Below are 461373 nucleotides of genomic sequence, written 5' to 3'. Positions count from 1 at the left end.
AATTAAGCACAACCTCATAAAAATATAGCTAAAAACAACCCAAAAATATTCGCCCAAAAATTTGCTTAACTAACAAATTAGTTTTAACTTTAATATTACAGACGTATAACGTCCTTTCCTATAATTTAAAATAAAATGGATATTAAAGATTTAACCAAAGCCGAAGAACAGATAATGCAAGTTTTGTGGCAGTTGGAAAAAGCATTTGTAAAAGAGGTGATTGACGAGTTACCGATTCCAAAGCCTGCTTATAACACCGTATCTACCATCATTAGAATCCTCGAAACCAAAGGATTCATCGGCCATGAAGCTTTTGGAAAAGCACACCAGTACCATCCCTTAATTAGTAAAGAAGAATATAAGCGCCATGCTACTGAAAAGTTGCTCGGCAATTATTTTGAAAACTCCGTAGAAAGTATGTTCTCATTTTTCGTTAAGGAAGAAAAGCTGGATTTAAGTGATGTGGATGAAATTTTAAAGATGATTAATAAAATTAAACACAAACCAAGATGAGTTTTGCCCATTACCTTCTGCAGGTAAACTTATATCTGATTGTTTTTTATGGCTTCTATAAATTGCTATTAGATAAAGAAACCTACTTTACATTAAATCGTGTTTATCTGGTTGCTGCCGGCATATTGTCGCTTAGCATACCATTTATCCGTTTAGAATGGCTTACTGAGCAAAAAGCAGCACAGCAGGTTTACACAACAGTTAAATGGGACGCCGTTTTGCAACAGGCAACCATTGTAACTGATGTGCATGAAGGTTTTAATTGGGCTAACTTAATTGTTTACATTTATTGTGGTGGCATTTTATTTTTTCTTTGCAGGTTAATTTTTAATCTTTTTGCGGTTAATAAATTGATTAAAAATGCTGAAAGAGGTTCTGCATTTTCATTCTTTGGCAAAAAGGTTATTGATAAAGAATTGCCACAGCGAAATGTTATTGACAGCCATGAGGAGGCGCACATTAAACAGTGGCATACACTTGATGTGCTTTTTTTCGAGCTAATTGGAATCATAACCTGGCTTAACCCGGTCATTTATCTCTATAAAAAAGCAATTAAAAACATCCATGAATTTTTAGCAGATGATCACGCCGCTAAATTTCAGGGCGATAAGGCGGAATATGCAATGTTGATTTTGAGCAAATCGTTTGGAATCAGTCCAACGGCCTTAACAAGCAATTTTTTCGATAAATCTTTGATTAAAAAGCGCATTTATATGCTGCACAAAGAGCGATCAAAGAAAACTGCGGTACTAAAATATGGGATATCGATACCTTTGTTTGCGATCTTCATCGTATTCTCATCGGCCACTATTCGCAAAAACGAAAAGTTACTTGCACTTTCCGACCAGATTCCGTTAGAAAAACCTGTTGAGCTCGTTCAGGAAATGGTAACTAAACCAATCCAGTTTACGTACGCAGCAAAGCAACCCGTAAAAGTTGTTGTAGAAAACGTACCTGTTGAACGGGATTGGAAAGACTTTTATCAGTTCATGAGCAAAACAATTGTATATCCTAAAGATGCCCAGGAAAGCGATTTACAAGGAAATGCACTTGTTAAATTTACTTTGAGAAATGGGAAAGTAAGCGATTTAAGCACCAACACCGACCTGGGTAAAGGTTGTGATGAAGAAGTGATGAAGGCCATTTTATCTTATAAAGGATTTAAAGAGGTCGAGAATGGAAAATATGCTTTAAAGGTAGCTTTCCGTTTGGATGGCTCTGATGCTGAAATTCAAAACGAAGCCACGGGTGATATTAAAGACCATAAAGAACTGGCGCAACTAAGTGTTGTGGGTTTTGCCCCTGCCACAGAAACTACAGAGACAGAAAGCATTAATAGTGGAAAAGTTTACGATTTTGTAAGCATAGAGAAGGTTCCGCAATTTGAGGGGGGAATGAAAAAGTTCTACGAATTTCTGGGTAAGAACATGAAATATCCGAAGGAGGCGCAGGAGGACAACGTTCAAGGCAAAGTGTATCTTTCTTTCACGGTTGAAAAAGATGGTGCGCTGAGCGACATCCAGATAACAAGAGGATTGGGCAGCGGAACAGATGAAGAAGCCATACGGGTGTTGGAAAAATCGCCAAAATGGCTCCCCGGCATCCAGAACGGCAAACCAGTGCGGGTAAAATATAATATTAACATTAATTTTAGCTTAGAAAATTCTGAAAGTAAAGCTTTTGTAACGAAGCCAATTCAGGAAAGTGGTAGAATTACCCTGAGAGGGATAGGTGATGCAGACGGCATTAACGGCCCCATGGTTATATTAGACGGCATAGCGCAAGAAAAAAATGCATTGAAATTCATTGCGCCGGAAACGATAGAATCAATTTCAGTTTTAAAAGACGCAAGCGCAATATCCATCTACGGCCCTAAAGGGAAAAATGGTGTGTTGATAATTACATCCAGAAAGCATAAAAACGACATCTTTAGAAGACCGGCAATTTCCGAACTCACAATTGATAAGTCTGCCAATCATTATTTTTCTAAACCAGAACTTTAGTCACTATGAAAGCAATATTCTTAGTATTGGCGTTGATAACTGGTGGCATCGGCAGCGTAAATGCACAAGTTTACGATAGCCTGTTTAGTAAGTCGCCTTTGTTGAAAGTTAAAGGAATACGGAAGCCAATTTACATCATCGATGGCGTAAAACAGCTTGATTCAGACCTTGCGCATGGCAATTTAATTCCAGATTCTATTGCAGAAATTAAAATTGTAAAAAATGAAGCCGCGATAAAATCATTTGGACTTGAAGCCGCTGATGGTGTAATTTTTATCACAACAAAATCCGGAAGAAAAAATGCCCGCTATCCTGATTTTGACAAATCAGTAAGCTCCGAAGGTATAACTAAAATAAGCGATTTAAAATTTTATCCAAAACCAGCTGAGACAAATTCGATAACAACTGTTGATGAAGCGTCTAAATCTTTGGTGCCGGCTTCTAAGCGTTTGCCAAACCGGATAACCGATGCAGTTTATATTCTTGATGGGCAGAAAATTGAAAAAGACGAAATGCACTGGATTAGTCCCGACAGCATACAAAGCATCTCAATACTAAAAAAAGACAGCGCAATTGCTAAGTACGGCCCGCAAGCAAGCAATGGTGTTGTTATAATTACAACCAAACCCGGCAAAATTTTAAAAGGGCAGCCGAAACCCGCAGACAAGAACTAACAAAATTTTAGCGCCAAGGGTCGATTTTTCATTTTAAATGAAGAGATGGAAGCGTTTTGCAAAAAATTAAAGTCAATTATCATAAAATATAAATCTTATCCCTATGAAAAAACTAATGATCTTATTAATGTTGTCAGCAATAATGCTTGCAGGCAGCGCAGAAAGCTACGCTCAAAAAGTGTACGATTTTGTTTCGGTAGATAAAACACCACAATATCCGGGTGGAATGGCAAAATTTTACCAGTATCTTGGAGCTAATATCAAATATCCGGCAGAAGCCAAGGCAAATAAAACATCAGGCAAAGTATTCCTTTCTTTTATTGTTGAAGAATCAGGTAAGCTAAGCAATATTCAGGTTATAAGGGGCTTGAGTAAAGAAACGAACGCGGAGGCCATAAGAGTTCTTCAAGCCTCACCGAAATGGAACCCGGGCATGGTAAACGGAAAACCTGTTCAGGTGAAGTATAATTTGAGCATCAACTTCGACGCCAATGGTTCCGCAAATTCTAAAAAATCTGCTTTGGGTAATAATAAAATTAAAAGCCCGGTATTTCCTGGAGGGCAGCCGAAACTTTTCAGTTATTTAGCCAAGACCTTGAAGTACCCAACGATTGCGAAGAAAAACAATGTCCAGGGGAAAGTATTGATTTCTTTTGTTGTTGAAATAGACGGCTCATTATCCAATATTCAGGTGGCGAAAGGCTTATCTAAAGAAACTGATGCTGAAGCTTTAAGAGCGGTAAAAAATTCACCTAAATGGGTTCCGGCATTTGACGAATCAGGAAAACCATTTAGGGCAAAGTGCGACCTGCCTGTAAATTTTAAACTCTCGTAAACCTGCATCAAATTAATATCCCTCAAAAACACAAAGCCCCGACAAACTGCCGGGGTTTTATGTTTTCTCTCCTGTCTCGGAACAATAAATTTATAAAATCTTTAATGTATATACAAATTTTACAGAATAAAATTTTTAATCATGCAAATAATTGATATGCTAACATAGAGTTTTTATGATTTTTGCAAATTATAGTTTGTTTCACTTTCTACCCAATTTGGTTTCGAATGTTTTTGTTTACCTTTTATGATTTACAGTACACTAGTTATTAAACGAAAAAGCCCCGAACAAGTTCGAGGCTAAAGCTTCCGGAATTAACCGGAATGCACAGTATATTTTTTAAATCGTTTCTTCTGAAATAAACTTCGCTGAAGCGAAATCGCGGTTCATACGGGCGATGTTTTCTAATGAAATACCTTTAGGGCATTCTGCCTCGCATGCACCTGTATTGGTACAGTTACCAAAGCCTTCAGCATCCATTTGCGCTACCATACTTTGCACGCGGCGATAACGCTCTGGCTGCCCTTGAGGTAACAAGGCCAACTGAGATATCTTGGCAGATACGAATAACATTGCTGAGGCATTTTTACAGGTAGCAACACATGCGCCGCAACCAATACATGCAGCCGCTTCAAAAGCAGCATCAGCATGCATTTTCGGAATCGGAAGGTTATTGGCATCTTGCGCATTACCAGTATTTACCGAAATAAAACCACCAGCGGCAATAACTCTATCGAATGCTGACCGATCTACGGTTAAATCTTTAACCACTGGAAATGCAGCAGCTCTCCAAGGCTCCACAACAATTGTATCTCCGTCTTTAAACGAGCGCATATGCAGTTGGCATGTTGTAACCAAATCTTTAGGCCCGTGTGGCCGGCCGTTGATAAACATTGAGCACATCCCGCAAATACCTTCACGGCAATCGTGATCGAATACCACAGGCTCTTCGCCTTTGTTAATAAGATCTTCGTTTAAAACATCGAACATCTCCAAAAATGACATATCCGGAGAAATGCCAGACAGTTTATAATCGACCAAAGCACCTTTGGTGTTGTTATTTTTCTGACGCCAAACTTTTAGCGTTAAGTTCATATTTCCTGTACTCATGATATTGAGATTTTAGGTAGTTAGTACTTAGTAGTTAGCAGGTAGATGTCATCTAGATACTTACTACTAATCGCTAAATACTATTTATAACTTCTTTGTGCTACTTTAATATTTTCAAACTTCAACTCTTCTTTGTGCAGTTCGAATTGTACGCCTTCTTTAAACTCCCATGCAGCAACGTAGGCATAATTAACATCATCGCGTAATGCCTCACCTTCTTCAGTCTGGTACTCCTCACGGAAGTGACCGCCACAACTTTCATTCCGGTCGAGTGCATCAATACACATTAGTTCACCGAGTTCGATAAAGTCTGCAACACGTCCGGCTTTTTCCAATTCAGGATTTAATTCGTTCACGGTACCCGGAACACGAACATTACTCCAGAATTCGGCACGCAAAGCTCTGATATCGCGAATGGCTTCGTTTAAACCTTCTGCATTACGGGCCATACCACATTTTTCCCACATAATGTGGCCCAAACGTTTGTGGAAATGATCTACCGATTTCGTTCCTTTGATATTAACCAGTTTATTTAATATGCCAACTGCCCTTTCCTCAGCCTCTACAAAGGCAGGGTGATCGGTTGGGATTGCTTTTACTGAAATCTCTTTCGATAAATAAGCGCCAATTGTGTATGGAAGTACAAAGTAACCATCTGCCAAACCCTGCATTAAGGCTGATGCACCAAGCCGGTTAGCACCATGGTCTGAAAAGTTAGCTTCACCTGTGCAATATAAACCAGGAACAGATGTCATCAAGTTATAATCAACCCATAAACCGCCCATTGTATAGTGAACCGCAGGATAGATACGCATCGGTGTTTCGTAAGGATTTTCACCGGTTATTTGTGCATACATGTCGAACAGGTTACCATATTTTTCTTTGATTACAGCTGTTCCTAAACGCATGCAGGTTTCTTTGTCAGGATTGTGAATACCAGCTTTCGAGGCTTCGATTCTACCGTAACGCTCTGTGTTTGCTTTGAAATCAAGGTAAACGGCAAGTTTAGATGCACCTACGCCATAACCGGCATCGCAACGCTCTTTTGCAGCACGCGATGCAACATCACGAGGAACTAGGTTACCGAAAGCAGGATAACGACGCTCTAAATAATAATCTCTTTCATCTTCAGGAATTTCAGAAGCCTTGCGGGTATCATCTTTTTTCTTAGGAACCCAAATCCGGCCATCATTACGTAATGATTCGGACATCAGGGTTAGTTTCGACTGGTGATCGCCTGAAACCGGGATGCAGGTTGGGTGGATTTGCGTGTAGCAAGGATTTGCAAAATAAGCACCTTGCTTGTGTGCTTTCCAGGCCGCTGTAACATTACTTCCCATTGCATTTGTAGAAAGATAGAATACGTTACCGTAACCACCCGTTCCTAAAACCACCGCATGACCGAAGTGACGTTCGATTTCGCCTGTTATTAAATTTCTTGCAATTATACCACGTGCTTTACCATCTATTTTAACAACTTCAAGCATTTCATGGCGGGTATACATTTCTACTTTTCCCATACCAATCTGGCGTTCTAAAGCAGAATATGCACCTAGTAATAATTGCTGACCAGTTTGGCCTGCAGCATAAAAAGTACGTTGAACCTGTGTACCACCAAAAGATCGGTTATCCAACAAGCCGCCGTATTCGCGGGCCAGAGGAACACCCTGCGCCACGCATTGGTCGATAATGTTAGCGCTAACTTCAGCCAAACGATGAACATTTGCTTCGCGGGCTCGGTAATCACCTCCTTTAATTGTATCGTAGAAAAGACGGTAAGTGCTGTCACCATCATTCTGATAGTTTTTCGCTGCATTTATACCACCCTGAGCTGCAATTGAGTGCGCCCGGCGGGGAGAATCCTGAAAGCAGAAACATTTAACTTTGTAACCCATTTCGGCTAAAGTTGCTGCCGCAGAAGCACCAGCCAATCCTGAACCAACAATAATTACTTCAATCGTTCTCTTGTTCGATGGGTTAACCAAAGGCACAGAAGACTTGTATTTTGTCCATTTATTGGTTAATTCTCCTTCTGGAATATTTGAATTAATATCTGACATATCTCTTTTGTGCTAAAATTAATTGATTAAATGTGTGTAAACCGCAATCGGCATCAATGCGAAAACAACCGAAATGATGATTGCATACCAAACGCTTACCCTTTTAATTATCCCATTATATTTAGAATGATTCCAACCCATAGTTTGAAATGCAGATGCAAAACCGTGTAATAAATGGTAACATAAAGAAATCATTAAAAGTACGTAGGCAATAACCCGAACCGGATCCTGAAATTTCTCCCTCATTACCGCATACAAATCTTCATTGCCATTTGCATCTACCGTCGGGATGCCTGTAAAACGAGAAACTACCCAGAAATCTTTCAGGTGAATAACCAGAAAAATAAGTAAAAGCGTACCTAACAAGCCCATTGAGCGGCTATACCATTTACTGTTCGCATTACCATTGTATGCAGCATAACCTTCCGGACGGGCTTTTCTGTTTTGAATAGTCAGGTTAACCGCCTGGTAAATGTGTACCAGCAAACCCAAAAACAAAATGTACTCTCCAGCCCTGATGATCCAGTTGGTGGCCATAAAATGTGCACCAATGTTAAACTTCAACCCGCTATCGTCAAGAAAAATTAGCGAATTGATACCAGCATGTACAATTAAAAAAAGTATCAGGAATATACCTGTAATACCCATCACGTATTTTCTTCCTATTGATGAAGAAAGTGCATTTCCGAAACCACTCATTTGATTAGGATTTATATCTAAATTTCTTGCAAAAGTATCTAATTATGAGTTTAATTTATAAACGATTATGACAAATCAGCGATAAAACATTTATTTAGAAACATTCTAAGGCGATTTATTCTCCCGACAGGAAATTCCAAATCGATTAGGCATAAAAGATTTATGCCACCAGACAGCTTGAGCTTAAATTTGAGGTTTTTTGTAGCGAATTTTTAATTAAAAATGCATTTCCACAATGAATTAACAGTCGCAACTGCAAACGAATATTTGGAACTTTTGTATAACTAAGTTTTTCGTTATATTGCAGTATTAAATTAATTTTATGATGAAATTACTCATAAGTTCGGCTCTGTTTATGTGTTTGCTATCCGGATGCATTAACAGGCAGGCCACATTTAATGTGACAACTAAAAATTTTCCGAGAAATTCGGTTATCAGTATTTATAGTCCTGAGAACGGCGTTACATACCTTGTCGAAAACATTACCAATAAAAAACAGACTTTTAAAGTAAACTTTAAGAAAAAGGGCTACGTCGCCTTGAAGGTCTCCATTGGCCCAACCGATAGAGAGTTTTGGTTTTACATCAACAGTGGAACGTTCGAAGCAGTTTTAAATGCCAATGACGATAAAGTCTACCCCTTCGTCACGGCGCCAAACGAAGAAACCGAGCAGTTTAGAGCATTTTATAAATTGAAACGGTTGATGGGCAAAAAAGTAATGGATAGTGTGAGCAGCGCAACCCTTGCATTGGATAAGTCTACCTCCGCAAATGTTGAACAAAGGGCAAGAAATTTAGACTTTTGGATGGAAAAAAGAAGCTCTAACGAATTAAATATGATCGAAACCTTCGCAAAAAAATATCCCTCTTCTCTCCACACTTTATTTTTGCTTGATCAACTTGGCCAAATAGATACAAATACCGGACGTTACGTTGCAATATTTAATAGTTTGGATAAAACGGTAAAAGAAAGTGAGGCTGGGAAAAATTTTGTTGAGCAGGTAACACGTAAGACGAGAATGATGGCCGGAAATATTATGCCTGAAATTGAAGGCCAAAATCCACAGGGCGCTAATTTTGAAAAGAAAATTCTCAAAAAAGTTAACCTTGTTATTGTTTGGACTTCCTATAACACAAAAATACGAGAGAATACAAAATTGTTAACCGATATGTACAAAAGCTTTGAAGGGAAAGACGTGGAATTTATCGGCATTTCTCTTGATAAACGTAAAGATTGGTGGCTAAATGTAATCGCTGATGATAAATTAAGCTGGCCACAGTATTCAGATTTAAAGGGCGCTAAATCGCCGAATGCGAAAAACCTGAGCGATTATAACATCCCTTACTTCTTTATAATCGATAAGAACGCAAAGATATTGATGAATAACGACCTCAGACCTGAGTTTATCAGACAGGAAATCGAAAAACGACTGTAGGGTAATATTGAGATAAAGTTTGATAATGATACTATACAGCTGCTTGCAACCGGCATTCTGAAAAATCTTGCCCATAAAAAAAGTCCCGATTTTTATCGGGACTTTTTACGATTTATGTGTTCGAGTTTTCTTAAGCTACTTTAACATTTACCGCGTTTAGGCCTTTTCTACCTTCTTCTACATCGTAGTTTACGGTATCATTCTCACGAATGTTGTCAATTAAGCCTGAAGCATGAACAAAAATTTCGGCATCGCCATTAGATGGAGTGATAAATCCGAAACCTTTAGTTTCATTAAAAAATTTTACTGTTCCTTGTTGCATTATATTGTATTTTAATTTGCATCAAAGATATGGTTAAATACCTATTAATCAATTTTTTATTTTTTTTATTTTAATTATTTACCAATATACCGCTTAATTTGCCCTTAAAGCTAATTTTGCGATGCATTATCAACCTCTCCAATTCGCTTAAGCAGTGAGTTTTCGCATATTCCGGGACCTAAAAGCCCACTTCCTCTAAATTGGTTGATAAGCTAAAACAGCGAAACAGCTTATTTAACTATACACCATTTCTTGCCGCTGTTCGTAATTTATTTTCAAATCGCTCGTCACTTTCACCATAAAAGGCCTGTTAAAGTTGCTTTCGATATCGTAACTCAAAATCAATAAATCGCCAACAATTTCGTGTAGAACCAGCCGCTTACTGGTATAAGTTAATGAAACCACGTGGTTTGCCTTGTTCAATAAATCCGAAGAATAAATGTGAAGTTCCGCCAAATCGAAAAGTATCGGCCTACTATCTGTGTCATTTAAAACGGGGATTTTGCTTTCCAGGGCATCAATGCTAGTCATAACCGAATACTGGAGTTTTTGGTGTAAAACCTTTGCCTTCTCATTCGCCGATAGCATTTCTGAAAATGTATGCAAATTTTCATTACAACTGAACGGCCTTGATTTTTTTTGGAATTCGCGGTAAGTATCGTGGAAAACCCTGCGTTCAAAATTTGTGCTGCACATGAAATTGAAATATTGTTTAGCGCAAAGGTTAATGTAAGCTAAAGGCATAATATTCAGGTTGTTGCTAATTCAAATATGATTAAAACTGCTTTGCATATCGGTAAATATTCAAACGATATCCAATTCTTATATGCGAAACTAAAATCCTTTTATGAATTTAAAATGAACAAGTTTCATATACAAAACGACCTAATTCTTAAAATCGCTTCACTGCAGGCAAATAAAATTGATTTGGAAAGCAGATTTCTGCACTTTTTCGGCTACGATAGTCCTGCCAACCGCTTTATTCAGCCGAAAGAAAAACTCGGCTTTCATGCCCGCTCATGTCAGGTTTATAAATTAAAGCCATTACAAGAAACTAAAAACAAGGTGCCAAAGAGTTTCTCAAAGTTGGATATGCTCCTTTGCTTTTGCCGAGTAAAACCAGGTAAGTTTTCTAAAGCTATAGTCAATCCCGAAGCACAAAGCATTCTAAACCGTCAGTTTTTAACCATTCACCCTGAAACAAAAAAAGGGCTTGATTAAAAACCAAGCCCTTTTTGTAAAATATTAAACTTTCAATTACTGTGCAGGGAAACTAAAATTAAAGGTACCCTGGGCACTTACCCCAGACATATAAATCATGTTATTTCGGGTTTGTGGTAATGCTTTTTGAACGTCGGCAACCGAATTTACCGGCTGACCATTTACTTTTGTAATGATCAAGCCTTTTTCAACACCAATATTGTCGAAAGCTTTTCCTGTAACTACAGAGTTTACAACAACGCCACTATTAACGCCGTATTTCGATTTCTGTGCTTGTGTTGCAGGCACGAAAGTTGCACCCAGCTTTGAAACCTCTACACTCTTGGTCGTTGCAAGGTTGGTGTTCACGCCAACGCTAGATTCTCCCTTTAAAGTTACGGTGAAATCTTTTAATGAACCATCTCTTAAAACAGTCAATTTTACTTTATCACCTGGGTTTAAACGACCAATTCTTTCTTGCAAATCAGGCGAATCATTAATTACAACGCCATCTACCTTTTTAATCACGTCTCCAGATTTTAATCCGGCTACAGCACCGCCACCACCTGGAACAACCTCATTAACGTATAGTCCGCTAACCTCATTTGATTTAATTTCAGCCGGGTTATCTGCACTTAATGGAACAAAACTTACTCCAATATAACCACGTTTTACTGAACCATATTTCATAAAATCATCAACGATTTTACGAGCCAAATTTACAGGAATGGCAAAGCCATAACCTTGATTATAACCACTTTGAGAAGCAATTGCAGAATTAATACCAACCAGTTCGCCATTCGCATTTACTAAAGCACCACCGCTATTACCCGGGTTAATTGCCGCATCTGTTTGAATAAAAGATTCGATGCTTGTATTTGCAGGGCGATCTGGTCTTTTACCCGTACGCTGATACTCTCTGTATTCTTCCTCAGTGATTTCACCACCTTCCTGCTCACGACCGATAATACCGATACTTCTGTTTTTTGCACTTACGATACCTGCGGTTACCGTTGTATTTAAATCTAACGGGAAACCAACAGCCAATACCCATTCGCCAACCTGAACATTATCAGAGTTACCAAATTTAACAACTGGCAAATTGGTTGCATTTACTTTGATAAGTGCCAAATCCGTATTCGGGTCTCTACCGATAACTTTTGCTTCAACTTTACGTCTGTCGGTTAAAATTACTTCAACTTTTTCCGCATTTTCAACTACGTGGTTATTGGTAACAATGTAGCCATCCTGACTAATGATCACACCCGAACCCGATGCAGCTCTTGGCTGGCGTTGCATCTGCCTTCCGCCACCGCCAAAGAAATCCTCGAACATATCCATAGGAGATGAACCGCTTCTACCGCCGCTTTTAGAAGCATAAGTTGTTTTAATGTGAACTACGCCTGGCGCAACTGCTGCCGCTGCCTGCGTAAAATCTGCAGTACCAGCTGATGATACCTTAAGTGGATTATTGGCAAAGTATAAATTCTGTTTTTCAGAAATTGTACTGCCAGTTTGGTTACTTTCAAATAGCTTGTAACCTCCAATTGCTGCTGCCCCACCTATAAAAGCAGCCAACACTGTAATTCCTAGTATTTTTTTCATGTGTTTGTATAATTTTTTTTTAATCCCCTGATATTACAAGCATTATCGCTAGCTAATTGTTTGCCTATAATATTTAAGTTTGTTAATTTATAAAGGTTCGCGAGAGCATCAATTCACTTTGATTTAAGCAGAATGCTCAGGCAGTTTTTATCTGCTCAAATTTTCTTTCGTAACTATCTTCAAATTTAATACCATATAAACGATATTTGTAACTGCAAAGCACCTAAAGCTGTGTTAAAAAATGTTAAATTAAATATTAAATGCACACAATTGGCTTTTGCAACTCAAATATTGCAGTAAATAATGAAGAAAAAATGAAAATGAATTTCTTTAAATATCAGGGCGCTGGAAACGACTTTATTCTGATCGACCACAGGATGAGTTCGCTAAATAGTGTCGATAATGCCTTAATAGAGCAGCTTTGTCACCGCAGATTTGGCATTGGAGCCGATGGATTGATGTTTTTAACGAGCCATGATGACTACGATTTTGAGATGCATTATTTCAACGCTGATGGCAAGTTGGGGAGTATGTGTGGTAATGGTGGGCGTTGCATTGTTGCTTTTGCGAAATACCTTGGCGTTATAGAGAAAGAGACTAACTTTTTGGCAGTTGATGGCGCTCATTATGCCAGAATTTCAGACGATGGTAACTGGGTTGATTTACAAATGATTGATGTTGAATCGATAACCAATGATGGTGAAGCATTTGTGTTAAATACAGGCTCTCCACATTATGTAGCGCTAAAAAATAATCTGGATAGTTTTGATGTTTTTACTAACGGAAAAAACATCAGGTATAATTCTACTTATAATGAAAAAGGCATAAACGTTAATTTTGTTGAAGATAAAGGCGACCACTTATTTGTTCGTACCTATGAGCGTGGCGTTGAGGATGAAACCTACGCTTGCGGAACAGGTGTAACTGCGGTTGCAATGGCGATGGCAAAATACAAAGATCAAACCGGACATATTAAAACCAATATTAAGGTGCTGGGCGGAGATATTAAAATAGAATTTGATTATGATGGAATCAAATTCACAAACGTTTTCTTGTGTGGCCCTGCAAAACTTGTTTTTGAAGGCGACATCAGTTAGAAGGCAAACGCTGATTGTGTTTAATATTTGCTAAATTTTTTGTACTACTGCGCTGCAACTTAGAAAATTCTATTTCGAGTGATCACATAAGCGTGTACTTTAAACACTAACCAAAGGGAAAATTGCCTGATTTTGAACACATTTATCGTTTTTAAAACACTACAATTCAGCTTTAATTAACAGTATTTAACCTCTGTCGCAATTTATTTACACATCAAATTTAAGGCAAAAAACCGTTATAAAATACTTTAGAACAGCTATTTAAACCGTGTAGCCATCTTTTTCATTATCAAAATAAATCAATCGATTGATTAAATGACAGAATTTGGACAGACTTATTTTTTTTTAGGCTCTATTTTTGGGCACAAATTGCGAAACTCAAAGCATCGACTTTGACAACGCTTTTGATCCGGAGATAATTTTAAACAACACACAATAATAGTCCATGAGAAAAGTAACAACTCTCTTTTTCAGTATCAGCATTGCTATGGTTTTAGCATCATGCGGCGGTAATGACGATGCTAAAAAAGCTGCAGCCGCAGCGGCTGCAGGTCCGCAAGCCTACCCGGTTTTTACCGTTAACGCACAAACAACAGAATTAAATTCAGATTATCCTGCAACTATCGAAGGGATTCAGAACATCGATATCCGCCCAAAAGTAGATGGTTTTATTCAAAAGATATTTGTAGATGAAGGTACCGTTGTAAAGAAAGGACAATTGCTTTTTACCATTATGGCGCCACAATACGAACAAGAAGTTAGAACGGCGAGAGCTGCCATCAGCAGTGCCGAAGCAGACGTAAATGCAGCCCAGCTTCAGGTTAATAAAACAAAGCCACTTGTAGAGAAAGACATCATCAGCAAATACGATTTAGATGCCGCACAACTTACACTTCAAAGCAGAAAAGCTGCGCTTGCGCAGGCAAGAGCAACCTTGGCAAATGCACGGGTAAATTTAGGCTATACTTCCATTACAAGTCCGGTTGATGGAATTGTAGGCAGTATCCCTTTCCGTACCGGAAGTTTGGTAAGCAGTTCGAGCACAGAGCCGTTAACAACCGTTTCAAATACATCCAAAGTTTATGCTTACTTCTCCTTAAACGAGAAGCAACTTTTAGACTTTTCGAAAACTTATAAAGGCAACACGCTTTCGCAACAAATGAAGAATATTCCGCCTGTTAGTCTGGTACTGGCCGACGGAACCGTGTATGCTCAAAACGGTAAAATAGAGTCGATAAATAGTCAGATAAATACAAATACTGGTTCCGCTAGTTTAAGAGCTACGTTTCCAAATCCAATTGCCTTGCTAAAATCCGGCGGAAGTGCTTCCGTTAGAATTCCACAGAAAGTTGAAAATGCAATTTTAGTTCCTCAAACATCAACAGTTGATTTACAGGGCAAAAAATTTGTTTATGTTTTGGGCGATTCAGCGAAAGTTACCAGTACTGAAATTCAGATTATGGATCTGGCAAAGGATAAATTTTATGTGGTAACAAAAGGTTTAAAAGTTGGCGACAAAATCGTGCTGGAAGGCTTCCAGTCGTTAAAAGATGGCACTAAAATAAAACCCGAAGAAAGAAGTGCCGACTCAGTTTACGCTGACATTAAAAAATAAACGGTTTCGTAAACCGTATAGCAACAATCGTAATTCAAAATTATGTTTAAGAAATTTATAGAAAGGCCGGTTCTATCAACGGTTATATCCATCATCATCGTAATTCTCGGTGTTTTAGGTTTGGCCACTTTGCCGGTTTCACAGTACCCGGAAATTGCGCCGCCAACGGTACAGGTTTCTACCGCTTACCAGGGTGCCAATGCCGATGTGGTTATGAATAGTGTGGTAGTTCCGTTGGAAGAACAAATTAACGGAGTGGAAGACATGACTTACATGACTTCTTCTGCGAGTAACGATGGTACAGCAACCATTACAGTAAACTTTAAGTTAGGAACAAACCCAGATTTGGCGGCCGTTAACGTTCAAAACCGCGTGGCCCGTGCAACCAGTTTATTACCTGCAGAGGTAACTAAATCTGGTGTTATCACCGCAAAAAGACAAGCTAGTAACGTATTGATTTTCGGCTTGTACAGCGACGACCCATCTTATGACCAGAAGTTTCTTCAGAATTATGCGAACATTAACATCATTCCTCAAATTAAGCGTATTAATGGTGTTGGTGATGCAAGTGCATTCGGAACTTTAGATTATACCATGCGCCTTTGGTTAAAGCCAGACATTATGGCAACCTATGGTTTGGTGCCAAGTGATGTTAATGCGGCGCTGGCCGATCAAAACGTTGAGGCTGCGCCGGGCCAGTTTGGCGAACAGGGCGACCAGGCATTTCAATATACCTTAAAATATACGGGCAGGCTGAAAGACGAAGCCCAATTTGGAAACATCATTATCAAATCTGATGCGAACGGGCAAATTCTTCGCTTAAAAGACATTGCAAGAATAGAATTAGGTGCTCAAAGCTACGCAAGTTCTGTAAAATTTAATGGCAAGCAGGCTTTAGGTATCGCAATTAATCAAACGGCAGGTTCTAATGCCAAAGAAGTTATCGAGAATTCGATTAAAACATTAGATGAAGCGCAAAAAACGTTTCCGAAAGGCGTTCATTATTCAACGCTTGTTAACGTAAACGATTTCCTCGATGCATCAATTGAGAAGGTAATACACACATTAATTGAGGCCTTTATTTTGGTGTTCCTTGTTGTATTTATCTTTCTGCAGGATTTCCGTTCAACATTAATACCGGCGATAAGTGTTCCGGTAGCAATTATTGGTACGTTTTTCTTTTTAAGTTTATTCGGGTTTACCATAAACCTGCTCACACTATTTGCACTTGTGCTTGCCATCGGTATTGTGGTAGATGATGCGATTGTGGTTGTAGAGGCGGTACACGCCAAACTAGATGAAGGTTACACAGATGCCAAAAAAGCAACGATTGATGCGATGGACGACATCAGTGGTGCAATTATTTCCATCACTTTGGTAATGGCGGCGGTGTTTATCCCGGTGAGTTTTATTCAGGGCTCGTCTGGTGTATTTTACAAACAATTCGGTTTAACGCTTGCAATTTCAATCATTTTATCAGCAATTAACGCGTTAACTTTAAGTCCGGCGTTGTGTGCATTATTTTTAAAACCACATACTGAAGACCACGAGAAAAAGAAAAATTTCTTACAGCGTTTTTATGGTGCATTTAATACATCATTTGATGCAGTTACCGGAAAATACAAGAAATCTGTCGGTTTTCTTTCCCATAACAAATGGATGGTTGGTTTAGGCATCGCTTTCTTTACCATTATTTTGGTTTGGACAATGAATACGACACCGAAAGGATTCGTACCGAATGAAGATTTGGGCACAATTATGTCCGACATTTCACTTCCGGCAGGAACATCTCAGGAAGAAACCAATGTTGTTATCGCAAAAATTGATAGTATTGCCCATGGTATTCCGGAAATTAAAAATACGTTGCGGGTTGTTGGCCGGAGTTTGATTAGTGGTTCGGGAAGTTCATACGGTATGGTAATTTCGCGATTATCGCCATGGGATGAGCGTAAAGGCCGTGATGTGAAAACGATTATTGGTGAATTATTTGCCAAAACCGCTAACATTAAGGGCGCTAAAATCATTTTCTTTGCGCCACCAACCATTCAGGGTTTTGGTACAAGTGGAGGTTTCGAATTCCAGCTACAGGATAAAACCGGTGGCGACATTAAAAAATTCAACGAAATTGGGAACGGGTTTTTGGCGGCACTAAGTAAACGTCCGGAAATTCAATATGCATCAACTTCTTTTAATCCTAACTTTCCTCAATACCAAATTGATGTTAACGTGGCAAAGGTAAAGCAAGCCGGTTTAACAGTAGCCGATGTTTTGGGCGTTATGCAAGGGTATTACGGTGGTGTTTACGCATCAAACTTTAATAAATTTGGCAAGCAGTTTAGGGTAATGTATCAGGCTGATGCTCAATACCGTGCCAATGAACAAACTTTAACCAGAATCTTTGTGAGAAACAGTTCCGGTCAAATGGCTCCGGTTTCCGAATTTATCACCTTATCGAAAGTTTACGGCCCACAAGCAATTTCGCGTTTCAATTTATTTACCTCAATCTCAGTAACGGGTAACCCAAATGCAGGTTATAGTTCTGGTGATGCATTGAAAGCCGTTCAGGAAGTAGCTGCACAAAGCTTACCAGCTGGATATGGTTATGAATTCTCAGGCTTATCTCGTGAGGAAATAAGTGGCGGTAGCCAAACGGTATTCATCTTTTTACTTTGTATAATTTTCGTTTATTTCTTGTTGGCTGCGCAGTACGAAAGCTATATTTTACCCTTAGCAGTATTAATCTCTTTACCAATTGGTTTATCAGGCGTATTCGTTTTCGATAAAATATTTGGCGTAGATAATAACATCTACACCCAGATTACACTGATTATGCTTGTTGGTTTACTAGCCAAAAACGCAATTTTAATTGTAGAATATGCGGTAGACAGACGCAGAAAAGGAATGAGCATTATTAATGCTGCCATCGATGGTGCAACTGCCCGTTTACGCCCGATTTTAATGACGTCTTTTGCCTTTATTCTCGGGTTGTTGCCGCTAATGTTGTCATCAGGTGTAGGTGCTTCGGGTAACAAATCGATCGGAACGGGTGCTGTAGGCGGTATGCTTATTGGTACATTGTTTGGCGTATTCGTTATACCTGCATTGTTTATTATTTTCCAAAGTTTACAGGAGAGAATCAGCAACAAATCACCCTTCGAAGAAGGAATTGAAAAGGAACAAACGCCCGAAGAGTACGAGTTAGCAACCGCTAAAAGTAAACACTAATTTTAACAAGAAAATGAAATTTAGATATAAGTATTCCATCTTAATCGGTAGCATAATACTCACTTTAAGTGCCTGCGTAACCAAAAAATATGAGCGCCCGCAACTTACAAGTGTTGGCCTATACCGTGATAATAATACAACTGATACAACAACCATGGCCGATTTGCCTTGGAAGAGTCTGTTTTCCGATACCACATTACAATCTTTAATTCAGCAGGGCATAAATCAGAATTTAGATTTAAAACAAGCCATTGAGCGGATTAAAATTTCGGAAGCAACTTTACGCCAAAGCCGTGCGGCTTTTTTACCAAGTTTGCAGGCCGATGTTTCAGTTACGGATAACAAAGCTTCTGCGTCAGCACAAAATTTCCCTGCTGGCATTAACATTAATTTAGAAACGCAAACCTATCGTGCGCAATTAAGCACTGCCTGGGAAGCTGATATTTGGGGGAAACTCAGCAGCGCTAAACGTGCTGCTTTTGCCACACTACTTCAGAGCGACGCCGCAAAAAGGGCTGTGCAAACACAACTTATTGCATCAATTGCCAACAGCTATTATACCCTACTTGCTTTGGATAAACAACTGGCAATTACCGAGCAAACCATAGCCATCAGAACTAAAGATGTTGAAACGATGAAAGCGTTGAAAGAAGGCGCAATTGTTAATGGTGCTGCTGTTGTGCAAAGCGAGGCGAATTTGTATGCGGCACAGGTTACGCTGCCTGATTTAAGGCGTAGTGTTAAGGAAGCGGAAAACGCCCTTAGTATTGTTTTGGCAAGAGCACCTGGTGCAATTGACCGCACAACTTTAGACCAACAGGTTCCATACAGCAACCTGCAAACCGGTATTTCGGCCCAGCTTTTACAAAACAGGCCAGATGTGATTGCTGCAGAATTTGGTTTCAGATCAGCATTTGAAAATACCAACGTTGCCAAAACTTACTTCTACCCTGCGTTAACCTTAACTGCATCAGGCGGCTTAACGAGCTTGCAATTGAGCAACTTTTTCGATAACTCGATATTTTACAGTTTAGTGGGTGGTTTAACACAGCCCATTTTTGCGAAAGGTGCAAACAAAGCACGCTTAACCACCGCACAGGCCAATCAGCAGATTGCATTTTACAACTTTCAGCAAACGCTTTTAACCGGCGGGCAGGAAGTATCAAATGCTTTGTATGCATATCAAACCGCTAGTGAAAAGGAAGAAACGAGAGCAAAGCAAATTGCTTCACTTACAAAAGCGGTAGATTTTACCAAAGAATTATTGCGCTATAGCTCCGCAACAAATTATACCGACGTTTTAACATCGGAGCAAAGTTTGCTAACGGCCCAGCTTAATGGCATTAACGATAGACTACAAAAACTACAATCGGTGGTTAATTTGTATCGTGCCCTCGGTGGTGGCTGGAAATAGAACATAAGTAATAAACAAGCAAAAAGCATTCTGGAAACCAGGATGCTTTTTTGTTTAGTGCAATCGACATAGCCACATAATTTTTAATCCTATTTCATTTCGTTTTTTTGATGTGCCACGAAATTATTGTAAGTTTAAAGTTTTTCAAGCGGGTAGCTTTTAAAAAAAAATCAATCCAATAAATGTTACGCGTAGATAGCTCTAAAAACTGTAAAGTTGTGTACTCCTTGTGCAAACATGAGTATTTGGGCTATTTAATTGAACCTCATGTTGTTCAACTAAATCCACAGGGTGATTTTTCTTTTACTTACCAGAGGATTTTTACACACACTGCCCAGGAATTTAATGCTTGTTTAAGTGAAATTGATTACAAACTGATAAAAGTTCTGGATGATATTGAACAGGATTCGCTCATTAAAAAACATTACAAAAAATTAATCCGGCCGACTGAATTTTTCACGAAAGTATTTGATGATAAGTTTTATGAGAGTGTGCGGCCTAAGATTGAAAAAAAGCTTGCAGAAGCGCTGGAACTTTTAAAGGTTAAGGATGAACTTTACTTAATGGATAAAGATGGCTGGCCGGTAGAACGCAAGATTGAGTTTGCATCAGAACCTGCATCTATTTTGTTCCATTTTCGAAGAAATGAAACGGAGACACGCTATTTCCCGACCATAAAATATCAGAATCTGCGCATCGAGTTTATGTTCAAAGAGGCGCAAATTATCAGCAATAAACCAGCATGGTTGCTATTAAATGATGTTTTATACTTTTTTGACCAAGATATCGAAGGTAAAAAATTACAACCCTTTTTAGCGAAGAGATATATCGCCATTCCTAAATCAACTGAAGCCACTTACTTCGAAAAGTTTGTTGCGCCTTTAATTGAAAAGCACCACGTTTATGCAGAAGGTTTCGAAATTAGAACAGAGCAATTCGAAGCTAAGCCTATTTTAAAAGTTTTTTATGTTGATGGCGGCTTATCGCAAATACAGCTTTATTTTAGATATGGAGAATATGTTTTTCCTGTAGAAAATGCACACAAAGTAACCGTTCGGCTAGAGAAAACTGATGATAACTATATCTTTCACCGCATTAAACGTTCCGCTGATTGGGAGAAAAAACAACTTAATCTGCTATTATCGCTCGGATTAAAAAAAACCAGCGCTTTATTCAGTAATCTGGAAGTGGTTGCTGCGGAAGACAATCCGAGTTACGCCGCCATAAATTGGGTGAACGAACACATTGAGTTGCTGGAATCTTCAGGCTTTGAAATCGAACAGGCAACTGGTCAAAAACGTTTTGTTCTTGGTGCCAGTAAAATTGATCTGGAAGTGAAAGAAGGCAACGACTGGTTCGATATTAACGCCGTGGTTTGGTTTGGCAAATATCAGATCCCATTCTTATCTTTAAAACAACATATCTTACATAAAAGGAGAGAATTTATTTTGCCGGATGGTGAAGTTGCAATTATTCCTGATAGATGGTTTACGCAATATGGCAGCTTGTTTAGTCTGGCCGATACTGGTAAAACGCTAAAATTAAAGAAACACCACATTGGCCTGCTTAATGATTTAGCCGAAGATAGCTTAGCAAATATAACGCTGGAGCGCAAACTGCAACGCTTAAGCGATTTCGAAGACATTGCAGACATACAGATGCCGGTTCATTTTAAGGGAAACCTGAGGGACTACCAGAAAGCTGGTTACAATTGGTTCAGTTTCTTGCGTGAGTACAATTTTGGTGGCTGTTTAGCTGATGACATGGGTTTGGGGAAAACCATCCAGACACTGGCGATGCTTCAAAAAAGTAAGGAAGATGATCAGCTTGCATCAACGCAAACTACTTCCTTAATTATTATGCCAACCTCGCTTATCTACAACTGGCTAACGGAAGCAAAGAAATTTACACCGAAGCTAAAAATCCTTGCGCACACAGGCACCAACAGGAATAAGGATGTTGCAAATTTTGCCAATTACGATATTGTAATTACAACTTATGGCGTTACAAGGGTCGACATTGATGAGTTGAAGAACTTTTATTTCAATTATGTTATCCTGGATGAGAGCCAGAACATAAAAAATCCTTCATCCAAATCGTTTAAAGCAGTTCGGGCATTAAAATCCCGACACAGATTAATATTGAGTGGTACGCCGGTAGAAAACTCTGTGGGCGATTTATGGTCGCAGTTAACGTTTTTAAACCCCGGCCTCCTCGGCACACAGGCTTTTTTTTATGAAGAATATGTACAGGCAATCGAGAAGAAAAAAGACGAGGAAAAAGCCCGCAAACTTCAATCAATAATAAAACCGTTCGTGCTTCGCCGAACAAAAGAGCAGGTTGCTTCGGAATTGCCTCCAAAAACAGAGCAGGTTATTTACTGCGATATGAGTGAGGACCAGGCTACCTATTATGAAAAGACTAAATCGGCTTATCGCAACGATCTGTTGCAAAGCATGGATGATGGAACCTTTGCGCAAAAGCAAGTGCAGCTTTTACAGGGATTAACAGCCCTGCGCCAGCTTGCCAACCACCCGGTTATGATTGATACCGAATACATGTCTGACTCGGGTAAGTTTGAAAACGTTATTCACACCCTGGATAATGTTTTAAAAGGTGGCCATAAAGTGCTGGTTTTTTCTCAGTTTGTTAAACACCTTGATATTTTCAGAAAACATTTCGAAAAAGAAAATATTCCCTTTGCCTATCTGGATGGGGCGACAAGAAACCGCGGAGAAATTGTTTCTGAATTTCAACAGAATGAAGATTTGAAGGTTTTCTTAATCTCTATCAAAGCCGGCGGTGTTGGCTTAAATTTAACGCAGGCCGACTATGTGTTTATTTTAGACCCATGGTGGAATCCGGCAGTAGAACAACAAGCCATAGATAGGACCCATCGTATTGGGCAGGATAAGAAGGTTTTTATCTATAAGTTTATCGCCAAAGATACGGTGGAAGAGAAAATTCTTGCTCTGCAAAGGCGCAAAAAATCGCTAGCCAATTCACTGATAACAACTGAAGAGAGTTTCTTCAAATCGTTGAGTAAAGAGGATATTAGGGATATTTTAAATTAAAACCACCAAACTGCCGCCGAATATTTGATTTGAATGTAGCATGATATCAGGCTTAAACTTCGAAATTTTGCCACAGAAAGGCGGATGATAGGGTATTTTTGATCAGTTTGCCAAAGGAACACAGAACGCACAGAAGGTTGGAGTTTCTTTAGACCCGTATATTTTTAGCCGTGAATTCAATTTGTTTGCCACAGAAGCGCAGAAGGCACAGAAAAATGGAGTTTCTTTAGAACCTAGTTTTGCTGAGGATGAATATTGTGCCATAAAAACACAGAAGGCACAGAAAATTGGAGTTGCTTTAGATTCTCAAAGTTTAGCTGTGAATCCAATAAGTTTGCCACAGAAACACAAAAGGCACAGAAAAATTGGAATCTTAAGAATCTTATAGTTTTTATCTTCGAATTTGATTATCTTGACACAGAAGCACTGAAAGCAGAAGTTGTAATCCCTATTAAATATAACATCCCAGATTATTTTTAAATAGGTTGTTTATGGCTATTGAAGACGCAAGTTTTCCTTTGAAAACGGAAACGAATATGATTATCAATGCTGCAATAGATGTTCACAGACATTTAGGTTGTGGTTTTTTTGAGATTGTTTATAAAGATGCACTCTGCATTGAGTTAGAAAGACGAGGGTATCATTACGAAAGGGAAAAATATTATCCCATCTATTATAAATCGATTTTACTTCCCCATAGTTTTTATGCCGATTTTATCATATTTGATTCGGTAATCCTCGAGGTGAAATCAAAAAGTGCAGTCGCAAATGAAGACCTCGCCCAAGCCATGAACTATTTGAAATGTTCCTCTTGTAAAGTTGGTTTAATTCTAAATTTTGGAAAGCCAACATTAGAAATTAAACGTGTAATTCTATAAAATTAGTTCTGTGTTAATCTGTGTTTCTGTGGCTAATCATTAACTAAAACAAAATTCAACAAAGCAATTCTGTATTAGTCTGTGTTTCTGTGGCTATTCACTAACCAAAACAACTTCCACAAAATAATTCTGTGTAAATCTGTGTTTCTGTGGCTATTTATTAACCAAAACAACTTCCACAAAATAATTCTGTGTAAATCTTGTTTCTGTGGCTAATCATTAACCAAAATAAAATTCAACAAGGCAATTCTATGTTAATCTGTGTTTCTGTGGCTAAGATGCAACCAAAAGGAATAAAATTAATTCAAAAATTATTCCTGTGATGAACCGTCTTTCATTGTATATCGCGTAATTTCTGTGGCGTTTCTGTATTCAATCAAAACTGATTTACCTTCTGCTTGTTATATGATAGAAAATTTAAAACTACCATCATGACAAACGAAGATTTAAACACCACGATAAACAACATTAAAGAAGCCTGGAAATATCCAGAATTATACAATAACGTATCCAGTTCTGAACGTTGGCTTTCTGGTGCCGCCGGGACCTACCTAATTTATAAGGGAATTAGCGGCCTGTTTTCTCATCCTATCCTGGGTTTAACTGGGGCCGCAATTGGCGCAAGTTTACTTTATAGAGGCGTTACAGGTTACTGCCCGATGCGTGATATTGCTGAGCAGAAAAAAGAAAGCATCGCACCTGATGAAATCGTAGTGACCGAAACTTACATCACAGACGATTTGGCGTAATAAATTGAATACTTTATTTCCACTTATTAATAAATCGGTTAACTTTAAAGCGTTAATCTGTAATTATGAGCAAATACGCATTATTATTTATTCCGGCATTCTTTTCAATGCAGGCTATGGCGCAAGATAAAAAAATAGATCCGGCCAGAGACCCAAAAACAACAGAAGTTTGGGAACCGGTTCCTAAAACGGTTACGCCAGGCAATTTACCTCAGGATGCGCCTTCTGACGCAATCATTCTATTTAATGGCAGAAATCTGGATGCATGGCACTCTGTTAAAGATGCTACTAAACCTGCCGCGTGGACAATAGACGATGGATTTTTCACCGTAAAAAAAGGTACGGGAAACATTGAAACCAACAAAAAGTTTACAGATTACCAGTTGCACATGGAGTGGAAAATCCCTGCTAATATTACTGGAGAAGGCCAGGCTCGTGGCAACAGCGGTGTATTTTTAGCATCAACAGGTGGCGGAGACGACGGCTACGAAATCCAGATTATGGATTTGTACAACAACAAAACCTATGTTAACGGACAAACAGGAAGCGTTTATAAGCAGGCAATTCCTCTTGCAAATGCAAATAAAAAACCTGGCGAGTGGCAGTATTATGATATCATTTGGAATGCTCCACGCTTTAATGAAGATGGAAGTCTGTTGAAGCCGGCATCAGTAACATTGTTTTTAAATGGTGTACTGCTGCAAAATGGCTACGTTCTAAAAGGCGAAACAAGATACATTGGAGCGCCACAATACAAAAAGCACGGTCCTTCCTCAATCAAGCTGCAAGATCACGGCGACCCTTCTCCGGCAATCAGCTTTAGAAACATTTGGGTTAGAGAACTCTAAAATTAAAACTAATAACAAAAATCCTGCAATGTAAAAATTGCAGGATTTTTTGTTTTAAGAATAAATTGCTGCATAATTGCATCTTAAAAGGAAAACTGCATTATGAACAAAGGAAGGTTGGAAGCATTTAGCGATGGTGTTTTCGCAATTATAATAACCATTATGGTTCTGGAAATCAAGGCTCCCGAAGGTGAAAGCCTAATGACCTTGAAGCCTCTAATTCCTAAATTTATCAGCTATGTGCTCAGTTTTACCTATGTAGGGATTTATTGGAACAACCACCACCATTTAATGCATGCTGTTAAGAAAATTAGCGGCCAAATGATGTGGGCAAATCTAAATCTGCTTTTCTGGTTATCACTATTTCCCGTTACCGCCGGTTGGATGGGCGAGAATCACTTTGCGCTGTGGCCGGTTGTTGTTTATGGGATCGTTTTATTTTTGGCCGCCCTGGCTTACCTCTTGTTAGTTATCGTTATTAAAAAAACAGAAGGTGCGCATTCTTTAATTGTACATGCAATTGGTGGAGACAGCAAAGGCAAACTCTCTTTAGTTTTTTACCTTTTAGGAGCAGGGTTGGCCTTCGTAAACCCATGGCTGGGGGCAAGTATGTACGTCATTGTTGCCTTCATCTGGTTCATTCCTGATAGACGAATTGAACGTGCAATTCATCAGACATTGGAAAACGAAAGCTAAGTACGCTCCGAGTTTATGAACTTCATAAAGGTATCTCGCTGAATCATTACAGCACCCAAACTCATCAAATGGTCATTCGGTAACTGGCAATCAATTAAATCAATATCAGTTTTGCTTAAAAAAATCAGCGCTGCTTTGGAGGCATTGCTTACGAGACTGAACATGCTTTCGCCGCAAAAAACACGATTGATTTTTACACCATAAAGGCCGCCAACCAGGCGCTCGTTTTTCCATACCTCCACACTGTGGGCGAAACCCTCTTTGTGCAGATTAATATATGCTTCCTGCATTTCATTTGTTATCCAGGTGCCGTTCTGTCCATCGCGAGGCGTTGCTGCGCAATTTTTGATTACATCAACAAAAGCTTTATCCATCGTTATTTGAAAGGTTTCATCTTTAAGTACCTTCCTCATGCTCTTGCTGATTTTTATCTCACCGGGATAAATTACACATCGCTGATGCGGCGAATACCAAAGAATTGGGTCACCCTCGCTAAACCACGGAAAAATGCCATTTGAATAGGCAAAAAGCAATCGCTTTAAACTTAAATCGCCACCTATCGCCAGTAATCCATCGTCGTCTGCCAGGGCAGGATTTGGAAAACTAAGGTCATCATCAAGCAATTGAAAAAACATATGTAAAAGTAAGAAATGAAACAAAGATTAAACCACCACGTTCTAATTAAGTCATAGTATTAAAGTTATTATTATGAGTGCGAAAGATAATTTTTTCAAAGTAAAACATCTTTACAACAGAGCGGGCTTTGGTATCGCTTATACCGACCTGCACAAACTGAGTAAAAAAAACATCGGCAAAGTTATCGATAACCTCTTAAAGCAACCACAAGAGGCAGATGACCTGACACTCATCGATTCGGTTGTATCCAAACAGCAGCTTTTAATGCAGGCAGGCTTATATGCAAAAAAAGACTTGACCGACGAGGAGAAAAAGCAGCGCCAAGAAATTGTCAGGATGCAGAACGAAAAAAGTCGTGATTTAAACATTGCCTGGGTTGAGAAGATGATTAACACGCCAACGCCCCTGCGTGAGAAGATGACTTTGTTTTGGCATGGCCACTTCGCCTGCAGAAGCAACAACCCAATGTTTGCCCAGCAGCTTAACAACATTCAACGTGCAAATAGTTTGGGCAGCTTTAAAACTCTACTTGTTGAGGTTTCTAAATCGCCTGCAATGTTGCAATATCTAAACAATCAACAGAACAGAAAAGGCAAGCCTAACGAAAACTTTGCCCGGGAGCTGATGGAATTGTTCACCCTGGGACGAGGAAATTACACCGAACAAGACATAAAAGAATCTGCCCGCTCCTTTACCGGATGGATGTATGATAAAGACGGTTCATTCATATTTCGCCCCAATCTCCACGATACCGCAACAAAAACCTTCTTCGGAAAAGTTGGCAACTTTGATGGCGAAAACATCATCGACATCATTTTGGATAAGCCTGAAACTGCCGAGTTTATTTCGCGAAAGGTTTATAAATTTTTCGTTAACGATAAGCCAAATGAGCTCCATGTTAAAGAATTGGCTACTGCATTTTTCGAATCTAAATATGACATTGCCCAGCTGATGAAAAAAATGTTTACTGCAGATTGGTTTTACGCTCCCGAAAATGTAGGCTCCAAAATAAAATCACCGGCCGAATTTTTAGTGGGATTAAGTCGTGAGTTCTACGTTACCTACAATAAGCCGCAGGTTTTAATTCAGCTGCAAAGCAGTTTAGGGCAGTACCTTTTTAACCCACCGAATGTTGCCGGCTGGCCTGGCGGACAAAGCTGGATAGACAGCTCTTCGTTAATGTTGAGGATGCGGATTCCATCACTTGTACTTAATGATGGGCAGATTGATTTTAGTGGAAAGGCAGATCCGGAGGATGAGGCTGTGATTGCCCAAAGTAGAACGGCCACAGCGAACGCTAACATAAAGATTAAACCAAAATCTTTTGTAGATGCAAAAGCAGACTGGCCTAAGTTTTTGGGCACCCTGCCAAAAGGAATTAAGCCGGTAGAGCTCGCAGAGTTTTTGCTTCAGCCAAAATTAACAGATAAAATAGCGGCAATGGTTGGCAACAATGCCGGATTGAGAAATACATCTGTAGAAATTGCAAGCATGCCTGAATATCAACTCTGTTAAGGAAAAATACTGTTGGCGATGGGTTAATAGCTTAAATGTTCAAATCAAAACATTAGGCTTAGTGGATTCAAACCGACTTGTAACTATAAACTATTAACCATTAATGATAACAAAATGGATAGAAGAGGTTTTTTAAGAAATACAGGTTTTGTAGCGGCAGGTGCTCTTTTCGTTCCTACTTTCATGAAACCTTTGGAAGCAATGGCGCTCGACGAGTTAAGCCTATACAAAAACTTGGTTGTTGTGCAGCTTTCTGGCGGTAATGATGGCCTGAATACTGTTATTCCTTATGGCAACGATATTTACTACCAAAAGAGAAAAGGTATTGCAATTAAACCCGAAGAGGTAATTAAGCTGACGGATATGCAGGGCTTAAATCCGAATATGGCAGCATTGCAGGAAATTCATGACCAGGGATGGATGACGATTATAAATGACGTTGGTTATCCAAATCCGGATCGTTCGCACTTCCGTTCGATGGACATATGGCAAACAGGCAGTGAGAGCAACCAGTTTCTTTCTACCGGATGGATTGGCCGTTACCTGGATAGCAATTGCCAAACCTGTAAATTCCCATATACGGCGATCGAAGTTGATGACTCACTTTCGTTGGCCATGAAAGGCCAGACTAAAAAAGGCATTGCTTTAAAAGACCCCGCAGCATTATTCCGCAATACCAATGATCCGTTTTTTAAAGCAATATTGCAAAATGATAAGGAACACTTGGATGAAGATAATTTAGGCTATCTATATAAAACAATGATCGAAACCTCTTCTTCGGCAAGCTACATACAAAACACCTCGAAAGTTTATCAAAGTAAAGCTACCTATCCTCAATCCGGATTTGCAAATCAATTGAAAACGGTGTCTAAATTTATTTCATCAGGCTTAAAAACCAGGGTTTATTACGTATCCCTAAGCGGCTTTGATACCCACGTAAACCAGGTCCAACAGCAGGGAAATCTGCTTAAACAATATAGTGAAGGCATGGCTGCGTTTTTAAAAGATTTAAAAACGAACAACAAACTTGAAGATACCCTGGTGGTAACATTTTCTGAATTTGGACGGAGAGTTGAACAGAACGCCAGCAATGGCACAGACCACGGAACGGCAAATAACATGTTTGTTTTTGGCGGGCGTTTAAAAAAGCAGGGTATTTTTAACGATGCACCAAACCTGAGCGATTTAGACACCGGCGACTTGAAATATCAGCTTGATTTTAGGCAGGTATACGGCACAATTCTAGATAAATGGCTCGACGTTAACAATGCAGATATTTTGAACAAGAAATTTAATACCCTGGATTTTATTTAATGTCTGATTAGTCCTCAAATTTGAACTTGCATGGCTAATGCCCGTTTCTGCACAATAGGAATAGCTTAACCGAATTTTACCGTAGTTTGCCTGGCTTAGAACCATTAATTGCATAAAATTAAAACAATCTTATTGCAAAACAGATTAATAATAAAAAGGAAAACTATGAAAAAGACATTTTTAATTTTATTTGCAATAGCTTCCATCGCAGCTACAGCTTGTAACGGTAAAAAAGCAGATAAAGAGAATGCAGATAGCATGTACAAATATACCGACACCAATGTTCGCGATTCGCTGAAAACCGATACAACGTCCGATTCCACAACTAATGCCCCTGCAGACGCAAATAATTAGTTTACAAAAGCTTTCAAAGTGCCCATCCTAAAAGGAATGGGTACTTTTCTCCTCATCGATGAAAGGGATTTTCGAGCTTCAAACGCTGACCCTGTAACAATCGTTTCTTTAATTCATCTTACCTAAAAAAGCAATAATGAATTTTTTAGGCAACATCATTTGGATTATTTTTGGCGGAATTTTTATATTCTTTGAATACATTATCGGTGGATTAATTCTTTGCCTAACTATTGTTGGCATTCCTTTCGGCATACAATGCTTTAAATTTGCTATTGTGGGGTTAGCGCCATTTGGTGTCAAAATTACAGATAGCTCATCAAATACGGGCTGTCTCTCTACAATTATGAATATCATTTGGATTTGTTGCGGGGGACTATGGATAGCCCTGACGCATTTCCTTTTCGGCATTTTGCTTTGCCTAACGGTTGTAGGTATCCCTTTTGGCCGTCAGCATTTTAAGTTGATGAACCTAGCCTTTACGCCATTTGGCAAGTCGATAAGTTAACTTATTAGCCCGATGGCTTTTGAATGTTCAATGGCTTCGTTACTGTGGTTAAAAAGACAGGTGTGAATCTGATTCACTTCCATTTTTTTGAGTAGCTCCCTTGTTTCACCTTCTTTTTCTTTGCGGATATTTCTGATGTAGATTGCCTCGATATTTTTAGGATATTTTTCTGCTATTGAGGTGTATATTTCCGGATCCTGTTGCGAGTTGTCTCCAAAAAAAATAAACTTTTGATTCGGAAAAGCGTCTAAAATGCGCATTACGCGAAGTAGTTTTCCTTCATGCCCCGTTTTGCCGGTTTTCACTAAATCCTTCCACCTTTTTAAGGTATTCAGTAAAAAAGCACCATCTGGCAATTTGTTAAATTTAAAAGTTTCGAGGAGATAATCATACAAATTCCATTCACTGCTGCTCACATAAAAAAACGGGTTGGGTTGTGTTGCTTCGGTGTGTGCCAGCGCCAGTTGCTGATAGTGTTTTGCAGCATCGGGAAAAGTTTTCCGTGTGTGTGGATTTTTGATAAAAAGTTCTCTCAATCGCCGGCTTATTGTTGCCGAGTGGGAAATCATAACCGTATCATCCACATCAGAAATGAAGGCGTACTGCGTAATGTGCGGAACATAAATTTCACCTTCACCAACGCCTAAAACAGCGCCATCCTCGCCCGTTGCCTCAACCCTTACTGCGTGCCAACCCGCGGCAACATCCAGCAAGGCTTCAAATTCGAACTTGAAAAAACCATCGGCTTCAGCTTTGTTGTAAATAATTTGGTTAGCGAAGCAAAGCCTTAACTGAACGAATGGATAAGGCTTTAGAATAAAAAGCTTTAATAAATGAACAATATTTACGAATAGGTTATTGCTGTAAACCTGCGTGGTTTTTGCTTTATGTTTAAAAACATGACCATAAACGACCAAATTGTGGGTGTGACCATAACCACGATATACTTTTACGCTAACCGATTTATTCATTATAATTAAAACAGAGTTTACAATAAGTTGTTTTGATGTTACCAAAAGAGGTTCATCCACCATGAAATTACTGTTCATCATCAACCCGGGTTCGGGTAGTCACAACATCAATCTCAAAGAAGTAATTTCTAATCATTTCGAGACAAAACAAATCGAAACTGAACTTTTCGAGTTACCGGAAGATTGTTCAATCGAAAAAATAAAGCAAAAAATAATTAGTGCACATCCCGATAAGGTGGTAGCTGTTGGCGGTGATGGGACGCTAAAACTTGTTGCAGAATGCCTGTTAAATTCGGAGACGCCGATAGGCATAATTCCGGCAGGTTCTGCAAATGGAATGGCCAAAGAATTAGGCATACCGACAGACATTACAGAAGCACTGGATTTTCTTGAAACAGGTACCCCTAAAAAAATTCATGTGGTTAAAATTAATGAGGAGATTTGCATCCATCTGGCAGATTTAGGCTTTAACGCCTACCTTGTAAATAAATTTGACACCTTACCCGAACGCGGCATGTGGGGTTATGCAAAGGCCACCTGGCATGCATTGTGGAACCACAAAAGGATGGATGTTGAGTTAAAACTTAAAGATGAAACAGTAAAATCGAAGGCAGCAATGGTTGCCATTGCCAACGCAACGATGTATGGAACAGGTTTAAAAATAAATCCCGACGGGAAACTGGATGATGAATTATTCGAAATAATTTTAGTAAAGGATTATTCCTACATGGAAATTCTTAAGATCTGGATAACAAAATTGCCATTTAACCCCAAAAAAATTGAGGTCTTTCAAACTTCATCCGTAAAAATATTTTCAAAGCATAAAGCACATTTTCAGGTAGATGGAGAATACATTGGCAAATTAAACAATGTTGAAGCGAAAATTTTACCCGCCGCAATTTCGGTTATCATTTAGAATGTTTTTCGATGTATCTGAATGCTGAAATATAGCCTGAAGAATTCGGCAATAAAGCACAATTTAAATAAAACGTCGAACCAGGTCTGGCTTAGATTTAACAGCTCTGGAAGTAGGGTTATAAACCCGATGGAAAACACCCACACCACTAAGCGAAATGGGAATTGAATGTAATATGCTATAAATCCGAATTTTTTAAAAAGCATTAGCCCAATTGCAGAGACGAAAAGCGACACAAACATGGGTAACGTTAGGATAACCCTGGCTTGCGATAACACCTGATCTGGAATTTCTTTTAAATGCGTAACGATTTCGAAAAATGGCTTGGCAAGCAGAAAAATACTTATAATATCAAGAAGGGCAAAAATTCGAATTACTAAACGCATTATTTACAATATTTGGCAAGATAATCATCTGCTTTGTCGCTTCCCAAATTTTTAACAAGATTAAAATCTTCGCAGGCTCCTTGCCTATCACCTTGTTTTACTTTTTTTAAGCCGGTTTTTATTACCCCGTCCAAATATTCATCATCAATACCAAGCTGCGTTTTTATGGCCAATATCTGCGCCTCCTGACCAGGTTTTGCCTGATCCTTATTTTTATAAAAATTTATTACCGCATTTGTTAAGCCTTCTTCAGCTTCATAAGCAATAATTGATGCTTTTATTTCTGCTTTACTTTTCCCTTCGCAATCATACCCGGACAACTTAAAATTAACTGGCACAACAACAGAAATGGTGGTATCGTAACCGGCCGGAACCTGCCATTTACCGCTACTCATCCTCACTAGTCGAAGGGCTTCATCATCTAAATCAGAAATTATTCCACGTGTTATTTTGGACGAATATACTTTGCCGCCCTTATCTAATTTGAAACTTACATTTACTGTTCCCTGAATACAGTTTTGTTTAGAAAATTGTGGGTAGATGGTATTGTTTTTTAGAAAAGTAGCAAAACCTGATGGCCCGCTCTTAAACTGCACCTGCGCCATTGCCAGGCTGCCAAACAAAACAAAACCGACAATTATTAAGTTTTTCATCACTCTAATTTACTAAAATAAGCTGAAAGCGAGCCTAGATTAATAAAACGAATATTCGAGGATTAAGTTTGGATCGGGGCAGTTCGACAGATACTTTTCCCGCTCGCTAAATTTGCAAACGCCGGGATAATCTCCTTTAAAATGTTCCAGGTCTAAAATAATCTGAAAGTGAAGGTGCGGCGGCCAGTATCCATTTTCTTCTTTGTTACCAAATTCAGCAAATTTTTCTCCGGCAGCGATAACAGTGCCTTCCTGTAAACCATTTAGTGAGGCAAGGCTTAAATGGCCATAGAGTGCATAGAATTCAAAACCATCGATGTTGTAAGCGAGAATTATTGTTGCGCCGTAGTCTCCAAAATTGTTGTTGTTGGCAAAGCTATGAACCTTTGCATGGTAGAAATTATAAACAGGTGTAAAAACCGGCCCCCAAATATCTACGCCAAGGTGCAATCGGCGAGGCTCTGCTTCGCTATCGAAATGAGCACTCCTCGAATAAATTGTTCTATGTTCGTTATACCCCCCAATACCATAACGGGCGCCCACGGATGCAAGCTTTTCATCTACCCAGGCGGAAAATAAATTCGTGTTATCAAGAATCTGATCAGTTAATTCACAATTTTTGGAGGTAAAATCAAGTGGTAAAAGTTTATCGGCGTTTTTATCAAAATCGACAACCTTTTGTATAAAAAAAGCGTTGCCCCTGATTACTTCTTCGAAAGTTTTCATTAATTATCTTAAAGTAATATGAAGCTATTCTTCGGTGTCGTCTTCTTTTTGTCTAGGTTCTTTAGCAATCTTTTCAAAAAGGCTATCCATGCGTTCAACATATTCATTTGTATCATCTACAAAGAATGTAAGTTCGGGTACAACCCTTACCTGGTGGCGTATTCTGGAACCTAACTTATACCTGATTTCGCCACTGTGGGCATTTACAGTATTAATAGAAAGCGTCGTGTTGTTCGTATTGAAAAAGCTTAAATACACCTTTGCAACTGCCAAATCTGGCGACACCCGCACACGGGTTATCGTAACCAGTGTATTTGGTAAAAACGATGCACCTTCGCGTTGAAAAACCTGTGCCAATTCTTCCTGTAGTACTCCTGCAAATTTCTGCTGACGTTTACTTTCCATAATATTTTATTTCGCCAATTGCCTGCTAGCCTGCAACGACGTTAATTAGCTAATATAACAAATTACTATCATACGGATATCTCGCCACGTGTGCAGCCTTTACCTTATCGTACAATAATGTTTTAAACTCCTCTATATTTTCACGCTCCGTGGCCGAAATGAACAAAACCGGTACTTTGCCGTGACTCATCCAGCTTTTTTTAAAATCTTCGATGGTGAGTTTTCCATCGCCGTCTTCATCTTCAACCTCCGGCGAAACATAAGCATCAATTTTATTAAACACTAAAATCATGTCTTTATCAATTGCGCCAATGTCTTTTAAGGTTTCGTTTACGATATGAATCTGATCTTCAAAGTTTGGATGCGAAACATCAACAACGTGGATCAGGATATCGGCTTCACGAACCTCATCCAGCGTAGATTTGAAACATTCTACAAGATGATGAGGTAATTTTCGAATGAAACCAACCGTATCAGACAAAAGGAACGGCAGATTTTCAATCACCACTTTACGAACAGTAGTATCGAGCGTAGCAAAAAGCTTATTTTCAGCAAACACTTCCGATTTCGAGAGCATGTTCATAATAGTCGATTTGCCAACGTTCGTATAGCCTACAAGTGCTACACGAATTAATTCGCCTCGATTTTTACGTTGCGTTTCGTTCTGCTTGTCGATATTTCTGAGGCGCTCTTTTAACAAAGAGATTTTATTTAAAATTATCCGTCTATCACTTTCAATCTGCGTTTCACCTGGTCCACGCATACCAATACCACCCTTCTGACGTTCCAAGTGCGTCCACATACCCGTTAATCGCGGCAAAACATATTGCAGTTGAGCCAATTCAACTTGCGTTTTAGCCTGTGCAGTTTGGGCTCTGCTGGCAAAAATATCCAGAATTAAATTGCTTCTGTCTAAAACCTTAACACCGAGCTCTCTATCTATATTTCTAAGCTGCGAGGGCGACAATTCATCATCAAACACAACGGTATCAATCTCTTCCGATTTCACATAAGCCTTTATTTCTTCAAGCTTTCCTGTACCCACAAAAGTTGCACGTTCCGGCTTCAGCATTTTTTGAGTAAAGTTTTTTTCAACCATCCCACCAGCTGTTTCAACCAAAAAGGCTAACTCATCTAAATATTCCTTAGTTTGCTCTTCCTTTTCACCAGGTGTAATTACACCCACCAAAATGGCCCGCTCCTGCTTTATCGCAGTATCATAAAATTTTTGTTTTCCCATGTAATTAAAGCAAATATACGAAATTTGCGAATGTGTAATTCCATTTACAAACCATGCTCGTGTAATAAAAGTTTCGCTTGACTAAGCCGAAATGTAAGAGATGCAATTATTAAAGCACGGTTTTTACACAAAGCCCGCCACTAAACAAAGTTCTCAATAAGTAAATAATAATGCTTTACAAATAATGGTAAGTTCGATTACTCTTTTGTTTCTGAAACAAAGCAATTTTGATCGAACGGTTCTGAGAAGAAGCCTTCCCAAGCCCACTTGATTCCCGGTCCTTCCGTATTTCTATGTCAAACAAACTTCAACCAGAAATAAAAAACTCATAAACAAGCCTTCTCAAGCCCATCTGATTTCTGTGTTTCTGTGGCAAACAAACCTCAACAATCGAAATAAAAACTTATAAACAAGCCTTCCCAAACCCACCTGATTTCTGTGTTTCTTTGGCAAACAAACCTCAACAATCGAAATAAAAGTTCACCTACCGGATTTTTCTAGTTCTGCGGCAAAAAACCTGTCGCAAAAAGGAACTCTAAAGCGCTCTTACAAAATCTTCCATTGCAGCCCCTGGATTCGCTGTTTTCATGAAGTTTTCGCCAATAAGAAAGCCATTAAAACTTGCAGCTTTCAATTCCTTAATGGTTTTAGGATTACTAATCGCACTCTCCGAGATTTTCAAAAACTCATCTGGAATTCTGTCAACCAAATCAAATGATGTTTGAATGTTAACGGTAAAATCACCGAGATTTCTGTTATTCACACCAATGGCATCTAAATTCGGACAAATACTCCTTTCAAGCTCCTCAAGATTATGCACTTCGAGCAATACATTTAAGCCAAGGCTTTGCGCAAACTTTCCGAAATCTTTTATTTGTTGTGGCGTTAAAATCGAGGCAATTAATAAAATAATATCAGCACCCCAAGCTTTAGCTTCCAGAATCTGGTATTCATCAATCATAAAATCTTTACGAAGAATGGGGATGTTATTTGACGCTCTCGCACCAAGAATATCATCCGTTTTGCCACCGAAAAAATCTATGTCAGTTAAAACAGAAAGTGCAGATGCACCAGCGTTATTGTAGGCCTGTGTAACCTCGGCAACATCGGCCACGCCGTTAATTAATCCTTTAGAAGGCGAACGACGCTTAAATTCGGCAATAATTCCGGTTCTATCATCAGCTAGCAAAAATTCTTTAAAAGAATATGGTTTCCTCTGAAAGTAGATAGATTCCTCCAAATCCTTAACTGAAACTAATGCCTTTGCATCTGCAACTTCTTGCTGCTTGCGCAGTACGATTTTATCTAAGATATTCATAGTTAATAATTACTAACCACAGTGAAAGTTCGAAGCAATCCGTTCGTTAGAAAGACGCTTTTTTTTTCCACAGTGATGTTTTTTTTAAGAGCTTAACCAATTCTCCATCATTTGTTTTCCAAACTCGGTTAGCACACTCTCCGGGTGAAATTGCACCCCGCGAACATCAAGCGTTTCGTGTCGCAGTGCCATAATTTCGTTTTTGTGGTCTCTGGCTGTAATTTTTAAGCAACTTGGAAAATTATCTTTACTAACTACCCAGCTATGGTACCTGCCAACGTTTATTGTTTGCGGGCATTCCCAAAATAAAAACTCATCGCCATCTACTACGGTTACGGGCGTTGCAATGCCATGCATCGGCCGACCAAGATTTAAAAGCGTCCCGCCAAAAACCTCTGCAATTGCCTGCTGACCCAAACATACCCCGAAAATACTCTTTGTAGGCGCATAAGTTTTAATAACATCAAGTAGCAATCCGGCCTCTTCGGGTATTCCTGGTCCGGGAGAAAGTAAAATCTTATCATATTGCGCAACATCGGCAAGTTCGAATTTATCGTTTCTCCATACTTCAGCTTCATAACCAACTTCATTAATTAAATGAACCAGGTTGTAAGTGAAGCTATCGTAATTATCGATTACGAGAACCGTTTTCTTATTATCAATCATTATAAATCGTAATTCGTAAATTAAATCTTAAATACCCTTCGCCATTTCAATTGCCTTGCGTAAGGCGGCGATCTTATTATTAACTTCCTGCATTTCCATTTCAGGAACAGAATCTGCAACAATTCCAGCACCCGCCCGGTAATGCAGCTCATTATTCTTGCTCATAAAAGTTCTAATCATAATTGCGTGATTAAAATCTTCATTAAAACCCATAAAACCAATAGCACCAGCATAAAAATTCCGCCCGAGCTTTTCATTTTCATCAATCAACTGCATGGCTTTATACTTTGGTGCGCCACTTAAAGTTCCTGCAGGATAAGTGTCTGCCACCACCTTAAATGCACTAACATCCTCTTGTAAATGCCCGCTCACCTTACTTACCAAATGAATTAAATGCGAATAATATTGCACTTCTTTAAAAGATTTAACTTCAACGCGGTTGCAATGCCTGCTTAAATCGTTTCTGGCCAAATCCACAAGCATTACATGCTCCGCACTTTCTTTCGGATCTTGTTCCAGTTTCCTGGCTTGCTCGGCGTCTTCAACATCATTACCGCTACGTTTAAAGGTTCCCGCAATAGGAAAAATATTTGCTGTATTGTTCTTAATCGTAATCTGTGCTTCTGGCGATGAGCCAAAAAGCTTAAAGTTCCCGTAATCAAAATAGAACAAATACGGCGAAGGATTTATCGATCGCAGGCAACGGTAAACATTAAACTCATCGCCCGTAAAGGCCTGTTTAAAAGCCCTGGATGGTACAATCTGGAATACATCACCTCTGTAAATGTGTTTCTGAAGGCGCTCTACCAGTTGAATAAAACCTTCATCAGTTAAATTTGATGATTCTTCCCCTTTTATCTGAAACTTGTATTCTGGATAGTTTTTATTTTGAATCAGGTATTCCATTTTTTCAAGTCCACCTTTTTCTTCACCGTCGAAAGCGTTTTCGAACAAGGTTATCTCATTCTTAAAATGATCGATAGCAATGATGTAACGGTACAAATGGTACTGCATTTCAGGTATTTCCTCACCTTCGGGCGTTTCGGAAGTAAATTTAATATCTTCAAAATGCTGTACGGCATTCCAGGTAAAGTACCCGAATAAACCACTTGTTATAAATTTAATTTCAGGAATTTCTGTTTCCTTAAATTTATCTTTAAAGGCAGAAATCTGCTCCGTTAAATCCTCACTTTCAGTAATTTCCACTGAGCCATCAGGAAAATAACTTTCAAGCCGCGAGCCCCGTAAAATAATGCCCGCAACCGGATCTGCGCAAACAAAACTCATCGAATTTTCGCGACTGTGGTAGTCAGAACTTTCGAGTAAAATGCTGTTTGGGTAAACATCGCGTAAGCGTAAATAAATGCTTACCGGTGTTGTAGTATCGGCGAGTAATTTTTTATAGGTGGTATTAATTTTAAACATTACTATTCGTATTTTGGGGGATAACCGACCACCTGTCCCGGCGGTTCAGGTAAACAATTTCTCCTTTTGTTAAATCATGATAAATAAAAAGCCCGGCGTGTGGTTCTACGCCGGGCTTTAATGGTTCTTTAAGGTTTAGGTTGATAAAAATATTTCCTCATACGCAGCCGGCGCAATTCTTTTTTGAATTACCTTGCCAAAGCCATGTATGTATATTGTTGATCATTGAGTGACAAAAATATAAAGAATTTCGAAAAACGAAAATATTTTAAAAAATAGTTTTCCGATAGTTTAAATATTTACGAAACGCCGAAAAAACTTCTTCCCGGCACATCTTTAATCATAAGTAAAATTGTTACGATTATTAAAATTAAAGCCAGGCCGAAAAATACCGAGATGGTTCTGTGTTTTGCTACGGCTTCTACTGCCTTTTTTGATTTTGAATTTCCAATCGTAATCAGGATAATGGCTAAAATCATCATGCTGATGTGTTCCATTTTCCAGTAACGGCCTACGGCATTACTGCTATCTGCTTTATACCAATCGCCAATAAAATACAATGCCAAACCAATTAGTAATTGAATATGGGCACTAATTAAAGTGAATACATTCAATTTTCTATCGCCCTCTGTGTAAGTTTTATTTCCTAACCAACCAGATAAAGCCTTAATTACTGCAATAACCAGCAGGATTAAAACCAGGTAACGCCATCCTGAGTGTGCACTTTTTAAAATTTGATACATAATGATAATTTTTTGTCTACCAAAAGTAACGATTAATTGTAAAAAATAGGTTAATAAGCAATATAGACCGTAATTTATATTAGTTTTAAACAAAATAAACCCCCTAAACATATTATGAAGAAAATTTTACTCGCCTTTGCGCTGGTATTTTCCTCTACAATTTTGTTTGCTCAGCAAAACACCTATCCTGTTAATGGTTCTTATGATACCAGGCCGGGAATGTTTGCATTCACCAACGCAACAATTGTAGTAAATGCCAATCAAACGCTAACAAATGCAACGCTATTGGTAAAAGGTTCTACAATACAGGCCGTAGGTGCTGGCTTAGCCGTTCCTAAAGGTTATGTTGTTGTAGATTTAAAAGGAAAATTTGTTTATCCATCCCTCGTTGATGCCTTTACAAGTTATGGAGTACCTGAAGCGACTGTTCAGGGCCGTGGTTTTGGAGGTGGCGGTGGCCAGCGCCAGTCCATTTTCGTTTCAACTAAAAAAGGCGCTTATGGCTGGAATGAGTCTATCAGACCAGAAACCTACGTTAAAAGTATTTTCACGGTAGATAGCAAGAAGGCTGATGAATTACGCAAGGCCGGTTTTGGTAGCGTGAATACGATAAGTCGCGATGGTATTGCTCGTGGTGTTTCTGCAGCAGTAACGTTGAATGAGGGTTCTGACAATAACGTTTTTTTGAAAGATCAAACCGCAGCTAACTACTCATTTAATAAAGGAACTTCCTCAAACGATTACCCAACTTCCTTAATGGGGTCTATCGCTTTGCTTCGCCAAACCTATTATGATTCGCAATGGTACGGCAAACAAAAAGAGGAATACAACATCTCATTAGAAGAATTTGGAAAGCAACAGGCTATGCCTCAAATTTTTGAAGTTGATGGCTGGGCAAATGTGCTTCGTGCCGGCAAACTTGGAAAAGAATTTGGTAAGCAATACATCATCAAATCTACAGGCGATGAGTATCAGCGCATTAATGAGGTAAAAGCGACAGGCGCCAGCTTAATCGTACCTATATCTTTCCCGAAGGCTTTCGATGTTGAAGACCCTGCAGAAGCAAGAAACATTACCTTATCGCAGATGAAAGGCTGGGAATTGGCGCCAACAAACCCTGCGGCACTTCAAAAAGCCGGAATTAAGTTCGCCTTAACAGCATTTGGTTTAGAGAATACCCGCGATTTCTGGGCTAATATCCGTACCGCTATTGATAATGGTTTAACCGAAAAACAAGCCTTACAGTCTGTTACCGAAATTCCAGCTTCGCTTTTAGGTGTTGCCGATAAAGTTGGCTCCCTGGAAAAAGGTAAAGTGGCCAACTTTTTAATTTCGTCTGATAACCTTTTCAAGAAGGAAAATATCATTTTCGAAAACTGGGTTCAGGGCAAACGCTATATCATCAATAAAATGGATGTTTCTGATGTTCGTGGAAATTACAACCTGAATGTTGATGGCATTGGTGGCAGCTTGTTATTGAAAATTACCGGAACTTCTGGCGGTTCTACCGCAGCTATTGAAAGAAGTGGAGTTGACAGTGTAAAAACTACAGCAACGTTTTCCAGAAATGGCGATTGGGTTAGTATTAATTTTAACCTGAAGAAAAATCCTAAAGGAGATGTCCGTTTAAGTGGCTATTTAACATCGGCAAATCCGCTAACGTTTAAAGGCGAAGTGGCGCTGCCAGATGGAACATTCGGCAAATTTACAGCAACTTATAAAGAAGCAGGCAAGGAAATGCCAAAACGCGACGAGCCAAAACCGGCTTTGGCTGTTGGACCAATGCTATATCCATTTGGCGCCTTTGGTAATGCCGAATTGCCTAAGCAAGAAACTGTTTTAATTAAAAATGCAACCGTTTGGACAAATGAAAAAGAAGGTGTTCTTCAGAATGCTGATGTGTTGTTAGAAAATGGCAAAATTAAAGCAGTTGGTAAAAATTTATCTGCAGGAAGTGCAAAAGTAATTGATGGAACAGGCAAACATGTAACCGCTGGTATTATTGATGAGCACTCGCACATAGCCGGTAGCGGCGGTATAAACGAAGGTGCGCAATCTGTTTCGGCAGAGGTTCGCATTGCCGATATTATCAACTCAGAGGATGTAAATATTTATCGCCAGCTTGCTGGTGGGGTTACAACTTCACATATTTTACACGGTTCTGCAAATCCAATTGGCGGCCAGTCTCAACTTATTAAACTGCGTTGGGGTAAAGCACCAGAGGAGTTAAAATTTGCTGGCGCAGATGGCTTTATCAAATTCGCTCTGGGCGAAAACGTTAAACAAAGTAATTTTGGTACAGGCGCCCGTTTCCCGGTTACGCGTATGGGCGTTGAGCAAACCTTTGTTGATGAGTTTACGCGTGCAAAAGAGTACGAAAAAGCGATGAAGGTAAAAGGCAACAGTGTTCGCAGGGATTTGGAATTGGATGCGATTGTTGAAATTTTAAACAACAAGCGCTTTATAACCTGCCACTCATATGTTCAAAGTGAAATTAATATGCTCATCCACGTAGCGGATAGCTTAGGCTTCAAAATAAACACATTTACACACATTTTGGAAGGTTATAAAGTAGCCGATAAGATGAAAGCACATGGTATTGCAGGTTCTACCTTCTCAGATTGGTGGGCATACAAAAACGAAGTTGCTGAGGCAATTCCTTACAACGGAAAAATTATGCACAACGTAGGCGTTACTACTGCTTTCAACTCGGATGATGCAGAAATGGCCAGACACCTGAATCAGGAAGCTGGTAAATCCGTTCTTTATGGCGGCGTACCGGAAGAAGATGCCTTGAAATTTGTAACGCTGAACCCGGCAAGAATGCTTCATATTGATGATAAAGTTGGCAGTTTAAAGCCAGGTAAAGATGCAGATGTTGTGGTATGGTCAGCAAACCCTTTATCCATTTATGCAAAAGCAGAAAAAACGTTTGTTGATGGCGTTGCGTATTGGGATATTGATAAAGATGCCCAAACGATTAAAACACAACAGGCCGAGAAAGCTCGTTTAATTCAAAAGATGTTGGATAGTAAAAGCAGCGGCGTACGTACTCAACGTCCGTTTGGGAATGCACCACGCCTTTACAATTGCGAAACATTGGAAGATTATTCAGCAGAATTAAATGAAAAAGAACATGCACAGTAACCTAAAATATTTATTAAGTCTGGCGTTATCGGCATCCAGCCTGATGTGCTTTGCGCAAGCCAATATATCACCTGCCAAAAAGCAAACAAAAACCATCGCCATTACAGGCGCAACGGTACATGTGGGCAACGGAACAGTTATCGAAAACGGAACTATTTTGTTCTCTAACGGCAAAATTGTGTCGGTTACGGCCGGTGGACAAGTTCCACAGGATGACGTATTACGTATTAATGCCGTCGGAAAGCATATCTATCCAGGTATGATTGCAGCAACAACAAACCTTGGTCTGGCAGAAACTGAATCAATAAAAGCAACTTTGGATTACCAGGAAATTGGCGATTACAATTCGCACATTCGCTCTATTGTGGCTTACAATACAGACTCTAAAGTGCCTGCAACTTTGCGTAGCAATGGCGTTTTAATGGCCCAGCCAACCCCTCAGGGCGGCACGGTTTCCGGAAGCTCTTCAGTTGTGCAGCTAGACGCCTGGAACTGGGAAGATGCAGCCATTAGAATTGATGATGCCATGCACATGACCTGGCCGGTAACGCCACGCTTTAGGGGCGGCTTTGGTGGTTTTGGAAGAGGACCTGCAGCTTCACCGGAATCATTAAATGAACGCACACAAGCTGCAATCAGTCAGTTAACCTCTTTCTTTGCAGAAGCAAAAGCTTACGCCGAGATGGGAAAACCTGAGGTAATAAATACTCGTTTTGAAGCGATGAAAAAAGTGTTTTCCGGTGCGGAAAAACTATTTATTGCAGCAGAAACTCAAAAAGACCTTGTTGCGGCAGTAAACTTTGCCAAAAAGTTCGGCATCACGCCGGTTATCACCGGTGCCGACGAGGCTTACTTAGTTATTGATTTCCTTAAAGAGAACAATATTTCTGTGGTGGTAAAACAACCTCATGCGTTGCCTAATAATAATGATGATGATGTGAACATGCCTTATAAAAATGCGGCTATTTTAGCAAACGCGGGCTTAAATGTGGTTTTGAGTATTGATGGTTACTGGCAACAGCGCAACCTTCCATTTATGGCCGGCACGGTTACCGCCTGGGGTTTGGATAAAGAAAAAGCATTATCAACCATTACGCTTAATGCTGCTAAAGCTATGGGTGTAGATAAAACCACCGGAAGTATCGAAGCAGGTAAAGACGCTACGTTATTTATTTCTGCGGGCGATGCTTTAGATATGAGGACCAATAAAGTTGAACAAGCTTTTATTCAGGGCAGAGACATTAACCTGGATAATTTGCACAAACAGCTTGATAAAAAATTCAGCGATAAATATACTGCTGAGAAAAAGTAGAATCAAGCAAGGCTTTTTTATAAACCCTCCGTCGATTAATTTTGGCGGAGGGTTTTTTTGGCTTTGGTAGCATGTAACGCAGCAGGCCAACGCTTTATTTTATGAAAAAAGGTAATTTTATTTTAACATTCAGCAAGCAAATAAACAATTTGCAAACCATTTCTTAATCTAAACTGAAATTTGAGTTAACACTGCTACTGCAACTTTGCACCATAAAATCAAAAACTAATTATGGTCAAAAATTTACTATTCGCAGTATTATTGCTGTGTTTTTGTGTTTCAAATTCTTTGAGAGCACAAACCACACAGGCATCCATTTCCGGTATTGTTACCGATGAACAAAAGAAGCCTATTCCAGGCGCTTCGGTTCAGGTTAAAAACAATTCTACAGGCTTCACCACAAGAACTTCTACAAATGCACAAGGTGAGTATACATTTAAAGAACTCCCTTTAGGTGGTCCTTATTCTGTAAAAGCTTTATATGTTGGCTTTGGCGAACAAACCAGAAGTGGCTACATGCTAAATCTTGGCGATGTGGTTAAAGTTTCCATATCAATGCAGGAAGCTGCTCAAAATCTGGAAGCAGTGCAAGTGGTGGCTTCAGGTTTAAAAAATAAAGTTCAAAACTTTGGTGCATCGACGGAAATCTCCGCCAAAACCATGAACCAGTTACCGGTAAATGGTCGTAACTTCTCTAACTTAATGGATTTATCACCTTTAAGTCGTGGTGGAGGGATTTCAGGTCAATTGGGTTCATCAACAAACTATACAATTGACGGTATGAATGCTAAAAATCCAACATCAGCAGGGAGTACAACAAGCCGTAGTGGTGCGCCATACTCAATTTCAATCGAAGCGGTTCGCGAGTTTAAAGTGGTAACCAACCAATATGATGTTACTTATGGAAGAGCTGGTGGAGGCTCTGTTACAGCCGTAACCAAATCTGGTACAAACACCACAAGCGGAAGCGCATTTATGTATGGCAGAGCAGATTGGCTGGCTAGTCCTTACGATATCAGAGGTATAAAACGCGATAATGATTTCTCAACTTATCAATATGGATTTACTTTAGGTGGTGCGATCATCAAAGATAAATTGCATTATTTTGTTGGTTTAGATCACCAGAAAGATTCCCGTCCGTTAATTATTGCAGATGTGAACGGCCCTGCTGATGAAGCAAGGTTTAGAATAACCAATTCTACCCTGGCAGATTTCTTAAGTATTGCCAGAGCAAAATATGGTGTTTCAAACGATCCTCAATATGGAACATTCGACAAAAAGCGTGGTTCGGATGCTGCATTTGCCCGTTTAGACTGGCAAATAAACGACCGAAACTTGCTAACGATTCGTGATAATTATACGAACGATAGAAATCCACTTGGTTTAGCGGATAATACTGCAATTAACTTTTTCGAGAGTTATGGTAATGATAAAAACGTAGATAACAGCTTATTGGCAACATTACGCTCAACAATTAATAGCAAAGTAACCAACGAGTTAAAAGTTCAGCATCTTTATACCTATCAGGCAAGTACGCAAAACGACCAGTTGCAGTTCGCAATACCTAGAGCAGTTGTCGGAAACGTTCAATCTACCCTATCTGATGGTTCTGCGGCAAACACAGCAATTCAAATCGGCGGTCACCGTTTTGGCCAGGAAGGCTTTACAAACAACGTTTTCCAGTTGGTTGATAACTTCTACTACAACACCGATAAAATCAAATATACATTCGGTGTTGATGTAATGTATACCGATGCAAAATCACTTTATGGCAGTGAGGTTAACGGACGTTTCGAATATACAAACTCAACAGCAGGCTCATCATTACAAAATTTTAACAACTTAATTCCGAATAGATTTTACCGTGAAGTACCTTTAGTTGCCGACCCGACAGTTAAAGCCGGTATTTGGAATGCCGCAGCTTATGGCCAAATGCAGACTAAACTTGCAAAAGGTTTAGAGTTTATTGGTGGTATTCGTCTTGATTACAGCGCTTATCCAAAATCTCCGCTTAACCAGACTTTGCTGAGCGCTGTTGGCGTTAGAACAGATAACGAACTGAAACAATTTTTGGTTCAGCCACGTATTCAGTTTAACTGGGATATTAACGAGAACAGAACTGACTTTGTTCGCTTCGGTGCCGGTATCTTCGGATCGGACGTTAATAACTATGTGACCATTAATAACTTAACGTTTGATGGAACACATTTGGCAACCCTTGATGTAACTGGTGCCAACGTACCAACTCCAAATTTTGTTGGTTACCGTAATGGCACTGTCGCAACTCCATCTTTACCGGCCCTGCAAGTGCCTACAATTAACACTTACGCCGAAGACGCAAAAATTCCAGTAGTTTATAAAGCAAACTTATCATACAGTAAACTAATTACCGATAAATTAAAAGTTGGTATTACGGGTTATGCTACTTTAGGTCGCCATAATTATATGTACGTGGATAGAAATATGGCTGCAAACCCTTACTTTACATTACCAAATGAGGCAAACAGAGGCGTTTTTGTGCCTACAATTCCAAGTAATGGTGCGCCCGACTGGAAGACTGGCCGTATCAGCAATACATTTGGCCGTGTGCTTGAGTTAAACAGTAAAGGTAGAGTTAATCAGTTTGCGGTTGTCTTAGATGCAACCTGGAACTACTTTAAAGATGGAGAAATTTCTGCAAGTTTCACCTGGAATGATACGAAAGACAACACATCATACAACGGAAACGTTGCGAACTCGGCAACTTTATCGCTGCCTGTAAAAGATGACCCGAGAGACCTAAGTAACATGAGCTACTCAGATAATCAATTCAGAAATAAGGTTGTAATTTACGGTACTCTACCAACTTTTTGGGGTGTTACAGTAGGTGTTCGTTATTCAGGTATCGGCGGAACACGTTATAGTTTACTATCAGGTGCAAATAATAATGGTGATTTCGTAGCTACAAATGATTTAGCTTACATTTTTGACCCAAATAATACTAGTGTTCCACAAAATGTTCGCACAGGATTGCAAACACTTTTAAATAACCCAGATGCAAGCCAGAGTTTGAAAGATTATATCACTAAATATGCTGGCCAGATTGCACAAAGAAATGGTGGTATTAACGATTTCTTCGGTGTTGTAGATTTAAGGGTTAGCAAAAAAATCAGACTGTACAAAACGCATACACTTGAAGTTTCCGGAGATATTTTCAACTTCGCCAACTTATTAAATAAAAAGTGGGGTGTAAATGAATCATTAGGTAGCCAGGCTTTGTACGCACTTAACGGAACAGCTGCAACAGCTACTGCACCAGCGGTTCCGAATTACGATTCGGCAGCGAGAGCATTTAATTATCGTGTAAACAATTCGGGGATTGTTACGCCTTCGGGAAATCCATACCAGTTCCAAATTGGTTTGAGATATGGATTTTAACCGCTAACATTTGCGGTATCTTATCACAGCGTCATAAAAAAAGGGAATGGATTTTTATCCGTTCCCTTTTTTTATGTTTGCACTTACAAACAACAAAACTTAATGGGATTATTAATCGACTACCTGAAAAACCACAAATGGATTGTGGCTTTAGCATTATTGCTTGCAGGTGTAAATATTGGCTTTTCTTTAATGGATCCTTACTTTACCGGTAGGATTTTAGATTTATACATCAACAAACGCTCATCATTTACCAGCAAAAGCACGTACATATGGGGTGCACTCGGCTTTATTGGCCTGGCTATTGGTGCGGCAATGGTTTCACGTATTGCGAAAAACTTTCAGGATTATTTCACCAGCGTTATTGTACAAAAAGTTGGCGCAAAAATGTATGCTGATGGCTTGCAGCACTCACTTAAATTGCCATATCAGGTTTTTGAAGATCAGCGTAGCGGAGAAACTTTAGGTGTTTTGCAAAAAGTTAGACTCGATTCTGAAAAGTTTATCACTTCTTTTATCAGCGTATTGTTCGTAAGCTTAATCGGGATGGTTTTCGTAATTGTGTATTCCGTATCGATAAGTTACAAAGTAACGCTGGTCTATTTTGCCGCGATTCCAATTATCAGCTTTGTAAGTTGGTTTTTAAGTCGTAAAATAAAAACCATCCAACGATCGATAGTTGGCGAAACAACAGCGCTTGCGGGTTCTACTACAGAATCTTTAAGAAACATTGAATTGGTAAAAAGTTTAGGTCTGGCCGATCAGGAAATCGAAAGGTTAAACAAAACGACTTACAAAATCTTAGGCCTGGAACTTAAAAAAGTGAAATATGTGAGAAGCATGAGCTTTGTTCAGGGCACAACTGTTAACCTGGTAAGGAGTTCAATGATTGTTGTATTGTTGCTGTTAATTTTCGATAACACCATTTCTCCAGGACAATATTTCTCGTTCTTATTCTACTCATTTTTCCTTTTCGGACCGTTGCAGGAACTTGGTAATGTAATTTTAGCCTGGCGTGAGGCTGAGGTTTCACTGGGCAACTTTAAAAAGATTTTGAGTACACCTGTTGATAAAAAACCTGTTAATCCGATATCTATTAAGAAGATTACGGAACTGGCTTTCAAGGCTGTGAGTTTTAAGCACCTTACCGCAAACAGGAACGCTTTAGAAAACATTTCTTTCGATACTCATAATGGGCAAACCATCGCTTTCGTTGGCCCATCGGGCTCAGGAAAATCTACCCTGGTTAAACTTTTGGTTGGCTTGTATCCGGCTAAAGACGGCGAAATTTTATATAATGGTAATCCGAGTAACGACATTGATTTAGATGCTTTAAGAGAAAAAATTGGCTTTGTAACTCAGGATACACAGCTTTTTTCGGGCACAATACGAGAGAATTTATTATTCGTAAACCCTACCGCAACCGATGAGGAGTGCTACAAAGTTTTGAAGCAGGCAGCCTGCCAAACGTTATTGGCCAGGGCAGATAAAGGTTTGGATTCATTAATTGGTGAAGGTGGCGTAAAGGTGTCAGGTGGCGAAAAACAGCGCCTATCTATTGCCAGAGCATTATTGCGCCAGCCAGACATTTTGGTTTTTGACGAGGCAACATCTTCGCTGGATTCGATTACTGAGGAGGAAATAACAAAAACCATCAGATCGGTATCTGATTTAACGGACCACATTACCATCTTAATCGCACACCGGTTATCCACAATAAAACATGCTGATGTTATTTACGTTTTGGAGAAAGGCCACATTATTGAACAAGGAACGCATGAGAGCCTGATTGCACAAAATGGCTTATATCAGGCAATGTGGCGCCAACAAATCGGCGAAAGAATTGTTGAAGCTTAATAGAAAATTCTTTTTATGTTACTTCAGGCAAACGTTAACAGCAACCATATTGCGCTATTCATTATTATTCCGGCTGTTTTATGGCTTGTTTTAATCCTGGTTGCACTTTATCACATTTCGAGAAATAGCCAGATGAGTTTCGGCGTTAAAGCTCTGTGGTTTATTATCATTATCCTGGCACCTTTTTTAGGTTCAATCATCTATCTTATCTGGGGTAAGAATAAACAGTTTTAGCGATTTGTCTCGGAGATCGCTTGTATTCTGTTGAGATTCGGTGTTTTTTCTTTAACGAGTTAATATCCAACATTCTGCGGAAATCTGCAATTATCTGCGGGAAGAAATTTTTTTAATTAATATCATTATCGCTCCCGCGGATTTCGGTGATTTGCGCAGAAAAACTTCCATCACGCATAAATAGAGTAGCTTTAATATTCTGCGGAAATCTGTGTGCATCTGCGGGAAGAAACTTTTCTAGTTAACATCATTGTCTCTCCCGCGGATTTCGGTGATTTGCGCAGAGAAATTTTCATCACGCATAACTAGTATAATTTTAATATTCTGCGGAAATCTGTGTGCATCTGCGGGAAAAAACTTTTCTAGTTAACGTCATTGTCTCTCCCGCGGATTACGTTGATTTGCATATTGAAAAATTACCATTCGTATGAAAGTAAATCGATAGAAAACAAACATCGAACTAAAGCTTGCTTGTCTGTTCGTTAATATCCTGCAGGCTTAGTTTCGTTAATGATTTCGTTTTTAACCACGTAACAAAGGCGATTCCAATCGTCATACTGCCACCGAAAACCACTGCCGGAACTAAAGTTAATAGCTTTGCCGAGAGACCAGATTCGAACTCTCCGATTTCATTAGAAGACCCGATAAACATGCTGTTAACAGCCGAAACCCTCCCTCGCATTTCATCAGGCGTGAGCAACTGCATAATTGTTTGCCTGATAATGACACTTACGCTATCGAAAGAGCCTTCCAGGAATAAGAAAAAAAGCGTGAGATAGAAGTTTTTAGACAATCCATAGCAGATAATACTCAGTCCAAAGCCGGTAACTGCTATCAGCAAATTTCGCCACGGTTTTCCCATAGGCGAAAAGCGGGTCATGGCTAACATCGTGATTACAGCGCCTGAAGAAGCAGCACCACGCATCATCCCTAAACCAAAAGAACCTAGATGGAAAACATCCTTCGCAAACATGGGTAGCAAAGCAACCGCGCCACCAAAAAACACAGAAAACAAATCAAGACTCATTGCCCAAACCATCATTTTGGTTTTAAAAACGAAATTAATGCCTTCCTTTAGGCTGTGGAAAATATTTTCTTTCGGAATATAGGTTGATGGATGTTTCTTAAAAGTGAAAATGCAAATCAGAGAGATGGACACCAGTAAAACGATAACGCTGTAGGCTGCAGTAATTCCCCAAAGCCAATTCACCAGGCCGCCGGTTAAAGGGCCGATAATTGTGGCCAGTTGCCAGCTGCTACTGTTCCAAGTACTCGAATTAGGATACAACTCTTTAGGAACAATCTTCGCCATTAACGAAAAAGTTGCTGGTCCGAAAAAGCCCCGGGCTAAACCAATACAAAAAACCAGCCCGTACATAATCAGTACGATAAGGTCTTCCTTAAGGTGGAGGTATTTGCTGGTAATAACCAACATCAAAACAGAGGCCAGCCATACGCCTGAAAAAATCTTAATTAACAAACCTCGCTTCTCACTTTTATCGGCAATGTAACCACCATATAAAGCGATGCCAATTGCGGGTATAGCCTCACAAAGTCCAACAAGGCCAAGTTTCAAAGGATCGTGGGTTAAATCATAAATATGATATCCAATTACGACCGCCTGCATTTGGTAAGCGAGCGTAAAAAAGAAACGCATCCCTAAAAAAGAACGAAATTCTTTATAACGCAATGCAGCGAAAGGATCTGGTTTTAAAACAGCTGGGTCCGGATTTAAATCTGCCAATGGAATGATATATTTTTTTACAAAATTAAGGTTTGGAAAATAAAAATTGGCATAGAATATTTCCTTTGGAAACAAACCTTACTACGAAATGATATTAGGAAATTTTATCAAAAGATATCCCTCTTTCTAACCTTTGCAAGTGAGCTTTGAGCAATGCATGTTCAGGCTTCTCCAGCTGTGAATCGGTTTCGAACATTTCGATTACGGTATTTCTCGCTTCTGAAAGAATAACCTGATCTTTCGCTAAATCGGCAAGTTTTAAATCGAGCACACCACTTTGCTGCGTACCTGTAATGTCTCCCGGGCCGCGAAGTTGTAAATCAATTTCCGATATCTCAAAGCCATTATTGGTTCTAACCATCGTTTCTAAACGAACTTTCCCTTCCTTACTTAGTTTATTACCGCTCATTAAAATGCAAAAAGAATGGTCGGAACCCCGGCCTACCCTGCCCCTTAACTGGTGTAATTGTGATAAGCCAAAACGCTCTGCATTTTCGATTACCATAACTGATGCATTTGGCACATTCACGCCAACCTCTATCACCGTTGTCGCAACCATAATCTGGCTCTTGCCCTCAATAAATTGTTGCATTTCGAACTGTTTATCGGCGTTTGGCATTTGCCCATGAACAATGCTAATCTGATAGTCTGGACGGGGAAACTGATAACTCAACTGCTCTACGCCGGCTTCCAGGTGAAGCAAATCAAGCTTTTCACTTTCCTTAATTAATGGATACACAATATAAACCTGCCTACCCTTTGCAATTTCCTGCTTCATAAAACCGAACATCCGTAGGCGTTGGCCTTCAAACAGGTGTCTGGTATCAATAGGTTTTCTTCCAGCCGGGAGCTCGTCAATTATCGAAACATCCAAATCTCCATACAAAGTCATTGCAAGTGTACGGGGAATTGGCGTTGCCGTCATCACCAGAATATGTGGCGGAATGATATTTTTTCGCCATAATTTTGCTCTTTGCTCAACCCCGAAACGGTGTTGCTCGTCAATTACCACCAGACCCAGGTTTTTAAACTGTACTTTATCTTCTATCAAAGCATGAGTTCCGATTAAAATATCGATCTCGCCATTTTCGAGCTGCTCATGCAAAATTATTCTGTCTTTCTTTTTCGTATTTCCGGTTAAGATGGCAACTTTAACTAAATCATCCGTAACCAATTCGGTAACCGAAGCAAAGTGCTGCCTAGCCAAAATTTCCGTTGGCGCCATCATACAAGCCTGATAACCATTATCGTTAGCTAAAAGCATGCTCATTAACGCAACCGCTGTTTTCCCACTACCTACGTCGCCCTGCACAAGCCGGTTCATTTGCACACCACGTTGCGTATCAATCCTGATTTCTTTAACAACACGCTTTTGCGCATTGGTTAACTCAAAAGGCAAAAATTCTTTATAAAAGCGATTCACTTTCTGGCCAACCTTCTCAAACTTTACCCCTTTAAACTTCAATTGCCTTAACTGCTTGTTGTGCAATAGCTGAAGCTGAATAAAAAACAACTCTTCAAATTTCAATCGTCGTTGAGCGGCATTTAAATCGCTTTGATTTTTTGGGAAGTGGATATTTAGTAAGGCCGTTCTTTTATCCGGCAGCTGGTACTTATCTAGGATATACGGCGGTAAGTTTTCAGGAACCTGAGCAATCACCCGATCCAGTAGTCCCGCTATCAATCTTTCTATACCCTTAGAATCGAGCGTAAACTTTTTTAACTTTTCTGTAGAATTGTAAACGGGCTGTAAGGTGAGATTACCCCGCCCAACTAACTTATTCTGGTAAAGTTCCATTTCTGGGTGAGAAATGCTAAACGTTCCGTTAAATAACGTTGGCTTGCCAAAAGCGACATAAGCAACGCCAACGGTGATGTTATCTTCCACCCATTTTAAACTTTGAAACCAAACCATTTCCATTGTCCCTGTGTCATCTTTAAACACCGCAACAATTCTCTTGGTACGCTTCTCTCCAATTACTTTTTTACTTATAACCCGGCCGATTATCTGAATGTATTGAGCATCGGGGTTGATTTGATTTATTTTAAAATACTTTGTTCTGTCGATATACCGAAAGGGATAATGCGAAAGCATATCACGGAAGGTGAAAAGTCCGAGGTCTTTCTTAAAAACATCGGCACGACTAGGGCCTACGCCTTTAATAAATTCTATAGGCGTGTCTAAAACCGAATTAAACACAATATCTACCGTTTCTTGTAAACAACATTTTTTAACAATTGCACGTTAAAAATAAGTATCGATAAAAGCAAAAGCAAGTATGCAAATAGCTGATGAATATCTATTTCTTCTTTAAAATAGAAAAATGCAACTGCAAAAGCAACAATTGGGTTAAGGTAAATCAAAATTCCGAGTGCCGAAGATGGCATGCCCAGCAAAGCATATGCATTCAAAAATAAAGGAATGATGGTAAACACGATTGCGATTAGCAGGATATGGCTCCAAAAAAAGCCGTCTGCAGGAAAAGGATGAGCTTTTATAAGATACATTGGCAGCATAATTAAACCCGCAAGAATTAACTGTATACCCAGAAAGTTAAACTTATCAACGTTTTGAATTACCTTAACCACTATTACGTATAAGGCATAAAATGATGCAATTACAACTGCCCATATCACTTCATACATTGACCCTGTAGCAAGCAGCAAAATGCTTACAAACGCAAGCATAAGTGCGAATACTTTAATTTTACTAAGTCGCTCTTTAAGAATAATGAACCCACCGAGCGCTGTTACGAGCGGGCAAACCATGTATGCAAAAGCTGCAGCCTTTAAGCTAACACTATTTACTGCATAGATATAAGTAAACCAATTACCGGTTATTAAAAAAGCAGAAAGAAGTGTGAGGAATAAGAGTTTGCGTTGCTCTGGCGGATTTAGGGCTTTCACATAATCCAGATCTTTTTTTAATGCTTGCCGCCTAAATAACGCAATGGTTACCCAAACCATTACAATAGAAACGAAAATCCTGTAATATAAAATCTCCTGCGGTGGATAGTGTTTTATATTTCTCAGCGGGATAGACATCGTTCCCCATATAATATAAGGAATAATGCCGGCAAGGAAATATTTACTTTTACCTGCCGCTGCCAAAATTACGCTACTATGGCAATAACCGAAATTTCTACATTAACATTTTTTGGCAAAACAGATACCTGAACAGTTTCCCTTGCCGGGAAGTCTGCTGAAAAATATTGTCCATAAATTTCGTTCACCTGAGTAAAAGTACCCATATCGCTTAAAAAGATTGTTGATTTAACTACGTTATCGAACGTTAAACCCGCCTCGAGCAAAACGGCCTTTAGGTTGCGCATCACCTGATGAGTTTCTTCTTCAATACTGCCAATGTTTAATTCGCCGTTTTCAGGGTTAATAGCCACCTGACCCGATACAAACAAAAAGTTGCCAGCTTGCACTGCCTGGCTATACGGCCCGATTGGTGCAGGCGCATTTGTTGTAGTAATTATCTTTTTCATTAATGTAGATTATTTTGCAAGCCACTGAATGAGCTTGTAGATGATACCTGCAAGGAAAACGGAAATGGCCAGCGCATTAATAAAATGCATAATTCTCAAGTTGATGTTATTTGGCCGGTTTGGATCTTTTTTCCTGAAGAAATACATAGTACAAACTTAGCTAAAAAGGCTTAGATCAAAAATTAAAAGGCATAAAAAAAGTCCCGATTTGCATCGGGACTTTCCTTTAAACTTTATATTGAAATACTAGTTTCTAGCAGTTTCAACACGACGGTTTTGGATACGACCTTCTTCAGTATCGTTAGAAGCAATTGGGTTAGCTTCACCATTACCTTTAGTAGCAACTTGACTAGCGTTAACACCAGAGTTTACTAAGTAAGTTTTAACAGAATTTGCTCTGTCTTTAGATAATTTCAAGTTATATGCAGCAGTACCTTCGCTTGAAGCGTAACCGTTTACAGTTACTTTACCACCGTTTTCACGTAACACTGAAGATAATTTATCTAAAGTAGGATAAGATTCAGTTTTTAATACTGATGAGTTAAAATCAAAACCGATTTTTTCGAAACCTGTTACATTTGATACTGAATCAACTGCAGCTGGTTTTGGAAGTGGACATCCTGAACCATCAACAGCAGTACCTGCAGGAGTTCCTGGGCATTTGTCGAATTGGTCAGCAACACCGTCACCATCAGTATCTTTTTTCAAATCTTCAACAGATTTTTCAACAGCAGATACGCGGTTTTTCAAAGCTTCAACTTCTTGACGTAAAGTTGGATCTTTTAAATCATCATACATTGTAGCTAATGGGTTAGTCCATTCTAAGCTAGGTTTAGCAGAAGAACCTAAAGAGAATTCTAAACCAGCATAACCGTAAGAGAATTTATCTTTAGTAGTACCTTGAGCGTAGATTCCGTCAAAGTTATCAGCATCGATAAAGTTCATAGTGTAACCTAAGTTGAAGTTAACACGCTCAGAAACTTTAAATTTAACACCAACACCTACTGGAATGTACATTCCTTTTACGTAGTCTTTAGCCTCGTGTGGATCTCCAACAGGACCAGTAGCTTTACCTTTCCAGTCGATAACTGTACCATTGTTGTAAGTTACTTTTGGAGCATAAGCCATATAACCAGCACCAGCAGTAACGAAGAAACCTACAGAGTTTTCACGACGTAAGAAATCGATAGAACCAACGTTAACAACACCACGTAAATCTACAGCATATTGTAATTGAGTTTCGAATTCTTTAGCAGTTGAACTACCTGGAGCGATTGGACCGTTTGTAGAAACGTTAGAACCAGATACTTTACCACGTAAACCGTTTAATTCTAAAGCGAAAGAGTGACCTAGTTGTTTACGGATATTTAAACCGTAACCTAAGTTAACATCCCATGAGTTAAAATCGTTAGAACCGCCAATAGCAACAACTGGAGCTAAAACACCTCCGTTAACGCCGATTGACCAAGTTCTGTACTGTCCTCTTCCACCAAACACTTTGGTAGAAGAAGTTGTTGCAGGAGCATCCTGAGCAACAGCAAGAGTAGCAACTCCTGTTAATGCTACTAAGGAAAGCGCAACACTTTTCTTTAAAGTAGAATAATTCATAATCTTTTTTTCTTTTTTAAGGGTTAAACAATTTAATTGATTAATTTTTTAGTAACTGCAAAATTAATCAAAATATTAAATTTTCAAACTTTTATACAAACTCCGTTCCAAACTTCACTATAATTAATCATTTTCTTACTTTTGGCCACCACCTACTTTTAAATTAATTAGTTATGAAATACCCTAAAATCAATCAGGAATTATTTATTTTAAACAGAAAAAATTTCTCTAAACAGTTAAAATCCAACTCCTTAGCAATATTTCAAGCTAATGATGAGTTTCCTCGTAGTGGCGACCAAAGCTTTATCTTTAAGCAAAACCCTGATTTATTTTATTTATCAGGTATAGACCAGGAACAAACAATTTTACTCCTATATCCCGATTGTCCTAATCCTCTGTACAGACAAGTCCTGTTTTTAAGACAGACAAATGATTACATTAAAGTTTGGGAAGGCTATAAATATACTAAGGAAGAGGCCAAGGAAACTTCTGGTATCGATTCAATATTCTGGCTTGAAGATTTTGATAATATTTTGCACAGCATTGTTAACTATGCAGATAATATATACTTAAACACAAACGAAAACGACCGTTACGCACATACGGTGCCATATCGCGACATCCGGTTTATTGCCCAGATGCAATCTAAATATCCACTTCATCATTATGAACGTGCAGCCCCCATAATGCGTGAGCTCAGGGCAATAAAATCAGAAATTGAAATCGAATTGACGAAAAAAGCCTGCGGAATGACACGTGATGCCTTTATAAGGGTGTTGAAGTTTGTAAAACCTGGCGTGAAAGAGTATGAAATTGAAGCAGAAATTATTCATGAATTTATTCGTCAGGGCGGAACCGGACATGCCTACACGCCAATTATTGCTTCGGGCCATAACGCTAACATTTTGCATTACAACGACAACAACCAGGAGTGCAAGGATGGCGATGTAATTCTCTTTGATTTTGGCGGCGAGTATGCAAATTACAATGCAGACATGAGTCGTTCGATACCTGTAAACGGAAAGTTTACGAAACGACAAAAAGAGGTTTACAATGCAGTGCTGCATGTAATGAAGGCAGCCACCAGGTTGCTTGTTACCGGTACCGTGTGGAATGAATACCACGAAGAAGTGGGAGAAATTATGACAGAGCAGTTAATTGGCTTAGGATTATTGACTACCACTGAAGTGAAGAATCAAAATCCGGCCTGGCCAGCATATAAGAAATACTTTATGCATGGCACTTCACATCATTTAGGAATTGACGTTCACGATTTTGCCAGCAGGTATACGCCATTTGCAGCTGGAAATATTTTAACGGTAGAACCCGGCATCTACATTCCTGAAGAAGGTTTAGGTATCCGTTTGGAAAACAATATCTTGATTACAAACAGTGGAAATATCGACCTGATGGCTGATATACCTCTTGAGGCAGATGAAATCGAAGACATTATGAATTAAATTTATCGGCAAAACGATAAATGTTAAAGTTATCTGTTTTCAAAGCTTCGTGAATTTCTTCGCGAAGCTTTTTTTTATCAACCGTTTTCATTTTTTTATGCTGAATAATTCTCCATGCTTTTTCAGCAAAAAGAAATGCTCTCTTTTCGCTTTGATTCCCCGCAGCGGGTTCGGCAATCCATTCAGCTAATTCCTCAATGCCCTGGTTTTTATCGGCTACTGTTTTTAAAATCGGGATAACCTTATTTCCCTGATGGACTATTTTTTTGAGATTATTGGCAAAAGTGGCGGCACCATCCCTGTCGGCCTTATTTATTACAAAACAATCCGCAATCTCCATCAAACCCGATTTGATATTCTGTATTTCATCGCCGGATTCTGGCACCAAAACAACCACGGTTTTATCGGCCAAACCTGCAATTTCTACTTCCGATTGGCCTACTCCAACGGTTTCAACCATTATTAAATCAAAATTTGCTGCTTTTAAAACATCAACCATTTCAATGGTTTTAGCAGAAATACCGCCCAAAGCACCCCGTGTTGCAAGAGACCGGATAAATACGTTTGGATTGTTAAACTGAGCTGCCATCCTAATCCTATCGCCAAGCAGCGAGCCATAATTAAAAGGCGAAGTGGGATCAATAGCCAATATCGCAATGCGCATACCCCTGGCTAAAAAGTGATTTGTTATTGCATTTACCATTGTGCTTTTCCCTGCGCCCGGCGGCCCGGTTATGCCTAATACAATTGCTTTCGAATCACTCTGCAAATCTCTCAAAAGCAAATCTGCGGGCTGTATATCGTTCTCAACCAAAGTTAATACTCTGGCCAAAACCTTATAATTGCCTAGCTTAATTTCGCTTAAAAGAGTTCGATGGGTATTCATCAATAAAACTATATTTGTACAAATAAACAAAATTATCAAGCGGATATAAGCTTAATTCATAAGGAAATTTAATGAAAGTAACCGGATTTACCTTTATCAGAAATGCAATTACCAACGACTACCCGATAAAGGAAGCAATACTTTCAGTTTTACCCCTCTGTGATGATTTCATTGTTGCCCTAGGAAACTCTTCCGATGAAACTTCGGCCCTGGTGAAAAGTATTTCGCCAGAAAAAATAAAAACAATTGATACCATTTGGAATGAAAGCCTGAGAGAAGGCGGTTTTGTATTTGCTGATGAAACGAATAAGGCCATTGCAGCGGTGGCAAATGACACCGATTGGCTGGTGTATATTCAGGGAGATGAAGCCATACATGAAGACTTTTTGCCTTTAATTGAGCAGGAAATGAAAGCTGAGCTTAACAACAAAAATGTTGAAGCTTTGCTTTTAAAGTACAAACATTTTTACGCTTCTTATGATTATGTAGCCGAATCGAGACGATGGTATAGAAGGGAAGTTAGAATATTGAAAAATTTACCCGGGATACATTCTTATAAAGATGCACAAGGCTTTAGAATAAACGGGCGGAAGCTGAAAGTTAAATTAATTGACGCCTATATTTACCATTATGGTTGGGTTAAACCACCAGAAGGCTTACAGGGAAAGGTTCGTAATTTTAATAAATATTACCAAACAGAAGAATGGATAGCGGAAAACTATCCCGTTCAAAACAGTTTTGATATGCATAATGCAGACAGGCTGGTTCATTTTACGGGCAGCCATCCAAAAGTTTTGCAAGCAAGAATTGAAGCCGCAAACTGGAAATTTGAAAAAGATTTAACTAAGGAAACGCCCAAAATGAATTTCAGAAGGAGATTTTTGCAGAAAGTAGAAGATTTAACGGGCTTGCGTTTATTTGAATACAGAAACTATAAAATTGTTAAATAAATGCAAAAAAGCGTTTCTATCGTAATACCCAATTATAACGGCAGGCACTTGCTCGAGCGATATTTACCATCTGTATTCGAAGCAGCAGAAAATGCGGACACCGATTTTGAAGTGATTGTAATAGACGATGGCTCGAAAGATGAAAGCATAAGTTTTATTCGACAGCAATATAAGAGCATAAAACTCCTTATAAATAATAAAAACAGAGGCTTCTCGTATACTTGCAACCACGGCATTCGCGAGGCTAAGTACGAGCTGATTTTGCTTTTAAATTCGGATGTTAAACTCACTCCTGACTATTTTAAGCAACAATGGAAGTATTTCAACAAACCAGATACTTTTGGTGTAATGGGCAGGATAATGAGTTTCGATGAACAAAAAATAGAAGATGCCGCCAGATTGCTCTATTACAGTGGATGCAGAATTAAAGCCAACAAGTTTTACTATAGTGAAAACCCGCAAGATGAGCACGTTTTTACAGCCTATCTTTCTGGAGCCAACGCTCTGGTTGATGCAAAAAAGTTAAAGGAACTTGGTGGTTTTGATGAGATTTTTTCTCCTTTTTCCTCAGAAGATTTTGATTTGAGCCTTCGGGCGTGGCAATTGGGCTGGAAATGTTATTATGAACATCAATCGGTTTGTTTTCACCACATTAGCGGGAGCACTAAAACTCAAATTAAATCGAATTTTATTAAAAAGATATATTACCGAAACCGGTTCCTGCTCCAAAGAATTCAGTTGCAAGGCAATCGGTTATTTTTGTTGCCATTTCACCTAATTTTCGCCGAGGTGATTCCGAAATTGCTCACGGGTAAATTTTGGATTTGGAACGCCTATGAGGATTATTTATCAGCAATGGCCAGCGTAAACCAAAGCCGGGAGCGCCTGCAAACACTAAAGTTAAAATACAATTCAACATTAAACGTTTCTGAGGTGATTGGGATAATTAATAAATCAATTGAAGGAAAAAGCATTACCCGTTTGTAATTTTACTTGCCACAAATAAGCTAAACTTAAAGCTTTGTTTGAAAACCGTACATTTGCCAAGTTTTAATTAGATTTTTTTGGAAGCGTTTTGGCGCATCATCCATCATACATATTCCATTTTTTATAAAATGAAAACTTATTTCCGTTTATTATCTTTTGCTAAGCCTATAGAAAAATTTGCAATTCCTTATGTTATTGCAACGTTGTTATCAATCTTGTTCGGCACCTTAAACTTAGCTTTACTTTCGCCTTTATTTGAAACACTGCTAAATAAGAACGGCGCTAAAACTGAATCACTAACCGACAAGGCTGCTTCTGCATTTAACATACTTGGTACCTTTAGGAAATTTGTTAATGACTCTATTTTATTAAACGGACCCGACAAAACACTGCAGTATGTCTGTATCGTAATTGTAATTTCTGTTTTACTGTCAAACCTTTTCAGATATATTTCCCAGCGTTATATGGAAGATCTAAGGGTTCACACGCTATTAAATTTTAGAAAGAGAGTATTTGATAATGTAATGAATTTACATGTCGGTTTCTTTAACAATGAACGCAAAGGCGATATTATTTCAAAAGTGGCATCTGATGTGCAGGTGGTACAATTTACCGTTACAAATACGCTCCAGGTCGTTTTTAAAGAGCCGGTAACGCTAATTGTTTACATAGTTTTACTTTTTAACATCTCTGCAAAGCTTACTTTTTTTTCCCTGCTTGTTATCCCAATTTCGGCATTTATAATAAGCAAGATTGTTAAAAGATTGAAACAGCAGGCCAAAGAATCGCATGAATCTTTCGCGAAAATGATTGGATTTCTTGATGAATCACTTAGCGGCATTAAAATTATAAAAGCCTTCAATGCATCTGAACGCGTTAAAAACAAGTTTAATCAGGAGAATATTTTTTATTCTAACCTTATGAGAAAAATGGTTAGAAGACAGCAATTAGGCTCACCAGTTTCTGAATTTTTGGGCGTATTGATGATATCAATTATTGTTTGGTACGGTGGAACGCTTATTTTACATCAGGACAAGACTGCTCTAACCGCCTCGGATTTTATCGCTTACATTGCAATCTTTTCGCAGGTTATGCGTCCGGCAAAGGCGCTAACAGATTCTTTTAGCGGAATTCACTCGGGCATTGCCGCCGGCGAACGCGTGCTTGAATTAATCGATACAAAACCAGAATTAATAAACAAAGCTGATGCAGAAAACTTGGGCAGCTTTGGTAAAGCACTGGTTTTTGAAAACGTGGCGTTCAGTTATGGCGATAAACAAGTTTTAAAAAGTATTAATCTGAATATTGAAAAAGGGCAGACCGTGGCATTAGTTGGTCCTTCCGGAGGTGGAAAAAGTACCTTAATGGATTTAATTCCCCGTTTCCACGATCCCAAATCGGGAACAATTAAAATTGACGGCCATGATTACCGTGATTTAACTGTTGAAAGCATACGCAGCCAGATGGGAACTGTAAATCAGGAGTCGTTTTTGTTTAATGATAGTATTTTCAATAACATCGCGTTCGGAAAACCCGAGGCGAGCGAAGAAGAAGTAATTGCCGCGGCTAAAATTGCAAATGCACACGAATTTATCCTTAATACGGAGGAAGGTTACCAAACTTTTGTAGGCGATAGAGGAAACAGGCTCTCGGGCGGACAAAGGCAAAGGGTTTGCATTGCCAGAGCCGTTTTAGCCAACCCACCGATTATGTTGCTTGATGAAGCGACATCAGCCCTGGATACCGAATCGGAAAAGTTAGTTCAGGATGCGTTGAATAATTTGATGAAAAACAGAACTTCGATCGTGATTGCGCACCGATTGAGTACCATTCAACATGCCGATAAAATTGTTGTGATTGATAAAGGCCAGGTCATCGAAACGGGAAATCATCAGGAGTTGATGTCGCAAAATGGTTTATATAAACGTTTAATAGATATGCAGGCGTTTAACGATTAGATAAAAATGAGTAACCATCCCTTAGTTTCGATAGCTATTTGTACATACAATGGAGCTCTTCACTTAGAAGAACAATTAGAATCGATAATTAATCAATCTTATAAAAATTTAGAAATTATCATTGTTGATGATGTTTCTTCAGACGAAACCTTATCGATTTCAAATAAATTTTCCGCTGCTGATAAGCGGATTACGGTTTACCCCAACAAGGTAAACCTTGGTTATGTTAAAAACTTTGAAAGCGCTATTTCACTCTGTAGTGGCGATTTTATCGCACTTTGTGATCAGGATGATATCTGGCAACTGGATAAAATTCAACTACAGGTAGACGCTATCGGAAATGCGGCACTCGTTTACCACGATTCTGAATTTGTATCAGAAGAAGGCATCTCTTTAAATTCTAAAATATCCGATATTTTAAACATGTATCAGGGAAATTCTTCATTGCCGTTTCTTTTTTACAACTGTATTTCCGGGCACAGTTTAATGATGCGAACCAGTCTTCGAGATAAATTTATCCCGTTGGATAAAAAATATTACCACGATTGGGCAATAGCTTTCGCTGCTGCTGAGAATGGTGGAATCAAATACATAGATAAGGCTTTGGTAAAATACCGCCAACACGCCGATTCTAACACAGATATACTGAGGATTAAAAAAGAAAAACTTAAGAAAAGTAAAATAAAGTTTAACGAGATTCAGCCGGAGTGGCTAAGAAGCTGTTATAATAAAACCATCTTGCACAAGCGCTACATCGCAGATATTCTGTCGTGTTTTACGGATGATAGAAAAATAAAAAACGATTCACGGTTCAGGCTTTTTTCATTGCTTGTTAAAAACTTTAACTTGTTATTTTACCTGAAAAAGAAAAACTTCTTTAGTAAACTCAATTATATCCGAAAAATGTGTTTTAGACTGGACTAGGCATAAACCGCCATGTTTTTAACTTTTATTTACAATACTGCAATAAAACTGTTATAAACCATTAACCTTTCAGTTTAATGATGTAGATTAATTTTTAATAGCTTTGCCCATTAATCTACCATTATATTTGATATGTCTGTTGACTTAAAAAAAGAAAAGGCAAATTACGATTTTATTGATTCTCTGCGTTTCATTGCCATAATAACCATTGTAATAGAACACAGCTACATGTGGCCAAAATCGCTTTATTTTAACACCTTAAGCGAACAATGGATACAAACATTAACCATGCAGATTTTTAAGTTCGGAACCGTAACTTTTTACATTCTTGCAGGTTTTCTTATTGGCGATAAAATAAAAACAACAACCTCGCTGGCCTATTTAAAACGAAGGTTCGACGGCACTTTTAAACCCTGGTTATTTTGGCTTAGCCTTTTTTTAATACTAATCTATGCCGATTTAATGGTTATCTATTTTAAAGGTGGAGATTTTCCTGGCGGAGACAAGCCATGGACATTTCTGGGCGACAAGCTATACTACATTGTTTTCGACACCAGTTTCTGGTTTATTTTAAATTTCCTTGGCAGCATTTCAATTTTGCTAATATTCAGAAAGTATCTTTACAGCTACAAGCTGGGTGTTTTTCTGGCCATTTGTTCATTCTTTTATTCGATAAACCTTTATTATGAATGGATTCCAAGCAGGCACACCACGGCAGTTTTAGGTTTCGTATTTTACTTGTGGCTGGGTGTTATTATGCATAAATATTACGATTTATTTAACGCCTGGATAAAGAAAAGAAGTTTGGTTTTACTATGGACCTTAACAATAATTACCTTCGTAATTTCATGCCTGGAAAGTATTTATTTGATGAATTCTGGAATAGAACATGCCGGCATTCGCGTAGACCCTTATAATACTTTGAGGTTTACAAACATTGTTTATTCGCTGGTTACATTTTTACTGTTGTATAAAATTGGCAACCTTAAATTTATTAAAAACCTAAATCCGCGGAGCACTACCTACGGCATCCACCTAATTCACTTTATCATTATTGCACAGATACTTCCACTTATCTTTCGCCCATTAAATATTTCTGGCGAAGGCATGTCATCCCTCGATCTGATATTCATTCAATATGGACGTTTTCTGTTCACCTATCTCGTAAGTTATTTACTCGTTTACATCATTAACAAAATCGATAAAATAAAGTGGATTGTTGGCCAGTAAAATGCTTCTAAGTTATTACGTTGTCAATTCATAACAGCCTAAAAAAGGTCCTAAAGAATAAATCTTCAGGACCTTTATATTTTGAAAGCTTAGCAATTACAATTTCCTTGCAACTTCTACCTGTTCGTAGGCTTCTACAATATCGCCAACTTCGATGTTGTTGAAATTTTGAATGTTTAAACCACATTCGTAACCTTTTACAACCTCTTTAACGTCGTCTTTGAAGCGTTTTAACGATGCAAGTTCACCAGTGTAAACGACTACACCATCTCTAACGATACGGATTTTACTGTTACGGGTAATTTTACCATCTAATACCATACAACCTGCAATGGTACCCACTTTTGTAATTTTGAAAGTCTCACGGATTTCAACATTCGCCACAATTTTCTCTTCAAATTCTGGATCCAACATACCTTCCATTGCCGATTTAATCTCATTGATTGCATCGTAGATGATAGAATATAAACGGATATCGATTTGCTCTGCTTCAGCAAGTTTACGTGCACCTGTAGATGGACGAACCTGGAAACCAATTATAATCGCATCAGAAGCAGAGGCTAACAATACATCAGATTCTGAAATCTGACCAACACCTTTGCTGATAATATTGATTTGAATCTGCTCAGTCGATAGTTTTAATAACGAATCAGCTAGAGCTTCGATAGAACCATCCACGTCACCTTTAACGATGATGTTGAGTTCTTTAAAGTTACCGATTGCCAAACGACGACCAATCTCATCCAAAGTGATGTGTTTCTGCGTACGCAAACCTTGCTCACGTTGCAACTGCATACGTTTGTTTGCAATATCACGTGCTTCAGTTTCGCTTTCTAATGCATTAAATCTATCGCCCGCTGTTGGCGCTCCCTGCATACCCAAAACCTGTACGGGTTGCGATGGGCCTGCAGATTCTACCTTAGCACCCCGTTCATTGGTTAGCGCTTTCACACGTCCGCTGTAACTACCTGCTAAAATCGGGTCTCCAACTCTTAATGTACCAGCCTGAACCAAAACTGTGGTTACAATTCCACGGCCTTTATCCAATGCCGACTCAATTACTGTACCTGTAGCACGCTTATTCGGATTGGCTTTAAGCTCAAGTAATTCTGCTTCTAATAAAACTTTATCTAAAAGTAAATCTACGTTTAAGCCACTTTTGCTTGAGATTTCCTGAGATTGATATTTACCACCCCAATCTTCAACCAAAATGTTCATTACCGATAACTGCTCACGAACTTTGTCTGCGTTAGCGCCTGGCTTATCTACTTTTGTAAAAGCAAATACCAATGGTACACCAGCAGCCTGTGCATGATTAATAGCCTCTTTTGTTTGAGGCATTACCGCATCATCCGCAGCAATAACGATAATTGCAATATCTGCTGCCTTAGCACCACGAGCACGCATCGCTGTAAAGGCTTCGTGACCCGGTGTATCTAAGAAAGTTACTTTTTTACCGGTTGGCGTGGTTACCATGTAAGCACCAATGTGCTGGGTAATACCACCTGCTTCACCTGCAACTACGTTCGCTTTACGAATATAATCCAGCAATGAAGTTTTACCGTGATCGACGTGACCCATAATCGTAACAACCGGAGCTCTTTCGATTAAATCTGCCTCGTTATCTTCTTCTTCAATTACATTTTCCTCATCTTCATCAGGTTTAACAAATTGAATTTCATAACCAAACTCATCAGCAACGATTGTTAAAGTTTCAGCATCTAAACGCTGATTAATGGAAACGAACATGCCCAGACTCATACAAGTACCAATAATTTTGGTAACCGGTACATCCATCATGCTCGCCAACTCGTTTGCCGTAACAAATTCCGTTACTTTTAATATTTTCGATTGCGATTCAAGCTCATTTGCTGCCTCTTCTGCATTGTACGCCACGTCATCACGTTTTTGACGACGCAATTTAGCACGCTGTGCAAATTTACCAGACTTACCAGCACCGCTTAAACGGGCCAGTGTTGCTTTAATCTGATCTTGAATTTCTTTTTCAGTAGGCTCTTCTTTAGGTCCGCTTGGTGTAGCATTTCTATTTTGAAAACCTGGTCTGTTATTGTTGTTATTTCTATTTCCCTGATAAGGTGTTCCGCCCTGCCCTGCAGGTCTGTTACCTTGATAAGGCGTACCACCACCTGGCCTGTTGCCCTGGTACGGTTGACGTGGCTGACCTGGCGCACTACCCTGGCCTGCAGGATTTTGCCCTGGCTGGCCCTGGCCATGTTGTCCCGGCTGACCTGGCGCTCCTGGAGTTTTCTTACGTTTGCGTTTGCGTTTTGCCGCTTCGCTATCGCTAGAAGATGCAACCGGACCATTTCTCCTGTCGGGAGTAGTTGGCAACACGATTTTACCAATAATGTTGGGCCCTGTTAATTTTACCGTACGGGCTTTAATAACCTCAGGCTCGTTGTTTGCTGGTTCCGGTTTAACTTCGGCAGGTTTTGGTGCCTCTGCTTTTGGCTGTTCAACAACCGGCTTTGGCGTTTCCTCAACTTTCGGCGCCGGAGTAACAGCAGCCTCTTCTTTTTTAACCTCAACCGGTTTTGGGGCTTCAGCTTTCGGTTGTTCGGCCACCGGTTTCGGTGCTTCTTCAACTTTAGCCGCTGGTGTTTCTTCCTTTTTAACCGGTCTTGTTTGAGAATTAAGATTATTTAAATCAATTTTCCCAACAACTTTAATACCAGGCAGGTTTCCTTCATCTGCTTTCTCTTCTGCCTTAGTTTCCTTTACAGGTTCGGCAGGAGCCACAGGTGGAGTTTCAGCTTTTGGTGCTTCTACTTTAGGTTTTTCTACCGGAGGTGTAAACGTTTGAGCATTTTTTATCAAAATCTCTTCGTTTTTCTCGAAGTCGGTATTTTTTTTCGGTGCTTCAGCTGGCTTTTCAGTCTCAGGCTCGTCACGACGTATTTTACCAATCACTATTTGTTTGGCTTCTTCTCTTACGATCTTATCTCCCTGATACTCTTTTAATAAGGCATCATACATATCGCCCGAAAGTTTAAACATAGGGCTTTTCTCGGCTGAGAATCCCTTTTTGTTTAAAAACTCTACGGCCGTACCCATGCCAATATTAAGTTCTTTAATAGCTTTAATTAAAATGATTGGTTTGTCGTCTGACATTTAGCTCCTGTTATTTTTTTATTTTAATACAAAAGTAGTGTTTATTTGGCAATTACACCACTTATTCAAATTCTGACTTCAAAATTTGAACCACTTCTTTAATGGTTTCTTCTTCAAGGTCGGTGCGTTTTACCAAATCTTCTACTGTAAGTGCTAAAACACTCTTAGCAGTATCGCAACCGATAGCCTTTAATTCGTCGATAATCCAGCTATCAATCTCATCTGAGAATTCTTCCAAATCAACGTCTTCATCACTTTCTTCACCGGCTTCACGGTAAACATCAATTTCGTAACCGGTCAATTTGCCGGCCAGTTTAATGTTGTGTCCGCCACGGCCAATTGCTAACGATACCTGATCAGGTTTTAAATAAACAGATGCATGTTTAGTATCATCATCTAATTTGATAGATGTAATTTTGGCCGGACTTAAAGCACGGGTAATATATAGTGAAATGTTATTTGTGAAATTAATCACATCAATGTTTTCATTTTTCAGTTCGCGAACGATACCATGAATACGGGATCCTTTCATACCCACACATGCACCAACCGGGTCAATGCGATCATCGTAAGATTCTACAGCAACTTTAGCACGTTCTCCAGGTTCACGAACGATTTTTTTAATCGTAATCAAACCATCAAAAATTTCGGGAACTTCCTGTTCAAATAAACGTTGTAAAAACTCTGGTGCCGTTCTGGAAATTATAATTTTTGGATTTGCATTAATCATTTCAACTTTAGAAATCACTGCCCTTACAGAATCACCTTTTTTGAAATAATCTGCAGGAATTTGTTCAGTTTTGGGCATTAAAAGCTCATTGCCTTCATCGTCTAAAACTAAAGTTTCTTTTTTCCAAACCTGATAAACCTCGCCTGTGATAATCTCACCAACGCGGTCTTTGTATTTTTTAAAGATTTCGTCTTTTTCTAATTCCAACACTTTAGAAACCAAAGTCTGGCGAGCCGCTAAAATCGCCCTGCGACCAAAACTTTCTAAGGTAATCTGCTCAATGTAATCATCACCAACCTCTAAACTTGGGTCAATTTGAGTCACTTCAGCAAGTTCAATTTCTAAATCATCATCTTCAGAAAACCCATCTTCCATCACCTTTCTCGTTCTCCAAATCTCTAAATCTCCGTTATCCGGGTTTACAATCACATCACAATTTTCGTCTGTTCCGTATTTTTTACGCAACATACTACGAAAAACTTCTTCCAACACACTAATCACCGTTGGGCGATCTATATTTTTGAAATCTTTAAACTCCTGAAAAGAGTCGATTAAATTAATTGTTGTAGTACTCATTTTTACTTAAATGAAATTAACACACTTGTTTCTAATATATCATTAAACGGAACAGTTGTTTCAACCGCTACCGCTTTTTTTCCTTTTTCTTTAACTGATTCTTCAATCAGAATACTGCTTTCTGCAACTTCCAGAAGCTTACCTTCCTTCTTTTGCCCACCCATTAGTTTTACACTAACAGAACGCCCAATATTTTTGTTATACTGGCGGATGAGCTTTAAAGGCTCACCAACTCCAGGCGAAGAAACCTCTAAATTATAAGCCTGTTCTATCGTATTTTCTTCTTCTAAATGAAAACCGACATGCCTGCTTATTGCCACACAATCCTGTATGCTTATGCCTTCATCACCATCAACATGAATAATTAATTTGTTGTTTGGCAACATTTTTACTTCTACCAGAAAAAGCTCTGGTCTATCGGCAATTTTCTCTTCTACGAGCGCTATAACTCTCTTTTCTACCTGCATATTTTAATCCGATTTCATAGAAAAAGGGGACATTGTCCCCTTCACTTTTCTTCGATTACGATGCAAATGTACAAAATTTTTAGAAATAATCAAACTCTGATACAGGAATTTACATCGTAGACTATCTTAAAAGCATCTGTGTTTGAGGTTCGAGGTTATGTTTTATAGTGCCTTTAAATAACTTGCTTTTATCAGCAAACTTCACGCCGATGTAGCTTTCAACCAGGTAAGTTTTTCCTTTAACAAAACTGTTCGCTGGCGTAAAAATTACCGAATCTCCTGCCAAAACGGCTTTTCCAGAAATATCTTTTTCATCCTGCAAACTATCCTGCGCTCCCGGTGTTACTAAAACCGAAATTAATTTAATTGAATCGGGATTAACCTGGTACGTTTTTTTAATTTCAAACAAACTCGCCTGGTCGATATTTTTGATTACAATTGATGAACTATCTGCAGAAAAAGTAATGATTGGCTTATCATTCCTTTGCGAGCACGCAGTAAATTGAAACAAAATTACAAACAGCAACAAATATTTAACTGACTTAAACATTTTACTAAATTAAACATTATGAGACTAATTATCGAAATCCTTTTAATGGGATTGGCCTTTTTTATCGGCGCCAAGCTGGTTCCGGGCGTAAGTATTGACGGTTACGGAAGTGCGATTATTGCGGCAATTCTGGTTGCGCTAGCTAATGCTACCATTGGATTTATCTTACGGTTATTAACCTTCCCGGTAAACTTTCTTACGTTGGGGTTAATGTCATTCATCATCACCGTATTAATGATTTTATTGGTTGATAACATGATGACCAGCTTTAACACCACAGGTTTTTTAGCAGCAGCATTTTTAGCAATTGTTGTGGCTTTGATTAAAGCAGTTTTTGGAGCAATAGCCGGAGAAAAGGAATAACTAAACCGAGGGCAAAATGGCGGAAGTTTGCGGTTATTACGCCAACTTCTGCCATAAATATAACTATCTGATAACTTCTCTCGAGATTACCATTTTCTGTATTTCTGAAGTTCCTTCGTAGATTTGAGTAATTTTTGCATCACGCATTAGTCGCTCCACATGGTACTCTTTAACGAAACCATATCCGCCGTGCACCTGCACCGCCTCAATGGTAACATCCATAGCAACTTTCGATGCAAATAGTTTGGCCATAGAGCCTGCCTGAGTATATGGTAAACCCTGGTCTTTTAACCAAGCTGCCTTGTAAACTAAAAGCCTCGCTGCCTCTATTTGCGTGGCCATATCTGCCAGTTTAAATGCAATTGCCTGATGTTCTGATATGGGTTTGCCGAATGATTTACGCTCTTTAGCATATTGAGTAGCCAATTCGAAGGCGCCTTGAGCAATACCCAGGGCTTGCGCTGCAATGCCAATTCTTCCACCTTCGAGGGTTTTCATTGCAAATTTAAATCCGAAACCGTCTTCGCCAATCCTGTTTTCTTTGGGCACCTTAACATCATTAAACATCAGAGAATGCGTATCCGAACCGCGAATGCCTAATTTATTTTCCTTCGGACCAATGGTAAAACCTTCCATTCCTTTTTCAACAATGAAAACGTTAATGCCTTTATGCCTTAATTCTGGATGTGTTTGCGCAATAACCAAATATGTTGAAGCTGTACTGCCATTTGTAATCCAGTTTTTGGTTCCGTTCAGCAAGTAATAATCGCCCTTATCTTCGGCTGTTGTTCTTTGCGAAGTCGCATCAGAACCCGCTTCTGGCTCCGACAAACAAAAGGCACCGATTTTTTCTCCGGAAGCCAGAGGTTTTAAGTATTTTTCTTTTTGAGCTTCATTTGCATAGGCTTCAAGGCCGTAACAAACCAAAGAATTATTTACAGAAACAACTACTGATGCAGAGGCGTCAATTTTAGAAAGCTCTTCCATAACAAGAACATAAGAAATTGCATCTAAGCCGCTTCCGTTATATTTTTCGGAAACCATCATACCTAAAAATCCGAGTTCGCCGAGTTTTTTTACTTGTTCTGCCGGAAATTTTTGATGCTCATCTCGCTCAATAACGCCAGGTTTTAGTTCTTGATTAGCAAAATCACGGGCTGCCTGCTGAATCATTACTTGTTCTTCACTTAATTCAAAATGCATAACAATTATGTATAAAAGGTTAGTGCTTCAAATGTAGTATTTATAGATTGAAAATACTATGGCGGCATAGTATTTATTTTTCGAGGGGTATTTGCAGTTACTTTACAGCAGATTTGTTTGCTAACACAAACAATAAGCTTAAAGCGCCAAGCATCAGCGTTAATAAAATTTGTGAAGAATGAATAATCGTTGCGTAAGCCAGTGCATCTTTGAAAGGAATTAAATATAGAACCAGTGCCTGGGCAACCATCCAATGGAAAACACCTATACCGCCCTGTACGGGTGCAACCATTGCAAAACTCGAAAAAATGAGCGCTGTAAAAGCGGCATTTAAACCCAAACCCGACGTTATCTGTATTGCAGAAAAGGCAAGATACATGGAAAGCCAGTAGAAAAACCAGATGCCTGAAGTATAAAGCATAAACAGCGGTTTCCTTTTTAGACTTTTGTAAGATTGGAAGCCTTGCTTTAGGCCAACTAAGATTCTTAAAAATTTCTTGCTTAGCCGCTTCCTCAAGAAAATAATCAATCTTGCTCCAAGTACTAAAACAAAAACAATTAAACCGACAAGCCAATAAAGATTTAGCGCCTGAATTTTGTTCGCGAGATTTAAATAAATGGTATTGTAGAGAAAATCGGAAACTAAATGATATTGGAAGACTAATAAAAGCAACGCCAAAATTAGCAGCACAAAAACATCGAATAATCTTTCGGTTATTACAGTGCCTATCGAAGAGAACACTGGTACTTTATCGGTTTTAAAAATAACGGAACACCGGCCAATTTCACCAAAGCGTGGCAAGGCTAAGTTGGCTAGATAACCTATAATTACTGCATGGTAGGTGTGCCAAAAACCAACATTATAATTAATAGATTGATAAAGCATCCGCCAACGCATTGCCCTTAAAACATGTGCCAGCCATATGGATGCTGCTGAGAGTAATATCCACAGCACATCAGCGTTTTTTATTTCCCGCCAAATTCTGTCTAAATCCTGCCCCTTAAATGCCAAGTATAGAATCCCTATTCCTATCAGAAACAAGAAAATGTACTTGAGGACGGATCTAAAATCGAATGTCACAAAATTATTTTAGCAAATGGTTATTGTCATCAGGAAATACCAGTATCGGATTATATTTCTTTGCTTCGTCTATAGGCAAAGACCCATAAGACATGATAATGAGTACATCACCTAATTGCGCCAAACGGGCTGTTGCGCCATTTAAGCAAATTGTTCCCGTGCCCCGCTCGCCCTTAATTACGTAAGTTTCGAAACGTGCACCGTTATTGTTATTTACAATCTGCACCTTCTCATTAGCTATAATGTTGGCCGCATCCATTAAATCCTCATCAATCGTAATACTGCCAACGTAGTTTAATTCGGCCTGTGTTACCTTAACACGGTGTATCTTCGATTTTAAAATTGTGATAATCATTTTGCAAAGTTAGCAATAAAAAGATTGATGATAAAAAGGTTGATGGTAAAAGGACTTAACACAGGAAGATTAGTTGCTAAATGAATAAAACATAAACACCGAAGGACCGAATATCATCAAATGAATTGATTATCAAGGCATAGCATCTTATTAGCTTTTAAAATTTATAGTTAACTACCAACGCTTGATATCGAATACCCGATACTTAAAGCAACAATTTTATGCTATTTAATAATCATATTATCAATTAGTCGGGTTGAGCCAACTTTCGCCGCAACCAGCGCAACCAGGTTAGGCGCCTCTTTATACTTTGCGTTTTCTAGAGTATTGCCATTGGCGATTGTAAAATAATCCAGCTCTACACCATCTAAATTTTTATAAAATGATTTAGCTTTTGTTTCAAGTTCTTCAACCGTGTAATTATCAAAATTGTCAAGTACAAACTGTAGCGACTTGCTTAAAACCAATGCGTTTTTTCTGTCAGTTTTCGACAAATGAATGTTTCGGCTACTCATAGCCAGGCCATCATCTTCCCGAATAATGGGGCAGGTAACAATTGTTATCGGAAGATTAAAATGGGAGAGCATATTCTTAATCATCAAAACCTGCTGAAAATCTTTTTGTCCAAACATTGCGACATCCGGCTCCACAGCATCGAAAAGTTTCTTTACTATTTGGGTTACGCCCTGATAATGACCTTTCCGAAATTGGCCCTCAAGCAAAAACTCAGCCTTTCCCAAATCAATATGCCAGTCTTCATCAGCGCCTGATGGATACATTTCGTTTACATCGGGCATGAACACACCATTGCAGCCAGCAGCATCTAACATAGCTAAATCATGTTCAATCGGCCTCGGGTATTTTTCGAGGTCTTTTGGATCAGTAAACTGCGTAGGATTTACGAAAATGCTACAGATAATTACATCTGCACGGCCTTGCGCCAATTTAATTAGCGAAATATGACCGTTGTGCAATGCGCCCATGGTAGGTACTAAAGCAACTTTTTTACCCAACGCCCTTAATGGCTTTAAATAAGCCCTAAGCGCTTCTTTTGTTTTAAATACTTCCAAGATAGAAAATATGAGTTAAAGCCGTAAAGGTGTAAATTAATCTAAATGAAACCAAACAAATGCTTGCTATATTGATAAATAGTATTATTATTCTTATCTTTGCAGCTCATTATCTTTTATTTAACTTAATATTTTCTTAGAATATGGAGATGGCAAAAACGAAGCTGCTGATTGTTACACACGAGATGTCGCCTTTCCTCGAGCTTACTAAAATTTCTGAAATTACTCGCCAGTTACCACAGGCTATGCAAGAGAAAGGATTCGAAATCCGTATCCTCATGCCTAAATTTGGTAACATTAACGAGAGAAGAAATCGTTTACACGAAGTAATACGCTTATCCGGAATGAACATCATTATTGATGACAACGATAATCCACTAATTATTAAAGTAGCTTCCATCCCGGCTGCACGTATGCAGGTTTATTTCTTGGATAATGAAGAATACTTCCAACGCAAGCAAGTATTTGCTGATGCAAGCGGAAAATTCTTTGACGACAATGATGAGCGCACAATCTTCTTCTGCAAAGGCGCATTGGAAACTGTAAAAAAATTGGGTTGGGCACCGGATATTGTACACTGCCATGGCTGGATGAGTTCATTAGTGCCTGCTTACATTAAAACAACCTACAAAAACGACCCAACATTTAAAAATTCAAGGGTAGTTTATTCAATCTATGAAGGTGGTTTTACAGAGAAGTTAAATGCAAACTTTTCGAAAAAAGCTGTAATGGCGAACATGACCGAAAATGACACAAAAGCATATGAAGGGGCAGATGTAAATAGCTTGCATATTGGGGCTGTAAGCCATTCAGACGCAGTTGTTTTAGCCGATGAAAACCTTGATGCCGCTGTGTTAAAATATGTTAAAGATTCAAATAAGCCAACATTAGCTTATAACTTAACCGAAAATTTTGAAAACTTCTACACCTTTTACGAAGAAATTTCAAATGAAGAACTGGTTTCTGTTGCTTAATTAGGTATTATTATTTTTAAATATGAAATTTATAAAACAAGACTTATTAACCCTGTTGATAGGTCTTTTTCTTTTTGCTTCCTGTAAAAACCCTACCAGTGTAGGCTTAGATGTTGATCCGAATTCTGCAATTCAGGGAACTTTAGTGAGCGACCAACCGGTTAGCTCGCAAACTGTTCAGGAACCAGACGTTAATACAGCTAACCTTCTACGTTACCCGTTGGGCTATATGACGGATCCTGTATTTGGTAAAACCGAAGCAAGTGTAGCCATGACTGTTTATCCATCGGAGCTTAGTATCGACTTCGGAACTTCTTCCATTTTAGATTCTGCAGTGCTTGTTCTGGATTTGGGCACCCAGTTTTATGGTGACACCACAAGTTCCAGGTACAGTATAGATGTTTATCAGTTGGCAAACACAATTACCAAATACAAATCTTCTGATGTGCAGGCGCATAACACTGCCCTGTTAGGTAATTTTAACAGCAAAATTTATCCTAACACGCCGATAAAAGTTACAGAGATTGTAACAGGCGCAAAAGATACCTTGCGAACTCTTCCGGCACAGCTGCGTATCCCGCTGAATAAAGCATTTATTCAGAGTTCTATACTTAGCCTGGCAACGACCTCTACCAGCAGCAATTTAAAGTTTGCAGATATTTTTAAAGGCTTATATGCTGAAGTTAATAAAACTTCGTCTACCGGTACCGGTGGCATTGCTTTTCTAGACTTTTCAACTACAAACTCTTATTTACAACTGGTTTACAGAAAAACCAATGCTTCAAACGGAATAGATACTTTATCTAAAAAGTTCCCGATTACGAATTCTACCATTGGCCAGATAGTTACTGCAAACATAAAGCATGACTATACCGGCACACCTGTAAAAACGCAATTAGATAATCCGGCAACTCAATATACTGTTACTTATTTACAGGCAGTGGCGGGTTTAAAAACGAAAATTTCTTTCCCTAATTTAAAGAACTTTACAAGCGTTTACGGTAAAGCACTGATTAATAAAGCAGAGCTGGTGGTAGATTTAAGTGCGGGGAGCTACGCATACCCGTTTAATGCGCCGCAAAGGTTATCACTTTATCGTTGGGATATTGCCCAGCAGCCGGTTAACGTTCCGGATCACGATCAGCCCGCAACAAATTATGCCGGCGACCGCAGAGCACTTAGCGACGCAGTTTTTGGAGGCTATTACGATGCTTTAAAAAACCGTTACGTTTTTAATGTTACCTCTTACGTTCAGGATTTAATTGATAGCAAAAAGCTAGATTATGGCACCTTTATCGCACCAACATCCTTAAACGAATTTGAAGTGACACCTTCGGCATCATCTGCAGCAAGAGCAGTTATAGGTTCATTTGGTAACACAACAAATCGTTTAAAACTGAATATTTATTACACTAAAATAAATTAACAAAATTTCTTGTCATAAAAAACCCCGTTTGTTAATTCAGGCGGGGTTTTTATTTTATAAAGCGTATTGTAAAAACGTTAAAATCAACCGTGCATATTAAAGCAAACGTTTGTTTGTTATATTTGCCAAAAAACATTTATAAAAACATGTGTGGAATTGTAGGTTATATAGGATATAGAGACGCCTGGCCAATTGTATTAAAAGGTCTTAAAAGATTAGAGTATCGCGGTTATGATAGTGCGGGCATTGCACTAATGAACGATGGCGGCCGACACATCTACAAAAAAGTTGGAAAAGTTGCGGCCTTAGAGGCGTTTTCTGCAGATAAAGATAAAACCGGCAATATAGCCATGGGCCACACAAGATGGGCAACACATGGTGTTCCATCTGATAGAAACTCTCACCCACACACCTCAAATAATGATAAGCTTTCTATTATCCATAACGGCATCATAGAAAATTACGCCACCATAAAAGAAGAATTATTATCTCGCGGACATGAGTTTAAAAGTGATACAGACACCGAAGTACTCATACATCTGATCGAAGAAATTCAAAAGATAGAACAGATTGATTTATTTGAAGCTGTTCGTTTAGCGCTGCAAGAGGTTAACGGTGCTTATGCTATCGTTATCATGGATAAGGAAAATCCAGACCGTTTAATTGCAGCAAGAAAGGGAAGTCCGATGGTTATCGGCGTAGGCAAAGGCGAGTATTTTATCGCTTCTGATGCGACGCCAATCATCGAATACACCAAAAATGTAATCTACTTAAATGATAACGAAATCGCCCTTATTACCAAAGATGATCTTCTAGTTAAGAGATTAGATAATATCGTTCAAACGCCTTTAATTCAGGAATTGGAATTAAAGCTGGAAATGCTTGAAAAAGGAGGCTTCGATCACTTCATGCTTAAAGAAATCTACGAGCAGCCCCGATCAATAAGGGATTGTATGCGTGGCCGAATTTACCCTGAAGAGGGAAAAGTACAGCTTGGCGGAATTAAGGAATTTGTAGAGAAACTTAAAAACATTGATAGAATTATCATTGTTGCTTGTGGTACATCATGGCATGCCGGCTTAGTTGGTGAATATTTAATAGAGGAATACGCAAGAATTCCCGTGGAAGTTGAATATGCTTCGGAATTTCGTTACAGAAACCCGATTATAACAGAAAAAGATGTTGTAATAGCCATATCTCAATCTGGCGAAACCGCCGATACCATGGCTGCGATAGAGATGGCAAAAGAACGTGGAGCAACTATTTTTGGAATTTGTAACGTAGCTGGCGCATCTATTCCACGATTGAGCCACGCAGGCGTATACACCCATGCAGGTCCTGAAATAGGCGTTGCATCTACCAAAGCCTTTACCGCACAGGTTACGGTTTTAACGTTGATGGCTTTTTACATGGCCCAACAAAAGGGAACAATTACACAATCGAAACTAATTGGCCTGTTAACCGAGTTAGATAATATCCCCGAAAAAATCCAACTGGCTTTAGAGTCTAATGAACTTATAAAGGAAGTTGCGTCAAAAATAAAAGATTCGAGGAACTGTTTATTTTTAGGCCGTGGAAGCGGATTCCCTGTAGCGTTGGAAGGTGCTTTAAAGCTTAAAGAGATATCGTACATTCATGCAGAGGGCTACCCTGCGGCAGAAATGAAACATGGCCCAATCGCATTAATCGATGAAGAAATGCCGGTTGTGTTTATCGCAACTCAAAATTCATCATATGAAAAAGTGATTAGCAACATTCAGGAGGTAAAAGCCAGAAAAGGTAAAGTTATAGCTATCGTGACTCAAGGCGATACAGAGGTGCAGAAAATGGCAGATTATTGTATTGAAATTCCGGATTCGGATGAAGCTTTTTTACCACTTCTGGCAACAATTCCATTGCAACTTTTATCGTACCATATTGCTGTAATGCGAGGCTGTAATGTAGATCAGCCCCGAAATTTAGCTAAATCGGTTACTGTAGAATAGATTAAACAACAAAGCCACGATTTAAAAACCGTGGCTTTGTTGTTTACAATCAACTAATTTTAAAAGGGTAAATCCCCATTTTCATCATTTGGTTGTATCGTAAATTCATCTTCAATTTTGGATTCATTATTTTGAACATGATTAACGGGCTGTCCGGGTTCAAAATCACTTTTTCTACCCAGCATCGTAAAGTTTTCAGCCACAATTTCAGTAACATATTTTTTTACTTTTTCTTTATCTTCAAAAGAACGGGTTCTCAATTTGCCTTCTATGTAAACCAGTTTGCCCTTTTGCAGGTATTTTGATGCCACTTCAGCTAATCCACGCCACAACACTATATTATGCCACTCCGTTTGCTCCACTCTTTTGCCATCTTTGTTATAAGTTTCTGATGTTGCTAAAGGAAAGCTGGCGACAGTAACGCCTCCATCTAAATGCCGCACTTCGGGGTCTTTACCCAAGTGGCCGACTAAAATAACTTTGTTAATCCCGGACATAAAATATTTATTTTGGTTAGTTTTTACCCTTAAAATGATTACCAGTTTAATAAAGGTTAGTTACGCCTTTATCAATACCAAATTTTTCGGTAATGAAATTTCTTATTACGTTAGGTTGTGGTAACTCATCTAATTTATTAAAAGAAACCCAATTAAGTTCCTTTTGTTTATTAAAGTTAAATATATAATTTTTTACAGCAAAAAAACGCACATGTATAATTTGGTGCGTTAATACATGCTTTGTCGCCGTTAATAATGTGAGTTGAGCCTCATTGCCGAAATTTTCCTTAACTGTTGATAAAAGTATTTGATCTGATTGCTGAGAAAATTCTCCAGTTTCCACGCAGGGAAAATCATTTAGATGCTGCCAGATATCGCCTGCCTGCCGTTCTTTAACAAGGATTTTATCGGCATTAATCAAAACCAGGTAGCTGAAATACCGATGTTTTTTCTCCGCTTTGGCTAACTTAACCGGTAAGTGTTTTACTAAATTATTGTTGTATGCGAAACAATCGATATTCAGCGGGCATAGCTCGCAGGCAGGAGATTTGGGTTTACATTGAATAGCGCCAAACTCCATAATGGCCTGGTTGTATAAAGCAGGTTCCGCCACATACAATAATTCATTAGCCAGTTTAAAAAACTGCTTTTTCCCTTCCGGACCATTAATTGGCTTATCAATTCCGTAATATCTTGCTAAAACGCGAAATACATTTCCATCTACCACTGCCCTGGCCTCGCCAGAAGAAAAAGAAGAAATAGCGGCGGCCGTGTAATCGCCAATGCCCTTAAGTTTAATTAAATCATCGTGAAGTGTTGGAAAAATACCGTTAAAATCGTTCATTATGGTTTTTGCCGTTGCATGCATGTTGCGCCCGCGGGAATAGTAGCCCAAACCCTGCCACAATTTGAGTACCTTTGCTTCAGTTGCAGCGGCAAAATCTGCCACCGTTGGAAAATGCTCCAGAAACTTCACAAAATATGGCAATCCTTGTTCAACTCTGGTTTGCTGTAAAATAATTTCAGAAAGCCAAATGGTATACGCATCATTTGTGTGGCGCCAGGGAAGATCTCTTTTGTGAATCAGGTACCAGTTTATAAGCTCGTTTTGGAATGTCATCGCTGCAAATAACGGGCTAATTATTTGTTTTTAAAAAAACTTGCATTGAGGTGATAGGACAGCGTATAAAAAAATCATCTTTTATTTCCCTATCTCATTAAAAAGCAATACTTTTGCAACCCCAAAACACTGATAATTTTAAAATACACAATATATAATAAATAATAAAATATGACTAAGGCAGATATTATTTCAGAAATATCAACAAAAACCGGAATTGAGAAGGTTGATGTGCAGGAAACAGTTGAGGCATTCTTCAAGGTTATCAAAACCAGCATGATTGGCGGTGAAAATGTTTACGTTAGAGGCTTCGGAAGCTTTGTTGTTAAAAAGAGAGCTCAAAAAACAGCTAGAAATATCTCTAAAAACACTGCAATAATCATCCCTGAACATTTCGTTCCAAGCTTTAAACCAGCAAAAGTATTTGTTGATAAAGTGAAAAACAATTCTAAAAAAATTCAAGTAGAAGCTTAACCTTAGTCACGTGAACAGTAGCATCAGATTAAAACAGACCATTATTGTTGGAGCGATTTTATTGCTTGTTGCTTTCTTGTTTACGAGAGACATTAAAGGTTTGGTAAAACCAACTGAAGAGAACGGCAAGATGCCATCCTCAGGCCAGATGTCTGAATCGGCTGCGGTTTCTTCCGGTTTAAACATCCAAACAACATCTGAAGCTGCTAAAAATGTAATAAACAAAAATTTAGCAACGGATATTACAAACTTAGAAAACAGTTATAAAGGTGCAACAGGCGCCGAAAAAGTAGAACTTGCTGCGCAACTTGCTCAGAAATGGGATGATGTTGAACAGCTTACACCTTCGGCACTGTACCTGGAAATTGTTGCAGAAGCGAAACCATCAGCAACGAATTGGTTAGCATCAGGCAATAAATTTCTAAAGGCTTTTGAAAGTACTCAGGATAGTTTGGCACAACCTGCTTTATTGCAGAAAGCCAATACATCTTTTACAAAAGCTTTAGCTTTAGATAAAGAGAATATAGATGCCAAGACTGGCTTAGGCGTAACAATTGTAAACGGTTTAGGTGCTCCAATGCAAGGTATTGCGATGTTGCTCGAAGTTGTTGCAAAAGACCCTAAAAACATCAAGGCAAACATGAATCTTGGTCTATTCTCAATCAAATCAGGTCAGTTTGACAAAGCAATTCCTCGTTTCAACACAGTTATTGCAGCGGCACCAACACCTGAGGCCTATTTTTACTTAGCTACGGCTTTAGAGAACTTAGACCGAAACAAAGAGGCCGTTGAGGCTTATTTGAACAGCAAAAAATTAGCAGCAAATCCAACTCTATCGTCATTTATTGATAAGAAAGTTGTTGAGCTAAAGAATAAAAATTAATTAACGGATTAATAAAAACATTTAAAACTTAAAATTATGCCAAGCGGTAAAAAAAGAAAAAGACATAAAATGGCTACGCACAAACGTAAAAAACGTTTAAGAAAAAACAGACATAAGAAAAAATAGTTTCTTATTTTGATTTAGCCCATTAAACCTCATAGTTCAACGCTATGAGGTTTAAGATGTTTATGTGATTTTTCTATCGTATAATCCGTGCTACATCATTGTTTCTACTTACTATCCATTTGTTAATAGGCGAAAGCCTTAAATCTGTAGCTGTTGGTAAAAGAATTAATTATCAATTCGACTCCTGCCGGAGTTACCATAGCTTTGATTGAAGACAAACAACTTGTTGAGCTTCATAAAGAACAAATCAATAATAACTACGCCGTAGGCGATATTTATTTAGGCCGCATTAAAAAAATTATGCCCGGCCTGAATGCTGCTTTCGTAGATGTTGGTTATGAAAAAGATGCCTTTTTGCATTATTTTGATTTAGGCCCTCAGGTACAATCTTTAATTAAGCTAACGAAGATCAAGCGTAATGGCTCGGTTACAGGCACATTATTAGATAATTTAAAGCTCGAAGCCGATATAAACAAGGCAGGCAAAATTTCTGATGTGCTAAGTAAAAACATGCTCCTACCCGTACAAATTGCTAAAGAGCCAATTTCTACCAAAGGACCACGTTTAAGTTCCGACCTATCTATTGCCGGCAGGTATGTGGTACTGGTGCCATTCTCCAATACCATATCCATATCAAAAAAAATAAAAAGTAATACCGAACGTAATCGTTTAAAAAAGATTATTGAAAGTATTAAACCCCAAAATTTTGGGGTAATTATCAGAACCGTTTCCGAAGGAAGAGGTGTTGCCGAAATGCAAAAAGATCTATTGGATTTAGTTGCAAAATGGGAAAACTTTATAAAAAAACTTCCTACAGCCGAACCTTCGAAAAGGGTTTGGGGCGAAATGGACAGGTCGTCTACGTTAATTCGTGATATCCTGAACCCTGATTTTACAAACGTTTATGTGAGCACACCAGAGTTGTTCGACGATATTCGTTCTTATGTACATGATATTTCGCCTGAGATGGAGAAAATTGTTAAACTGTACAAACAAAAGGAGCCAATATTTGACCATTTTGGAATCGAAAAGCAAATTAAAAATGCTTTCGGCAAAACAGTAAACCTACCAGGCGGTGCCTATTTAGTGGTAGAACACACTGAAGCGTTGCATGTTGTTGATGTTAATAGCGGTAACCGTACGGCCAGTAAAGAAAATCAGGAAGAGAATGCTTTACAGGTAAATAAAGAAGCGGCAAAAGAAATTGCCCGTCAGTTGCGTTTACGCGATATGGGCGGTATTGTGGTAATCGATTTTATCGATATGCACAAACCAACAAACCGCAAAATTTTGTTCGACTATTTGCGTGAACTGATGTTGCTGGACCGTGCTAAGCATACAATTTTGCCACCAAGTAAATTCGGGTTGGTACAAATAACCAGACAACGTGTTCGCCCCGAAATGAACATTGTTACGGTAGAAAAATGCCCTGCCTGTGATGGAACAGGAGAAATTAAGGCCAGTATTGTGCTCATGGACGATATTGAAAACAACCTGAATTATATTTTACGGGAGCAAAATGAAAAAGGCATTACACTTTGTGTTCACCCTTACATTGAAGCTTATATAATTAAAGGGATTTTTAACCTGCAACGCCGTTGGTTTTTTAAATATGGCCAGTGGATTAAAGTTAAAGCGCAATCTGCTTACCACTTAACAGAGTTTCATTTTATCTCATCAAAGGATGAAGAAATAAAACTTTAATAAGGTCAAAAAACAAAAAACGCCTGAAGCTTCAATAGCATCAGGCGTTTTTTTGTGCAAAAATGGTTTAGCTTTTACGGCAAGTAAGCTCTAAATTCGTATCTATAAATTTAAAATCAATTGGCGAAAACAAAAACTGCATATTTCTGCCAGAGTTGCGGATACGAATCTGCTAAATGGCTCGGAAAATGTCCTTCCTGCAATCAGTGGAATACCTTTGTAGAAGAAATTGTTGAAAAAAGTTCTACGGCAGTACCCACCTGGAAAAACGATTCAGCACCGGCAAGAAAACTTAGTAAACCGAGTAAAGTTAGCGAAATACTAAGTTCGCCAGAACGACGGATGCTAACAGGAGACAAAGAGCTCGACCGCGTGCTGGGCGGCGGACTTGTTGAAGGTTCTTTGATTTTAATCGGTGGTGAACCTGGCATCGGTAAATCGACATTAATGTTGCAGCTCGCTCTGAATTTAAAGGGCAAAAAGCTCTTATACGTATCGGGAGAAGAAAGCGAACAACAGATTAAAATGAGGGCAGAAAGAATTACGGAGGCGCCTTCTGCAGATTGCTACATTTTAACCGAAACCTCCACCCAGAACATCTTCAAACAGATAGAAACACTTGAACCAGAAATTGTTGTTATAGATTCGATTCAAACACTGCATTCGGCACATATCGAATCTACACCAGGCAGCGTTTCTCAGGTACGTGAATGCACAGCAGAGCTTTTGCGTTTTGCCAAAGAAACAGGAACACCTGTATTTTTGATTGGGCACATTACGAAGGATGGTGCCATAGCTGGTCCCAAAATTTTAGAACACATGGTAGATACCGTTCTGCAGTTTGAAGGCGACAGGCACCATGTTTACCGCATTTTGCGCTCAATAAAGAACCGTTTTGGTGCAGCAGCCGAATTGGGAATTTATGAAATGCAGGGAAGCGGCTTGAGAGAGGTCTCAAATCCATCTGAAATATTATTAACTCAACGCGAAGAAGAACTGAGCGGCATCGCTATTGCAGCTATGCTGGAAGGGGCCAGACCAATGTTAATAGAAACGCAGGCGCTGGTTAGTGCTGCAGCATACGGTACGCCACAAAGATCGGCCACCGGGTTTGATACCAAAAGAATGAATATGCTGCTTGCAGTTTTAGAAAAAAGATGCGGCTTTAGATTAAGTACCCAGGATGTGTTTTTAAATATTGCGGGCGGCCTGCGGGTGGAGGACCCGGCAATTGACTTAGCAGTGCTGATTGCGATTATTTCTTCACATCAGGATATCGCTGTCTCATCTAAAAACTGTTTTGCAGCGGAGGTTGGCTTATCTGGCGAAATCAGGGCGGTAAACAGGATTGAACAAAGAATAGCCGAAGCAGATAAACTAGGTTTCGAAACGATATACATTTCGAAATATAACCTCAAAGGAATAAATATTGAAAAATATAACATTGAAATTAAGGCGGTAAGTAAAATTGAAGAAGTATTCGGTCTTATTTTCGGATAAAAGCGGTAAACAAACGGGGAATACTATCAACAAATTTCCGCGGTTAGAAGATATATTTCCCCAATTCCCCAAACGAGAATTATTTGGCACGACAAGATTTATTTTATAACTTATAGATAATGAGTAATTTACAAACCAATAGTGCAGTCAGCAAGCTTTGGATTAACATTTGCCTAATAGATTATGTTGTACATCATGGGATGTGATCTATAACAATAGGGATGATTTTCCTCGTTAGTGAGAGCTAACGAGGATTTTTTTTGTCTTAACTATTTTGAGAAATTTTAAATAACTTTGAATCAGATAAATAACAGGAACTAAATAACTTGAAACGACAATAAAAACGACATTATGAAAAGAATTCTTTTGAGTTTGGGATTTTGCTTAATTACTGCAATCACATTTGCACAAACCGAACTTAGCGGCCAAAAATTTGGCGAAGCGGTAAGCCCTGGAAACATTAAGCCTGTAGCTAAAATGGAAGCCGCAATGGGCACCAAAACAACCGCGGATATGAAAATTGAAGGCAAAGTTGTGGATGTTTGTAAAAAGAAAGGCTGCTGGATGACTTTGGAAACAGCGAACGGTGAACCGATGCGTGTTACCTTTAAAGACTATGCCTTTTTTATGCCAATGGATATCGTAGGCAAAAAAGTTGTTTTAGATGGTATTGCAAAAAAGCAGACAATTTCTGTTGAAACGCTTCGCCATTATGCTGAAGACGCAAAAAAATCGCCAGCAGAGGTTGCTAAAATTACGGATCCCAAGAAAGAGCTGGCTTTCGAAGCAAAAGGTGTTGTCATCCTTGACAAGTAAACCTATTACTCAGATAACTAAAAATAAAAATGCCCCAGATTTGTTTAAAATCTGGGGCATTCTTGTATCATTAGAACTAATTACAAAATCCAGTTCCAACCAAATTCATCAGTAGCTAAACCATAGCGGATATTGTTCAATTTTTTGGCAATACCGTTAGATATTTTTCGGGTTGAAGGATCGGTTAGTTTGTAATTTTTGCCTAAGTAGCCTATTTCACCAATGTGGGTAACGGTTGCCGCTGTACCTGCAGCAAAAGCTTCGGTTAAACTTCCGTTTTCTATTCCCTCAATTACTTCTTTTACCGAAACTCTGCGCTCCTCCACTTCAATACCATCGGCGGTAGCCAGTTTAATAATTGTATCGCGGGTAACGCCATCCAAAACAGTACTTCTAACTGATGGGGTAACTAATTTGCCATTTATAACAAAAATCAGGTTGGCGGTTCCTGCTTCTTCAATAAACTCATGATTAACAGAATCTGTCCAGATTAATTGGTCGAAGCCTTCTTTTTTAGCCTGTTCGAAAGGATAAAGCGAGCGGGCATAATTACCAGCAGTTTTGGCAAAACCTACGCCGCCTTCATCGGCCCTTGTAAACTCTGTTTCAATCTTAACTTTTAAAGCATTGCTGTAATAAGGACCCGTTGGTGTGGTAAGTAAGGCAAACTTGTATGTGTCAGACGCTTTTACACCCAGGTAAGGATCAGTAGCAAACATAACCGGGCGCACATAAAGTGCATAATCATCTTGAGATGGCACCCATTTTTCGTCGATGCTGATTAGCGCAGCCAGCCCTTGCATAAAAATCTCCTCAGGTATTGTGGGCATAGACATTCTCGCGGCAGACTTGTTAAAACGTTCAAAATTTTTGTCAGCACGGAAAACGCTTATTTTTCCATCAGGCTGGCGGTAAGCTTTCAAACCTTCAAAAATGGCCTGGCCATAGTGAAGTGCTGAAATTGCCGGACTCATAGGGATAGGCCCGTAAGGTAAAATTTGTAAGTTTTTCCACTCACCGTTCTCAAAGTCGGCAGTGAACATATGGTCGGTAAAAACTTTACCAAAAGGCAATTGTGAAAAATCGGTAACTGATAAACGGGTGTTATCAACTTTCTCAATTTTTATATCTAATGTATCAGTCATATTGTTAAATTTTGAAATGATTGGAGCTTTCATGACCGGATTAGTTGCAGCCTGCAAATTTTCACATTCAATCAATGAGTAGTTCAATCGTAATTTTAATTGCGCAAATTAAGAAAAAACGAGGTATATTAATAGTTTTTCAACATATTAATCTTTGTTCTTTAGTGTTTTAAGCACACTAAGCACCCAGCCTTTGCCCCATTCTTCCATCTGTTCATCTGTCCATAAAAACGGATAAAATATTCTTTTTTGAAAACGTGGAGGCAAATATTTTTGCCAGTTTGTTCCGCCGGTTGCGGCTACATCAACAGGGTCTTTTTCAAGGTAGCGTACGGCAGATTTGTAATGCGCCAGCGGCCATTCTACATTTACATATATATCGAGCTTGCGCAGTTCTTCTGCCAAAGCCGAAACATCGCTACCATTTACCTGGAGCTGCTGGTATAAGGCAGAAAAATTTGTGAGTGTTCTTTCTTTTGCGAGCTGTAGAAATTGTGCCGAATACTTTCGAATAAACTGTTTTAACGTTAAGGTTTCTTTGCCTGAAGAAAGTTCTGTTGCACCAAATTTCCAGTAAATATTTTCAAACTGCTCTTCCAGTGTTGCGGTACTTAACTCTACTCTTTTGCTTTTATCAACTAAACGAATAAAATCAGTGGCACAAATTTCAATCATTCTGTATTGCCCGGACTGAAACCCACTTGCTGGCAGCAGCGACATTCGGAATTTCAGGAACTGTTCCCGTTCCATACCCTCAACCATAACTTCGAAGGAAGTTGTTAGAGCATTGAAATAAGCATTAATTCTTTTCACCCGGGCGGTAAAAAAATCGACTGTTAAATTCTCATGAGTGGCGATCTGCCTGCATTCGTGCAAGGTTAGTTTAAAGTACAACTCCGTTATCTGGTGATACATGATGAAAATCTCTTCATCAGGAAACGGCGTTTTCGGACTTTGTAAACTCAACAAAGTATCCAAATGGATGTAATCCCAATAGGTCAGGAAATCTGCATACAACAAACCATCAAGGTATGAGGCCATATCCTGCCCCATCGCCGTATATTTTTCCTGAAGCTGGTTGAGTTTATCTTTTATGTCTGGTGTAAATTCCATGGCACAAAGTTAATATTCCAAAATTGATAAACATATTTTGCGCTAAATAGGAAATTTTATACATTTGAACCATGGCGATGGGGTACCGCCAAAACCGCCAACAGGCTGATGACTCCTACGATTTTACTTAAAATTGATTTATAATGCCTGTTAAAAACTTAACGGAAGGTAATCTTTCGTACTTACATCGTTTCCAAAAATTAGAATTTGGGCTATTGTTAGCAAATAGCTTAAAATGGTTATCTTTCTCTGCGTTACTTGGAGGAATTGTAGGGTCCGCATCTGCACTGTTTTTAGTCGCTTTAAATTTAGTAACCGATTATCGTGAACAAAATCAATGGATAACTATTTTTTTACCCTCGGCTGGTTTACTCATTGGCTTGGCCTATCACTATTGGGGAAAAAAAGTTGTAAAAGGAAATAATCTTTTGATTGAAGAACTTCAAAGCCCGAAGAATATTATTCCAATAATTATGGCTCCTCTTATTTTTGCAGGAACAATAATTACCCATTTATTCGGTGGCTCTGCCGGGCGTGAAGGAACAGCTGTTCAAATTGGGGGCGCATTTGCCGATCAGTTTACAAAAGTATTTAAGCTTAAGCCCCGCGACCGAAAAATCATTTTAATTTGTGGTATTAGTGCAGGCTTTGCTTCAGTTTTTGGAACACCGTTGGCGGGCGCAGTTTTCGGAATAGAAGTTTTTGTTATTGGAAGCCTACTGTACACAGCCATTTTACCATCATTTGTTACAGCGATAATTGCCGATTATGTTTGTAAAGCTTGGGGTGTTGGACATACTCATTATGCTATTCCAATCGTGCCACAAATGGACATGATTAATCTGCTATTATCGCTAGGCACTGGTATAATTTTCGGGTTGGCCGCAAGAAGTTTTTCTACGTTAAATCATGGTTTATCTCAACTTTTTGCGAAAATTAAATATCCACCTTTGCGGCCTTTTGTTGGTGGTTTTATTTTGATTGGATTGATTTATTTACTTGGCACAACACGGTATATTGGCTTAGGAATTCCCGTTATTTCTGAATCATTTACACAACAAGAACCTTATTATACATTTGCTATAAAGCTATTTTTAACTGCTCTAACTTTAAGTGCTGGTTTTAAAGGTGGCGAGGTAACACCACTATTTTTTATTGGAGCTACTTTAGGTAGCTTTCTTAGCATTTTTGTTCCATTACCTGTTGGATTGTTGGCAGGTATGGGTTTTGTAGCAGTTTTCTCAGGCGCAGCCAATACACCACTTGCCTGTATTTTTATGGGTATAGAATTATTTGGAGCAGAGTGTGGCGTGTATATAGCGCTTGCTTGTGTTACGGCCTATGTATTTTCAGGCCATACAGGTATTTATCGTTCACAAAATATTGGTAGTCCTAAACATTTGCTACTAAAAAGACATCAGTTTTTAAGTTAGGAATGTTCTGGAATGAGTTATTGTGTAGTGTAGCTTTGACTATAATGTACATTTAGCTTTGACAAATTTTAATAAGTTGTCAAAGCTGTAAAGTATAAAAATCACTTATCTAATAAAGAACTCTAAACTTTATGGTATGTTCGATTTTCTTGAGTGCCTTGAATAACTGCTTATCGTACTCTGTGTTGATGTCCGTTATTGCATAGCCAATCTCGGGGTTTGTCATTAAAAACTGCCCTACAATATTAATGTTATGCTTTGCAAAAACAGTATTAATTTGCGCCATTATGCCCGGTACATTTTTGTGAATATGAATTAAGCGGTGCGATTTATCAATTTTTGGCAACTGCAGGTTAGGGTAATTTGCACTTAGGTAAGTTGCACCTGTGTTCATAAAATCAATCATTCTCTTCGGAATAAAATCGGAGTTACGCGGGTTTGATTTTACATCGTCGAAAATAACAATACCCATTTTAGTACAAAGCGCCGTATCGATTTTGCCTTTAGCATTACCTAAATAACCTATTGTTTTAAGTTTAACTGCATTTTTAAGTTGTTCACTTTCTATTTTTTCTCCGTCGGCCAAAAGGATTACACCAACATCTTTAACGTATTTTTCCTCGAACGAAGTTTTGTGTCTAATAGATAAACCATCGTTTTTGAGTAGCGCAATGCTATGGGCATCTACATCACCAATAATTAAACAAAGTATTCTGTTTTTTGGATAAGATATCGCCCTTGGCAGGTTGTTAACATATAAAAATTCATCGAAGCTTGGCGTAATGTGGTCAGCTTTTTCAATGATAGTTTGGCGGGCAATGTTTTCTGTAAAGGCAAAAAACTTATTAATCATCCCGCTTTCGCGAAGCTGAAAATCAGAGTAACCGTCGCCAATGCCGAAAAGTTCCCCTTCCAGTTTCAAATGCTGAAGAAGTTTAACTTTGCCACCTTCTTCACTTAGTGGATTGGCATGGTCGTAATCTATAATTTTACCATCACCTGTGGTTACAAAAGTATTGGCATAAATATTCTCCTTTTTTATATGGTACTGACTTACAACAGGCGTTATAAACTCTTTAAAACCGCCAGAAACAATTAACACCTCATCGGCATGTTTTTTAAAAAACTCGGCGTTACGGGAGAAAGAAGTAGAAACCTTTTTTTTGAGGTGTTTAATCAGTTGCTTTAAATGATCTTCATTTGCCTCTAATAACTTAACGCGTTGGGCCAAACTTTCTGAAAATGAAAGTTTACCTTCCATTGCCTGGTTTGTATAATCTTCAATTTTTTGGAAGATTGATTCCTTTTCAGGGTGTTTTTTTAGCGATATTCTGGCAAGTTCGTCCAGGGCTTCAACCTGCGTAAAGGTACTGTCGAAATCTATAATGTAATAGGCTTTTTTCTGCATTGCAAACTGTTAATCGGAGCTATAAACTGTCGAGCTGAAATTATATATTTGTTTCTAATATGCACAAAGATAATAATCATGAGGTGAATACCTGCCCTTCCTGTAAAACTAAGTTCGAAGGTAAATTTTGCCACAACTGCGGTGAAAAAGCATTTCATGAAAAAGACTATACTATCAAGAAATTTATAGAACAAACTGTAGATATTTTTACGCATTTTGATGGCAAGTTTGTCCGTTCGATAAAGTACATTTTTACGAAACCAGGTTTCCTGGCTCAGCAAAATATGCAAGGCATCAGGGTTAAATATGCCAAGCCCATGCAAATATTTTTGCTAGCCAACGTTTTGTTTTTCTTTATTACGCATATAGTTGGCGTAACGGATTACACACCGAATATTGGCGACGAGAAATTTGGGGGAATTAGCGGTTATTTCATTTTTAAGTGGCTAAGCCCTTTGGATGACTGGATTGTGAAACAGATAGGTATCTTAACAGATGCTAAATTAGAACATTTTGGTATAAGTGTTAATGAATTTACAAACAGATTTTGGCTCAATAGCTACATCTATAGTAAATCATTTATCGTATTGCTAATTCCTTTTTCTGGAACAGCAATCTATCTTTTTTTCAAGAAAAGGTTCAGGTATTTCTCAAATGCGCTGGCCTTTACCGCTCATTTCGTATCGTTTCAACTAATTGTCTTTTCAATAATATCGATTTTTAGGTACAGATATGGAATCGATGTTTTTCAGCCATTTACCTGGTTATTGTATCGTGAAGAAGTAAGGCCAATTACCCAATTTTTCACTGGCTCGAGATTTGAATTAATACATATGCTCTATTGGATACCATATCTATTTATTGCTTTTAAACGAGTTTTCCCAGATGAAAGTAGACTGGTTATCTTTATTAAAACCTACTTTATAGCAAGAATACTTTTTTTTATAACCTTCGTTTTTTATAAAAAATTGCTAATTGTTTTAACGCTTTTACTCATGCATTAGATCAGCGAAGCTGTAATCTCCTGTATACTTTGTTCAATCGGCTTAAACTGCATTCCTGTTGCTTCAATCACTTTTTCGTTACTGTAATAACTTAATGCTAAACTGCTTGTTGCAGTATCTTTTGTAACTGAGGGCTGTGCGCCTGTAAAAAGCGAAAAGAATTTTAGTGCCCGCCATGCAATTCCAAGCATCCAGGCCTTCGCTTCTTTTTTTGGTGGTTCAACCTTAAAACCTTTGGCAATTGCAGAGAATAAATCTTTATAATGAATATTGTCTGAAGAAATGATATATCGTTCTGCGCTGGTAGAAGCTTCCATCAAAAGTATCATCACTTTTGCAACGTCTTCCACGTCGACAAAGCCAGAAGCACCAGCGGTATAAAAAGGAAAACCACCTTTTATTAATTTAAAAATGGCACCACTCCCCTCAAAACCTGCGTTTTTTCCAATGATTATTGACGGATTTACAATTACGGCATCTAAACCCTCGGTAATGCCACGCCAAACCTCCATTTCCGACTCATATTTAGACAAACCGTAGGCGTGTGCTTTCGAATCGTATTCCCAGAAATCTTTCTCGGTAATTTGCCTACCCTTTTTTGCCTCACCCAATGCAGCAACCGAGCTTACATGTAACAAGCGGCAATTGTACTCTATACATAGGTTTACGATGTTGGATGTACCATCGATATTTACATGAAATAGTTGCTTTTTGTCTTTAGAATTAAGTGAAACAAATGCTGCGCAGTGAAAAACTTTTGTAATGCCAATAAATGCCTCTTCCAGTGTGGCGGGTTCATTAATATCGGCTTCAAACCAATCAAGGAGTTTATTGTTCTGAATAATCGGGGGGATTTTGGAATTTTTTCTCCTTAAAGCCCGAACTGCTAAACCGTTATCAGTTAATTGTTTTATTAATTCAGATCCTAAAAATCCCGTTCCACCTGTTACGAGTATCATTATTTTTTTTGGGCTATAGATGAAAATACGCATTCAAAAATAGATATTTGGGGCGATAGTTTTAAATATATGTCATTAACCGATTTCTTTTCTCCATTAAATGTTGAACAGTTTACACCAAAAGATGGATTTTACACCAGTCAGCTAGGTTTGAAAACCCAATTCTACACGGAATCTTTTCCTGATTTGGAAGAAACAAAATTCGACATTGCAATTTTCGGTGTATTGGATGGCAGAAGCGCAATCAATAATGAAGGTTGCGGAATTGGTCCGGACTATTTCAGGGAAAAATTTTATAAGTTAAACGAAGGCGCATTTACCAGCCGGTTAGTTGATTTGGGAAATATATTGCCTGGCGCAACCATTGCCGATACCTATGTTGCGGTGAAAATGGTTGTATCAGAGTTAATTAAAAACGACATAATTCCGGTGATTATTGGCGGCGGACAGGACTTGACTTACGCCCAATATCTGGGTTACGAAGATTTGGAACAAAAGGTAGATTTGGTAATTGTAGACAATCAATTCGATATAGACGATGACAACAATGATGGTATCGCAACGCGTTCTGATTGCTATCTGAATAAAATATTCCTTCATCAACCCAATTATCTTTTCAACTTTAGTAATATTGGCTACCAAACTTATTTTGTAAACCAGGAAAGCCTGAGCGTTATGGACAAGCTTTATTTTGATGTTCATCGCCTCGGCGAATTTGCGCAGGATATTACTTTAACTGAGCCAATTATTCGTAATGCAAACATGCTTAGCTTTGATATTGGAGCCATTCGTTCTGCCGATGCTGTGGCAAATGCAAACACTACGCCCAATGGTTTCGATGGAGAAAAAGCGTGCAGAATTGCACGTTATGCGGGCATGAACGACAAACTTACTTCGATAGGATTTTATGAGTTTAACCCAGCCTACGATAGCAACGGACAAACGGCCTTTTTACTTGCACAAATGGTTTGGTATTTTATTGATGGCTTTTATGCCCGCAAAAAAGACTTCCCACTTACGCCAAAATCTCAATTTATAATATACAGAACCAGCTTAAAAGATGGTTCGGGCGAAATGACTTTTGTGAAAAGTAAAAAATCAGATCGTTGGTGGATGCAGGTTCCTTACCCAACCGGCATCTCAAAAAATGAAAGATACCACCTCGTACCTTGTCGATATGATGACTACCAAACGGCTATAAATGGAGATATGCCAGACCTATGGTGGCGAACCTATCAAAAGCTATCATAATTTTACACAAGTAGTTACGTTAGAAATTTACAAATATTTATCTTTACAAAAAGACGATTAAATTAGAACCATGAAAAGAATACTCTTATCTGCAATGGCACTTTTGCCGCTGGCAGCATTAGCTCAAAAGCCATTTACCATTAAGGGTGATGCAAAAGCTTTGAAAACAGGCGACAAAGTATATTTTGTTTATGCGGCAAATAGTGAACGCAAAACCGATTCGGCCGTTGTTGCAAATGGTAAATTTGAATTCAAGGGCACCGCAGCCGATCCGGTTATGGGAAACTTGTTTAAAAATATTAATCCTTACGTTAAAGGAACTAACACCCGCAACATGGATTACGCAAGTTTATATGTTGAACCGGGAAATATTATGGTGAGTTCAGTAGATTCCTTAAAATCTATAAAAGTTACCGGAACGCCTGCAAATGATGATAACACAAAGCTAAAGGCAAGCTTAAAGCCATCTACCGATAAAATTGATGCAATTAATGCAGAATACGCAAAACTAAGCGCAGAGCAAAAGAAAGATAAAGCTGTAATGGCAAGCATTAGTGAAAGATACGATAAGGCAGCTGGCGAAGCTACCCCGATTTACATTTCGTTCGCCAAAAGCAACCCAAAATCTTATGTAAGTTTAATTTCGTTAGCACAGTTAGCAAGCGATCCTGACCAGCTTGCGCAAGTTGAAGCGATTTATCCGACTTTAAGTGCCGAGTTGAAAGCTACAAAGACTGGAACCACCCTGGCAAAAACTTTAGAAGCCTCTAAAAAAACTGCTGTTGGTGTAATGGCGATGGACTTTACGCAAAATGACCCTGACGGGAAACCTGTTAAATTATCTGATTTTAAAGGTAAATATGTCCTTGTAGATTTTTGGGCATCATGGTGCGGACCTTGCCGCCAGGAAAACCCTAACGTTGTTGTGGCGTATAACAAGTTTAAGGACAAAGGTTTTACAGTATTAGGGGTGTCTTTAGATCAGCCGGGCAAAAAAGATGCCTGGTTAAAGGCTATTGCAGATGATAAGCTAACCTGGACCCATGTTTCTGACCTGAAATTTTGGGACAATGAAGTAGCGGTAATGTATGGCATTCGCTCTATTCCTGCTAATTTTTTAATTGACCCAACGGGTAAAATTATTGCAAAAGGGTTACGGGAAGAAGCTTTGCAGAATAAACTTCAGGAACTTTTAGGCAGCAAAACTAAATAATCATTTATTAAGTTAAAACGTTAAAAAATCACATAAAATTAAAGCCCCGGTTTAGTCGGGGCTTTGTTTTTTTATACGATTTCTTTTAAGCTGATTTTAAGAAATCGAGTGCGTTGATAAAGTAATTTTCCATGCCCTCGTATGGGTCTGCACCTGGTATCCACGAAGCAAATTTCCAGTATTCCCAATCACCATTTTCTGATAGCGGCGGAACAAGGAGGAAATATTGCTCTTCATTTCTGCCACCAACCACAATACTCCTTGCCAGCTTAATGGCAACATCCAAAAGCTCATCGTTACTAATCCAAATCTCTATTAAATGCGGATCGATGTCTTTTAGAAAACCAACACTATCAGTTGGCTCAAACGATGGCTCAATATTTTCATTTGGCGTGCTAAAGCCATTGGTAATCGATAAAAACAGCTTATAATCTTTGGGCAAAACGATGTCCAACCGTTCTTCCAACCGCTTTATTTCATCTGAAGAAGCAGGTAAATTGCCCAACCACGCAGATTCGATCTGTCCGTTAGTAAATGTAAATTCAGCTTGTTTAATTGCCGTTTCCGAAATCTTTTTAAGTATCTTTTTCAATTTGAAGCCTTTAAAATTATATTAAATCGAAACCTATATCTTCTCTAAAATACTTGCCGTCGAAATAAATTCTACCGGCGTCGGCTGTTGCAGATTGTAATGCGGTGAACATATCCTTCTGTAAACTGGTAATCGCAATAACGCGGCCACCATTGGTTTTAACAACATCATTATCAAGCAAAGTACCCGCATGGAAAGCAGTAGAGTGACGAAGGTTTTCGATACCTGAAATTGCTTTTCCTTTTAAATACTCGCCCGGATAACCACCGGCAACAATCATTACAGTTGCCGCAGTTTGCTCAGAAATGACCAAGTTAACCTGATTCAATTGCTTATTTGCTGTTGCCATAAACAGTTCTACCAGGTCATTTTCAATCCTCGGAATCACGCTTTCTGTCTCCGGATCGCCCATTCGTGCATTGTACTCAATTACATATGGCTCTTCGCCAACCTTTATCAAACCAAAAAATATAAAGCCTGTATAATCGATATTATCCGCTTTCAAACCCTTTACTGTAGGTTTAATAATTCGTTCTTCAACTTTAGCCAGAAATTCGGTGGTGGCAAATGGCACCGGAGAAACCGAACCCATACCACCAGTGTTCAGGCCGGTATCGTTCTGGCCGATTCTTTTATAATCTTTAGCAGATGGAAGGGTTAGGTAGTTTTCACCATCGGTTAAAATAAACACCGAAAGTTCTATACCACTTAAAAACTCTTCAATAACCACGGTAGCACCCGCAGCACCAAATTTACCTCCAAGCATTAACTTTAATTCTTCCTGGGCTTCAATCGTTTCCGTGCAAATTAAAACACCTTTGCCAGCCGCTAAGCCATCGGCCTTTAAAACAACGGGAAGTGCATGCGTTTGCAGGTAGGCCAGGCCATCATCCAGGGTTTCGGGGGTAAAAGATTTTGAAGCTGCCGTTGGAATACCATGGCGTTGCATAAATTGTTTGGAAAAATCTTTGCTTCCCTCTAAAATTGCTCCTTCTTTTTTCGGCCCGATTACAGGGACGTGTGAAATGGCATCGTCGGCAAGAAAAAAATCATGGATACCATTTACTAAAGGCTCTTCCGGACCAACAATGACCAACTCAATCTTTTCGGTAAGCACTATTTTTTTTATAGAATCAAAATCATTTACACTGATATTGATATTTGTACCAAAAGCACCTGTGCCGCCGTTTCCTGGCGCAATGATTAGCTTATCACAATGTGAAGACTGGCTTATTTTCCAGGCGAACGCACTTTCTCTGCCACCTGAACCTAATAGTAAGATATTCATACTGGCAAAGATAATATTTTAGCATCAAGTAGCGAGTACGAAGTAAGAAGACATGGACTAGCTACCTTTGGCGCTTCTTGTCATCTGCTCAAGCATATCCCACATTTCATTCGGAATTGCTTCTAGACCGTTCATTTGTCCGGCACCCTGTAGCCATTCGCCGCCATCTATGGTAACAGTTTCTCCGTTAATGTATCCGGAAAAGTCGCTAACCAAAAACGCAGCAAGGTTTGCCAGTTCCTGATGTTCGCCAACCCTTTTTAAGGGAACACGATTTTTAAAATCGAATTTTTTAGCCAAATCGCCGGGCAACAATCGTTCCCAGGCACCCTTTGTAGGGAATGGGCCGGGTGCTATTGCATTTGTACGTATGCCATACTTACCCCATTCTACCGCAAGTGAACGGGTTAAAGCCAGTACGCCTCCTTTTGCACAGGCAGATGGAACAACATATGCAGAGCCGGTAAACGCATAGGTAGTAACTATATTTAAAACTGTAGCCGTTTGTTTTTCCTTTATCCAATGTTTCCCAAAGGTAAGCGTACAATTTACTGTGCCCTTTAAAACGATATCAATAATTGATGAAAATGCATTTGCAGATAACCGCTCCGTTGGCGATATAAAATTCCCGGCAGCATTATTTAATAGCACATCTACCTGTCCAAACTTTTCGATTGTTTTTGCCAGCATATTTTCAACTTGTTCAACCTCCCGTACGTCGCAGGCAACAGCCAGAACTTTTCCGCCTGTTTTTTCTTCCATTTCATCAGCCGTTTTTTGCAGTACATCCTGCTTCCGGCTCGTGATTACCAGATTGGCGCCTAACTTTAAAAAGTAAATACCCATGGCTTTCCCTAAGCCTGTGCCGCCGCCGGTAATAACGATGGTTTTGCCTTCCAGGGCACCGTCTCTAAGCATTGGTTGGTTATATGCAAACATAATTCTGGTTATTAAGAAATGGTTAGTTGGTTAATTGTTAATTGAATGGCTTTTATACTTAATTACTTGCGCTGGAGGTTTTCCAGAATGGTTTTTAAGATATGGCGTGTTGCAGGCGACCACCACTGCTCGAGCATTTTTGCCAGGGTTGCGGATTGGTCTGCATTCATCGAAGCAATCAATTCCTCGCGGATGTTTTGTTTGCTTTGCGACCAGGTATTGCTTTCCAATTCCATAAACTTTTTAATTTTTCTTTCTGCTGTGGTAAGCAATGTTTCACCTTTAACAACATCATCAACTAAACCAACTTTTAATGCCTCCTCCGGATTATATAATTTGCCGGTGAGTAAACTTCTGGATGCCTCGGCCTTGCCAATCCAAAAAGAATAAAGCTGAAAAATACTGTTCGGAACAATTATCCCGACAGGAACTTCATTTAAACCAATAATGTATTGCCCTTCAGCCATAACACGGTAATCGCATGCTAATGCCATTACACAGCCACCTGCGGGGCTATGGCCACTTATTGCGGCAACCATAGGCTTTTTAAAAGATACCATGTTCGCTGCAAAATCGAAAAACAAGGTAAAGAATGATTTTGCCTCGTCTTCATTGTAGTTGAAAAGTTCCACTAAATCTAAGCCTGCAGAAAAGAACGGAGCAGAACCAGTTAAAATTACACCACCAATATTATCATCTGACGAGATGTTTTTAAGCATGTCATCAAGCTCCGTAACCAACTCGCGGTTTAGCGCATTCGATTTACCTCTGGCCAGCGTTATTGTAGCAAGGCGGTCTTTTACACTTACTTTAATCGTATTCATAGTAAACGGCTTTCAATGTGATTTTCAGCACACAAATAATTATGCATGCATACTAATTCAAATTTATTTAATTTTTCCTATTTAACACTATATGTGTAAACCTTTCTTGCTAAATGGCCAGATACATCAATCCCTTCCATTATCATTCTATAATCACCAGGCTCATTTGCATTATAAAATTCAAATCGTCCTTTTCCGTTTTCGTCCGTTATCACCTCCGGATTCCAATAAACCGTACTCCTCGTGTCGTTGATGTCTAATTCCTTTGGTTTATCGTACTGAGGGGAATAAAAAGTTTTTGAAATGGTTATTCCCTTTGGATTAACGCTGATAACGCCTTCTGCCTGATATTTGGTGCTCATGCCTTTTCGGGTAGTAATTACAATAACTCCGCCGCTTCCCTGCATCCCGTAAATTGTGGTTAATGCAACAGTTTTCAGCAATTCTACACTTTCAATATCAGCAGGAATTAACCCATCCAGCGTTCCGGGATAAATTCCGTCTACAACGTAAAGCATCGCCGCACCTTTAAGCGTAGATGAACCGAACTGACCCCTGATTAACACCGGACTGTCGAGCTTGCCTACGAGCACTCCCGGAAGTTGCCTCCAAACACATCCCCATGTAGCGCAACCTTTAATTTTATCGCCGGGTAAAACATAGTCTGCCACGCCCGCCCCGTTGTAGTTTGAAGAATTTGGCGCAAGGCTTTTCTTTCCTTCGATTGTCACCTCATTCAGTTTGATACCCTTATCCATTAAACCGAGGCGTCTCATTTCGTCAAAAAAGGTGTCGTTGGCTTTAATGTATTGCATTAAAACCTCGTTAACATTCACTTCCACATCGGCAGCATTTTTATTTTTGGTAACGATTTGATTGGGAATCCTATCCAGAATTATGGTTACCTTTTTGTCGTTATCTTTTGTGCGGGCCTGAACAATAAACTTCGTACTATCTTTAAATAAAAGATTTTGGAACCGGAAACGCCCGGTTGCATCTGTTACCGTATCGAGCACGAACCCTTTCGATTCTTTTGCCATTAGCAAAACCTTACCGCCCACCACAGGCTTGTTACCTTTTTTTATTTGTCCGCTAATAATACTCGAATACTCGGGCACATAAGTGATGTTTGGGAAAACGTCATTTATAACATCTTTCCAAACAAAACGGCTCCAGCCTTGTGTAAGCATGAGGTTATCCAGGTCACGATTAGTTTTAGCATCATTATTTAAGAAATAATAGTTGGGTTCTTCTATGTATCCCGCCAAATCTGATGAGAGCAATAAATTGCTGAAAATATTGCTTTCATTATTTTCATCAGCCTTTAATTTGGTTGTGTTGGCAATTGAAATCGAAAAACTGCCCACCGCAGGTTTATCATCAGCCAATGCCCTGAAGTTAAAAACCGACTTATTTTTTTTGCCTGAAGCAACGGAATCTATATTCAAGTCAATTTTAAACTGATCAGTTTGTTGCTTCGAAAATATCAATCGCTCGGCTATGGGCTGGTTATCGCCAGAAAACAACGTTATTTGATTAATGCCCGGCGAAAGTTTATCCCTGCCAAGCGAGGTAACTACTAACTGCTTTGTAATTTTCGCTTTTATTACGTGGGCTATGGAGCCGTTTTGCTGCACGACCAATTTAACTTCCTCGCCATTTACAGCATTTGCAGACGACAATATTTTTAACTTCAACGTTTCAGCATCTGTTTCATCCACTGCTAAAGCATGCCCAATCTTTTGTGTTTCGGGAAATTTAAACTCCTTTTCAGAACCATCTTTAAACTTAATTAAAGCTGTGTAAGCCTGGTTTGGCTGCACATTAGTAATAAAGCTGCCCATGCCTAAATGTGAGGTTTGAAATGTGTTTACAACCTTGCCGTTGCCATCTAAAATAACGCCGACAACGTCTTCACCTCTACCCGAAGAGTTTACAGCTTTTACGGCTATTCTTTGAGGCAAATCTTCTAAAAGCACGCCACTTTCTGGCAAAAACTGAACATCGACCTGATTTGAAGTAGCGCGGATTGGGATGGATTTTACAACTTTATTTCTGTTGGGTAGGTTTAACGTTGTTAAAATGTAGCCCTGCGTATTTGCGTGATTTTTAGTGAAATGAACTTCTGCATTGCCGTCTAAATCTGTTTTTGATTTCCCTGCCGTTTTCGTTTTATCGTCAAACTGAATCTCATAACTAATTTCATTTTCGCGGTAGGGCAAACCGTTTTTATCTTCAAAGTGAATGGTTGCATCTACATTATTTAAATTATTTTCTTTACTAAACTTATAACTCGTTTTTGTGAAGACTTTATTGGAAATGCTGTTGCCAATTTTTATCGTTTTATCGTAAAAGAAGTCGGTTCCAAAATTCCGCATGTAATTAGTATATGCCCGGATTCTGTAATTTCCTTCAGCTAAGGTGTCGGCAATTTTTATATTGCCCCAACTTACACCATTCATCAAGGGGAGTTTCAACTGAATTTTTAGGGAGTCTTTTTCATCAATCAATTCAACATAAACTATCTTGCTTATTAATGATAATCCTTTGGCGTTCGAATTTGTTGCGTACGCTTTAAACCATACATCATCTCCCACAGCGTAGTATGGCTTATCAAGATGCAGGTATAGCTTTTCGTGGGGATACTTTGTACTGTAAGCAACAAGCTTTTTGAGTATCGCATTAAAAGGGTCATCATCGCCTTTAAATGCGATAAGCGCTAAAAACAGGAAAGAGAAGGCGAGTAAACGGTAAAGTAGATTTTTCATTAGGGTTGCATAAAAAAATATGCCTCAAGTTAATAAACCTGAAGCACATCCTCTAAAAATCCGACTAACGTTTTAGTTACGTTTTGTTACTTTATGTCGTACGTGTAAACCTTTCTGGCTAAATGGCCTTCTGCATCTATGCCCTCAATTACAATACGATAAGTCCCCGCTTCATCAGCATTGTAAAAATCGAATTTTGCATTACCCTGATCGGCAGCAACTACCTGAGGGTTCCAATAAATTGTACTTCGGTAATCTTGTTTGCTACCGGTTGTTTGCGAATCGTATTTAGGCGCATAAAATTCTCTGGATGCAGAATATCCTTTCTGATTGACAATTACCACACCAGGTGCATAGTTATTGTAATTAGCAACACCACCCCCGCGTTTTGTTGTAATTATTAAAACGCCACCACCGCCGTTGATTCCATAGATTGCCGTATTACCCGCCGACCTCAAAACCTCAATTGTTTCAATATCGGGCGCATTAAGATTATCAAGAAATTCTGGTTCAACCTGCATGCCATCAACGATAATAGACATTGGGGTGTTCGGACTTCGCGTAGAATACGGTATACCTCCTCTAAAGGTTACAAACGGAATGCGCCCGTTTAAACATTGCGAAAGCTGAACGCAAGTTGAAAGGTCTTTCTCTGTAAGTACATAATCGGCGTTACCTGCTCCGTTTAGGTTCGAAGAATTTTTTGCGACGTTTCGTTTCTCGGTAACCACAACTTCATCAAGTTTAATGGTTCTTTCCAGCAGTCCCAAACGGGTCATTTCGTTAAAATAGTTATCGCTTTCTTTGATGTATTTCATCAGCGAATTATTAACATTAACATCAATATCAGCGCTATTTTTATTTTTGGTTACAATTTGATAAGGTACGGCATCTACTTTAATGTCTACAAACTTTCTATCGGCTTTTGTTCTGGCCTGAACTACAAATTTTGTGCTGTCGCTAAACATCAGGTTATCGAAATTAAATTTTCCTTCGGCATTTGTTACCGTATCTAGCACAAAAAAACCACCTTTGGTAGACATTAACATCACCTTACCATTCGGCACTGGTTTACCGCCTTTTGTAACTGTTCCACTAATTGAAGTAGATTGCTCGGGCTTGAACGTAATGTTGGGCGCCGCACCGGCAATCACGTTTTTCCATAAAAATCTTCGCCAGCCTTGCGTCAGCAATAAGTTATCGAGCTCTCGTGCAGTTTTCAAATCATCTTTAAGAAAATAATGATTTGGCTTTTCTACATGACCGGCCAAATCTGATGTCAACCATAAATTAGCGAAAATATTGCTCTCATTATCCTCATCTGGCGTTACTTTGCTTGCGTTTGTTACGGAAACAGAAAAACTCCCCACAACCGGTTTCCCAACATTCGATGCTTTAAATGTAAAATTCGACAAGCCTTTTTTCGAATCTGATTGTGCGGCAGAATTTAAGTCTATATCGATAACATCAGATTTGCTTTTATTGAAAATCAATCGTTCCGCGATTGGCTCATTATTAGCAGAAAATAAGGTAAACTGAATAATGCCTGATGGCAATTTGCTTTTAGGTATGTTGGCGAGCAGCACTTGTTTATCAACCTTAGCTTTCGAAACGTAGTAAACATTTCCAGCTTGCTGGGCAACAATCTTTAACTCATCGCCGTTGGTTAGGTTGGCACTTGCCATAAGTTTAACCATAACCTTCGCTGTGTCTATATTATTTATAGATAAAGCATAACCACTTTTTTGGGCCAGCGGAAGTTTAAAGTCCTTTTCCGAGCCATCTTTAAATTTAATTTTTGCGGTATAGTTTTTACCTGGAAGTGCGTTCAGCGTAAAATTGCCCATACCAAGGTAATTGGTCTCAATTTTTGCAAGTTCAACGCCGGTATCGTCTACAACCCTACCCGAAATATCTTCGCCATTGCCTGAACCGTTCAATGCTTTAACAGCAATCTTTTGAGGAAGCTCTTCTACAAATGTTCCTCCTTCCGGCAAAAACTGCACATCAACATCATTACTCGTGGCGGTAATTGGAATCGATTTAACAATTTTTTGTTTGTTATCGAGCGTAATGGTGGCAACAATTTTACCTTTTTTATTCAAAAAAGACTGGCTGTTCGTAAAACTGATTACAGCATCGCCCTTCAGGTTGGTTTTGGTTTTACCTTTTGCAACACTTCGAAAATCAAGTTGTGCCTCGTAGCTCACTTCGTTTTCCTTGTAAGCAACGCCATTTTTATCTTCAAAATGAATGGTGGCAGTAACGGTTTCGGCACTATTTTCTTTCGAAAATTTATATTCGGTAAATGTAAAAACCTTATTTGCCCAGCTGTTGCCAATTTTTATGGTTTTATCGAAAAAGAAATCGGTGCCAAAATTGCGCATATAATTGGTGTAAGCCCTAATCCGGTAGTTGCCTTCACCCAAAGAATCGGTTAGTTTGAAATCGCCCCAGGAAATGCCACCCATGATGGGAAGCTTGATTAACTTTTTTAACGAATCCTTTTCATTAATTAATTCTACATAAAGTATTTTACTAATGTTGGAAGGCGTTTGTGTTTTGCCGTTAACGACATAGGCTTTAAACCAAATATCGTCTCCAATGGCATAATACGGCTTATCTAAATGAAGGTAAACCTTTTCCTGTTGATATTTTGTGGTGTAGTCATCAAGCTTTTTAAGAAGCTGGGTAAACGGGTCATCGTCGATTTTAAAGGCAACAAAACCTATAAGCACAGCGAAGAAGCCCAAAGCGAGCGAAATTTTGATTTTCATTTGGTGTGTGGTAAATTAAATATGCCTCAAGTTACAAAACCCGAGGCATATTTTAATGAAGATCAGATGAATATTTAATTCTAAAAGCTGTTCTTCCACATCATACTTTCTACCGGCTTAGTCGTTTTATTATTGTATTTAGCGTTACCCTTGGTGTTGTACATGGTTTCGATATTTCCTTCTACAACGAAATATATTAGCTGGCCGATGGGCATGCCTGCATAAATTTTCACAGGCTGGGCCACAGAAATCTCAAGCGTCCATGTATTGCAGAAACCAACATCGCCTTTTCCGGCAGTGGCATGAATATCGATACCTAATCTTCCGGTACTGCTTTTTCCTTCTAAAAAAGGAACATGACTATGTGTTTCGGTGTATTCTAAGGTTACTCCAAGGTATAATGTACCTGGCTGAAGTACGAATCCATCTTTAGGAATTTCGAAATGGTCAATTTCATTATGCTTTTTTGCATCTAATACGCGGCTTTTATAGGTTGCAAGGTATTTTCCAAGATGTACATCGTAAGAGTTGGTGCCCAAACAAGTTCTGTCAAAAGGCTCTATAATTATTGTTCCCTTTTCAATTTCCTCTAAAATCCTTTTATCTGATAATATCATTTTTATGCGTATTTTTGGCCTAAATTATCATTTATTTAAGATAGTTTTGCATGCAAATTTCAATTTTATAAATGCCTATAGTTTATAATAAAAACATTGATGAACATTCGGTTTTGGCAATCTGGAAAATTGAAGAAACTGAAGCTGAACTGCTTGCCGGCTTACAACTTAAGCAGCATGAGTGGGATATCATTGCATCATTTAACAATGGAAAAAGGCTGCTTCATTGGTTAAGTACAAGGCTTTTACTTAGAACCCTGCTCAACACTAAAGAATATATCGACTGTCAGTTCGATGAAGATGGAAAACCATACCTTACCAATTCTGATTATAAAATATCATTGAGTCATTCTTACGATTATGCCGCCGTAATGATTAGCAAAGATTTTGCTGTTGGCGTTGATATTGAATTGATTAAACATAAAATTAAAAGCATTAAACACAAGTTTTTGAACGATGTAGAATTGGCTCAAAAGCAAATTGGAGACAATACCGAAGGCCTTTATGTTTGCTGGTGCGCCAAGGAAGCCATTTATAAGTGGCATGGCAAAAAAGGTTTGGAGTTTAAAAAGCACATCCATATTAAACCGTTTAAGCTTAAAAGCGAGGGAAGCCTAAATGCTATCGTGGAATTACCGGACAGTACGAGAGCGCTAACTGTTCATTATTTTAAAACGAAAGACGGCTACATGTTAGGCTATGTACAGGCGCCGGCGTAAACAGAGAAAGGCCAGAAATGAATAACGATAAGCAAAACCAGGTTACTGAAAAACAGGATATCGCTGTAAGTGATTTACAAAACCGTGCTACAAAGTTTATTGATTGGGGCCTGACCGACTACCAGGAAGCCTGGGATAAACAAGAAAGTTTACTGAACGAAACTGTTGCCATTAAGACTGAAAACAGGGTTAACGGAACCCGGTTACCAACCCCAAACTACTTAATTTTTAACGAGCACCCACATGTTTATACGTTGGGAAAAAGCGGGCATGCCGAAAATTTATTGTTAGATGAGCAGGGGCTTAAAGATAAGCAGGCAACTTACTATAAAATAAATAGAGGTGGCGACATTACTTATCACGGCCCTGGGCAAATTGTTGGCTACCCTATTTTAGATTTAGATAACTTTTTTACAGATATACATTTATACCTGAGAACGCTGGAAGAGGCCGTTATCCTAACCTTAAAGGATTATGGAATTGAAGCTGGCCGCTACCCGGGTTATACTGGCGTTTGGCTTGATGCAGATAATGAAAAGGCCCGCAAAATCTGCGCAATGGGCGTTCGCTGCAGCAGATGGGTAACCATGCATGGCTTCGCATTCAACGTAAATGTAGATTTGGACTATTTCAAAAATATTGTTCCATGCGGCATTGATGACAAGGCCGTAACCTCATTACAAAAAGAGCTTGGCCATAAACTTGATATTGAAGAAGTAAAGTACAAGCTTAAAAATCATATTGCGGGCTTATTTAAAATGGATTTGGTTTAAAATCTAACCACAACCCTTTTGCGTAAATTAGGCTATGAAACTTTTATCCGGCTTTGCCTTATTTTGTTTGCTATCTTCGGGCTGCACTAAAGAAAATGACATGTCTGTTGCTGCCCCAGCCGATACAAACTTTATTAATCCTAATGCCGTTGGCAATTACACATATCTTGCCTTGGGAGATTCTTACACAATCGGCGAATCCGTAACGCAGGCAGAATCTTTCCCTTATCAGCTTCAGGCTAACTTAAAAAAGAATGGCCGAAATGTAGAAGACCCGAAAATTATCGCTGTAACAGGGTGGACAACAGATGAGCTTCAGGGTGCAATAGCACAGGCAAAACTTACACAGAAATTCGATTTTGTTACCTTATTAATCGGGGTTAACAATCAATACAGGGGTTACCCTATAGAAACATATAAAAAAGAGTTTTCGGCATTGCTGCAAACTGCAATCGATTTTTCTGGTGGAAGAAAAGCAAGGGTTTTTGTAATATCTATTCCCGATTGGGGCGTAACGCCATATGCTAAAACGTTTTCAAAAAGCGCTCAAACCATTGCATCAGAAATTGATACTTTTAATGCTGCTGCGGAAAAAATTACACTGGCTGCGGGGGTAAGTTTCACAAACATAACGCCCGATTCCAGAATGGCTGCGAATGATGTGTCTTTAATTGCAGGCGATGGACTGCATCCGAGTGGGAAAATGTACACCAATTGGGTTAATGCGCTGGCGCCTAAAATTATGGATGTTATTAAATAATGTAATCTAACTGTTACTCCATTATTAATCAAAAAGTTATAATTTAGTTTAACTATCTAATCATTAAACTAAAAACTTTTATTAATTATGGATGACTATCAATCTGCTGCAGGTTCTGGCGCTCTTGCCGCATTTATTGGAGCCTATTTCTTTTTTATTCTTATCGTTTGGGTTATTTCCGTTGCAGGAATGTGGAAAACCTTCGAAAAAGCGGGCAAGCCGGGTTGGGCTGCTATTATTCCAATTTACAACATTATCATAATGTTAGAAATTGTTGGCAAACCGATGATTTGGATACTTTGGCTGCTTTTACCTTGCACAAATATTGTATTTGGTGTTTGGTTGCTAAACCTAATGAGCAAAAGTTATGGTAAATCAGAAGGATTTACGCTTGGCTTACTTTTTCTGTCGTTTATTTTCTGGCCGATTTTAGGCTTTGGAGATGCCAGATATTTAGGTCCGTCAGCCGCGGAAGCACAGAATCGTGGTTTTGGAAATAACCCGTTCAATAACCCGAACAACCCATTCGGTAATCAAAACACGCCATTCAACAACCCTAACGACACGCCACCGCCTGTAGTTTAAATGGTTTTAACATTATCATACCAAATATTTTGCAGCCCGGTTAATTTATTTAACTGGCTGCAAAATCATTTATTACCATGCCCTTTCAAAAGTTTAACAAGCTTTGATTGCCCGGGCTGTGGCTTTCAGCGGGCATTTATATGTCTTACCAAAGGAAACTTAAGCGAAAGCTGGCAACTGTATCCGCCAACAATCCCAATAATCAGCTTGCTTCTATTTGCCGCAATATCTTATTTCGCTGGTTTCAAAACCCGCTCTAAAGCAATTAATATTTTCTCGATATTGGTTGGAAATTTTATTCTGCTATCCTATTTTTACAAAATGGCAATGCATTAGTATGCTGTATTAGCCGTTAAATAGCTATAATCTTTTAAAATGGTTTCTAAAAACTGAAGTTCATTCATGCCGGCAGGCATTGCAGGATTGATGTGTTCTTTTACTTTGCCAGCCATTGCGTAAATTAATTGAGGGTTTCCGGTTTGGTAAAAACCGGTTAACACTTCATAAATGAGCTCCACATCACGATCATTCAAAAAAAAAGCTTCTTTAAAAGTTGGCTGGTAATCTTCCGGTAATGAAGAAATGAAGGCGACGTTATCGATCTGAGTACGCGGCACTGTTTTAATAAGTGTTGTTTTTGCAAGCATATCGCCCACACGCTGATGATTTTTGGAAATCGCGACAGCAATTAAGGCAACAACGCCCCAGCCAAAGAAAAAGCCAAAATCAACAATCCTGAATACCCACCGCATAAGGTATTGCCCAAAACTTGGCTGGCCGCCATCCAAACTAATTACCTTAATTTTCATGACTTTCTTCCCGAAGGTTTGGCCATCCATAAATGTTTCGCAAACTAAATCGTAGAATAGAAAAATGAGGCCAAAAAGCACCAATAAGACAACGATTAACATTTCAGACCGGCTGATTGATGCCACAAGCATTAAGATTACAGCAACAATATAAAGTATGGCAAAGCCTGCCAAATCAATTAGCCTTGCCGCAATTCTTTCACCCAAGCCTGCAACTTCATAATCAATATCAACATTTTGAGCAGTGCTAATTCTGATGGTTTCCATATTTCAAACATAATTTTTTTTTTAACAAAAGCGCTTAACCACAATCAAAAATTTATGGCCAAAGTTTTAGTTCCTATTTTTTGTAGCTAAGAAAAATTAGCCTATTTTAACCAAAGATTTATCAAATCGATGAGAGAAGCCTTATTTGTAAAACAAAACACGGAAAAGTGGAAACGCTTCGATGAAATGCCATTGGCAAATTCTGATGAGCTTGCCGATCGTTTTACAGAGATAACAAATGATTTGGCTTATTCAAAAACATTTTATCCCAACTCAAAAACAACGGCTTACCTTAATGGCCTGGCTTCAAAACTGCATCAATCGGTATACAAAAACAAGAAAGAAAAATCTAACCGGTTTGTTTATTTCTGGAAAACCGAATTGCCTTTGCTTTTTTTCGAGCATAAGAAGCAAATCATATATGCATTCGCTTTTTTTTTGGTTTCATGTATTTTAGGTGCCATTTCAGCAAAATACGACGATACTTTTATACGCTTAATTTTGGGCGACGGGTATGTAAATATGACCAATGATAATATTGCCAAAGGCGATCCTTTTGGCGTTTATAAACAAGCAAACCCGCTTTTGATGTTTATCCAGATTGGGGCAAACAATATTTTTGTTTCTCTTTTAACTTTTGTGCTGGGCATCATCTTTTCTTTTGGAGCAATCGTTTCAATCTTCAGGAACGGAATTATGCTTGGTTCATTTCAATACTTCTTTTTTAGTAAAGGCTTAGGTTTACAATCCGTTTTGGTAATATGGATACACGGAACGCTGGAAATTTCGGCCCTGGTTTTAGCAGGTGCGGCAGGCCTGATTCTGGGAAACAGCATGTTATTCCCGAAAACTTATACAAGAAAGGCCTCGATTTTAAAAGGGGCGAAAGATGGCTTAAAAATAGTTTTCGGTTTAGTTCCAATTTTTGTAGTGGCTGCTTTTTTTGAAAGTTTTGTTACCCGTCACACCGAAATGCCGGCGTTTTTAAGTGCCCTTATTTTATCGGTTTCGGCCATATTTATTGTTTGGTATGTAATTATTTACCCAAAACGCATTAGCAAAAGAACACTCATCTAACATTATGCTTTCAATTATTGAATTTAAAAAACGAAGAGATTTTGGTCAGCTTATCAACGACACGTTCACCTTCATCAGGCAGAATTTTAAATCGTTGTTTACAACTTACTTCATTTTTTGTGGCCTTTTTGTTTTAGCAGGAATGCTCTCTATGCTTTTACAGCAATACAAAGCGGTGCATACTTTTAACAATATGGATGTAAATACGCCAAGACGTAATTTAAGTTTTGGTGGGCAATTGGGATGGGAATACTGGCTCGCCATTTTATTTACGATGGCAGGCTATGCAAGTAGCACGATTACGATACTTTCGTACATTGCAATTTACGTTCAAAAAGGGAATAAAACGCCCACCACCGACGAAGTTTGGGGTTATTTCAAATATTACTTTTTTAAAGTTTTCGGCAGCACTTTATTACTGACCCTATTAATGGGTTTTGGGCTGCTCTTTTGCGTTTTACCTGGCTTGTGGCTGTTTCCATTCATCTCCATTGTGTTTCCAATCATGATTATAGAAAATGGCACATTTAGTTATTCATTTAGCCGAAGCTTTAAACTTGTGAAAGATAATTTTTGGTTAACTTTTGGGTCGCTCGTAATCATTTGGATAATCGTTTATGCCTGTATGACGCTTGTGGTTTTGCCGACTACAATCGTTAGTATGATTGGTCTTTTCTCTTCCACAAAACCCGAAATGTCTCTTGTTTTTACCATGTTAACTACTGTGCTCCAATACCTTTGCCAGGTATTTATGACCTTTCCACTCATTACTGTGGCTTTAATTTATTTTAATCTGGTAGAAGAAAAAGAAAGCCTTGGTTTAATGGAGCGGATTTCAAATTTCGGCGCAGCCGATAAACCAATTGACAGCCGACCGGAAGAATATTAACATGTCAAATTTCGCACTCAAATTTCTCGTTGTACTGTGTTTGCTTTTTGCATCAGCAAATGCCTATGCTCAAAATTCCAAGCCATCGGTAAATCACAGCATAAAAACGGATAGCACAAATTTAAAACCCGCAAAGTTTGATAAAGAGGCTTTAGAAACCTTTGCCGATCAGACAGCATTTCAGTACGATGGCGACTTGGTAAGGGATATTTCTCTTTGGGATAGGTTCTGGATGTGGTTTTGGCGACTCTTTAACGAGCTAGCAGGTAGCGCCGCCTCGAATCCGCTTTCCAGATATTTTTTCATTGGTTTGGGTGTTGCAATTTTGTTATATATCGTGATAAAAATTGTTGGTACCGAAAACATCTTCAGTAAGAAATCAAAAGAGACCATTTTGCCTTATGATATTATAAATGAAAATATTCATCAAATTGATTACGAAAAGGAGATTCAAAAGCTAATCGACCAAAAAAAATACCGCCTTGCAATTCGATTGCTGTATTTAAGAACACTGAAAAAACTGAGCGACGCCGAAATTATAAACTGGCAACCTGAAAAAACCAATTACAATTACTTTACCGAAATTTCTAAACCCGAAATTCAAAACGAATTTGGCGTGCTAACCCACCAGTTTGATTATGTCTGGTATGGTGATTTTCCTGTTGATGCACAAAAGTTTGAGCCAATTAACCAATCATTTAATCATTTCAACGCCCGGATTTAATGAAAGGATACAAAATTTATTTCGGCATTGGCATCATCCTGATATTAATTTACCTCGTAGCGCAGTTTAACAAACCAACCCCTACAGATTGGTCGCCCACCTACGTTAAGAAAGATAAAATTCCTTATGGCACCTATATCTTTTACAATCGAATTAAAGATATTTTTCCAAAAGCTAGTGTGAAAACATCAGGCTTACCCATTTACAATACCATTAAAAGTAGCAACTACCGCAACAGCACCTATATAATTATTGCCCCTGAGATAAAGATTGAGCTGGCGGATTTAGCACAATTAAAAAAGTATATGTCTGCCGGAAACGATGTTTTCATTGCCAGTTACAACCTCGGAGAAAAGGCAGAGAAAGCATTAAAACTAAAGATCTCTTCATCTTTTTCTCAAAGTGGTAGTTCTTTAAACTTTACCAATCCAAACCTGAAAACAGTTGTAAACTATGGTTTCGAAAAAGGAATAGGCGATCAATATTTCAGCAGAATAGATACCTCAAGTGCGGTTGTTTTGGGTGTTGATGCAAAAAATCGCCCTAATTATGTAAAATATAACTTTGGTAAAGGTTCGCTTTATTTAATTGCCGGCCCGGGATTTTACAGCAATTTTAACCTTCTGGACAAATATGGTGCAGAGTACGCGGAGAAAACTTTGAGCTACATACAGAGCGCAACAACAGTTATCTACGACGAGTATTTTACCGTTCCGAAAACTGGAGAACAAGGTTTAATGAGGGTTTTCTTTAAGCATCCGGAATTGAAAAACGCCTATTACCTGTGCATTTTTAGTTTACTGCTTTTCGTTTTTTACGAAATTAAACGCCGGCAGCGGGTTATTCCTATCGCAGATGCTTACACAAATACGTCAGTAGAATTTGCTAACGTGGTTGGCAGTGTATATTACCACCAGCGAAATAACCTGGATATTGCGCAAAAGAAAATCAGCTTTTTGATGGAACATTTGCGAAGCAGATATTACCTGAAAACAAACGAAATACAAGCAGATTTTGCAGAAACTCTGCGATTAAGAACTGGTATTAACGAAACGTTGGCTAAAACTTTAACAAGGTATTTTATGCAGGTACCTACGCTCGATCATTTTAGCGATACAGAATTGATTGGCCTTAATAGTATAATTGAAGAATTTTATAAAAAAACAAAACCTAATGGAGCAGGAACAAGAGCAATTTAGCCAGCGAACCGATTTAAGTGTGCTGAATGACGCGGTAGCACAAATTCGTAGCGTGTTGAGCAACATCATAATTGGCCAGAAACAGGTAATCGATTTTTTAATAGTAGGCTTGCTTGCCGACGGACATATTTTGATAGAGGGCGTACCCGGTGTAGCAAAAACCTTAAGTGCCAAACTCTTGGCAAAATCAATTGCTGCGCAATTTTCAAGGGTGCAGTTTACACCAGATCTTATGCCGTCTGACGTATTAGGGACTCCAATATTTAATACCAAAACCGGCGATTTCGAATTTCGGAAAGGGCCAATATTCGGCAACATTATCCTTGTAGATGAGATTAACCGGGCACCGGCAAAAACACAGTCGGCCTTGTTTGAAGTGATGGAAGAGCGCCAGGTTACAATTGATGGAACAACTTATCAAATGGAGGAGCCATTTCTTGTTTTGGCTACCCAAAACCCAATTGAGCAGGAAGGCACCTATAGGTTACCCGAGGCACAATTAGACAGGTTTTTATTTAAGATTGAAGTGAAGTATCCCACACTTGAAGAAGAAACTCAAATCCTTACAGCACAACATTCTTTGGTTAATAAAACGATGCTTGATAACGTAAAACCTGTGTTATCAATAGAGCAAATTAAGGCCGCCCGTGGCATTATCCGTAACCTATTTGTAGAGCCAAAATTGCTGGAATTTATTGCGAAAATTGTTTTCGAAACCCGCAACAATCCGTCGCTGTACTTAGGCGCCTCACCAAGAGCTTCACTCGCAATTGTACACAGCGCAAAGGCGCTGGCAGCCATACGTAACCGGGATTTTGTAACGCCAGATGATATTATTGCAGTGGCCACACCGGTGTTGGCCCACCGGATATTATTAACACCCGAAAAGGAAATGGAAGGCATAACCACAACTGATATCGTAAACCAAATTATCAAAAAACTGGAAATACCCAGGTAGGCACCAATTATCATTTTAAAAAAAATTCCTTGAAAAAAATCTTTCAGCAGTACTACATAAATCTTTTTTTAACCGACCGCCTTTTTGGGGCATTGGCTCTTTGTGTATTGCTCTTTGTTTTAAAATTCTTTTTTAGATGGCTGGGAGAAATTCCGGAAATTGCCACAGGCCTGGTTTTTACCTTATTTGCTTTAGATATTATAATCTTATACCGGAATAAAGGTGGAATTGATGCACACAGGCGGACAGCAAAGCGATTAAGCAACGGCGACGAAAACCCGATACAAATAGAGGTAAAAAACAGCTACGGCTTTAGGGTCAATATTCGAGTTATTGATGAAGTGCCTTTTCAGTTTCAGCTTCGCGATAAAGACTTTGAATTAAGCCTTAAGCCTGGTGATGTAAAATCCATTCATTACAATTTGAGGCCAACCAAACGTGGCGAATACGACTTTGGATTTATCAGGATTTACACCGGAACCTTAATCGGTTTGGTAAACAGGCGATATAATTTTGATGGAGCACGGATACTTCCTGTATATCCGTCGTTTATCAATTTAGGTCAGCACGAATTAATGGCCGTTTCCAATCATTTAACCGAATTTGGCATAAAAAAAATAAGAAAAGTTGGCCAAAGTTCGGAGTTTGATCAGATAAAGAATTATGTGGGCGGCGACGATATCCGAACGATAAACTGGAAGGCTACTGCAAGAAAGGGTGGCTTAATGGTAAATACCTACAGCGATGAGCGTTCGCAGAATGTTTATTCTATTATTGATAAATCAAGGGTTATGAGAATGCCTTTTGAGGGTTTGAGTTTGCTTGATTATGCCATAAATGCAAGTGTTGCGCTATCGAAAGTGGCAATGCTAAAGCAAGATAAAGCGGGAATTATAACGCTATCAGAAACCATTGGGGCTGTTGTGCCTGCAGAACGAAAAGCTGCACAGCTTGGGCACATTATGCAGGTTTTATACAAAGAAAAAACGAGGTATCTGGAAAGCAACATGGACGCACTGTATGCGACCATCCGCTCTGTAATTAAACAACGAAGCCTGATCGTTTTTTTTACAAACTTTGAAAGTTTATCGGCCCTGCAAAGGCAATTGCCATACCTTAAACGGATTTCAAAATACCACCTACTTGTCGTTGTCTTTTTCGAAAACACAGAATTGAAAACCTTGAGCACTGAACCTGCAAAAGACGTTGAAGGAATTTACCATAAAACCATTGCAGAAAAATTTATTTACGAGAAAAAACTGATGGCGTTAGAACTAAACAAGCATGGCATACTTTCAATTTTAACACCGCCTCAAAAATTAACTGTAAACGTAATTAATCGTTACATGGCGTTAAAAGCACAGCAAAAAATTTAGCAATTATTCTTCGTCTCTAAAATAAACCTTATAGTAATTCAGCGATTTATCGTCATCATAGCCCTTTTCAATCATATCCTTATTTCCATGGATGTAAATATGAAAATTCTTATCAAGCTTTAGTACGCTTTTGTATGCCCTTGCCTGTTTTTTTACGGCAGATTCTGCAATTTCAAATGAATCTGCAATGGGCGATTCATACTCCTGCTCGTAATTTTTCTTATAATTTTTAAACGATTCAATGCCTTCTGCGTTCCCGATTACTTCATTGCTAAATTCATCGATATCGAAGGTTTCTTTTTCCTTAAAATATTTCATCGAGCGGTTAAGCAAATCAATTTTATCTGCCTTGCTTATCTCGTATTCATCATCCATTTTTTGTGTTACAAAATTTTTGTACACACCTAAAACATTATTTGTCTGGTTGTAACTATCATTGCGGATTTTGAGTTTCAAAAATTCGTCTTTCCAGTAAACGGCGCTGTCGTTACTACTTTTTGCCTGGTCCAAAACCACTACTTTATAGCCTTCCTCCCTATCAACATTAAAAATTAAACAACCTTTATCAAGCTTATTGATGCTGATTGCTTCCTGTTCGTAACTCATTCCAAAACCGTCCTGCTCAGGATAAACTTTTAAATAAGTGTCTTTTGTTTCTGATTTAAAAATGCCAATAACATCAAGTTGTTCCCCTTCAATTTGCACCTTCTCAAAATAGCCAACATAAAGTTCTCCTGATTTTATTTTTGGATGATTAGCCACATCATACAAATGTTTTGCGAGTTGCTGCGAATCTTCATGAAAGTGCTCGATGTTCTCAAAAATCTCTGTAGCGAAATGAAAAACCTCGTTAAGTTGCAGGTTATCATTAGGATGATAAAAGCGATAAACCTCGTTAACTTTTTCGAAGGGCTTAAGAAAGAATTGCATTAACAAATTGCCCAGCATTTCATCCTCAATTTTTAAGGGCGCATCAGATAGTTTGTAATATTCCTCAACTAATTTGTTGCCGGTGTGGTGAATGGAGAGTTGCTTAAGCGAAGCCTCGAAAAATGAAATCATAGCGGCAAAAGTAATGAATAATCAAATCATTGCGCAGCAGTTTACAAGCTTTAATCGTTGCTTTCTATTAGCTTGTTTATAAAGGAAATAAACTTTTTATCGGCATAATTTGCCACTCCTTCATGTTTAAAAGATATTCTACCCTGTTTATCAAAAATTATGGTTGTTGGCAGCGGCCCCGAAAAAATCTGCTCCGGAACATTTCCATCAACTTTAAAAACCGGCATAGCAAACCCTCTGTCAGACATGTATTTCGTCGATTTTGCAAAATCTCCATCAGCATCTGCAAAAATAAATGTTATGTTAGGATTATTCCGAAATTCTGAATGTTGTTTGTTTAGTGAAGGCATTTCTGCACGGCAGGGCGGGCACCAGGTTGCCCAGAAATTTAGAAAAACAACTTTACCTCTTAAGTCTCCTAAATCTATTGTATTTCCTTTACTATCGCTAAACCTAATTCCTTTAAGGCCTGGCGATTCTGTTGCCGTCTCTTCAATTTTCGGACTATAAAAACCAATTTCCATCAAGCCCTTTAACAAAAAAGCCTTTGCATCTGGCACAAAAATCACGATCAATAATAGCGCAATAAAGAGGGTGTTGAAAATGTTTTTCTTAATGAGTTTCATTCATTTAAGTCAGCTGGTTTTCTATATATAACTGCACGCATTATAAACCATAAATTTACAATTGGAATAGCTAGAATTTTACCTGGAAGCAGAAGCAACTGACTCCACAACAACATTCTGTTGATATCGTCAGTATAACTGGAAGGGTTATCTATAAAGCCAAAGAAACCAACATTATTTAAGGCTGGTTTTGGGTAAATATAATACGCCAATGCCAGGTAAGCTACAATTGAAAGGGATATTAACGTGCCATTAACTGCGTTGTAGTAGTGGAACCGATTAAAAGCCAACACGTAAATAACAACACCCAAAACAAACAAGGCACAAAAGCCAACGATGATTATCCAAATTCTTGGCCAGGCTAAATGATAATGACCCCGGTCAAAGTTTCCTGTTGGCCCGGGATTGTTTTTTTCAAAAAACCATTCGAATAACGACATATCTTCTTTGTAAGCGATGTTGTAAACTAACTAAACTTTTTGGAACGCATACCGCGATAACACTATCAAAGCAATGTTACCTTTCAAAGATATATAATTGAATACTATTTGTTACTTTTGGCGCATTGAAAAAGCACAGGCAAAACATCAATCGTTTTCTATCAGCATTAATGTTGATGGTTTTTGCCATTGCCTTAACGCCGTGGAACCTACTTCACCATCACCAGCCTGTTCCGGTGGTAACAAAAGAAATTAACTGTAAACATTTAAGTCACGTTCAGGCACATGCCGATAATTGCCTGATATGTAATGCTGGTTTCGAAAAAAATTACGTTCACACACACCACATCTATAAAATATACCTTTCGGCCAAAATTTTTAGTCAGGCAGCACCTGTACTTAAAAGTTTCTACGCAGAGCTGAAGCGAACCAGTTTACGAGGACCGCCCTCAGCCTAATTTTTTCAGCTTGGAACACGTTTAAGTGTTAAACAAATTTTTATTTATAGGATATTAAGACATCATGCTTATTGCTGTTGTCTTGGCTATCCGTAACGATTAAAAAACATGCACATCATGAAAAAATTACAGCTTTTAGGCCTTGTAATTCTATATACATTATTAAGTACCTCCGTTTTTGCAAACGTTTTAAAAGATATTAAAGGTAAAGTTACCGATGCTACTACAAAAGAAACACTTCCCGGGGCTACCATCTTCATCCCTGATTTAAAGGTTACGGCACAAACGAATAACGATGGTGAATTTACTTTAAATAACCTCCCTGCAAAAGGAGTTTATTTGGTAGAAGTTCATTATGTAGGCTATAAAACTTCTACCCGAGTTATAAATTTAGCTAGCGTAGCTTCGCTGGATTTCGCTTTGCAATCTACCGCAATAGAAACCAAAGAGGTTGTTATCACCGGAAGCTTAATTAGCAGTACCAGCAAACGAAATAGTGCTTCGGCGGCCGTTTTAGGTAAAGATCAGCTGCTGCAACCATCAACGAATTTAATTGATGCGCTAACTAAAATTCCGGGGGTTTCGCAAATCACTACTGGCCCGTCGATATCTAAACCTGTTATAAGAGGTTTAGGCTACAACAGAATCGTGACTTTGGATGATGGAATTAAACAGCAAGGGCAACAATGGGGCGACGAACATGGCATTGAAATAGACCAATTTAAATCTGACAGGGTTGAAGTGCTACGCGGTGCCGCATCCTTAATGTACGGCTCAGATGCTTTAGGTGGTGTTATCAATTTATTAGAGCCAAGTTCGGCGCCTGATGGCCAGGTTAAAGGCGAATTTATTACGAATTATTCTACAAACAATGGTTTAACAGCAAATTCCCTGATGTTAAACGGCAATGAAAACGGCTTTGTTTGGAGAGCCCGCGGAACCTATAAAAATGCATACTCCTTTAAAACGCCCACAGGTTATTTCCCAAATTCGGGTTTTAATGAAACCGATTTAAGCGGTATGGTTGGCTTAAATAAAAGTTGGGGATATACACATTTAAATGTATCCAGCTTCCGCAACAACATTGGTTTTTATGAACCAACTTTGGATGCCGCTGGTAATTTTGTGAAAGAAAACGGCGATCCGTTTGCTAATGCAGATTTCAAAAGCAGAGATTTAGACTATCCCCGTCAGGACATCAGGCATTTTAAAATTGCTTTAAATAACAACTTTATAATCGGCGACGGAAACCTGAAAGCTGACTTCGGATACCAGCAAAATCAACGCCGCGAGCTAGAAGACGGACCAGATCCATCCTTATTTTTCGACCTGAAAACGTATAACGCCGATTTAAAATACTACATACATCAAACCAGTAACGGCTGGCAGCCAGTATTCGGTTTTAGTGCCGATGCAGGTAAAAGCCAGAATAAAGGCGTTGAATTTTTAGTGCCCGCTTACAATACTTACGGAATTGGTGTTTTTGCTTATGCAAAAAAGAATTGGGAAAACAGTACGTTTAGCCTGGGTGCCCGTTACGATTTCCGAAAAAACACCGGCGAGCAGTTATTTGTTGATGGAGATGAACAATTTGCTCCTTTCGTAAATAAATCGTCGAACGTTAGTGGCGCCTTAGGCTTTACCCACCAGTTTAACGAAGAATGGAACTTTAAAGCTAATGCAGGTTCTGCCTTCAGAGCGCCAAATCCAGCAGAGTTAGGTTCGAACGGTGTGCATGAAGGTACTTTCAGGTATGAGATTGGAAACCCGAATTTAAGTCCCGAGCGCAGCTACCAGGTTGATGCAGCATTAGAGTATGAAGGCAAAATTGTAAGCGCCAGTGCAAGCATTTACAATAATTACGTACACAACTTTATTTATGCTTCCAATAATGGCGAAACCATTACTGCTGAAGGCGATGAATATCCTGTGTACCGTTATGGGCAGGTGAATGCCAATCTTTATGGTGCAGAGGCGAGTGTAACCATCCATCCGGTTTCTTTTATCCATTTCGAAAACACATTTGGTTATGTACATGCGCAAAACAGTACTCTAAGCAGGCCATTGGCTTTTATTCCAGCAGGAACACTGAGAAATGAGTTACGTTTCGAGCCAAAACTGAAAGGCACAAACGGTGCATACCTGTCAGTCGGCATACAATCCGCATTTAAACAAACACGTGTTGATGATGTGTTCGAAACGCCTACAAGTGGTTATACCCTGTTAAATGCCGGAGTTGGCGCTACGTTTAACTTAGGCAAACAGCCCGTAAAACTTTCCGTATCGGCGAATAATTTATTAAACCAAAAATATTACGATGCTCTGAGCAGATTTAAGCCTGGCCGTTTCGATTATGAAAATCCAAATCTTGGTGTTTATAATACAGGAAGAAACATCACTTTTGGTTTATATATTCCTTTTACTTTAGCTAAGTAAGCCAAGGCGCAAATTGAGCGAATTAACCGACAGTTAGAATTATAAATCAGTTTAAACAGAAAATCCGGCTAATGACCGGATTTTCTGTTTATCGTATATTACAATTTTATTTTTTAAACGTTTCTCGTTTTGCTCTAACGTATTGATTTGGCCATTCCGTTTCATCGTCCAAAATCTGAGCTGCATGGGTTGGAAAATAAGCATCTCGTAACGATTCTCTGGCGATGAAAATTAGATCTGCTTTACCTTGTTCTAAAATTTCCTCGGCTTGGTGCGCTTCTACAATTACGCCAACGGCGCCCGTGTATATTCCAATTTCATTCCTGATTTTTTCAGCAAACGGAACTTGGTAATTCGGACCTGAAGGGATAAAAGCATCCGGAACATTTCCGCCCGATGAAGCATCAATCAAATCTACACCCCTATCTTTCAGTACAGCCGCAAGTTGAATAGAATCATTCTCGTTTCATCCACCTTCGGTCCAGTCTGTTGCAGAAATGCGCACAAATAAGGGCAGGTTGTCTGGCCATACAGATTGAACAGCTTCAACAACATCAATGGTTAGCCGAATGCGGTTTTCGAAACTGCCACCGTAAACATCTGTGCGTTTATTGCTCAGCGGACTAAAAAATTCATGTAATAAATAGCCATGAGCAGCATGTATTTCAACTACTTTGTAACCTGCATCCAAAGCTCTCTTTGCCGCAGCCCGAAATGCGAAAACAATATCCTGAATTTCGTTAATAGATAACTCATGAGGGCTTTGCTGCCCAGCCTTAAACGGAATAGCCGATGGACCAACTGGAAGCCAGCTATTTTCCCCTTCAGTAAGCTGTTCGCCACCGTTCCAGGGCAAATCACAACTTGCTTTTCTGCCTGCGTGTGCAAGTTGAATGCCTGCAATAGCGCCATTACCATGAATGAAGGAAACAATTTGTTTTAGCTTTTCTACATGTTCATCCTTCCAGATGCCTAAATCGGCATGGGTGATTCTTCCTTCGGGCACAACGGCAGAGGCTTCCTGAATAATTAAACCGGCACCGCCAACTGCTCTGCTCCCAAGGTGAACCAAATGCCAGTCGTTGGCAAAACCATCAACAGCAGAATACTGACACATTGGAGAAATTACAATTCTATTTTTTAAGGTAACGTCCTTAAGTTTTAAAGGTGAGAATAATTGAGACATAATATTTTGTAAGAGATAAACCTAATGGATAAAAACTGGATAACCTTTCTGTAGTTTAATTGATTGTTTGCTAAACCTTCAACAGAAACCAAAAAAGCCTGTTATCATACAAACATACAACTCCAACATTAAGGATGTTTTATCATATCCGTATTAAAATCTACATTTTACACAAGCCTTATAAAATTGCCCGCAAATAAAATAAATGCAAAATTATTTGGCAGTTATAAAAATAGAACATACTTTAGTGTATTATTTAACTAATACAGTAGAGATGATAAAAATAAGTAATCTGGATTTTGGCTACAGCAAGCATAAGCCACTATTTAAAAATATGAGCATGCAGTTAAGCAATGGCCATATTTATGGTTTGCTTGGAAAAAATGGCGCCGGAAAATCGAGTTTGTTAAAGAATTTAGCTGGTTTGGTTTATGCGCAAGGTGGCTCTTTAGAGGTGATGGGCTTCAATCCTGCAAAGCGACAACCGGCCTTGCTGGAGCAAATTTGCTTCATACCGGAAGAATTTTATTTGCCGCCGGTTAAAATTGATTCTTATATTAAAGCGAATGCCCCATTTTACAAAAACTTTAACCATTCTTATTTTGCTGAGTTACTGAAGGAATTTGATATTCCGGCCAGCAACAAACTCATCAACATGAGTTACGGCCAGAAGAAGAAGTTTATAATAGCCTTCGGCCTTGCAACAGAAGCAAAGTTGGTTATCATGGATGAGCCAACAAACGGCCTGGATATTCCTTCGAAAGCACAGTTTAGGAAAATCATGGCATCAGCATTAACAGATGAACGTTGCATCATCATTTCAACTCACCAGGTTAGAGATTTAGACAACCTGATAGATACCGTAATTATGCTTGATGAAAATGATGTGGCATTAAAAGCATCAGTTGAACAAATCACAGAAAAATTGACATTTAAAAAGGTGAAGGAACTTGATGAAAGCATCATTTATGCGGAACCATCTTTATCTGGCTACAATGCAGTTATGCCAAATTATCATAATGAGGAAAGCAAACTCGATATGGAGCTTTTGTTTAATGCAATACTCGCAGAAAAAACCAAATTTAAACCCCTATTCAACTAAGCCATGAACAACACATTTAACATAAACAGATTTGGCTTATTGCTTAAAAGACAATGGCTGGATTTTGGAAAGATATATTTGATTAGCCTTCTGGTAATTCTTGGCGTCGTAATCGGATTTTACGCATGGAATAGTCCTTCTCCATTAAAACTTAACAACTATGATGGTGATGGTAACCTTGATATGCGCTTCAGATATGGCTTGTTCTTAATACTGGGCTTTATCTTCATCAGCGTGGTTGCAAGCAGTTATTACGCTTTACTCGGACAAAAACCGCGGGCAATTTTAGAGCTAATGACGCCGGCATCGACCTTTGAGAAATTTTTGGCCGGCGTGTTTTACACCGCAGTTTTAAGTTTAGCAACTTACTTAATCTTGTATTACCTGGTAGATCTATCTTTTGTAAAATACATAAACGCCCACCTTTCCGAATTTAAAGTAGATGGCGCAAAACAAAGCTCAATGAAGCCCGTCGAAAGTATAAGCGCTCAGATTTTTAGTGACGAAAATTACAGGCATTATTTCCTGCATTTCATTTCAGTTCCGTTTTTAATCACCAGCGTCTTCCTTCTCGGGTCAGTCTATTTCAATCGGTTTCACTATATAAAAACAGCAATTTCAGTTATGATTTTTACAGGTGCAGCAAGCTATCTCATTTTTAAATCAGTAAATCTTTTAACAAGAAACATGGTAAATGTAAGCCATGGTGGCCATCGTAACAATGAGCAACTTGCATTTTTACTGATATTCTTGATAACAGCTGCCTTAACATTAATTTTCTGGGCGATAACCTATATCCGTCTAAAAGAAAAAGAGGTTTAATTTTAATTGCTATAAACATGGAATTTAGAGATAATAAGGCGATATACCTTCAAATAGCAGATTACGTTTGCGAACACATTTTGCTGGGAAAGTGGAAAGCCGATGAAAAAGTGCCCTCAGTTAGGGAGCTTGCCATAGAAATGGAAGTAAACCCAAACACCGTGATGCGCACATATGAACTTTTACAGAACAAAAACATCATAAACAATAAAAGAGGCATTGGTTTCTTTGTTGATGAAAGCGCAACTGAAAATGTAAAAAGCTACCGAAAAGTGCAGTTTATAGATGATGAATTGCCTGTAGTATTTAGAAACATTTACTTGCTAAATATCGGTTTTGACGAACTCAAAACCAAATACGAATCATTTGTTAAAGAAAATTTTAACGCTTAAAAACATGAAAACAAGTAACAAAATATTAATTGCATTGGCGGTTGCGCTCATCATTATCCCGATTATTGTGGTCGCGATAACGGTAAAATTAAATTATGCTGACCAGAAATCTGCCGTAGCAGAAAACAAAACAATTGAGCACTTTGCTACACCAACAGCCGGCTTTGTTAGTTCAGAAATAAATAAACCGTTTACCAGAATACAGGTGACGGACGCGAAAGGATTATTTTTAAACATACAACTAATTAAAGACTCAAAATCAGGGATAAAAATTTCCGAAAACGATAAGAGCCTGATAAACTTTGAGACAGATGGGAACGGCGTGCTGCAAATTACTATCAAAGACACCGGAAATAACAAAGGCAATTACTCGTCGATAGTCATTTATTCTCCAAACTTTACAGCGCTAAGTATGGCAAAAGGGCGTGGATTATCGCTGACCGCAAATGTAGATTCGCTGCAGTTAGATGCAGGCGAACTAGATGATGTTTCCATTGGTTCGGAAACAAAAATGAAAACGCTAACTGCGACGCTAAATAAGGTTGGTAGATTAAATTTCGATAACAATCTTAAAGTTGATGTTATAAGTCTCAACCTCAAAAATTCCAATTTCGAATCTGAAAGCACTTCTTGTAAATCGCTGACAGTAAATGCATATGGCAATTCTGACATAGCCATCTCCGGGGAAAACAACAGTTCTAAGAAATTTCAAATTGAGAACCTCTATATCAAGACTACAGGTAAATCAAACTTGAAAGTTGAAGATATTATCGTAAATAAATCATCAGGAAGTCTATCTGATTCAACAACCGTTAACATGTCTGCGGCAATTTTGAAAACAATGTTTAACAAATAGAAACGCTTAAAACAGTAAGCTTTATGCCTTCAAAATTGCGCATAAAGCTTACTTATATTCAATGTCACCAGAAGTTTCTGGGGTGCGCAATTCGCCACAGCTCCGTTCTATTTGTAGAAATCTGCATTATATCAAATGATTGAAATGATGGGTTATGCGGTTGCTAGCTGAAAACCAGTAGCATAACGAGTGTTGGGCAGACCAGGCAACAACACTATCAACCAAAATATGCTCAAAAACTAAAATTATTTCGTGTTTTCGTTGGCCGGTTTAAAAACGGGCATGGTTTTTAAGCTATCCATTAAGCTTGAAATTATTCCTATTTTAGGCTGAAAGTGAATTGTATTGCCACCAAACATTTAAACATGAAAAATTTTTTTCTCCTGATTGCGATTTCCTTATTTACAATGAATACTTATGCGCAAAAGGTTGACACCCTTTCCATAACATTAGAAAACATTAAATATCCGTATCCTGTTAAATTTTTGCCACTTTCAGTTGAGGGACAGGATATTAGAATGGCTTACATGGATGTAGCACCAACCACCACCGCAAATGGCAGAAGTGTTATGCTTTTCCATGGTAAAAATTTTGGCGGTTATTATTGGAGCCATGTAATCAGGGCTTTGGCAAGTAACGGATTTCGGGTTATCGTTCCAGATCAAATTGGCTTTGGCCGCTCATCTAAACCTATAATAAATTACAGTTTTACACAACTTGCAACCTGGAGTAAAAAATTACTGGATACACTTGGCGTGCAAAAAACCTCAATATTAGGCCACAGCATGGGCGGAATGCTTGCTACCCGGTTTGCGCTAATGTTTCCTGAAAGAATGGATAAACTTTTGCTCGAAAACCCAATCGGGCTTGAAGATTATAAAACTTTTGTTCCTGTTTCTACTGTTGAAGAGCAGTATCAACGGGAATTGAAAAATACACCCGAAAGTATTCGCCAATACTACAAAAGCTATTTTACGGTTTGGAAACCTGATTATGAAATGCTGGTAAACGCTGGTGCGGGCATTATTTTTAGCGCCGAATACCCAAGGTATGCTAAGGTGGCGGCATTAACATACAACATGATTTATAATGAACCCGTTGTTGATGATTTTCCAAAGCTGAAGGTACCAACCATTTTATTTATTGGTAAAGAAGACAGAACCATCATTGGCAAAGCGTTACTAAGCGACGACCAAAAAGTTATACATGGTCAGTACAAATTTTTAGGAAAAAATACCGCAGTAAAAATACCTGGCGCTAAAATAGTAGAATTCGAAGCTTGTGGCCACATTCCTCACATCGAGATTATGACCGAGTTTTTGGTTGCATTAACAGGAAGCCTATAGGAAGTTAATTGATTTCTTTGCCGGTTATTTTGTTAATGCCTTCCATATCGAAATCAATATCCTGATTTACAGCTTTCATTTTACCGTACAATTCTATGCGGGTATGACTGCTTAAAATTACGCCTGTTCTTATGTCTATCTGAGCATCGCCAACATTCATGCCTTTTAAGTCTGTTTGCATTTTACTACCCATACTGTCAAAATCGCCTTTCGAAACCAAATTTCCTTTAATGCTTAGAGTAGCAACATTGTCTTTCACCTCCTTTAAGGTATAGGTAGTTGCCGTTTCAATGGGCATGGTAATTTGCACCTTTGTGTTTACAATCCAGCTTTCGCCTATTTTAACAGGCTTGTCAGCAAACATTCTGAATGATGATTCCATGGTCTGTCTAATCACCTCTGCATTAAACTGCTTTTCTAACGAAAGTTTTATTTGCTTCAATTGTGTGGTATCTTTTGTCATTTTTGAGGCAATGCTATCAACCATTTTATCGGTTCCGGAAACAGATTTGATGGCACCGTTAGGTGCCAGAACCATGCTAAAACTCGCATTTCTAAGACCGGAAAACGGATTCATTTTTCCAACTTCATCTTTGTCCGAATCGAGAATAAGTTCGTTACCCATGCCAACTGATTTTATTGTTAGGCGCCTATAGGTTACTTTAATATTTTTGTCGACCCCTTTTAAAGCAGCTATATCAAAAATGTAATCCGTACCCACGTTTTGGATGTAGCTAAGTTCCTTACCATCAACTTTTTGATTAATTATCTGATCAGAACTTATTGTATAGCTGTACTTTTTTCCTGGCGGATAATCTTGTTTTAGCAGATACGCTTTTTGTGCAAAAGCGTTAAAAGACGAAATTAGGATTACGAAAAAAATAAGCTTTTTAAACTGTTTCATTATTAATAATTTATTTTACTATCCAGCCGGCTGTTGGGCAAAAATCCGGCTGAGCTGATGGTACAAATCAGGGTGTTTTTCTTTTAAAAGTTCAGGCTTTTCGAAGAAATACTCAGACACGACTGCAAAAAACTCTGCCTGATTTGTAATGGCATATGGATTTATATCTGATTTATTGTCCCCGATACGTTCCATTTCTTCATGCATCATTTTCACCCATGGTAAGGTATATTCGTGTCCTATCAGGTTTTCAGGAATGCCATCCGTTGCACCGTCAGATTTATCTAAAAGATGTACAAATTCGTGAATTGCAGTGTTTTCTTTGCCCGCACTTTTCGAAAAACCATGCCTTAAAGCAGAGCGTGACAAAATCATTTGTCCGTTCATATAACCACTTCCAACCATGCCCATAATGTTTCTTTCGCCGCCCTCAAACTCAAAATCTTTGTTGAAAGTATCAGGATAAAGCAAAACGCTTGTAAGATTTTTATATTGCCAATCGGTAAAACCAAAGATGGGAATTACGGCACTGGAAGCAATTAATAACTCATCGAGCGTTGTCATTTCTACACCAACACCTTCAATTTTAACCGTGCTAAAAAATTCGGCAATTTTTTGTTCAAACCTCAACTTATCGGTAGAATCCAAATGGTGATAATAACCAACATAATCGTTTAAGATTTGTCTATCTGTTTCAGTCAAGGGTTCTACAGCAGGCTTTTTTTTCCGGAGAATAAAATATAAAGCGAGGAGGAATATGGGTATTAAGTACGCAAAAGGTAAAGAGTTCATAATTTTAAAACGATTAACTTTCGATGATTTCCAATTGAACCAACACGTCTTGCCTGGTAACCGGGTAAGGTTTGTTTTGAGTTAAGCTATCATAAACCGCATCAAATAGTGGCAGGTAACTTCCAATCTCTGAAGGTATTAGCGTTTCAGTTTTATTCCCGTCTTCATCAATGGTGGTTAGTAAACCTTCTTTACCTTTCGGTTCAATGCCATAACCTTCATCAGTAAGTTTCATACCAGCAAGTAGCTGTTCTTCCTGTATATCCGCTCTTTGCTTGATAAAACTTCCATAAACACCGTGCAGCACAAAAGCTGCCTGAGGGTTAACCACAAGCATGCTCGAAGTTACAAATACATTAACGCTATCAGGATAGCTGAGTTGAATAGAGAAGTAATCATCAACCAAAGTATCTTTCCTGTTTTTCCCTAAAATTTTGTGGTAACTAAGGGGTTTGCCAAATAAACTAATTATCTGGTCGAGCAGATGCGGACCTAAATCATACAACAAGCCGCTCGCTTCGATGGCTTTTTCTTTGAAAGCTTTCGGCCCGATCACATTTCTGTATCTATCGTAGCGGAAATGCATCTCATTCAATTTACCCAGTTTTCCGCTTGCTAAAACCTTTTTTATCGATGCAAAATCACTATCCCAACGGCGGTTTTGATAGAAAAAAATCTGCTTGCCTACATTATCGGCTAAATTGAACAATTCTACAGCCTGCGCTGTTGTTGCAGTAAAAGGCTTCTCTACAAGAATATGTTTACCCTGTTCTAATGCGGCTTTAGCATGTTCGTAATGGAGGTTATTTGGAGTATTAACGATTACTAACTCAATTTCTTCGTCTGCTAAAAGTTCGTCAACGCTATTGTAACTTACCACATTTGAGTAATCTCTTTCAGCGTTTTTATTGCTGCGCTCAACTACAGCTTTTAAACTGAATCCATTGTGTGCATTTAGAAACGGTGCGTGGAAAACTTTACCCGACATGCCGTAAGCCAATAATCCTGCCGTAATTGTTTTATTTGAATCAGTGCTCATAGGTTATAAATGTAACCAAAAAAATATTTCAGTGCGCAAGGAAATCCTTAAACGTTTTATTTTTACTTTTTAAAGTCAAAAATTTTGGCTTTTGCGTACAGTTTTTGACCTTACTTCATTTTAAACTTATCTTTGTAAATATGAAACCAGCGGAGATTAACAGCAAGTGGAAAATTTTACAGGAGAGAATATCAAAAGAATTCGACTCAGACTTCCCTGATTTAAAAGTGATGCTGTTTTTAATCGGAGTACAGGAGTTGGGCAAAGGCCCGAAAAAATACAGCAAGCGCCAGAAAGAAGAATTAATGCACATTGCAACGTGCCGTTTGTTAAGCGAAATGGGTTTTTACGAGCTGGAAGGACTTGATCAGGACGGATGGCCACATTGGAAATTAGTCAAAGCGATTCCGCCCTATACCATGCTGGAGCAGGAATTGCTGATGAAATCTTTGGTGGTAAGCTATTTTGAAGATATCTATTCGTAGCACAGTTCTCCAATTCTGAACAGTTAACAATCTTTGCCGACGGATTTACTAATTCGGAACTCGCAATAGAGTTGGATTAAAAACAAAAAACCCCGATGTTTTTGCACCGGGGTTGGATATATAATGACCTCATAGGTAGAGGGAATTGTAGTATTATCCTTGAGTTTTTGCTGTGTTTTTCAATGCATCGTTTGCAACGATTACAATTTCTACACGACGGTTAGCAGCACGACCAGCTTCAGTTTCATTATCTGCAATTGGTTCTGCAAAGCCTTTACCAATGGTAACTAACCTTGACGAAGGAACGCCTTGAGAAACAGCATAAGCTTTAACCGCAGCAGCTCTTCTTTCTGATAAGCCCATGTTGTATTGCTCAGTACCTTTGCTATCTGTATGGCCGATAATTTTAATATCGGTATCAGGATATTGATTTAATGAAGCTGCAAGGCTCTGTACATTTGTTTTAGCTGCATCTTTTAATGCTGTTTTATCGAAATCGAATAAAATTCCGCTATCAAATTTTACGATGATACCTTCACCCTCACGGATAACTTCTGCATTAGGAATTGCTTTTTGTATTTCTGCTGCCTGTCTATCCATTCTACGACCGATGAAAGCACCCGCAGTACCACCAATAGCACCACCAATTAATGCACCAACCGCTGTATTACCAGCTTTTTTGCCAATTAATGCACCAACTACACCACCCGCAGCCGCACCAATACCAGCACCTTTCTGTGTTTTAGTTAAACTATCACAGCTTTGAAATGCCATCGAACCAACTGCTAATCCTATACTTAATGTTGCTATTTTTACTTTTGAAATATTCATAATAATTTAGGTTTAATTTCCTTCGAATCCTTATTCAAACACAATGCCAAAAATCATTTGCTCGAAATATTAAATAGATTAAGCAACAATAGAGCTGAAAAGAATAATTTTCTACAACAAAAAAAAGCTTCAATATCTTGAAGCTTTTTGAATGTATTATTATTAGTACAAAACTTTAAGCAGAAAAGTAGCTTTCCAATTCTTTCAAAGTATTTTCGTCTGTTTTAAAGTCTTTGATTACCCTTCCTTTTTCTACTAAAATGATTCTGTTACAAACATCGGTAACGTGGTTTAAATCATGACTTGAAATAAAAGTTGTCATGCTTCCGCTTTGTGCTTTAAGCAAATTCTTCAAACGAATTTGAGTTGTTGGATCCAGGTTAGCGAACGGCTCATCGAGAATTAAAATTTCAGGCTTTTGCATTAGGGCAGCAGCAATACCAACTTTAACTTGGTTTCCTTTACTAAAATCGCGGATGTATTTTCCGCTGTTTAATATCTCGCCGTTAAAAAATTCTCCATATTGATTAAGGTAGGCCGAAACGTCTGCCACACTTAAATCGTGCAAACTTCCGATAAAAATAAAATACTCTTCGGGCGTGAGATAATCTATCAGGAAACCCTCATCAAGAAAGGACGCGGTGTAATTTTTCCAGTTATCATTCTGCATTACATTTTCACCTTTCGATAAAACTTCTCCTGCTGTTGGCCGGATTAAATCTAACAACATCCTAAAAAACGTTGTTTTTCCGGCGCCGTTATTACCTACCAAACCTACGGTTTCGCCAGCTTCGATATGCAAATCTTCGATGTTTACAACGGTTTTATCGCCATAAACTTTCTGTAAATTCTTAACTTCTAAAATCATAATTATTCTCTAAAGCCTTCGGCTATTTTATAACGTTGTAATTCTAATCTTTTTGCAATGTAATTAACCCAGAATCCACGCATCAAAAGCATGGCCAGGCCAAAAATGGAAACGGCAATTAAGCCCCAGTAAGGCATATCAAGCGCACCGAAAGGAACATAAATTAATATCGGCGTAAGTGCGTAAGGAAACATTAATAACCATTGGGTTGCACCCGTACCCTGATAATTAAAACTTGCCGCTTTGGTAATGTCTAACCGTTTATAATTTAAAGTTGCCAGATAAAGCACCACAACAGTTCCAAAGCCTATGTTGTAAAGGTAAGCGGCGACATGAAGCAATAAGAGTTTAGGACTTAAAAAGCCGTAAAAACTGGCAAGCAAAGTAATCACGGTACAGCCAATTGTAAAAAGCAAAAACTTGGCTTTTATATAATCTTTAAAATTGATTTTGTTGGCAAGGATTCCATCGAAGTGGGCACTTTGCCAGGCAAACATAAACTGGCCATAAATAATTATGGAAATGCCTGTCATAAAAATTGCCCCGAACATCATTTGCCCGAACGCATCTCTGTCTATCGCTTTTTCTTTGTAGAAGATAAATCCGTAGAAGAGGAAGAAAAACCCCATAATAACCGAAGAACGGGGCCTTTTGTGGCGAAGAATTAACTTTAGCTCAAGGGCGGCAAGTTCACCTACTTTGCCAAAACGGTTTAAGAATGCATAATCTGTACTCGCCTTTTTCTCCTGTTTGCTGCTTAACTCCTCAGTATACAAGTTTTTACGAAGGAAGGTAGCGTTTATGTAGAAAATGGCAATGGCTGCCAACGTAAAAATGAAACCGATGTAAGGTTTTGCCGCAATAGTTTTAAAAACGTAATCAGAAGCGGCCATTACCGAAATCACTTTGTAATATTCAAGTGCCGCAAGGGCAGCGAAAATTACCAGGCCAACAAGTGTATAAAGTACATTGCTAATAGATTTACGCTTAATGTAAAGGGCCAGGTAATTGTTAAAAACAGATAACGAAAGGATGGTAACAATATACATTAACGTTGGGAAAGCGCCATAAGTTGGCGCAATTTTCATGAAGCAAAATGGCCAGAACAGAAAAAATGGCCAAAGGTTAAAAGCCGAAAAAAGTGCCTTAACATTAAGAAAATTGATGATTTTGCTTCTCGAAATTTTTAAATGGAGGTAGGGAATAATGCTTAAAGTTGGTAGCTCCTGAAGTTGCAGCCGCATAATAAAATCGAGCGCAAAATAGTACAAAATTAAGCCATTAAAGCTCTTTATCACATCTTGATTGGGGAATATTTTAGGCAAAATGAATTGCATTCCAAAACCTGCACCGAGGGCAAGCACAAGAAAATAAAGCATAAAAAAGCCGAGAACAATTTGCCCGGCAATACTACTGCCCCGATTCCTCGAACGCCAGAATGATTTCCATTGATGGCTTAAAAAAGTATTCAACATATATAGTTTAGGTATTAGTTCTGTTAATTAGTATTTGTTTTGGCTTAAATGTTACAGCTAATAGTTGTATTTATCTTTCCAGTTTTGCTTTAATTTTTCACGAAGCTTTTCTTCTGCCGGATTTTTGCCTGGATCGTACAGTTTAGTGCCGCTTATTTCATCAGGCAAATATTCCTGTGGTTCGAAATTTCCTTCATAGCTATGCGAATATTTATAATCTTTCCCATATCCAATGTTTTTCATAAGCTTGGTAGGTGCGTTACGGATATAAAGGGGAACGGGTAGGTTGCCGGTTTGCTTTACCAGGGCCTGTGCCTGATTTATGGCCTCGTAAGATGCGTTGCTTTTTGCCGAGCTGGCCAGGTAAGTTACACACTGCGACAGAATAATTCTTGCTTCAGGATAGCCAATAACGTTAACCGCCGTAAAGCAGTTATTTGCCAGTAACAAAGCATTGGGATTTGCGTTTCCGATATCTTCCGAAGAAAGAATCAATAATCTTCTCGCGATAAATAATGGGTCTTCACCGCCTTCAATCATTCTTGCTAACCAATAAACTGCAGCATTTGGATCGCTTCCGCGGATAGATTTTATAAAAGCGGAAATGATATCGTAATGTTGCTCGCCCGCTTTATCATAGAGGGCCAGATTTTGTTGCGCATGTGCAAGTACACTTTCATTGGTTAAAGTTATTTTATCTCCACCAATACCGTTCACTGCAATTTCTAGTACGTTTAAAAGCTTTCGGGCATCTCCCCCGCTTAAGCGGATTAGGGCCTCATGTTCCTTAATGGTGATGCTTTTTTTTGCAAGAACCGCGTCTTTCTTTATGGCAGTTTCGAGTAAACCAGCAAGTTCATCCTCTGTTAACGATTTTAAAATATAAACCTGACAACGGGATAGCAAAGCTGATATCACCTCGAAAGAAGGGTTTTCTGTTGTTGCACCAATTAAGGTAACCAAGCCACGTTCTACAGCACCAAGTAAACTGTCTTGCTGCGATTTACTAAACCGATGAATCTCATCAATAAACAGGATCGGCAAACCCAGGAAACTATCTTTTAAGGCAGCTGCTTTGTCAATTACCTCGCGAATATCTTTTACACCACTATTAATTGCGCTGAGGTTGAAAAATGGCCTGTCTAACGCTTGTGAAATAATATAGGCCAGTGTTGTTTTGCCAACACCGGGTGGCCCCCAAAAAATCATCGATGGTAACTGGCTGCTTTCAATAGCCTTACGCAAAACAGCGCCAGCGCCCACCAGATGCTTCTGCCCAACGTATTCATCTAAGTTTTGCGGGCGCATTCTTTCTGCTAACGGAGCTTGGTTTTGCATAATGGTAAATATATAAAAAATGCTCCTTGTAGCATACTCTTGCAAGTCCGAATCGCTAAAACTGCCTTAGTTGGTGGAGCTGTTTGTGTAAAAACTACAGAACTTATTGCTCGCAAAATGGAATTCTAATTCTGCGGGTAATATCCCTAAATCGTAGTAGCAGATTCTACTCCTGTTAATATTTGATGTTTGGAAAATCAGTTCTGGCTTTGTTAAATTGATTTTCCATTTCTGTTGTCCAGCCAAAAGCTATTGTTGCTTGCGATTTAAGATTTACGCCTGCAGCACCACTCCAGAAGTGAACAAACTCTCCAAAGTTCATATCCCTGGTATATTCAGTACCCCTTGCGGGGAAGTTTTGAGACAACAAAACGAAAAATTTGTTTAAGGCCGCTGTCCCTCCATTGTTTGAATAAATTGGGTAAAACCAGTTCTTAAACCATTGCGTATTTGCTTTCGGAAAGTTATCGCTTGTGGCCATGCATTTGTTGTACCAGCGTTCGGCATCGGCTGCCATACCAAGGTTTTTATAAACATCATACTGATAAATTTCCATCCATTTACTATCGCCCCAAATTTTAAACGCGGGTGAATTATGTTTCCCTTTAGAAGCGAATTCGACGATGTGGCCTACTTCGTGTGTAACGATGTCAATCTCGCCAGCGGTAAATCCTTCCCAGGCTTTCGGATCGAGGAGGCCAATGTCGATAACATTTCTATTGTCATGACTGGCTTCCAAATAATTAGATGGATGCCCGCCTGAATACTTTGCGGTATGAAAGATGGCATACAATTGTTTATCTGCACCGAAGTTGCCGTAAACCGTTTTTGTATACTTCCAAACTTTGGTTAAATAATCATTCGGCCATTTTACGGATTTATTAACATCATTATCATAAAAAACCTTCAAATCATCGTTAGAAAAAACATTAGTAAGCAATTGATTGTGTTCAAACCAATGCTCTTGCCAGGTTTCCTGCTTATCTGTTCCCTGGGTAACGGTGTTGTTTTTTTTACAAGCTGAAAGTGTCAAAAAAAAGCATACCATGCAGGCAATAGTTTGATAGTGTTTCATAACATATTATTTTGGTTCTTTTTATTAACGATTTATTTCGCCTAAATGTTTTATGCACAGATTGTAACATAGACTGTAAAGCGACAAACATTTTTTTACATCTTTGCGTTGATGAAATTACCTGCCATAAAAGGTTTTGATGAAGAAGCATTTAACAAGTATCTAAAAAATACAGGCTGGTTAATGTTTGGAAAGGTACTAAGCTTAATCGTCGGGCTATTCATCGCGAGGTATTTAGGCCCTGATCTGTTTGGCGATCTAAATTTCGGCCTTTCACTGGTGGCCATTTTAGCTGCAGTTGGGGCGTTAGGTCTCGATACCTTTATCATACGAGAAATTATCAAAGAACCTGCTAAAAGAGATGAAATTTTAGGCACCTCGCTTTGGCTGAGAATAGTTACAAACGCCGCCGCCATTCCGTTGGCAATGGCTATTTACTATTTTAGCCATAAGTTATCTTCAAGCCCCGGTGCACCATTAACGGTAATGGTAGGCTTGCTTGCACTGGCTTCCTTTTTTAAATCATTTAACGTTATTGATGCTTATTTTCAATCGCAGGTTCAATCTAAATACGTTGTTCAGGTTCAAAATATTTGTTTAATTATTTCGGCAGCCGTAAAATTAATTTTAATCTACTTCGGTTTGCCATTAATATACATTGTATGCGCTCTGGTATTTGACGGATTTATTCTGGCACTCGGCTTAATTATCGTTTATCATAAAAGAGGTTTTGATATCTTTAAGTGGAATTTTGATTCCGGCAGGGCAAAATCACTCCTGAGACAATCTTCACCTTTAATTTTATCTGCAGTAATGGTTTCCATTTATATGAAAATCGACGTAGTAATGCTTAAGGGAGTTGGCAGCAAGGCGGTTGGCATTTACAGTGCCGCAGCAAACCTAAGCGAAGCATGGTATTTTATTCCCGTTGCTATAGTAACTTCAGTATTTCCGGCCTTGGTTAATGCCAGGAAAACCGATTTGGAACGCTACCATAAAAGGTTAGGCAATTTATACGATTTACTGGTTTACATCTGCCTTCCGGTTGGCATCTTTATTAGTTTTACAGCTAATTTCATCATTCATTTGCTATATTCTAACAAATACGAAGGCGCCGGCGCAATGCTTTCCATTCATATCTGGTCTGGAATATTTGTGTTTTTAGGCAGTGCAAGTTCGCAGTATTTAATTGCCGAAGGCTACACAAAAATTGCGTTTTACCGTACAGCCGCCGGGGCCTTGGTAAACGTTTTGCTTAACCTCTGGTTAATTCCGAAATATGCAGGCATTGGCGCATCAATTGCTACACTAATAGCTTGCTTTGTTTCTACCTTTTTTATCTTGTTAATTCCAAAAACTCGTCAACAAGGCATAATGATGTTAAAATCATTATTTTTGGTCACCGCATTTCAAAAAATATCAACACGTTGAGTACTCTAAAAGCATTAACAACACTAATCGCTAAGCCAAACAGGCTTAAAGCATTACTATCTTACGGCCATAAAGGCTATTTAAACAGCATTGGCTGGTTCACCGCTTTTGATAAAAGGCAAGCTGTAGATGGAGCGGGAAACGCTCTGCCATGGGTAACTTATTCTTTTATTGATTTTATAAAAGAAAGAATCAACAAGTCGCAACATATTTTTGAATATGGCTCAGGCAGCTCGACTATTTTCTATGCGGAAAGAGCCGGCTCGGTTACCTCTGTTGAACACGATAAAGGCTGGTTCGACAATGTGAAAAACAACAGTCCGGCTAATGCGGAAATGATTTTTTGCCATCTAGAACGCGACGGCGAATATGCGAAGAAAGCCACCTCGCTTGGAAAGAAGTTCGACATAATCATTGTTGATGGCCGGGACCGGGTAAATTGCTGCAAATATAGCATCGAGGCTTTGTCATCAAACGGTGTGTTGGTTTTAGACGACAGCGAACGTAAAGTTTACGATGCGGCGAGAGTTTTATTGAAAGGTCAGGGTTTTAAAGAAATCAGTTTCAGCGGGATTTCTCCGGGTTTATTTTACGAAAAAGCAACCTCTGTTTTTTATAAAGCGGACAACTGTTTGGGCATTTAATCTTCAAACTTTAACATATGATTAGTGAAGAAGTAAAAACAGCGTACGATAATTTTTATACAAACAGCGATGTTGCCTGGCGTATGCTTGGCGCAAAATATAAAGCCCAAAACATTATTGATGTTTGTAAAGGCATTAAACCGAAAAAGGTTTTAGAAGTTGGGGCAGGCGACGGAAGTATTCTTCATTTTTTAAACGAATGGAGATTTGCACCCGAATTATATGCACTCGAGATTGCGCAAAGCGGTGTTGATATAATTATGGAAAGAAAGCTTTCTTTCTTAAAAGATGCCCAAACCTTCGACGGCTATAAAATTCCTTATGAAGATGATGCTTTCGATTTGGTGATTCTAGCCCATGTTTTGGAACATGTAGAACATGAAAGAATCTTGCTTAGAGAGTTAAAAAGAGTTGCCAAACATATCGTTGTTGAGGTGCCAAAAGATTACCGTTTTGGTGTGGATAACAGAATGAAACACTTTTTAGATTATGGCCATATAAACATGTATACGCCAACATCGTTACGTTTTTTGTTGCAGAGTGAGGGACTGGAAATTTTAGAAGATAAAGTTTCTATGACCGCCCCTGAAACCGTTAAGTTTAATGAATTTGTTAACAAAAAGGCACCTAAAACATTTACCAAAAACTTAAAAATCGAATTGGAATATCGCATTAAAAAGACTTTGGGGAATTTCCTTGGCAGAAAGAAACAGGAACAATTTGCTAATGCTTATACGGTTTTAACGCAAAAGTCAGATTCGAACCTGCATATTTTTTAGTTGGGGAGAACATTATCGCACAACTTTTAACCTGGATGAAACTATTAAATCAGCCGATGGGTTTAATGATAAATTTAAATTCAAATCATATCTTCGAGGAAGGTTAAAAACCGCTGCAAATGAATTACGCGAGCGAATTTTTTAAAATATTGCCTTAACCGGAACCTACATTCCTTAAATGGTGAAAGACTAACAACAATGCAAAACCCCGCCCCGATAGCACTTTTCGTCTACAACCGCCCACAACACACGGAGCGGACTTTAAAATTTTTGCAACAAAACGAACTGGCTGCCGAAAGCCGGCTTTACATCTTTTCTGACGGCGCTAAAACCAAACAAGAGGAAGATAAAGTGGCAGAGGTTAGGTCAATAATTAACAATGTTGATGGTTTTAAATCTGTTAAAGTTATCGAACGAAAATCGAACGCGGGTTTAGCCAATTCCATTATAGCCGGAGTTACACAACTGATAAATGATTATGGCAAGGTCATCGTTTTTGAAGACGATTTGATAACTTCCCCACATACACTTACTTATTTTAATGATGGTTTAACCCGCTATAAAGAAGAGGAAAAAGTGATGCACATTGGTGCTTACATGTACCCCATTAAAGCTGAAAGTTTACCTCAGTCGTTTTTTTACAGGGCGGCAACAAGCTGGGGATGGGCAACATGGGCAAGAGCGTGGAAACACTTCGAACCAAATATCGACACGTTATTAAGCCAGTTCGACAGCAAAAAGAAATCAGCATTTTCCATTGATAATACTATGAATTTCTGGAAGCAAATGCAGGAATTCAAAAATGGTAAAAATAATAGCTGGGCAATCCGATGGTATGCCTCTATATTCTTAAAGGGCGGCCTAACGTTAAATCCATCGCAATCGTTGGTAAATAATATTGGTCACGATGGTAGCGGGGTTCACTCTGGTATAAATGACATTTACAATGTTATCATTAACCCGAAACCAATTGTTGAGTTTCCGGAGGTTATTGAAGAAAATGAACAGGCTTATCAGGTAATAAAATTGTTTTTAGCCAACAGAAAGGGAAGTTTATGGGACAGGATTAAACGGTTCTTGGTAGAAAAAATCAATAAATAACAACCATTGCAATTAATCTGACCATCTTTAAGTTTTTAAATTTTGCTTTATGAAATGGATAACAATACTACTTCTTTCAGTTTCGATACTGGTAAAGGCACAGAATGCGCCAAAGCCTTATGGAGCTTTACCGTCTAAAAGGCAGCTTGCCTGGCACGACATTGAAGTTTATGGTTTGATTCATTTTACGCCAACTACATTCGAAAACAAGGAATGGGGATTTGGAGACGCCGATCCCAAAACTTTTAACCCAACAGACTTTAATGCAGAACAAATCATTAAAGCTGCGAAAGCCGGCGGTTTAAGGGGAATTATTCTGGTGGCAAAACATCACGACGGTTTCGCTCTTTGGCCAACAAAAACCACAGCTTATAATATTATGCAAAGTCCATTCAGAGGTGGAAAAGGCGACCTCGTTAAAGAGATTGAGCAGGCTGTTAGAAAAAACGGCTTAAGTTTCGGTGTTTATTGTTCTCCATGGGATAGAAATAATGCCAAATACGGTACTCCGGAATATTTAGCTATTTACCAGGCGCAACTTAAAGAACTTTACAGCAACTATGGCTCTCTTTTTATGAGCTGGCATGATGGCGCAAACGGTGGCGATGGCTATTACGGTGGCGCAAAAGAAAAACGCTCTATCGATAATACAACTTACTACGACTGGAATAATACCTGGGCAATTACCAGAAAAATGCAGCCAATGGCAAATATATTTAGCGATATTGGCCTTGATATCCGTTGGGTTGGCAATGAAGATGGCAACGCGGCAGAGACGAGTTGGGAAACCTTTACGCCGCTTCCGCCCGAGGGCAAAAACGTGGCTGTTCCGGGTCAGGCAAATTATCCGCAAAGCCCGATGGGTATTAGAAACGGCAAGTTCTGGATGCCGGCCGAATGTGATGTACCACTTAGAAAAGGATGGTTCTATCATCCGACAGAAAAGCCAAAAACACCAGAGACTTTGTTTGATTTATACCTGAAAAGTGTTGGCCGGGGTGCTGGATTAGATTTGGGTTTAGCACCCGATACACGCGGCCAGTTGCATGAAGATGATGTTGCGGCGCTAAAAGCTTTTGGAGATATGGTTGCACACACTTTTGCAAATAACCTGGCTAAAACTGCACAAATTACGGCCAGCAATAGCAGAGGGAAAACTTATGGGGTTTCGAAAATTTTAGACGCAAATAGAAACAGCTATTGGGCAACTAAAGATGATGTTCGTACCGCAAGTATAGAAATCGACTTAAAAGCGACCAAAACTTTCGACATCATCAGCCTGCAGGAGTACATACCGCTTGGCCAAAGAATTGAAGCATACAACATTGAAATTTTTGAGAACAATAGCTGGAAAAAAGTTTTTGACGGAACGAGTATCGGGGCAAAAAGATTAATCAAACTGGAAACACCGGTTAGCACAACCAAAGTGAGAGTAAATATTACCAAATCGCCGGTTTGTATTACTTTAAGTGAGTTTGGGATTTATAAAAAAAGAGACTAATTTATTTTCTGGCTTGTAAAATAATGTATGGCGATAAGCCTTGGCTTTCGAAGGGAATAAGTTTTGTGAAGATTTTCCCGCTAACCCAAACCATTTTTTTAAATAAACGAACGCCTGCTGATTTTTGAGACTCATCTTCGAGCCACACACTAAACCGACCAAAATAGCCTGCTTTAACATCCTTTAAACCCGCTGTTTCGCAAATCGATTTTAGCAATTCCGGATTCATGCTATCGATATTGTGCTTATCGTAATTTTCCTTGTCGAAGTTTTTTTGAAACCAGCCATTTACTGCTTTGAAATTCGGCAGCGTGATAAACAGCGTTCCGCCGGGCTTTACAAAAGCGATATGCCGATTTATGATGTCTGCAGTATCATTAAAATGTTCGATTAAACCACAACTAAGTACTAAATCATATTGCTGTTCGGGTTCGTAATTAAATAAATCGGTTTCAATAATATGAATGTCTTTAGCACTTAAATCATTCTTTTGTAGTAACTCATTAACCACAGGCGGATGTACGAAATAATCGAGAAGCGTTACATCCAGTTTAAAATATTTTTTTAAAAAAACGGCATAATAACCTGGAAAACCACCAAGTTCGATTGCAGTTTTTACGTTATGCTTCTCTATAACATCTGCCAGTTGGCGATGAAACAGATAATTTGATGGTAGCTGTACCGCAAGTCCTTTTTTACGCTCCCAATAATTTACCCAAAAAGCTCTGTCGGTTAATAAATTTGCCATGTTAAATAATTCCAAAGGCCAAAGAAACGGAAAAATTTGAAGATCCAGGCTAATACAATTACATCAAGGAAAGCTTTGGGAAATTCTTCTGGAGTATTAACCAGCCAAACCATATTTCTTCAGCTCCGGCTTGCCAGTTCTCCTTTAGGATTTACTGTAATTCAGCTATCATTTTATGAGCTTTTTTGAATGCAAGAGGCGCTGATTTCCTCGAATGTTTTAAATCATAAAGGATTTGGTACCATTACTTTAAATCATTTAAAATTTCTGCCACGGCTTTTTCTAATTGTGGATCTTTATCCGCAAGCCTGTCTTCGAAACTGTTATTTACATAGATATCTGGCTTTACGCCTTCTTTTTCAATGTTTTTGCCATCCATTGTATAACAGCCCCATGAAGGTAAGCGGTAAGAAGAACCATCAACCAAACCTTTAGCCGAGGTAAAAATAATCCATCGGTAAGTTTCAGTTCCAATAATTTTACCCAATTTCAATTGCTTAAAACCCGCGGCGGTCATTTCCGCATCACTTAACGATTGTTCGTTAACCAGCAAAACAATAGGCTTTGCCGCCGGACCAAAATTGCTTTGTGGCGCCATTTTTCCGCCACGGTACTTCCACTTTAAATATGGTTTCTGAGAAAGGAATTTTAGTACTGCATCATGAACATTTCCACCGGTGTTGTAGCGCAAATCTAGTATGATGGCGTCTTTTTGCTCCTCCTGCTCTACCATATCTAACAAAAACCTCTCTAACTCTCCCGCACCCATATTTTTCATGTAAGAATAGGCAATGCGATTGTTGCCCCATTTATCTACATTTTGACGGTTTTTTGCAATCCATTCATCATATAGATTGTTTTTTAACGCAGCAGAACCCTGCGGATGGATGTTTACGAAGACATTTTTTCCGCCACGCGAAAAGGTTAAGGTTATCTCCTTATCCAAGGATGGTTTGCTAAAATAGAAATCGCGGTCAGTTTTCTCATCAACCTGAGTTCCATTTACAGCCGTTAAAACATCGCCTGGAAGAATGTTTACACCATTGTACGATGCATTACTTTTAGCAATGATTCGCTCCACTTTATATGGATTTTCGTTGTCAAACATAATCCCCGTTTGGTTGGTAATGTAATTCAGGTTCTTGCGTTCTTCGGCGCCTGTGCTATTAAAGCCCATATGCGAAGAGTTTAATTCGCCCAACATATCGTTCAGCAGCAACCTCAAATCACTCCGATTATTAACGTATGGCAGATAAGCTGCGTAACGGGTTTTCATCTTCTCCCAATCTACACCATGGAAATTTTCATCATAAAAGTTTTCGTCCAAACCAACCCAGGTTTCATAAAACATCTGGTTAAATTCAGCATTAAGATTTCTTGCAAATTTATACGCATGGTCAATCTTATCCAGTTTATTGCCGTCGAGGTTGTATTTATTAATAACGCCTCCAGCTAGTGTAAAAAACTTATCGGCAACCTGGATAATGCTGATGTCATCACCATCGCCAACCTTTTCCGTTTTATTCGCTTCAAATGGCTCAATTGTGGTACGATATAAGCCTGTTTTCCCGCCCTCGTGGTTAGAAGAATAAAAAACATAAGTTTTATCGCCCTTAGCAAAAACATCTGTGCCAAACTGGCTGCCAAAACCCGGACTAACCAGTTCTACCCTATCCAGAATATTTTGGGTGTTTATGGTGATGATGTTCGCAGGTTTCGGTGCTGCTTTGACTTCGGTCTTCTTTTTAGCGGTATCGATAGTTTTAGCGCTTTTTTTATCTGTAACGGCAGGCTTTACATCTTTAGGTTCAGGAGCAGTTTCTTTAAATAAATCATCAAATTTATCTGAACGGAAAGGTGCATCGTAATTGTTGAGCGCCATGCGATAAATGTGAACATTTTCACTTCCGGAAGGGTAAAAAGGATCGGTTCTGGCGCTGGTAAAATAAATGTATTTCCCATCTGGCGACCAAGCCGGAGCGGTTTCTGTAACACCAGTATTTGTAAGGTTGATGGTTTTATTGCCTTTGATGTTATGAACTAAAATATCTTGTTCAAAATTGCGATAGGCGGTAAAAAGCACGTATTCATCATTTGGAGAAAAACTTGGTGTCGAATTTTGAATCGCCCAAAACTCGTCTGTAACCAACGTTTTGCTTTCAAATGTTTTTAAATCCAAAAGCTTCAACTCATTTCTGCCGCTTAAATAAACGCCCATTGTCCGGGTTTTATTCAGGGTTATATCGCGGTCGTTTGCTTTATCTTTTGTTAGCTGTTTAGGCGTTCCTTTGCCATCACCGGTTATAGTAAACCAGTTTTGGTAGCCGTTCCACGTTTGGCAAAACAGAATCGTTTTATTATCTGCAAGCCACTTACACTGCATTGCCCGTTCGCCGCTGTTGGTGATTTTACGGATAAATTTTCCTTCGGCATCGCTAACGAAAAGCTCTCCACGAGAAACAAAGGCTATTTTTTTACCATCGGGAGCAACATCAAACCCCGAAATATTTCCTTTAACATCATACTCCTGCGCCTTAGTTAAAATCTGATTCCGTGACGTGCTGATGTTTACTTTCTCCGTTTTTTTAGTTGCAACATCATAGATATAAAGCTGATAATCTTTTTCAAAAACAACTGTTGTTCCGTTAGCTGATACAAAGGGGCGTTTAATCGATGTATCAAAATTGGTAAGTGCAGTCTTTTTTCCGCCTAAAAATGTATATAGATTGTATTCTTCATTGCCCTCATCAGAAACGAAATAGACGTTTCCTCTAGCATCAACGCTTGTCCAAAAGTCCTTACCAATATAATTTGTGTATTGTTTATATGTTTTGGTTTTTAAATTATAAGATTGTATATCAGGATTATAGGCCCCTTTATAATGCTTTCGATTGGCGAAACGATAACTTTCCCACGTATCGCTAAAAAACAACTCACCATCAGGAGCCTCTGCAACATGATGAGTGGTGTTGAAATAGTTTTCGAACAAGCGAAGTGCAGTTCCTCCGCCTATGCCAACTTTATAACTTGAAAAAGAATTGAACCTGCCCGAGGTGAAATAAATTGTTTTAGAATCCCAACTCCAGTTATCAACCTCGTCAGCAGCATCATTAAAAGTTAACTGTTTAATGTCGCCACCAGCTAAAGGCATTATGTAAACATCATAATTTCCATACTGATTGGAAGAAAAAGCCATCCATTTACCATCAGGGGAAACTTTCGGGTTTATTTCTTCACCTTGCATTGCGGTAATTCTTGAAGCAAGACCACCTTTCGCAGGCACTTTCCAGATGTCGCCATCATAGCTGAATACTATTGTTTGCGCATCGGGCGTTAAAGCAGGAAATGCAGCGAAATAAGTTTGGTTTTGAGCAAACGCGTGTAAAGGCAACAAAAATACTATTGCAACTAGCGATTTTAGTATGATTTTAATCATGATATTGTTTGTTTGGCTTTGGAAAGTTGAAAATACGCAACAGATTTTATATTCGTAAACAATAAAATGTATTTTTGAATTGATTTGAAGATTTTACACCTAAATACTTACGATGGAAATGGCGGCGCAGGAAGAGCCTGTTTACGCCTTAGCGACGCCCTGAAAGCAAATGGAATCGATTCGAAAGTTTTAGTGTATTATAAATTCGGCCAAAATCCAGTTGTTGATACTTTTAGTAAATCGCCGTTTCAAAAAGCCAAAGCTGTTTTTAACATCCTGTCCGAAAGATATTATGCAAAATGGCTCAGCAAATCGGTTAAAACGCCTTTTAGTTTACAATGGTTTGGCCGTTCGATAAAGAATCATCCGGAGGTGAAAAGTGCCGATGTTATTCACCTTCATTGGATAAATCATGGCTTTTTAACCCCAAAATTTTTGGCGGAACTTGATGAGCTGGAAAAGCCAATTGTGTGGACCTTTCATGATAGTAACGCTTTTACCGGTGGCTGCCATGTTCGTTATGGTTGCGAAAATTTCCATCAACAATGTGGTAACTGCCCTATCTTAAAGCTCAGCAATAAAGATGATATTTCGCATAAAACCTGGCTGAGGAAACAAAAAGCCTACACCGCTTTAAATTTTCATATTGTTGCACCAAGCAACTGGATGGCTAAATCGGTAAAGTTTAGCAGTTTGTTGGGTACCCGGAAAACATCAGTAATTCCAAACACGATAGAAACCAAAATTTTTAAGCCATACGTCAAAACAGAGGCGAAAAAAATCCTGAAAATTAATCCGGATAAATTTGTGTTGATGAGTGGTTTTATGCCTTCGAAAAATGATAAACATAAAGGGACACCTTATCTGGTTGAAGCGCTCGAAATTTTATCAAGAAGAAAAGGAATTGATAAACACACAATTGAGCTGGTTATATTCGGTAACAAAGAAAACGCCGAGATGCCCGAATTCCCGTTTAAAACTACGTTTTTGGGCACCATAAATAAAGATGAGCACCTGGCAAAATGTTACTCTGCAGCCGATGCTTTTATAACCCCATCGCTTGAGGATAATTTGCCAAATACCGTAATGGAAAGCCTTTCTTGCGCTACGCCGGTAATTGCTTTCACAACTGGAGGTATTCCTGATATGGTTAAACACCAAAAAAATGGCTACCTCGCAGCATATCAAAGCGCAGAAGATTTAGCTAACGGAATTGAGTGGCTTTATCATCACCCAAATAAAGAGGAAATTCAAAAAGCAGCCAGGCTGACTATTCTGACCAAATTTTCGGAAGAAGTTATCGCCGCCGAACACATTCATTTGTATGAAACACTGATTGATTTGCAACCGAAATAAATGAAAAAACTTAAGAGCCAAACCAACAATAACATGGCGCTTAAAGCGGCAAGTTTTCAGCAATGTTATCCCGCTTCTACGCTCTCTGACAAAAATTAATGGAATAGCATGCCTGCATTAACCGTAATCACCATCGTGTATAATAACGTTCGAGATATTGAGCGAACGATAAAATCTGTTTTAAATCAAACGCATAAAAATCTAGAATACATAATAATTGATGGGAAATCGACCGATGGTACGATGGCAGTTATCGACAAATACAGAACACAGATTTCAAAGGTTGTTTCAGAACCCGACAAAGGCATTTATGATGCGATGAACAAAGGGCTGGCGATGGCAAAAGGAGACTATATTCTGTTCATGAATTCTGGTGACGAAATTTACGATGAACATACTGTTGAAGAGGTATTCGCTTCTACTCCCGGAGCGGATATTTACTATGGTGAAACGGAAATGTATAATGATAATTGGGAAAGTTTAGGCCGGCGCAGACATGAAGCGCCTGAACAATTCGATTGGACAAGTTTCAAATACGGGATGAACATCAGTCACCAGGCTATTTATATTAAAAAAAGTATAACCGAACCTTACGATTTAAAATACAAGTATAGTGCCGATATCGACTGGATAATTAAAGCAGCCAAAAAATCATCGAGCATTGTAAATGTGCACCGTTACGTAGCCAAATATCTTGTTGGTGGAATGAGCAAGAAAAAACATCGCGAAAGCCTTAAAGAGCGTTTTAAAATCTTCACCAAATATTATGGATTGATTCCGAATATTTTAAACCATATTATTATTGCAGGCAACCTGGTATTTTATTTTGCGAAACATCGTAGAACGAACGACTAACAGATTACTTTATTAAAATTGATCATAACCGCCAAGCGTTGGCTGCGGTTTTTTCCGATGCTTTGCTCAAATTGACGTTTATTCGAGAGTTTCGAATTGAGTGTGCCTTTAGCAATTATCCAAATTTTGAAAACAATATATTCATTTGCCTTGTCTTAAATACATTATCTATTAAAATTTAAGATTATGGGACAATTAAGTAACCGCACAATTGCTGTACTTTCAGAAAGCGGATTTGAAGAAGTTGAATTAACCGAACCAGTAAAAAGGTTAAAAGAAGAAGGGGCTACTGTTCACGTTATCTCTTCAAAAAGCGGAAAAATCAAAGCCTGGGATCAGGATCACTGGTCGATAGAAGTTGATGTGGATAAGACAATAGCAGAAGCCAGTGCCGATGACTATAATGGTTTGCTTTTGCCAGGTGGCGTTATCAATCCAGATCAGTTACGTGTAAACGAAGATGCCATTAAATTTGTAAAATCTTTCTTTGAGGCTGGCAAACCTGTTGCCGCAATTTGCCATGGGCCACAAACTTTAATAAATGCCGATGTGGTTAAGGGTAGAAAAATGACCTCGGTAAAGAATATTTCGCAAGATTTGATTAATGCTGGCGCAGAGTGGTCTGATGAGGAAGTGGTTGTAGACCAGGGTTTGGTTACAAGTCGTACGCCGAAAGATTTGCCTGCATTTAACGATAAAATTGTTGAGGAATTTGCAGAAGGTGTACATGAAGGCCAACATGCCTAAAACGCTTTGAACGTTCTCCTAAATTACTCAAAAGACGGCTGGTTAAATTAACCGGCCGTTTTTATTTTAAAGCTTAACCTGCCTGATGATGTTCTTAATATTGAGCTCAATGATATCTGTCATTGTCTGGCATCTCAAATAGTTATTATCCTTAAAATAGTTGGCCATGGATTGCTTGAGCAGTGCGATATTTTCTGCCGTTGTCAGTTCATCTTTGTTAGATACATCACGCAAATCTGTAAGTCTGTGGCGCTCGCTTCTAACCCGATGAACAATTGATGAGCGTTCTTCCTGTTGGTATTGCAAAACCGTTTTTTCAGTTAGTTGTTCCATACTCATTTTTACATAAGGCAAATTTTCCTTAAAAAACTGAGGTAAATAAACTTTTAAGTTTCCTTCATAAAACTGCTGGTCGAAATCTATCGCCCTGATCCGAAACTGAATATCGTCGAAATCTGGCGTTATTTGCACTACGAAATTATAGGCTCTCATATCACCCAAAAGCATAATTAAACATCGTTCGTTAAATTTTACAAACTCCTTTGCAATACGTGTCGGGTTAAATTCGGGTGAGTAAAGCTGTCCTTTCGTAAACACATCGCCAGGTATTCCGGCAATATGTTCTTCAACTAAGGTATCGCCATCCACAAGGTAATTTACCTGATTTGGGGATAAAATTTCTTCGAGCTCTAATCCATAAATTCTCGAAGCATCAGCCTTTTTTATGTAAAAATAATCGTAAACATCGTTAAGGCGATTTACAATTCTTATTCGAAACGGGTGTGTATTTCCGAAGGTGCAATATTCGATTTTGTCGATATATTTATGTTCAACAATCCGGAGGTTGCCTGATGCCTTTAAATTCGCATAGATTTCTTTCAGTCCGTTATGAAGATTTTCGATTAAATCCTGTGCATAAATTGGTCCTTCCCAAAGGGAATCTTTGCCAAGCTTATCCATCAACGGGAAAGCTTCATTAAACTGCATTAAATCATTGTAGCCAATGGGTAATTTCGCCTCTCGCTGATAGGTGCGCAGGTATTTCTGCAAAGCCATGGTAACCGGAAAAATCGGCTTCTTTTTAAGGATTTTTACATCTTCGTTTTCCATTGATAAGCAATGTAGCGTTTTAATTTTTTTACTACAAAAGCGATGCAGAAAAACAGGCAAAGAAAACCCTAACACATTGGCTGGTGCATAAGCTCTCTATTCAGCTTTCGGATAGCGAAATGGCAAGCCGGCCAAATAGCGGCTTATCTTTCTATACGGATAATTGCCTGCGCCTTTTTCGGCGAACTGAACGATGATGGTATTTGTTTTGGGGTCTACGTAAAGCCGCTGGCCAAGCATTCCCTCTGCCGCATAATCGCCATGCTCGCCTTCCTGCGGAATCCACCAGAGATGATGATGAGCAGATTTTTGCCAGCCTTTTGCGGATGAGGGCTTTTCATTTCCGAGTTGAGTAGATTCCCTTACCCATTCTTCCGGTATAATTTGTTTAGCATTGTATCGGCCTAAATTCAAATACAGGCGACCAACTTTGGCTAAATCAACCGCCGTTACCTGAAAACGACTTGCTGTATTTGCCAATCCATTTACATGATCCAAGCCCCAGCTTGCATTGTGTTCTGTACCTATTTTTTTCCAGATATTTTTCTCGAAATACTGGGCAACCGTTTGCCCGGTTGCCTGCTCCAAAACCCAACCCAGTAAAATCGGGTCGATACTTTTGTATTTCCACACCGTTCCTGGCGCATTTACGAGCTTAACTTTCATCAGCTCGGCCTTCATATCATGGGTATAGTAGTATTTTGCTTCATCAGAAAAAAATGCCTGAACAATTCCGCCGAGCGCATCCTGAAACTCGAGACCAGACTTCATATCCAGCAGGTTTTTTATGGTAATATGTTTAAAAGCTGAATTTGCCTTTAATTCGGGAATGTACGTTGTTACCCTCTCATTTAAACTTTTTATTTTTCCGTCTGCCAATGCTTTGCCCAATAGAATAGATACCATACTTTTTGCACCAGAGAAAATAGAGGTTAATGTACTATCTGAGTAGCCAGCACTATATTTTTCATACAAAACGCTATCATTTCTAATAACCAGAAAAGCATTTAAATTTCCTTTCGTAAAATAATCTTCGAATGGAACAAGTCGATTTTCGCCATCCTGAACTTTCAATGTATCCAGATCATTTCTCATGTTTTTAGCACGATGAAAATGAAAAACGGAATCACTTTTTCGCACTAAAGCCTGAGGGAATTCTTTATACGTTGCAGCATCTGGCGTTCGGTATTTTAAAACCCTAAATAAATAAGGTTGCCAGGCAAACAAGGCGCCAAAAACAATAATGATTAGCAGAAAAAGAGAGAAGACGATTTTTTTAAAGACTTTCATTGGCATTCAATACAACGGCAAATATAAGCCTTTCTTAAGCAGGCTTACTAATCGGCAGTTGTCGTTAGCGTTGCCTTGGGCTGGTATTTCCAACGCCTGTGGCTCCAAAGCCAATAAGCCGGCTCATTTCTAATTAATTCTTCCAAAAACCTGGTATGCAATTCGGTAATTTCATATTTAGCCGTCGCGGCTGGGTTTAGGCACAACGGAACGCAATCTACCTCATAATAGCCTCTTTTTACGCAACTCAGTTTCAGGTAAAAAATTGGCTGATTAGTTTTTTTTGCAATCTTTTCAATGCCCAACTGTATCGATGTTTGCTGGTGCATAAAGCTAGTCCAGTAATGGGATTCGTCTTTTGATGGCGCCTGATCGTTACCAAAACTGAACATACTAGGCCGGATCTTACTGGCTTGCAATGCCCTCAAAGTTTGTCGCATTGCAATTAATTTATTCCCGAACCGACTCCTTACTTTTTTAAACCATTGGTCGAAAACAGGGTTATTTAATGGCTTGTAAATTGGATAATGATCTGCAGAAAAGTTAAGGCCAATACCCAGGGTACCCCATTCCCAGTTACCGTAATGTGCCGAACAAATTAACACACTTTTTCCTTCGGCGAAGTAATTTTCTATCTGTTCTTTGTTATGAAATACAAATCGTTTCCTTATTTCGGCTTTCGAAATATTGTTCATTTTCAAAATTTCAAAAATCAAATCAGAGAGAAACCTATAAAATCGTTTTTCGATGATTATGATTTCGTCAAGGCTTTTCTCAGGCAGCGCCTTTAGAAGATTGGAACGTACTATTTTTCTGCGGTAGCTAAATACGTAGTAAAGCAGGATGAAAACTCCGTTTGAGATGAGATACAAAACGGATAAAGGCAGTGTTGACAATACGCCCAAAAAAAATATTCCTATGTGAGAAAAGCCCTTCTTAATCATATCACCAGGTACTTACAAACAAAATTACTACAAAACCATGTAGTCAGAAAGTTTTTCGGGTGGTTAATTGAAATTATGAAAGACTTAAAAGCGACTCGTTACTTAAGTCGCCGAATTGAATTTTTGGCAACTTAACTTCTGGTTTATACTTCCACCTTCTGTGACTCCAGAGCCAGTACGCCGGCTGGTTTTTAATCATCTCTTCGAGAAAATGCGTATGTGCTTCAGTTATTTCGAACTCAGAAACTGCTTTTGGATTTAAACAGATTGGAACGCAATCAACCTCGTAGTAGCCCCGTTTCAGGTAATTAATTTTTAAGTAAAATATTGGCCTGTTTGTTTTTTTCGCTATTTTCTCGATACCAAGCTGCACAGAAGTTTCCTGATTTAGAAACTTTGTCCAGTAGATGGATTCTTCTTTTGATGGAGCCTGGTCGCTACCGAAAGTAAACATGCTTGCCGTATTTTTGCTAGCCTGAATAGCACGCAGGGTTTGGCGCATGGCTACCATATTATTACCAAACTTGCTTCTCATGGTTAAAAACCAATTATCAAATTTTTCGCTACTGAGTGGTTTGTAAATTGGATAATGCTGACCCGAAAAATTTAAGCCAATGGCCATGCAAACCCATTCGTAATTACCGTAATGGGAAGAGCAAAAAAGCACACTTTCGTTATTTTGGAGATAGGCTTCAACTAAATCAGCATTTTTAAATTTCACCCGCTTTTGAAGTTCTTTTTTTGAAATGCTTTTCATTTTAATGATTTCGATAAACAAGGAGGAAAGGAACTTATAGTATTCTTTTTCTATAACGTTCAGTTCTGCCGACGTTTTCTCAGGAAATGCATTGTATAAATTCTCCTTCACCACTTTTCTGCGATATTTAACGACGTAGAAAATCAATAAATAAAAAGCATCAGCTAATCTATAAAGCAGAGAAAGTGGCAAAAGAGAAAGTGCGTTTAATAAAAATATCCCCACAAAGGATAGGCTCTTATTAATCATAATAGGGTGATTAGTTTGTTGCAAGCAAAATTAAATGTCCGTTTAAACCCGACTGCCATGGAAATGTTAGTTTTTTACTCTTAAAAGTTTTATGAAAAATCACTGACAGAAAATCAATCGATTGATTAAGAATTTCGCGTTTCTAAAGTTGTTGACAAGAAATAGTTCGTTCGTTCTAATTGCGGAAAGCACCAGGAAGTTGGTAAGGCTTGCTGTTAAAAGGATGGAATTGAGTACTTTCCTGCCAGCTAGGATTTGGTGCGGGGTTTTGAGAAACTTCGTTTAGAAATTAGCTAAACAAAAAAAGCCCCGATTTACATCGGGGCTTTTGAAATTATTTTGAAGGGCTTAAGCGAATTGCTTTCCTTTAACCTTACGTTCTTGTTCTGTTAAGAAAATTTTACGTAAACGCATACTTGCAGGTGTAACCTCAATATATTCATCAGCCTGGATGTACTCCATTGCTTCTTCTAATGAGAATTTAATTGCCGGTGCGATACGCGTGTTGTCATCTGTACCAGAAGCACGCATGTTAGTTAATGCTTTTCCTTTAACAACGTTTACCACTAAATCATTATCACGAATGTGCTCACCCATAATCTGACCTTCGTAAACATCCGTTCCCGGATCAACAAAGAAACGACCTCTATCTTGTAATTTATCAATCGAATATGCAGTTGTCTGTCCTTTTTCCATTGAAACTAAAACGCCGTTTAAACGACCAGGAATTGTTCCTTTCCAAGGCTCGTAAGCTTTGAAACGGTGTGCCATAATCGCCTCGCCTGCAGTAGCAGTTAGTACGTTGTTACGTAAACCGATGATACCACGAGATGGAATTTCAAATTCTAAGTGTTGTAAATCGCCTTTTGGCTCCATAATTAACAACTCACCTTTACGCTGAGTAACCAATTCGATAACCTTACCAGAAACTTCACCCGGTACATCTACGATTAATGTTTCAATCGGCTCATGTTTTTTACCATCGATTTCTTTAACGATAACCTGTGGCTGACCAACCTGAATTTCATAACCCTCGCGACGCATGGTTTCGATTAAAACCGATAAATGGAGAATACCACGACCGTAAACCAACCATGAATCCGGAGATGCAGTTTCGATAACTTTTAAAGCTAAGTTCTTCTCCATCTCTTTGTACAAACGTTCTTTAATACGTTGAGACGTTACTAATTTACCTTCTTTACCAAAAAACGGAGAGTTGTTAATGGTAAACAACATGTTCATTGTCGGCTCATCAATGCTGATTACAGGCAATTGTTCTGGTGCCTCGAAATCAGCGATGGTATCACCAATATCAAAACCGTCAATACCTACAACAGCACAAATATCACCAGAGGCTACCTCAGTAGTACGGATTTTCCCTAAACCTTCGAAAGTATAAAGTTCTTTTACTCTTGATTTAACAATTTTGCCATCGCGTTTAATTAAAGTAACCGGTTGGTTTTCTTTAATTGTTCCACGGTGAACACGGCCAATTGCAATACGACCCACGAAAGATGAATAATCTAACGAAGTAATTTGCATTTGTAAAGTACCATCATTAATTGGTGCAGGCGGAATGTTAGCCACAACAGCATCTAATAATGCGAAAATATCAGTTGTTGGTTTCTGCCAGTCAGTACTCATCCATCCTTGTTTAGATGAACCGTAAATAACAGGGAAATCCAATTGTTCTTCAGTTGCTTCGAGGTTAAAGAATAATTCGAAAATTTGCTCGTAAACCTCTTCAGGGCGACAGTTTTCTTTATCCACTTTATTTACAACCACAATCGGTTTTAAACCAAGTGCCAAGGCTTTTTGCGTTACGAAACGCGTTTGAGGCATTGCACCTTCAAAAGCATCGCAAAGTAAAAGTACACCATCGGCCATTTTTAAAACACGCTCTACTTCGCCGCCAAAATCCGCGTGACCAGGAGTGTCAATAATGTTAATTTTTACGTCTTTGTATTGAACAGATACGTTTTTCGACACGATTGTGATGCCACGCTCACGTTCTAAATCGTTGTTATCCAATATCAAATCTCCTGTTTGTTCGTTGTCACGAAAAATAGAACAAGAATGTAAAATCTTATCAACCAACGTGGTTTTACCGTGGTCAACGTGTGCTATAATAGCTATATTTCTAATCTTTTGCATAAAATGCGCCTCAAATTTGGCGCAAAGATAGTGTTTAGAAATGGATTTTCTACTATATCGCCCACTATTTAATAGGATGATAATGTTGTAATTGTCTCATTTTTAACAACAAAACCAATCTGTTCAATCCATGATGTTGTTGCCAAATGCCCCAGTGAAATACGAACCGTTATGATGGGCATGAAGTATAAACTTAAAATGGCCGGAAATTGACCTGCTTTTACCAAAAGATTGCTATTTCCGCGAAGCCCTAAAACCCTGCTTAACCAAATGAGGAACAACGCTTTATAATGAAAATAAAATTGTAACTTCAATAAACCCTAATTCTAAATTAATTATGAAAAAAACCATTATTACTTCAGGTGTTATCATGATGGCAGTAGGTGCGCTATCTCTGCAAAGCTGCAACAGCGAAAAAAAGGCAGATACAACTGACACGGTTGTTACAACCACAACGGTTGATACTACAATTGTTGACAGCACGAGTTCAATGTCGAAAAAGATGACAGACACAACAGACACTGGCGGCAGAGCCGGACAAGCGCCCCCTGCTGTTAAAAATTAATTTTTTAACATAGAGTTTTCAGCCGTTTTCGATTTCTGATCCAGGTATATCATCCACGTCTTTCTTTAGTAATGCCTGGCGGTTTAACAAATGTTGTTCTCTGATTTTAGTTAACTTATTTATTAACCAATGCTCAACGCGATGGTGCGTTGGGGTTAATAGCGATGCAATAATAACGAAAACAATAATCTCTATTATTGGCGAATGATGAGATTTTTCAGCCACAAAGGGATGAATGAACAACGTTAGGTATTCAAATAGCATCAGCAAAGAAACAACCCCTGAAAACTCTATAACTCTTTTAGGCACTTTTCTCCGGCTTAAAAAAATACTCACAAAAAATAAAATTGGTATAAATATACCAATGGCAAGTAGCTGTAATTTTTGTTTTCTATCTTCGGCTTCCTTAATCTTCGCCTCCTCTATTTCCTTTTGCCGAAACTCTTCAGCAATTGTAATGCTCTGCACTTCTTTAGCTCTTTCTTTGCTGTCAATAGAATCTGATAGGTTGACAGTTAATTCCTGATAAGCGAATGCACTGTCAATTTTATTGTCTTCTTTATACAACTTCGACAGAAATGTACCAGCATCTACCGCCCTGGCAAAAAACTCATTTTTTATTGCCAAATCGTAAACATTTTTAGCAAAGTAGATTGCCGAATCTTGCTTTCCCTGCGCTTTATAAACTCTTGCCAAACCCAAATTACACTCAGCCAAAGTATTTAAATCGCTCACATTTTCTAAGATAGGAACACTTTTTTTATAATAATTTAAGGCATTTGCGTAATCCTTTCTTTTAAAATAGATGTTTCCAAGATTGTTGAGTGAGGTACCGGTTATGAGGTCGTTTTTTTGGAGCAGAGAAAGTTCATAAGCGCTGTGGGTATAAAGCATTGCCGGCGAGAGCTGGTTTGATTTCTCGTAAATATCTCCAATGTTAAGTTTTGAATACAGGATAAGATCAGCAAAGCGATTTTTCTTTGCAATATCCTCGGCCTTAAACGCATAAGCCAGCGCCTTGCTATACTCTTCTTCGCTGCTATAAACCAGTGCCATACTAATATAAGTGTTTGCCATGTTTTTCGGCTTTCCCCTTTTCTCATGAATTTTAAGTTCTTCAATAAAATATTCGATGGCCCTGGGGTAATTATGCAGGGAATGAAAAGCGTTTGCCAAACCATTCAACGCCCAGGATTCACCTTTTAAAAATTTACTCTTTTTAGCCAGTTTATAAGCCTGCTGCGCTAAAATTAAGGCAGAATCGGGTTTCGACTTATGATAAGAATAACTTAAATCGTACAAAATACTTACCCGTCCGGTGTCTGTTTTTTGGGCAGCCAAATCTTTATATAAACTATCCAAAACTTGCTTTTGAGAAAAACACGAAATTGAGATAAAAAAAAACAGTGAGAACAGCGCTATTAATTTCATTTTTAGGGAATTATGTATTAAATTTAATATAATATTTAGAGTTAGCCCTATAATTCTTTCGCATATTTTCCGGTCGTAATCTTTTACCTTCCCCCGAGCTTTTTTACACGCGATCCATCTAATTTTAATCATCCCAAAATGAAAATATTTCTGCATTTATTCCTGTTGTTGCCTTCCTGTTTATCGGGCTTTGCCCAAAATAAATATGCAGTAATTGTTGGCATAAATGAGTATTACGATAAGCCCGGTGTAAAGAGTGCCAAATACAGTTTAAAAGGCTGCGTAAATGATGCCATAAGCATGAAATCGCTTTTAATAAACCGTTTTTCTTTCCCGAAAGAAAATGTAAAAACATTACTTAATGCGCAAGCGACTCAGAAAACATTTATAGATGCAATGGAGAATATCCTCGAAAAAAGTAAACCTGGGGATGTTGCGGTTTTCTTTTTTTGCGGGCACGGCATTTATACTATCAACCCCGGAAATAAATTAGATTTTGTAAAGCAAGGTTATAATCAGGCCATTTGCATGAGCGATTTATATACACCCAACTATGAATGCCTGGTTAGAGATAACACGCTCAAACTGCTTTTTAACCGTTTCGTACAAAACAAAGTAACGCTCACCTCAATTCTGGATTGTTGTTACAGCGAAAATATGTCTATGGCGCCTCCACCGCCTGTTTATCATAATCCTTACCGCAAAGTAGATGTTGTTACAAACAAAACGGTTCCGGTTGGCGTAATTGATTTAAGGTCTTACAAACTTAACCAAACGCTTACAGTAAATGATCAAGCAGTAATAGCTCGCCCCTCAGAAACACGGAATTCCCGTTTCGCAAACTTGGCTGCCTGCTCCTGGGCCCAAAAAGCCGTAGAAATTTGGGATGAAGGCGGCAAACCGCATGGCGCTTTTACGAAAGCAGTTATAAATGTTTTTGAGAAGAGCAATGTCGATCTAACGCTTGCAGAAGTTATTGCAAGGATAAAAAATGATATCGATGTTGTGCAGAATTTACAGCAAAGGCCTGGGTTTCGGTACGATACATTATCGCGGGATAAATTAAATTTTATAGGCTTACCCGTTCAGAAAACAATTCCGGTACTTCAAACGAGGGTAATTAACGCCCGGCCTGGCAAATTGACTGTAGATGTTGGTGCTAAAGACGACGTTATGGTTGGAAACATTTTTACAACGAAAAATAAGGCAATACGTTTTACAATCTCAAAAGTGTATCCTGATAGCGCTACGGGATTCATTTCCCCAAAAGTTAAAATTGAAAATGGCGACACCTTATTTATGTCAGACAGGTACCGAACATCCAAACCGATAATAAAAATTTACATACCTGCATCAACGCTAAAATCGGCAGCGTATATGGATTTGTTTAACAAGCAGGTTTTGCCCTTTACAAAAAAAAAAACTTATCAGGACTATTTTAACTTCAACGACAACCGAGCCGCAGCGACTTTCTTATTCAATAATCAGAAAAATTCAGGCCTGGAAATTTCGAAGATTGTAAAACAAAACGAATTTTTTGTATTGATGGCTTTGCCATCAGATATTGCGAACGTAGTTAAATTTAACCTCAGTAAGGAACAGAGCATCAAACTCGTAAACACTCCCGGCGAGGCAGATTTTGCGTTATACGTTAATTATGCAACAAAATCAGTTGATAATAACAACCCAAAATTTGTTTTCAGTTTCAGGAAGCCTTTACCTGCAGATGTTAACGTAAAAAAGAACGCAGACGTAATTTTTTGGGCAGATAAAATAACCTTTTCCAGTTTGCGACTAAGTAAACCACAGTTGGCCTTGCTCGGCAAAAGCATACAGCAATTAAGTTATGCCGCAATTCGCAGCAGAGGAACGCAATGGATAAACACCTATCCGAAACGGTGAAGATTTAAAAAGCTTACACCTCGAAAGCATAATCTAAAAAGGCTGGCATCGCAGTTTCCCAGGTTGGAACATCATGCTTTCCGCCAACCTTTTCATAATAAAAAATGTTTTCGGGACGTTTGTAGCCTTTCTTCAAAAGTAATTTTACAACATCAATCGTATCGTCTATCGAATCGATAATTAAATTTTTATTACGATCTGCTTTTTCATCTTCTGTGCCTGTCATCAGCCAGAATTTCATATCTGGTTTTGTAGTACTGGAATCAATCATCGAATGTAAAATCCGGTCAGCATCGGTGTAGCCATTAGCCAGGTCTTTTTTTCGCCACCAGAAGGCTCCTGAAAAAACTCCAATAACATCAAAAACTGATGGATTTTTCCAGGCCACATCAAAAGCAGACAAACCGCCTAAAGAAAACCCTGCAAAACCAACTTTTCCGCTTATTGGCATTGCAATTTTTTTCTTCACAAAAGGTAAAAGTTCTTTAACAACAAAATCTGCATACAGATCGGCTTTTGCGCCTCGACCTTTAAAATCGGGCTCATTAGCAATACCATATTCCATTAAACGATCTGTAGAGGCGCTAATCGCGACTACAATTAACCGGTGGTTACGCTTATTGTGGTGAGCTTCTTCCAAAACCTTCGTAAAGTTCATTTTGGCAACATCCTGGCCATCATTTAGAAAAAGAAGCTCTATTTTTTCGTTGCCTAAAATTCCTTCAGGCGCATAAATATCTATCTCTACTTCACGCTTTAAATAAGCAGAAGGCACTTTAAATTTACTGATGTTAACTTTTACTGATAAAATTGTAGTGTACATAATATTCTAATCCCATATCACCCGGCAACGCCTTACTATTTGTGCAAAGGTACAAATCTTGATAAACTATCAATTATCAGCAATCAATTTTTACACTACGCTCCATTTTAAAACATTTAACATTCATTTTGTAGAATTAATTATCTATCTTAAAACATTCAATTTTTTTGTATGGTTAAAGAAGAACATAAAAAGTGGTACAGCCCAAATCTAAGTGCTGAAATCGACATGCTCATCTTTGGTCACGGCGGTATCCCTATTCTGCTGTTCCCGACGAGTATGGGCCGATATTTCGAAAACAAAGACTTTAAATTAATAGATTCTGTTGAAGGATTTATCAACGAAGGAAAAATTAAGATTTATTGTCCGGATGGCATAGACAAATTAAGCTGGTACAACAAAAGCATACATCCCGCCGATAGAGTAAAAAATCACATTTGGTACGATAAGTATCTACTGGAGGAAGTAGCACCTTTGGCCAGGCATGAAACCGGACATAACAAACTTATAACTGCCGGCTGTAGTTTTGGCGGTTATCACGCTGCAAATTTCGCATTTCGGCACCCGTGGTTGGTTAGCCATATGTTTAGCATGAGTGGCGCATTCGACATTACCGGCCAGTTAGATGGCTTTTATAACGACGATGTGTATTTTAACAACCCGGTAGATAACCTGATGAACAACAGCAACCCGGAATTACATTACATGAAAATTGTTTTGGGCACAACCGATAGAGATATGTGCAGGCCAGACAATGAAAGACTATCGGGAATTTTGACTCAAAAAGGTATAAACCATTGGTTAGACATTCGCCAGAATGCCGACCACGATTGGCCGGTTTGGCGTGAAATGTTCCCGAATTACATCGCACAACTTTAAAAAAATTCGACATAAAATTAACCGCGTTGGTTTTCAAAACAATTAACCAATAAAGCAGTTACACATTTAAACTTAAAACAGTACCAATGAAAAAAATAGGGATTTTATTTGGCCAGGAACGTTCTTTTCCTGAAGCCGTTGTAGAGAGAATTAATCAAAAAGCAGAAAAAGGAATTACAGCAGAACCTGTTAAAATAGAGAAGATATTGCAAAATACGCCGCTCGATTACGCAGTTATCATCGATCGCATCTCGCAGGATGTTCCATTTTACCGTGCATCGTTAAAAAATGCAGCCATTACAGGCACAGCCGTAATTAACAATCCTTTTTGGTGGAGCGCCGATGAAAAGTTTTTTAACAATGCCCTTGCAGAACAAATTGGTGTTCCTGTACCGAAAACAGCGCTAATCCCTTCTCGCCAACACCCAACAGGCACTTCAGGAGAATCGTTTTCGAACCTAACCATGCCACTTAACTGGGATGCAATTTTCGATTATGTAGGTTTTCCAGCTTATATGAAACCTTATGACGGTGGCGGATGGAGAGATGTTTATAAGCTTCACGATAAAGAAGACTTTTTTGATAAACATGGTGGAACCGAACAATTGGTAATGCTATTACAGGAAGAAATTATTTTTGATGATTATTTCAGGTGTTATTGCATAGGTGGAAAGCACGTGCGCATTATGCAGTACGAGCCTCGTAACCCGCATCATTTACGTTATGCGGTTGATGGAAAAACACCAGATCCGAAGTTGTTAAAAACAGTAGAAGAATATACTTTAAAACTGTGTCAATACCTGGGTTACGATTTTAATACCGTTGAGTTCGCGGTGCGGGATGGCGTGCCGATTGCTATCGATTTCTGCAACCCGGCGCCTGATGCCGACATTAAGAGTGTTGGCCAGGAAAACTTTGACTGGGTGGTAGAAACCACAGCGAACTACGCAATTGAAAGAGCAAAAGCACAAAAACCCGGACAGGATAACCTAACCTGGGGCGAATACATTAAAACTTCTGTTGCAGGCAAGCCGTTAGTGGCAAAAGCTGCTACACCAAAAATTGATGCGCCAAAAGCCAAAGCAGCGCCAGCAACTGCGAAGGCAAAGGCTGCACCTAAAGCAGAAACAAAACCAGTGGCAAAGAAAAAGCCAATAAAATAAAAGGGATTATAACCAAATATTACTAAAATGAACGAATTCACGCTTGGCATTGAGGAAGAGTACATGGTAGTTGATCCCGTTACCAGGGAACTTACCTCACATGACCAAAAAATTGTAGAAGCAGCACAAAAAATTCACAAAGACCAAGTGAAGGCAGAAATGCATCAGGCAGTTGTAGAGGTTGGCACCGGAATTTGTAAAACTACAGAAGAAGCCCGTAAAGAAATTTCTCAGTTGAGGTATACGGTTTCACAACTGGCGGGCGAACAAGGGCTAAGAATAGGAGCTGCAGGTACACACCCATTTTCACATTGGGAAAAACAATTGATTACGGAACATCCCCGCTATAATGAAATTGTGAATGAGCTGCAGGAAGCTGCCCGCTCAAATCTAATTTTTGGATTGCACGTCCACGTAGGTTTTCAATCCCGGGAGTTAGCCATACACATTGCAAATCAGGTAAGGTATTTTCTACCACACGTGTTTGCATTGTCAACCAATTCTCCTTTTTGGGAATCTAGGAATACTGGCTACAAATCCTTCAGGACTAAAATTTTCGACAAATTTCCACGTACCGGCATTCCCGACATTTTTAACAGTATAGAAGATTACGATAACTATGTAAAGCTCCTGATTAAGACTAATTGCATGGATAATGCGAAGAAAATCTGGTGGGATATACGGGTGCATCCCTTTTTCGATACCGTTGAGTTCCGCATTTGTGATTGTCCTATGTTAATTGACGAAACAATGGCTTTTACAGCCTTATTTCAGGCTTTATGTGCTAAACTGTACAAACTTCGTTTGCAAAACATGGAGTTCATCAGTTATTCACGAGCATTAATTAACGAAAATAAATGGCGTGCTGCCCGGTACGGCATTGACGGAAATTTAATTGATTTTGGCAAAGAAATGGAAGTGAATTGCCGTAATCTGGTGTTAGAACTGCTCGATTTTGTGGATGATGTTGTGGATGATTTAGGCTGTAGAAACGACCTGGAATACGTTCATAAAATACTTGAGCACGGCACCGGTGCTGATAGACAGTTGGCAGTTTACCAACAAACTGGTAACTTTGAATCGGTAGTAGATTATATTACTACTCAAACACTTATAGGCGCAAAGTAATTTTTATCATGGATAAAAGAGATTTAAAGGTCGCCGTTATTGACATGAATAACGGCGCACCTAATCAGGGTATGCGGGGAATTCAGGAAATTTTATCCCGATTTAGACACGAAAATAATATTAACCTCACTTTCGATATTTTCGATTTGAGGCAAAAAGGAGAAATTCCGGGAATCGACTATGACACTTACATTTCGAGCGGAGGGCCCGGCAGCCCACTTGAAAGTAAGGGTGAAAAATGGGAAAACGACTTTTTTAACCTGTTAGATGAAATAGAAGCTTTCAATGCTTCAAGCGAGGAACAAAAGAAATATGCATTTTTAATTTGCCATTCTTTTCAACTGGCATGTAGAAAATTCGGATTGGGAAATGTTACCGAAAGACGCTCGAATGCCTTTGGAATATTCCCCATCACTTTAACTGAGGATGGTGAGCAGGATGAAATTTTCGATGGCATCACAAATCCTTTCTTTTCTGTTGATAGCAGAGACTGGCAGGTTATTGAACCAGACTTTGCTGCTTTTGAAGCAAAAAAGGCAAAGCTCCTGGCGATAGAAAAAGAACGAAAACATGTCGATTTGGAAAGATGCATGATGTCTATCCGTTTTTCTGATGAAATTATTGGCACACAATTCCATCCGGAAGCAGACCCTGTTGGAATGAAAATGTACTTACTGCAAGAGGAAATAAAGCAAGCGATTATCGGCCTGCATGGCGAGCAAAAGTATCTTGACATGCTTAACAGTCTTGATGATCCGGCCAGGATTGTATTGACACAGCGTGTTATTTTACCAAATTTTTTAAACAAGGCAATAGGAAATTTGCAGGAAGCATAAGTCATATAACAGATTAATCTAGTTTTCAGCAAGCACTCTTTGCGAAATCAAAACAATAAATAATGATACCTGCACAACGCCAAAAATACAACCAGCAGTTTACAGAAAAAAAATACAAAAACTTCATAACAGAATTGGAGAGTGGTTTCTTGGAAATACCTTTTCGCGTTGCTGAAACGCCCATTTTCGTTCCGAAGGCACTTAAAGAAAAGCTGATTGCGGCGGGCGAAGAGATTATATCATTAATTAAACAGCCAAATTTCAAGGAGCTTACTGAAAAGGCAATTCCGAAAGATTGGAAAGTGCCAAATGAAAATAAGCAGCCTCATTTCTTAACTTTTGATTTTGGCATTTGTAAAGACGAAACCGGCCAGCTCGTGCCAATGCTGATTGAAATGCAAGGTTTTCCTTCGCTTTATGGTTTTCAAGTTCATTTAGCAAACACGTTCCGAAAATGTTTTGACATTGATGGTTCAACAAGTCATTTTCTAAATGGCTATGATGAGGAAAAATATATTAACCTTTTCAGGGAAGTTATTATAGGCAAGCACCAACCGCACGAAGTTGCCATAATGGATGTTGATGCTACAAACCAGAAAACGGCAATTGATTTTTTTGTAACCCAAAAAATGCTGGGTATTAAAATCCTGGCGTTAGAAGACATTAAAAAAATTGGAAAGCAACTGTTTTACGAGGAAGATGGCAGGAAAATTCAGCTAAAAAGAATCTACAATCGATTAATATTTGATGAGGTAGCAGAAAATGCGGATGTATTTAAACAAAGTTTCGATCCGAGGGAGGAATTGGATATTGAGTGGGTAACGCACCCAAACTGGTTTTATAGGATAAGTAAGTACACCATGCCGTTTTTAAACAGCAAGTTTGTGCCCGAAACCCGTTTTTTGAATCAGGTTGAAAGTATACCAAAAGACTTGGAAAATTATGTGCTGAAACCACTGTTTTCGTTCGCAGGAATGGGTGTAATAATTGATGTGTCAGGAGCTGACATTAGCAACATAACTGACCCCGAAAACTGGATTCTTCAAAGAAAAGTAATCTACCAACCTGTTGTCCAGTCGCCCGACGGGGGTGTAAAAGCCGAAATTAGGATGATGTATTTATGGCCCGACGATGGAGAACCGCAACTTTGCACTAACCTGGGTCGCTTAAGTAGAGGTAAAATGATAGGTGTGCGCTACAATGCAGACTTCGACTGGGTAGGTGGCACAATCGGATTTATGGAGAAATAACCTTTTTACATTAACCTGAGTTCTAAATACCAAAATCGGGTTATATTTGTTCTATGAATACTCAAACGATTTTAGTTTTTGTACTTTTTGCGGTTGCATTGGTGTATGTTGGCCGTTTGGTTTACAAATCTTTACAGGTTAAAAAAGACGGATGTGGTGGAAATTGCAAATGTGGCGTAGATTTTTCTGACATTAAGCCTGCGAAAAAGTAACTTCCGCCGTTTATGACTGATCAGTTTAAAAATTATCTTAAGGAAAAAATCCAAATAACTGATGAGCAATTCGACAGTATTTCTGAGGGTTTAAAAATAAAAAAGTTTGATAAGAACGAAATAATTCAATATACCGGCGACATTAGCAAGCACGGCTTCTTTGTTTGCAAGGGTTTGCTGCGTGCCTATTCAATAGATTCAAAAGGAAAAGAGCACATTCTTCAGTTTGCCCCCGAAAACTGGTTAATCTCCGATAGGAATAACATGAACAACGAGCCTTCTGTGTTTTTTATCGATGCTATTGAGGCAACCGAAGTTGTGATAATGCCGAATGATTTTATGGAACAGGCGGCCATAAAAGTTCCTTGCTTGCAACCTATGCACACCAGATTATTGAATAATTCTATCCGTTTTATGCAAAAAAGGATTAACATGTTGTTAAGTGCAACTGCAGAAGAACGTTACCTCGATTTTATAAAACTATATCCAAACTTAACGCTCCGGGTTCCACAATGGATGATAGCTTCATACCTTGGTATAACACCAGAATCGCTGAGCCGGGTGAGAAAAGAGTTAGCCAATAAACATTTCAGGCCATCATAAGCATTCGAAAGGCAAATTTGCACTTGTTGAATGACCAACTGAAAAATTCTTTTGTTCACCGAAATCAACCTGTAATTCGTTGATTTACTTATCATACATCAATTTCTAGCTAAACTGCTTGCTGTACATTTGTGTTGTAAATAATAACAATTCAAAAACAAAAAGATATGGCAACTACAAAATGGACTTTAGATCCAACCCACAGCGAATTACAATTTAAAGTAAAACATTTAATGATTACTACTGTAACTGGTAGTTTAAAATCTTTCACGGCAGATTTAACATCTGAAGGTGATGAGTTTGAAAACGGCGAAATTTCGTTTAAAGGTGATATCAGTTCGATTGACACCGGAAACACAGACCGCGATAATCATTTAAAAAGTGGTGATTTTTTTGACGCTGAAAATTTTGCACACATTGAATTCAAATCTACATCAATAGAAAAAGATGGCAGCGATTACCTGGTTAAAGGCGATTTAAGCATCAAAGGCGAAACTAAACCTGTAAAGTTAACTGCTGAATTTGGTGGTATAGCTACAGATCCATGGGGAAATACAAAAGCTGGCTTTACTTTGAGTGGAAAAATTAACCGTTCAGATTTCGGTTTAACCTGGAATGCAGCTCTTGAAACTGGTGGCGTTATGGTGAGTGAAGAAGTACGCATTTTAGGCGAGCTACAATTTGTGAAGCAAGCTTAATTACGATCTAAATATACAGCCTGCAGTTTGCAGGCTGAACTTAAATTTTCCATGGAGGTATGATGGAAATAAAAATCAAAGAAGTAGCAGATGTACTAAAAGCCCCGGCACCACATATGGTTGGCGATGGTTTCAGGGTACATAATTTTTTTCCAAGTGGCTATAAAATAGATATGAGTCCGTTTTTTCTGATGGATTACGGCTCTAAAATCGAATTTTCAGCAAGAAAGGAGCCTCGAGGCGTGGGTGTCCATCCGCATAGAGGTTTTGAAACCGTAACCATTGCTTATCATGGTGCGGTTGCGCATCACGACAGCTCGGGTAACAGTGGCGTTATTTACCCCGGCGACGTGCAATGGATGACAGCTGCCAGTGGAATTTTGCACAAGGAATATCATGAAGAGGCCTACAGCCTACAAGGCGGGCCATTCCAAATGGTGCAGCTTTGGGTTAATTTGCCGGCAGAATTTAAAATGACCAGACCAAAATATCAGGCTGTTAAACAAGCTGATATGGCCGCTTTTACACTGCCTGAAAATGGCGGCAAAATCGAAATAATTGCGGGCACTTATAAAGGCATTCAAGGTAACGCAACAACATTTACCCCTATTGAGTTGTATAATGCCAGGTTGAATGAAGGTGGGAAGGCGAGTTTCAGTTTCCCGGCTAACTACAATACAGGTTTTATGGTTATTGAAGGCGCTGTAAAAATTAACGGAAAAACTACTGCAAGCACCGATAATTTTGTCCATTTCAGCAATGAGGGAACAGAAATTACTATTGAAGCGTTAGGGAAAACTGTAATTTTAATATTAAGCGGCGAACCCATTGATGAGCCGATTAGCCAGTATGGCCCGTTTTTAATGAATACTGAAGAAGAAATAGCAGAGGCTTTATCGGATTATAATCAAGGCAAATTCGGGTATTTAGAAGAATAAAACAGGTTTATAATTTATATTTTGAGCTGGCATATTTGAGAGAAATGCCGGCTTTTTTGTGTATTTTTAATTTCATAACGCCACTCATTCCACATCGCAGCCGCTTTACACCCGACCAACAATTTCATACAATCTTCACATTGTTTCATCACATTTGTTAAATAAATCAGACCAGAAAAATGTCCGGAAAACAAATATTTCAAACTGAAACAAAGAAACGTTGGCATGCCTTTACCTGGGTTAGCCGCACTTTTTTTTTAGCATTCGTAATCGCAATTATTTGCGTTGCCTTTACCCTATCTTCGGTTCAATCTCCGAATCTACCTTACTTAAATACGAATGGACCGCTAACCCAGAAGCAACTTGAAAAGTTAAAAAAATCACAGCAATACAAAAACTTTTCTATCGAAAAATCAACATTACAGAAGATAAAGCAAGATCGCGAACGAAGAATTTTGTCGAGGCATGGTGATAATAAAAGGATTAACATGGCTTTCTATGTTAGTTGGGCTGGTACAGTTGCTAAATCACTTCCCGATCTGAAAAGAAATATTGGTCATCTTGACGTCGTGGCTACAGAATCTTTTTTCTTAAATGGTGATTCAATTGTGGATAAAGCCGATACCGCTGCTTTGAGGGTAATTAATGGCGCCAAAAAGTCGGCGCTTGCAGTGGTTTCAAACTACAATAAGGATCATTGGGACGGGGCTGCCGTGAGACGACTTTTGAACGACATGCCAGCACAGCAGAAGCTGATTTATAACCTAATCAGCATCACCAAAAAATATGGTTATAAAGGCATTAATATAGATTTTGAGGAATTAAACTTAGAAAACAGGGATGGCTTTAACGCTTTCATGAAAAATCTATACACTCAGTTTCATGCAGAGAAATTGATCGTTTCGCAAGATATCTCCCCTGAAAATGATGATTACAGCGCTGAAATTTTACAGCATTACAATGATTATATTGTGTTGATGGCTTACGATCAGCATACTGAAGATAGTAATGCCGGGGATATTTCCAACCAGGAATGGGTAGAGGAAAAGCTCGACGATATTTGCAGTAAAATGGATGCCAATAAGGTTATTTTAGCCTTGGCCTGTTATGGTTACGATTGGCCAAAAGGAAGTGTTGGTAAACCGGTCACTTATGAAGACGCCATGACGGTGGCTGTAAATTATCAAAGTAGAATAAATTTCGATCCTATATCTGCAAACCTAAATTTCAGCTATAAAGACGGCAGCGGAATTGGCCATAAAGTTTATTTTACAGATGCTTCTACGTACTTTAATTTAATAAGGAAGGCTGATGATTGGGACATCGCGGGCATTGCACTTTGGCGCTTAGGTTCAGAAGATAAGAGATTATGGCAGTTTATTTCCCGCGATTTGAGTTTGGATTCATTAAAGAAAAAACCAATAGACTTACGCAAAATTTCTCCGCTAACTATAGGTGGCGTTGCTTACATTGGCGATGGCGAGATTTTGGATCTGGTTTCTACGCCGAACCCTGGAGCTGTTAGGTTTACGCTAAACAAAGATGATTTTACAATCGCAAATCAGCAGTACATGCGCTTACCAACGCAGTATGTTATAAAAAGATTTGGTGAGGCTGATAAAAAGATTGCCCTTACTTTTGATGATGGTCCCGATCCGGTTTATACACCTCAGGTTTTAAGCATCTTAAAAAAGGAAAATGTTCCAGGCTGTTTTTTCGTTGTCGGTATTATGGCGGAGAAGAATATCGGACTTTTAAAACAGCAGTTTGATGAAGGTTATGAAATTGGAAACCATACTTTTTTCCACCCGGATATGTCATCTGTTGGGCCAAGGCGTGTTAAGTTCGAACTAAATGCAACACGCAGGTTAATTGAGGCGGTTACCGGGCACAGTACAATTTTATTCCGTGCGCCATTTAATGCCGATGCCGAACCTGAAAACACAGCAGAGATATTACCGGTAGCACAAAGCAGAAAAGAAAATTACATTAATATAGGTGAATCTATAGATCCGGAAGACTGGGAACCTGGCAAAACTGCCGACCAGATTTTTAATGAAGTTGTTAAACAGCAGGAAAATGGTAACATTATTTTGTTGCACGATGCGGGAGGAAACCGCGAAGCAACAGTTGCTGCCTTACCAAGGATTATAAAATATTTTAAACAAAAAGGTTATAAATTTACTACTGTCGGCGATTTGATGGGCAAAAAGCGATCTGAATTGATGCCCGCCGTAAAATCAAACGCAAATAGCGGGTTTCTCGGTTCTGGCGACTATCTTTTTATCAACTTTTTCTACTACGGGAACCTAATATTGAACATAATCTTTAGCGTCGCAATTGTTTTGGCCATTTTAAGAACGATTTTTATCGCCTATTTAGCCGTCAGACAACGCAAGAGAGCCAGGCGCAATGCTTATAAATTAATAGAAAATCCTTTTGAAAAAGTAAGTATAATAATTCCGGCATATAATGAAGAGATAACTGCTGTACAAACCATAAATAGCCTGCTAAAAACAACTTATCCAAATTTCGAATTGATTTTTGTTGATGACGGCTCGAAAGACAAAACTTTTGAAATTATTCATCAGCATTTTGGAAATCATCCGCAAGTTAAAGTTTACCGTAAAGAAAATGGAGGAAAAGCTTCAGCACTTAATTTTGGTATTACCAAAGCGAGTGCAGAGTTTATCATCTGTATAGATGCAGATACACAGCTAAAAACTGATGCGGTAACCGAACTTATGCGTTACTTTTATAGTCCAAAAATTGCTGCTGTTGCAGGTACGGTTAAGGTTGGAAACGCATATAACATCATTACAAAATGGCAATCTATAGAGTACATTACCGCTCAAAATATGGATCGGCGGGCATTTGATTTGCTGAATACCATTACGGTTGTGCCTGGTGCAATTGGTGCTTTCCGTAAACATGTTGTGCTGGAAGTTGGCGCCTTCACCATCGATACACTTGCAGAAGATTGCGACCTTACCATGCGTATTTTAAAAGCGGGCTATAAAGTAAAAAACTGTGATACCGCGATTGCTTACACCGAAGCACCCGAAACGGTAAATATGCTTTTGAAACAACGGTTTCGCTGGAGTTTTGGTGTTATGCAAAGTTTCTGGAAAAACCGAAAGACGTTATTAAACAAAAAATATGGTTATTTCGGTATGGTTGGGATGCCAAATATTCTGATTTATCAGATCATTTTACCTCTATTTTCGCCTTTAGCCGATCTATTTATGTTGATATCGCTGATAAGCGGATTGTTTTCATTAAGCGCCATTAACAACCTAACATTAACAGGCTTTTCTGGAATCTTGAGCTTACACAATGGTTTTGGCCAGGTTCTGTTCTACTACCTGATTTTTATCTTTGTAGACATGATTTTTGCCGCAATCGCGTTTAAGATGGAAAAGGAAAAATTTAAAAACCTGCTGTACATCTTTCCACAACGTTTTTTTTGGAGGCAACTGATGTATTTGGTTTTGTTCCGCTCATTTCGCAAGGCGATAAAAGGAGAACTCGAAACCTGGGGAACACTCAAAAGAACAGGCAACGTAAAAGAAGCCACAGTATAATCTTCGTCCCGGTGGATGAAAATCGCCGGGCTTTAATTTATCTGAAAACCTTAAATACGCTCAATTAAACAAACTGCGTATGCAACCACACCTTCCTCTCTACCCACGAAACCCATCATTTCGTTCGTTGTTGCTTTAATTGATATTTCTTCGACAGATATTCCAATGGCTTCCGCAATGTTGGCCTGCATTGCGGGAATATGAGGGTTTATTTTTGGTGCCTCTAAACAAAGCATTGCATCAATGTTGCCTACCTGCCACCCTTTTGCGGTTAGCAATTTAACCGTTTCTTTCAGTAAAATTACACTACTTATTCCCTTCCACCTATCGTCTGTATTTTTAAAATGGAAACCAATATCGCGTAGATTCGCCGCACCTAAAAGTGCGTCGCAAATGGCATGCAACAAAACATCTGCATCTGAATGGCCGAAAGCGCCTTTATGGTATTCTAAAGTAACACCACCCACAACAAATGGATGCTGGTCTTTTAACTGATGGACGTCAAATCCAAAACCTACTCTTATTTTCATAAAATTAAATGTAAAGGTATTGGCACGAAATTGCCAAAATAATCTGGTTCGACCTTTATTTTAGTCCTTTTTTATCACCGAAGTTAAATAAAAGGCTGAAACGTAGAGTATTTGCCAGCGGACTGCTTTGCGCATTTGCGATAAGGTAGGCAAAATCAATATTAAAAACATTGTATTTTAAACCCGCCCCCAATGTAAAGTAACGGCTGTCGCCTTTTTGTGGACTTTGATAATTATAACCCCCGCGAATGGCAAACTGCTGATTGTACCAATATTCGAACCCTGTAGAGATGCCAACCTCTTTCAGCTCCTCGCTAAAACCTCCGGGTGCATCAGAAAACGAACCAAAAATCGCCGCAGGAACTGAGCGGTTTGGATCTTTACCACTCACAATATTGTTGTTCGAATCGTAAATTGGTTGTGTTGGGACAAGCAATTTGTTAAAATCTACGGCGAAAGTAAATGTATTAAAATCATCAATTGAAATTGTACCAGCTCCACCGAGTTTGAAGTTTGTTGGCAGAAAATAACTTTGTCCGCCATCAGAGTAACTCATCTTCGTGCCAATATTTGAAATATTTGCACCAGCAGAAAGAACAGCATTTTTCGCAAAAAGCGTGGTCGATGTTTTATATAAACCAGCAACATCTACTGCAAGCGCATTACCGCCACGAACTTGTCCGGTTGATGAGAATTGGCCGGAAGCAAGATTGGAATAAATATATCGTAACGAACTACCTAATGAGAACTCCTTACCAAAGTTCCGGGCAAAAGTAACATCCAAGGCAAGCTCATTCGGGTTTGAAATGCCCAAATCTTGTTGATTGATATCTGTCAACTGAATTTGTCCTAAAGAAAAATACCTCAGCGATGCACCAATCGTGTTTCTATCATCGAGTTTATAAAAACCGCCTAAATAAGCGAGGTTAATATCTGGAACGAGACTTTTTAGCCAGGGACTGTAAGAAATTGCAAAACCGTAAGGCTTATCCAAAAAAGCAAGCTTTGCCGGATTAATGCTCGCAGAATTAACATCTCCAGGTACCGCAACACCTGCATCGCCCATGGCACCTGCCCTTGCATCTGGGGTTATTAATAAAAAAGGAACTGCAGTAACAACATTATTAGATTCACTACCATTGGTTTGGGTACCAGAAATAGTAGCCTGTCCGTTTGCTTTTCCAAAAACCAAAGCAAAAGACAGCGCCGAGAAAGCAAGTTTACCGATGTACTTGAAGTTCATTCTTAAAGGTAAGTAATTTAAGATTTTTGGTAAGTTAATATTTTTGCGGAATATATTTATCAAACGAAAAAGCTTGTGTTATATTTTACAGTAAACTTACGAATTTTGCAATGTTTACTAACTAAACATACGATTTTAATCGTTGATTTAAAGCGGTGTTGGAAACGTGCCGCACTTGGTTCTCGAAGAGAATATTCTAATTTTTTTTCTTAAACAAATTGTTCAATTTATCTGCAATGGCATCTTTAACCTTTTCAGTTGCTTTCGCGGTTACGGTGTCAATTTTAGCTTGCGCTTTGGCTTGTAGCGCTGCTTTTTTTTCTAAAATTACGTTACTCACAGCTTGCTTCGCTGTGCCGGTTGCATCGCTAGGGCCATATTTCAGCTTTATGGTCGGCTTTAAAAAAGTACCGCCTAAAACTGCGTTAACTCTAATAGTTTCACTTATCGCAACGTTAGTACCGGCTTTATTATTGAGCTTTGCCAGCATTGCGTTGGCCGTTTCATTAGCCTTTGCTCCGAGCATTGCCCTTGGCAAATTCAGTCCCAAATTATAATCCATTGTTTGGTCCAGACCGTTCGAACCCTGAACATTCATTAAAATTCCATCCTTTTTGATGTCAAACGGTGCCACATTTAATCTTCCATCTTTAATTTTGAACCTGGTGATAAGATTGTTCAATTCCAGTTTTTTAAACTTATCTGAATTTAATGAGGACGCCAGTTTGTTAAGTGGTTCAAAACCATCCAAAACTGCCTGAATAATATTCGTTAAACCTTCGGCATTAATTGTGGAGTAAACCGGCATCATGTGTTCATCAAGCTTAGAATCGAATTTTAGGTTTGTTGAAAATGTGCCTTTGGTATATTTGGCAACAGGCGCAAGCAATTTAACAGTGTTGAAAGCTTGAAAAGCCATTTGGATGTCCATCTTTTCGATATCAAAATCCACATCAATTTTTGGTTTTTTGGGCTCCATTGTAGCGTATGAACCATTCATTTTTACTAAGCCATCCAACATATTCATACTCATTTCTTTGAAAGTGATGGTTTTGCTTTTTACCAATAATGCACCTTTTGCATTGGTAATATCGTATGAATCGTACAGTACTTTGCCTGCTTTTGCTGCAATTTCGAAATCAACATTACCCGGAACTTCAAACACTGAAAGTTTGGTAGCTGATTGTTTAACGGCAGGTTCTGTAGCTGCTTTCGGTCCCATTAATTCGTTCACATCAACCAAAGTAGATGATACGTTGAAATTGCCCTGAAGCGCCTCGTTCTTCCTGAAAAAATATCTTAAGTAGTTATTTAATGAGCCATTCGCTGCAAAACTGACCTTTGTCTATCGATGATTTTTTTCCGGCAGCCTGAATATCGGCATCCAAAATACCACTCAATAACATATCTTTCATCGGAAAAATGGTTGTCAATTGTTTGAGGTCTAATTTTCCTTTCAAAGCCATATCCAGGAAAGGATCGCTTGCCGGGTTTTTTAACAACAATCTGTCATCAACAGGAACACTTCCAAATTCGAGGTGAAAGGACGGCACATTAACAGTTGTGTGATCAATAAGACCATCAGGATTGCTGACCTGCGCCTCTACCCGAATGTTATTTATCGCAGAAGGCAAAGAAGGATATTTGATTTTACCATGCTCTATGGCAAGGTTTGCATTGAACGAGGGCAGTGATTTTTCATTGTAAATTCCTTTCGCTGTTCCGCTCATCGCAAAACTTCCCGACGCTTCCATATCTTTGAAATTAGAAACATAAATTGCCGGTATTAAGGATAGAAAATTTTTAAGTTCAGATTGTTTTGCATCAAATTTAAAATCCATTGCAATGTCGCTACTATTTGGCATCGCCAGGTAACCAACAGCAGAGAGTATAAGTTCATTCAACTGGATTTTATTCTCTGCAAAAGTAAATTTCATAGCCTTCGTGTCAATATCCAACGGCAAATCTGCAACGAGTTTAACTTTATTCAGGTATGGTATCCCGCCGTACTTAACAGTTACCTTTTTAATATCAGACTGGGTTTTCAATGTAAAAAGATCTTGTGTAAAATCTCCTTTCCCGGTGTGCTCCAGGCTATCAAGTTCCATAAAAAAACCTAACGTCGCATCGTCATAAATCACCTTACCATTTTCAATAGTGTATTTTTGTAAAGCAACCTTGAAACCCGTTTTTGAAGTATCAGTTTTAATTGTCGCCGAATCTACCTTCATTATATCCCAGCTTGCTTTACCACTTTTTAAAACCTGAGCAAAAATTTTGGGTTGGTTTAAGTAAACAGATTTAATTTCATACTTATCGCCACTAATAACACTTAATAAATTAACATTTAATTTCAATTGATTAACATTTGCCAGTGTATCTTTGGCAAAACTATCAACACCTATTATGGTTAAACTGTTGATTTCAATACCCAGATTGGGGAACGAGGTAATTAAACTTAAATCGATATCTTTAAAATCTACTTTCGCATTTAAATTACCATTAATTGCAGATTTGATTTTTGTTTCGATTTCTTTTTTGAAAAACTTTGGTAGAACCGCTGCAGCAGCGAGAAGGATGATAATTAATGCAGCAATTATAATAGCAACTTTCTTAAGCATAACTTTAACTTTCAAGATGAATTTGTTTGTAACCCTGTAACAGGCAATAAATACACCAAATTAAAGTCGAATTAGCATTAACATCGGTTTTTGAAAGTATATTTATACATACACAATACATTGAGGTTTAATACGTTTTGCTTAAAAATATTATTCAAATATTTATTAACACAAATTTTACTAAATCATATAAATTTCCGTAAATTTATCGGTTGAATAAGCCCTACTTCAAGTTACATAGCATTTTATGAAAAAACGATTACTATATTCTTTTTCTTGTTTTGCCCTTGCCGCGTTACTTTCTTCTTGTGGAGGTAACAAAGGTGGCGCTTCCAGTAAGACAGGGATTCCGTATGCTGATAAGAATAATAAAACTTACAGCAGTTTCGCAGTAGCCAGTAAATACAAGCGGGCGCCCGGACCAGGTTTAATTCCTATAGAGGGTGGTGTGCTTGTGGTTGGTGGTAGCGCAATTGAGGTTGCGGGTGTTGAGCCAAACATTTACAACTATAAAAGACAGGTTACGGTTCCGTCTTTCTACATGGATGAAACGGAGGTATCCAATACGGATTGGCTGGAATATTTACATTGGATAAGAACGAGTTATCCTGAGGATCGTGAGTATTATTACAACGAACTTCCTGATACATTGGTTTGGCGCCGTGCATTATCATACAATGAGCCTTACGTTGATAACTATTTGAGACATCCGGCTTACAGAGATTATCCTGTGGTTGGTGTAAGCTGGGAGCAGGCTTCGCGTTTTTGCGAATGGAGAACTTCTCAGGCAAACGAATATATTTTACGCCAGAAAGGTATTTTAACGGATTACAAAACGTTGGCCGCCAGCAATAAAACAGGCGGGGGAAATACAACAACTGGCGCTACGGCAGCTGCCAGACCAGATAAACCTTTTAACACGGATGCATACCTTAATGGTCAATATGATGATAAAGGTAAAAATGCGCCTAAAGATTATAATGCAAAAGCTGGCGCTTCAGTTGGAGCTGCAGGCGGCCGTGGCGGAAACGCAACGCCAACAAGAAACGCAACTCTGGAAGATGGAGTAATCATGCAGCCTTATCGTTTACCAACAGAGGCGGAGTGGGAATATGCGGCTCTTGGCTTAATTGGCAACACTGAATATGAGAATATCAGCCAAAATAAAATTTACCCTTGGAACGGGTTGGGCGTAAGCTCGGCTGCAAAAAAAACCAGAGGTTTGGTTCAAGCTAACTTTAAAAGAGCACCCGGCGATTACATGGGTGTAGGTGGTTCATTGAATGATAAAGCCGATTTAACAGCACCTGTTCAGTACTATGCGCCAAATGATTTCGGTTTGTATAACATGGCAGGTAATGTGAACGAATGGGTAAATGATGTTTATCGTACCGGTACTTTTACCGACGCGGAAGCCTTTAACCCATACCGTGGTAACCAGTTTCAGGATAAACAGCTTGCTGATGCGGCCAATGGCAAAATTGCCTTGGATAAATATGGTAAGCCAATTAAAGAAAATGCTTATTCTGGCAAAAAACTTACATGGGCAGAAAAACAAGCCCTTGCGAAAAGAGCCGATTCGATTTCTAAATCTCCAGATCCTAAGGCAATGGTAACTTCTTACCAGGCGGATGAGCGTGGTTACAGAGACAGGCAAAACAAACTACTGAACGAAGAAGGTGTATCTCTGGTTAATGATAAATCAAGGGTTTACAAAGGCGGCTCATGGAATGATATGGCTTACTGGTTAAACCCAGCAACCCGTCGTTTCCTGCAGCAGGATGAGGCATCTGCCGAGGTTGGCTTCCGTTGTGCCATGACAATGCTTGGCGCTCCTGAAATTAGCACGGCCGGCAAAAGAAATTTCAAACAGGTGAAAGCAAAACCTTTCAATCCGAAAAGATAAAACAATAAAAAAGGTCGTGATGAAAATCAGGACCTTTTTTATTTATGACCATTTCCTTTACTTAAATTGAATCAGGATTTGATTCTTTTCCACCTTATCGCCTTGCTTCACTAAAACTTTTTTAATAACGCCATCTGTTGAAGACTTAAGAATGTTCTCCATTTTCATCGCTTCTAATATCAACAGGTTATCGCCTTTTTTAATCTCATCGCCCTCAGCAACCTTAACACCTAGCACCAAACCTGGCATCGGCGCTTTAACTTCAGCAACTTTGTTAGCGGCCAGGTTATCAAGTCCGAGTTGTTTAAGCAACTGGTCGAACTGGTCTTCAACGTCAACCTTGTAAAGGTTTCCGTTTACCTTAATTGAACAAAATTTCTCCTGCCTGTTAAGCTCAACAACTTCAGTATTAAAAGATTTATTCTTGTAAATCACACTGGCGAGGTTGTTAGCCAAATCGCTTATATCAATATTTAAAGGTTCATTATTCAAAATAACATCATTGCCTTTAGTTTCCATTTCGAAATGAAACTTATCATTAACTTTTACCTTGTACATATTTATTGAGTTAAAGCATATTGAACTAAGTTAGCGCCCATTTTAAGTGCTTTTGAGCGGGTTTCCTGTTTATCCTCAGGATATGTTCCAAAATCTTCCCAACCGTTACCTAAATCGCACTCAAATGTATAATAACAAACAACTCTGCCTTTATAAATTAAAGCAAAGCCTTGAGGGCGTTTATTATCATGTTCGTGAATTTTGGGCAAACCGTTCGGAAATTTGAACTTTTGATTGTATAAAATATGGTTGGCTGGCAATTCCACGAAGCTTAGCTCCGGAAACACCTTTTTCATTTGTGGCCTGATAAATTTGTCAAGCCCATAATTATCATCTATGTGCAGAAAACCGCCGCCTGTTAAGTATTGCCTTAAGTTTTTTACTTCCTGGTCGCTAAAAATAACATTTCCATGCCCCGTCATATAAACGAAAGGATAATTGAACAGTTCTTTTGAGCCAACTTCTACGATACTTTCTTCTGGATAAAAATTTGTTTTCAGATTTGAATTGCAAAAAGCAATCAGGTTTGGAAGTGCGGTTCTGTCTGCATACCAGTCTCCGCCACCATTGTATTTCAATTTTGCCATGCGGTAAGTTGGAACAATGCTAAAAGCATAAAGACAAAGCACTATAGCGACAAGACTGAAGCCGAGCAGCAGCCTCATTTTTGAAAACGGGAAATTTACAACTGAAAATTTCAAACGATTTATCGGTTAAGGTAATTGATTTCAAAACAAGTTGCCAGCGCAGCGGTTTCGGTACGCAACCTGTTTTCTCCTAAAGTTAAAGCTTTAAAGCCTTTATTCAAAGCTAAATTAACTTCGTCAGGTGTAAAATCTCCCTCGGGGCCAATAAGAATTAAATATCTTTCACGTGGTCGTACTAAATCAGAAATGTATTTTTTTTCAACGTTATCGATGCAGTGTGCAATTAACTTATCTCCATCAAAAGGGATTTTTAGAAATGAATCATAGGAGATTGCATCATTCAGTTTTGGGTGATAAGCTTTAATGGATTGCTTAACTGCAGCAGTAATAACCTTATTTAACCTGTCTTCTTTAACAATTCTGCGCTCAGATCTATCAGAAATTATTGGTGTGATTTCGTCAATGCCGAGTTCGGTGGCCTTTTCTAAAAACCACTCTATTCTGTCGATATTCTTTGTTGGTGCTACAGCAATGTGCAGGTAATGATTGCGTTTTTGATACGCTTCTTCGACATTTAAAACAGTTAAGCTTACCTTTTTCGGATTGTCAGATGTAATCTCAGCCGTGTAAAATCCACCTTTACCATCTACGAGATTTACCAGCGAACCAACCGGAAGCCGCAACACCCGGACGCAATGTTTACTTTCTTCTTCGTTAAGGGTATAGGTGTTTTGGGTTATATCTGGAGTATAAAAAATATGCATAGTTGAAATTAGTGATTATCAACCATATCCCCTTTATTGATGACCAATTCTAATTTAATTGTTTCGATATTCTGCTCGGTTTTTTTAAGAATGGTGAACAGATAGCCGTAAGATTCATTGCTTTCTCCAACTTCAGGAATGCGCTCGAATACGTGAGAAACCAAGCCGCCAATCGTATCGAAATCTTCATCTTCAGGTAAATCGTGTGGTAAATGCTCATTTACATCATAAACGGTTGCAAATGCATTTACGATAAATTCATTGTCTGATATTTTCTCTACAAGTGGTTTTTCTTCGTCGTATTCATCCTGAATTTCACCAACAAGTTCTTCCACAATATCTTCGAGTGTAACCATACCTGCTGTACCGCCAAACTCATCTAAAACAATTGCAATTTGAATGCGGTTACTTTGCAGCTCGCTCATCAAATCGTTGATCTTTTTTGTTTCAGTTACGAAATATGGTTTTCGGATGATGTCTTTTAAAGTCCAATGCTGGTTGCCAGCGGCAACTAATGGCAGGATATCTTTGGCATGAATAATACCAACAATTTTATCCATAATCTCATCATAAACGGGAAGGCGGGAATAACCTTCTTTTATAATGGTATCAATAACTTCCTCTTTGGCTGAAGTTAATTCGATTCCAGAAATTTTGGTTCTTGGAACCATGATGTTTTTGACAACACGCTCATTAAAATCGAAAACATTCTTAATTAATTCGTGCTCGTTATTGTCTAAAGCACCACTTTCTTTACCCTGATCCAACAGATACTGAAGTTCCTCGGTACTGTGTAAAGATTCGTGGCCACCGGAAGTATCAATGCCGAATGGTTTCAAAATAATGGCTGCGAGGCTATTTAATGTCCAGATGAACGGCTTAAATACAACATAAAATATTTGCAATGGGACAGACACAAACAGAGTTGTAGCCACAGGCCTTTGTATTGCAAATGATTTTGGCGCCAGTTCTCCGAACACGATATGCATAATCGTAATTACCGAAAATGCAACCACCGTTGATGCAGAATGGATAAAGGCATCGCTAAAACCCCAATGCAGGCTATCGAAAAGATTTTTAAAAATGGTATGCATAACGCCTTCACCAACCCAACCTAAACCAAGTGATGCAAGCGTTATACCAAGCTGTGTAGCGGCAAGGTATCCATCTAAGTTATGGATAATGCCTTTTGCCATTTTACCAACACGGCTGCCAGATTTTGCTTTTATTTCTATTTGTGAGGCACGAACCTTTACAATTGCAAACTCTGCTGCAACGAAAAATCCATTCAATAATACCAGAAAGAGTGCCAGGAATAGTCGCCAACCAACGCTTGCGGTATCAGGTTCTTGCAGGGCAACTAAAACTACATTTGTTGGCAGTATTGTACTTAATTCGAAATTAAAAAACAAACAGACCGTGGGTAAATCCATTAAGCTAATTCTCTAAATGTGGTATTATAAAGTTCTATGCTTTCTTTAATTACTTTATGAGCATAACGAACACCGAGTAAATGTTCGATGGTAACGTTTTTCTCCTCTAATGCTTTGTAATCTTGAAAGAAACGAACAATTTCTTTCATTTGATGTGGAGGTAATTCGTCCAAATCATTAATGTAATTTACGGACATATCGTGTGCCGCAACGGCGATGATTTTATCATCTTGTTCACCATTATCAACCATGTGCATTACGCCAACAACTTTTGCTTCAATCAAAGTCATCGGGAAAACGTCTACTGAACAAAGTACCAAAATATCTAAGGGATCTTTATCATCACAATAAGTTTGTGGAATGAAACCATAGTTAGCTGGATACATAACGGATGAGAAAAGAACCCTGTCTAATTTAATTAAACCAGATTCTTTGTCTATTTCATATTTGGCTTTTGAGCCTTTTGGAATTTCAATAATTGCGTTTACAATTTCTGGTACATTTTTACCAGGAGATACGCTATGCCATGCGTGGTGATCGTCTTTTGCCATTTTTAATTTAAATCTGTCTTTTCCTCTTCGGGGCTTTTTACTTTGCTTTTTACAAAGGTAATCAATAAAGGGATAGTTGTGATAAGTATAAACCCAATAATAATATATAATAAGTACTCGTTTATCTGTTTTTCAAACCGCCGGCCCAAAAAATAGCCTAATAAAGTGAGCGAACAAATCCAAAGTACTCCCCCTACAACATTGTAAAAAGCAAATCGTTTGAAATCTAATTTCACTACACCCGCAAAAATTGGTGCAAAAGTTCTAACTATCGGCACAAACCTGCCCATAATCAAGGCGAACGCACCTTGCTTATTGTAATATTCTTCGGCGGCTTTTAAATATTTCTTTTTAAAGAAGAAACTATCTTTTCTGGTATACAATAAAGGACCGGTTCTACGGCCAAACCAATAGCCGGTAAAGTTTCCAGAAATTGCCGCAACGCAAAGGCCCGCTAATAGTACTGCGATATTTACATCAAGTTTGCCTGTTGCCACGAACATCCCCGCTAAAAACAATAAATAGTCGCCTGGAAGAAAAAAGCCAAAGAACAGACCCGTTTCTGCATAGATTACAAATACGACAAGATAGAAACCGCCCTCCCTCAATAATTTCTCGGGATCAATTAGGTGATGCAGGTTATTCCAAAAATCTTGCATATTCGATTATTCGTAAAACTACAAATAATTATCTAAGAAGTGCATACCTAGATAAGGTTTAAAATGATTGCAGGATAGATACCCAAAATCAATGTAATTGCTACGGAAACAGCCAGAACCACTTTGTATTGAGCAGGTGCAGAAAGTTCTGTTTCGGCGCCATCTTTAAACCAAACGGCCACGATTACCTTAAAATAATAGTAAAAACCTACCAACGCATTTAAAATTGCAAATGCGACTAAGATGGTATGGTACTCACCCATCACGTTCAGAAACATTAAATATTTACCGATAAAACCAGCAGTTAGCGGAATACCAGCTAATGATAGCATTGCAATTGTTAACGACAATGCGACTAAAGGATTTTTCTTTCCTAAACCGTTGAAACTTTCAAAGCTGTCGTTTCCGGTTTTCTGTTTAACCAGAATTAAAACCGCGAACGCGATGATTGAAGCAAAAGTGTAAGCAGCTGCATAAACTAATACATTATTTTGAGAGTTTGCGCCTATTACAACCAATGAGAACAGCAGGTACCCGGCGTGAGAAATACTCGAATAAGCCAGCATCCTTTTGAAGTTCTTTTGAAACAACGCGGTGACGTTGCCAATAAACAGGGTTAGGCAAACAATAACAATCAGCGGCGTAACCCAAAAATCGTGAAGTGGCTCGAAGGCCCCGGCGAAAAGCCTCAAAAATGCAGCAAAGCCCGCAGTTTTTACTACAGTACTCATGAACGTCGTGATTAACGTTGGAGCACCTTCGTACACATCCGGGGTCCAGAAATGGAATGGCGCAGCACCAACCTTAAAGCACAAACCAATCATCATCAGGATTACACCCGGGTAAAAAATTGGTGAGATCGATTTACTGTTATCTATTAAGTAAGCCTGGATTTTTGCCAAGTCAAAAGAACCTGTAGCGCCATAAATTAGAGTAATTCCGAACAAAAGGAAACCTGTTGAAAAAGCGCCCATCAAAAAATACTTTAAGGATGCCTCGTTTGAAGCGAAATCCTTTTTACGGATACCTGCAAGAATATACAAGCTTACCGACATAATTTCCAGCCCAACAAACAACATCGCCATGTTTTTGTAAGATACCATCATAATCATTCCCGCCAGGGCGAAAAGAATTAATGTATAGTATTCTGCAATGTTATCGCTTTTTGCGTGGAAATAGTTTTGAGTTAACAGGAAGATCAAAAGCGTTCCGACAATACAAACAGCCGAAAATGCCAGCGCAAAATTGTCAGTTTGCATCATACCGAAATGAATGGCATTACCATTCCATGCTGTGGCCGTAAAGCCTAGAGCGGTAAGTAAGCCAACAACAGTAAGCGGCAATAATGCTTTCTTTGCTTTAAACAAACCTGCATAAAGTACAATAAAAGCTGTTATACTAATGGTTATTATAATATTCATTGCTTATTTTACTGATGTTAATTTTTGACTTACCTGTTCTAAAAGATGTTGTACAGATGCCTCTGTTAAATACAATAATGGTTTTGGGTATACCCCCAAAATGATGATTAAGGCGCAAATGATATAAAGCACCAATTTCTCAGTTCCCTGAATATCGGTAAAGGTAATCGTTACCTCGTTCGTTTTGCCAAGCATTACGTTTTGGTACATACGCAACATATACACTGCGCCGAAGATAATGGTTAAGCCGGCGATTGCTGCAGCCCATATGCCGTAGTTGTAAACGCCCATTAACAATAAAAACTCACCGATAAAACCATTTGTACCAGGTAAAGCCACTGTTCCTAAAACGATAATCAGAAAGGCGATTGCAAGTTGTGGGGCAACTTTGGCAATGCCGCCCAATTCTTCGATTTTGTTGGTTTTAGTACGTGAAAATATGATGTCTAAAACGAAGAATAAGCCAACTACATTAATCCCGTGACTTAACATTTGCACCATCGCACCCTGTAAGCCTTGTTGGTTTAATGCAAATATGCCTGCTGAGATTAACCCAACGTGAGCAATAGAGGAATAAGCCACCAAACGTTTCGCATCCTTCTGAGTAAATGCGATAAGTGATGCATATACAATTCCAATGATAGAGAGAACCATGGCTAATGCAGACCAGTCCTGAACACCCGTTGGAACAATAGGCAACAACCATCTGATAACACCATAAATACCCATTTTTAACATGATACCCGACAACAACATTGTTCCTTGAGTTGGTGCTGCTGTATAGGTATCAGGCTGCCAGGTGTGGAAAGGAAAAATCGGCATCTTAATCGCGAAAGCAATGAAGAAAGCCCAAAAAATCCAGCCTTGTTGTGCGCTATCTAAATTTAAAGCATAAAATGCCTGAATATCAAAATTATGGGCAGGATTCTGCAGGTACAAATAAATTATGCCCATTAACATAAACAACGAACCTGCAATCGTGTAAACGAAGAATTTCATGTTGATGCGAATTCTGTCTTTTCCACCCCAAAATGCGCAAATGAAATATATTGGAATTAACGCAGCTTCCCAACCTATGTAGAACAGGAATGCATCCATAGCTGTAAAAACCAGTAACAAGCCTGCCTGCATAAATAATATTAGTGCGTAAAAAGCTGCCGGGTTTTTATATTCGTGTTTATAGCTCGATAAAATTATAATTGGAATAAGCAAATTAGTTAGCAGAACCACGAGCATGCTTATACCATCTATACCTGCGTGGAAACGTATGCCTAAATCGGCAATCCATGGTAAGTTTGCCTCGAATTGTGTGCTGGCGTTTGGAATAAAAGAGCCGGCTATAAATAAAGCCAATCCTAATGAAATTACCGAAAATACGGTTGAGACGATTTTAGCCGACTTGCCCGCAAACGCTGTAATTATAGCACCTGCAAGTGGAAGAAATATGAGTAGTAAAAGTTGTTCCATTATTTATTTTTGAACCCTTTTTAGATGTAATAAAATGTATAAGCAAGCAATGCGATGATACCGGCGACCATCATAAATATATAGAAACCTACGTTTCCACTTTGTAATAAACGAACACCCTTACTTGCCTCGTTTGTACTCCAACCTAAACCATTCACTATTCCATCGATGAATTTAGTGTCGATAATTCTGTAGAAGAATCTCGAAAAGGCATCTAAAGGTTTAGTGATGATGAAATCGTAAATTTCATCCAGATAGAATTTATTGTATGATAATTTCGCGAGTGCAGAACGATTTGCCTCATCCGCTACAGGCACACGGGCGCCTTTCACATATCTGGCGTAAGCATAAAGCAACGCTATAATAGCGGCCACAACGGAAACGCCCATTAACGTAAATTCTGTTGAATGACTTAGGGCCAATTCGTGTTGTGCAACGCCAGCACCGGTTAACCAATGCGCCAACCATTCATTTCCACCAAAAACGTGGGGAATATTGATGGCTCCGCCAATTGCAGCCAAAATTGCTAAAATTATTAATGGAATGGTCATCGCTTTTGGCGATTCATGTACGTGACTTTCTGCATGATGTGTTCCCCTATACTTACCTGAGAAAGTTAGGAACATCATTCTAAACATATAAAAAGAGGTTAAAAATGCTGTGAAAACGCCGATACCCCAAAGAATAGGACTGTATTGAAATGCATTTGCCAAAATCTCGTCTTTTGAGAAAAATCCTGAAAAGGGAGGTAAACCTGCAATTGCAATCGTACCAATCATCATGGTTAAAAAAGTTACCGGAAGTTTTTTCCTCAACCCGCCCATGTGGCGCATATCTTGCTCATGGTGCATGGCATGAATAACCGAGCCTGCGCCCAAGAATAATAAGGCTTTAAAGAATGCGTGTGTTAATACGTGGAAGAATGAACCAGTATAAGCGCCAACACCAAGGCCTAAAAACATATATCCTAATTGAGATACCGTTGAATAAGCCAATACCTTTTTAATATCAGTCTGTGTTAATGCAATAATAGCCGCAACTAACGCAGTGGTAATACCTACAATTGCAATAATATGCTGGGTTAGAGGCGCTAAATCGAATAACACGCTGGAACGGGCAATCATATAAATTCCTGCCGTTACCATTGTTGCCGCGTGAATTAACGCTGAAACCGGTGTTGGCCCGGCCATCGCATCAGGCAGCCAGGTAAATAATGGCAATTGTGCTGATTTACCGCAGGCACCTATAAATAATAAGATGGTAATTAATACAAGCGTACTGTTACCGGGTAGCATATTTGCCGCCTGAGGAAAGATTTTAGAGAACTCTACACTTCCGAAGAAATTAAAAATTAAGAACACGCCTAGCAAAAAACCTAAATCGCCGATACGATTCATTACGAAAGCCTTTTTTGCCGCCGAGGCGTATGCAGTATTAGTGTACCAAAAGCCAATTAATAAGTACGAGCATAAACCTACACCTTCCCAACCGATAAACATGACGATGTAGTTTGAACCCAGAACTAACAATAGCATAAAGAACACGAACAGGTTTAGGTAGGAAAAGAATTTCCCGAATCCTTCATCATCGTGCATATAACTGGTAGAATATAAATGAATCAGGAAACCTATTCCAGTAATAATCAGTAGCATGATTGCGCTGAGTGGATCGACCAGGAATGATAAAGGAATGTGCAATGTACCTGCGCTAATCCAATCAAATAAAAATACCTCGTGAGATTTTTGTGTATCGCCTTGTAAACTAAAGAAAATAACTACGCTGATTATGAAAGAGGCTAATATTACGCCACTTCCAATGATGCCAACAAGTCCTTTAGATAAAGATTTTCTGCCCAGTCCGTTAATTACAAAACCTAAAAAAGGGAGTAAAGGAACCAACCAAATCAATTGTTCTATTGTCATTCTTAATATATATTTACCACTTAAGGCGATTTAAAACATTAATATCTATCGATTTTGTATTTCTGTATACCATAACAATAATCGCCAAACCAACCGCAACTTCTGCAGCGGCAAGGGCCATAATAAAGAATACAAAAACCTGCCCTGATGGGTCATTACTGTGCACGGAGAAAGCGGTTAAAAGCAGGTTAACTGCATTCAACATTAACTCTACCGACATAAAAATTACGATTGCATTTCTGCGGGTTAATACGCCGATTACACCAATTGTGAAAATTATTGCACATAAATAGATGTAGTGATTTAGCGGAACGCCTGCCATTTGTGTAGTTAGATTTTCCATTATACTTCTACCTCATCTCTTTTAGATAATAAAACGGCTCCTACCATTGCTGCCAACAGTAACAGAGATGATAATTCGAATGGTAATAAGAATGGCCCAAAAAGTTCTTTACCCAGGTTTTCTACCAGACCTAAGCCCGGGTTTTTTAAAATTAACGGACTGGTAATGGTTGCTGCTTTGAAAGAACCCACCAAGGTTACCACTAAACAACAGCCTGCAATTACCCCCACAATTTTAATTAATGGTGATTTTACCGGCTCAGTTTCCTTATTTAAGTTTAGGAGCATGAGCACAAATAAAAATAAAACCATAATGGCACCCATGTAAACAATGAAGTTTACCACAGCTAAAAATTGCGCATTTAACAGTACGTAATGAACTGTAAATGTGAAGAAAGTAAGGATTAAGTACAAAACGCTGTGGATCGGATTTTTTGCAAAAATCACCATCAGCGAAAAGATGATACTTAATGTGGCTACGAAATAGAATACTTGTGTACTCATTAATTTAATATTTGTTTGTATGCCAGCAATTGCAAGGCAAGAAGCAAGCTTATTTATTTAACGTCTATCGCATTAGGATTGCTTCGTTCCCCGCAATGACGATGGTTAACTTCATTTGTAATTCATTTGTGAAAATACAAATGAGGCTTTATTTTTTCATCCCCAACGGCGCTTCCACTAATTTATCTTTACCGTAAATAAAATCCTTACGTAAATAATCGGCCGGTACAATTGGCCCGTCTAAATAAATTGCTTCTTTCGGACAAGCCTCTTCGCATAAGCCACAGAAAATGCAACGCAACATATTGATTTCGTAAGTTGCTGCATATTTCTCTTCGCGATATAAATCTTTCTCCTCCGGCTTGCGTTCTGCTGCAATCATTGTAATGGCTTCAGCAGGGCAAGATAAGGCGCATAAACCACAGGCCGTACAACGCTCTTTTCCATTCTCATCACGTTTAAGTGAGTGCATACCTCTAAAATTTGCAGAGAATTCTCTTTCAACTTCCGGGTATCTTACTGTAGCCTCCTTTTTGAATAAGTGGCTGATGGTAATGCCCATTCCCTTTGCAATTGCAGGAAGGTACATACGCTCCATAAAGCTTAAAGGCTTTTGTTCCAGTACTTTTTTCTTATTACTTAATGATTCCATAGTTAAAACTTCTCAATAATCGCAATCACAACCCCAGTTATTATAATATTAGCAATTGCCAAAGGTATTAAACCTTTCCAACCTAAGTTCATCAATTGGTCGTAGCGGAAACGAGGTATTGTCCACCGTACCCACATAAAGAAAAAGATGAAGAAGAATATTTTAGCAAACAAAATAGCCGTTCCAAATAAAGGTGCCCAGGTTGGCCCAAGTAAAGTAGCCATATAATCCATACCTGGGTAGTTATAACCACCAAAGTATAAGGTTGCCATAACTGCTGATGAAACAAACATGTTGATGTATTCGGCAAAAAGGTAAAAGCCTAATTTCATTGATGAATACTCCGTATGATAACCACCAATTAGCTCTGTTTCACATTCTGGCAAATCGAACGGTGCACGGTTGGTTTCAGCAAAAGAACAAACCATGAAGATTAAAAACCCTAAGGGTTGATAAAGCACATTCCAATGCCAGCCATGTTGTTGCTCAACAATTGTTTTTAAGCTTAAGGTGTTTGTCATTAAAAGCAAAGCGATGATGGATAATCCCATTGCGATTTCATAACTAATATTTTGTGATGCCGCACGAATAGCACTTAATAATGAATACTTATTATTTGAAGCCCAGCCGCCAATCATTACACCATAAACACCTAACGAAACTACACCAAAAATGTACAAAACACCTACGTTAATATCGGAAACCTGTAATGGAACAACTTTATCGCCAATAACCATCGGGCTGCCCCATGGAATAACCGCTGTACCGATACAGGCACAAAGTAAAGCTAAACCTGGCCCAACAATAAATAACCATTTGTTCGATGTGGTCGGAATAATTTCTTCTTTCATGAACATTTTGACTCCATCAGCCAGTGGTTGTAAAATACCAAAAGGCCCAGCTCTATCCGGACCTAAACGATCCTGAAGATATGCTGCAACCTTACGTTCTGCGTAGGTAGAATACATGGCAATTACCAGACTGATACCGAAAATTACCGCTACCAGAATAAATTTTTCTATGATAAAAGCTATATCCATTAGTATTTTACTGTTTTATGTAACTCAATTTCGTTGGCTGCCTGCAAAGCTGCGTTTGGCTTTATTACAGGAAGTGGCTTTAATGTTTCGTAATGGTTCGATGCAATCACCGACGTATCATCAATGTGCGTTGGATGTTCAATTGTCCAATCTGAAGTTGCTTTCTTATCAAAACGGCAGGTGTTACAAATAAATTCTTCTACCTCGCCAAATTGGTCTTTACGAGCGGTGACGCGGAGTACATTCTCCCCTTTATACCAAAGCGTAACCTTTCCATTGCACTTTTCATGGTCGCAGTTGCGATGAGCATCAACCGGCTTTGTAAACCAAACGCGGTTTTTGAAACGGAACGTTTTATCCGTTAAAGCGCCAACCGGACAAACATCAATTACATTCCCTGAGAAATCGTTATCAACAGCTTGTTGGATGTAAGTTGAAATCTCAGAATGATCGCCACGATTTAAAATGCCATGAACACGTTTGTTAGTAATCTGATCGGCAGTGAAAACGCAACGGTAACACAAAATACAGCGATTCATGTGCAACTGGATTTTATCACCTATATCAATTCGATCAAACGTACGGCGTTCAAACTCATAACGCGTTTTCTGCAAACCGTGTTCATAACCTAAATTTTGCAAATCACATTCTCCTGCCTGGTCGCAAACAGGACAATCCAACGGGTGGTTAATCAATAGAATTTCAACTACCCCTGCACGCGCCTCCAAAACTTCGGGCGAAGTAATGTTAAGCACTTCCATACCATCCATTACTGTTGTACGGCAAGAAGCAACCAATTTTGGCATTGGCCTCGGGTCTTTTTCCGAACCTTTTGTTACCTTAACAATACAGGTACGGCACTTTCCACCACTGCCTTCTAACTTAGAATAATAGCACATGGCCGGCGGAACGATATCGCCTCCAATTTGCCTCGCAGCATTTAGGATCGTTGTTCCGTTATCAACGTCTACTGTTATCCCATCTATCGTAACCTTAACTTTTTCACTCATGGTTATTGATAATCTTATTTTTTATGCTCTTGCCGTCATTGCGAGGCAAGAAGCCTGCCTACCGCAGGCAATCTCAATACTATTTTTTCTGTTTCGAAATCTTGTAGCCAATTTCCTTCGTTGGCTGCGCTTTCTGTTCCAGTAGCTGATCAAAATACCTAAATATCACTTCGATGTTTTTATTCTGATTATCCACCTTCTTTTTTATCTTTTCTACTTCTAATCTTATTTCTGTATTGCTTAAAACCATTTTCCTAAGTTCAACAAACACATCTATAATTTTAATACTAACTTCTATCGCCCGTTTACTTTTCAAAACGTTTGACAATTGCAAAACACCATGTTCGCTAAAAGCGAAAGGCAGGTATTTTGAGTATTTTCCCTGTTCTAAGATCACAATTTGTGATCTTAGAACCTCGTTTTCCTCTTTAGTTAACTCAAACATAAAAGTTTCCTGGAAAACGCTCTATATTTCGTTTAACTTGCTGTTTTAAGTGTCTAGTCTCAACACCAAAGAGTTCAGCCAAATCAGAATCCAACATCACCTTTACTCCTCTAAAAAGATATATTTTTTTAACTATTACTTCGTTGGGGATAATTTCAGGTGATATCAGTTTATTCATTTACATATACTCGTTGCTTTAATTTTTACTTTTCAATTTGAAATCTTTGAACTTTTATTTCTCTTCTGTTACCGGAGCCTTTTCTATCGGATTAGCATAATATGCTAAGCCGTAGTTTTGTTGCTGGCTTTTAACCGGCTCTTTAATGTGCCACTCAAACTCATCTCTAAAGTGACGAATTGCACTCGCAACCGGCCATGCAGCCGCATCGCCTAAGGGGCAAATTGTATTTCCTTCGATTTTACGTTGAATATCCCAAAGCAAATCTACATCTTCCATAGAGCCGTGTCCATGCTCGATTTTGTGCAACACCTTTTCCATCCATCCGGTTCCTTCGCGGCAAGGCGAACATTGTCCGCAACTTTCGTGATGATAGAAACGAGAGAAATTCCAGGTATTGCGCACAATACATTGGTCTTCATCGAAAGCGATAAAACCGCCAGAACCCATCATCGTTCCGGTAGCGAAACCACCTTCAGATAAAGATTCGTAACTCATTAAACGGGGTTCGCCATTGGCTAGTTTCAAAGTTAGATTTGCTGGCAAAACCGGAACCGAAGAACCGCCTGCCACCGTTGCTTTTAAACGTTTTCCGTTTGCAATACCTCCGCAGTATTCGTCAGAATAAATGAATTCTTCAACCGGCAAGCCTAATTCAATTTCATAAACGCCTGGCTTCACTAAATTTCCAGAAGCTGATATTAATTTAGTACCTGTGCTTCTGCCGATGCCAATTTTAGCGTACTCTTCGCCACCATCATTAATAATCGGCACAACCGCCGCAATAGACTCTACGTTATTTACCACTGTTGGGCAACCATATAAGCCAGCAATTGCAGGGAACGGAGGTTTAATCCTTGGATTACCTCTTTTACCTTCAAGCGATTCTAACAGGGCGGTTTCTTCGCCACAAATATAGGCGCCGCCTCCCGGCTGAACATAGAGCTCCAAATCGTAACCTGTTCCCAAAATATTTTTGCCCAGCCATCCGGCAGCTTTTGCCTCTGCAATTGCTTTCTCCAGAATACGGATTTGAGGCATCATCTCTCCACGAACGTAGATATACGAAACTTTTGCGCCCAAAGCGAAACTCGAAACAATCATTCCCTCAATCAATGCATGGGGAATGTAAGTCATCAAATAACGGTCTTTGAAAGTGCCCGGTTCCGATTCGTCGGCATTACAAACCAGATAGCGTGCAACACCCTCTGGTTTAGCCAAAAAACTCCATTTCATCCCCGTTGGGAAACCCGCACCACCGCGGCCACGTAGGCCCGATTTCTTAACTTCTTCAACAATCTCTTCAGGTGTTAAAGTTTTAAGCGCTTTTTCCACGGCACGATAACCACCTTTTTGGCGATAGACATCAAGTGTGTTGATGCCTGGTACGTTTATATGCTCAAGTAATAATTTGCGGCTCATTTATTTTTAGATATGAGATGTGAGCAATAAGATGTACGGCAATCGCCCAATCTCAACGCTCAAATCTGGTTTCTCAAATCTTATTTGTTTTTCAAATCTTCAATCAATTTATCTACACTTTCTGTAGTTAGGTTTTCGTAAAAAGTATAGTCGGGGCTAATTTGTAAAACCGGACCAAAGCCGCAGGCGGCTAAACATTCAACTCCTCTAAAGCTGAATAATCCATCGGCCGTAACTTCGCCTTCTTTAACACCTAGTTTACTTTCCAAGTGGTCTAATATTTTTTCGGCACCAACCAGGCAACAAGGGCCTGTTCTACAAACTTCAAGAGCATATTTCCCCTGAGGTTTTAAAAAGTACATTGTGTAAAAAGTTGCTACTTCATAAACTTCAATGGGCTGGATATTTAAATATTCAGCAACTCTATCCATTGCATGTGTACTTACCCAAAGATATTCTGCCTGTACCAGGTGTAATAATGGCAACAGTGCTGATTTATGTTTGCCTTCGGGATAACGGCTTTTAACATCATCAAATTTGGCAAGCAATTCTGATGAGAACACTACAGGTGTTTGTTCTTCTACTTTAAGCATCTAATTCTCCTGCAATAATATTCATACTACTCATGTTTATAATGGCATCAGACAGCAACATGCCTTCGCTCATTGGTGCAAACATTTGGTAATTTACAAAACTTGGCCTGCGGAAGTGCAAACGATAAGGCGTACGGCCACCATCATTGATTAGATAGAAGCCTAATTCTCCGTTTCCACCTTCCACAGCATGATAAACTTCTGCTTTGGGCGCATCAATTTCACCCATCACAATTTTAAAGTGGTAAATTAAAGCTTCCATGTTATTGTAAACTTCTTGTTTTGGAGGAAGATAAAACTCAGGCACATCGGCATGGAAAATGCCTTTTGGCTCTGTTTTTAACTTTACTATAGCTTGTTCGATAATGCGCAAACTTTGCCACATTTCCTCGTTGCGCACTAAATATCTGTCATAAATATCGCCACTTGTGCCAACCGGAACCTCAAAATCAAAATCTTGGTAAGATGAGTATGGGTCGCTTACACGTACATCATAATCGATACCCGTAGCACGCAACAATGGTCCAGTCCAGCTGTATTCTAAAGCAGCTTCCTGACTAACTTCTGCAACGCCAGCTGTTCTGTCAATGAATATACGGTTACGCGTTAAAAGGTTTTCAAACTCTTTTAAAGCTACCGGAAATTCTTTTAAAAATTTTTCAATTTTCGCGAAGGCAATCTCATTGAAATCTCTTTCAAAACCGCCGATACGACCAATATTTGTAGTTAGGCGGGCACCGCAAACCTCCTCAAATATTTCGTAAATATGTTCACGAAACTGAAAAAGGTAAAGGAATGTTGTTGTTGCCCCGGTATCCTGACCAATAATCGTATTGCAGATAATGTGGTCGGCTATTCGTGAAAGCTCCATTACAATAACGCGAAGGTAGTCTACACGTTTTGGCATCTGGATATTCAACAATTTTTCAACCGTCATGTGCCAGCCCATATTATTTATAGGCGACGAACAATAGTTTAAACGGTCGGTTAATGGGGTAATCTGATAAAAAGGGCGGTGCTCGGCAATTTTTTCAAAAGCTCTGTGGATATACCCAATGGTAGAAACGCCGCTTACAATACGCTCGCCATCTAGTTGCAAAACGTTTTGAAAAACGCCGTGGGTTGCAGGGTGTGTCGGACCTAAATTTAAGGTTACCAGCTCACTTTGCGGGTCGTTATCTGTAAATACCGGATGGTTATGATTCATATAAATTACCTTCCAAAAAATTCGTCTTTTTTATCAACTCTGTTCGGGTCTTCCAATGGATATTGTTTCAACATCGGGTGCACTCCTAAATCATCCATATTTAAAATACGGCGCAAATCTGGGTGACCTTCAAATTTAACTCCAAACAAATCATAGGTTTCACGCTCCATCCAGTTTGCACCTTTCCAAACCACGGTAGCCGTTGGTATGGTTGGGTTTTGTTCAGAAATGAAAACCTTTATTCTAATTCTTACCTTTTCTACCATGTTATGCAGATGGTAAACCACAGCAATACCATGTTCTTTACCCGGATAGTGAACTGCTGTTATATCAGTAAGGAAGTTGAACTTTAATTCTTCTTTTAGATGTGAAAGCACATTTACAATAACATCTTTATAGGTTACGAAGGTTAGCAAACCATAAGGTTCAGAAACGGCGGTAACTTTTTCGCCAAACTTTTCTGTCAGTTTAACGTGTATGGTGTTATTCAGCGTTGTTTCTTCCATTATTTAATGCCGTATTGCCCTAAAAGGTCTCTATAATAATCTGAATTCCGTCTCCTGCCAGATTCGTTTTTAACCAAATCCTGAATGCGTTGAAAACCATCCAGAATCGCTTCTGGTCTCGGCGGGCAACCCGGAACGTAAACATCTACAGGAATAACTTCATCAATGCCTTGCAAAACAGAGTAAGTATCAAAAATACCTCCACTACTTGCACAGGCGCCAACTGCCATTACCCAACGCGGCTCGGCCATCTGGATATAAACTTGTTTTAATACGGGTGCCATTTTTTTAGCAATGGTGCCCATTACCATTAAAACATCTGCCTGACGGGGAGAAAAACTTAAGCGTTCGGCTCCAAAACGACCTAAATCGTAGTGAGAACCCATGGTTGCCATAAACTCAATTCCACAACAAGAAGTAGCGAACGGCAGCGGCCATAATGAATTTGAACGAGCCAAACCAATCACTTTATCTAATGAAGTGGCAAAGTACCCAGGACCTTCGGTTCCTGGAGGCGCATCAACTATATTAATTTCACTCATGTTTATAAACAAAAAATGCTCATCCCTTTGCAGAATGAGCAACAAATTTACAATATTTTAAAGGCAATTAAAGTAGCTTAACCTGATTTAGAACCTTTCTAAATTACACGCAGTTTTGGAATCTAAGCTGCAGGTTTACCCACCAAAAACCACAGTGTGAATATTTTAGTGTTACAGAGAGTTAGTTCCAGTCTAATACTTTTTTCTTGATAACATAGATAAAGCCAAGTAGTAATGTTCCCATAAAAATGAACATTTCAATCATGCCATCCATTTTTAATGCCCTGAAATTAACTGCCCAGGGGTACATGAAAATAACTTCAACATCAAATAATACAAACAAGATGGCTACCACGAAATATTTAATTGAAAAAGGCTGGCGGGCGTTACCGACCGATTTAACTCCGGCCTCAAACGTTTCAAGCTTATCTAATGTTTTGCGCTTAGGGCCTAAAAAGTGTGTTGCAACCAAGGTGGTTACCACAAAACCTAGTGCAACGATAACCTGGAAAATAATGGGTAAAAAATCTATTGATGTACTTTGTGTCTGCATAATCTGTAATTTCTGATGCAAAAGTAAAAGAAAAAGGCAGAGTAACAAAACTCTGCCTTTTCTAAATTATTTAACCTTAGCGATTATTTACCTTTTCCTTTTGGAGCTGGTGCAGCTAATTCTTTCAATTTTGCAGCAGCAAACGTTCCGCTTGGATATACCGCTACACTTTTATCAAAATAATCTTTAGCTTTTGCTTTATCACTGTTGAAGTAATATCCACCTAAGTTATCATATGCTTCTGATAATTTTTTTGCATTAGCAGTAACTAACTCAGGCTTTTCAGTTACTTTCTGAACGAAAGTTTCGAAAAATGGAATGGCTAGACCTTTAGGCGCTTTATCATCATCTAAAAGGTTATTTATCCTTGCTCTGTATAAGTACGCATCAGTAGTTTCAGGAGCCAATTGAGCAACCTTCGCAATTGAAGAATCTGCTTTTACCAATAAATCTTTTGAAGGATTCTTTTTTGCTGAATATTGTGTAGCATATTCAAAGTAATAGGCTAAACCATCATAAAAATAGCTATATAAAACACCTTTACCGTTCGGACTAGCAGCGATAACTTTATCGTAAATAGCAGCAGATTTAGCATACTTTTTAGCATCGAAGAATGTTTTCGCAACTTCTGCTAATGCATCAGTGTTCGATGAATCTTTAGCTACTGCTTTGGTAATGTTAATTAAAGCTAAGCTATCCTGACCAGCTTTTAATTGTGCTTTACCTAAATACAGGTAATCGAAACCTAAAAGTTGAGTAGTATCTTTTTGTTTAGCAAAATATTCAGTCATGTTGGTTAATGCCTGAGGATAGTTTTTATTCTCATAGGCAGACCAACCTTTCAACCTTGAAACGATAGGTGCTTTAGGGTTGTTTGCTGGAACCTGAATAGATGATGCAACTTGTTCTAAAGCCGGGAAATCCTTTGCATAGAATAAAAACTGCATGTAACGCAACTGAGATTCTAAAGACTTATCAGTTAGATCAAGGTATTTTTTATAAAACTCAACACCTTTAGCTGCCTTTTCTTTATCTGTTCCGAAGCTACTCCACTGTAAATATAGCTCACCTAATTCGCGGTAAGCAGGCCCATAATTTGGGTCAGCGGCGATAACTTTCTTCAACTCATCTTCACCTTCTTGGAATGCACGCGATTCTTTATACATCTTACCAACCTGAGTTGTTGCTCTTCTGTTTGTTGGATCTATATCACCAACACGGAAATAAGGACCGATGGCTTCAGAATTTTTCTTTTGTAATGCGTATGCATCGCCAAGACCAATAAACACTTCAGCATCTTTATCCTTAGCGTCTAATTCGTCCGCTTTAGTCAAGTTTGCAATTGCATTCGCAAAGTCTGGTTTCGAAGCTACATCGCCAGGTTTGTCTTGAGCTAAGTAGGCTTTACCAATTGCTAAATAAGTTTTATAGTCTTTCGGGGCAGCTGCAACAGCCTTATCGAAATTGGTTTTAGCTGATGTAGGGTTGTTAGACAACAAATCTGCCTCGCCTAAACCAGCATAATTTGATGCATTCTTTGCATCTGCTGCTACACCTTTATTAAAAACGACTCTAGCTGAATCGATGTAACCGGTTTTTAAATAAACCAAGCCAAGGTTATAAAAATTATCACCATTAGACGCTTGGGAGGTTGTTAATGTTTTAAGCATAGATGATGCTTTTTGATATTGTTCAGCATCAATCGCTTTTTTCGCGTCGGTTAAACTTTGAGCAAAAACTGCAGAACCCATCAACACTAAACCTACATTTAAGGTTATTGCTTTCTTTGAAATTTTCATAGTTCTTTAATATGTTTTTTTAATGGTTATAAAGTTTACATAAGCCATGCAACCTTCATCTGATTTTCTTGTTTTTTGTAATTGATTGCTGTTCGCAATCGTGGTTCAATTTATTATTTTTTAGTTATATTCAATTCTCTCGGCATTAATTTATGAGGGGCCAATGCAGATTTCAGTACGATGAGTTGTCCACGCTGACTCCTTAACCATACTGCAAACCCCGTGCCTAAACCATCTCTTCCCTCGCAATCGATGATATTTATGTTCCTTAAAAACGGATAGTCACCATTAATCAGGTTTGTTTGAGTTGGCTGGTAATATTTGTCATCACCAGGCTTTCCTTTAACATTTTTAACGCCTAATACTGTAATTTTGTCCTGATATTTGAGCAGTTCCGGGTTTTTGTCAGAAATCCAATTTACGCCTAAAATACCTATAAAGTTTTTATCTTGCGCAATAAGTTTTATAACTTCATTGCTAGAGTTCTTCGAAAAAACATCTTTTGCAGGAAATTGACTGATATTAGCCAATTGCTTAAAATACTGAAATGTGCTAGAATAAGCGTTATCAAAAACCAACTGTTTCCCCGTTCCTTTTCCCTGTAATATATCAACAACATCTTTAACGTTGATTGTGCTGTCAATATTGCCTTTATTTGTAATTAAAGCGATACCATCAACAGCAAATCTGGATGTGTTGATCTTAATGTTTCTTTGTTTATAATATTTCTCTTCTGCTTTGGTAAGCATTCTTGGAAGCACAATTACCCTCGCCGTATCGTTTAAAAAAGCAGGCAATAGTTTTAGCTCAGGTTTAAACGTAGTTAAAAATGTAGCCTTAGGATAATCGATTTTGAAGATGTCAATCTCTTGTTGTACAATAGGCCCAACGCTTTCATCCACCAAAATCTTGAGGGTTCCGCTGGTTCGGGTTTCTTCGATACCATCTTTTTTCTCCTTGCGTTTGCAGGAGAAAATTGACAATGCAATAAATAACAAAAGGATGTTTCTCATTAATAATTAATCACGCCTACCCAGGCTTAGTAATCTAACAAAAGCATAAATAATTAAAAATATTCCAATGCCTATCTTGTAAGGCCGGCCAATGTTTAGCGGCAGCTCTGCCCAGAAAATACAGGCCAGGCCAATTGCCAAATAGAAAACAAACATGATAAGGCCTAAAATGAGCAAAAACCGCTGTTTAGGCGATTTTTGCTTAAAAATATCAAAATTTAACATTTTACTATTGTAGTGCAAAGTTAATGTTGATGTTGTATTTAACACGAACTGGTTTACCATTTTGAATACCTGGAACCCAACGCGGACTAGCTTTTAGTACACGTTTTGCTTCCTCGTCGGTACCGCTACCTAAACCGCGGGTCACCACGATATCGGTAAGTTCGCCATTACGCTCCACAACGAAAGATAAATAAACTTTACCCTGAACGTTATTTTCCTGAGCCATTGGCGGATATTTCATTGTTTTCTGCAAAAACGAATAAAACTTAGCCATACCGCCCGGAAATTCCGGAACCTTTTCAATACTAACAAAATCATAAACTTTGTTATCATCTACTGCAACAGCAGCTTCTTTCTTAGGTCCTTCACCAACTGGTTCAGCGATAACGATATCAGCCGTTGGGTCACCTTTGATATCTTTTTGTCCTGGATCTGCCTCTTTCAATTTTTCAACTGTAGGTGGTTCATCCTGAACTTCGATATCCGGTTTTACAATCGGAGGTGGCATTTTTACCTGATCCACTTTTGGTGGCGGTGGCTCTACCGGTGGTGGCGGAGGTGTTTTCGGATCAACAGGTGGTGGCGTGTTCAACACAACCTCCTGCGCCTTTAACTGTTCCTCCTCCGGAATAGCGCCTTTAATAAGACTGTAGATTTTTGGTGAGAAGAACAAAACCAAGAATACAATGGAGCCATATAAAAGGGCCTTTGTTGTATTGCCAGCACTACCTTTACGCAATTGGTAAGCACCGTAAGCTTTATTTTTATCAGCAAAAACGACTTCCAGCCATTCTTTTCTAAATATATCTAACTTCGACATAGTTCCTGATTTGATTAATTATAAAATTCCTTGTTCCTTCATGAAAGCCTTTTCGTTATCAAGGATGTTGTCATCATCGATTTGACGAGAGTTAACTTTCATGATCTCTAGTTCATCCATCATATCAACAAAATTTTGGAAAGTAGAACCAGTAGTAGGTTTTACAAGAACTGTAAACTCTCCGGCAACGCCAGAATTATTTGCTTTAGTTCTATTTTCCGCAATAGTTTTTTCGATATCTGAAAATGATTCGATTACCGGCGAACTTTTACCTGCTTCACCCATGTACCACGCTATTTTATTGTTTTTACCCAATAATACAGTCATAGTTTTGGTTGCCTTTAGTTCAAGTCTGTTTTCCGGCAGTTTTTCGTTTTTATCTGGTTTTGTAATATCCATCGCTTGTGGCGTAGAGATTACAGTAGTTAAGATAAAGAATGTTACTAAAAGAAACATTAAATCAACCATTGGAGTCATATCGACTCTTGGCGTGGCTTTCTTCCCGCCTGTGTTTAATTCTGCCATTTCTTATTTCTTCTTTTTAGCTTCAGCGTTTGTTACCAACAAAAATTTATTAACTTTTTGTTTCTGAAGTACATCAATAACTTTTTTCACAACAGGATATTCTTCCTTAGCATCGCCCTTGATACTAATACGCATATCCTGGTTATTTAGTTCTTTTGTTGCTTTACGAGCATTAAGAACCCATGAATCTAACTGGTTATCTAAAGAATCTGCTGGAATACCAGTTTGAACACCAGGTTTCATACGGTCAGCACTGTTCATGGCAATTAACGATTTCAGGTTTTGAATCGGAACACCGAAACTCGCAAGACCTGAAAATCTATTAACTTCCTCCGGGGTGAACGTTAACTTGTACTGTTCGCCCATTAATTGCAATGTTCTTGCTCTTACTTTTTGTCCTGCTACTTCGAAGAACACCTTACCTTGTCCAATTGTTAAAATTGCGTTGTTTTCTACTGGCACCTTAAACTCATACGTAGATGAGGGTGTTGCAACAGCTAAAGGTTCTGGTTGTCTTGCCGTAGCAGTCAAAATGAAGAAAGTAAGTAACAATGATGCCACATCACACATGGCAGTCATGTCTGTTACTGTACTTGTTCTTTTAACTTTTATTCTAGGCATAATATTTTACTAGTTTTTTAATAATGATGATCTTTTTTCCGGTTTTCCATAAAGCCGGTAAAAATTTTTTCAAAATTCTTATTTATGAGAACTAGCGTATGTTTGAACGATGCTAAAACCAGCTTCGTCGATTGCATAAGTTAACTTGTCAATTTTAGAAGTTAATACGTTGTACATGATAATTGCCAAAGTAGATACAGCAATACCAGTCATCGTGTTAATTAATGCCTCAGAGATACCTACCGCTAATGCTGATTGATCTGGGGCACCAGAGTTAGCTAAACCGGCGAATGCACGAATCATACCTGTTACTGTACCTAATAAACCGATTAATGTACCGATTGATACTAAAGTTGCAATTACAGTTAGGTTTTGCTCTAACATTGGCATTTCTAAAGCAGTTGCTTCTTCAACTTCTTTTTGGATAGCAACGATTGATTGCTCAACATCCATATTCGTGTCTGCTTCAACTTCGCTATATTTTTTTAAACCTGATTTTATTACAGCTGCAACAGAACCTTGTTGTTTATCGCATTCTGCTTTTGCAGCTTCGATGTTACCTGAGTTTAAGAAACCTTTAACTTTAACGATAAAAGTATCTAAGCTTGATTTACCGCTTGCTTTACCAATAACGATTAAACGTTCGATAGAGAATACGATTACAACTAGCATTAAGCCAATTAAGATTGCTACAATCGGACCACCTTTGTAAGCTGTTCCAGGGTAGTTGTTAGGTAATGGTAAATTGTTGTTGTCTCCTCCGATAAAGTTATCAGAAGCACCTAATACGAATCTCCAGATAATAAATCCGATAATAATACAAATAGGAATAACAAATGTTGCAAATACATTTGATGCACTTGAAGAGCTTTCAGTTTTAACAGTTGTTGGTTTTGGTGCGTTTGCCATTTTTTTAATTTTTAGTTTTAGTTCTTGTTTTAATTTTTAGCTGTTTTTTTCTTTTGTAATACACACAACGTAAGTTTATCTGATTTTGTTGCGAAAACAAATTTATAAATTGATTTTAAATTACAAATTAATAAATCAATAAACAATTAAATCGTTACTTAACTTTTTAGTTTTCCGCTTATCACTTGGGTATATAACAAAAAAATTGCCTCAGCCGGAGGCAATTCTTTCACAATAAAAACTAAAAAAAAATCGAATTGCAAATTTTTCGACTAAAAAATGCATTTAAACCTACATTTAACACATTTTTAACGCTTCTTCCCCAACATTAGGCATTTTCTCCGCTTCAAATTGTTTGAAATTTTGGATGAAGGCTTCATTGAGTTCGTAGGCTTTTAAAAAGTATTCTTCCGGGTTGCTCCATGTTTTAGAAGGGTCTAAAATATCGTTCGGAACATTAGGGCAATGTAAAGGCATCATTAACTTAAATACATGATGCTGTTTATAATTGCGGTGTTCTAAACCGCCGTTTAGTGCCGCGGTAATCATTGCCCTGGTATAGTCCAGCTTCATCCGTTTACCTATACCATATGGTCCGCCTGTCCAACCGGTATTTACCAGCCATACATTAACGTTGTTTTCCTTTATCTTTTTACCGAGCAGGTTCGCATATTTTGATGGATGCAAAGGCATAAACGCTTTACCAAAGCAGGCCGAAAAGGTTAATTGCGGCTCGGTAATACCAGCTTCGGTGCCGGCCACTTTAGCGGTATAGCCACTCATAAAATGAAACATGGCTTGCTCTGGCGTTAATTTCGATATTGGCGGAAGCACACCAAAGGCATCGGCAGTTAAAAAGAATATATTTTTTGGGTTTGAAGCAATGGAAGGAATAACTGAATTCTCAATATACTCTAAAGGATAAGCTACCCGGGTGTTTTCAGTTTTTTCGACATTGGTAAAATCTACGTTCTGAGTTCCAGGATAGAAGTTTATATTTTCCAATAAGGAGCCGAATTTTATGGCTTTGTAAATCTGAGGCTCTTTTTCGAGCGTTAAATCAATACACTTCGCATAGCAACCTCCTTCAAAATTGAACACAGAATCATCGCCCCAACCGTGCTCATCATCTCCAATTAGTGCCCGTTGCGAATCAGCTGAAAGCGTGGTTTTTCCTGTGCCCGAAAGCCCAAAGAAAATTGCCGTGTCGCCATCTACCCCAAGGTTTGCAGCGCAATGCATTGGAAGTGTATCTTTATAGGTGGGTAACAGAAAATTCAGGACTGAAAAAATGCCTTTCTTAATTTCGCCTGTATAGCCTGTTCCGCCAATCAAAATCATCTTTTTTGTGAAATTGATAATTGAAAAGTTTTCCTGCCTTGTGCCGTCTACAATCGGATTTGCAAAGAATCCTGGTGCGGCAATAATCGTCCATTCGGGAGTTTGGCCTAAATTTTCCTGCTCCGGTCTGAGGAAGAGATTATTCGCGAAAAGATTTTGATAAGCTGTTTCTGTGATAACCCTTATTGAAATGGAAAAATCCGGATTTGCACAAGCATTTGCGTCTCTAACGTACATTACCTTATCCCGAAGATAAGATGTCATTTTAGTTTGTAGCTTATTGAAATCCTCCGTATCGAATTTGATGTTTATATCGCCCCACCAAACGCTACTTGCTGTTTCTGCATCGCAAACAATGAACCGATCTTTAGGTGAACGTCCGGTAAATTTCCCGGTATCAACAGCCAGCGCACCAGAAGAAGCTAAAACGCCTTCATTATTTTGAAGTGCTTCTTTTACAAGTTCGGCTGCAGACAGCTGATATTTTACGCATAAACTATCCTGTAGATTTAAGTAGCTTAAATCCGGAGATTGCAGTTCCATTTTGCTCATAACAATAAGTTAGTTAGTTGAGCAAAGGTAAATACATTTTTATCGAAGAAAGAAATTTTTTAAACGCTTTTTTTACATATTGTAGCTTGTACACTATGATTCAAAAGGCTTCTAATCAGATATTTAAATAAAATAAAATAGCACTAAAAAATATTAAAAAATACACTAAGTAAGCGTTTACCCGCCTGCCTTTTTTGCTTTAAAACCATCTTTCTGGAGAATCAGCATAACCTTATCTCTAACATCACCCTGAATGAGGATTTCGCCATCTTTAACCGAACCCCCTACGCCACATTTATTTTTCAGCATTTTGCCGAGTTTTTCCAAATCTTCATTTTTACCCTTAAAACCGGTAATTAGTGTTACAGCCTTACCTCCACGGTTTTTTTTATCCATCATTACCCTTAAATCCTGCTGTTGGTTGGGTGCGGTAACCGTATTATCAACTTCTTGTTCATATTCAAATTCGGGATTTGTAGAATACATAATTCCACCTAAATCGCTCAGATTATTTTTTTTTGACTTCATACTTTAGGGTGTTTTTTAAGGGACGATTACTTCTAAGGAAAGCGGATTAATACTGATTTCGATTTCCTTGCCCATTTTTAACGGCTCGCCGTCAACATGTACAGGACCATCTTTCGTTCTCGAAATTGTAATTTTTTGTCCGCGGATAATCTCAATCATATCAGAACTTTCGGCAGTTCCTTTTAACATAACATAACTTAAAACAGGCAGTTTTAGTATCGAAAAGGGCTTTATAATGCAGACATCCAGCAGGCCATCTTTAACTGAGGCATCTGGTGCAATGTAAACATTATTGCCATATTGTGATGAGTTTGCCACGGTAACCGCGAAAGCTTTCCGGTTATAATCTGCACCATCAATATTTATGTTGTAAACTTCGTCTTTATAACTAAACACCTCTTTAAGGCTCTGCTTAATGTAACCGGCTAAACCACGCTTCTTATCTTTCGAAAATGCAGAGCTTAAATGGGCATCAAAACCAACTCCCGCAAGGTTAAAAAAAAACTTATGGTTAAAAGTGGCCGAGTCAATCCGATCAGTTTTCATTTTATTAATCAAGAGAATGGCCTCCTTCAAATTTTGTGGTATGTTTAGGAACCTGGCCAGGCCGTTACCCGAACCTAAGGGTAAAATACCCAAAATTTTTCCATGTTCTACAACCTTCGAGGCTACTTCATTTATAGTTCCATCGCCGCCGGCAGCCACAATAACATCGAAATTTTTCGCAATCGCCTCTTCCACAATTTCTGTGGCATGGCCAGAATATTCTGTCAACAAAAAATTTGCATTAAACCTTTCCTTGTCCAAATACTTATCAATAAGCGTCGGGATTCGCAATTTTGCCTTTCCTCCTGATATCGGGTTAATTACGAATAAAATATTTGTTTTGACTTGCAAAGCTTGAGTATGAGGACACAAAATAATCTATAATTTTTGAAATAAAGAAAATATGCTAATTTTGCATCGTTAAAAGTGGATTGATTTGCGATGTTTCTTTTTAGGAAACGGGATTGCAACCACTCAAAAAAAAGTGCTAATACCTTCCTTTTACAAGCAAAACCTGTTTTCAGGGACTGTTAGCGCTTATTAAATGTTTATTTTCATCATTAATTTATTTAATAAATGTCGTATTTATTTACATCAGAATCTGTATCTGAAGGCCACCCTGATAAAATTGCCGATCAAATTTCGGATGCTTTAATTGATAACTTCCTTGCTTTCGATGCAGAATCGAAGGTTGCCTGTGAAACTTTAGTAACTACAGGGCAAGTTATTTTAGCTGGAGAGGTAAAATCAAAAACCTATTTAGATGTGCAACAAATCGCCCGCGATGTGATCAGGAAAATTGGTTACACGAAAAGCGAATACATGTTTGAAGCCAATTCTTGCGGTATTTTATCTGCAATTCATGAGCAATCTCAAGACATTAATCAAGGTGTTGATAGAACGACAAAAGAAGAACAAGGTGCCGGCGACCAGGGAATGATGTTTGGTTACGCAACAAACGAGACGGAAAATTACATGCCACTGGCTTTAGATTTATCTCATGCTTTGTTAATTGAACTCGCAAACCTGAGAAGAGAAAATGCCGAAATTACCTACTTGCGCCCGGATGCAAAATCGCAGGTTACTTTAGAATATTCTGACGACAATAAGCCACAACGAATTGATGCGATTGTAATTTCAACCCAACACGATGACTTTGATGAGGAAGCTACCATGCTCGCCAAAATTAAATCAGATTTGATATCGATATTAATTCCGAGAATTAAGGCAAAATACCCTCAATATGCGCATCTTTTTAACGACCAGATTACCTATCACATCAACCCAACAGGAAAGTTTGTTATCGGCGGACCGCATGGAGATACCGGCCTAACCGGACGAAAAATAATTGTTGATACTTACGGTGGTAAAGGCGCCCATGGTGGTGGTGCATTTTCTGGTAAAGACCCAAGTAAGGTAGATAGAAGTGCTGCTTATGCAACACGCCACATTGCCAAAAATTTAGTTGCAGCTGGCATTGCCGATGAGATTTTGGTTCAGGTGAGCTATGCAATTGGTGTGGCTAAGCCAACATCGATTAACGTGGTTACTTACGGTACATCTAAAGTTGGTTTAACCGATGGCGAAATCAGTAAAAAAGTAGAAGCGATTTTTGATATGCGCCCTTACTTTATCGAACAGCGTTTAAAATTAAGAAATCCAATTTATAGCGAAACTGCAGCTTACGGACACATGGGCCGCAAGCCTGAAACTGTTTCAAAAACCTTCAGAACACCGAATGGTGAAGAAAAAACTGTTTCAGTTGAACTATTTACCTGGGAAAAATTAGATTTCGTTGATAAGGTTAAAGAAGCATTTAGCCTTTAATAATTTGAAATTATAGAAAGCCCCGAAAAAAATCGGGGCTTTCTATTTTATAAACCTTTCGCACTCATGAAAGCGCTTTCTTTCGCCGAAATATTCTCATCATCAATTGCGTAAGATTTTACATCTGCTATCTTCATCTCGTCAATTACATCGATAAAATCTTTATAAGTCGCGGCTTTGGTTGGTTTTATAATCACGATCATAAATTTTTCCGGCCTGTTAGCATGCGCTCTGGCCACAGCTAATTTACTTTCTGCAACCCTTTTTTCAAGTTCAGACAGATTGCAAACCTGTAACATCGCCTTTTCCATTTCGCCCATATAATAAGCGGCCTGCTCATTTTTACCGAGTAAAATCGTCATTGTTCTGAAGCTGGATAAGGCGTATTTACATCCGCTGGAATTGGTTTAGATACATCCGCTGCCTTCGATTCTGCTAACGTTGTTGTTAACATGAAAAACGTAGTTAAGAGAAACATAAGGTCGACCATTGCGGTTAAATCCACCTTTGGAGATTCCTTTCTTCTCCCGTTGGTTGATTTGATAGTTTTAGTGCTTTCTAGATTTGCCATAATTTTAGGTTTTTAAACAGGATGCTTCTTAGCCTGATTTTACATAAATTAAAATATTGCATTTCGATTCTTTGCACATCAAAACATCACTTTAACCATCTGCGTTATGCCAGCACAAAAAAAATGACTAAAACCATTTTAAGTGCAACGTGTTTAAATAGTACTAAAAATCTTATAACTATGGAACGGCCAATTGCAATGAATACTTTAAGTCAGATTTTAGAGAAATTGAGACTTAAAGGAAAAGATAACGAGTTAAAAATGACAGACCACGGCAAAATGCAGAGCCAAACCGGTAAAATTTACAAGCCCGAAGACTTAACAATTGTTAAAACCTACCGCTTTGAAGGAGACTCAGACCCTGCAGATAACTCCGTTCTTTACCTAACTGAAGACAGTGATAAAGAAATAGGTTATATTTTAGATGCCTACGGAATTTACTCAGACAATATCGGCTCGTCTTTTGATGATTTCCTGAAGAAAATTCCTACGGAAAACAGAGACGAACAAGAATTATTTTGTTAAACACTAAATCGAGAAAAAGCGGCATTGCTACAGCAATGTCGCTTTTGTTGTTTATCAGGATTTTTTAAACCAGCTACAATGATTTCAGACACCGCAAAAATTGTAAAACGTTTTAAAATAGTTTTTCAGCCTTACAATCAGCTTTTCGACAGTGCTGAAAACCTGCTACCGCTTATTTAAAAAAATTCGATTATTCATGGGTTTTTAGCAACGATTTCTCGCTCTATATGCTGCACCCATTTGCTTTCGCGTTCTACCAAACTAAATATATAAGCCGACGTAATGAACACCAACATTGCAATAAGAAATGTTACCATTATTTTATTTGTCGCCTCAATTTGCGTATTCGTTCTTCCCTGACTCATGATGATTAATTTAGTGAGCCCAGGCAAATTTGAAAGCGCTAATTTGCTTAACTCAGGTCTAAAAACACGGGTATCAGAATTTTGTTTTTCAGCATTTAGCTAAAGTCGATAAACGGTAAAAAAAAGTAGATAACCAGCTAAAAGTTATCTAAAAATACATTAAGCTATGATTTTTTTGAAGAAGACTTCTTATCCTCATTATATTTTTTGAAGATGAGACCAAGGTCTTTAAAGCCTAGGTATTTCGATTGGAATTGTTTAATCAACACCGGATTATCAGCGAAAGCTTTACTCAAAATATCGATATAATTTTTCTTTGTAAGTTCGTAAGTCGTGTTACCTTCTTCGTAAAGGTAAGTCTCATCAACTCCGGTTACACCCGATGTACTTGAAAAAGAATTTGCGTTACTATAAATGCCCCTTCCAGAAGAGGCGGTCATTGTTGGTGCGGCGCTCATGCTCATACTTTGCGAGCCTGCGGTAGTATAAACGCTGTATTTGCAGAAAAAATTTCTGCCGGGCGTTGAGGCGACCTGTGTTGCAAGGTACTTTTTACTCGCTTTATTATCCTGGGTTTTTACCACCAGGCTATCGTTGTTTCCTGCGAGCACAACGCTGCTTACATTATCCAAGCTAATGATTTCTTTCGGGGTTTCATTGTCTTGTTTAAAAACCAATGAAGTTAAGTTAGGTGGGCAGTACAAAAACCCAGAAATTTTTTCGCCTTTTAGGTTGTAGTAGTGGCCAAATTTAAAATCTTTCGAACTTTGGGCTTTGGCATTGATGCATAGGAACACCAGAACAGATAAAATAATTGAATTGCGCATATTAATGTAGATGATTAGATGAACCAAATTAATTAAAATTTTGATGGAGAAAAAGCTAAATGGTTATTAGATTTAGTTTATAGGAACAAAATGAGCTGCATAGCCCCCATCCTTAACCATATCAATATTGATTTTATCGCCAGCTTTGATTTTCATGGTTAACCGCTTAAAATCCATCGCCTGAAAATCAGCATTAACACCATCTTTAATGATGGTAAGTTGATAAGTTTTATTCTTGGGCAAAAAATCAGTGTCGATAATTAATTTACGTTCTGTACTATTGGTCATAGCCCCTAAAAACCATTCCTGGCCTTTTCTTTTTGCCGTAACAATATATTGTCCAACTTCTGCCTTTAAAACTTTTGTTTCATCCCATGTTACCGGTACACTTGTTATAAAGGAAGTGGTTTCAGGTTCGCGAAGGTAATTAAAAGGGTTATCGGCCAGCATTTGAAATCCACTCTCGAATACAATATACATGGCAAGTTGATGTGCCCTCGTGCCAATACTCATCACATTTATCCAATTCGGCTTGTAATCTTTTGGGTGCCCGGACCGCATAGCACCGGGCGTATAATCCATCGGCCCAACTGCATTTCTTAAAAATGGCAGGTAAAGGTTGTTGTTTGGCGTTGCCAGTCCGCCACCAATATTTTGCTCCATACCAATTACACCTTCGTAAGAAAGCACGTTTGGATAGGCAACTTCAAGCCCGGCAGGCTTAAATGCACCGTGAAAATCGATTAGAATATGGTGTTTGGCAGCCTCTTTTGCTACCCTGGTATAATAATTTACCATCCATTGGTCGCTGCGATCCATAAAATCTACTTTCATACCAGCAATTCCCCACTCTTCCAGTTTTTTAAATACGTCGGGGTTTTGCTCCACTGCCAGCCAGGTAAACCATAAAATTATTTTTACATTTTTTTGCTTACCGTAGGCAATTAACTCCTGGAGATTAATTGTTGGATTGGGTTCGTAAGGATTTAAAGTTGTTTTTGCCCAACCTTCGTCCATAATGATGTAGGGAATCTTAAACTTTGAGGCAAAATCGATGTAATATTTATAGGTATCCTGATTGTAGCCAGACTTAAAATCGACACCATAAACATACGCGTTGTGCCACCACTCCCAGGTAACTTGCCCGGGTTTAATCCACGAGGTTTCCTTTAGCTGGTTCGGGGTTGACAGTTTATAAACCATCTCATTTTCCGGTAAAGCTTCATCCTTCTCAGAAATAACCATAAATCGCCACGGGTAAGAGCGCCTGCCCAAGGTTTTTGCGATGTAATTGTGCTCCTTTACAATTTTCATATTTCTGTCGCCGTTTGGCGCATACAATTCCGGCACCTTCGGAAAAACGGCGTCGATGGCATTATTTCCTTTTGCTTTTACGAACATTGCGGGGTAATCATACAAATCCGCCTCCGACAGTAAAATTTTATACTTTTTATCGTTAAACAAAATTGGCAATACGCTCATCTTTTGCGCATCAACCTCTCTTAAATTTTTATTTTGATACAAGATTTCATAAGCGGTCATAAAACTCTTGGTTTCGAGATATGAAGCATTTACATCGTTCGCAAAGGCAACGTAAACCTTTTCATCTTCAACGATAACCGAATCTTTTTTACTGGTGATGAAACGGTAGGCAATACCATCATTATACGCTCGAAATTCTACGCTAAAATTATTCTTAAAATTTAGACGAAGCAGCCCATATTTATTTTCTACACTGCTGTTTTTTAAAGGCACAACGGGTTTTGAAACATCAACATGCGCAGAAATTATTTTATTTAACAATTTTGGATTTTCGCCCAGAGTTTCGCCGGCGAGATTTAATTGCAGAAACGAATTTGAAAGTACATTTTCGCCGCTAACAGCTACAGAATAAAAAATTTTCTTTGAAAGATTTACTGTGACTTTCACTTTCTTATCTGGAGAAAAAAGTTCGATCGGTGCGCTATAAAGCTTAAATGATAGACAAATGGCTACGACTAAGAGTAATTTCGACTTCATGAAATTGAAAGGTTAGCTAAGGATTTAAATTCGGTTATCAAACCAAATATATATAAAAACAATGTGATTTTTAACATTCTAAAACGTTTTATCATACTTTTAATGGGCAACAAAAAACAAGATCTAAACATTCTCAAAAACTTTATTTAGTTGAAAAGGTTATCTGAGACAATCATTAATAATTTAACTTCAAATATTTGAAAAACTATAAACACATTGCCATTTTAGGTGGCGGGCCAAGCGGACTTTTCATGTTTAAGCGATTGGTAGATTTAAACGAACCTGAAATCAGCATCGCTATTTTTGAGAAAAGTGCACAACTCGGTGCAGGCATGCCTTACAGTAAAGCCGGTGCAAACGACGAGCATATAACAAACGTTTCCGGCAACGAAATTCCGGAACTCGTAACCTCGGTTGAAGAATGGATTCAAACTTTACCGCAAAATATACTCGAACGTTTTAACATAAAGCCTGATAAGTTTAACGACTACAAAGTAATGCCGCGTTTGCTTTTTGGAATGTATTTAACAGCGCAATTTGAGCTGTTGCAAAAGCAGGCCGAGGAAAAAGTAATTCCTGTAAAAATTCACCTCAACAATGAAGTTGTCGACATTATTGATCGGCCCGAAGACAACAAAGTTCAAGTTAAGCTTGCGGAAGGTCAGGTTTTTGAATTCGACAACGTTGTTGTTTGCACAGGTCATAGATGGCCAAAAAAGTCTGAAGGCAAAATTCCCGGCTATTTCGATTCACCATATCCACCGGCAAAATTAGAATTTAAAGTAAATCATGCTGTGGCCGTAAAAGGATCATCGCTCACCGCCATAGATGCGATACGCACTTTAGCACGCCATAATGGTCATTTCAAAGATTCTGACAACAATAAATTTACCTTTGAACTAGCAGAAGGGAGCGAAAAGTTTAAAATTATTATGCACTCCAGAAACGGCATGCTCCCTGCTATACGTTTTCACCTGGAAGATCCTCATTTACTAAAAGATTCGATTCTGAGTGAGGAAGAAGTAGAAAAAAACAAGGCTGATAATGGCGGGTTTTTATCCCTTGATTATGTTTTCGACAGAAACTTTAAGGAGATGTTTAAGGAAAAAAGGCCCGAGTTCTACGAAATTATTCAAAACCTTTCTATGGAAGATTTTGTAACCGTGGTAATGAATAAACGGGAACACAAAGCCGCTTTCGACCTTTTTAAAGCGGAGTATTTAGAGGCAGAAGAATCAATAGAAAAAGAAGAATCTGTTTACTGGAAAGAAATGCTTGCCGTTTTAAGCTTCGCGATGAATTATCCGGCAAAATACTTTTCAGCCGAAGATATGTTGCGTTTGCAGAAAACATTAATGCCACTAATTTCAATTGTAATTGCCTTTGTGCCCCAAAGCTCTGTTGTGGAAATGATGGCTTTACACGAAGCTGGAATTCTGGAAATAACAGCAGTTGGTGATGATAGCGAAGAGGAACCTCAGGAAAATGGTGGAGCCATCTATCGTTTTACTGATGAGAGCGGTACAAAGCAGGAGCAATATTACGAAACATTTGTAGATTGCGTGGGGCAGCCTCATTTATCGTATCGCGACTTGCCTTATAAAAGCCTGGTCGATATGAAAACCGTTGCGCAGGCCAAAATCAAATTTAGAAGAGAAGAGAAAGCCCGCAAAGCCTTAGAAACTAATGATAAGGTAGAAGCAGGGAATGACGGTAATTATTACCTGAATGTTCCCGGTATTGCCATAAACGATAATTTTCAGGTTATGAACAGCCTCGATGCAGTAAATGAAAGGATTTACATGATGGCCGTTCCTTACATCGGCGGCTATAATCCCGATTATTCTGGCCTCGACTTTTGCGAAGCGGCCTCCGAGCGAATTGTAAAATCGCTTTTGCCAAACTGATTTGAGCTGACTTTGTTAAGTATGGAGGCAAATAAAAATTTACGCTAAATGACCGAAAACGAACAACCGACACCGAAACTATTTTTGCTGCTGCTTGGCTCAAAAGCCCCTAAAAGAAATGTAGAACAGCACGATTATTTTTTCGGTATTGCAAATACATTAAAGGAACTTGTTCCACAGATTAAAGCATTTTGGCCTGAAGCAGGGAATTCCATTCATTTGGATGGATGGCGATTGGTTACCAATGTTGATGGTTACGAAATCAAGGTAATGCCAAGAACAGGTTTAACGCCACCATCTGAGCGAAAACTCTTTTTTATTAACCTTGGTGGCTACCAGCCCAACAAACTCGAAGAGCAACACTATACCGTTTTAACGGTGCAGGAAAACCGGGCTAGTGCTGTTCAGGATGCCAAAAAAACTGCATTTTTTAAGGCCAATTCTATCAAAGGTGCAAATTCGCACATCGATGAGAAATATGGAATTGATGTTGACGATATTTACAGAGTTGAAGATATTTTAGACCCGCAGCAAAAAGAAAAATATCACATCGTTATCGAGCCGGGCAGTGATTTAACAGCAGACCACATTCACCTTGGATATTTCAAGCTGGATAAACTATAAGAAAAATCAATTCTTATAGTTTATCTCGTCATTTTTGGAAAATAAACGCATTAATTAAGGCACTCTTCCACTACGGCGAGTACGTGGTCAAAATCGAAGGGCTTTGCCAGGTAAGCATTGGCGCCGGCAGCGGCTGCAATTTCTGCGCCGTCTCTGCTTGCCGACATCACAATTACAGGAAGATTCATCGTTTTTGGATTACTTCTAATCATCTTCAGAATCTGGTCTCCTGAAATAACCGGCATCCATAAATCAAGGATGAGCAAATCCGGCTCTTTATTCTCGATGAGGGCTTTTACATTTAAACTTTTAAGTTCGGGGATAACGATATGTCCGGTGTCTTCAAGCATCAATTCGAGTACATCAACGATTCCCGCATCATCATCACATATTATTATTTTCTTACTTGCCATCTTTTCCGGTTGATTTTTTAGGGATCGTAAAATTAAATGTCGAACCTTTTCCGATTTCGCTCTCTACCCATAGGGTGCCACCATGGTTTTTAATAATCTGGTCGCAGATGTACAAGCCGATGCCCATGCCCGGAAATTTCTTCTGAATATCGCCACCACGGTAAAATCGCTCAAAAACCCTTTTCTTATCTTCCGAACTCATTCCAAGGCCAAAATCCTTTACCGAAACTTTTACATATTCACTTACACTTGCAATGTTGACCTCAATTTTTTTAGAATCCGGTGCATATTTTATTGCATTCGATAAGAGGTTATTTATGACCTGAATAATGTGCGATTCATCGGCCGTAACCTTGGCGCCGGTATTTCCGGTTAAACTAATCTCATGGTCATGCGCTGAAGCTCTGATGCCCTCAATTGCTTCTTCAATCATCGCATCAAAGTCGAAACTTGATTTATGCAATTCCATATTGCCGGTCTGAATTCTTGACATATCAAGCAGTTCGGCAATGAGGTTATTAAGTCTATCAACGTAAACGGCAACCTTTGATAAGGTTTTACTAAACTTTTCTGAAACATTGCCTGGAACACTTCTTTCCAGCACCTGAATATAGCCTTTGATGGTTGTAAGCGGTGTTTTCAATTCATGACTGGCAATCGATAAAAAGTCGTCTTTCCGGCGTTCAATTTCTTTCCGTTCGGTAATATCCTCTATGGCAAGCAAAATCTGATCTTTAAACTGGCCCTCAAGCTCAATGCGGTAAGCATTTAATAACATAAGTTTCCTGCCAATGTGCGGAAAATCATGTTCCACTTCAAAGTCTACCACAGGGTTGTTAGTTGGCAATATTTTAATTAACAGCTCTTTCAACTGCGGAATATCCCATTGGTGGTTACCAAGCTCATATAACGGCTTGCCAACAGTTTCTTCTGCAGATACTTTAAAAGTACGCAAGAAGTGATAATTAGCACTTAAAACATTAAACTCAGGGTCTAAAACCAGCAAGCCCTCGCGAACGGTTTCAATTATGCTGGATAGAAAGGCTTCACTTTCGCGAAGTTCCCGCGTGCGGTCTTCTACCTTTTTTTCCATCATTGATTTTTGTACACGTAAATCCTGTTCAGCCTTTTTCCTTAAGGTAACGTCATTTTGCACACCAATGAAATGTGTTATTACACCAGCAGAATTTTTAACCGGCGACATATATAGTTCATTCCAGAAAAGATCTCCATTTTTCCGGTAGTTTCTAATTTCTACCCTGCACTCCTTACCTTTCTTTACCGCCTCAGACAAAATCGCACGTTCTGCCTGACTTCGGTCATCTCCCTGAAGAAACCTACAGTTATGGCCAATAATTTCGGCCCGTGGATAGCCAGAAATTAATTCGAAGGCTTTATTGCAAAATACAATCGGGTTATCTGGCTCGCGATGGTCGGTAATAATAATTCCTGAAATTGAAGCGTCAAGCGCCTGGGTTAATAGCTCAAAGTTATCAGTAATCGAATCGCCTGAGACGTTGAACTTACCGTTTTGAAAAGTGTTCAATTAACTTGGGTTTTATTAAAAAGTGAATGATTTGTTTTTTAGTCAAAGATATCAAACATGAAAATAATATAAATGTTTCAAACCGATATATTTTTCAGTTACGTATTTTGGTGAGCGAAGGTTTTGGAAAACAACACTAAGGCAAATCGATGAAGTAATTCCACGAAAACAACAAAGCCTCAACTTTTTCAAGTTAAGGCTTTGTTTGCGGAATGGACGGGACTCGAACCCGCGACCTCCTGCGTGACAGGCAGGCATTCTAACCAGCTGAACTACCACTCCGTTTTGTTTACTTTTTAAAAGTTTAAACCTCTTTCCCCTTTCGAGGTTGCAAATATAGAGACAATATCGTTATTAGCAAACTTTTTTTTAAAATATTTATAAGTCGTTAGCTTACAGCACCTTCTTGCATCTTCTCTGCATTCTCTGCAAACTGAAGTGCGTCAATAATCTCCTGGATGTCGCCATCCATGATGCTTGGCAGGTTATACATCGTTAAACCGATGCGATGTTCGGTAACACGGCCTTGCGGATAATTATAGGTTCTAATCTTCGCCGAGCGGTCGCCGGTTGATACCATTGTTTTACGTTTAGCTGCGATATCGCCATTTTTTTTCTGCAATTCGATGTCGTACAATTTACTGCGAAGCATCTCCATCGCAATAACGCGGTTACCCAGCTGCGAGCGCTCCTGCTGGCAAACCACAACAATACCCGATGGTTTGTGGGTTAACTGCACCTTAGTTTCCACTTTATTTACGTTCTGTCCGCCTGCACCACCAGAACGCGAGGTTTGCAGTTCAATATCCGCGGGGTTTATATACAAATCAATTTCTTCAGCCTCAGGCAAAACTGCAACAGAGGCCGCCGATGTATGCACGCGGCCCTGCGTTTCTGTATCCGGCACACGTTGAACGCGGTGTACACCACTTTCATATTTTAACTGCCCGTAAACATCATCGCCACTTACTTTTAAAATAACCTCTTTGTAACCGCCGGCAGTTCCTTCGGTAACATCAACCGTTTCAACACGCCAGCCTTTAGTTTCAAAATAGCGGGTGTACATGCGGTACAAATCGCCGGCAAATAAAGCCGCTTCATCGCCACCTGTGCCGCCACGAATCTCAAAAACAGCATTTTTAGCATCTTCCGGGTCTTTCGGAATCAACATCAACCTGATATTGCTTTCCATCTCTTCTTGCTGTTTTAAAAGCAAATCCAACTCCTCTTTCGCCATATCACGCATTTCTGCGTCTTTTTCTACCGTCAAAATCTCTTTGTTGGCATCAATATTACTCATCACATTCTTGTAGATTTTGTACTCATCTACAATTTTGCCTAAATCTTTATATTCTTTGTTTAAAGCCGCAAAACGTTTCATGTCCTGAATCACATCCGGGTTACTCAGCTGCTCCTCTACATCCTCCCAACGCTGCTTAATCGCTTCTAATTTATCTAACATAGTATTATTAAAATTGAATTCCTTAGCTTTTGTTTAGCAAAAAATTAAGGAAATGCAAAAATAAGTAAAAAAGCTGAATTAGTTTGGCAGGGCGAAAATCAAAGAGAAATGATTTTTTGGAAATGATTGTCGCCGGCAACTGGCGGCCCGTAGTCCCGCTAACGTTGCAAGCACCGTAAAAAACGGTGGCTTTACACTTATATCGGGTTTAGAACGAAGGTAACCTGCTTCGTAAATAAGCATGTAGCCATTTGGGGTTGAACCTTAATAGCAGCAGAACCTTGCGTAATTAAACGGGATTGAAATGGCAGCTCCCGATTTTTTCTAATCGGGACTATAATGAAAAGCCCGGCGTACATTAATTGTAACTACTACCCTTGCTTTTCAAATACTTAAATACATTGAATACCATGCAAAAGAACAATATCTACAAGGTTATTTAAAATATTCGAGCGTTAAATTCGAACCATCAAACACTGCATAAGAGGAATATTTCAGCCATTCGCCGGTGTTTATGTAGCGGCTGCCATTGCCTAAATCTAAATCTAAAGGCAAATGCCTGTGTCCGTAAATAAAAAAGTCGAAGTGTTCTTTTTGGAGTATTTCTTTCGAATAAATGGCCAGCCACTCGTGGTTAACTCCGAAGAATACTTCTTCAGGATTACTTGCTGCACGGCTACTTTTGCTCCATCCGGTAGCAATGCCAATGCCCAAATTTGGGTGTAAACGGGCAAAAAGCCACTGGCAAAGCGGACTTCTAAATATCTTTCTTAAGAATTTATATTTCTTATCGCCCGGCCCAAGGCCATCTCCATGGTGCAGATAAAACTTTTTTCCGCCACGTTCCATAACCATCTCGTCGCTTATAATCTGCATCCCGATTTCTTCGGTAAAGTAATTGCGTACCCACATATCGTGGTTGCCCTTAAAAAAGTAAATCTTAATTCCTGAATCGGCCATTGATGCAAGCTTACCCTGCAACCGGATAAAACCTTTAGGAATTACTTTTTCGTACTCAAACCAAAAGTCAAAAATATCGCCCATTAAAAATAGCTCACCACAGTTGGGCTCAATAAAATTAAGCCACTTTACAATCCGCTCTTCGCGGCTACGGCTTTCGGCATAGTTTGGAGTGCCTAAATGAAAATCAGAAGCGAAATAGATGTTTTTACTCATGTGCGATTTCAAAGGTAACGCAAAAAGCTGAAAGACTAAAGGCCAAAGCTAAAAGCCGCGAAAGCCAGCTTGGTAACCGTTAAAAAACTGCTGTCGCATAACATTCTATCTTACCAGTATTAATGAAAAACATAAATTGGTAAATAATTAAATGCGGTAAAAAAAAAGCCAATCCTATTAGCCTTATTTGTATTAAAATTGGCCTGTAAATAGCATAAGAATATAACGCAGTATTTTAATGAAATATCCGGAAACTAAAAAAGATTCGACAACCGACAACTACTTTGGCGCTGTAATAGCCGACCCATATCGTTGGTTAGAAGATGACACATCAGTAGAAACAGAACACTGGGTTGATGCTCAGAACAGCCTGACAGAAAACTACTTAATTAAAATTCCATATCGGGCAGACCTTAAAAAGCGTTTAACGGAAATCTGGAATTACCCAAAAGAAACTGCGCCATTTAAGGTGGGCGAACATTATTTTTTCACCAGAAATGATGGCTTGCAAAATCAAAATATTTGGTTTATAAAGCAAGGTTTAAACGGATGCGCAGAGTTATTTTTAGATCCAAACACCTTAACGGCTGATGGCACGGCTTCGGTTTCGTTACTCGGTTTCTCTAAAAACAAAAAATATTTAGCCTATGCCGTGGCGCAATCTGGTTCTGACTGGAGCAATATTTACGTAATGGAAATTGCAACAAAGAAGCAACTTGCCGATGAATTAGCGTGGACTAAATTCTCTGGTGCAGCCTGGTATGGTGATGGCTTTTACTACAGCAAATATGATGAACCAGTAAAAGGTACGGAATTTTCTGAAGCAAATCAGTTTCAAAAAGTGTATTACCACAAGCTTGGAGATGCGCAAGTTGCTGATAAATTAATTTTTGAAGACAATACAAATCCTAACTTATATTTTGGGGCAGAGGTTACGGAAGATGAGCATTTCCTGGTTTTGTATGCAAGTGCAGGCACCTCAGGTAACGCCATATACGTAAAGGATTTACAAGACCCTGAAAGCGACATTGCGTTATTGGTAAAAGGGTTTGAGCATAACCATAGCGTTGTAACCAATGTTGGCGATAAACTTTTACTAAGCACAGATTTAAATGCAGAAAATACGCAGGTAGTTCTGGTTGATCCGAAGATGGCCGAGCCGAAACACTGGCAGAAGATTATTCCTGAATCGAACCTGGCATTAGAAAGCGTTCGGTCGGGCGGCGGATTCTTATGGGCATCTTATTTAAAAAATGCGAGTACGCATATCATTCAATTTGACCTGAAAGGAAAGGAAATTGCGGTAGTAAAGTTACCTGCAATTGGCACTGCGAGCGGCTTTGGTGCTTTTAAAGACGATAAAGATTTTTTTTACTCTTTTACCAATTTTACCAGCCCGGGCACCACTTACCATTACGATATTGAAAGTGGCAAATCGACGCTTTACAGAAAATCTGCACTTAAGTTTGATACCGAAGATTACCAAACTGAACAGGTATTTTATCCATCAAAAGATGGCACGAAAGTTCCAATGTTCATTGTTTATAAAAAGGGGATAAAACTTGACGGCAATAATCCATTGCTTTTGTATGCATACGGTGGATTCCAGGTTTCGCTAACACCGGCTTTTAGTTTATCGAGGATGCTGTTTCTGGAACATGGAGGCATATATGCGCAGCCGAGCTTACGCGGTGGAAGCGAATATGGCGAAGCGTGGCACAAAGCGGGAATGCTGGATAAAAAGCAAAACGTTTTTGATGATTTTATAGCCGCCGCAGAATACCTGGTTAAAGAGCAGTATACAAAGCCCTCGAAAATCGCGATCTCGGGTGGCTCAAATGGCGGCCTTTTGGTTGGCGCCTGCATAACGCAACGCCCCGAGTTATTTAAGGTTGCCTTACCAGCTGTTGGCGTTTTGGATATGCTGCGCTACCAGAAATTTACAGTTGGGTGGGGCTGGGTAGTAGAATACGGCAGCAGTGATAAAAAAGAGGATTACAATTACCTGATTAAATATTCACCATTACACAATGTTGAAGATGGCGTAAATTACCCGGCAACCTTAATCACAACTGCCGATCATGACGACCGTGTTGTACCCGCCCATTCATTTAAATTCGCAGCCACTCTTCAGGAAAAACATAAAGGAGAAAACCCGGTTTTAATTAGAATTGAGAGAAATGCAGGTCATGGTGCAGGCAAACCAACCGGAAAACTTATTGCTGAGGCTACCGATGTCTGGAGTTTTGTTTTTCAAAATTTAGGCATAAATTGGTAAATCGTACAACTACTAAATCTATAGACCAATTATAATTCGCTTTAAACGGCTTAAAACTGTTAACTTTTGCTTTTTATTCATGATGAGCATACAAAATACTGAATATAACGGGTTTACAAAATTATCTGGAATATTTCTAAATAAGAATATTGATAATAGTTTATTTCGTAACTTTGCGTCAAATTTTTTTGCATGATTTCTACTGATATAGCTGTAATAGGCGCTGGTCCGGTTGGTTTATTTGCCATTTTTGAAGCCGGCTTGTTAAAAATGCGTTGCCATTTAATAGATTACCTCCCACAGGTTGGTGGTCAGCTTTCTGAAATTTACCCTAAAAAACCAATATACGACATACCTGGTTATCCATCGGTATTGGCTCAGGAGCTTATAGATAACCTGATGGAGCAGGCAAAACCTTTTCACCCAACATTTACTCTGGGCGAACGTATTGAAGGTTTAGAGAAACGGGGAGAAGCAGATTTCGTTTTAACAACGAACATGGGTACTGTTATCGAAGCTAAGGTTATCGTTATTGCTGGTGGTTTGGGCTGTTTTGAACCCCGTAAACCGGCTGTAGAAAATCTTGAAAACTTTGAAAACGGTAAAGGTGTAAATTACATGATTCTCGATCCGGAGAAATATCGTGATCAAAAAATGGTTATTGCCGGCGGCGGCGATTCAGCGCTCGACTGGACAATCTATCTTGCCGAAGTTTGCTCTGAATTAACTTTGGTACACAGAAGCGAAAGTTTCCGTGGTGCTCCTGATTCTGTTGCAAAAGTTATGGCACTGGCCGAAAGCGGAAAAATTAACCTTGTTTTAAATAGCAATTTGCATGCTGTTCATGGTACTGATAAGTTAGAGCAGGTAGAAATTGTACAAAACCGCACCATGGAAAAATCCATTGTAGAAGCCGATCATTTAATACCATTGTTTGGTTTAAGTCCGAAATTAGGGCCTATTGAAGAATGGAATTTAAACATCAGTAAAAGTGCTATCGAGGTAAATACCGACGATTACTCTACAAATATTCCTGGAATTTACGCCATTGGCGATATTAATACGTACACAAACAAACTGAAACTAATTCTTTGTGGTTTCCATGAGGCAGCGTTAATGAGCCACAGCGCATATTCGTATATGAACCCTGGGGTTAAATACACGATGAAATACACAACCGTGAACGGAGTTTCAGAATTTTAAGTAGTTTATTTTATATTTGCAGTCGATATTAAACGAGCAAATGGAAAATAACATTACGATATATATGCAGGAGCCGGATGGTTCTGTTACGCCCCACGAAGCCCCAACAGATATGGGTCTGAGTTTGATGGAGTTTTTGAAAGCATCTGAGTACGATATTCTGGCTACATGTGGCGGTATGGCGTTGTGCGCAACTTGTTGCGTGGATGTTTTAGAAGGCGAAGAAAAGCTTAACGAAATGAGCGATGACGAATATGCGATGCTGGATACCTTGCCAGATTTATTGCCGAACTCCCGCCTGGCCTGCCAGTTGCAGTTAAACAACAATATGGACGGTTTGAAGGTTAAACTTCATGGTGCAGGTTAACTAAAATGATAAAAAACAAAAAGCGATGCAAATGCATCGCTTTTTTGTTTTTGCGCTGTTATTGTTATTGCCAGCGAATCGCAATCTATTAAATCAATTAACTTCTATCCTCGTTTTTTCTACATTCCAGCCGTAAACTTCGACAGCTGTTTTTTGATTTCCGTGATATTCTACTGTTACGGTTTTGCTTTCGCCCGGAAGAATGCTAATGTAATTATCATCATAAAAAGCTGGTAAAATCCGCTTCCCTGATGCAGCATCAATCAATGCTATCCGGTTAAAAAATGCAACTGGGTTCCCGGCGCTGTTCGTTAATGTTACCAAAACTTTTCCTTTAAAGTTTTGCGTGGCTTTTACCTCTGGAGCAACAGATTTCATTTTCTGCAAGCCTTTATATTCGCCGTCTTTAGCGGGTAACCAATATAAATTTTCACTCAAAACCTTCTGGCTTTCGTCCAGGATGCGTAGTGAAACGAAAACGCCATCTTTTTTATCGAGCTTTTTTAAGTAATCATTTAAGGGGAAAAACCTTCTTACAGACGACGGCCCAATCGAATTAAAGACCTGAGAGTAAAAATAATCCTTTCCATCCATATCATAAACCTTGGCCTGCACCATCAAATTATCACGGGTTAGAAAACCGTTATTTACTACGGTAACCATGCTATCCAGCGGATTCATCATCACATGCAGCGGCTCACTTCCTTTTCTTAAACCATACAAACAGGCATTTGGGTCGAGGTAGTAATCGTACATTTGTCCACGCATGGCCGTCCACGGATTTTGGGTTTTCCAAATAATAGAACCCGTATACCACTCCCACATGTGAGAGGAAAAGCCTTCCATCAGAGCACGGTATTGGTCGTAATTAACCAATTGTGCTTTCATTGCAAAATCTTTGGCATCTTTTGCTTTTCCATAAGGATTAATGTATTCATCGTAGCCAATATATTTGTGGTAATCCCAAACAGAGTCTGGTTTTTCTTTAAACTGCGGGGCTAGCAAATTTTCCTTTGGAATAAATCTTTCCAACGATTCAAAATCGCCAACGCCAACGGAGCCCACTTCAGAATTGTATGGGAATGTTTTGTTCGCCCAAAAACTTGTCGGATTTTGAATGCCATAAGGTCCGTCGCCGTTTCCTCCTAAAGAATTGAATGACATCTCATCGCTGTTTGAAAAATCAAAGAGTATGCGTGTTCCATCCAAACGTGGAAGGATATCATCCTTCATTGGCTGTAAAATATCTGCTGGTGGCGTAATCTCATTACCACCGCACCAAAAAGCCAGTGAAGCGTGGTTTCGAATCATTTTCACCTGATCTTCAATCGCCGTTAAAACCAAATTATGATTGTCGGGATACTTTCTTCTCGTCCACTGGTCGTCTTTCTTCATCGGATCTACCCAACGCCCGTTACAATCTCCACTAAACCAAAAATCCTGGAAAACCAACAAACCGTATTTGTCGCAAGCATTATAAAACTCTGGTCGCTCGAGAATTGCACCGCCCCAAATCCGAATCAGATTCAAGTTCATATCCTTATGGTAACGCACTTCAGCATCATACCTGGCATCGCTAAAACGAAGCATTGCATCAGAAATAATCCAGTTGCCACCCTTTATAAATATTTTCTGCCCGTTTACATAAGCCCCCATACTCCGGGTTTGCTCGTTCCACAGGTTATCAATTTGCCGAACGCCAACTTTCAGATTCTCCTGATCTAACGTTTGCGCATTGCTGATAAATTTAATGTTCGCATCATACAGATATTGCTCGCCGTAGCCATTTGGCCACCATAACTTTGGGTTCTGAAGAACCAAATCGGGAAATGAAACCTCTATGTTCTGGTTTGCTTTGATGCTGATTTGTTTCTGAATGGTTTGGCCGCCGAACTGGTACTGTAAAAGGCCGGAAATAACTTTTTCTGTCGGATTTTCTACCTCTACAGACATCTTTACCGTTGCCGGCTTTTGTTTCCCTTCAGGCAGACGCTTACCCGGAACCATGGTAATTACATGTGGATTTTTGAGGTTAATTCCTACTGTTTTTTCGATGGTCACTTTATCCCAAATGCCGGTATTTCTATCGCGAATTGGCTGAATCCAGTCCCAGCCTGCTGTATATTGTGTGGTTAAACCTTTGGCAATCGTTCCATCGCCGCCCTGGCCCCCGTTCGGGTTTCCAACAACATCTGGTGGATGAACGATAACTGCTAATCTATTTTTACCGTTTTCAGCAAGCAGTTTGGTAATGTTGAAGTGAGAGCGCAAATGCATCCCCTCAATAACATTCTGGTTCACTTTTTTGCCGTTTAAATAAACATCAGCCTTATAATTTATGCCCCGGAACTGAAGCCAGATTTGTTCGCTACCTAAAGCTTTTTGTTCGAAATCTTTTACAAACCAGTAGGTATAATAATCATTTCCGGTTCTATAAACGTCAGCTATCTTTTCATTGTTCATGCCATAAAATGGATCAGGAACCTTGTTGTTGTTTAAAAGGCTTGTCAGAACTGTACCCGGCACAGTTGCCTTCATCCAGTTACTTGTTGAAAAACGCTGGTTGGAAACTTCAACACCTGTTAAATTAACATCTTTAACATTAGCACAAAGCCAGCCAGTGTTTAATTCATAACGTTGTTGGGCATTGGCGAAAAAGCCAAGGCACAGAAATAATACTATAAAGATTTTTCTCATTTTAAACGGTAAAGAGCACAAAGAAAGTAAAATATTGCAAAAACGTTTTACTTTTCTGCCTGAAACTTAAGAAATGCAGAGGCTAGTTTGCAACGTCCAACACAACAACATTATCAATTTCAGTATTAGAAAAACCCGTTGTTATAGCTGCCGAACCATTTTTTAAGCTGTACTTTACAGCTGATTTATCTTTCAGTAAATAAGCTTTTGTTATTTTTTTGAAAGGGAATTTATCGAATAAAACTGATGCGTTTTTAGGGTCTAAAATGTGTATATAAACTTTATTGCCTTTTTGCGTTACACTACCCCACGATTGAGGCTTTACAAATCCGGCTGTAGTGCCGTAAATACTTTCGCCATAAGTTTTAAGCCATTCGCCCATTCCGTTTAAGCGCTCTATAAATTCAGGTTGGATTTCACCATTAGGCATTGGCCCGATGTTAAGCAATAAATTAGCGCCCAAGCTGCTCGATTTAACCAATGTGCGGATTAACGCGGGCTTGCTTTTGTAGCTCGTATCGGTTAAATTGAAACCCCATGAGCCATTTATGGTAATACAAGCTTCTAATGGTAAATGCGCACTGGCTTGCTGGAAACTGAGGCCTGATTTATTCTCACCGGGCAAATCCTGCTCAAACATTTGAAAATCTTCACCTGCAAATGGTGTCATATGGTGGTTGTTGCCAATCATACACTGTGGCTGAAGCCGATGTATCAAACCATAAATTTCGTTGTATTTCCAATCAATACGCGAACTTCGGTCTGCAGCACCTTCCGGAGCGGTCTGGTCCCAATGTCCATCAAACCAAATTCCACCAATTTCACCATAATTAGTAAGCAGTTCCGTGAGCTGGTTTTTCATAAACTGGAGGTAGGTAGCGTAATCGCCATGACCTTTCCGCCCGCTGAACTGGCCGGTTTTACCGGTTTCATGCGGATAATCTTCGCGGCGCCAATCTAGCAACGAATAATAGAGATAGAGTTTAATGCCTTGCTTATGACACTCATCGGCCATCATTTTAACTATATCTTTCTTGTAGGGCGTATTCATGATGTTAAAATCCGAATATTTCGTATCCCACATACTGAAGCCATCGTGATGACGGGTGATTAAGGTGATGTATTTCATCCCTGCATTTTTTGCAGTGCTAACCCATTTCTCCGCATCAAAATCAATCGGATTGAAAAATTTTTCCAGACGGCTATAGTTTTCCACCGTGACTTTCCGCTCGTTCATTACCCACTCGCCGGCGCCGGGAATACTGAAAGGCCCCCAGTGAATAAACATGCCAAAACGGGCATCGTTAAACCATTCCCTTTGTTTTAAATTTGCTGCAGAGGGCTTGTACTCCTGTGCGTTCAATCTGGCAAGGCACAAAAGCGCAATGCAAACCAGAGATAATTTTTTCATAGCATGTTGTTTAACTACTTAATCGATGCTTGTCGTTTCTTTAGCAGGCTTGCCAATAACCTTATAGTTGCCATCGCCTTTTAAAATAGCAAGCATTTGCTGTTGATTATTGAAGACCGCTTTTGCCGCCGCAAGTTCTTTATCGTATTGGAAACTTTGTTCAATCCTTCCCTTTTCATAAAAATAGCGACTAACAATTTGTGTTTCCAGTACTCTTTTTATTTCTGCTTTGTGATTGGCCAAGTCGGCTTTCTTTGCAGAGATTAGCTTGTTCTTCAAATTTTCTAAATCTGCTTTCACCTCTGCCGTTTTATTCTCCTTATCGGCCTCGTACCGCAATTCAGTTAATAACCGCTCGGTTCTGCTTTGGTAGCTTAAATCTTTATCGGCCAGCGAATTTGCAAATGCCGCATAATCAGCATCTGTAATTTGAAATGTTTTGGCTGATGCAACTTCAGGCTTTTCCCTTTTATAAAGGTTTGCATAGTTAAAAAACATGCTTTTATTAATCATTGTAATCGTAATCGGACTTAATTTTGCTGCCTCTACAACAACATCTGGATATACGCCATTGCCACTATAAACATTTCTGCCGGCTTTGGTTTGATACATGGCTATAGTAGAATCAGCAAAACGTTCTGCAATGCCATCTGCGTTTCTGTGGGCATAATCCAACTTTTGGATGCACCGGCCAGACGGCGTATAATATTTAGCTACCGTTACTTTTACCAAACTATTATAAGGAAGATTAAACGTTTGCTGCACCAATCCTTTTCCGTAACTGCGCTGTCCGATAACAATTGCCCTGTCTAAATCCTGTAGCGAACCGGCAACAATTTCGGAGGCTGAAGCTGAATTAGTATTGACCAAAACCACCAAAGGCACCGAAGGGGAAACTGGTGGAACCTGAGTTTTGTAGCTTATTGTTTTCTCTGCATTTTTACCCTTCTGGGTAACCACAAGCTGATCTCTGTTTACGAAAAGGTTTACAATCTTTACAGCTTCCTGTAAAATACCGCCACCATTGTTCCTCAAATCCAACACAATTCCCTTGGGGTTTTCCTTATTTAAACTTAGCAAAGCATCTCTAACCTCCTGACCAGAATTTTCGAGAAATTTATCCAGGCGAATGTAACCTACGCCATCGCCAACCATTCCGTAATAGGAAACATTGGGTTGTTTTATCTCTTCACGGGTAATTTTTTTTATGATTTCCTTACCCTCCCGAATTATCGTCAAATCGACCGGAGTTCCCTTCGGCCCACGGAGTAACTGACTTATTTGCGCTCTATCTTTTCCTTTAATTTCAATGTTATTGATTTTGGTAACCTGATCGCCTGCCTTGACGTCTGCCTTATTAGCCGCATAGCCTTCGCTTACTTCATTAACAAAAAGCTTTCCATCGATGATAACCGTTCCGGCGCCGATACCACCGTATTGCGTACTAACATATTTCAACTTGTAGTCTTCAATTTCCGACTCTGGCACATACTCGGTATATGGGTCGAGACTTTCGAGCATTGCATCAATACCAGTTTTCATCAATTCCGGCGCACTGGTTTCATCAACATAATTTATGTTAATTTCCTTGTAGAGGGAAGCAAAAATATCGAGGTTTTTTGAAACAAGAAATAAATCTTCTTTAAACGAAAAGGATAAAATTGCAATGGCTGAAACAGTTGCAATGACCAGGTATTTAATTTTCTTCATCCTTTATTGTTTTTAATGCTAAGCGCAGCCGAAGTAAACTTATGTCTAAATCAACCAATTCCGTACTGTAAATGTACAAAAAGAGACAAAGATTAAAAAGAAGGTAGATGGCTAAACGGGTAACTTAATCGTTAGCGTTTAACAAAAAATACGAAGTAAAAATTTATAGTCTGTTGCCTTTTGTATCGGCAAGGGCTTTTTGAAGCGTAAATTCAACGTAGGTACGATCGCGTTTAACCAGACGCATTATGTCGGCAACTAGCTTATCTTCGTTACCAGGGGTAAAATCCAACGGCTCGGCTACAAGATCGCGATACTTTCTTAAAAACTTAATTTTAACTTTTTCTGCGTTATCTGCCGTGAGTTGAAAGTTTGCCATTTTAATTTGATTTGCTACAAAAGTAAAAATATTATTGTTTGATTGACATGTTTTTAAATCAAAAACACAAAAAAATGCGCCTGTGTTTATTTTAGCATGATAATTGTGTTAAAAGTGCGTTATAAACGAAAATAACCCTTAAACTTAAACACAATGAAAAAATTTATCTTCTCTATTGTATTCTTAACCGTTGGTTGGGCAACGGCGCAGGCGCAGACCTTTAATTTAGGAATTAAGGCAGGCGTAAATCTTGCTAAAATAAACGCCGATTTCGCCAGCGAAGAAAACCGTTTAGGTTACCAGGTAGGTGCATGGGCACGCATTGGTGGCGCCAGTTTTTATGTACAACCCGAAGCTTATATTGGTAGCAAAGGCAATAAATTTATCAGCTTTACAAACAACAGTAACACCGAAATTGCTGCAGAAGGAAAGGTGAAATTCACAACTTTAGATATCCCTGTATTATTGGGAACTAAGTTTGGCAGCAAAAACCTAAACGTAAGGGTAATGGCTGGCCCTGTACTCTCGCTGATTTTAGATGACAGTTCTACTTTCAGTTCCGCTTACCAACAGGCTACAGATTTTGACAACTACAAAAACCAAGCTTTTGGCATACAAGCCGGAGCAGGCGTAGATGTTGGCGCAATTTCTGTTGATTTACGTTACGAAGCTGGTTTAACAAACATTAGCAAAAGCGAAAAATATAAGCAAACACCAAACTTATTCCAGTTAAGTCTAGGATTTAAGATTTTGTAAAGAAATTTAATCAATATGAAAGGCGGCCAATTGGCCGCCTTTTTTTGTTTCAGAATAATTGTTTGCTTATGTGTGATTAGCTATGTTTATATGCTCTATCGATAACGCTAATGACTAAACACTCTAAAATTATTTTTAAGCTTGCATTAATTTCTTTGCTCACATCGTTGAGGATCGTATCGGGTGCACAAGAAAATATAGTAGACAAGCTTCTTGCTTATAAAAAAATCCTCGATAAAAACCCTATTGAGAAAATTCACATTCATACAAACCAGCCATTTTACATGGCATACGACACGCTGTGGTTTAAAGCATATGCATTGAATGCAAATCTTAATCGCCCTTCAACGGCATCAAAAAGCTTAACTGTAGATTTGATCGATCCTGATGGAAAAATAATCAGGCAAGCAAAAGTCAAACTTAATGTAGGTTTGGCGGATGGCTATCTAACCTTATCAGATTCTTTAAAAACAGGAAATTACATTTTAAGGGCATATACCAATTTGATGAGAAATTATGGCTCAAATTTCTATTATCGACGAAGTTTTAGAATTAAAAACAGACCTGACGAAACACAGAGGCTATCAAAACAAACTACCAGCCTGACTTGCTTCCCCGAAGGCGGAGACTTGGTAACAGGCCTAAAATCTAGAGTTGCATTTAAAGCGATTGGCGCAAACGGACTAGGCGTAAATGTAAGCGGAACAATTATAGATGATAAGGGTAAAACCGTTTCTACGATTACTTCTGAGCATTTGGGAATGGGCCGTTTTGAATTTATCCCTGAACCGGGAAGAAGATATTTTGCAGAAATTTTTGAAAATCAGAAGCAACGCTTTCAATTACCCGATTCAAAGCCTAATGGTTATATAATGGAGGTGAATTCCTCGACTGATAGTTTGCAGTTAAGAATAACCTGGAGCCCTGAACTATCAAATGAAAGTCTGCTAACTTTGATAGGTGCACAGGATGGAATTACACGTTATGTAGCGAAAGTAAATCCATCGGAAAATGTATTTATCACATCGATACCGAAAACCAAATTTTATACGGGAATTGTCCAATTTACTTTGTTCGGCGCCGATGGTTTGCCCGTTGCAGAGCGATTAAGCTTTTGCAACAATCACGATTTACTCAAAATTGAGGCTGAAATTAAATCAGCATACAATAAAAAAGACCCCGTCACATTCCCGGTCAATTTAAAAAACACCGATGGAAAAGCGGATATCGGAAGTCTATCAATTTCAGTTTACAATGAATCAATTTACGCTTCGGATGATGATGACGAAACCTCGATCTACAGTGATTTATTGCTGACCACAGATTTGAGAGGTTATATTGAAAAGCCAGGCTATTATTTCGGAAAGGCAGATGAAAAAAATAGAGCCAGAAATTTGGATAATCTGCTCCTTACCCAAGGCTGGAGAAGATTTTCCTGGCGGGATAAACTCTCGAAAAATTTGCCTGGGATATCAAATACAGAAACTATTGATAATGAAACAATGGGAAAAGTAACGTTGGCAAGCGGTAAACCATATGTAAACGGCGATGTAACGCTATTTCAATCGGGCTTAACAAAAAACATATTGCAAACCAAAACCGATACAGCAGGCAACTTTATATTCAAAGAATTAAATATTATCGACACGGCAAACTTTGTTATCTCTACAAACACTGCAAAGGAAAAGAAGAACTACAAAATTCAGGTTTTTGGTTTAGAAGATAATCAGGAAGAAATAACGAGACCCGATCAGCGTCAAGAAGTTAACATAATGACCGATTCTTTATCAGCTGAAAACAAAAAACTCGATGACTTATATCTCAAATCAAAAGGTATTAGCCTTGCTCAGATAAACATTATTGCAAAAAAAGCAACACCTGTTAAAGAATCGGCAAATTTGAACGGACCCGATAAAGCAGACGCAATTGTTTTAGCGAAAGATTTGGAGACAACCCACGATTTGAGTACTTATTTAATAAACAACATAAATGGCCTCAAAACATTTGAAGGAAAAATATATTCCAGAGAATTTCCCGATCCAGGACAAAAGATACCTCCACCACCATTGCCAATGATGGTAATCTTTGATGGAATATCGGTTGATCAGGAAAGTTTTAGCATCAGCGACATTAACCCTAACGACGTTCAGAGTGTAGAGGTGTTGAAAGGCACATCATCCGCTTTGTATAATACTGCTTATGGAGTCTTGATTATCACGTCCAAAAAAGGCAAAAATCACTCAAACGATGCATTAAGTAAAACAACTAAAGGTATTTATCCCTTTAGCGTTTTAGGTTATCAGACTTGGAAGGAGTTTTATTCACCTGCTTACGATGTGAAAAACATTAGTAATAAAGATCTTAGGAAAGCTGTTTATTGGAACCCGCATGTAATTACCTCAACTGATAAAAAGACAGAAATCAGCTTTTTCAATTCTGATTATACGGGGAAATATAAAATTGTAATCGAGGGCATTAACGCTGACGGGCAAATCGGCCGGGCTGTTTATAATTTTGAAGTTAAATAAATTACTTCAAAATCGTTAAGCTTCCGCTCAATTTACCACAATCATTTTTTAGATCTATTAAGTAATAGTAAACGCCAACGTTAAGTGGTTTCCCATTATCTGTCCCGTCAAATTCTTTAGCATAGCCTTTGGAATAGAAGATTTTATCGCCGTTTCGGTTAAATATCGAAAATTCTCCCGCCGGGTAATTTGTTGCGCCTGCAATTTTCCAGGTATCATTTATGCCATCTCCATTTGGTGTAATTGAGTTCGGCACCTGCAAAACACTATTTTGGAGTTGGGTAAAGTCTATACTTTCGGTGCTAACCACACAGCTGAATTTATCTGTTACCATCAGAGTATATTTGCCTGGCTTCACGCCCTGTATATTTAAACCCTGGTAAACGTGTTCGCCGCTTGTATTCATCCAGCTGAACGCGTAAGGCGCCGTATTTCCAACAATCTCAATTCCTGTAGCGCTTACAGTTTTGCCATCGCAACTAATAGATTGCTGCATTTTACCAAGGTTGATTATCGGTAGCTCGGTGAGGCCAACCGTGAAAGTTCCGGCAATATTGGTACAGCCATTGCCATTAGAAGCGATTAATGTGTAGTTGCCCGCAAAAACATTGCTGAGGTTTTCAGAATTGCCAACAATGTTTCCGTTTTCATCAGTCCAGCTAAAGTTTGTTGGCTTTTCTGTTTCATAGCTTATGATTGAGATGGCGCCATTTTTTTCGTTGCAGCTTGCAGGCAAAGTATTACTGGTTTTAACTTTATAACTGATGTTAATATTTTTAATGGTGTAATTTGCTGATAAAACATCGCAACCTCCGGGCTGGCTGGCTTTTAAATAATAGATCCCAGCCGGAACATTTACTAAATCCTTTGCATTGCCAACTTGTTCGTTGGCGGCGTTGTACCAATTAAAAACACTCGCGTCGCTAATGGTTAAATTTGTGATACTACCGTTTGAAGCACCACAGAATACATCGAATATTTTCTTAGATGCTTCTGAGATAAGTGGTTTAGAAAATCCAGAAGTTGCACCATCAGGATTGGTTCCGGTGCTGGTTAAACCTCCGCTTAACGGTCCATTATATTGCCATGCTCCATTTGCATCTGTTTGTAAAGTTGCAACCCAATTTTTACCTTGGCAATCCGGACATTCATCATCATAAAATAATTCTATTATGGAATTTGGGAGGTAAACGCCAGACGCCGAATTAGCGGTGATTAAATCGATTTTCGATTGTGAAATGGTTTTTCCATCTGGCAAGTCTTTAAATTCTATAGCAGATTTTTTGTTACAATAAACGCTGTTCTTTAATATTGAAACGGGATAAGAAAAATCGACTTGTATGGCCTGTTCATTGTATGCAATTATATTTTGGTCGGAAATTAAACTACCACCAACCACTCCTGCGCCACAGTTATAAAGCTCTATTCCAAACTTGTTGTTGCCAAAGTTTTGGCTAGATAAAGCAGTACCAATATTGTTCCGCTTTATTTGATAGCCACTTTTTACATTATCAAGCATAATTCCTTTTTGTTGAGATGCAATGCAATTATCGGCAATAATAATCTTTGCATTCTGCCCGTTTGCAAAAATACCGGTAGCAAGTTCTGCTGGAAAACTCTTTGTTTTTGTAGCATCCAAGCCAATTATATTGAAAGAAACGTTTATGTTACCGCTTAAGCCGCCGAGCGATACTGCGTTTATATTGCCGCTAACTAAGTTTCCAAAACTGGCATTTGGCCCGCCAATCATGGAGTTTTTCAGGTAACTCAAATCAATGCCTACAACATTGCCTACAATTGTTAAACCTGTTGGATCTAAACCGATAATGTTTGCTGAAACTGTAATGTCGTCTAAATTGCTTGGTGTGGTTGGAGAAATAATTGACGTATAGTTTCCGCCAAAACAATTCTGCCTGTTTGGTGCACCAATAATGATGTGCATTGCATTCTTAAGAAATATGCCTGCTTTACGCTCATCGGCCGGAATGCCGGTTTGTGAAATAAAATTGCTGAAGTATATACCGTAGACCTCTACATTTTCTATGCCATCGATGACTAAACCGCTGTAAAAAGCGCTCGATGCTCTTACTAGTTTAATCTTAATACTTGCATTGCCGAAAAATGATGAGGGCTGGGTTGTTGCATCAATAACTAAGTTGGAACTCAACACAGGAAGCTCTTCGGTTAAACTGATTGTTACATCATCAGCGATTACTCCAGTTATATTAAAAATAATGTTATCTGTTCCGGCTGTTCCATTTGCATTTGCATCTAAGATTGCCTGGCGCAAAGACCCCATACCAGCATTTGAGTTGTTTAAAACTGTAAAAGTTGCTGCTTTAATTTTAAGGCAAAATGAAATGGAAATAAAGCAAATCCAAACAAATTTCATCATACAACAAGATACAAATATTTAAAATTCGTTTAAATAAAAAAGTCCCGATTTGCATCGGGACTTTAAATCATTTGCCTGCCAAATTACTGGTTAGCTGTATTATCAAGCAATGGCCTGTTAGCAGCCGTTGCCGATGTTATTGTCAGGTCGCCACGAGCACCAACGGTATTGGTTCGTCCGCCGAAAAAACTTACAACTCCGTTTGTTGTTCCATTTCTAGAGATAATATTAGTAGAAGAGCCAGGATATCTTACATATAGTTCATAGCTTCCAATTGGCACAGCAACAAACGCTGACCCGGTTTTATAAGCAACATTTGTAGCAACTACAGTTTCAACCGCTGTAATTGAGTTCTTTATAACCAGATTCAGAGGAGCAGTACCATTAGGAATTGCATTTACAAAGCGCACATATGAAACCATATTGCTTGCAGAGGTCGGCGGTAATACATCTTCCAATACAAACGACTCAGCAGTTTTAGTGGTTGCATTGTAAATTCCACTTGTGTAAAAAGAATAGTATTTGCCGTTAGCTAAAACTGGGCTAATTTCTGATATAGAAACGTTCGCATTTGCGGAAGCTGTTGATGGAATAATACCATTGATTTTATATGTACCACCTGCTATTGCGCTGTAGTTAGAAGCAGGATATACTGCTCCATAACCTGTACCAGCGGTATTTTCAGCGCCTGTAGCACTTAAAATGCCAGATACTTTAACACCATTTGCATAAAAGTTTACTGAAGGTGCTCCGGCAGCAAAATTGAAATACTTAATCCTTGCATTATTTGCAGCATCTAAAGGCAAATCAATCACTTGTATGGAATTGTCTTTCTTACAAGAAAAACTAAATACTGATGCCAGTGTTACGGCCAGTATACCTAAATATTTTATTTTCATAACGAGCTAATTAAGGTTGAACGATCCAGGTTGGTTTAGTATGATAATCGGTTGCTAAACCCCCAATAACGCCTAAGGCTGTGCGGTTCCAAACATATTCAGAATTGTAACGCGGACGAATTCTGTATGCCGGTTTACCCGCATTATCTGAATATAATGTTGTTGGAAATACATAACCCAGATAAACCTGTTTACCGGTTGCCGGGTCTGCATCCGTATAATGGTATCTTCTCATGTCCATCCAAGTTTCCAGATGGCCCCAACCCCACTGGGCAATATATTTCTGACACATAATCTGCGTTAAAGTTAAATCGGCAGAGCTTGTAGGGATAATTAACGGCGAACTCAAATAAGCTGTTTTTTCTGCGCTCGTAATCTGCGTTGGCGATTGGTTATCTTCAATATTTCTCGCGTTAACAAAATCGATGTGGCTAGATACACCAGCTGTATATGCGCCTAAGGCTGTTGCTTTATCGCCTTTTCTGAATGCAGCTTCTGCTTTAATAAATTGTAGCTGAGAATAAGTCATTACCGGCAGTTTACATTTATCAGAGAAAATATATCTTCCCTGTGTATTGGCTGGCGGAGCTGAGATAGAAGCTAAATTCCAAAAGTTATTCGGTAACTGACTTGCAGCAAACGATGCGTTTCCTGCGGCAGTAACAATACCTCTGTACACGCCATCTGGTGCTGGTGCAAGCATACGGCTCATGCGAGGATCTGTAACGCCAGTGAATTGCGTTCCATTCATCAAATTAACTATAAATGATGTTTGTCTGTAAGTTTGCATATTGCCCCTGGTTGGACCTAAGAAGTTTCTGTCATCATTACCAGTTACACCAGGATAAGCCATTAGCGCATCATCTGCATTACTGGTGAAAGACTTATCGACCGCAGCAATAACATCATCAGGTTTATAAGTCGATTTATTGCTATAGTGGTTTAAATTTAAAGCCAGCATTGCGTATGCAAGTTTTAACCACTTAGACCGGTCGCCTTTATAAATTAAATCTGTTTTTCCTAAAAAAGCGGCATCTACGGCTCCGTCAGTCCTTTGCAAATTTGCGATGGCAGCGTTCAACAAACGCTGAACTTCCTGGTAAGCAAATTCCTGTGTATCATAATCGAATACATATTTGGTTGGATCGATTGCCTGTTTAACAATAATTTCCCCATGAACATCGGTTAGAGATTGCCATCCCCAAGCTTTAATTACCTGACCAACACCTAATAAATCCCATCGTTGTTCTGCTTCGGCCTTGGTGTTCATATCAACCAAATTCTGGCCTAAACTCCAATAAACATCTCTCCAAAGTTCGGCGCCATTATCCGAAACCGGATCGTAACCCTGTAAATCCCAGGTTGTACCGGCTGAAGTTGATGTCCAGTTTTGGGTATATCTGCCAATAAACCTTCCATCGTACTGTGGAGCAGTTACCATCCAGTGTATCATCGGCGACAGGTATAAGTTAGCTGTTACCGTTTGTGGTGCATTTGGATTGGTATTTACATCCAGATATTTCTTACAACTGCTAACAGTGAACAGAAGTCCGGTTAGCAATATTAAATATATTTTTTTCATAATCTTTTCTATTATAATCCGATCTTAATTCCAAAGTTTAAACCAATCGGCATCGGGAAGTTACCATAATCGATACCAGCTGCCCCTGAACCACCAACTGCTGCTGTATTACCATTAACAACCGGGTCTAAACCTGTGTAGTTTGTAATCAAAAACAAATCGGTACCAGTTACGAAGACACTTGCACTTTTAACGAATTTTTGTTTGCTAAGCAAGGTTTGTGGAAGTCTGTAATTAAAGGTAACATCACGCAATCTTATCCAGTTAATATCTTTTTCGATAAATAATTCCTCACTTACTGATGAATAAAAACCGTTTTGGTAGTAAGGAACGAAAGAAATGTTATTTACCGTTGGATTAGCGCTGTTTTCTCTTCCATCCTGTAATACTCCAGGAATAATTCTTGGCGTCATTCTATCAAGCGTATTGGTGCTTAAGCCTAAAGTGGTTAGGAAGTGTTGTGTTGCATTCAATACATCGCCACCTTTTCTAATGTCCAACAAGAAAGAGAGCGACATATTTTTGTAAGTGAAAGTATTGGTTAATCCAATCGAGAAATCTGGCTGTCTGTCATAACCGCCTTCAAGGAAAGTTGTTGAACGAACAGGAATACCTGAGGTTGGATTTATCAACAATTGACCCTGGTTATTACGTAGGTAGAAAAGCCCTGTTAATGATCTGGTTGAGAAGCCCGGCGTATTACCGTTACGCACGTTTGCATATAACCAGGTGTCAGACACGTAAGATTCTGGCAAATCATTAGGTAAAGATAAAACTTTTCCTTTTGCCGATTCAAAGTTCGCTAACACATCCCAGTTGAAGTTTTTAGTCTTAACAGGCGTTCCACGCAAGGTAATTTCAACACCCTGGTTTCTGGTAGAACCACCATTAAGGTTTAACAGAATAAAACCGGTTGCATAACTGCTTCTGATGTCGTTTACAATCTGATCTGTAGTTTCTTTACGGTAAGCAGTTACATCCAAACCTAAACGATTATTGAAGAAGCCAAACTCAGCACCAAACTCGTAAGATTCCGCGAATTCTGGTTTTAACCCAGGGTTTGGTCCTGTAAAACCGTATCCGTAACCACCACCTGCAGTTGTTTTGTTTTCTAAGGTCGGCACATAAGCATATGGTCTGGCATCCTTACCAACATTTGCATAAGCTGCTCTTAACTTACCGTACGAAAATACGTTTTTCAACGCCTTAAATGCAGGCACATCTGTGAATACAAAACTACCTTGAACTGATGGATACCAGAAAGAATATCTGTCAATTGGAATGGTTGATGTACGGTCATTTCTGATTGTTCCTGTTAAAAATAAATAGTTTCTGAAATCGAACGTGGCTCTACCAAAGAAACTTACCAAACGGCGCTGGCTGATTGAAGTTCTAACCAATTTGGTTGCAACGTTGTTTAACGAGTTGAAATTTGGATCAAGAAACCCTTCTCCATAACCTGCATCTACATTCGACTTTAGATTTTGCAATGAGTTACCTAAAGTAGCATCAAATGAAATATCTTCAGTAAGCTTTTGTTTCTCAAAATTAATTAAGTTTTGCAAATTGATGTTTCTGGTAATGTCATTCGCAACATCTATTGTTCCACCGCGGCTAAATGCTGAAGCGCTTTCCGGGTGACGAACGATTAAGTTTTGATTCGTATATGAATCGATACCTACATTAGATTTAATGTTAACCCAGCTGAAAGGTGTAATAGTTAAACCCAGGTTGGAAATAATTCTATTCGTTTTTGAATTGATGATATTTTTATTAACGTTAAAATAAGGATTATCTATTTCAGCGTTCCCGGCAGAACCGAATGCCAATAATCTTCTTGTACCAGCGGCGGTTATGTAATTTGTTGCATCATCCGTTTGTGGCCAAACTAATAATCCTAACAATGGGCCAATACTACCTTTTAAAGGCTGGTCGTTAACAGAATAGCTATAATTCATTGATAAATCGGTTTTTAACCAACTGTTTACAATGCCTTGAGATGCACCTGTTAAATTTATCCGTTGATAAGCTGAATTAGGAACTACACCACCCTGATCTGTGTAAGATGTTGAAATACGGTAGTTAACTTTTTCTGAACCACCTTCAAATGATAAATTGTGCTTTTGAGTAAAACCTGTTTGAAAAAAGTCTTTAACGTTATCATAAAACTGCGTTCCGGGCGCATAGGCAGGCCCAAAATACTGATAGATATTGTTAAGGGTTGAAACAGAGTTTGGTATACCCTGGCCACCCAAGCCATATTCTTTCTGTAACTCAGGATATTTTCTTGTTGTTTCTACTCTGAAACTGTTGCTGTAATTAATTGCGCCTGCACCTGCTTTTGCTCTTTTTGTAGTAATAACGATAGCACCATTTGCCGCATCAATACCATAAAGTGCTGCTGCCTCCGGACCTTTTAAAACCACCAAACTTTCAATATCTTCAGGGTTAATATCTGCCGATCGGTTTGTAAAATCTACGCCTCGATTGCTAAAGGCAGTGTTAGAACTCGCGTCAGAAACAAATGCCGAAGTGTTTAATGTCTTGTTATCAATTGGCAAACCATCAACAATCATTAAAGGCTGGTTGCTTCCGCTGATAGAACTTACACCACGAATTGTAATTGAAGATGATGCTCCCGGTACACCAGAAGAACTTGTAACCTCAACCCCGGCAACGCGGCCTTGTAAAGCGTTAACGAAGTTTTCGCGTTGAGTTTCGGCAATTGCAGCGCCCGAAACCGTTTGTTGAGAAGTACCCAACTCGCGTTTCTTAACCGTATTACCCAAAGCTGTGATCACAACCTCGTCTAAACCTTTTGCGTCCGACTGTAGCGCAACGTTAATTGTTGTATTGGATCCAACTGTTCTTTCAACTGTTGCAAAACCAATATAAGAAAATGTTAAAACATCTGTTCTGGATGCCTTAATTGAGTAAGTACCATCTCCACTGGTTTGAGTAACCACCGTGGTACCTTTAACTTTAATGGAAACACCCGGTATCGGTCCGTCAGGCGACGTAACCCTACCGGTAACGGTTATTTGTTGCGCTATGGCATGAGCCAGCAACAAAAACGTACCGATAAAAATTAAGAGTAGCTTTTTTTTCATAAACTGCCAATAAGGTTAGTAAAATGTTTAGTTGTTTGTAGTTAGTTTGTTTTGCCAAAAACACGCACAATACCGCACGTTTTTCAATATTAAGCTAATATCATAAATGTTTTTCAATAAAAGAACAAACAACTAACATTTTTATTTACAACTTACAGTATTTAATTGCAGAAAACCGCAAAAACACGCACGTATTTGAAAATTATTTTTACATTCGTGTAAACCAAACGCTATATGCTCAAAAAGGAACGCCATGACTTCATCATGCGCCAGATCAATCTGCACAACCGGGTACTTACTTCTGATTTAGTTCATTTACTTAACGTTTCGGAAGATACGATACGCAGGGATTTACAGGAACTTGTTGATCAGGGCCTGCTTTTTAAGGTTCATGGCGGTGCATTGTCTAAGTCTTACCATTCTTCTTTTGATGACAGCACGGTTTATGCCCGGGAAAGCAAAATCATCATCGCCAAAAAAGCAACCACTCTGGTTAAAGATGGTATGGTTGTTTTAACCGGCGGGGGAACGACCATTCTTGAATTTGTTAAACAATTACCAGAAAACCTTGCCGCTACTTTTTTTACGATAAGTCCGTTGGTTGCCGTAGAACTTGCTAAATACAGCAACATAGAAGTTATTTTGATTGGCGGCTTATTCTCAAAAAATTCGCAAATAACCTACGGTGGACATGTTATTAATCAACTTTCGGAAATTAAAGTTGATTTATGCCTGATGGGAACCAGTGCTATACATCCGGAAGAAGGTTTAACAGATACCGACTGGGAAATTAACCAGCTAAAAAAAGCAATGCTTGCGGCTTCGAAAAAATCGGCGGTTTTGTGTATATCAGAGAAACTCGATATTTCTTTGCGACTAAAAGTTTGTTCGATGGAAAGTATAAGTTACCTGATCACCGAATTGGACGCGGACCATGATTCGATATCGAGGTATGTTGTAAAAAATTTGAATATCCTATAATTAGCAAAAAAGGTTCCGGTTTTATACCGGAACCTTTTTGCTTAAAATGATGGATCTGCAGGTGTGTTTGAATTATTATCACGCTCCTGAAACGGATATGGGAAGAAATTACGCTTCCTTTCTGATGTTGGCCTTGCGAATCTTCTCATATCTTCCAGTTTTAAACCAGACATGTACAATTCGATACAGCGGTTTTGATAGATTAAATCCAATAATTGCTGCTGGCTATAACTTCCTGTCAAAGCAGGCAAAGCTGCACCAACGCCGAACGGATCGCCCGCAGCAGTTTTGGTTATTATTTTATTCAACTCTGTTAAAGCATTAGGTAAATCTGGTTGCCTGGCGTAAACTTCAGCCTTTATTAAAGTTATCTCACCCGGAAGGTAAATCGGGAAGGCTGTTGAGGCCGCTGCGCCAAAACCACTTATGCGCACAGCAGGTGCAATTACCGCGGTTGAAGTGTAGAATGGAATACGTTTATCAGCCGGATCTGGAGTAAACGAACCGGTTAAACCTAAATTTGCATTTGTTGGCTGAAAAACATTATTCGTTGATGTAGCCACTTCAAAAATTGGATTTAAGGTGATGGCATCAAAGTTAAATGCCGATCTTTTCGTTAAATCTACCTGGTTAGCGGCAGCCAAGGCCAGCGGATAATTTCCGGCAAAAAGAGCATAACGGGCTTTCAACGCATACAGGGTATTCGTAATATCTAAACCTGCCGGAATTTGCGCTAAAAATGTAGCACTCACAGGGTTTGCCGCAATTACAGAAATTGCATTATCTATTACAGAAATCGCTTTGTTAAAACCTTCAACGCGGGTGATGAAGGTAACGTTTGAGCCGATTCCAGAAGGCACCTTTTCCCAAAACTGAGACATATTTCCAATCGCAAGCGCTTTAAAAATACTCGAGTAAGCAATTAACCCAGCTGCGTAGTTTTTATCTGCAAGATTTGCAGCATTGGTTATCACGTTATCAGAATCGTAAACAATTTTGTTTGCATTAGCCCACAAGTTTAGCAGAATCGAATTTGTACCATCTACTGCGCTTCCTCCGGTGCTTAATTGCAGTTCGGGGATATTTCCCGAATTTAGAAGAAACACTTCATTAGTTACAAAGCCGTTCGCGGCAATCGAATTGAAAAGCAAACCCGGCCTGCTAACGGTATAAACTCTCTGCAGGCCAACAGAAACGCCGGTTAAACCTTTTGATGAAGCCAATACATCGGCAGCAATTGCCCCGTTTGGGTCTTTATATTCTTTTTTGCATGAAAACAGCATCGATGAGGCCGTAACCATTACTAAAAAAGCTGAATATTTTATGTTGATAGTTTTCATAATGATTTAGTGTTGGAATTAAAATTTAGCCTGTAAGCCCAATGAAAAAGTACGTGGAATTGGCACCGAACCAAAATCAATATTTCTTAAAATAGTTGATTGTCCGCCGGAGTTTAACTCCGGATCATAGCCTTTGTAATTATCCCAGCTAAATAAATTTCTACCACTTACGTTTACAGTAAGATCTTTTACGAAAGAAACTTTACCCAAGTTGTAGCTTAAAGATATTTCCCTTAGTTTAACAAAAGATCCGTCGTCAATACGCCATTCTTCGGTAGCATACACACCAGCGATATAACCGCGAGGTAACAGACCTAAATCTTCCTGTTCTGCAACTTTACCATTTCCAACACCTTGTCTGGTACGCCAATCAGCATTCCAAACTTCACCGCCCTGTACTGCATCCAGCTGAACATGCAAACTCAGTTTTTTATAAGTAAAATCATTAACAAATGATGCGGTATAATCCGGATTTGGATCGCCTAAAACCTTGCGCAAAGTAGTTCCTGTTGGTAGGCCATTTGCATCACGCTGTGGTGAAAATGTTGTTGCTGATGTTTGGGTACCTCTTTCCAGCTGAGGAATTCCGGCAGCATTGGTAAGCAGGCTTCCATCGGCCTTACGGGCAAAGAAAGTTCCGTAAAATACACCGATTGGCTGGCCGTCAATAATTGCAACTGGCGCTCCGGGATTTGTAGATAATAATCTCAATCCACCTGTTCCAACTGCTTTATTGCGGTTTCTGTTAAAAATAACGGTACTATTCCAGCTGAAATCTTTTGTTTTTAAAGGTACGCCGCTTACCATTAACTCGAAACCACGGTTGCGGATGGAGCCAGCGTTATCCAGTAAACTCGAAAAACCAGTTGTCGGTGCTACCACTACCGGAATAAGTAAATCTTTTACGTTTTTGTTATACCAGCTAAAAGTCAAACTCAAACGGTTATTAAAAAAAGCCATGTCTGTACCTATTTCAAGCTCTTTCTGGCGCTCTGGCTTAACACTTGTATTGGCAAGCTGACCGCTTGATACCAATGAAATTTTCCCGATGTAAGAACTCGAACTGTACTCGTTAAAACGATCGTAAGGACCAATACCCGTTAAGTTACCCGATTCGCCATAAGCAGCCCGAACTTTAAAGGCATTCCACCATGAGCTTACCCCAAAATCTTTCCAGTAATCGGCAGATGAAGGCACGTAGCTGATGTTACCTTTTAAGTAATATTGCGTACGGTTATCTTCACCAAAAACAGTCGATTGATCAACACGTACCGCTCCGGTTACGAACAAATGATCTTTGTATTTAAAGTTCTGTTGAAGATAAGCTCCGGAAATTGAAAATTCCGACCTCCTGTCGTTATTTGGCAGAATTGAACTTGCTCCGTTCACAGTTTCAACAAATGGCGCTAAACCTCGTCCGTTAAGCAGGCTGTACAAGTCTTTTTGATACTGGTAAGAACCGCCCAACTGGGTAGTAGAACTTAACAGTGATGTTAATTTCGCATCATAGGTAAAGTTCAGTTCGTTATTAAATAAGGTTGTGGTTGCATTTGCCGCACTTGCATAACCGTTTAAAGATGGGTCTAAGCCCGCACCGCCACCATAAAAACCTGTGCTTACGTTATACGCGAAGGGCGGGATAAAAGTTGTGCCGTTTTGAATCGTATTATCAACGCCCATTGTATAATCGACAGTTAAGTTTTTAACCGGATTTAATTTTAGGCCTGTATTTGCAATAATGCGGTTTGAAAACTGTCGCTGCTTTATGTCTTCAATAACCGATACCGGATTTACACGGCCACGCTCGCCAACAGCCAGCAAATTGCCAAGGGCATCCCTTTTAAATATGTCATGAAAATTACCAATAATGGTTACAGAGTTCATCGGAGAGAAGAACGAGTTACCATCCGGTTTTTCATTAGCATCACTATGTACATAATTGAAACCAGCTGTCATCCTGGCCCAGTTATTAATTTTCTGATCTAAATTTGCCTTAAAATTATACCTTGTAAAATCAGTATTCTTAATAATGCCCTGGTTTTTAAAGTAACCGGCAGATGTGTAGAACTTTGTATTATCATTACCACCAGAAACCGATACAGAATTATCTGTACCTACACCGGTTTGGAAAATATAATCCTGATAATTGTATCGTGTAACCGGCGTTGTATTCGTAAGCAAAGCTGGTGGCGTGCCTACCGTTTGAATAATATCCTGAGTAAAAGCATCTACCGAGCCACCAAATTTTAGCGGCGCCTGGTTAACTTCAATTTGTTTGCGCAGTTCGCTAATGGTTAGGCTGGTATTGAACGTAACCTGAGTAGCGCCACTTTTGCCACGTTTGGTAAAAATCTGAATCACACCCGCATTTGCACGCGAACCGTAAATTGCCGCAGCGGCTGCGCCATTTAAAACTTCAATGTGATCAATATCGGATGGGCTGATATCAACCATCCTGTTTTGGCCAATGGAACCCACAAAGTTATTTCCATCGTAATTACCAGAGGTATTGGTTACCCGGGTTGTAGAGTTATTGGCAATTACGCCATCAATTATATAAAGTGGCTCTGATGAAGAATAAACAGAACTTATACCACGTAATCTAACCGACATTCCGCCGGCTGGGTCGCCATTGTTCTGACTAATTTGTGCACCAGGCGTTTTGCCCTGCAAAGCTGTTAGAACATTTCCGCTTGGCGCTTTATTTAAATCGTCGCCCTTTACCGTGCTCACATAACTTCCCAATTGTTTTCTCGTAGTTCCTTGTGATGTTCCGGTAACGATAACCTCATCGAGGCCCACCGCATCTGTTGCTAAACTCCCATTAAGCTGCACCTGATCTCCGGCGCCTAAATCTGCCGTTTGCGTTAAGGTTTTAAAACCAACATATGACATTTGAACCTGGTACTTTCCGGCCGGCAAATCGACAGCAAAAGTGTAAGTTCCATTTGCGGCGGTACTTGTGGCTAAGGTTGTATTTAAAATTTTTACAACTGCGCCAGGAATTGGCTCTTTCGTTGTTGCTTCAGTTACCTTTCCGCTAATAGTATAGCGCTTTGTTTGAGCGCCTGCCACCTCTGTAAATAAGAGTAGCAGCAATGGGGCCATCAAAATTGTAAAAAACCTTGGCGACCATTTAAGGTAAAATTTTTCCATAAATTAGGATTTAGTAAGGATTAGGATAAAAACAAATTTAATAAAATTGCGTGCAAACAAAATTTTTTATTCAGGAAGACTGATTTTACCCATACAAATGGAAGGTACGCCCTGTCTTCTACCAAAATTTATTGGGCTTCCGCACAATGTTTCGTTAGCAAGAACTGCAAATAAAACGGCTTCCTTTGCATCGGGATTAATGCCTAAATCTTCTGTGCTCCTAAATACAGATTGAGGCAGTTTAGCTTTAAGCAAATTAACGAGTAATGGATTATGCATTCCACCGCCACTCATAAAAACATTTGCAGCAGCAGCATCTCCAAAGCATTTTTTTACTGAGTTTGAAATCGTTTCGGCAGAGAAATGGCAAAGTGTTGCCATAACATCCTCCTTGTTAATGTTTTCTGTGGATGAGGCTTTTTGCGCTGACGCCAAATAATTAAGATTGAACAATTCAGGGCCTGTCGTTTTCGGGAATTCACCATCAAAAAACCTACAGTTAAGTAATGCCAAAAATAATTTTTCATTTAATTTTCCTGATGATGCGATCACGGCATTTTTATCATAGAAAACATCATAGTATTTTTGCACGTATTGGTCCATCATGGTGTTCCCCGGACCAACATCTGTAGAAAAGATTTCGCTGGCGTTCAGGTTTCCGGGCAAATAGGTAAAATTTGCAATCCCACCTATATTAAGCATTATCCTGTCTTCGTCTTTCTTCGAAAAAATCAGGTAATCGCCATATACCGCCAACGGAGCACCCTCACCGCCCGCAGCCAAATGCTTTTGCCTGAAATCTGATAAAGTGATAATGCCCGTTTTTACAGCAATGTGATCGCCATCGCCAATTTGCAGAGTTCCGTTTGGGTAATCGTGTAATTGGTGTTGTGCCTTCGGCGCATGAAATATCGTTTGCCCATGGCTTGCAATAAAATCAATTTCGGCGGCAGTGTAACCCCAACGCTTCAATGCATCGTTTATTAACTCGGCATGAGTGTTTGCTATATGCTCGTTCATGAGGCAAACCAATTCTAAATCAACCTGCTTTTTAGAAAAGATAGCTTTTATTTTTTGCCTGAAATCATCTGTAAAATCACCAGTTTCAAATTCGAGTATTCGTATCTGGGTTTCTGCACCATTTCCCTTAACACTGCAAAGCGCAATATCTAAACCATCCATCGAGGTACCACTCATTAAGCCAATAATTAAGCGTTCATCTTTGCCTGCGTTTTTATAGAGTCTTTCTAACTGTAGATTCATAATTGCTTGATTTATTGCGAGAACGATCAAACGTTTGTTTGTGCCTCTAAGCCAATTTTAAGGAAATAGTTGCAATAAAAGTAAATAACCTTTGTTAAAAACCGACCATATCTTTCTATATTTACTGCTCCGTACATTAAAATCCATACAAAAAAAATGGCAAGATTAAATCTACTGGAGGAGACGCGCTTCGAGAAACTACCGGTAAGCGTGTTCGAAAATCCTAAAATTGCTTCTGTAAATGTTGCACATCGCATCGCAGATCTCATCAAAAGAAAACAAGCATCCAACACACCTGCAGTACTGGGCTTAGCAACAGGTGTTACGCCGATTGCGGTTTATGCCGAGCTGGTTAGACTGCATAAAGAGGAAGGCTTAAGTTTTAAAAACGTAATAACTTTTAACCTGGATGAATATTATCCGATGCTCCCAAATGCGGCGCAAAGTTACGTTACGTTTATGAACGAAAATCTTTTCGACCATATCGATATCGATAAAAATAATGTACACATTCCGGATGGAACCCTGGCGTTGGAAGACATTCCTGCCTTTTGTTTGGATTATGAAAAGAAAATCGGAGATTTAGGTGGCCTCGACATTCAGATTTTGGGTATCGGCCGTACTGGTCACATCGGTTTCAATGAGCCAGGCTCTGCGCCAAACTCCGGAACGCGTTTGGTAACATTGGACGATTTAACACGAAGAGATGCTGCCCGTGATTTTGGTGGGAAAAGTTTTGTTCCTACAAAAGCCATCACCATGGGTATAGGAACTATTTTTAAAGCTCGCGAGATTATTTTAATGGCTTGGAGCCGTAAAAAAGCTTCAATTATTAAAAAAGCCGTAGAAGGTGAAATTTCTGGCGAAGTTCCGGCAACGTATCTTCAACTTTCTGATAATGTAGAGTTCATTTTAGATGCTCCGGCAGCCTCTAATTTGACCAGATTTGACACCCCTTGGTTGGTTAAGGATTGTGTTTGGACCGACGCATTAATTCGTAAAGCAGTTATCTGGCTTGCAAATACCCTAAAAAAACCGATATTAAAACTAACTGAAGATGATTATAACAATAATGGCATGGCACAACTTGCCACCGAAAAAGGGCCTGTTTATAACATCAACATCCATATTTTTAACAAATTACAGCATACCATTACAGGTTGGCCCGGCGGTAAACCAAATGCAGACGACTCGCAACGCCCCGAGCGGGCAGAGCCTGCGAAAAAGCGTGTCATAATATTTTCTCCTCATCCTGATGATGACGTAATTTCTATGGGCGGAACGTTCATCCGTTTAGTCGATCAGAAACATGATGTACACGTAGCTTATCAAACCTCGGGTAACACGGCAGTTTGGGACGACGACGCTTTGAGATTTGTGGAATTTAATGTTGATTTTACCGAGAAGATGGGCATGGATAATACCCATTTACAAGAACTCTATCATAAAATGAGGGCTTTTATCGAGCAGAAAAAGCCAAACCAGGTGGATACTCCGGAAATTCAGACTGTTAAAGGCTTAATCAGGAAAGGTGAAGCGATTGCCGGTGCCCGGTATTGTGGCCTTGAAGATGACCACATTCATTTTCAGGCGCTTCCTTTTTATGAAAGTGGCAAAAACCAAAAAAAACCGGTAACAAATGCTGATGTACAGTTAACGATTGAGCTTTTACAACAAGTGAAACCGCAGCAAATATTTGCAGCCGGTGATTTTGAAGACCCACATGGCACCCATTTGGTTTGCTTTAATATTATTTTAGCTGCTTTAACTGAATTACGTAAAACAGAAGAATGGGCAAACGATTGCTGGTTATGGATGTACCGTGGCGCATGGCATGAGTTCGAAACCCATGAGATCGAAATGGCGGTGCCAATTAGTCCGCAGGAACTTGAGCGCAAAAAATACGCGATTTTTAAACACCAAAGTCAGAAAGACAGAGCTGTTTTTCCAGGTGACGATGCAAGGGAATTCTGGCAGAGAGCCGAAGACCGCAATCGCGATACTGCAAAAGCTTATGATGCTTTAGGTTTAGCGGAGTATGAAGCGATGGAAGCTTTTGTTCGCTGGAAGTTTTAGCAGTAAGTAAACTGTTTCAATAGAAAAATCCTGCATTGTGAATTCAATGCAGGATTTTTTTTGTCTGAACCATTCTGAACTTATTTTTTCAATATTTCAATTTATTAAAACAATACTCTAAATTAGTTTCAAAATCTAACCCAGCCTAAAAATGACCCAGCCAAAACAACGTTTATTATCACTCGATTTTTTAAGAGGATTAACAGTTGCAGCTATGATTTTAGTTAATAACCCGGGCAGTTGGGCACACATTTATGCACCACTTGAGCATGCCGAATGGAATGGTTGCACACCAACCGATTTAGTTTTCCCTTTTTTTCTGTGGATTGTAGGCGTCTCCATCGCTTTTGCAATGAGCAGTAGCAAAGCAGATCCTTCTTCGCATAAAAAAACAATAATTAAGGCCGTAAAAAGAGGCCTGATCCTTTATTTTTTGGGGTTCTTTTTAGCAATTTTCGGAAAACTGCTTAATGACCCTGCTCATGCGTTTCAAACCGTAAGACTGTTGGGTGTTCTTCAGCGCATCGGCATCGTGTTCATCATCAGCAGCATCATATTTTTAAAAGCATCGCAGAAAACAATTTTCAAAACATTAATTGTAATTCTTGCGGTTTATTGGGCATTGATGACATTTGTTCCTGTGCCCGGTGTTGGTTATCCCAATATGGAAAAAGAAACCAATTTAGCAGCTTGGATAGACAGAGGTATTTTAACAGAATCCCATACCTGGGCTTCATCAAAAACCTGGGACCCGGAAGGTGTTTTAAGTACCTTGCCGGCAATAGGAACCTGTTTGTTCGGTATTCTGGTTGGCATTTGGATGCGAAGAAAAGATGTTGATAACGCTACAAAAGTAGCGTGGCTGTTTAGTGCCGGTATAGCAGCTGTTGTTTTAGGTTTGCTTTGGGATTTGCAATTTCCAATTAACAAAGCCCTCTGGACAAGCTCTTATGTATTGTACGCCGGCGGATTGGCCTCTGTAGCTTTGGCACTTTGCTACTGGGTAATCGACGTTCAGGGATATAAAAAGTTTACCACCCCATTCGTTGTTTATGGAGTTAATGCGATAACAGTATTTTTCCTTGCCGGCCTAATGCCGCGAGTACTTAACTTACTTCAGGTAACGAAGCCCGATGGCGAAAAAACCGGTATCCTGGTACGTTTTTATGAAACCTGCTACTTACCGTTTTTTTCGCCGATAAATGCCTCCTTAGTTTGGGCGATAACTTATGTACTGGGGTTTTATGTTTTACTTTATTTCATGTACAAAAAGAATATCATTATTAAAGTTTAACTATTCTTTTGCCAAAGGAATTTCTACGCCAACTGGCCCGCTGGGTTCGCTTTCATTTTTTAACCTGTCCAATGCGGTAACTAAATAGCTGTATCGCTTTCCGCTTTCTACTGTAGTATCTATAAAAGAAAGGTAGTCTTCGAAACTAATTTTTAAGATGTTTTTGGGGTCGAGGGTGGAGATTTTTTCACCTTCCGCAAAGCGATAAATCACAAAGCCTGATGCTGTTTCGCCATCCCGGGCTTTCAAAGGCATTAACCACTTTAAATGCACGCCATCCTTCAATGCGTCTGCTGTTAACAACTGCGGTTGATTTGGCGGTGTTTCATCCAACCATGGCATTTGTGGTGGTAAAGCTGGGTATTTGTATAAATCGGTTTTTAAAGAATCTCCAAAAGCCCTTGCCACCGTACTTAACGATTTCGAAGAGAAGTAAACGCTGCCTTGAATACGGTTATTCTCCCGGAGTGCCCTAATTTGACTTGGCAGTTCGGTCGGATTACGCCAGGCCATTTCTGCTCTGGAATTTACAAGATAAGCCGCATGGCCAACATAAACGTGCCGCCCGTAAGCATTGTTGCTCCACCAATCTAACAACACACCATATGGAGCAACTTTTTTACTGAAACTAAAGTATATCTGAGGGTTGATGTAATCTACCCAGCCTTCTTTAATCCATTTACGACTGTCAGCGTAAAGTTCTGCGTAATTTGAAAGGCCATTACTCGCAGATCCTTCCTGATCTTCGTATTTGTTTCGCCAGATACCGAAGGGACTTATCCCGAATTTTACATATTTTTTGTAGTGGTGCACACTGTCATCAACCATTTTTATTAGCAGATCAACATTATTTCTCCGCCAATCTTTGATATTAGAAAAGTTGTTTGGGTATTTATAGAAGGTGTTACCATCATCAATCCTCTGGCCGGCAATTGGATAAGGGTAAAAGTAATCGTCGAAGTGGATGCCATCTATGTCATAGTTTTTTACCACATCTAAAATTACCTGCGTAATGTATTCTCTAACTTCAGGTATTCCCGGGTCGAATTGTCTTTTCCCCCCATAATTAAAGAACCAATCCGGATGCGCCTTTGTTACGTGGTCGGCACTTAAAGCTGTTGACATATTCATACTAGCTCTGTAAGGATTAAACCAGGCATGCAATTCCATCCCCCTAAAATGAGCTTCTTTTATGGCAAACTCCAAAGGATCGTAACCCGGCGCAGGTGCTAAGCCTTGTTTCCCTGTTAGCCACTGGCTCCACGGCTCCCTGCCTTTAGCATAAAAGGCATCTGCGGCAGGCCTAACCTGTAAAAGGATTGCATTTAAACCTTGTGATTTGTGTTTTTCAAGGATTCCAATCAATTCTTGCTTTTGCTGATCGACCGTTAATCCTGGCCTTGATGGCCAATCTATGTTGGTTACTGTGGCTACCCAAACGCCCCTAAACTCTCTTTTTGGTGCAATTTTTGATGTTGGTTGTGCATTTAATATATAAGGTAGTATAGTTAAAGATAAAAGTGCGTATAGAAAGTTTTTAAGCATTATTATGTATGTTTTTTTATTCAGGATGAGTGTGTGTTCGAAAATAAGATAGTTTTCGAACCCTGGCAATTAAACGATTTTTTTTAAAAACTCATATAATTTTATGAAAAATTTTAATTTGCGCCACCTTTTACAAACCTTAGTTGTGTTACCATTTACCTATGAAGACATCAATTATATTAAACTGAAACGAAATGAGCATTATTAAGAATGGAACCACAAAACGTTAATAAAGGCGATAGAAACAAAATTTACTTTCTGATAATTGTAATTGCCGCATTAATTGGCACTAATGGTTACCTTTTTTTTAAAGATCGGCAACAAGGCGAACGCCTGGTTACGGTAAGTACCGAAAAAGATAAACTGCGCTTAGAGGTAGAGAAAATCGAAGTTGAGCTTGACAAAGTAAATGCACTTAATCTTGATTTGAATGAAAAACTTGTTGGGGAGCAGCAACTGGCCAGAGAAAAAATTGCAGAATTAAAAATTTCCCTCGAGAAAGGCAAAATTACGCAGGCAGAATTGGATAAGGCACAAACTCAGATTGATGAGCTGAAAATTTTTATTAAAAACTACAATGACCAGGTCATCCAGCTGCAGAAGGAAAATATATTCTTAAAATCAACGAAAGATAGTCTGGAAAATTCGGTTAAGGTGGCGAATGACAAAGCCAACAGCCTGGCAAACGAAAATTCTAACTTAAATGCGAAAGTTAAAACGGCCGCAGCATTAAAAGTTCAGAAAGCGGAAATTATCGCATTCAGAACAAAGTCTAGCGGAAAAAAAATTGAAGTTAGCAAGTCATCAACGACCGAAAAACTGAGTGTACGTTTCAACGTAATCCCAAATGAGCTTGCCGAAAAAGGGCATCACAACGTTTTTTTAAGGGTTTTTGACCCTGCCGGAAATTTATTAGCCGACGAGAGCAACCGCTTTGAAGCAGACGGACAAGAGATGCAATATACGCACTCCGTTTACATCGACTATAATAACGACAATAGCACCTACACTATTGATTGGGCAAATCCTAAGCCTTACATTAAAGGTATTTACACCGTAATCCTTTACACTGATGGCGCTACAATGGGTAAAGCCCAGCTGGAATTGCGTTAATTAAACCAAAGGGAAGTTTAAGTAAAATGTTGTTCCTTTACCTATCACCGAAGTAAAACTGATATTTCCTCCTGCATTTTCAATAGCCTGCTTAACAAATGCTAATCCTAAGCCTGTACCCGAAGTTTTGGTTGTAAAATTTGGAACAAAAATCTTATCATGTAAGCCTGCAGGAATGCCTTTACCATTATCTTTTATTTCGATATATGCGTTCCTGTTATCATTATAAATTAACACATTTATTTCGCACTCCAAATCACCATCGTTTGCTTCGATGGCGTTTTTAAACAGGTTATTGAAAGAGCGCAGCAACTGATCTTTATCAGCCTGAATGTAAACATTAATTGTAGCCCTATTGGTGATGTTTATATCTACAAATTCTGCGGTTCTGAAAACTTCCCTGGCTTGTTCTATCACAGAAAGTACCGCTGTCTGCTCAAGTTTGGTATCGGGCATCCTGGCAAAATTGGAGAATTCAGAAGCTATTTTTGAAAGACTATCTATCTGTTCAATAAAAGATTTACTGAACTTATTGAATTTGAGTTCAAAGTTCGGGTCTTTCTCTCTCCAGGATTTCTCCAGTAACTGAACGCCTAGTTTTAATGGCGTAAGCGGGTTTTTAATCTCGTGGGCAACTTGTTTTGCCATTTCCCTCCAGGCACTTTCTCTTTCAGATCGGGCAAGTTTAATGGCACTATCTTCCAGTGCGCCAATCATATTGTTGTATTCTTTAATAAGTGCCCCAATCTCGTCATGACGCCGCCAAACAATTGGCTCGTTCTTCTGCCCAATTTTTGTGCGGCTAAAGCTTTCTTGTAAAAAAGTAAGTGGACTAGTAATCTGATTCGCAAGGAAAACTGCCAGCACCCCAATTGCCACAAAGACGAGCGCATATAAATTTATCAGGTTACTTACAAAGAGTGCTATCTTATCTTTGTATTCATCCTCATTAGAATAATTCGGCAAACCAATATATGCGATTGTTTTATTTTGAGCGTTCCTAATCGGGGCATAAGCCGCTGCATAGGTCAAATTGCCAATTTTCTCTTCCTGGTTTATAAATTCTGAGCGTTGAAGGCCTCCTAAATTTAAAAACGCTTTAGTACCCATCTTACGCCCAATTATTTTAAAATTATAGAGCTTTGGATAGGTCGTCATAATTACATCCCCTTTGGTATCATAAAGCGTCAAGTCCGCATTGTTTACATCGGCAAAATTATTGAAATCGGCTATGGCGTTTTCATCAGTACTAATCTTACCTTCGTTAAAAACCTGCTTTTCAAAGTTCTGCTGAACTTTTCTAATTTTATCTTTTATTAAAATATCTTGCTGCCCGCGGTACTCATTATTCATGTACCAATAGGTTGTCCAACCTACAACCATTAGCGTGGCCACAACCGTTAAAACTATCGTTACCTGGATTCTCGTTTTATATAAAATTTTGTTGGCATTAATCATTAACGAACGGTTAATGCTAAACCACCCTACCCTGTCATCATCAAGGTTTTTAATGAGCCATACAAGACCATAGAGTAAAATGCAAAAAATAATAAAAACCAGAAAAAAGAATGAAAGAGCCGCCAGTCTTTCAACATAACCAACTTTTTCTTTGCTGATTACAACCATTTTAGAGTTGCTCGGCTTGAAGATTAGGTTGCTGTAGTGCAAATTATCATCATTTGAAATCACAAAATCGTTTAATTTACCTTTGTAAATACTGCCGTCTAATGGATAAGTATAGGTACCAGATTGGTTTAATAGCTTGTTGTTGCTGTAAAGGGCAATCGAATAATTCTTAAACTCTTCATCCTTATTGTATTTCTGGTCGGCAAGCAAATCGGGCAGACGATTACTGTAATTGTAAGGCTTAGAGCGTAACTCGATAATTAAAGTACCAAGAAGGTTGTTATTTTTCACTACCGGAATAATCCCGAAATAATCCTGATAGCCAAAAGTGTTGTTTACCTGATAAAAAAAGTTGGAGGCTTCGGTTTTTACTGAGCCGGATTCTACCAAACGCTTATACTTTTCTATAGGCTGTGCCTCTGCATTATTTATAGCCGTTTCAAACTTATTGTAGTCGAAAATATTATAATCGTATCGGGTTAGGTATCCATCTAAATAACCTCTGATGTGGTTCTTCAAAACCGCAAAATTGGCGGTTTGATTATTAGTAAAATACTTAACCAAAAACTCATCTTCGAGCAGTTGCCTTTCCAGCTTACTTAAAGCAATTATTGCATTTGGATCTTCTGATGATTGAACTTTCCTCGCCAGGAGTTCTCTTTCGCTGCGTTCTTTAATGTCTTTGTATTTGATGTATTTTATGGATGTATTAAAGGCCAGACAGAAAAATAAAACGGAAAGCAATCCAACAGAAAAATACTTTTCTTTAACATAAGTTATCCTCCCAATAATAAAAAGAACCAATGCAAATACGATGAAAAATGCAGTAAAATCAGTTGCCAGCTTGTAAACAAAAATACCTGCAAAACCTGTTAAAAATAAGATTAAACGTTCCTTGTTGGTAACGTTTAGCTGTTTAGTTACTTCGATAGAAACTACAGTTATCAGGTAAATCTGAAACCAGGCCAGGCATAAAATTACGATACTAACCCAACTGTTTCCGCTCAGTTTTAAAATATTGATGATATCGAAATTTATCTTTGAATTATTAATAAGCCCAAAAAACAAATCATCAACAAAGAAGGCGATAAGCGAAATGTGAATTAGAAAAACAACGTGAATAATTAACCCAAAGGCCTTATTTTTCCTTATCCACTCTGGAAATTTATATTGTTCTTTATGGTTGTAAACAAACAGTAACCACCATGTTCCGGCGAAAACATTCATTAAAAAATCGCCGAGCGATGGCATAAGATCATTTGCCGCGTAAATTTTTGGATCGAATAACTCTAAAGGGAAATGATGATTAAACCACCCGAAACTGATATCTGTTAAACGCCCTGTTACAAAAAAAGCCAAAAACAAAATACTTGCCAAAACCAAATGGCCGCGTCTGGCAATGAACGAGCAGAGCGAATTAAAGAACATACAAATGCACAAAATGCCTGCTATAAAGAGCCAAACCTGTGTTTCTGAATAGTAATTATCAGTGTAGCCCGGTTTTATTTTTAATGAAAAGAGAAAGGTGTTATCGTTGCTCCTTATCGAATAAACATCGGCATCATTATATTCGGATAAAGTAATTATTTTTGAGTCGGATAATTGAGGATCCATCTCATTTTTAAAATACCTGTTTTCAGGAACCGCATATTTAGATTGAATGGATATTAAAAATACGAAAACAAAATCGCCGTCAGTTTTCTTGATAACCTCGTAAAATCCGTTAGAAAAATACAGAACTGATTTACCTTCCTTTATTGTTTTTGGGTTTATATCCAGCACTTTAATGCTGCTCCAATACTTTAAATTATTGTTTTGAAACGTTTGAAGGTTAATCCCGGCGGTGCGGTATAAATCTAAAAAGTTGAGGGCATTTTTTGTATCAACATGATATCGCTTAGCTTTGGCTAACTCTTTTTTGTTGGATAAGAATCTATCAACAATATCTTCTTTTGAACGAAGGTTTTCCTGAATTTTTTTTGCTTCACGCTCGAGCAAAACTTTTTTAGTGGTAAAGCGATTTAATGAAATTGATGTTGCAATAAGACAGCATCCCAGAACAAACAACAGAAATCTTATTTTTACACCAAAGCTCAATTTCATCGATTTTGATAAAGATATTAAATATTATAAAAAAGAACGCCATAAACGGCTGGGTTTATGGCGTTGAATAATAGATTTACTTATTGCTTAACTTAAGGTTGCACTACTTGTGGCAACCTCTCTACTTACCTTTTTAACCAAGCCCTGAAGTACATTTCCTGGCCCAACCTCTACGAATTCGCTAACGCCATCTTCAAGCATATTTGTAACAGTTTGGGTCCAGCGCACTGCTCCGGTTAACTGTTTAATTAAGTTTTGTTTAATCTGATCCGGGTCGGTGTAAGGCTTGGCATCTACATTTTGATAAACCGGGCAAACTGGCACCGAGATGTTTGTAGCTTCTATTGCCGCTTGCAACTCAATTTTTGCAGGCTCCATTAATGGTGAGTGAAATGCGCCACCCACATTCAATTTCAAAGCCCTTTTGGCGCCTGCTTCGGTAAGCTTTGCGCAAGCCAAATCTATTCCTTCAATACTGCCAGAAATAACCAGTTGCCCTGGGCAATTGTAATTTGCCGGAACAACTACTGCGTCGATTTCTTCGCAAATCTTTTCAACCACATCATCTGCCAAACCCAATATTGCCGCCATTGTTGATGGTTGCGCTTCACAAGCTTTTTGCATTGCATTCGCCCTGGCAATAACCAACCGCAAGCCATCTTCAAAACTTAAAGCATTTGCAGCTACTAAAGCTGAAAACTCTCCAAGAGAATGACCGGCAACCACATCAGGCTTAAAATTATCTCCTAAAACTTTCGCTAAAATAACCGAGTGCAGAAATATTGCAGGCTGTGTTACATTGGTTTGTTTCAGCTCTTCATCAGTGCCACCAAACATAATGTCGCTAATTCTAAAACCAATAATTTCATTGGCCTTTTCAAATAATGCCGCAGCTGTGGCGTTTTCATAAAGGTCTTTACCCATGCCCACAAACTGTGCTCCCTGACCAGGGAAAATATATGCTTTCATTATCTTTCTTTTAAAAAATGAGCTTCCACTCAATATTGGTACTTGTACCTTTTCAATTGAGCAATTAATCTAAACTTGCAGTAATTAACCTCAAAAATTCTGCTCTTGTTTTATCGTTACTTAAAAATGTGCCGGTAAAAGCCGATGTAGTGGTAACTGAATTTTGCTTTTGTACTCCACGCATAGCCATGCACAAATGTTTACACTCTATAACTACCGCAACACCCATTGGGCTCAAAGTATTTTGTATGCAATCTCTTATTTCGTTTGTCAGCCGCTCCTGAACCTGCAGGCGGCGGGCAAAGGCATCGACCACGCGAGGTATTTTACTTAAGCCAACAATGTGTCCGTTTGGAATGTAGGCAATATGTGCCTTGCCAAAAAACGGTAACATATGGTGTTCACACATCGAATAAACCTCTATGTCTTTAACAACAACCATCTGACTGTAATCTTCCTCAAACATTGCTGACCGCAATATTTCATCAGGCTTTAAATCGTAGCCATGCGTTAAATATTGAAGCGCTTTTGCAACACGTTCAGGTGTTTTCACTAAGCCTTCACGTTCCGGGTTTTCACCTAACTGACCTAAAATATCTTTATAATGCGCAGCAACAGCGTCGATTTTCGATTCATCATATCGATCGATTTTTACATAACCGTCTATTGATTCTTCTTTCAAAATATCTTTCTTTTCCATTAAGGCTTAACCAAAATATTCAACGTAATTATTTTCAGTTTCGTAAATTTTAACGGCATGCAAAATTGCACCGGCTTCGGCAATTGGATTTACTAATTGATCCCAAACTGCAATTGCCAGATTTTCTGTAGAAGCCAGTTTGCCTTTCATAAAGTCTACATCGAGGTTTAAATTTTTATGATCTACCTTATCTACAACACAAGTGTTCATCACATCTTTTAACCATTTAAGGTCTACAAGAAAACCTGTTTCCGGGTTGACCTCACCTTTTACGGTTACATAAAGCCAATAATTATGACCATGCCAGTTAGGATTGGCACATTTGCCGTACACTTCAGCATTTTTTTCATCATCCCAATCGGTTCGGGCCAGCTTATGCGCTGCATTAAATGATGCTTTTCTCGTTATATAAATCATTATTATAATTAAACCACAAATATACTCATAATGCTTTAAGCCTAAACACGAAAGGCTAAAGAAAGATATTTTAATGAAAAGAATGCGCTAAATTTACTTCATGAAAACATTAGTTGTAGCCGCTACAAAAGCCGAACTTACCTTTCTGTATCAGCATTTCAATCTGCAGGAAGGGGATTTTATTGAAGAAAGAAATTTCGACATTTTAATTACTGGTGTGGGTATGGTTGCAACGGCCTATGCATTAGGCAAGCATTTATCATACAAGTACAACCTCGTTTTAAATTTAGGCATAGCTGGATGTTTCGACAGGCAAATGGAACTTGGCAGCCTGGTAAACATTACCCATGATACCTTTGCCGAACTTGGGGCAGAAGACGGAGAAAACTTTTTACCAATAACCGATTTAGGCTTCGGCGAAAACACCTTTACATCTGAAAGCAGGGTTGAAGTTAATTTACCAAAGGTTTACGGCGTTACGGTAAACCGGGTGAGCGGCAATGAAAAAAATATAAGAAACTTGCTGGAGCGCTTAAATCCGAAAACCGAAAGTATGGAAGGCGCTGCCGTTTTATTTGCCTGCCAGCAGGAAAAAATAGATTGTTTACAAATCAGAAGCATATCCAACTATGTTGAGCCACGCAACAAAGACAAGTGGAAAATCGGTTTAGCGATTAAAAATTTAAACGACTGGGCAATCGCTTTTCTATCAGATATGAATTGATTATGACGAACTAATTTATTTCATAGCTTAATTTTGAACTATGAAACTTACACTCGGCTTCTCGCCTTGCCCTAATGATACTTTTATCTTTGATGCCTTAATTCACCATAAAATTGATACTGAGGGTTTGGAGTTTGAAGTTTTATTTGATGATGTTGAAACGCTAAATCAAAAGGCATTAAAGGGCGAATTAGACATTACAAAATTGAGTTTTCATGCCTTTGCATATGTTGCCGACCAATATGCATTGCTTGATGCCGGCAGCGCTCTGGGCTTTGGCGTTGGCCCTTTGCTCATCAGTAAAAAAGATTTTAGCGGCGGCCTGGATGCAAATTTGAAAGTCGGCATCCCCGGAAAATACACTACCGCAAATTTCCTTTTGGGTATTGCCTACCCTCAGCTACAGAATAAAGAGTTGATGGTATTTTCTGAAATTGAAGCTGCTTTGCTCGAAGAACAAATAGATCTGGGATTAATTATTCACGAAAATCGTTTCACCTATCAGGATAAAGGCTTAAATAAAATTGTTGATTTAGGCGATTATTGGGAAAAGCTAACGGGTTGTGCCATACCATTAGGTGGAATTGTAATTAACAGAAATTTAGATAAGGAAATTCAGTTAAAAGTTAACCGTTTAATTCGGCAATCGGTTGAATATGCTTTTGCGCATCCAAAATCCTGTATCGAATTTATAAAACAACATGCACAGGAAATGGACGAAGCTGTGATGTACAAGCATATCGACTTGTATGTGAATAAATATAGCATTAACCTGGGCGAAGAAGGTAGAAAAGCGGTTGATACTTTGTTTAAACTTGCGCAGGAACGAAATTTGATTCCTGCGGTTCAGCAAAACCTCTATATTTAATTAGCTTACCAGCAGTTTGTAGCCTTTTCCGTGTACGTTTATAATTTCAACAGCAGGGTCTTCTCTTAAATATTTCCGCAGTTTACTTAAAAACACATCCATACTTCTGCCGTTAAAGTAATTATCATCGTGCCAGATGGTTAGCAATGCTTCCTCGCGGGTTAGTACCGTATTTTTTTTAAGGCATAGCAACCGCAGAAGTTCTGCCTCTTTGGTTGATAATTTCTGAACCTGATCTTCGCGTGTTATAATTTGAGTGGTATAATCGAAATTGTACTTTCCAATAGAAAACTGGCTTTCTGTAGGTTCATCGCTATTTCCATTCTTACCCGCAACGCGTTTAAACATGGCGTTTATGCGAAGCAAAAGTTCTTCAATGCGAAAAGGTTTTGTAATGTAATCATCTCCGCCCAAATCATACGCAGCAGATTTATCCTCAAGCATTGTTTTAGCGGTTGCAAAAATCATCGGTACCTGAGCATTTATCTTTCTAATGTCTTTCCCCAGACTAAAACCATCTTTTTTTGGCATCATTACATCCAAAATGCAAAGGTCGAAATTTTGTTTGTTAAACGCCCTCAAGCCTTCTTCTCCATCGGTACATAGCACAACATCAAACTTACCCTTCAACTGTAGATAATCTTGCAATAGCAAGCCCAAATTTGGATCGTCTTCTACCAAAAGTATTTTTTTCATTTTTTTCTGTTTAGTGATCTATGCAGTATGACTACGCTAAAGGTTTGATTCTGATTTTGCATTACGGTTTAATTGCACTTATAGGTAAATTAATTATTCCTCCCTTTAAGCTCAATTATAGCCACTGTTTCGCAACTTATTAATGAAGTAGCTTAATGTAACGGCGGCTAACCCGCCTTATTATAAAGGTAAAGATATTTCGAAGGTTGTTCCCCTATCTTTTTCGCTACTTACCTTAATTGTTCCGTTAAGTTTCCTGATAATATCCTGCACGTAATTTAAGCCCAAACCAAAACCTTTAACATCATGCAGGTTTCCAGTAGGCACTCTGTAAAACTGGTCAAATATGCGTTTAGAATGTTCTTTACTCATTCCAATTCCATTGTCGGCGATTTCGATAATTAGGTTTTTACCGGCGTTTTTTGTGGTTATTGTTATTTCGGGCACATCCTTGCTGTACTTGTTAGCATTATCAATTAGGTTGTAAAGCACATTTGAGAGATGCAGTTCATCGCCAAAAACGGTAGCATGCTCCGCATCAGTATGTACGTTTATAATGGCATTTTTCTTTTGTAACTGGAGGCTCATACTGTCCAGAACAATCACGATTAAATCGTTCATGTCTACCTCTGTATTTTCCAGTTTAAGCTCACCTTTTTCTAACCGGGCGATACTCAAAACCCGCTCAATGTGACTTCCCAGCCGAACATTCTCGTCGTAAATTATTCCTGCCAGCCGTTTCAACCTTGCCTTATCCGCTGTAACTTCCGGGTCTTTCAGCGCCTCGCTCGCAATCATAATTGTAGCAACGGGCGTTTTAAATTCATGGGTCATGTTATTGATAAAATCTGTCTTCATTTCAGAGATTTTCTTCTGCTTTAAAATAGCATAAAGCGTATAACTGAAAATGAAAACCAGCACCAATAATAAACCCACTGAGGAGGCCAGCGTTGCACTTAGATTACCAAGAATAGCTGTATTCTTATTCGGAAAATTGATTTCCAGAACTCCGGGGTCGCGATACAAATCGTTACCGAAAAGTGTTGTGCGGTATGTATTTTTAGGCAAAAATGTTTGCTGCGGATATGAAGCCTGTAAATATAGAACCGAGTCTTTCTGAGCCAGTTTTACCCTAAAATTGTAATCCTGCGTAATGTTATGGTCTAAAAATGATTTTTTGAGCGTCTCCTGAAGCGAAGTAAAATTGATTCGTTTGCTTAAAGGAACATTTTTTTCGTTCATTTCTTTTGCCACATCCTCAAGTAAATTGTATCCGCGTTTATACGCCAGAGAATCTTTGCCTAAAGCCGCAATCTGCAATTCAAGTTTTCGTTTCGCCAGGTTATCTTCCCGCTTAAATTTCCGCACCAAATCGTCAGATATCTTCGGTAAATTCACGAACCACGGAAAACCACGTGCATCAAATACCTGATAACGAATGGTATCCGGCAAAGATTGGACTGTTCTGAAGTTAAAGGTTTTTGCCGCCGAAATTGGCTTCGAACGCATGCTGTAACCTTTAATTGTGTAGTTTTTAAGGTCTACAAATGCATCCATCTGCAAATCTAATTTTGCAGAACCTCCCGGAGATAAAGACACAAACTCATTCTCGGTAATTACCTTCGGAGCCAGATAGGAGGCCCGGATAATGCTATCCTGCTGATTCAGGTATTTTTCGATCTCGCTTTCTCGTTCTGCTTGTCTTAAATCTGCTGCCTCGGCGAATTGCTGGCGCAAATCTTTAATATCAAGCTGCCGCTGCCTCAAATCCTGGCTGCGCTTTATTCTATTCTCAATGTCTTTTCTATTGATTCGATCGGCAGCGCTTCTCCTTTGTATTTTGTTTACTACGGCTGTTAAAGTTTGGTTTACTTGTTCATCAAATAGCTGCGATTTTAGGTTATACGCCTCCCTGATGTAATACAACTGCATTACAAAAACCCCAAGTAAAGCTACCGTCATTAAACCGGTAATTAACCAAAAACTTCTTTTTCTCATTAACCTTTTGCCTGCCTAAAGTGGCGATTAACATTACAATCACCCTCAAAAACCAATAGAACGTAAAATTACTTAATAACGGCTTGATGTGTATGCTTTTAACATAATTTAACACGAGAAAACCCTAATCATGACTGCGTTTTACAAAAATCAGGGACACAAAAAAATGCCGGAAAATTTCCGGCATTAGTTCAAAATTGTTTGCTTAAAAAAGAATCTTTATTTAGAAAGGCAAGTCATCATCTTCGCCTGGTGCATTACTTACATCAGCAGGGGCTGCGTAAGCCGGAGTTGATGCCGCAGGTGCGCCAGCTGCAATTGCATTAATTCTCCAAATAACCAAACTATTAAAATATGATGTTTTTCCTGTTTTATCTGTCCAAGGGCGTCCACGTAAATTAAAAAATACTTCAACCTCATCGCCTGCTTTAAAACTATCTAATAATGCAGCTTTATCTTGCAAAGCCTCGAAACGAATATATTCCGGGTATGTTGGGTTTTCTGCGTATTCTACTATTAAATCGCGTTTTTTAAACGTTTCACTTACTTGTTGTGTGGCACCTACTTCGTGTACTTTTCCTTTAATTTCCATATCTAATACTACTTAAATGTACTATAAAGATCAAATCTCTATAATTTTATTGATAACTTCGCATACAATATGATGCAAGTTTTCCACAATAAAAGCAAGGTAATTATTACCTGCAACAAGCGCCTTTCGCCCTATTTACAAGAAGAAGTTATCGCCCTGGGCTATACCATAGAAAGAGCTTTTGCAACCGGTGTAGAGTTAAACATAACCCTAACTGAGTGCATTAAGCTTAATTTAAACCTGCGTTGTGCAAGTCAGATTTTATATTCAATAAAAAGCTTCAAGGCAATTACGCCAGATGATCTTTACCGGGAAATATCTGCCATAGAATGGGAAGAACTCATCGATTTTACAGGTTATTTCTCTGTAACATCTAACGTGGATAATCCAAACATTACCACTCCGCTCTTTGCTAATCTTAAAGTAAAAGACGCAATTGTAGACAGGCTAAAAGAAAAGAAAGGAATTCGTCCAAACTCAGGTTCTGATGCCAATAGAACCGTTGTTCATTTGTATTGGAAAGATGCAGAAGCGGATGTTTTTATGGACACTTCCGGAGAAACGCTGGCAAAACATGGTTATCGAAAAATACCGGGCAAAGCACCAATGCTGGAAGCACTTGCATCGGGCGTTATTTTTGCTACCCAATGGGATATAAAATCGCCATTTGTGAACCCAATGTGCGGGTCAGGAACCTTGGCAATAGAAGCTGCGCTGATTGCGACGAACCGTGCCCCGGGATTGTATAGAATGAATTATGGCTTTATGCACATTATGGGTTACAACGAGGAGGTTTTCTTTGCTGAACGCAGAATTTTAAAAGATCAAGTATTAAAGAATGTCGACCTTAAAATTATTGCCTCCGATATTTCTGAAGATGCTGTTGAAGTTACCCGCAGAAACGCTAAAACCGCTGGCGTAGATACGTTAATTGATTTTCAGGTTTGTGATTTCGAAGCAACTCCTGTACCTGAAGATGGAAAAGGCGTTGTGGTTTTCAATCCGGAATATGGCGAACGACTCGGCGTTCACAGTAAGCTCGAATTAACCTACAAACGCATGGGCGATTTCATGAAAAAGGAATGCAAAGGTTACACAGGCTATATTTTCACGGGAAATCCTGATTTGGCGAAGAAAATCGGCTTGCGGGCCTCTAAAAAAGTTGAATTTTATAATGGTAAATTAGATTGCCGTTTGCTCGAATATGAGCTTTATGATGGCAGTAGAAGAGAACCATTAGACCCGCTTGATACAGCAGTAAGCAGTTAGTATCCTGTCTCTTAATGTTTCCTAAAGGTTATGCAACTGTCTTTAAACAGTTTAGCTGTGCATGCCCTGAATTTTTCAGATGTAAGCTTATCATTTAGGCGTTAAAAAGCGCTTTTATGTTAAAAATCAAACATTTCGAGATCCTCTTCGGAACAATTTTCGTTTATATTGGTATTAGATATTAAAAAACATCCTTACCTATGGAAGATCTATTGGCTTTAAAGACGAAGAATGTAGCCGGGAACATTAGAAAAATTAGAGAATATAGAGATTACACTCAAGATTATCTGGCTGCAAAACTAAAAATATCGCAGAATGCTTACAGCAAAATTGAACTTGGCTACAGCAAACTTACAATCGAACGTCTATTTCAGATTGCTTCAATTTTAAATGTTGAAGTAACAAATCTTCTTACGCTCGATCATAAAGAATTAATAAAAAACATTTCCCTTGAGGAAGAGACAGCTTCTGTAAAATAGATGTTTCCATCCTCAAAAAATCGAAAACTAATTTTCATCCTGCATTAATTAAGATAACTTTAAAAAAATTTTATCGTATGCAGGATGTAATAAGTTCCACAATTGATTTCGTAAAAAAAACGCTTGAAAATGCAGAGGCTGGTCACGACTGGTTCCACATTGAACGCGTTTATAAAACAGCTTTAACAATTAACGAAACCGAAAACGGACATCCGTTAGTTGTTGCTTTTGCGGCTTTATTGCATGACATTGCAGACCCAAAATTTAATAATGGCGATGAAGAACTTGGACCAAACATTGCCGAAAAGTTTTTAAGCTCGATTTCGGTTGATGCAGAAACGATAACTCATGTTAAGCTGATTATAAAAAACATGTCGTTCAAAAATAGTTTCGACGAAAGTGGTTTTTCATCCAGGGAAATGCAAATTGTACAAGATGCCGACAGGCTCGACGCTATAGGAGCAATTGGAATTGCCCGTGCTTTCACCTATGGTGGTTTTAAAAACAGAGTGCTTTATGACCCGGAAATAAAGCCTGAACAACATCAAAGCAAAGACAGTTATAAAAACACTACTGCGCCAACCATCAATCATTTTTATGAGAAATTGCTATTACTAAAAGATATGATGAACACCGAAGCAGGCAAAAAAATAGCGTTGGAACGTCATAATTTCATGTTAACATACCTTGAGCAGTTTTACAAGGAATGGGATGGTAGTTAGTACTTAGCAGGGTAAAATTACCTTTTAAAAATACCCAAAAGGAGGTATTTGAAAAGCTTCCCATTGGCGCTACATTTAATAAACTTTAACGCCATGCAAAGCTTTCAATTAAACTATCACAAAAATACCACCCTGATGGTTTTTATGCTCGCAGTTCCAGCAGCCATAGCAGCAGTAACCTTATTGGTTTTATTAAACCTTTCCACGCAACTTTCAGAATATATTTTTATATCAATAACGGCCAATTCATTATTGCTGATGACGATAGTTTTACGCTGGCTAATCAATCAAAAGATTATTATCTCTGCGGACATAAGTCTGAGTCATGAAGGCTTGTTCTTTAAACTGAATAAACCGACATTTATTTACCAGACAAAAGATTTTTTCGCCACCTGGAAGAACGTTAAAAATGTTAGTGAGATTTTCTGTTCAAAAACCGGCATGTATTTTTATCGAATCAATTTTATCGACCCATATTTTACAGCGAATTTTAGTGCAATTAAAAATGAGCGGGACGAAGCCGAAAAGTTTTTTAGCGAACTTACTTATTACCATGAAACTTATTCAAAGGTAGCGAAGAAGAGCAGGCAGGGAGCGCCAGATGGCCTGAGCCGGGCATAACCAATTACTCTAAAAAGGAATGTTTTTTTACTAATTTTATTAGCTTTTTAAAGCTATTTTTGTTAGTAAAATTAAGCCTATGTCTTTTGATCGAATTCGCGAAAAACTGAATATTCTTGCTGACGCTGCCAAATATGATGTTTCTTGTTCATCGAGCGGTGGTACGAGAAAAAACGACAATAAAGGTCTCGGCGACAGCCACAGTTCAGGAATATGCCATACTTATACCGAAGATGGCCGCTGCGTGTCCTTACTTAAAATTCTTTTAACGAATCACTGCATATATGATTGCCTTTTCTGCGTTTCGAGGAAAAGCAACGATGTAAAACGAGCCGCATTTACGGTAGATGAGGTGGTTGAATTAACGATGAACTTTTATCGTAGAAATTACATAGAGGGTTTGTTTTTAAGTTCGGGTATCTTTAAGAATGCCGATTTCACAATGGAACGCTTGCTGCTGGTATGTAAAAAGCTTCGGTTGGAACAAAAGTATAATGGCTATATTCATCTTAAAACAATTCCGGGAGCCAGTGATGAGCTGATAAAAGAGGCTGGTTTATATGCAGACCGCATGAGTATAAATCTGGAAATGCCAACTGAAGCAGGATTGAAACTTTTGGCGCCCGAAAAAAGCCATCAGGATGTGATAAAACCACTGGCTTTTGTTCAGCAAAATATTACCCAGTTTGCTGCCGATAAAAAATTAATTAAGCATGTGCCTAAGTTTGTTCCTGCGGGGCAAAGCACGCAAATGGTTATTGGTGCTACGCCTGAAAGCGACAAAGACATTATGTACACCGCAAATGCCTTTTACAAAAATTTTTCTTTAAAACGCGTTTACTATTCGGGATATGTGCCTATAAGTAACGATTCCAGAATGCCGGTATTGGGAACGCAACCACCTTTGCTTCGCGAAAACCGACTTTATCAAACAGATTGGTTAATGCGGTTTTATGGTTTTAAGGTTCAGGAAATATTAAATGATGCCAATCCCAATCTGGATGTGGATATCGACCCCAAATTGAGTTGGGCCATTAGGAACATGCAACATTTTCCAGTCGACATAAATAAAGCAGACTACAAAATGATTCTTCGCATTCCCGGCATTGGGGTTATGTCTGCGCAAAAAATTGTTCAGGCCAGAAAATTCGGAAAATTACGGATAGACCAACTTAAAAAGATTGGTGTGGCTTATAATCGTGCTAAACATTTTATAACCTGTGCTGATAGTCCGTACCAGTTAAGAGATTACCAGGGCACTCAGATTAAAGCTTTTATCCTTGCCGAAAGCCAGAGTAAATATTTGAAGACCGACAGCAATCAATTGATTTTATTTTAACCCGCCTGGAATAATAAAACATTAAATGACCTACATTTTCGACGGCTCCTTACCTGGGTTACTTACAGCGGTTTTCGAGTGGTTCGAACGCAAACCCGGTACGGTTTCACTTAAATCGATTGAAACATTTCAACCGGAAGCATTTTCAGAAAGTTTTACGGTTGTTACCAATTCGGATAAGGCAGATCGCGTTTGGAAAGGTTTGCAAGGCAAGCTGAAGAAAGATTGGCTAAGAAAGTTTTACTGTGCCTACTTGTCAGAAATTCCCGAGGCTTTTGATCATCTTTTTCAGTTTACCATCTACGTTTTTCAAAACGAAAAGGGCGCTGAAAATAATTACGGTAATGCGCATGTAATCGCGTTAGCAAAATATGCCAAGAGTGTTGAGCGGGAAAAGCATCGAATGGAAGCCTTTATTCGTTTTCAGCACACCGCAGACGGAATTTTTTACACCGGTGTGGACCCAGATTTTAATGTGTTACCTTTAATCTCCAATCATTTCAAAAACCGTTATGCCGACCAGCAATGGATTATTTATGACTTGAAGCGAAAATATGGTTTACATTACAACCTGTCTACAGTAGAAGAAATTACGATAGATTTCGCAGTTGGCGTTAATAGTAAAAATCCCGAAGCAATTTTATTGAATGAAAAGGAAGAACTTTATTCCGTTTTATGGAAAGACTACTTCAAAAGCGCAAATATCGTTGCCCGTAAAAATACAAAGCTTCATATAAGGCATGTTCCGAAAAGGTACTGGAAATATTTAACTGAAAAGCAATTGAGTTAAAAAACTTTTTTAAATTTATTAAAAAAGAAACGCGATGAAACTCAGATTTATTTTCACTTTTTTAATATTGCTATCGGCACATATATCCTTCAGTCAGATAAGCGGCACCTACATCTATTCTGCAGGTATGGATGCAGGTACCAGAACTTTGACTTTTAATGGATCTAATTTTACAGATAAATCTATCGGGCACCTGAACGAAATATTTGGCGAAGGCTCGTTTAAGCTGGAAAACAACCTATTAACGCTCAACTATTTCAAACTTAACGATAAAGATTCTTCAATTTATAAAATTGATTCGGGCAAAGCACTTTATGGATATTCAAGCATTTTCGTCAAGGTATTTGCTGGTAAACTTCCCTTGAATGGCGCCTCGGTTGTGTTGAGCGATAATACATTTGAACGATTGTTTTCCGTATCAACACTTGCTGACGGTTCTGCATCTTTTACTGTTTTTAAGAATGAAAAGATAAAATACTTGACAATAGATTATCTCGGATATAAAAGGATTATTATTCCATTTGATAATCTAAAAGGTAGAAACAATGATATTTTTGCAGAGCTTAAAGAAGATAATCTTGTTATTGAGCCCCCACACGCCGAGGTTTACCGTGTAAAAGAGAAAAATGATAACTTTTTAAAGCTTGTTGATTCGGGTAAGACTGAATTAGTCTTCAAGAAAACTGGAAAGTAACAACTGAGCTTAACAATCATTTAATATAAAACTGGTAAATTGCAGCATGAAATTAAGTGTGCTAGTTCTATTTACTGCCCTCGCCGTGGCCCTCTCTATCGGCATGGTAAACTTTTATTTTCAGCACAGCTGGTATTACCTTGCCATTTCTTTTGGGGTTTCTTTCCTCAGTAGTTTTCTCGTTTTCTATTACCTGCTGGAGAAATACATTTACACGAAAATTAAATTGATTTATAAGCTAATCCATAACCTTAAACTTGGTAAAGACTTAAAAGATGCACTTGGCGAATATGTAAGTTCTGACCCGATAAACGATGTAGAACAAGAAGTTAAAGAATGGGCCGGGGCTAAAAAGAAGGAAATTGACTTGCTTAAAAAACAGGAGCAGTTTCGCCGGGAGTTTCTTTCTAACGTTTCGCACGAATTTAAAACACCCCTTTTTGCCATTCAGGGTTATATTGAAACCTTACAGGATTGCATTGAAGATGACCCGGAAATGGCAGCAAAATTTTTGAAAAAAGCGGAAAACAATGTAGAACGTTTAAGTTATTTAATTAACGATTTGGATGCCATTGCAAAACTTGAAACAGGAGAATCGCCAATTAATTATCAAAAATTCGATTTTGTGCAGCTTGCAAAAGAGGTAATGGAAAACCTGGAAGACCGTGCTAAAGGAAAACACATTAAACTCTTTTTTAAGGATAAATACACTGCCGTTACCACAGTTAACGCCGATAGAGAAAAAATTCGGCAGGTGCTGATTAACCTAATGGTGAACAGCATTAAATATGGTATTGAAGATGGCGAAACAGCAATTAAGATATTCGAACTCCACGACCAGGTTTTAATTGAGGTAACCGATAATGGTATTGGTATTGAAGAAAAACATTTATTTCGCTTATTTGAACGTTTTTACCGCATTGACACCCACCGGGCCCGCGAGGTTGGCGGAACCGGATTAGGACTGGCAATCGTTAAACATATTTTGGAGGCCCACCAGCAAACAATCTCAGTGCGAAGTACCCCAGGAATTGGAACAACCTTCGCTTTCACGTTGCAGAAAGCTGGCTAAGATTGCTAACCTCGGAGAACGATAAGGCAGAACGCAGTGAACGCTGACTGGTTTAACGGATAAATCATCGGGCGACAGAGCAGCAAATTTGTAAACCCAATGGTTTCCTAATAACGTTTTACTAACGTTCTTAAACCCGATATAAGCGGCAGCCCCGAATTTTTTATGAGGGCTACAGCGTTTAGCGGGACTGAAGTTACAGAAGCGTTTGAAACGGTCATTTCCAAAGCCCATCCACCAAGCAGACCACTATAGAATTACTTAACCATGTGTGTGGCAAGCTGATTGCTTAATATAATTACGAACTTAACATTAACTTAACATTGAGCTTGTAGCTTTGCAACATATTAAAAATTAACATGAACAATATTTTCAAGTTCTTTACGCCTCAAGACAGAAAGTTTCATCCTCTTTTTGAGCAAGCCGGTAGCAACGCTTTAAAGATTGCTGAAACGCTTTTAGAAATGGTTAGCACAGGTGATGCTGAAGCTAGAAAAACCATTTTTAAAGAAATTGAGCGCTTAGAACACGTTGGGGACGACATTACGCATTCAATTTTCTTAGAATTAAGCAGAAATTTTATCACCCCGTTTGATAGAGAGGATATACACCAATTGGCTACGGCAGTTGATGATGTTGCCGATTATATTTATGGCACTGCAAACCGCATGCAGATGTACAACATGAATACCATAAACGAACCAATTGTAAAGATTGCAGAGCTTTTGGTAGAAATGTGTACCGATATTGATAAAGCAATTAAAGAATTGCGCAGTTTCAAAAACATACGCGTTATTGCCGATGCTTGTATCCGCATTAATAGCGGAGAAAACCAGGCTGATTATGTTTTTACATTAGCAGTTGCCCGTTTATTCGAGTATGAAACCAATGCAATTGAATTAATTAAACAAAAAGAGGTTTTACAAACGATAGAAAAAGCGACAGATAAGTGTGAGGATGTGGCGAATGTACTGGAAACTATCTTGGTTAAAAACGCTTAATAAAAACAAACATGGTAACTACCTTATTGGTTGTTGTTGTAATTCTGGCCATTGCTTTCGATTACATTAACGGCTTCCACGATGCCGCTAACTCGATTGCAACGGTTGTTTCTACAAAAGTTCTTACGCCTTTTCAGGCGGTTTTGTGGGCTGCACTTTTTAATTTCGCAGCTTACTTTTATTTTACCGACCATAAAGTGGCCAACACGGTTGCCAAAACGGTAATCGAAAATTACATTACGTTAGAAGTTATTTTAGCTGGCCTGATTGCCGCTATCATCTGGAATCTTTTAACCTGGTGGTATGGTATTCCGTCAAGCTCATCGCATACCTTAATTGGTGGTTTCGCAGGGGCAGGTATGACACATGCTTTACTTACAGGCGCCAGTCCGCTTGATGCAGTAAATATGGGTTATGTTGTTAAAATTGTATCGTTTATTGTATTAGCTCCAATAATTGGTATGGTAATATCGGTGGTTTTAACCCTGATCATCATCAATATTTGTCGCTATGCCAAACCTGCAACTGCAGAAAAATGGTTTAAACGGTTACAACTTTTATCATCAGCAGCATTGAGTTTCTTCCACGGCGGTAACGATGCACAAAAAGTAATGGGTATTATTGCAACGGCTTTAATTGCTGCAAAGGTTATCCCAACTTTTGAAGCCATGCCTGCTTGGGTGCCAATTTGTTGTTATTCGGCAATTTCACTCGGTACAATGAGCGGTGGCTGGAAGATTGTGAAAACAATGGGTTCGAAAATTACCAAAGTTACAGCGCTGGAAGGTGTTGCAGCTGAAGGTGCCGGTGCCATTACATTAGGCATTACCGAACACTTTGGTATTCCTGTTTCTACCACGCACACCATTACAGGCTCTATTGTGGGTGTAGGTGTTGTAAAAAGCGTTTCGGCTGTACGATGGGGTGTAACAATTAACTTAATCTGGGCATGGATTTTAACCATCCCTGTTTCGGCTACACTGGCCGCAATTATATATGGAATAATTTATTACTTCAAATAGATTCAAAATACTTTTAGATATTTTCAGGAAGACTAAGGCAATTGCTTTAGTCTTTTTTCTTTTAAATGGGTATGCACATTTTTCCAACGGAGATAAGCAGAACTCGAGAATTTCCTCTTGATTATTAGGTGTATAATTGGGGATGATACATGATTTCGGCTTGTCGTCATTGCAAGACACTAAGCAATTTTACCACGATTGGTTAGTTAATATGAACGAAACCATTAAGACTGCTTCGTGCCTCACAATGACGGGTTTTTCGTATGTAGTGCAACAAAATAATATTCCCGAAATCGTTCGACTTCTAATCCGTTGGTTTAATCCTAAAACTTAACACTCATTTCTACCACATCATTTCCATTCTTAGGCAACACCCAATCAGGGCCGGTTTCAATTAGCCTTTTGGCTTCAGCATCAGCCTTTTTGTTTAACGATTTTAAAACAGACACATTGGTAGGTCGCCCGTTCTTTTTAACTTTAAAGCTCAAAACAACATATTGTGCGGGTCCTTTCGAATTATAAAGCTTGTTGTTGCTCTCTAAATACTGCTCGTAATTTATGGTAGATACCGGCACAGGTTTCGTAATTTCACCTTTAACGCCATCCAGATTTTCAACAGCTTTTAAAACAATTTTCTGCGGAACTATGGTTTCTTTCTTTCGCCCGTTAGAACCTGTAATTAACGCGATTTCATTTAGCGATCTATCACCTGATAAAGCCGTCCGAATGGCTTCCGGATTGGTAACCAAAGCCCTGTCATTAAAACCCGGGGCCTTAATTAATATTTCCTTATTCTTATCAATACTATCAACGGGCAAAGTGAAGAAACCGGCTGCATTTGTCGCGGTTACCGCCTTCGAATTTTCAAGTTTTACAACAGCACCCTGAACTGGCTGCCCGGTTTGAGAAACAACATTACCACTGTAAATCAGTTCGCTGCCAGAACTTGCAGGCGCAGCAGAAACCGTTACTTCATCCATAGCGCTGCCAACCTTCATGCGCTGCATAGCCATTGGCGCTGTCTTTGCCATTTTCTCCTCCGAATATGCTGAACCAACAATTGCTGGTTTGGCTCCAACTTCTGCATTTTTGATGGAAGGCAAAGCCTTTGTATTTTTAGCTAAATCGCCGGTTTTCGAATCAACAATTGCCTTATCAATTAAAGCAGTTTTCGAAGCTTCAGTTGCCATTATAGCAGTATCTTCAGCCTTAGGCTTAGTTAAAGCTACTGCGTTCATCGAATCTAAATTAACAATAACACCAGTCGATTTTCGGGCAGCAATTTCTGCATTTTTACGGTTTGTTTCACGCATAAAAAACAAAATGCTTACCGCAATAAAAGCAACAGTAGCCGTTGCAGCAATGCTTAAACGCTGCGTAGTAATGCCCCACATCTTACGTTTAACGGGTTTTCCAGAAACCCGGTCGTAAAGCTGTTTTTGTAAAATAGAAAGTGTGTGCTTGCGTTTTGGCGATTGGCGCAAACCTTCGAGCGCTTCGGCAACGAAAGGATCATCTAAAGCCTGCCTTTCTACAAAGTGCATACCTTTAGCATCAAGCTTACCGTCCAGGTAATCTTCCAGCACATCAATATCCAACCAATCGTTATTCACCGCTATTTTTCTCTATACAAATCTTTAAATTCCGCTTACCGTTTTGAATGTAACTTTTCACCTTAAGCATATCGTAGCCAGTAATATCGGCTACTTCTTTATAACATTTCTCCTGTAAATAAAATAAATCTACGCTTTTTCGCTGTTCTTCTGTTAAGGTTTCCATGCACTTTTCCATAATGGTAAGCTGGGTTTCCTTTGTGTTGTCAATATCCAGATGCACAAATTCCGTATTTTCCACAAATGTATCATCCAACGAAACGTTATTTTGTTTCGACGATTTCCGGAGCGCCATTAAGCAATGGTTTCTTGTGAGAACGTGCAACCAGCTCTTAAAATTTTGCACCTCATGTATTTTGAGTTTCGTTACCAGTTCCTCAAAAATCTGCATAACGGCATCCTTGCTTAGCTCTTCGTCTTTAAAATAATTTAGACAAACTCCAAAAACAAGGTGCATGTACTTATTGTAAAGCGTACCCAACGAGTCTAAATTGCCGGTATTTTTATACTCGGCAATCAAGTCAGCATCTTCTTTCTGGTTGTTTCCAGCTGTATTTTTTATAAACTTCAAAAAATTGGGAGCTAATACAAATTATCCTTCAAGTATAAAAAATATTTCTGAGTGATTGTCGAATTAACTGAATATATAGGTTTTCGATTATTTATGCGGAAAGCGAGGTTCGGTGCGTATTAGGCTAGGTCCTGCCCCGCTTTTTGCTGCAATCTTTTTAAACGCGGTAACTTGCAAAACGAAGATATATTTTATTGGCTAAACCTGCTTGATAATTAATGGTGTTGCAAAAAAAGTATTTCCGCGGCAATCGGGTTTACAACACGCAGGTAATTACAGGAGATCGCGGCTGCAAAGCGCAGAGAAAGTTCTTGTTTTAAAAATCTGGTAAAGCCTGCGCTTGAAACATTTCCTACTGTAATAACTTTTTGTGGCAGTGGTTTTGCTTAGCAGAAACTAAACACACACAAAATGAAAAAATTTAATATTCTACCCGCAGTTCTGGCATTGATATTATTTTCGAACCTGAATGTAAGCGCACAAGTTAAATTGAGCGATATCTTTAAAAAAATTACAGAAAAAACCAACTCAACAAGTGTAAGTGGTACGCCCTCCAGCTTAGAAATTGGTCAGGGAATTAAAGAAGCGCTACAGATTGGTGTTTTGGCCGGGGCAGACAGGCTTTCGGTAAAGGATGGCTTTTTGGGTAATTTGGCCGTTAAAATCCTAATGCCACCCGAAGCCCAGAAAGTTGAAAGAACTTTAAGAAGTATTGGCTTGAATAAACTTTGCGATAATGTTATTGTAAGTTTAAACCGGGCCGCCGAAGATGCAGCAACAGAAGCTAAACCAATCTTCATTTCGGCAATTAAGCAGATGACGCTAACAGACGCAACTAATATACTTTTAGGCAACAAAACTGCAGCGACAGAATATTTTAAACGCGTTACAACATCGCAACTCATGCAAAAATTCAGTCCGATTGTAACCACGAGCTTAAACAAAGTAAATGCAACCAAGTATTATACCGACTTAACTTCGCAATACAATCGTTTGCCGTTGGTAAAACCGGTAAACACAAACTTAACCGAATATGTAACCGAAAAGGCAATTGATGGCTTATTTCTGGAAGTTGCCAAAGAGGAGCTAAAAATAAGAGACAACTTTAGCGCACGAAGCACCACTTTATTACAAAAAGTATTTGGCTATGCCGACAAGAAAAAAAGTTAAGTCGTTGTAAAATCATAAAAGAAAAGATTTGGGCCTGTAGCGTGCCCAAATCTTTTTTGTTTAAAAACAATTTGTAAAATTGTAAATGACTAAAATCAGCGGCAAAATTATTTCCCTTTTTATTCCTTTTTTTGCAACAGTTTCTTCCTGTAACAACGATAATGCAGGCGAAGGAAGCAAAAAGGCTGTTTTGGATACCATTTCTTTAAGCAATAAAAGTTTCGCACTGGCTTACCAGGATGGCAACAAAATTGTAGCAACCAGTATTGATACGATGAAGCAGATATCATTTGGTGGTGCTACTGAACCGGCAATTTCGCCTGATGGAAATAAACTGGCTTATACAGTTCAAGATACCGCAGGCCACAAATCCATATGGGTTGCTGATATGGAAAATAAGAGCCAGTTGCAGTTACAGGTAAATGGTGCTAATCATTACGATGCAATTTGGTCGCCAGACGGAACCGCCCTGGCTTTCAGCATTATCAATGAGAAAAACATTAATAAGGTTGGCCTGATAAAAACTGACAACACCGGCTATACCATGTTTGATGGTGCTTCTAGCACAAATTTTTACGCCCCGACCTGGAAAAACGAAAAAGAAATTGTTGCACAGGATTTAATTAACCTTTACATTTTTGACCTTACCGGGAAGGTAATCGACAAAAAACCCATTGAAACTTTGATTGGAAAACAATTTAATATAGCAAATACCAACCGTTTCTTTTATTCAAAAGATGGGCAAAAACTGATTTTTAATGCCGGCAATTCGGATAAATTACCTGGACTGAACGCACAGGCTCAGGCGGTTTATGTTTTAGATTTAACTTCTAAAAAAGTAGAGCGGATTTCGGCAGACGGCATGAATGTGCCATATGTTTTTTTAACCGCCGATGACAGGATTTTTTATAGTGGCTCGGAGAAGCCGTTTACCCAGAGTAAAATTTATGTTTCTGATTTAAAGGGAAACAGTAAACTGGTTGTTGATAAGGGAACCAATCCAACAGGAACATTGAAGTAAAACTATACACCGGAGCAATTTCCGACCGGATTAATCTTCCAAAATATTGCTAGTAATGTTGCGGTTGCAATGCGGGTTTTTTGCACAGTTTTGTGTTAATTAAACCTGATTGCAATGTAAAGCCCGCAAGCGAGGTACGAGTGCGGAATTGAAATGAAAAGCAGGGCCAATTTTGCCAAGCACCACTGCCTTTCATTTTCTAAAAAAAAATGCCTTGCGACCGTTTCTTCAACAAAACTTGATTGTTCAATAAAAAATTTAGCAAATTTTAAAGTAATATTGATTTTCATCCGTCTACGGAGTTATCAAACAAAAAGTTTTGCCAACAAACGAATCCCAAAATGTAATTTCTACGGTTGCCAATTACGGTAAACGCTTATTCAGTTTTATCCGCGGGCGGGTGAACACGGATGAGGATGCGGAAGATATTTTGCAGGATGTATGGTTTCAGTTGAGCAACCAGCCCGAGGCTGGAACGATCGAGCAGATTAGTGGCTGGCTTTATCGGGTGGCCAGAAATAAAATTACCGACAAGTACCGTAAGCAAAAAGATGTACTTATAGATGATTTGAGCTATGAGGATGAGGACGGAGAAATCAATTTCAGAGAGATATTGCTGGCAGAATCTTTCTCTCCTGAAGAGGAAAGTTTAAAAAAACTTTTTTGGGATCAGTTGTTTTTAGCTTTGGAAGAATTGCCGGAAAACCAGCGTTATGTGTTCGTTCAGAATGAGCTTGAAGACAGGACATTTCAGGAATTAGCGGATGAAACCGGCGAAAATATTAAAACTTTAATATCGAGAAAAGGCTACGCGGTGAAGCATTTACGTTCCCGATTACAAAATTTATATCAAGAATTTATTAACTATTAATTGAGCAGAAAATGATGAACAGAAAGTTTAGTAAAGGGAAGAAATTCATTTTCTTTTTACCGGTTGTGGCACTTATTGCCGCTGCTTTGGGTTACATTGTTATGTATTTATGGAATTGGATTTTACCGGATGTTGTGCATGCAGGGCGGTTAAATTTTTGGCAGGCGCTGGGCCTGCTGGTATTATGCCGGTTGCTTTTTGGCAATTTTAATAAAGGCGGTGGTAATAACAATCGCTTTAAGCAAAAAGCGATGGGCATGCGCTCAAAATGGCAGAACATGAACGATGAAGAACGGGCAAAGTTTAGAGAAGAATATAAAAGGAGATGCGCCGGATGGGGGCATCGCAACAAAGACTAATTTTAGCCAGCTTTTTAGCTGGCTTTTTTTTTGTACCATGATTCGCCAAGCCTACATTTCTGATTCATTCTTTTCTTACTTCGTGCAGTAAAATACTGCTTTTCAGGTCTTTTCCAACGCTGGGATTTTAGGGTTTAAAAACTTTTTTCTTTTTTTTTAAAGTAAAAGCAAGACTCTACCGTCTACCCTTTTAAATAACAAAATTTTAAAATGAAACAGATATTAAAATCAATAGGCTTCGGGATTGTGCTTGGCGCAGCCGCCTTCTTCATACCCTTTTTATTCAAATTTATCTTTGCTGTATTGTTAATCGGCTTAGTGTTTAGGTTGATTTTCAAACGCAGAATTTATCGCCATTTTACCAATAAATATGAGCGATTTGGCCATTACTATTCGCCAATAGTTCCGATAGATAACCAATGGTACAAACCTGCAATTCAAGGAAATGGTACAGTTCATAACGTTAACATAAATTATTAACCGATGAAAGCAATTAGAATATTATTAGCAATAGCTGCTGCAGGAGCAACATTTTATAGCCTCAACGCATTTGCAGTAAAGAATGGTTACCCCGATAGATTGGATTTTAGAAACAGGGATAATCTGGAAGATTGCAACCATCGGCCATCTAGAACCCATCTGTTAAGGCCGCACTACAGAGGAACGGTTGATACCTCAGTTAAAGCGACAGATAGCGTAAACCTTAATAAATAAGCCGATGTCTCTAGTTCTATTTTTAAGTGCGCCATTTGAAAGCGATGTTCAGCCAAACCTCGGTTTAGCCAGCGAGCTAATAACGCGTGGCGAAAAGGTAACATTTTTTAGCTCTGATGAATTTAAACAGCCTATTGAAGAAATCGGTGCAGATTTTAAAGCATACAATAAAGATTTAGATGTTTTTGGCAAGGTAAAAGACACAGGGAAACCGAAACCCGGTTTAATTACCGCGTTGTTAGAACCAATGAAATTTATCGATGACATTGTGGTGCAGATTCGGGGTTTAAAATTTGATTATGCGGTTTTTTCACCCTCTTATCCATACGCCAATATCATTTCACAGCTATTGGGAATTCCGCAAACAGCGCTTGGGGTTTCCAATTAAAATATTGGCTCTTCGCCAATGAATTAACAAACTAATAACAATTAAAATTAACAACATGTATAACGAAAATAGATGCCGTACAGGCAAAATGAATAGCCGTTGGGACAGAAACTTTGGCCACCATCACCATGGGAAATTTGCCCGCCATGCAGAAAAAATGTTTGGCGACAGACTAAGACGCGTACCTGCAAACATCGAAGAAACTGACGACAGCTTTATAATTCATCTTTTTGCGCCGGCCCTGGTTAAAGAAAATTTAAAGGTGATTACTAAAGATGATGTCCTTACCGTCTCTTACGCCCCGAAAGAGGAAGATGCCGGCGCAGAAAAGTTTAGCAGAAGAGAATACAGTAACGGTGCTTTCGAAAGGGCATTTGCACTAAACGGAAAAGTGTTAAGCGAAAATATCGCTGCAAAATATGCCGATGGAATTCTGAAAATTACCCTTCCTAAAAACCCCGAAACCAATATACCTGCAAAAGATATTGCAGTAAACTAAGTTTCGTCTATTATAATTTCTGAAGCCCCGCTTGTTTTACAATCGGGGCTTTTTTTTCTGCTGGAATTGGTTTCCAAATCATTTAACAAATCAAGTTTTAAGTCTTGTTTGCTATTCGCCGTATTTTAAGGTACTTTTGCTAAAATATATAAACATAACAGATTGAATTTTAACGACTTTAATTTTAACCCCGACTTATACGAAGGCCTGATGGCCATGGGGTATAAAAGCGCTACTCCGATACAAGAACAAGCCATTCCGGTAATTTTAGATAATCACGACCTTATTGCCTGCGCCCAAACCGGCACAGGAAAAACAGCCAGCTATCTTTTGCCGGTAATGGACAAGATTATGAGGGCGAAGGACAGGCACAACAATACTTTAATTTTAGCGCCGACCCGCGAGCTTGCCCAACAGATTGATTTACAAGTAGAAGCACTTGCATACTTTACCAATATTAGTTCGCTGGCGGTATATGGTGGTGGCGATGGAATTGCATACGAACAGCAAAAACGCTCGATGCGTGACGGTGTTGACGTAATTATAGCGACCCCGGGCCGATTAATGGCGCATCTATCTTCAGGTGTATTGAAGCTTGAACATTTACAACATCTTATTTTAGACGAGGCAGACAGGATGCTGGACATGGGCTTTTATGATGATATTATTCGGATTATAAGCTACCTGCCAAAAAAACGTCAGACGTTGCTTTTTTCTGCTACAATGGCGCCAAAAATCAGGACGATGGCCGGCAAAATTTTGCATGAACCGCAACAAATTACCATTTCCATTGCTAAGCCGGCAGAGGGCATTAATCAGCAAGCCTACTTCATTCACGACCAGCAGAAGCAAGCTTTATTAACTGATATTTTTAAAGATGGAACGTACAAGAGTGCGATCATTTTCGCATCTACAAAAGATAAAGTAAAGGCTTTATACAAAACTTTTAAAGGATTGGGCATTAAAGCGGATGCTTTCCACTCAGATTTAGGTCAGAAAGAACGCGAAGATATTTTGCTTTCGTTTAAAAATAAGAGATTACCAATAATTATCGGTACCGATGTCCTCTCTCGCGGGATTGATGTTGAAGGCGTTGATTTGGTAATTAATTACGATGTACCTGGCGACCCAGCCGATTATGTACACCGAATCGGTAGAACTGCAAGGGCTTCGACAAAAGGAACTGCAATTACGCTGGTTAACGGACGAGATAAACGAAAATTCGATAACATCGAAAAGTTAATTGAAAAAGAAGTGCCGAAAATGACTTTACCCGAGCATGTTGCTACTATGGAAATTACCCATGTAGAAGAGAAAAGACCACATCAAAACAAAGGAAACAAAAAGGTTTGGCACAAGAAAAAACCTAAGCCAACAAGTTAAACTTTATTTAGCATAAGCATGATATAGACTTTCTTGTTTCACAACTATTAAGGGTAAGTTAGTACATCAAAATAGAGAAAACATGAAAACAAATATCGGAATTTCCGCCGAAAACAGACAGGCTGTTTCAGAGCAGTTGGCTAAGTTGCTTGCTGATGAATACGTTTTGTATACCAAAACACGAAATGCCCATTGGAACGTTGAAGGTGCTGATTTTTTATCAAAACATAAATTTTTTGAAGAGCAATACCGTTTGCTAGAGGGATTTATCGACAGCGTGGCAGAACGAATTCGTAAAATTGGCCATTATGCACCGGCAACGCTTAAAAACTTTTTAGCTTTAACACATTTAACAGAGTATAGCGAACGGAAAAACGATAGTTTAGGCTACATTAAAGATCTTTTAGCAGACCATGAAACCGTTATTGAATTTATCAGAGGCAATATTAATCCGATTGCTGATGAATACGGAGATGCTGGAACGAGCGATTACTTAACCGGTTTAATGGAAGAGCATGAAGAAATGGCCTGGATTTTAAGAGCTCATTTATAGAATAAATATTTTAAGAAACGCGGATAAGAGAAATTTATCCGCGTTTCTCTTTTTCGTTATCTTTGCCACACTCAATGGCAAATTTCATTTTAATCGGCATATGCATCATCGCAGGAATACTTTTTCGCAAAAGCAAGACCTTGCCAAAAGACGCTCATAAAGGGATAAATGCCTGGATTATCTATGTCGCTTTGCCAGCCGTTTCCTTTAAATATCTTCCCCAGATAACCTGGACGAATGAACTGCTTTTTCCCGCCTTCGCTCCGGTTTGCGTTTGGCTGTTAGGCTGGGTTTTCATTACACTATACACTAGGTTTAGCAAAATTAGCAGGGCTACTTCGGGTGGCTTAAAACTGGTGAGTTCATTAAGCAACACCTCATTTATCGGCTTTCCATTAATTATTGCCTACTTTAGTGAAAAGGAACTGGCCATTGCCATAATCTGCGATCAGGTTACGTTTACTTTGCTATCAACAATTGGAATAGTGGTAGCCATTCGTTCCGCTCAGAAACAGACCCTAAGCCCAAAACTCGTTATTAAGAAAGTGCTGACTTTTCCGCCATTAATTGGCTGCATTTTGGCTTTAACCCTTCCCAAATTCATCAATCTATCGAGCCTTGATGTCCTTTTCGATAAACTGGCCGGAACTGTGGGCCCACTGGCATTGTTTTCTATTGGCCTGCAGCTGAAGTTTGGCGGTTGGTTTAGTGAAATTAAACACATCAGCGCCGCTTTATGCTATAAATTAATTTTAGCGCCTCTTGCGGTATCGCTTATCGCCTTACTTTTAGGCATGGCTGGAGTAATAACCAAAATAACAATTTTCGAAATGGCAATGCCAACGTTATTAACCGCGGCCGTTGTAGCAGACCAATATAATTTGAACCCGAAAGTATCGAATCTGGTGGTTGGAATCGGGATTTTGCTTTCGTTTATCACAACCGCGATTTGGTGGTTGGTGCTAAACTATTCTGGTTTAATTTAGTATATCAAAAGCCGTATCGTTTTCTGACATGAAGGAAAATGGTTATAACTAAAAGTGTTTAACACTCAGGCAAACTGATTGGAATGTTTGTCGCCAGGCCGCCGTCAGAAGTTTCTTTGTATTTGGCATTCATATCTAACGCGGTCTCCCACATCGTATTTACAACAGCGTCTAAACTCACCTTCGCCTTATCAGGATTACTTTGAAGCGCTAACTGGCTTGCTGTAATGGCTTTAATGGCACCCATGGTATTTCTTTCAATGCATGGGATCTGTACCAGGCCACCAATCGGGTCGCAGGTTAAACCAAGGTGATGTTCCATTGCGATTTCTGCGGCCATAAGTACCTGCCGCTGCGAACCGCCCAAACATTCTGTTAAGGCCGCAGCAGCCATAGCAGACGAAACACCGATTTCGGCCTGACAGCCACCCATTGCAGCTGAGATGGTTGCCCCTTTTTTAAAAATGCTTCCAATTTCGGAGGCACAGGCAATAAACTGAATTATTTTATCTTCCGAATAGCCATCGCAAAAAGTGATATAATATTGTAGAACAGCAGGAATTACCCCCGCAGCACCATTGGTAGGGGCGGTAACCACACGCCCGAAAGAGGCATTTTCTTCATTTACGGCAAGTGCAAAACAACTCACCCAATCTAAAATATAGTTAAATCCATTTCCGCCTTTTTTAATGGCTTCAACCCACGAATTGTAGTCGTGATATTCACTTTTCCCAATCAGTCGCCTGTTCAACGGAAAAGCCCTTCTCGCAACATCAAGGCCGCCTGGCAAAAAGCCGGTGGTATGGCAACCACGATAGATGCAATCTCTCATTACCGAAAAATGCTGAAGAATACCCGCCTTGGTAACCGATTCCGGACGCCAGGAAAGTTCATTTTCCATAACGATTTCACTCACCTTTAGCCCTGTAGATAAACACCAGTGAAGAAGCTCCTTCGCTTTTTCAACTGGAAAAGGTAAATCTACCTGAGGTTTTTGGCTGTTATCTTCACCTTCTTTTACTACAAAACCGCCACCTATTGAATAGTAGGTTTCGGAGAAAGCCTTTCCATTATTTAAAAATGCCTGAAATGTTACCGCATTGGGATGAAAAGGAAGACTCTCGGCAAAAAGGAAAAGCAGGTCGTTCTCGAAATCAAAGTCGATGGTGACATTACCTGCTAAGTTTAACTTTTTGTCCGTTTGGATTTTTTCAAACGTTGGCGTAACGGCATCAACATCAAAAGTTACTGGATCGGCACCCGTTAAGCCTAACAGTATTGCAACATCAGTTCCATGGCCTTTACCTGTTTTTGCAAGCGAACCATAAAGCAAGATTTTTACCATCTCCACAGTTTCTAAAAGACCATTTTCTTTTAAGGAAGCGGTAAATTGCTGGGCAGCCCGCCATGGCCCAAGCGTATGAGAACTGGAGGGGCCAATGCCTATTTTAAAAATATCGAAAACTGAGATTTGTTCCTTACTCATGAATTTAGCTAGTTATACAAAGCTAAGATTTGTTTTACGATTTAGCGTGAATTAATTTGTGTGTGATGCGTAAAAAATTTATCTTGCTTTGAATCTAAATAACGCTCAAAAATGGATTTTAACATACATACCTACGATCAGGTTGATTACCGGTACTGTCGGGCATCATCCGGCTTAAGGCTTGCAAATTACCTTATTGATGTAATTTTTATTTACATCCTAATGTTTGCACTGGGCTTCATCATTGCATTTATCGATCCTGGCATTATCGATTTTATTGATGATGGAATTACCGGACGCATTTTTAAAATGGTGTTTTATGGCGTCATCATGTCGTTTACTGAAGCAATGTTGAATGGAAAATCTATCGGAAAACTGATTACCAGAACCAGAGCTGTAAATTTAGATGGTAGCGACCTTTCGCTGGAAAAATCATTTACCAGAAATTTAATAAGAATTGTACCCTTTGATGGGATTACTGCTTTAGCAACGCCATCCGTTCCATGGCATGATAAGTGGTCAGACACAATGGTTGTTGTAGACAAGAAGGTTGCGCTGCAGCAAAGACACCTGGATTTAATTGAACCTTTTAAAAATCAAATTCAATAATTTCACCATCTTTCAGCATTTTCTCTACAAATTTTTTATGGTTTTTAGGTGTGCCGGTTGCCACCCAATTCCCGGTGATTACATTGTTAACCAGCTGGTGTTTTCCACGCTGTGGCTTTAGCTTATTTTCTTTAAAAACTTCTTCATAGCTTTCCAGATCGCCATGGGCATGCTGTTTTTTAACAATTCGATAGATGCGCTTGGTAAAACGGCGGTCGCCTATTTCTTCGATGAAGGGGAAAATAATTAGCGCTAAAAGTACCACACCCGTTACACCGATTGCCTGTTCGTAATAACCGGAACCCACGGCCATGCCTATTGCTGCAACAATCCAGATTATACATGCTGTAGTTAAACCCTTTACACGATTTTCTTCCTTAAAAATTACACCAGCGCCTAAAAAACCTATTCCGGTAACAATATTTGACGCAATTCTATCCTGACTTGTTGGGCCTATTTTGATGGAAAGAATGGTGAAAAGCGTAGCGCCCAAACCAATCATCATCATGGTTTTTAAACCTGCCGATTTACTTCGATATTCTCTTTCGGCACCAATCAGGCCACAAAGCAAGGTAGCGAGCAGAAACTTGTTGACTTCGCTTTGCGTAATGAAATGGCTGTTATCTAAGATATTGTTCATGGCCTTTAGGTTAACCAAGGCAAATTAGTAAAAATCGTAACATCTAAGGCCATTCGCCCTTCCATAATTTGTACTGTTCGACCAGTATTTTTCGTAGCCTAAACCAATTTCGGAAGTTCCACCGGTGTTGGTATAATTAATTTTTGAGGTGGTGGCGTCATGACTGATGCCAATCCTGAATTTCTCCCCGTTAGTTCTCCTGTTAAAAATATCAAAAATTACCGAGAACACGATTGCGTCGTTTCCGTTTGAGTTTCCATCATTTCTATACCAAATTCCTGCATTAATGCCCGCATATTTAAACTGGGTACCAAAACTAAAAGAAGTTACATTTTGCTGTTTATAGGCAACGATTGAAGGAATGAGGTAAGTTCCATCCCGATCGTACTGATCGGGAATTAAGGCAAGCTTATAGCTTAAATTACCCGAAATACGCATGGGTAACTTTGCCTGAAAACCTGCTAAAGATTCGTCGGGGCGATTTAAATGGTGCAACCCTACGCCGACCATAAAATTTTTGTAAACCAGATTTGTACCGGCGGCAGCATCAAAATAGAATCTGCTATCTATGTTTGGCCGTTCGGCACCAGAAATAACACCCGGTATAATGCCCGCAGTGCCATCAATTTGGTCGCCAAATACCAGTTTATCCCAATTCAGTTTTTGATTGGTTATTCCACCTTGCAAGCCGAACGAAAGGGTAAAATCATCTCCGCCAATAATATAAGAATAACTAAGGGCAATATTATTTTTCTGCAAATAAGCGGTTCCTTCGCTGCTTCGGTTAAAAATTAAACCAACACCACTATTTAGTTTTTGCAAGTTTAAATCTGCCGAGGCACTCATGTAAGAGAAATCGCCCGAAAGGCCCGTCCACTGGTTTCGATATAAAGCATTGAATCTGATATCGCCTTCAAACTGACCGGTTAGCGCAGGGTTTAAATAAACCGGCGCATTGTAAAATTGAGAATAAATGTGGTCCTGCCCTATTGTAATTAAAGGCACTACCATTATCAACAGCAATAAATTAATCCACCTGCTCATCATCTTATTAAATATATATTACCTGTTTTCTTTGGGGCCGACGAATCATATGTCATTCCTTTCCATTCGCCGCCATTTATAAACTTCACTTCAATTTTCCAATAATAAACCCCTTGTGGCTGCTCCTGACCATTATATCGGCCATCCCATCCTTCCAGCGGAGCACCGTCGTCTAGTTTTGTTGTTTCCCATAAAACCTGGCCCCATTTATTAAAAATCGTCATCGTCCAATTGTCAATGCCTCTGCCTTTGGCTTTAAAAGTCTGGAGTTCGTTTTTCTGGCTTGCCGGCATAAAGGAGTTTGGCACGTATAGAAAGCCCGGAACGCCTATTATGCGAACAGTTTGCGATGATGATGCCGAACAACCCTCTTTATTTAACACTTTAAGGGTAACCACATAATCTCCGGTGTTGGCGTAGGTGTGGCTTGGGTTTTGAAGTGTAGATTTTGTTCCATCGCCGAAGTTCCACTCCCAGCTTCCGGCACCATTTAAACTTGCGTCTCTGAAACTGAATGTAAAATTCGGAATGGATAACTCATTTCCGGGTAATACAGAGAAAATAGATTGAGGTGGCGGAACTAAGTTTATATAGTTTGGAATTACTGAAGTGTTGCTGCAGCCCTGAAGGTTATATGCAGTTAAGGTAACCGTATAATTTGTGGCGGCTCCAACAAAGGCGTGCTCCGGCTCAAAGGCTGTTGAGGTGGTCCCATCGCCGAAATCCCAAAGATAATTAACCGCATTTTTACTGTTGTTTTTAAATTTGATAACAGTTCCGCTACAGCCAATTGTTTTATCGGATGTAAATGCTACTGTTGGTTGGTCGAGCACAACAATTGTTTCTGTTGTAGAGGCATTCGAGCAATCGTTCGAGGCGTATAAGGTAACCACGTACGAGCCCGGTTTTGTAAAGGTGTGCGCAATCATTTCCGGCGCTGTATTGGTAAGTGCAGAACTACCATCTCCGAAATCATAATAGAATGTACTTCCACCCTTGGTGTTATTAAAGAAATTAACAGTAAGCGGTGCGCAGCCTCTTAGCTCGGGGGCGTTTACAACAAGTTCGGGCACGATGTTGTTTGGTGAAACCCTAACAGTATATTGTGATTCACTAACGCCGCAGTCATTTCTGGCAGTCATTTTAACTACGTAATCTTTAACAACAATTGTGGTATAAGTATGCGTAACACTATTTTTATCATTTGTAGTTAAGGTTGTTCCATCGCCAAAATCATAAGTAAAACTCGTGTAGTTGCCCGGCGAGGTGTTACTAAAGGTTGTGGTAAAAGGCGAACAGCCTGAAGTCTTATCGGGTGAGAAGGCCGAAATGGGCAATGCTTTCACCAAAATCGTTGATGTTTTCGTTATCGTTCCGCAAGGGGTGGTCGCATCCAAAGTTATGGTATAGGTAATGTCTTTCCCCAAGGGATCTGGTTGATAAATAACAGTAGGCGGAGTAGCGAGATTTGAGGTTACGCCATTACCAAAATCCCATTTAAATGTGGCATCAGTAAGCGAGCTGGAAGTGTTGACCGCAATCAAACTAAGTGGCCCGCAGCCATCTGTAACGTTTTGCGTAAAGTTGGGCGTTACCGTTTTAAAGGTGGAGAAAGTATGAGTGGCTTCGTCATTTCCACAACCTGAAGCCGTGGTTACTGCTAATTTTATAACTACGCTTGCATTACCGGCAGTTATGGTATAGTCAGGAAAAGTTGCCCCTGTTCCAATCTGAACATTATTTGCAAACCAGGTATAGGTTGCATTCTGGGGATAATTTCCTGCCTTTATATTAGCGGTTGTTAACAAAAATGGCGCACAAGCTATATCTGTGGTAAAAATAATTTCTGCCTTTGCTGGCTGGTTAACGGTAATGGTAACCGTATTGCTAATATTTTGTGAACCACCAGGGCATGCGCCGCTCGACACCAACCTGCGGTAACGAATGGTAACGGTTGGCTGCGGAGGCAGGAAATCTTTAGCAGTTGCGGCGGTAATGTCGGCCCAGGTTGTGCCGTCCAAACTTTGTTGCCATTGATAACTAAAGTTAGAGCCATCTGCCCCTGTTGGCAGCGTACCGGTTAACGATGAAACGACATCGCCGATGCAAATGGTTTGATTTGCCAAAATGGTGTTATTGGCAATTGCCGGCAATGCATTAATTGTGATGCGATTGCTTTCTGAAATACAAACGCCGCTGGTTACCATTCTTCTGAAATAAGTTAGCGCCGTTACAGTAGCGGTTAAGTTTTGCAATGTACCACCCGGCGTAACATTTAACCAATTGACATTATCGCTGCTTTTTTGCCATTGATAAGCATAAATCCCGGTGCCGCCGGTCGGTAAATCTCCTGTTAAAACAATGGTTTGGCCCGAGCAAACAGTAGATGATGGCGTGTTAATGGTATTCGCAATAGGTTTGGGATAAGTAATTGTGACCTCATCATAACTACCTGGACATGCGCCTCCATTAATCGTCCACCGGAAAGTATAAGACTTTTCAGGAGCAATACCAGTAACCGTTGTGTTCCACTGGTTTGGCGCATCAATAGACACCGTCGGACCAGAAATCTGTGTCCAGGTACCGGGTATATCGCTATTACCGGCCAATGTGGCTGTATTTCCGCTACAAATGCTTTTCTGATCTTCTCCTGCATTTGCGCCCTGAACAATTACGGTTTGTGGTGCCGATACGACCGGACCGCAGGTGCCTGTTGTAACGCTTAGTGTTATGGTGTATGTACCCGCTGTGGTGAAGTTGAAGATTGGATCTTTACTGGTTGCCGATGTATTACCAGCGAAGGAAACGGCGGGAGTTACCGTCCATAAATAAGCACTAACTGCGCTGCAAGTAATATCAGTAATTGAAGAATTTACAGGAGCCAGGTTATATGGCGCACACACTGTAGTTACTGGCAGTGTAAAAATTGGCGTTGGTGGGTTTTGAATACAGATTTCCTGTTCAACCGGGTCGGCATCGCAGGCGCCCGAACTTACGGAGGTTAATCTGATGGTGTGGCGCCCGTTTGTTAAAAATTTGTACACCAAATTATAAGAACGGGGTTTATTCTGTTGAACTAACACCCCATCAACAAACCAGTTATAGGTTACGGTATTTGGAGAACATGCTGCAGATGTTGTATTCGGGTTTTCGCCTAAAAGCGATGTATTTATAAAAGTGATATCAGTATTGCTACAGGCCGGGGTATCGAACTGGAACCTGTTTTCGGGTTTTACCACAACCTTTGCGTAAGCCAGCAGTGGCGAACCAAGGTTACCGCAAAAATCGTTGGCAACCCTAATGGTAACATCGAACGCATTGTAAACCGTTCCGCTACTTGTATTCGATGCCCGCCCGCAAGAAGACCTCGTGTAATTGTGGCTAACCCTGCCCGCCGCTTGCTGAATCTCACAATAGGTGTAAGAAGTTGAGCTTCCGTCGCCCCAGTTTATCACGTATCTATCTCCAGGGAAGTTATTTAAAATTCCGCTTTGCGTTAAATCAACAGCAAACTGGTAATTGGCCAATGGCAGGCATACGGGTGTGTTGTTTAAAGTTGCAAAAGCAGTAATGGCCTGATTGTTTATTATTAGATAGGCTTTGGTACCAACAGTTCCATCAGGCATCGTAGCCTTGGTAAAAACGGTATAGTGTGCAAGCTGAGCAGTAAATGTTTTAGGCGCATCGAGATTTAAAACAGTATTCGTTTTTGAAATCTCATTGGTAATGCTTGCTGTAACTGTGGCTGCGGAAGTCGACCCGTTATTTAAATTCAGCGTGTAATTATCACGCGTGGTACAAGTACCGAAGGTTTCGGCATTTGTAGCCAATAATTGCGATGACGTTATCTTTGCAGCAACAGCTGCTCCTGCTTTTATTTCGAAGGGAGCGGAAACTGTGCCAACAAGTGCCGGTGCTGTCGATTTTACGCGTACCTGGTAGTTTGTGCCTGCGGGCGTTCCGGGCGGAATGATGCCGTTTACATAGGTGCTGTAAAAACCGGTGTAGGAACCGATTAACTTCTCACCAACAAAATTTCCATTTTGATCAGATAGATAGAGCTCGAACACATTACCTTGGGTGATACACGAATTCGCTGCTATGGTAAAAGTTGCAGCAATTGTACTGCCCGGTGTGTAAGGCCCAGGGTCTACTGCGTTAGTGGTCAGCGCTTGCGAATAAGCAAAACTTACGGAACACAAAAAAGTTAGGAAAACAACAATAATACGCGTAATCTTTCTACACCAGGTCTTCATAAATCGTTAACAATAGGGAATTGCCTTAATAGAAGAAGTTTGCGAAGAAAAATAACCCTGCCATTTGCGAGGATATCGTAAGTGGCAACAAAAACGTTAATTTGCTTGGTAAATATTTATCGATATGACTTTCTTCCAATTATACAATTGCGAAACTACCGAAATGAAGGAAACCTATTTAAAATTTTACACGAATGCGGACTTTCGAAAACATCAATTTCGTGAAAAGACGCTTTTTTAGGGTTTTTTTCAACAAAAAATCCCCCAAAACTTTAGTTTTGAGGGATTTATTTTTACACGTAAATTTATTTGTCGTACGGATTACATCATGCCACCCATGCCACCGCCACCCATTGGAGGATGTGCTGAAGCACCTGCTTCTTCAGGCTCGTCTGCTAAAACAACTTCAGTTGTTAATAACATCGCTGCAATAGAAGCTGCATTTTCTAATGCCACACGAGAAACTTTAGTCGGGTCGATAACACCGGCACCAATTAAGTTTTCGTAAACATCAGTACGGGCATTGTAACCGAAATCTGCTGTACCTTCTTTAACTCTTTGTACAACGATAGAACCTTCAATACCTGCGTTTTCGCAAATCTGACGTAATGGTTCTTCAATTGCACGGCGAATAATTTGAATACCTGTATTCTCATCTTCGTTAGCACCTTTCAAATCAGCTAACGCGGCAACCGCACGGATGAAAGCAACACCACCACCAGCAACGATACCTTCTTCTACAGCTGCACGAGTTGCATGTAAAGCATCATCAACACGATCTTTTTTCTCTTTCATTTCAACTTCAGAGGCTGCACCAACATAAAGAACTGCAACACCGCCAGCTAATTTAGCCAAACGCTCTTGTAATTTTTCTTTATCGTAATCAGACGTAGTAGTTTCAATTTGCGCTTTAATCTGGCTAACGCGAGATTTAATATCATCTGAATTACCAGCACCATTAATAACGGTTGTGTTGTCTTTATCAACAACAACTTTCTCAGCAGAACCAAGGTAAGTTAAATCAGCATTTTCTAATTTATAACCTCTTTCTTCTGATACAACGATACCGCCTGTTAAAATTGCGATGTCTTCTAACATTGCTTTTCTTCTATCGCCAAAACCTGGTGCTTTAACAGCAACAACTTTTAATGAACCGCGGATTTTGTTAACCACTAATGTAGCTAAAGCTTCACCATCTAAATCTTCAGCAATGATAACCAATGGTTTACCAGTTTGAACAGTTTTTTCTAAAACCGGCAACAATTCTTTCATGTTGCTGATTTTCTTGTCGTAGATTAAAATGTAAGGATTATCTAATTCCGCTTCCATTTTATCTGCATTGGTAACGAAGTATGGAGATAAATAACCTCTGTCAAACTGCATACCTTCCACAGTTTTAACTTCAGTTTCTGTTCCTTTTGCTTCTTCAACAGTAATAACACCATCTTTACCAACTTTACCCATTGCCTCAGCAATCAGGGCGCCGATAACCTCATCATTGTTAGCTGAGATAGATGCTACTTGTTTAATTTTGTTATTGTCTTCACCAACAGTTTGCGATTGAGCTTTCAGGTTCTCTACAACTGCTGCAACAGCTTTATCAATACCACGTTTTAAATCCATTGGATTTGCACCCGCAGCTACGTTTTTAATACCTGTAGTAATAATTGCCTGAGCTAAAACGGTAGCAGTTGTCGTTCCATCACCCGCGATATCTGCAGTTTTAGATGCTACTTCTTTAACCATTTGAGCACCCATGTTTTCAACCGCATCTTTCAATTCGATTTCTTTAGCAACCGTTACACCATCTTTGGTGATGGCCGGAGAACCAAATTTTTTATCGATAATTACATTACGGCCTTTCGGACCTAAGGTTACCTTTACTGCGTTTGCTAAGATATCTACACCACGTTTCAGGGCGTCGCGAGCTTCTACGTTATATTTTACTTGTTTTGACATTTTGATTTAAGATTTTAGAATTACGATTTACGATTTTTAAATCGCCTCATCTTATAAATTTAACTTTCTACTATTACTTATAATTATCCAACTACCGCGTAGATATCAGTTTCACGCATAATCAGGTAGTCTTTACCTTCATAAGGGAATTCGGTACCGCCATATTTACCATAAATTACAACATCGCCAACTTTTACGCTAGCTTTTTTACCGTCTGCATCCTCTTCAGAAACGGAAACTACAGTTCCTTTAGATGGTTTTTCTTTCGCAGTATCAGGGATATACAAACCCGATGCAGTTTTTTCTTCTGCCGCAGCCGGTTCAACGATAACTCTGTTCGAACTGCCAGCAATTGGTTTAAGGTTTAACGCCATAACTTTTTATTATTTTTTATTTTGATTTAAGTTTTTAACTAAGCATACAATTAACACTTTTTATGCCAATAGCATTTCAGGGACAAATTTGCACCTGTACTGTCAAATTTTTAAACAAATAGAGAATATAGCAAAAATTTGGGTGTCAGCTTGGCAGAGGAAATTTGCTTGTGTTGACAATATTTATTGCTATAAAATACCCTTAACAACAAAAAAGCTTTCCCTTTTGAGGAAAGCTTTTCAAGCTGATATTAGCTTAATTATTTTTTTGTAGTATCTGCAGTTGCAGGTTTTGCAGGCGCAGGCGTATTTGTTGCACCGCCACCAAGTGGAGAAGGCGAAGGCATTTTGTTTAAACGATCCTGAATTTCAGTATTGCCAGTTGCAGCAGCGCCGCCGTTAGTTTTGGCAATTGTGGTAATTGATAACGTTAAAACAACGATAACAGCTAACAAAACCCACGATCCTTTTTCCAAAACATCGCCAGTACGTTGCACACCAAACATATTGCTGGTACCACCGCCAGTTGCCAAACCACCACCTTTAGGATTTTGTACCAATACAAATAAGCCTAAAGCAACACAAGCAACAATTAATAAAATGATTAAAAGGGTTATCATGATAAAATATATTTTATAATTTCTTTTCTATAGATTGGATAAGGTCGGCAAAGTAACCACTTTTTTCTGGATATTTCAAACTTAATTTTTTATAAGTATCTATGGCTTTGTGGTAAAGCATTTGCTCTATGTAAATCTTCGCTAATGTTTCCGAAACAAGGTCGTAATGGTCTTCTGCGCTTTTTTTAGCTTTATTCTCATTATCTATCTGCTCTGGTTTCGGTGGTTTTATTGTTGGGTCTTCTTTTAAAAACCGTTCAATAATCTCTGCGCCTTTGGCATCTTTAACTTCTGCCGCCGGGTATTCAGCCAAATGGTCGGCTACTTCAAAAGGCGTTTGGATGTGAAAAATGTGCTCCACATATTGCTGCTGAAATTCTGCCTGTTGCTGATTTTGCTGTTGTGGCGCCCTGGCCAGTTCAGGCTTTGGTTGCGCATAAGGCTGAAAAATTTGTTCGTGTTCTTTACGCGTTTTCGCCAGCCACCATAAAAAGGTGTAGGGAAGCTGGTCATCATCGTACTTAGAAACAAAGCTATGCTCAGGTTCATCCGGTACAACGGTTTCAATTTCAGGCACTACAGTAACATCGGTACTCGCCTGCTGTTCGAAAGCGAAGAAATCAGTTGAGGCAACACTTTCTATAAAATTTTCTTCATCTGCCGGTAAGTCCATTAAATGGCTATCAATGCCCGGTAAGTTGTTTGGCGTTTCTATATGTATGGCATCTGCAACAAGAGGCTTTGCGTCTTCGCTACTTTCAATCGGTTCATCGAAAACCTTCACTTCATCAATGATGTTCTCCTCATCAGTTTCTGCAGAGTCAGTTTCTAAAATTTTTGCTTCCAAAGCCCCATCATCCGCAATTTCCTGCTCATTAACAGCTTCCATTTGTAGCAAATTATACAAAACTGTTCCATTGCTATATAACGATGCACCAGGAATGTACGCATCATCTGCTTTTGCCAACAACAACCGAATTGGCTGTGCATACGGATATTGCGCAAGCATTTCCTTTAGCATAGGTACATGCTCTTGCTTAACCTTTCCGGGTTGCGCCAATAAATTTGCAAGTAGCTGTTTGTTATCCATTGCCTTGGTTTGCTGCTAAGATAAATAATGCATGCGGTTTTTAAAATTTTATAGTCCTTTTTGCGTGTTTTAGTCCGTATTCCAGTATTTAGTTCTCTTCTAATTTTAAGAAGCGCAGGCTTTGTGAATAAAATTAAATTCGTTCCCGTTTTACGCTTTACTCCGCTAAACAGCCGAAAAGGCTGTTGCTACGTGTTCGCTTCAACCGGGGCTAATTTGCAAAAACGGTGTTCTATTTTAATGGTTTGCAAGGCGCAAAAACCCTGGTTTATAAACCTGATAGAGCGGATAGCCCGCAATCCCGATTTTTCATCGGGAGAGGACTAAAGCGATAGCAGGACTACAGGCCGCCAAAAGTACAGCAACATAATTTTTCAAATCACTTCAAACTATTTTATGCCAGGCACATATAAAATCTTTGCGTTTAACACCATTTACAAAAACAAATTTTTATGCTATTAGCTAATTCCGGCCAGCCGAAAACTACCATTGAGCAAAAGCCCTGTTAAAAATATCTTCGGTAAGTTGCTTATTTATCGACTCAATTGCCTGTGCCTGCAGCCCTTGTATGGAACCGCCAACCGGGAAATCGTAAAAACGGGTAAAGCTTTCTTCAAAACTTTCCTTTTCGTGGTCTTTAATGTTGTTAATATATTTTACCGCAATTGTAATGGTTAACCTGTTGTTGGAAGCCGTTGGCGTAGCACTCGAAGTTAAGGCAACCGGCCTGATTTCGTAGCCGGTAATATTGCCCTGAAAAATTGCATCGCCTTCATTTGGGGTTATGCTTAGCTTTGTTTGACTGCGGATACGGGATTTTAAGGCCTCCGTAAATTGCTGACTCAAAGTAGGGACAACGAGCTGTGCATTGTTTTCGAAAAAGCGCACCGTTACCGTTTTCAACCCCTCTGTAGATGCGCCACTAAAAGTATAGGCACAAGAACTTAGTGTTGCGATTAAAAGGATTGGAAATATTTTGATTTTCATAAAATGACCTATAAACTTAATTCTTTAATCTTTCTGTAAAGTGTGCGTTCGGAAATGCCCAATTCCTGAGCTGCAAACTTGCGTTTGCCTTTATGTTTTTTAAGCGCTTTCTTTATTAAATCAGATTCTTTGTCAATCAACGATAATGATTCTTCTACTTCTTCCGCATCATGCGCAAAATTGTAGTCGGCATTGTTATTGCCATTATTATTGTTTGGCGTTGGTTGCTGAATGGTAAAACCATGTTCCTGGCCCGCAGGCAATTCAACATCTCTGTAAAGTTGGTTTATGTATTGAGGATTATCTGCCAAAACCGTAGCCGTATTGCCGCCATGCTGAATAATTTCAGCAACCAGCTTTTTAAGCTCAACCATATCTTTCTTCATATCGAAAAGCACTTTGTACAAAATATCTCTTTCTGTAAAATCCTCTTTCGATTGCGAATTAATGGTCATCGGTAAATTGTTCCCAGCTTCGTTCGGGATGTAGTTTAAAATGGCCTGCCCCGTTACATTCCTGTCTTTCTCGAGCACACAAATTTGTTCGGCAATATTTTTTAACTGCCTAACGTTGCCCGGCCAGCTGTAATTGGTTAAAATGTTTACAGCTTCTGGTTCCAGGTGCAAACCCGGACTACGGTATTTATCGCTAAAATCAGCGGCAAATTTTCTAAAAAGCAGGTAAATATCTTCTTTACGCTCGTGCAGGGCTGGAATACGAAGCGGAACCGTGTTTAACCGGTAATATAAATCTTCACGGAATTTGCCGTTTTTAACCCTATTATAAACATCTACATTTGTTGCTGCAATAATGCGCACATCAGTTTTTTGAACTTTCGATGAGCCAACGCGTAGATATTCGCCACTTTCTAAAATCCGCAACAAGCGGGCCTGCGTTCCGAGGGGAAGTTCTGCAACCTCATCCAAAAAAATTGTTCCGCCATTGGCAACTTCAAAATAACCTTTCCTGGCTTCATGTGCACCAGTAAAAGAGCCTTTCTCATGGCCAAACAGCTCCGAATCTATTGTTCCTTCCGGTATGGCGCCGCAGTTAACAGCAATGAAAGCGCCGTGTTTACGTGCGCTCATCTGGTGGATAATCTGCGAAAAAACCTCTTTACCACTTCCACTTTCGCCGGTAATAAGCACCGACATATCTGTTGGCGCAACCTGACTAGCAATATCTATAGCACGATTAAGTAGTGGCGAATTGCCTATAATACCGAACCGTTGTTTAATATTTTGTGTATCCATTCTTTAAGGTTGAAAGTTAAAGTTTAAAAGTTGACAGCCTGTAGGCGCATACAACACTTCAAAACCCAACTATAATCAATAACTTTTTTATTTTGTATAAGTTTTGAACCCGCACCGGCCGCCTTGTTAATTTGCTGTTTCCGACCCTAAAAACCAGAATTGACAACATGGAACTAACTAAACTATCTTTCCAATCAGCGTTGCTGATGTACATCTCTCAATGTAAACATTTGCATACTGGCCAGGTTTTACGCCTTCAATAGCAGGAAAAATTGCCATAGCGCCGCTATCGCCCCTGCCGCAGTAATCGAGGTCAGACTTTTTCGAAGTACCCTCAATTAACACCCGAATTGTTTTACCAACCCATTCTTGTAAACGCATTAAAGAGTGCGCTTGTTGTTTGGCTAAAATTTCTGCAAGTCTGCGTTTTTTAACTTCTTCAGGAATATCATCTGCCAATTTACGGGCAGCTAAAGTTCCAGGCCGTTCAGAATATGTGAAGTTATAAGCAAAATCATACTCTACATAGTCCATCATGCTTAATGTTTCCTGGTGCTCCTCTTCAGTTTCGGTACAAAAACCCGCAATAATATCTGTAGAAATGGCGCAACCCGGAATAATCTTTTTAATGGCATCAATACGATTGATGTACCACTCGCGGGTATAGGTTCTGTTCATCAATTCCAAAACACGTGTATTGCCAGATTGAACCGGCAAGTGGATGTAATTGCAGATGTTATCGTATTTAGCAATTGTATGTAAAACCTCGTCGGTAATGTCTTTAGGATGCGAAGTAGAGAATCGAACTCTTAAATCAGGATTAACCAAAGCAGTTTGCTCCAAAAGCTGCGCAAAATTCACCGTTTCGGTACCGTCTTCTGAAGTCCACGTGTAGGAATCTACGTTTTGGCCCAGTAATGTAACCTCGCGGTAACCGGCATCGAATAAACTTTGTGCTTCTGCAACAATAGAGTGTGCATCCCTGCTGCGCTCACGACCGCGGGTAAACGGCACCACACAGAACGAGCACATATTATTACAGCCACGCGTAATCGATATAAAAGCAGTAATTCCGTTGCTGTTTAAGCGCACCGGACTAATATCTGCATAGGTTTCCTCGCGGGATAAAAGAACATTAACTGCCTTATGGCCACTTTCCACCTGCTCAATTAAGTTTGGCAAATCGCGGTAAGCATCCGGACCAACAACTACATCAACCAAACGCTCTTCTTCTAAAAATTTAGATTTTAAACGCTCTGCCATACAGCCTAAAACACCAACAATCAGCTTCGGATTGCGGCGTTTTTCTACACCAAATTGCGATAAGCGGTTTCTAACCCTTGTTTCGGCATTCTCACGAATAGAACATGTATTTATAAAAATTACATCCGCCTGGTGGTAATCGCCCGTGGTTTCAAATCCTGTTTCTGAAAGTATTGAAGCAACAATTTCGCTATCTGCAAAATTCATTGCACAACCATAACTCTCGATGTATAATTTACGGGCATCGGCTGTAACCGGTGTTTCTAAAACCAGCGCCTCACCTTGCCTTGCTTCATCATGCGTCTTATCCTGTACTTGTAAATCAATCATTATTTAAAAACTTTTGGGGATTGCAAAAATACATAAATAAAATTAAAAGTGACAAATTGACATATTTAGTTTGAATATTTACAAACCAATTATTAACAGCCATTGCTTTAAAGTAAAGGTAATGAGCCTTTGGCCGTAAATACATTACTTCGAACTGATTTTGGTTAACAAAACCCTGATATTATTAAAGCATTGGCGAAATCTCTTATCGCCCCTAAAGTATCGCCGCCGACTTTAGCCGGGCGATTTTGGCGCTGCAAACCTTTCCGTCATCAATCTGTTAGTAAGCTATAAATCATCGGGATGAGAGCGCAAAACAAAAATAGATTCTGGCTATGGGTAGCAGGCATTTTAGGCGGATTAATTTTAATCTTGTCTTTTGCGGCAATGTTCATCAGCGCACGATGGAAACCCATTTTAACCGAGAAAATAAAGGCTGCTGTTTACGATGGCTCACACCATCTTTATAGAATAGATTTTAAAAGTATTAATCTAAATGTGGTTACAGGAAGCCTCGCCCTCCGCGATGTTACGCTAATGCCTGATACATTAGTTTTCGATAGCTTAAAAAAACAGCGGCTTGCACCTGTACATACTTTTGAGCTTAAATTAAAGAAACTGCAGATTAGCCGCGTTGGGATTTTAACTGCTTACTTTAAAAAACGTGTCGATGTCAAGGAAATCCGGCTGGATAAGCCATCAATTAACATGATTTTTAATAATGTACCTAAAGAAAGAGATACCGTAAAGCCGGAGAAAACACTATACGAGCAAATCTCGAAAAGCTTTAAATCTATAGAGGTTCAATCGGTAAAAATTGTTGATGCAGATTTTGACTACATCAATAAAAGTGGGCCTAAGAAAACGAAAAACTCAATTAAACACCTGGATATCACCGTAAAAAACTTTTTACTCGATTCGCTTTCAGGAAAAGATACCACCCGCTTTTATTATACTAAAGACATCTCATTTCAGCTTGCTGGTTACAAATCGACAACAAAAGATAAAATGTATTTAATGAAAGTTGACACCATTGCAGGTTCTTCGGCTTCAAAAAAAATTACTGTTAAAGGCTTAAAACTTACGCCACTGTACCCAGAATTAACCTTTGCAAGAAAATATAAAACCCAGAAAGACCAGTACAATTTGGCTTTCGATAAGATTGAATTTAATGGTGTTGACTTTGTTGGCTTAAACAAATATGAAAAACTTCATGCAAAATCACTTAAAATTGGGCCGGCAAAAGTTGAAGTCTTTATGAGTCGCGAATCGGCTCCACCTGCAGGTTTCGACAAAGGTCGAAATTATCCGCATTTGGCTTTGAGAAGATTAAACATCCCGACGATTATTGATACCGTCAGGTTAAAAAATGTTGATTTAAAATACTCGGAATACAACCCTGCGAGTAAAAAAACCGGCGCTGTAGAATTTAAATCGTTAACCGGAAATATACTTAATGTTACAAACGACAGTTTGCGACTTGCCAAAAACAGCAACGCTAAGGCGGATTTTAATTCACTTTTAATGGGTAGCGGAAAACTCAACGTTAAAATCGATTTTAATTTAACCGATAAAAACGGTGCATTCTCTTACAGTGGGAGCTTAGGAAAATTTGATCTTAGAAACTTAAATTCACTCTCAAAAAATCTTGGTCTTGTCGAAATTGTAAGTGGAAACGTACAACATATCGATTTTAAGGCAAACGGAAATTTACGCACGGCGTCAGGTTCTTTAAATATGCTGTACAGCAACCTGAAAGTACAATTGCTCTCAGATAATATTGACGGGGAAGGAACTAAACAAAAAGGTCTTTTGTCTTTCCTGGCAAACACGATATTGATTAAAGACGAAAATCCTAAAAAGGGTGAGGCACCGAGAACCGCCACAATGAATAACACCAGAATTAACTCAGCATCGTTTTTTAACCTGATGTGGAAAACAGTTTTTGTTGGTATAAAGGATATAGTGGGCGTTGGTATTGTACCAGAAAAAAATCCGGTGAAACAACAAAAAGTAATCGCTAAAAAGATAAGGGAACAAAAACGTGAAGACAGGCGGGAGGCAAGAAAAGCGAAACGAGCGAAAAACTGATCGTACATTTTAAACAAATGCGTTTTAAATGTATATTGCTGCTAAAAACCAGCCCTTTGTTTAAATGCCCGATACAAAAAAGCGACGTTATAAAATCTTAAAGTGGACTACAGGTATCTTAGTAAGTCTTTTTTTAATACTTGGAGGGATTGCCTGGCTGTTGAACGTAAAATCACGTCCGATATTAACCGATAGAATTAAAACGCTTTTATACAAATCTACAGACAGTTTATATACCATCAGCTTTACAAAAGTTTCTACGAACATTTTAACGGGTAGTGCTACCTTACAAAATGTAAAAATCTCGGCAGATACCAACCGGTATAAGAAACTGGTTTCGTTAAAAAGAGCACCAAACAATCTCTATACCGTTACTTTGAAAAAACTGGTGGTTAAAAATTTCCACCCGCTAACGCTGTACAGGGAGAAGAAACTTCAAATCGGGGAAATTTTATTCGACAAACCAGAGGTATACATGGTAAACCGCCAGTTGGATTTTAACGAAAACCGGGCTCCAAGACCGATCCAATCGCCTTACACCTTCATATCAAAAAGCCTGAAGGAATTTAGCATCAAAAAAATCCTTTTTAGAGATGCGAGTTTCAACTATGTTAACAAAAACGTTAACCAGTTTAAAGTATTTTCGATAGATGATTTAAACATAACCCTTGTTGATTTACTTGTAGACTCCACATCCTGGGAAGATTCTTCAAGATTGTACCTGCTGAAAGATGTTCTAATCAACCTTAAAAATTACAGCTACAAAACGCCTGATAGCATGTATAACATTAAGCTCGACCAGCTTGATTTTAAGGCTTCGACAGGACTTTTAAATGTTAGCAAATTTGCTTTGGAGCCTCGCTACGATGAGATGAAGTTCGGGGAAGTTGCCGGTTTTGCCAGAGACAGGTTTAACATTGCGATGAATAACATTTCGCTTAAAGGCATAAATTTGCCGCTCTACATCTCCAAACAGGAATTGCGTGCTAAAGAAATGGCTATAGCAAATGGCTTTGTAGCCGTTTTCAATAATAACAGCTTGCCAAAAAAGGAAAAGGAAAACAGAATTGGAAAATATCCCCACCAGCTTTTACAAAAACTTGGTGCGCCGATTTTAATCGATAAAATTCGCCTTAAAGACATCAATATAAATTATGCACTTTACAATAAAGAGAGTGAGCAAAGGGGAAAAATATCTTTTGAGCATACCTCGGGTACGGTAAGCAATGCCACAAATATTGAAAAAGTAAAAGCGACCAAGCCAGTAATGGAAGCCAATTTAACCACTTATTTAATGGGACAGGGGAAATTAGATGTCGATTTTAAATTTAATCTGGCCGCAAACACAGGCGACTTTTCTTACCGGGGCGAACTGCAGAATTTTAATGCAAGAGTGCTAAATCAGATCACAAAACCACTCGGCTTAGTTAGAATAAACAGAGGAAATGTAGACAAACTTCAATTCGACTTCAAAGCCGACGACTTTGGTTCTAAAGGAACAGTAAACTTCTCCTATTTCGACTTATCGGTGGCATTAATGAAAAACGACCCAACGAAAGACCATTTGGTAAAACGTGGCCTGATTTCTTTTTTGGCAAATGCTTTAATAATCAATTCTGAAAACCCTGGTCCAGATGGTAAATTCCTTTCTGCAAAAGTAAATTACGTTCGTCCGGAAAACACATCCTTTTTTAATATGATATGGAAAACACTTTTTATTGGCGTTAAATATAGTGTAGGTATAACGGAAGAAAAACAGACGGAAATAAAAGAACATATTGCCAAATTTAAAGCCATGCGTGATAGTCACAACCTGCGTAAAAAGAAAAGATTAGAGCGAAGGCAAAGGAAAGAGTTAAAAGAAAAAAAGGAACGGCGTTAGCTCAAACCTGTAACCTTTTAATATATTTATGTTCTAATTAAAAAAATCTTAATTTATGTTCGCACTTATCATAATCGGCGTATTATTAGTTATTGCCATTTTCTTTTACAATTCGCTTGTTGGCAAAAAGAACCAGGTCACAAATGCTTTTTCGGCGATAGACGTTATGCTTAAAAAGCGCTTCGATTTAATTCCAAACCTAGTAGAAGTTGTAAAACAGTATACAAATTATGAGCAGGCAACATTAAGCAAAATCGTAGAGCTTCGTTCAAAAGCTGTTTCAGGAAACATCAGCGATAGCGAAAAAGCTTCGATTGATGCCCAGTTAAGCGGCAGCATTAAAGGCTTGATGGTTAACGTTGAAAACTATCCGGATTTAAAAGCCAACACCAATTTCATAAATCTACAAAGTACCTGGACAGAAAGCGAGGAGCAAATTGCCGCTGCAAGAAGAACATACAATTCCGCTGTTACCGATTACAACAATGCTATAATGATGTTTCCGGGCAACATGTTTGCGGGTATTCTAAACTTTCAGCCAATGGTAGTTTTAACTACCGCTGAAGAGGAGCGAAAAAATGTTAGTGCCAAAGATCTTTTCAACAGTTAATGAATGATTGAAGGCAATATTGAGTTACAAACTGTACTTGCCAAATTAGAACTTAATAGGCAAAAAATTGCTGCGACACAAAAGAAAGGCTATTTGTTTATTGCTTTAGGCATCGCGGTGGTTATAGCTGGCTTTGTTATGGGCCTACCCGTACCAGCGGCTGTTGCTGGCCTGGCCAGTCTAATTTACGGTGGCGTTGTTTTGTATAAAATTTCTGATGAGTTAAAAGCATACAAAGAAGCCTTTAAGATAGAGGTAATTGGTGCCGCTTTAAGATCGCTTGATAAAAGCCTGACTATCGAACCCTATAAAGGTATTTTAGAGTATGAATTTGAAAATACTCAGCTATTTAACCAAACTGCTGATCGGTATAACACAGAAGATTTGGTAAGTGGAACAGCAGGCGCCACCGGATTTTACTTTGCGGAAATACATGCGGAGTATAAAACCGAAGTACAGACAAAAAACGGCACAAATACAGAGTGGCATGATATTTTTAAAGGCATAATGTTCGCGGCCGATTTTAACAAAAACTTTAAAGGCGTAACGATTTTACAACCAAAAGATTTATTCAGTACAATGGGTGCCTGGTTTTCTAAAAATCTTTTTTCTTTTAGCAATAAGGATGTTATCTCCCTGGAAAACACAGCGTTTAGCAAAACATTTATCACGCATTCTACAAATCAGGTAGAAGCTCGCTACATCCTTACGCCCGCGATGATGGAAAGAATTTTAAATTTGAACCATTACACTAAAAGCACCATCTCACTTTCGTTTATAAACAGCAAAATCTATATCGCTTTCCCGCTAAGCAGAAACTACTTCGAAGCTCCGGTGTTTAAAACGCTTAGCAATCCCGACCTTTTAAACGATGATGTTGCTGTGATTAAATTTATGTATGAGATAATTAGAGAACTGGATTTAAACACCCGAATCTGGGGGAAGACTTAACTCAGGTGTTTTCTAACAATATCTTCTAAGGCGGCAATATCAAATGGTTTCGACAAATAGCTATCTGCGCCGGCTTCATCAGCCAAAGCAGAAATATCATTATTTGCCGAAAAATATATTACCGGAATGTGTTTCAAATCAGGATGGTTTTTTATCGCCTTCGTAGCCTGAATACCGCCCAGATCTGGCAGCCAGTTATCCATAAAGATAAGATCAGGCATAAATTCAGCTACCTGGTTTTCTATATCATTTGCACTTTCAGAGGTCTTTATTTCGTAACCTGCATCTTCCAGAATGAAAGTACACAAATCCAAAATATCCCTGTTATCATCGAAAACAAATACTTTTTTTGTTTCAGCCATAAAATCTATCTCCCGAAGGCAATCAAATTATTATTTAACCAGTTTATTAATAAAAGCAGCCATATCACCGGCATCTAAAACCACAGCACTTCTAACCTCGTTAACTGCTTGCTGGGGCATATACGGAATTATCGCCGTTTTCGGATTCTGCACAACCACTAAGCCGCCAAGCTTTTTCACTGTTTTGAGCCCTTCAACGCCATCTGCATTAGAGCCTGAAAGCAAAATGCATACCAACCCATCTTTATAAACCTCAGCAGCCGATTGAAAAGTAACGTCTATTGATGGTCTGGAATAGTTTACTTTCTCCGAATAATCTAAAGAAATAGTTTCATTTTCTTCGATTAACAGATGATAATCTGCAGGTGCAATGTAGACATTTCCGGGTAAAAGCCGATCTTTTTCTTCGGCTTCGTTCACCTTTAAACGCGTTCGGCTGGTTAAAAGATCTGTTAAAAGTGCATCATTTCCAGATTTCCGATGGGTGACCAAAATAATCGGGAAACTCATGTTTTCGCTTAAAGATGGAAACAGCTCGAGCAATACATCCAGGCTTCCTGCCGAACCTCCAATAACCAAAGCCTTGCAATTGTTTCTTAAAGTTTCCGCCATATCTTTTCAGTCTTTACGCGTTTGTATTCCCTGGCTCTACTCCAAAAGTCCAGACTTTCTTTACTTCCCAAAGCCAGATAGCCCAGTTTTTCAAGGCTATTATCAAACAGCTGAAAAACCTTGTGTTGCAAATCTTTATCGAAGTAAATTAAAACGTTGCGGCACAAAATCAGTTGAAACTCGTTAAAAGAATGGTCTGAAACAAGATTATGCGTGGAGAAAATCATTTTGCTGTTTAATGATTCATCGAACTTTGCGAGCGAGTAGTTTGCAGTATAGTATGATGAAAAATCTTTAGTACCACCAGATTGAACATAATTTTCCGAATAAGCCTTAATGTAATTTAAAGGAAACATTCCTTTTTTTGCCTTTTCTAAAACGGAAGGATTAATATCAGTTGCATAAATAAGCGATTTCTGCAAGAGATTGAGTTCTTTTAAAACGATGGCTAAGGAATAAGCTTCTTCACCAGTAGAACAGCCGGCAACCCATATTCTTATAAACGGATAGGTGCCCAAAACAGGCAAAACGTCATTTCTTAATGCCCTGTAAAACCCGGGATCGCGAAACATTTCGGTAACGTTAACCGTAATTTCTTCTAAAAATCTTTTGAAATATTGTTTATCTGTTTTAACGGTATACCTAAATTCCGCAAAACTAACAAAGTTATCGAGCGCATATAAACGAATAATCCGCCTTTTTATAGATGCATGCGAATATTCAAGAAAATCGTAACCATGTGCTTCCAACACATCGCTAAGCAGCATTTCTATCTGTTCATTATCTATAGCTTCGCTAATCACTTTTATTTTGTAACTTCTTGTATTTGAAACATTAATTCATCAACATTAATTGGCTTAGACACATACCCAGATGCTCCAGCGGTTAGGCAACGTTCTTTGTCGCCAACCATGGCCTGTGCTGTAACGGCCAGAACGGGGATATCACGCATTTTCTCCGATTTTTTCATCGTTGCTATTGCCTGATAGCCATCCATATCGGGCATCATCATATCCATTAAAACAACAGATATTTTTTCGTTTTCGGCAATAATATCAAATCCTTCCTGTGCGCTCGGAGCTGAAAGTGTTCCAAATCCTTTGGCTCTTAGAACAGCTTTAAGGGCAAAAATGTTTCGATTATCATCGTCGATAATGAGAATTAACTTTTGGGGCATACTATTTAAAAAGGGATTAAGATTTATGGTGATTTTCGTAAAGCCAGACACGCAAAAGCGAAACCAGCTGGTCCATGTCTACAGGTTTGCTTATGTAATCGGAGGCGCCGGCAGCAATGCATTTTTCCCTGTCGCCCATCATCGCCTTCGCAGTAACGGCCAGGATTGGCAAATTCCGGTATTTAAAATTCTGCCTGATGGCGGTGGTTGTTTCATAGCCATCAAGTTCCGGCATCATCATATCCATTAAAACAACGTCAACGGTAGGGTTTTCCTCTAAGAGTTTTAACGCTTCTTTACCATCTGTAGCAGCCAAAACCTTCATTTGGTGCTGCTCGAGCATTTTTGTTAAAGAAAAAATATTCCTAACATCATCATCCGCAACCAGTACAGTTTTACCTTTTAAAACATCCTGTAACTCAGAGAATTTTTTAGGCGTTTTTGCTTTCCCTTTACTTTTTTCTTCTACAAGGTGAAGGAATAAACCTGCCTCATCTAAAATGCGCTGGTAAGAGTGGGCTGTTTTAACAACGATAGAATCTGCATATTGTTTAATTCTGTTTTCCTCCCCTTTCGATAGGTTTTTGCCGGTGAAGATGATAATCGGCAGGTTTTCCAGACCTGGTGTTTTTTTAACAACTTCCAGCGTTTCATAGGCGTGCTTATCCGGAATACCCATGTCTAAAATAACGCAGTTAACATCTGATTTATGCAGCGCAGAAACACTATCGCCAACCTGGTTTACGATTTCGGTTTGAATATTAAAATTGCTCAAGAAATAACTTAAAGCCTTTGCATGTTGCTCGTTTTCTTCTACAATTAAAACTTTTTTAGGATGGCGGCTCAACGCATGCTCCAGCTTTTGGAAAATCTCCTGCATATGTTCGAATGCAAAAGGCTTATTGATAAAATCGACAGCGCCTTTTAATAAACTTTCTTTTTTTACCTGCAATGAGGACATAATGTGAACAGGAATAGGACGCGTTGCCGGATCAGATTTAAGTTCTTCCATAACCTGCCAGCCATCTTTTACAGGTAGTTGAATATCCAACAGGATGGCAAGCGGTTTATAAGCCTTGGCCATCTCGATACCAACATCTCCACGAACGGCAACCAGACCTTTATAATCCCTTTTCCGCGTAAAATCCAACAATGTCTTAGCAAATGGAGTGTCGTCTTCCACAATTAATATCACTTTATCATCCAGCAGGATATTGTCTCTATCATCTTCAATATCTTGAGGAATGTTAGTAACCGTTAAGTTAGTTACTCTGCTAGTCGGAGTTTCCATTGCAGCAGCAGGCTTTTCAGTTGTTTCTTTAACATCGTGCAAACCCTTATTTTTATCTAAAGGAAGCGTTAAAGTGAATACACTGCCTTCGTCCTCTTTGCTTTCCAAATTGATGTATCCACCCAGAAGTTTAGCCAGTTCTCTGCTAATCGAAAGCCCCAAACCTGTGCCGCCAAACTTGCGCCTGGTTGAACCATCAGCTTGCTGAAACGCTTCAAATACCAGCGCTTGTTTCTCCTCTGCTATGCCTATACCCGTATCCGTAACACTGAAAACAAGTGCGTTTAACGCTTCGTCTTTTTTAACATCAAGCGTAACAGCGCCTTCAGTTGTAAATTTGATCGCGTTTGAAAGAAGGTTTTTAAGAATCTGCTCTAAGCGCATTTTATCTGTGTGCAAAAACTCGGGCACGTCATCAAATTTGTTAATGGCAAACTTTAGCGTTTTTTCATTGGCCAAAGGGTTAAACAGCGACCTCATATTGTTTACCACATCATCAACTCTGATATTCGCCCTGTCGAGTTCCATTTTACCGGCCTCGATTTTCGATAAATCAAGAATTTCATCGATAAGGCTTAGCAGGCCTTGTCCTGAGCTTTGAATTACCTCCGCATATTCCTGGTGTTCGCGGTCCATATCTTCATTTTCGGCCATTAAACGCGATAGCAACAAAATTGAATTTAATGGTGTACGCAACTCGTGCGACATATTTGCAAGGAATTCAGACTTGTATCTTGTACTAAGTTCTAAAGCCTCTGCTTTTTGCTGAATTTCTGCATTCCGTTCTTCAATAAGCTCATTTTTTTCTTCCAGCAAACTGCTCCGCTCTTCAAGTTCCTGATTACTTTGAAGTAGTTCTTCCTGCTGAACACGAAGTTCTTCTTCTGATGCCTGCAGCTTCTGTGCCTGAGCTTCCAATTCCGCATTCATGCCTTCAAGCTCGTTATGCTGAACCTGCAATTCTTCAGATTGTGCTTGCGTTTCTTCCAGCAGAAGTTGTAATTTCTGCCTGTTTTGCGCACCTAACAATGCGGTACCCACATCAGACAGCACAAGGTTTAAAAAGTGCAGTTGCAAATCACTAAAGGCACCAACATTTCCGAGTTCCACGGCACCAATTGTAATGCTGTTTCTTATAATTGGAAGAACCAGGAGCTGCGCTGGCTTAATGTTCCCGGTGGCATAACTGATGGTTAATTCGCCCTGCGGAACATCTTCGAGTAGTATGGATTTACCAGAGCGTACCGCCTGACCGATGAGGCCTTCGCCAACCTCTAAAACAGGTGCCAGATTTTGCCCTTTTAATGCGTACTGGCCTTTAAGGTGTAAATAACCGTCATCTTTAAATAAATAAATGGCACCGACCTGGCTTTTTGTGTAAGCACACAAAAATTCGATGATGTCATCAGCAAGGTGAAAAACATCTTTTTCGCCAACCATTTTAACGTTTAAGTTAGCAACGCCGGTTTGCAGCCATTCGTTTTCGGCTAAGGTATCAAAAGATTTTTTTAACGATTGCGACATGGAATTTAGCGAGCCTGATAGCTCTCCAATATCATCTTGCGCTTGATTATCGAGGTTTACGCCATAGTTACCCATCGAAATCTGGCGTGCAATTTCTTTGATGGCAACGATACGTTTTTCCATCTCATATTTTTTATCTTCGATTTCTTTTTGAAGCTTAACGCGTTCATCAAAATCTACTGATACTTTTCTATAAAAGAATAAAGTGATGAGTATTGCTAAAACCGCTGCAATTAAAATCAGAATTGGTGTGTACGAAGTAAGTTTATTTAACTCTACCGTTCTGGCTTCTAACAAACGTTTTTCTTCATTCACCATTCTATGAACCACTGCCCTGGCCTGGTCCATATACACTTTACCCTGAAACAAAACAGTTGGATCTACTTGTCCGCCCAATGATTTTATTTCGATCGTAGATTTGATAATATCCAGCCTGCGAACCATAATGTCTTTTAGTTCGGCGATGCTTTTTTGCTGTGCAGGATTATCTTTGGTATGCTCGGCAATCTTGTTTAGTGCGGCAAGCGCTGTATCAGTTGCGCCATTATAAGGTGCAAGAAAAATTTTATTGCCAGTTAAAAGGTAGCCCCGTTGACCGGTTTCAGCGTCTTTTAAAGTCGATATTACACCTTCAACATTTAAAATTACTTCATCACTGTGTTTAACCAGCTCAGTACTTTTAATTAAATTACCTATGCTAACATATGATGCCAGAGAGCTGATAAACAGAATAATAAGCGATAGGCCGAGACCCAATCGTAAATTATTTTTAAGCGTTGTTTCCATTAAAATATAAGGGTTGTTATTGCTGTAATAGGTTGAGGCTAACTTTTATTTTGTGCTATCAGGTATTGTTTCCTGAGATTTTGATATCGTTTCTTCATCGATTGGAATAATGAAATAAAACTCAGAACCTTCATCCGGTACGCTGTTTACACCAACTTTACCACCATGGCGGTTAATAATTTCCGAACAGATGTACAGGCCGATGCCCAGGCCATTAAATCGGTTGCTGTTTTCTTCTACGCGGTAAAATTTATCAAATATTTTGTGTTGCTGCTCCTTCGGAATTCCGATTCCGAAATCCTTAACGGCCAGGTAAAGCTTGCCATCTTTGATGTTTATGGTAATATTTACCTGATTTGTGCCAGGGGCATATTTTATAGCGTTGCTGATAAAGTTTATTACAACCTGCTCCAACCTCATCTCATCACCATAAATCATTTCTTCAGTTTTGCCAAGCTTATTTATGATAAAACCGGGGTTCGATTGTTGCATCATTTCTATGGCATTTGTTACCATATTATCTGCACAGAAATGTTTCATGTTAAATTTGAGCTTGCCGCTTTCTATTTTGGAAATGTCGAGCAAATCAACAATAAGTTCATTGAGTTTTTCCAGCTGAATGCTGGCCTTATCGAGGTGACTTTGAGCAAGCGACTTGTCATCTTTATTAAGACTACGTTGCAGCAGTTGCATATAACCCTTAACACTGGTTAGTGGCGTTTTTAACTCGTGGCTGGCAATGCTGATAAATTCATCCTTTTTATTTTCCGCCTGTTTGCGAAATTCAATCTCTTCTAAAAGCTTCTCCTGCATTTCGCTCAATTTTCTGTTTTGCTCATAAATGCGATAAAAGGTTTTTATCTTAAGCAATAAGATATTGATGTCGACTGGTTTGGTTATATAATCCAGGCCACCGCTTTCGTAGCCTTTAGTTATGAACCGAAGCTCCGTATTTACGGCAGAAAGAAAGATGATTGCGGTATCTTTTGCCTTACTAAAGCCCGAAATTGCTTCAGCAACCTCAAAGCCATCCATTTCAGGCATTTGAACATCCAGTATAATCAGGACGTAATTATTTTTGAGAACTTTTTTAAGTGCTTCTTCTCCAGAAGGCGCTGTATCAACTTCAAAATTATGAGCCTGCAGTACTTTCTGTAGAGATATTAGGTTTTCAGGCCTGTCATCAACAATAAGGATCATCTTTTATAAAACATTAAGGAAGCCTGTTTAAATCTGTTTGGTTTATGGGAAAACCCCTGTAACTGTAAACAAACAGCGTTGTTTTTAAAATGTTTTAAAATTTCTATCTTTTATAACTCATTTGAATTGAAGGTGTCGCCTTTGGTCATGTCTCCTGTTTGGAAGCCTTTTTTAAACCAGTACATGCGTTGTTGAGAGCTTCCATGTGTAAAAGAATCGGGTGTAACTTCGCCCGTAGCCTGCTTTTGCAATTTATCATCGCCAATGGCATTTGCGGCAGTTAAAGCTTCCTCAATATCACCCTCATCTAATTTAAAATCTTTAAGGTTTTGCGCATTGTGCGCCCATAAACCCGCAAAAAAATCGGCTTGCAGTTCGAGTTTAACTGATAAACGATTGTATTCTTTTTCGCTAACCCGGCCACGGGCTTCCTGCAATTTATCTGAAATACCTAAGAGATTCTGCACATGATGACCAACTTCATGCGCAATAACATAAGCCTGTGCAAAATCGCCGGCAGCACCAAAACGATTTTTTAATTCATCGTAGAAAGTTAAATCAATGTACACTTTATGGTCGCCAGGGCAATAAAATGGGCCAACCGCAGCGCTCGCGCTTCCACATGCTGTTTGTACACCATCACTAAAGAGCACCATTTTTGGGTGCTCATAGGTTTTGCCCATAGCTTCAAATTCCTTATCCCAAACTTGTTCTGTTGATTCTAAAACTCCGGATACGAACTGTGCCTGAGCATCGTTTGCAGGAACACCTTGTTTTACCTCGGTGGTGCCGCCTTGCGGCAGCTGACTAACAACGCCGGTTAAATCTTTACCAAAGATTAAACCTAAAACAACTATTATTATGCCAATGCCGCCGCCTAAGGCCGTTTTACCGCCACCGCCACCTCTGCCGTCTTCAACATTGTTACTTCCTTTACCAAACCACTGCATAGCTTATATTTTTTCTTGTTAAACCAATATTGATTGAAATTGTTATACTAAAGTATAAATTTTTTTTCTTGATTAACTGCTTGGATATTCTTTTAAAGAATAAAAAAAGCCTGAAATTTAAGGTTTTCAGGCTTTCAGCTTTATGTATTGTTTAAGTTTTAACTGTTAAATACCGCGATAGCCTTTGCAATTCTTGATTGAGTTTCTGCTGCACCAAGTAAAATCGCAATATCAAAAACACCAGGACCAAATTTACCACCAACAAGCATAATACGAAAAGGCAGCATCAGTTCTCCGGGTTTAAAACCTTTAGCTTCGGCCAGCGTTTTAAAATTCGCTTCGGCATCTATTACATTAGTTAAATTAATATTTTCGGCATATGCTTCAAAGAAAGCTGCCTTTTCATTCGTCCATTTTGGTTTTACAGACGCAGAATCGTATTCTGCAGGCGCAGCAAAAAAATAACCGCTCTGCGCAACGAAATCCGGCAAAAGCGTGCAACGGTCTTTTATCAGTTCGATTACTGTGTTAAGAAAGGTTTCATCGTTAACTTCAATTCCAGCTTTTAATAATTCGTTTTTAACGGGCTTTTGCAACGTTTCTGCGGTAGATTGTTTAATCCACTCATGGTTATACCACTTTGCTTTTTCAAAATCGAACTTTGCTCCGGCTTTACTTATGCGCTCGATGGCAAATTTAGCTTCGAGTTCGGCAAGGGTAAAAATTTCCTGCTCGCTACCGTCATTCCAACCCAAAAGTGCAAGCATATTAATAAACGCTTCCGGCATAAAGCCCAGCTCCTTAAATCCTTTCGTCAAATCGCCGGTTTTAGGGTCTGTCCAGTTCATTGCATAAACCGGAAACCCTAAACGATCTCCATCCCGTTTGCTTAATTTCCCATGGCCGTCGGGTTTTAGTATTAGCGGCAAATGTGCCCATGCAGGCATATCAGCTTCCCATCCCAAATACTTCCAAAGTAAGATGTGAACAGGCGCCGAGGGCAACCACTCTTCACCACGAAAAGCATGCGAAATTTCCATCGCCTTATCATCAACCACAACAGCCAAATGATAAGTTGGCATTCCGTCTGCCTTTAATAGAACTTTATCGTCAACAATGGCTGTTTCAAAACTTACATCGCCACGAATCAAATCATTAAAATGGACAATTTCATCTTCCGGAACTTTAATTCTGATTACATGAGGCGTTTTGGCTGCCAGTAGTTCTTCAACTTCACTAATTGTTAATGTTAAGGAGTTTCGCATTTGCATACGAGTCGCCTGGCCGTACTGAAAGTTTGGAATCTCTTTACGTTTAGCATCTAACTCTTCTGGCGTATCGAAAGCATAATAAGCGTAACCATCGCTAATTAACTGTTCTGCAAATTTTCGGTAGCTAGGTTTACGTTCACTTTGGCGGTACGGGCCATAGTTACCAGGCTTCGCCGGACTCTCATCCGGCGTGATGCCGCACCAATCTAAGCAATTAACAATATAAGCTTCAGCACCCTCTACAAAGCGGTTTTGGTCGGTATCCTCAACACGTAAAACAAATGTGCCGTTGTGTTTTCTGGCAAATAAATAATTAAATAAGGCCGTGCGAACACCACCTAAATGCAAGCCGCCGGTTGGGCTTGGCGCAAATCTTACTCTAACTTTTTTATTCATGATTGATTTGTTGAGCGGAAAACGTTAGTTGCCAAACGGTTAAAAAGCGCAGGCAATAACGCAAATCGCAAGACAAGGCAAAGATAGGTTTTTCATTCATTTATCTGGTTTTGATATCCAATGAAGCGGTTAAGATTCAAGAATTATTGCTTTTGGCTTTTTATAAAAGCATAATGGTTTGATGTTTTTTTCGTTTTGTTATTGTAATTTGGCTACCCAAAGCATGAATCCATACGAAAAGAAACGCCGCTGGAAGTTCTTCCTTCTCATTTTTGCCATCTTAATAGGCATTGCATCAGTATTTTACACCGATTCTTTCGTTAAAAAAATGGAACGTGAGGAGGCAAACCAATTTCAGCTTTGGGTTAAGGTGCAGGAACGTTCTATGCTTTTGATGGACAATGATTTGCTAGTTGGTTTGGTTGAAACGGTACGACAGAATACTAAGATGCCCGTAATTTTAACTAATAAAGAAGGTTTAATCATTTCATCTACGGGCTTAGACAGTACCAAGACCTGGTATCCGGATAATGAAAAACTGGTGTATGACAGTTTGTATTTTGTTAACCAGCTGGCTACAATGAAAATGCAGCATAAGCCTTCTACCATGAATGTTTTTGGCGATGAATTTAAAGCGTACTATAAAGATTCATTTATACTAACCCAGCTGCGTTATTTCCCATATATTCAAATGGGGGTTATTTTTCTGTTTCTTTTAACTGCCTATGCCGCATTTAGTTCTGCCAGGCGAGATGAGCAAGACCACGTTTGGGTGGGTTTAGCTAAAGAAACCGCACATCAACTTGGCACGCCAATATCTTCGCTTATGGCCTGGGTAGAACTCATGAAATCTAAATTTGATGCCGAAGATGACCCTTTGATTGCTGAAATGGAAAACGACATCAAACGATTGGAAATTATAACAGACAGGTTCTCGAAAATTGGTTCGAAACCGATACTCGAAGATCATGTTGTTTACCTGGTGATTAATAATTTTATTGATTATTTTAAGGTACGAACATCGGATAAAGTGAAGTTTACAATCACCGGCGATGAACAGGTTCGAGCCATGTTAAATGTTCCGCTTTTTGATTGGGTTACAGAAAATTTACTTAAAAATGCTGCCAATGCAATTGAAAATGAAGGTTCTATTTCGGTAAACATTATCGAGAATTTAGCTAAAGAACAAGTTTTTATAGACATTACAGATAGCGGAAAAGGAATCCCAAGATCGAAATTCGATGCCGTGTTTCAACCGGGTTACACCACAAGAAAACGTGGTTGGGGTTTAGGCTTGTCGCTAACAAAACGTATTGTTGAAAATTACCACAGCGGCGAAATCTTCGTTAAAGATTCAGAAATTGGGAAAGGCACAACATTTAGAATAATTTTAAAAAGCAGCTTAAAATATGAACCGACCACTGCCTAACGACTATCCCGCCTGGGGCGAAACCTATATTACCAAGGTTAATGGCGATATTATTGAAATCCTCGAAGAGCAGGTTTTCAGTATCCCCACATTGTTTGAATCTAATAAGGAGAAAGAAAACTTTGCTTATGCAGAAGGCAAATGGACGCTTAAAGAAATGCTTGGCCATATTATAGATTGCGAACGGATTTTCGTTTACCGGATGACCTGTTTCGCAAGAAACGAACCACAGCATTTGCCTGGGTTTGAGGAAGATGATTATGTTGCTAATGCCCGTTTCCACCAGCGCAACTATGAAGACATGATTGAGGAATTTGCAGCTTTACGCAAAGCGAATCTTTATTTTTTCAAAAGCCTGAATGAAGAAGAGTTAAGCAGAAAGGGTGTCGCTTCCAGCCGCGAAATATCTGTAAAAGCAATTTTATTTATCGCAGCCGGCCACATCATCCATCACGCTGGTGTACTAAAAGAACGTTACGATGTGGTTTAAAAACTTTTCAATTGATGATTTAAACAATCGCCCGAAGAATCATCTTGGTGGTTTACTCGATATTAGATTTACCGAAATTGGAGAAGATTTTGTAGTTGCAACCATGCCTGTTGATGAGCGAACCCACCAGCCGGCCGGGATTTTACATGGAGGCGCATCTGTAGTGTTAGCCGAAACGCTGGGGAGCATTGCATCTTATATGTGTATAGACCCAGAGAAATACGTTGCTGTTGGATTAGAAGTTAACGCCAACCACCTTCGACCTGTAAAAAGCGGCTTGGTGAAAGGCATTTGTAAGCCATTGCATGTTGGCGCAAAAACACAGGTTTGGGAAATCAAAATTTACGATGAACGCGGCAAAATGAATTGTATCAGTCGTTTAACCGTTGCCATCATAAACAAACCTCAATAAAATTTAAAACGCACTGGTTTCAAAGGCTTAGCAGCCGTTGAAACCAGTATTTCAAGTGCTTATTGATCGATAGCTTTCTTTTCGACCAAGAAGGAGGTGATTAGACCTAAGCCGCCGAAAATGCCAAGACAACCGAAATAAATTGCCACCGACTGGCTTTCTTCGCTCCGTGTCATATCCGGGCCGAATAAGCCTCTAACCGTAAATAGCGCAACTAACAAACCAATGCCCAAGCCAACTAATAACAAGCCAAATTTTAAACTGAGGTATGGACGTGGCGTAGATTTTCCGATACCGGGGTCGATACCGCGTTCTATCATTGCCATTTTTTCTTTATTTGATAAATAGCGTATTCCAAATACCATTGCGAATGCGCCTAAAAAAAGTGAGATTGGGACTAATATGCCTTCCATGATTGTAATTTTTTATGTGTTAAATTTTGTTTTTTTATTTTTGTTGAACCGTGTTCTGTGCTCTATGACTACATGGTTTTTAATCAGGTTACAGGCATTGACGCAAAAAATTTAATTTACCAGCCGAAGCCTGAAATTATAAGTATTTAAACATTTCTACCTTTGCAACATGAACTGGATTATATTGATTATAGCAGGCCTTTTTGAAGTTGGCTTTACAACCTGTTTAAAACTGTCGAACAATTTTAGCAATCTGAAGTGGAGCATTGGTTTTTTCATCTGTATTGCTTTGAGTTTTGTTTTGTTAAATAAGGCTTCGCAAACATTACCTATGGGCACAGCCTACGCAGTTTGGACGGGTATTGGCGCCGTTGGTACCGTTATAATCGGGATTGTATATTTTAATGAGCCCGCAACTTTTTGGCGCATATTTTTTATTTGTACGCTAATTGGTTCAATTGCCGGTTTAAAATTTTTCGCTTCGCATTAGGAACTTTCTTAGCGGTATGCAGGCATGCAGAAACTTGTGTTAATAAACCTGATGGTAACGATAGCCCGAGCTTTTTCTGCGAGGCTAAAGTGTACAGCAGGGCTGCATATTGCGAAGGGACACTGACCGTTCGTTTTCAAAGAAATAAAATCTTGGTGCTTTAACAAGCCAATTGCATTTGGTGTGTAACCTGTTTCACTGTTAGGTAGTCTTAGTATTAAGTATGAAGCAAGAGTTAACAGATTTACAGCTGATTCAAAACGTGTTAACCGGCGAAACCGGGCAGTACGCTTTGTTGGTGAAACGCCATCAGCGCTTTGTTTTTACACTTGCTTTAAGGTTTGCCAAAAATCGTGAGGACGCTGAAGAGATTGCGCAGGATTGTTTTGTAAAGGCCTATAAAGCGTTGGGTTCTTTTAAACAGACCGCTAAGTTTAGCACCTGGCTTTACACCATAACTTATACAACGGCCATGACTTTTTTGCGCAAAAAACGTTTAGATACATCATCTATTAGTGATGAGGAAACGTTTTTACAACTGGAAAACCATACTTCTGCCTTTAATGCCAATGTTTATGAGCAACAAAACAGTCATGCTTTTTTAAACCAGGCCATAGGAGATTTGCTACCGGATGATGCCGCGATTATTACCATGTTTTACAAAGGTGAACAGAGCCTGGAAGAAATTGGTGAGGCTTTAAACATGGAGGCGAACACGATAAAAGTAAAGCTACATCGTGCAAGACAAAGGCTTAAAGAAAAATTACAATATTTGTTAAAAGATGAGGTAAAGGAGTTACTATGAACACAATAGAGCAACAACTTTGGGATTATATTGATGGAAATTTGGATGAAACCCAACAAAAAGCCATCGAAGGAAAAATTGAAACTGATGTTTCGGTTAGGCGACAGTATGAAGAGTTACTAAGTTTAAATGCAACCTTTTCAGCAATGGAACTCGATGAACCTTCAATGTCTTTCACAAGGAATGTGATGGAAGATGTTGCGCTTCAACCGGCGCCGATTGCTTTAAAAACCAAGGTAGATAACCGGATTATTTTTACCATTGCTGCTTTTTTTGTGCTTTCTATTTTAGGCATATTAGGATACGTTTTGTACAATACAACGTTTACAATGCCTGATTTCAGCAAATATTTTACGTTAAACCTGAATATTGAAAAGGTTTTAAACCCAACAGCGTTATATGTGTTTATCGGAGTAGATTTGATTTTGGGATTGGTATTTGTAGATTACCTTTTAAGGAAGAAGTTGTTTGATAAAGACCAAAGTTTTACCAAAGGTGTCAAAGATTAAGCTTTAAAAACCCTTTGCAAAATTTTACTCAAATTCTTTTAAAATAGCCAGTCCCTCTTTCCATTCACCAAAGCCGGAAGTGGCGTTAATGTGGCCGGCTTCGCCGATATTGATGAGTTGACTACCCCAACTTTCTGCAAAGAATTTAGCTCGCTCCATACTCATCCATTCATCGTTAGAGCTGGCCACCAAAATGGTTTTGAAATCTATTCTTTCTACCGGCATCTGTTTAAAACCAACAGTATCAAAAGTATATTTTGGTGCTTCGACATCGCTCGGTGCAACTAATAACGCACCTTTTATTTTCATTTTATAGGCTTTTGCCCAATTGGCAATGGCTACACAGCCCAAACTGTGACCAATCAGCACAACCGTTTCCGGTTCGAAGCCAGAAATAGCTTCACTAATATTTTTAACCCAATCTTCGCATTTTGGTGTATCCCATTCTTCCTGCTCTATACGTTTAAAGTTAGGTGCCGATTGTTTGAAATAGCTTTGCCAATGTCCTTCACCAGAATTTCCCAAACCGGGAACAATGAAATAGTTTATCATATAATATTGATTAAACCGAATGGATTAAAACCAAAAAAGCCCCGATCTGCGACCAGGGCTTCATTGTAAATATGATAGTTAATTAAATTACTTTCACATTAACGGCATTTAAGCCTTTTTTACCGTTAGCAACTTCGTACTGAACTTTGTCGTTTTCACGGATTTCGTCGATAAGACCTGTTGAATGAACAAAAATTTCGCTATCGCCGTTTGCAGGGATGATAAAGCCAAAACCTTTAGTTACATTGAAGAATTTTACTGTGCCTTCTTGCATTGTATTAAATATTAAAATTAAGTCTGCAAGGTAAGTTTTAATTTTTAAAATCAAAATAAATTTTAACATTTTTTTAACGTTAAAATTTTGTAAACAGCAGATTACTAAGGCCTTTTAATTGCTTTTCCAATAATCATCATCGTAATTTGGCTATTGTGCGGAATTCCGAGGCTCGTTCCTGGCAGTACATCAAAAAGGTTTCTGATGTAAATATCGGCCACAGCCTGCATATTCTTTTTCTTTGAATCAGCGTTCTCGGGCAATACGCCATAAACGTCTTTAACGTGTATACCACCCTGAAAATCTACTACAGCAGAGATTTGGTAAGCAAAATCTTTATATGCCCTATCGATAATGATTTTATACTGCGGAAACATATAATCGTAAGCCGCCGTTCGTCCCTCCAGCTTACTCGCCGTAACCAACTTTTCCACCGTAACAATTTTACTTTTCGGTATAAACTGAACCGGCTCTGTCGCGGCGAAAGCACTGTCGCTATTTGCATTAACGCTAACGGCTCTTTTTATGATAAAAGCAGTATCTGCTTTACTTGGTTTCTGCAACTTTTCGGCCGTCGTTTTAAGTTTATTTTTGATATAGCTTTGGGCGTAAAAAGTCATGTTAACATCCGACCGAAAATCGGCAAGTACGTTTTTACCATTAACCTGTACCCGCTGTAATACGAGGCTATCATTAGTCATGGCTTTAACCTTAAACCATTCTTCGGCAAAATTGTAAAGATTACCATGATCATACTGGAGGAAAAACTTTTGCATAATTTGTTTCTGCGGACTCCAGGCCATCATCGTATCTTCTTTGGCAACCTCTATAATCCACGATGGCTTTTGCATAAAGCCTTCCATATTAAATGATAAGCCGTTTTTGAATCTTCTACGAACTTCCTGGTAGCGGATGCCTTTTACCGATTCCCAGGTGTAATCCCGCAGTTTTGGATTGGTCTTTTTTGAAGCAAAATCGCAGGATGAACACAGAATAATAACATAAAAAAGGAGGCAGAAATTTTTTATCATATGTATATAACGCAGCAGGCGCAAAGTTCGGCTAAAATAATTTATTTTTTCTTAACCAGAATTACGTTGGCTACTTTCCGCTGACCCTCGTGATCCCATTTTTTGTTGTCCGTTGGGTAATTGATAACACCCGTGTCGCCATCTCCGTTAACCCAAAGCGTGGTAGAACCGCCGCCATCAAAATTAATTGCACTTGTACAGCCAAGCCAACGCATAATTTTTGTCAGTTCAAACAAACTCATTCCAGCAGAATTATCATTTCTTCCATCTACCGTTAGTAAAATGGCCCGGCCATTTGGCTTTAAACCCACACACGTACGTGGATGACGTAAACGATTAAAAGCCGCAGTATCAAGCCGCTCTTCCTGGTTATTGAATACCAATAAAGGCCCGTTCAACAATACATCTCCGTCTGTTACATTTTTTTCCCAGTCAGCGCTTCCATCCCACTTCACAATTTCGATTTTGCCCTTACGAATTACAACTGCAGCCTTTTGATGAAACGCACGGGATCCGCTCTTTTCAAGCCGGTTTGTATTAATAACTTCTCCGTTTACTTTTACAAAATCAACAGAACCTCCATTTTTTACGTCGAAAAAATTACCGTTTATGGCGGCAATTGCAGTATCTCTAATGCCAAAACCGCTCGTGGTTATTAATTGCTGCGCCTCTGCATCAATTGCAAAAACGGCTTTTCTGCCAGAATTTTTTACCTCCAAAAAAGAAATATTCTGGTTGGCAGAAAAGAGATTCTTCTGGTCGAAATGATGTTTAAAAAGCTTTACCTGCCTAGCTACTCTCGTTTTTATCCAATGAGTTTTTACTAAAGTAATCGAATCCTGGTTTTGCGCAAAGCAAGTTAAGCTTACTACAAACAGCGTAAAAAAAATTGCGGCCTTCTTAATCATTATCTAAGATTTTGATACCTGCGAATTTAAAGCCTGATAAGTTAGTTATGAGCTTGTAACCTTAAAATTACCTGTAAAATCAAATTCTTCGTTCGAGGTGAACCACTTTAAAAAAGGTTTTATTGTCTCTGTAAATCTCGAGAATTACGCTTTTATTTGCACCCGATTTGAAAAGTTCTGAGAGCTCATTAAGCGAATAAACGTTCATAGGCCTGAAATTAACGCCTATTATTTCATCATCCGGACAAAGGCCAGACTTTTCTGCCGGCGAGTTTTCGTCAATTTCCCCAATCAGGAATCGTTTGTATTCTTTTTGGTCAAGATATACAACCATTCCAATCATATCATGCTCAAAAGGTGTTTTGAAATTTCCGTTAGGCTTTACGTACATAAAACCCTCCTGATAGTTAAACTGGATGTTAAACTTTCTTAGCAAATCGGCGCCAACGTTACCGTTCCGGGTTTTTAAATCTATTTTTTGTGAGATAACCCGATAATCGGGAAAACCAGATATTACATCTTTAAAGTCATACCCTCCGATAGAGAAGCCTTTAATTCGTCCGAGATAACCTTTAATTTGTCCGCTAATGCTCATGCCCAGATTTGCCTTTATTTTAGAATAAGGCAAGGGAAACATTTCTCCATTATACATTTCCATAGATAAAGCATGACTGGCACCGGTATCCATAAGCAATTTAGCAGAAATCTTTTCATTATCTGATGTGGCAACATCTGCGTAAACGTATGGTTTCATGCTCTCAATCACAATTGGAATTTTGCTGCCTCTGTATTTAACCTTAGCGCCCGGCGCTGTGAAGATGAGCCTGCTTTCTGCATAGCGGATATCTACAATAAAACTGTTGAAAAAATTGAATCCGATTAATCCATAAATTTTTATCCCTAAATGCCCTGATAAATTAAACAAATCTTCTTTCAAAATGGCGGTAGGGATATGCTGAGCTTCAGCCCTGCCTACGGTAGCCTTTATATTTTGCGATACAAATGCCTCCACGGTTTCCAGCCCTAAACCCGAAACTTTAATTTTACGCATGGTTGTGAAATTCAGGGAATCGATAATGGATGGCTCTGTGATGATTAGTGGCCCTACGCCCGTATCTAAAACGAAATCAAAAGGCCCTTTTTCGTTGATGTAAACAGGAATAATGATTAGGTTTTTTATGGATTTGAACTGTAAGGATTGCCGTTGCTGATTACCTGAAAAATGGAATTCCTGAGCTTCACAGTTGTAAAAAAAAAGTATAAAAAGTCCTACGCAAATAATAATCAATTTGCGGCTCATAGCAAACTTTGCAAACTTATATTTGGTTAACATTTGATTAAATTTAATAATTTAGTTTGTATTATTTCCTATAACTTTAAAAGATGATTTTTCGCCAACTTTTTAAAGCCCCGGTGCTTCCCTTAGCTTTGTTAATTTATTTGTTGTCAGGCTGTTCTGCCGACAAAATGATGGCCCATAAGGTTTCTAAAGAATTCAGGAAGTCAGAAATTATAAAGCAATACATGGTCGGCTTTTCACTATTTAATTTACAGGCGAAAACCACGGTGTTTGAGAAAGATGGCGATAAGCAATTTACGCCGGCATCGAACACTAAATTATATACTTTTTACGCATCGTTAAAAATGATTCCGGAGCGGATGCCAGCCTTAAGATACATCGAAACAAATGATTCGTTAATTTTTTGGGGAACGGGCGATCCATCTTTTCTGCAGTCAGAACTAAAAGATAAATCTGCCTACAATTTTCTCGCCGGAAGCACAAAAAAACTCTTCTACTCGCCTGGCAGATATACTGGGAATTTTTTCGGTGCCGGCTGGGCCTGGGATGACTACAACGATTATTACCAGGCAGAAATAAATGATTTGCCCCTGCTCGACAATACGGTTTGGGTAAAGGGAACACAAAACGGGAATTTCTCTGTGAGCCCAAAAAGCTTTAGCTCATGTTTCGTAAAAGACAGCACGCAGACCGCAGGCGATTTCCTGGTGAAACGAAATTTCAACAACAATGAATTTGCCTACAACGCCGTTGCTGTCAAACCGAATTTTGTTCAGCAAATCCCTTTTAAATTAAGCAACGCCACAACGGTGGGCCTGCTTGCCGATACTTTACATAAACCCATTGGATTGATAGACAGGAATATGCCTGCCAACGCCAAGACCTTGTATGGCGCCAGCCGCGATTCAGTTTTAAAAGCGATGCTTTTACCCAGCGATAACTTTCTGGCCGAGCAACTGTTGCTTGTTTGTGGCGATAAGCTTAGCGATACATTAAATACAGAAAAAACCATTCAGTATGTTTTAAAGAACCATTTACAAGGTTTACCCCAAAAGCCACGATGGGTTGATGGTTCCGGACTTTCCCGAATGAACTTATTTACCCCCAATGATATGATTGCGGTTTTAAACCTGATTTATACAGAAGTAAACAACCCTGAAAAACTGTTTGATATGTTGCCTGCGGGCGGCAAAAGCGGCACCTTAAAAAACGCCTATCCAAAAACAGACAAGCCTTTTGTTTTTGGGAAAACCGGTTCGCTTACCGGGATTCATAACCAAAGCGGTTACATTTTAACAAAAAAAGGTAAAATCTACATCTATTCCTTTATGAACAACAACTTCATCAATCCAACCGCAGCGGTAAGAAATGAGATGGTTAGGATAGTTACCTACATTCATGACAACTTTTAATTTACAAACATGAAATGCTTAAAACTGATTTCGATTTGCCTCTTGTTTTTTCTTACTACAAATGCACAGCAGCAAATTATCTTCAAATCGAAAAACCTACCACAAGCAGACACGACATGGGTTTTTACCCCAAAAAACTTAAAGAATAATAAAAAAGTTCCGGCGATAATTCTGCTTCACGGTTACAGCGGTAACTACAAACAATGGAACAACATAATGGATGCTCAAAAGTATGCTGATGAATACGGGTATATTTTAATTGCTCCGGATGGGCTCTACAAATCCTGGTATTTAAACAGTCCGGCGAAGGCGGACTGGCAATATGAAAATTTCTTTTTTGAAGAATTCTTACCTAAAATTAAGAACGATTACCCCATTGATACGGCGAACATTTTTATTACAGGCTTAAGTATGGGCGGACACGGCGCTTTATGGTTATTTTTGAAACATCCGGATATGTTTAAGAGTGCGGGCAGCACAAGTGGAGGCATAAATCTTCGCGATGCGATTGGAAAATTCGGCGTCCCGGAACTTCTCGGTAATCCCGACAAAGATAGCGACATCTGGCTAAAATATTCTGTTATACAACAAATTGATAAGCTAGCCGGAAGCCCAAAGGAAATCATCTTCGATTGTGGCGCCGATGATTTTTTCTACCAATCGAACAATGCCATGAAGAAGAAATGTGATAGTTTGAAAATCAAGGCGACCTATATTTCCCAACCCGGTAACCATAATGCTGCGTACTGGAAAAAATCCATTAAACAACAATTTGAGTTTTTTAGCAAACAGGTTTCAAAATAAAATTGATGAATCGCGGACTAAAATCCATAACAAAACCATTTTCCAACAAGATAAATATCGGTGGTAGAGATTATCTGTACTTCGGCGGAACTGCGTATCTGGGCATCCCGCAAAATGATAATTTTTTAGAATTATACATGGAAGGCCTCAGGAAATATGGCTTAAATAATGGAACCAGCCGAACAAACAACATACAACTTGGTATTTACGATGATGCAGAAAAAGTAGCCTCCGTCCGATTCAAAGCAGAAGATGCTTTAATCACGTCAAGCGGTTACCTGGCTGCACAGCTTACTGTTCATGCGTTATCAAAACTGGGAGAAGTAATTTATGCGCCGTCAACACATCCTGCGCTTTGGTTAACAAAGCAAAGCTTTAATTCTAGCTCGTTCACGGCCTGGTGTAAACAGATAGTTGAAGTTATCAACAGCTCCGAACAACAGGATTGGGTTTTAATAAGCAATTCGATGAATAATCTTTTCCCCGAAATTTATGACTTTGATTTTGTGGAGGAAATAAACCCGGCTAAGAAAGTAACTTTCATTTTAGACGACTCTCATGGAATTGGCATTAACAATAAAGGTTTAGGTTGCTTCGGTAGTTTGCCGAAAAAACCAAACATCGAGTGGGTTGTCGTGGCCTCGATGGCGAAAGCACTGGGAGTTGATGCCGGTTTGGTTTTAGGCTCAGCGGCAATTATCGGGAAACTTAAGCAAACAAATATTTTCGTGGGTGCATCTCCGCCCGCAGCCGCAGGCTTATATGCGTTTATGCATGCAGAAACCATTTACAATTCGGCCTGGAATAAACTGCAAACCAACATCGAGTTGTTTTCATCGCAACTTAATCCATCCTGGAAGTTCGAAACAAGCTTTCCGGCATTTTTTTTAGACGACGTTGATTTGGCAGACCGGCTGCTGGAACATGAAATCCTGATCTCATCTTTCCCTTATCCAAACACAACAAGCGAGCCCATAAATCGAATCGTTTTAAGCAGTTGGCACAATTTTGATGATGTAGAACGTTTGCTGTCGTTTATTCGATAGAATGCCCCGGCGCTTTTTCATTTAGAGATGATTTCTGCAAACCGATAATTTTTTCAATATTTATAGCTTTAAAACTGCCTCTAATGAAAAAGCTTTTAATATTTCTTTCCGTCATTTTTCTGTTTTTCAACCTCGCAAAAGCACAAACTACTGAAATTTGGATAGTTCGCCATGCGGAAAAAGACAGGTCTGATCCACAGGAAAAAAATCCGGATTTATCGGAAGAAGGAAAAGTTAGAGCCGGCGACCTGGCCAAATACCTGAAAAAAGAAAATATAGATGTGGCTTTTAGTACTCCTTACAAAAGAACGCGTCAAACGCTGGATTCGCTTGTAATTCCTAAAGTTATAAACTACACGGATATCAAAGCTCTGGTTGATACGATTAAAACCAGTTACGCTGGCAAAAAAATCATCATCGCCGGGCATTCGAATACCGTGCTTGAAATTATTGAAGCATTTGGTGGAAAACGCCCCCGTGAAGAATTAACTGATGATGATTATGATTTCATCTTTCATTTAAACGTTAAAGGTGATAAAGCCAGGGTGAAAATGGATCAGTATGGCATACCGCACCACTTGTAATTGGCTTTTAGGTAACAAGCCAAGCTGAAAACAATTGTTGCAGAAACGAGCACTTAAAGTTTTTCAAAAGGAATATCGAGCAGCGCATAATTTTGCCAGCCTTGAAAATCGTAATGCCACCACTCATTCTCCAGTACATTTAGCTTATACTTTTTCATTATGGCGATAAAAAAATCCCGGTTCTTTTTGACTTGCGGTGATACCTTAGCATAATTTGCTGCTGCAGCTGCCGAAAAGCTATCATAAGGCGTTGGCATGGCAATTTCTTTTCCTGTTTTTAAATCTACAATGGTTAAATCTACCGCACAGCCGCGATTGTGTTTAGAACCTTGCTTCGGGTTTGCTACGAAATTTTTATCGCTCGCCTTTTGGTAGAACGCAACTGTTATGGCGTAAGGCCTGTAACCATCAAATATTTTCAAGCCTAAACCTTTTTTAAACAACTCCGCCTGCACTTTTTTAAGCGACTCTACAACAGGTTTGCGGGCAAAAGCACGTGCCTGCCCATACATAACCTGTTTCATAAAATTATTTTTGGTTGCGTAACGAATGTCTAACCTAATTGTCGGAATAGCCTTCTTTATTTCTACAAGTTGATTGTTCGAATTTTCTTTTACCGAAGCCAGGTATTGCTGATAAGAACTTATTATGAAAAGTTTTTTAGGCGTTGCAGGTTTAATTTGGGCAAGTGCCGAAACGGATGCGAATAAAAATAAAATGAAGGTATTTAGTTTCATAATTTGAAATTAGCTTAAGCTGGCCGTTGCAAAGAAATTCTTCTTACCGAATTGAACACCTTTAGTTTAAAAAAGCCTTAAGTTCCGCTCCAATAATAAAAAGCAAGTTTACTGATTGGAGACAACTAATAATTCCAAATCTTTAAAGGGTAAATTAAACATATCGGCTAAATCCTTATTGGTCACGTTGCCCTGATAAATATATAAGGCTTCGCGAATTCCGGGGTTGTTCCAAACCATATTCATTAAGCCACCAAATTCACCGATATCGAGCAAGATAGGTGCAAAAATATTGGTTAACGCATATGATGCGGTACGCGGAACCCTCGATGCGATGTTGGGAACACAATAATGGATTACATCGTATTTTCTGAAAACCGGATTGGTATGGTTTGTTACCTCAGAGGTTTCAAAACAGCCACCCTGGTCGATACTTACATCAATAACAACCGAATGTGGTTTCATTCGGGCAACCGTTTCTTCCATAACAATACATGGACTACGGCCGTGGCTCGCACGAATCGCCCCGATTACAACATCGCAGGTAACAATTGCCTTATTTAAAACAATTGGCTGCATTACAGAAGTAAACACGCGGCTGTTTCCTAAATTATTCTGAAGCCTGCGCAAGCGGTAAATCGAGCTGTCGAAAACTTTTACTTCAGCCCCTAAAGCTAAAGCAGTTCTTGCCGCATACTCGCCAACTGTTCCGGCACCTAATATTACAATTTCTGTAGGCGGAACCCCGGTAAAACCACCGAGCATCAATCCTTTGCCGCCGGTTACGTTACTTAGATATTCTGCAGCGATTAGTATAGATGTAGAACCTACAATCTCGCTCATCGCCCGCACTACGCTTAGAACGTTTCCTTCATCACGCAAGTTCTCAAAACATAGGGCATTAATCTTTTTTTGCATTAAGGCTTTCAGATATTCTTGCTTTAAAGTTCCGGTTTGAAGTGAAGAAATAAGCGTTTGGCCTTTATGCATCAGCGCAATTTCCTCCAACATTGGCGGGGCAATTTTAACCAGAATGTCGCAATCGAAAACTTCCTTTTTATCGTAGGCGATTTTAGCACCCTGTTCTGCATATTCAGAATCTGAAAAATTAGCAGCAATGCCTGCCCCGCTTTCCAAAATAACGCGATGACCGTTATTGACCAATAACGCAGCAGATAATGGTGTTAAAGCGATTCTATTTTCCTGGAAAGAGATTTCTTTCGGGATGCCAATATTGAGATTATTCTTTTTATTTCTGGTTTCCAGCGTCGCCTCTTGTGTTTGCAATAAGCCTTGGCGAGCTATATCGGCCATTCCTTCGCGTAATCCTGTAGCCATGATGTTATTAAAAAATGTTTTGGGTTTAAAGGTTTATGAAGGTACGGAAATTCTGTTAAATTACTGATAACAAAATACATCTGAACATTAGGTTTTTGTAAACTCAAATGCTCTGCCGCTCTCGTTTAAAACCGAAATTTCGACCTTCACATAATGTGCCGGCAACAACTCTTCAATTCGTTCCGGCCACTCGATAAGGCAAATTCCACCACCATAAAAATATTCTTCGTAGCCTAAATCATAGGCTTCCTGAATATTCTTTATTCGGTAAAAATCAAAGTGGTAAACGGCATTTGCAGCACCCAAGTATTCATTTACAATGGAATAAGTAGGGCTCGAAACTACTTCATTAACGCCCAATGTTTTACAGAAATTTTTTATAAAGGTCGTTTTGCCTGCGCCCATTTCTCCGTCAAAAAGAAATATCTTCTCATCTGCGGCAAACGCCGCAAGCTTTTCGGCAACTTCTGGCAAATCCGCTAAACCGTTAATATGAATCTTCATCGTTATAAAAGATAAAAGGCAAAAGTAATACATATTTGCATCGCTTTTGCCTTTCAATATTTTGCCCGCTAAATGTGGCTAAAATTTACCTTGGCGAATAAGTTACCACCGGAATTATCATTTCCTCTAAAGAAATGCCACCATGCTGAAAGGTTTCGTTATAATAATTTACAAATTGATTGTAATTATTGGGATAAACAAAATAGCTGTCTTCTCTGGCAAATATGTAGCTGCTGCTGATGTTGATTTTAGGCAACAATGCATCGTGAGGATTTTTAATTGCAAAAACTTCCTTTGCATTGAAGTTTAGGTTTCTTCCCTGTTTATAACGAAGATTGGTATTTGTACTTCTATCGCCAATAACCTTAACCGGTTTTTTAACACGAATGGTTCCGTGGTCGGTAGTTATAATCACTTTAACCTGTTTCTGTGAAATCTTTTTCAACAAATCGAATAAAGGAGAATGCTCGAACCATGATAATGTTAACGAGCGGTAGGCCGCATCATCGTTAGCCAGCTCGCGAATCATTTGCATGTCTGTTCTGGCATGGCTCAGCATATCAACAAAATTGAAAACAATAGCATTGAAATCATTTTTCAACAGGTTATTGGTTTGTTCAACCAGTTCTTTCCCTTGCTCAAAAGTTAAAATTTTGTTGTAGCTGAATTTACAATCCTTGCGTAAAGTGCGTTTAATGTTATCGGCCAGGAAAGCTTCTTCGTGCAAATTTTTACCACCTTCATCATCATCGTTTTGCCATAAGCCCGGAAAACGTTTTTCCATTTCCAGCGGCATTAAGCCCGAGAAAATTGCGTTTCTGGCATACTGCGTTGCAGTTGGCAAAATACTGGTATACATATCTTCCTCATCAATTCTGAAATATTCAGAAATAAGAGGATTTATAATTTTCCACTGGTCGTAACGGAGGTTATCAACCAGAATAAAAAACACCGGGGTTGTATCATTTACATGCGGAAAAGCCTTCTTTTTCAATAATTCATTAGAAAGCAATGGCGCCCTGTCTTTATCTTTAATCCAATCGAGATAGTGTTCTTCGATAAATTTCGAAAACTGTGTATTGGCTTCCTGCTTCTGCATGGTTAAAATTTCGTGCATTTGCGGGTCGTCTAATTTCTCGAGCTCAAGCTCCCAGAAGACTATTTTTTTATAAACATCTACCCATTCGTCATAACTCAGGCGATCGCCAAGTGTCATGCCGAGTCTTCTAAAATCCTGCTGGTAAGCCATTGATGTTTTTTCGCTTACAAGAAGTTTTTTATCAATCAGTTTTTTTATGGTTAAAAGAACCTGTTTTGGGTTAACCGGTTTAATTAAATAATCATCTATTTTACTCCCTATGGCATCTTCCATAAGGTTTTCTTCCTCACTTTTCGTAATCAAAACTACGGGAACATCAGGATTTAGGTTTTTTATGGCCGAAAGCGTTTCGATACCGCTCATACCAGGCATGTTTTCATCTAGAAAAACCAAATCAAAATGGCTTTTCCCAAAAGCCTCAAGGGCGTCGTTTCCGTTTGTAAAAGTTGTTACATTATAACCTTTATCGTTAAGTAAAAGTATATGAGGCTTTAGCAAGTCGATTTCATCATCGGCCCACAATATTTTAGTTTCTTGCATTTTTTTGTAAAAATAGGTCTGTATTGCCCCTTATATTCCGGCAGGTAATTAAACTATAAATAAAAATAGCAATTTTTGTACCGTATCTGTCTATTTAACTATTTTTAACGATTGAACAAGAAGAAAATAATAAATGATCCGGTGTACGGATTCATCAGCATTCCATCAGAATTGATTTATGATGTAATTTCGCATCCGTATTTTCAGCGTTTGCGCTACATCAAACAACTTGGAATGACCCATCTTGTTTATCCTGGCGCACTCCATACCCGTTTTCACCATGCTTTAGGGGCCATGCATTTAATGAGCCTGGCTATAGGTTTGCTCCGTAGCAAAGAACATACAATTAGCGATGCTGAAGAAGAATCGGCAATATTGGCCATTTTACTGCACGATATTGGGCATGGGCCGTTTTCACATGCGCTCGAACATTCTTTAGTAACCGGCATAAAGCACGAAGATATTTCAGCAAAGCTGATGCAGGATTTGAACAAACATTTTGATGGAAAACTCAGCCTTGCAATCGAAATTTTTAACGGCACATACCCAAAAAAATTCCTCAACCAGTTAATTTCTGGTCAACTGGATTTAGATAGAATGGACTATCTGAATCGCGACAGCTTTTTTACCGGCGTTAGTGAAGGTGTAATTAGCTTCGACAGGATTATTAAAATGTTCAACGTTGTGGAGGATGATTTGGTTATCGAAGAAAAAGGAATTTACTCCATTGAAAAGTTTCTGATTGCCCGCAGATTGATGTATTGGCAAGTTTATTTGCATAAAACTGTAATTGCTGGCGAAATGATTCTGGTTAAATTGTTGGAAAGGGCTAAAGAATTGGCCATAGCAGGTATTGATTTATTTGCGGCTCCATCTTTAAGTTATTTCCTCAATAACAACATCAATGAGGAAACATTTTTTACCCATGAAAACCTGGAGCATTTTACAAATCTTGATGATCAGGATATTTACGCTGCAGTAAAAGTTTGGGCTCAACATCCCGATAAAATTTTATCTACATTATGTAAAATGCTTACTTCTAGGAATTTATACAAGGTAGAAATGAGTAACGAACTGGCAGATAAGGAGCGTGTTGAGTTTTTGCAGAATGCCACTATCGATTTGCTGGGCATTGCCGCCGAAGAAGTAAAATACTTTGTTTTTACAGATTCGATACAAAACAGAGCTTACAACGCCGGCGTGGGGAATATTAAAATTCTGATGAAAAATAACGATATTGTAGATATTGCCAAAGCTTCGGATTTATCTAATTTAGAGTCGCTGCAAAAAACAGTAGAAAAGTATATTCTTTGTTATCCCCGCGGGATTTAAGTTTTTTTAACAAAATATTTAGGTTTTGGTGCCGTTTTAAGTCTTATTATTGTGTAAAATATACACTATTTAACCTTTATAGGTTTTTTTGTTCATATCAATTTAACATTTACCTTTGTACGATGCAATTTACTGCCAAGCAGATAAGCGAGTTTTTAAACGGTTCCATTGATGGTAACCCCGATGTAGCTGTAACAGAACTCTCTAAGATAGAAGATGGTAAGGCAGGCTCATTGTCTTTTCTTTCCAATCCGAAGTACGAAAACTTTTTATATTCTACCGAGGCCTCTGTCGTAATTGTATCTAAAGATTTTAACCCTACACAAAATTATACCAGCACGTTAATTCGGGTAGAAAACCCATATAGTTCTTTTACCGTTTTGCTCGATAAATATAACGAGGCAGTAAATGCCAGGGCGGCGCAATCCGGTATCGATAAGCTGGCTTTTGTGCACCCTACCGCGAAAATTGGTGAGGGCGTTTTTATTGGTGCTTTCGCATACATTGCCGAGCATGCAGAAATCGCTTCGGGTACAAAAGTAAATGCCCAGGTTTATGTTGGTGCCAACACAAAAATCGGCGAAAACAGCACGTTTTTTCCCGGCGTTAAAATTTACCATAATTCTGTTATTGGCGACAGGGTTATTATTCATTCGAACACCGTAATTGGCAGTGATGGTTTTGGATTTGCGCCACAAAAAGATGGTACGTATAACAAGATACCACAAATTGGGAATGTAATTATTGAGAGCGACGTAGAAATTGGTGCAAATACAACTGTCGACAGAGCCACAATGGGTTCTACAATTATTAAAAAGGGTGCTAAAATCGACAATCTGATTCAGATTGCGCACAATGCCGAAATAGGGGAAAATACTGTTCTTGCGGCGCAATCCGGCATTTCGGGCAGCACTAAAGTTGGGCCAAACAGCGTTATAGGTGGACAGGTTGGTATTGCCGGACACTTAACTTTGGCCAAAGGAACTCAAATCGGTGCTCAGGCCGGAATCAATTTTAACATAACAGAAGAAAATAAACAGTGGCACGGAAGTCCGGCGCAGCCTTTGAGGAACTGGATGCGTGCTTCGGTAATATTTAAGCACTTGCCAGATGTAGAAAAGCGGATTAATGTGCTTGAAGAAACGCTGAAAAAACTTACAGCAGAACTGGAAAAGAACACAATAAACAATGAACGTTAGACAAAAAACGATTAAAAAAGAGATATCTGCATCTGGTGTTGGTTTACACACCGGAGCTAATGTTACTTTAACTTTTTGCCCTGCACCAGAAAATCACGGTTTTAAATTTCAACGAGTTGATTTAGATGGTCATCCCATTATCGATGCAGATGCAGACAATGTAACCGATACATCCCGCGGAACAACGATTACCCAAAACGGCGCAAGCGTGAGTACTGTTGAACACGTTATGGCATCGCTTGTTGGCATGGATTTAGATAATGTTCTAATAAAACTCGACGGTCCGGAAACCCCGATTATGGATGGCAGCTCCATCCAGTTTATCGATTTGCTGGAAGAAGTTGGTGCGATAGAACAAAACGCAGACCGCGAATATTTTACCATTCCTCATAACATTACTTATACAGAAGCAGACAGAAAAGTTGAAATTGTAGCCATGCCTTTGGATGACTACCGTTTTACTTGTATGATAGATTATAACTCACCGGTTTTAGGCAGCCAACACGCAGGCATAAACACCATCGCAGAGTTTAAAAAAGAAATTGCGTCTTGCCGTACCTTTTGTTTCCTTCACGAACTGGAATATCAGCTATCTCATAACCTGATTAAGGGTGGCGACTTAAATAACGCCATCGTTATTGTTGATAAAGAAGTAACAAAAGATGAGTTGAGCCATTTGGCAAAACTTTTTAACCGTGCGGATATTGATGTTGCGCCACAAGGTATTTTAAATAATATGGAGCTCAGGTACCAAAATGAACCTGCCCGTCATAAATTATTGGATATGATTGGCGATTTAGCTTTGGTAGGTATGCACCTAAAAGGGCACATTATGGCCGCTCGCCCAGGGCACGCCGCAAACGTTGCATTTGCTAAGAAAATTAAAGCAGCGATTAAAAAAGAAAAAAACAAGAAAATACAAAAGGTGTACGATCCAAGCGCTAAGCCATTATATGACGTTGTTCAGATTATGGACATTTTGCCTCATCGTCAGCCGTTTTTATTTGTAGATAAAATTCTGGAACTTTCTAAAAACCATGTTGTGGGCGTTAAAAACGTAACCATGAATGAGGAATTTTTTAAAGGACATTTCCCTGGCGCACCGGTTTTTCCTGGTGTAATTCAGATTGAGGCAATGGCACAGGTTGGTGGAATCTTAGTTTTAAGTACTGTACCCGATCCAAGAAATTATTTAACGTACTTTTTAAAAATTGATAATGTTCGCTTTAGGGCTCAGGTTCTTCCCGGCGACACCATCGTTTTCCGCTGTGATTTGCTGGAACCAATCAGACGAGGAATTGCTCAAATGAAAGGTGTTGGCATGGTTGGCGAAAAAATTGTTGTCGAAGCCGAAATGATGGCTCAAATATCCAAAATTAAACAACCAGAACCAGTTCAATAATGATACAACCTCTAGCATACATACATCCTCAGGCAAAAATTGCCGAAAACGTGGTAATTGAACCTTTTGTGGTGATTCATAAAGACGTTGTAATTGGCGAGGGAACCTGGATTGGTTCAAATGTAACCATTATGGATGGCGCCCGGATTGGTAAAAACTGCCGCATCTTTCCTGGGGCGGTAATTTCTGGCGAACCACAGGATTTAAAATTTGCAGGTGAAGTAACTACCGCAGAAATTGGCGATAATACAACTATTCGCGAGTGCGTTACGATAAACCGCGGCACCAAAGATAAATGGAGAACAGTAATTGGCAGCAATTGCTTAATTCAGGCCTACTCTCACATAGCACACGATTGCGAGGTGGGTAACAACTGTATCTTTTCGAACAGCACAACTTTAGCCGGCCACATTACCATCGGCAATAATGTTGTTTTGGCTGGCTTGGTTGCCATTCACCAATTTGTAAAAGTGGGTTCTTATGCATTTGTAACCGGCGGTTCTTTGGTTCGTAAAGATGTTCCACCTTATGTTAAGGCTGCAAGAGAGCCGCTTTCTTACGCAGGTATAAATTCGGTTGGTTTGCGCAGAAGAGGCTTTACCAATGAGCAGATTGATGAAATACAGGAAATTTACCGTGTGCTGTTTGTAAAACACAACAATGTAACCAAAGCCTTAGATATAATTGAAGCTGAATTTAAACCGACGGAAATTCGCGATGAGATTGTTGATTTCATCCGAAACTCTAACCGTGGGGTAATGAAAGGTTTCGGAATGGGTAGCTAAATTTTAGGTGAAATTGTTTCCATGTAAAGTAAAGATAATACCTAAACAGTGAAGCCGTTAATCCTAAATATTTAAGTTACCCTGGTGAACATTTAATAACCTTATGAGTGATTTAACGCTAATCAGAACGAATTCGAACAATGCCGATTTTATACAATTGGTTGCATTGCTGGATAAGGATTTAGCCGTTAGAGATGGTGATGAGCATGCTTTTTATGCGCAGTTTAATAAAGTAGATTCCATTAAACGGGTTGTTGTTGCATACCAAAATGGAATGCCCGTTGCCTGCGGTGCAATAAAACCATTATCTGAAACCGCAGCAGAGGTTAAGCGAATGTTTGTGCACCCGGATTATAGAAAAAAAGGTATTGCAGCTAAAATTTTAACTGAACTTGAGGCTTGGGCTACCGAGCTCACTTTCGAAGAGTGTGTTCTGGAAACGGGTAGAAAGCAACCTGAGGCAATTGCATTATATCAAAAGGTTGGCTACCTGGTAACGCCAAATTATGGTCAGTACATCGGCGTAGATAATAGCGTTTGCATGGCGAAACCGCTTCCCAATTCAACTAGCAAATGAAAATAGCCTTAAAGAATGTTGGCAGAAGGTTTAACAAAGAATGGATTTTCAGAAACCTGAGCACAGAGTTCATCTCCGGAAATAGTTACGCTATTTTGGGGCCTAACGGCTCTGGGAAATCCACCTTATTAAGTGTTTTAACCGGAAGTTTAACACCATCTGAAGGAGAAATTGCGTTTGCTGATACAAAGGATATTTCCGTTGAGCAAATTTATAAACATATCAGTTTAGCGGCACCGTATTTAGAACTTGTAGAAACTTTCACTTTAAAAGAGCTAATCAACTTTCATTTTAAGTTCAAAAATTTCGCTTCGGGTATTGATGCGCAATCGTTAGTTTCTATTCTGGGTTTGGAAAAATCTGCAAATAAGGAAATTAAGTATTTTTCGTCGGGAATGAAGCAACGAACCAAACTTGGTTTGGCCTGTTGTTCTGATTCACCAATTTTATTTTTAGACGAGCCTACGAGTAATTTAGACGTTCAAGGCATTGACTGGTACCGGGAATTAATCGAAAACTTTACTAAAGATAGGCTCACAATCATTGGCTCCAATCAAATCCAGGAGTATGAATTTTGCAGCAATCGCTTGCAAATAGCTGACTTTAAGTAGATTAAATTGACTTTCGATTTGTGCTCATTCTATGATTTTGTCATTTTATTGTATTAAATAATTATTTTGAAAAAAATATTTTGAAAACAATAAATTGTTCTTACCTTTGCACCACCAAAAATAGAAACAATTATTTATTTACCTCTTTAGGAAATGATAATATCTTCCGTTTATCGGACACAAAATATATCGCTGTAAAAAGCAAAAAAATTTTTCATAGTTTAGTTTGAGGTTTAGGTTGATTATGCCTTTGGAGTGGTTCCCAAAGGCATTTCTTTTATACGGATATTTTTTAACGATTTAAGATTTCTTAACCTTGTCCGCTTCGCTCTGATTATACAGAAATTCTGCCCCACAATCGCAAAAAAGCGCTGAAGCTGTGGCGGGTTCTATGCAAAAGCTTATCTTCCTAAACCCGATTGATACGAAAATCCTTTTTATTAGCAGCAATCGCAAATGAGCCGTTATGCTGAGGCACGAAGCATCTGCAACCGATGAAACTCTTGCTTCGTTTTACGGATAGCAGCTGTTTTAAAAAGATTGGAGTAAAAAGCGGGACTATCGCGGCCGATTAATCCAGGTTTTGCTTTCCAAATCAAAATTCATTTTTTTAACTTTGATGTTCAGAAAACAGCAAACAAGTTTAAAATACAATGGCAAAGGCATCAGAAGTAAAAAGCGGAAATGTGCTTCGGTTTAACGGAGAACTGGTTAGTGTAGAGGAATATATTCACCGTACGCCTGGCAACTTAAGGGCGTTTTATCAGGCTCGTATGCGCAATGTTAAAACCGGTAAAATTGTTGAGTATCGTTTCCGGACGGATGAAGAAGTAACCATTTGTAGGGTAGAAACCAATGATTACCAATATTTGTACGAGGATGGCGACTATTTAGTGGTGATGGATAATAATTCTTTTGAGCAATACAACATTCCAAAATTACTTTTTGGTGCTTCGATTAAGTTTTTAAAAGAGGGCATGAATGTTACCATTGCCTTTGAGAGTGAAGAACCGATTGTAGCGCAATTACCGAACAGTGTTGAACTCGAAATTACCTATACGGAGCCTGCCGTAAAAGGCGATACCTCTACAAGTGCCCAGAAGTACGCCACAGTAGAAACCGGTGCTGAAATTAGAGTTCCGTTATTTATAAACCAGGGCGATAAAGTGAAAGTAGATACAAAAACCGGGGATTATATGGAGCGTGTTAAGTAGTGTATAACCGCTTTTTAAGATATGTTAAGCGCCAAAGGTTTATAGGTTTTTATTAAAATAATTTTACCTTTGCCGTCAACAAAAAAGGAAATATAAATCCACATAGGATAACATCATATGGCTAAAGCATCAGAAATTAAAACAGGTAACATCCTGCGTGTAAACAACGAGTTGGTTACTGTTGACGAATGGAATCACCGTACACCAGGCAAAGGCGGCGCTTTTTACACTGGTAAATTTCGTAACATTAAATCGGGTAGAATTGTTGAAGCCCGTATGAATACCGATGAGGCAGTTGAAATTTGCCGCGTTGAAACTAACGATTATCAATATTTGTACGAAGATGGCGATTACCTGGTGGTGATGGACAACAACAGCTACGAACAATATAACGTAGAAAAAACTTTGTTCGGCTCGGCCATTAAGTTTTTGAAAGAAGGCATGAGCGTTATCGTTTCTATGGAAAGCGACGAAGCCATTATGGGTCAGCTGCCTAACTTTGCAGAATTCGAAATTACTTATTCGGAGCCAGCAGTAAAAGGCGATACCTCGACAAATGCATTGAAAGCAGCAACACTTGAAAACGGTGTAGAAGTTAAAGTGCCTATGTTTGTAAACCAGGGCGATAAAATTAAAGTTGATACGCGTACAGGTGAGTATGTGGAACGCGTAAAATAATTAATAAAAATCTATTGAAGCCCTTGGAAATTATTCAAGGGCTTTTTTTTTGAAACCCACCATAAAACGCAGGCACATTAACACTCAATGTATTTGCATGTTTTGGTGGCAATGTTTTTAAAAACCGCGTTCAGGAGATGTTAAAATCAACAATCAGACAACAAGCTTTAAAAGACAGGTTAGCAATAAGTGAACTGGAATTTGAATTGCTTAATAACCGTTTGTTAAAGCAATTTACAACGGTGGATTTTACAAGGGTAAAGACATTGCACATTTTTTTGCCCATCCTGGAAAAAAGAGAACCCAATACATTTTTACTAATCGAATGGCTGTCAGAAAAACATCCTGAAATTAAAATAATTGTTCCTAAAGCTGATTTTGGAACCGCTTTAATGACAAATCACGAATATTTAGGTCCAAACGATTTAAAGAAAAACCTTTACAATATTTTAGAGCCACAACAAGGCGTTATCCACAATGGGGATGTTGACTTGGTTATGGTTCCGTTGTTAGCTTTTGATAAAAGAGGCTACCGGGTGGGTTACGGAAAAGGTTTCTACGACCGATTTCTCGAAAATTTAAATGCTCAAAAAATAGGCTTATCTTTGCTGCCTGCAATTGATAAAATTGATGATGTGACAGAACGGGACATCAGGTTAGATTTTTGCATTACACCAACAGAAATTATTAAATTCTAAGCTTTGCATCATGGCGCACGAAATCGTAATTAAAACTGAAAAACAATACGAAGAGAACATGATCGCCGTGTTTGAATTGCAGGAAAAGGAAGAACTTACTGCCGAAGATTTGAAGCAAATAGAATTAATGCTGAAGGCCGGTGAAAAATACGAGGCAGAGCATTTATAGTTTATCAATCCATTTCCAGCAACACCGGACAATGATCTGAGTGGATTGCATCGGGTAAAATCCTTACATTCCTAAGTCTTTTCTCCATCGGCTTTGTTGCCAGATGATAATCAATTCGCCAACCCAGATTTTTGCCTCTTGCGCCTGCACGGTAACTCCACCAGGTATAGTGATGCGGATCCTTGTTAAAATGCCTGAAGGCATCTATAAAACCGTTCTCTAAAAATAACTGCATCCACTCTCTTTCCTCTGGCAAAAATCCCGAAGAGTTTGCGTTTGATTTTGGGTTGTGAATATCCATCGCTGTGTGGCAAATGTTGTAATCGCCACTCACAATTAAATTAGGTATTTCTTTACGCAGCTCGCCAATATATGAATCAAAAAACCGCATAAATTCGTACTTTTTACTTTGTCGCTCATCACCACTGGAACCCGATGGCATGTACAAACTCATCAGGGAGAAATCATTAAAATCTGCCCGCAAAATTCTACCTTCTTTATCAATCCACTCCTCGCCACAGCCGTATTCGACGTGGTTTGGCTTTATCTTACTCAAAATTGCGACACCGCTGTATCCTTTTTTCTCTGCCGGAAACCAATAATGATGGTAGCCAAGTTGTTCAATTAAGCCAATGATTTCGGAAATTTGATCAGGCATCGCTTTAACTTCCTGCAAACAAACCATATCGGCATTAGTAGCCTGTAACCACCCGAAAAAATTCTTAGCACTCGCTGCCCTAATTCCATTAACATTGTAAGAGATGATCTTCATATTAAACTAGTGCGTTAAAACCGTCGACTTATTTTCAACGAAACCCTGAGCCAACTGTTTCTCGAGTTTTCTTGCTTCCCGTTTTTTCAAAATCGTAATGTCCATCTTCACATCTTGTTTAGGGCGATTATTCTTATCGGTCGGCAATACAGCAATCTTATCAACCATGTCCAAACCCAAAACAATTTCGCCATAAACGGTGTAATTTCTGTCTAAATGAGGCACTCCGCCTAAAGTTTTATAAACCTGCCTTTGGTATTCAGGAATTTTAAACTTAAGTCTTTTTTCTTCTAACGTATTTAACTGTTCATCGGTAAAAACTTTTCCCTGCACCAAATAAAACTGACTTCCGCTTGATGCCTTTTCTGGATTATTATCTCTCGCTGCAGCCAAAACGCCTTTTTTGTGAAACAAGCTGTCTCGAAATTCTGCTGGAATGGTGTACTTGGGTCCACCCTCTCCAAGCAGCGAATCAGGTTTAGCATTTCTCGAATCAGGGTCGCCGCCCTGAATCATAAAATCTTTTATTACCCTGTGAAACAAGGTGCCATTGTAATAGCCTTCCTTAGTTAATTTTAAGAAGTTATCCCTGTGGAGGGGCGTTTCATTATACAGCTTAACAATGCACTCTCCAAATTCAGTTTTTATTCTGATGTATTGATTTTTCGGTTTCGCCGCAAAGGCAGAAATCATAGAAAAGGTACAGACAAGTAATAACAATCTCTTCATTTCATTCGTGTTTGAAGCTAAATTAAACTAAAAAATGAAATTCAATAAATAAAATGGCCTGTTATTCGATTAATTTTGCTTTACCTTTGCACTAATGAAGTTCAAACAAAAAATAGCACTGTATTTGGCCGCACTCTATGTGGTTAGTGTTATGGGTTTGGCTTTGAGTTTGCATTTCTGCGGTGGTAAACTCGAGAATGTAAAGCTGTTCAGCAATGTTGTTTCTTGCAAGTTTTGTGCAGATATACCTTCTGAAAGGATAAAGGATGATGGTTGTTGCAAAAACACACAAGTAACAGTTAAGGTAAAAGATAGCCACCAAACGGCTGCCAAGGTTGAAATGCCGAAATTGTTTTCCGTTCAGCTTTTCTTACATCCACCTGTGCTTGATTTTTTGAGCAACATTACCCCCGCTTTTTTAAACAAAATCAGCAATAAGGCGCCCCCACTTTCCTCGCAGGTTGCGCTACATATTTTCAATTGTATTTTTAGGAATTAGGATTATCCATTTCCCTTTGATGCGCCAGCATTTCGATGGGACAATGCAACATTTTCTTAAATTCTAATTTCAAAAGCAATGAAAACTATAAAAATTTTTAGCATTATTATGCTATTCCTGGCCGTTGAGGCTTCGGCACAACAGATTACTAAAGTAGATTTACAGGTAACTGGTTTAACTTGTTCAATGTGTTCAAATGCCACACAAAAATCTTTGGAAACATTGGGCTTTATCAATTCGGTAAAACCAGATTTAAATAAAAATATCTTCGTTTTAACGTTCAAAAAAGGCGCCGACATCAACCTGGATATGGTGCGCAAAAAGGTGCAGGATGCTGGCTTTTCTGTTGGCGGCTTAACTGCAGATTTTTCTTTTAACCAGGTAAAAGTCGATGATAAAGGCCAGGCAATTGTTGACGGCAATGTGTATCGATTCATCAACGCGAAAAACAAAACATTAAACGGCCCGGTAAAAGCCTCAGTTATCGATAAGAATTTTATCTCGAGTTCAGCATTTAAAAAACAAGCTGCAACAGTAAATTCTGATGCCTACGCAAATGGCACTGCTATAGTTAACGGAAAGAAAATCCGTGTTTATCATTTGGTTCTTTCTTAAGATGAGAAGGTTTTTATTAATGCCGCTGATTCTTTTTGGCGCCTTTAACATCGCTTTTGGGCAGGAATTATATGTATTTACAGAACCTGCCAGCAATATGCCAACCAAATCTATAGGTTTAAGGCTAACCAATGAGGGGATGAACAACCCTGAATTTATGATCAGAACTATACCAGAGGTGATGGTTGGTTTCAATAAAAACCTGATGATGCATGCCCAGGGCTTTTTATCTGATATGGATGGAAAATATCGATTGGAAGGCGGAAGTTTGTATGCAAAATACCGATTTTTGTCCATTGATGAAACGCATAGTCATTTCAGGGCTGCCGCTTTCGGAAGAATAAGCACGAGTAAAAGGCCAACCTTTACCCGGGATATTAACCTGGAAGGCGACAACAGCGGCACGCAGGGCGGTTTAATTTTCACGCAGCTTTTACACAAACTTGCGCTATCGGCCACGCTGGGTTATGCGCACGCGTTCAAGGATGCCGGCAAACAAATAGCAGGAATGCCGAGTCCGGGCAACATGTTCTCATACAGTTTATCCTCAGGCTACCTGGTTTTGCCGCTCGTTTATAAAAATTACAAGGAGCCAAACTTTAATCTGTATTTCGAAATGCTGGGCAAAACAGACCCAAGTTCTGGAGAATCGTATTTGGATTTAGCGCCCGCCGTTCAGGTTATTTTGAATAGCACCACCCGAATAGATTTAGGTTACCGCTTTCAGGCTACCGGAAATATGGCGAACCGGTATACCAAAAACATGTATTTGCTAAGAGCAGAATTTAATTTTTTTAATGTTTTAAAGTAATCAGAATGAAAAAGATTATCACAATGATGGCGATAATAGCCATTTCAAGTACTAAAATACTTTTCGCACAAAGTAAAACCGATGCGTCTTTCAATCAGTTATTATCGACTTATTACGAGGTGAAAAATGCCCTTGCTGCCGATAAAAAAGAACTCGCAGTGCAGAAAGCTAAAACACTTTCAGCTAAAGTAGATGCTGTTCCGCATAAGGATTTACCTGCAACACAGCATACCCTGTGGATGGAACAGGCTAAAATTGTTAAAGCTAAAGCCACAGAATTAGCTAGCGGAAAAGATATCAAGGCCCAGAGAAAAGCGTTTGAAGGTATCTCTTATGCCATGATTAAAACGATTAGAAATATCAAATTCAATAATACCACAGTTTATATCCAGCATTGCCCAATGGCGAAAGCGAGTTGGTTAAATGAAAAAGAGGCCATCGAAAATCCGTATTATGGGAGCATGATGTTTGATTGCGGCGACGTTACCGAAACCATAAAAGCAAAATAAATGAATCTCCATATAAAAAATATGGTGTGCAACCGCTGCAAAATGGTGGTTAAAACCGAGCTGGAAAAGCTTGGTTTTAACCCCGTTTCGGTTGAGCTGGGTGAAGTCGTATTAGCGGATGCGGTGACTGAAAATGATAAGACCTTAATTGCCGAAAGGCTAAATTATTTTGGTTTTGAATTGCTGGAGGATAGAAAAACTCAAATTGCCGAACAGGTTAAAACGACGATTATCGATCTTGTACATTATACCAAAGAGCCCCTCAAAGCTAACCTTTCTTCTTATTTAAGCGGGCAGCTACACCTGGAGTATGCGCAGTTAAGCGCTGTTTTTTCGGAGGTTGAAAATCAAACCATAGAGAAATATTTCATTGCACAAAAGATAGAAAAAGCGAAAGAAATGCTCACCTATGGCGAACTTACTTTGAGTGAAATTGCTTATCAACTTAGTTACAGCAGCGTTGCACATCTTTCTGCGCAGTTTAAAAAAGTTAGCGGACTAACTCCATCCGCCTATAAAAAGCAAACATCCGGTAAAAGAAAAACGCTCGATGAGATTTAAACAAACGTTGTAAAGTTTAATCGGAAACGGTTTGGCTTTTCTTAACTTACATCAAGCGCAGTAGATAAAATATTGACGTAATTTATAAAAAATACAATTATGCCAACTTTGTCACAATTCAGAAACTTCACTCAGCGTTTGCCAAAAACGGATCTTATGCCAACCATTTTCATCGGTCATGGCTCGCCAATGAATGGCATTGAAAACAATGAGTATAGCCAGACTTGGAGTGCTTTGGCGAAAAACATCCCCGTTCCAACAGCGGTATTGGTTGTATCGGCACACTGGTACACGCACGGAACTTTTGTTACAGCAATGGATTTTCCATCAACTATCCATGATTTTGGAGGATTTCCTCAAGCGCTTTTTGATGTACAGTACCCGGCACCCGGCGATGCGAAGCTCGCTGCAGAAATTCCAGGCTTGGTTACAAGCACCCAGGTTGGTTTAGATCATGATTGGGGTTTAGACCATGGCACCTGGACGGTGGTGAGACATATGTACCCGGATGCTAATATTCCTATTCTCCAATTAAGCATTGATTATACTAAATCCCCGGAACAACATTACGAACTTGCCCGGGAAATTTATGCGCTTCGAAAAAAAGGTGTTTTGATACTTGGCAGCGGAAATATGGTACATAACCTCCGCATGTTAAGCTGGGAAATGATTGATGGCGGCGGCTATGATTGGGCTCTGGAAATGAACGATAAGTTTAAAAACCTAATCTCAAATGGCGACCACAAGCCGTTGATTAACTACCAAAAGCTAGGTGCCGACGCAATGCTGGCCATCCCTACACCAGAACACTACTTGCCCTTAATATATAACCTGGGGTTAAAAAACGAAAAGGAAGATGTTTCTTTTTTTAACGATAAGGCTGTTGGCGGCTCGTTAACAATGACATCTGTTTTTGTGGGTTAACACCGCAGAAGCCACACCGCTATTTTGTGCCAAGAACAATGTCTTCGTTTATAAACCCGATTGGATGAATGCCGCCGCTTTGCCAAATAACCAGCAGAGGAAGAACTGCGGCAGAAAGGAAAGCGGGGCTGCTTTCGCCGATGGAATACTCAACAAACCTTTCCAAAAAAACAGATTTGCATAATATTGTTTCATGGAAGCCTGGCTCATATTCTATAATTTGTTAAGAAAATTCTATAACATTTTTTGTTTATTCTGTAACTGTTCTGGCTTACTTAAAAGTTAAATTTGTATAAAAAATTTATCATGACACATACTTATCAACTTACCGGCATGACCTGTGGTGGTTGCGAAAATAAAGTTAAAAGCAACCTGTTGGTTCTGCCTGAAATAACAGCTGTCGAAGTTTCCAAAGAAAGCAATTCAGCGACGATTAGCATGGCCAAACACCTTAATATAGATGCGTTGCAGCAGGCTTTGGGTGGCCCACAAAGTAAATATCAAATCTCTGCAATGGCGCAGAGCGAAATCGAGGAAGAGGCAAAATCGTGGGTTGAAACTTACAAACCAATCTTGTTGATTTTTGGCTATGTTACGGCAATTTCCTTGATCGCAGCCTGGCAAAACAGCAGCATAAACGTTATGGTTTTTATGCGGGTGTTCATGGCTGGCTTCTTTTTAACATTCTCTTTTTTTAAAATGCTCGGTTTAAAATCGTTCGCCGAGAGCTATGCGATGTACGACATTGTAGCCAAAAAGTTTAGTGGCTGGGGCTATGTTTATGCATTTATCGAATTAGCGCTGGGCTTAAGTTTCGCTATAAATTTATCGCCGGTGGTTGTAAACTGGTTTACGCTGATTGTAATGACAGTGAGCATTTTTGGTGTTTTAGAAAGTGTGCTGAACAAGAAAAAGATTCAATGTGCATGCCTTGGAGCCGTTTTCAATTTGCCGATGAGTACGGTTACGATTGTAGAAGATGCAATTATGATTGCGATGAGCGCTGCGATGTTGGTACTAATGTAGATTAGAATTTTACCATGAATGCTGGCGCCTGCTTGTAAAAGCTAACCCCTGTGAATGGTGGTTTTAATGTGCGCCAAATGGTGTTTTCCATGCCAGGCGTACATGCCTAACATGTGAGCTAAAGTGAATTTTTTGCCCTGAGCCGGATGAATATACCGGCGTTGATAATCCTCCATCTTCAACGTTTTTAAAAATGAAATCAATCGTTGATGCACAGCTTTTAGAAGTAGTACAGACATTTCTATGTCGCCATTTTTAGCCTCTTCAGTTTCGGCCCAAAGTTCTTCATGATATGGCCTGATGACGGGAACTTCTTCGGTAATCGCTAGTTTAAAACGAATGTAAGCATTCATATGGCTATCCGGAAGATGATGAATTACCTGTTTCACGGTCCAGCCGCCAGGGCGATAAGTTTCGTTTAAGAGTTCAGCATTTATATTTTCAGTTGCATTTCTGACCTGTTCAGGTAGCGCCTCGATTTCTGAAATCCAAATTTTCGATTGCTTTTCATCGAAAACCTCTGGCATGGTGAATTGCCCGATTGGATATTTGAGTTGTTCCAAATCCATGCAACCAAATTAGCAATTTAATTATAATTGACTAAGAATATGCGGAACTATTTACTAAAGTGTTTGATAGATTGAGGTTCGAAGTCTACAGCCGTAGGCCAGTATTACATTAACTTTTTTAACCACTTTAGCAGTCCCATTTTTTCCCTGTAGGGAGGATAAATCATTTTTGTCATGCCGAATTTGGATTGGAAGAAGACCGCCTTTTCGTGCGAGAAGTTTTTAAAGCCAAAAATCCCGTGGCAGCTTCCAATTCCGCTACTATTTACTCCGCCGAAGGGCAAATTTGGATTGCTGATATGAACCAAAACATCATTAATGCAGGTTCCGCCAGAAGCAGTTTCCCTAATTATTTTTTTCTGCGTTTCCCGGCGATCAGAAAAAATGTAAAGTGCTAATGGTTTATCTTTTGCGTTAACAAAATCGATGGCTTGCTGCAAATCTTTGTAGGTTAACACAGGTAAAACCGGACCAAAGATTTCTTCCTTCATTAGTGCATTATCAAGATTAACCGAAGTAAAAATTGTTGGATTAATTGTAAGGTTTTCTTCGTTTATCTCGCCGCCAAATTCCAACGTTGCGCCACCCTCTGCAGCATTTTTAATTAATTTGCTTAACCTATCAAAATGCTTTTTATTGATGATTTTGCCATAAACACTGTTGTCAATCTCACCGTTTAAATAAAACATCTTTTGCGTTGCAGCTTTATAATGCCTTATAAATTCGGCTTCAAGTTGCTCATCAATTAAGACATAATCAGGAGCGATACAGGTTTGTCCGGCGTTAACCAGTTTACCCCACGAAATTTTCTCTGCAGCTTTTTTTATGTTTACGGTATTATCAATTATCACCGGTGATTTACCCCCTAATTCCAAAGTAACGGAGCTTAGGTTTTTGGCTGCAGCTGCCATTACCAATTTTCCAATTTCGGTACTTCCGGTAAAGAAAATATGGTCGAAAGGAAGTTTAAGCAATGCCGAAGAAAGTTCTGCATCGCCCTCAAAACAAGCGATTTCGTGAATATCAAACGTTGCAGATATAATTTTATTAACAACAGACGAGGTGGCGGCGCTTAATTCTGATGGTTTGACAATTGCACAATTCCCTGCTGAAATTGCCGAAATAAGTGGGCTCATAATAAGCTGAAGCGGATAATTCCATGGCGCAATAATCAGGCAAACACCCTTTGGTTCGTAATAAATTCTATTCGTAGCAAAGAGATTACTCCAAGTTTTATTAACCGATTTCGGCTTCATCCAGCTTGCGAGATTTTTAATTGCATGATCTATCTCGGCATAAGTGAAAAATAATTCTGTAACAGCAGTTTCAAATCTGTTTTTCCGTAAATCCGTCTGCAAAGCGAGGTAAATTTCTTCTTCAGAATCTACCAAAGCCCGCTTCAATAGCTTTAATTTGGAAATACGTAGCTTTGCATCAGGTTTCATCAATTCGAGCTTATGCTTTTGTTGTAATCCGAAAATTGAATTTATTTTTTCTTCCATATTACTGTTGTTTTCCTGAGCCATTAGAAAGATATATAAAGCTTTCGAAAAAGTTAAAATCACCTCTTGCTCAGCACTAAATTTAGCGAAAATCATGTCATTTCATTAAAAATTCATTCATTTAAAGCATATTGCGAATAATTAAAATTCCCGCTAATGAAAAAATTGTTTTGTGTTTTTGCGTTCTTGATTCCGCTGATTATCCATGCCCAAACCACTAAAACGGATGTTCTGATCTTGGGTAACAGCAATGCTGCCTTCGCAGCCGGAGTTCAAGCGTCACAATCGGGAGCAAGCACTACAATTTTAACACAGCGTGATGGTTTTAACTTAACTGATTTTAAAAGCTGGCCATTAGGAGGCGTGAAACAAGCATTTGAGAAAAACGCAAGAAAATCCTCAAAACTTGCAGATGATGTTGCTTTGCCAGAATTTACGAAACAAATGGTAAACGCCATTATTAAAAAGTGGGCGGACAGTTCCAAGTTTTTAAGTGTAATTAATAATCTCCAGTACTACGAAGTTAAACGCTCTGGAAATGGCTGGGAGTTAAAGCTAACCCCAGAAAAAAGCATAAAGGCTAAGGTTTTAATCGTAACAGATAACATCGACAAAATTCTTCCTTCACTAAAAATCCAGACCTTAAACCCTTCTGAGACAGCTAAGATTAATTATGCAGAGAACCTGTACAAAACCACGGTGGCTGGTATAAGCGGTAGTGCCAAATTTCTTCCTCTTCAAAATTTGCTCATCGAAAACCAGGAAAATATGCTATACATCAGAGCGGATAATTTTGAAATTGGGCAAACGGCTGGCGTAACGGCTGCAAAAACTGTGCTTTTGAAAAGCAAAACCAGTCTGTCTAATCTGAAAGGAATTCAAAAAGAATTATTGAGCAATAAGCTTCCGCTGATGCCTTTTGAAGATGTGAAAATAACCGATTCTAATTGGCTTGCAATACAGAAAATCGGTATAACAGGGATTTTGAAAGCAGTTCTTAAGGATGATAAATGTTTGTTCAACGCTGAAAAGAATGTTACATACGATGAAATAAAACAGCCGCTTAAAGATTATTACTACAAAGCGCAAATTTGGTTCGATGACCATCAAAATGTTCATATTGACCTGGAAAACACAATTTCTTTGGCTTGTTATGTTGGCAATAAATCTGTTGAAGCCACAAAAATTGAATTGCAAAACAAGTGGAATAAATCTTACAAGTTTCAGTCTAAATATGACCTTAAAAGAATCTTAACCCGCAGGGAATTTTCAGTTATTGTAAACGACTATCTAAAGCCGTTCGATGACGTCAACGTCGACAGGTCTGGGCGTGTGATAAGGTAGGCTTCCTTACTGAATTATTCGTTAACTCGAATTCGGCATTTCCGTTTTGCACAAAAACTTGGAATACACGGAAACAATGGGTATTCCTTTCTCTGTGCCCTCCGTGCTTCTGTGGCAAAATATTTGAGGCCATTAATAGTCCCTTTCTATGCCACAGAAACACAGAATACACTGAAAAATCTTTATACCTTTTCTCTGTACGCTCTGTGCTTCTGTGGCAAAAATATTTTAGGGTGTTAATAGTTCCTGTTTTTGCCCCAGAAACACGGAATACACGGAAACAATCTATATTCCTTTCTCTGTGTATCCGAGCCTCTGTGGCAAAAATATGTTAGGGCGTTATAGTTTCTGTTTTGCCACAGAAACACAGAATACACGGAAACAATCTGTATACTGCTGTGTAACGGCGGTCTTTTGTACTAAAAATTCAATCGTTTTCGTTAAGGGTATAACTTTTTTTATTGGTGGCCAAACTAAGCGTTGTAACATTTCCATTTCCTTGCCACTTTAGCAGCCGCATTCTCTAAATTGCAGCATCCAAACAAAAACTTATGAAGAAATATTTACTTTTCGTTTTGCTTTGTGCAGGCGAATATACATTTGCGCAACAAATCGGTCCGCTAACGGTCGAAAAAATTATGCGAGACCCGAAATGGATGGGAATAGCACCAACGAATTTCCGGTGGACAGCAGATAGCAAAACTTTATATTTCAACTGGAATCCTGAAAATAAAGCAAAGGAGGATCTATATAAAATTTCGACTTCGGCCGGCAAGCCCATCAAAGCAATTGATAAAGAAGATGAAAAACTACTTAGCCAAACATACACCTACAACAAAGACAAATCGCTCGGACTCACAGAGAAAAGCGGAGATCTTTATCTGCAGAATCTGAAAACGAAGAAAGAAACAAGGTTAACAAACACCATGGAAAGAGAAAGCAGCCCTGTTTTTTTGAAAAATGGCGATGTTGTTTATCAATTGGGAGATAACCTGTTCCAACTTAATCTGAAAACGGCTGAAACCAAACAAATAACCAATTTTGTTAAAGGCAAGGCTGTGGGGAGAACGCCGGCAAAACTGGCGACGGAACAGGATACTTGGCTGAAAACGCAGCAAATAGAATTATTTGACATTATTAAAAAGAGAAATGCAGAGAACCGTGGCGGCGGGAGTCGCGGGGGCAGAGGTCGGTTTGGAGCTTTATCTGCAGATAACAAATCTTTGAAACCACTTTACACAGATGAAAGATTTTTAAACGGGGTTGTCGTTAGTCCGGATGGACATTTTGTAACTTACAAACTAACGGCGCCAGCTCAAAACAACCGCAACACTATCGTTCCGAACTATGTTACCGCATCAGGTTACACAGAAGATATAACTGGTAGAACCAAAGTTGGAGAAAGCGAAAGTGTTTCTCAGGGCTTTATTTACGATACGCAAAAGGATTCTGTTTACGCCATTCAGACAGCAACCATTCCGGGTGTGAAAGACATACCCGATTTCTATAAAGAATATCCAAAAGTACTGGACTCGCTTAAAAAGAAAAATGAAGATAGACTGGTTAATTTATTCGGGCCATCGTGGAATGAAAGCGGAAGCATGGCGATAATGGTGGCCACTTCTACCGACAATAAAGACCGTTGGATTTTGAAATTGGATGCCTCTACAGGAAAATTTAACCTCATCGACCGCCAGCATGATGAGGCCTGGATTGGTGGTCCGGGCATCAGTGGTTTTTTTCAGGGCAGTACCGGATGGATCGACGACAATCGCTTTTACTATCAAAGTGAAGCAACGGGATATTCACATTTGTATGTGGTAAATGTTTCTACCGGCGATAAAAAACAAATAACTTCCGGGAAATGGGAAGTGCAATCCGTTCAGTTATCAAAAGATAAAAGTACCTTTTATTTCGAAGCGAATAAAGAGCATCCGGGCGTTACAAATTTCTTTAAAATTGGCGTAAACGGTGGCGAACCGGTTCAAATCACCACGATGAAAGGTTTAAATGATATTACCCTTTCGCCTGATGAAAAATACCTGGCCATCAATTATTCTTACATGAATAAGCCTGGGGAGTTGTACATCCAGGCGAATAAGGCTGGTGCAAAAGCACTAAAAATTACGCAATCTACTTCAGCAGAATTTAATTCTTACAAATGGCGGGAGCCGGATATGGTTTCTTTTAATAATCGTTACGGAGCAGCTGTTTATGCAAGGGTCTATAAAAGTGATAATCCGAACCCAAACCATCCTGCTGTGGTTTTTGTCCACGGTGCAGGCTATTTGCAGAACGTACATTTTGGCTGGAGCACCTATTTCCGCGAATTTATGTTTAATAATTTGCTGGCAGATAATGGCTATACCGTAATTGATATCGATTATACCGGTAGCTCGGGCTATGGCCGCGACCATAGAACAGGCATTTATCGCCATATGGGTGGAAAAGACTTGACTGACCAGGTGGACGGCGTTAAATTTTTAGTCGACAAATATGGCGTAAATCCTAAACATGTGGGTTTGTATGGTGGCTCATATGGTGGATTCATCACATTAATGGCCATGTTTAACGAATCGGATGTTTTCGCAAGCGGAGCCGCCTTGCGTTCGGTAACAGATTGGGCACACTACAACCATGGTTACACCTCAAACATTTTGAATGAGCCATTTAACGACCCAATTGCATACAAACAAAGTTCTCCAATTTACTTTGCCGATAAGTTAAAAGGAAACTTACTGATGGCGCATGGAATGGTGGATGTGAATGTCCATTTCCAAGATATTGTCCGCATCTCTCAGCGCTTCATCGAGCTTGGGAAGAACAATTGGGAGTTGGCTGTTTATCCTGTTGAAGACCATGGATTTATTGAGCCAAGCAGTTGGACAGATGAGTACAAAAGGATATTTAAGTTGTACGAGAACACATTGAAGAAATAACGTCCAATCCCTCTTGATTTAGGTTGAGAGGGATTCTTATTCCGTCGACAGAAGTACGACGGCAATGAAATCAAGGAATGAGTGCTTAAAAACGGCAACTAACTAAGCTCAAAATCATCATCGAATTGAATCCAAAATATCAATAGTAAACAATTATACTTCATAAAAAGATTATAGTTTTTAACTATAACGTCATCAATAAATACAATTAACAAATAATAATTCCGGGTTGATTAGGAGATGTTTTCGCCGTACCTTTGCGCTATAAAATTAAAGACAAAAAGATTATGGCAATAGTAGGTAAAAAATTTCCGAGTGTTAGTATTGATGCGATGTCAGACATGGGTGATGACTTGAAAATCAACGTATTTGAAGAGGCTGTAAACAAAAATAGTAAAGTGTTATTATTCTGGTATCCAAAAGATTTTACTTTTGTTTGCCCTACAGAATTACACGCTTTCCAAGCTGCTTTACCTGAGTTTGAAAAAAGAAATACAATTGTAATTGGTGCATCTTGCGATACTAACGAAGTTCATTTCGCATGGTTAAATACACCGAAAGATAACGGTGGTATTGAAGGTGTTACTTACCCCATTTTAGCTGATACGCACAGACAATTATCTGGAATTTTAGATATTCTGGATCAAGAAGTTAGCTATGACGAAGAAGGAAATGAATCTTTTTCAGGTTCAAATGTTTCCTTCAGAGCAACATACTTAATTGACGAAACTGGTAAGGTTTTCCACGAGAGCGTTAACGATATGCCATTGGGCAGAAATGTTAAAGAATATTTACGTTTAATTGATGCTTACGCTCACGTTCAAAAACATGGCGAGGTTTGTCCTGCAAACTGGGAAGAAGGAAAAGAAGCAATGAACGCAAACAGAAGCGGCGTTGCTGAATATTTAGCAGCTAACTAATAAAACAAAACGTTATGTTTTTAGAATTAACAGAAGACAATCTTCAACAATATTTAGCCGATAACCCGAAAGTTATGGTTCAGTATGCTGCCTCATGGTGCGGCAATTGCAGAATCATGAAGCCGAAATTTAAAAAGCTGGCTGCTGAAAATGAAGACGTAGCTTTCTTAATTGTTGATGCCGAGAAACTTCCAAACTCACGCAAATTTGCGAACGTTGATAACTTACCAACTTTCGCGGCTTTTAACGGTGGTAATTTGGTAGACCAGGTGCAGACTAACAAAGCAGAAGGTTTGATTGAATTATTTAATAAAATAAAATAATGAAAATTCCAGTTATAAGACAATTATTTCAAAATACAACTCCTGCTCAACTGGAGACAACTTTAGAGGTTTTAGAAGCTTTCTGCGAATTTAGAGGCGTTAGCGAACATGAAGTTGACGTTGCCGGCGAAATGATTACGAATATCTGTGGTGCACTTGAAGTACATCAAATGGTTGGCGACGGTGCAGCTGAAAAGGATGCACTAAATGCTTTTGGCCAAAAAGTTATGGGGTCAATTGATAGATAAATTTTTCTAATCAGACTCTTAAATAAAAAAACCCTTTGCAGAACAAATCTGCAAAGGGTTTTTTTTATTTCTATTTATCGAAATTCTAAAAAGTTTTCCTTGGATAGAAAGGGATTGCGTCTGTTAGAAATGACTCATAAAAAATGCTAAGCCAAATTTCTTCCTGCATTTACGATTCCAAAAACCGTTCTGACGGCCAACTTCTCTAAAGCCGCCTGGTCTTTTTCATTTTGATTGTGTTGCAATTTCTCTAAGGCGAAATGCTGTATAAGCACCAGGGGCAAAATAATTTTTTCCCGCGTAGCGATAGATTTCTTATCAACAGGATAATTTGCCATCAGCGTTTCCTGCCCCGAAAGTTTCAAAAGCATCTCTTTCGTTAACTCGAATTCGTTATGTAGTTGCGTCCAAAAAGCACCGAACTCTTTGTCGTTTGCCAAATGCGCAGTAATTACAAAATCTGATTTGCTCATGCTCATCATGCAATTATCAACGATTGTTTTCAGGTAATCAGAAGCTTCGTAAACCTTAACCACCTTATCCCAGTTGCCCGCATTTTCCTGGTTCTTCATTGCGGTGCCCATGCCGTAAAATCCGGGTACATTTTGCTTCAACATGCTCCAGGCGGTTACAAAACTAATTGCTCGCAAATCTTCAAGTTTCATGGCGCCGCCACCATTTCGTTTTACCGGGCGAGAACTAATATTTGCCTGAGAAAGTAACTTTAATGGCGAAAGCTTTTCGAGATAGCTTACAAAAAGCGAATGTTCCCGCAGGTCGACAAAGGCTTTATAACCATCTTCGGCCATTGCATCGAGCAATTGCTTGTTTTCTGGATCTAAAAGTACATTGTGCTTTTCTTTCAAGCCTGAAGAAATTCCTGCATTGATTAACTGTTCAATATTAAACTCTGCGCTTTCAATAGAACCGTATTGAGAACTTATCGTTTGTCCCTGTACTGTTAACTGGATGTTTTTATTGGCTATTTCTTTGCCCATTGATGCGTAGAAACGATGGGTTTTTCCACCACCCCGAGACGGCGGACCGCCGCGGCCATCGAAAAATGCCAGTTGAATGTTGTGTTTTTTTGAAATCTCCGAAAGTGATGTCTTCCCATTAAAAATAGACCAGTTAGCCATTAAATAACCGCCATCTTTTGTACTGTCAGAATAACCAAGCATAATATCTTGCTTGTTGCCACGACTAGCCAGGTGTGCTTTGTAAAAAGGATTGCTGTACAGCGTATCCATAATTGCTGCAGCCCCTTTTAAGTCGTTAACGGTTTCAAAAAGCGGCACAAAATCTATGGTTAAACCGTCTTTGCTCCATCCATTCCAAAGGAAAAGCTCAATCAGTTGCAGTATGTCGCTTGCCTGCTGGCAGTTACTAATAATGAACCTGTGACAGGCTTTTTCGCCGTTACGTTTCTGAATACCCTTTATTTCCTTTATGGTCTGAATCGTATCTTCAATCAGGGCATCGGCGTCTGTAACATAAACCGGGGTAGCCTCTTTAAACGATATCAGGCTCAATTTTTCAGCTTCAGATAATTTGTCATAATCTTCAGGATACAATGAAGAAATAGGTTTATTCTGACGACAATAAGCATGAACACTTCTTAACACTCTGCTATCCTGGCGGATATCCAAGGAGGCAAAATAGTTTCCGTATAAATCAATTTTGCGAATCAAATCATTCACCAAATCAACGAATAAACCGTCATGTTCTTTTAATAGCGTTTCTTTAATCTGATTCAGATTTTCACGCAATTCATCAGAAATGTCGTGCAGTTCGCAAGTTTGGTCGAAAGCGTTTTTATAGAGTACATCATGCAAAAGGCTAATATTTTCCTCCACGCCCCTGAATGTAATTCTTCGTTTTATAACCCTGAAATCTCGATAATAGCACCGGAAAAGGATTTGACGCAGCATTTTCGAAACTTCAAGCGTGGTGTCGGCATGAATATTTGGATTGCCATCTCTATCACCACCCGGCCAAAATCCCAACTCTAAAATTTTCTTTGTTTCCAGGTTATACTCATCAAGATTCTGATCTATTTCTTCCTGAATATTAGCCGCAGCGAAGTAAAACGTATTTTCTAAAAACCAGGCAAGGTTTAATGCCTCGTCTACAGGCGTAGGCGATTTTTTATTGAAAAACGGCGTTTTGCCCAACTGCTGCAACAAAGAGTTCATTGATGTTATATCATTATCTCTAATCGCTTTTGTTAAATCGGTAATTATCGCAAGTACGCTGCCAGGATAAAACTGAGTTGGGTGTGCAGTTAAAACCAAACGCAATGAAAGCTCGTCAATCAATTTCTCGATTTTCGCCAGCATTGGCTTATTATCCGCATTCTTTTTAAGGATAAACGCAAGGGTACTCTGCTCGTCGGTCGTATTTAATTTAGTGAAAGATGCATCTTCAACAGCATCGAATAATACAACCTGCCGCTCTATATATTGGATAAACCGAAAAAGTAAATCGATGATGTCTTTACGTTCAGTGTAGCTTGTATATTTAGTAAAAAATTCTTCGATAATTTGAGCAGGCTTTTGCCCATTCTGAATTCCTTCTTCACAACTTTTAAAAAATAAGGGCAACAATGTGCCTGTATCCTTAATCTTATAAAATGGAAGTGTTAAAAACAGGCTGTTAAAAAGCTCAAATTTCGAAATGACTTCGTTATTGAAAATGGATTCTCGCTGTGATGTTAAACGGAGTTTCGGCATAGCTTAAGCAATAGTTTTGTATACTGTAATACTACAAAAAATGCTTAAGGTATTAAAATTCTAAGGATTACAATTTGGAAAATTGCAGAATAAATTTTAATTTTAAAATCTTATTTGGCTACTCGATAGCTAAGTAAGAACATTTGCAATGTTTAAGGGCATTGCATTGATTGTTAATTTTTTGGGTTAAAACAGCCGATGTAATAAAATACACCGGCTGTTTTTAGTTTATGGTATTATTTTTAATAATTTGTTACAAATTTTAGTGTGCATCAGTCACAATATTTGCATTTTTCTTAAATTTTTGCAGATACAATAGCGGTATTGAAAACAACATAATTAATCCTGCAACCCAGTACGCATCGTTGTAAGTTAAGAGCATGGTTTGCTTAATTACCGAGCCTTCAATGGCTTTCATTGCCATTAATTTTGCATCCATAAAAGAAGATCCTCTGGCCATAAAATTATGTACCAAACCATTCAGTTTCTGCGTAAAAGCCGGGTTGTAGTCGTTTATATTGCTTAACAAATTACTCCTGTGGAAACCTGCACGCACGTGAATAAGCGTTGTTAGTGCTGCAATTCCAAAAGAACCGCCCAACTGCCTGCTCATGTTATTTAAACCTGAGCCCTGGCCAATTTCTGGTCCTGATAAATCCTGCATGGCCAGCGTTGTTAACGGAACGAACAACAGCGCCATACCAAAACCCCTGATAACTAAAGGCCAGAAGAAATCGCCCGTTCCTGATGCCAACGTCGATTTGCTCAACATCCAGCAGAAAACGAAAAATAAAAACATGCCGCCCGTAGCCATAAACTGTGCCGGTACGCCTTTTTTTAGCATAATACCAATAAATGGCATCATAGAAATGGTACAAATACCGCCGGCAATAAATAGTTTCCCGGTTTGCAAAGGCGTAAAGCCTAAAAGATTTTGTGCAAAGACTGGAAAAACGAACACAGAACCGTACAAGCCAAACCCCAAAATAAATGAGGTAAACATCCCGATTGAGAAACTGCGCTTCTTCATTATCTTAAGGTTTACAATTGGGAATTCGGTACTCGTTTCCCGCCAGATAAAAAGTAGCAAACCAAAAACCGATAATACTGCCAGTGCAACAATGTAAGGCGTAGAGAACCAATCTTCGCTCTCGCCTTTTTCCAACAGCGTTTGTAAACTTCCTACCGCAACAGCTAATAACCCAATTCCCCACCAATCAACAGGTTTACCCTGCCCATCTTTGGGCGTCTCTCGAATAAAGGTTATCGTACAGTATGCGGCGAGTATCCCGACGGGAATATTTACGTAAAATATCCACGGCCAATCTGCTATTTCCAAAATGTAGCCACCTATTGTTGGGCCCACCGTTGGACCAACAACAGCGCCCAAACCGAACAATGCTGTTGCAATACCAACATCTTCACGTGGCCAGGTTTCAATTAAAATAGCTTGCGCTGTTGATATTAAACCGCCTCCTGCCAAGCCCTGTACAATCCTGAACAAAATAAGTTCGTTTAAAGATGTTGCGTTACCGCATAAAAACGAAACCAGGGTAAAGACAATAATAGAGGTTAAGAAATAATTTTTACGCCCGAAACGACTTCCCAGCCAACCCGACATCGGGAGGATGATAACATTCGCAACGGCATAACCAGTAGATAACCAGGCCACATCTTCAAGCGTTGCGCCCAGGTTTCCCTGTATTTGAGGAATTGCCACGTTTACAATGGTTGTATCAATCAACTCCAATAACGAAGCCGTGATAACCGTAAAGGTGATAATCCACTTTTTTAAACCTACTTCGGCCATTTTAATATTAGTTTGTAGAAACGGAAGCTTTAACGCTCATTCCGGGGCGCAATTTTGCCAACATTTCTTTAGATGGATGAATTTTAATTTTAACCGGAATACGTTGAACCACTTTAACAAAGTTACCCGTAGCATTATCAGGAGGCAATAAAGAGCCTTTAGCACCAGTAATTGGAGAGAAATTATAAACTTCTCCTTCAATTTTTTGGTCTGGATAAGCATCAACTTCAATTTCTACTTTCGAACCCGACTTAATTTTCTCGAGCTGAGTTTCTTTAAAATTAGCCGTTACGTAAATGCTTCCATCGTTAACCACAGAAAACAAAGCCTGGCCTGCCTGAACCAGTTGTCCTTTTTGAACATTCTTTTTAGAAACAATGCCCGAAGCAGGTGCCTTAATATCAGTATACGATAACTGCAGTTTAGCAAAATCGATATCACTTTGGCGCTGGCTGATTACGTTACTGCTAACCGCCAGTTGCGATTGCGTTGTACCAACTTGTTTTACTGCTGCATTATATTGATCCTGAGCCGCCTGATAAGCCGCTTGTGCAGATTCCTGAGTGGCTTTGGCCTGGTCGAAAGCTTGTTGCGTAATAGAACCATCTTTAACCAGATTTGCATAACGTGCATAATCTTTATTTGCAAGATTTAATTTAACCCTCGCAGCTGCAACGTTTGCCCTTGCAGTGCTTGTGTTTGCTTCAGTTGCAATAATTTGCGATTGAGCAACACCAACACCTGCGCTAGCACCCTTTTGGCCCGATTGTGCCTGCTCCAGCTTAACCTTATAATCATTATCGTCGAGCTTAACTAAAATCTGGCCTTCATTGACATGCGTGTTTTCTTCAAAATTGATATCCTTCACATAACCGCCAACACGAGCAACAACAGGACTTATGTCTCCATCAATTTGCGCATCATCCGTATCAACATGCTTGCTGTAATAATTCCATTCTACGATACCAAAAACGATACCTATTATTAGTAAAACACCTAAAATGATGGGCACTACTATATTCTTCTTTTTCTTTTCAGTTGTCATTGCTGTATTTATTGCGTTATTTTTCCTGTTGATTTTAGTAAGGTATAATATGCTAAGCCGGCATCAGCTTTAGCAATTTCTAAGTTTATTTTAGCTTGATATAATAAGGTTTCCGCATCAATTCTATCAGTTACAGATGCTACATTATTTTTGTATTTTGATGCCAGTAATTTATCATTCTCTGTTGCCTGGGCAATTGAAGTTTCTAAAACCTGAATTTTATTTATTGCCACCTGATAGTTTTGAAAATTCCTGTTGATGTCTGTTTTTACATTATCAGATAAAACATCTTTTTGAAGCGTAATTTCACTTTGCTGAATTTTAGCTTCGCTTACTTTATTTCTGTTTGTCCACAAGCTGGCGATATTCCAGCTAACCGTAGCGCCTAAAGTAACCGGCATTAAATATTGATTTGCCGGCGGAATGAAGTTCCCGCTTGGATTGATGTAATATAGATTTGCGCCAACGCCTACAGTTGGTAATGTATTTGCTTTAACGGTTTTTACATTGTAATCTGCAATCTTGTTCTGCACGTCAAGTTGCTTCAATTCCTGGCGGTTTGCCATGGCTAAACCAATATACTCGCCCAAAGAACCTGCGGCTTTTAAGCCTGCACTTGGGTCGGTAATTTTTACTTCCGTATCTTCTGGTAAGCCCAAAAGAATATCGAGGTTGTAATTCACTATTTTACGGTTGCTTTCTATATCAAGCTGCGTAAGGGTAACATTTGCCTGTTGCAACTGAAAGCGTAAAACATCGTTTTTAGTAACAATTCCTTGTTCGAAAAACCTTTGAGACTGCTTTATTTGTGCCGCAATCGATTCTAAGTTCTGATCGATAACTTTTCTGCTCTGCTCAACCTTATATAAATTGTAATAGGTATTTATTACAGCGTAAGTTATTTCCTCCTTGCTTTTATCAGCATCCAACCGGGCAACATCAGCCAATAACCTGGTCGATTCTTTTGCATACTTTAATTTTCCGCCACCATAAACCAATTCCTGAACCGCTGCAGTACCCACAAAAGCATCTGCTCTTTTCGGCAATTGCAAGGAAGAACCACCTCCGGGTAAAGTAAAAGTAGTAGTCGGGATTTCTGCGTGGTTATAAAGGAAACTCGCATTTGCAGTTGGCAAGGCGTTATCTTTTACAACCTCTAACTGTGCAACAGCCTGATCTATTTTGTTTTGAGAGAGTTTTAAGTTTTTACTATTGGCTATGCCAAGTTCAATTGCCTGGTTTATATTTAATTCTTTAGTGCTTTGTGCAAATAAAGCCGCCGGAATTAATGATGCCGCAAGCATTAATCTAATCGATTTGGGTATCATTTTTTTGCTGTTAAATAAACTGTTGTTAAATCCTGCAGGTGTGCAATAACGCGTTCCTTTATAATTTTTTTATCTTTTGGGTTATTCAAATCAAAGTTGGAACACGGCACAACCTTATTTGGTGCGATAACAATATTGGTAATGGTGCCCATAATGGTAGCAATTACCATCCTTACATCCACTTTATTAAAGCTGCCATCTTCTATTCCGTCCGTTATAATCCTGTCGATAAGGAGCATATTCTGGCCCATCGCATCTTTGATTTTATCATACATTTCAGGTCTTTGAGTTAAAGACAACTCCCTGTGCATCATTTTATGAAAAGCTGTATTTGCAAGTATTCTGTTCGTATAACCTTCAATAACTTTGTGCAGTTTTTCTAATGATGAGATTTTGTCTTCGTTGATGATCCTTAACTGAGAAGCAAAACCGGCAATGCGGTTGTTCATAATCTCAATAAAAACACCTTCTTTAGAACCGAAATAATAATTAATCATTGCCATATTAGCCCCAGATTCTTTCGCTATCTGGCGGGTAGAAGTGCCTTCATAACCTGTTTCGCAAAACAGTTTTTCGGCAGCCTCAAGTATGGCTTGTTTTTTATCTATTTTTTCTGTCTTCATTTCTTTATAATGACACAAAATTAATCAAACGATTGATTAACTTCCAAATGTTTTGTTACATCTTTTACAATTCCTTGATAAAACACTAATTTTAGGTATAAATTCCTGTTCAGTATGAAAGTTTTAGGCGCATGTTTTGGTATAACTCTTGCCATTACGTTGTTTTGTTTCGCAAAAAACAGCAACGATAAACAGCAAAGCTGGATAAGAATCAATCTGCTTGGCTATACGCCCGCCTCCATTAAAGTTGCCGTTTGGGGCAGTAAAACAAATGAGGTTCCTGCTTATTTTGAAATCATCGAAAAAGAAACAAACCGTGTTGTTTATAAATCATCGAACATTAAAACTTTTAACGCATATGGTCCGTTCAGTAAAACTGCGAGGTTAAACTTTTCTGACTTTAAGGCTAGCGGAAGTTTCTTTTTGAAGGCCAACGGCATTACATCGCCATTAGTTTTAATTAATGACAGCGTTTACAAAGGTGCTGCAGATTTTTGCCTTCGATACATGCGCCAGCAAAGAAGTGGCTTTAATCCTTATTTAAAAGATAGTTGCCACACGCATGACGGTTTTGCGCTTTATGGCGCAAAGGCAGGAATTAAAGACAGCACTCATTTCAATGCTTCTGGTGGTTGGCACGATGCCAGTGATTATTTGCAGTATTCTACAACCTCGGCAAATGCCACCTACCATTTATTAATGGCTTACCGGGATTTTCCTTCGGTTTTTGAAGATGAGAAAAAGGCAGATGGTTTAGATGGAAAAAACGCAAAGCCCGATATTTTAGACGAAGCAAAGTGGGGTTTGGATTGGTTGTTAAAAATGCATCCTAAAGCAGATATCATGTTTAATCAGCTTGCAGATGATCGCGACCACATGGTAATGCGAATTCCGAAAGAAGACAGCCAGTATGGTAAAGGCTTCGAGCGACCGCTTTACTTTATGAATGGCGAACCGCAACAACGCGGAAAGTTTCTAAACGCCACGACAGGAACAAGTTCTACGGCTGCAAAATTTAGTAGCGCTTTTAGCTTGGGTGCCACTATTTTTAAATCCCAAGATAACATTTATGCGGAGTTGTTAGCTAAAAAAGCTAAAACAGCTTATCGGTTTGCGCTAAAGAAACCCGGCGTAACACAAACTGCATCCGTAAAATCGCCTTATATATATGCAGAAGATAATTGGGTTGATGACATGGAGCTTGCAGCAGCTGCATTAAATTTTGGAAAAAAGAAATTAGATCAGCAAGCGATTGCGAATGCGCTTAGCTATGCGGAAAAAGAAAAAATTACGCCCTGGATGCAGAAAGATACCGCAGCACATTATCAATATTATCCGTTTATAAATATTGGGCATAATGAACTGGCAAAACAGCTTACCGGAAATGATAAAGCTAACATTACCGGCTATTACAAAGCAGGTATAAACCAGGTTTGGAACCGTGCAAAAGAGAATGCTTTTTACCGGGGCATCCCCTTTATATGGTGCAGCAACAATTTAACGGTATCGTTCGCCATTCAATGTGGCTGGTACAAAGATTTAACAGGCGATGAAACTTTTGATGCGTTGGAACAGGCAAATTTCGATTGGCTTTTCGGTTGCAACCCTTGGGGTACAAGCATGGTTTATGGCCTACCAAACGGCGCAGATACCCCCGAAGACCCCCACTCTGCCTTTACACATTTGAAAAATTATCCAATAGATGGCGGTTTAGTTGACGGCCCTGTTTATACAAACATCTACAAAGGCCTTATTGGAATTACATTGGCAAATGAAGATGAGTATGAAGATTTCCAAAGCAATTTAGCGGTTTACCACGATGATTACGGCGATTATAGCACCAATGAACCAACCATGGACGGAACCGCATCATTAATTTACTTACTCGCAGCAAAGGAGGCGCAGGCAAGGCCAAAAAAGTTGGTGCCTCTGCAGCCAGAGGCGAAACCAAGTTTTTAGGCGCAACAGTTCGTGGCGATTCCAGCATCAAGAAATTAGCCCTGGTATTTACCGGTGATGAGTTTGCGGATGGAGGCGAAATCATTAGAAAAAGTTTAAATGACGATAATGTAAAAGCATCATTTTTCCTCACGGGAAATTTTTATAGGAACCCAGCTTACAAGGCGTTAATTGAAAGCCTTAAACGAGATGGGCATTATCTTGGGCCACATTCTGACAAACATTTGCTTTACTGCGACTGGACTAAAAGAGATAGCTTACTGGTTACGAAAGAACAATTTGAGAAAGATTTGGACGCAAACTACGTCGAACTGGCTCGATTTGGGATTAGTAAAGGTGACGCTCCGTTCTTTTTGCCGCCTTACGAATGGTACAATAAGAAGATAGCCGACTGGACAAAAGAGCAGGGCTCGAGTTTATTAAATTTTTCTCCAGGAACCCGTTCTAATGCAGATTACACCTATCCGCAATTAGGAAAAAGTTATAAAACTTCAGAAGAGATTTTTAGGTCGATTACGAGCTATAACGAATCCCATCCCAACGGATTAAATGGTTTCATTCTGCTGTTACATATTGGTACCGACCCTCAGCGAACTGATAAATTTTATGAAAAACTGCCACTGCTGATTAAATATTTAAAGAATAATGGTTATGAATTAAAAAAAATTGATGATTTATTAAGCCAATAGGTATTTATCACGAAACAAGTTTTAAAATAAATATTAACTTTGCCTCAAATAATTTAGAAAATGAGTACACAAGAAAATAGCAACAATAACTTCAACTGGCTTTATTATGCTTTAGGTTTGTTTTTCGGTATGCTAACAGGAGCCGTAATTACACAAAGCTATATTTTCGCTTTATTAGGTGGTGTTTTAGGTTTGCTAACCGCAGGCTTATTCTTAAATGCCATTGTAAAAGGTAGAAAATACTAGTCTTTGGTCGCTCAAAACATCCTATTTAGGCTTTAATAATTCAAATGAGCGTATTTGATTTAGAAATCACGTTTGCTCATTACTGATGAAAACAAACCATCTACAAATGAAAAATATCTTCATTGTTGTTTTCGTTCTTTTATGTTTTGGTAGCAAAGCACAAGAGGCAAACGGTGCCGATGTAAAATTTGCTCCTGCAGACCCTAGTCCGGCAGATATTGTTTACTTTCCTTTAAACGCAGCGAAAGTTAAAGCCGAAGATGCAACTAAACCGGTAATACGTGTTATTTACTCACGTCCACAAAAGAAGGGGCGGGAAATTTTTGGCGTACTGGAACAATTTGGAAAAGTCTGGCGTTTCGGCGCAAATGAAAGTACAGAAATTCAGTTCTTTAAAAAGGTAACCATAAGCGGAAAAAAAATTAAGCCGGGTGTATACAGCTTATTTGCAATTCCAAATAAAGATACCTGGACAATTATTATCAACTCGCAAACTGACCGATGGGGCGCTTTTACTTACGACCAGGGAAAAGATATTGTGCGGCTGAACGTCCCGGTAAAAACTTTAACAAAACCAATAGAATACTTTTCGATAACGTTTACACCACTAACAGGCGGCGCAACTTTAATTGCAGCCTGGGATAAAACACAAGTCGAGCTGCCAATTGCTTTTTAAGCTTTTAAAAATATTAAACAAAAAATGCTTCAGAATTCTGAAGCATTTTTTGTTTATGGTAGTTCTTAGAAAACAGTTCTAATTAAGCTTTTCCCTTTTAAGCTAAAGCGCCGCCCATGTAAGGGTCGGTTACGGTAACTTGTCCAGTCTCAATTTTTCCCGCGTAGCGATGTTTAAAGCCATTGTTTCCAATTTGGGAGATGGTAAAGTCGTACCAGTTAAAATTTTTTGTCAGGTTTAAAATCAAATTTTTGGTTGTTTTCGATTTCAACACAAAGCTTTGAGTTTCAGCTTTATATTTATTGTCAACAATCTGAATCTCTACCGGCACCGTGCCGTTATTCTCAATAATAAAACTAAGATTACCAGTTAAATTTTTAACAACGAGGCCACGCTGTTCCGCCACGGCTTTTATATTAATTGAAGGATTTTTTTTACTCCCGGTAAAATGCCTGTAAAATCCATTTGGTCCGGTAATTCTAAAATCATAAACTTCGTTGTCAAAATCTTCAAGGCTTATTTTTTCTGTTATTGTATCGCCAGCCTTAACGGCGTAGGCCCAAACTTTGCCTTTTACGCCTTTAAAATTTGCATTGGTGTTCATGTTAAAAGGTGCGCCCACGGTTTCAATTGCTTCACCAAATAATGTTTTTGCCGATTGAAAAGTAAGCTCAATTTCGTTCGCTCTTAAATTAGCATCAACAGCAAGTTGGTAAGGAAGCGCACAGGCAGGCTTTGTACCCTGCTCCTGCTTCGGCGCATAGGCAGATGTTTGGCTCGAAAAAGACTCGAACTTGTTAATTTTAGCGATTTCTGTTTTATTTAATGCAGTTGGGCCAACTTGCGCCGGCTTATTCTTTGCATTGCTGATGTTTGTTACAACAGTTTCACGTTTCAGTGGTGCCGGCGATGTAATATCACCGCCATTGTAAGGGCGAAAAACAGAGGTTAAATCGCCACAAATATTTCGCCGCCAATCGCTGATGTTATTGCTCCTGATATTTTTACCGGTTTTTTTGCTCAGCCATTTCTCCAGAAACATCAATGATGAAGTATGATCGAAAACCTGCGAATTTACAAATCCACCTTTGCTCCAGGGCGACGCCACAACCATGGGTACGCGGTATCCCAGACCAATCGGACTGCCTTTTTTAGCTTCAAAATCTTGCGCATAATTTATCCCTGCAGAGACCTTGCCGCTCGATGGATCATCAGGGTTAGCCACAACAAACGGTGGCTGATGATCGAAATAACCATCATTTTCATCGTACGTTAAAATGAAAATTGTTTTCTTCCAAACCTCCGGGTTTTTGGTTAAAATATCTAAAGCCTCACTTACATACCAGGTACCATAAAGCGGAGAACTGGTATGGTCAGAAAAACGTTGCGGCGCCACCAGCCAGGAAACTGCCGGAAGTTTGCCGGCATCGACATCTTTTCTAAACTGATGAAAGATATCGCCTTTAGGAATGTTAACGGTTTCAGATTTTTCCTCATCATTGGTAAACGTAAATGGCGCCAGCTCGAGGTAATTCTGTTCATTAATGTTCGTTTGAAAAGCTTTATCAATCAGGTTTTTCTCCCGCTGTGATAATTTATCATATTTGGCCTGAACCTCTGCCGCAGATAAAGCCGGTTTTACGGTGTTGTCGCCATTTTTTCTAAAATAGGCAGACAATTTAACGTTATGCCTTTTTACATATTCAACAGGGTTATCGCCATAGTTGCCTAACCAGTCGTCAATTTCTCCCTCCGGAAGCTTTGATGTCCACAGTTCGTTCTGATAAATGCGCCAATCGATGCCATTATCTTCCAGGGTTTCCTGGAAAGTAGGCCAATCTACAAAGACATTGTTCTGGGATTCGGCCTGGTCGTTATTTACAACCGCAACCCGGTTTGCACTCTTTTCTCCACGTACAGTCCCTGTAAAAAAGAATAGTCTGTTGGGCGTAGTTCCTGTTAAGGATGAGCAGAAATGTTGGTCGCACACGGTAAAGGCATCCGCAAGTGCGTAATAAAAAGGAATATCATTTCTATCGTAATAAGATAGCGTCATGGCCGATTTTACCGGAAACCACTTGTCGTATCTTCCTCCATTCCTGGCGGCAACCTGGTCATTCCAGGAATGTGGCAAACCACCCTGCCAGGTAATTTTAGTTTTGTTAATGTCGACATGGAACGGAGCGTAAGTATAGCCCTGTCCATCCTTCTGCAGCCAAACTTTGTTTCCATCTGGCTGAATGTGAGGATGAGGATCGTTAAATCCGCGAACGCCTTTCAATTTGCCAAACATATGGTCGAAAGAGCGGTTCTCCTGCATCAAAAATACAATATGCTCTGCATCTTGAAAAGTAGTGCCGGGCTCGGCATTTATAGCCATTGCTTTCAAAACCGAACCGGGCAAGGCACTAGCCAGGCCCGTACCGCCAGCAAAAAGTGCTGCCTTTTTCAGAAATTCTCTACGTGAATCCATTTGCCATAAAATTATTGACCAATGCAAATGGGCAAGGACAAAGCAGCAGTGCTGTTAGTCCGTTCCTCATCTTTACTTTTGGTAAACCCGTACATAATCAACTTTCATTGTCGCCGGAAAGATGGCGTCATCAACACCCTTTTTTCCGCCCCAACCGCCGCCGACAGCGATATTTAAAATGAGGTGGAAGTTTTGGTCGAAAGGCCATTCAGGAGCACCTTTACCTGTATTTTTGAAAGTTAAATATTTTTCGTCGTCTACAAAAAAGTCCATTCTATCTTCATACCATTCAATGGCATAAATGTGGTACGCATCATAAGGATTTTCTTTTACCCCTTTGCCAACCTGAGTGTGTATTACGTGGTTAAATTTCTCTGTATGCACAGTTCCATAAACACTGTCTGGCTCATAACCCACGTGCTCCATGATATCGATTTCGCCGCTTTTTGGCCATTTTCCATACTTCCAATCGGTAGGTAACGCCCAAATTGCCGGCCATAAACCTCTACCCTTAGGCAACATAGCCCTTACTTCTACTCTACCATACTTAAAATCGAATTTGTTTTTGGTTGCCAACCGTGCCGACGTATAGTGATTTTTATCTTTATCAGCTTTTATAGCTGTAAGAAGCAGATTTCCTTTAACAATTTTGGCATTCGCAGAATCTGATTCCGTATAGTATTGAAGCTCGTTGTTTCCCCAGCCATTTCCACCAACATCGTAACTCCAGTTTTTCGCTAAAGGCAATCCTTTATCATCAAACTCATCTGCCCATTTGAGTTTCCAGCCAGCCGCAACCGGTGTTTTCTTCAATTCTTCAAAAAGCAATTCTGGCTCATTTGTAGTTATAAATTCTACTTTGTGTGCTAAAAGCCATTGCATTTCAGGTACGGTATTTACGGTCCACGCATTAACCGTTAAGCCTACCCGATGTGCGTTTTCTATCCACCCGTCTTTCTGGTAAATGCTGTAATGATAATCTACACCAGGCATCTTGTCGTTTTTCACCTGTTCAGCACCAATGTCTCCTTTCAAATACGCAACTTTAGCTTTCGGCAGCACTTCTAATATGCGCTTGCAGTAATCGTAATCAAAACTGATGTATTCTGTCCAATCTAAAACGCCAATCTTTTTAACCATTTCAATACATTTGTTGGTTACGTCGATGCCGCGTTCTTTACTGATTAACGAAGGCTTTATTTCCAGGATGAGTTTAGTGGTTTTTTGCTTTTTGCCCTCTTTCAGGTAGGCTTCAAGCGTAGGGATTTTCTCACCGTTACTCATCGTTTTAGTTAAAAGCTCATCGTATTTTACCTTTTCGATGGTTAAACCCTGAAATTCCGGGTCGTGATTAATGACGAGCACATTATCTGCCGTCATCCACACATCAAATTCAGAACCATAGCAACCTAATTTTACAGCTTCTTTTAAAGATGCGATAGAATTTTGAGGAAAGCTATTCTTCTTCCATGCACCACGATGCGCAATTACCTGGTTTTTATTCCAGTTAAATTTTTGGGCGAAAGAAACCGTGAAAATGAATAACATTAATGTCGAAATAAGTGCTCGTTTCATATTTGGGGTGATTATACAAAAAATCAAAAGTAGATTTTTCTAATAAAACTAGTTTAAAATCTATGTAACCTTTGTATTAACTATTAACAAGATAGAAATTTTAATCATCCATATGAAACCCCTAAGGTTTAATTTATCGCCTCCAGATAAACTAATTGAAATAAACACGTTACCTTAAAGAGGTTTCTTTTAATTGATACGAACAATTTTTACATTTACGTTGATATGGTGAGCAGTAATTACAACGATTTGTTGAGGAAGATAGATGAGTTTATCCGTAAATTTTATTTGAATAAGATTTTGCGGGGTGCCATTTATTCGGCCACAATATTGCTCGCACTATACCTGCTGGTGTTTTTGAGTTTGTATTATTTCAATCCAACGGCCGGGTATAAAACCTTTATATTTTTTGCTTACTTGTTGCTCGGCGTGGTATTGGTTGGTTTGCTGATTATAAAGCCACTGCTTTCGATGCTCAAATTAGGCAAACATTTATCTTTTGATGAAGCTTCGATCATAATCGGAGATCATTTTTCTGACATAAAGGATAAGCTTTTGAATACGCTACAGCTGCACAAACTTGCTGAAAATGCACCAGGTAATCAGCTTATTTTAGCCAGTATCGATCAGAAAATTCTCGACCTGAAACCGGTTCCTTTTTACACCGCCATTCGAATAACCGACAATCGGAAATATTTAAAATTCCTCTTTATTCCAAGTTCGATAATTTTATTAATCGCCTTTATTGCGCCATCTATTTTGCGGGATGGAACCAATAGTTTCTTCAAATATGATGAATACATTGCTCCCAAAGCGCCATTCAGTTTTACGGTTTTAAACAAAAACCTGGTTGTTACACAGGGCAATGACCTTACCATTAATTTGAAACTTGCCGGCGATGAGCTCCCTGCAGAGGTTTACGTAGAAAATGGAAAAAACACCTATAAACTCGATAAGAAAACCATCAGCCAATTTAATTACACGGTTAAAAATATTCAGACCGATAAGAAATTGATTTTTAAAGGCGGTGGCTTTAGTTCGGCCGCTTTTACGATTAGCGTGAAACCACGCCCGGAATTGTTGAATGCTACAGCAACATTAACCTACCCTGCTTACTTAGCTAAAAAGCAAGAAGTTATTGCAAATGTTGGCGATATTCTTTTACCTGAAGGAACCCGCGTAACCTGGAATTTTAAAACAGGCAAAAGCAATTCGCTTCTGTTTATTTTAAACGGAAAACAAAACATTTTAAAAGTTGATGATGATGAATCTGCATTTAATGCTACGATTCGTAATAATTCTAAATATAGTGTCTCACCAAAAAATGAATTTGTAACCCTAAGCGATTCTTTAACACACCAAATTAACGTAATTAAAGATCAATCACCGGCAATCCGGGTTGAAGAAAAACCAGACTCTGTTAATACTAAAGCAGTTTATTTTAGCGGTCAGGTTAGCGATGATTATGGTTTCAGCAGGCTAAGTTTTAAATACAACGTTAAAGAAAACAATAAAACTGTTCGTTCCTTCAGCAAGAATATCAGCGTTAATGCAAAGGCAACCCAAAATGCATTTTTCTACTTCTGGGATGTGAAAACGGCATCAGCAAAACCCGGACAAGAAATTGAATACTATTTTGAAGTGGCTGATAACGATGGCGTAAATGGGGCAAAAGTAACTCGCTCTGACGTAAAAACATTTAAGCAGCCGACCAAAAAAGAAGCTGCCGAGCAAGTAAACGCAAATAGCCAGGCGCTAAAGCAAAAAGTGCAGTCTGCCATCCGGCTGGCTAATACCATCGAAAAGGAAAGCAAAAAAGTAGCTGAAAGCCTTATTGATAAAAAACAGATCTCCTTTGAAGATAAAAAGCAGATTGAAGCATTACTTGATAAGCAAAAACAACTGGACCAGGCGGTTAAAGAAATTAAGGAGCAAAATGATAAAAACATTCTGCAGCAGGAAGACCAAAAGCAAACCGAAGAACTTATAGAAAAGCAAAAACAGATTAAAGATTTGTTTGATAATGTGCTCGATGAGAAAACCAAAGAGCTTTTGCAGAAATTGCAAAATTTGATGAACGAGAAAAATAAGGACCAAACGCAGAACGAACTTTCTAAAATGCAACTGGACAACAAAACGCTCAAAAATGAACTGGATAGAATCTTAGAACTTTATAAGCAGCTGGAATTTGAACAAAATCTCCAAAACGATATCGATAGATTAAATGAACTGGCTAAAGCACAGAAAGAACTGAGTAAACAAACTGCAGATAAAAAACCAGATAATGAATCGCTGAAACAAAAACAGGATGCGTTAAACAAGGAGATGAAAGATTTGAAGGATGATTTGAAAAAACTGGAAGAAAAAAACCAAACCTTGGAAAAACCAAATCCATTTGAAAACCCGGAAAAAGATATTCAGGAGATTCAAAAAGAGCAACAGGATGTTAAGGATGCATTAGATAAAAAAGACTCAAAAAACGCAAGCCAGAAACAACAGAAAGCCGGAGAACAGATGGAAAAGCTTTCGAAGAAAATGAGCGAAATGCAGCAACAGGGTGAGGAAATGGAAAATAATTTGAATGCTAAAGAATTGCGAAAACTGCTCGAAAATCTCCTCAACACATCTTTTGAACAGGAAAAAGTAATGTTAGCACTGAAAAGAATGACTTCAGCAGATCCATCTTACACGACCAATGTGCAAAAACAGCGTAGCATTAAAGACAATTTAAAAACTATTTCCGATAGTTTATATGCTTTAAGTAAGCGTGTGCCTCAAATTGAATCAACGGTTAATGAGGAAATGAATAAAATAAATTTCAACCTCGATAAAAGCTTGGAAAGTTTAGGCGACAGGAGAACGCCTGAAGCTAATCGTTATCAGCAATTTACAATGACTTCTATTAACAATTTAAGTTTGATGTTGAGTGAGGCGCTGAATCAGTTGCAGAATATGCAGAAAAATTCAAAACCTGGAAGCGGCAAAAAGCAAAAGCAAGGCATGAAGCAGCTTTCTCAAATGCAGGAACAACTGAACAAGAGTATGCAAAAGGCCCGTGAGCAAATGCAAAAATCTGAAGGGAACTCTGGAACTATTGGTAAAGGGCAGATGAGCCAGGAGTTTGGAAAGATGGCACAACAACAGCAAATGATTCGCCAGGCATTGGAAAAAATCAATCGTGAGGAAAATAAAGATGGTTCAGGGAAAATGGGCAACCTAAACGAAGCCATCAAAGAGATGAAGCAAACGGAAAGTGATTTGGTGAATAAACGTTTGCAGCAAGAAACGCTAAACAGACAAAAAGAACTGTTAACCAAGCTTTTAGAAGCAGAAAAAGCAGAACGCGAACAAGAGGAAGATTCTAAACGTGAAAGTAAAGCAGCCAAAGAATTTCCTCCGACTTACCAGAAAATGATTGAACAATTTAAAAAAGAGCAAAAGAACGGAAACGATTTGCTACAAAAGCTGCCACCAAGCTTAAACTATTATTACAAAAATAAGATTGCCGAATATTTAAAATCACTAAATGTAGAACGCTAGTTCTTAAAGCTTATAATATCTGAATTCTTCATATAAGCTTAGTGAAGGCACCATTTGCAACATGAGAAAGTGGTGCTATATTTTCTTAAATTTGCAGTCTTAAATCATTTATATGCCTGCAATTTCCTTTTTCACAGAATCTGTAACTTATAACCTTCCTCAAAAAATAAAGGTTAGAAAGTGGATTAAATCAACCATCGAAAAAGAGGGTTTTAAATTGCAGGAACTTAATTTTATATTTTGCAGCGATGAATACTTGCTCGGCATTAATCAGCAATATTTAAACCACAATACATACACAGACATCATCACCTTCGACAACTCTGACGTAGAGAAAATGATTGTAAGTGACATTTTTATTAGTATTGAGCGTGTAAAAGAGAATGCAGAAACATATAAAACAACCGTTTTTGATGAAGTTTGCCGCATTATGATACACGGTACTTTGCACCTGCTCGGTTATAAAGACAAGGGTAAGGCTGCAAAAACCCTTATGACGCAAAAAGAAAACGAATACTTAAGTTATAGAACCGAAGCGGGTATGGCTTAAACTTTACTAATTCGTCTCGGTTCTAATCATAACCATTATCGTCGCTTGATTTGAGTAACCTTCGGCTATCACTCAACCCAACTGGAATCATCCATTCTTTGTTGTAAAAACTGAATTTGGTCAAAGCTTCCATCTAAATCATGTTGTTTCATCCTGTTCGTCTAATAGTTCTTGGCGTTGGTCGATAATTTCGCTATGCTGGTATATTAACGCAAATCTGCGTGCAACTTTTCTGCTGGCTTGCAGTCTTATATTCGAAAACAACAACAAAAAGATTTAAAAATATCAAGATATACAGTTATGAAAAACTCTATTAAAACATTATTCGCAGCAGCCTTAACAACAATCATTTTAGGTACAGCAAGCGTTTCGGCAATGGCCACCGAAAAAAACAACAATTACACAAACCTAACATCGGTAAAAAACATCAGTAAAATTAAAATCAGCGGAAACGTTAAATTAATTTTAGTGCAGGATGCTAAAGAAAGCGTTGAAGTATACGACAATTACTTCGCAAAAAACGCACTGGTGCAACAACAAAACGGTGAGCTTAGAATAAGCTCTTTCACAGCAACACCATTGTTGGTTATTGCGCACGTAAATAACCTGTCAGCAATCGAAGCCTCAAATACTTCCACAATTAAAACCGCTGGAAATTTTAATCTATTGAATTTGAGCATTGTTTTAAATGATGCAGCAGTTGCGAACATTAATGCAAATACAGTTAATTTAAATACAAATGTTGGGGGTGCTTCTAAATTAACTTTAAGTGGCGCAACAGACAGTTACACTTCTATCCTCGGTTCTACTGCAAAAGTTAACATGAATGATTTTGTTGCCGCAGATACCAATGTGAGCGCTGCACCAATTTTTGCTGCTTACAACGCCAGCAGATACCAAGATATTAAAGTTGACGTTCTGGAATCTATTTTCTAGACATCACATCAAGATAAAGTTTAGTTTTAGTTAATGATTGAAGCAGCGGCGGAGCGATTCCGGCCGCTGTTTTCTTTTTTAGATGTACATCATAAAGAAACATTATTCGATTTGAAAGTTATTTTCCAGTTTAATCTTAAAACGAATTCTTTGTATATCAATATTTTGCCATTTTAATTACTTGTAGATTCGCTTTTGAGGCATCACTGTGGACTGCCAAATATTTTATACTTACTTTTGCACTAATTTTCCTTTATAAATCCGAAATACAAATAAATTGAGCACATTAATTGCGGCAGAAAGCTTAGGACATGGTTACCATGACGAATGGCTGTTTAAAAATTTAACCTTAGGCATTAACTCTGGTCAGCGTGTGGCGTTGGTTGGAATTAATGGTGCTGGTAAAAGTACACTTTTGAAACTACTGGCTGAACGATTCCCTCCGCTTGAAGGTAAAATCGTAAAAAACAAAGCAGTGAAAATCGGCTTTTTGGATCAGGAACCTCAATTCACCGAGGGCTTTTCAATAAGCGACCACATATTTTCTTTGGAAAATAAGCAACAACAATTAATAAAGGAGTATGAGGAACTAATTGAAGATCCGAATCCAGATGAAAAAACGCTTAATCGTTTGTATGAAGAGTTAAGCGAGCATAATGCCTGGGAGTACGAGCATGAGATTAAAACCATTTTGAATAGAATGGGGATCACGCACCTTCAGCAAAAAATATCAACACTATCTGGCGGACAAAAAAAACGTTTGGCTTTAGCGAAGTTACTAATTGAAGATCCGGAAATTTTAGTACTGGACGAGCCAACCAATCACCTGGATATTGATACCATTGAGTGGTTAGAAAAACTTTTAACAACAGGACAGAAAACGATCTTGTTAGTTACTCACGACAGGTATTTTCTCGATAACGTTTGTAACACAATAGTAGAATTAGATAGAGGCAAAATTTTCAACTATAATGGCAATTACGCTTATTACCTCGAAAAGAAATCAGAAAGGGAGGCATTAGACGCTACAGTTCAACACAAGAACCAGCAATTGCTCAAAAAAGAACTGGAGTGGATGAGGCGCATGCCCCAAGCTCGTGGGACGAAATCAAATGCGAGAATTAATGCATTTTACGACTTAGAAGAGAAAACGAAGAAAAAGGCTGATAATCAAACCATTAGCCTTCAAATGAAGATGTCTCGTCAGGGTGGCAAAATTGTTGAAATTGAACACGTTGCGAAGTCTTTTGATGGCCGTGCAATTATAAATGACTTCAGCTATACTTTTAAAAAAGGTGACAGGATTGGCCTGGCTGGTAAAAATGGTACAGGAAAATCAACATTGTTAAATATTATCACCAGTCAGCTAGCGCCAGATACTGGCACTGTGGACACGGGAGATACAACGGTTTTTGGTTATTATAAGCAAGGTGGTTTAACCTTCGATCCTAAAGAAAGGGTTATTGACATCGTTAAGTCTGACGCCGAATATATTAAGATGGCTGATGGTTCGATTATTACTGCCTCTGCCCTATTAACACTATTCTTATTCCCACCAAAGAAGCAACATGGCATGGTGGAGAAGTTAAGTGGTGGTGAAAAAAAACGCCTTAATCTAATGAAGGTATTGATGCAGAATCCGAACTTTTTGATTCTTGATGAGCCGACAAATGATTTAGATATTGATACGTTAAATGTACTTGAGGAATTTCTTGAAAATTTTCCTGGTATATTAATGTTGGTTTCACATGATAGATACTTATTAGATAAGATGAGTGACCAACTATTCATCATGGAGCGCGAAGGCGTAGTAAAAATCTATAATGGAAATTACTCTGAATATAGACTAAGTTTAGAGCAACCTAAAGTGAAGGCTGAAGCGAAAAAACCGAATCCGGTTGTTGATCAGCCCGTTGTAAAATCAGCGAAGAAGTTAAGTTTCAAAGAACAAAAAGAACTTGAAGAAAGTGAGAAAGGAATGGCAGAAGCCGAAATGAAAATCGCTGAGTTAACAAAACGCCTACAGGAAATAGACGCTTCTAATTACATAAAAATACAAGAAGTGTCTGATGAAATTGAAGTGTTTAAGGAGAAGTTGGACGAGCATACTATGCGCTGGCTAGAGCTTTCCGAGTAACTAAAACAATTTCAAAGAAATGAAACCGTTATTGTTCCACGTGGAACAATATGAAATATAATAGTGAATGTTTCACGTGAAACATAAATAATAAGTTAAGATGTTTTCAAAATACGATTTGATTGTGGTTGGTGCAGGACATGCAGGCTGTGAAGCTGCTGCTGCTGCTGCTAACTTAGGATCATCTGTTATACTAATAACAATGAATATGGGCACCATTGCTCAAATGAGTTGTAATCCGGCCATGGGCGGTGTTGCTAAAGGACAAATTGTCCGAGAGGTTGATGCAATGGGCGGATATTCTGGAATAATTTCAGACAAGTCGACTATTCAATTTAGGATGCTTAATAAGTCCAAAGGTCCGGCAATGTGGAGTCCCAGAGCACAGATTGATAGGATGCGTTTCGCGGAAGAATGGCGTTTGGCTTTAGAAAGAACACCTAATTTAGACATGTGGCAGGACAGCGTTGTTGGCCTTTTAGTGAAGGATAATACAGTCTATGGCGTTAAAACTTCTTTAGGCATCGAAATAGAAAGTAAAGCCGTTGTATTGACCAACGGAACCTTTTTGAACGGCGTGATGCACATTGGTGAAAAGAAGTTTGGTGGTGGTAGAACAGCGGAACGGGCATCGACCGGGATAACCGAGCAATTAGTTGAGCTTGGCATGGAAGCTGGCCGCATGAAGACTGGTACCCCACCCCGGGTAGACGGCCGTAGTTTAGATTATTCTAAAATGGAAGAGCAATGGGGAGATGAAAATCCTAATAAATTCTCTTTTACTGATACCAATGTTTCGACTGACCAACGCTGCTGCTGGATTACTTATACCAATAATGAAGTTCATGAAACATTGAAAGAAGGCTTTGAAAAATCTCCAATGTTTACCGGCAGAATAAAAGGATTAGGTCCGAGATATTGTCCTTCAATCGAAGACAAAATTAATCGTTTTGCAGAGCGAGACAGACATCAGATTTTTGTTGAACCTGAAGGATGGAATACCTGCGAAATTTATGTAAATGGTTTTTCAACTTCACTTCCCGAGGATGTTCAGTTTAAAGCGCTACGCTTAATACCAGGATTTGAGAACGCAAAAATGTTTAGACCTGGTTACGCGATTGAGTATGATTTCTTCCCCCCTACGCAACTATCCTTAACTTTGGAAACAAAGATAATTAACAATCTCTTCTTAGCTGGCCAGATAAATGGAACTACTGGTTACGAGGAAGCAGCTTGTCAGGGATTTATGGCAGGCATAAATGCGCATCAAAAAATTAATGATAAACATGAATTGATCATGAAAAGGTCAGACAGTTATATTGGTGTTTTGATAGATGACCTTGTAACCAAGGGAACGGAGGAGCCCTATCGCATGTTTACTTCCAGAGCAGAACATCGCTTGTTGTTGCGCCAAGATAATGCAGATATTCGCCTCTCACCTATCGGTCATGAATTGGGCTTGATATCTGATGAACGTTTAGAAAAAGTAAATCGTAAAGTAGCTGCTGCAGACGCTTTGGTAAAGTTTACGCGTAGTCAAGGAATCGAAATGGCTGACGCAAATCCAATGTTGGAAAGCCTTGGCTCAAGCGCACTAAATCAGAACGTGAAAATTCACAGTCTTGTTGGTCGACCTCATGTGGGCTTGCAAGACATTATTAAAGTGAGCAAGCCTTTGGCTGAGGCAACGAAAAATCTGGACAATGAAACCATCGAGCAGGCAGAAATTAAAATTAAGTACGAAAGCTATTTCGAGAAGGAAAATGAGATAGTTGCTAAAATGCTGAAGATGGAAGACAAAGAAATTAGAACAGACTTCGACTATAATACCATCGTATCCATCTCGAAAGAAGCCCGTGAAAAATTATTTAAGATAAAACCGCGTACCTTAGGTCAGGCTTCGCGAATTTCAGGTGTGTCTCCATCTGATATTTCGGTTTTAATGGTCTATATTAATAAGTAGCTGAATATCAAGTATTTAAATAAAATTTTATTGACTTAAAATTAAGCGATATAAAGAACTAAAATGATTTTTTAATCATAGTTATTCAAAAACTATATAAATTCGTCAGAACGTTTAAAATATGCCAAATTTAAAAACACAGTTTTTTAACTTAAAAAGTTTAGGAGTGCTAACCTTCTTGCTTATATTTTTTGGCTGTGCAAGTATTCAAACACCACAAGGCGGACCAAAAGATAACAAAGCACCTAAGGTTGTTAGCATGATTCCAAAAAATCAAACGAGAAATTTCAACGCAAAAAAAATCCTTATTCAGTTCGACGAGTTTTTTAAAATCCAAAATGAAACCAAAGAATTTTCAATTTCACCGGAATTGGAAAAAGCACCAATATTGAAGATTAAGAAAAAGGTGTTGGAAATTACAATGCCGGATACTTTAGAAAAAAACACAACCTATACTTTAAACTTCGGTAAAGCCATTGCCGATATTAATGAAAGTAATGTGATTAAAAATCTGTCTTATGTTTTTTCTACCGGAAATGAAATCGATTCTTTAAGCTTAAGCGGAAAGGTTACCAATGCATTAAACGGCGAATTTGAAAAGGAGGTTACTGTTTTAATTTTGCCGATTGAAAGAGATACCTTGTTCGGTAAAAAACGTGCATCAATTTATACACTTACAGATAGTTCTGGAAATTATAAATTAAATAACCTAAGGAAAGGAACCTACAAAGTTTATGCATTAAAAGAATCAACTGGTGGTGCAGATAAGATTTACCAGCAAAGTTCTGATGAGGTTGGTTACATTAAAGAACCTTTGGTAATCGATAAAAATGTAGACAATGTAAACTTACAGGTTTTTAAAGAACTGGCACCAAATTTCAGGGTTCTGGAGAGAAAAATAAACGCTGATGGAAGCATATCGTTAAGTTTTACTCAACAACTTAAAAAACCGAAATTAACAATTACAGAACCGGCTGCCCTTGATGTTTCAAAATTAGTGAGGTTTAATAACACCAACGATTCGGTAAAGGTATGGTTGAATGATATGAGCTTTGATTCTGTTAAAGTAGCTATCCAGGACCAGGGTAAATTGCTGCAGGTAGTTAATCTGTCAAGGGGAAAAAAAGATACTTATACCCGCGATATTACCCCGGCAGACAATGCCGGAGCCGGTAAACTGACCCCTTACCAACGCTATACCTTAAATTTCCCGTCTCCAATAGTATCTGCTGATGCATCCAAAATTATATTACTCGACGATTCTATAAAACGAACAAACTTCGAATTGGTGAAAGACAGCGTTGATTTCCTCAAATATTACTTAACTTTTCCCTGGAAAGCAAAACGTAAATATGATATTAAATTTACGGCTGGAGCATTTACGGGTCTGTTCAATACAAAAAATAAAGAATTCATTAAACGGTTTACCCTGGATGTACCTGAAAATTATGGCAGCCAGTTCGTTCTAAATGTTTCTGTGCCAGATACAACTTCAAGTTACATCGTAGAGATATTAAATGAGAAAAAAGCCGTGGTAAGGTCGTATCCTATTAAATTAAATACGAAACTAAGCTTTAATCACTATCCGGTGGCAAAATATCTAATCAGGGTAGTTTATGATCAAAACCGCAATGGAATCTGGGACACCGGAAATATCAAGGCCGGCAGCCAACCAGAAAAGGTTTGGTATTCCAAAGAAGAAATTACGCTTCGTCCAAACTGGGATATAGAAAACAATTTGATTATTCCACTCCCACCTAAAGAATAATTAAGGATTAGTAAACCAGTCAGAATACATAATGTAATTATCTGGTAATTTGTTCAGTAAAGCCCTTTGCTCTTCGGTAATGGGCTTTATTTTTTTGGCTGGCGTTCCTGCGTATAAGTATCCACGTTCGCAAACGGTATTTTCCAAAACAACCGAGCCGGCTGCGATGATGCAATACTGCTCAACAACAGCGTGATCCATTACTATTGCACCCATGCCAATTAAAACATTATCTTCAATAGTGCAACTATGAACAATTGCATTGTGCCCTACAGATACCCGGTTACCAATATGAGTTGAAGCCTTGAGGTATGTTGCATGTATTACGGCACCATCCTGGATGTTAGACTCATTTCCAATCGTAATGGCATTTACATCGCCTCTAACAACCGCATTAAACCAAACCGAACAGTTATTGCCAATTTTAACATCGCCAACAATTGTGGCGTTCTCTGCAATGAAGTTATCTTTTCCTATTTCAGGATATTTATCTTTTACCGGAAGTATTAAAGGCATGTTATGGTTATGGTTTATGTAGTTTTATTAATATGAGATCAGAGAATTATAAGCATGGCGACTGCTAAAAAACCGTATCCACTAATTGCTCTGCATGTTCAGGATAATCTGTTGTGAAATGTAAGCCGCGGCTTTCTTTTCGCTGCATTGCCGATTTTATAACCAAATAAGCAGTTTGTATAACATTTCTCAACTCGCAAAGCTTAACCGAAACCTTATTTTTTTTATAGAATTCTTCAGTTTCCTGGTAGATTAGAAATAGCCTGCGGTGTGCCCGTTCCAAACGAAAATCTGAACGGACAATGCCAACATAATCGCCCATAACCTTCTGTAATTCTCTCAAATTATGCGTCACCAATACATCTTCATTAGTTTGTGTAACCCCTTTAGAGTCCCACTCCGGAATGTTATCAGGTATTACATTATTTTTAAAGTTTTCGATTGCATCCTGATAGATTCGGTGCGCAAATACGGTAGCTTCCAATAAAGAATTAGATGCTAAACGATTAGCACCATGTAACCCCGTAGATGAACATTCCCCACAGGCATAAAGGTTTTTAATGGACGAGCGACCATACTCATCTACCAAAATACCACCGCACATGTAGTGAGAGGCAGGCGTAACGGGAATAAAATCCTTGGTCATGTCGATACCAATAGATAAACACTTGGCATATATATTAGGAAAGTGCTTTAAAATATCTGCTTTCTTGCGCATGGTGATGTCGAGATAAACAAATTCATCACCCGATTTTTTCATCTCATTATCAACTGCCCGGGCTACGATATCACGGGGTGCGAGCGATTTTCGGTCATCATATTCCTGCATAAATTCTTCGCCGTTTTTGCGTCGAAGAACACCGCCAAAACCCCGAACCGCTTCAGAAATTAAAAAGGAAGGGTACTCTCCAGGATGGTATAACGCAGTTGGATGGAACTGAATAAACTCCATATTCCGCACTTTACCTTTAGCCCGGTAAACCATTGCCATTCCGTCGCCCGTGGCAATTACGGGATTGGTGGTGGCAGAATACACATGTCCGGCACCACCCGAAGCCATTACGGTAACGTTTGCCACAATCTTTTCCACATCGTTAAGCTCTGTGTTAAAGGCATATATACCGTAACAGTTAATATCTTCAGTACGTTTATCAACAAATTCACCAAGGTGATGCTGGGTGATTAACTCGAGGGCAAAGTAGTGTGTTAATATCTCTATGTTCGGATTCTCATGAATTTCGTTCAACAGTACCCGTTCAATTTCATATCCGGTGATGTCTTTATAGTGCAAAACACGGTGTTCGGAATGGCCCCCTTCTTTTGCCAAATCGTAGAAACCAGCGTTGTCTTTATCGAAATTTATGCCATAGTCAATAATCTCCTGAATGCGCTGAGGACCCTCTTTTACAACGATTTCCACAATCTTTTCATCACACAATCCATCGCCTGCAATCAAAGTATCCTGAATATGTTTTTCAAAAGAATCGCCTTCATCCACAACAACTGCAACACCGCCCTGTGCATACTTGGTGTTCGATTCATCTTCATTTGATTTGGTTACGATTAAAACCTTGCCAAACCTGGCAGCCTTTAATGCAAAACTTAAACCCGCTATACCTGAACCAATTACTAGGAAATCTACTTTTCTCATCTAAAAAACATTTACTTTATCAACGATGTTAACAACTATAGAGGAAGTGTTAACTCAGTGTCTAAATTCTACTAACAAATAAATTTGAATGTTTAAAGCTACTGTAAAAAGACAATTTGCCACAATCTTTTACTCAATTTTTAAGCACCTTTGTACAAGTAATTAACTTTTCACACACTTGTAAACAATTAACATTCCAATATTGATAAAATTTAAGTCGTTTTTCGATAGTGCTGTAAATCAATCTTATCATATTACAAAAATGTAATCTGAATGTTAGTAAACGATTAACAAGTTATCTGAAAGAATTATTTTTTGAAACTTGCCAACATTACCAACACACTAATAAACAAACAAGATCTATTTATTTAAAATAACTTATTAATTATTGAGACGTGGAAAGCTTTATCTTTGACCAACGTCTAAATTCAAAAAGGAAAATTAATAATGAACATCGATGTCTTAGAAGAAATTAACAAAAAGGGATTTGTAGATGAAGCGATAGATCCAACGCTCGACCTTTTTGTTGAAATCGAAAAACTAAAAAAAGAAAAAAATGCGATAATATTAGCGCATTACTATCAAGAACCTGATATTCAGGATATTGCAGATTATATCGGTGATAGTTTAGGTTTATCGCAGGAAGCTGCAAAAACGGATGCCGACGTAATCGTTTTTGCTGGTGTACATTTTATGGCAGAAACTGCAAAGATTTTATCGCCAGGTAAAAAAGTTTTGTTACCAGATGTGAAGGCGGGTTGTTCTCTGGCAGACAGCTGTCCGCCACATTTATTTAAAAAGTTTAAAGAAAAATACCCCGATCATCTGGTAATTACTTATGTAAATTGTACTGCAGAGCTGAAGGCGCTTAGTGATATTGTTTGTACCTCTACCAATGCGGTACAAATTGTAGAAAGTTTACCAAAAGACCAGAAAATTATTTTTGGTCCGGATAGAAATCTTGGCGCCTACGTGGCTAAAAAGACCGGGCGGGATTTAGTGTTGTGGAATGGCGCCTGCATGGTGCATGAAATTTTTTCTCAGGAAAAGATTATTAAATTGAAAGAACGTCATCCGGAGGCAAAGTTTATCGCGCACCCGGAGTGTGAGGAAGTTGTTTTGGAAATGGCCGATTATATTGGCTCAACAACAGGTTTGTTGAAATACACAATTGCTAACCCCGCAAAGGAATTTATTGTGGCAACCGAAAGCGGAATCATACACCAGATGGAGAAAGCTTGTCCGGATAAGACATTTATCCCAGCGCCCCCAAATAATAGCTGTGCCTGTAATGATTGCCCTTACATGAAACGGAATACGCTTGAAAAACTCTATTTATGTTTAAAGAATGGTTTACCAGAAGTAACTGTTCCTGAACATATTATAGAAAAAGCAAGGAAACCAATTCAAAGAATGCTAGATATTTCTGCAGAACTGGGATTGTAAGAATTGAGTTTCGCTGGTGATGAAAATAAAATAACTGATGAAAGCAAACAACATTTTAAAAAACTACGCTGGCTTATTGTGGCTTTTAGCAGGAATAACTGCGGGAAGCATAGTTGGTTTAATTTTTGGAAAAAGTGTTGAAAGTATTAAACCGCTTGGTGATATATTCCTAAACCTGTTGTTTACAGCGGTAATTCCACTGGTATTTTTCGCTGTTTCATCGGCCATTGCGAATATAGACAGAAGCAAAAAATTAGGAAAATTATTAACTGTAATGGTGTTGGTTTTTTTGTCGACCATCTTAATCTCAGCACTTTTAACGCTTTTTGCAACCTGGGTTTTTCCAATTCACCAGCAATTAGGCGGCAGTACAATACCTTTGGAAAATGAAAAAATGCTATCGTTTGGCGAACAAATGACGCAACTTTTAACCGTTGGCGAATTTTTCGAAATTGGAAGCAGAAAAAATATGCTGGCACTAATTATCTTTTCGGTATTGGTTGGTTTTTCTACACTATATGCCGGAAAAGATGGTGACGGTTTCAAAAATTTTCTGGTTTCGGGAAATGAGGTGATGAAGAAGCTAATCATCCTGATTATGAAGCTTGGACCAATCGGTTTAGGCGCTTATTTTGCTTATCAGGTTGGTGTCTTTGGTCCGCATTTATTTGGTACTTATGCAAAAGCACTCGGTTTATACTATGGCGTTGGGGCTTTTTATTTTATTGTTTTTTTTACGCTTTATGCTTTTGTAGCCGGGGGCTTTAAAGCCATAAAAGTATTTTGGAAGCATAATATTGTTCCCGCCTTAACTTCCATCGGCACTTGTAGCAGCATAGCAACAATACCTGCAAATTTAGAAGGAACATCAAAAATGGGTGTACCCGCTTACATTGCAAATGTTACCATTCCTTTGGGTTCAACGCTACATAAAGACGGTTCGAGCATTAGTTCAATTGTAAAAATAGCGGTTGTTTTTGCAATTTTTGGTAAGGATTTGGTACATGTCGACACCATAATTTTAGCTTTAGGTATTACCGTTTTGGTTAGTATTGTGGAGGGTGGAATACCAAACGGAGGTTATATTGGCGAACTGTTAATGATTTCTGCTTACCAGTTACCGCCAGAAGCCTTACCACCAGCAATGATTATTGGCACTTTGGTAGACCCAATGGCCACCTTGTTGAATGCGACCGGAGATAACGTTGCAGCAATGTTGATTGCAAGATTTACAGAAGGTAAAAACTGGATGGAGCAAAACGAATTTTTGTAAATTCATTTGATATATTTTTTCTAAAAATCGGGGGCTTCGCCCCTTTTATTAATAGTATTTGAAATTAAATGCCTGTAACAGGTTGACATATGTTTGAAAATAAAGAGCGCACAGATATAAACGAACTAGGGGAATTTGGCTTAATAAAACACCTAACCTCTAACTTTAAAATTAGGAACGATTATTCGGTAAAAGGCGTTGGCGACGACGCCGCAGTTTTGGATGCAAAAGGAAAACAGACTTTAGTTTCAACGGATTTACTTTTAGAAGGAATTCATTTCGATTTAGCTTATGTGCCTTTGATGCATTTGGGTTACAAAGCTGTGCAGGTTAATTTGAGCGATATTTATGCGATGAATGGTACTGCAAGTCAGATTACTGTTTCTTTGGGTTTATCCAGTAAGTTTCCACTCGAAGCGGTTGAAGAAATTTACAAAGGAATTGAACTGGCTTGTAATAAGTTCAATATTGATTTAATTGGCGGCGATACCTCATCGAGTAAACAAGGCTTGGTAATTAGCATTACGAGCATAGGTTATGCGGATGCTGATAAAGTGACTTACAGAAATGGCGCTCAGGAGCATGATTTGCTTTGTGTTTCAGGAGATTTGGGCGGCGCTTACGTCGGACTTCAAATTTTGGAGCGGGAGAAATTGATTTACCTGGAAAACCCACAAATTCAACCAGATTTAGAAGGGAAAGATTACATTATAGAACGCCAGTTAAAGCCCGAAGCAAGAATGGATATTGTTGCGCTTTTAGATGAAATGAACATTAAGCCAACGTCTATGATCGATGTTTCTGATGGTTTAGCTTCAGAAATTTTGCATTTGGCTGAACAGTCTGATAAAGGGATTACGATTTACGAAGAGAAAATTCCCTTAGATCCGATGACATATGAAACAGCCCGCGAACTCGGCATCGACCCTACAGTTTGTGCCTTAAGTGGTGGCGAAGATTATGAATTGTTGTTTACTATCAGTCAGGAAGATTATAAAAAGCTTAAACACGATGTTGACATTACAGTTATTGGACATGTTACGGACAAAAACTCAGGCTGCAAAATGGTTTCAAAATCGAATAACGTGCACGAGTTGAAAGCACAGGGATGGAACGCATTTAACAAATAATCGTAATAATCTTCATCGCTTCGTTGCATTAGCAAACGAAGCGATTACTCATCCTCCAGATATTTAATATCGATCTGCTTGGTCGTTTTTGCACCGAGCTTTTTGATTTTTTCGGATGTGTTAGTCAGGTTTCCTGAACCTGAAGAAAGTTTGTTGACTGCTTTATCATAAGCATCCTGTCCATTTTTTAAATGCTTTCCGATGTTTTCCATATCAGTAACAAATCCAACAAATTTATCATACATGCTACCGCTCAAACGGGCAATTTCCATTACATTTCTGTTTTGTCTTTCCTGTTTCCACATGCTGGCAATGGTGCGTAGAGTTGCCAGCAAAGTTGATGGACTAACGATTACCACCCGCCTATCCCAGGCAAAATTGAAAAGTTCTGCATCTTTTTGAACCGCAACACTAAATGAAGATTCAATCGGCACAAAAAGCAAGACAAAATCCGGAGAATTTATTTTATACAAATCCTGGTAGTTTTTTGATGACAACTCCTGGATGTGGTTTTTAATAGAGGCTAAATGCGCCTTTACAAAGCCCTCACGCTCTTCATCTGTTTCTGCAGATATCGAGCGCTCGTAGGCAAGCAAACTCACCTTAGCATCAACAACAAGGTGCTTATCATCGGGCAAATCTATAACCACATCGGGTTGGAACCGACCGCCTTCGGCGGATGTATGCGAGGCCTGAATGCGATATTCCTGATCTTTGACCAAACCTGATCGTTCTAAAACCTTCTCCAAAATTATTTCGCCCCAGTTTCCCTGTTTCTTACTGTCGCCTTTCAGCGCTTTAGTTAAGTTGTTAGCATCTTCCTGAATCATTTTGCTCTGAACCTGAAGTTCAGAAATTACCCCTTTTAAAATGTTCCGCTCATCTGATTCTGCCTTATAAACCTTTTCTACTTTCTCTTCAAAGGCTTTAATGTTTTCTTTCAGTGGATTTAAGATCAAATCTAAATTTGTTCTGTTTTGCTCTACAAATCGTGTCGATTTCTCCTCCAGAATTTTGTTGGCAATCAACTCAAAATCCTTATTTAATTTCTCGTGCGATTGCTCATAGCTTTGCTTCTGCTCTGCTAATTTTTCTTTCTCTGCCAGGTAAAAAGACCGCGTGCCTTCCAGCTCCCGGTTTGCGTCAGCCAGGCGATCGCGTTCTGCCTGCAATTCGTCAATTAAGCGCTGTTGCTCTTGTTTCAGAAGTGCCGTAATGTGTTCTTTCTCCGATATCAAATTTAGAACCCGTTCATCAGCTTTGGCTAAGCTTATTTTTAAAGATTCATTTTCAGCTTTTATATTTTCAAATTCTTCGATAGAGAACAACGCAACGGCAGCTTGTGGCTTTTTAAAAAAAAGCAGTACCAAAACAATTAAAATAACAACTAACAAAGCAACAGCCGCGATTTCCATAATGATAAAAATTTTAGTAAAAATCGAGATTTAAAACTGCTTTACCAAAATATTTTGCTTTTCTGGTCGGGCATTTTACGATGCTTATCATATTTTCTGATAATCTGTGATTTACTTTCATTATCATTGATTTTCTATATACAGATGAACGAATTAACGATACTCATTTCTTGTCAGGATAAAGTTGGCCTGGTTACTGATATTACACGTGTTTTGTCCGAACACCATTTAAATATTGTTGCGATGCGGGAGTTTGTTGATGAAACAAAAAAGGCATTCTTTACGCGTATTGCCTGCACGGGGATTTTAAACGAAACCGATAAACTTCAGACAAAACTTCTCGAAAATTTACCTGCCGATGCAGTGGTAAACCTCGTTACGCAAGCTGGAAAACGAATAGCTGTTCTGGTTACTAAAGAATACCATTGCCTTGCAGAAATTTTAGTAAAAAATCAGTTCGAAACCCTTGGCGCTGATGTTAGGTGTATAATCGGCAATTACGAAACACTACAAAATTTTACAGAAAAAATGGGCATACCTTATTTTTGTGTGAGCCATGCTGATAAAGATAAGCATGAATTTGAAGCAGAACTGAAAGATATTATCAATAGACATGAGGTAGACTACATTGTTCTGGCCAAATTTATGCGCATCCTTTCAGCCGATTTCGTAAAGGATTATGCCGGAAAAATAGTAAACATTCATCATTCATTTTTACCCGCATTCATTGGAGCGAACCCCTACAGGCAGGCTTTTGAACGTGGTGTAAAAATTATTGGCGCAACGGCTCATTTCGTAACGGATAACTTAGATGAAGGGCCAATTATAACTCAGCACACCACACATGTCGATCATAATTTTGGGGTTAAGGAAATGGTTAGGGCCGGAAAAGAAATAGAGAAAAAAGTATTGCTGGAGGCGCTAGCGTTAATTTTCGAAGATCGTGTTTTTGTAAGCGGCAATAAAACGGTTGTATTTAAGTAAGATGTATCTTAATCATAAACTTTTTAAAACCAATTCTGCTACGTCTTCGCCGGTTTGGCTGCCCATCGCAACACCCATACCGTTACACCTAACGGCACAGTAAACTTTCGGGCGAGCCTCTTTTACAATCGGTTCCAATTCCTTTCCAAAAGCCATAATTCCACTCCAGCGCTGGTCGATTTCGAAATCAGTTTCAGGAAGTATAACTTCGCTTAAAAGTCTTTCTAAAGCATCCTGAACGGTCGCTGTTAAACCGAAAGCTGCAGTCTCTTCTCCTTTGAAATCCAGATTTCTACCACCACCTAATAAAACTCTGTTATTAATGTTTCGGAAATAATAGTAGCCTTTGTCGTAATGGAAACTACCTTCTATTTTAAGATTTTTAATCGGTTTTGTAATTAACACTTGTCCGCGGCCAGGTTTAACATCTAAACCGGCAATTAGCTTGTTTACGAAAGCATTTGTTGTTATAATAACGCTTTTAGCGCTAAATGAGCCGTTTTTGCTTTTTATAATTAACTTCTTTCCTTCCAGAATTTCCTCAACATCGCAGTTATTAAAAACCATACAACCTAGGTGCTGTGCGTATTGTATCAGCGCAAGCATCATTTTTCCGGTATCTATTTGTGCCTCATGCCGGTTTGCTATCAAACCCGTTATCCCTTTGAAACCAGATTTTAAAATTTTGTTGTCATCAATGCAGAAACTGTATGAACCTGTAACAAACTTCAGCAGCTGGTTATAATGTTCAATTTTCGCTACACAAGTTTCGTAAAGCGGAACGTCATTGCTTTTAAATAATTCGTATCCACCCAGTTGTTGATAATCCACCGCTTTATCGCCCAGTATGGTTCTTAATTTCAGCAAACCTTTCCAACGCTTTTCAACCAAAGCCGCCAGCTTTTCCGAACCACTTGTACGCTCTTGTTCCATCAGTTCAGAAATGCTTCCAAAACAGGCAAAACCTGCATTTTTGGTGCTTGCGCCAGCCGGTAAAAAGCCTCTTTCCAATATTGCTACTTTTAAACCTGGTGCCGTTTTTTTTAGGTGAATAGCGGCACTTAAACCAACAATTCCGCTCCCGATAATGACTGTGTCGAAATTAAAAAAAGAGGTTGTTTCCCAGTAAGATAGTTGCTTGGCCATGCATTAAAAATATAACAAATATGTTGGTTTTTAATATAGGATCGCTTTTTGATATACCGTTAAACGAAAAACATACACAAAAGAAAATGGGAGTTTATTTAATTTTAATCATCCCGGTATTATTGCTGAGCATGTTTGTACAATGGCGCTTTAGGAATAAATTTTCTAAATACGCAGAAATGCAATTAAGCTCGGGCTTATCGGGTAAGGAAGTGGCAGAACGAATGCTGCATGATAACGGCATATTCGATGTGAAGGTGATGAGTACCGAAGGGCAACTTACAGATCATTACAATCCGACAGATAGAACCGTAAATTTAAGTACAGATGTATATTATAGCCGAAGTGTAGCTGCGGCAGCCGTGGCAGCACATGAGTGTGGGCACGCTGTTCAGCATGCAAAATCTTACAGCTGGCTAAATTTAAGGAGTACGATGGTTCCGGTGGTAAGCATATCTTCAAATTTGCTGCAATGGGTTTTGTTAATTGGCGTAATGTTGCTAATTGTTAACGTAACGCCTATTGTGTTAGCAATCGGTGTTGTAGGCCTGGCTCTGGTAACGGTGTTTAGCATTGTTACTTTACCGGTAGAATTCGACGCCAGCAACAGAGCATTGGCATGGTTAAAAAACAACCAGGGCGTAATGCAAACGCAGGAAGAAAATATTCAGGCTAAAGATGCATTGTGGTGGGCCGCTATGACCTATGTTGTCGCAGCCGTGGGAGCATTGGCAAACTTACTTTATTACGCATCTATGCTTTTCGGGCGTAGCCGTGACTAAGATATTTTCATCTACTTATGAAAGACAATAAGCGGTTCGGGATTAATTTCTCGGCCGCTTTTGGTTTTAAATAAGTTTTGATTTACCTTGTCGAGGCGAACCAAACTTTGTGATTTTAAGCGTGAGAAATTTAATTTTTTTGAAGCGCTAGAGCAGCAATACTGCAATCTTTTGGCCATGGTTTGCAGGATTATGAAAGTACCAGCAACCAAAAGTATTTCCATTTATGTCGGTGCTATTTAACAAAGTATTGCGTAGCCTGCCCTAATTCTTGATCCATTTTGCATTTAATTTTATGGTTTGTGTAACAAACTTTGTTTCTAAACCCGATAGAGCCAGGTAGCCCGCAGCGAGGTACGAGCAAGGCTACAGGCGATAGCGGGACTACAAGCCGCCATGATCGCAGAACCTTTCATTTCCAAAAATCTTGATCAATTATTTTAATGGCGAGAAATGATTTTTTGAAGCGCTAAGTCAGTAATTCTTCGCTTGGTTCTGTCCCGCCAATACTGCAATCTTTTGGCGATAGTTTCCCGGATTATGAAAGTACCTGCAACCAAAAGGATTTCCGTTTATGTCGGGGCTATTTAATAAAGTCTTGCTTAGCCTGCGCTATTTTTAACTCCATTTTGCGTTTAATTTTATGGTCTGGGGAACCAAACTTTGTTTATAAACCCGATAGAGCCAGGTAGCCCGCAGCGAGGTACGAGCAAGGCTACAGGCGATAGCGGGGCTACAGGCCGCCATGATCGCAGAACCTTTCATTTCCAAAAAATCTTTGTGCATTATCAATGCGAGAAATGATTTTTTGAAGCGTTAAGCCAGTAATTCTTCGCTTGGTTCTGTCCCGCCAATACTGCAATCTTTTGGCGATAGTTTGCAGTATTATGAAAGTACCAGCAACCAAAAGGATTTCCGTTTATGTCGGGGCTATTTAACAAAGTATTGCTAAGTGAACAGAAGACGTCTGTAAAAACAGAGCCTCAATTTCCAAAAACCTTATGAATTATAATTTAAAACGAGAATTAATTTTTCTTACACAAGCAAATCAACCATCAATACAGATTTGAAAGCGCAGGCATAGAATTAGTTTCGATTATGGAAGGCTGAAGAGTGTTAATTTAATTTATAGGGCGCTACGAGCTGAAATTCGGGTATATCAACCTCGAATTCGGCATCATCTACCAGGCGGGTCATCAGGTATTTACCTTGCATGCTGCCCATATCGGTTTTTAAGTTGCAACCTGAAACGTAAACATGACTTTCACCAGGCTCTATTACCGGCTGCAGGCCAACAACGCCCTCGCCTTCAACTTCCCTGCGGCTGCTGTTTGAGTCGAAAATAAACCACTGACGGCGCATTAATTGCACCGGATAATCAGATAAATTGGAAATTTCTACGCGGTAGGCGAACATAAAATGTTCGTTAGCAGGATTTGAATATTCCGGCTGATAAATAGTTTCTACTGAAACTTTAACCCCATCTGTAATTGCTGTAACCATGATGATTTAACGAATGTACAAAAAGCAATTCAAAAATCAAGCCATTTGGCTGGCCGGATCGTAGTTGGCAAACTTTTCTGCCACTTCGTCTAAAATGCTGTAAATGTTGCTGATATCACCCTCCGAAACCAGGCGCATACGGTAAGGCTTGAAGTCGGGTAAGCCCTTGAAATAATTTGCATAATGGCGGCGCATTTCAAATACACCGGTTTTTGGGCCTTTCCACTCGATTGATTTTTCGAGGTGGGTTCTGCAAACCGTAATCCGCTCGTCGATAGTTGGGCCGGCGAGGTGTTCGCCTGTTTTAAAGAAGTGCTTAATTTCCCGGAAAATCCATGGATAGCCAATTGCAGCACGGCCAATCATAATTCCATCCACCTCATATTCCATCCGCCAATCTGCTGCTTTTTCAGGACTATCCACATCACCGTTTCCAAAAATGGGAATTTTTATTCTGGGGTTGCGTTTAATTTCACGAATCAGCGACCAATCTGCCTGGCCTTTATAAAGCTGAGCCCTTGTTCTGCCGTGAATGGTTAAGGCCTGGATGCCAACATCCTGAAGTCGCTCTGCAACCTCGTAAACATTTTTTGTATTGTCGTCCCAGCCGAGACGGGTTTTAACCGTTACCGGTAAATGCGATGCCTTAACTACAGCATCTGTCATTCTAACCATCTTATCGATATCCTGAAGCAAGCTCGAGCCCGCCCCTTTACAAACTACATTTTTTACCGGGCAGCCGTAATTAATATCAACCAAATCGGGGCCTGCAGCCGATGCAATTTCTGATGCTTCACGCATGTGTTCAATATCGCCACCAAAAATCTGAATGCCGATAGGCCGTTCGTATTCAAAAATGTCGAGTTTTTGAAGGCTCTTTGCGGCATCACGAATCAATCCTTCTGATGAAATAAATTCGGTGTACATCATGTCTGCGCCATTTTGCTTACAAACAAAACGAAACGGCGGGTCGCTAACATCCTCCATCGGAGCCAGCAATAACGGGAACTCACCTAAATCTATATTTCCTATCTTAACAGACATTTTCTATCTTCATCGATTAATAAAACATACAAAGGTACAAATAATGAATGTTGTAACGCCAAATCAGGAAGAAATGAATCCTTTCCTGCAATTACTTTTACTTTTATTTTACGCAATAGTTGGCGCAATTTTATTCACAATTATCTCATGCTTAATCATTTTGGCTATTTATGGCCTTGGCATAGTTAAAGATATTAGTTTAATTACCGCAGGAGATCCAAGATTTACTGACGCACTTAAAATACTTCAGATTGGCACCTCGATAGGGATGTTTGTTGCTCCGCCGTTAGCGCTTGCCTATACAAATAGAAAGAAACCTTCAAATTTTTATGCTTTCGGGAAGCCCAAAGCCGTATTATTAATTTTGGTGCTTATTATCATGATTGCTTCGATGCCGTTTATGGAATGGGTTGCGGTTACCAATCAGAAAATGGTTTTGCCATCGGGTTTGAAGTGGCTGGAAGATTGGATGAAGGAGAGTGAGGAAGCGGCAATGAAAATGACCATCCAACTTTTAACCATGCGGAATAACTGGGATTTTATCGTAAACCTGGTTATGATAGCGGTTTTACCGGCCATTGGTGAAGAACTGATGTTTCGTGGTGGCGTACAAAGGTCGTTAAATAAGGCCTTTAATAACCCGCATGCAGCAATTTGGTTATCAGCCATAATTTTTAGCGCCATCCATATGCAGTTTTATGGTTTTGTGCCCAGGCTGCTGCTTGGCGCCGGATTTGGTTATTTATATTATTTTAGCGGAAGCATTTGGTACGCCATGTTGGGCCACTTTATAAATAATGGTTATGCAGTTTGTGTAGCTTTTTACATGCAGAAGCACAATATGCCACTTGATAAAGCAGAAGACCCGATTGGATTTCCATGGTACGGCTATTTAATTAGTGCAATATTAACCATAGCTTTGTTTAAACTTTTTAATGATACAGCACACCGTGAGCGAAAATTGGGTTAAAGTATACACAACAGGCGATGCATTTGCCGCCGAGGTTTTAAAACAAGGTTTAATTGAAGAAGATATTCCTGCCGTTGTAATAAATAAGCAGTTATCGGCTTACAATTTTGGCGAAATTAATGTTTTGGTAAATAAAGCAGATTTCGATAAGGCCATTGAATATATTGTTAAAAATGAAATCGAATAGCACGGTAAATCCCGACTGTTTTACCCTTTCAATTTTTAGATTTTAACCATGAAAACCAGAGCAATAACTGCCTTCTTTTTTACCATTGTGATGTTAGGCTCCGTGTTTTTAGGAAGCTATGTTTTCACGGCATTCTACCTTATTCTAAGCATTCTTTCGCTTTTCGAGTTTTATAAGCTGATAAAGAATTCGGGCATTCGGCCGCATAGAAATATTGGCTTGGCTGCGGGTTCGGTAATCTTTTTAATGGCTGCCGGTTTGCATTACTTAAAATATGATGTTAAGTACCTTTTGCTTTGCATCCCACTAATTTTTTCGGTATTTATTACGGAGTTATACAAGAAGAACAAAATTCCTTTTGCCAACATATCTTACACTTTTGTGGGCTTTGTTTACGTAACCTTTCCCTTCTGCTTTTTCCATGCGCTGGGGTTTCTAAGGGATTGGAATGCTTACAATTTTCATTTTCCGCTGGCATTTTTACTAATGCTTTGGGCAAACGATACCGGAGCATACCTGTTTGGTGTAAAGTATGGAAAGCGGAAATTATTTGAGCGGCATTCGCCCAAAAAGAGCTGGGAAGGTTTTTTTGGCGGTATGTTTACGAGCGCAATAGTTGCCTATGGCTTATCTTTCTTATTTAAAGAAACAACACCAACGGTATGGGTAGGCATGGCCATATTAATTGCATCTTTCGGTACCCTTGGCGATTTAGTGGAATCGATGCTAAAGCGCAGTTTAGACACAAAAGACAGCGGTGGTCTGCTTCCTGGTCATGGCGGTTTGCTCGATCGTTTCGATGGTTTGTTGCTTGCTGCTCCGGTTGTTTACGCTTATCTCTATTTAATTTTGTATTAATATTTCTTCGAAGATTGTGTTGGTTTGGCTTTAATTAAAACCTAACTGTAACAAATTTACAGCAAGCATATTAACCTCGGCTTTCTGTTATATATTTGGTATTAACCAACCAAACTTTCCCGAAAATGATAAAAATCTACTTTAAGAGGTTATGTTTTGCCTTTTTAATGTTGAGTTGTGCAACTGCTTTTGCACAGGAAGTTCCGACCCCAAAATCGCACTTCGGTTTCGACATCGGCGACGATTACCAGCTCGCAAACTACACACAAACAGAAGCTTACTTCAAAAAACTTTCAGAGACATCGAAACGGGTTAAACTTGTCGATATCGGGAAAACCGAAGAAGGCCGGAGCCAGTACATGCTTATCGTTTCTTCGCCAGAAAACCTGAAAAAACTAGAAAGGTATAAAGAGATATCGCAGCAACTGGCGCACGCCGAACTCAGTACCGAGCAGGCCAAAGCTTTGGCGCAAGAAGGTAAAGCAGTGGTTTGGATAGATGGTGGCTTGCACGCAAATGAGGTTGTTGGCGCACATCAGTTAATTCAAACTGCGTACGAGTTTGCATCTAAAACAGATCCGGAAACGTTAAAGATTTTAGATAACGTGATTATCCTGTTCACGCATGCCAATCCTGACGGGCAGGAGCTGGTAAGCAACTGGTACATGAGGGATAAAGATCCGAAGAAAGGAACTTTGTCGGGCTTACCAAGACTTTATGAAAAATACGCTGGGCATGATAATAACCGCGATTTTTTTATGCTAAACCTCAAAGAAACGCAAAATATGGGCAGGCAGCTTTTTGTAGAGTGGTTGCCCCAAATTATGTACAACCACCACCAGGCAGGCCCAGCCGGAACGGTAGTTGCAGGTCCGCCTTACCGAGACCCGTTTAACTATGTGTTTGACCCAACAATTTTAACAAGTTTAGATGCTGTTGGTGCCGCAATGCACAACAGAATGAACGTTGAAAATAAGCCTGGTTATACACAAAGAGGCGGTTCAGTTTATTCAACCTGGTATAATGGCGGGTTAAGAACGACAACATATTTCCACAATATGGTTGGTTTGTTAACTGAGATTATTGGCAGCCCCACACCTTCTGACATTCCACTTGTTCCGTCGAGGTTGTTGCCAAGCGGTGACTCGCCAAACCCAATTACACCCAGAAAGTGGTATTTTAAAAATTCGATAGACTACTCAGTTTCGTTAAATTATGCTGTTTTAGGTTATGCCCAGCGCTATCGCGATGAATTGCTGTACAACATTTACCAAATGGGCAAAAACTCTATCGACAGAGGAAAAAAAGATACCTGGTCTTTTTCGCCTAAAAAAATCGATGCAATAAATGCTGCGGCCAAAACACCAGCTTCAACGGGTGCCGGCGAATCAGGTAGGGGAAGAGGTTTAATGAGCATGAAAGCCTATGATACGGTGATGAAGGCGCCGTTAAATCGCGACGCCAGAGGTTACATTTTATCTGCAGATCAGCCCGATTTCAACTCAGCGATTAAATTTCTTAATGCTTTAATAAGAACAGGAATTTTGGTGCAAAAAGCAACCGCGGCCTTTACCGTTGCGGGCAAAAACTATCCGGCAGGAAGCTATGTGGTAAAAACCGATCAGGCTTTCAGGCCACACGTTCTGGATATGTTTGAACCACAAGACCACCCAAATGATTTTAAATATGAAGGTAGTGCGCCAATACCACCTTACGATGCGGCCGGTTGGACCCTAGCTTACATGATGGATGTGAAGTTTGATAGATTGCTTGATGATTTCTCGGGCCCTTTTGAGCGGGTTCCTTTCGGACAATTGTTAAAGCCGGAGAACAAGTTAGATGCAGGGCCGGGCTATGTGTTGGCTTCCGCACAAAACGACTCTTACACGGCAGTAAATGACTTGTTAAAGGCTAAAGTTGAGGTCTATCGCTCCGCAGAAAATGGAGACTTTTATGTTCCGGCTTCCGGCAACGCCAAAAATATTTTAGAAAAAGCAAATGTTAAGCTGAAATCTGCAAGTGCGCCAAAAAATAAAATTAAGGTTACTGCTGGAAGAATTGCCCTTTGGGATACTTATGGTGGCTCGATGGCTTCCGGCTGGGTACGCTGGATGATGGAGCAATACCACTACAATGCAACGGTAATTTATCCGCAAGATATCGACGCTGGAGATTTGAAATCAAAATACGATGTAATTGTGTTTGTGGGGGGCGCCATACCGGCATTGCCTACTGCGGGCGCTATTGCACGGGGCGGGGGTGGTTTTGGTGCGCCAAATGCGCAGGACGTACCCGACGAGTTTAAAAAACAAACCGGAAGAATAACGCCTGACAAATCAATTCCTCAGCTAAAGAAATTTCTTGAAGATGGCGGTAAGATCGTAACAATTGGTTCGAGCACCAACTTGGCTTACCATTTACAGTTACCTGTTCGCAATGCAATGGTTGAAATTGTAAATGGAACAGAAAAAAGACTTCCTGATGAAAAATATTATGTTCCGGGGAGCGTGCTCAATGTAGAAGTTGATAATAAGCAGCAAGCAAATTGGGGCATGGAGCATGAAGCCGACGTTTATTTTGACAACAGCCCGGTTTTTAAATTAACGGGAGATGCCATTGCATCAGGGAAAATAAAACCGTTAATGTGGTTTAACTCTGCAACACCATTGCGAAGCGGATGGGCCTGGGGACAAGCATATTTACAAGATGGCGTAACAGCTTTTGAAGCCAATGTAGGCAAAGGAAAACTTTACGCTTTTGGTCCGGAGATTGCGTTTAGGGCACAGACGCATGGAACGTTTAAATTGATATTTAATCAGTTGTATAAATAGATTTTCTTGTAAATAAAAACGGCCGCTTCAATTGAAGCGGCCATTTTTGTTAGACTTGTGTGGGTCTATTTTGAATAAGGAAAGTTTCTCGAAACCTTTCGCATCATGTGTTCAACCAAATCATCGGTAGATGTTGTGATGCTATCGTTCATCGTTTTAAAAAATCTCCAGAGTAAATCACCAGAAGTGCCGCTATTCAGCGTAAGTGTAAGCGTTCCGGTACCGGTTTTGCCGCCAAAACCGCCAAACAACACGGCTGATGCGATGGCTCCTGCTTCGGTTTTTGTTTGCTCCGTTTCAAAACTGCCGCCTAAAACCGCATCAACACCAAGAATTTTCGCAACTTCATCTTTCGTCATTTCATCTAATTTATCAGCAATACCAGCTTTTTTTAACAAGATATTTGTTTTATCTACATCCTGAAATTCTACCGTATAGTCGCCCGCTTTGCGGAGCAAAAATGTATACATACTCGATTGAATGGATTTAGACATCGTTTTTTCCTGATCTCTATTTGCCTCTGCATTAAAGTTTTTTGGCATTTTCTTATAAGAAATCTTGGTAGCAAAAGGAAGAATTGCTACGAGCTTGTGAGTGGCTTTTTCCGATTTAAGTTTCGGGCTTTCAAAAATCTGCTTTGAACCTTCAAGCTGGGCTTTGGCTGCAAAAGAAGTAGCAACCACTAAGAGCGATAATAGAATTTTTTTCATCATTAAATAATTTGTTTAACCAAACATAAAGAATAAAAGCAAATCCTGAGCATCAAAACTAACTTTACAGTTTTTACTTTCTGTTTACGCGGCTCAATTCCGGATTGAGTAGTTTTACACCATGAAAGTAGAAATCTGGTCGGATGTAATGTGTCCGTTTTGCTATATCGGGAAGCGTCATTTTGAAAAGGCGATGGAAGTTTTACCGTTTAAAAACGAAATCGATGTTGAATGGAAAAGCTACCAGCTAAACCCGGAGTACCACAACACAAGCAATGAAACGGTTTACGATTATCTTTCGAGAAGTAAAGGAATGCCGGTTGAACAGGCCAAACAGATGACAAAGCAGGTTTCGGACATGGCGGCTGATGCTGGTTTAACAATAAACTTCGATAAAAATATCCCCGCAAACACCTTTGATGCGCACCGGTTGATTCATTTGGCGGCGAAACACAATCTTCAGGATTTGGCCGAAGAAAAACTTTTTGAAGCACACTTTGTACGAGGCCTGAATATCGGTGAACATGCAGTATTGTTGCAACTGGCGCAAGAGATGGGATTAGACAGGGAAGAATCATCAGCGGTTTTACAGGGTGCGCAATTTGCCGAGGCTGTTCGATACGATGTTTACGAAAGCCAGAATTTGGGAATTCGCGGCGTTCCGTATTTCGTAATGGATAGAAAATACGGCGTTTCTGGCGCCCAGCCTGTTCAAGCATTTACCGATGCCCTGACCAAAAGCTTCGCCGAATGGAAATCTGCTCAGCCTAAAACAAATCTAACTTCACTAAATCAAAATGATGGTGCGACATGTGATGAAAAAGGCTGTGCGTTAGAATAATTCTCTTGGCTTACATCACTCATTTTCTAGATCTTCCTTCCGTGCACTCTAGGTTTCTTTGGCAACAATGAAACACCACGGGCAATGAAACAAAACAACTGAATAATTTCTCTGTCTTACTTCGCTCTGCTTCCGTGAATTCCGTGTTTCTGTGGCAATAATTAAACCAGGCAACAAAAAAAAATAACTGTGAACTAAAACAATTTTTTTGTCTTATTTCACTCTGTTTTCTACACTATACTTCCATGAACTTCTTGATTATCAGGTAATAATAAAACACCATACTAACTAAACAACACAACCGACAGCAAGAATATTCTCCAAAAATTTCTGTGTGCTCAGAAAAATTATACTCCCAGCCGCACAACTTCCCGCATTAAGTTATTTTCCCTTTAGTGGCGTCAAAAGGTATTCCAATCCATTAACCCGAATTTCAAACATAGTTGCCATTAAGTCGCCCAGTTTGCCTTTTGGAAACCCCTTATCTTTATACCAAAGCAGATAACTTTCGGGAATATTGCAAATTAAATAACCTTTGTATTTGCCATATGGCATTTGCATTTTAACCAAATCAAGCAATAGTGTTGGGTCTAGCATTTTAATCAATCAGTTCTAAAGTTTGAATAGCTTCTTCAACCGTTTTCACGTTATCAAAAGCGATGCGCAAAGTATTTTTAACCTCCTTTAAATTGCACATCCGTGGATGATTTTGCGCAAAACTTAAAATCTTTGTAAAAGTCTCTGAATCAAAGTATTTCGATTGCTTATCACTTAAGAAATAACCACGTAAACTATTTTTCTTGAAACTGATTTTCTCGAAACCCAGTTTTTTGCCTAACCATTGCAGCCTTACAACGCTCAACATGGTTTTAACCTGCGGTGGAACAGGACCAAACCTATCCGCTAAATGCTTTTCGAAAACAGCAAGTTCTGTTTCATTATCAAGTTTAGATAATTCGGTATATAAATTGTAACGTTCGGTAATGTTGGTTATGTAAGCATCCGGAATGTATAATTCCAAATCAGTATCTACCTGCGTAAAACCGACATAAGGACGGGCGGGTTCGTTTTCAAACAATCCTTTAAATTCTGCTTCTTTAAGTTCCTGAATCGCCTCATCTAAAATTTTATGATACATTTCGAAACCAATTTCGGCAATAAAGCCACTTTGTTCCGCACCGAGTAAATTGCCACTTCCACGGATGTCCAAATCACGCATTGCAACATTAAAGCCACTGCCCAAATCAGAAAACTCTTCTATTGCACTCAGGCGTTTTCTTGCTTCGGATGTTAAGGTAGATAAAGGCGGAGAAAGCAAATAACAAAACGCTTTCTTATTGCTGCGGCCAACGCGGCCACGCATTTGGTGCAAATCGCTCAGCCCAAACATGTGCGCATGGTTGATGATTATTGTGTTGGCATTTGGAATGTCTAATCCGGCCTCAATAATTGTGGTGGCCACTAAAACGTCTTTTTCTCCGTTGATAAAATCGAGCATTACATCTTCAAGCGCATCGCCATCCAACTGCCCATGTGCAATGCCAATTCTTGCTTTTGGAACGAGTTTCTGAATTAAGCCCCCCAATTGCATCAAATCGTTTACGCGGTTGTGTATAAAGAAAACCTGACCGCCTCTATCCAATTCAAACTGCACCGCTTCCTGAATTAGCTTATCATTAAAAACATGCAATTCGGTACTAACCGGCTGGCGGTTTGGCGGTGGCGTGCTAATTATCGATAAATCCCTGGCGCCCATTAAAGAAAAGTGTAAAGTACGGGGAATAGGCGTTGCCGTGAGCGTTAAGGTGTCAACGTTTACGCGAACAGCTTTAAGCCGCTCTTTGGCGGTAACGCCAAACTTTTGCTCCTCATCAATAATCATAATGCCGAGGTCTTTAAACTTAACATCCTTACTTAGTAAACGATGTGTACCGATTAGTATGTCAACTTTTCCTGCTGCGGCTTCTGCAAGCGTATCCTTAATTTGTTTGTTGGTTTTAAAACGGTTTATGTAATCTACCGTAACCGGGAAATCTTTTAGTCTTGATGAGAAAGTTTTGAAATGCTGTAGCGCTAAAATCGTTGTCGGAACTAAAATTGCAGCCTGTTTGCCTTCGGCAACGGCTTTAAATGCCGCACGAACGGCAATTTCTGTTTTACCAAAACCAACATCACCGCACACCAGGCGGTCCATTGGATGTGGAGATTCCATGTCTTTCTTAACATCCTGAGTGGCCTTCAACTGGTCGGGTGTATCCTCGTAAATGAAGGACGCCTCTAATTCAGTCTGAAGATAGCCATCGGGTGAAAACGCGGTTCCGGCCTGCGTTTTACGTAAAGCGTAAAGCTTAATTAAATCGCGGGCAATGTCTTTAACTTTTTTTTTTGTGGTTTTTTTCAGTTTATCCCAGGCATCGGTACCCAGTTTATTCATTTTCGGAACGCCACTTTCTTTGCCGCTATATTTTGCGATTCGATTTAGCGAATTGATATTAACATAAAGCAAATCGTTATCCGCATAAATTAAACGAATCATCTCCTGGGTTTTGCCATTAACTTCAACCTTTTCCAAACCGGCATATTTTCCAATACCGTGATCTATATGTGTAACGTAATCGCCGGATTTTAGCTCCCTGAGATCTTTAAGCGTAATGGCCTGACTTTTCTGATAACCCTTTTTAAGCTTATACTTGTAGTAGCGGTCAAAAATCTGGTGGTCGGTGTAAAAGGCAGTTTGAATTTGCGCATCAACAAAGCCTTCCCTTAGCATGCTGTTAATTGGTGTGAACTTTGCAGTCTTATCAATATCTTCCAAAATGGCATACAAACGTTCAATTTGTTTGGGCGAATCGGTAAAGATAAAATTCACGATACCGGCTTTCTCATTCTCTTTTAAATTGTGAATAAGGAGGTTGAAATCTTTATTAAATGATGGCTGCGGTCGGGTTTCGAATTCGAAACGATTTTCGGTCTGGTAAAAAAACTGCTTTCCGAACTCTATAATCGGGAAATCCTGAAGGTGATCGCCAAGTAATTTTTCATCAGTAAAAGCGAATTTAGGGTCAATCCATTCGGGGTTTTGCGTCTTATCGGCAAGCGATAAAGCTTTCCAAAGTTCTACTGCCTTTTTAAAGCCAGCTTTAACAATGTCTAACGTAAACTCAACATCTTTAAACCAAAGCTGGGTGTCGCCATCAATGTAATCTAAAATGCTGATGTTGCTTTCCGTTAAAAACTTTGCCTGCACATTTGGCACAATTGTAAGCGACTTAACATCAGCTACAGAAAGCTGACTTTCAATTTCGAAGCTTCTGATGCTTTCCACTTCATCGCCAAAAAACTCGATGCGGTAAGGCAAATCAGAAGAAAAAGAAAAAATATCTACAATACCCCCACGGATGGAAAACTGCCCGGGTTCATAAACAAAATCCCTCCGGTCAAAATCATAATCTATTAAAAACTCATTTATAAAATCGATACCGAGCTTAGCGCCTAAACTAATTTCCAGCGTGTTTTTCTCTAACGCAGACCGGTCAATTACCTTTTCTGCAATGGCTTCAGGGTAAGAAACAACAATTTTTCCGTATTCAGAATCGTGGTTAAGCTCATTCAAAACTTCGGCACGGGCCAAAACATTTGCTGTATCAACCTGTGTAAAATCGAAAGATTTCCGGTAGGATGACGGAAAAAGTAAAACCTGTTTATCCAGAACACTCTCTAAATCAGATTGGAAATAAGCCGCCTCCTCCCTATCAGGCAAAACAAAAAGCAGAGGCTTATGCAAAATGAAGTAAGATGACAGGGCAACAAATGCATCTGCAGAGCCCACTAATCCTTTCAATTGGATTTTTGGATTTTTAGAAGTATTCAACGCTTTGGTAAATTGCGTTACCCTATCGTCGGTTTTGTATCTGTTTATTAAATCGCGAATATTCAAGGCACAAAAATAAGCTTATCTTTTATATTTAACCGTAAACTTCTGTAAAGGTTTTTTAAGTTTGCAGCTACATTTTTGTTAAATGCAAAATATTTCTTCGAACCGGTAAAGCACTTGGTCGTTTAATTTTTAGCGTTGGTCGAATTAATGCCTCTTTCTGTAACAAAACTTTTTCCTTTACTTCTAAACAATATAAAAAGCGAAACATGAAACACTTAAAAAGCTTGCCTTTAGAACTTTTTTTCTGGGTAACAGCGTTAGTGTTAATGGCCGCAACAAATGCAAACGAGCATCACTTTACACTTTGTCCGCTGGCTAATTTAGGCCTTGCAGATTGGTGCCCGGGGTGTGGATTGGGAAGGTCGATAAGCCATATTTTACACGGCGAATTTACAAAAAGCTTTTACGAGCATTGGTTAGGTTTTCCCGCTTTAATAATTATAGTGTACAGAATAATAACATTGATAAAACACAAAACGAGCAAAAAATATTTAACAACAAACACATAGAAATCATGGATATATATCAATCACCTCTAATGTCGTTACCAGGTATAACACCAGAGGAATATTCTTACTTACAACAAGCAACTACCGGCTTAACCGAACAACAATTGCGTAATTTCCTGATGGTTTACAGCAGCAAAAGGAAAAACCCTTCAGATATGTTAATTTTTTGTTTAATCGGCTTATTTGTGGTGCCAGGTTTACAAAGATTCATCGTTGGCCAAATTGGAATGGGCGTTTTATACCTTTTAACCATCGGTTTATGCTTCATTGGGTCTATTGTAGACATTATAAACCACAAAACGCTGGCTTTTGAACACAACCAGAAAATGGTTTTCGAAAGTTTGCAAATGGTTAGAATGGGCGGATTTCAATAATTCTCCTAATTTTTAGAAAAGCAGGGGCAGCAGCAATTTTTAATGTTAGTCCCGCCATACACTACAAGTCCGCACCCGATGAAAATCGGGTTTGCGGGCTTTTTGTTTCTGTCGGGTTTATAAAAAAACGTTTATCAAAACCTAGAAAGTTTCTCGCCCGCCTTATCTTTTAAGCTTCGTATTTTTGCTCAAATCTCTATCTTTATGCCATGAGGTTATCAGAAATAACAAATTATCTGGAAAGCATTGCGCCATTAAACTACCAGGAAGATTACGATAATTCAGGTTTAATAGTTGGCGACCCGAATATGGATATCCGGGCGGCGCTTGTTGCGCTTGATTGTGTAGAGAAAATTGTTGATGAGGCAATTTCTACCGGATGTAACCTGATAATTACCCATCATCCGATAGTTTTTAAGGGACTGAAAAAGCTAAATGGGAAAAACTACGTAGAGCGGGTTATTTTAAAAGCAATTAAAAACAACGTTGCCTTGTACGCTATACACACCAATCTTGATGCGGTGCATACAGGGGTGAATGCCAGAATTTGCGAAAAACTCGGGCTTAGTGGTATAAAAGTGCTTTCTCCAAAAGCTGGATTGTTAAAAAAGCTGGTAACATTTTGTCCGCAGGCACAGGCCGAGCAGTTACGTTCTGCTCTTTTCTACGCCGGCGGTGGAAACATCGGCAATTATAGTGAAACGAGTTTTAATGCAGATGGCTTTGGAACTTTTAAAGCAAATGAAAATGCCGATCCCTTTGTTGGCGAAAAAGGCGTTCGCCACCATGAACAGGAAGTTAGAATTGAACTTATTTATCCAATTCAATCAGAAAGAAAGATATTAGTAGCGCTTTTTGAAAACCATCCTTACGAAGAAGTAGCTTATGATTTATATAACCTTGAAAACAAACACCAGCAAGTAGGTTCGGGTATGGTTGGCTGGCTCGAATATGATATGGAAGCCTACGATTTCCTCCATATGGTTAAAGACAAAATGCAGGCAAAAGTTGTTCGCTATACCTCAGTTTTACCTAAAAGAATAAAAAAAGTTGCAGTTTGCGGTGGCTCCGGAAGTTTCCTTTTAAAAGAAGCCATCGCCGCAGGAGCAGATGCCTTCATTACTGCAGATTTTAAATATCACGAGTTTTTCGATGCCGAAGAAAAACTTATCATTGCCGACATCGGACACTTTGAAACTGAACAATTTACATCAAATTTATTGGTTGAAATTATTCAGAAAAAATTTACTAACTTTGCAATCCGTTTAACGGAGCAAAATACAAACCCCATAAATTACTTGTTTTAATGGAACAAACCGTAGAACAGAAGCTAAAGGCTTTATACGAATTACAAAATATCCACACAAAAATCGATAAAATCCGTCAGGTAAGAGGCGAATTGCCAATGGAAGTTGCCGATCTTGAGGATGATGTGTTAGGATTAGAAACCAGAATTCAGAAAATTAAGGCAGATCTTGATGATCTTGAAGATTCTATCGTAACCCGTAAAAATACAATTAAAGATGCTCAGGCAGCTATTAAAAGATACGATACTCAATTAAAGGAAGTTAAAAACAACCGTGAATACGATGCTTTGACTAAAGAAATTGAGATTCAAGGTTTAGATATTCAGGTATCTGAGAAAAAAATTAAAGAACACGGTTTCGAAATCACTTCAAAAACTGAAATCTATGAAGCTGCAAAAGCTGAATTAGAAGGCAGAAAAAAAGATTTAGAAGTTAAGAAAGGCGAACTTGATGTAATTACTTCTGAAACTGAAAAGGAAGAGCAGGAATTACAAAAGAAAGCTGATAAAGCAGAGCCAACCATAGATGAGCGCTTGTTAGTGGCTTACAAACGTTTACGCAGAAATGCTGTAAATGGTTTAGCTGTGGTAACAATCGATCGCGATTCTTGTTCAGGTTGCTTTAATCAGATTCCTCCTCAACGTCAGTTAGATATCCGTCAGCGTAAAAAAATTATTGTTTGCGAGCATTGCGGACGTATTTTAGTTGATGAGGCCCTAACCCACGAAGTGGCTGAAGCTTAATCTTCAAAACAAATTATTTAAAAAAGTCCCGACTAAATCGGGACTTTTTTGTTTTTGCGCCGAACTCAAAATCTTTTAAAATTATTTAAATGGGTACAGTATTTGTGCATAAAGGAAAATATTTGATTGATAACACAAATGACCAAAAGCTTACGATTCCTATCTGTTCTGTTTCTTTTAATTTTTTTCAACACACAGGCGCTTTTTGCCAATTTCGACTTTAATACCAACTGCTTAAATGCTTACAAAAGTATTTTCGAACTAAAATTAGGAAATGCAAAGGCATACATCTCAACAGAAAAAAAACAACACCCGAACAATTCGATCATCTTTTTGCTCGAAAACTATGTAGATTACTTTACGCTTATCACCTCAGGCAGCAAAACGGACTTCGACAAGCTTAAAGCAAACAAATCTGTTAGGCTTGATAAAATAAGCGATGATGATAAAAATTCGCCCTACTACCTATATGCCCAGGCCGAAATTAATTTACAGTGGGCTTTGATAAGAGGAAGATTTGGCGAGTATTTTAACGCAGCAATGGAGATTCGAAAAGCAAACGCTATGTTGCAGGATAATGCTAAGAAATTTCCCGGATTCTTGTTAAATAATAAAGGCCTTGGCCTTATAAATACCGTGCTTGGTAACCTGCCAGATGGCGCTCTAAAAAGCACGCTGGCAACTTTTGGCATTAAAGGCAATATGGAAAAAGGACTATCCATGCTGGATAAACTTGCCGACGGCCTTCCCAAATCAACCTACGAACCGTTTTACGAAGAAGTGGTTTTCTATTATGCGTATGTGCTAACCGATGTGGCTCATAGTCCTTCTGCGTACTCAAAAACGATGAGATTTACAGAACGAATTGCCGATACGAGCCTTTTAAAATCGTATTTGCAGAGTTACGTCTGCATTAAAACCGCCCATAACGATGAGGCGATTACTATTTTAGCTAAAAGGCCAGAAGGCGGCGTTTATCAGCCATTTCCCTACTTAGATTACCTGGAAGGAGTTGCGCACCTGAATAAGCTGGATTTATCTGCATCAAACTATTTCAATAAGTTTTTACAAAGCAATAAAGGTGCAAACTACATTAAAGATGCAAACCTCCACCTTGCCTGGATTGCGCTGCTTAAAGGCGATAAGTCGAATTATACATCTCTTATTTCAAAAGCCATTAAATCTGGCTACACTTATAATGAAAAGGATAAACAAGCTCAAAATGAAGCTTCGGCACCTGCCCCGCCTGTAGATTTGCTTAAGGCCAGATTCTTATATGATGGTGGCTATTTAACAAAGGCAGCTCAGTTGTTAAATGATAAACAGGCTACAGATTACGCTACCGATAAAGACAAGACCGATTTTAGCTACAGAATGGGAAGAATATTTGATGATTTAGGTAAAGATGACCAGGCACTAACTTACTATCAGGCAGCCATTTCGCAAGGTAAAAACCTTAAATATTACTTTGCATCGAATTCTGCTTTGCAGATGGGCAAAGTTTACGAGAAAAAAGGAAATAAAGCCAAAGCTAAAGAAGCTTTTAATACGGCCATTTCAATGAAAAATCACGAATATGAAAACAGTATAGAAAGCCAGGCAAAGGCGGGCATTAAGAGGCTGGGCTTTTAAAACCGATAAACAAAAGCGTTTATATGCATTCCGGCTCCAACTGAAGCAAACACAGCCACATCGCCTTGCTTAACTTTATATCCTTTTACCTGCTCTTTTAGCACTAAATCTAAAAGCGTTGGTACGGTGGCTACCGAGCTATTTCCCAGCCAGCTAATTGTCATCGGAACCAGGTTTTCGGGTACCTCATCCGAGCCGTACAATTTAAATAGACGCTTCATAATTGCAGTGTCCATTTTTCCATTTGCCTGATGAACAAATACGATGTTTACATCTTCAATGGATAAGCCAGCTTTGTCAATTGCTTTTTTAATTACCTGCGGAACTTGTATAACGGCGAATTCATAAAGCTTTCTGCCATTCATTTTCAGGTAAAGATTGCCATTATCTTCATCCGGATGAGCACTTCTTCCCATTGTTAACAAACCGCCATGTTGCAATGCATGCGTTTCTGTTTTGTGTGCAAGTATACCCGTTTTTTCTTCGGCTGTAACACCCTCAAAAATTACGGCTCCGGCACCATCCGAGAATATCATGCTATCTCTATCGTGCGGGTCGATAATACGCGAAAGCGTTTCAGCTCCAATAACAAGTACCCTCTTCGCATCGCCACTTTTAATATAGTAATCTGCCTGAATACTGCCTTGTACCCAGCCTGGACAACCGAAAATAATATCGTAAGCAACGCAATCCGGGTTTGAAATGCCTAGTCTCTGCTTTACTTTAGATGCGAGCGCCGGCAAAATATCAATGCGGTTGCTGCTTAATGGAATGTCGCCAAAGTTGTGGCAAAATATAATGTAATCCAGCGTTTCCTTATCTATGCCGGCATTTTCAATTGCTTTTTCTGCTGCTATGGCTCCAATTTCATTGCTCAATTGTTCCGGACAAGCATAGCGGCGTTCAACAATTTCAGTAATTTCTGAGAACTTATGGATAATCTCAGCATTTTCTTTTTCTAAACGATTTCCGTTCTCAAAAAACGTCGAGTTTAAAAATTCATCACCGGTAATAATGTTCTCGGGAATATAGCTGCCCGTGCCGATAATAACTGTATTTATTGTTGCGCTCATAATTATAATACCGCATACTAAAACGGTATGTAGTATAAAAATATATTTAATAAATTAGAAATGAAAATAATTTAAGAAAAATCGTCAACAAGGAATACAAAAAGCTCCTTTGGGCCATGTGCGCCTAACACCAACGTTTTTTCAATATCTGCCGTTCGGCTTGGTCCGGTTATGTTGCTGATCATCGAGGGAATTTGACTTCCGTATTTATTTTTTAAAAGCTGAAAAGCATCTTTTAAATCCAAAACCAGTTGGCTTGTTCGGGCAATAACAATATGGTGATGCGGGAAAATGCTTAATCTCCTTCCGGCTGCGCTTTCATTAGTCACCATAACGCTGCCGTTTCGGGCAATTAGCGCTTCGCACATCGTAATACCAACCTCTGCCTGTTCAAAGTCTTTATCTGTTTGGTAGAATGGAAATTCGTATTTGGCCAGAAAATCCTGCAATTCAGGTTCCCAGCAATAAATTTTTCGCCACTTGAATTTATCCGCAAGCTGAAGCATATTTTCGATAAAATCTATACCGTCTTCACAAAAGATGAAATTGCCGGATACTGCGGTAAGCTGTTCGGCAAACAACACCTCTAATTCATCCGTGTTTTTTTTATACAGCGCAGTTTCTTCCAAATTAGGATAAGGATTTTCACGTTTTTCTAAAAGCGCTTTTCTTATCTTCTTTAAAATTTGCTCTTTCGCCGTTGTATTATCTGCCATCTCTTAAAAAATAAAAACCCCGGATTTTTTACATCCGAGGTTTCAAACTTATGCATAAATGTTTTGTTTTAAAAGCCCTTTTGGCTTAAAATTAAGCCTCTACCGGAGGAACGTTGTTTGTTCCGCCTTTGGCCAGCTCTTCAGTAATCTCTGCACCGAAAGGACGTTTGCCGAAAATGTTCTCCAAATCGTCTTTAAATAATACTTCTTTATCAATTAAGATATCGGCAAGTTGAACCAATTTATCTTTATTTTCCTGAAGCAGATTAATGGCTCTCTGGTACTGACTCTCAATTAATGCAGATATTTCCTTATCAATTAAAAGAGCTGTTTCTTCAGAATATGGCTTATTAAAGTTGTATTCGTTCTGGCCTGAAGAATCGTAATAAGTAATGTTACCAAGTTTTTCATTCAAACCATAAATGGTAATCATTGCTCTGGCTTGCTTATTTACTTTTTCAAGATCGCTTAACGCACCTGTAGAAATCGTGTCGAAGATAACTTTCTCTGCTGCACGGCCACCCATTGTTGCACACATTTCATCAAGCATTTGGTGCGGACGAACAATTAACCGCTCTTCTGGTAAATACCAGGCTGCACCTAAACTTTGGCCGCGGGGAACAATGGTAACTTTAATTAAAGGCGCTGCATGTTCAAGCATCCAGCTTACGGTAGCGTGGCCGGCTTCATGAATTGCAATGGCTCTTTTTTCAGACGGGGTTACAATTTTATTTTTCTTTTCTAAACCACCAACAATTCTATCAACAGCATCTAAAAAGTCTTGTTTATCAACCGCTGTTTTGTTTTTTCTTGCTGCAATTAAAGCAGCTTCATTACAAACATTGGCAATATCTGCCCCAGAGAATCCCGGAGTTTGTTTTGCAAGGAATTCTGTATCTAAACCCTCGGCCATTTTAATTGGCTTCAAGTGAACTTCGAAAATTTCCTTACGCTCACGAACATCTGGTAAGTCAACATAAATTTGTCTATCAAAACGGCCTGCTCTTAATAAAGCTTTATCCAAGACATCGGCCCGGTTTGTTGCCGCTAAAATAATAACATGTGTGTTAGTTCCGAAACCATCCATTTCTACCAATAACTGGTTTAAGGTGTTTTCACGCTCATCATTACCACCCATTACACCATTTTTACCTCGGGCACGACCAATAGCGTCGATCTCATCGATAAAAATAATACATGGAGATTTGTCTTTAGCCTGCTTAAATAAGTCTCTAACCCTCGAAGCACCAACGCCTACAAACATCTCTACGAAATCAGAACCCGATAATGAGAAGAATGGAACCTGAGCCTCTCCGGCAACCGCTTTTGCTAATAAAGTTTTACCAGTACCCGGCGAACCAACAAGCAAAGCACCCTTTGGTATTTTACCCCCAAGCACGGTATATTTTTGAGGATTTTTTAAGAATTCAACGATTTCCTGTATCTCTTCTTTGGCGCCTTCTAAGCCCGCAACATCTTTGAAAGTTGTTTTAACATCGTTTTTTTCATCAAAAAGCGTTGCCTTCGATTTGCCAATGTTGAAAATCTGGCCGCCGCCACCTGCACCACCGCCCATACGGCGCATCATAAAAATCCAGAAGGCGATTAGTAACAACACCGGTACAATAATGGTTAAGAACCAACTTGCAAGCGGGTTATTTTTTGTTGTTGGCTGCGCCAAAATTCGTTGGTTGCTTGGAATATCTTTTTGCGAATCAGCAAGTAACTTATCAAGTGCATCCGGCGAGCCAGCAATAAAGTAAGCTGTTGGGCCCGTATTATTATTGAAAGTGCTTGTACTCTTAAACTGTTTATATTCTGGCTTATTTAAACTGTCTTTTTTTATGTAAACCTCTGCTTTTACAATATCATCAGATTTGTAAGAAATGATCTTTTCTACATCGCCTTTTAAAAGCATTTGCGTTTCAAACGTTCTGTAAGATACTTCTTTTCCGCCTTCTGTTGTGAACAGGAACTGTGCAGCAACAATAGCGATTATTATGGCAGCATAAACCCAAAAAATATTAAATTTTGAAGGTTTCTGGGGCTTTTTAGGAATATTTGGCAACTTTTTACCGGGTTTGCCGTTTTCGTTTGTATTTTGATTATCGTTCATTTGTTTCGTTCAAAAGGTGTGGTTATGGTTAGGCGCTCTGGTAATTTGTGCTCTCGGCATCGCCCCATAATTCTTCTATGCCATAAAAGTGGCGCTTTTCGGTTTTAAAGATGTGCACAACCACATCAAAGTAATCTAAAATTACCCAATCAGCAGATTCAAAACCTTCTTTATGTCTTGGGTCTGTTTGCGTGGCTTTATATATTTCCTTTTCTACACTATCGGCAATAGCTTTTACCTGCGTTGCAGAATTTGCGCTCGCAATAATGAAATAATCCGCTACTGATGTATGAATGTTTTTGAGGTCCAACCGCACAATATCTTCTCCTTTTTTCTCTTGTATGCCGTGTACGGCCAACTCAGAAAGGTATGTAGAAAGGGCTACTATTTTCTTTTTTACCATTAAAATGCTTTAATTTTGGAATTACAATAATATAAATTCAACACTTGCAAAATAACACTTTTTCGACACTATTTGTTGGTCAAAATTTCATCAAATTAAAAGAGGTTGATTCTACTAATAACTATTTAAAGAAACTGACTTCAAATTCCGAGCCATTACCCGAAGGTACTGTAATTATGGCAGATCATCAGTTTGCCGGACGAGGACAGCAGGAAAGCGTTTGGCAAACCGAACCGGGTAAAAATATCAGCGCAAGCATCTATTTAAAACCATCTTTTTTGCCCCTAAAAAAGCAGTTTTATTTAAATATGGCTGTAAGTTTAGGAGTATCTGAAGCCCTTTCTGATTTTCTTCCGCACCCGGTAATGGTAAAATGGCCTAATGATATTTATTACAATAAAAAGAAACTTGGTGGCATACTTATAGAAAACACACTGACAGGTTCAACCATTAAATCAGCGGTTATTGGAATAGGGTTAAATATAAACCAACAGAACTTTACCGGACATTTAGGCGCCAAAGCAACATCTTTATTTCAAATTTTACATAAAGAAGCAGATTTAGAGTTTGTTATGACTAAAATATTCGTTTATATGGAAAAATACTATCTAAATTTGAAATCAGGAAAGTACGAGTTTCTACATCAGCAATATTTGAAATGCCTGTTGAACTATAACCTAAGCGCCGGCTATCGTCAGAATGGTAGGGTTTTTGAAGGAATAATTAGAGGCGTGGAAGATAACGGCTTGCTAAATATGGAAATTGATGGTAACTTATTTACGTTCAATTTTAAAGAAATAGAATACATACACACAAATTAAACACATAATGAAAAAAATCACCTTAGTATTGTCGCTGGTTTTATTTACCATTGCGGGGGCATTCGCCCAAATCGAAAAACCAGTTACATGGGCTTACGTCGCTAAAAAGACGAGTAAAACTGAAGCTACTTTATACATAAAAGCGTCTATTGAAGACAGATGGCATATTTATTCTCAAAACGTAAAAAGTGGCGGACCTGTAAAAACGACTTTCACATTTTCACCTTCAAAAGATTTCAGCCTGGTTGGTAAAACTGCAGAACCAAAAGCGATCGTAAAATACGAAGACACATTTAAAATGAATGTTAGCTATTTTGAAGATCAGGTAATTTTTCAGCAAAAAATAAAGCTTAACAAAGGCGTTACTGCGGTAAAAGGTAAAGTTGAGTTTATGGTTTGTAATGATCGCCAATGCCTTCCGCCAGAGGAAGTTGAGTTTAGCATTCCGGTTAAATAATAATATCCACAAACAGAAAGAGTTCCGAACATTCGGAACTCTTTCTGTTTAAAGTAAAATCTCCAGTTCGCTTTCTTTTACATCATCGTTTTGTGTATTTTCGCCAGAATAAACACACACACATGAAAAGGGTTTTATTGTTACTTATGCTGACTGCAATATTTTTTGCGTTGCCGGCTTCAAAAAGTTTTGCCAATACAAAGCAAGACACAACCACATCTGTGCCAGATGATATCCAGTTTACGGAGGTAGGCTCCGCACAAGATAGCGCAGCAAACAGCGTGGTTAAAGATTCTGCAGCTAAGCATGAAACAGTGGCGGTTGTTAAAACAGCAAATGAAAAACCTGTAGAGACCGGTTCATCGAAATCACTCCTTTCCATATTTGCCGCAGGCTTCATCGCTGGCCTGATTGCTTTTTTGCTTCCATGTATTTTCCCCATGGTGCCATTAACAGTAAGCTATTTTACAAAACGAGCCGAATCCAAAGGCAAAGGAATACAGGGAGCCATAATTTATGGCGTATCTATCATTGTAATATATGTGGTTTTAGGCTTGCTGATTACCTTAATATTTGGTGCAAGTGCTTTAAATGAGCTAGCTACCGATGGCTTCTTCAATGTATTTATCTTTTTAATATTACTAATTTTCGGGATATCGTTTTTAGGCGCTTTCGAAATTACGCTACCTAGTTCATTTGTGAACAAAATGGATTCTAAATCAGATTCCAAAGGCCTAACCGGAATATTTTTTATGGCAGCTACGCTAGCGGTAGTTTCCTTCTCATGCACCGGGCCACTTATCGGCACCTTATTGGTAACCGTTGGGCAAACCGGGGGCTTTTTAGCACCGGTTATGGGTATGTTCGGTTTCTCCCTTGCACTGGCTTTAATATTTGTAGTGTTTGCAATTTTCCCTAGCTGGATGACTTCACTACCAAAATCTGGTGGCTGGTTAAATGCAGTAAAGGTTGTTTTAGGTCTGATTGAAATCGCTCTGGCTTTAAAATTTTTATCAACGGCAGATCTGGCCTACCATTGGGGAATTTTAGACAGAGAAGTTTTTATTGCCATTTGGGTTGTAATTGCCTTCATTTTGGGTTTTTATTTATTAGGAAAAATAAAGTTCTCTCACGATAGTGATTTGAAATACGTATCCATTCCAAGATTATTTTTAGGCGGTGCAGCATTTGTATTTGCGTTTTATTTGATTCCTGGTTTGTGGGGCGCTCCATTAAAGGCAGTTAGCGCTTTGGTGCCACCACTGTCAACGCAAGATTTTGTATTGAACCAGGAGAGCGGAACCATAGTCGATTCAACAATAACACACCCAAAAAGAAAGTATGCCGACTTTTTGGAAATTCCCTTAAAAATTGATGGTTTCTTTGACTATCAGGAAGCACTAGCTTACGCTAAAGAAAACAAGAAGCCACTTTTCCTCGATTTTACTGGCCACGGTTGCGTTAATTGTCGGGAAATGGAAGCAAAAGTTTGGTCAGATCCGCGGGTGCTTAGAAAGTTAAAGGAAGATTATATTGTTGTGTCTTTATACACTGATGATAAAACAGCTTTGCCAGAAGGCGAACAATTCTATTCCAAAATACTATCAACCAAGGTAAATACGGTAGGTAAAAAGTTTAAACACCTGCAGGCAGAAAGATTTAATACAATTTCGCAACCTTATTATGTACTTTTGGGTACCGATGAAAAAGAATTAGTTTCTCCTCCAATCGGAGTAGAATTTAACATTGACAAATATTTGCAATATCTGGATAAAGGACTTTCAGAATTTGCTAAGAAACAAACAAATGAATAAGATAAAGAACATTGGTGTTTTAACCTCCGGAGGGGATTCTCCGGGCATGAACGCCGCAATTAGGGCTGTTGTTAGAGCCTCAATTTATTATGATATTGAAGTAACAGGTTTCCTTCGTGGATATGAGGGCCTAATCACAGACGATTGTATGCCTATGGATCGCAAATCGGTGGCGAACATTATACAGCGTGGAGGTACAATTTTAAAAACAGCACGTAGCGAAGCTTTCAGAACCGCTGAAGGAAGAAAAACTGCTTACAATAATTTAAAAAACAGGAACATCGATGCGCTTGTTGTCATCGGTGGAGATGGAACGTTTACCGGCGCAAATGTTTTTGCAAATGAGTTCGATTTTCCAATTGTTGGTTTACCAGGCACTATCGATAACGATTTGGCGGGTACCGATTTTACAATTGGCTACGATTCGGCTATAAACACCGTTATAGATGCGGTTGATAGAATCAGAGACACTGCCGAATCTCACGACAGGCTTTTCATTGTCGAGGTTATGGGTCGGGATTCCGGCCTAATTGCCCTTCGAAGCGGTATTGGCGTTGGCGCTGAAGCAATTCTTATTCCTGAAGCCAATATGGGTGTAGAAGATGTGTTGCATAAACTCGAACACAGCCGTAAAGATAAATCATCAAAAATTATCATTGTAGCCGAAGGAGATGACGCTGGTGGTGCTTTCAAAGTTGGTGAAATTCTCCAGTCAAAATACCCGCATTACGATACGAAAGTTTCTGTACTCGGCCACATCCAACGTGGTGGTAAACCCACTTGTATGGATAGGGTTTTAGCCAGCAGGTTGGGTGTATCGGCGGTAGAAGGTTTAATAAATGGCGAACGTGGCGTAATGGCCGGTCAGGTAAACCGCGAAATGGTTTTTACCCCGTTCGACCACGCGATTAAACACATCGATGCAGAAAAAGTAAGCTCTACCTGGATAAAACTAATCGATATATTATCCTTTTAAATCAACTATCGGATGTTCGGGCCGCAATCCGGACATCCGATAGCTCTACAAATTTTCGAGGATTACAGCAGTTCCGCTTGCAGTTACCATAAGCATGCTCCCGCCTGTTCCAACGGTTTCATAATCCAAGTCTACACCAACAATTGCATTGGCGCCAAGTGCTGCGGCATACTGTTGCATTTCGTTTACGGCGGTATCTTTAGCTTCCCTTAAAACCTGCTCATAAGCGCTGGAGCGGCCGCCAACAATATCCCGTATTCCGGCAAATAAATCTTTAAAAATGTTTGCCCCGATAATTGTTTCTCCGGTAACAAGACCAATGTATTTTACAATTTTTGTGCCCTCAACAGAAGGCGTTGTGGTTACTAACATAGGTTGATTTTTTTTAGTATTAGAACGGTTTCTCAACCAAATGTTACATTTTTTTTTCGAAAAGCAAGGTTCTGTTTTCCATCTGTTCCACCTCTCCTGCTATTCATTTCAAGCTGCGCAATAGAAAAAATTGCTACGCTTTACATTGCTATCAGGTTTGTTTAAATTTGGTTTTTGGTGCTATTTCCGCTTCAACCGCAACCAGGTACAAAAATAAATTTATGTAATCCTAACAAGATTTGCATCAGTTTAAAAAAGACCAACTGTTATGAAGCCATCTAAAACCCTAATCACTATCTCCCTAATTTTACTTGCATTTTTTTCACAGGCGCAAATGCCTGTACTGAAAATTCAGCAAGCCGAAACAGCGCAGGAAAAGGAAGCTGTTAAGCTTAAAAAAATAAGTATCGATGTTCAAATCACCGGAAATATTGCAACCACCGTTATGACGATGACTTTTCATAACAGCAGTAGCCGGATTTTAGAAGGAGAACTTACTTTTCCAATGCCTGAAGGTGTAAGCATTAGCCGATACGCGTTAGATATAAACGGTAAGATGCGTGAAGCCGTTCCTGTTGAAAAAGCAAAAGCGACTGAAGTGTTTGAAAGTATCGAACGGCGTAGAGTAGACCCCGGTTTGTTAGAAAAAGTTGAGGGCAATAACTTTCGAACAAGAATATATCCTTTACCCGCACACGGCAGCCGGACTATAATTGTCGGCTACGAAGAAGAACTCAATTTTAGTAGCGGTAATGCTTTACGGTACCATTTGCCTTTAGATTATAGTCAGCCCATAGAGAATTTCTCCCTAAAAACAACTGTTTATGAAAGCATTATTAAACCTGAACTTGGCGAATTACCAGACGGCAGCTTCGATTTAAAGGCCAACGGAAATACCTATGTTGGCGAAATCAACAAAACCAATTATCAACCCAAAAACGGTTTAATAATTAATCTCCCTAAAAGAAATGATTTGCCTGAAGTGCAAATGCAGAAAGCATCCAACGGCTATTATTTTCTGGTAAACGTTTTCCCAAAAACCCAAAGCCGCCCAAGACAATGGGCAAATCAAATCGGTTTAATCTGGGATACTTCTTTAAGTGGTTTGCAGCGAGATGTTGAAAAGGAGTTGGAACTTTTGGGATTAATTATAAATGAGAAACAAAACCTAACCATAGAATTAGGCCTGTTAAATAACAATTTTAAAAATGGCGGAACTTTTAACATCACAAACGGAAACTGGGCATCATTAAAAGCGAAATTGGAAAGCTTGGTTTATGATGGCGGTACAAACTTTAGCGCTGTAAATGCCCTGCACTTACCGGCTGATGAATATCTTTTTTTTAGTGATGGCTTATCAACCTTCGGTAACAATACCCTGGCTTTAGTTAAGCCGGTTCATTGCATAAATACATCACTCAAGGCCGATTTTAGCACCTTAAAATACATCAGCCTAAAAACAGGCGGTCAGTTTATAAACTTAAATTCAGTTTCAGTAAGCGAAGGTTTTAAGCATTTGAATCAGCAGAATCTACAATTTTTGGGCATAAAAAACGGGTCTGATATTCGCCAAAGCTACCCATCTATGCAGGTAAGCGTAAACGGACACTTTTCTGTAGCCGGAATTTTGAACGGCTTAAATACCGAGTTTGTTCTTCAGTTTGGCTACGGAACCACGGTAGTTGCATCTCAAACCATTCGCATCAATGCAACTGAACATGCTTTAAACAGCATGGATATAAGCAGGGTTTGGGCGCAAAAGAAAATCTCTGAAATGGATATTCAGTACGAAGAGAATAAAGATGATATTAGTGTTTTAGGCAAGCAATTTGGAATCGTAACAAGGAATACAAGTCTTATTGTTTTAGAAAATTTCGAAGATTATTTGCGCTATGACATTACACCACCGGCAGAATTGCGCACCGCGTACGAGTCTGTTTTAAAGCAGCGCAGGGTCGACATTCTAGAGCGTAAAACTGATTTGCTAAATACTGCAGTTGCAATGAGTAAGGATTTGAAGACCTGGTGGAACACAAATTTTTATGATAAAGAACCCATAAAGAAGCAAGATGATTACCCGACTCCGGCACCGATCGCAATGGTGGAGCCTGCGCCCGCAATTCGAAGGGCGGTACAAAATGGCGTGCCGGCGAGAGACGTTGTCGCTGTAGTACCGCCGCCGGCTAGGCCCAAAAGCAGCCCTCCTGCAAGTTCTGGTATTGGCAAACTGGACGAAGAGAAGTCATTAAACGAAGTTGTAATAGTTGGTTATGCTGCACAAGCAAAGCGAATGGAAACCACAAGCGCAATAGCTGTAGTTAGACCTCAGGCCGATGGCGTAAACTCGCCCCTGCAAGGTCGTATTGCAGGCTTAAACATTCAAAATAAAAACACAGCCAGAAATGTAGAAACACAGCCTGAAATTATTATACCTGAATTTAAAAGCGATAAAGATTACATGAAAAATATGGTTGGAAAACCAGATAGCGCTTATCAATCTTATTTAAAAATGCGCCCGGATTATATAACCACGCCAATGTTTTATTTTGATGTTGCCAACTGGTTTTATTCAAAAAAAGACAGCGTAAGGGCACTAACTATTCTAAGCAACATTGCCGATTTAGATCTGGAAAATGCCGATTTATACAAAACCCTGGCCTATAAATTAAAACAAACAGGAAATTATAGAGAGGAACTTTTTGTAACCCACAAAGTGTTGCAATGGCGCCCCATGGATGCGCAAAGCTATCGCGATTATGCTTTGGCGCTGGCCGATAATGGTCAGTACCAAAAATCGCTTGATAATTTATATAAGGTACTAACTCAAAGCTACAGTGCTCAAACATCCGACAGCAATGAGGGCATTGAAGAGATTATCATTCCTGAAATCAACAACCTGATTGCCAAACATGGTAATAAACTAAATGTAAAAGGAATTGATAAAAGGTTAATTCAACCGTTACCTGTTGATGTGCGTGTGGTGTTAAGCTGGAATAAAAATGATACTGATATTGATTTGTGGTTAACTGACCCGACAGGTGAAAAAGGTTATTATGGAAACAGCAGAACCAAAATTGGTGGCCGCATTAGCAATGATTTTACTTCAGGATATGGGCCAGAGCAGTTTATGATTAAGAAAGCCGTAAAAGGCAAATATAAAATAGAGGTAAATTATTTTGGCGACAGGCAAATTAACATCAGTGGACCAACAACCGTAACTGCAGAAATTTATACCCGTTATGCAACCGGGAAGCAACAAAGAAAAGTAATTGTGTTGCCAATAGCTTCGGGTAATAGGGAGGGAAATCTGGTTGGAGAGTTTAACTTTTAGTTAGAGCCTCAAAAAAAAGCCTTAAGCAAGGCAAGAACATTTAAACATCGCTTAAATGTTCTTGCCTCGCTTAAAAAAGTTTAAATCTAGCTCATCACTCAGCTAAAAAACCAATAGAAAAATTTTTAAAGCAGCAATGCCGCCACCTCTTCCCAGGTGTTTACGCGTTCATATTCTGTAACCAATAAATTATGTGGTGAAGTGAAAAGTAAAGGCCTCCCCTGGAAATTAACGAAGTTTTTGGTACGGTCATCAATAATAATATCCGCTTGAATAATTTTATTTCCGCAGAAAATAATGTGTTGCCAGTCGATAAAAGGAAAGTGCTCCTCCAGCCAATCGTATTTATCTACCAGAGAGTTGCGAAATTCCATGGCAGCCGAAACAATGTAAACATCGTATTTTTGTTGTAAAGCTTTAATCACACGCTGACTGTCGGCAATAACGTCTAAATCCCGAAAAAAGCCAGGCTCATTTATGTATTCAAACCATTTTTGGTTTACATCTTGTGGAACATGGTGATAAATTTCGTTGCCGGCATCAATTTTCAAATCCAGCGGCACGTTGTAATCTCTATTGTAAAGTTTAATAAATTTCCCAAGGGCATCGGCAATAACCTCGTCCATATCAATGGCAATTCTTTCCATATTCTATCTGCAAATATTAGGAGGCAAATCTCCTGAAAATAAACAAATTAAACTATGTTTTTAATTTGCAGATTTTTTTTATCTTTGCAGCCCGCAACACGAAGTTCCGGGAATATGTTGTATACATAAACAAAAAAAGAAATGGCAACCAAAATCAGATTGCAAAGATTCGGTAAAAAAGGAAAACCTTTTTTCCACGTAGTAGTAGCAGATTCACGTGCTCCACGTGATGGTAAATTTATTGAGCGTTTAGGTTCATATAACCCAAACACCAATCCTGCAACTATCGAAATTAACTTCGAAAAAACTTTAGCTTGGGTTAACAAAGGTGCTGAGCCTACTGATACAGCTCGTGCCATCCTATCTTACAAAGGCGTTTTGTACAAAAAACACTTAGAAGGTGGTGTTAAAAAAGGTGCTTTAACTCAAGAACAAGCTGATGAGAAATTCACTGCTTGGTTAGATGCTAAAGCAGGTAAAATTTCTGGTAAATCAGAAGGATTAGCTACTTCAAAGGCAGACGCTCGTAAAACAGCTCTTGCTGCTGAAGCTAAGAAAAAAGAAGATAGAGCAGCCGCTATCGCAGCCAAAAATGCACCAGTTGCTGAAGAAGAAGTTACTGAAGAAGCACCAGCTGTTGAAGCTGAAGCAACTGAAGAAGCTCCTGCAGCTGAAACTAAAGAAGAAGGCGCAGAATAATTTTTATTATTTTGTTTTGAAAAATAGCGTTCCGAATTTCGGAGCGCTATTTTTATATAAAGAGATTTTTATCGGGTGTCGTTATTGGAAGCTATGCATCAAGACCGATACTCGACAGCAGATTACACCTGATGACCAGTCAGGCTCGTAATCGTTATCAATACTGAATTTGCAGGTTTATGAAACACGAAGAAGCATTTTATATAGGCTACGTTACAAAAAGCAGGGGGCTGAAAGGTGAGGTTCAGGTTTTCTTTGAATTTGACGAGTATGAGCAATTAACATTCGATGTCGTTTTCGCAGATATGAACGGCAAACTTGTGCCTTACTTCGTTTCATCTGCAAAACTACAAGCCAATAAAACGGGCTATTTCAATTTTGACGATGTAGATCATATCGATAAGGCTCAGGAGTTGTTAAAAAAGAAGCTCTATTTACCGATTGCCCAAAAGCCCGAACGTGATGAAAACGAATTTTTTTACACGGATTTGAAGGGCTTTACCGCTATAGATGAAACATTAGGCGAGCTTGGCGAAATTATTGAAGTAAATGAATACCCTCAACAGTTTATTGCAACGGTTTTATACAACGGAACTGAAATTCTGTTTCCGCTTAATGAGGATTTCATTATTGAAATTGACGATGAGGAGAAAATCCTAACGCTTGGCTTGCCTGAAGGTTTGCTGGATATTTATCTTGAAAATTAAACCCTAAATTTGACCTATGCGTTTCGATATTATAACCGTTTTGCCCGCTTTACTGGAAAGTCCGTTTGCCCATTCTATTTTACAAAGGGCGCAAAAGAAGGGTATTGCTGAAATTGTTTTGCATAATCTTCGTGATTACGCAACCAATAAACAGAAAAGTGTAGATGATTATCAATATGGAGGTGGTAGCGGTATGGTTATGAGCATCGAGCCCTTCGCAGCCTGTATTGAAAAACTTCAGGCAGAGCGAAATTACGACGAAATTATCTTTATGACGCCTGATGGAGTTACCCTAAACCAAAGTACAGCGAACGAACTTTCAATAAAAGAAAACATCATCATTTTATGTGGTCATTATAAGGGGATAGATCAGCGCATAAGAGACATTTTTGTAACCAGAGAGATTTCTGTTGGCGATTATGTTTTAAGTGGCGGAGAACTGCCCGCTGCGATTGTGGTAGATGCTGTGGTTCGTTTGATTCCCGGAGTTTTAAATGATGAGACTTCTGCCCTTTCTGACAGTTTTCAAGGAGAGCTTTTAGATGCGCCTGTTTATACCCGGCCAGCAGATTGGCGTGGACATAAAGTGCCCGACGTGTTATTGAGCGGACATGAAGCAAAAGTAAACGAATGGCGCCATGAACAGGCTTTAGAGCGTACTCAGAAACGCCGGCCTGACCTTTTGGAATAGAAGCATTTAACATATTGGAATGTGGAATTCTAAAAGATTGTGGAAAAAATTAAATTAGACTTTTTTATATCAAAATATTTCCCTAATATTGCAATCCGATTTTCAAGGTAAAGAAAGTTGGTTTAATAGCTTAAAATCATGGATTTAGTAAAATTTGTTGAAGAGCAGGCCATCGCGAAAAAAGATTTTCCTGCGTTCAAGTCTGGCGATACAGTGAGCGTACACTATAAAATTCGCGAAGGTAATAAAGAACGTGTTCAAATTTACCAGGGTGTTGTTATACAACGTAACAGTGCAGGTGCAAACGAAACTTTCACTGTTCGTAAAATGAGCAACGGTGTGGGTGTAGAGCGTATCTTCCCTGTAAATTCTCCAAACATTGAGAAAGTGGAAGTGAATAGCTATGGTAAAGTTCGTAGAGCGAAATTGTTCTATTTACGTGCTTTAACTGGTAAAGCTGCCCGTATTAAATCTTTAAGAAAATAATATTCTTTATTACAAGATATAAGCCTTCACGATTCAAAATCGTGGAGGTTTTTTTGTTTCCATTATATTTGTCGAATAATTTAAAGCCGGTATGTTAGATTCAGCATTTTTTGAGCAAACTTTTTGGGGCAATACCGTAAAAGCTTACTGTTTGTTTAGCGTTATTCTTTTGCTGGGCCTACTGTTCAAAACCATTGTATCAAAGCTTTTAAGTAAACTGTTATTTAAGTTATTTAAAAGCTTTTCGCAACAAAATCACGATGAAACTTTTGTCGGATTGCTGCTCAAACCGATAGAAATCTTTATTCTTTTTTCTACCCTGTATCTCTCTATAAATCAACTTAAACATCCATTAGAGGTAACGGTTTTTCATTTCAATAAATTAGTTGGAAAAGTTAAAGAACACATTCCGGTAACCATTGGCGAATGCATCGACAGGATATTTTTGTTTTTAATTATTCTTTCAATCTTCTGGATTTTCCTTCGGATTATAGATTTCATTTCGCATGTTTTAACTTATAAGGCATCGCTTACGGAAAGTAAAGCCGATGACCAGTTGGTACCGTTTTTAAAAGAGTTATTTAAAACCATTGTTGTTTTTATTGGCTTTTTTACGCTCTTGGGTTTTGTGTTCGAGGTTAATGTTTTAACCCTAATAACCGGATTAGGAATCGGCGGTATTGCGATTGCCCTGGCCGCAAAAGAGAGTCTGGAAAACTTACTTGGCTCCTTCACTATTTTCCTCGATAAACCTTTTACCGTTGGCGATTTGGTTAAAGTTGATGGCGTAGAAGGAACAGTTGAAAAGGTTGGTTTTAGGAGTACACTTATCCGTACAACCGAGAAAACAATGGCAACCATTCCGAATAAGGGGATGATAGATGGCGTTTTGGAAAACATGAGTTTGAGGAATTTCAGGCGGGTGAAATTTTCATTCGGAATAACCTATGAAACCAATGCCGAAACCATTAAGAATATCGTTGATGAGATAAGAACATACATTAGGGAACACCAGGATACCAGCGACGACGGCAATGCGTATTTTGAAGGTTTTGGTGATTCTGCTTTAAATATTGAAGTTATTTATTTCGTTTCAATTACAGCCTACAATGATTATTTATCCATAAAGCAGGAAATCAATTTCAAAATTATGGAAATCGTAATGCGTAACAAATCCGATTTTGCGTACCCAACCCAAAGGCTGATTAGTGATAAGCCTGCAGCTTCGGCCACAGCAGAAAAAGAAGTTGGAAATGATACAACCGATTAATTAAAGGCTTAAGGATTATCCCTTTATCAGGATGATAAGCTAAAGCCTTTCAATTTGCCAAAATAAACAGGCTGCTCAGAATTAAGCTAAAGTTGCTAAGGTTGTGATTCCCCCTTTAACAACATCGTTTAAGGCCACATTAACCTTTGTTCCAACCGGAAGGAATACATCAACCCTCGAGCCGAATTTGATAAAGCCAAACTGTTCGGTTTGTACAACCTGATCGCCTTCTTTAACATACCATACAATTCTGCGGGCTAAAGCGCCGGCAATTTGACGAAAAAGTACAGGCGTGCCATTTTCATGTTCTACAACGGTTGTTGTGCGCTCATTTTCCGTAGATGATTTAGGGTTCCAGGCAGCTAAATACTTACCCGGGTGATATTTAAAAAATTTCACAACACCTGAAATTGGGTTGCGGTTGATGTGAACATTTACCGGCGACATAAAAATCGAAACCTGTAATCTTTTATCCTTAAAATATTCTCCCTCTTCAGTTTCTTCGATAACAACAACTTTTCCATCTGCAGGACAAATAACTAAATCCTCACCGGCAGAAAAGCTACGCCTTGGGTTGCGGAAGAATTGTAAAACAATTAAAAATAAGGCAGCCGAAAAAATATAAATAAACCAACGCAACCAGGTTACATCATAATATTTGTAATCTACAAATGCGTTAATGATGAAGATAAATAATATGCTCAAAGCTATGGTTGTATAGCCTTCTTTATGTATGGTCATTCTGTTTGGAAATTATTGGGCAAAGGTGCGAAAAATAAATTAATACAATTCAAAAAATTATGCTTCTGTTGCTCTGTAAATGTCAGTTAAATTGCGGCCAAGTCCATTGTAATCTAAGCCGTAGCCAACAACAAATTCATTTGGAATTTCAAAACCGATATAATCAAGTTCGGCTATTTCATATTTCAGAGCCGCAGGTTTAAGCAACAGGGAACTCACCTTTAATGAAGCAGGTTTTTTTTCCTTTACGATTTTAATAATATGACTCAGCGTTAAACCGGTGTCTACAATATCTTCAACAATTACAATGTCGCGGCCTTCAATATTATCAGGCAAACCAATTAATTCTTTTACTTCACCAGAGCTCGATGTACCTTCATAAGATGCTACACGCATAAAGGCAACCTCACAAGGCACGTCAATTTCTTTGATTAAATCGGCCATAAATAAAAAGCTGCCATTCAAAATCCCGATAAATAATGGACATTTCCCCTCGTAATCAACATTCATCTGGATACCGAGCAGTCTGATTCTTTTGCTTATCGTATCGCTTTCCAGAAAAATTTCGAATTCCCTGTCTTCTACTTTTATTTTGTTCATGAGTATCTTTTGTTGTTGAAAAATGAAAGCAGATTGCAACTATTGGTTTTTTTCCATTTCCTTTTCTAATCGTCGTTGTTCTCTCCGTTCCTGCCTTAACTGCTTTTTAGTTTTTGCCGTGTCTGCTGGTTTAACCCCGGTCCGGTTTGCTGTATCTTTTTTTCCTCCGCCAAAAATCCTGTCGAAAAGATTTTTGTTTTTGTCCTGCATTACAACTGGCGCAACATCTGCATCGTCATCATTATCAAAAACAGATGTATCTACAGCGGCCGTATCTGGTGCTAAATATTGGCGTAAACCTTCCCTTAACCGAACGTTATAAAAACCATAACCTGATGTATCAGAAGGTGTTAGGCCTCTCCTTGCCATAATATTGCCCATAAACCTGAAATAGTTGAACATGTATGGTTTAAGACTTCCATCGGCCATAAATTTGTACATAGAAGCCTTCGGCTTTGGAACAATGCTGGCAAGAAAAAGACCATCACCGATGGTTAAATCCGCAGGTTGCTTCCCGAAATAATATCTTGCCGCCTCTCCAATTCCATATATATTCTGGCCCAGCTCCATAATATTAAAATAAACTTCGAGCATGCGCTGTTTACTAACCAAATGGTTGTGTTCAATCAGCCAAACAATCAAAATTTCTTCGGCTTTTCGGGCAAGCGTTTTCTGGCGGCTTAAGTAAACGTTTTTAACAAGTTGCATGCTTATGGTACTCCCGCCGCGTTTAAATTTTTTCTCTTTAAAATTTACCGCTATCGATTTGCGGATGGATTCCTCAACAAACCCGTTATGCGTAAAAAATGAGGGGTCTTCTGCCGTTAACACGGCATTTATAAAGTTTTTAGAAATTGCACTTAGGGGCGTAAAGTTAGGGTTCGAGGGGCCAATAGTGATGTCACGCATCGGTTTTCCGTACTCGTAAGGCGTGTAAACAAACGGACTGTTAATTTTTTGGAGATTGGTTTTGCCCCATTGTAATATTTTAAAATCTACAGGTGTTAGGGTAGAACTAAATTTCACACTGTCCGGAATTGCCGTATCGAGGTAAAAATTTAGGTTATATTTTATTTTTCCCTGAACTTTCAAGCCATCTAATGATTCGAACAAGCCTTGTGGAAAAGCTTGAAAAATAGACTGCGCATCTTGTTCTTCTGCATTTAATTTTAATTCGTAGATTTTATTTTTTCCTAAGGTATATTTAACAAAGGGATGAATAGAAGCATTTTTTAAATAAGCTGTTGAGGTACTATCTAAGGCAATATAATTCGGCCCCACCAACACATCGGCATCTAGTTTTGCGCTTTGTACAATGATATCATTACTTGCAATCCTTGGTTGGTTTATCAGCATGTTTTTAACCGACCATGAACCCGAAATCTTATAGTCATCGCCACTATATCTTGCATTTTTCAGTTCGGTTTGTAAAGTATCAAAACTTAATTTTGCGTGGAGTTTGTTGTTTAAATATGGCAATTCTAATTTTTTTCCGTCGGCGTAGGCACTTATGCTTAATTGCTTATTTCCCGGGTCAACTTCTCCATCTAAATGCCAGGTGGCTTCGCCTCCATTAACATTTATCGTCGACTTTAAATCTCCGCCGTCAATTGTTGCCACTGTGGCAAAACTCAATTTAGCCGTATCGTTGTCATTTAGCTTGAACACCATGTTTTTAACATCCATGTCATCAGGTATTTTATACAAAACCTCATTAAGGATGTTGCTGGCAATGTCGGCCAGGTTAACTTTATTTTTTGTAGCGGTGCTGTCTTTTTTCTTCCTTTTTAGTAAGAAATCGATGTTTGTTGTAGAATCTTTTAACACAACATTAACGAAGCCGTTATTGAGTTTGAGTTCGGCTAATTTTACATTACCAAAAATAAGAGGCCAAAGTTTTACCCCTACACTAAGTTCGGAAATGTTTGAAAGGGTATCCCGTTCTTTTGGAACCACAGAAATTGCGGTCATTTTCACCGTGCTTAAACCCGTAAAACCTGCCGAGCCAATTTTAACATCCAGGCCGTAATCTTTATCTGCCTTTGCTATCGCTTTTGCAACCATTTTTTTAAGCAAAGCTTCTCTTTTGCTGTACGCAACCGCACCTAAAGCGACACAAACAATTAAAAAAATACCTAAAACCCAGGCTCCAATTTTTAAATATTTTTTAGGGATATTAATTTTAGGTATGCGCATACAGTCGTTAAAATGGTTAATTGCTTAAACGTAACAATTAAATGTTTATTTCGTGTTAAAATTACAGTTTAAAAGCCTAAATAAAAGTATTTGTGGCTATGTTTTGTTAATTTTGAATTTAAATGAATACGATGCAGATTAGCCCGCAACAAGTTTTAGATGCCTTAAAGAATGTAGAAGATCCCGATCTTAAAAAAGACCTGGTAACCTTAAACATGATTAAGGATTTACAGATAGTTGACACACAAGTAAACTTCACCCTCGAGCTGACTACGCCGGCATGCCCGATGAAGGAAATGCTTAAAAACGCATGTACAAATGCAATAAAACATTTTGTAAATGCCGAAGCGGAGGTAAATATAAATGTAACTTCACGGGTAACACAGCCAACCAATTCTTCATCATTAGATAATATCAAGAACATTATTTTAGTTTCATCGGGTAAAGGTGGGGTAGGGAAATCTACCGTAGCCAGTAATTTGGCGGTTACCCTTGCTAAAGATGGGGCAAAAGTTGGCTTAATTGATGCCGATATTTATGGCCCCTCGGTACCTACTATGTTCGATTTGGTTGATGCCAAGCCGGGAGCGGAGGAAACTGCAGATGGTAAAACAAAAATTATTCCGATAGAGAAATACGGCATTAAACTGCTTTCGCTAGGCTTTTTTGCAGATCCAGGCCAGCCGGTGCCTTGGCGTGGACCAATGGCTTCAAACGCAGTTAAGCAGCTATTTAATGATACCAACTGGGGCGAACTCGATTATCTGATTGTCGATCTGCCGCCAGGAACAGGCGATATCCACATCACCATTACGCAAAGTTTCCCGATTTCAGGAGCTGTTGTGGTTACCACTCCGCAACAAGTTGCGCTGGCAGATACACACAAAGGTTTAGCAATGTTTCGTATGCCTGGCATCAACATTCCGGTTTTAGGGGTTATCGAGAATATGTCGTACTTTACCCCTGCAGAGTTGCCCGATAACAAATATTATATTTTTGGCAATGGCGGCGGCAGAAAACTGGCAGAACGCTTCGATGTTCCCTTTTTAGGAGAAATTCCAATTATACAAAGTATTGCAGAAGCCGGAGATAGTGGAAAACCGGTTGCCCTAAACCAAAATGCCCAGCTAAACACGATATTCGGTGATATTGCAAGTAAGATAGCACAGCAGATTTCCATTAGTAATGCGCAAATGGCTAATTGCTAAAAAATTACTATTTTTATATTTTAAAAATTAAATAATGAATTTAACAGAACAAGTAGAACAGGCATTAGAGACTATCAGACCATATTTAATGGCCGATGGAGGTGATGTTTCTGTTGAAGAAATTACATCAGAGGGCGTGGTAAAGCTTAAGCTTTTAGGCAATTGCGGCTCCTGCCCAATGAGTTTTATGACTATGAAATCCGGTATTGAACAGGCCATTATGAAAGCCGTACCTGAAATTACATCGGTAGTTGCCGTAAATATGGCGGAGCAAGATTAACACTATTTAACAAGCGGTTTTAAGTATTAAAATTACTTTTGTCTTAATGAGATATTGTGTTACCCTAATTTGTCTTCTTTTTTCTGTAGCCACATTTGCACAGCAGAAACCTGCAAAGGATAAACTTATCCAGTTTTCAGGGATTATTACTGATATTGACAGCAGTAACGTTATCCCTTATGTTACCATTACCAACCTTTCGGCCAACAGCAGGCGGGTTGGTGCAGATTATCGTGGTTATTTCACTTTCATTGTAAACCCTGGCGATACGATTCTTTTTACAGCGATTGGTTACAAAAAATTCTCAACCATTATTCCCGAAAGCACGCCAGATAGTAAGTACACCATTATGGTTAAATTGCAATCAGAGGTAATTAACCTGCCAACGGTCCGCATTTTTCCATGGGCTACAACTGAAGAATTTACCAGGGAATTTTTGTCTATGAAACTTGCTGATGATGATTTGGCGATTGCCAAGCGAAACCTTTCTAAATCATCAATTAATGGCTTAATACAAAGTCTGCCACGCGATGGCGGGGAAATTGGAAGCCAGAATTACCGCTATAATTTTGATAGAATGGTGAACAAAAATATGGTTCAAACCAATCCCCTGCTGAATCCTTTTGCATGGGGTAAGCTTATGCAGCAAATCTTTGATGGCGATAAGAAGCGGGGCGAAAACGAAGATTAAAAAAAAGGAAAACGTTGCCATTTTCCTTTCTAATTTTCCATCAGTTTTATCTTCTCTTGCTCTTATTCGGAAACTTCATCTTATAATCTGTTTTGATATTTCCTTTTGAAATCGCATCCAGCTTACTTTTAAGCATCGTTTTGCGCAAAATACTTACCTTATCGGTAAATAACTTTCCTTCAATGTGGTCATACTCATGCTGAATCACACGAGCCGGCATTCCGTCAACATCATCGGTATGTTCAACCCAGTTTTCGTCAAAGTATTTAACCTTAATGTTTGGCTTGCGCATAATGTTTTCACGAATATCAGGAATGCTTAAGCAGCCTTCGTTAAAGTTCCAGGGTTCGCCGGTTTCTTCTAAAATCTGGGCATTTATAAACACCCGTTTGTAACCCGGGTTTCCATCTTCATCTTCGCCTGTATCAACAATAAAAAGACGAATTGGCAAACCGATTTGCGGTGCAGCCAAACCAACGCCGTTTGCATAATACATGGTATCAAACATATTCGCAATCAGCTCTTTTAATTCAGGATAGTCTTTATCAATATCGGTTCCAATTTTCTTTAAAACCGGGTCTCCGTATGCTACTATTGGTAATTTCATTTGTAATGTATTTCTTTCAGGCAATTGAGCCCGAGGGTATTCATTTGAACTTTTTGTTAGCCTAAACTTGTCGAAAGCTGTTATTTTGTGATCATTTTACAAAGTCCTACAGGCAGGCCAATATTATTTCACAATGCAAAAATAACAATTATTCCAGTATTGGACTGAAAGTAAAAACATTCAACTCCTCAGGATTTAAAACCTCATCGGCAATTTCGGCGATTTCTTTCGTTGTAACCTTGTTTATTTTTTCGAAAACCTGCTCCAACGAATCGATTTTATTATGGTCGATAAGACTTTTCGCCATCGAAATAATTAATCCAATCCTATTTTCTTCACTTAAAGCAATTTGTCCGATGAATTTGTTTTTCGCTTTTTGTAATTGCAGTTGATTTAGCGGATTATCTACCAACCTCTTCATCTCTTTAAAAATTAATGATAAGGCCCTGGTGTGTTTTTCTTTGTCAGTTCCGAAGTAAACCGAGAATATTCCGCTATCGCTTAATGGCGAAAAATTCGATTCTATTGTGTAGGCGATTCCATATTTCTCCCTGATTTGAAGATTTAAAACCGAACTCATGCCGTTGCCGCCGAAATAATTATTTAAAAGCATTAAACCAGCTTTTTGTTCATCATAGGTAGAATAGGTTTGCTTGCCCAAAATACAATGCGATTGCATAATTGGCTTATATATCGTAGTATTTGTTGGGTTTAAAACAGCAGGTCGTGTTCTGTGCAGCGATGGCGCATTCTCTTCAACGTCCGCAAAATATTTGCTGCCTTTTTTAAAAAAACCGTTTAAACTGTAGTTGCCTAAAACGGCAACAACGATTTCGTTGGTGCGGTAATTTGCCCTGCGGAAATCGATAACATCTTTGCGGGTAAAATGCCTCACACTTTCGGTTGTGCCCAAAATGTTGTTCCCTAAAGCGTTACCAGCGAAAAGCATGTCTTCGAAGTCGTCATTAATGGCTTCTTCAGGTTGGTCCAGATAAGAAGCAATTTCATCCAGAATCACGCTTTTTTCCTTGTCCATTTCCTCCTCAGGGAAAGTAGAGTGGAAAATAATATCGTTAAATAAATCCAGTGTTCTGTCCAGATATGGGTTTAAAAAGGACGCGTGAACGCAGGTATATTCTTTGGTGGTGTATGCGTTCAAATCTGCCCCAACACTTTCCAGGCGGTTTAAGATTTGGTTGGTGCTGCGTTTTTCGGTACGCTTAAAAATAAGGTGCTCAATAAAATGCGCAAGCCCGGCCTTACCTTCAGGCTCATCGCGAGAACCCGTGTTAATAATTATGCAGGCATGAGATATTGTCGAAGCCGATGGCACATGCAACAAGCGGATGCCGTTCGGTAAAGTATGAACATTGTATTCCATTGAGGTGCAAAGATAGCGCAAATTGCTCACAAAGCCTCCGTATCCGCATATTGCAATTGTAAAGCGGAAATCAATTTATAGTTTGTTAAATCGCCCCGCAATGAACGGAAATACTTTTGGTTGCAGGTACTTTCATAGTCAATTGAAGAATAAGGGCATTTGAGGTGCTAAAGAAATCATATTGGTTCTGCGATCATGGCGGCTTGTAGCCCCGCTATCGCCTGTAGCCTTGCTCGTACCTCGCTGCGGGCTACCCGGCTCTATCGGGTTTAGAAACAAAGTTTGGTTCCCCAAACCATAGAATTAAATGCAAAATGTATTAAAAAATTAAGGACGGCAAAGCAATACTTTGTTTAACTAGCCCCGACATAAACGGAAATACTTTTGGTTTCAGGTACTTTCATAATCTTGCAAACTATCGCCAAAAGATTGCAGTATTGGCGGGACAGAACCAAGCGAAGAATTACAGGCTTTGCGCTTCAAAAAATCATTTCTCGCTTTTATTATGCAGAAAGATTTTTTGGAAATGAAAGGTTCTGCGATCATGGCGGCTTGTAGCCCCGCTATCGCCTGTAGCCTTGCTCGTACCTCGCTGCGGGCTACCCGGCTCTATCGGGTTTAGAAACNATGAAAGGTTCTGCGATCATGGCGGCTTGTAGCCCCGCTATCGCCTGTAGCCTTGCTCGTACCTCGCTGCGGGCTACCCGGCTCTATCGGGTTTAGAAACAAAGGTTGGTTCCAAAGACCATAAAATTAAATGCAAAATGGAGTAAAAAATAAGGCAGGCTAAGCAATACTTTGTTAAATAGCACCGACATAAATGGAAATACTTTTGGTTGCTGGTACTTTCATAATCCTGCAAACCATGGCCAAAAGATTGCAGTATTGGCGGGACAGAANGCAATACTTTGTTAAATAGCACCGACATAAATGGAAATACTTTTGGTTGCTGGTACTTTCATAATCCTGCAAACCATGGCCAAAAGATTGCAGTATTGGCGGGACAGAACCMAAGCGAAGAATYACTGCTCTAGCGCTTCAAAAAATAAATTATTTCTTAAGCTTAAAATAATTGAGCACGTTTGGTTCCTTTCGCTTGCGTTCTTAAATTTTGATAATGCCCCGCAAAATATTTTATTTTTCAATGCCTTCGAGTGCAAATAGAAATGCCCACCTTAACGATACGTCTTTCAAATAATCGAACCTGCCGGATGCTCCGCCGTGGCCGAATTCCATATTTGTTTTGAGAAATAGAACATTCTTATCAGTCTTTGTGGCACGCAGTTTAGCAACCCATTTTGCCGGTTCAAAATATTGCACCTGACTATCGTGTAAACCGGTTGTAACCAACATATTTGGGTAGGCTTTCTTCTCTACGTTTTCATAAGGAGAATAGCTTTTCATATAGTCGTAGGCATCTTTTTTCTTCGGATTTCCCCATTCATCGAACTCGTTGGTGGTTAACGGAATGCTTTCATCCAACATGGTATTTACAACATCAACAAATGGAACGTCGGCGATTACGCCATGCCATAAATCTGGCGCCAAGTTTACTACCGCACCCATTAATAATCCGCCTGCGCTGCCTCCATGGGCATATAAATGGGCTTTCGAGGTATATTTCTGTTCAACCAAATATTCGCCTGCAGCAATGAAATCAGTAAAGGTGTTTTTCTTCTTCATCAGCTTTCCGTCTTCATACCACTGGCGGCCCATTTCTTGTCCGCCGCGAATGTTCGCGATAGCGAAAACAAAGCCTCGATTTAGCAAACTTAACCTCGGAGAAGAAAAAGTGGCATCGGTACTTGAGCCATAAGAGCCATATGCATACAGTAGAAGCGGTGCCTTGCCGTTTTTTTCAAAACCTTTTTTGTAAACCAATGCCACCGGTATTTTGGTTCCATCTTTTGCAGTTGCAAAAACGCGTTCTGTTGCGTAATCGTTAGGATTGTAGCCACCAAGAACTTCCTGCTGTTTCATTAACTTTTTAGTTTTTTGCTCCAAATCGTAATCGTAAGTAGCGCTCGGAGTGGTTAACGAAGTGTAAGAATAGCGGAGGGTTTTTCCGTTGTATTCGGGATTAGAGCCGATTCCTGCAGCATATACAGGTTCATCAAATTTAAGGTAATAATCGCTTCCGTCTTTTTTCAAAACCCGTAATTCTGTTAGTCCGTTTTTACGCTCAGATAAAACCAGGTAATTTTTAAATTCATCGCCATACTCCAGTAAAACATCTTTACGGTTTGGAATCACTTCTTTCCAATTTTCCTTTGCGGTTTTATCCAATGGGCATTCCATCAGCCGGAAATTTTTTGCATTCCAGTTGGTTACGATATAAAATTTATCATCAACGGGTAGCACATCATACAAAACGTCTTTAAATCTGGGCGAAAAAACTTTGAACGCCGATTCAGGCTGGTCTGCGTTTATCATCCTATACTCAGAAGTTAAAGTCCCTTGAGAGCCAATAAAAATGTATCGTCCGTTTTTTGATTTGCTAACGCCAATGTAGTTCGAATTATCCTTTTCATCATACACTATCGCATCGCTTTTAGCATCCGTTCTAAGTACATGTTTTTTAATCTTTTCACTTAATAACGTTATTGGATTTTTCGAGGTATAAAAGAAAGTTTTATTATCATTTGCCCAAGCTACGCCACCTTCGGTGTTTGGAATAGCATCTTTGTAAATCTCGCCGGTTTCCAGGTTTTTAACCTGAATAGTGTATTGTCTTCGTGAAACTTTATCGACACCAAAAGCGAGTAATTTGTTATCAGGACTAACGCTAAAACCGGTTGCACTGTAATATGAATGACCTTTTGCCAAGGCATCAACATCAAGTAAAACTTCTTCTGCGGCGGCCAAACTGCCTTTTTTACGGCAATATTTGTAATATTGCTGCCCATCTTCTGTTCGGCTATAGTAGAAATAACCATTTTTTAAAACAGGCACCGATTCATCTTTTTCTTTAATGCGGGCCTTCATTTCTTTGAATAAATCAGACTGAAAAGCATCAGTACTTTTCATCATTACATCAAGGTATTTGTTTTCTGCTTTTAAATAATCTACCACCTTGGTGCTGTCTGGCCCTTTCTTAAAATAATCAATCATCCAGTAATAGTTATCTACCACGGTATCGCCATGGATAATTCTTTTATGCGGGTTAATTTCGGCTATTGGAGGTTTAGCATCTGGCCATTTAATTGGTTTCATTTCTTGTTTTTTTGGGTTGTTGCAGGCTGTAATTGCGCCAAGCAAAAATAGCGAGGGTAATATACGTTTCATCATGATGGTTCGGTTGAGGTCGATGCAATTTAACGAATTTTTGCTTCAAATTGATTTAGAATATATTAAGGTCGTTTCCTGTAAAACAGAGCCCGGTTTTGCATCGCAATAAGTTTAAGCTTGTCGTTCCTGATGCTTGCTATTGCTTAAAGCCTTGTAGGTTTTTAGTGCACGTATTTAAATGAGCTGCCCAAGGCATGGCGGCATTTGAAAATTGCTTCATGTAAAACTCTATTACCAGCCAGTTAATCTTCGGTGAAAAATCTGGCGCCAAATTATCATTTTCGCAAAAATTCCTAATCATCTTAATTGTATTCCTTTTGGAAAAAAATAGATGTTAAATTGCCGCTTAATTTTCTAACAAAACCTTCATTGGTGGTGAGGGTTGGAAGGAGCCAAATGAATTTAGGGTATAAAAAGATAGTTGTCAAAATCGGGTCGAATGTAATTACACAGGAGAACGGGCTACCAGACGAATCGCGTATTCAGCACCTGGTTAATCAGCTTGCTGAAATCAAAAAGCAGGGAATCGAAGTAATCCTGGTTTCTTCGGGTGCTGTGGCATCTGGCAGGAGTTTAATTAAGGTTTCGGAAAAGCAAGACGCCGTTACCACACGTCAACTTCTGGCGGCTATTGGTCAGGTAAAACTGATAAATACTTACGCTAATTTCTTCGACGTTCATAAAATAAAATGCGCCCAGGTTTTGGTTACCAAAGAAGATTTTCGCGATAGGGCACATTACCTTAATATGAAGAACTGTATGCAGATTTTGCTGCAAAACGAAGTTATTCCGGTGGTAAATGAGAACGATGTGGTTTCTGTAACCGAACTCATGTTCACAGATAATGATGAACTGGCCGGATTAATTGCCTCGATGTTAAATGCCGATGCGCTGGTTATCCTTTCTAATGTAAACGGAATTTACAATGGCGACCCAAAAGTTGCAGGCTCGGCTGTGATTGAAGAAATATCAGGTTCTGCTTTAAATCTCGCATCATTTATCCAAACAGGAAAATCACAATTCGGTCGCGGGGGCATGATTACGAAATCTACCATGGCGCAAAAAGTGGCGAAACTGGGCATAACGGTTCACATTGCAAATGGAACTACTGACGATGTGCTTAATTCTTTGTTGAAAAATGAACTCGTTCATACCCGTTTTGCTCCGGAAAAGTCAAAATCGGGCAAAAAGAAATGGATTGCGCATTCAGAAACTTCTGCAACGGGTGTAGTTAAATTAAACGATGGAGCGAAAAGTGTGCTTACCTCGGGTAAGGCAACAAGCTTGTTGCCGGTCGGCATTGTCGAAATACAATCTGACTTTTTAAAAGGCGACATAATTAAAATAATTGATGAAAATAACCAGCTCATCGGTTTAGGCATTGCAGAATATGGTTCGGAAAAAGCAAGAGAAAGAATTGGCCAGAAAAAGCAAAAAGCTTTGGTACACTACGATTACTTTTACGCTGCAATTTAAGTTACAAGTGTAAAAAAAGGACAAGAAATCCGTTACTTTCTGTTGAATTTGCGCAAATCTGCTGGCACAGCGCTAACAACCTGAAAGGCATTGATACTATAAAAATGAACTATAAACAATACTTCGAAAATGCAAAACAAGCAAGCCGAAAGTTGGTTGGCTTAAGCAAAGAAACCGCTAATAACGTATTGGCTGATCTGGCGGATGCTTTAATTTTGCATACGCCGGAAATTCTGATTGAGAATGAAAAGGACTTAGCAAAAATGTCCATCGAAGACCCAAAGCATGACAGGCTGAAATTAACCGAAGAGCGTATTGCTGATATTGTTAACGATGTTAGAAATGTAGTTAATCTGGCTAGTCCGCTGGGCGATATCCTTTCAGACAAAACATTAGAAAACAAGCTTAGAATTCAAAAAGTCCGCGTTCCTTTAGGTGTTGTTGGCGTAATTTACGAGGCCCGCCCTAATGTTACCGCCGATGTTTTTTCGCTTTGTTTTAAAACAGGAAACGTGGCAGTTTTAAAAGGAGGCAGCGATGCCGAATGCTCAAATCTGGCCATTGCAAAAGTGATTAAAAACGTTTTGGCAAAGCACGAAATCGATCCGAATGTTTTAACGCTGTTGCCTGCCGAAAGAACGGCAACTGAGGCGTTGCTGAATGCAAGAGGGTTTGTAGATGTGTTAATTCCCCGTGGTAGTTCATCCTTAATTAACTACGTTCGGGATAACAGCAAAATCCCCGTTATTGAAACAGGCGCAGGTATTGTGCACACTTATTTTGATGAATCGGGAGATTTAGAGAAAGGAAAAGCCATAATTTTTAATGCAAAAACCAGGCGGGTTAGCGTTTGCAATTCGCTGGATTGTGTGTTAATTAATCGAAACCGCCTGGCAGATTTACCAGAGCTTTTAGCGCCTTTAGCTGGTGGAAAAGTAATGCTTTTTGCTGATGAACAAAGCTATGAAAAACTGAAACCTACTTATCCCGAACAACTTTTAAGCAGAGCGACTAAAGAGCATTTCGGAACCGAGTTTTTATCGCTGAAAATGGCTGTAAAAGTTGTCGATGATTTTCAGGAAGGTTTAAATCATATTGCAGAATATAGTTCTAAGCACAGCGAAGCAATAATTTCGGAGAGTGCCGCCAACATTACAAGGTTTTTAAATGAGGTGGACGCGGCCGCAGTTTATGCCAATGCATCAACTGGGTTTACTGATGGAGCGCAATTTGGCCTCGGTGCAGAAATTGGAATTAGTACCCAAAAGATACACGCCCGCGGGCCAATGGGCTTAGAAGAATTAACGAGCTATAAGTGGGTTGTGCGTGGTGATGGGCAGATAAGGCGATAAAAACCAACTCATTGTCAATGCGAGACACGAAGCAATTTTAATGCGTTTCTTATCAACCCAATGAACTAAATCTCAAAAACCGCTCCTCTTTCTGGCGCTACAACATTGAAACCCTCTTCCTGTAACGCAGCGGCTAAACTTTGTAAACTTCTATCTTCGCCATGTACGAGAAACACCTGTTTTGGCTGGCCGGTTTGTTTTACCGTTCGCATCAAATCATCATGGTCGCCATGGCCGCTAAGCAAATCAGTTTGGCGAATGGTCGCGTAAACCATCATTTCGCGGTCTTTGATCCTAACGATTGGTGCCCCGCTCAAAAGCTTGTAGCCGAGCGTTCCTTTAGCGCAGTAGCCGATAAAAAGAATGGTGCAGTAGTAGTTTTGGATGTTGTAATAAAGGTGATCCTGAATGCGGCCCCCTTCTAACATACCTGCCGAAGAAATGATGATGCATGGGTCGAAATAATTCGAAACATCCTTACTTTCTTTCATGGTTTGCACATATGCCAAATGCTCAAATTCAAATTCGTCACCCATGGTCTTATAAAAATCTTTCGCCTCCTGGTTAACAAGATCATGATGTTTGCGGTAAACATCTGTTGCATGAATCGCCATAGGGCTATCAACGAAAATCTGAACAGGCGGCAGCAGTTTTTTCGTAAAAATCTGGTTCAAAGCAAAAACCAGCGATTGTGTTCTGCCAATACTAAACGCTGGAATAATCAGGCGACCAGGGGTTTTAATACAGGCTTCTTCAATTTCCTTAACCAATCTTTCCTCCAGGGTTTGGTCTTTGGTGTGGTAGCGGCCGCCATAAGTAGATTCGCAAACAAAATAATCAACCTCAGGTATAGGTTCTGGCTTTACCAGCACAGGGTAATGTTCGCGACCAATATCACCGGAAAACGCAATTTTTTTCTCGGCTCCATTGTCATTTACCGTTAATACCGCAGCTGCGGCGCCTAATAAATGCCCTACAGGTACAAAAGTTAAACTAATATCTCCATTTATTTTAAATGGCTTGTTAAAGGCAATAGTAACAAAACGATCAATCGTATCCATTACATGCTTATGCAAATAAAGCGGTTTCGGGCCACTAAAATTACCGCGTTTTGTACGGGGCTTGCGACTTTGTTTTCGTAAAAAAAGCTCTACAGAATCGAACAAAAGGATAGACGTTAAATCGGCTGTTGGCGGCGTACAAAGTACTTGTCCGCCAAAACCCATACGTACCAACGTTGGTAAATTACCAGAATGGTCTATATGTGCATGCGTTAAAATCACCAAATTTATACTAGCCGGGTCGAAAGGAAATTGTTGGTTATCTTCCTGGTAAGTTTCCTTTTCGTAGTCTAAACCACAATCTATCAGTATTTTATAATGCCCAACCTCGAGCAGGTGCATACTTCCTGTAACTTGTTGCGCAGCGCCCCAAAACGTTAACTTCATCTTTCTTTCTGTAGGGTAAATTGTTGGGTGTAAAGTAGTACAATTGGCTGAATTTTTAAACAAGAGCAGGTAATTTTTTGGTTAAGCGCATGGCTTAACATGTCTATTTCCGGCTATGCTGCTCTTAATTTTTTTTTTTGAAAAGCAATTGCAGTGGCCTTTTTGTTAACGTAGTCCCGCTTTCCATTACAAGTCCGCACTCGTTCCTCGTTTGCGGGCTTTTTCATTCCAATCGGGTTTAGCAACAGGCGCTGGTGGTGCTATTTCTGGCTAGTCAACAACCATAGTTTCATAAACCCGATTGCAGCGAAAACCCAAAGCTTTTTCTGCTTTGGTTGCAGCAAAAAGCGGGACTAAAAACCTCCAAGAAAACCGGACCGTTCATTTCCAAATCATTAATTCTCAGAATGCTTTAGTATTCGGTTAATCGCATTGGTTAGTATGTGTATCTTTCCATTACAAGTCCGCACTCGTTCCTCGTTTGCGGGCTTTTACATTTCAATCGGGTTTAGCAACAGGCGCTGGCGGTGCTATTTCTGGCTAGTCACCAACCATAGTTTCATAAACCCAATTGCAGCGAAAACCCAAAGCTTTTTCTGCTTTGGTTGCAGCAAAAAGCGGGACTGAAACCTCCAAGAAAACCGGACCGTTCATTTCCAAATCATTAATTAGAAAAATGCTTTAGTATTCGGTTAATCGCATTGGTTWGTATGTSTATTTCCRGMAATGCTGYTCTTAAAATTTTTTTGAAAAGCAATTGCAGCAGCCTTTTTRTTMATGTAGTCCCGCTTTCCATTACAAGTCCGCACTCGTTCCTCGTTTGCGGGCTTTTACATTTCAATCGGGTTTAGCAACAGGCGCTGGCGGTGCTATTTCTGGCTAGTCACCAACCATAGTTTCATANCCCGCTTTCCATTACAAGTCCGCACTCGTTCCTCGTTTGCGGGCTTTTACATTTCAATCGGGTTTAGCAACAGGCGCTGGCGGTGCTATTTCTGGCTAGTCAACAACTAGAGTTTTATAAACCCGATTGCAGCGAAAACCCAAAGCTTTTTCTGCTTTGGTTGCAGCAAAAAGCGGGACTGAAAACCTCCAAGAAAACCGGACCTTTGATTTCCAAATCATTAATTAGAAAATTGCTTTTGTCTTTCGGTTAATCGCATGGCTTAACATGTCTATTTCCGGCAATGCTGCTCTTAATTTTTTTTTTGAAAAGCAATTGCAGTGGCCTTTTTGTTAATGTAGTCCCGCTTTCCATTACAAGTCCGCACTCGTTCCTCGTTTGCGGGCTTTTACATTCCAATCGGGTTAGCAACAGGCGCTGGCGGTGCTATTTCTGGCTAGTCACCAACCATAGTTTTATAAACCCGATTGCAGCGAAAACCCAAAGCTTTTTCTGCTTTGGTTGCAGCAAAAAGCGGGACTGAAAACCTCCAAGAAAACCGGACCGTCCATTTCCAAATCATTAATTATAAACTCAAATTAATTTTCTAAAACCCCTATCTTTGTTAAAAAATTTAGCCATGCAAGAACCATTTGACATAGAAATAGGCCAGGTAAATTATTCGGTTTTTCCTGAGGGAAACGATTCATATACCATTTTCAAAGATGGAAAAGAGTACATCCAGATTCAGAAAGATACGTCTTCAATTTGGTTGAAGATGGATTACAAAACTGAGCTTCCAATTTTTGAGGAAGATGAAGAAGTAAATGCAATTGGGCAGGCCATTGAAAGTTATGTGCCCGATGAAGAGGATGAAGAAGAGGAGGAGTTATAAGAAAAAAGTCACGGCGTAAACCGTGACTTTTTTTCTGTAAGCTATCTGGTACAATTGGCGGTCCAGGTACCGTTAGTGTTTGATACCCCTATTTTTAGGGTACTTGCATCTATCGTAATTCCGATTACGCCGGTACCAACACTAATGTATGTGTTGCCACTTTCCTGAAATTTTACACCTGTAATATCAGGAATGTTGTTTCCAAAAAAGAAACTGTAAGTGTCGTTAACCTTTGTCACGGTTACTTTGCCATCAGTGCTGTTAATTTGCGTAGCACCTTTGCTGTAAGAAACGGTTCCTCTGTATGTTCCAACAAAGAAATCACGGTCTGCCGGGTCGGTGTCTTTTTTACACGAGGCCATTACCGTTAATGCTATTAAAAGCATGCTAAAAATTTGGACTGTCTTTTTCATAGGAGTATTTTTTCAATTTTGAATTGCTGAGGTAGGCAGCAAATTCGGTTAATAAAATGTAACATGCCCTTTACAACGACTATGCCAAACGGCATTTGCAATAGCTGAAAACGAATTTAAAGCCGTAGAAAAAGAAGTTCTATTTGTTGTTAACTCATTGTAAAGCAGGTATATGTTTATTGGTCTTTTGTTGTTAGTCATGAAAGTTAAATCATTTCCAACCATTACGGTTTTAGTTATTACATTTTAAAACAAACTGTTTAGTTTAATGGAATGTGTTGTAAAAATTTTTTAGCCAATTAATATTTCCTATTTTAACGGTATAAACTACGCCAAGCAGCCCGCAGAATGAAGCTCTCAGATAATTTACATAAACTACTTCCTTTTGGTTACCTTTTTCTGGTGGTGCTTGGAATACTCAAAGAGAGTATTTTCTACTACCAGATTGGCATCAATATTCTAAAATATTCTAGTCTGATGGATATTTTAATAAGTCCGATTGCTACTCTAACATCAAACCTTATTGTATTCGTGGCGGTTATAATTTTCGCAATTATTTTGTACGCATATCCTGCTTTTTTAGCGAAAAGGCTCGATAAAAAATGGGCACAAAAATTATCAGGACTAAAAAATGCGGAAACGCTTAGCGAAGAAAAGGTGGCGAATCATTTCACCAGCTTTTTTGCCGTTCTTTTTGCCTGTGGCTTATTTTCTTTTTTTATTGGCATTGGTTTTGGCCAGGGAAAAAGGCTGGCGGCGAAAATAAATTCGAATTCGCTCAAATACAACCACATTTTAAATTATAGTACCGGCGACTCTGAAACAATTTACCTGATTGACGTAAATAGTGTTTACTATTTTTATATAGCTAAAGGAAGTAGAACAATCAAGATATCGCCGGCTGCCTCAATTAAAAATATGGAATTAACAATTAATGAAAAATTGAAATGACCGAGATAAAATTAGAGGAATTAAGCAATGAAGAATTGCTCAAAAGAGAAAAAATGGTAAAGTCGGTAACTTACACGCTTGCAGGAATGTTATTTGTATTGTTTGCACTAAGCATGTTTTTAACTTTTAAGAAAGGCTTTACACCACTAACCGTGATTCCAATTGCGTTAATGCCTATTGTACTGGCTAATTTAGGAAGTATCAAAAAGATACAAGCTGAACGTAAATTAAGGGGTTTATAGCAACTAATGTTCTCTTTAATATCCTAAAAATCCCATTGTAACCAGCACCAAAATACATATTCCGTAAGCGATTATTTACGCTGAAATGATGATGCTGACGATAGATAAAATTCTGGCAATTTTTAAATGTTTAATTTCTTTTGAACTATAATCTGACACTTTAAGCGCCAACTTTTTTAGCTCATTCCGGGTGAGCATTGCCACAGGTACAGCCAAAACCAAGCCTGCAATGTCTACAAACCAGGACAGCAAGGAAGACGCCAGTGCCGCCATAGACAGGTAGAGGAAAAGTTCAGGTTTTTTCATTGAATGCGGGCTACTTCGATAGGTCTTTTGTATAATTAGCCTTTCCGTTAATATCTATAGTTTCGCCTAAAAACCGGGGTTCGCGGCCCCGCCAAACATCGATAACGGCTTTAGTAATTGCCAGGCATTCGCGGAATGAAACATATTTGTAGCCTAAGTACTCGCCTTTATTTGCAGAAAATCCGCATGATTTTATACCGAGTTTATTCCCAATATAAATGCAACGGTTAAGGTGATATTTTTGAGAAACCAGAATTGCCGAATCAACTTTGAAAATTTTCTTGGCCCTATACATGGTCGAGTAGCTATCAAAACCTGCGTAATCGACATAAATTTTATTGGTATCCACGCCATTTTCATAGCAATATAACTTCATTACGGTAAGTTCGTCGTGCTCATCCTGTCCATTATCGCCCGACAGCAAAATTTAGCTACTTTGTTAGTCTTGTAAAGCAAAATGCCAGCATCCAGCCTGTCTTTTAAATATTTGCTCGGTTTATTGCCATTTATGCCTGCGCCAAAAATGATGGCAACCATCGTGTTTGGTGTGTCTTTTTCAGAAGTATAAATCAGATTTTTGGTCTTACTTTTTACGAAATAATTTGTGGCAACAATAAGCAGCACTCCAATTAAGCAGAGCCATAAAGCGGATTTGAACAAGCGGGTTAAATTTTTCATTTTGGGTAAAAGTTTGATTGTAATTTAGCTGGGAAATTCAGGGAGAAAATCTTGAGCTATACGCAAAATGTTTTTTGTTCCAACCCTTTCTATCTGCATGGTTTTCAAGAAAACAAAATAGCCCTTTAACCCATAAGTAGTCGGAAACAAGACATTCGATAAAAATGTATTAGCCAGCAAACAATTGCTTTTTAAAGGTCAGTTTTTGGCCATTCCAGCTAAACACCCATGCTGATAGATATTCGCCGCATACTTCCTCCTCATCAGGATGTTTCTTTGAGTAGTCGCCATTTGTATTGGTGCCATAACTTATCGTTACTTCATTATCTATATGTTTGATACTGTACATAAAATAGCAACCTTCATTTTTAGGTTTATGTACATACTCGAGTGTATTTTTTTCGCTTAGCTCATTTAATTTTAAAAACTTAAAAAGATTTGTGAACTCTTCGAAATCCCAATACTCGTACAACCTTTCAAAATTATCGTTAAACATTTCTTTAGTAAGTTTATTCCCGTTTTCAATGCGTTGTTTGTCAAAATCCGCGTTGATATCGTAAATTGTTAAAGTGCTATCTGCCACAGGAAAGTTGAAGAAAGTGGCTATTTCTTTCTTATTCTTAGTTTGCACGGCAACTTTAAATCTATTTAAGTCGGCAATTAACTTTTCCTTCTCCGTTAAGGTTTTACTTACCGTTTTCTGCTGTATTGTCTGCGCAGTATCAATGTGCTTCGTGGTATTTTCATTTGGTTTTTTGCTTTCATTACAAGCCGTAAAGGCGATTGCGAAAAGCACAGCTGAAATTATTTTTTTCATCTTATTTTTTTGTGTAGCGTAGCAGTTCTTGTTTGTTCCATAATATCTCTAAACCATCACTTTCCAATTTTTTAATTATTCCTTTTCTGTAGAAATAATAGTCATCTTTAAAACGGTTAGGGTGTCATTTTTCAAGGTGTAGCGCATGTTTCTGTTACCATTAAAACCATAAGCGTAGTACCTGTCTTTGGTAATTTTAAATCCATTATTTTCATCTTCCATCCAAATTCCAAACAAACTATCAGGTTTAAACTTTGGATTTGTTATCTGAAAAAACTCGGGTCTATTTTTAAATTCCTCATGCAGAAATACAATTGCTCTTCCATTAACTTTTTGCAATTCATGTTTACTGCTGTCTTCGGTAATTAAACGCGAATATTCTGTTGTTTCACCGGCATGGTGCCAAACCATTGGCACAGTATCGGTAATGTAGCCCTCTTTTCTGAGAATTAATCCTTCGAAAGTACTCGCTTTAAGTTTGAAAAATCCGTTCTTATCAGTTGTGGTTGTACCGGCATATTTATCTGCCAAATCTTCTTTAACGAAAACACCTTCAATTGGTTTTCCAAACTCATCTATAATTATGCCCGCGTAATAATCATGAGTCTTTTGCTTGCAGGCGCACAACAAGACCACCAACAAACCTAAAGTAATCAGAACTGAATTGGTTAAATGGAATTTTAACCGACTTAAAATGTTCCACGATTTTAATTGCTTCATGTTTTTATCAGAAAATACGGCAATATAATGAAATATGATTTTTTAGCCAGTTTAATAAAAATGTTCATTTTCTTTTATGACGATAAAATTTACCCTGCCCAGCCATCTCTATCTAAACTTCTGTAATTGATGGATTCTGCCAGGTGCTCGAGTTCTACGCTTTCGCTTCCATCCAAATCTGCAATTGTTCTGGCTACTTTCAAAATTCTATCATAAGCAAGGGCCGACAAACCCAAACGCTCCATTGCCGACTTTAAGAGCGTGGTTCCCGCCTCACTAATCTGGCAAACCTTTCGAACCATTTTTGGGCTCATCTGTGCATTGTAGTGCAAATCTGCTCTATCAGCAAAGCGTTGGTCCTGGATTTCCCTGGCCTTGATTACCCTTGCCCTGATGAGTTCGCTTTTTTCGGTTTCCCGCGAGGATGCCAGCTCTGAAAAATTAACGGGTGTAACTTCAACATGTAAATCAATCCTATCTAAAAGCGGTCCGGAAATTTTGCTAAGGTATTTTTGAACTACGCCAGGCGCACAAACACATTCTTTTTCGGGGTGGTTATAAAATCCACACGGACAAGGATTCATGGATGCCACCAGCATAAAACTTGCAGGGTATTCTACAGAGAATCTTGCCCTCGAAATGGCAACTTTTCTATCCTCCAGGGGTTGGCGCATTACTTCCAGAACGGTCCTTTTAAACTCAGGAAGTTCATCTAAAAACAGCACACCATTATGCGCTAAAGATATTTCTCCTGGCGCAGGATTTATGCCACCGCCCACGAGGGCAACATCAGAAATGGTATGGTGTGGTGAGCGGTAGGGCCTCACCGTCATCAGTGCATCTGCGGCAGAAAGTTTGCCCGCTACCGAATGTATTTTAGTGGTTTCTAATGCTTCGTATAAATTTAACGGAGGTAAAATGGTTGGCAAGCGTTTCGCTAACATCGTTTTACCAGCACCTGGCGGGCCAATTAAAATTACATTATGTCCGCCTGCTGCGGCAATTTCCAAAGCACGTTTAATATTTTCCTGCCCTTTAACATCGGCAAAGTCATGTTCATAATTACCTATGTTTTTTAAAAACTCTTCCTTGGTATCGATTTTAACCTGTTCAAGGCCTTCACTCTTATTGAAAAAGGCAATTACCTGCGCCAGTGTTTCTACGCCGTATGCAACCAGGCCATCCACGATAGCGGCTTCCCGCACGTTTTGCTTAGGCAGAATGAAACCTGTAAAGCCATCTTCCTGCGCCTGGATGGCAATTGGTAAAGCGCCTTTAATGGGTTGAATTGCGCCATCAAGCGAAAGCTCGCCCATGATAAAATAATTTTCCAAATAACTTGCCGGAATCTGGCCCGAAGCTGCTAAAATGCCAATTGCAATAGGCAAATCGTAGGCTGAGCCCTCTTTCCTGATGTCGGCAGGAGCAAGGTTAACAACAATCTTTTGCCTTGGCGTCCTAAAACCTGCAATATCGATGGCGCTTTCTACCCTTTGCAAGCTTTCCTTAACGGCATTATCGGGCAGGCCAACCATGTAATATTTATTGCCGGCGCTAATGCTTACCTCAATTGTTATTGTTAAGGCATTTACGCCAAACACAGCACTCCCATAAGTTTTTACAAGCATTAAATTTCAGTAAAAAATTGGGATGTTATTGTTATTCGGGGAGGATTAATGGTTTTACTAAGATATAAAGAAATATTTAGATACACTGGTTGAAACCAACGATAATAAATTGTAGGTGCTTCGCCTTTAAGGTTATAATAATTGGCGTAAGTCGGTTAAAATCAAGGGAATTGAAACCCTAAATATTTTGTTCGGGTGCATTATGCCTGTTTCAGTGTCGATACGAACTACTTTAGCAGTCGGTTTTTTACTGGCAACAAACGCTTCAGCCGAGGTGCAAAATCTAACTAACAAAATCGAAAAAACAAAAAAATCCCGGCCTTTCCTGGCCGGGATTTGTATATCTGCGATATGTTATCTTCGCTTTAATCTTTAGTCTTTAATCTTTCTGCTTTAAACTTTAACTTTTAGTCTTTCTACTCAAAGCCTACCGTTTCCCAAAAGGCATTTTTGGCATACCTTTCATCATAGCTGCTGCGGCTGCCGGATTCGAAAACTGCTTCATCATTTTACGCATGTCTTCAAATTGTTTAATCAGTTTGGTAACCTCTTCTATTTTGCTTCCCGAGCCTTTTGCAATACGTAAGCGTCTGCTTTGCTGAATCGCATCAGGATTTTCCTTTTCAAATGGAGTCATCGAATTAATGATGGCCTCGATAGATTTAAAAGCATCATCTTCAATGTCAACGTTTTTCATCATTTTGCCAACACCCGGAATCATGCCCATCAAATCTTTCATATTTCCCATCTTCTTAATTTGTTGAATCTGGTTGTAGAAATCGTTGAAATCGAATTTATTCTTGCGGATTTTTTTCTGTAATTCTGCGGCCTCTTTCTCATCGAACTGCATTTGAGCACGTTCTACCAGTGAAACCACATCACCCATACCTAAAATACGCGATGCCATACGGTCTGGATAGAACACATCCAGTGCTTCCATTTTTTCGCCGGTACCGATAAACTTAATCGGCTTATTTACAACCGATTTAATTGAAAGTGCAGCACCACCACGGGTATCGCCATCCAGTTTGGTTAAAACAACGCCGGTAAAATCAAGCCTGTCATTAAATATTTTGGCAGTATTTACAGCATCCTGTCCGGTCATCGAATCCACAACGAATAAAATTTCATGTGGCTGTGTTTTCGCTTTCACTTCCGAAATCTCATTCATCAGAGATTCATCAATCGCTAACCTACCGGCTGTATCAATTATAATTACATTGTTTCCATTTTGTTTACCATGCGCAATACCTTCCAGTGCTATAGCAACAGGGTCTTTCGATTCGCGGTTTGCATAAACCGAAACACCAACTGATGTACCTAAAACCTCCAATTGATCTACCGCTGCAGGACGATACATATCGCCGGCAACTAATAAAGGTTTTTTGCCTTTGCCTTTTAAGTGCAGGGCTAATTTACCGGCAAAAGTAGTTTTACCCGCACCGTTTAGGCCCGCTATTAAAATTACAGTTGGGTTTGCCTTTGTTTCTAATTCGGTAACCTCGCCACCCATTAAAGCAGCAAGCTCATCGTTCATTATTTTTGTGAGCAACTGGCCCGGCGAAACCGCTGTTAAAACGTTCTGGCCCAATGCCTTCTGCCTTACGTCATCCGTAAATGCTTTGGCGGTTTTATAGTTAACGTCGGCATCTAATAATGCTTTACGAATCTCTTTCATGGTTTCCGCCACGTTAATTTCCGTAATGCTGCCTTGTCCTTTTAATACTTTAAATGCTCTGTCTAGCTTGTCTTGTAAATTATCAAACATGTTTTTTTAAGCTAAAAAGCCAATCGCTGTGGGCGAAAAGCCAATGTTTCTAATAAAAGGCAAATGTATCAAATTTTGATTGTAAATCGCTGCACCTCAAAGTCAAAAATATTTACCTTAAAGATTGTAAAAACCATATTTTGAAAACGAAGGTTCGATGCTTTTTGGCAGGCTGCAGCCCCGCCATCCGCTGTAGCCCTCATAAAATATTCAGGGCTGCCGCTACTGTCGGGTTTAAGCACCGGGTTATGCCGCCCAAACGTAAAAAAGAGCACTAAGTTTGCCACTTAGCCCCGGGTGCAGCGGTACCCTGCAGCGGAGGAGGTACGACGAAGCAAAGCGTACAAGCGAAACACGGGAAGAAAGAAACCTTGGTTAGCAGAGCAATTGCGCTTCGAAATAACCATATTTTTTTTATTGGGTGCAACATTTCAATATACCGGGAGTCTTATATTCACTAAACCAAAGAAATGAGATTCTATCTAGCCCTTTTTTTTCTGTTCGCATATTCTTTTTCCAGGGCACAAGACCCCGCAAAACAAAAGCAATTATCGGCTGTGAGAACAACTGAAACGCCAAAAATTGATGGGCTTTTGGACGATGCCTGCTGGGTAAACGTACCTGTGGCCACCGATTTTTTTGAAATTAGACCTGTGCCCGGAAGAGTTGAAAAGCAAGACAGAAGAACAGAAATGAAAGTGCTTTATGATGATGTGGCGATTTATGTGTATGCCCGCATGTATGATGATAAGGATAGTGTTTCCCACGAACTGGTTTCGCGGGATAACATTGGTAACGCCGATTTTATTTCGATAATTGTTGACCCGTTTTATGATAAAATGAACGGAAACGGGTTTTTTGTTACTGCAGCGGGTGTGCAGTTTGATGCAAAATACTCGCAGGTTGGAGATGAAGACCCAAACTGGAATGCCGTTTGGGAAAGTGCTGTAAAAATTGATGAAAAAGGCTGGACCTGCGAAATGAAGATTCCTTATTCAGCGCTACGTTTTTCGAGCAAAGACGTACAAAATTGGGGCTTAAATTTTAGCCGGAGAATACAACGCACCAACATCCAAACGTTTTGGAATTTTGTAGACCCAAAAGTTAACGGCTTCATCAATCAGGAGGGGCTATTCTCGGGCATTAAAGACATAAAACCGCCACTGCGCCTTTCCTTCTCTCCCTACATTTCTGCCTATGTTAACCATTATCCGGTAAATCTTCCGGGCGTTAAAAACACCACTTCGCGGTTTAATGGCGGTATGGATGTAAAATATGGTATAAACAACAGTTTTACACTAGATATGACGCTTGTGCCTGATTTTGGCCAGGTGCAATCTGATAACCGCATTCTTAACCTTACGCCATTTGAAGTAAAATTTAATGAGAACCGCCAGTTTTTTACTGAAGGAACAGAACTATTTAATAAAGGCGATTTGTTTTACTCTAAAAGAATTGGGTCTATACCTGCTTACTATAATTACAGTGGTATCGGCGCAGGCGATAAAATTGTGAAAGACCAAACGGAGGCGAAAGTTTTAAATGCAACTAAAATTTCGGGGCGTACGGCGAAAGGTTTAGGTATTGGCATTTTTAATGCGATTACCAACAGTATGCAAACCGAGGTAGAAGATGCGCAGGGCAATTTACGGAATGTAGAAACCCAGCCACTTACAAATTATAACATTTTGGTTTTCGACCAATCGTTGAAAAACAACAGTTCGGCAACTTTTATAAATACCAATGTTTTAAGGCAGGGAAGTGCTTATGATGCCAATGTTAGTGCTTTGCTTTTTAACTTAAATAACAAAGGCAATAAATACTTTATTAATGGTGGCGCAAAAATGAGTTATATAAAAGGTGCCGAAACCAGTACCGGCTACAGTTATACCTTAAGGCTTGGTAAACAAAGCGGCAATTTTACCTGGAGTTACAACCAGGTTTATGCCGATAATAAATTCGACCCTTCGGATATGGGCTTTTTTACCAACAATAACTTTTTAGATCAAAGAATTGGTTTTGGGTACAACATTTTTAAACCCGGTAAATGGTACAATGAGTGGCAAAACTGGTTTAATACTTCGTATTCTCGAAGAGTGGCACCAGGCGACTATCAAAGCTATGGCATTGAAGCAGGCTCGTATGTGCGGTTTAAAAATTTATGGTCGGCGGAGGTGGATGTAAACTATGATGCGAAAGCCAATGACTTTTATGAAGCTAGAAACGGACAGGTTTATAAGGCACCAGAAAACTTTACAGTAGGTCTTTACATAAATCCAAACCGGGCAAAGGCTTATAATTTCGGAGGTAATATTCGTTACCGCGAGCAGCAGCTGTTTAAGGGGAAATCGTATAACTTTTACTTTTTCCAAAATTTCAGGTTAAACGATAAAATAGCCTTTGGGTTAGATTTGAACTTCAACCCAAATTATAATTATGTAAACTGGGTTACCGCACAAGGAAATGAGGCAATTTTTTCTAAATACGACCGGAGAACGGTAGAAAATTCTTTCGATGCAAAATATACCTTTACCAATTTAATGGGTTTAACCGTGGTGCTAAGGCATTATTGGAGCGATAGAAGAAATAAGGATTTCTACCTGTTAAAGCCTGATGGTAATTTAACGGATTACCAAGGCCCTGCACTTACAGGAACGGATAGAAATTATAACGTGTTTAACATCGATTTAATTTATACCTGGCAGTTTGCGCCTGGCAGTACACTTTCAGTATCATACAAAGATGCGGCCGAAACTTACGACACCTTTTATACGCAACGATACAATAAAAACCTGAGTGGTATACTAAACTCGCCTCAAAATAACAGCTTATCGGTAAAGGTTTTGTATTATATAGATTACCTGGATTTGAAGAAAAAGCACAAAAAAATTTAAAGCCAAAAGGCTTTAGCAGCATGTTTTATCTGGGAAATACGAATGCGAAGCCAAGCGCCAAAGTTTGGCTGGCTTGCACTTTGTTGGTGCCTGTATCCATATCATAAAGTAAAACACCGGTTAAGCTGGTGTTCATGTACCGGTTAATCTTCGCGGTTAACGCTACATCGAGCCTATGGTCTACACGTTTAACGGCAATGTCTTCGTAAGGAATAAACATTGCATAACGGGCTTTCAAATTTGTATTGGTAAAGATGTCTTTATCGAAGGCTGCTACGATTTGAAATGCCAGTTCATTTCTAAACTGCTTGCCAGGCGTTACGCCATAGTTTTTTGGATTTGTTCGGTATAAAGCCGTATCGAGTACAAAAGTTTGGCGGGCCGTTCCGGTACCAATCCTCGTAGAAAAATATTTATTTGGCTTATACTCAAAACCGACAGATTCGGTTAAATAGCCGGGGCCCATAAATTTGGAAATTAGCGTAGCAGTTTCCGTTCCGTTTACGGTTGCATAAGAGTAACCATTATCAAACTGAGATTCAAAGTTTACAGAACCGAAAAAATACCAGTTTTTCGACAATTGGAAAGAGGCTTTATTATCCCAGAAAATCCTGTCGTTGGTTTTCTTTTGTAGTTGGTCTTTGTTTTTAATTTTTCCGTATTGAAGAATCACCTCACTCACATAGCTGTAGCTGTTTTTACTGTATTCGGCTTTCCAGTTTAGTAAGCCACCAACCGCGATAGAGTTTACACCCCCACCTTTCCAGTTATCGCTAAACTGCGCCTGGTTAATATTTATTCCGATGGCTGTTTTGGTTTTCCAGTAATTTACCTTGGCATTTACAATAGCAGGCCGAAGTTTAACCGGTTCAAACTGCAAAGGAAGTGTTCTGCTTGGCAGCGGACTGCGTTTAAGCTTAATGTTCAGATCCTTCGTGTTGATTGGAATGGTATCAATCTCCTGTGCATATAGTTTCGCAGAACTGAGGCTTAAAATGATGATTAAGGAAATTAAAAAATTCTTCATTGGTTACAAAGAAAAAGAAAATATTCAGAGATTGAAAGATTTAGCAAATGATTTTGCTTCGAAGAAACCAATTTGGAATCAGTTTCTAAAAATGCTTTTTATCGATTATCCCGCAACCAACCAAACCAATTGCCTTTTTTAAGGTAGTTTAAATCGTGCTCGTGCTTATAAGCTTCTTCCTCGAAAATAATTTTTCGGTAGGCTAAATCGTGTTGTTTATGTCTGGCTAAGTTAATGAGGTAATTACCTAAATAAAGGATGTAAAAAGGCAAAATTAAGAGTTCTAATTGCTGCCTCAGGTGTATTTTCTCGTGATTTATAATTTCCTTATCCGTCTTGTAGCTTTCCTTTTTCAATAAAATAAACGGAAAAATAGCCATTCCTGCAGCTGGCAAACTTTTTACGATTAAAATTGGCGCTTTCAAAACTTATCTGTGCTTAATTGTGAAGTGGTGGCAATCGCAAGGCCTGTGGATTTAGGCGATAGCTTTTGTAAGCATTTCTAACAAACAGGTTAAAGGCGTAGTCATTAGCATCGAGCACGAACTGATAGGTTGGGCGGTATTGCTCCATAAAATCTTTCAGTTCGGCGCCATTAATGCCCAAAATTTGCTGTACGAGATTAGGTGTAAAACGATAATCGATCATGTCCTCTTTATAATCTTTCTCTAAAATTTTTTGAAGGTGACGGGCATTTTTCCCCTGCCTGCTTAAGAGATTATAAATGGCATCAATACCTAAACCAACACCGCCACTTCCCAAATTCAGTAAATCTTTGCTGCTGCCGCGGTCAGTTGCATATTTATATTCTTTCAGTGCTTTTTCATATTGCGCCTGCGGCGAAAGTCTTTTCTGCTGTATTAAAACATCCCTCAAACGGATACCCAAAGAATTTAGCTGAAAATAAGCAGCAGGCTGCCCTTTAAAAATAACGGTATCCACACCGTAACCAGATAAAGCGGCAACCAACGTGTCGCCCGGCATTGCATAAGTACTAAACTCGCCTTTGGTGGTATTGTAGAGTCCATCGCCGGTTCTGGTGTTGTAGATGTAAACTTTTGCCAGCCGTTGTTTGGTTTCTTTATCAATAACAATGCCCTGCACAGGTTTGGTTTGCGCAAAAAGCAACGCCGAAAGGCTAAAAAACAATATAAAAACGGCTAAAAATTTCATTGGATAACAAAGCTACAACATAACTGGCTGTAAGCATTTTGATTAACATTATTTAACCTTCAATACCTGGCCTAGTTTAATTGCATCGGTCGTCATATTGTTCAGCAACTTTAAATCATCTACACTAATGTTAAAACGTTTCGCAATGTTGTAAAGTGTATCCCCTTTAACAACTGTGTAAGTTCCGTCTGCCAGAATTGGTTTTGCACCTGCTGGTGGCGTATCTACAGGTGTAAATTTTGCCTTTTCCTGCGGGATGTTTTGATTAATCTCCGAAAAAACCCGGTCTTCGCGGGCAATTTTTTGTTTCTCTGTTTCAGACTGGTCGTATTGATAGAGCTGATATTTTTCTATCGTATTAATCAACAAGTCGGGATATTTTGGATTTGTTGCATACCCGGCCTGCTTTAACCCCTGAGCCCAGCTTTTGTAATCATTTTTATCCAGTTGAAACAAAGCGCTGTAACGTTTCCGTTTTAAAAATTCTGAATGGTCTTTAAACGATTCGCGGGCGTCCTTGTAAACCCTAAAACAATCGTTTTTCTGGTCATCATCTCTAAAATAGTTCTTCCCTTTCCAATCTGAAGTACATTTAATACCAAAATGATTATTCGCATATTTTGCCAAATCGCTGTTGCCGCTTCCCGATTCTAAAATTCCCTGTGCAAGCGTTATACTCGCCGGAATACCGTATGCGTTCATTTCTTCAATGGCAACAGATTTAAATTCATCAATGTAACTTAAGGTATTGTAGCTTTTATAAGTGTTGTTGTTGGCTTTGTTGGCAGCCTTTTCTATCTGTTTGTTATTTTTAGAAAATTTACGTGTGGCGCACGAGCTAAATAACGCCATGGTTAGTACCAGATAGATGCATTTTTTTTTCATTTGAACGATTAGTTTTTCCAGGGGTTTCGCTTTAAAGCTTAATTTTCTGACCAGGCTTTAAATTTGCCTTTTTCATTCCGTTTTTCAGCATAATCGCTTTTACGGTTGTACCTTTCTTTTTGGCAATAACGCTTAAATTATCGCCGCTTTTAATGGTATAGGTGTTTGCTTTTCTTAGTTTATTAATTTTACGGTGGTAGGTGCTGGTGGCATAAACGGGTTCTTCGTAACCCTCAGGGCGTTCATCGTATTGGTAAAGTTCGTACTTTTTCACCAGTGCAATTACCTGATTTGCCCAGCTCCTGCTATGGGCATATCCCGAGCGCTGTATGCCTTTAGCCCAGCCTTTGTAATCATATTGGTCGTATTTTCCGAACAGACTGTTAAAAGGCGATCGGGTTTCCATAATCTCGACGAAATGGCTGTAAGATTCATCAGCGCTTAAATAATCGCGATAAGAGGAACGAATTTCTATGTTATTATTCGGCCCCTTAACGCCAAAGTGGTTGTTAAGGTGTTGTGCAATGCGGCTGTTTCCCGCCGCAGATTCGTGAATGGCTACGGCCAAAATTAAGCTCGCCGGAATTTTATGGTCACGCATGAGCGTTTGTGCAAATTCTACGTGCTCAGCAATATAATCTTCGGTAACCTGTGCCTTTGCCAGTAAACCTGATAAAAGCAAAAAACATAGACTAAATATTTTTATCATAATTGTAGTTGGGTCTTACCCTTTAGTGCTTTGCTAACGGATGTTCTATTTCTTTCTAATCATAAACAAGCCATCCCGAACCGGAAGTATTAATTTTTCAACACGTTCATCATCAGCTATTTTATCATTAAAACTAGTTATATTTTTGGTGTCTTTGTCTTGTTTCTGCTGAAGTACTTTTCCACTCCAAAGCACGTTATCAACAATTATTATCCCGCCAGAACGAACCCTGTCGAAAATTAAATCATAATAAAAGCCATTGTTTTTTTTGTCTGCATCAATGAAAACGATGTCGAAAACTTCATCTAAATCGTTTACGGTTTCTGTGGCATCGCCTAAAATATATTTAATCTGAGTGTTGTAGCCAGATTTTTCGAAGTTGGAGCGAACCATTTCCTCAAGTTCAGCATTTATGTCTAACGTGTAAATTATCCCGTCTTTTGTTAAGCCTTCGGCAAGGCAAATTGTGGCATACCCGGTAAAAGTGCCGATTTCCAAAATCCTCTTCGGCGCAACCATCTTGCTTAGCATTGATAAAACCCTACCCTGATAATGACCGGAAAGCATGCGTGGCATTAACACTTTAAGGTTCGTTTCGCGGTCTATATTTTTAAGCAAATCGCTTTCCGGTTCGCAGTAAGCAAGGAGTAGGTTTTGTAAATCGTCGTTTATCAGGCTCATTTTATTTGATTATAAACGGTTCATTTCCATAAAATATTGCAAAATCAGTGTGGCGGCAATCGTATCAACACGCTCTTTGTTTTGCCTGTCTGTTTTTTTCAAGCCACTATTTAGAATTGCCTGATGAGCCATTTTTGAAGTAAAACGCTCATCAACCCAGTGTTGCGGGATGCCTGGAAAGGCCTTTTTCAACAAAGTGGAAAAGCCTTTTGCATGTTGCTTAGCGTCAGAGTCAGAGCCATCCATTTGCTTCGGATCCCCGATAACAAATGCTTCTACCTGTTCGGTTAGCAGGTATTTTTTGATAAATTCTATGGCATCTTTTGGGTGTACGGTATCCAAACCAGTGGCAATAATTTGCAAAGGGTCTGTAACCGCGATGCCAATTCGTTTTGTTCCGTAATCAAAAGCTAAAATCCGAGCCATAGAAAATAATGAAAGCCCCAAAGGTAAGGTTTTTTAAGAAATCAGGTTTTTCGACCAGAAACTGCTGCTTGCGTTAAAGCAAAAACTATGATCCTGCTCTTTTCATTTCATCGGTTGCGCCCCCGTTTGAGCGCTTAACGGCTTTTAGCGGTTTACCAAACCGGTAGGTAAAGCTGAGTACAAAAAGACGGCTATCACGTATGAGTTTGAAATATTCCCGGGCCTGTGGAAAATCTGTCAAACCCTCCATCGCCTGCGTAAAAAAGATATCTCTTACATTAAATTTAACGTTCGCTTTTCCCTTCAGCATCGATTTTGAAATCCCCGCAGAAACCTGGCCTGTTGGATAAAGTAATTCCTGTAAATCATTACGGGCTTTAGTTATGTAGTAGCCAGAAATTTCTGCATTTAGCGTTTTGTTTAGGTTAAACTGATTATTAACACTAAACTGAAACTGATTTACCGAAGAGTTATAACTTATGTTCTGATAGCCATCGAGTTTTTTATAGTTGTAATTAGCCTGACCATTAAACGACCACCATTTTACAGGATAAAATTGAATTGAAGTAGATACACCAAAGTTTCGCAGCTCACCCACGTTGCCATCGGTATAAATTAAAATGTTGGTGCCTTCTGAAAGAAAAAGTTGAGAAAAGTAGTTTTCAACAACGCTATAAGAAATTGTTGTCGTTAATAGTTGCTTAAAACGGTGGCTCAGTTCCATGTTCCAGCTGTATTGTGGCACTATAAAAGGGTTTCCTCTTTGCAGTGTATACTTATTTACAATAAAAACAAATGGATTGAGTTTTTGATAGGCCGGCCGGTCTATCCGTCTGCTTGCGGTTAAGGTTAAAGCATTTAAAGAGTCCAGGTCGTAACTCAGGTATCCCGAAGGAAAAAAGTTACCATATGTTCTCGAAAAAGACGAATCGGGCTTTATGGCATTGCCAAGCTGATGGGCCTTATAATCTGTGTGTTCATAGCGCAAGCCAACTTGTGCGTTCAGTTTGCCAATTTTACGCTCAAAACTGCTGTAAAGTGCATTTATAGTTTCCTTGTATTGAAAATGATTGCTTCTGTTCAAATCTACTGAGCGAGTATCGCCATTCGAATTAATGTACCCCGCTGTGTTATCCGTATTTATTGATGATGATTTAAATCCAGATTCAAGCTGTGAATTTTTGCCGAAGTGGATTACATGGTCTGCTTTGGCCGATAATATTTTAATGCTTGATGGAATTTCGATATCTGTTCCCGTAACATAACCATTAACCGAAAGCAACCTGTTCGTAAATTCCTGGTCATTATTCATGCTATACTTCAATACGTCTAAATCAACAGATAAATCCTGATCGTTTCCAATAGCCTGTTTCAGGCTTAAATTTATGGCGCCGTTTTTAAATTTATACTGGCTTAAGCTGGTTGTAGAAACTGCAGAATCTACCAGGCCAGAGGGTTGCTTCCAGTTTGCAACGGCGTCACTGCCGCCAGTTCGGTTAATTAATGTTCCGCTTAAAGCCAGGCCAAGTGTGGTGTTTTTTGAGGCATAAAAATCTAAACCGGTCTTTAGAAACGAGTAATGCGTTAAATTTTTTATCGCCGTTGTCTGGTCAAGGGTTCCGGTAATTGAATTTTGCTTACCGAAATAATTTCTGGACGCAAGTATATCGGTAAAGTTATTGTTTGCATTAAAACTCGCAGTAGCAAAGGCGTTTACGCGGCCTTTTCGGTAATTTAAAAGCAAGCCATTATTGTTTTTATAATCTCTACTCCATCCGCCAATAATTGTTACCGAACCATTAAAACCTTCCTGCGTATTTTTTTTCGTTTTGATATTAATTATTCCACCATTCCCACTGGCATCATATTTTGCCGATGGATTTGTGATGAGTTCTATCTGGCTAACCTGCAAAGCGCTCATGCCAGACAACATATTCGTTAAATCACTTCCCGAAAGGTAAGTTGGCTTTTCATCAATCATAACCAGAACTGTAGATTTCCCCTGCAAACTAATGTTGCCTTCCTTATCAACCATAACACCAGGAGATTGCTCGAGCAATTCTAAAACCGAGGTGCCCGTATTCGTAGTGGTGGCGTCTACATTGAGAATAACTTTTCCTTTAATGTGTTGTATGGGAGGTTTTCTTGCTTCGATAACAACTTCTCTTAAAACCTGGCTGCTGGGTAAAATTCTGATATTTAATGCAGAGATTGCAAATGGCGATTTAATTTGAGTGGTTTTGTGCGGTTCATATCCAACGGCCTTTACATTAAAAAAATACGTTCCGGCCGGGGGGTCGTTAAAAAGAACAGCTCCCTTTTTATCTGTTTTAGCAGTTTTGAATAATTTTGTGCCTTTAGCAAGAACGAGCTCAACCGTTACGTTTTCGAAAGGTTTGCTCCTTTCATTTAGAACAGTTATTTTAATGGTTTTTATCTTTTTTTGGCTAAAGCTAGTTATTGTTGAGAGCAATAAAAAAAGCAATAACAAAGACTTTAAAAAGTTCATTTGTATAAGTAATAGTTAGTTTTGGTCGGGTCGATTGGGTTTCAAAGATAATGAAAACCAAGTATATATGTTAATCTTCGAAAGTTAAATATTTTGACTATTGTCATCATCTCTGCGTGGTCTTTATGGCATTATTTTTAGGTGTTTGTGGTTTCGTTTCCGTCAAATTCTATCCTTAAATACCAACAATTCATATCTATTTCTTATTTTGCACCAAATGCAGTTTAAAGAAATCATAGGGCAGGAAAAGATTAAGCAACACTTGATTCAAACGGTGAAGGAAAACCGTGTAAGTCATGCGCAGCTTTTTTTATCGCCTGTTGGTTCGGGTGCGCTACCTCTGGCGGTAGCGTATGCACAATATGTAAATTGTCTGGATAAAGGTGCTACAGATAGCTGCGGCGAGTGCTCTAGCTGTAGAAAGTATGAGCGGTTAATCCATCCCGACTTGCATTTTTCTTACCCTTTCTTTGCCTCCACAAGTATAAAAACGGCTGTTGATGTTTTGGATGACTGGCGGAACATGCTGTTGCAGGACCCATATTTTGATATGGACATCTGGCGCTCAAAACTGGAGGCCGCAAATAAGCAGGCCAACATTCCAATTGGCGAATGCCATGATATTATTAAAAAATTAAGCTACAAGGCTTTCGAAGCTGAAACAAAAGTGCTGATAATGTGGTTGCCGGAATACCTCGATAAATCGGGCAATGCTTTGCTCAAATTAATTGAAGAGCCACCTGCAAATACCCTTTTTATATTGGTTGCTCAAAGTCAGGACCAGATTTTAACAACCATTTTATCTCGTACGCAAATTGTAAAAATCCCTAAATTAAGTAGTGATGATATTTCTGAATATCTACTCGCCAACAGCGGTTTAAATTCACACCAGGCAGTTGATTATGCTTTTTTAGCCGATGGAAACCTGATAGAAGCAAAAGCGCTTGCTGCCGATGTGCAGAGCGACAGTTCCGGGATATTTACAAGCTGGTTGCGTATGGGCTTTGGAAATAAAGTGCCCGATTTGATTGACTTTACTGACGAAGCAGCCAAATGGGGCAGGGAAAATCAAAAGAATTTTTTAAAGTTCGGGATTAACTATTTGCGGGAATGCTGCCTGCTTATAAGTGGTGCCGATGCATTAGTAAAATTGCCGCCGTTAACCATGGAAACGGCTAAAAAGTTGAGTCAGCATGTATTAACATTGCCAATGGCAGAAGCAATAATTGCTGAGCTCGAAAAAGCACATTACCACATTGAAAGAAATGCAAACCCGAAAATTCTGTTTTTAGATGTATCTTTACAATTGGTAAAAATTATCAAGTTTAAAACGCTCCCTCAGGGGACTCAATATATATACAATTAATTATGGGATGTGGAAGTTGTTCAACAGGTGGTGGTTGCACCCCTAATGGATGCAAAAGTAATGGCTCATGCGGCACCGGTGGTTGCCAAACAATGGAAGTTCACGATTGGTTATCCAACCTGGATATGCCTTCTAGCTATAAACCTTTTCAGGTTACAGAAATAAAATTTAAAGGCTCCAGAAAAGAGTTTTTTCTAAATAACGATAACATTTACCTCGAAATTGGAGAACTTGTTGCGGTTGAAGGTCCGACAGGCGGCTTCGATGTAGGTCATGTTTCGCTCACCGGCGAACTGGTAAGGGTGCAAATGAAGAGGCGTAAAACGCCATTAGACCAGGTAACAAAAAAGATTTACCGTAAGGCTACAGAAGCCGATGTGGAAAAGTGGAACGCGGCGAAAGAAATGGAATGGGAAACCATGCATAAAGCCCGCAAGCTTGCACTCGATTTGCGCTTATCAATGAAAATAAGCGATGTAGATTATCAGGCAGACAAAACGAAGGCTACGTTTTTTTACACCGCTGATGGTCGTGTAGATTTTCGCGAGTTGATTAAAAAAATGGCCGAAAGTTTTCGCATCCGCATTGAAATGCGCCAGATTGGTATGCGCCAGGAGGCCGGCCGTTTAGGCGGAATAGGTTCTTGCGGCCGCGAATTGTGCTGCTCTACCTGGCTTACAAATTTTAAAACGGTTTCAACAGCTGCTGCCAGATATCAAAACCTTTCTTTAAACACTTTAAAGCTCGCCGGACAGTGTGGTAAGCTTAAATGCTGTTTAAATTATGAGCTTGATACTTATTTAGATGCTTTAAAAGACATTCCCGACAGGATTGAAAACCTGGATACAGAGGCAGGCTACGCCCGTCATCAAAAGACTGACATTTTTAAAAAAATTATGTGGTTTAGTTATCAGGGTGATGAAAACTGGATTCCGGTTGCTGCAGCCCGCGTTAAAGAAATCATGGCAATGAACAAGGCGGGTAAGAAAGCGCCTAATCTGAAAGAAGAGGCCGTGCAAATTGCGGCGCCGGTTGTTGTGGAAAAATCTTTTGATTATGAAAATGTTGTTGGTCAGGATAGCTTAACGCGTTTAGATGAGCGTTCAAAAAACAGAAATAACAACCAGAACAGAAATCAGAAAAACAACAGAAACAACAGCAATCAAAATAGAAGAGATCGCGTTCAGGGTGGTGATAAGCCTGCAACCGCAAGGCCTCAAAATCCAAATCAACAGAAACCTCAGCAAAACGGTCCGAAACCTCAGCAACAAGCTGGTCAAAAATCGCAGCAGCAGGGTTCCAGACCTCAGAATAATCAAAAACCGCAACAGCCGCAGGCGCAAAAACCCGTAGTTAAGGCCGAAGGTGCGCCTTTGGTGGCCGGCGAGAAAACAACTGAGCAAGCCAGAAATAGAAACAAAAACAACCGAAGGAAAAACAATAACCGCAGAAATAACAACAATGGTTCTGATAATAAACCGGCTGCAGAATAAGCACGTTGCGCTTATTGGTTTCTTGCTTTTTGTTACTTTCCTGGCGGGATGTAGTTCCAGCGTGGTTGACAGTAATGCCGAGATTCCTGAAAGGAAATGGACTTACCGAAACCACCTTTTAGTTCCATTCGAAATCAAGGATAACACTAAGCCATATAACATCTATTTTAAACTTAGGCATACCTCAGAATACCGGTATGCCAACATTTTCGTTTTGGTTCATTTTAAAGATGGGCAAAATAAAGTAACAAAGCGTTATCAATTTAAACTCGCTAAAAATGATGGCGAATGGCTTGGCAGTGGTTCTGGAAACGTTTTTAATTATACCTTCCCGTTGTTTACGGATTTTCGTTTCGCCCACAACGGCAAGTTTGAACTAGAAATTGAACAGAACATGCGTGATAATCCGCTTTTAGAAGTTAGCGATATTGGTGTATTGGTTGAGCCAAAGTAATGTGCTAACCGTTCAATTTGCATTTACAGAAGGTTATAGATTTCTATTTTTCTTAGCAGTATTCATTACTTATTTTTGTTCTCCTGATTTCGAAAAAAACCACAGGTCGTTTTAATTTGCGTTTTGTGCAAATCGGTTCCATCGCCGTTACTAATTAAGTTGGCATGTGTTTATAAGTATGCCAATAAACTTTCGAGCTTCATTCCCCTCGAGCCTTTCAATAATATCAACGCATCCGATATTTTATTGGTTTTGAGGTAGTCTGCTGCCTCATCTGGTTTTTCAAAAAAGACTGCATTATAATTTTTGCTTAAAGCATAAAAATATTTGCCGATAAATATGATTTGATCCAACCCTGAGTTCATTGCTTGTTCTGCAATCCGTTTGTGTTGTTCCTCAGATTCGGGCCCAAGCTCAAACATATCGCCTAAAATGGCCACTTTCCTATTTGCCGTTAGTACAGCGATATTGGCAAGTGCTGCAGCCATACTGCTCGGGTTTGCATTATAAAAATCGCAAACAACAGTGTTAGTTTCTGTTTTGATTAACTGCGAACGGTTGTTTTTTGGATGGTAGTTTTCTAATCCCCTGTTAATTTCTTCCGGTTCCATATCGAAGAAATCGCCGATACAAATTGCGGCCAGAATATTTTCGAAATTGTAGCTTCCTGTTAAATGAGTATATACGGTTGATAACACTTCATGATTGGTCCATTCAACAGAAATAAAAGGATCGCTGCTTTGTAACTTTCCTTTAATTGTATTCCCGTTTTCAGTTCCATAAAAAATCAACTTAGATAAGCCGGCAGCCTCACTCATTTGCATTAAATGGGAATTATCTCTGTTGATGAAGGTATAGCCATGATTCGCTTTTAGATAGGCGTATAATTCTGCCTTCCCTTTTTTAACGCCCTCGAAACCGCCAAAGCCATCTAAATGCGCCATGCCTACATTGGTAATAACGCCATGGGTTGGTTGCGCTATAGTACAAAGCAACTCAATCTCTTTTTGATGATTGGCGCCCATTTCTATAACAGCAACTTCCACATCATTGCGAATGGATAAGATGGAGATTGGAACCCCAATGTGATTGTTCAAATTGCCAAATGTGGCGAAAGTTTTATACCGCTCGGCCAACACTGCGTTAATCAGCTCTTTGCTTGTGGTTTTTCCA

General features: G+C 39.0%; 417 protein-coding genes, 1 tRNA gene, 1 pseudogene and 1 riboswitch (2 of these 420 running past the window's edge). Of the genes and pseudogenes, 205 read left to right on the top strand and 214 right to left on the bottom strand.

Annotated elements, in window-relative coordinates:
* The 5 genes from ASG14_RS02640 to ASG14_RS02620 form a co-directional block, all read left to right on the top strand.
* Window positions 1-28 carry the 3' end of a response regulator transcription factor gene (locus tag ASG14_RS02640; protein ID WP_056869503.1) on the top strand. 614 nt of this gene lie to the left of the window's left edge, so the window shows 28 of its 642 coding nt (coding positions 615-642); its start codon lies beyond the left edge, outside the window; it ends in the stop codon at window positions 26-28.
* Between the two features lie 107 nt (window positions 29-135).
* Window positions 136-513: a BlaI/MecI/CopY family transcriptional regulator gene (locus ASG14_RS02635; protein ID WP_056869502.1), complete on the top strand. Its 378-nt coding sequence runs from the start codon at window positions 136-138 to the stop codon at window positions 511-513.
* On the top strand, window positions 510-2516 hold the full coding sequence (locus ASG14_RS02630) for a M56 family metallopeptidase (RefSeq protein ID WP_056869501.1): 2007 nt from the start codon (window positions 510-512) through the stop codon (window positions 2514-2516). Before ASG14_RS02635 ends, ASG14_RS02630 begins: the two co-directional genes overlap by 4 nt.
* 5 nt (window positions 2517-2521) lie before the next feature.
* Entirely contained in the window at window positions 2522-3190 is a 669-nt protein-coding gene (locus tag ASG14_RS02625) for a TonB-dependent receptor plug domain-containing protein (RefSeq protein ID WP_056869500.1), read from the top strand.
* Between the two features lie 103 nt (window positions 3191-3293).
* Window positions 3294-4025: an energy transducer TonB gene (locus ASG14_RS02620; protein ID WP_056869499.1), complete on the top strand. Its 732-nt coding sequence runs from the start codon at window positions 3294-3296 to the stop codon at window positions 4023-4025.
* A gap of 339 nt (window positions 4026-4364) precedes the next feature.
* On the opposite strand, the gene ASG14_RS02615 is transcribed toward ASG14_RS02620, so the two are convergent.
* The 3 genes from ASG14_RS02615 to ASG14_RS02605 form a co-directional block, all read right to left on the bottom strand.
* Window positions 4365-5135 carry a succinate dehydrogenase/fumarate reductase iron-sulfur subunit gene (locus tag ASG14_RS02615; protein WP_056869498.1) on the bottom strand — a complete coding sequence of 257 codons (771 nt, stop codon included), beginning with the start codon at window positions 5133-5135 and terminating at the stop codon, window positions 4365-4367.
* Between the two features lie 80 nt (window positions 5136-5215).
* On the bottom strand, window positions 5216-7195 hold the full coding sequence (locus ASG14_RS02610) for a fumarate reductase/succinate dehydrogenase flavoprotein subunit (protein ID WP_056869497.1): 1980 nt from the start codon (window positions 7193-7195) through the stop codon (window positions 5216-5218).
* 18 nt (window positions 7196-7213) lie between these two features.
* On the bottom strand, window positions 7214-7894 hold the full coding sequence (locus ASG14_RS02605; protein WP_056869496.1) for a succinate dehydrogenase cytochrome b subunit: 681 nt from the start codon (window positions 7892-7894) through the stop codon (window positions 7214-7216).
* A gap of 322 nt (window positions 7895-8216) precedes the next feature.
* Here ASG14_RS02605 and ASG14_RS02600 point away from each other — a divergent pair, with 322 nt between their 5' ends.
* Window positions 8217-9329 (top strand): thioredoxin family protein, encoded by a 1113-nt coding sequence (locus ASG14_RS02600; RefSeq protein WP_082491307.1) that lies wholly within the window; start codon window positions 8217-8219, stop codon window positions 9327-9329.
* Between the two features lie 130 nt (window positions 9330-9459).
* Here ASG14_RS02600 and ASG14_RS02595 read toward each other — a convergent pair whose 3' ends face one another.
* Complete coding sequence (locus tag ASG14_RS02595; RefSeq protein WP_010599638.1) at window positions 9460-9651, bottom strand: cold-shock protein; 192 nt, start codon at window positions 9649-9651, stop codon at window positions 9460-9462.
* Window positions 9652-9885: 234 nt separating this feature from the next.
* Entirely contained in the window at window positions 9886-10395 is a 510-nt protein-coding gene (locus ASG14_RS02590) for a hypothetical protein (RefSeq protein ID WP_056869494.1), read from the bottom strand.
* A 27-nt stretch (window positions 10396-10422) separates the two neighbouring features.
* Between ASG14_RS02590 and ASG14_RS02585 the strand changes: the two genes are divergently transcribed.
* Window positions 10423-10872, top strand: a complete 450-nt coding sequence (locus tag ASG14_RS02585) for a hypothetical protein (protein ID WP_056869493.1) — start codon at window positions 10423-10425, stop codon at window positions 10870-10872.
* Between the two features lie 36 nt (window positions 10873-10908).
* Here the strand turns inward: ASG14_RS02585 and ASG14_RS02580 are convergent, their stop codons facing one another.
* Window positions 10909-12456 carry a trypsin-like peptidase domain-containing protein gene (locus ASG14_RS02580; protein WP_056869492.1) on the bottom strand — a complete coding sequence of 516 codons (1548 nt, stop codon included), beginning with the start codon at window positions 12454-12456 and terminating at the stop codon, window positions 10909-10911.
* Between the two features lie 314 nt (window positions 12457-12770).
* Here ASG14_RS02580 and dapF point away from each other — a divergent pair, with 314 nt between their 5' ends.
* The 9 genes from dapF to ASG14_RS02530 all read left to right on the top strand — a co-directional run bounded on the left by dapF (window position 12771) and on the right by ASG14_RS02530 (window position 26052).
* A complete protein-coding gene (dapF, locus tag ASG14_RS02575; protein WP_056869491.1) occupies window positions 12771-13553 on the top strand; it encodes a diaminopimelate epimerase in 783 nt (260 codons plus the stop codon).
* A gap of 445 nt (window positions 13554-13998) precedes the next feature.
* Window positions 13999-15168, top strand: coding sequence for an efflux RND transporter periplasmic adaptor subunit (locus tag ASG14_RS02570; RefSeq protein WP_056869490.1), 1170 nt, complete (start codon window positions 13999-14001; stop codon window positions 15166-15168).
* A 42-nt stretch (window positions 15169-15210) separates the two neighbouring features.
* Window positions 15211-18393: an efflux RND transporter permease subunit gene (locus ASG14_RS02565; protein WP_056869489.1), complete on the top strand. Its 3183-nt coding sequence runs from the start codon at window positions 15211-15213 to the stop codon at window positions 18391-18393.
* Window positions 18394-18406: 13 nt separating this feature from the next.
* Window positions 18407-19807 carry an efflux transporter outer membrane subunit gene (locus ASG14_RS02560; protein WP_056869488.1) on the top strand — a complete coding sequence of 467 codons (1401 nt, stop codon included), beginning with the start codon at window positions 18407-18409 and terminating at the stop codon, window positions 19805-19807.
* Between the two features lie 182 nt (window positions 19808-19989).
* Window positions 19990-22881 carry a DEAD/DEAH box helicase gene (locus ASG14_RS02555; protein WP_056869487.1) on the top strand — a complete coding sequence of 964 codons (2892 nt, stop codon included), beginning with the start codon at window positions 19990-19992 and terminating at the stop codon, window positions 22879-22881.
* Between the two features lie 491 nt (window positions 22882-23372).
* Window positions 23373-23759: a GxxExxY protein gene (locus ASG14_RS02545; protein WP_056869485.1), complete on the top strand. Its 387-nt coding sequence runs from the start codon at window positions 23373-23375 to the stop codon at window positions 23757-23759.
* Window positions 23760-24190: 431 nt separating this feature from the next.
* On the top strand, window positions 24191-24508 hold the full coding sequence (locus ASG14_RS02540) for a DUF2892 domain-containing protein (RefSeq protein ID WP_056869484.1): 318 nt from the start codon (window positions 24191-24193) through the stop codon (window positions 24506-24508).
* Between the two features lie 65 nt (window positions 24509-24573).
* Window positions 24574-25356: a DUF1080 domain-containing protein gene (locus ASG14_RS02535; RefSeq protein WP_056869483.1), complete on the top strand. Its 783-nt coding sequence runs from the start codon at window positions 24574-24576 to the stop codon at window positions 25354-25356.
* A 102-nt stretch (window positions 25357-25458) separates the two neighbouring features.
* Window positions 25459-26052 carry a TMEM175 family protein gene (locus ASG14_RS02530; protein WP_056869482.1) on the top strand — a complete coding sequence of 198 codons (594 nt, stop codon included), beginning with the start codon at window positions 25459-25461 and terminating at the stop codon, window positions 26050-26052.
* Here the strand turns inward: ASG14_RS02530 and aat are convergent.
* Entirely contained in the window at window positions 26049-26687 is a 639-nt protein-coding gene (gene aat, locus ASG14_RS02525; protein WP_056869481.1) for a leucyl/phenylalanyl-tRNA--protein transferase, read from the bottom strand. The genes ASG14_RS02530 and aat overlap by 4 nt on opposite strands.
* A gap of 73 nt (window positions 26688-26760) precedes the next feature.
* On the opposite strand from aat, the gene ASG14_RS02520 reads away from it, so the two are divergent.
* The 4 genes from ASG14_RS02520 (at window position 26761) to ASG14_RS02505 (ending at window position 30376) form a co-directional block, all read left to right on the top strand.
* Window positions 26761-28203, top strand: a complete 1443-nt coding sequence (locus tag ASG14_RS02520; RefSeq protein ID WP_056869480.1) for a DUF1800 family protein — start codon at window positions 26761-26763, stop codon at window positions 28201-28203.
* 114 nt (window positions 28204-28317) lie between these two features.
* Window positions 28318-29517 carry a DUF1501 domain-containing protein gene (locus tag ASG14_RS02515; protein ID WP_056869479.1) on the top strand — a complete coding sequence of 400 codons (1200 nt, stop codon included), beginning with the start codon at window positions 28318-28320 and terminating at the stop codon, window positions 29515-29517.
* Window positions 29518-29682: 165 nt separating this feature from the next.
* Window positions 29683-29871, top strand: coding sequence for a hypothetical protein (locus tag ASG14_RS02510; protein WP_157274813.1), 189 nt, complete (start codon window positions 29683-29685; stop codon window positions 29869-29871).
* Between the two features lie 136 nt (window positions 29872-30007).
* Complete coding sequence (locus tag ASG14_RS02505; RefSeq protein WP_056869477.1) at window positions 30008-30376, top strand: YccF domain-containing protein; 369 nt, start codon at window positions 30008-30010, stop codon at window positions 30374-30376.
* On the opposite strand, the gene ASG14_RS02500 is transcribed toward ASG14_RS02505, so the two are convergent.
* Window positions 30373-31347 carry an App1 family protein gene (locus ASG14_RS02500; protein ID WP_056870209.1) on the bottom strand — a complete coding sequence of 325 codons (975 nt, stop codon included), beginning with the start codon at window positions 31345-31347 and terminating at the stop codon, window positions 30373-30375. The two genes, ASG14_RS02505 and ASG14_RS02500, sit on opposite strands and share 4 nt — an antisense overlap.
* 61 nt (window positions 31348-31408) lie before the next feature.
* Here ASG14_RS02500 and ASG14_RS02495 point away from each other — a divergent pair, with 61 nt between their 5' ends.
* On the top strand, window positions 31409-32263 hold the full coding sequence (locus ASG14_RS02495) for a diacylglycerol kinase family protein (protein WP_056869476.1): 855 nt from the start codon (window positions 31409-31411) through the stop codon (window positions 32261-32263).
* Here the strand turns inward: ASG14_RS02495 and ASG14_RS02490 are convergent.
* From ASG14_RS02490 to ASG14_RS02450, 9 genes are all read right to left on the bottom strand, one after another.
* Window positions 32260-32649, bottom strand: a complete 390-nt coding sequence (locus tag ASG14_RS02490) for a hypothetical protein (RefSeq protein WP_056869475.1) — start codon at window positions 32647-32649, stop codon at window positions 32260-32262. The genes ASG14_RS02495 and ASG14_RS02490 overlap by 4 nt on opposite strands.
* Window positions 32649-33302 carry an energy transducer TonB gene (locus ASG14_RS02485; RefSeq protein ID WP_056869474.1) on the bottom strand — a complete coding sequence of 218 codons (654 nt, stop codon included), beginning with the start codon at window positions 33300-33302 and terminating at the stop codon, window positions 32649-32651. Before ASG14_RS02485 ends, ASG14_RS02490 begins: the two co-directional genes overlap by 1 nt.
* Before the next feature lie 39 nt (window positions 33303-33341).
* The gene (locus ASG14_RS02480; protein ID WP_056869473.1) at window positions 33342-34028 is read right to left on the bottom strand and encodes a peptidoglycan DD-metalloendopeptidase family protein; all 687 of its coding nucleotides are present in this window, start codon (window positions 34026-34028) and stop codon (window positions 33342-33344) included.
* A gap of 24 nt (window positions 34029-34052) precedes the next feature.
* On the bottom strand, window positions 34053-34433 hold the full coding sequence (gene rbfA / locus ASG14_RS02475; RefSeq protein ID WP_056869472.1) for a 30S ribosome-binding factor RbfA: 381 nt from the start codon (window positions 34431-34433) through the stop codon (window positions 34053-34055).
* Between the two features lie 49 nt (window positions 34434-34482).
* Window positions 34483-35673 (bottom strand): GTPase HflX, encoded by a 1191-nt coding sequence (gene hflX, locus ASG14_RS02470; RefSeq protein ID WP_056869471.1) that lies wholly within the window; start codon window positions 35671-35673, stop codon window positions 34483-34485.
* Window positions 35674-36208: 535 nt separating this feature from the next.
* Complete coding sequence (trpC, locus tag ASG14_RS02465) at window positions 36209-36991, bottom strand: indole-3-glycerol phosphate synthase TrpC (protein WP_056869470.1); 783 nt, start codon at window positions 36989-36991, stop codon at window positions 36209-36211.
* An 84-nt stretch (window positions 36992-37075) separates the two neighbouring features.
* On the bottom strand, window positions 37076-37657 hold the full coding sequence (locus ASG14_RS02460) for an aminodeoxychorismate/anthranilate synthase component II (protein ID WP_056869469.1): 582 nt from the start codon (window positions 37655-37657) through the stop codon (window positions 37076-37078).
* A 27-nt stretch (window positions 37658-37684) separates the two neighbouring features.
* A complete protein-coding gene (locus ASG14_RS02455; protein ID WP_056869468.1) occupies window positions 37685-39082 on the bottom strand; it encodes an anthranilate synthase component I family protein in 1398 nt (465 codons plus the stop codon).
* A 299-nt stretch (window positions 39083-39381) separates the two neighbouring features.
* On the bottom strand, window positions 39382-39825 hold the full coding sequence (locus ASG14_RS02450) for a hypothetical protein (RefSeq protein ID WP_056870208.1): 444 nt from the start codon (window positions 39823-39825) through the stop codon (window positions 39382-39384).
* A 114-nt stretch (window positions 39826-39939) separates the two neighbouring features.
* On the opposite strand from ASG14_RS02450, the gene ASG14_RS02445 reads away from it, so the two are divergent.
* The 5 genes from ASG14_RS02445 (at window position 39940) to ASG14_RS02425 (ending at window position 49792) form a co-directional block, all read left to right on the top strand.
* Entirely contained in the window at window positions 39940-42972 is a 3033-nt protein-coding gene (locus tag ASG14_RS02445) for an amidohydrolase family protein (RefSeq protein ID WP_056869467.1), read from the top strand.
* The gene (locus ASG14_RS02440) at window positions 42962-44284 is read left to right on the top strand and encodes an amidohydrolase family protein (protein WP_082491390.1); all 1323 of its coding nucleotides are present in this window, start codon (window positions 42962-42964) and stop codon (window positions 44282-44284) included. The genes ASG14_RS02445 and ASG14_RS02440 overlap by 11 nt, the downstream gene beginning before the upstream one ends.
* Before the next feature lie 288 nt (window positions 44285-44572).
* Window positions 44573-47701 (top strand): TonB-dependent receptor, encoded by a 3129-nt coding sequence (locus ASG14_RS02435; protein ID WP_235528487.1) that lies wholly within the window; start codon window positions 44573-44575, stop codon window positions 47699-47701.
* Between the two features lie 102 nt (window positions 47702-47803).
* Window positions 47804-49558, top strand: coding sequence for an ABC transporter ATP-binding protein (locus ASG14_RS02430; protein WP_056869464.1), 1755 nt, complete (start codon window positions 47804-47806; stop codon window positions 49556-49558).
* 15 nt (window positions 49559-49573) lie between these two features.
* Window positions 49574-49792 (top strand): PLDc N-terminal domain-containing protein, encoded by a 219-nt coding sequence (locus tag ASG14_RS02425; RefSeq protein ID WP_056869463.1) that lies wholly within the window; start codon window positions 49574-49576, stop codon window positions 49790-49792.
* 460 nt (window positions 49793-50252) lie between these two features.
* Here ASG14_RS02425 and ASG14_RS02420 read toward each other — a convergent pair whose 3' ends face one another.
* The 6 genes from ASG14_RS02420 to ASG14_RS02400 all read right to left on the bottom strand — a co-directional run bounded on the left by ASG14_RS02420 (window position 50253) and on the right by ASG14_RS02400 (window position 56638).
* Window positions 50253-51536, bottom strand: coding sequence for an MFS transporter (locus ASG14_RS02420; RefSeq protein ID WP_056870207.1), 1284 nt, complete (start codon window positions 51534-51536; stop codon window positions 50253-50255).
* 94 nt (window positions 51537-51630) lie between these two features.
* Window positions 51631-53736, bottom strand: a complete 2106-nt coding sequence (gene recG / locus ASG14_RS02415) for an ATP-dependent DNA helicase RecG (RefSeq protein ID WP_056869462.1) — start codon at window positions 53734-53736, stop codon at window positions 51631-51633.
* 5 nt (window positions 53737-53741) lie between these two features.
* On the bottom strand, window positions 53742-54647 hold the full coding sequence (locus ASG14_RS02410) for an EamA family transporter (protein ID WP_056869461.1): 906 nt from the start codon (window positions 54645-54647) through the stop codon (window positions 53742-53744).
* 2 nt (window positions 54648-54649) lie between these two features.
* Entirely contained in the window at window positions 54650-55030 is a 381-nt protein-coding gene (locus tag ASG14_RS02405; protein ID WP_056869460.1) for a RidA family protein, read from the bottom strand.
* A 9-nt stretch (window positions 55031-55039) separates the two neighbouring features.
* Window positions 55040-55177, bottom strand: a complete 138-nt coding sequence (locus ASG14_RS20655) for a DUF6728 family protein (RefSeq protein ID WP_369817211.1) — start codon at window positions 55175-55177, stop codon at window positions 55040-55042.
* 99 nt (window positions 55178-55276) lie between these two features.
* The gene (locus ASG14_RS02400; RefSeq protein ID WP_056869459.1) at window positions 55277-56638 is read right to left on the bottom strand and encodes an OmpA family protein; all 1362 of its coding nucleotides are present in this window, start codon (window positions 56636-56638) and stop codon (window positions 55277-55279) included.
* A 173-nt stretch (window positions 56639-56811) separates the two neighbouring features.
* On the opposite strand from ASG14_RS02400, the gene ASG14_RS02395 reads away from it, so the two are divergent.
* Complete coding sequence (locus tag ASG14_RS02395; RefSeq protein ID WP_056869458.1) at window positions 56812-58098, top strand: aminopeptidase P N-terminal domain-containing protein; 1287 nt, start codon at window positions 56812-56814, stop codon at window positions 58096-58098.
* Here the strand turns inward: ASG14_RS02395 and meaB are convergent.
* Complete coding sequence (gene meaB / locus ASG14_RS02390) at window positions 58088-58984, bottom strand: methylmalonyl Co-A mutase-associated GTPase MeaB (RefSeq protein ID WP_056869457.1); 897 nt, start codon at window positions 58982-58984, stop codon at window positions 58088-58090. The two genes, ASG14_RS02395 and meaB, sit on opposite strands and share 11 nt — an antisense overlap.
* A 71-nt stretch (window positions 58985-59055) precedes the next feature.
* Between meaB and ASG14_RS02385 the strand changes: the two genes are divergently transcribed.
* The 5 genes from ASG14_RS02385 to ASG14_RS02365 all read left to right on the top strand — a co-directional run bounded on the left by ASG14_RS02385 (window position 59056) and on the right by ASG14_RS02365 (window position 65033).
* A complete protein-coding gene (locus ASG14_RS02385) occupies window positions 59056-59934 on the top strand; it encodes a hypothetical protein (protein ID WP_056869456.1) in 879 nt (292 codons plus the stop codon).
* The gene (locus ASG14_RS02380; protein WP_056869455.1) at window positions 59935-60921 is read left to right on the top strand and encodes a glycosyltransferase family 2 protein; all 987 of its coding nucleotides are present in this window, start codon (window positions 59935-59937) and stop codon (window positions 60919-60921) included.
* A 128-nt stretch (window positions 60922-61049) separates the two neighbouring features.
* Window positions 61050-62879 (top strand): ABC transporter ATP-binding protein, encoded by a 1830-nt coding sequence (locus tag ASG14_RS02375; RefSeq protein ID WP_056869454.1) that lies wholly within the window; start codon window positions 61050-61052, stop codon window positions 62877-62879.
* Window positions 62880-62885: 6 nt separating this feature from the next.
* On the top strand, window positions 62886-63803 hold the full coding sequence (locus tag ASG14_RS02370; RefSeq protein WP_056869453.1) for a glycosyltransferase family 2 protein: 918 nt from the start codon (window positions 62886-62888) through the stop codon (window positions 63801-63803).
* A 132-nt stretch (window positions 63804-63935) separates the two neighbouring features.
* Window positions 63936-65033, top strand: coding sequence for an acyltransferase family protein (locus ASG14_RS02365; protein ID WP_056869452.1), 1098 nt, complete (start codon window positions 63936-63938; stop codon window positions 65031-65033).
* 96 nt (window positions 65034-65129) lie between these two features.
* Here the strand turns inward: ASG14_RS02365 and infB are convergent, their stop codons facing one another.
* The 4 genes from infB to ASG14_RS02345 all read right to left on the bottom strand — a co-directional run bounded on the left by infB (window position 65130) and on the right by ASG14_RS02345 (window position 70488).
* Window positions 65130-68165: a translation initiation factor IF-2 gene (gene infB / locus ASG14_RS02360; protein WP_056869451.1), complete on the bottom strand. Its 3036-nt coding sequence runs from the start codon at window positions 68163-68165 to the stop codon at window positions 65130-65132.
* A gap of 61 nt (window positions 68166-68226) precedes the next feature.
* The gene (gene nusA, locus ASG14_RS02355; RefSeq protein ID WP_056869450.1) at window positions 68227-69471 is read right to left on the bottom strand and encodes a transcription termination factor NusA; all 1245 of its coding nucleotides are present in this window, start codon (window positions 69469-69471) and stop codon (window positions 68227-68229) included.
* A gap of 2 nt (window positions 69472-69473) precedes the next feature.
* Window positions 69474-69938, bottom strand: coding sequence for a ribosome assembly cofactor RimP (gene rimP / locus ASG14_RS02350; protein ID WP_056869449.1), 465 nt, complete (start codon window positions 69936-69938; stop codon window positions 69474-69476).
* 121 nt (window positions 69939-70059) lie between these two features.
* Window positions 70060-70488: a hypothetical protein gene (locus tag ASG14_RS02345; protein WP_056869448.1), complete on the bottom strand. Its 429-nt coding sequence runs from the start codon at window positions 70486-70488 to the stop codon at window positions 70060-70062.
* Window positions 70489-70506: 18 nt separating this feature from the next.
* On the opposite strand from ASG14_RS02345, the gene ASG14_RS02340 reads away from it, so the two are divergent.
* Window positions 70507-70851, top strand: a complete 345-nt coding sequence (locus ASG14_RS02340; RefSeq protein WP_056869447.1) for a phage holin family protein — start codon at window positions 70507-70509, stop codon at window positions 70849-70851.
* A 63-nt stretch (window positions 70852-70914) separates the two neighbouring features.
* On the opposite strand, the gene ASG14_RS02335 is transcribed toward ASG14_RS02340, so the two are convergent.
* The 4 genes from ASG14_RS02335 to panC form a co-directional block, all read right to left on the bottom strand.
* Window positions 70915-72054: an acyl-CoA dehydrogenase gene (locus ASG14_RS02335; RefSeq protein WP_056869446.1), complete on the bottom strand. Its 1140-nt coding sequence runs from the start codon at window positions 72052-72054 to the stop codon at window positions 70915-70917.
* Between the two features lie 97 nt (window positions 72055-72151).
* Complete coding sequence (locus ASG14_RS02330) at window positions 72152-73135, bottom strand: lysylphosphatidylglycerol synthase transmembrane domain-containing protein (protein WP_082491303.1); 984 nt, start codon at window positions 73133-73135, stop codon at window positions 72152-72154.
* Between the two features lie 4 nt (window positions 73136-73139).
* On the bottom strand, window positions 73140-73490 hold the full coding sequence (gene panD, locus ASG14_RS02325; RefSeq protein WP_056869444.1) for an aspartate 1-decarboxylase: 351 nt from the start codon (window positions 73488-73490) through the stop codon (window positions 73140-73142).
* 224 nt (window positions 73491-73714) lie between these two features.
* Window positions 73715-74560: a pantoate--beta-alanine ligase gene (panC, locus tag ASG14_RS02320; RefSeq protein ID WP_056869443.1), complete on the bottom strand. Its 846-nt coding sequence runs from the start codon at window positions 74558-74560 to the stop codon at window positions 73715-73717.
* A 149-nt stretch (window positions 74561-74709) separates the two neighbouring features.
* On the opposite strand from panC, the gene ASG14_RS02315 reads away from it, so the two are divergent.
* From ASG14_RS02315 to glmS, 3 genes are all read left to right on the top strand, one after another.
* The gene (locus ASG14_RS02315) at window positions 74710-75534 is read left to right on the top strand and encodes a glycogen/starch synthase (RefSeq protein ID WP_056870206.1); all 825 of its coding nucleotides are present in this window, start codon (window positions 74710-74712) and stop codon (window positions 75532-75534) included.
* A 22-nt stretch (window positions 75535-75556) separates the two neighbouring features.
* Window positions 75557-76960 (top strand): DUF4270 domain-containing protein, encoded by a 1404-nt coding sequence (locus tag ASG14_RS02310; protein ID WP_056869442.1) that lies wholly within the window; start codon window positions 75557-75559, stop codon window positions 76958-76960.
* A gap of 146 nt (window positions 76961-77106) precedes the next feature.
* On the top strand, window positions 77107-78945 hold the full coding sequence (gene glmS / locus ASG14_RS02305; protein WP_056869441.1) for a glutamine--fructose-6-phosphate transaminase (isomerizing): 1839 nt from the start codon (window positions 77107-77109) through the stop codon (window positions 78943-78945).
* Between the two features lie 59 nt (window positions 78946-79004).
* Here glmS and ASG14_RS02300 read toward each other — a convergent pair whose 3' ends face one another.
* Entirely contained in the window at window positions 79005-79442 is a 438-nt protein-coding gene (locus ASG14_RS02300) for a single-stranded DNA-binding protein (protein WP_056869440.1), read from the bottom strand.
* A gap of 46 nt (window positions 79443-79488) precedes the next feature.
* Window positions 79489-80562: an A/G-specific adenine glycosylase gene (gene mutY, locus ASG14_RS02295; protein ID WP_056869439.1), complete on the bottom strand. Its 1074-nt coding sequence runs from the start codon at window positions 80560-80562 to the stop codon at window positions 79489-79491.
* Between the two features lie 171 nt (window positions 80563-80733).
* On the opposite strand from mutY, the gene ASG14_RS02290 reads away from it, so the two are divergent.
* The 5 genes from ASG14_RS02290 to ASG14_RS02270 all read left to right on the top strand — a co-directional run bounded on the left by ASG14_RS02290 (window position 80734) and on the right by ASG14_RS02270 (window position 86065).
* Window positions 80734-81036: an HU family DNA-binding protein gene (locus tag ASG14_RS02290; protein WP_056093708.1), complete on the top strand. Its 303-nt coding sequence runs from the start codon at window positions 80734-80736 to the stop codon at window positions 81034-81036.
* Between the two features lie 10 nt (window positions 81037-81046).
* The gene (locus ASG14_RS02285) at window positions 81047-81919 is read left to right on the top strand and encodes a M48 family metallopeptidase (RefSeq protein WP_056869438.1); all 873 of its coding nucleotides are present in this window, start codon (window positions 81047-81049) and stop codon (window positions 81917-81919) included.
* Between the two features lie 279 nt (window positions 81920-82198).
* Window positions 82199-83749 carry an Rne/Rng family ribonuclease gene (locus ASG14_RS02280; protein ID WP_056869437.1) on the top strand — a complete coding sequence of 517 codons (1551 nt, stop codon included), beginning with the start codon at window positions 82199-82201 and terminating at the stop codon, window positions 83747-83749.
* Between the two features lie 120 nt (window positions 83750-83869).
* Entirely contained in the window at window positions 83870-85249 is a 1380-nt protein-coding gene (gene radA, locus ASG14_RS02275) for a DNA repair protein RadA (RefSeq protein ID WP_056869436.1), read from the top strand.
* A 351-nt stretch (window positions 85250-85600) separates the two neighbouring features.
* Window positions 85601-86065, top strand: coding sequence for a DUF4920 domain-containing protein (locus ASG14_RS02270; protein ID WP_056869435.1), 465 nt, complete (start codon window positions 85601-85603; stop codon window positions 86063-86065).
* Between the two features lie 80 nt (window positions 86066-86145).
* Here ASG14_RS02270 and ASG14_RS02265 read toward each other — a convergent pair whose 3' ends face one another.
* Together ASG14_RS02265 and ASG14_RS02260 are read right to left on the bottom strand one after the other, a co-directional pair.
* Complete coding sequence (locus tag ASG14_RS02265) at window positions 86146-87210, bottom strand: branched-chain amino acid aminotransferase (RefSeq protein ID WP_056870205.1); 1065 nt, start codon at window positions 87208-87210, stop codon at window positions 86146-86148.
* A 147-nt stretch (window positions 87211-87357) separates the two neighbouring features.
* The gene (locus tag ASG14_RS02260; RefSeq protein ID WP_056869434.1) at window positions 87358-88323 is read right to left on the bottom strand and encodes a tryptophan 2,3-dioxygenase family protein; all 966 of its coding nucleotides are present in this window, start codon (window positions 88321-88323) and stop codon (window positions 87358-87360) included.
* Between the two features lie 64 nt (window positions 88324-88387).
* Window positions 88388-88448, top strand: a riboswitch (Fluoride riboswitch).
* Window positions 88449-88466: 18 nt separating this feature from the next.
* Here ASG14_RS02260 and ASG14_RS02255 point away from each other — a divergent pair.
* Complete coding sequence (locus tag ASG14_RS02255; RefSeq protein WP_056869433.1) at window positions 88467-89756, top strand: voltage-gated chloride channel family protein; 1290 nt, start codon at window positions 88467-88469, stop codon at window positions 89754-89756.
* Between the two features lie 109 nt (window positions 89757-89865).
* Here the strand turns inward: ASG14_RS02255 and ASG14_RS02250 are convergent, their stop codons facing one another.
* Window positions 89866-91164: an HAD-IB family phosphatase gene (locus ASG14_RS02250; RefSeq protein ID WP_056869432.1), complete on the bottom strand. Its 1299-nt coding sequence runs from the start codon at window positions 91162-91164 to the stop codon at window positions 89866-89868.
* A 59-nt stretch (window positions 91165-91223) separates the two neighbouring features.
* Between ASG14_RS02250 and ASG14_RS02245 the strand changes: the two genes are divergently transcribed.
* A complete protein-coding gene (locus ASG14_RS02245; protein WP_056869431.1) occupies window positions 91224-92168 on the top strand; it encodes a DUF3667 domain-containing protein in 945 nt (314 codons plus the stop codon).
* Here ASG14_RS02245 and ASG14_RS02240 read toward each other — a convergent pair.
* Window positions 92165-93127, bottom strand: coding sequence for an NAD-dependent epimerase/dehydratase family protein (locus ASG14_RS02240; RefSeq protein ID WP_056869430.1), 963 nt, complete (start codon window positions 93125-93127; stop codon window positions 92165-92167). The two genes, ASG14_RS02245 and ASG14_RS02240, sit on opposite strands and share 4 nt — an antisense overlap.
* A 69-nt stretch (window positions 93128-93196) precedes the next feature.
* On the opposite strand from ASG14_RS02240, the gene ASG14_RS02235 reads away from it, so the two are divergent.
* Window positions 93197-94378 (top strand): formimidoylglutamase, encoded by a 1182-nt coding sequence (locus tag ASG14_RS02235; RefSeq protein WP_056869429.1) that lies wholly within the window; start codon window positions 93197-93199, stop codon window positions 94376-94378.
* 70 nt (window positions 94379-94448) lie between these two features.
* Window positions 94449-95591 carry a TlpA disulfide reductase family protein gene (locus ASG14_RS02230; RefSeq protein WP_056869428.1) on the top strand — a complete coding sequence of 381 codons (1143 nt, stop codon included), beginning with the start codon at window positions 94449-94451 and terminating at the stop codon, window positions 95589-95591.
* An 85-nt stretch (window positions 95592-95676) separates the two neighbouring features.
* Here the strand turns inward: ASG14_RS02230 and ASG14_RS02225 are convergent, their stop codons facing one another.
* The 7 genes from ASG14_RS02225 to dcd form a co-directional block, all read right to left on the bottom strand.
* A complete protein-coding gene (locus tag ASG14_RS02225; protein ID WP_056869427.1) occupies window positions 95677-96183 on the bottom strand; it encodes an SMI1/KNR4 family protein in 507 nt (168 codons plus the stop codon).
* 16 nt (window positions 96184-96199) lie between these two features.
* Entirely contained in the window at window positions 96200-97471 is a 1272-nt protein-coding gene (purD, locus tag ASG14_RS02220) for a phosphoribosylamine--glycine ligase (RefSeq protein ID WP_056869426.1), read from the bottom strand.
* A gap of 57 nt (window positions 97472-97528) precedes the next feature.
* The gene (locus ASG14_RS02215) at window positions 97529-98410 is read right to left on the bottom strand and encodes an SDR family oxidoreductase (RefSeq protein ID WP_056869425.1); all 882 of its coding nucleotides are present in this window, start codon (window positions 98408-98410) and stop codon (window positions 97529-97531) included.
* 62 nt (window positions 98411-98472) lie between these two features.
* A complete protein-coding gene (locus ASG14_RS02210) occupies window positions 98473-99234 on the bottom strand; it encodes an enoyl-CoA hydratase/isomerase family protein (RefSeq protein ID WP_056869424.1) in 762 nt (253 codons plus the stop codon).
* Between the two features lie 77 nt (window positions 99235-99311).
* A complete protein-coding gene (locus ASG14_RS02205; RefSeq protein WP_235528486.1) occupies window positions 99312-102002 on the bottom strand; it encodes a carboxypeptidase-like regulatory domain-containing protein in 2691 nt (896 codons plus the stop codon).
* An 86-nt stretch (window positions 102003-102088) separates the two neighbouring features.
* A complete protein-coding gene (locus ASG14_RS02200; RefSeq protein WP_056869423.1) occupies window positions 102089-104779 on the bottom strand; it encodes a carboxypeptidase-like regulatory domain-containing protein in 2691 nt (896 codons plus the stop codon).
* Window positions 104780-104859: 80 nt separating this feature from the next.
* Window positions 104860-105396, bottom strand: coding sequence for a dCTP deaminase (gene dcd / locus ASG14_RS02195; RefSeq protein ID WP_056869422.1), 537 nt, complete (start codon window positions 105394-105396; stop codon window positions 104860-104862).
* A gap of 71 nt (window positions 105397-105467) precedes the next feature.
* Here dcd and ASG14_RS02190 point away from each other — a divergent pair, with 71 nt between their 5' ends.
* The 5 genes from ASG14_RS02190 to ASG14_RS20650 all read left to right on the top strand — a co-directional run bounded on the left by ASG14_RS02190 (window position 105468) and on the right by ASG14_RS20650 (window position 108569).
* Window positions 105468-106115 carry a 4'-phosphopantetheinyl transferase superfamily protein gene (locus ASG14_RS02190; protein ID WP_056869421.1) on the top strand — a complete coding sequence of 216 codons (648 nt, stop codon included), beginning with the start codon at window positions 105468-105470 and terminating at the stop codon, window positions 106113-106115.
* A gap of 17 nt (window positions 106116-106132) precedes the next feature.
* The gene (gene lipB, locus ASG14_RS02185) at window positions 106133-106888 is read left to right on the top strand and encodes a lipoyl(octanoyl) transferase LipB (protein ID WP_235528485.1); all 756 of its coding nucleotides are present in this window, start codon (window positions 106133-106135) and stop codon (window positions 106886-106888) included.
* A gap of 34 nt (window positions 106889-106922) precedes the next feature.
* Window positions 106923-107648 carry an SGNH/GDSL hydrolase family protein gene (locus ASG14_RS02180; protein WP_056869420.1) on the top strand — a complete coding sequence of 242 codons (726 nt, stop codon included), beginning with the start codon at window positions 106923-106925 and terminating at the stop codon, window positions 107646-107648.
* Window positions 107649-107735: 87 nt separating this feature from the next.
* Window positions 107736-108233 carry a DUF5684 domain-containing protein gene (locus ASG14_RS02175; protein WP_056869419.1) on the top strand — a complete coding sequence of 166 codons (498 nt, stop codon included), beginning with the start codon at window positions 107736-107738 and terminating at the stop codon, window positions 108231-108233.
* Window positions 108234-108569 carry a DUF2752 domain-containing protein gene (locus ASG14_RS20650; RefSeq protein ID WP_056869418.1) on the top strand — a complete coding sequence of 112 codons (336 nt, stop codon included), beginning with the start codon at window positions 108234-108236 and terminating at the stop codon, window positions 108567-108569.
* On the opposite strand, the gene ASG14_RS02165 is transcribed toward ASG14_RS20650, so the two are convergent.
* Window positions 108566-109309: an RDD family protein gene (locus ASG14_RS02165; protein WP_056869417.1), complete on the bottom strand. Its 744-nt coding sequence runs from the start codon at window positions 109307-109309 to the stop codon at window positions 108566-108568. The genes ASG14_RS20650 and ASG14_RS02165 overlap by 4 nt on opposite strands.
* A gap of 129 nt (window positions 109310-109438) precedes the next feature.
* On the opposite strand from ASG14_RS02165, the gene ASG14_RS02160 reads away from it, so the two are divergent.
* The 6 genes from ASG14_RS02160 to ASG14_RS02135 are packed head-to-tail and all read left to right on the top strand — an operon-like array spanning window position 109439 to window position 115532.
* Complete coding sequence (locus ASG14_RS02160) at window positions 109439-110386, top strand: stage II sporulation protein M (RefSeq protein ID WP_056869416.1); 948 nt, start codon at window positions 109439-109441, stop codon at window positions 110384-110386.
* A 4-nt stretch (window positions 110387-110390) separates the two neighbouring features.
* Entirely contained in the window at window positions 110391-111275 is an 885-nt protein-coding gene (locus ASG14_RS02155; protein ID WP_056869415.1) for a hypothetical protein, read from the top strand.
* A 1-nt stretch (window position 111276) separates the two neighbouring features.
* Window positions 111277-111999 carry a DUF4129 domain-containing protein gene (locus ASG14_RS02150; RefSeq protein ID WP_056869414.1) on the top strand — a complete coding sequence of 241 codons (723 nt, stop codon included), beginning with the start codon at window positions 111277-111279 and terminating at the stop codon, window positions 111997-111999.
* Window positions 111999-113198: a DUF4350 domain-containing protein gene (locus ASG14_RS02145; protein WP_056869413.1), complete on the top strand. Its 1200-nt coding sequence runs from the start codon at window positions 111999-112001 to the stop codon at window positions 113196-113198. The genes ASG14_RS02150 and ASG14_RS02145 overlap by 1 nt, the downstream gene beginning before the upstream one ends.
* Entirely contained in the window at window positions 113173-114156 is a 984-nt protein-coding gene (locus ASG14_RS02140; protein ID WP_056869412.1) for a MoxR family ATPase, read from the top strand. The genes ASG14_RS02145 and ASG14_RS02140 overlap by 26 nt, the downstream gene beginning before the upstream one ends.
* A 29-nt stretch (window positions 114157-114185) precedes the next feature.
* Entirely contained in the window at window positions 114186-115532 is a 1347-nt protein-coding gene (locus tag ASG14_RS02135) for a DUF58 domain-containing protein (protein WP_056869411.1), read from the top strand.
* Window positions 115533-115535: 3 nt separating this feature from the next.
* On the opposite strand, the gene ASG14_RS02130 is transcribed toward ASG14_RS02135, so the two are convergent.
* From ASG14_RS02130 to ASG14_RS02120, 3 genes are read right to left on the bottom strand one after another with little or no spacing between them, the layout of a single operon-like run.
* Complete coding sequence (locus ASG14_RS02130; RefSeq protein ID WP_056869410.1) at window positions 115536-116594, bottom strand: nucleoid-associated protein; 1059 nt, start codon at window positions 116592-116594, stop codon at window positions 115536-115538.
* 50 nt (window positions 116595-116644) lie between these two features.
* Window positions 116645-117220 (bottom strand): TlpA disulfide reductase family protein, encoded by a 576-nt coding sequence (locus ASG14_RS02125; RefSeq protein WP_056869409.1) that lies wholly within the window; start codon window positions 117218-117220, stop codon window positions 116645-116647.
* Entirely contained in the window at window positions 117217-117660 is a 444-nt protein-coding gene (locus tag ASG14_RS02120) for a hypothetical protein (RefSeq protein ID WP_056869408.1), read from the bottom strand. Before ASG14_RS02120 ends, ASG14_RS02125 begins: the two co-directional genes overlap by 4 nt.
* 125 nt (window positions 117661-117785) lie before the next feature.
* On the opposite strand from ASG14_RS02120, the gene ASG14_RS02115 reads away from it, so the two are divergent.
* Together ASG14_RS02115 and ASG14_RS02110 are read left to right on the top strand one after the other, a co-directional pair.
* Complete coding sequence (locus ASG14_RS02115) at window positions 117786-118118, top strand: hypothetical protein (RefSeq protein ID WP_157274811.1); 333 nt, start codon at window positions 117786-117788, stop codon at window positions 118116-118118.
* A gap of 117 nt (window positions 118119-118235) precedes the next feature.
* Window positions 118236-120554 (top strand): TonB-dependent receptor, encoded by a 2319-nt coding sequence (locus tag ASG14_RS02110; RefSeq protein WP_056870202.1) that lies wholly within the window; start codon window positions 118236-118238, stop codon window positions 120552-120554.
* A 106-nt stretch (window positions 120555-120660) separates the two neighbouring features.
* Here the strand turns inward: ASG14_RS02110 and ASG14_RS02105 are convergent.
* A pseudogene (locus ASG14_RS02105) lies at window positions 120661-121740 on the bottom strand (NADH:flavin oxidoreductase/NADH oxidase).
* A gap of 274 nt (window positions 121741-122014) precedes the next feature.
* Between ASG14_RS02105 and ASG14_RS02100 the strand changes: the two are divergent.
* From ASG14_RS02100 to ASG14_RS02080, 5 genes are all read left to right on the top strand, one after another.
* Entirely contained in the window at window positions 122015-122842 is an 828-nt protein-coding gene (locus tag ASG14_RS02100) for an ATP-binding cassette domain-containing protein (protein ID WP_056870201.1), read from the top strand.
* A 3-nt stretch (window positions 122843-122845) separates the two neighbouring features.
* Entirely contained in the window at window positions 122846-123664 is an 819-nt protein-coding gene (locus ASG14_RS02095) for a hypothetical protein (RefSeq protein ID WP_056869406.1), read from the top strand.
* 17 nt (window positions 123665-123681) lie between these two features.
* Window positions 123682-124056: a GntR family transcriptional regulator gene (locus ASG14_RS02090; RefSeq protein ID WP_056869405.1), complete on the top strand. Its 375-nt coding sequence runs from the start codon at window positions 123682-123684 to the stop codon at window positions 124054-124056.
* 4 nt (window positions 124057-124060) lie between these two features.
* The gene (locus ASG14_RS02085) at window positions 124061-124912 is read left to right on the top strand and encodes a hypothetical protein (RefSeq protein ID WP_157274810.1); all 852 of its coding nucleotides are present in this window, start codon (window positions 124061-124063) and stop codon (window positions 124910-124912) included.
* 365 nt (window positions 124913-125277) lie between these two features.
* Window positions 125278-126258 carry an alpha/beta fold hydrolase gene (locus tag ASG14_RS02080; RefSeq protein ID WP_056869403.1) on the top strand — a complete coding sequence of 327 codons (981 nt, stop codon included), beginning with the start codon at window positions 125278-125280 and terminating at the stop codon, window positions 126256-126258.
* Between the two features lie 4 nt (window positions 126259-126262).
* Here the strand turns inward: ASG14_RS02080 and ASG14_RS02075 are convergent, their stop codons facing one another.
* The 3 genes from ASG14_RS02075 to ASG14_RS02065 are packed head-to-tail and all read right to left on the bottom strand — an operon-like array spanning window position 126263 to window position 128993.
* Entirely contained in the window at window positions 126263-127162 is a 900-nt protein-coding gene (locus ASG14_RS02075; RefSeq protein ID WP_056869402.1) for a DUF6263 family protein, read from the bottom strand.
* A gap of 18 nt (window positions 127163-127180) precedes the next feature.
* Window positions 127181-127954 carry a zinc-dependent peptidase gene (locus tag ASG14_RS02070; protein ID WP_056869401.1) on the bottom strand — a complete coding sequence of 258 codons (774 nt, stop codon included), beginning with the start codon at window positions 127952-127954 and terminating at the stop codon, window positions 127181-127183.
* A gap of 13 nt (window positions 127955-127967) precedes the next feature.
* Window positions 127968-128993: a Gfo/Idh/MocA family oxidoreductase gene (locus tag ASG14_RS02065; RefSeq protein WP_056869400.1), complete on the bottom strand. Its 1026-nt coding sequence runs from the start codon at window positions 128991-128993 to the stop codon at window positions 127968-127970.
* Between the two features lie 140 nt (window positions 128994-129133).
* On the opposite strand from ASG14_RS02065, the gene ASG14_RS02060 reads away from it, so the two are divergent.
* Window positions 129134-129478 (top strand): hypothetical protein, encoded by a 345-nt coding sequence (locus ASG14_RS02060; protein WP_056869399.1) that lies wholly within the window; start codon window positions 129134-129136, stop codon window positions 129476-129478.
* A 153-nt stretch (window positions 129479-129631) separates the two neighbouring features.
* Here the strand turns inward: ASG14_RS02060 and ASG14_RS02055 are convergent, their stop codons facing one another.
* From ASG14_RS02055 to ASG14_RS02035, 5 genes are all read right to left on the bottom strand, one after another.
* The gene (locus tag ASG14_RS02055) at window positions 129632-130309 is read right to left on the bottom strand and encodes an OmpA family protein (RefSeq protein WP_200940305.1); all 678 of its coding nucleotides are present in this window, start codon (window positions 130307-130309) and stop codon (window positions 129632-129634) included.
* A gap of 175 nt (window positions 130310-130484) precedes the next feature.
* Window positions 130485-131177 carry an ABC transporter ATP-binding protein gene (locus ASG14_RS02050; RefSeq protein WP_056869397.1) on the bottom strand — a complete coding sequence of 231 codons (693 nt, stop codon included), beginning with the start codon at window positions 131175-131177 and terminating at the stop codon, window positions 130485-130487.
* Between the two features lie 2 nt (window positions 131178-131179).
* Window positions 131180-132652 (bottom strand): DUF5687 family protein, encoded by a 1473-nt coding sequence (locus ASG14_RS02045; RefSeq protein WP_056869396.1) that lies wholly within the window; start codon window positions 132650-132652, stop codon window positions 131180-131182.
* A gap of 57 nt (window positions 132653-132709) precedes the next feature.
* On the bottom strand, window positions 132710-133990 hold the full coding sequence (locus ASG14_RS02040; protein ID WP_056869395.1) for a replication-associated recombination protein A: 1281 nt from the start codon (window positions 133988-133990) through the stop codon (window positions 132710-132712).
* Between the two features lie 175 nt (window positions 133991-134165).
* Complete coding sequence (locus tag ASG14_RS02035) at window positions 134166-135065, bottom strand: hypothetical protein (protein WP_056869394.1); 900 nt, start codon at window positions 135063-135065, stop codon at window positions 134166-134168.
* A 111-nt stretch (window positions 135066-135176) separates the two neighbouring features.
* Between ASG14_RS02035 and ASG14_RS02030 the strand changes: the two genes are divergently transcribed.
* The 5 genes from ASG14_RS02030 to ASG14_RS02010 all read left to right on the top strand — a co-directional run bounded on the left by ASG14_RS02030 (window position 135177) and on the right by ASG14_RS02010 (window position 140521).
* A complete protein-coding gene (locus ASG14_RS02030; RefSeq protein WP_056869393.1) occupies window positions 135177-136496 on the top strand; it encodes a flippase in 1320 nt (439 codons plus the stop codon).
* Window positions 136493-137140: an FkbM family methyltransferase gene (locus tag ASG14_RS02025; RefSeq protein WP_056869392.1), complete on the top strand. Its 648-nt coding sequence runs from the start codon at window positions 136493-136495 to the stop codon at window positions 137138-137140. Before ASG14_RS02030 ends, ASG14_RS02025 begins: the two co-directional genes overlap by 4 nt.
* Before the next feature lie 17 nt (window positions 137141-137157).
* On the top strand, window positions 137158-137919 hold the full coding sequence (locus tag ASG14_RS02020) for a class I SAM-dependent methyltransferase (protein WP_056869391.1): 762 nt from the start codon (window positions 137158-137160) through the stop codon (window positions 137917-137919).
* Between the two features lie 198 nt (window positions 137920-138117).
* Window positions 138118-139020: a glycosyltransferase gene (locus ASG14_RS02015; protein ID WP_056869390.1), complete on the top strand. Its 903-nt coding sequence runs from the start codon at window positions 138118-138120 to the stop codon at window positions 139018-139020.
* A gap of 49 nt (window positions 139021-139069) precedes the next feature.
* Window positions 139070-140521, top strand: coding sequence for an alpha-L-fucosidase (locus tag ASG14_RS02010; protein WP_056869389.1), 1452 nt, complete (start codon window positions 139070-139072; stop codon window positions 140519-140521).
* A gap of 1 nt (window position 140522) precedes the next feature.
* Here the strand turns inward: ASG14_RS02010 and ASG14_RS02005 are convergent, their stop codons facing one another.
* Both ASG14_RS02005 and ASG14_RS02000 read right to left on the bottom strand, forming a co-directional pair.
* On the bottom strand, window positions 140523-141269 hold the full coding sequence (locus ASG14_RS02005) for a bifunctional 2-polyprenyl-6-hydroxyphenol methylase/3-demethylubiquinol 3-O-methyltransferase UbiG (protein ID WP_056869388.1): 747 nt from the start codon (window positions 141267-141269) through the stop codon (window positions 140523-140525).
* Between the two features lie 244 nt (window positions 141270-141513).
* Window positions 141514-144705 carry a S41 family peptidase gene (locus tag ASG14_RS02000; protein WP_056869387.1) on the bottom strand — a complete coding sequence of 1064 codons (3192 nt, stop codon included), beginning with the start codon at window positions 144703-144705 and terminating at the stop codon, window positions 141514-141516.
* Between the two features lie 84 nt (window positions 144706-144789).
* Here ASG14_RS02000 and ASG14_RS01995 point away from each other — a divergent pair, with 84 nt between their 5' ends.
* From ASG14_RS01995 to ASG14_RS01985, 3 genes are all read left to right on the top strand, one after another.
* Entirely contained in the window at window positions 144790-146061 is a 1272-nt protein-coding gene (locus tag ASG14_RS01995) for a glycosyltransferase family 4 protein (protein ID WP_056869386.1), read from the top strand.
* A gap of 108 nt (window positions 146062-146169) precedes the next feature.
* Window positions 146170-146916 carry a glycosyltransferase family 2 protein gene (locus ASG14_RS01990; RefSeq protein ID WP_056869385.1) on the top strand — a complete coding sequence of 249 codons (747 nt, stop codon included), beginning with the start codon at window positions 146170-146172 and terminating at the stop codon, window positions 146914-146916.
* Between the two features lie 186 nt (window positions 146917-147102).
* A complete protein-coding gene (locus tag ASG14_RS01985; protein WP_056869384.1) occupies window positions 147103-147663 on the top strand; it encodes a type 1 glutamine amidotransferase domain-containing protein in 561 nt (186 codons plus the stop codon).
* 66 nt (window positions 147664-147729) lie between these two features.
* Here the strand turns inward: ASG14_RS01985 and ASG14_RS01980 are convergent, their stop codons facing one another.
* The 5 genes from ASG14_RS01980 to typA all read right to left on the bottom strand — a co-directional run bounded on the left by ASG14_RS01980 (window position 147730) and on the right by typA (window position 154167).
* Window positions 147730-148773 carry a hypothetical protein gene (locus tag ASG14_RS01980; RefSeq protein WP_056869383.1) on the bottom strand — a complete coding sequence of 348 codons (1044 nt, stop codon included), beginning with the start codon at window positions 148771-148773 and terminating at the stop codon, window positions 147730-147732.
* Window positions 148774-148869: 96 nt separating this feature from the next.
* The gene (locus ASG14_RS01975) at window positions 148870-150063 is read right to left on the bottom strand and encodes a serine hydrolase (protein ID WP_056869382.1); all 1194 of its coding nucleotides are present in this window, start codon (window positions 150061-150063) and stop codon (window positions 148870-148872) included.
* Between the two features lie 47 nt (window positions 150064-150110).
* Complete coding sequence (locus tag ASG14_RS01970; protein ID WP_056869381.1) at window positions 150111-151007, bottom strand: lysophospholipid acyltransferase family protein; 897 nt, start codon at window positions 151005-151007, stop codon at window positions 150111-150113.
* A gap of 73 nt (window positions 151008-151080) precedes the next feature.
* Window positions 151081-152013: a lysophospholipid acyltransferase family protein gene (locus ASG14_RS01965; protein ID WP_082491299.1), complete on the bottom strand. Its 933-nt coding sequence runs from the start codon at window positions 152011-152013 to the stop codon at window positions 151081-151083.
* 348 nt (window positions 152014-152361) lie between these two features.
* Window positions 152362-154167: a translational GTPase TypA gene (gene typA / locus ASG14_RS01960; RefSeq protein WP_056869380.1), complete on the bottom strand. Its 1806-nt coding sequence runs from the start codon at window positions 154165-154167 to the stop codon at window positions 152362-152364.
* A gap of 337 nt (window positions 154168-154504) precedes the next feature.
* Between typA and ASG14_RS01950 the strand changes: the two genes are divergently transcribed.
* Window positions 154505-154732 carry a hypothetical protein gene (locus tag ASG14_RS01950; protein ID WP_056869378.1) on the top strand — a complete coding sequence of 76 codons (228 nt, stop codon included), beginning with the start codon at window positions 154505-154507 and terminating at the stop codon, window positions 154730-154732.
* An 18-nt stretch (window positions 154733-154750) separates the two neighbouring features.
* On the opposite strand, the gene ASG14_RS01945 is transcribed toward ASG14_RS01950, so the two are convergent.
* Window positions 154751-156094: a tetratricopeptide repeat protein gene (locus tag ASG14_RS01945; protein WP_162238699.1), complete on the bottom strand. Its 1344-nt coding sequence runs from the start codon at window positions 156092-156094 to the stop codon at window positions 154751-154753.
* A gap of 207 nt (window positions 156095-156301) precedes the next feature.
* Here ASG14_RS01945 and ASG14_RS01940 point away from each other — a divergent pair, with 207 nt between their 5' ends.
* On the top strand, window positions 156302-158065 hold the full coding sequence (locus ASG14_RS01940) for a caspase family protein (RefSeq protein WP_056869376.1): 1764 nt from the start codon (window positions 156302-156304) through the stop codon (window positions 158063-158065).
* A 13-nt stretch (window positions 158066-158078) separates the two neighbouring features.
* On the opposite strand, the gene ASG14_RS01935 is transcribed toward ASG14_RS01940, so the two are convergent.
* A complete protein-coding gene (locus tag ASG14_RS01935; RefSeq protein ID WP_056869375.1) occupies window positions 158079-158888 on the bottom strand; it encodes an esterase family protein in 810 nt (269 codons plus the stop codon).
* 171 nt (window positions 158889-159059) lie between these two features.
* On the opposite strand from ASG14_RS01935, the gene ASG14_RS01930 reads away from it, so the two are divergent.
* The 10 genes from ASG14_RS01930 to ASG14_RS01890 all read left to right on the top strand — a co-directional run bounded on the left by ASG14_RS01930 (window position 159060) and on the right by ASG14_RS01890 (window position 170179).
* Window positions 159060-159767 carry an esterase family protein gene (locus ASG14_RS01930; protein WP_056869374.1) on the top strand — a complete coding sequence of 236 codons (708 nt, stop codon included), beginning with the start codon at window positions 159060-159062 and terminating at the stop codon, window positions 159765-159767.
* Between the two features lie 86 nt (window positions 159768-159853).
* A complete protein-coding gene (locus tag ASG14_RS01925; protein WP_056869373.1) occupies window positions 159854-160930 on the top strand; it encodes a RimK family alpha-L-glutamate ligase in 1077 nt (358 codons plus the stop codon).
* A 27-nt stretch (window positions 160931-160957) separates the two neighbouring features.
* Window positions 160958-162058, top strand: a complete 1101-nt coding sequence (locus tag ASG14_RS01920; protein WP_056850795.1) for a carboxylate-amine ligase — start codon at window positions 160958-160960, stop codon at window positions 162056-162058.
* An 8-nt stretch (window positions 162059-162066) separates the two neighbouring features.
* Complete coding sequence (locus ASG14_RS01915; RefSeq protein WP_056869372.1) at window positions 162067-162894, top strand: type 1 glutamine amidotransferase; 828 nt, start codon at window positions 162067-162069, stop codon at window positions 162892-162894.
* A gap of 62 nt (window positions 162895-162956) precedes the next feature.
* The gene (locus ASG14_RS01910) at window positions 162957-164144 is read left to right on the top strand and encodes a hypothetical protein (protein WP_056869371.1); all 1188 of its coding nucleotides are present in this window, start codon (window positions 162957-162959) and stop codon (window positions 164142-164144) included.
* A 53-nt stretch (window positions 164145-164197) separates the two neighbouring features.
* Window positions 164198-164356: a FeoB-associated Cys-rich membrane protein gene (locus ASG14_RS19980; RefSeq protein WP_082491293.1), complete on the top strand. Its 159-nt coding sequence runs from the start codon at window positions 164198-164200 to the stop codon at window positions 164354-164356.
* Between the two features lie 12 nt (window positions 164357-164368).
* Window positions 164369-164959 (top strand): Crp/Fnr family transcriptional regulator, encoded by a 591-nt coding sequence (locus ASG14_RS01905; RefSeq protein WP_056869370.1) that lies wholly within the window; start codon window positions 164369-164371, stop codon window positions 164957-164959.
* 167 nt (window positions 164960-165126) lie between these two features.
* Window positions 165127-165657 (top strand): YceI family protein, encoded by a 531-nt coding sequence (locus ASG14_RS01900; protein ID WP_056869369.1) that lies wholly within the window; start codon window positions 165127-165129, stop codon window positions 165655-165657.
* A gap of 59 nt (window positions 165658-165716) precedes the next feature.
* Entirely contained in the window at window positions 165717-166595 is an 879-nt protein-coding gene (locus ASG14_RS01895) for a pirin family protein (protein WP_235528484.1), read from the top strand.
* A 179-nt stretch (window positions 166596-166774) separates the two neighbouring features.
* A complete protein-coding gene (locus ASG14_RS01890; RefSeq protein ID WP_056869368.1) occupies window positions 166775-170179 on the top strand; it encodes a glycosyltransferase in 3405 nt (1134 codons plus the stop codon).
* 50 nt (window positions 170180-170229) lie between these two features.
* On the opposite strand, the gene ispF is transcribed toward ASG14_RS01890, so the two are convergent.
* The 4 genes from ispF to ASG14_RS20465 all read right to left on the bottom strand — a co-directional run bounded on the left by ispF (window position 170230) and on the right by ASG14_RS20465 (window position 174588).
* The gene (gene ispF, locus ASG14_RS01885) at window positions 170230-170709 is read right to left on the bottom strand and encodes a 2-C-methyl-D-erythritol 2,4-cyclodiphosphate synthase (protein WP_056869367.1); all 480 of its coding nucleotides are present in this window, start codon (window positions 170707-170709) and stop codon (window positions 170230-170232) included.
* Between the two features lie 55 nt (window positions 170710-170764).
* Window positions 170765-171952, bottom strand: a complete 1188-nt coding sequence (gene porV / locus ASG14_RS01880) for a type IX secretion system outer membrane channel protein PorV (RefSeq protein WP_056870198.1) — start codon at window positions 171950-171952, stop codon at window positions 170765-170767.
* A 196-nt stretch (window positions 171953-172148) separates the two neighbouring features.
* Complete coding sequence (locus tag ASG14_RS20470; protein ID WP_235528483.1) at window positions 172149-173174, bottom strand: AsmA-like C-terminal region-containing protein; 1026 nt, start codon at window positions 173172-173174, stop codon at window positions 172149-172151.
* 85 nt (window positions 173175-173259) lie between these two features.
* A complete protein-coding gene (locus tag ASG14_RS20465) occupies window positions 173260-174588 on the bottom strand; it encodes an AsmA family protein (protein WP_235528482.1) in 1329 nt (442 codons plus the stop codon).
* A gap of 232 nt (window positions 174589-174820) precedes the next feature.
* On the opposite strand from ASG14_RS20465, the gene ASG14_RS01870 reads away from it, so the two are divergent.
* On the top strand, window positions 174821-176479 hold the full coding sequence (locus ASG14_RS01870) for an SUMF1/EgtB/PvdO family nonheme iron enzyme (RefSeq protein WP_056869366.1): 1659 nt from the start codon (window positions 174821-174823) through the stop codon (window positions 176477-176479).
* Between the two features lie 57 nt (window positions 176480-176536).
* Here ASG14_RS01870 and ASG14_RS01865 read toward each other — a convergent pair whose 3' ends face one another.
* The 32 genes from ASG14_RS01865 to ASG14_RS01715 all read right to left on the bottom strand — a co-directional run bounded on the left by ASG14_RS01865 (window position 176537) and on the right by ASG14_RS01715 (window position 204125).
* Entirely contained in the window at window positions 176537-177037 is a 501-nt protein-coding gene (locus ASG14_RS01865) for an acetyl-CoA carboxylase biotin carboxyl carrier protein subunit (protein WP_056869365.1), read from the bottom strand.
* Window positions 177038-177039: 2 nt separating this feature from the next.
* Window positions 177040-177624, bottom strand: a complete 585-nt coding sequence (locus tag ASG14_RS01860; RefSeq protein WP_369817208.1) for a DUF4159 domain-containing protein — start codon at window positions 177622-177624, stop codon at window positions 177040-177042.
* Between the two features lie 119 nt (window positions 177625-177743).
* On the bottom strand, window positions 177744-178448 hold the full coding sequence (locus tag ASG14_RS01855) for a 16S rRNA (uracil(1498)-N(3))-methyltransferase (protein WP_056869363.1): 705 nt from the start codon (window positions 178446-178448) through the stop codon (window positions 177744-177746).
* 8 nt (window positions 178449-178456) lie between these two features.
* Window positions 178457-179881 (bottom strand): hemolysin family protein, encoded by a 1425-nt coding sequence (locus ASG14_RS01850; protein ID WP_082491291.1) that lies wholly within the window; start codon window positions 179879-179881, stop codon window positions 178457-178459.
* On the bottom strand, window positions 179881-180432 hold the full coding sequence (locus ASG14_RS01845) for an inorganic diphosphatase (RefSeq protein WP_056869362.1): 552 nt from the start codon (window positions 180430-180432) through the stop codon (window positions 179881-179883). Before ASG14_RS01845 ends, ASG14_RS01850 begins: the two co-directional genes overlap by 1 nt.
* Before the next feature lie 2 nt (window positions 180433-180434).
* A complete protein-coding gene (locus ASG14_RS01840; RefSeq protein WP_056869361.1) occupies window positions 180435-181091 on the bottom strand; it encodes a DedA family protein in 657 nt (218 codons plus the stop codon).
* A gap of 47 nt (window positions 181092-181138) precedes the next feature.
* Window positions 181139-182512, bottom strand: coding sequence for an NADH-quinone oxidoreductase subunit N (locus tag ASG14_RS01835; RefSeq protein WP_056869360.1), 1374 nt, complete (start codon window positions 182510-182512; stop codon window positions 181139-181141).
* A gap of 3 nt (window positions 182513-182515) precedes the next feature.
* Window positions 182516-183979 carry a NuoM family protein gene (locus ASG14_RS01830; RefSeq protein ID WP_056869359.1) on the bottom strand — a complete coding sequence of 488 codons (1464 nt, stop codon included), beginning with the start codon at window positions 183977-183979 and terminating at the stop codon, window positions 182516-182518.
* Window positions 183980-183999: 20 nt separating this feature from the next.
* Complete coding sequence (nuoL, locus tag ASG14_RS01825) at window positions 184000-185901, bottom strand: NADH-quinone oxidoreductase subunit L (protein WP_056869358.1); 1902 nt, start codon at window positions 185899-185901, stop codon at window positions 184000-184002.
* Window positions 185902-185914: 13 nt separating this feature from the next.
* Complete coding sequence (gene nuoK, locus ASG14_RS01820) at window positions 185915-186244, bottom strand: NADH-quinone oxidoreductase subunit NuoK (protein WP_010601897.1); 330 nt, start codon at window positions 186242-186244, stop codon at window positions 185915-185917.
* Window positions 186244-186747, bottom strand: coding sequence for an NADH-quinone oxidoreductase subunit J (locus ASG14_RS01815; RefSeq protein ID WP_056869357.1), 504 nt, complete (start codon window positions 186745-186747; stop codon window positions 186244-186246). The genes nuoK and ASG14_RS01815 overlap by 1 nt, the downstream gene beginning before the upstream one ends.
* A gap of 148 nt (window positions 186748-186895) precedes the next feature.
* Window positions 186896-187399, bottom strand: coding sequence for an NADH-quinone oxidoreductase subunit I (locus ASG14_RS01810; RefSeq protein ID WP_056869356.1), 504 nt, complete (start codon window positions 187397-187399; stop codon window positions 186896-186898).
* A 2-nt stretch (window positions 187400-187401) separates the two neighbouring features.
* Window positions 187402-188439 (bottom strand): NADH-quinone oxidoreductase subunit NuoH, encoded by a 1038-nt coding sequence (gene nuoH, locus ASG14_RS01805; RefSeq protein WP_056869355.1) that lies wholly within the window; start codon window positions 188437-188439, stop codon window positions 187402-187404.
* A complete protein-coding gene (locus ASG14_RS01800) occupies window positions 188439-189449 on the bottom strand; it encodes a 2Fe-2S iron-sulfur cluster-binding protein (protein ID WP_056869354.1) in 1011 nt (336 codons plus the stop codon). The genes nuoH and ASG14_RS01800 overlap by 1 nt, the downstream gene beginning before the upstream one ends.
* A 79-nt stretch (window positions 189450-189528) precedes the next feature.
* A complete protein-coding gene (locus tag ASG14_RS01795) occupies window positions 189529-189894 on the bottom strand; it encodes an ORF6N domain-containing protein (RefSeq protein WP_255352770.1) in 366 nt (121 codons plus the stop codon).
* Window positions 189887-189991 carry an ORF6N domain-containing protein gene (locus ASG14_RS20575; RefSeq protein WP_255352776.1) on the bottom strand — a complete coding sequence of 35 codons (105 nt, stop codon included), beginning with the start codon at window positions 189989-189991 and terminating at the stop codon, window positions 189887-189889. The genes ASG14_RS01795 and ASG14_RS20575 overlap by 8 nt, the downstream gene beginning before the upstream one ends.
* Window positions 189992-190126: 135 nt before the next feature.
* Entirely contained in the window at window positions 190127-191494 is a 1368-nt protein-coding gene (nuoF, locus tag ASG14_RS01790; RefSeq protein WP_056869353.1) for an NADH-quinone oxidoreductase subunit NuoF, read from the bottom strand.
* Window positions 191495-191574: 80 nt separating this feature from the next.
* A complete protein-coding gene (nuoE, locus tag ASG14_RS01785) occupies window positions 191575-192087 on the bottom strand; it encodes an NAD(P)H-dependent oxidoreductase subunit E (protein ID WP_056869352.1) in 513 nt (170 codons plus the stop codon).
* The gene (locus tag ASG14_RS01780; RefSeq protein ID WP_056869351.1) at window positions 192080-193294 is read right to left on the bottom strand and encodes an NADH-quinone oxidoreductase subunit D; all 1215 of its coding nucleotides are present in this window, start codon (window positions 193292-193294) and stop codon (window positions 192080-192082) included. The genes nuoE and ASG14_RS01780 overlap by 8 nt, the downstream gene beginning before the upstream one ends.
* 5 nt (window positions 193295-193299) lie before the next feature.
* Entirely contained in the window at window positions 193300-193800 is a 501-nt protein-coding gene (locus ASG14_RS01775) for an NADH-quinone oxidoreductase subunit C (RefSeq protein ID WP_056869350.1), read from the bottom strand.
* Complete coding sequence (locus ASG14_RS01770) at window positions 193800-194342, bottom strand: NADH-quinone oxidoreductase subunit B (RefSeq protein ID WP_056869349.1); 543 nt, start codon at window positions 194340-194342, stop codon at window positions 193800-193802. Before ASG14_RS01770 ends, ASG14_RS01775 begins: the two co-directional genes overlap by 1 nt.
* Before the next feature lie 181 nt (window positions 194343-194523).
* A complete protein-coding gene (locus ASG14_RS01765; protein WP_056869348.1) occupies window positions 194524-194895 on the bottom strand; it encodes an NADH-quinone oxidoreductase subunit A in 372 nt (123 codons plus the stop codon).
* An 83-nt stretch (window positions 194896-194978) separates the two neighbouring features.
* The gene (locus tag ASG14_RS01760) at window positions 194979-196694 is read right to left on the bottom strand and encodes a hypothetical protein (protein WP_056869347.1); all 1716 of its coding nucleotides are present in this window, start codon (window positions 196692-196694) and stop codon (window positions 194979-194981) included.
* A gap of 113 nt (window positions 196695-196807) precedes the next feature.
* Window positions 196808-197707: a PstS family phosphate ABC transporter substrate-binding protein gene (locus tag ASG14_RS01755; protein WP_056869346.1), complete on the bottom strand. Its 900-nt coding sequence runs from the start codon at window positions 197705-197707 to the stop codon at window positions 196808-196810.
* Between the two features lie 6 nt (window positions 197708-197713).
* Window positions 197714-197932, bottom strand: a complete 219-nt coding sequence (locus tag ASG14_RS01750; protein ID WP_056869345.1) for a hypothetical protein — start codon at window positions 197930-197932, stop codon at window positions 197714-197716.
* Between the two features lie 4 nt (window positions 197933-197936).
* Window positions 197937-198752, bottom strand: coding sequence for an energy transducer TonB (locus ASG14_RS01745; RefSeq protein ID WP_056869344.1), 816 nt, complete (start codon window positions 198750-198752; stop codon window positions 197937-197939).
* Between the two features lie 18 nt (window positions 198753-198770).
* Window positions 198771-199277: a biopolymer transporter ExbD gene (locus ASG14_RS01740; RefSeq protein WP_056869343.1), complete on the bottom strand. Its 507-nt coding sequence runs from the start codon at window positions 199275-199277 to the stop codon at window positions 198771-198773.
* 3 nt (window positions 199278-199280) lie between these two features.
* On the bottom strand, window positions 199281-199898 hold the full coding sequence (locus ASG14_RS01735) for a biopolymer transporter ExbD (protein ID WP_056869342.1): 618 nt from the start codon (window positions 199896-199898) through the stop codon (window positions 199281-199283).
* Between the two features lie 78 nt (window positions 199899-199976).
* On the bottom strand, window positions 199977-200807 hold the full coding sequence (locus ASG14_RS01730) for a MotA/TolQ/ExbB proton channel family protein (RefSeq protein WP_056869341.1): 831 nt from the start codon (window positions 200805-200807) through the stop codon (window positions 199977-199979).
* A gap of 297 nt (window positions 200808-201104) precedes the next feature.
* Entirely contained in the window at window positions 201105-202700 is a 1596-nt protein-coding gene (gene pckA / locus ASG14_RS01725; protein WP_056869340.1) for a phosphoenolpyruvate carboxykinase (ATP), read from the bottom strand.
* Between the two features lie 177 nt (window positions 202701-202877).
* The gene (locus tag ASG14_RS01720) at window positions 202878-203228 is read right to left on the bottom strand and encodes a translation initiation factor (protein ID WP_056869339.1); all 351 of its coding nucleotides are present in this window, start codon (window positions 203226-203228) and stop codon (window positions 202878-202880) included.
* 15 nt (window positions 203229-203243) lie between these two features.
* Entirely contained in the window at window positions 203244-204125 is an 882-nt protein-coding gene (locus ASG14_RS01715; protein ID WP_235528480.1) for a diacylglycerol kinase family protein, read from the bottom strand.
* Window positions 204126-204350: 225 nt separating this feature from the next.
* Here ASG14_RS01715 and metK point away from each other — a divergent pair, with 225 nt between their 5' ends.
* The gene (metK, locus tag ASG14_RS01710; protein ID WP_056869337.1) at window positions 204351-205601 is read left to right on the top strand and encodes a methionine adenosyltransferase; all 1251 of its coding nucleotides are present in this window, start codon (window positions 204351-204353) and stop codon (window positions 205599-205601) included.
* Window positions 205602-205648: 47 nt separating this feature from the next.
* On the opposite strand, the gene ASG14_RS01705 is transcribed toward metK, so the two are convergent.
* Both ASG14_RS01705 and ASG14_RS20570 read right to left on the bottom strand, forming a co-directional pair.
* A complete protein-coding gene (locus ASG14_RS01705; RefSeq protein ID WP_056869336.1) occupies window positions 205649-205963 on the bottom strand; it encodes a biopolymer transporter ExbD in 315 nt (104 codons plus the stop codon).
* A complete protein-coding gene (locus ASG14_RS20570) occupies window positions 205960-206172 on the bottom strand; it encodes a biopolymer transporter ExbD (protein WP_056869335.1) in 213 nt (70 codons plus the stop codon). The genes ASG14_RS01705 and ASG14_RS20570 overlap by 4 nt, the downstream gene beginning before the upstream one ends.
* Before the next feature lie 180 nt (window positions 206173-206352).
* Between ASG14_RS20570 and ASG14_RS01695 the strand changes: the two genes are divergently transcribed.
* Window positions 206353-206697: a hypothetical protein gene (locus ASG14_RS01695; RefSeq protein ID WP_056870196.1), complete on the top strand. Its 345-nt coding sequence runs from the start codon at window positions 206353-206355 to the stop codon at window positions 206695-206697.
* Window positions 206698-206891: 194 nt separating this feature from the next.
* On the opposite strand, the gene ASG14_RS20155 is transcribed toward ASG14_RS01695, so the two are convergent.
* From ASG14_RS20155 to ASG14_RS01685, 3 genes are all read right to left on the bottom strand, one after another.
* Complete coding sequence (locus tag ASG14_RS20155) at window positions 206892-207062, bottom strand: hypothetical protein (protein ID WP_157274809.1); 171 nt, start codon at window positions 207060-207062, stop codon at window positions 206892-206894.
* Between the two features lie 164 nt (window positions 207063-207226).
* Complete coding sequence (locus tag ASG14_RS01690; protein ID WP_056869334.1) at window positions 207227-207889, bottom strand: hypothetical protein; 663 nt, start codon at window positions 207887-207889, stop codon at window positions 207227-207229.
* Window positions 207890-207961: 72 nt separating this feature from the next.
* A complete protein-coding gene (locus ASG14_RS01685) occupies window positions 207962-209908 on the bottom strand; it encodes a glycoside hydrolase family 97 protein (protein WP_056869333.1) in 1947 nt (648 codons plus the stop codon).
* A gap of 197 nt (window positions 209909-210105) precedes the next feature.
* On the opposite strand from ASG14_RS01685, the gene ASG14_RS01680 reads away from it, so the two are divergent.
* Together ASG14_RS01680 and ASG14_RS01675 are read left to right on the top strand one after the other, a co-directional pair.
* On the top strand, window positions 210106-211815 hold the full coding sequence (locus ASG14_RS01680) for an FAD/NAD(P)-binding protein (RefSeq protein ID WP_082491290.1): 1710 nt from the start codon (window positions 210106-210108) through the stop codon (window positions 211813-211815).
* A gap of 48 nt (window positions 211816-211863) precedes the next feature.
* Window positions 211864-212439, top strand: coding sequence for a DUF1543 domain-containing protein (locus ASG14_RS01675; protein ID WP_056869332.1), 576 nt, complete (start codon window positions 211864-211866; stop codon window positions 212437-212439).
* A gap of 50 nt (window positions 212440-212489) precedes the next feature.
* Here ASG14_RS01675 and ASG14_RS01670 read toward each other — a convergent pair whose 3' ends face one another.
* From ASG14_RS01670 to ASG14_RS01650, 5 genes are all read right to left on the bottom strand, one after another.
* Window positions 212490-212852, bottom strand: coding sequence for a response regulator (locus ASG14_RS01670; protein WP_056869331.1), 363 nt, complete (start codon window positions 212850-212852; stop codon window positions 212490-212492).
* The gene (locus ASG14_RS01665; RefSeq protein WP_082491288.1) at window positions 212842-214398 is read right to left on the bottom strand and encodes a PAS domain-containing sensor histidine kinase; all 1557 of its coding nucleotides are present in this window, start codon (window positions 214396-214398) and stop codon (window positions 212842-212844) included. The genes ASG14_RS01670 and ASG14_RS01665 overlap by 11 nt, the downstream gene beginning before the upstream one ends.
* Before the next feature lie 208 nt (window positions 214399-214606).
* Window positions 214607-214680, bottom strand: a tRNA-Asp gene (locus tag ASG14_RS01660).
* 106 nt (window positions 214681-214786) lie between these two features.
* Window positions 214787-215860, bottom strand: coding sequence for a peptide chain release factor 1 (gene prfA / locus ASG14_RS01655; protein WP_056869330.1), 1074 nt, complete (start codon window positions 215858-215860; stop codon window positions 214787-214789).
* A gap of 435 nt (window positions 215861-216295) precedes the next feature.
* The gene (locus ASG14_RS01650; protein ID WP_056869329.1) at window positions 216296-217036 is read right to left on the bottom strand and encodes a UDP-2,3-diacylglucosamine diphosphatase; all 741 of its coding nucleotides are present in this window, start codon (window positions 217034-217036) and stop codon (window positions 216296-216298) included.
* A 238-nt stretch (window positions 217037-217274) separates the two neighbouring features.
* Here ASG14_RS01650 and ASG14_RS01645 point away from each other — a divergent pair, with 238 nt between their 5' ends.
* The 3 genes from ASG14_RS01645 to ASG14_RS01635 all read left to right on the top strand — a co-directional run bounded on the left by ASG14_RS01645 (window position 217275) and on the right by ASG14_RS01635 (window position 220884).
* Window positions 217275-219314: a prolyl oligopeptidase family protein gene (locus ASG14_RS01645; RefSeq protein WP_056869328.1), complete on the top strand. Its 2040-nt coding sequence runs from the start codon at window positions 217275-217277 to the stop codon at window positions 219312-219314.
* A 192-nt stretch (window positions 219315-219506) separates the two neighbouring features.
* The gene (locus ASG14_RS01640; RefSeq protein WP_056869327.1) at window positions 219507-220517 is read left to right on the top strand and encodes an NAD(P)/FAD-dependent oxidoreductase; all 1011 of its coding nucleotides are present in this window, start codon (window positions 219507-219509) and stop codon (window positions 220515-220517) included.
* Between the two features lie 40 nt (window positions 220518-220557).
* Window positions 220558-220884 carry a 2Fe-2S iron-sulfur cluster-binding protein gene (locus ASG14_RS01635; protein ID WP_056869326.1) on the top strand — a complete coding sequence of 109 codons (327 nt, stop codon included), beginning with the start codon at window positions 220558-220560 and terminating at the stop codon, window positions 220882-220884.
* Window positions 220885-220977: 93 nt separating this feature from the next.
* On the opposite strand, the gene ASG14_RS01630 is transcribed toward ASG14_RS01635, so the two are convergent.
* The 4 genes from ASG14_RS01630 to ASG14_RS01615 all read right to left on the bottom strand — a co-directional run bounded on the left by ASG14_RS01630 (window position 220978) and on the right by ASG14_RS01615 (window position 227081).
* A complete protein-coding gene (locus tag ASG14_RS01630; RefSeq protein ID WP_056869325.1) occupies window positions 220978-223581 on the bottom strand; it encodes a glycoside hydrolase family 2 TIM barrel-domain containing protein in 2604 nt (867 codons plus the stop codon).
* Between the two features lie 82 nt (window positions 223582-223663).
* Window positions 223664-224992, bottom strand: coding sequence for an alpha-L-fucosidase (locus ASG14_RS01625; protein WP_056869324.1), 1329 nt, complete (start codon window positions 224990-224992; stop codon window positions 223664-223666).
* A gap of 18 nt (window positions 224993-225010) precedes the next feature.
* Window positions 225011-226702 (bottom strand): S41 family peptidase, encoded by a 1692-nt coding sequence (locus tag ASG14_RS01620; protein WP_056869323.1) that lies wholly within the window; start codon window positions 226700-226702, stop codon window positions 225011-225013.
* Between the two features lie 163 nt (window positions 226703-226865).
* Window positions 226866-227081: a hypothetical protein gene (locus ASG14_RS01615; RefSeq protein WP_056869322.1), complete on the bottom strand. Its 216-nt coding sequence runs from the start codon at window positions 227079-227081 to the stop codon at window positions 226866-226868.
* Between the two features lie 153 nt (window positions 227082-227234).
* Between ASG14_RS01615 and ASG14_RS01610 the strand changes: the two genes are divergently transcribed.
* Both ASG14_RS01610 and ASG14_RS01605 read left to right on the top strand, forming a co-directional pair.
* Window positions 227235-227837, top strand: a complete 603-nt coding sequence (locus ASG14_RS01610) for a porin family protein (protein ID WP_056869321.1) — start codon at window positions 227235-227237, stop codon at window positions 227835-227837.
* Window positions 227838-227947: 110 nt separating this feature from the next.
* The gene (locus ASG14_RS01605; RefSeq protein ID WP_056869320.1) at window positions 227948-230365 is read left to right on the top strand and encodes a TonB-dependent receptor plug domain-containing protein; all 2418 of its coding nucleotides are present in this window, start codon (window positions 227948-227950) and stop codon (window positions 230363-230365) included.
* Between the two features lies 1 nt (window position 230366).
* Here the strand turns inward: ASG14_RS01605 and ASG14_RS01600 are convergent, their stop codons facing one another.
* The 4 genes from ASG14_RS01600 to ASG14_RS01585 all read right to left on the bottom strand — a co-directional run bounded on the left by ASG14_RS01600 (window position 230367) and on the right by ASG14_RS01585 (window position 238351).
* The gene (locus ASG14_RS01600; protein ID WP_082491286.1) at window positions 230367-232760 is read right to left on the bottom strand and encodes a gliding motility-associated C-terminal domain-containing protein; all 2394 of its coding nucleotides are present in this window, start codon (window positions 232758-232760) and stop codon (window positions 230367-230369) included.
* Window positions 232761-232843: 83 nt separating this feature from the next.
* Entirely contained in the window at window positions 232844-233659 is an 816-nt protein-coding gene (locus tag ASG14_RS01595; RefSeq protein ID WP_056869318.1) for a DUF4397 domain-containing protein, read from the bottom strand.
* A gap of 10 nt (window positions 233660-233669) precedes the next feature.
* Window positions 233670-235241 carry a RagB/SusD family nutrient uptake outer membrane protein gene (locus ASG14_RS01590; protein WP_056869317.1) on the bottom strand — a complete coding sequence of 524 codons (1572 nt, stop codon included), beginning with the start codon at window positions 235239-235241 and terminating at the stop codon, window positions 233670-233672.
* An 11-nt stretch (window positions 235242-235252) separates the two neighbouring features.
* Window positions 235253-238351 carry a SusC/RagA family TonB-linked outer membrane protein gene (locus ASG14_RS01585; RefSeq protein WP_056869316.1) on the bottom strand — a complete coding sequence of 1033 codons (3099 nt, stop codon included), beginning with the start codon at window positions 238349-238351 and terminating at the stop codon, window positions 235253-235255.
* 234 nt (window positions 238352-238585) lie between these two features.
* On the opposite strand from ASG14_RS01585, the gene ASG14_RS01580 reads away from it, so the two are divergent.
* A complete protein-coding gene (locus ASG14_RS01580; RefSeq protein WP_056869315.1) occupies window positions 238586-239332 on the top strand; it encodes a DeoR/GlpR family DNA-binding transcription regulator in 747 nt (248 codons plus the stop codon).
* A 41-nt stretch (window positions 239333-239373) separates the two neighbouring features.
* Here the strand turns inward: ASG14_RS01580 and ASG14_RS01575 are convergent, their stop codons facing one another.
* The 3 genes from ASG14_RS01575 to ASG14_RS01565 form a co-directional block, all read right to left on the bottom strand.
* A complete protein-coding gene (locus tag ASG14_RS01575) occupies window positions 239374-240672 on the bottom strand; it encodes a RagB/SusD family nutrient uptake outer membrane protein (protein ID WP_056869314.1) in 1299 nt (432 codons plus the stop codon).
* A gap of 18 nt (window positions 240673-240690) precedes the next feature.
* Entirely contained in the window at window positions 240691-243828 is a 3138-nt protein-coding gene (locus ASG14_RS01570; protein ID WP_082491284.1) for a SusC/RagA family TonB-linked outer membrane protein, read from the bottom strand.
* Window positions 243829-243894: 66 nt separating this feature from the next.
* Complete coding sequence (locus ASG14_RS01565; RefSeq protein ID WP_056869313.1) at window positions 243895-245091, bottom strand: anhydro-N-acetylmuramic acid kinase; 1197 nt, start codon at window positions 245089-245091, stop codon at window positions 243895-243897.
* Between the two features lie 156 nt (window positions 245092-245247).
* Between ASG14_RS01565 and nagB the strand changes: the two genes are divergently transcribed.
* Together nagB and ASG14_RS01555 are read left to right on the top strand one after the other, a co-directional pair.
* Window positions 245248-247167 carry a glucosamine-6-phosphate deaminase gene (gene nagB, locus ASG14_RS01560; protein WP_056869312.1) on the top strand — a complete coding sequence of 640 codons (1920 nt, stop codon included), beginning with the start codon at window positions 245248-245250 and terminating at the stop codon, window positions 247165-247167.
* Between the two features lie 151 nt (window positions 247168-247318).
* The gene (locus tag ASG14_RS01555; RefSeq protein WP_056869311.1) at window positions 247319-248461 is read left to right on the top strand and encodes an acyltransferase family protein; all 1143 of its coding nucleotides are present in this window, start codon (window positions 247319-247321) and stop codon (window positions 248459-248461) included.
* Here ASG14_RS01555 and ASG14_RS01550 read toward each other — a convergent pair whose 3' ends face one another.
* Window positions 248462-250006: a glycoside hydrolase family 10 protein gene (locus tag ASG14_RS01550; protein ID WP_056870192.1), complete on the bottom strand. Its 1545-nt coding sequence runs from the start codon at window positions 250004-250006 to the stop codon at window positions 248462-248464.
* 210 nt (window positions 250007-250216) lie between these two features.
* Here ASG14_RS01550 and ASG14_RS01545 point away from each other — a divergent pair, with 210 nt between their 5' ends.
* The gene (locus ASG14_RS01545) at window positions 250217-251119 is read left to right on the top strand and encodes a hypothetical protein (RefSeq protein WP_056869310.1); all 903 of its coding nucleotides are present in this window, start codon (window positions 250217-250219) and stop codon (window positions 251117-251119) included.
* Here ASG14_RS01545 and ASG14_RS01540 read toward each other — a convergent pair whose 3' ends face one another.
* The 4 genes from ASG14_RS01540 to ASG14_RS01525 form a co-directional block, all read right to left on the bottom strand.
* Entirely contained in the window at window positions 251120-254848 is a 3729-nt protein-coding gene (locus tag ASG14_RS01540) for a HAMP domain-containing sensor histidine kinase (RefSeq protein WP_056869309.1), read from the bottom strand.
* An 87-nt stretch (window positions 254849-254935) separates the two neighbouring features.
* On the bottom strand, window positions 254936-255817 hold the full coding sequence (gene fabD / locus ASG14_RS01535; RefSeq protein WP_056869308.1) for an ACP S-malonyltransferase: 882 nt from the start codon (window positions 255815-255817) through the stop codon (window positions 254936-254938).
* A gap of 64 nt (window positions 255818-255881) precedes the next feature.
* Complete coding sequence (gene folE, locus ASG14_RS01530) at window positions 255882-256517, bottom strand: GTP cyclohydrolase I FolE (RefSeq protein ID WP_056869307.1); 636 nt, start codon at window positions 256515-256517, stop codon at window positions 255882-255884.
* A 6-nt stretch (window positions 256518-256523) separates the two neighbouring features.
* A complete protein-coding gene (locus ASG14_RS01525; RefSeq protein ID WP_056869306.1) occupies window positions 256524-256934 on the bottom strand; it encodes a 6-carboxytetrahydropterin synthase in 411 nt (136 codons plus the stop codon).
* Window positions 256935-257034: 100 nt separating this feature from the next.
* Here ASG14_RS01525 and mqnB point away from each other — a divergent pair, with 100 nt between their 5' ends.
* Window positions 257035-257658, top strand: coding sequence for a futalosine hydrolase (mqnB, locus tag ASG14_RS01520; RefSeq protein WP_056869305.1), 624 nt, complete (start codon window positions 257035-257037; stop codon window positions 257656-257658).
* A 40-nt stretch (window positions 257659-257698) separates the two neighbouring features.
* The gene (locus tag ASG14_RS01515; protein WP_056869304.1) at window positions 257699-258526 is read left to right on the top strand and encodes a menaquinone biosynthesis family protein; all 828 of its coding nucleotides are present in this window, start codon (window positions 257699-257701) and stop codon (window positions 258524-258526) included.
* On the opposite strand, the gene ASG14_RS01510 is transcribed toward ASG14_RS01515, so the two are convergent.
* From ASG14_RS01510 to ASG14_RS01500, 3 genes are all read right to left on the bottom strand, one after another.
* A complete protein-coding gene (locus tag ASG14_RS01510; protein ID WP_056869303.1) occupies window positions 258527-259222 on the bottom strand; it encodes a response regulator transcription factor in 696 nt (231 codons plus the stop codon).
* 180 nt (window positions 259223-259402) lie between these two features.
* Window positions 259403-261220 (bottom strand): sensor histidine kinase KdpD, encoded by a 1818-nt coding sequence (locus ASG14_RS01505; RefSeq protein WP_056869302.1) that lies wholly within the window; start codon window positions 261218-261220, stop codon window positions 259403-259405.
* A gap of 223 nt (window positions 261221-261443) precedes the next feature.
* Window positions 261444-261812: a DUF3127 domain-containing protein gene (locus tag ASG14_RS01500; RefSeq protein ID WP_056869301.1), complete on the bottom strand. Its 369-nt coding sequence runs from the start codon at window positions 261810-261812 to the stop codon at window positions 261444-261446.
* Between the two features lie 72 nt (window positions 261813-261884).
* Here ASG14_RS01500 and ASG14_RS01495 point away from each other — a divergent pair, with 72 nt between their 5' ends.
* The 10 genes from ASG14_RS01495 (at window position 261885) to ASG14_RS01450 (ending at window position 270821) form a co-directional block, all read left to right on the top strand.
* Entirely contained in the window at window positions 261885-263081 is a 1197-nt protein-coding gene (locus ASG14_RS01495; protein ID WP_056870191.1) for a class I SAM-dependent RNA methyltransferase, read from the top strand.
* A 200-nt stretch (window positions 263082-263281) separates the two neighbouring features.
* Window positions 263282-263560: a helix-turn-helix domain-containing protein gene (locus tag ASG14_RS01490; RefSeq protein ID WP_056869300.1), complete on the top strand. Its 279-nt coding sequence runs from the start codon at window positions 263282-263284 to the stop codon at window positions 263558-263560.
* Window positions 263561-263637: 77 nt separating this feature from the next.
* On the top strand, window positions 263638-264282 hold the full coding sequence (locus tag ASG14_RS01485; RefSeq protein WP_056869299.1) for an HD domain-containing protein: 645 nt from the start codon (window positions 263638-263640) through the stop codon (window positions 264280-264282).
* Window positions 264283-264375: 93 nt separating this feature from the next.
* Window positions 264376-264903, top strand: coding sequence for a hypothetical protein (locus tag ASG14_RS01480; RefSeq protein WP_056869298.1), 528 nt, complete (start codon window positions 264376-264378; stop codon window positions 264901-264903).
* Window positions 264904-264982: 79 nt separating this feature from the next.
* Window positions 264983-266242: a putative DNA modification/repair radical SAM protein gene (locus tag ASG14_RS01475; RefSeq protein ID WP_056869297.1), complete on the top strand. Its 1260-nt coding sequence runs from the start codon at window positions 264983-264985 to the stop codon at window positions 266240-266242.
* Between the two features lie 25 nt (window positions 266243-266267).
* On the top strand, window positions 266268-267032 hold the full coding sequence (locus ASG14_RS01470; protein ID WP_056869296.1) for a TIGR03915 family putative DNA repair protein: 765 nt from the start codon (window positions 266268-266270) through the stop codon (window positions 267030-267032).
* Between the two features lie 34 nt (window positions 267033-267066).
* Window positions 267067-267726: a hypothetical protein gene (locus ASG14_RS01465; RefSeq protein WP_056869295.1), complete on the top strand. Its 660-nt coding sequence runs from the start codon at window positions 267067-267069 to the stop codon at window positions 267724-267726.
* 46 nt (window positions 267727-267772) lie between these two features.
* On the top strand, window positions 267773-268798 hold the full coding sequence (locus ASG14_RS01460) for a cell wall metabolism sensor histidine kinase WalK (RefSeq protein WP_056869294.1): 1026 nt from the start codon (window positions 267773-267775) through the stop codon (window positions 268796-268798).
* Between the two features lie 359 nt (window positions 268799-269157).
* Window positions 269158-269799 (top strand): DUF47 domain-containing protein, encoded by a 642-nt coding sequence (locus tag ASG14_RS01455; protein ID WP_200940304.1) that lies wholly within the window; start codon window positions 269158-269160, stop codon window positions 269797-269799.
* Window positions 269800-269810: 11 nt separating this feature from the next.
* Window positions 269811-270821 (top strand): inorganic phosphate transporter, encoded by a 1011-nt coding sequence (locus ASG14_RS01450; protein ID WP_056869292.1) that lies wholly within the window; start codon window positions 269811-269813, stop codon window positions 270819-270821.
* Between the two features lie 323 nt (window positions 270822-271144).
* Here the strand turns inward: ASG14_RS01450 and ASG14_RS01445 are convergent, their stop codons facing one another.
* Entirely contained in the window at window positions 271145-272434 is a 1290-nt protein-coding gene (locus ASG14_RS01445; protein ID WP_056869291.1) for a hypothetical protein, read from the bottom strand.
* Entirely contained in the window at window positions 272427-273005 is a 579-nt protein-coding gene (locus ASG14_RS01440; protein ID WP_056869290.1) for an RNA polymerase sigma factor, read from the bottom strand. The genes ASG14_RS01445 and ASG14_RS01440 overlap by 8 nt, the downstream gene beginning before the upstream one ends.
* Window positions 273006-273416: 411 nt before the next feature.
* Between ASG14_RS01440 and ASG14_RS01435 the strand changes: the two genes are divergently transcribed.
* The 11 genes from ASG14_RS01435 (at window position 273417) to ASG14_RS01380 (ending at window position 280949) form a co-directional block, all read left to right on the top strand.
* Window positions 273417-274175 (top strand): DUF4197 domain-containing protein, encoded by a 759-nt coding sequence (locus tag ASG14_RS01435; RefSeq protein WP_056869289.1) that lies wholly within the window; start codon window positions 273417-273419, stop codon window positions 274173-274175.
* Window positions 274176-274260: 85 nt separating this feature from the next.
* Complete coding sequence (locus tag ASG14_RS01430) at window positions 274261-275196, top strand: PD40 domain-containing protein (RefSeq protein ID WP_056869288.1); 936 nt, start codon at window positions 274261-274263, stop codon at window positions 275194-275196.
* Between the two features lie 319 nt (window positions 275197-275515).
* Window positions 275516-276067 (top strand): RNA polymerase sigma factor, encoded by a 552-nt coding sequence (locus tag ASG14_RS01420; RefSeq protein WP_056869286.1) that lies wholly within the window; start codon window positions 275516-275518, stop codon window positions 276065-276067.
* 11 nt (window positions 276068-276078) lie between these two features.
* Window positions 276079-276426 (top strand): hypothetical protein, encoded by a 348-nt coding sequence (locus ASG14_RS01415; protein ID WP_056869285.1) that lies wholly within the window; start codon window positions 276079-276081, stop codon window positions 276424-276426.
* Window positions 276427-276636: 210 nt separating this feature from the next.
* Window positions 276637-276906: a hypothetical protein gene (locus tag ASG14_RS01410; RefSeq protein ID WP_056869284.1), complete on the top strand. Its 270-nt coding sequence runs from the start codon at window positions 276637-276639 to the stop codon at window positions 276904-276906.
* A 3-nt stretch (window positions 276907-276909) separates the two neighbouring features.
* Window positions 276910-277140 carry a hypothetical protein gene (locus ASG14_RS01405; RefSeq protein ID WP_056869283.1) on the top strand — a complete coding sequence of 77 codons (231 nt, stop codon included), beginning with the start codon at window positions 276910-276912 and terminating at the stop codon, window positions 277138-277140.
* 4 nt (window positions 277141-277144) lie between these two features.
* Complete coding sequence (locus ASG14_RS01400; protein ID WP_056869282.1) at window positions 277145-277528, top strand: hypothetical protein; 384 nt, start codon at window positions 277145-277147, stop codon at window positions 277526-277528.
* A gap of 55 nt (window positions 277529-277583) precedes the next feature.
* On the top strand, window positions 277584-278027 hold the full coding sequence (locus ASG14_RS01395) for an Hsp20/alpha crystallin family protein (protein WP_056869281.1): 444 nt from the start codon (window positions 277584-277586) through the stop codon (window positions 278025-278027).
* 162 nt (window positions 278028-278189) lie between these two features.
* Complete coding sequence (locus ASG14_RS01390) at window positions 278190-279410, top strand: DEAD/DEAH box helicase (RefSeq protein WP_056869280.1); 1221 nt, start codon at window positions 278190-278192, stop codon at window positions 279408-279410.
* Between the two features lie 82 nt (window positions 279411-279492).
* On the top strand, window positions 279493-279963 hold the full coding sequence (locus ASG14_RS01385; RefSeq protein WP_056869279.1) for a Dps family protein: 471 nt from the start codon (window positions 279493-279495) through the stop codon (window positions 279961-279963).
* A 74-nt stretch (window positions 279964-280037) separates the two neighbouring features.
* A complete protein-coding gene (locus tag ASG14_RS01380) occupies window positions 280038-280949 on the top strand; it encodes an AEC family transporter (protein ID WP_056869278.1) in 912 nt (303 codons plus the stop codon).
* A gap of 58 nt (window positions 280950-281007) precedes the next feature.
* Here the strand turns inward: ASG14_RS01380 and ASG14_RS01375 are convergent, their stop codons facing one another.
* Window positions 281008-282390 carry an L-serine ammonia-lyase gene (locus tag ASG14_RS01375; RefSeq protein WP_369817217.1) on the bottom strand — a complete coding sequence of 461 codons (1383 nt, stop codon included), beginning with the start codon at window positions 282388-282390 and terminating at the stop codon, window positions 281008-281010.
* 156 nt (window positions 282391-282546) lie between these two features.
* On the opposite strand from ASG14_RS01375, the gene ASG14_RS01370 reads away from it, so the two are divergent.
* Window positions 282547-283044, top strand: coding sequence for an RDD family protein (locus ASG14_RS01370; RefSeq protein WP_056869276.1), 498 nt, complete (start codon window positions 282547-282549; stop codon window positions 283042-283044).
* Here ASG14_RS01370 and ASG14_RS01365 read toward each other — a convergent pair.
* The 10 genes from ASG14_RS01365 to miaB all read right to left on the bottom strand — a co-directional run bounded on the left by ASG14_RS01365 (window position 283025) and on the right by miaB (window position 296860).
* On the bottom strand, window positions 283025-283684 hold the full coding sequence (locus tag ASG14_RS01365; protein ID WP_056869275.1) for an MgtC/SapB family protein: 660 nt from the start codon (window positions 283682-283684) through the stop codon (window positions 283025-283027). The genes ASG14_RS01370 and ASG14_RS01365 overlap by 20 nt on opposite strands.
* A gap of 24 nt (window positions 283685-283708) precedes the next feature.
* Entirely contained in the window at window positions 283709-284728 is a 1020-nt protein-coding gene (locus ASG14_RS01360; RefSeq protein WP_255352775.1) for a PorP/SprF family type IX secretion system membrane protein, read from the bottom strand.
* Entirely contained in the window at window positions 284728-288984 is a 4257-nt protein-coding gene (locus ASG14_RS01355) for a PKD domain-containing protein (RefSeq protein ID WP_056869273.1), read from the bottom strand. Before ASG14_RS01355 ends, ASG14_RS01360 begins: the two co-directional genes overlap by 1 nt.
* Before the next feature lie 321 nt (window positions 288985-289305).
* A complete protein-coding gene (gene groL, locus ASG14_RS01350) occupies window positions 289306-290943 on the bottom strand; it encodes a chaperonin GroEL (protein ID WP_056869272.1) in 1638 nt (545 codons plus the stop codon).
* A gap of 83 nt (window positions 290944-291026) precedes the next feature.
* Entirely contained in the window at window positions 291027-291317 is a 291-nt protein-coding gene (gene groES / locus ASG14_RS01345; protein WP_029281770.1) for a co-chaperone GroES, read from the bottom strand.
* 260 nt (window positions 291318-291577) lie between these two features.
* Window positions 291578-291937, bottom strand: a complete 360-nt coding sequence (gene secG, locus ASG14_RS01340; RefSeq protein WP_056869271.1) for a preprotein translocase subunit SecG — start codon at window positions 291935-291937, stop codon at window positions 291578-291580.
* A gap of 13 nt (window positions 291938-291950) precedes the next feature.
* A complete protein-coding gene (locus ASG14_RS01335) occupies window positions 291951-293027 on the bottom strand; it encodes a hypothetical protein (RefSeq protein WP_056869270.1) in 1077 nt (358 codons plus the stop codon).
* A gap of 483 nt (window positions 293028-293510) precedes the next feature.
* Complete coding sequence (locus ASG14_RS01330; protein ID WP_056869269.1) at window positions 293511-294014, bottom strand: LptE family protein; 504 nt, start codon at window positions 294012-294014, stop codon at window positions 293511-293513.
* Window positions 294015-294022: 8 nt separating this feature from the next.
* Window positions 294023-295267, bottom strand: coding sequence for a sigma 54-interacting transcriptional regulator (locus ASG14_RS01325; RefSeq protein ID WP_056869268.1), 1245 nt, complete (start codon window positions 295265-295267; stop codon window positions 294023-294025).
* 177 nt (window positions 295268-295444) lie between these two features.
* Window positions 295445-296860, bottom strand: a complete 1416-nt coding sequence (gene miaB / locus ASG14_RS01320; RefSeq protein ID WP_056869267.1) for a tRNA (N6-isopentenyl adenosine(37)-C2)-methylthiotransferase MiaB — start codon at window positions 296858-296860, stop codon at window positions 295445-295447.
* 303 nt (window positions 296861-297163) lie between these two features.
* On the opposite strand from miaB, the gene ASG14_RS01315 reads away from it, so the two are divergent.
* From ASG14_RS01315 to ASG14_RS01300, 4 genes are all read left to right on the top strand, one after another.
* Entirely contained in the window at window positions 297164-298951 is a 1788-nt protein-coding gene (locus tag ASG14_RS01315; protein WP_056869266.1) for a hypothetical protein, read from the top strand.
* A 64-nt stretch (window positions 298952-299015) separates the two neighbouring features.
* On the top strand, window positions 299016-300833 hold the full coding sequence (locus ASG14_RS01310) for a hypothetical protein (protein WP_056869265.1): 1818 nt from the start codon (window positions 299016-299018) through the stop codon (window positions 300831-300833).
* A gap of 55 nt (window positions 300834-300888) precedes the next feature.
* A complete protein-coding gene (locus ASG14_RS01305; protein ID WP_056869264.1) occupies window positions 300889-301443 on the top strand; it encodes a LemA family protein in 555 nt (184 codons plus the stop codon).
* 3 nt (window positions 301444-301446) lie between these two features.
* Window positions 301447-302394 (top strand): DUF3137 domain-containing protein, encoded by a 948-nt coding sequence (locus tag ASG14_RS01300; protein ID WP_056869263.1) that lies wholly within the window; start codon window positions 301447-301449, stop codon window positions 302392-302394.
* Here the strand turns inward: ASG14_RS01300 and ASG14_RS01295 are convergent.
* The 8 genes from ASG14_RS01295 to gltX form a co-directional block, all read right to left on the bottom strand.
* Entirely contained in the window at window positions 302391-302756 is a 366-nt protein-coding gene (locus ASG14_RS01295) for a response regulator (RefSeq protein ID WP_056869262.1), read from the bottom strand. The two genes, ASG14_RS01300 and ASG14_RS01295, sit on opposite strands and share 4 nt — an antisense overlap.
* A gap of 30 nt (window positions 302757-302786) precedes the next feature.
* Window positions 302787-303368: a chemotaxis protein CheB gene (locus ASG14_RS01290; protein ID WP_056869261.1), complete on the bottom strand. Its 582-nt coding sequence runs from the start codon at window positions 303366-303368 to the stop codon at window positions 302787-302789.
* Window positions 303353-304135 (bottom strand): protein-glutamate O-methyltransferase CheR, encoded by a 783-nt coding sequence (locus ASG14_RS01285; protein ID WP_056870190.1) that lies wholly within the window; start codon window positions 304133-304135, stop codon window positions 303353-303355. The genes ASG14_RS01290 and ASG14_RS01285 overlap by 16 nt, the downstream gene beginning before the upstream one ends.
* A 38-nt stretch (window positions 304136-304173) precedes the next feature.
* The gene (locus ASG14_RS01280; protein ID WP_056869260.1) at window positions 304174-304545 is read right to left on the bottom strand and encodes a response regulator; all 372 of its coding nucleotides are present in this window, start codon (window positions 304543-304545) and stop codon (window positions 304174-304176) included.
* A gap of 16 nt (window positions 304546-304561) precedes the next feature.
* Complete coding sequence (locus ASG14_RS01275) at window positions 304562-308146, bottom strand: response regulator (RefSeq protein WP_056869259.1); 3585 nt, start codon at window positions 308144-308146, stop codon at window positions 304562-304564.
* Window positions 308147-308191: 45 nt separating this feature from the next.
* The gene (locus tag ASG14_RS01270) at window positions 308192-309346 is read right to left on the bottom strand and encodes a cell wall metabolism sensor histidine kinase WalK (protein WP_056869258.1); all 1155 of its coding nucleotides are present in this window, start codon (window positions 309344-309346) and stop codon (window positions 308192-308194) included.
* A 110-nt stretch (window positions 309347-309456) separates the two neighbouring features.
* The gene (locus tag ASG14_RS01265; RefSeq protein ID WP_056869257.1) at window positions 309457-310296 is read right to left on the bottom strand and encodes a neutral zinc metallopeptidase; all 840 of its coding nucleotides are present in this window, start codon (window positions 310294-310296) and stop codon (window positions 309457-309459) included.
* Between the two features lie 158 nt (window positions 310297-310454).
* Window positions 310455-311963, bottom strand: a complete 1509-nt coding sequence (gltX, locus tag ASG14_RS01260) for a glutamate--tRNA ligase (protein WP_056869256.1) — start codon at window positions 311961-311963, stop codon at window positions 310455-310457.
* 223 nt (window positions 311964-312186) lie between these two features.
* On the opposite strand from gltX, the gene ASG14_RS01255 reads away from it, so the two are divergent.
* The 3 genes from ASG14_RS01255 to ASG14_RS01245 are packed head-to-tail and all read left to right on the top strand — an operon-like array spanning window position 312187 to window position 314294.
* Window positions 312187-313392 carry a HAMP domain-containing sensor histidine kinase gene (locus tag ASG14_RS01255; RefSeq protein WP_056869255.1) on the top strand — a complete coding sequence of 402 codons (1206 nt, stop codon included), beginning with the start codon at window positions 312187-312189 and terminating at the stop codon, window positions 313390-313392.
* Window positions 313373-313882, top strand: a complete 510-nt coding sequence (locus tag ASG14_RS01250; RefSeq protein WP_056869254.1) for a DinB family protein — start codon at window positions 313373-313375, stop codon at window positions 313880-313882. Before ASG14_RS01255 ends, ASG14_RS01250 begins: the two co-directional genes overlap by 20 nt.
* Window positions 313872-314294: a hotdog fold thioesterase gene (locus tag ASG14_RS01245; RefSeq protein WP_056869253.1), complete on the top strand. Its 423-nt coding sequence runs from the start codon at window positions 313872-313874 to the stop codon at window positions 314292-314294. Before ASG14_RS01250 ends, ASG14_RS01245 begins: the two co-directional genes overlap by 11 nt.
* A 59-nt stretch (window positions 314295-314353) precedes the next feature.
* Here the strand turns inward: ASG14_RS01245 and ASG14_RS01240 are convergent, their stop codons facing one another.
* Window positions 314354-314707: a DUF6249 domain-containing protein gene (locus tag ASG14_RS01240; protein WP_056869252.1), complete on the bottom strand. Its 354-nt coding sequence runs from the start codon at window positions 314705-314707 to the stop codon at window positions 314354-314356.
* 169 nt (window positions 314708-314876) lie between these two features.
* On the opposite strand from ASG14_RS01240, the gene ASG14_RS01235 reads away from it, so the two are divergent.
* The 3 genes from ASG14_RS01235 to ASG14_RS01225 all read left to right on the top strand — a co-directional run bounded on the left by ASG14_RS01235 (window position 314877) and on the right by ASG14_RS01225 (window position 316511).
* On the top strand, window positions 314877-315197 hold the full coding sequence (locus ASG14_RS01235; protein WP_056869251.1) for a multidrug efflux SMR transporter: 321 nt from the start codon (window positions 314877-314879) through the stop codon (window positions 315195-315197).
* A gap of 223 nt (window positions 315198-315420) precedes the next feature.
* Window positions 315421-316002 carry an RNA polymerase sigma factor gene (locus ASG14_RS01230; RefSeq protein ID WP_056869250.1) on the top strand — a complete coding sequence of 194 codons (582 nt, stop codon included), beginning with the start codon at window positions 315421-315423 and terminating at the stop codon, window positions 316000-316002.
* Window positions 315999-316511 (top strand): anti-sigma factor, encoded by a 513-nt coding sequence (locus ASG14_RS01225; RefSeq protein WP_056869249.1) that lies wholly within the window; start codon window positions 315999-316001, stop codon window positions 316509-316511. The genes ASG14_RS01230 and ASG14_RS01225 overlap by 4 nt, the downstream gene beginning before the upstream one ends.
* A 24-nt stretch (window positions 316512-316535) precedes the next feature.
* Here the strand turns inward: ASG14_RS01225 and ASG14_RS01220 are convergent, their stop codons facing one another.
* The 5 genes from ASG14_RS01220 to ASG14_RS01200 all read right to left on the bottom strand — a co-directional run bounded on the left by ASG14_RS01220 (window position 316536) and on the right by ASG14_RS01200 (window position 320609).
* On the bottom strand, window positions 316536-317063 hold the full coding sequence (locus tag ASG14_RS01220) for an alpha/beta hydrolase (protein ID WP_056869248.1): 528 nt from the start codon (window positions 317061-317063) through the stop codon (window positions 316536-316538).
* An 82-nt stretch (window positions 317064-317145) separates the two neighbouring features.
* Window positions 317146-317337 (bottom strand): cold-shock protein, encoded by a 192-nt coding sequence (locus tag ASG14_RS01215; RefSeq protein WP_010599196.1) that lies wholly within the window; start codon window positions 317335-317337, stop codon window positions 317146-317148.
* A gap of 104 nt (window positions 317338-317441) precedes the next feature.
* Complete coding sequence (locus ASG14_RS01210; protein ID WP_056869247.1) at window positions 317442-318368, bottom strand: hypothetical protein; 927 nt, start codon at window positions 318366-318368, stop codon at window positions 317442-317444.
* Window positions 318369-318409: 41 nt separating this feature from the next.
* On the bottom strand, window positions 318410-319276 hold the full coding sequence (locus ASG14_RS01205; protein WP_056869246.1) for a phosphodiester glycosidase family protein: 867 nt from the start codon (window positions 319274-319276) through the stop codon (window positions 318410-318412).
* A 79-nt stretch (window positions 319277-319355) separates the two neighbouring features.
* On the bottom strand, window positions 319356-320609 hold the full coding sequence (locus ASG14_RS01200) for an aspartyl protease family protein (RefSeq protein ID WP_056869245.1): 1254 nt from the start codon (window positions 320607-320609) through the stop codon (window positions 319356-319358).
* 50 nt (window positions 320610-320659) lie between these two features.
* Between ASG14_RS01200 and ASG14_RS01195 the strand changes: the two genes are divergently transcribed.
* The 4 genes from ASG14_RS01195 to ASG14_RS01180 all read left to right on the top strand — a co-directional run bounded on the left by ASG14_RS01195 (window position 320660) and on the right by ASG14_RS01180 (window position 324422).
* Window positions 320660-321988, top strand: coding sequence for a D-alanyl-D-alanine carboxypeptidase (locus ASG14_RS01195; RefSeq protein WP_157274808.1), 1329 nt, complete (start codon window positions 320660-320662; stop codon window positions 321986-321988).
* Window positions 321989-321997: 9 nt separating this feature from the next.
* Window positions 321998-322792, top strand: a complete 795-nt coding sequence (locus ASG14_RS01190; protein ID WP_056869244.1) for an alpha/beta hydrolase family protein — start codon at window positions 321998-322000, stop codon at window positions 322790-322792.
* Between the two features lie 5 nt (window positions 322793-322797).
* Window positions 322798-323838, top strand: coding sequence for an aminotransferase class I/II-fold pyridoxal phosphate-dependent enzyme (locus ASG14_RS01185; protein ID WP_056869243.1), 1041 nt, complete (start codon window positions 322798-322800; stop codon window positions 323836-323838).
* Between the two features lie 83 nt (window positions 323839-323921).
* The gene (locus tag ASG14_RS01180) at window positions 323922-324422 is read left to right on the top strand and encodes a phosphoglycerate mutase family protein (RefSeq protein WP_056869242.1); all 501 of its coding nucleotides are present in this window, start codon (window positions 323922-323924) and stop codon (window positions 324420-324422) included.
* Between the two features lie 53 nt (window positions 324423-324475).
* Here the strand turns inward: ASG14_RS01180 and ASG14_RS01175 are convergent, their stop codons facing one another.
* From ASG14_RS01175 to ASG14_RS01160, 4 genes are all read right to left on the bottom strand, one after another.
* Window positions 324476-325159, bottom strand: coding sequence for a M15 family metallopeptidase (locus ASG14_RS01175; RefSeq protein WP_056869241.1), 684 nt, complete (start codon window positions 325157-325159; stop codon window positions 324476-324478).
* Between the two features lie 108 nt (window positions 325160-325267).
* A complete protein-coding gene (locus ASG14_RS01170) occupies window positions 325268-326497 on the bottom strand; it encodes an alanine dehydrogenase (protein ID WP_056869240.1) in 1230 nt (409 codons plus the stop codon).
* 87 nt (window positions 326498-326584) lie between these two features.
* Window positions 326585-327001 carry a tRNA (adenosine(37)-N6)-threonylcarbamoyltransferase complex ATPase subunit type 1 TsaE gene (gene tsaE, locus ASG14_RS01165; protein WP_056869239.1) on the bottom strand — a complete coding sequence of 139 codons (417 nt, stop codon included), beginning with the start codon at window positions 326999-327001 and terminating at the stop codon, window positions 326585-326587.
* A gap of 85 nt (window positions 327002-327086) precedes the next feature.
* Window positions 327087-328640 carry a PglZ domain-containing protein gene (locus tag ASG14_RS01160; protein ID WP_056869238.1) on the bottom strand — a complete coding sequence of 518 codons (1554 nt, stop codon included), beginning with the start codon at window positions 328638-328640 and terminating at the stop codon, window positions 327087-327089.
* Between the two features lie 111 nt (window positions 328641-328751).
* Between ASG14_RS01160 and ASG14_RS01155 the strand changes: the two genes are divergently transcribed.
* From ASG14_RS01155 to ASG14_RS20150, 10 genes are all read left to right on the top strand, one after another.
* Window positions 328752-329972: an HD domain-containing protein gene (locus ASG14_RS01155; protein WP_056869237.1), complete on the top strand. Its 1221-nt coding sequence runs from the start codon at window positions 328752-328754 to the stop codon at window positions 329970-329972.
* A 122-nt stretch (window positions 329973-330094) separates the two neighbouring features.
* Window positions 330095-331171, top strand: coding sequence for a UDP-3-O-(3-hydroxymyristoyl)glucosamine N-acyltransferase (gene lpxD, locus ASG14_RS01150; RefSeq protein ID WP_056869236.1), 1077 nt, complete (start codon window positions 330095-330097; stop codon window positions 331169-331171).
* Window positions 331161-332573 (top strand): bifunctional UDP-3-O-[3-hydroxymyristoyl] N-acetylglucosamine deacetylase/3-hydroxyacyl-ACP dehydratase, encoded by a 1413-nt coding sequence (locus ASG14_RS01145; protein WP_056869235.1) that lies wholly within the window; start codon window positions 331161-331163, stop codon window positions 332571-332573. Before lpxD ends, ASG14_RS01145 begins: the two co-directional genes overlap by 11 nt.
* Window positions 332573-333358: an acyl-ACP--UDP-N-acetylglucosamine O-acyltransferase gene (lpxA, locus tag ASG14_RS01140; protein WP_056869234.1), complete on the top strand. Its 786-nt coding sequence runs from the start codon at window positions 332573-332575 to the stop codon at window positions 333356-333358. Before ASG14_RS01145 ends, lpxA begins: the two co-directional genes overlap by 1 nt.
* A 103-nt stretch (window positions 333359-333461) precedes the next feature.
* Window positions 333462-333935 (top strand): GNAT family N-acetyltransferase, encoded by a 474-nt coding sequence (locus tag ASG14_RS01135; protein WP_056869233.1) that lies wholly within the window; start codon window positions 333462-333464, stop codon window positions 333933-333935.
* Complete coding sequence (locus ASG14_RS01130; RefSeq protein WP_056869232.1) at window positions 333932-334546, top strand: ABC transporter ATP-binding protein; 615 nt, start codon at window positions 333932-333934, stop codon at window positions 334544-334546. Before ASG14_RS01135 ends, ASG14_RS01130 begins: the two co-directional genes overlap by 4 nt.
* Before the next feature lie 653 nt (window positions 334547-335199).
* Window positions 335200-335760 carry an elongation factor P gene (gene efp, locus ASG14_RS01125; RefSeq protein WP_056869231.1) on the top strand — a complete coding sequence of 187 codons (561 nt, stop codon included), beginning with the start codon at window positions 335200-335202 and terminating at the stop codon, window positions 335758-335760.
* Between the two features lie 117 nt (window positions 335761-335877).
* Window positions 335878-336438, top strand: a complete 561-nt coding sequence (gene efp, locus ASG14_RS01120; RefSeq protein ID WP_056869230.1) for an elongation factor P — start codon at window positions 335878-335880, stop codon at window positions 336436-336438.
* A 137-nt stretch (window positions 336439-336575) separates the two neighbouring features.
* A complete protein-coding gene (locus ASG14_RS01115; RefSeq protein ID WP_056869229.1) occupies window positions 336576-337136 on the top strand; it encodes a 5-formyltetrahydrofolate cyclo-ligase in 561 nt (186 codons plus the stop codon).
* Window positions 337137-337146: 10 nt separating this feature from the next.
* Entirely contained in the window at window positions 337147-337305 is a 159-nt protein-coding gene (locus ASG14_RS20150) for a hypothetical protein (protein ID WP_157274807.1), read from the top strand.
* A gap of 4 nt (window positions 337306-337309) precedes the next feature.
* Here the strand turns inward: ASG14_RS20150 and ASG14_RS01110 are convergent, their stop codons facing one another.
* Together ASG14_RS01110 and ASG14_RS01105 are read right to left on the bottom strand one after the other, a co-directional pair.
* The gene (locus ASG14_RS01110) at window positions 337310-338077 is read right to left on the bottom strand and encodes an exodeoxyribonuclease III (protein ID WP_056869228.1); all 768 of its coding nucleotides are present in this window, start codon (window positions 338075-338077) and stop codon (window positions 337310-337312) included.
* A gap of 6 nt (window positions 338078-338083) precedes the next feature.
* Entirely contained in the window at window positions 338084-338806 is a 723-nt protein-coding gene (locus tag ASG14_RS01105) for a peptidylprolyl isomerase (protein ID WP_056869227.1), read from the bottom strand.
* 94 nt (window positions 338807-338900) lie between these two features.
* Here ASG14_RS01105 and ASG14_RS01100 point away from each other — a divergent pair, with 94 nt between their 5' ends.
* The 6 genes from ASG14_RS01100 (at window position 338901) to ygiD (ending at window position 342725) form a co-directional block, all read left to right on the top strand.
* The gene (locus tag ASG14_RS01100) at window positions 338901-339305 is read left to right on the top strand and encodes a hypothetical protein (protein ID WP_056869226.1); all 405 of its coding nucleotides are present in this window, start codon (window positions 338901-338903) and stop codon (window positions 339303-339305) included.
* 78 nt (window positions 339306-339383) lie between these two features.
* Entirely contained in the window at window positions 339384-339920 is a 537-nt protein-coding gene (locus ASG14_RS01095) for a heavy-metal-associated domain-containing protein (protein ID WP_056869225.1), read from the top strand.
* 1 nt (window position 339921) lies between these two features.
* Window positions 339922-340731 (top strand): hypothetical protein, encoded by an 810-nt coding sequence (locus tag ASG14_RS01090; RefSeq protein WP_056869224.1) that lies wholly within the window; start codon window positions 339922-339924, stop codon window positions 340729-340731.
* Between the two features lie 5 nt (window positions 340732-340736).
* Complete coding sequence (locus ASG14_RS20145; protein ID WP_056869223.1) at window positions 340737-341240, top strand: DUF3347 domain-containing protein; 504 nt, start codon at window positions 340737-340739, stop codon at window positions 341238-341240.
* Window positions 341241-341801 (top strand): AraC family transcriptional regulator, encoded by a 561-nt coding sequence (locus tag ASG14_RS20140; RefSeq protein ID WP_056869222.1) that lies wholly within the window; start codon window positions 341241-341243, stop codon window positions 341799-341801.
* A gap of 99 nt (window positions 341802-341900) precedes the next feature.
* Window positions 341901-342725 carry a 4,5-DOPA dioxygenase extradiol gene (gene ygiD, locus ASG14_RS01075; RefSeq protein ID WP_056869221.1) on the top strand — a complete coding sequence of 275 codons (825 nt, stop codon included), beginning with the start codon at window positions 341901-341903 and terminating at the stop codon, window positions 342723-342725.
* A 19-nt stretch (window positions 342726-342744) separates the two neighbouring features.
* On the opposite strand, the gene ASG14_RS20135 is transcribed toward ygiD, so the two are convergent.
* Window positions 342745-342891: a hypothetical protein gene (locus ASG14_RS20135; RefSeq protein WP_157274806.1), complete on the bottom strand. Its 147-nt coding sequence runs from the start codon at window positions 342889-342891 to the stop codon at window positions 342745-342747.
* A gap of 140 nt (window positions 342892-343031) precedes the next feature.
* Here ASG14_RS20135 and ASG14_RS01065 point away from each other — a divergent pair, with 140 nt between their 5' ends.
* Window positions 343032-343751: a heavy-metal-associated domain-containing protein gene (locus ASG14_RS01065; RefSeq protein WP_082491281.1), complete on the top strand. Its 720-nt coding sequence runs from the start codon at window positions 343032-343034 to the stop codon at window positions 343749-343751.
* A 41-nt stretch (window positions 343752-343792) separates the two neighbouring features.
* On the opposite strand, the gene ASG14_RS01060 is transcribed toward ASG14_RS01065, so the two are convergent.
* Both ASG14_RS01060 and ASG14_RS01055 read right to left on the bottom strand, forming a co-directional pair.
* On the bottom strand, window positions 343793-344320 hold the full coding sequence (locus ASG14_RS01060; RefSeq protein WP_056869219.1) for a YfiT family bacillithiol transferase: 528 nt from the start codon (window positions 344318-344320) through the stop codon (window positions 343793-343795).
* A gap of 104 nt (window positions 344321-344424) precedes the next feature.
* On the bottom strand, window positions 344425-345918 hold the full coding sequence (locus ASG14_RS01055) for an aldehyde dehydrogenase family protein (protein ID WP_235528477.1): 1494 nt from the start codon (window positions 345916-345918) through the stop codon (window positions 344425-344427).
* A 60-nt stretch (window positions 345919-345978) separates the two neighbouring features.
* Here ASG14_RS01055 and ASG14_RS01050 point away from each other — a divergent pair, with 60 nt between their 5' ends.
* The 5 genes from ASG14_RS01050 to ASG14_RS01030 all read left to right on the top strand — a co-directional run bounded on the left by ASG14_RS01050 (window position 345979) and on the right by ASG14_RS01030 (window position 351596).
* A complete protein-coding gene (locus tag ASG14_RS01050) occupies window positions 345979-347166 on the top strand; it encodes a hypothetical protein (protein ID WP_056869218.1) in 1188 nt (395 codons plus the stop codon).
* Window positions 347167-347717: 551 nt separating this feature from the next.
* On the top strand, window positions 347718-350105 hold the full coding sequence (locus ASG14_RS01045) for a prolyl oligopeptidase family serine peptidase (protein WP_056869217.1): 2388 nt from the start codon (window positions 347718-347720) through the stop codon (window positions 350103-350105).
* 287 nt (window positions 350106-350392) lie between these two features.
* The gene (locus ASG14_RS01040; RefSeq protein WP_056869216.1) at window positions 350393-351025 is read left to right on the top strand and encodes a peroxiredoxin; all 633 of its coding nucleotides are present in this window, start codon (window positions 350393-350395) and stop codon (window positions 351023-351025) included.
* A gap of 14 nt (window positions 351026-351039) precedes the next feature.
* Window positions 351040-351348: a co-chaperone YbbN gene (locus ASG14_RS01035; RefSeq protein ID WP_056869215.1), complete on the top strand. Its 309-nt coding sequence runs from the start codon at window positions 351040-351042 to the stop codon at window positions 351346-351348.
* The gene (locus ASG14_RS01030; RefSeq protein ID WP_056869214.1) at window positions 351348-351596 is read left to right on the top strand and encodes a hypothetical protein; all 249 of its coding nucleotides are present in this window, start codon (window positions 351348-351350) and stop codon (window positions 351594-351596) included. Before ASG14_RS01035 ends, ASG14_RS01030 begins: the two co-directional genes overlap by 1 nt.
* Window positions 351597-351742: 146 nt before the next feature.
* Here ASG14_RS01030 and ASG14_RS01025 read toward each other — a convergent pair whose 3' ends face one another.
* The 5 genes from ASG14_RS01025 to ASG14_RS01005 form a co-directional block, all read right to left on the bottom strand.
* Window positions 351743-354328 carry a phosphoenolpyruvate carboxylase gene (locus tag ASG14_RS01025; protein WP_056869213.1) on the bottom strand — a complete coding sequence of 862 codons (2586 nt, stop codon included), beginning with the start codon at window positions 354326-354328 and terminating at the stop codon, window positions 351743-351745.
* Between the two features lie 262 nt (window positions 354329-354590).
* Window positions 354591-356138: a DHA2 family efflux MFS transporter permease subunit gene (locus ASG14_RS01020; RefSeq protein WP_056869212.1), complete on the bottom strand. Its 1548-nt coding sequence runs from the start codon at window positions 356136-356138 to the stop codon at window positions 354591-354593.
* Window positions 356139-356145: 7 nt separating this feature from the next.
* Entirely contained in the window at window positions 356146-357183 is a 1038-nt protein-coding gene (locus tag ASG14_RS01015) for an HlyD family secretion protein (protein ID WP_056869211.1), read from the bottom strand.
* Window positions 357184-357191: 8 nt separating this feature from the next.
* Window positions 357192-358511 carry a TolC family protein gene (locus ASG14_RS01010; protein ID WP_056869210.1) on the bottom strand — a complete coding sequence of 440 codons (1320 nt, stop codon included), beginning with the start codon at window positions 358509-358511 and terminating at the stop codon, window positions 357192-357194.
* Window positions 358508-359134 carry a TetR/AcrR family transcriptional regulator gene (locus tag ASG14_RS01005; protein ID WP_056869209.1) on the bottom strand — a complete coding sequence of 209 codons (627 nt, stop codon included), beginning with the start codon at window positions 359132-359134 and terminating at the stop codon, window positions 358508-358510. Before ASG14_RS01005 ends, ASG14_RS01010 begins: the two co-directional genes overlap by 4 nt.
* 114 nt (window positions 359135-359248) lie before the next feature.
* On the opposite strand from ASG14_RS01005, the gene ASG14_RS01000 reads away from it, so the two are divergent.
* The 4 genes from ASG14_RS01000 to ASG14_RS00985 all read left to right on the top strand — a co-directional run bounded on the left by ASG14_RS01000 (window position 359249) and on the right by ASG14_RS00985 (window position 362704).
* The gene (locus tag ASG14_RS01000; protein ID WP_235528476.1) at window positions 359249-361093 is read left to right on the top strand and encodes a glycoside hydrolase family 9 protein; all 1845 of its coding nucleotides are present in this window, start codon (window positions 359249-359251) and stop codon (window positions 361091-361093) included.
* Window positions 361003-361782 carry a polysaccharide deacetylase family protein gene (locus ASG14_RS20460; protein ID WP_369817216.1) on the top strand — a complete coding sequence of 260 codons (780 nt, stop codon included), beginning with the start codon at window positions 361003-361005 and terminating at the stop codon, window positions 361780-361782. Before ASG14_RS01000 ends, ASG14_RS20460 begins: the two co-directional genes overlap by 91 nt.
* 60 nt (window positions 361783-361842) lie before the next feature.
* On the top strand, window positions 361843-362028 hold the full coding sequence (locus tag ASG14_RS00990) for a hypothetical protein (protein ID WP_056869207.1): 186 nt from the start codon (window positions 361843-361845) through the stop codon (window positions 362026-362028).
* 106 nt (window positions 362029-362134) lie between these two features.
* Window positions 362135-362704 carry a DUF2911 domain-containing protein gene (locus ASG14_RS00985; protein ID WP_056869206.1) on the top strand — a complete coding sequence of 190 codons (570 nt, stop codon included), beginning with the start codon at window positions 362135-362137 and terminating at the stop codon, window positions 362702-362704.
* Window positions 362705-362801: 97 nt separating this feature from the next.
* On the opposite strand, the gene ASG14_RS00980 is transcribed toward ASG14_RS00985, so the two are convergent.
* Together ASG14_RS00980 and ASG14_RS00975 are read right to left on the bottom strand one after the other, a co-directional pair.
* Window positions 362802-365177 (bottom strand): phosphocholine-specific phospholipase C, encoded by a 2376-nt coding sequence (locus ASG14_RS00980; protein ID WP_056869205.1) that lies wholly within the window; start codon window positions 365175-365177, stop codon window positions 362802-362804.
* Between the two features lie 72 nt (window positions 365178-365249).
* Window positions 365250-366752 carry a family 16 glycosylhydrolase gene (locus ASG14_RS00975; RefSeq protein WP_056869204.1) on the bottom strand — a complete coding sequence of 501 codons (1503 nt, stop codon included), beginning with the start codon at window positions 366750-366752 and terminating at the stop codon, window positions 365250-365252.
* Window positions 366753-366977: 225 nt separating this feature from the next.
* Between ASG14_RS00975 and ASG14_RS00970 the strand changes: the two genes are divergently transcribed.
* From ASG14_RS00970 to ASG14_RS00945, 6 genes are all read left to right on the top strand, one after another.
* Window positions 366978-370292 (top strand): DUF4175 family protein, encoded by a 3315-nt coding sequence (locus tag ASG14_RS00970; protein WP_056869203.1) that lies wholly within the window; start codon window positions 366978-366980, stop codon window positions 370290-370292.
* A gap of 112 nt (window positions 370293-370404) precedes the next feature.
* Window positions 370405-370842, top strand: a complete 438-nt coding sequence (gene ybeY, locus ASG14_RS00965; protein ID WP_056869202.1) for an rRNA maturation RNase YbeY — start codon at window positions 370405-370407, stop codon at window positions 370840-370842.
* A gap of 300 nt (window positions 370843-371142) precedes the next feature.
* A complete protein-coding gene (locus tag ASG14_RS00960; protein ID WP_056869201.1) occupies window positions 371143-371778 on the top strand; it encodes a GIN domain-containing protein in 636 nt (211 codons plus the stop codon).
* Window positions 371779-372055: 277 nt separating this feature from the next.
* Entirely contained in the window at window positions 372056-373915 is a 1860-nt protein-coding gene (locus ASG14_RS00955; RefSeq protein ID WP_056869200.1) for an ABC-F family ATP-binding cassette domain-containing protein, read from the top strand.
* Between the two features lie 100 nt (window positions 373916-374015).
* A complete protein-coding gene (gene mnmG, locus ASG14_RS00950; RefSeq protein ID WP_056869199.1) occupies window positions 374016-375878 on the top strand; it encodes a tRNA uridine-5-carboxymethylaminomethyl(34) synthesis enzyme MnmG in 1863 nt (620 codons plus the stop codon).
* A gap of 121 nt (window positions 375879-375999) precedes the next feature.
* Complete coding sequence (locus tag ASG14_RS00945; RefSeq protein WP_056869198.1) at window positions 376000-377646, top strand: Ig-like domain-containing protein; 1647 nt, start codon at window positions 376000-376002, stop codon at window positions 377644-377646.
* Here the strand turns inward: ASG14_RS00945 and ASG14_RS00940 are convergent, their stop codons facing one another.
* A complete protein-coding gene (locus ASG14_RS00940) occupies window positions 377647-378162 on the bottom strand; it encodes a gamma carbonic anhydrase family protein (protein WP_056869197.1) in 516 nt (171 codons plus the stop codon).
* Window positions 378163-378226: 64 nt separating this feature from the next.
* A complete protein-coding gene (gene nadB, locus ASG14_RS00935) occupies window positions 378227-379813 on the bottom strand; it encodes an L-aspartate oxidase (RefSeq protein ID WP_056869196.1) in 1587 nt (528 codons plus the stop codon).
* A gap of 447 nt (window positions 379814-380260) precedes the next feature.
* Between nadB and nadA the strand changes: the two genes are divergently transcribed.
* The 3 genes from nadA to thiL all read left to right on the top strand — a co-directional run bounded on the left by nadA (window position 380261) and on the right by thiL (window position 383662).
* The gene (gene nadA / locus ASG14_RS00930; RefSeq protein WP_056869195.1) at window positions 380261-381259 is read left to right on the top strand and encodes a quinolinate synthase NadA; all 999 of its coding nucleotides are present in this window, start codon (window positions 380261-380263) and stop codon (window positions 381257-381259) included.
* A gap of 37 nt (window positions 381260-381296) precedes the next feature.
* Window positions 381297-382532 (top strand): dicarboxylate/amino acid:cation symporter, encoded by a 1236-nt coding sequence (locus ASG14_RS00925; protein ID WP_056869194.1) that lies wholly within the window; start codon window positions 381297-381299, stop codon window positions 382530-382532.
* A gap of 89 nt (window positions 382533-382621) precedes the next feature.
* Entirely contained in the window at window positions 382622-383662 is a 1041-nt protein-coding gene (gene thiL, locus ASG14_RS00920; RefSeq protein ID WP_056869193.1) for a thiamine-phosphate kinase, read from the top strand.
* A gap of 44 nt (window positions 383663-383706) precedes the next feature.
* Here the strand turns inward: thiL and rmuC are convergent, their stop codons facing one another.
* Window positions 383707-385077, bottom strand: a complete 1371-nt coding sequence (gene rmuC, locus ASG14_RS00915; protein ID WP_056869192.1) for a DNA recombination protein RmuC — start codon at window positions 385075-385077, stop codon at window positions 383707-383709.
* Window positions 385078-385221: 144 nt separating this feature from the next.
* Between rmuC and purU the strand changes: the two genes are divergently transcribed.
* Complete coding sequence (gene purU, locus ASG14_RS00910) at window positions 385222-386061, top strand: formyltetrahydrofolate deformylase (RefSeq protein WP_056869191.1); 840 nt, start codon at window positions 385222-385224, stop codon at window positions 386059-386061.
* 12 nt (window positions 386062-386073) lie between these two features.
* Here the strand turns inward: purU and ASG14_RS00905 are convergent, their stop codons facing one another.
* On the bottom strand, window positions 386074-387207 hold the full coding sequence (locus tag ASG14_RS00905) for an FAD-binding oxidoreductase (RefSeq protein WP_056869190.1): 1134 nt from the start codon (window positions 387205-387207) through the stop codon (window positions 386074-386076).
* A gap of 86 nt (window positions 387208-387293) precedes the next feature.
* On the opposite strand from ASG14_RS00905, the gene ASG14_RS00900 reads away from it, so the two are divergent.
* Window positions 387294-387989, top strand: coding sequence for a zinc metallopeptidase (locus ASG14_RS00900; RefSeq protein ID WP_056870186.1), 696 nt, complete (start codon window positions 387294-387296; stop codon window positions 387987-387989).
* A 1116-nt stretch (window positions 387990-389105) separates the two neighbouring features.
* Here ASG14_RS00900 and apaG read toward each other — a convergent pair.
* Window positions 389106-389492: a Co2+/Mg2+ efflux protein ApaG gene (gene apaG / locus ASG14_RS00890; RefSeq protein WP_056869188.1), complete on the bottom strand. Its 387-nt coding sequence runs from the start codon at window positions 389490-389492 to the stop codon at window positions 389106-389108.
* 36 nt (window positions 389493-389528) lie between these two features.
* Window positions 389529-390536 (bottom strand): tRNA dihydrouridine synthase DusB, encoded by a 1008-nt coding sequence (dusB, locus tag ASG14_RS00885; protein ID WP_056869187.1) that lies wholly within the window; start codon window positions 390534-390536, stop codon window positions 389529-389531.
* A 43-nt stretch (window positions 390537-390579) separates the two neighbouring features.
* Between dusB and ASG14_RS00880 the strand changes: the two genes are divergently transcribed.
* The 4 genes from ASG14_RS00880 (at window position 390580) to ASG14_RS00865 (ending at window position 395382) form a co-directional block, all read left to right on the top strand.
* Window positions 390580-391506, top strand: coding sequence for a CPBP family intramembrane glutamic endopeptidase (locus ASG14_RS00880; protein WP_056869186.1), 927 nt, complete (start codon window positions 390580-390582; stop codon window positions 391504-391506).
* Complete coding sequence (locus tag ASG14_RS00875) at window positions 391472-391693, top strand: putative signal transducing protein (RefSeq protein ID WP_082491279.1); 222 nt, start codon at window positions 391472-391474, stop codon at window positions 391691-391693. The genes ASG14_RS00880 and ASG14_RS00875 overlap by 35 nt, the downstream gene beginning before the upstream one ends.
* 48 nt (window positions 391694-391741) lie before the next feature.
* Window positions 391742-392551 (top strand): phosphatidate cytidylyltransferase, encoded by an 810-nt coding sequence (locus ASG14_RS00870; protein ID WP_056869184.1) that lies wholly within the window; start codon window positions 391742-391744, stop codon window positions 392549-392551.
* Window positions 392552-392676: 125 nt separating this feature from the next.
* Window positions 392677-395382, top strand: coding sequence for a M14 metallopeptidase family protein (locus tag ASG14_RS00865; RefSeq protein ID WP_056869183.1), 2706 nt, complete (start codon window positions 392677-392679; stop codon window positions 395380-395382).
* A gap of 65 nt (window positions 395383-395447) precedes the next feature.
* Here ASG14_RS00865 and ASG14_RS00860 read toward each other — a convergent pair whose 3' ends face one another.
* Window positions 395448-396095 carry a hypothetical protein gene (locus ASG14_RS00860; RefSeq protein WP_235528475.1) on the bottom strand — a complete coding sequence of 216 codons (648 nt, stop codon included), beginning with the start codon at window positions 396093-396095 and terminating at the stop codon, window positions 395448-395450.
* Between the two features lie 118 nt (window positions 396096-396213).
* On the opposite strand from ASG14_RS00860, the gene ASG14_RS00855 reads away from it, so the two are divergent.
* On the top strand, window positions 396214-396933 hold the full coding sequence (locus ASG14_RS00855) for a DsbA family oxidoreductase (RefSeq protein WP_056869182.1): 720 nt from the start codon (window positions 396214-396216) through the stop codon (window positions 396931-396933).
* A gap of 381 nt (window positions 396934-397314) precedes the next feature.
* Here ASG14_RS00855 and ASG14_RS00850 read toward each other — a convergent pair whose 3' ends face one another.
* Both ASG14_RS00850 and mfd read right to left on the bottom strand, forming a co-directional pair.
* Window positions 397315-397530, bottom strand: a complete 216-nt coding sequence (locus tag ASG14_RS00850; protein ID WP_056086366.1) for a DUF3820 family protein — start codon at window positions 397528-397530, stop codon at window positions 397315-397317.
* Window position 397531: 1 nt separating this feature from the next.
* A complete protein-coding gene (gene mfd / locus ASG14_RS00845) occupies window positions 397532-400870 on the bottom strand; it encodes a transcription-repair coupling factor (protein WP_056869181.1) in 3339 nt (1112 codons plus the stop codon).
* A 206-nt stretch (window positions 400871-401076) separates the two neighbouring features.
* On the opposite strand from mfd, the gene ASG14_RS00840 reads away from it, so the two are divergent.
* From ASG14_RS00840 to ASG14_RS00820, 5 genes are all read left to right on the top strand, one after another.
* Window positions 401077-401379 (top strand): DUF2752 domain-containing protein, encoded by a 303-nt coding sequence (locus ASG14_RS00840; protein WP_056869180.1) that lies wholly within the window; start codon window positions 401077-401079, stop codon window positions 401377-401379.
* A gap of 5 nt (window positions 401380-401384) precedes the next feature.
* A complete protein-coding gene (locus ASG14_RS00835; RefSeq protein ID WP_056869179.1) occupies window positions 401385-401753 on the top strand; it encodes an NINE protein in 369 nt (122 codons plus the stop codon).
* Between the two features lie 209 nt (window positions 401754-401962).
* Window positions 401963-403060, top strand: coding sequence for a Nif3-like dinuclear metal center hexameric protein (locus tag ASG14_RS00830; protein ID WP_056869178.1), 1098 nt, complete (start codon window positions 401963-401965; stop codon window positions 403058-403060).
* A complete protein-coding gene (locus ASG14_RS00825) occupies window positions 403060-403803 on the top strand; it encodes a zinc ribbon domain-containing protein (RefSeq protein WP_056869177.1) in 744 nt (247 codons plus the stop codon). The genes ASG14_RS00830 and ASG14_RS00825 overlap by 1 nt, the downstream gene beginning before the upstream one ends.
* A gap of 138 nt (window positions 403804-403941) precedes the next feature.
* The gene (locus tag ASG14_RS00820) at window positions 403942-405435 is read left to right on the top strand and encodes a tetratricopeptide repeat protein (RefSeq protein WP_056869176.1); all 1494 of its coding nucleotides are present in this window, start codon (window positions 403942-403944) and stop codon (window positions 405433-405435) included.
* Here ASG14_RS00820 and ASG14_RS00815 read toward each other — a convergent pair.
* The 4 genes from ASG14_RS00815 to rsfS all read right to left on the bottom strand — a co-directional run bounded on the left by ASG14_RS00815 (window position 405432) and on the right by rsfS (window position 409743).
* The gene (locus ASG14_RS00815) at window positions 405432-406508 is read right to left on the bottom strand and encodes a 3-oxoacyl-ACP synthase III family protein (protein WP_056869175.1); all 1077 of its coding nucleotides are present in this window, start codon (window positions 406506-406508) and stop codon (window positions 405432-405434) included. The two genes, ASG14_RS00820 and ASG14_RS00815, sit on opposite strands and share 4 nt — an antisense overlap.
* 71 nt (window positions 406509-406579) lie before the next feature.
* On the bottom strand, window positions 406580-407224 hold the full coding sequence (locus ASG14_RS00810; protein WP_056869174.1) for an LUD domain-containing protein: 645 nt from the start codon (window positions 407222-407224) through the stop codon (window positions 406580-406582).
* 91 nt (window positions 407225-407315) lie between these two features.
* Entirely contained in the window at window positions 407316-409340 is a 2025-nt protein-coding gene (ftsH, locus tag ASG14_RS00805) for an ATP-dependent zinc metalloprotease FtsH (protein ID WP_082491278.1), read from the bottom strand.
* A 28-nt stretch (window positions 409341-409368) separates the two neighbouring features.
* The gene (gene rsfS / locus ASG14_RS00800) at window positions 409369-409743 is read right to left on the bottom strand and encodes a ribosome silencing factor (RefSeq protein WP_056869173.1); all 375 of its coding nucleotides are present in this window, start codon (window positions 409741-409743) and stop codon (window positions 409369-409371) included.
* A gap of 44 nt (window positions 409744-409787) precedes the next feature.
* Here rsfS and ASG14_RS00795 point away from each other — a divergent pair, with 44 nt between their 5' ends.
* The 4 genes from ASG14_RS00795 to pfkA all read left to right on the top strand — a co-directional run bounded on the left by ASG14_RS00795 (window position 409788) and on the right by pfkA (window position 413811).
* The gene (locus tag ASG14_RS00795; RefSeq protein ID WP_056869172.1) at window positions 409788-410564 is read left to right on the top strand and encodes a biotin--[acetyl-CoA-carboxylase] ligase; all 777 of its coding nucleotides are present in this window, start codon (window positions 409788-409790) and stop codon (window positions 410562-410564) included.
* A gap of 7 nt (window positions 410565-410571) precedes the next feature.
* Window positions 410572-411021 (top strand): protein-disulfide reductase DsbD domain-containing protein, encoded by a 450-nt coding sequence (locus tag ASG14_RS00790; RefSeq protein WP_056869171.1) that lies wholly within the window; start codon window positions 410572-410574, stop codon window positions 411019-411021.
* A 122-nt stretch (window positions 411022-411143) separates the two neighbouring features.
* Window positions 411144-412835, top strand: coding sequence for a protein-disulfide reductase DsbD (locus ASG14_RS00785; RefSeq protein ID WP_056869170.1), 1692 nt, complete (start codon window positions 411144-411146; stop codon window positions 412833-412835).
* Window positions 412828-413811: a 6-phosphofructokinase gene (pfkA, locus tag ASG14_RS00780; RefSeq protein ID WP_056869169.1), complete on the top strand. Its 984-nt coding sequence runs from the start codon at window positions 412828-412830 to the stop codon at window positions 413809-413811. Before ASG14_RS00785 ends, pfkA begins: the two co-directional genes overlap by 8 nt.
* 45 nt (window positions 413812-413856) lie before the next feature.
* On the opposite strand, the gene ASG14_RS00775 is transcribed toward pfkA, so the two are convergent.
* Window positions 413857-414183: a heavy metal-binding domain-containing protein gene (locus ASG14_RS00775; protein ID WP_056086323.1), complete on the bottom strand. Its 327-nt coding sequence runs from the start codon at window positions 414181-414183 to the stop codon at window positions 413857-413859.
* A gap of 268 nt (window positions 414184-414451) precedes the next feature.
* Here ASG14_RS00775 and ASG14_RS00770 point away from each other — a divergent pair, with 268 nt between their 5' ends.
* Window positions 414452-417514, top strand: coding sequence for a VIT domain-containing protein (locus tag ASG14_RS00770; RefSeq protein WP_056869168.1), 3063 nt, complete (start codon window positions 414452-414454; stop codon window positions 417512-417514).
* Window positions 417515-417639: 125 nt separating this feature from the next.
* On the opposite strand, the gene ASG14_RS00765 is transcribed toward ASG14_RS00770, so the two are convergent.
* Complete coding sequence (locus tag ASG14_RS00765) at window positions 417640-418161, bottom strand: 5'-3'-deoxyribonucleotidase (protein ID WP_056869167.1); 522 nt, start codon at window positions 418159-418161, stop codon at window positions 417640-417642.
* Window positions 418162-418302: 141 nt separating this feature from the next.
* On the opposite strand from ASG14_RS00765, the gene ASG14_RS00760 reads away from it, so the two are divergent.
* From ASG14_RS00760 to ASG14_RS00740, 5 genes are all read left to right on the top strand, one after another.
* Window positions 418303-418860 carry a 30S ribosomal protein S16 gene (locus ASG14_RS00760; RefSeq protein ID WP_056869166.1) on the top strand — a complete coding sequence of 186 codons (558 nt, stop codon included), beginning with the start codon at window positions 418303-418305 and terminating at the stop codon, window positions 418858-418860.
* 179 nt (window positions 418861-419039) lie between these two features.
* Entirely contained in the window at window positions 419040-419567 is a 528-nt protein-coding gene (gene rimM, locus ASG14_RS00755) for a ribosome maturation factor RimM (RefSeq protein WP_056869165.1), read from the top strand.
* A gap of 16 nt (window positions 419568-419583) precedes the next feature.
* Window positions 419584-420258 (top strand): tRNA (guanosine(37)-N1)-methyltransferase TrmD, encoded by a 675-nt coding sequence (trmD, locus tag ASG14_RS00750; protein WP_056869164.1) that lies wholly within the window; start codon window positions 419584-419586, stop codon window positions 420256-420258.
* Window positions 420259-420396: 138 nt separating this feature from the next.
* Complete coding sequence (gene rplS / locus ASG14_RS00745) at window positions 420397-420744, top strand: 50S ribosomal protein L19 (protein WP_056869163.1); 348 nt, start codon at window positions 420397-420399, stop codon at window positions 420742-420744.
* Between the two features lie 91 nt (window positions 420745-420835).
* Entirely contained in the window at window positions 420836-422014 is a 1179-nt protein-coding gene (locus ASG14_RS00740) for a mechanosensitive ion channel family protein (RefSeq protein WP_056869162.1), read from the top strand.
* Between the two features lie 81 nt (window positions 422015-422095).
* Here the strand turns inward: ASG14_RS00740 and ASG14_RS00735 are convergent, their stop codons facing one another.
* Genes ASG14_RS00735 through ASG14_RS00725 form a run of 3 tightly spaced genes read right to left on the bottom strand, consistent with a single transcriptional unit; the run spans window position 422096 to window position 425551 of the window.
* Window positions 422096-422755 (bottom strand): phosphatidylserine decarboxylase family protein, encoded by a 660-nt coding sequence (locus ASG14_RS00735; protein WP_056869161.1) that lies wholly within the window; start codon window positions 422753-422755, stop codon window positions 422096-422098.
* Between the two features lie 57 nt (window positions 422756-422812).
* Window positions 422813-423355: a hypoxanthine phosphoribosyltransferase gene (gene hpt / locus ASG14_RS00730; RefSeq protein ID WP_056869160.1), complete on the bottom strand. Its 543-nt coding sequence runs from the start codon at window positions 423353-423355 to the stop codon at window positions 422813-422815.
* A 39-nt stretch (window positions 423356-423394) separates the two neighbouring features.
* Entirely contained in the window at window positions 423395-425551 is a 2157-nt protein-coding gene (locus ASG14_RS00725) for a transglycosylase domain-containing protein (RefSeq protein ID WP_056869159.1), read from the bottom strand.
* A 131-nt stretch (window positions 425552-425682) separates the two neighbouring features.
* On the opposite strand from ASG14_RS00725, the gene ASG14_RS00720 reads away from it, so the two are divergent.
* The 3 genes from ASG14_RS00720 to ASG14_RS00710 are packed head-to-tail and all read left to right on the top strand — an operon-like array spanning window position 425683 to window position 427730.
* The gene (locus tag ASG14_RS00720) at window positions 425683-426759 is read left to right on the top strand and encodes an Mrp/NBP35 family ATP-binding protein (RefSeq protein ID WP_056870183.1); all 1077 of its coding nucleotides are present in this window, start codon (window positions 425683-425685) and stop codon (window positions 426757-426759) included.
* Window positions 426760-426793: 34 nt separating this feature from the next.
* On the top strand, window positions 426794-427039 hold the full coding sequence (locus ASG14_RS00715) for a NifU family protein (protein ID WP_056869158.1): 246 nt from the start codon (window positions 426794-426796) through the stop codon (window positions 427037-427039).
* Between the two features lie 46 nt (window positions 427040-427085).
* Complete coding sequence (locus ASG14_RS00710; RefSeq protein ID WP_056869157.1) at window positions 427086-427730, top strand: hypothetical protein; 645 nt, start codon at window positions 427086-427088, stop codon at window positions 427728-427730.
* A gap of 46 nt (window positions 427731-427776) precedes the next feature.
* On the opposite strand, the gene def is transcribed toward ASG14_RS00710, so the two are convergent.
* The 3 genes from def to ASG14_RS00690 form a co-directional block, all read right to left on the bottom strand.
* A complete protein-coding gene (def, locus tag ASG14_RS00705; protein ID WP_056869156.1) occupies window positions 427777-428337 on the bottom strand; it encodes a peptide deformylase in 561 nt (186 codons plus the stop codon).
* A gap of 148 nt (window positions 428338-428485) precedes the next feature.
* A complete protein-coding gene (locus ASG14_RS00700; protein ID WP_056869155.1) occupies window positions 428486-429718 on the bottom strand; it encodes a pitrilysin family protein in 1233 nt (410 codons plus the stop codon).
* A gap of 1134 nt (window positions 429719-430852) precedes the next feature.
* Complete coding sequence (locus ASG14_RS00690; RefSeq protein WP_235528474.1) at window positions 430853-433006, bottom strand: S9 family peptidase; 2154 nt, start codon at window positions 433004-433006, stop codon at window positions 430853-430855.
* A 396-nt stretch (window positions 433007-433402) separates the two neighbouring features.
* On the opposite strand from ASG14_RS00690, the gene proB reads away from it, so the two are divergent.
* Both proB and ASG14_RS00680 read left to right on the top strand, forming a co-directional pair.
* A complete protein-coding gene (gene proB, locus ASG14_RS00685) occupies window positions 433403-434482 on the top strand; it encodes a glutamate 5-kinase (RefSeq protein WP_056870181.1) in 1080 nt (359 codons plus the stop codon).
* A gap of 104 nt (window positions 434483-434586) precedes the next feature.
* Window positions 434587-435834, top strand: a complete 1248-nt coding sequence (locus ASG14_RS00680; RefSeq protein ID WP_056869153.1) for a glutamate-5-semialdehyde dehydrogenase — start codon at window positions 434587-434589, stop codon at window positions 435832-435834.
* Between the two features lie 65 nt (window positions 435835-435899).
* On the opposite strand, the gene ASG14_RS00675 is transcribed toward ASG14_RS00680, so the two are convergent.
* Window positions 435900-437282 carry an MBL fold metallo-hydrolase RNA specificity domain-containing protein gene (locus ASG14_RS00675; protein ID WP_056869152.1) on the bottom strand — a complete coding sequence of 461 codons (1383 nt, stop codon included), beginning with the start codon at window positions 437280-437282 and terminating at the stop codon, window positions 435900-435902.
* A 1523-nt stretch (window positions 437283-438805) separates the two neighbouring features.
* Here ASG14_RS00675 and ASG14_RS00670 point away from each other — a divergent pair.
* The gene (locus ASG14_RS00670; protein WP_056869151.1) at window positions 438806-439060 is read left to right on the top strand and encodes a hypothetical protein; all 255 of its coding nucleotides are present in this window, start codon (window positions 438806-438808) and stop codon (window positions 439058-439060) included.
* Between the two features lie 41 nt (window positions 439061-439101).
* On the opposite strand, the gene ASG14_RS00665 is transcribed toward ASG14_RS00670, so the two are convergent.
* A complete protein-coding gene (locus tag ASG14_RS00665) occupies window positions 439102-439473 on the bottom strand; it encodes a hypothetical protein (protein WP_056869150.1) in 372 nt (123 codons plus the stop codon).
* A gap of 348 nt (window positions 439474-439821) precedes the next feature.
* Between ASG14_RS00665 and ASG14_RS00660 the strand changes: the two genes are divergently transcribed.
* Both ASG14_RS00660 and ASG14_RS00655 read left to right on the top strand, forming a co-directional pair.
* Window positions 439822-440424 carry a hypothetical protein gene (locus ASG14_RS00660; RefSeq protein WP_056869149.1) on the top strand — a complete coding sequence of 201 codons (603 nt, stop codon included), beginning with the start codon at window positions 439822-439824 and terminating at the stop codon, window positions 440422-440424.
* Window positions 440421-440666 carry a hypothetical protein gene (locus tag ASG14_RS00655; RefSeq protein WP_056869148.1) on the top strand — a complete coding sequence of 82 codons (246 nt, stop codon included), beginning with the start codon at window positions 440421-440423 and terminating at the stop codon, window positions 440664-440666. The genes ASG14_RS00660 and ASG14_RS00655 overlap by 4 nt, the downstream gene beginning before the upstream one ends.
* A 75-nt stretch (window positions 440667-440741) precedes the next feature.
* Here the strand turns inward: ASG14_RS00655 and ASG14_RS00650 are convergent, their stop codons facing one another.
* From ASG14_RS00650 to ffh, 7 genes are all read right to left on the bottom strand, one after another.
* Window positions 440742-440972: a hypothetical protein gene (locus ASG14_RS00650; RefSeq protein WP_056869147.1), complete on the bottom strand. Its 231-nt coding sequence runs from the start codon at window positions 440970-440972 to the stop codon at window positions 440742-440744.
* 10 nt (window positions 440973-440982) lie between these two features.
* Window positions 440983-441348 carry a vancomycin high temperature exclusion protein gene (locus ASG14_RS20405; RefSeq protein ID WP_235528473.1) on the bottom strand — a complete coding sequence of 122 codons (366 nt, stop codon included), beginning with the start codon at window positions 441346-441348 and terminating at the stop codon, window positions 440983-440985.
* A complete protein-coding gene (locus tag ASG14_RS20400; protein WP_200940302.1) occupies window positions 441348-441650 on the bottom strand; it encodes a hypothetical protein in 303 nt (100 codons plus the stop codon). The genes ASG14_RS20405 and ASG14_RS20400 overlap by 1 nt, the downstream gene beginning before the upstream one ends.
* Window positions 441651-441819: 169 nt before the next feature.
* Window positions 441820-442467 (bottom strand): hypothetical protein, encoded by a 648-nt coding sequence (locus ASG14_RS00640; RefSeq protein ID WP_056869146.1) that lies wholly within the window; start codon window positions 442465-442467, stop codon window positions 441820-441822.
* A gap of 75 nt (window positions 442468-442542) precedes the next feature.
* On the bottom strand, window positions 442543-443187 hold the full coding sequence (locus ASG14_RS00635; protein ID WP_056869145.1) for a carboxypeptidase-like regulatory domain-containing protein: 645 nt from the start codon (window positions 443185-443187) through the stop codon (window positions 442543-442545).
* Window positions 443188-443276: 89 nt separating this feature from the next.
* On the bottom strand, window positions 443277-444815 hold the full coding sequence (locus ASG14_RS00630) for a YifB family Mg chelatase-like AAA ATPase (RefSeq protein ID WP_056869144.1): 1539 nt from the start codon (window positions 444813-444815) through the stop codon (window positions 443277-443279).
* A gap of 427 nt (window positions 444816-445242) precedes the next feature.
* Entirely contained in the window at window positions 445243-446583 is a 1341-nt protein-coding gene (ffh, locus tag ASG14_RS00625; RefSeq protein ID WP_056869143.1) for a signal recognition particle protein, read from the bottom strand.
* Between the two features lie 470 nt (window positions 446584-447053).
* Here ffh and ASG14_RS00620 point away from each other — a divergent pair, with 470 nt between their 5' ends.
* A complete protein-coding gene (locus ASG14_RS00620) occupies window positions 447054-449477 on the top strand; it encodes a DUF5916 domain-containing protein (RefSeq protein ID WP_056869142.1) in 2424 nt (807 codons plus the stop codon).
* A gap of 25 nt (window positions 449478-449502) precedes the next feature.
* On the opposite strand, the gene ASG14_RS00615 is transcribed toward ASG14_RS00620, so the two are convergent.
* The 8 genes from ASG14_RS00615 to ASG14_RS00580 form a co-directional block, all read right to left on the bottom strand.
* Window positions 449503-450504 (bottom strand): DUF3078 domain-containing protein, encoded by a 1002-nt coding sequence (locus ASG14_RS00615; protein ID WP_056869141.1) that lies wholly within the window; start codon window positions 450502-450504, stop codon window positions 449503-449505.
* Between the two features lie 98 nt (window positions 450505-450602).
* Window positions 450603-450929, bottom strand: coding sequence for a hypothetical protein (locus ASG14_RS00610; protein WP_200940301.1), 327 nt, complete (start codon window positions 450927-450929; stop codon window positions 450603-450605).
* Window positions 450930-450942: 13 nt separating this feature from the next.
* A complete protein-coding gene (locus tag ASG14_RS00605) occupies window positions 450943-451677 on the bottom strand; it encodes a hypothetical protein (protein WP_056869140.1) in 735 nt (244 codons plus the stop codon).
* A 48-nt stretch (window positions 451678-451725) separates the two neighbouring features.
* Window positions 451726-452562: a glucosaminidase domain-containing protein gene (locus tag ASG14_RS00600; RefSeq protein WP_056869139.1), complete on the bottom strand. Its 837-nt coding sequence runs from the start codon at window positions 452560-452562 to the stop codon at window positions 451726-451728.
* 31 nt (window positions 452563-452593) lie between these two features.
* The gene (locus ASG14_RS00595; RefSeq protein ID WP_056869138.1) at window positions 452594-453271 is read right to left on the bottom strand and encodes a glucosaminidase domain-containing protein; all 678 of its coding nucleotides are present in this window, start codon (window positions 453269-453271) and stop codon (window positions 452594-452596) included.
* A gap of 45 nt (window positions 453272-453316) precedes the next feature.
* Entirely contained in the window at window positions 453317-453952 is a 636-nt protein-coding gene (locus tag ASG14_RS00590; RefSeq protein ID WP_056869137.1) for an O-methyltransferase, read from the bottom strand.
* A gap of 9 nt (window positions 453953-453961) precedes the next feature.
* Window positions 453962-454378, bottom strand: coding sequence for a Holliday junction resolvase RuvX (gene ruvX, locus ASG14_RS00585; RefSeq protein ID WP_056869136.1), 417 nt, complete (start codon window positions 454376-454378; stop codon window positions 453962-453964).
* An 85-nt stretch (window positions 454379-454463) separates the two neighbouring features.
* Window positions 454464-456887, bottom strand: coding sequence for an outer membrane beta-barrel family protein (locus ASG14_RS00580; RefSeq protein WP_056869135.1), 2424 nt, complete (start codon window positions 456885-456887; stop codon window positions 454464-454466).
* Between the two features lie 217 nt (window positions 456888-457104).
* Between ASG14_RS00580 and ASG14_RS00575 the strand changes: the two genes are divergently transcribed.
* Genes ASG14_RS00575 through ASG14_RS00565 form a run of 3 tightly spaced genes read left to right on the top strand, consistent with a single transcriptional unit; the run spans window position 457105 to window position 460200 of the window.
* Window positions 457105-458253, top strand: coding sequence for a DNA polymerase III subunit gamma/tau (locus ASG14_RS00575; RefSeq protein WP_056869134.1), 1149 nt, complete (start codon window positions 457105-457107; stop codon window positions 458251-458253).
* Window positions 458254-458255: 2 nt separating this feature from the next.
* Window positions 458256-459746 carry a regulatory iron-sulfur-containing complex subunit RicT gene (locus ASG14_RS00570; RefSeq protein ID WP_082491274.1) on the top strand — a complete coding sequence of 497 codons (1491 nt, stop codon included), beginning with the start codon at window positions 458256-458258 and terminating at the stop codon, window positions 459744-459746.
* Window positions 459715-460200: a gliding motility lipoprotein GldH gene (locus ASG14_RS00565; RefSeq protein WP_056869132.1), complete on the top strand. Its 486-nt coding sequence runs from the start codon at window positions 459715-459717 to the stop codon at window positions 460198-460200. Before ASG14_RS00570 ends, ASG14_RS00565 begins: the two co-directional genes overlap by 32 nt.
* Window positions 460201-460370: 170 nt before the next feature.
* On the opposite strand, the gene murF is transcribed toward ASG14_RS00565, so the two are convergent.
* Window positions 460371-461373, bottom strand: partial view of a UDP-N-acetylmuramoyl-tripeptide--D-alanyl-D-alanine ligase gene (murF, locus tag ASG14_RS00560; RefSeq protein ID WP_200940300.1) — the 3' portion only. Its footprint extends 299 nt past the window's final position; only the last 1003 of its 1302 coding nucleotides appear in the window; its start codon lies beyond the right edge, outside the window; the stop codon is at window positions 460371-460373.

The sequence above is a fragment of the Pedobacter sp. Leaf194 genome, from assembly GCF_001423945.1.
GTDB lineage: Bacteria > Bacteroidota > Bacteroidia > Sphingobacteriales > Sphingobacteriaceae > Pedobacter.
The sequence above is the reverse complement of the archived record's forward strand: the minus strand, read 5'-3'. Positions and strand labels throughout refer to the sequence as shown.

Excerpts from the sequence above, each read along its gene's own strand:
- ASG14_RS00810 (WP_056869174.1), bottom strand. The coding sequence starts at position 407,224 with ATGGCAGATAATACAACGGCGAAAGAGCAAATTTTAAAGAAGATAAGA.
- ASG14_RS00715 (WP_056869158.1), top strand. The coding sequence starts at position 426,794 with ATGAATTTAACAGAACAAGTAGAACAGGCATTAGAGACTATCAGACCA.
- ASG14_RS01555 (WP_056869311.1), top strand. The coding sequence starts at position 247,319 with ATGACCCAGCCAAAACAACGTTTATTATCACTCGATTTTTTAAGAGGA.
- ASG14_RS01475 (WP_056869297.1), top strand. The coding sequence starts at position 264,983 with ATGTCTTTTGATCGAATTCGCGAAAAACTGAATATTCTTGCTGACGCT.
- ASG14_RS01735 (WP_056869342.1), bottom strand. The coding sequence starts at position 199,898 with ATGCCTAGAATAAAAGTTAAAAGAACAAGTACAGTAACAGACATGACT.
- ASG14_RS02585 (WP_056869493.1), top strand. The coding sequence starts at position 10,423 with ATGATTAAAACTGCTTTGCATATCGGTAAATATTCAAACGATATCCAA.
- ASG14_RS00655 (WP_056869148.1), top strand. The coding sequence starts at position 440,421 with ATGACCGAGATAAAATTAGAGGAATTAAGCAATGAAGAATTGCTCAAA.
- ASG14_RS01990 (WP_056869385.1), top strand. The coding sequence starts at position 146,170 with ATGCCTGCATTAACCGTAATCACCATCGTGTATAATAACGTTCGAGAT.
- ASG14_RS01910 (WP_056869371.1), top strand. The coding sequence starts at position 162,957 with ATGATACCTGCACAACGCCAAAAATACAACCAGCAGTTTACAGAAAAA.
- ASG14_RS20405 (WP_235528473.1), bottom strand. The coding sequence starts at position 441,348 with ATGAAGTTATATTGCTATGAAAATGGCGTGGATACCAATAAAATTTAT.
- ASG14_RS00640 (WP_056869146.1), bottom strand. The coding sequence starts at position 442,467 with ATGAAAAAAATAATTTCAGCTGTGCTTTTCGCAATCGCCTTTACGGCT.
- ASG14_RS01565 (WP_056869313.1), bottom strand. The coding sequence starts at position 245,091 with ATGAATCTACAGTTAGAAAGACTCTATAAAAACGCAGGCAAAGATGAA.
- ispF (WP_056869367.1), bottom strand. The coding sequence starts at position 170,709 with ATGAAAATAAGAGTAGGTTTTGGATTTGACGTCCATCAGTTAAAAGAC.
- ASG14_RS01610 (WP_056869321.1), top strand. The coding sequence starts at position 227,235 with ATGAAAAAATTTATCTTCTCTATTGTATTCTTAACCGTTGGTTGGGCA.
- ASG14_RS02400 (WP_056869459.1), bottom strand. The coding sequence starts at position 56,638 with ATGAATTATTCTACTTTAAAGAAAAGTGTTGCGCTTTCCTTAGTAGCA.
- ASG14_RS01185 (WP_056869243.1), top strand. The coding sequence starts at position 322,798 with ATGAATCGCGGACTAAAATCCATAACAAAACCATTTTCCAACAAGATA.
- ASG14_RS01395 (WP_056869281.1), top strand. The coding sequence starts at position 277,584 with ATGTATAACGAAAATAGATGCCGTACAGGCAAAATGAATAGCCGTTGG.
- ASG14_RS01810 (WP_056869356.1), bottom strand. The coding sequence starts at position 187,399 with ATGGAATCATTAAGTAATAAGAAAAAAGTACTGGAACAAAAGCCTTTA.
- ASG14_RS01175 (WP_056869241.1), bottom strand. The coding sequence starts at position 325,159 with ATGAAACTAAATACCTTCATTTTATTTTTATTCGCATCCGTTTCGGCA.
- ASG14_RS02210 (WP_056869424.1), bottom strand. The coding sequence starts at position 99,234 with ATGAATACGATTAAAGTAAGTGTAAAAGACCGCCTTGCTACAATAACG.
- ASG14_RS00940 (WP_056869197.1), bottom strand. The coding sequence starts at position 378,162 with ATGCCTTTAATACTTCCGGTAAAAGATAAATATCCTGAAATAGGAAAA.
- ASG14_RS01290 (WP_056869261.1), bottom strand. The coding sequence starts at position 303,368 with ATGGCGGAAACTTTAAGAAACAATTGCAAGGCTTTGGTTATTGGAGGT.
- porV (WP_056870198.1), bottom strand. The coding sequence starts at position 171,952 with ATGAACTTCAAGTACATCGGTAAACTTGCTTTCTCGGCGCTGTCTTTT.
- ASG14_RS02620 (WP_056869499.1), top strand. The coding sequence starts at position 3,294 with ATGAAAAAACTAATGATCTTATTAATGTTGTCAGCAATAATGCTTGCA.
- ASG14_RS02050 (WP_056869397.1), bottom strand. The coding sequence starts at position 131,177 with ATGATTTTAGAAGTTAAGAATTTACAGAAAGTTTATGGCGATAAAACC.
- ASG14_RS01770 (WP_056869349.1), bottom strand. The coding sequence starts at position 194,342 with ATGAGTGAAATTAATATAGTTGATGCGCCTCCAGGAACCGAAGGTCCT.
- ASG14_RS02315 (WP_056870206.1), top strand. The coding sequence starts at position 74,710 with ATGGCAAAAACGAAGCTGCTGATTGTTACACACGAGATGTCGCCTTTC.
- ffh (WP_056869143.1), bottom strand. The coding sequence starts at position 446,583 with ATGTTTGATAATTTACAAGACAAGCTAGACAGAGCATTTAAAGTATTA.
- ASG14_RS00700 (WP_056869155.1), bottom strand. The coding sequence starts at position 429,718 with ATGGAATACAATGTTCATACTTTACCGAACGGCATCCGCTTGTTGCAT.
- nuoL (WP_056869358.1), bottom strand. The coding sequence starts at position 185,901 with ATGACAATAGAACAATTGATTTGGTTGGTTCCTTTACTCCCTTTTTTA.
- trpC (WP_056869470.1), bottom strand. The coding sequence starts at position 36,991 with ATGAATATCTTAGATAAAATCGTACTGCGCAAGCAGCAAGAAGTTGCA.
- ASG14_RS01365 (WP_056869275.1), bottom strand. The coding sequence starts at position 283,684 with ATGAACAATATCTTAGATAACAGCCATTTCATTACGCAAAGCGAAGTC.
- dcd (WP_056869422.1), bottom strand. The coding sequence starts at position 105,396 with ATGATATTATCAGATAAAAGGATTTTAGAGGAAATTGAAAAGGGAACA.
- ASG14_RS00665 (WP_056869150.1), bottom strand. The coding sequence starts at position 439,473 with ATGAAAAAGACAGTCCAAATTTTTAGCATGCTTTTAATAGCATTAACG.
- ASG14_RS01050 (WP_056869218.1), top strand. The coding sequence starts at position 345,979 with ATGAAAAAATTGTTTTGTGTTTTTGCGTTCTTGATTCCGCTGATTATC.
- ASG14_RS02000 (WP_056869387.1), bottom strand. The coding sequence starts at position 144,705 with ATGATTAAAATCATACTAAAATCGCTAGTTGCAATAGTATTTTTGTTG.
- ASG14_RS01850 (WP_082491291.1), bottom strand. The coding sequence starts at position 179,881 with ATGGATTTACCCACGGTCTGTTTGTTTTTTAATTTCGAATTAAGTACA.
- ASG14_RS02500 (WP_056870209.1), bottom strand. The coding sequence starts at position 31,347 with ATGAATAAATCGGTTAGCGTAAAAGTATATCGTGGTTATGGTCACACC.
- ASG14_RS01815 (WP_056869357.1), bottom strand. The coding sequence starts at position 186,747 with ATGAGTACACAAGTATTCTATTTCGTAGCCACATTAAGTATCATCTTT.
- ASG14_RS02140 (WP_056869412.1), top strand. The coding sequence starts at position 113,173 with ATGGAGCAGGAACAAGAGCAATTTAGCCAGCGAACCGATTTAAGTGTG.
- ASG14_RS02065 (WP_056869400.1), bottom strand. The coding sequence starts at position 128,993 with ATGAGCACTGATTCAAATAAAACAATTACGGCAGGATTATTGGCTTAC.
- ASG14_RS02155 (WP_056869415.1), top strand. The coding sequence starts at position 110,391 with ATGCTTTCAATTATTGAATTTAAAAAACGAAGAGATTTTGGTCAGCTT.
- ASG14_RS02375 (WP_056869454.1), top strand. The coding sequence starts at position 61,050 with ATGAAAACTTATTTCCGTTTATTATCTTTTGCTAAGCCTATAGAAAAA.
- ASG14_RS01090 (WP_056869224.1), top strand. The coding sequence starts at position 339,922 with ATGAGAAGGTTTTTATTAATGCCGCTGATTCTTTTTGGCGCCTTTAAC.
- ASG14_RS02310 (WP_056869442.1), top strand. The coding sequence starts at position 75,557 with ATGAAATTTATAAAACAAGACTTATTAACCCTGTTGATAGGTCTTTTT.
- ASG14_RS01800 (WP_056869354.1), bottom strand. The coding sequence starts at position 189,449 with ATGAGTGAAAAAGTTAAGGTTACGATAGATGGGATAACAGTAGACGTT.
- ASG14_RS02270 (WP_056869435.1), top strand. The coding sequence starts at position 85,601 with ATGAAAAGAATTCTTTTGAGTTTGGGATTTTGCTTAATTACTGCAATC.
- ASG14_RS01515 (WP_056869304.1), top strand. The coding sequence starts at position 257,699 with ATGAAACTTACACTCGGCTTCTCGCCTTGCCCTAATGATACTTTTATC.
- ruvX (WP_056869136.1), bottom strand. The coding sequence starts at position 454,378 with ATGGCTCGGATTTTAGCTTTTGATTACGGAACAAAACGAATTGGCATC.
- nuoK (WP_010601897.1), bottom strand. The coding sequence starts at position 186,244 with ATGGAAAATCTAACTACACAAATGGCAGGCGTTCCGCTAAATCACTAC.
- ASG14_RS00880 (WP_056869186.1), top strand. The coding sequence starts at position 390,580 with ATGAATGTTGTAACGCCAAATCAGGAAGAAATGAATCCTTTCCTGCAA.
- thiL (WP_056869193.1), top strand. The coding sequence starts at position 382,622 with ATGTTTGAAAATAAAGAGCGCACAGATATAAACGAACTAGGGGAATTT.
- ASG14_RS02385 (WP_056869456.1), top strand. The coding sequence starts at position 59,056 with ATGAAAGTAACCGGATTTACCTTTATCAGAAATGCAATTACCAACGAC.
- dusB (WP_056869187.1), bottom strand. The coding sequence starts at position 390,536 with ATGTCTGTTAAGATAGGAAATATAGATTTAGGTGAGTTCCCGTTATTG.
- ASG14_RS01685 (WP_056869333.1), bottom strand. The coding sequence starts at position 209,908 with ATGAAGTCGAAATTACTCTTAGTCGTAGCCATTTGTCTATCATTTAAG.
- ASG14_RS02635 (WP_056869502.1), top strand. The coding sequence starts at position 136 with ATGGATATTAAAGATTTAACCAAAGCCGAAGAACAGATAATGCAAGTT.
- ASG14_RS02075 (WP_056869402.1), bottom strand. The coding sequence starts at position 127,162 with ATGAAACAGTTTAAAAAGCTTATTTTTTTCGTAATCCTAATTTCGTCT.
- efp (WP_056869230.1), top strand. The coding sequence starts at position 335,878 with ATGGCTAAAGCATCAGAAATTAAAACAGGTAACATCCTGCGTGTAAAC.
- ASG14_RS01625 (WP_056869324.1), bottom strand. The coding sequence starts at position 224,992 with ATGAAAAAATTATCTCTGGTTTGCATTGCGCTTTTGTGCCTTGCCAGA.
- ASG14_RS20150 (WP_157274807.1), top strand. The coding sequence starts at position 337,147 with ATGGCGCACGAAATCGTAATTAAAACTGAAAAACAATACGAAGAGAAC.
- ASG14_RS01240 (WP_056869252.1), bottom strand. The coding sequence starts at position 314,707 with ATGGAAGGCATATTAGTCCCAATCTCACTTTTTTTAGGCGCATTCGCA.
- apaG (WP_056869188.1), bottom strand. The coding sequence starts at position 389,492 with ATGGTTACAGCAATTACAGATGGGGTTAAAGTTTCAGTAGAAACTATT.
- ASG14_RS01925 (WP_056869373.1), top strand. The coding sequence starts at position 159,854 with ATGAAAAAAATAGGGATTTTATTTGGCCAGGAACGTTCTTTTCCTGAA.
- ASG14_RS02095 (WP_056869406.1), top strand. The coding sequence starts at position 122,846 with ATGAACAACACATTTAACATAAACAGATTTGGCTTATTGCTTAAAAGA.
- ASG14_RS02570 (WP_056869490.1), top strand. The coding sequence starts at position 13,999 with ATGAGAAAAGTAACAACTCTCTTTTTCAGTATCAGCATTGCTATGGTT.
- gltX (WP_056869256.1), bottom strand. The coding sequence starts at position 311,963 with ATGAATAAAAAAGTTAGAGTAAGATTTGCGCCAAGCCCAACCGGCGGC.
- ASG14_RS02090 (WP_056869405.1), top strand. The coding sequence starts at position 123,682 with ATGGAATTTAGAGATAATAAGGCGATATACCTTCAAATAGCAGATTAC.
- ASG14_RS01250 (WP_056869254.1), top strand. The coding sequence starts at position 313,373 with ATGAACCGACCACTGCCTAACGACTATCCCGCCTGGGGCGAAACCTAT.
- groL (WP_056869272.1), bottom strand. The coding sequence starts at position 290,943 with ATGTCAAAACAAGTAAAATATAACGTAGAAGCTCGCGACGCCCTGAAA.
- groES (WP_029281770.1), bottom strand. The coding sequence starts at position 291,317 with ATGGCGTTAAACCTTAAACCAATTGCTGGCAGTTCGAACAGAGTTATC.
- ASG14_RS01605 (WP_056869320.1), top strand. The coding sequence starts at position 227,948 with ATGACTAAACACTCTAAAATTATTTTTAAGCTTGCATTAATTTCTTTG.
- proB (WP_056870181.1), top strand. The coding sequence starts at position 433,403 with ATGAATTTAGGGTATAAAAAGATAGTTGTCAAAATCGGGTCGAATGTA.
- ASG14_RS01465 (WP_056869295.1), top strand. The coding sequence starts at position 267,067 with ATGAAACTCAGATTTATTTTCACTTTTTTAATATTGCTATCGGCACAT.
- panD (WP_056869444.1), bottom strand. The coding sequence starts at position 73,490 with ATGATTATCACAATTTTAAAATCGAAGATACACCGTGTTAAGGTAACA.
- ASG14_RS02055 (WP_200940305.1), bottom strand. The coding sequence starts at position 130,309 with ATGAATATTTCAAAAGTAAAAATAGCAACATTAAGTATAGGATTAGCA.
- ASG14_RS01930 (WP_056869374.1), top strand. The coding sequence starts at position 159,060 with ATGGTTAAAGAAGAACATAAAAAGTGGTACAGCCCAAATCTAAGTGCT.
- lpxD (WP_056869236.1), top strand. The coding sequence starts at position 330,095 with ATGCAATTTACTGCCAAGCAGATAAGCGAGTTTTTAAACGGTTCCATT.
- ASG14_RS02515 (WP_056869479.1), top strand. The coding sequence starts at position 28,318 with ATGGATAGAAGAGGTTTTTTAAGAAATACAGGTTTTGTAGCGGCAGGT.
- folE (WP_056869307.1), bottom strand. The coding sequence starts at position 256,517 with ATGGAAAAGAAAGATATTTTGAAAGAAGAATCAATAGACGGTTATGTA.
- ASG14_RS00690 (WP_235528474.1), bottom strand. The coding sequence starts at position 433,006 with ATGATGAAACGTATATTACCCTCGCTATTTTTGCTTGGCGCAATTACA.
- ASG14_RS02485 (WP_056869474.1), bottom strand. The coding sequence starts at position 33,302 with ATGAAAAACTTAATAATTGTCGGTTTTGTTTTGTTTGGCAGCCTGGCA.
- ASG14_RS01285 (WP_056870190.1), bottom strand. The coding sequence starts at position 304,135 with ATGCTGCTTAGCGATGTGTTGGAAGCACATGGTTACGATTTTCTTGAA.
- ASG14_RS02480 (WP_056869473.1), bottom strand. The coding sequence starts at position 34,028 with ATGAAAACTTTCGAAGAAGTAATCAGGGGCAACGCTTTTTTTATACAA.
- ASG14_RS20575 (WP_255352776.1), bottom strand. The coding sequence starts at position 189,991 with ATGTTGGATTCTGATTTGGCTGAACTCTTTGGTGTTGAGACTAGACAC.
- ASG14_RS01310 (WP_056869265.1), top strand. The coding sequence starts at position 299,016 with ATGCCCGATACAAAAAAGCGACGTTATAAAATCTTAAAGTGGACTACA.
- ASG14_RS01645 (WP_056869328.1), top strand. The coding sequence starts at position 217,275 with ATGAAATATCCGGAAACTAAAAAAGATTCGACAACCGACAACTACTTT.
- ASG14_RS01225 (WP_056869249.1), top strand. The coding sequence starts at position 315,999 with ATGAACACAATAGAGCAACAACTTTGGGATTATATTGATGGAAATTTG.
- ASG14_RS02180 (WP_056869420.1), top strand. The coding sequence starts at position 106,923 with ATGAAACTTTTATCCGGCTTTGCCTTATTTTGTTTGCTATCTTCGGGC.
- ASG14_RS02545 (WP_056869485.1), top strand. The coding sequence starts at position 23,373 with ATGGCTATTGAAGACGCAAGTTTTCCTTTGAAAACGGAAACGAATATG.
- ASG14_RS02430 (WP_056869464.1), top strand. The coding sequence starts at position 47,804 with ATGGGATTATTAATCGACTACCTGAAAAACCACAAATGGATTGTGGCT.
- ASG14_RS00985 (WP_056869206.1), top strand. The coding sequence starts at position 362,135 with ATGAAAAATATCTTCATTGTTGTTTTCGTTCTTTTATGTTTTGGTAGC.
- ASG14_RS02250 (WP_056869432.1), bottom strand. The coding sequence starts at position 91,164 with ATGCAGAAAAAAGCCTATTACATTATAGATTTCGACAGTACCTTTACG.
- ASG14_RS01220 (WP_056869248.1), bottom strand. The coding sequence starts at position 317,063 with ATGATAAACTATTTCATTGTTCCCGGTTTGGGAAATTCTGGTGAAGGA.
- ASG14_RS02010 (WP_056869389.1), top strand. The coding sequence starts at position 139,070 with ATGAAATGGATAACAATACTACTTCTTTCAGTTTCGATACTGGTAAAG.
- ASG14_RS02510 (WP_157274813.1), top strand. The coding sequence starts at position 29,683 with ATGAAAAAGACATTTTTAATTTTATTTGCAATAGCTTCCATCGCAGCT.
- rplS (WP_056869163.1), top strand. The coding sequence starts at position 420,397 with ATGGATTTAGTAAAATTTGTTGAAGAGCAGGCCATCGCGAAAAAAGAT.
- ASG14_RS01230 (WP_056869250.1), top strand. The coding sequence starts at position 315,421 with ATGAAGCAAGAGTTAACAGATTTACAGCTGATTCAAAACGTGTTAACC.
- ASG14_RS01585 (WP_056869316.1), bottom strand. The coding sequence starts at position 238,351 with ATGAAAAAAAAGCTACTCTTAATTTTTATCGGTACGTTTTTGTTGCTG.
- ASG14_RS00615 (WP_056869141.1), bottom strand. The coding sequence starts at position 450,504 with ATGAAGAATTTTTTAATTTCCTTAATCATCATTTTAAGCCTCAGTTCT.
- ASG14_RS02035 (WP_056869394.1), bottom strand. The coding sequence starts at position 135,065 with ATGAAACACTATCAAACTATTGCCTGCATGGTATGCTTTTTTTTGACA.
- ASG14_RS01410 (WP_056869284.1), top strand. The coding sequence starts at position 276,637 with ATGAAACAGATATTAAAATCAATAGGCTTCGGGATTGTGCTTGGCGCA.
- pfkA (WP_056869169.1), top strand. The coding sequence starts at position 412,828 with ATGAATAAGATAAAGAACATTGGTGTTTTAACCTCCGGAGGGGATTCT.
- ASG14_RS02610 (WP_056869497.1), bottom strand. The coding sequence starts at position 7,195 with ATGTCAGATATTAATTCAAATATTCCAGAAGGAGAATTAACCAATAAA.
- rsfS (WP_056869173.1), bottom strand. The coding sequence starts at position 409,743 with ATGGTAAAAAAGAAAATAGTAGCCCTTTCTACATACCTTTCTGAGTTG.
- ASG14_RS02145 (WP_056869413.1), top strand. The coding sequence starts at position 111,999 with ATGAAAGGATACAAAATTTATTTCGGCATTGGCATCATCCTGATATTA.
- ASG14_RS00990 (WP_056869207.1), top strand. The coding sequence starts at position 361,843 with ATGAGTACACAAGAAAATAGCAACAATAACTTCAACTGGCTTTATTAT.
- ASG14_RS00770 (WP_056869168.1), top strand. The coding sequence starts at position 414,452 with ATGAAGCCATCTAAAACCCTAATCACTATCTCCCTAATTTTACTTGCA.
- ASG14_RS02245 (WP_056869431.1), top strand. The coding sequence starts at position 91,224 with ATGCACAAAGATAATAATCATGAGGTGAATACCTGCCCTTCCTGTAAA.
- ASG14_RS02380 (WP_056869455.1), top strand. The coding sequence starts at position 59,935 with ATGCAAAAAAGCGTTTCTATCGTAATACCCAATTATAACGGCAGGCAC.
- ASG14_RS02110 (WP_056870202.1), top strand. The coding sequence starts at position 118,236 with ATGAAAAAATTACAGCTTTTAGGCCTTGTAATTCTATATACATTATTA.
- ASG14_RS02215 (WP_056869425.1), bottom strand. The coding sequence starts at position 98,410 with ATGTTTGCATATAACCAACCAATGCTTAGAGACGGTGCCCTGGAAGGC.
- ASG14_RS01135 (WP_056869233.1), top strand. The coding sequence starts at position 333,462 with ATGAGTGATTTAACGCTAATCAGAACGAATTCGAACAATGCCGATTTT.
- ASG14_RS00970 (WP_056869203.1), top strand. The coding sequence starts at position 366,978 with ATGGTGAGCAGTAATTACAACGATTTGTTGAGGAAGATAGATGAGTTT.
- ASG14_RS01490 (WP_056869300.1), top strand. The coding sequence starts at position 263,282 with ATGGAAGATCTATTGGCTTTAAAGACGAAGAATGTAGCCGGGAACATT.
- ASG14_RS01630 (WP_056869325.1), bottom strand. The coding sequence starts at position 223,581 with ATGAGAAAAATCTTTATAGTATTATTTCTGTGCCTTGGCTTTTTCGCC.
- ASG14_RS02300 (WP_056869440.1), bottom strand. The coding sequence starts at position 79,442 with ATGTCCGGGATTAACAAAGTTATTTTAGTCGGCCACTTGGGTAAAGAC.
- lpxA (WP_056869234.1), top strand. The coding sequence starts at position 332,573 with ATGATACAACCTCTAGCATACATACATCCTCAGGCAAAAATTGCCGAA.
- ASG14_RS01675 (WP_056869332.1), top strand. The coding sequence starts at position 211,864 with ATGACCGAAAACGAACAACCGACACCGAAACTATTTTTGCTGCTGCTT.
- ASG14_RS02540 (WP_056869484.1), top strand. The coding sequence starts at position 24,191 with ATGACAAACGAAGATTTAAACACCACGATAAACAACATTAAAGAAGCC.
- ASG14_RS01705 (WP_056869336.1), bottom strand. The coding sequence starts at position 205,963 with ATGACGATTTTACTCGGTAAAAATGAGCAGGCCGCTTATTATATGGGC.
- ASG14_RS02440 (WP_082491390.1), top strand. The coding sequence starts at position 42,962 with ATGCACAGTAACCTAAAATATTTATTAAGTCTGGCGTTATCGGCATCC.
- ASG14_RS00835 (WP_056869179.1), top strand. The coding sequence starts at position 401,385 with ATGGATATATATCAATCACCTCTAATGTCGTTACCAGGTATAACACCA.
- ASG14_RS01915 (WP_056869372.1), top strand. The coding sequence starts at position 162,067 with ATGGATAAAAGAGATTTAAAGGTCGCCGTTATTGACATGAATAACGGC.
- ASG14_RS00725 (WP_056869159.1), bottom strand. The coding sequence starts at position 425,551 with ATGCGCATACCTAAAATTAATATCCCTAAAAAATATTTAAAAATTGGA.
- ASG14_RS00760 (WP_056869166.1), top strand. The coding sequence starts at position 418,303 with ATGGCAACCAAAATCAGATTGCAAAGATTCGGTAAAAAAGGAAAACCT.
- ASG14_RS02100 (WP_056870201.1), top strand. The coding sequence starts at position 122,015 with ATGATAAAAATAAGTAATCTGGATTTTGGCTACAGCAAGCATAAGCCA.
- ASG14_RS01205 (WP_056869246.1), bottom strand. The coding sequence starts at position 319,276 with ATGATTAAGAAGGCCGCAATTTTTTTTACGCTGTTTGTAGTAAGCTTA.
- ASG14_RS00945 (WP_056869198.1), top strand. The coding sequence starts at position 376,000 with ATGCCAAATTTAAAAACACAGTTTTTTAACTTAAAAAGTTTAGGAGTG.
- ASG14_RS01325 (WP_056869268.1), bottom strand. The coding sequence starts at position 295,267 with ATGGATACACAAAATATTAAACAACGGTTCGGTATTATAGGCAATTCG.
- ASG14_RS00660 (WP_056869149.1), top strand. The coding sequence starts at position 439,822 with ATGAAGCTCTCAGATAATTTACATAAACTACTTCCTTTTGGTTACCTT.
- ASG14_RS01195 (WP_157274808.1), top strand. The coding sequence starts at position 320,660 with ATGATTTTTCGCCAACTTTTTAAAGCCCCGGTGCTTCCCTTAGCTTTG.
- ASG14_RS00925 (WP_056869194.1), top strand. The coding sequence starts at position 381,297 with ATGAAAGCAAACAACATTTTAAAAAACTACGCTGGCTTATTGTGGCTT.
- ASG14_RS00580 (WP_056869135.1), bottom strand. The coding sequence starts at position 456,887 with ATGAACTTTTTAAAGTCTTTGTTATTGCTTTTTTTATTGCTCTCAACA.
- ASG14_RS02070 (WP_056869401.1), bottom strand. The coding sequence starts at position 127,954 with ATGAACTCTTTACCTTTTGCGTACTTAATACCCATATTCCTCCTCGCT.
- aat (WP_056869481.1), bottom strand. The coding sequence starts at position 26,687 with ATGTTTTTTCAATTGCTTGATGATGACCTTAGTTTTCCAAATCCTGCC.
- ASG14_RS00600 (WP_056869139.1), bottom strand. The coding sequence starts at position 452,562 with ATGAAAAAAAAATGCATCTATCTGGTACTAACCATGGCGTTATTTAGC.
- ASG14_RS01590 (WP_056869317.1), bottom strand. The coding sequence starts at position 235,241 with ATGAAAAAAATATATTTAATATTGCTAACCGGACTTCTGTTCACTGTT.
- ASG14_RS01030 (WP_056869214.1), top strand. The coding sequence starts at position 351,348 with ATGAAAATTCCAGTTATAAGACAATTATTTCAAAATACAACTCCTGCT.
- ASG14_RS01245 (WP_056869253.1), top strand. The coding sequence starts at position 313,872 with ATGTGGTTTAAAAACTTTTCAATTGATGATTTAAACAATCGCCCGAAG.
- ASG14_RS00605 (WP_056869140.1), bottom strand. The coding sequence starts at position 451,677 with ATGAAATTTTTAGCCGTTTTTATATTGTTTTTTAGCCTTTCGGCGTTG.
- ASG14_RS00740 (WP_056869162.1), top strand. The coding sequence starts at position 420,836 with ATGTTAGATTCAGCATTTTTTGAGCAAACTTTTTGGGGCAATACCGTA.
- ASG14_RS02150 (WP_056869414.1), top strand. The coding sequence starts at position 111,277 with ATGTCAAATTTCGCACTCAAATTTCTCGTTGTACTGTGTTTGCTTTTT.
- glmS (WP_056869441.1), top strand. The coding sequence starts at position 77,107 with ATGTGTGGAATTGTAGGTTATATAGGATATAGAGACGCCTGGCCAATT.
- ASG14_RS01055 (WP_235528477.1), bottom strand. The coding sequence starts at position 345,918 with ATGATTTTCGCTAAATTTAGTGCTGAGCAAGAGGTGATTTTAACTTTT.
- ASG14_RS01315 (WP_056869266.1), top strand. The coding sequence starts at position 297,164 with ATGAGAGCGCAAAACAAAAATAGATTCTGGCTATGGGTAGCAGGCATT.
- ASG14_RS02005 (WP_056869388.1), bottom strand. The coding sequence starts at position 141,269 with ATGGCAAATTTATTAACCGACAGAGCTTTTTGGGTAAATTATTGGGAG.
- ASG14_RS00735 (WP_056869161.1), bottom strand. The coding sequence starts at position 422,755 with ATGACCATACATAAAGAAGGCTATACAACCATAGCTTTGAGCATATTA.
- ASG14_RS20400 (WP_200940302.1), bottom strand. The coding sequence starts at position 441,650 with ATGAAAAATTTAACCCGCTTGTTCAAATCCGCTTTATGGCTCTGCTTA.
- mutY (WP_056869439.1), bottom strand. The coding sequence starts at position 80,562 with ATGACATTCCAAAACGAGCTTATAAACTGGTACCTGATTCACAAAAGA.
- ASG14_RS02580 (WP_056869492.1), bottom strand. The coding sequence starts at position 12,456 with ATGAAAAAAATACTAGGAATTACAGTGTTGGCTGCTTTTATAGGTGGG.
- ASG14_RS01765 (WP_056869348.1), bottom strand. The coding sequence starts at position 194,895 with ATGCAGACACAAAGTACATCAATAGATTTTTTACCCATTATTTTCCAG.
- ASG14_RS00630 (WP_056869144.1), bottom strand. The coding sequence starts at position 444,815 with ATGCTTGTAAAAACTTATGGGAGTGCTGTGTTTGGCGTAAATGCCTTA.
- nadA (WP_056869195.1), top strand. The coding sequence starts at position 380,261 with ATGAACATCGATGTCTTAGAAGAAATTAACAAAAAGGGATTTGTAGAT.
- ASG14_RS02560 (WP_056869488.1), top strand. The coding sequence starts at position 18,407 with ATGAAATTTAGATATAAGTATTCCATCTTAATCGGTAGCATAATACTC.
- ASG14_RS01010 (WP_056869210.1), bottom strand. The coding sequence starts at position 358,511 with ATGATACCCAAATCGATTAGATTAATGCTTGCGGCATCATTAATTCCG.
- ASG14_RS00765 (WP_056869167.1), bottom strand. The coding sequence starts at position 418,161 with ATGGAAAGAATTGCCATTGATATGGACGAGGTTATTGCCGATGCCCTT.
- ASG14_RS02260 (WP_056869434.1), bottom strand. The coding sequence starts at position 88,323 with ATGGAATTTACACCAGACATAAAAGATAAACTCAACCAGCTTCAGGAA.
- ASG14_RS01215 (WP_010599196.1), bottom strand. The coding sequence starts at position 317,337 with ATGCAAGAAGGCACAGTAAAATTCTTCAATGTAACTAAAGGTTTTGGC.
- ASG14_RS02030 (WP_056869393.1), top strand. The coding sequence starts at position 135,177 with ATGAAATTACCTGCCATAAAAGGTTTTGATGAAGAAGCATTTAACAAG.
- nuoH (WP_056869355.1), bottom strand. The coding sequence starts at position 188,439 with ATGGATATAGCTTTTATCATAGAAAAATTTATTCTGGTAGCGGTAATT.
- ASG14_RS00590 (WP_056869137.1), bottom strand. The coding sequence starts at position 453,952 with ATGAGCCTGATAAACGACGATTTACAAAACCTACTCCTTGCTTACTGC.
- ASG14_RS01130 (WP_056869232.1), top strand. The coding sequence starts at position 333,932 with ATGAAAATAGCCTTAAAGAATGTTGGCAGAAGGTTTAACAAAGAATGG.
- ASG14_RS01480 (WP_056869298.1), top strand. The coding sequence starts at position 264,376 with ATGCAAAGCTTTCAATTAAACTATCACAAAAATACCACCCTGATGGTT.
- ASG14_RS20145 (WP_056869223.1), top strand. The coding sequence starts at position 340,737 with ATGAAAAAGATTATCACAATGATGGCGATAATAGCCATTTCAAGTACT.
- ASG14_RS00670 (WP_056869151.1), top strand. The coding sequence starts at position 438,806 with ATGCAAGAACCATTTGACATAGAAATAGGCCAGGTAAATTATTCGGTT.
- ASG14_RS01670 (WP_056869331.1), bottom strand. The coding sequence starts at position 212,852 with ATGGCAAGTAAGAAAATAATAATATGTGATGATGATGCGGGAATCGTT.
- ASG14_RS02505 (WP_056869477.1), top strand. The coding sequence starts at position 30,008 with ATGAATTTTTTAGGCAACATCATTTGGATTATTTTTGGCGGAATTTTT.
- ASG14_RS01975 (WP_056869382.1), bottom strand. The coding sequence starts at position 150,063 with ATGAAAGTCTTTAAAAAAATCGTCTTCTCTCTTTTTCTGCTAATCATT.
- ASG14_RS02240 (WP_056869430.1), bottom strand. The coding sequence starts at position 93,127 with ATGATACTCGTAACAGGTGGAACGGGATTTTTAGGATCTGAATTAATA.
- ASG14_RS01415 (WP_056869285.1), top strand. The coding sequence starts at position 276,079 with ATGATGAACAGAAAGTTTAGTAAAGGGAAGAAATTCATTTTCTTTTTA.
- ASG14_RS20470 (WP_235528483.1), bottom strand. The coding sequence starts at position 173,174 with ATGGGACCGAAAGCAGCTACAGAACCTGCCGTTAAACAATCAGCTACC.
- hpt (WP_056869160.1), bottom strand. The coding sequence starts at position 423,355 with ATGAACAAAATAAAAGTAGAAGACAGGGAATTCGAAATTTTTCTGGAA.
- ASG14_RS01295 (WP_056869262.1), bottom strand. The coding sequence starts at position 302,756 with ATGGCTGAAACAAAAAAAGTATTTGTTTTCGATGATAACAGGGATATT.
- ASG14_RS01950 (WP_056869378.1), top strand. The coding sequence starts at position 154,505 with ATGAAAAAAACCATTATTACTTCAGGTGTTATCATGATGGCAGTAGGT.
- ASG14_RS01485 (WP_056869299.1), top strand. The coding sequence starts at position 263,638 with ATGCAGGATGTAATAAGTTCCACAATTGATTTCGTAAAAAAAACGCTT.
- ASG14_RS02045 (WP_056869396.1), bottom strand. The coding sequence starts at position 132,652 with ATGTTGAATACTTTTTTAAGCCATCAATGGAAATCATTCTGGCGTTCG.
- ASG14_RS00570 (WP_082491274.1), top strand. The coding sequence starts at position 458,256 with ATGGGATGTGGAAGTTGTTCAACAGGTGGTGGTTGCACCCCTAATGGA.
- ASG14_RS01015 (WP_056869211.1), bottom strand. The coding sequence starts at position 357,183 with ATGACAACTGAAAAGAAAAAGAAGAATATAGTAGTGCCCATCATTTTA.
- ASG14_RS00975 (WP_056869204.1), bottom strand. The coding sequence starts at position 366,752 with ATGAAACGAGCACTTATTTCGACATTAATGTTATTCATTTTCACGGTT.
- meaB (WP_056869457.1), bottom strand. The coding sequence starts at position 58,984 with ATGAATACCCATCGAACTCTTTTAAGCGAAATTAAGCTAGGCAATTAT.
- ASG14_RS01110 (WP_056869228.1), bottom strand. The coding sequence starts at position 338,077 with ATGAAGATCATCTCTTACAATGTTAATGGAATTAGGGCAGCGAGTGCT.
- ASG14_RS02530 (WP_056869482.1), top strand. The coding sequence starts at position 25,459 with ATGAACAAAGGAAGGTTGGAAGCATTTAGCGATGGTGTTTTCGCAATT.
- ASG14_RS01405 (WP_056869283.1), top strand. The coding sequence starts at position 276,910 with ATGAAAGCAATTAGAATATTATTAGCAATAGCTGCTGCAGGAGCAACA.
- nagB (WP_056869312.1), top strand. The coding sequence starts at position 245,248 with ATGGCAAGATTAAATCTACTGGAGGAGACGCGCTTCGAGAAACTACCG.
- ASG14_RS01780 (WP_056869351.1), bottom strand. The coding sequence starts at position 193,294 with ATGAATCATAACCATCCGGTATTTACAGATAACGACCCGCAAAGTGAG.
- ASG14_RS00565 (WP_056869132.1), top strand. The coding sequence starts at position 459,715 with ATGGTTCTGATAATAAACCGGCTGCAGAATAAGCACGTTGCGCTTATT.
- ASG14_RS01005 (WP_056869209.1), bottom strand. The coding sequence starts at position 359,134 with ATGAAGACAGAAAAAATAGATAAAAAACAAGCCATACTTGAGGCTGCC.
- ASG14_RS01370 (WP_056869276.1), top strand. The coding sequence starts at position 282,547 with ATGGATTTTAACATACATACCTACGATCAGGTTGATTACCGGTACTGT.
- ASG14_RS01180 (WP_056869242.1), top strand. The coding sequence starts at position 323,922 with ATGAAAAAGCTTTTAATATTTCTTTCCGTCATTTTTCTGTTTTTCAAC.
- tsaE (WP_056869239.1), bottom strand. The coding sequence starts at position 327,001 with ATGAAGATTCATATTAACGGTTTAGCGGATTTGCCAGAAGTTGCCGAA.
- ASG14_RS00650 (WP_056869147.1), bottom strand. The coding sequence starts at position 440,972 with ATGAAAAAACCTGAACTTTTCCTCTACCTGTCTATGGCGGCACTGGCG.
- fabD (WP_056869308.1), bottom strand. The coding sequence starts at position 255,817 with ATGAAAGCATATATTTTCCCTGGTCAGGGAGCACAGTTTGTGGGCATG.
- ASG14_RS01145 (WP_056869235.1), top strand. The coding sequence starts at position 331,161 with ATGAACGTTAGACAAAAAACGATTAAAAAAGAGATATCTGCATCTGGT.
- ASG14_RS00980 (WP_056869205.1), bottom strand. The coding sequence starts at position 365,177 with ATGGATTCACGTAGAGAATTTCTGAAAAAGGCAGCACTTTTTGCTGGC.
- ASG14_RS01035 (WP_056869215.1), top strand. The coding sequence starts at position 351,040 with ATGTTTTTAGAATTAACAGAAGACAATCTTCAACAATATTTAGCCGAT.
- ASG14_RS01640 (WP_056869327.1), top strand. The coding sequence starts at position 219,507 with ATGATTTCTACTGATATAGCTGTAATAGGCGCTGGTCCGGTTGGTTTA.
- ASG14_RS02015 (WP_056869390.1), top strand. The coding sequence starts at position 138,118 with ATGCAAAACCCCGCCCCGATAGCACTTTTCGTCTACAACCGCCCACAA.
- ASG14_RS00790 (WP_056869171.1), top strand. The coding sequence starts at position 410,572 with ATGAAAAAAATCACCTTAGTATTGTCGCTGGTTTTATTTACCATTGCG.
- ASG14_RS02040 (WP_056869395.1), bottom strand. The coding sequence starts at position 133,990 with ATGCAAAACCAAGCTCCGTTAGCAGAAAGAATGCGCCCGCAAAACTTA.
- pckA (WP_056869340.1), bottom strand. The coding sequence starts at position 202,700 with ATGAGCAAAATGGAACTGCAATCTCCGGATTTAAGCTACTTAAATCTA.
- trmD (WP_056869164.1), top strand. The coding sequence starts at position 419,584 with ATGCGTTTCGATATTATAACCGTTTTGCCCGCTTTACTGGAAAGTCCG.
- purU (WP_056869191.1), top strand. The coding sequence starts at position 385,222 with ATGAACGAATTAACGATACTCATTTCTTGTCAGGATAAAGTTGGCCTG.
- ASG14_RS01775 (WP_056869350.1), bottom strand. The coding sequence starts at position 193,800 with ATGGAAGAAACAACGCTGAATAACACCATACACGTTAAACTGACAGAA.
- ASG14_RS02490 (WP_056869475.1), bottom strand. The coding sequence starts at position 32,649 with ATGCGTTTAGTAATTCGAATTTTTGCCCTTCTTGATATTATAAGTATT.
- ASG14_RS02080 (WP_056869403.1), top strand. The coding sequence starts at position 125,278 with ATGAAAAATTTTTTTCTCCTGATTGCGATTTCCTTATTTACAATGAAT.
- ASG14_RS01720 (WP_056869339.1), bottom strand. The coding sequence starts at position 203,228 with ATGAAGTCAAAAAAAAATAATCTGAGCGATTTAGGTGGAATTATGTAT.
- typA (WP_056869380.1), bottom strand. The coding sequence starts at position 154,167 with ATGCAAAAGATTAGAAATATAGCTATTATAGCACACGTTGACCACGGT.
- ASG14_RS01905 (WP_056869370.1), top strand. The coding sequence starts at position 164,369 with ATGACTGATCAGTTTAAAAATTATCTTAAGGAAAAAATCCAAATAACT.
- ASG14_RS00775 (WP_056086323.1), bottom strand. The coding sequence starts at position 414,183 with ATGTTAGTAACCACAACGCCTTCTGTTGAGGGCACAAAAATTGTAAAA.
- ASG14_RS01280 (WP_056869260.1), bottom strand. The coding sequence starts at position 304,545 with ATGCCCCAAAAGTTAATTCTCATTATCGACGATGATAATCGAAACATT.
- ASG14_RS02605 (WP_056869496.1), bottom strand. The coding sequence starts at position 7,894 with ATGAGTGGTTTCGGAAATGCACTTTCTTCATCAATAGGAAGAAAATAC.
- ASG14_RS00680 (WP_056869153.1), top strand. The coding sequence starts at position 434,587 with ATGAACTATAAACAATACTTCGAAAATGCAAAACAAGCAAGCCGAAAG.
- ASG14_RS02565 (WP_056869489.1), top strand. The coding sequence starts at position 15,211 with ATGTTTAAGAAATTTATAGAAAGGCCGGTTCTATCAACGGTTATATCC.
- ASG14_RS02595 (WP_010599638.1), bottom strand. The coding sequence starts at position 9,651 with ATGCAACAAGGAACAGTAAAATTTTTTAATGAAACTAAAGGTTTCGGA.
- ASG14_RS00860 (WP_235528475.1), bottom strand. The coding sequence starts at position 396,095 with ATGATGAAAAAAATTCTATTATCGCTCTTAGTGGTTGCTACTTCTTTT.
- ybeY (WP_056869202.1), top strand. The coding sequence starts at position 370,405 with ATGCCTGCAATTTCCTTTTTCACAGAATCTGTAACTTATAACCTTCCT.
- ASG14_RS02190 (WP_056869421.1), top strand. The coding sequence starts at position 105,468 with ATGCCTATAGTTTATAATAAAAACATTGATGAACATTCGGTTTTGGCA.
- ASG14_RS01760 (WP_056869347.1), bottom strand. The coding sequence starts at position 196,694 with ATGAAAATTTCAAAGAAAGCAATAACCTTAAATGTAGGTTTAGTGTTG.
- ASG14_RS01570 (WP_082491284.1), bottom strand. The coding sequence starts at position 243,828 with ATGGAAAAATTTTACCTTAAATGGTCGCCAAGGTTTTTTACAATTTTG.
- rbfA (WP_056869472.1), bottom strand. The coding sequence starts at position 34,433 with ATGGAAAGTAAACGTCAGCAGAAATTTGCAGGAGTACTACAGGAAGAA.
- efp (WP_056869231.1), top strand. The coding sequence starts at position 335,200 with ATGGCAAAGGCATCAGAAGTAAAAAGCGGAAATGTGCTTCGGTTTAAC.
- ASG14_RS01900 (WP_056869369.1), top strand. The coding sequence starts at position 165,127 with ATGGCAACTACAAAATGGACTTTAGATCCAACCCACAGCGAATTACAA.
- ASG14_RS02200 (WP_056869423.1), bottom strand. The coding sequence starts at position 104,779 with ATGAAAATCAAAATTTCGCTCGCTTTGGGCTTCTTCGCTGTGCTTATA.
- ASG14_RS01000 (WP_235528476.1), top strand. The coding sequence starts at position 359,249 with ATGAAAGTTTTAGGCGCATGTTTTGGTATAACTCTTGCCATTACGTTG.
- ASG14_RS01380 (WP_056869278.1), top strand. The coding sequence starts at position 280,038 with ATGGCAAATTTCATTTTAATCGGCATATGCATCATCGCAGGAATACTT.
- ASG14_RS02615 (WP_056869498.1), bottom strand. The coding sequence starts at position 5,135 with ATGAGTACAGGAAATATGAACTTAACGCTAAAAGTTTGGCGTCAGAAA.
- ASG14_RS01575 (WP_056869314.1), bottom strand. The coding sequence starts at position 240,672 with ATGAAAACTATCAACATAAAATATTCAGCTTTTTTAGTAATGGTTACG.
- ASG14_RS01460 (WP_056869294.1), top strand. The coding sequence starts at position 267,773 with ATGAAATTAAGTGTGCTAGTTCTATTTACTGCCCTCGCCGTGGCCCTC.
- ASG14_RS00815 (WP_056869175.1), bottom strand. The coding sequence starts at position 406,508 with ATGAGCGCAACAATAAATACAGTTATTATCGGCACGGGCAGCTATATT.
- ASG14_RS00675 (WP_056869152.1), bottom strand. The coding sequence starts at position 437,282 with ATGAAGTTAACGTTTTGGGGCGCTGCGCAACAAGTTACAGGAAGTATG.
- ASG14_RS01505 (WP_056869302.1), bottom strand. The coding sequence starts at position 261,220 with ATGAGAAAAAGAAGTTTTTGGTTAATTACCGGTTTAATGACGGTAGCT.
- hflX (WP_056869471.1), bottom strand. The coding sequence starts at position 35,673 with ATGGGAAAACAAAAATTTTATGATACTGCGATAAAGCAGGAGCGGGCC.
- ASG14_RS02160 (WP_056869416.1), top strand. The coding sequence starts at position 109,439 with ATGAGAGAAGCCTTATTTGTAAAACAAAACACGGAAAAGTGGAAACGC.
- ASG14_RS01600 (WP_082491286.1), bottom strand. The coding sequence starts at position 232,760 with ATGATGAAATTTGTTTGGATTTGCTTTATTTCCATTTCATTTTGCCTT.
- ASG14_RS01695 (WP_056870196.1), top strand. The coding sequence starts at position 206,353 with ATGGAACGGCCAATTGCAATGAATACTTTAAGTCAGATTTTAGAGAAA.
- prfA (WP_056869330.1), bottom strand. The coding sequence starts at position 215,860 with ATGTTAGATAAATTAGAAGCGATTAAGCAGCGTTGGGAGGATGTAGAG.
- ASG14_RS00875 (WP_082491279.1), top strand. The coding sequence starts at position 391,472 with ATGATACAGCACACCGTGAGCGAAAATTGGGTTAAAGTATACACAACA.
- mqnB (WP_056869305.1), top strand. The coding sequence starts at position 257,035 with ATGAAAACATTAGTTGTAGCCGCTACAAAAGCCGAACTTACCTTTCTG.
- ASG14_RS01210 (WP_056869247.1), bottom strand. The coding sequence starts at position 318,368 with ATGATAAAAAATTTCTGCCTCCTTTTTTATGTTATTATTCTGTGTTCA.
- ASG14_RS01525 (WP_056869306.1), bottom strand. The coding sequence starts at position 256,934 with ATGATTTATATAACGAGAAAAGCATCATTTAATGCAGCGCATAAGCTG.
- ASG14_RS00855 (WP_056869182.1), top strand. The coding sequence starts at position 396,214 with ATGAAAGTAGAAATCTGGTCGGATGTAATGTGTCCGTTTTGCTATATC.
- ASG14_RS02265 (WP_056870205.1), bottom strand. The coding sequence starts at position 87,210 with ATGACTGATACATTAGATATAAAAATTGAGAAAGTTGATAACACCCGT.
- ASG14_RS20655 (WP_369817211.1), bottom strand. The coding sequence starts at position 55,177 with ATGTATTTCTTCAGGAAAAAAGATCCAAACCGGCCAAATAACATCAAC.
- ASG14_RS01615 (WP_056869322.1), bottom strand. The coding sequence starts at position 227,081 with ATGGCAAACTTTCAACTCACGGCAGATAACGCAGAAAAAGTTAAAATT.
- ASG14_RS01985 (WP_056869384.1), top strand. The coding sequence starts at position 147,103 with ATGGGACAATTAAGTAACCGCACAATTGCTGTACTTTCAGAAAGCGGA.
- ASG14_RS20570 (WP_056869335.1), bottom strand. The coding sequence starts at position 206,172 with ATGGCAAATCTAGAAAGCACTAAAACTATCAAATCAACCAACGGGAGA.
- miaB (WP_056869267.1), bottom strand. The coding sequence starts at position 296,860 with ATGATTGATTTACAAGTACAGGATAAGACGCATGATGAAGCAAGGCAA.
- nuoE (WP_056869352.1), bottom strand. The coding sequence starts at position 192,087 with ATGCTTAAAGTAGAAGAACAAACACCTGTAGTGTTCTCATCAGAATTG.
- ASG14_RS01940 (WP_056869376.1), top strand. The coding sequence starts at position 156,302 with ATGAAAATATTTCTGCATTTATTCCTGTTGTTGCCTTCCTGTTTATCG.
- ASG14_RS20155 (WP_157274809.1), bottom strand. The coding sequence starts at position 207,062 with ATGAGTCAGGGAAGAACGAATACGCAAATTGAGGCGACAAATAAAATA.
- ASG14_RS01040 (WP_056869216.1), top strand. The coding sequence starts at position 350,393 with ATGGCAATAGTAGGTAAAAAATTTCCGAGTGTTAGTATTGATGCGATG.
- ASG14_RS01065 (WP_082491281.1), top strand. The coding sequence starts at position 343,032 with ATGACACATACTTATCAACTTACCGGCATGACCTGTGGTGGTTGCGAA.
- ASG14_RS02625 (WP_056869500.1), top strand. The coding sequence starts at position 2,522 with ATGAAAGCAATATTCTTAGTATTGGCGTTGATAACTGGTGGCATCGGC.
- ASG14_RS02555 (WP_056869487.1), top strand. The coding sequence starts at position 19,990 with ATGTTACGCGTAGATAGCTCTAAAAACTGTAAAGTTGTGTACTCCTTG.
- ASG14_RS02205 (WP_235528486.1), bottom strand. The coding sequence starts at position 102,002 with ATGAAAAATCTACTTTACCGTTTACTCGCCTTCTCTTTCCTGTTTTTA.
- ASG14_RS01690 (WP_056869334.1), bottom strand. The coding sequence starts at position 207,889 with ATGCGCAATTCAATTATTTTATCTGTTCTGGTGTTCCTATGCATCAAT.
- ASG14_RS00825 (WP_056869177.1), top strand. The coding sequence starts at position 403,060 with ATGGAACAAACCGTAGAACAGAAGCTAAAGGCTTTATACGAATTACAA.
- ASG14_RS01845 (WP_056869362.1), bottom strand. The coding sequence starts at position 180,432 with ATGGCAAAAGACGATCACCACGCATGGCATAGCGTATCTCCTGGTAAA.
- lipB (WP_235528485.1), top strand. The coding sequence starts at position 106,133 with ATGAATAACGATAAGCAAAACCAGGTTACTGAAAAACAGGATATCGCT.
- ASG14_RS01510 (WP_056869303.1), bottom strand. The coding sequence starts at position 259,222 with ATGAAAAAAATACTTTTGGTAGAAGACGATCCAAATTTGGGCTTGCTA.
- ASG14_RS01540 (WP_056869309.1), bottom strand. The coding sequence starts at position 254,848 with ATGAAATTGAGCTTTGGTGTAAAAATAAGATTTCTGTTGTTTGTTCTG.
- ASG14_RS02175 (WP_056869419.1), top strand. The coding sequence starts at position 107,736 with ATGGATGACTATCAATCTGCTGCAGGTTCTGGCGCTCTTGCCGCATTT.
- ASG14_RS02590 (WP_056869494.1), bottom strand. The coding sequence starts at position 10,395 with ATGCCTTTAGCTTACATTAACCTTTGCGCTAAACAATATTTCAATTTC.
- ASG14_RS01970 (WP_056869381.1), bottom strand. The coding sequence starts at position 151,007 with ATGATTAAGAAGGGCTTTTCTCACATAGGAATATTTTTTTTGGGCGTA.
- ASG14_RS01740 (WP_056869343.1), bottom strand. The coding sequence starts at position 199,277 with ATGGCAGAATTAAACACAGGCGGGAAGAAAGCCACGCCAAGAGTCGAT.
- ASG14_RS01355 (WP_056869273.1), bottom strand. The coding sequence starts at position 288,984 with ATGAAGACCTGGTGTAGAAAGATTACGCGTATTATTGTTGTTTTCCTA.
- ASG14_RS00905 (WP_056869190.1), bottom strand. The coding sequence starts at position 387,207 with ATGGCCAAGCAACTATCTTACTGGGAAACAACCTCTTTTTTTAATTTC.
- ASG14_RS02460 (WP_056869469.1), bottom strand. The coding sequence starts at position 37,657 with ATGATTGATAATAAGAAAACGGTTCTCGTAATCGATAATTACGATAGC.
- dapF (WP_056869491.1), top strand. The coding sequence starts at position 12,771 with ATGAAAATGAATTTCTTTAAATATCAGGGCGCTGGAAACGACTTTATT.
- ASG14_RS01635 (WP_056869326.1), top strand. The coding sequence starts at position 220,558 with ATGGAAAATAACATTACGATATATATGCAGGAGCCGGATGGTTCTGTT.
- ASG14_RS01595 (WP_056869318.1), bottom strand. The coding sequence starts at position 233,659 with ATGAAAATAAAATATTTAGGTATACTGGCCGTAACACTGGCATCAGTA.
- ASG14_RS02020 (WP_056869391.1), top strand. The coding sequence starts at position 137,158 with ATGATTAGTGAAGAAGTAAAAACAGCGTACGATAATTTTTATACAAAC.
- ASG14_RS01550 (WP_056870192.1), bottom strand. The coding sequence starts at position 250,006 with ATGCTTAAAAACTTTCTATACGCACTTTTATCTTTAACTATACTACCT.
- ASG14_RS01500 (WP_056869301.1), bottom strand. The coding sequence starts at position 261,812 with ATGGAAATTAAAGGAAAAGTACACGAAGTAGGTGCCACACAACAAGTA.
- ASG14_RS00850 (WP_056086366.1), bottom strand. The coding sequence starts at position 397,530 with ATGCTAGACCCAACACTATTGCTTGATTTGGTTAAAATGCAAATGCCA.
- ASG14_RS01305 (WP_056869264.1), top strand. The coding sequence starts at position 300,889 with ATGTTCGCACTTATCATAATCGGCGTATTATTAGTTATTGCCATTTTC.
- ASG14_RS20650 (WP_056869418.1), top strand. The coding sequence starts at position 108,234 with ATGGTTTTAACATTATCATACCAAATATTTTGCAGCCCGGTTAATTTA.
- def (WP_056869156.1), bottom strand. The coding sequence starts at position 428,337 with ATGAAATTACCAATAGTAGCATACGGAGACCCGGTTTTAAAGAAAATT.
- ASG14_RS00720 (WP_056870183.1), top strand. The coding sequence starts at position 425,683 with ATGCAGATTAGCCCGCAACAAGTTTTAGATGCCTTAAAGAATGTAGAA.
- ASG14_RS01360 (WP_255352775.1), bottom strand. The coding sequence starts at position 284,728 with ATGAGCAGGTGGATTAATTTATTGCTGTTGATAATGGTAGTGCCTTTA.
- ASG14_RS01115 (WP_056869229.1), top strand. The coding sequence starts at position 336,576 with ATGTTAAAATCAACAATCAGACAACAAGCTTTAAAAGACAGGTTAGCA.
- ASG14_RS01870 (WP_056869366.1), top strand. The coding sequence starts at position 174,821 with ATGAAAAAACGATTACTATATTCTTTTTCTTGTTTTGCCCTTGCCGCG.
- ASG14_RS01580 (WP_056869315.1), top strand. The coding sequence starts at position 238,586 with ATGCTCAAAAAGGAACGCCATGACTTCATCATGCGCCAGATCAATCTG.
- ASG14_RS02230 (WP_056869428.1), top strand. The coding sequence starts at position 94,449 with ATGAAAAGAATACTCTTATCTGCAATGGCACTTTTGCCGCTGGCAGCA.
- ASG14_RS02535 (WP_056869483.1), top strand. The coding sequence starts at position 24,574 with ATGAGCAAATACGCATTATTATTTATTCCGGCATTCTTTTCAATGCAG.
- ASG14_RS02455 (WP_056869468.1), bottom strand. The coding sequence starts at position 39,082 with ATGTTTAAAATTAATACCACCTATAAAAAATTACTCGCCGATACTACA.
- ASG14_RS01795 (WP_255352770.1), bottom strand. The coding sequence starts at position 189,894 with ATGTTTGAGTTAACTAAAGAGGAAAACGAGGTTCTAAGATCACAAATT.
- ASG14_RS01650 (WP_056869329.1), bottom strand. The coding sequence starts at position 217,036 with ATGAGTAAAAACATCTATTTCGCTTCTGATTTTCATTTAGGCACTCCA.
- ASG14_RS01190 (WP_056869244.1), top strand. The coding sequence starts at position 321,998 with ATGAAATGCTTAAAACTGATTTCGATTTGCCTCTTGTTTTTTCTTACT.
- ASG14_RS02345 (WP_056869448.1), bottom strand. The coding sequence starts at position 70,488 with ATGTTTAAGTCAGTTAAATATTTGTTGCTGTTTGTAATTTTGTTTCAA.
- ASG14_RS02450 (WP_056870208.1), bottom strand. The coding sequence starts at position 39,825 with ATGTATCAAATTTTAAAAAGTGCACACTCAGGATGGCGTTACCTGGTT.
- ASG14_RS02255 (WP_056869433.1), top strand. The coding sequence starts at position 88,467 with ATGCCTGTTAAAAACTTAACGGAAGGTAATCTTTCGTACTTACATCGT.
- ASG14_RS02120 (WP_056869408.1), bottom strand. The coding sequence starts at position 117,660 with ATGTCGTTATTCGAATGGTTTTTTGAAAAAAACAATCCCGGGCCAACA.
- ASG14_RS01300 (WP_056869263.1), top strand. The coding sequence starts at position 301,447 with ATGATTGAAGGCAATATTGAGTTACAAACTGTACTTGCCAAATTAGAA.
- rimP (WP_056869449.1), bottom strand. The coding sequence starts at position 69,938 with ATGCAGGTAGAAAAGAGAGTTATAGCGCTCGTAGAAGAGAAAATTGCC.
- ASG14_RS02425 (WP_056869463.1), top strand. The coding sequence starts at position 49,574 with ATGTTACTTCAGGCAAACGTTAACAGCAACCATATTGCGCTATTCATT.
- ASG14_RS00620 (WP_056869142.1), top strand. The coding sequence starts at position 447,054 with ATGAGATTCTATCTAGCCCTTTTTTTTCTGTTCGCATATTCTTTTTCC.
- rmuC (WP_056869192.1), bottom strand. The coding sequence starts at position 385,077 with ATGGAAATCGCGGCTGTTGCTTTGTTAGTTGTTATTTTAATTGTTTTG.
- ASG14_RS02130 (WP_056869410.1), bottom strand. The coding sequence starts at position 116,594 with ATGATTTCATTTTTCGAGGCTTCGCTTAAGCAACTCTCCATTCACCAC.
- ASG14_RS01895 (WP_235528484.1), top strand. The coding sequence starts at position 165,717 with ATGATGGAAATAAAAATCAAAGAAGTAGCAGATGTACTAAAAGCCCCG.
- ASG14_RS01755 (WP_056869346.1), bottom strand. The coding sequence starts at position 197,707 with ATGAGAAACATCCTTTTGTTATTTATTGCATTGTCAATTTTCTCCTGC.
- ASG14_RS00830 (WP_056869178.1), top strand. The coding sequence starts at position 401,963 with ATGAGGTTATCAGAAATAACAAATTATCTGGAAAGCATTGCGCCATTA.
- ASG14_RS00785 (WP_056869170.1), top strand. The coding sequence starts at position 411,144 with ATGAAAAGGGTTTTATTGTTACTTATGCTGACTGCAATATTTTTTGCG.
- ASG14_RS01860 (WP_369817208.1), bottom strand. The coding sequence starts at position 177,624 with ATGGCAAAATTGAAATACAATGGTGGCGGAGACTGGTATGCAGACAGA.
- infB (WP_056869451.1), bottom strand. The coding sequence starts at position 68,165 with ATGTCAGACGACAAACCAATCATTTTAATTAAAGCTATTAAAGAACTT.
- ASG14_RS00960 (WP_056869201.1), top strand. The coding sequence starts at position 371,143 with ATGAAAAACTCTATTAAAACATTATTCGCAGCAGCCTTAACAACAATC.
- nuoF (WP_056869353.1), bottom strand. The coding sequence starts at position 191,494 with ATGAGCCGCAAATTATTACTTGAGCATATAAACGTACCAGGCATCAAC.
- ASG14_RS01270 (WP_056869258.1), bottom strand. The coding sequence starts at position 309,346 with ATGATCCTTATTGTTGATGACAGGCCTGAAAACCTAATATCTCTACAG.
- ASG14_RS01620 (WP_056869323.1), bottom strand. The coding sequence starts at position 226,702 with ATGAAGAAAATTAAATACCTGGTCATTGCAACTGTTTCAGCCATTGCA.
- ASG14_RS01495 (WP_056870191.1), top strand. The coding sequence starts at position 261,885 with ATGCAAGTTTTCCACAATAAAAGCAAGGTAATTATTACCTGCAACAAG.
- ASG14_RS20140 (WP_056869222.1), top strand. The coding sequence starts at position 341,241 with ATGAATCTCCATATAAAAAATATGGTGTGCAACCGCTGCAAAATGGTG.
- ASG14_RS01020 (WP_056869212.1), bottom strand. The coding sequence starts at position 356,138 with ATGGCCGAAGTAGGTTTAAAAAAGTGGATTATCACCTTTACGGTTATC.
- ASG14_RS02165 (WP_056869417.1), bottom strand. The coding sequence starts at position 109,309 with ATGGAAACCATCAGAATTAGCACTGCTCAAAATGTTGATATTGATTAT.
- ASG14_RS01920 (WP_056850795.1), top strand. The coding sequence starts at position 160,958 with ATGAACGAATTCACGCTTGGCATTGAGGAAGAGTACATGGTAGTTGAT.
- ASG14_RS01385 (WP_056869279.1), top strand. The coding sequence starts at position 279,493 with ATGAAAACAAATATCGGAATTTCCGCCGAAAACAGACAGGCTGTTTCA.
- ASG14_RS01840 (WP_056869361.1), bottom strand. The coding sequence starts at position 181,091 with ATGCAAGATTTTTGGAATAACCTGCATCACCTAATTGATCCCGAGAAA.
- nadB (WP_056869196.1), bottom strand. The coding sequence starts at position 379,813 with ATGAGAAAAGTAGATTTCCTAGTAATTGGTTCAGGTATAGCGGGTTTA.
- ASG14_RS01160 (WP_056869238.1), bottom strand. The coding sequence starts at position 328,640 with ATGCAAGAAACTAAAATATTGTGGGCCGATGATGAAATCGACTTGCTA.
- ASG14_RS01730 (WP_056869341.1), bottom strand. The coding sequence starts at position 200,807 with ATGGCAAACGCACCAAAACCAACAACTGTTAAAACTGAAAGCTCTTCA.
- ASG14_RS01430 (WP_056869288.1), top strand. The coding sequence starts at position 274,261 with ATGACTAAAATCAGCGGCAAAATTATTTCCCTTTTTATTCCTTTTTTT.
- ASG14_RS01865 (WP_056869365.1), bottom strand. The coding sequence starts at position 177,037 with ATGTACAAGGTAAAAGTTAATGATAAGTTTCATTTCGAAATGGAAACT.
- ASG14_RS01450 (WP_056869292.1), top strand. The coding sequence starts at position 269,811 with ATGGTAACTACCTTATTGGTTGTTGTTGTAATTCTGGCCATTGCTTTC.
- ASG14_RS00595 (WP_056869138.1), bottom strand. The coding sequence starts at position 453,271 with ATGATAAAAATATTTAGTCTATGTTTTTTGCTTTTATCAGGTTTACTG.
- ASG14_RS00870 (WP_056869184.1), top strand. The coding sequence starts at position 391,742 with ATGAAAACCAGAGCAATAACTGCCTTCTTTTTTACCATTGTGATGTTA.
- ASG14_RS01275 (WP_056869259.1), bottom strand. The coding sequence starts at position 308,146 with ATGGAAACAACGCTTAAAAATAATTTACGATTGGGTCTCGGCCTATCG.
- ASG14_RS01935 (WP_056869375.1), bottom strand. The coding sequence starts at position 158,888 with ATGTACACTACAATTTTATCAGTAAAAGTTAACATCAGTAAATTTAAA.
- ASG14_RS02445 (WP_056869467.1), top strand. The coding sequence starts at position 39,940 with ATGAAGAAAATTTTACTCGCCTTTGCGCTGGTATTTTCCTCTACAATT.
- ASG14_RS01435 (WP_056869289.1), top strand. The coding sequence starts at position 273,417 with ATGAAAAAATTTAATATTCTACCCGCAGTTCTGGCATTGATATTATTT.
- ASG14_RS02365 (WP_056869452.1), top strand. The coding sequence starts at position 63,936 with ATGTCTGTTGACTTAAAAAAAGAAAAGGCAAATTACGATTTTATTGAT.
- ASG14_RS00865 (WP_056869183.1), top strand. The coding sequence starts at position 392,677 with ATGATAAAAATCTACTTTAAGAGGTTATGTTTTGCCTTTTTAATGTTG.
- ASG14_RS01890 (WP_056869368.1), top strand. The coding sequence starts at position 166,775 with ATGTCCGGAAAACAAATATTTCAAACTGAAACAAAGAAACGTTGGCAT.
- ASG14_RS02335 (WP_056869446.1), bottom strand. The coding sequence starts at position 72,054 with ATGCATTTTGAATTAAGTGAAGAACAAGTAATGATTCAGCAGGCAGCC.
- ASG14_RS01545 (WP_056869310.1), top strand. The coding sequence starts at position 250,217 with ATGGAACCACAAAACGTTAATAAAGGCGATAGAAACAAAATTTACTTT.
- ASG14_RS01470 (WP_056869296.1), top strand. The coding sequence starts at position 266,268 with ATGACCTACATTTTCGACGGCTCCTTACCTGGGTTACTTACAGCGGTT.
- ASG14_RS02235 (WP_056869429.1), top strand. The coding sequence starts at position 93,197 with ATGTCATTAACCGATTTCTTTTCTCCATTAAATGTTGAACAGTTTACA.
- ASG14_RS01400 (WP_056869282.1), top strand. The coding sequence starts at position 277,145 with ATGTCTCTAGTTCTATTTTTAAGTGCGCCATTTGAAAGCGATGTTCAG.
- ftsH (WP_082491278.1), bottom strand. The coding sequence starts at position 409,340 with ATGAACGATAATCAAAATACAAACGAAAACGGCAAACCCGGTAAAAAG.
- ASG14_RS01235 (WP_056869251.1), top strand. The coding sequence starts at position 314,877 with ATGAACTGGATTATATTGATTATAGCAGGCCTTTTTGAAGTTGGCTTT.
- ASG14_RS01060 (WP_056869219.1), bottom strand. The coding sequence starts at position 344,320 with ATGGATTTGGAACAACTCAAATATCCAATCGGGCAATTCACCATGCCA.
- ASG14_RS00575 (WP_056869134.1), top strand. The coding sequence starts at position 457,105 with ATGCAGTTTAAAGAAATCATAGGGCAGGAAAAGATTAAGCAACACTTG.
- secG (WP_056869271.1), bottom strand. The coding sequence starts at position 291,937 with ATGATAACCCTTTTAATCATTTTATTAATTGTTGCTTGTGTTGCTTTA.
- ASG14_RS00635 (WP_056869145.1), bottom strand. The coding sequence starts at position 443,187 with ATGAAGCAATTAAAATCGTGGAACATTTTAAGTCGGTTAAAATTCCAT.
- purD (WP_056869426.1), bottom strand. The coding sequence starts at position 97,471 with ATGAATATCTTACTATTAGGTTCAGGTGGCAGAGAAAGTGCGTTCGCC.
- ASG14_RS01965 (WP_082491299.1), bottom strand. The coding sequence starts at position 152,013 with ATGATTAATAAGAGCCTATCCTTTGTGGGGATATTTTTATTAAACGCA.
- ygiD (WP_056869221.1), top strand. The coding sequence starts at position 341,901 with ATGCCAACTTTGTCACAATTCAGAAACTTCACTCAGCGTTTGCCAAAA.
- ASG14_RS02405 (WP_056869460.1), bottom strand. The coding sequence starts at position 55,030 with ATGAAAAAGATAATTACTACAACAAATGCGCCTGCACCAATCGGGCCG.
- ASG14_RS02085 (WP_157274810.1), top strand. The coding sequence starts at position 124,061 with ATGAAAACAAGTAACAAAATATTAATTGCATTGGCGGTTGCGCTCATC.
- ASG14_RS01200 (WP_056869245.1), bottom strand. The coding sequence starts at position 320,609 with ATGTTAACCAAATATAAGTTTGCAAAGTTTGCTATGAGCCGCAAATTG.
- ASG14_RS02340 (WP_056869447.1), top strand. The coding sequence starts at position 70,507 with ATGAGACTAATTATCGAAATCCTTTTAATGGGATTGGCCTTTTTTATC.
- metK (WP_056869337.1), top strand. The coding sequence starts at position 204,351 with ATGTCGTATTTATTTACATCAGAATCTGTATCTGAAGGCCACCCTGAT.
- ASG14_RS01750 (WP_056869345.1), bottom strand. The coding sequence starts at position 197,932 with ATGTTAAATTTTGATATTTTTAAGCAAAAATCGCCTAAACAGCGGTTT.
- ASG14_RS02290 (WP_056093708.1), top strand. The coding sequence starts at position 80,734 with ATGACTAAGGCAGATATTATTTCAGAAATATCAACAAAAACCGGAATT.
- ASG14_RS01835 (WP_056869360.1), bottom strand. The coding sequence starts at position 182,512 with ATGAATATTATAATAACCATTAGTATAACAGCTTTTATTGTACTTTAT.
- ASG14_RS02600 (WP_082491307.1), top strand. The coding sequence starts at position 8,217 with ATGATGAAATTACTCATAAGTTCGGCTCTGTTTATGTGTTTGCTATCC.
- ASG14_RS01335 (WP_056869270.1), bottom strand. The coding sequence starts at position 293,027 with ATGGATAACAAACAGCTACTTGCAAATTTATTGGCGCAACCCGGAAAG.
- ASG14_RS01025 (WP_056869213.1), bottom strand. The coding sequence starts at position 354,328 with ATGCCGAAACTCCGTTTAACATCACAGCGAGAATCCATTTTCAATAAC.
- ASG14_RS01100 (WP_056869226.1), top strand. The coding sequence starts at position 338,901 with ATGAAGTTCAAACAAAAAATAGCACTGTATTTGGCCGCACTCTATGTG.
- ASG14_RS02125 (WP_056869409.1), bottom strand. The coding sequence starts at position 117,220 with ATGAAACTCATTAAGAAAAACATTTTCAACACCCTCTTTATTGCGCTA.
- ASG14_RS00840 (WP_056869180.1), top strand. The coding sequence starts at position 401,077 with ATGAAACACTTAAAAAGCTTGCCTTTAGAACTTTTTTTCTGGGTAACA.
- ASG14_RS00820 (WP_056869176.1), top strand. The coding sequence starts at position 403,942 with ATGACCAAAAGCTTACGATTCCTATCTGTTCTGTTTCTTTTAATTTTT.
- ASG14_RS02520 (WP_056869480.1), top strand. The coding sequence starts at position 26,761 with ATGAGTGCGAAAGATAATTTTTTCAAAGTAAAACATCTTTACAACAGA.
- ASG14_RS01255 (WP_056869255.1), top strand. The coding sequence starts at position 312,187 with ATGAATCCATACGAAAAGAAACGCCGCTGGAAGTTCTTCCTTCTCATT.
- ASG14_RS02495 (WP_056869476.1), top strand. The coding sequence starts at position 31,409 with ATGAAATTACTGTTCATCATCAACCCGGGTTCGGGTAGTCACAACATC.
- ASG14_RS02630 (WP_056869501.1), top strand. The coding sequence starts at position 510 with ATGAGTTTTGCCCATTACCTTCTGCAGGTAAACTTATATCTGATTGTT.
- nusA (WP_056869450.1), bottom strand. The coding sequence starts at position 69,471 with ATGAGTACTACAACAATTAATTTAATCGACTCTTTTCAGGAGTTTAAA.
- ASG14_RS02370 (WP_056869453.1), top strand. The coding sequence starts at position 62,886 with ATGAGTAACCATCCCTTAGTTTCGATAGCTATTTGTACATACAATGGA.
- ASG14_RS01170 (WP_056869240.1), bottom strand. The coding sequence starts at position 326,497 with ATGGCTACAGGATTACGCGAAGGAATGGCCGATATAGCTCGCCAAGGC.
- rimM (WP_056869165.1), top strand. The coding sequence starts at position 419,040 with ATGAAACACGAAGAAGCATTTTATATAGGCTACGTTACAAAAAGCAGG.
- ASG14_RS01095 (WP_056869225.1), top strand. The coding sequence starts at position 339,384 with ATGAAAACTATAAAAATTTTTAGCATTATTATGCTATTCCTGGCCGTT.
- ASG14_RS01745 (WP_056869344.1), bottom strand. The coding sequence starts at position 198,752 with ATGTCGAAGTTAGATATATTTAGAAAAGAATGGCTGGAAGTCGTTTTT.
- mnmG (WP_056869199.1), top strand. The coding sequence starts at position 374,016 with ATGTTTTCAAAATACGATTTGATTGTGGTTGGTGCAGGACATGCAGGC.
- ASG14_RS01330 (WP_056869269.1), bottom strand. The coding sequence starts at position 294,014 with ATGAAAATCAAAATATTTCCAATCCTTTTAATCGCAACACTAAGTTCT.
- ASG14_RS01455 (WP_200940304.1), top strand. The coding sequence starts at position 269,158 with ATGAACAATATTTTCAAGTTCTTTACGCCTCAAGACAGAAAGTTTCAT.
- ASG14_RS00710 (WP_056869157.1), top strand. The coding sequence starts at position 427,086 with ATGAGATATTGTGTTACCCTAATTTGTCTTCTTTTTTCTGTAGCCACA.
- ASG14_RS00900 (WP_056870186.1), top strand. The coding sequence starts at position 387,294 with ATGGGAGTTTATTTAATTTTAATCATCCCGGTATTATTGCTGAGCATG.
- ASG14_RS19980 (WP_082491293.1), top strand. The coding sequence starts at position 164,198 with ATGAATACTCAAACGATTTTAGTTTTTGTACTTTTTGCGGTTGCATTG.
- ASG14_RS01265 (WP_056869257.1), bottom strand. The coding sequence starts at position 310,296 with ATGCAGTGGTTTGGTAAAGGAAGTAACAATGTTGAAGACGGCAGAGGT.
- ASG14_RS01105 (WP_056869227.1), bottom strand. The coding sequence starts at position 338,806 with ATGAAGAGATTGTTATTACTTGTCTGTACCTTTTCTATGATTTCTGCC.
- ASG14_RS02395 (WP_056869458.1), top strand. The coding sequence starts at position 56,812 with ATGAAATACCCTAAAATCAATCAGGAATTATTTATTTTAAACAGAAAA.
- ASG14_RS01045 (WP_056869217.1), top strand. The coding sequence starts at position 347,718 with ATGAAGAAATATTTACTTTTCGTTTTGCTTTGTGCAGGCGAATATACA.
- ASG14_RS01980 (WP_056869383.1), bottom strand. The coding sequence starts at position 148,773 with ATGGAAAACGAAGATGTAAAAATCCTTAAAAAGAAGCCGATTTTTCCG.
- ASG14_RS01830 (WP_056869359.1), bottom strand. The coding sequence starts at position 183,979 with ATGGAACAACTTTTACTACTCATATTTCTTCCACTTGCAGGTGCTATA.
- ASG14_RS02060 (WP_056869399.1), top strand. The coding sequence starts at position 129,134 with ATGAAACCAGCGGAGATTAACAGCAAGTGGAAAATTTTACAGGAGAGA.
- ASG14_RS01855 (WP_056869363.1), bottom strand. The coding sequence starts at position 178,448 with ATGCATATTTTTTATACTCCAGATATAACCCAAAACACCTATACCCTT.